Genomic DNA, 461,373 nt, shown 5'->3' on the forward strand with positions numbered 1-461,373 from the left:
TTCTGAGCACGCGCCCACGGTCGTCCCCAGCGGCATCTCGGATCCTGTGGCCCTGGCGCGCGCCGAGCTGAAGGCCGCGCTCGCCGCGATCGAGATCAAGGCGAACTACCCCAAGCGCATCGGCGCGGCCGCCGACCGTGCGGTCGAGAAGGCGAAGCGGGTGGCCGAGAAGAAGCCCGCCGCCGCCCTCGTCGGCATCGTCGTCGGAGCCGCCGCAGCCGGCACCGCCGTGTGGGGCCTCGCTCGCCTCATCTCGCGCTGACGCCCCTCGCGCCCCTCCCGACAGGCGCCCGCCCGGATCCTTCCGGCGGGCGCCTTCGTCGTGTGTGCGGCTCCCTCGGAGAATCGCCGAGATCTCGCACGCGGAGCCGGGTCGGATCCGAGATCCGTGAGAATCGTCGGCGCCCGGCCGGGCGGCGAGGTCGGAGCGCTCGTCCCGTCACCTGTCGACGATTACGCGTGTGCGGAATCCAGGAGCATGATGGAGGAATGCCCGATATCGAGACCCCCTCCGGCGACGACTTCAGCCTCTGGACCGTGTGGCGCCGCGATCCGCAGCGCCCCGTCAGGAGCGACGACGCGGGCGAGGTCGCCCAGCTGGTCGAGACCCTCGCCGGCGAGGGCATCACCGTGCGCGGCTTCTACGATGTCAGCGGCATGCGCGCCGACGCCGACCTCATGATCTGGATGCACGGCGCGGTGCCCGAGAACCTGCAGAAGGCGACCCGCCGCCTGCGTCGCACGGCGCTGCTCGAGAACCTGCTGCCGACGTGGAGCGCCATGGCCGTGCACCGCGACGCCGAGTTCAACAAGCGTCACATCCCCGGCTACCTGCGCGGCGAGGACGCCCGCGGCTGGCTCGTTCTCTACCCCTTCGTGCGCAGCTACGAGTGGTACCTCCTCCCCGATGAAGAGCGTCGCGCGATGCTCGCCGACCACGGTCGGAAGGGCGCGGCGTTCACGAGCGTCGTCGCGAACACGATGGCGACGTTCGGGCTCAACGACTACGAGTGGATGCTCCCGATGGAGTCCGACGAGCTCACCGATCTCGTCGACATGATGCGCGAGCTGCGCTACACCGAGGCGCGCCGTCACGTGCGCGAGGAGGTGCCGTTCTACACGGGCAGGCGCGTCACCGTGCAAGAGATTCCCGAGGTTCTGCAGTAAGGCGCGGTATGAGCAGCAGCACCCCCATCCGCCTCGGCACGCGCCGATCCCGCCTCGCGATGGCGCAGTCGGGCATGATCGCCCGCGACCTCGAGCGCGTCTCGGGTCGCCCCGTCGAGCTGGTGCAGATCACCTCCGAGGGCGACGTCAATCGGGCATCGCTCGCGTCGCTCGGCGGCACGGGCGTCTTCGCCACGCGGCTCCGTGAGGCGCTCGCGGCGGGAGAGTGCGACGTGCTCGTCCACTCGCTGAAGGATCTCCCCGTCGCGAAGGCGCCCGGACTCGTGATCCAGGCGATCCCCGAGCGCGCCGATGCGCGCGACGTCGTGATCACGCGCGACGGGACGCCGCTCCACGCGCTCCGTCCGGGTGCCCTCGTCGGAACGGGATCCCCTCGCCGCATCGCGCAGGTGCAGCGGGCGAACCCGCGCGTCGAGACGCGCGACCTGCGCGGCAACATCGACTCGCGCATGGGGCGGGTGCGCGACGGCGAACTCGACGCCGTGATCCTCGCGGGCGCCGGGCTGGTGCGCGTCGACTCGGGAGCCGAGTCCGCGTCGACGCTCGGCGATCTCGTCGCCGAGCCGCGCGGCCTCGCCCGGTGGCCCACGGCGGCCGGACAGGCGGCGCTGGCCGTCGAGGCGCGCGAGGACGCGGATCCGCAGCTGCTCGCGTGGCTGGGAGAGCTGGACGACCCGCGGACGCGCTTCGCCGTCACGCTCGAGCGCGAGGTCCTCGGCGGAATCGAGGCCGGGTGCCATGCCCCCGTCGGAGTCCACGCGGATATCGCCGGCGAGCACGTGCGCGTGTGCGCCGCGGTGTACGACGCCGACGCGGCGGGCGATGTCACGGCTGATCACAGTGAACACGTGGCGGGCCTCGACGAGCTCGTCGAGGAGTATATTCATGCGCGTGGCAGCGGTGCGGCTGTCGACCGTGCGCACCTGGCGGTGCGCGCACGTGAGATCGGAAGCGACCTCGCGCGTCGGCTGCTGGACAACGGGGCAGCTGACATCGTGACGAGAGAGGCATCCCCCACCTCATGACAGGCGAAGACAGGCAGGAAAAACCCCTCGCAGGATGGCGCGTGCTCGTGCCGCGCGGTGGCCCGTGGGGCGACGGCGTGGCGGCGAAGCTCCGCGCGAAGGGGGCCGTCCCTGTGGTGTCGCCGCTCGTCAACTTCGCGCCGACGGAGGACAGGGCGACCCTCGAGGACGCGCTGGCCGACCTCGCGAGCGGCGGCTTCTCGTGGCTGACGGTCACGAGCGCGACGACGGTCGACGTGCTCCACGCCTATGGCGCGAAGATCCCCGAGGGAACGCAGATCGCCGCGGTCGGCGAGACGACGGCGGCGGCGCTCAAGGCGGTCGGATATCCCGTCAGCCTCGTGCCCGACCGCGACAACTCCGCCCGCGGCCTCGCCGAGCAGATGATCGCGCGCGAGTCCGAGCCGACGCGCGTGCTCACGCTGCGCAGCGAGATCGCGAAGCCCGTCCTGAGCGACCGCCTCCGCGCGGCGGGTCACGACGTCCGCAGCGTCGTCGCGTACCGCACCGTGGGCGTTCCCGCGACGGAGCGCGCGGCCCGAGACGTGCGAAACGGGCGCATCAACGCGCTCCTCGTGACGAGCGGATCCGTCGCCGAGCAGGTGCGGGAGCAGTTCCCCCAGATCCCCGACCAGACCGTCATCGCCGCGATCGGACCCGTCACGGCGCGCGACGCGAACGAGGCGGGGCTGCCGATCCAGGTCGTCGCCCCACAGCGCTCCGTCGACTCGCTCATCGATGCGCTCGCCGAGATCCCGGTGCCGCCGCCGTCGCCCGAGGCGCTCGCCGTGCCGGAGACGACCGAGATCTTCGAGGTGCCCGCCCCGGGGAAGGGCACGAACGAATGACGTTCCCCACGCATCGCCCGCGCCGTCTGCGCCAGTCCGGCGCGGTGCGCCGGCTCATGGCCGAGACGCACCTCGTGCCGTCGCAGCTCGTGCTGCCGATGTTCGTGCGAGAGGGGCTCACCGAGCCGCAGCCCATCTCGTCGATGCCCGGCCAGCAGCAGCACACGATCGACACCCTGCGCCGTGCCGCGGCCGAGGCGGCCGAGGTGGGCGTCGGCGGCGTCATGCTGTTCGGCGTGCCCGCCGTGCGCGACGCGATCGGATCCGGCGCAGACGATCCCGCGGGCATCCTCAACATCGCGACGGCCGCCGTCGCCGAAGAGGTCGGCGACCAGCTCGTCGTCCAGACCGACCTGTGTCTCGATGAGTTCACAGATCACGGGCACTGCGGCGTGCTGACGGACGAGGGCGTCGTCGACAACGACGCCACCCTCGAGCGCTACGCGTCGATGGGCGTCGCCCAGGCGCGGGCCGGGTCGCAGCTGCTCGGCCTCAGCGGCATGATGGACGGCCAGGTCGATGCCGTGCGTCGCGCGCTCGACGCCGAGGGGCACGTCGACACGCTCATCATGGCCTACTCGGCGAAGTACGCCGGCGCGTTCTACGGCCCCTTCCGCGAGGCCGTCGATTCGCAGCTGACCGGCGACCGCCGCACGTACCAGATGGATCCGCCCAACGCCCGCGAGGGCGTGCGCGAGGCGCTGCTCGACGTCGAGGAGGGCGCCGACGCGGTCATGGTCAAGCCGGCGCTGCCGTACCTCGACGTGCTTGCCGACGTGCGCCAGTCGGTCGACGTGCCCGTCTGGGCCTACCAGGTGTCCGGCGAGTACTCGATGGTCGAGGCCGCCGCGCAGAACGGCTGGCTCGACCGCCGCGCGACGATCATGGACTCGCTCATGGCGATCCGCCGAGCCGGCGCCGACACGATTCTGACGTACTGGGCCACCGAGGCCGCCGGCTGGATCCGCGACTCGCTCAGGTGACGGTGATGAGCAGCCGCTGCCACCCCGTCGATCCGTTCGGGTAGATCGGCGCGCGTTCCTCGATCTGTCGGTTGCCGTCAGCGTCGACGGCCCGGGCCGTGACGTAGTGCGTTCCGGGGGTCGCATCCCACTCGAGCTTCCACTGCACCCACGTGTCGTCGTTGAGCGGAGCGGAGAGCGTCGCCGGCTGCCACTCGCCGTCGTCGATGCTCACCTCGACCTGCTCGATGCCGACCGTCTGCGCCCAGGCCATGCCGGCGATCGGGACGGTGCCGGCCGAGACCGGCGTGCCGATCCGCGGGGTATCGATGCGCGAGGACATCTTGATGGGAGCCTTCGCGCTGTAGCCGCGGGGCGTCCAGTACGCCTCGTCGTCGGCGAAGGTCGTCACCGTGAGCTGCGTGAGCCACTTCGTCGCGGAGACGTACCCGTAGAGGCCGGGCACGACCATCCGCACGGGGAAGCCGTGCTCGGCAGGCAGCGGCTCGCCGTTCATCCCGACGGCGAGAATCGCGTCGAGGTCGTCGTCGGTGAGGGACTCCAGCGGGGTCGAGGCGGTGTAGCCGTCGACGCTGCGCGAGAGCACCATGTCGGCGCCCTGCTGGGGACCGGCCTGGGCGAGCAGGTCGCGCACGGGGATCCCGAGCCAGATCGCGTTTCCGACGAGGTCGCCGCCGACCTCGTTGGATACGCACGTGAGGGTGATGGCGTACTCATCGAGACCCATCGCGAGGAGGTCGTCGAGACTGAGCTCGACGCGCTGGTCGACCATGCCGTCGATCACGAGCCGCCACGACGCCGGGTCGATGGTCGGGACGACGAGCGCCGTGTCGACGCGGTAGAAGTCGGGGTTCGGGGTGATCAGCGGCGAGAGCCCGTCGACGCCGAGCTCTGCGCCGTCCGGCACCGTGACGGTGGTGCGCGGGGCCGGGAGGTTCAGCTCGTCGCGGATCGCGGAGACCGAGGAGGTCGCCGCGCTGATCAGGCGTGCGCCGAGGCCGGCGAGCACGGCCGTCGTGCCGATGACCGCGGTCGTGCGGAAGAACACCCGGCGCGAGACCGCGGCCGTGGGCTTCGGGGCGGCTGGATTCTCCGGGATCTGCGGCACGGGCTCCGCGCTGGCCGCGACCCAGGCGCGCAGGCGCGCGATGAGGAGGATCAGCACGAGGCTTCCGACCAGCGTTCCGGCGGCGGACGGGATCCAGCTGAGTGCGCCGGCGCCCGCGCGCGTCACCGACGCGAGCAGGGAGAGGATGCCCGCGAACGCGAGCAGGACGACGCCGAGCGGGCGCCGCACGTACTGCAGGATGCCGGCAAGCGCCGCCGCGACGAGCACCGCGAGCCCCAGGCCGATCAGCAGGGCCGGCTTGTCGTTCTCGCCGAAGGTCGAGATCGCGAACTCCTTGAGCGGACGCGGGACGACGTCGATCACGAAGCCGCCGACGGCGACGATCGGACCGCCGCCGGGCGAGGTGAGCGGGACGAGCACCTCGGCGACGGCGAGGAAGACCGCAGCCGCGACGACGCCGCTCACCGCGCTCCAGATCCACCGGTGGGGTCTGCTTGGTCTCGCCATCGTCGATCGCCGTCCTCGTTCGCGCTCTCGGAGGGAACCGCGCGAGCACGCGCTGATCCGTGTGATCAGTACTTCGGCGTGGGGCCCTGGACGGATTGGAGCGGCGACGGATCGAGCCTGCGAGACCTCAGCTCGGCGTCCCGCGCAGCCGGGTCATCTCGGGGTCGTAGAGCGGCTCGGCGGCGACGGTCGCCGCCAGCCGCCGCCCGAGGTACTCGATCTCGACGGCGTCGCCGACCTGCACCGTGTTCGGGAGCCACGCGTAGGCGATCGAGCGTCCGATCGTGTATCCGTAGGCGGCGCTGGTGACGTAGCCGTCGGCGGCGCCTGCTCCGCCGGCGAGGAAGACCGGCTCCTTCCCGAGCACGACGTGCTCGGGGTCGTCGAGCGTCAGACAGCGCAGCACCGTGGTGGTCGCCGCGGCGCGGATCGGCAGCGCGTCCCTGCCGCGGAAGTCGTCCTTCTTCGACGCCCTGACCGCGAATCCGACGCCGGCCTGCGCCGGCTCGTGCTCGCTCGTCATGTCGGTGCCGAACGCGCGGAAGCCCTTCTCGAGGCGCAGGGAGTTGAAGGCCTCGCGCCCCGCGGCCACGATCCCGAACTCCTGCCCGGCGTCGAACAGCGCGTCCCACAGGCGCCGGCCCAGGTCGGCCGACGTGTAGAGCTCCCAGCCGAATTCGCCCACGTACGACAGGCGCATCGCGGTCACCGGGACGCCGGCGACGACGATCGGCTTCGTGCGGAAGTACGCGAGGCCGTCATCGCTGAGATCGTCGGCGCTGACCTGCGCGATCACGTCGGCGGCGTGCGGCCCCCACAGCCCGATGCAGCAGGTGCCGGGGGTGATGTCTCGGACGGCGACCCACTGCGACGGATCCGCGGACGTCTGCGCCCGCGCCGCGCGCGAGAGGACGGCCAGGTCGATGCCGCTGTTCGCCCCGACCTGGTACGTCTCCTCGTCGAGGATCGCCACCGTGATGTCGCTGGTGATGCCGCCCGCCGGGTCGAGCATCATCGTGTAGCTCACGGCGCCGGGGGCGCGCCGCATCGACGACGTGGTCAGGCCGTGCAGCAGCGCGGCCGCGCCCGGCCCCGTCACCTCGAGGCGCGTGAGCGCGGTCATGTCGTACATCGCCACGGCGGTGCGCGTCTTCCAGGCCTCGACCGCGGCGATCGGGGAGTGGAAGCGGGCCGCCCACTCGTCGCGGGGCGGCGCGGCGCGATCCGCCGGGAGGTCGTCGAGGAGCGCGGCGTTCGCCTCGTACCAGTGCGGGCGCTCCCAGCCGCCGGCCTCGAGGAAGAACGCCCCGAGTGCGACCTGGCGATCGTGGAACGGGCTCAGCCGGACGTCCCGCGGCGAGACCCGCGGCTGCAGCGGGTGGATGACGTCGTAGATCTCGACGAAGTTCTGCTGCGACGTCTCCTTCACGTACGACGGAGCGGTCTGGAAGTCCTCGAACCGGTTGATGTCGCACCCGCTGAGATCCGTGTCGGAGTACCCGCGGGAGACGAGCTCGGCCACGGCGCGCGCGATTCCCGCGGCGTGCGTGACCCACACGGCCTCGGCGACGAAGAAGCCGTCCACGTCGCGCGCGTCGCCCACGAGGGATCCGCCGTCGGGCGTGAAGGAGAAGACGCCGTTGAAGCCGTGCTGGATCTCGGCTTGCCGCAGCTCGGGCAGCAGCCGGCGCGTGGCCTCCCACTCCCCGGCGAAGTCGTCGGGGGTGAACGGCATGCTCGACGGCATCCGCTCGTCGGTGATCTCACTCGGTGCGTACTGCGGGAGGTCGTCCAGATCGACCGGCATCGGCCGGTGGGCGTAGGAGCCGATTCCGATCCGGTCACCCCACTCGCGGAAGTAGAGGTCCTTGTCCTGGTAGCGCAGGATCGGCGCGGAGGCGCCCTTCGGCAGGTCGTTCCTGCCGACCAGGCTCGGCACCGTCGTCGTCACGGCGAACTGGTGTCCCATCGGCAGGAGGGGGAGCCGGATCCCGGCCATCTCCGCGATCCGAGGCCCCCAGAAGCCCGCGCAGGACACGACGATGTCGGCGGGGATCCTCTCGTCGCCGACCGTGACGGCGCGCACGCGGCCTCCCGAGACCTCGATGCCCGTGACGGTCGTGCGATCCCGGAACTCGACGCCGAGCGCGCGGGCGCGCTCGATGACGAGCTGCGTGCCCCGGGCGGCGAGCGCGAGGCCGTCGCCCGGGGTGAGGAGGCCGCCGAGGACGGGCTCCGGGTCGAGCATCGGGAAGAGCCGAGCGCACTCGTCGACGTCGACGACGTGCGCCTCGACGCCCCACGACCGGTTCCAGCCGGCGCGGCGGTGCAGGTCCTGCAGGCGCTCCGGCGTCGTCGCCAGCTCGAGCCCGCCCACGGGCAGGAACGATCCCGTGCCGTCGGGGCCCGTGAGGCCCGTGTACTTCTCGATCGTGTACTGCGCGAACTCCGTCATCGCCTTCGACGGGTTCGAGGAGAAGACGAGACCGGGGGCGTGGGATGTCGACCCTCCGGGGACGTCGAGCGGCCCCTGTTCGAGGACCAGGGTGTTCGTCCAGCCCCGCTGCGCGAGCTCGTCCGCGAGATTGGCCCCGACGATGCCCGCGCCGATGATGACGATGCGTGGTGAGGAGATCGGCATGGTGCCCCTTGCCTGTCGTGGTGGTCGGTGGGTGGTCAGGCGTCGATGACGAGATCGCTCCGGGCCGTCGAGCAGCAGGGCAGGAACTTCCCGGCCTCGATCTCTCTGGCGCGGATCCCTCCCTGGTGGTTCATCTCGACCTCTCCCTCGAGTCTGACCACCTTGCAGGAACCGCACATCCCCACCTGGCAGTTCGCGCCGATGCGGATTCCCGCCTCCCGCGCGGTGGCGAGGATGTTCGCCTCCGGGTCGATTCGGACGTTGAGCCGGGACCGCACGAAGCACAGGGTGAGTGCGCCGCTCCCGACGGTGTCGAACGCCGCGTCCTCGCCCGGAGAGGCGAGCTCTCGCAGATCGAGTGCCGCGGCGGGGACCTCCGGGGGAGCCGGGACCTCGGCCTCGGCGTGGACGGCGACCGTCGGCACGTCGGTCGCCGCCTCGCCGCCGTCGCGTTCGCCCTCGTACAGGTCGAGCACGACCGGCTGGTCGGAGATCTCGTCGGCCGAGGCGGCGAACTCCTCGGCCACCGCGATCTCCTCGGCGTACTCGCGGAGGGTCACGCTGCTGCCGGAGAAGTACTCGACGTACACCGAGGTGTCGTCGACCCCGACCCGCGGCAGGCACGCGGTGGCCGCGTCCAGATACCCCTGCGGGCCGCAGGCGTAGACCTGGCGGCCGTTCGCATCGGGAGCGACGGCGTCGATGAGGTCGGCGGAGATCCTCCCGACCGCGCCGTGCCAGTCCCCCGGCGGAGTCCGGTCGCCGAGCGCGTAGACCACCCGGATCCGGAAGTCGGCCCGGCTGAGGAACGCGAGCTCGTCGGCGAACGCGAATCGGTCCGGCGCGGCACCGTGGTAGAGCAGGATGGCGTCCGCCTGGCCGGGCAGCGAGTGGATGGTGCGGATCATCGACATCAGCGGGGTGATCCCCGACCCCGCCGCGAGGAAGAGGAAGCGGGCACGGCGGTCGTAGTCGGGGAGGTGGAACGCGCCGACGGGCCCCAGCATCTCGAGGACGGTGCCGGGGCGGACGCTGTCGTGCATCCAGGGCGAGACGAGGCCGGCCTCGTCTCGCTTGACGGTGATCGCGAAGGTCCACGGGACGGTGGGGGCGCTCGAGAGCGAGTAGCTCCGGCTGACGGGATCCGCGTCGCTGCCGTTCACGGGGACCTCGACGTTGATGTACTGCCCGGCGCGGAAGGCGAACGGCGCACCGTCCGTCCGGCGGAACACGAAGGTCATCATGTCGACGCTTTCGGGGATCGTCTCGACGCATTCGGCCTGGAACTCCTGCGGGTACCAGGGCCCCAGCGCCGAGGCGGCGTCGGCCGGCCCGGCCGACGCCGCGAGCACGCGATTCCACGGCATCTCAAGCCCGCGGATCCGCAGCGCCAGGCTCGTGGCGGCGTCGTCCGCGCTCACGCCACGTGCTCCCGCATCCGGTCGATGTACCAGGTGATGAAGGCCTCGACCTGGTACTCGCTCCTCATGTAGGGGCCCTGCTCGTAGAAGGGGCTGGCGGCGCCCTTCTGGCAGAGCTCGACGAAGGCCTTGTCCTGCAGATTCGTCTGCTTCCACGTGTGCGTGAGCGACTCCAGGTCGTAGTCGACGCCCTCCCGCGCGTCGTCGGCGACGAGCCACGTCGTGCGCACGAGCGTCTGGTGCGCGCTGATCGGGAACGCGGCGAAGGTGATGATGTGGTCGCCGAGCAGGTGGAACCAGCTGTTCGGCTGCAGATGCATGGAGCAGCGTCCGAGACGGAAGTCCCGCAGGTCGCCGAGGAGCTTCTTCGACAGCCGGTGCCCGTCCGGCGAGAACGACTCGCCGTCGCCGTCGAGGGCTTCGCGCGAGATCCGGATCCCGGCGACGCGGGTGTCGAGCTCCTCGACGACCTCGAACGGGAGCCCATCGCGCCGGCACCGCTCCTCGAGCGCGGCCTGCGCGGTCTGATTCCGCCGCCACACGTCGTCGAGGTGCGGCGGGATGAGGCCGTCCGTTAGGCCCCAGGTCGGGAACAGCGAGCACGCCAGCTCGGGATGGCCGTCGCAGTGGTAGCACTCGCGGTTGTTCTCCATCACGAGCTTCCAGTTGCCCTCTTCGACGATGTCCTGCTGGAAGGCGACCTTCGTCTTCGCCAGCTCGTGTGGGGCGATGTACGGGCGGAAGATGTGGGCCGTGTCGTCGAAGTCGGCGGGAGGCTCGTCGGCGAGGCAGACGAAGATCAGCCCGGCCTCGATGCGGCCGTGTGCTCGCTTGAGCGAGTAGCAGCTCCTGTCGAAGTCGAGCTCGCCGGGGGCGGACGCGTGCAGGAGCTCGCCCGTCGGCGCGTACGTCCACGAGTGGTACCCGCACACGAGGTTCCCCGTGCTGCCCGACGGCTCGGTGAGCACGCGCGCCCCGCGGTGCCGGCAGACGTTGTGCAGCACCGTGATGCCGTCGTCATCGTCGTGGAGCACGATGAGCGAGGACGGGCCGAGATCGATCGTGATGTAGTCGCCCGGTTCGGGGAGCTCGGCGATGCTGCCGGCGAAGATCCAGTGCTGTCCGAAGATCGCGCGCATGTCGAGGCCGAACAGGTCGTCGTCCGTGTAGAAGGGGGATTCCAGGGAGAAGCCGGCTCGTCGCTCGTCCAGAAGGGCGTGGATCTCGGCGAGCTTCTCGCGCGTGAGTCCCGCGGTGGAGGCATCCCGCGCGGGGGCCACGTTGATGGCGCTCAAATTGCACTCCCTCCCTGCGGACGCGTGCTCTGCGGGAAGAGTAACCACGGCACACCGTGAGGGAACAGCGTGAGTTTTCGCGCTTCACCATGCAGAATCACTGCATGATCGACTCGCGCCTCATCACCCTCCGCACGTTCGCGCAGTGCGGCACCGTCGCGGCGACCGCCGACCTCATGGGGTACTCGGCATCGGCGGTGTCGGGGCAGCTGCGCGAGCTGCAGCGCGCGCTGGGGATGACGCTCCTCGTGCGGGACGGTCGCGGGCTGCGGCTCACGGCGACCGGGCGCGATCTCGTGCGGCGATCCGATGCGCTCATCACGCAGTGGGAAGAGGTGCGAGCCGCGGCGCTCTCGGCGGGCGGGCAGGTGCCGGCGCAGTTCGGGATCGGCGGATTCTCGACCGCCGCGTCGCAGCTGCTCGCCCCGCTCGCGCGGCATCTGCACGGGAGCCATCCGTCGCTCGAGGTGAGCGTCTGGGAGGCGAGTCCCGCGCGCTGCTTCGAGCTTCTGGTCGCCGAGCGCATCGACCTCGCCGTGGTGGTCTCGATGCAGGGCCAGGTGCACCTCGAGGAGGATCCGCGGTTCGAGAAGATCGCGCTGCTCGACGACCCGCTCGACGTCATGGTCCCGTCCGACCATGCGGTGGCGGGACGAGACTCGGTCGCGCTGGCGGAGCTCGTGGGCGAGGCCTGGATCACCGACCAGTCGGGATCGCCCTATCGCGCGCTGTTCACGGCCGCCTTCACCGCGGCAGGGCTCTCGCCCCGGATCTCGCACGAGGCGACCGAGTGGGAGACGGCGATCGCGCTCGTGGGCGCGGGCGTCGGCGTCGGCCTGCTCCCGCGACTGGTCAGCCTCGCAGGAGCCCCGAACGTGAGCCGTGTGCGGCTCACCGGTGCCGAGCGGCTGAGCAGGAAGGTCATCGCCGCCGCCCGGTCGGGGAGCCAGGGCTCGCCGCTTCCCGACGAGTCGATCCGCTTCCTGCGAGAGGTCTCGCGAGGGATCCTCGCGACGCGGCTCGACGACGAGGCGAACGCGGCGGCGAGCCGCGAGGGGTGAGCGGAGCGGCCGGATGCCGCGCCCGGCTCAGAGCGCCGCGGACCGGACGAGCGCCGCCTGCAGCTGGGCGTGGAACTCCTCGATGTGCGTCCGGGCGAGCTCGGCCGCCCGATCGGGGTCGCCGTCCGCGACGGCCGTCAGGAGCGCGTGGTGCCCCGCGATGTGATCCGCAACCGACGGGACCTCGCGGATCACCGACCACCAGAGCCGGGTGGCCTGGTTGTCGAGCCGGAACAGCGTCTCGCGCATGTAGGCGTTCTCGACCAGCCGGTAGATGGCCCGATGGGTCGCGAGGTCGAATTCGAGCAGGGTGCGCACGTCCGGGTCGGACGTGCGCAGCGCGGCGATGTCGGACGCGAGCGCGCGCAGCTCGGCGCGCTGCGCGTCGTCGGCGTCCTCCGTGGCCTTCCGCGTGCCCGCCGGTTCGAGGATCATCCGCATCTCGGTGATGCTCCGCAGGTCGCCGAGGTCGGCCTGCGCCGCGAACGTGCCGCGGCGGGGGAAGGACCGGACGAGATGCTCGGACTCCAGTCGCTTCAGCGCCTCGCGCACCGGCGTCCGTCCGACGCCCAGCTCGGCCGTGAGCGAGGTCTCGTTGATCGGATCGCCCGGCGCGATGTCCAGCATCACGAGGCGGTCGAGCAGGATGTCGTACGCCTGATCCGCGAGGCTCGGGCGCGGGGTCGACGAAGGCGGCATGTCGAGTCAGTCTAATCGCGCGTCTGCGCGGCGATCGCTTGGGCGGCCGCGGTCACGAGGCCGCGTCCAGGGCGCGGTGCTCCCGCGCGGCGTCCATCAGCCAGCGGGCGACGTATTCGGCGAAGGAGGCGCGGGGCAGCAGCCGGAAGACGTCGCCCGCCGTGCGCCACAGCAGCACGGGCACCGCGCTCACGGTCGTCGTGATGGCCGCACCCACGGGGAACGAGCGGGGGTGCAGATCGGCGGGCACGCCCTTGTCGAGCACGTCGCGCGCGCAGGATCCGGAGATCTCGACGATCGTGCAGTTGGCGGACAGGTCGACGACCTGGCCGCGATCGTCTGCGAGGGCCTTCCGCAGGGCGGCGAGAAGCGCGTGGCGGTCGGGCTCGGCGACGACGAGGAACTCGTCGGGCGCGAGCCACAGCGCGGCTGCGCCGTCCGCCGCGCCGGCGACGTCGCCGACCCGCTCCGGCAGTCCGACGCCCGTCGCCTCCGCGAGGGCGCGGTGCGCGGCGGATCCCGGGGCCGCGCGGACGCCGATCTGCGTCGCGAACGGCACCTCGCGCAGACGGATCGCGGGTGCGGACGCCGCCTCCAGCTCGGCGGCCAGGGCGGCGAGCGGGGAGCGGCGCAGGTCGCGCGGTCCCGCGGTGAATGCGTCAGCCATCTCGGCGGCGTCCTTCCGGGTCGAACAGCACGGTGGGACCGACGACGACGTCGACGAGCCGCCCGTCGACGGGGGCGCGGAGCGTCTCGCCGATCCGGTCCCGCCCGCCCTCGACCAGCGCCAGCCCGAACGTGCGGGCGAGGGCGGCCGAGCGATACGACGAGGTCACCCATCCCGCCATCGGAACGGGGATCGAGGTCGTGTCGGCGCCGGCCGCGATCAGCTGGGTGCCCTCGGGGAGGCGAAGCGACGTGTCGACCGGGAGCACGGAGACGAGCTGCTTGCGCCCCGTGCGCACGTTCTCGGCGCGGGAGTACGAGCGCTTGCCGATGAAGTCCTTCGACGTCGAGACGACCCACTCCATTCCCGCGTCCTGCGGGGTGACGGTGCCGTCGGTGTCCTGCCCGACGATGATGAATCCCTTCTCGGCGCGCAGCACGTGCATCGTCTCGGTGCCGTAGGGCGTGATCCCGAACTCCGCGCCGGCTGCCGCGACGTCCTCCCAGACGCGCTCGCCATACCAGGTGGCCACGTTGATCTCGAAGGCCAGCTCGCCGGAGAACGAGATCCGGCAGACGCGCGCCGGGATCCCGGACGCCAGGACGGTCTCTCGGAACGACATGAACTCGAACGCGTCGTTCGCCACGTCGAGGTCGGGCGCGAGGCGCGCGACCACCTCGCGCGATCTCGGACCGGCCACTGCGATCGTCGCGTACTGCTCGGTCACGGACGTGCAGGTCACGTCGAGCTCCGGCCACTCCGTCTGCAGCCACTCCTCGAGCCAGTCGAGCACCTTGGCGGCGCCGCCCGTCGTCGTGGTCATCAGATAGCGATCCTCGTCGAGGCGCAGGGTGACGCCGTCGTCGAAGATCATTCCGTCGGCGCTGCACATCACGCCGTAGCGGACCCTGCCGGGGGCGAGCTTCTGGAACGCGTTCGTGTAGATGCGGTTCAGGAACTCGCCCGCGTCCGCCCCGCGGATCTCGATCTTCCCGAGCGTCGTCGCGTCCATGAACCCGACCGAATCGCGCACAGCGGCGCACTCGCGCAGCACGGCGCGGTCCATGTCCTCACCCGCCTGCGGGTAGTACCTCGGGCGCTTCCACTGCCCGACGTCCTCGAACACGGCGCCCTGCGCGACGTGCCACGGGTGGATCGACGTCACGCGCGCCGGGTCGAAGAGCTCGCCGCGACGGCGGCCCGCGAACGCGGCGAACGAGACGGGCGTGTACGGCGCGCGGTACGCCGTGGTCCCGATCCCCTGCGGGTTCCTCTCGCCGAGCGCGTGCGCGACGACGCCGATCAGGGGCAGACTGCTGGTCTTGCCCTGATCGTTCGCCGTCGAGATCGAGGTGTAGCGCTTGATGTGCTCCACCGAGCGCATGCCGGCGCCCGTCGCCCTCAGGACGTCGGCCACGGTCTGGTCGCGCTGGAGATCCACGAAGTGTCGGCAGTAGGCGTCCGGCCCCTCGCCGTGGAGGGGCGGCACCAGCCAGACGGTGCGCGGCGGATGGATCCTCTCGTCCGCTGCACGCGGGATCTCCGCGCTCTGTGGGAAGCCCGCCGCGCTCGCGGCCTCGGCCCCCGCGATCGCGCCCTCGGTGAGAGCGGAAGGCAGGTCGAGCCGGCCGTTCAGGGCGCCGACGGTGCGCTGGCCGCGCACCCGCTGGGCGGGGACGAAGGCGGACAGCGCGTCATCCCATCCGAGGTCGCGCTGCCGCTGCGAGTGCAGGTGCACGACCGGAGTCCACCCGCCCGACACGGCGAGCAGGTCGGCGGTGATGGTCAGGGGATCGCCGACGAGTGCGCCGTCCTCCGCGAGATGCGACACCGTCACGGCGTTGAGCGCGCCGTCGCCGTCCGCCCCGGTGTCGGCGACCACCGCACCGCGGATCACCTCGACGCCGCGTGCCTCGGCGGCGGCCGCGCGCGGGCCCGGATCCGGGCGGGAGTCGACGACGGCGGCGATCTCCGCGCCGGCGTCGAGGAGGTCCTCGGCGAGGGCGTAGGCGGAGTCGCCCGTCGTGGCGACCACGGTTCGATCGCCGACGCGGACCCCGTACTGATTCAGGTACGTGCGCGCGGCTCCGGCGAGCATGATGCCGGGACGGTCGTTGTTCTCGAAGACGATCGGCCGCTCGTGGGCGCCTGTGGCCAGCACCACGCGCCTCGCGCGCACGTGCCAGACGCGTTCGCGGGAGACGCCGTCGGCGACCTCGCTCAGGTGATCCGTTCTCCGCTCGACCGCGACGATGTAGTTCGCGTCGTAGCTGCCGATCGCCGTGGTGCGCCGCAGATACGTGGTCTCGTCGGCTGCGTCGAGCTCGTCGACGGTCCGATCGACCCAGTCGCGTGCGGGGATCCCGTCGATCTCGGCACGGGACTCCGACAGCAGCGTGCCGCCTGCCAGCGGGCGCTCGTCGACGAGCATGACCCGGGCGCCCGAGCGGGACGCCTCCCGCGCGGCCGACAGGCCCGCGGGCCCGGCGCCGACGACGAGGACGTCGGCGTGCACGTGCTTGTGGTCGTAGTACGCCCCATCGGGCTGCGGATCCAGCTGGCCGCGCCCCGACAGCAGGCGCAGCGCCATGCCGTCGACGAGCTCGACCGTCGTCGCCGGGAGCATGGACTCCGACGCCTCTCCCGCGCGCCGGCTCCCGACGGCGACGAGCGCGTTCGGCTCCTCCACACCCGCGGAGAAGATCCCGCGCGGGCGCCCCAGGTACAGCGAGTCGCCGACGCGCACGCGGCCGTTCGCGAGCATTGCGCTCGCCGCGGTGTCGCCGGCGGCGCCCACGAGCGTCGCGCCGTCGAGGGTGAACGATCGCGTCCGCTCGGGACCGACGCGCACCGTCCGCGAGGGAGCCAGACGACGGTGCTGCGCGGCGGTCATCGTGCGTCCCCCGGGACGGCGTGGAACACGTTGTCGACGGTGTCGCGCACCGCATCGAACCACTTGCGGCAGCCGCTCGCGTGCACCCAGCGCTCGGCGAACAGACCCTTCGGATTGTCTCGATAGAACAGGTAGCGCGCCCACTCGGCGTCGCTCAGGGCGTACGGGTCGGACGGGTACGCGACGTGCGCCTGGCCGCCGTAGGCGAACTCGGTCTCGTCGCGGGGCCCGCAGTGGGGGCACTCGATCAGCATCATGTGCGGATCCCTCGTCTTCCGGTCAGTGGGCGACGGCGGCCGCGCCGTGTTCGTCGATGAGGTGGCCCGTCTCGAAGCGATCGAGCGCATACGGCCGGGCCAGGGGATGCGGATCGTCGTGGGCGATCGTGTGGGCGAAGCTCAGACCCGCCGCCGGCGTGCCCTTGAAGCCGCCCGTCCCCCAGCCGCAGTTGACGTAGAGCTGGTCGATCGGCGTCTTCGAGACGATCGGCGAGGCGTCGAACGTGGTGTCGACGACTCCCGCCCAGGTGCGCAGCACGTGCGCGCGGGCGAAGATCGGGAACAGCTCCACGGCTGCCGCGAGCTGCTCCTCGATGACGTGCAGCGGCCCCCGCTGGCCGTAGCCGACGTACTGGTCGATGCCCGCGCCCATCACGAGCTCGCCCTTGTGCGCCTGCGAGACGTAGACGTGCACATGGTTCGACATCACGACGGTCGGATGCACGGGCTCGAACAGCTCGGAGACGAGGGCCTGGAGCGGGTGCGACTGGATCGGCAGGTCGAAGCCGGCGAGCTTCGCGAGCAGGGACGAGTGCCCCGCGGCCGCGAGCGCGACCTTCCCCGCGGCGATCGTGCCGCGCGTGGTCTCGACGCCGACGACACGGCCTGCGACCTTCTGGAAGCCCGTCACCTCGCAGTTCTGGATGAGGTCGACGCCGAGCTCGTCGGCCTTTCGCGCCAGCGCCCACGCGACGTGATCGTGCTTCGCGATCCCCGCGCGCGGCTGGTAGGTCGCGCCCATCACGGGGTAGCGGAGATCCTCGCTCGTGTTGACGATCGGGCAGACCTCCCTCACCTCGTCGGGCGTGAGCCACTCCGCGTCGACGCCGTTCAGTTTGTTGGCCTCGACGCGGCGCACCGATTCGCGCACGTCGCCGAGCGTGTGCGCGAGGTTGAGCACGCCGCGCTGCGAGAACAGGAAGTCGTACTCGAGGTCCTCGGGCAGCCGCTCCCAGAGCTTCAGCGATGTCTCGTACATCGCGGCGCTCTCGTCCCAGAGGTAGTTGGAGCGGATGATGGTCGTGTTGCGCGCCATGTTGCCGCCGGCGAGCCAGGAGCGCTCGAGCACCGCGACGTTCGTGATCCCGAACTCGCTCGCGAGGTAGTACGCCGTGGCGAGGCCGTGCCCGCCGCCGCCGACGATCACGACGTCGTAGGACGACTTCGGATCGGGGTCTCGCCAGAGGAAGTCGGGGTGCTCGGGGAGCGCGTCGGCGACCATCAGAGGTCCGTCGTCCGTGCGGGCTGCGGCCGGAGGATGTGCGGCATGGGGTCTCCTGGAACTCGCGTGCTTCTGCCGGGGCCGACCATCAGCACTCCACCGCGTTGACGGCGAGGCCGCCTCGCGACGTCTCCTTGTACTTCGTCTTCATCGCGGCGCCGACCTCGCGCATGGTCGCGATGGCCTGGTCGAGGCTGACGCGGTGCGCGCCGTCGCCGGCGAGTGCGAGCCGGGCGGCGGTGATCGCCTTCACGGACGCGACCGCGTTGCGTTCGATGCAGGGCACCTGGACGAGCCCGCCGATGGGGTCGCAGATCAGGCCCAGGTTGTGCTCGAGGCCGATCTCGGCCGCGTTCTCGACCTGCTCCGGGGTGCCGCCGAGGACGGCGCACAGCCCGCCCGCGGCCATGGCGCAGGCCGAGCCGACCTCTCCCTGGCATCCGACCTCCGCTCCGGAGATCGAGGCGTTGCGCTTGAAGAGCATGCCGATCGCGCCCGCGGTGAGCAGGAACACGATGACCCCCTCCTCGTCCGCGCCCGGAACGAACCGCATGTAGTAGTGCAGAACCGCGGGGATGATGCCGGCCGCCCCGTTCGTCGGCGCGGTCACGACGCGTCCGCCGGAGGCGTTCTCCTCGTTGACGGCCAGGGCATAGAGATCGACCCACTCCAGTGCGGACAGGGGATCCTGGTCGGGCGCCGCCTCGCGCTCCCGCAGGCGGGCGTGGAGGAGCGGCGCGCGCCGGCGTACGTTCAGGTCGCCGGGGAGCATCGTCTCGGTCCGCCGGCAGCCGGTGTCGACGCACTCCTGCATCACCGACCAGATGTCGAGCAGGCGCTCGCGGAGCGCCGTCGGATCGTGCTGGACCAGCTCGTTCGAGTGGATGACCTCGGCGATCGACAATCCGGATCCGCGGCACTGCTCGAGCAGCTCCCGTCCGCTGGTGAAGGGGTGCGGCTCGAGCGTCGCGGAGACGAGCGCGGGAGCGCCGAGCTCGTCGGGTGTCACGACGAATCCGCCGCCGACGGAGTAGTACTCGCGCTCCGTCAGGGTCTCGCCATCGGCGTCGAACGCCGTGAGCCGCATGCCGTTCGGGTGCCCCGGGAGCGACCGGCGGCGGTGCAGGACGATGTCGCGCGCGCGATCGAAGCCGATCTCGTGTGCGCCGGCCAGGCACAGGCGGTGGGATCCCGCCGCGTCCGCCGCGGTCTGCGCCACGATGCGGGGGTGAACGGACTCCGGGTCGTGGCCGGCCAGTCCGACGATCACGGCGGTGTCCGACCCGTGGCCGATCCCGGTTGCGCCGAGCGATCCGAACAGCTCGCCGCGGACGCGGTGCACCCGGCCGAGGTCGCCGCTCTCGGCCAGCTCGGCAGTGAAGCGGCGTGCCGCGCGCATCGGCCCGACGGTGTGAGACGACGACGGCCCCACGCCGATTGAGAACAGATCGAGGACGCTCACGCGCATGCCGCCACCCGCCTCCTTCAGATCGACAACTGATACATCACGGGGAGCGTACGAGGCCGGACGCACGGGTGTCAAGGGATCCGCGGGTGGTGTGCACGACCGCTCGCCCGCGCCGAGACTGTTGGATGACCTCTCTTCCGTTCGAGGCATCCGCGGGATTACGATCTGGCTCCCCGCACTTCCGAGGAAGGCGGCGAGGGGCGGACGCTCGGCGGACCGCCGAGGTCGACGGGATATGTCGGACGAGGAGGTCCTCATGCCTGTGAACCCGGATCCACGGATCCTGCTGTACCCGCGACTGCGCCAGTCGCTGTTCTTCCACGCCTCCCGTCAGCACGGGGTGGCGATGTACAGCGTCTACAACCACACGTACCATCCGCGCCACTACGGCGATCCCGTCGCTGAGTACTGGGCGCTCGTGAACGGCGTCACCCTCTGGGACGTCGGCGTCGAGCGGCAGATCGAGATCACGGGCCCCGACGCCTTCGCGTTCACGAACATGCTCGTGCCGCGCGACCTGTCGAAGTGCGCGGTCGGCCAGTGCAAGTACGTCTTCCTCACGGCGGAGGACGGCGGAATCGTCAATGATCCCGTGCTGCTGCGGCTGGGTGAGAACCACTTCTGGCTCTCGCTCGCCGACAGCGATGTGCTGCTGTGGGCGCGCGGCGTCGCCCTCCACTCCGGGTTCGACGTCACGATCCGCGAGGCCGACGTCGCCCCCGTGCAGGTGCAGGGGCCGCTGTCGGGTGCGCTCATGAGCGAGCTGTTCGGCGCCGACGTCCTCGACATCGGCTACTACTGGCTGCGCGAATATGAGATCGACGGCATGAACGTGGTCGTCTCGCGCACGGGGTACACCGCCGAGCTCGGCTTCGAGATCTACGTCCGCGACGCGAGCAGCGACGCCGTGCGCCTCTGGAACAGGATCTGGCAGGCCGGACGCCCGTTCGACCTGAAGGTCATCGGGCCGTGCCACATGCGCCGCATCGAGGCGGGGATCCTCTCCTACGGATGCGACATCACACTCGACACGAATCCGTTCGAGGTCGGCATGGGGTACGACTGGATGGTCGACGTCGACCAGGAGCAGGACTTCATCGGCAGGGACGCCCTGCGCCGCGTCAAGCAGGAGGGCGTCAGTCGCCGCATCGTCGGCCTCGAGATCGGCGGCGAGCCGCTCGGAACCTACAACGACGGATCCATGATCGAGGAGTTCACGGTGCTCGACGGCGAGATGCCCGTCGGCGCGGTGACGTCGGCCTGCTTCTCGCCGATGCTCGAGCGCAACATCGGGCTCGCGATGATGCCCGTCGCGCTCGGCGAGGTCGGCACCGGCGTGCAGGTCGCGACGCCGCGCGGGATCGTGTCGGCGCACGTCGTGCAGAAGCCCTTCGTGGACCCCACGAAGGAGCGCCCGAAGCAGTCGCTGCGCCCGAAGGTGGACGGCGACGACGGATCCGACGTGCGGGCGAGCATCTGATGCGCCTGGCGGCGGGGTCGTCGAGCACTCGAGAAGGAGACGGAATGAACGACGCCCCCCGCACCCCTCGCCGGGTGGACAGCCTGGGCATCGCCGCGCGCGCGACGCTGCGCCCGATCGCCGACATCGCCGAGGCGATGGGCCTCCCGGACGAGTTCCTCGAACCGTACGGATCCGGCGTCGCGAAGGTCGACCTCGCGGCGATCGACGCGCTCGCGGACCGACCTCGCGCGAAGTACGTGATCGTCACGGCCGTCACGCCCACGCCGCTCGGCGAGGGGAAGACGACCACGACGGTCGGCCTCGGGCAGGGACTGCAGCACATCGGCCGGCGCGCGGTCATCGCCGTGCGCCAGCCGTCGCTCGGCCCCACTCTGGGCATCAAGGGCGGCGGCGCGGGCGCGGGGCAGAGTCAGGTGGTCCCGATGGAGCGCCTCAACCTGCACCTCACGGGCGACATCCACGCCGTCAGCGCCGCCCACAACCAGCTCGCGGCGCAGGTCGACAACCATCTGATGCGCGGGGCGCCCTCCGGGCTCGACCTCGCCCGCACGACGTGGCGTCGAGTGGTCGACATCGACGACCGCTCGCTCCGCTCCGTCGTGACGGGGCTCGGCGGATCCGCGAACGGCCCGGTGCGTGAGACGGGCTTCGACATCACGGCGGCATCGGAGGTCATGGCGGCGCTGTCGCTGGCGACGTCGCTGAAGGATCTGCGCGCGCGGATGGGGCGGATCGTCGTCGGCTGGACCCGCGACGGGGATCCCGTCACGGCGGAGGACGTGCGCGGCGCCGGCGCCATGACCGTGCTGCTCAAGCAGGCGCTGCGCCCCAACCTCCTGCAGACGATCGAGCACACGCCCGCGCTCGTGCACTGCGGCCCCTTCGGCAACATCGCGACCGGCAACTCGTCGGTCGTCGCGGATCTCATCGGCAGCCGCTGCGGCGAGTTCCTCGTGACCGAGGCCGGATTCGCGTCGGACATGGGGGCCGAGCGGTTCTTCAACATCAAGTGCCGGGTGTCGGGCATGACGCCCGACGCCGCCGTCATCGTCACCACGGTGCGCGCGCTCAAGGCGCATTCGGGGCGGCACCGGGTCGTCGCCGGGCGCCCGCTGCCCGACGAGATGCTCGCGGAGAGCCCCGACGACGTCCTCGCGGGGGCGGACAACCTGCGGCATCACATCGGCATCGTCCGGCGCCACGGCGTCCCCGTCGTCGTGGCGATCAACGCGTTCGACACCGACTTCGCGAGCGAGCACGACGCGATCCTGCGCGTCGCCCAGGAGGAGGGTGCGAAGGCGGCCGTGTCGACGCACGTCGCCGACGGAGGATCCGGGGCCGCCGACCTCGCCCGCCTGGTCGAGGAGGCGACCGACGCGCCGAACTCGTTCCGCTTCCTGTACCCCGATGACGCATCGCTCACCGCAAAGGTGGAGGCGATCGCGACCGAGGTGTACGGCGCCGATGGCGTCGACATCAGCCCGCAGGCCGCGAAGGACCTCGCCGCCTTCGAGGCGCAGGGGTTCGGGCACCTGCCCGTGTGCGTCGCGAAGACCCACCTGTCGCTGTCGGCGGATCCCACCCTCCGCGGAGCCCCCACCGGATGGCGCCTGCCCGTGCGCGAGGTGCGCCTCTCCGCCGGCGCCGGCTTCGTCTACCTGATCTGCGGCACCATGCAGACGATGCCGGGCCTCGGCTCCACCCCCGCCGCCGAGCAGATCGACATCGACGACGACGGGGAGACGGTCGGGCTGTACTGAGAGGTCCCGCATTCCTGAGGAGATGTGCGGTGCTGAGGAGGGATCCGGGGCCGGGGATCCTCAGATGTCCGCTTCTCCTCAGGGGCGCACGCGGACGTGGGCCCATTGTGGCCACAGCCGTCGGTACACTCGCCACATGCCGCTCGCTCTGCCGGTCGACCACGAGGCGCTGGCACGCATCTGCCAGGTGCACGGAGTCGCGAGCCTGCGTGTGTTCGGATCCGCGGTGACCTCGCGGTTCGACGAGGACAGCAGCGACGTCGACCTGCTCGTGGAGTTCCAGCCGGACCTGGCCGATGCCTTCGCGGAATACTTCGGCCTGAAGGAGGACCTCGAAGCGCTGTTCGGCCGGACAGTCGATCTGGTGATGGCCACGGCCGTGCGCAACCCGTACTTCGCCCGCACTGCGCTCCGCGAAGCGGAGGATCTGTATGCGGCCTGAGGCGGCAGCGCTGCTCTGGGACATCGATTCGGCGACGGAGCGAGTAGGGGCGTTCATCTCGGGGCTGTCCCTGTCCGAGTACATCGAGGACGCGCTTGTGAGGTCCGCTGTCGAGCGACAGCTGGAGATCGCGGGGGAGGCGCTGAAGCGGCTGCGCGACCTCGATCCCGAGATGGCGGCGGGGATCCCCGACAGCAGTCGAATCATCGGAATGAGGAACATTCTCGCGCATGGCTACGCGGTCGTCGACGACGGCGTGGTCTGGACGGCGGCCACCCGACATGCACCCCGGCTGCGCGCCGAGGTCGCACGACTGCTCGGCTGAGATTCCCGCGGATCCGATCGCCATGCGCGTCGTTCGCGTGCAGGTTGACACTCACATCGTGTGAGGCGCCACGATGAGGGCATGGCCGAGACCACGAACCTCATGACGATCGGGACGTTCAGCTCGCTGAGCCGGTTGTCGGTGCGCATGCTGCGCCACTATGACTCCCACGGGGTCCTGGTGCCCGCGAGCATCGACTCTTCGTCGGGGTACCGGCGCTATGCGCCGCGTCAGCTCGTCGACGCGGCCGACATCCGCAACCTGCGCGATGTCGGGTTCGGCGTCTCCGCCATCGGCATCCTCCTCGCCGCCCGGGGAACTCCCGCGTGGACTCACGCTCTGCAGCTGCAGCGCGAAACCCTCGTGGACGAGCAACGCGCGGCCCAGGGACGGGTGACTCTCATCACTCGACTGCTCGACCAAGGAGACCAGAACATGTCCATCACCCTGACGCGCACGACGATCCCCGGGATGACCGTCGTCGCGCTGCGCGGCACCGTCCCCACCTACACCGACGAACCGCAGCTGTGGGATCAGTTGATGCCCACGCTCGCCGCCCAGTCCATCCAGCCCATCGGCCCGTGCGGTGTCATCGAACACGACGACGAATACACCGAGCGCGACGTCGACCTGTCGATCTTCCTGCCTGTCCCGTCGGGCACGCGGGTCGAGGCTCCCGCGGAGGTCCTCGACCTGCCGGAGCGCGACTGCCTCGTCGCGACGGTGCGCGGATCCTATGACCAGATCAGCGAGGCGCACGAGCTCATCGGTGCGCGAATCGCATCCGAGAACCTGACCGTGCGCAGCGACGGGACGATCGGCAACAGAGCGTTCAACCGATACTTGACGACGCCCGACGGGGTCGGAGAGTCGGAGCTCGTGACAGAGATCTGCGTGCCGTTGGCGGAGGGATCCGCGCGTTCCTGAGGAGATGTGCGGCGATGAGGACGGATTCAGGGGGTGGGATCCGCAGAAGTGCGCATCTCCTCAGCACCGCACGCCGACGCGGGTCCCAGCCGCACCGCGAGACAATGGACGCATGACCGATCGCAACGACGTGCTGTTCGCCCATGCCCGCGACGTGATCCCCGGTGGGGTGAACTCGCCGGTCCGCGCATACGGATCCGTCGGCGGCACGCCGCGCTTCCTCGAGAGCGCTCGCGGGGCGTACGTGACCGACGTGAATGGCCGCGAGTACGTCGATCTCGTCGCGTCCTGGGGCCCGGCGCTGCTCGGCCACGCGCACCCCGAGGTCGTCCAGGCCGTGCAGGAGGCGGCGGCGAAGGGCCTCTCCTTCGGCGCGCCGACCGAGGCGGAGGTGCGCCTCGCCGATCTCATCACCGAGCGCGTCCAGGCGGGCGGCCTGCGACCCGTCGAGGAGGTGCGCCTGGTCTCGACCGGCACCGAGGCGACGATGACCGCGATCCGTCTCGCCCGCGGCGCCACGGGCCGCGACCTGCTCGTGAAGTTCGATGGCAACTACCACGGTCACTCCGACGGGCTGCTCGCGGCGGCCGGATCCGGCGTCGCGACCCTCGCGCTGCCGGGAACCGCGGGCGTGCCGGCGGGCGTCGCCGCCGAGACCCTCGTCGTCCCCTACGGCGACCTCGACGCCGTGCGCGAGGTCTTCGCCGCGCACGGCGACCGCATCGCCGCGATCATCGTCGAGGCCGCGCCCGCCAACATGGGCGTCGTCGAGCCGCCCGCCGGATACAACGCGGCGCTCGCCGACATCGCGCACGGCGCCGGATCCCTGCTGATCGTCGACGAGGTGCTCACCGGGTTCCGCGTGCACCCCGCGGGAGAGTGGGGCCGCCAGGTCGCCGCGGGGCACGCGTACGAGCCCGACATCATCACCTTCGGCAAAGTCATCGGCGGCGGCATGCCGCTCGCGGCGCTGGGCGGAAAGAGGGCCGTGATGGAGCACCTCGCGCCGACCGGTCCCGTCTACCAGGCGGGGACGCTCTCGGGGAACCCGCTCTCGGTGGCGGCCGGCATCGCGACCCTCGAGCGCGCGACGCCCGAGGTCTACACGCAGCTGAACGCCACCGTGGATCGCGTGATCGCGGACCTCACGGGCGCGCTCGCCGCGGAGGGCGTCGCTCACGCGATCTCGCGCGTCGGCACGCTGTTCGGCTTCGCGTTCCTGGAGTCCACGCCCCGCGACTACGCGACCGCGAAGACGCAGGAGGCGTTCCGCTTCGGTCCCTTCTTCCACGCGATGCTCGATGGCGGCGTGCACCTGCCGCCGAGCGTGTTCGAAGCGTGGTTCGTCATGGCCGCGCACGATGACGCGGCGCTCGGGCGAATCGCTGATGCCCTCCCTGCGGCAGCGCGGGCGGCGGCCGCCGCGCGGGCGTAGCGCGAGCAGCAGGCTGCGACCGCGGATCGAGAGGCGAGCGGATCCGCCGTCTCGACGCGAACGGATGCCGCGCCTGGTCGGATCGGAGAGATCCGCGGCTGTCGCCACTGAACCGCGGCGCGGCGACCGAGTGACCCGAACGGGGCCCTGATCACTCGGTCGCCGCGCCTTTGTCGAGCCAGCGGATCGGTCCGGCGCCCGTGCTGCCCAGTACGTCGGCGGGGTTCTGCAGCGCGCAGGAGTTCAGGCTCAGGCATCCGCATCCGATGCATCCGTCGAGGTCCCCGCGAAGATGCTCGAGCTGCCTGATGCGCGTGTCGAGATCATCGCGCCAGCGCTGCGAGAGGCGCGCCCAGTCCTTCTTGGTCGGCGTGCGTCCCTCCGGCAGCGATTCGAGCGCGGCGCGGATGTCCTTCAAGGGGATGCCGACCCGTTGGGACACCCGGATGAAGGCGACCCGGCGCAGAGTGTCGCGGCCGTACCGCCGCTGGTTCCCGTCGGTGCGATCCGCGCGGATCAGACCGTTGCGCTCGTAGAAGTGCAACGCCGACGAGGCGACGCCGCTCCGGCTGGAGAGCTCTCCGATCGTGAGCTGTCGGTGCTTGTCCCCACCCAGCTGCGGCATGTTCTGCTCCTCGGCGCATCGTCGGCTTGACCTCAACCATAGTTGAGGTTCTAGCGTCATCTGCATGACAGCCGAAACAGGAACGGTGCGGACCGCCGGGACCGACGCACCGGGGATCATGAGCGGCATCTACCTCTGGATCACGATCGGCGCGTGTGCGCTCGTGTTCCTCGGAGCCTTCGAATCGCTGGCGGTGACGACGGTGATGCCGGTGGTGAGCGCCGAGCTCGGCGGCCAACGCCTCTATGCCCTCGCATTCGCAGGCCCCCTGGCCACCGGAGTCGTCGGAATGGTCGCCGCGGGGAACTGGGCGGATCGCCGCGGACCCACGGCGCCGCTGCACACGGCGGTCGCCGCGTTCGTCGTTGGCCTGCTCATCGCCGGGCTCGCGCCGAGCATGGAGGCGTTCGTGGCGGGGCGCTTCGTGCAGGGGCTGGGCAGCGGAGGGATGATGGTCGCGCTCTACGTCGTCGTCGCTCGCGTGTATCCGCAGGAGAGGCATCCGGCGATCTTCGCCGGGTTCGCCGCCGCGTGGGTCGTGCCGTCGTTGATCGGACCGACCATCGCCGCGGTCGTCACCGACGTGTGGAGCTGGCACTGGGTGTTCCTCGGCGTCGTCGTGCTCTCTCTCGCTGCGCTTCTCATGGTGGTGCCGGCGCTTCGCGGCCTGTCCGGCGGCGGCGATGTCTCAGTTCCCTGGGCATTCGGACGGCTGGGATGGTCCGTGCTTGCGGCGCTCGCCGTGCTCGCTCTGAACCTGATCGGCGACATTCCGGGGATCGGACCGGCGCTCGCCAGCGCGGCCGTGGTCGTCGCATTGATCGCGGTGCGACCGCTGGTGCCGAGGGGCACCCTGCGCGCGCGCAGGGGCCTGCCATCGGTCATCCTCGTGCGCGGACTCGTGGCCGGCGCCTTCTTCGGCACGCAGGTACACCTGCCCTACTTGCTCACGGACCGGTACGCGCTGACGCCGACCCTCGCCGGTCTGGCTCTGACGGGCGGCGCTCTGGCATGGTCGATCGCGTCGACCGTGCAGGGGCGGCTGGGTGCTCGACTGCCGAATACGACCGCCCTGCGGTTCGGAACGGCGTTCGTCCTGGTCGGCATCGCGATGGTGCTGGTGACGGCCGTTCTCCAGGCGAGTGCGCTGGTCATCGCCGCGACATGGATCATCGCCGGTGCGGGCATGGGACTCATGAGCCCCAGAAGCAGCGTGCTGACGCTGGCACTGTCGACACCCGCGAATCAGGGGTTCAACAGTTCGGCCCTGACGGTCGCCGACTCGTTCGGCAGTGCGATGGTGCTGGCGGTCGCCGGGACCCTGTTCGCGGCTCTGGCGACGATCACGGATCCGTTCACCGCCGTGTTCTCGCTGGCCGGCGTGATCGCCGCCGCGGCGGTCATCCTGGTGTCGAGGGTTTCCGGCCCCCGCGTCCGTGCGGAGGCGACGGCATGAGGGCGGTCATCCAGCGCGAGTTCGGCGGGCCGCAGGTGCTCGTCGTCGAGGAGGTCGACCTTCCCGCACCTGCCGAAGGGCAGGTGCGGGTGCGGGTCGAGGCCGCCGGTGTCCACGCGGTCGACGTGAACATCCGCGAAGGAGACGTCCCGCCGTCGATGCCGCGACCGCCGCTTCCCATGACACCCGGTCGCGAGGTGGCGGGCACGGTGGATGCGGTCGGCCCGGGCGTCGACAGGACACTCATCGGTGAACGAGCGGTGGCGCACGTCGGTTTCCTGAACGGCGGCTACGCCGAGTACGCGCTGGCATCGGCCGCCGCGCTGCACATCGTTCCCGACGACGTGACATTCCCTCACGCCGTCGCGTCGATCGGGACGGGTCGCACCGCGCAGTACGTGCTGGACGAGGCGCGCCTGCAGGAGACAGACGTCGTTGTCGTCCCGGGGGCCTCGGGGGGCCTCGGAAGCCATCTCGTGCACCTCGTCCTCTCGAGCGGAGCCACAGTCGTCGCCCTCTACGGCGGCGTCCGGAAGCGCGCGGTCGTGGAAGGGCTGACATCGGATCGCGAGAGGTTCTTGGCGTTGGATGCCACGGATGACTCCTGGCCATCGCAGATGGACGGGCTGCTCGGAGAGCGTGAACCATCGCTGCTGATCGACGGCGTCGGCGGCACGACCGCCCGCGCGGCTCTCGAGACGCTGGGTCGCGGCGGCCGTGTCGTGATCATCGGGTGGGCGAGCGGCGACGCGCTCCAGCTCGACACCGGCGACATCGTCGGTCGATCGCTGACGGTGAGCGTTCCCCTCGGCAGGCCGTTGCCGCAGCTGCGGGAGCTGGAGGCCCGTGCGCTCGCCGCCGTGGCTGAGGGGCGAGTCGAACCGGTCGTCGACGAGTATCCGCTCGACCGCGCCGCGGAGGCTCACGCGGCGCTCGAGCGGCGACGACAGCGGAGGAAGGTCGTGCTGGTCCCGTGACCGGTGCGAATTCTCGCTCGGTCTCCGCATGCGCATGAGGGCGTGGCAGGGGATGCTCCTCCGATCGTTACGCGGCGTCGCCGCTCCGAATGTCGGAGGTCCGGCGTAGCCTCGGCCGCATGAGATTCGGATTCATCGGAAGCTACGGCTCCCCGGAACAGCAAGTCCATCTCGCCCGCGAGTGCGAGGCCCACGGGTGGGACGGGTTCTTCACCTGGGATGGGGTGAGTCTCGACGCGGGCGACTTCGACGCGGGTGCCACGTGGGATCCGTTCGCCCTGCTCGGGGCGGCTGCGGTGGTCACCGAGCGCATCGCTCTCGGAGCGATGGTGTTCGCGCCTCCGCGGCGCCGCCCGTGGGAGCTCGCGCAGCAGGCGCTCACGGTCGACCACCTGTCGGGCGGGCGGCTGGTCCTGCCGGTCGGCACGGGCGTTCCGTTCGACAGGGCCTTCACCTCGGTGCCGGGTCAGCCGATCGCGCTGCGCGACCGCGCCCGCGCGCTCGACGAGGTGCTCGACTGGCTTGAGCGCTCCTGGTCGACCGAGACGTTCGCGTTCGAGGGCGAGCACGTCGCGACGGGCGACTTCCAGTTCCCGCAGGCACCGGTGAACGGGCGGATCCCCGTCTGGCCGGTGGGTGTGTGGGATGCCGAGCGGCCGCCGCGCCGCAGTCTCGATCGCGCGTTGCGGTGGGACGGCATCGTGCCCCAGGTGCGGGGCGAATCCCCGGAGGACGCCGAGCCGTCGCCCGACGACATCACGGCGCTCGCCGGGTGGATCGCGGAGCACCGCGACGATGCGTCCGAGCCGTTCGACATCATCTACCAGGGGCGTCTCGACGCCGATCCGGCCGTCGCGGCCGATCAGGCGCGTGCGGCAGAAGAGGCCGGTGTGACGTGGTGGATCGAGTCCTGGTGGGATCCTGCGTCCGTCACCCCCGAGTTCCTCCTCGATCGCGCCCGCCAGGGTCCGCCGGCCGTGTGACGCGCGGCGCGGGCGAGGGCCGGGGCGCCCGCGCTGAGCCGCTGAAGAATCGCCGGGGCGCGGACGATTCCGCCCGAAAGAGCCGATCATCGACGAATCGTCAGCGCCTCGGCGCGGGCCTTCGCGGCCTGGCCCACGGCAGCGCGAGCATCAGCGCACCGACCCGCCCTCGAGCTCGATCAGCTGTCGCTTGACGTCTTCGCGGCCGCCGAACTCGCCGAGGGATCCGTCGGATCGGATCACGCGGTGCACGGGCACGACGAGCGTGAGCGGCGTGAAACGGCAGGCCGTTCCGACGGCGCGGGCCGCGCGGGGGCGGCCCGCGCGGTCGGCCATCTCGCCGTAGCTCGCGGTCTCGCCGTAGGGGATATCGCACACCGCCCGCAGCGCCTCGCCCGCGAAGCCGGGGGACAGGCGCCAGTCGATCTCGACATCGAAGGTTCGTCGGCGTCCGTCGAAGTACTCCGTCAGCTGCGCGCCGAGCCCCGCGATGTCGTCGTGTGCCGCGACGAGCTCGCGGCGCAGCTCGCGCGTGACGCCCTCGACGACCCACAGCGGATCCTCCGCGGTGCCGAGCGCGAGGATCCGCTCGTCGTCGCCGAACACCGCGACTGCAGCCCCGATCGGTGTCGCCGTGACCGTGAACCGGTACGTCATGGCGTCAGCGTGCGAGGGGCTCGCGCCGGCCGCTCTGCTGGCGCATGATGCGGTCGATCAGAGGGAAGTCAGCGCCGCGGACGGCCCCGAAGTAGTGCGCGTTGAGGTGGTCCGACGCGGCGGGCAGCTCGTCGCCCGCATCGTACGTGCGGTAGTCGCCTCCCGCGCGCTTGAGGATGAACGCGGCCGCGGCGACGTCCCACGGGCTCGCGCCGAGCGAGAACGTCGCGTCGGCCCATCCTGCTGCCACGTGACAGAGCGAGATCGCGCTGCTGCCGAACGTGCGCACGTGCGCGAAGGTCTCGAGCAGCTGCCCGAACGAGTCGAGGGCGTCGGCGCGGCGCACCCGGAGGTCGCGGTGCGACACGAAGCCCGGGACGATCGTCGCGCGCTCGGCGGTCGTCGCCCCTTCGGCGCGCAGCGGCTCGCCGTCGAGGAACGCCCCGCGCTCGTCGGCGCGGAACATCTGATCGGCGACCGGATCGTAGACGACGCCCGCGACGACCTCGCCGTCGATGGCCGCCGCGACGCAGACCGTCCAGAGGGCGATTCCGCTCGCGAAGTTCGCCGTGCCGTCGATCGGGTCGATGTACCACGTGACCTCGCCGTCGCCCGTGGAACCGCCCTCCTCGCCGACGATGCGCGATCCCGGAACCTCGCGCTCGATGACCGCGCGCACGTGCTCCTCGCTGCGCTTGTCGAACAGCGTGACGGGGTCGTGGAAGTCCCGCTTCTCGTCGACGACGAGATCGCGAACCCGGAACCCTTCGAGAGCGATGGCGCCGGCGCCGCGCGCGGCGGTCTCGGCGATCTCCGCAAGGCGGACGGAGGTCGCGGTCATGCGGCGGTCGGATCCTCTTCGTCGGCGGTGCGCTGTCGAGACGCCTTCAGCAGCGCCGTCGTGCGGGGGCCGAGACCGAGCTCGGCCGCAGCGGTGAGCTGCTCGTAGGTGTCGACGTCGCGGCGCAGCGACGTCGCCGCGACGAGGTCGAGCGGCTCGTGCCCGGCTTCGCTGTGGTGGTGCGCCGAGTCGGCGCCGAAGTGCGACTCGAACGTCACGGGCGTGCGCCACGTGACGAGGGTGGAGCCGTGGCCCTCTTCGTCGCGGACGAAGGCGCGCTCGTGGTGTGCGGCGGCGTCGAGCGCGGCGTCGAGATCGGCGCTCGTGAGCGCGGGCAGGTCGCCGAGCATCGCCGCGCGAGGGGCCTGCTCCGCGCGCTCGAGGCCGGCGCGCACGGCGCCGTTGAGCCCCATTCCCGGGTCAGCGATCCAGCGCGCCGAGGGGATCAGGTCGACGCCCGCCTGCACATCGGCATCGCTCGTGACCGCGATGACCTCGTCGACGTGCGCCGCCTTCGCGGCCGCATCGATCGTGTCGAGGGCGATCGCGAGCGCCAGCCGCGGGCGATCCGTGCCCGGCAGATCCAGCCTCGACTTCCCTGCGGCGGTTGTCTTGACGGGGATGACGACGGACCACTTCACGAGGCCACCTTAGCGCGCAGCTTCGGCAGGACCTCGCGCCCATAGAGCTCGAGGAAGTCGGCCTGATCGTGGCCGGGGTCGTGGAAGACGAGGTGCGTGAACCCCATGTCCAGGTATGTCTGGATCTGCGCGATGTGATCGTCGGGGTCGTCCGAGACGATGAAGCGGCTCGCGGCGCGCTCGATCGGCAGCTCCTGTGCGAGCCGCTGCATCTCCATGGGATCGGACGTGCCCATCTTCTCCTCGGGTGTGAGGGCGAGCGGCGCCCAGAAGCGCGTGTTCTCGAGGGCCTTCTCGCGGTCGGGACGCAGCGAGACCTTCACCTCGAGCATGCGGTCCACGGATCCGGGCTCGCGGGATCCCTTCTCGAGGCCTTCCTCGAACGCGGGGAGGAGCTTGTCGGTGTAGAGCTCGGGCGCCTTGCCGCTCGTGGTGATCCAGCCGTCGCCCATGCGCCCCGCGAGGCGCGTCGCCGCGGGCCCGGATGCGCCGATGTAGATGGGCACCTCCTGGTCGGGGCGGTCGTAGATCGTCGCGCCCTTGACCGTGTAGTAGGTGCCCTCGTAGGTCACGCGCTCGCCCCGCCACAGCTCGCGGATGAGGAGGATCGCCTCCTTCATGCGCTGGAAGCGCTCGGGCGGATCCGGCCAGTTCTGGCCCAGCGTGACCTCGTTCAGCGCCTCGCCGGTTCCGACGCCGAGGATCATGCGGCCCGGGTAGAGCGACCCCAGGGTGCCGAACTCCTGCGCGATGACGCCGGGGTGATAGCGGAACGTGGGCGTGAGGACGGACGTTCCGAGCAGGATCGACGTCGTGGCCTCGCCGGCCGCGCCGAGCCAGGGGAGCGCGGCGGGAGCGTGCCCGCCCTCGTGCATCCAGGGCTGGAGGTGGTCGCTGAGGAAGACGGAGTCGAAGCCGTTCTCCTCGGCGCCGACGGCGTAGTCGAGCAGCTCGCGCGGGGCGAACTGCTCGGACGAGGCCTTGTAGCCGAATCGGAAGGGGACGGTCATGGGATGACTCCTTCGTTCTGCAAGAGGGGCGCCCCAGAGGGCCTCGCGCGATCGAGCCGCGCACGGAAGTCAGCGACCGTGCCGGGCCACAGCAGGGCGAGCCTGCCGCTGCGATCGTCAACGTACCAGTTGATGCACCCGCCGGTCAGCCACGGAGTACGGGCCGCGCGCGCGGACACATCGGCCGTCGACGCACGCTCCTCCTCGCCCGTGACGCGCACGGGATCCGGGAAGGCGAACGGCGCCGCGGCCCGCTCCGCGATCAGCGACGCGGCGAACTCCGCCTGCGCCTCGGAGATCAGGACCGACGAGTTGTGGCCGAGAGACGCGTTCGGGCCGTTGAGCACGTACATGTTCGGGAAGCCCGCGACGAGCGTCGAGGCCACGGCGGTCATCCCCGTCGCCCAGTGCGCGTCGAGCGTGGTGCCGCGTTCGCCCGTGACGAGGTGCGCGTAGGGCTGCCTCGTCGTCTCGAATCCCGTCGCGAGCACGAGCATGTCGGCCTCATACGCGGATCCGGATCGCGCCACGAGACGGGATCCGCGCACCTCCGCGAGCTCGGAGGGTTCGAGGACGACGGATCCGCTCGCGATCGCCGGGTAGAAGTCGTCGCTCAGGAGCACGCGCTTGCAGCCGAAGGCGTAGTCGGGCGTGAGGGCCGCGCGGAGCTCGGGATCGGGGACCTGGCGCGCGAGGTGGGCGAGCGCGACGTCGCGCATCGCGGACGCGGCGACCTCGTCCCCCGAACGCGAGGCGAAGCGGGCCTCGCCGTCGACGAAGAGGGCGTCGCGGTGGGCGGCGAGCGCGGCCGGGTCCTCGGCGAATCGCTGCCGATCGGCGGCGTCGACGGGGTGGTCCCCGCGGGGCACGATCCACGCGGGCGTGCGCTGGAACAGGGTGACGCGGGCGCCGCGACGAGCGAGTTCGGGGACGAGCTGGATCGCGCTCGCGCCCGTGCCGACGACGGCGATGCGGCGCCCCGCGAGGTCGTCGTGGGGCGCCGCGGCGTGGTCCCAGCGCGCGGAGTGGAACAGCGTCCCCCCGAACGTCGCGAGTCCGGCGATGTCGGGGATCCGCGGCTCCGTGAGGCGGCCGGCGGCCAGCACGAGATGGTCGGCGACGATCTCTCGCCTGCATGACGACGGCAGATCGACGCCGGCTCCGCGTTCTCGGTCTCCCTTCTGCGGACCCGCTTCGGCGCTGCCGTCTTTGTGCGTCGGCGAGCTTGTTGAGATGCGCCAGGAGCCGCCGTCCCAGCGCGCGTCGGCCATCGTCGTGCCGAGCAGCAGGTGCTGGTCGAGGCGCTCATCGGCCACCACCCGCTCGAGGTAGGACTGGATCTCGGATCCCGGCGCGAACACGCGCGACCAGTGCGGCCACGGGTGCGAGGCCAGGCCGTAGAGGTGCGAGGGCACATCGCACGCGATGCCGGGGTAGGTGTTGTCGCGCCATGTGCCGCCGATGCGGCTCTCTCGTTCGAGGATGACGAACGACTCCACGCCCGCCTCGCGCAGCGCGAGAGCCTGTGCGATGCCCGCGAAGCCCGCGCCCACGATGACCGCGTCGACGTGCAGCGCGTCAGCCACGGCTCACCTCGCCGTACGTCGTCGTGCGCCGCCGCAGCGGCCGGAACAGGGGCTTCAGGAGAGAGCGCGCCGCGTCGAGGGTCAGCTCCTGCCCGGCCTCGACGCCGCTGAGCGGTCCGACGCGGCCGTCGCGCAGCGTGCCGCCGAGATCGTCGCCGCCGGCGTTCAGGAGCTCCGCGGTCGTCGCGAGGCCGTGGCGCGTCCAGGGCAGCTGGATGTGGGGGATCGAGCCGGTCAGCATCAGGCGCGACACGGCCGCCATCGCGCGATGCTCGTCGAGATCGCGGCGCCCCTCGACGAGGGGGCGCCCCCAGCCCGGCATCGGGATCGGCACGAATTCGTTGAAGCCGCCGGTCTCCGCCTGGATCGCGAGCAGCGTGCGCAGGTGCGCGATGCGCTCGGCGGCCGTCTCGACGTGCCCGTAGAACAGCACCGACGTCGACGAGAATCCCGCGCGGTGCGCCGCGCGGATCGTCTCGACCCACCGGTCGATCTCGAGGTCGGACGGCATGATCTCGCGGCGCACGCGCTCGCTCAGGACCTTCACGCCCGTTCCGGGGACCGTGTCGACGCCCGCCTCGCGCATCGCGGCGAGGGCGCCGTCGAGGCCGAGTCCCGAGCGGTCGGCGAGGTCGGCGATGTCCTGCGGGCGGAACGCGTGCAGGTGGATCCGCGGGGCCGCGCTCCGGATCGTGCGCGCGATGTCGAGGTACGACTCGGGCGCGAGAGACGGATCCACCGTGCCCTGCACGCAGATCTCGGTGAGACCCAGATCCTGCGCGTCGCGGGCCATGTCGGCGAGCTGCTCGAGGTCGTACCCGCCGGCGTCGGACGACCGGAACAGGGAGCCGGCGATGTTGCGATTGTCGACGATGCTCACGGCCTCGCCGACCGTGTAGCGGCGCACGTCGTCCGCCGTCTGCACGAGCGCCTCGAGCTCGTCGCCCGTTGCGGTGAGCAGACGTTCCCACTCGGTGTCGTCGAGCGACGCCGGATCCTGCGCCGCGCGCTCGATGACGGCCGCGATCAGCCCGCCCGGCGCGCTGAGGGTCGGCGTGTGGTCGGCGAGATCCTCGTCGGCGACATCGTGCCGCACCGTTCCCTCAGGGTGTGCGCCCTCGCGGGCGAGGCCCGACGGATCCGCCAGCGCGTCGACCGCGCCCCGCAGCGATTCATGGATCCACGCGTCGCCGAGGAACTCGGGGTGGGCCGTGAGGCGCTCGCGCAGCGTGAAGCCGAGCGCGCTCGTCTCGCGGGCGAGATCGTCGAGGTGCGGCCACGGCCGCTCGGGGTTGACGTGGTCGGCGGTGAGCGGCGACACCCCGCCCCAGTCGTCGGCGCCCGCGCGCGCGAGCAGCTCGAGCTCGACGACGTCCTGCAGGTTCGGCGGCACCTGCACGCGCATGCGCGGCCCGAACACGAGGCGCATCACGGCGACGGCCGCGACGTACTCGAGCAGCTCGGCGTCGGGGACGTTCTGCATCGCCGTGCGCGGCTTCGCGCGGAAGTTCTGCACGATGATCTCCTGCAGGTGCCCGTGCCGCTCGTGCGCCTCGCGCAGGGCGATCATCGACTCGGCCCGGTCGCGGAGCGTCTCGCCGATGCCCACGAGGATCCCCGTCGTGAACGGGATCCTCGACGCGCCCGCGTCGTCGAGGAGCCGCAGCCTGACGTCTGGATCCTTGTCGGGGGATCCGTAGTGCACCTCGCCCTTGTTCTCGTACAGCACGCGGGACGTCGTCTCGAGCATGATGCCCATCGACGGGGCGACCTCGCGCAGCCACGCGAGCTCGTCGGGGCGCATGACCCCGGGGTTGAGATGCGGGAGGAGGCCCGTCTCCTCCCGGATGAGCCGCGCCATCGCGCCGACGTAGTCGAGGGTCGACGTGTAGCCGTGCTCGTCCAACCAGGCGCGGGCCTCCGGCCAACGGTCCTCCGGCCGGTCGCCGAGCGTCAGCAGCGCCTCCTTGCACCCCTGCGCCTGGCCCTGCCGCGCGACCGCGAGCACCTGCGCGGGGCTCATATAGGCCGGCTTGCGCTTGGCGAGCAGCTGCCCCGGGGTGTCGACGAAGACGCAGTAGTGGCACCGGTCGCGGCAGAGCGTGGTCAGGGGGACGAACACCTTGCGCGAGTAAGTGATGATCCCCTCGCGTCCGGCGAGCCGCAGTCCCTCGTCGCGGGCGCGCGACGCCGCGTCGAGCACGCGCTCGAACTCCGCGCCCGTCGCATGCAGGAGAGCCTCGGCATCGTCGACGTCGAGGCGCTCGCCGCGGTCGGCGCGAGCGAGGGCGGCCGTGAGGGGAGACGGATCCAGGAGGGTCATCACGACAAGTCTTCCACTGCGCGGGCCCGGGGGCTCGTGTCGCTCCGAGTCGGACGCCCGGTGCGCGTGACAGAGCCCATCTCGGGCGGGGGAGTGCCAGGATGGTTCCATGACTCGGCTGCTCGTGGATTCCGACACCTTCGAGGTGCAGCTCGCTCCCGCGGAGCGACTGCTCGCCCTGCGCAAGGAGAGCGTGCGCGTCGACCGCGCGCACATCGCCAAGGTGCAGCTGACGGAGGAGCCGTTCACGTGGCTGCGCGGCGTCCGCGCGCCCGGATCTCACATCCCGAATGCGCTCGCCTACGGCACGTGGCGCTCGGTGTTCGGCAACGACTTCGCCGCCGTGCGCAAGGGGCGGCCGGGCGTCGTGATCGACCTCGAGGGCGACGAGGACTTCGCCCGCATCGTGGTGTCGACCAACCACGGCCTGGCGCTCCTCAAGGCGCTTCAGCGCGAGGGCGTCGACACCGGAGACGTCGCCGACCTCGACGCGGAGTAGACGGCGGCGTTCGCTAGTCCTCGTCGCGCTTGGCCGACAGGCCGAACGTGGCGCCGGAGAAGCCGAGCGTGCTCTTCGGCTCGGGGACGCCGTCGAGGGGACCGAACATCTCGCGGAGCTGAGCCTCCCACTCGTCCTTCGCGGCAGCCTGCTCCTCCTGCGTGACGACGGCGGCCTCCATCGCCTCCGCGTCGGCGTCGAGAGCCTCCGCGGTCGCGAAGGCGGCGCGCACCTCGGGTGACGTGCCCTCGAGGGGATCCTCGGAGCCGGCGTCTTCGTCGGCAGCCGGGGCGTCCGTCGGCTCGTCGGCGTCCGCCTCTTCATCCGCGCGGTCCTCGTCGCGGGGCGCGAACGGGTTCGGGAGATCCTCGTCGTCGTCCTCCGGCGTGCGCACCGAGGTCGCGAGGCCCGCGAGCGCACCGATCCCGGGCAGCGCCGCGCCCGCGCGGGGGTCGTCGTCCTCGTCAGATGCGTCGTCCGATTCGGTCGCGCCGTCCGAGGGGACATCGGACTCGCTGATGTCGTCGTCCGACTCGTCGTCCGCGGAGGCATCGCCCGCGTCGTCCGCGGAGGCGTCGATCTCGTCTTCCGCGTCGTCGTCGCCCTCGCGGGTGTCGGCGACGTCTGCATCCGCCTCGTCGTCACCCGCCGTGTCGATCTCGCCGGTGAGGATCGCGTCGAACTCGTCGTCGTCGGCAGGTGCGTCGTCGTGGTCTTCCGGCGTCGCGTCGGCGGTCTCCTCGACGTCGTCTCCCGATGCGTCGGATCCGCTCTCGCCGCTCGCGGCTTCCGGATCGCCCTCAGCCACGATATCGGCGAAGGCCCCCGTGAGCGTCATGGGCGCGAGGGCGGCCGTGCGGGCGGGTGCGGTCCACGTGCCGTCGATGATCTGCAGATAGATGTCTTCGAGGGTCGGACCGCGCTGTGTCAGCGTCTTGAGGGCGACGCCCGCCTCGGCCGCCAGCGTGCCGACCTCGGCCGTCGTGGTGTCGTCGATCGCGATTCCCGAACGCAGGATCCGGTAGTCGAGTCCGGCCGCGTCGAGCACCTTCGCGAGGGATCCGCGGTCGTCGGAGTCGACCGTGACGATGCCGCCTTCGGCCTCGCTCAGGAGCTCGATCGGGCCCTCGAACAGCAGTTGCCCCTCGTTGAGCACCAGAAGCGAGTCGGCGACCTGCTCGACCTCGCTGAGCAGGTGCGACGACATGAGCACGGTGCGGCCCTCGTCGGCGAAGCGGCGCATGAGCAGGCGGATCCAGCGGATCCCCTCGGGGTCGAGCCCGTTCGCGGGCTCATCGAAGACCAGCACGCTCGGGTCGCCGAGCAGCGCCTGCGCGACGGCGAGACGATGCTTCATCCCGAGGGAAAGGCTGCCGATGCGCATGTCGCCGACGTCGGCGAGGCCGACGATCGTCAGGACCTCGCGCACGCGACCCGCGCCGACGCCCACCTGCTTGGCGGCCTTGGCGAGATGCTTCGCCGCCGTCTTGCGGCGGGCGCGCTCGAGCGTGGCGATCGACATGACGGATCCGATCGCGGCCGCGGGGCGCACGATCTGGGTGTACGTCTTGCCGCCGATCGTCGCGGTGCCTCGCGTGGGGCGCAGCTGTCCGAGCAGGATGCGCAGCGTGGTGGTCTTGCCGGCGCCGTTCGGGCCGAGGAACGCGGTCACGCGGCCGGGGTCGATGCGCACTGTGAGACCGTCGACGGCCGGCACGTCGCCGAACACCATCGACACGTCGGAGAATTCGAGCACTTTGCCGTCGCTCACGCGCACCTCCTCAGGTCATCGCGGGTCCACCCCATCTTGGCGGATAACCCTTGGCAGATGTGGGAAGCCCACGCAGGTAACGTGTGGCGGGTGACCGCGAACGACGCCGAGCGCATCCTGACCCGCAAGCAGAACGGTGTGGGGCGCATCACGCTCGACAGGCCCGAGGCGCTCAACGCGCTCGACCTCGGTATGGCGCAGGCGATCATGCGCGCGCTCGACGGGTGGCGCGAGGATCCGGACGTGCAGGTGGTCCTGCTCGACGGCGCGGGCTACCGCGGCTTCTGCGCGGGCGGCGACGTTCGGGCGCTCCACCGGGCGCTCGCGTCGGGCGACTTCACTCCGGGCGACGAGTTCCTGCGGCACGAGTACCGCACGGACCTCGCCATCGCCGAGTATGCGACCCCCATCGTCTCGATCGCCGACGGCGTCACGATGGGCGGAGGCATCGGCCTCGCGAGCCACGCGCACGTGCGCATCGTGACCGAGACGGCGTCGCTCGCGATGCCCGAGACGCGCATCGGGTTCACCCCCGACGCCGGCGGCAGCTGGCTGCTCGCCCACGCGCCCGGCCGCATCGGCGAGTACCTCGCGCTTACGAGCGACACGATGGGGCCCGCCGATGCGATCTACGCCGGATTCGCCGACCACTTCGTGCGCCGCGCCGATGTCGGGGCCGTGCGCCACGCCCTCGAGACACGGGCCGATCCGGCGACCGCGACCGAGCTCGTCATGCTGTTCGACGAGACGCCAGAGGAGGGCGATCTGCGCGCGGCGCGCGAGTGGATCGACGAGGCGTTCGCCATCGACACGGCCGAGGGAGTGGTCGACCGGCTGCGCTCTCTCGCCGAGGATCCGCGGTGGAGCGGACGGCGGATCTCCCCGGCGACGGCGCTGGCCGCACTCGAGGAGCGCCCGCCGACCGCGCTCGCCGTGACCCTCGCCGCGATCCGCTCGTCGCGCGCCCTGCGGGGCCTGCGCGAGGCGATCGACCAGGAGCACCGCCTCGTCACCTGGTTCGCTGAGACGCAGCCCGACATGCTCGAGGGGATCCGCGCGCAGATGATCGACAAGGACCGCGCGCCGCGGTGGAACCCCGCGACGTTCGCGGATCTGTCCGATGACATCGTCGGCGACGCGTTCTCCTACGAGCCCGCGCGCCCGCTCTTCGACTGAGCGGCGGCCCGGCGGTCGCATCGCGGCGGCGTTCCGCGCCGTTACGCGAGGTCTACCCGCGCGCAATGTCGCGTGCATAGGGTGGGGGCGGCCGTGGATCCAACCCCGGCCGAGGAGGACGACTCATGGTGAGCAGGAAAGACTTCGGAACCTACGGCGTGTGGCTGTGGGAGGGCGCGTGGACGCCGGGGACGGCGGCAGTCGCCGAACGGCTCGGCTACGGCACGCTGTGGATCGGCGGGTCCCCCGATGCCGATCTTGCGAGCGTCGAGGCCGTGCTCAACGAGACCGAGCACGTCACGGTCGCGACCGGGATCGTCAACATCTGGAAGTCGGACCCCCTCGATGTCGCCGCCTCGTACCTGCGGATCGCCGACGAGCACCCCGGCCGCTTCGTCGTCGGCATCGGCTCCGGGCACCGCGAGGCGTCGCCCGAGCGCGTCAGGCCGCTGGCAGCGCTGAAGGAGTACCTCGACGTCTTCGACGCCGAGGGCGTCCCCGCCGACCAGCGCCTGCTCGCGGCGCTCGGCGACAAGACGCTCGCGCTGTCGGCCGAGCGCTCACTCGGCGCGCACCCGTACCTCACGACGCCCGCGCACACGGCGCACGCGCGGCAGATTCTGGGCGATGCCCTGCTGGCCCCCGAGCTGAAGATCTCGCTCGACGCCGACCAGGAGACGGCCCGGATGGCGGCGCGGGCGTACCTCAAGAAGTACTTCCGCCTCGAGAACTACGTGAACGCGCTCCAGCGCTTCGGAATCGAGGCGAGCGCGTTCGACGACGGCGGATCCGACGAGCTCATCGACATCGTCGCCGCGAACCCCTCGGCGACAGCGGCGGCCGCGGGCCTGCAGCGGCACCTCGATGCGGGAGCCGACCACGTCAGCGTGCAGCCGATCGGGAGCGACGTGCTCGGCACGCTCGAGCAGGTCGCCGACGTGATCGGCCTCACCGACGACGTGGCCTGATCCGCACGACGCGGGTCCGTTCGTGTGACGCGTGTGGCCCTTCCGGCGCGTGTGAAGGGTCGTGGGCGTCACTTGGGAGCGGGGGCTGGACCGGGGGATCCGTTCGTGTGACGCGTGTGGCCCTTCCGGCGCGAGGGAAGGTGCGTAGGCGTCACTTGAGTTCGCCGTGTGCGCCCGGCTGGCCGATGGAGCCGTCGTCGGCGGCGCGGGGGCGGCGCGGGTCCGTTCGTGTGACGCGTGTGGCCCTGCCTGTGCCTGGGAAGGGGCGTACGCGTCACTTGAGTTCTGGGCCCTGGCCTGTGGATCCGTGCGTGTGACGCCACCCTCGCGTGACGACGCGGGCCCCGGCCGATCGGCCGGGGCCCGCGTCATGCGTGCGTCAGCTCTCGTCGACGGGCGGCGGGCCGCCGACGACCGGGACCTCGGCCGTTCCGAGCGATTCCTCGATCGCCTCGACCTCGTCGAGGTCGACCGCGGCGTGCTCGAATTGGCTCTGGTAGAGCCGCCAGTACGCGCCGCGCTGGGCGATGAGCTGCGCGTGGTCGCCCTGCTCGACGATGGATCCGTGCTCCATCACGAGGATGAGGTCGGCGTCGCGGATCGTCGAGAGGCGGTGCGCGATGACGAACGACGTGCGCCCCTCTCGGAGCGCGGCCATCGCCTGCTGCAGCAGCAGTTCGGTGCGGGTGTCGACCGAGCTTGTGGCCTCATCGAGGATGAGCACCTGCGGGCGGCGCACGAAGGCGCGGGCGATCGTGATCAGCTGTCGCTCGCCGGCGGACACGTTCGCCGCGTCCTCCTCGAGCATCGTGTCGTAGCCGTCGGGCAGCGAGTGCACGAACCGGTCGACGTAGGTCGCCTCGGCGGCCTCGTGGATCTCGTCGTCGGTCGCGTCCTCGTTGCCGTAGCGGATGTTGTCGCGGATGGATCCGGCGAACAGCCACGGATCCTGCAGCACCATGCCCGTGCGCGACCGGAGGTCGCCGCGCCGCATCTGGCCGACGTCCTGCCCGTCGAGCAGGATGGCGCCGCCGTCGACTTCGTAGAACCGCATGAGCAGGTTGACGAGCGTCGTCTTGCCGGCGCCCGTCGGCCCGACGATCGCGACGGTGTGCCCCGGCTCGACGCGGAACGACAGGTCGTCGATGAGCGGCTGGTCGTCGCTGTACGAGAACCGCACGTTCTGGAACTCGATGACGCCCTCGCCGCCCTCCGGCACCGTCGGAGCGTCGTCGGCATCCGGATCCTGCTCGTCTTCGTCGAGCAGCTGGAACACGCGCTCCGCCGACGCGGTGCCCGACTGGACGACGGGCAGCATGCCGCCGAGCTCGGTGAGCGGCTGCGTGAACTGCTGCGAGTACTGCACGAAGGCCTGCACGTCGCCGATGCGGATCTGGCCGCCCGCGACCATGATGCCGCCGAGCACGGCGATGCCCGCGTACGTGAGATACCCGACGAACTGCATCGACGGCATCATCACTCCCGAGAGGAACTGGGCCTTGAACGATGCCCGGTAGAGCTCTTCGTTCTCTTCCTGGAAGGCGTCGCTGACGGCCTTCTCGCGCCCGTAGACCTTGACGAGCGCGTGGCCCGAGAACGACTCCTCCACGCGCGAGTTGAGGCGGCCGACCTTCTTCCACTGCGACTGGAAGGCCTTCTGCGACTTCGGCCCGATGACGCCCATGATGACGCCGATCAGCGGCAGGGAGACGAGCGCCACGAGCGCGAGCTGCCACGAGATCGAGAACATCATGCTGATGACGCCGACCACCATGAGGAGCGACGTGAGCGCTCCCGACAGCGACTGCTGCAGGGTCTGCGTCATGTTGTCGACATCGTTCGTGACGCGGCTGATGAGCTCACCGCGCTGCACGCGGTCGAAGTGGCTGAGCGGCAGGCGGTTGATCTTCGCCTCGATCTGCTCGCGCAGGCGCCACATCGTGCGCACCATGATGACGTTGATGATGTAGCCCTGCAGCCACTGCAGAATCGCGGAGAGGACGTAGATCGACATCGCCCAGACCACGATGACGCGCAGACGGTCGAAGTCGACGCCCTCGCCCGGTGCGAAGTTGTCCATGGCCGCGACCATGTTCGCGAACTCCTGCTGGCCCGAGGCCTCGAGCGCGGCGACGACCTCCTGCTGGTTCATCCCGTCGAAGTTCGCCCCCATCGCGGCTGACATGACGCCCTCGAAGACGACGTTCGTCGCCTCGCCGAGCACCTTCGGGCCCGCGACAGCCAGCACGACGCCGATCGCACCGAGGATCGACGCGAAGATGAACGCCCACTTGTAGGGGGCCAGGAGCTTCACGAACCGCACGAAGCTCGGCCAGAAGTTCTCCGGCTTGCCGCCTGCCGGACCATCCCAGCCGCCGCCGTCCTGGCGTGCCTTCTCGGCGAGTTCGGCTTCGATCCGCTCCTGATCGGTCAGGACCTCGTCCTGCGTCTGGACGCTCATGCGGACACTCCGCTCTCGTCGGCGCTCTTCTGAGATTCGACGATCTCCTGGTACGTCGTGCTGGTCTCGAGCAGGTGCTCGTGGGTGCCGAGACCGGCCATCTTCCCGTCGTCGATGACGACGATGCGGTCGGCGTCGGTGATCGTCGACACGCGCTGCGCGACGACGATCTTGGTGACGTCGGGCAGTTCTCGCCAGAGCGCCTGGCGGAGCCGCGCGTCGGTCGTGAGATCGAGCGCCGAGAACGAGTCGTCGAAGACGAGGACGTCGGGCTGATGCACGATCGCGCGGGCGATCGCGAGGCGCTGGCGCTGGCCGCCTGACACGTTCGTGCCGCCCTGCGAGATGGGGGTATCGAGCCCCTGCGGCTTCTCGCGGACGAAGTCGGCCGCCTGGGCGATCTCGAGGGCGTGCCAGAGCTCGTCGTCGGTGGCGTCTTCGCGGCCGAAGCGCAGGTTGGTCGCGATGGTCCCGCTGAACAGGAACGGCCGCTGCGGCACGAGTCCGATGCCCGTCCAGAGCACGTCGAGGTCGGCCTCGGCCACGTCGACGCCCTGCACGCGGACGGATCCGCTCGTCGCGTCGAACAGTCGGGGGATCAGCGAGATGAGCGTCGTCTTGCCCGCTCCGGTCGAGCCGATGATCGCGACGGTCTCGCCGGGATCCGCGCGGAAGCTGATGCCCGACAGCACCGGCTGCTCGGCGCCGGGGTAGGTGAAGGACACGTCGTCGAACTCGACGCGACCGGGAGCCGGCATCTCGGTGACCGGCTGGTCAGGGCGGTGGAGCGTCGTCTCGCTCGCGAGCACCTCGCCGATGCGATCGGCGGAGACCGCGGCGCGCGGGATCATGATCGCCATGAAGCTCGCCATCATGACGCCGCCGAGGATCTGGCCGACGTACTGCATGAAGGCGAACAGCGTGCCGATCTCGGTGTTGCCTGCGTCGACCTCGATGCCGCCGAACCACACGACCCCGACGATCGTCACGTTGAGGACGAGCATGACGAGCGGGAACATGAGCACGAACAGCGAGCCGACCTTGCGGCCGACGATCATGATGTCGGTGTTCGCGAGGCGGAAGCGCTCCTCCTCGATCGATTCGCGCACGAAGGCGCGCACGACGCGCACGCCCGTGAGCTGCTCGCGCATGACGCGGTTCACCGCGTCGAGCTTGGACTGGTAGCTGCGGAACAGCGGCACCATGCGGCTGATGATCACGCCGGCGGCGATGAGGAGCGCGGGGATCGAGACCGCGAGGATCCAGCTGAGCCCGACGTCCTGTCGGACGGCCATGATGATGCCGCCGATCGCCATCATGGGCGCCATGACGAGCATCGTCGCGCTCATCATCGCGAGCATCTGCACCTGCTGCACGTCGTTCGTGTTGCGGGTGATGAGGGATCCGGAGCCGAAGGACGACACCTCGCGCTCGCTGAACCCGGAGACGCGGGAGAAGACGTCGTGACGGATGTCGCGGCCCAGGCTCATGGCCGCGCGGGCGGCGCAGTACGTCGCGATGATCGCGGCGAGGATCTGGCCGAGCGCGACGAGCAGCATCCACATGCCCGTGCGGATGATGTATGGCACGTCGGCGCTGGCGACGCCGTTGTCGATGATGTCGGCGTTGAGCGTCGGGAGGTAGAGAGCGGCGAGGGCCGAGCAGAGCTGGAAGACCAGCACGCCCAGCAGAAGGAAGCGATACCGCTTGAGGTATCTGAGGAGGAGTTTCCAGAGCACTGAAGAAGCCAACCAGGAACCCCTGACATTCGGAAGCCAGGCGGCATTAATGGACCTGGTCTCGGGGGAAATCCCCACCCTTCATCCCGGTATCCGCTGGGGGTGCGCGTCACACCACCCGCGTATGCCCGGGAAGGGGATCCGGATCCTCGGTGAGCAGGGCGGCGAGCACGAGCGCGCCGTCGAGGGGCGACCCCTGTGCTCCGACGACCGAGACGCCCGGGCGCGCGTCGCGCACGTGCGTGAGGACCCCCTCGGTCAGCCGCGTCGCGCCGCTCAGCCCGCCGGTCAGAGCCACCCGTTCGGGAACCCCCGGGACGAGCGCTGCGGTGAGCGAGCGGGCGAGGTGGCGGGCCGCGTCGGCGAGGACCTGCGCGGAGGCGTCGTCATCGGCCTCGAGCACCTCGGGCACGAAGGAGCCGAGGATCCGCGCGCGGTCGACGGCGCGGTACACGTGGCCGGGCCACTCGAGGGGCGGGCCGAAGCGCCGCGTCGCCCGCGCGGCCAGTGCGGGCGCATCGGCGCGCCGCCCGTCGAGCTGCTCCGCTGCCGCGCGCAGGGCCTCCATTCCGATCCAGGCGCCGGATCCGAGGTCGCCCAACAGGTGGCCCCACCCGTCGACGCGATGCCATGTGCCCGAGAGGTCGGTCCCGAGGGCGATCGCGCCGGTTCCGGCCGCGAGCACGGCGCCCGGCTCGCCGCCGAGCGCGCCGAGGTGCGCCGTCACGATGTCGCTCGTCACGACGGCGCGGGCGGCGTCGAACGCGCGAGCGATGTCCGGCGTGAGCGCCTGCGGATCCTCCGCGTGCGTCGACAGGCCCGCGGCGCCGATCGCGACGGCCGCGATGGGCGCGCCGTCCGCGAGCTCGCGCGCCCGGGCACCGAGCTGTGCGACCGCGCCCCGTGGGTCCGCCGCCACGACGGACGCGGGAAGCGTCGGCAGCTCGGCGCGAGCGGACGCGGCACCCCGCAGGGCGAGCCGCGCGCCGGATCCGCCGATGTCGACGCCGACGGTGATCATCCGCGCATCGCCTCGCGCACGGATCCGTCGGCCGCCCGCAGACGCGTGCGGGCGTCGTTCGCCGAGACCTCGGCGAACGACATCACGATCGCCGTCTTGACCTCGCCATCGGATGCCTCGAGCGTCGCGGCGGCGTCCTCCTCGCTCATGCCGGTCGCCTCGCAGAGGATCCGCACCGAGCGCTTCCGCAGCTTGTCGTTCGTCGCGACGACGGAGACCATGAGATTCGACCACGTGCGGCCGACCGCGATCATGAGCGCCGTGGAGAACCCGTTGAGCACGAGCTTCTCGGCGGTGCCCGCCTTAAGGCGCGTGGATCCGGTGATGACCTCGGCGCCCGTCTCGGTGATGATCGGCACGTCGGCGAGCGCGGCGAGAGGGCTCTCGGGGTTGCTGGTGACGAGCGCCGTGGCGGCTCCCACGGCGCGCGCCGCCTCGAGCGCCGCGCCGACGTACGGCGTCGTGCCGCTCGCTGTCAGGCCGATCGCGACGTCTCCCGCGCCGACCTCCGCGGCGGCCTCCGCGCCCTCGGATCGCGAGTCCTCCGCGTCCTCGACGGCCTGCACGATGCCGCTCTGTCCACCGGCCATGTGGGCGATGACGCGCCCCGGCTCGAGGTCGAACGTCGGCAGCAGCTCGGCCGCATCGAGCACGCCGAGGCGCCCGCTCGTGCCGGCGCCGAAGTAGTGGATCCGCCCGCCGGCGCGGAATCGCTCGGCCGCGATGTCGACGAGCCGGGCGAGGGCGTCGAGCGTCGGGCCGACGGATCGCGCCGCGACGATGTCGTGCTCGTGCAGGACCTGGAGGACCTCTCGGGTCGACTTCTCGTGGAGATCGCGCGAGGCGTCGAGGCGCCGCTCGGTCGGGGGAAGGATGCTCGTCATGCGCTCTCTCTCGCCGTGCTGAAGCCGGGGCAGGCCCACCGGTGAAAGAAAAATTACCGCAGACGTGCAAGATGCGGTAAGAATTTTCATAACACGACTCGCAAGGAGGCGCCGTGCAGAACATCTTCGTCCGCATGAGGCGACAGCTGCACGCGTTCAGCAATGCTGAGCGACGCGTGGCAGAGACGGTGCTGGCCGACCCCGCGGTCGCCACGGCATCGACCATCACGAAGCTCGCCGAGGCGTGCGGGACGTCGGCCGCGACGGTCGCCCGGTTCTGTCGCTCGATGGGTTTCAGCGGGTATCCCGAGTTCCGGCTCGCCGTCGCGTCCGCGGTCAGCCGCGACAAGGCGGCGCTCGACCTGTTCCGCATTGACGACGCCGAGATCGATTCCGATGACTCGGCCCGCGACGTCGTGACGAAGGTGGCCTACCGCGAGGCGAAGGCGGTCGAGGACACGGCGCGCCATATCGACCTGCGGGCGCTCGACGACGCGGTCGCCGCCATCCGCGACGCGCGCCGGATCCACATCTACGGCGTGGGATCCAGCGGGATCACGGCGTTCGACCTCGAGCAGAAGCTGCAGCGCGTCGGGCTTCCCGTCTGGTCGATCGCGGATCCCCACCTCGCCCTGACGAACGTCGCGCAGTGCGGTGCGGGGGACGTCGTCATCGGCATCTCGCACTCCGGGCAGACGCCGGAGACCTACGAGGTGCTCGCGCTCGGCCGGAAGCGAGAGGCGACCGCGATCGCGATCACGAACGTGCCGTCGTCGCGCGTCGGGCAGGAGGCGGATCTCGTGCTCGCGACGAGCGCGAGCGAGTCGGTGTTCCGTGCGATGTCGAGCGGCATCGCGCAGCTGGCGATCGTCGACTTCGTCATGGTCCGGCTGCTGCAGCAGTCGTTCCCCATCGCGAGCGAGCGGCTGGAGGAGTCGTATCGCGCGCTCCGCGCCCATAACGAACGGATGTAGAAGCGGCATCAGATGTTGAAAATTTGTTGCACGGCCGAAACACTCGACGAATAATCTTTCCGAGATCTTCCGCCCGCGGCACCCGCCGCGCCGAACGATGGAGTTTCTATGCGGTCTCGTTTCATCACCACAGCAGCAGTGGGCACCGTCGCCCTGCTCGGCCTCGCCGGTTGCTCCGGCGGGGGATCCTCGGAGGGCGGTGACTCCTCCGGGGGCTCGCTCGACGTCTGGATCATGCAGGGCACGAACCCCGACGGCGAGGCGTTCTTCGACGACGTCGCCGCCGCTTTCGAAGAGGAGACGGGTGCGACGCTCAACGTCGAGTTCGTCCAGTGGGCCGACGCCCACGACCGCTTCGTGACCTCGATCGCGGGCGGCACGACGCCCGACATCGCCGAGACGGGCACGACCTGGACCGCGGAGTTCGCCGACGCCGGCGCGCTCGCGCCGATCGGCGACTACGTCTCCGAGGCGGGACTCGAGGGCGACCTCGTCGAGGGCCTCGTCGAGGCGGGCACGTATGACGACGAGCTCTACGGCATGCCCTGGTACGCCGGTGTGCGCTCGATCGTCTACCGCGCCGATGTCTTCGAGGAGCTCGGGCTCGAGGCGCCGACCACCTGGGACGAGATCGTCGCGGCCGGCGAGGCGATCGAGGCCGAGCACCCCGACATGAACGCGTTCGCCGTACCGGGCGGCGCCGAGATGGTCACGTACCCGTGGGTGTGGGGCGCGGGCGGCGAGGTCGCCACGCAGAGCGGCGACGAATGGACGAGCGAGCTCGACAGCGCCGAGTCGGTCGAGGGCATCGAGTTCTTCACCGGTCTCGCGACCGAGCACGGATTCTCGTCGGCCGGTGCGACGACGTGGAACGAGGTCGACGTGCTCGACAGCTTCGCGGCGGGCGACACGGCGATGGCGGTGATGGGATCCTGGACTCCCTCCGCCATCGTCGAGCAGAACCCGGATCTCGAGGGCAGCATCGCGGCTGCTCCGATCCCCGGCAAGGACGGCGGCATCGCGCCCAGCGTCCTCGGCGGATCCCACCTGTCGATGTTCCAGACGGCCGACGACAAGGACCTCGCGTGGCAGTTCCTCGAGCTGATGACGACGGGCGACTTCGCCGAGCAGTGGGGTGAGCAGAGCGGGTACTTCCCCGGTCAGACGTCGCTGCTCGAGTCGGTCATGTCGAGCGACGACCCGCTCGTGGCCCCGTTCGCGACGCAGTTCGTCGAGGGCGGTGCGACGCTCCCCGTGACGCCCGCGTTCGGCGCCGTGCAGGCGAAGGAGACGACGAACACGGCGATGCAGTCGATCCTCTCGGGCGACAAGGACGCGGAGAGCGCCATGGGCGACGCCGCGACCGAGATGACCGAGATCCTCAACCAGGAGTGACGACGATCTCGTGACCGCACCACTCACCACGGCCCCCTCCGGCTCGCGTGCCCCCCGCCCGCGGCCCGGAGGGGGTCCTCTCGGCGCGAAGGCCCTCACCCGGATCCGTCCCTGGGTCCTGCTCGCGCCCGCCCTCGCGGTTCTCGCCGTGCTCATGCTGTGGCCGCTCGTCCGCGTCGTGCTGTTCTCCCTTCAGGACTACGGCCTGCCGGAGATCGTCTCGGGAGAGAGCAACTGGAACGGCGTCGCGAACTACAGCGAGCTGTTCACGAGCGACCAGCTGTGGGCCACCGTCCTCCCCAACACGATCGGCTTCGCGGTGCTCGCCGTCGTCTTCACGGTCGCGCTCGGAACAGCCGTCGCGGTGCTCATGGCATCGCTCGGGCGCTTCTGGCGCACGGTCGTCGGCAGCGCGATCATGGTCGCGTGGGCGATGCCCGCCGTCACCGGTACGTACGTCTGGATCTGGATCTTCGACGCCGACCGAGGGATCGTCAACCAGTCGCTGATGGCGCTCGGGCTCATGGACGACCCCGTCAACTGGTTCACGAACCGCTACTCGTTCTATGCGATCGCGCTGATCAACGTCGTGCACCACGGTTTCCCGTTCGTCGCCGTGACCGTGCTCGCGGCGCTCCTCGGCGTCTCGAAGGAGATGCTCGAGGCGGCCGAGGTCGACGGGGCGGGTCCGTGGCGCCGGTTCTGGCAGATCATCGTGCCGAACCTGCGCCAGGTGTTCGCCGTCGTGATCATCCTGTCGACGATCTGGGACATCAAGGCGTTCGCGCAGATCTACCTCATGCCGGGTGGATCGGGCTCCAACCGCGACGTGCTCAACCTGGGCGTGTGGTCGTACGTCGAATCGTTCGGTCAGAACCGCTACGGGTTCGGATCCGCGATCGCCGTCGTGCTCACGCTGCTGCTCGTGCTCATCACGGTGTTCTACGTGCGGGCGCTCATGAAGGAGGACGAGCTGTGAGCCGTCACACCACCCGGCGCCGGACGTCCTCGGCCGTCAAGGCCGTGCTCGTCGTGCTGCTGCTCGCGTTCACCCTGTTCCCCGCGTGGTGGATGGTGTCGAGCGCGTTCATCCCGAATCCGTCCGCGCGGACGTCGCTCGGCATCAGCGAGTTCACGTTCGAGCACTTCGAGTACGTGCTGTCCGACGGCGGATTCGGGGTGTTCCTCCGGAACTCCGCGATCGTCGCCGTTGCCGTCGTGCTCGTCAGCGCCCTGCTCGCCGTGCTCGCCAGCGTCGCGGTCGCCCGCTTCCGGTTCCGATTCCGCACGGGGATCCTCATGATGATCCTCATCGTACAGATGGTGCCGCTTGAGGCGCTCGTGATCCCGCTGTTCGTGCAGGTGCGCGACCTCGGCATGCTCAACACCCTGCTGGGCCTCGTGATCGTCTACATCGCCCTCTCGCTGCCGTTCGGGATCTGGATGCTGCGCGGCTTCGTCGCCGCCGTCCCGGTCGAGATCGAGGAGGCCGCCTACCTCGACGGCGCCACGTGGGGGCGCATGTTCCGATCGGTCCTGCTGCCGCTCGTCATGCCCGGCCTCGTCGCGACGAGCATCTTCAGCTTCATCACGGCGTGGAACGAGTTCGTCTTCGCCATGACGCTCCTCGGCGGCGAGACGAGTCAGTACACGGTCGCGATCGGTCTGCGGCAGTTCTTCGGCGAGCACTCGAACGAGTGGGGCGCCATCATGGCGGCCTCGACGATCATCACGCTGCCCGTCATGATCTTCTTCGTGATCGTGCAGGGCAAGCTGTCGAGCGGCCTCGTCTCGGGCTCGGTCAAGGGATGAGCACGTCGCTCCTGCGCCTCGCGAACGGCGTGCTGTGGCCGGGGTTCCTCGGCCGCGGCACGCCCGACTGGATCCGCCGCGAGCGCGACGCGGGGCTCGCGGGCGTCGTCCTGTTCGCGCAGAACATCGGGGCGGATCCCGTGGAGGCGCCCGACGGCTTCCTCATCGGCCTCGACGAGGAGGGCGGCACCGTCACCCGCCTCGACGCGGAGACAGGATCCACGGAGCTCGGCCCGCACCAGCTCGGCGCGCTCGACGAGATCGCCGTGACGCGCACGGTCGGGGAGCGCCTCGCTCTCCGCTCGGCGGAAGCGGGCGCGAACGTCGTCATCGCGCCAGACGCCGACGTCAACGCGAATCCGCTCAATCCTGTGATCGGCACGCGGGCGTTCGGCGCGGATCCGGCGCTCGTCTCGCGACACGTGCGCGCGGCGATCGAGGGGATCCACGCGGGCGGGGCGATCGCCGTGCCGAAGCACTTCCCCGGCCACGGCGACACCGCGACCGACTCGCATCACGGCCTGCCCGTCTCGGAGGCGTCGGAGCGGGCGCAGCGCGACGTGCACCTTCCGCCCTTCGCCGCGGCGATCGCGGCGGGCGCGCGCATGATCATGACCGCGCACCTCGTCGTGCCCGCGTGGGGCGACGACCCGGCGACGGCGAATCCGCGGGCGCTCGCCGAGCTGCGTGCCCTCGGCTTCGACGGCGTCATCGCGAGCGACGCCCTCGACATGGGGGCGATGCAGGAGCGCTTCGGGGCGGACGCGCCCGTGCGAGCGCTCGCCGCGGGCTGCGACCTGCTGTGCATCTCGAACCCGGCGAACCCCGGCAGCTCGGGCGACGCCGAGGCCGACTTCCTCGCCGTCCGCGCGCGGGTCGTCGCCGCCGTCCGGTCGGGCGAGCTGCCGCTCGCACGGCTCGAGGAGGCGTCCGCGCGCGTGTCGGCGCTGCGCGAGCACGCCGCCGGGCTCGACGCGACGGGACCTGCTCCCGACATCGACGCGGCGGCGCTCGCCCGGCGCGCGTGCCGTGTCGACGGATCCGTCGCCCCGCTTCCCGGGCCGCGCACCGTGATCGACGCGCGGGCCACCGCGACGTGGGCCGTCAGCTCGACCGGATCCCGGTACGCAGACGTGCTCGCGCGCGGCGGATCCGTCGTCCGGCCGGACGACCTCATCGAGGCGGAGCGCCCCGTCGTGCTCGTCGATCGCGCCGCCCGCTCGGACCAGGTCGCCGCGATCGCGCGCGTCGCCGAGCGGCACCCCGGCGCGGTCGTCGTGAACCTCGGCGTCGAGCCGCCCGCGCCGCTGCCCGTCGCCGCGATCCACGCTCGGGCCGCGAGCCTGCTCGCGGTGCAGGCAGCCGAGGCGATCCTGCAGGACAGGGCGTGACGATGCGCGTGCGTGCCGATTGCGACATACAGGCTGCCGGGGCCGGGCGCTCATGATGCGCGTGCATTCCGGCGGCGGCGGACGGAGCCCCGGGGGCGGAGCCTGATGCGCGTCGTCGCGATGCAGTCGGGTACCTCGGCCGACGGCATCGACGTCGCGACCGTCGAGGTCGGGGTGCGGGGGACGGCGCTCGACCTGCACCCCGTGCGCCTCGAGACGGTGCCGTGGGACCCGGCGGTCCGCGACGAGATCCTCGCCGCCGCGCACGGATCCCCGCGCGACGCGCTCGCGTGGACGCGCCTCGACACGGAGCTCGGCCAGGCCTTCGCCGACGCCGCCGCGGAGGCGGGACCGTGCGACGTCGTCGTGTCGCACGGTCAGACGATCCACCACTGGACCGAGGCCGGACGCACGCGCGGCACCCTCCAGCTCGGCGAGCCGAGCTGGATCGCCGAGCGCACGGGATCCCCCGTCGTGTCCCACGTGCGGAGCCAGGACGTCGCGGCCGGCGGCGACGGCGCCCCGCTCATGGGGGTGTTCGACCGGCTCTGGGCCGCGGGTCTCGGGCGCGATCGCGTCACGACCGTGAACCTCGGCGGCATAGCGAACGTCCAGATCGTCGCGCCCGAGGGCGTGACGGCCTTCGACACGGGCCCCGCGAACTGCCTCATCGACGATGTCGTGCAGCGCGCGACCGGCCGGGCGTGCGACATCGACGGCGCGCTCGCGACCGCGGGGTCGGTGGACGCGCGCACCTTGGAGACCCTGCTCGCGCACCCCTACCTCGCGCAGCTCCCGCCCAAGTCGACGGGACGCGAGACGTGGAACCTGGACGTCGTCGACCACGCGGCGCCCCCGTCGCTGCGGCTCGAGGACCTCGTCGCGACGCTGACCGCGTTCACGGCGGAGACCGTCGCGCGCGCCGTGACCGGCGACCTCGTCGTGCTCTCGGGCGGTGGCGTACGCAATCCGGCCCTCGTGCGGGCGCTGCGCGAGCGGATCCCCCAGGCCCGCGTCAGCGACGAGCTCGGCATCGATGCGGAGCACAAGGAGTCGCTCCTGTTCGCGACGCTCGGCGCCCTCGCGTGGTTCCGCGTGCCCGTGCGTCCGGGCCGCGCCCCCGCGCGCATCGCGGGACGCTTCACGCCGGGCCCGCGCGGCCTCGACCTCCCACCCGCGCTCCCGGCGATCGACGCGGTGCGCGTCGCGCCGTTCGGGTGACGCGTACGACCCTTCCGGACCGTGCGGAGGGCCACGGGCGTCACCTGAAGGGATCCGCTATCCCCGCCGCGTCCCCCAAGTGACGAGTACGACCCCTCTGGGCCGCCGGACGGGTCGCGGGCGTCACGCGAATGCCCCGGATCGGTCCGAGACAATGGACGCATGACGATCTCGTTCCGCGCCGCGCACGACGACATCCCCCTCTTCCGCCGGGCGGAGCTGCCCGACGGGGCGCGCGCCTGCTTCAACGAGCCCCACGTCCCGCCGCTCGAGGGGCTCGCCGAGGCGATCGCCGCCGAGATCCCGCATCTCAACGAGTACGGATCCCGCCTCGAGGGCGCGCTCGCGAACATCGCCCGGGCCCACCGCCGCGCGCCCGACGAGGTGCTGCTCGGATCCGGGAGCATGGATCTCATCCGAGCGCTCATCGGATCCGTCTGCGAACCCGGCGACGAGGTCGTCTTCAGCTGGCTGACGTTCGAGGGCTACGTCGGCGCGTGCCACGCGCACGCTGCGACGCCCGTGAAGGTCGCGACGATGTCCGACGGATCCCACGACGTCGACGCGCTGCTCGCCGCGATCACCGACCGCACCCGCGTCGTCCTGCTCGCGAGCCCCAACAACCCCTCCGGCCGCGCCCTCACGCGTGACCAGCTCGACCGCCTCCTCGCCGAGGTGCCGCCGCACGTCGTGCTCGCGCTCGACGAGGCGTACAGCGAGTTCAGCTCGAGCCCCCGTGCGGCCTACGCGGCCGACCTGTTCGGATCCGCGGATCCGAACCTCCCCGACAACGTCGTCGTCCTGCGCACGCTCTCGAAGGCCGCCGCCCTCGCGAGCCTGCGCGTCGGCTACGCCCTCGCGACGCCCGATGTCATCGACGGCCTCTCGAAGATGCGCACGCAGAACGGCGTCGACCGTCTCGCCGTCGCAGCCGCGGAGTTCTGCTTCACAGATCGTGGCCTCGAGCAGATCGAGGACCGCGCGTGGTGGATCAAGGCCGAGCGCCAGCGCATCGAGCGCACCCTCCGCGACCGCATGGAGCGCGCCGAGATCGACGACAGGCCCCACATCGACATCCCGCACTCCGACGGCAACTTCGTGTGGCTGCCCGTCGGCGAGCGTGCGGACGACCTGCGCCGCCACCTCGTCGACACCGCCGGCATCGTGCCCCGCGCCTACACCGGCGCCGGGGTGCGATACACGGTGATCGAGCCGGAGCACAACGACCGCTTCATCGACGCCGTCACGGAGTGGGCGACGGGGTGAGGCAGGCGCGGGTCAATCCCTGACCGCCTGCAGGTCGCCGAGGAGGGCGAGGATCCGCGCGTCCATCTCGACCTGCGTGAGCAGGATGCAGATCGTGCCGTCAGGGTCGACGAAGAAGTCGGTGCCGTATCCGCCCGACCAGCCGAATCGGCCGCGGTGCGGGCCCTCGGTCACGACCGAGGCGCCGAATCCCCATCCGGTGCTGGACCAGAACCCCGGGAAGAAGCTGTCGTCGGTCTTCGCCGCGGCGTCCACCTGATCTGTGCGGATCAGCTCGAGGGATGCGGGGGAGACGAGCTCGCCGTCGATGAGCGCGCGCAGGAACGCGTGGTAGTCGGCGAGCGTTGAGACGAGCTCGGAGTGGCTCTCATCGAACGGCGCGGGCCCGGTGTGGAACCCGCCGCCGGCCGGCTCGACCTCGGCGAAGAACCCCTCCTCCGTGCGACGGAAGGCCGGGAGCAGGCGGTGCGCCTCGGCGTCTGGAACGCGGAACCCCGTGTCGGGCATGCCGACCGGGTCGAGGACCTCGCGCCGCAGCACCTCGCGGGTGCTCGTCTCGGCGACGCGACTGAGCAGGATCCCGAGCAGCCCGAACGACAGGTGATAGCGCCACCCCTCGCCCGGCTGATGCGCGAGCGGCAGGGCGGAGAGCGCGTCGAGCCATTCCTGCGCGGGGAGATCGACGGGCTCGTTCGCGGGGTCGAGGCCGGCATCGCCCAGGGCGACCTGCAGCGGCGAATCGGCGACGATGATGCCGTACCCCGACTGGTTCGTCAGCACGTGGCGCAGCGTGATGGGCCGCGCGGCTGCCACGGTGTCGTCGAGCGGGGCCCGCGGATCCGCGAGCACGCGCCGGTCGGCGAGCTCCGGCATCCACGGATCCACCGGGTCGTCGAGCGCGATCGCGCCCTGCTCGACGAGCCTCAGCGCGGCGACGGCCGCGACGATCTTCGTCATCGACTGGATCCGTACGATCGCGTCAGAGCGCAGCGGCGCGCCGTCCGGCCCCGCGGCGCCGACGACGATCGGGCTCAGCTCTCGCCCGATCGACGCGACGGCGCCGGGCATCGTCCCCTCGGCGACATGGCGAGCGAGGAGGTGTTCGAGCGCGACGTCCATGCGGCCAGGGTAGGCAGGGAGCACCCCGTGCGAAAGCCCCGCTCGAATGCCGCAGATCGTCGTTCCTGGCGCCCTTATGGATCCATCTGCGGCATTCGAACGCTGGATCCCTGCTTGAATGCCCGAGGATGTTCTTCCCGAGGGACTCCGGATCCGTCTGCGGCAGAGGCGGCCGCGACGCTACACAGCGATGTGCCGAGCGGACCCGCTGATGCGTACGCCGGCATCACCGGAGGCGTCGACGTCGATCAGGCACGGCTGCCCCATGTCTGCGCCCTGCACCACGGTGAACCGGCCGCTGGCGGGGAGCAGGCCCTGGTCGCGGAGGAACCCGCCCAAAGCCCCGGCCGCGGCGCCCGTCGCGGGATCCTCGACGACACCGCCGATCGCGAAGGCGTTGCGCGAGTGTATGAGGTCGGGGCGCTCACGGAAGAGGAGGCTGACGGTGCCCCACCCGCGCAGTTCCATCAGCGACCGCAGCGCGGAGAAGTCGTAGTCGAGGTGTGCCAGGCGCTCGCGGGTGCCTGCCCAGAGGATCGGATGCCAGAGACCTGCGAACCCCATGCCGGCAGGAAGCTCGGGATCGAGGTCTGAACGACGCCACTGCAGGAGGTCGAGCAGGTCGTCGAGGTCGTCGAGTTCAGCTGACTCAGCAGGAACGGTCGTCAAGGAGGCCACGAGATCGTTGCCATGCCGCTCTACCGTGACCGGGATCACACCTGCCTTCGCGTGCAGGACGATGTCGCCAGGGCCATCTCGTTCGGCGAGCGCGATCGCCGAGGCGATCGTTGCGTGGCCGCAGAACGCCACCTCGGCGGCGGGCGAGAAGTATCGGACGGTGTACTCGCGGTCGCCGTCTTTCGCGGTCAGGAACGCCGTCTCCGAATATCCGACGTCCGCGGCGACGCCGAGCATCTCGTCTGCACTCATTCCCAAGGCGTCGAGGATCACACCGGCAGGGTTTCCTCCGCCGGTGGGTGTCGGGAAGGCAGCGAGTCGCAGGGTGCTCATCGGCTCAGCATATTGGAGGACGTGCGAACGAATGACTCCATCCGATGCCGGAGATCGTCGTCCACGGCATCATCCGCCGCAGCGGGCGCCGCCTCAGTCGGAGATGCCCAGGAGCTCGAGGGGGTGGGTGAGGCGCCACTTGAGACTGGGACGCGGGAGGTCCTCCGTCGCGACGAGGTCGATCTCGTCGCTGTCGAGGGCTCCGGCGATCGTGATGGTGCCGACCTCGTCGCCGGCGCTGTCGCCGAGGTCGATGTCGTACTCGGAGGTCACCTGGGCCTGCTCGCCGTTCCAGAGCGTCAGGGAGGCGGTGCCGTCGGCGATGACCTCGGTGCTCGCACCCCAGGGCGTCTGGACGCGGGCGATGACGGTGCCCTCGGACATGGCCTCGACCGGCTGCAGCGACTCGGAGACGGCGCCGAGCAGGCTGCGGCTGACGTCCTCCTGCGCGATGTCGTCCGGCTGGCCCATGACGGCGGCGTAGACGCGAGTCGGCTCGTCGTCACCGGTCTCGACGTCCATGGCCGTCGTGAGGTTGTAGCTCACGATGTTCCACTCATCGAGGTGACCGGTCTTGATGCCCACGACGCCGGTGTCGTCGATGAGCGGGTTGGAGTTCTCGACGAAGCCCGCCCCGGGGATCTCCGTGTCGGCTTTCGCGGCGATCTCGGCGACGACGGGGTGCTCGAGCGCGATCTCGGATACCTTCAGCATCGACGACGGCGTCGACTGGTTGTCGGGGCTGATGCCGGTCGCATCGACGACGAGTGTGTCGTCGATGCCGTGGGACTGCAGCCAGGAGAGCGCATCGGTGGTGAAGTCGTCGCGGTCGCCCTCCCAGAGCTCGTCGACGAGCTTGTTCACGTAGTTGCCGGCGGATCCCATGAGGATCCCCTCGAGCATCTGGTAGTAGGTGAGCGTGCCGCCGATGGGAACGTCGAGCGCCGACTCGTTGGCCCAGCGGAGCGCGTCGGCCTCGGTCTGGTCGAGGAAGCCGAACTCGTACTCCGGGCCCTGCTCGCCGAGCTCGAGGGGCTGGCGCTCGAGCAGCACCATGACGCTGATGACCTTCGTGAGGCTGGCCATCGGCGCGACGACCTCGGGGAACTCGTCCGTTGCGGACAGGAGCGGCTCGTCGACGCCGGCGATGGAGATGCCGGCCTGACCGGTCTCGGGCCAGGGCAGCTCGGCGACTGGCGCCGTGGGCGTGTCGATCTCGGCCTCGGCGATCGCGGGCGCGACGTGGGTGAGCGGCCACACCGAGAAGGCGACGACGTAGGCGACGGCGAGCACGATCGCCGTGATGATCGGAGCGAACACGGCTCCGATCCAGCGGCGGCGCTTCTGCGGAACGAGACCGGGGGCCGACTGGAGGTGCGGGGTCTGCCCCGGGCCGACGTTCTCGGCCGTGAGCCACGCGAGCGCGCGCTCGGTCTCGTTGCCCTCTTCGCGCGGCACGTACGCCGTCGTCACGGGCGAGGGCGGGGCGTCGGCAGCCGCCATCGCGTCCTCCTGGGGTGTCTCCGAGGAGGCGAGGGGCGACGCGACCGTCTCCGGAGCGTCGGCGGAATCCTGCTCGTCGGCCGGCGTGCGCGTGAGGGCGGCGGGTGCCGCCGCGTGCGCCACGGGCGTCGGCTCGGCGATGAGGGCCTCGTCGCTCGACGCGTCGTCGGCCTCGTCGGCGGCATCCGCGTCGGCGTCGGTCTCGTCGTCGGGCACGTTGGCCGAGGGCTGGATGATCGGGATCGTGCCGGCGGTCGCGACCGGTTCGGAGGGCGCGACGCGGCCGTCGGTGATCACGGGCAGCGACTGCGTCGCGGTGCCGAGGATCTGCTGCAGGTCCTGCTCGGGCGTCGCGCTCCGGCGGCGGAAGCCGCTGAACATCTCGGCGATGAGGCGCACCGAATCGGTCGGCGGCTGCGAGGAGTCGACGAAATCGGGCTGCGGATCCTCGTCGCGCGTCTCGTCGGATCCGTCGTCGCCGCGCGCCTGGTGCGGCATGTCGAACAGGCCCGTGATCGTCGGCACGGGCTCGGTCGTCGGCGCGGGCTCGGCCGGCGTCGCCTGCTCCGCTGCGGCGTCGTCGCCCGGTGCCTCGCGCGCGTCGAAGTCGTCGTCTGTCCCCACGCGGTCAACTTACCTGGTGGATCCGCCAGTTCCCCGCAGATCGGGCTCACGATCCGATGACATTGTCGAGTGGCGTGGGAGGGGCTGCGTGCCTATACTCCGTTGCGCAGAGGAGATCACCTCGCCTGCCGCATCGGATGATGCCGCAGCACCACGGGAGTCCGAGAAGCCGGGCTGAGAGGGCGCGAGCCGCGCGTCGACCGTCGAACCTGATCCGGATCATGCCGGCGCAGGAAGGGAGAAGCACATGTTCGCATCCGCGCGCACCGACGCCCGCTCGGCCGTCACGGGAGGGCGCAGCCTGCGGTGGCGCGTCGTCGACATCGTCGTGGCGAGCGTCGTCGCCGTCGCTTGCGCCGTGATCTTCCTCGTCTGGAACGTCGGCTACGAGATCCCCGGCAGCCTGCTCAGCGCCGTTCTGCCCGGACTCGGCGGGCTCATGATCGGTCCTTGGCTCCTCGCCGGCGTCCTCGGCGGCCTCATCGTGCGCAAGCCGGGCGCCGCGCTCTACACCGAGGTCGTCGCAGCCGTCATCTCCGCGCTCGTCGGCAATCAGTGGGCCGCGCTGACGATCGTCTCGGGCCTCGCCCAGGGCATCGGCGCCGAGCTCATCCTCGCGATCTTCCTCTACAAGCGCTTCGGGGTCGTCGTCGCGATGCTCGCGGGTGCGGCGGCGGGCCTCGGCGGCGGCATCAACGACCGGATCCTCTGGTACGCGGGCGCCGACGCCTCCTTCACCACCATCTACATCATCTCGACGACGATCTCCGGAGCGGTCATCGCGGGCCTCGGCGGCTGGCTCATCACGCGCGGGCTCGCCGCAACCGGCGCGCTGAACCGCTTCGCCGCGGGCAGATCCGCGTCGACGCGCGTGTGACCGGCGTTCCCGTCACGGCCCGCGGGTGGGGCTGGCGCTACGCCACCCGCCGCGCGTGGGCCGCGCGCGATCTCGACCTCGACGTCGCGGCCGGCGAGCGGATCCTGCTGACCGGGCTGTCCGGATCCGGCAAGTCCACGCTCCTGCACGCGCTCGCGGGCGTGCTCGGGGGAGACGACGAGGGCGAGCACGAGGGATCCCTGCGCGTCGATGGGTCCGCCCCGCACGCCGCGCGCGGACGCACGGGGCTCGTCCTGCAGGATCCGGACACGCAGGCCGTCATGGCGCGTGTCGGCGACGACGTCGCGTTCGGCTGCGAGAACCTCGGCGTTCCGCGGGACGAGATCTGGTCGCGGGTCCGTGAGGCGCTCGACCTGGTTGGACTCGACGTCGAGCTCGATCACCCGACATCGGCGCTGTCGGGCGGGCAGAAGCAGCGCCTCGCGCTCGCCGGCGCTCTCGCGATGCGTCCGGGGCTGCTGCTCCTCGACGAGCCGACCGCCAACCTCGACCCGCACGGGGTGATCGAGGTGCGCGACGCCGTGGCGCGCATCGCCGAGGCGACGGGCGCCACGCTCATCGTCGTCGAGCACCGCGCCGACGTGTGGCGGCAGGTGGTCAGCCGCGAGGTGCGGCTGGGCTCCGGCATTCCCCCCAACACAACGCAGTCACAAGCGGCGCCGGGTGAAGCGACACGCCGGGATGCGGTGGGCTCGGTGCCCGGATCGACTGCGTTGTGTTCTGGCGAGCCGCTGCTCGACGGCGGTGAGATCGAGGCCGGTCCCGAGCTGTCCGCGGGAGTCGGGGCGGGCTCGCCCGGCGTCCCCGTCGACACAACTCAGTCACAAGCGGCGCCGGGTGGGGCGACACGCCGGGATGCGGTGGGCTCGGTGCCCGGATCGACTGCGTTGTGTTCGGGGGAGCCGCTGCTCGAGGCCCGCGACCTGCTCGTCGGCCGGGTGAAGGGGCGGCCGGTCGCCGGGCCCATCGACCTCACGGTGCACGCGGGCGAAGTCGTGGGGATCACGGGCGCGAACGGCGCGGGAAAGTCGACCCTCGGGCGCACCCTCGCCGGACTGCTGCCCGCGGTGTCCGGACGCGTGGTCGCGGCGGACGCGCTGCGCGACGGGGCGAAGGCGGATCCGTTCCGCTGGTCGTCGCGTCAGCTGCTCACCCGGATCGGCACGGTCCTGCAGTCGCCCGACCACCAGCTGCTCGCATCGACCGTGCGCGCCGAACTCGAGGTGGGGCCGCGCGCTCTGAAGCTGCCCGCGGACGAGATCGACCGCCGCGCCACCGACCTCCTCGTGCGCCTCCGCCTCGACCACCTCGACCGTGCGAATCCCCACACCCTCTCGGGCGGGGAGAAGAGGCGCCTCACCGTCGCGGCGATGCTCGCGACGCGTCCCCGCGTGTGCGTCCTCGACGAGCCGACGTTCGGCCAGGATCCGCAGACCTGGCGCGAGATGGTCGACATCATCCGCGACCTGCGCCGCGACGGGATCGCGGTCGTCGCGATCACGCATGACCGCGAGCTGCTCGACGCCCTCGGCGCCCGCGAGGTCGTCCTCGAGAAGGCCGCGGCGTGATCCCGGCACAGGAGGCGGCCCGCGGTCCGCTCGCCCGCATCAATCCCGTCGCCAAGCTCGCGGCGGCGCTGCTGATCGCGCTGCCGCTCGTCGTGACGATCGACTGGGTGTCGGGTGTCACGGCCCTCGTCCTCGAGATCCCGCTGCTCGTGATGGCGGGGCTGCGCTGGCGCACGTTCTGGATCCGCACCCTCCCCGTCTGGATCGCCGCGCCGCTCACCGCCCTCACCATCGCGCTCTACGGCGCTCCGAGCGGCGAGACGCACTTCCAGTGGCTGCTCATGAACGTGACGGACGGATCCCTCGCGCTCGCGGCGGCGACGTTCTTCCGCGTGCTCGCGATCGCGCTGCCCGGCATCGTGCTGTTCGCGGGGGTCGACGCGACCGACCTCGCCGACGGCCTCGCGCAGCGGGCGAAGCTCCCCGCGCGGTTCGTGCTCGGCGCGCTCGGCGGCATGCGCCTCGTCGGGCTGCTCGTGACCGACTGGCGGGAGCTCGAGACCGCCCGTCGTGCGCGCGGCGTGGCCGACAGCGGGCGGCTCCGCCGGCTGGTCGGCATGGGCTTCGCGCTCGTCGTGCTGGCGATCCGCCGCGGATCCCACCTCGCGACGGCGATGGAGGCGCGGGCGTTCGGATCCGACCGCCCCCGCACGTGGGCGCGCGAGAGCCCGTGGGGCGGCCGCGAGTGGGCACTGTCGGCGGCGGGGCTCGCGATCAGCGCGACGGCCCTCGCCGTGACGACGGCGACGGGCCACCTCAACATCATCCTCGGGGGATAGGCACGGGCGGCCGACCCGGAGGTCGACCGCCCGTTCCGGCGCATCTGTCAGCCGAGCATCGGCCAGCCGAGCGGCTCGGCGAGGGTGTTCCAGCCCTGGTAGACGCCGAGCACGATGAAGATGAGCGCCGTGAATCCCAGCGCCATGTTCGTGTACCAGCGGTTGCGGTGCTCCTTCGGCACGCGGCTCGTGTTGAGCAGCGGGATGAGGGTGATGGCGAGGAACGGCATGAACAGCGATCCGAGGAACCCGTAGAGCAGCACGAGCAGGATCGGCTTGCCGAGCATGAGGAAGAGCATCGGCGGGAAGGTGAGCCAGATCAGGTACACCTTGAACCACTTGCCGCCGTTGCGGGAGTCGGGGTGGTCGGATCCCTTGCCCGTCACGTTGCCCATGAAGTCGGCGAACATGAGCGAGACGCCGTGCCAGACGCCGAGGACCGACGAGAGGCCGGCGGCCCAGAAGCCGATGAGGAACCAGACGCCGATGAAGTCGCCGTAGCGGTCGCGCAGCACGGAGTCGAGGTCGAGGAGACCTGCGTCTCCGCTCGACAGGGCGACGCCCGCGGCGCGCACGACCTCGGCGCCGACGATGAGCATCGAGATGACGAAGATGCCCGTCACGATGTACGCCGTCATGTTGTCGATGCGCATCACCTTGAGGAACCGGGGCTTGTCCCAGCCCTTCTCGCGCAGCCAGTAGCCGTAGGCCGCGAGCGTGATCGTGCCGCCGACGCCGCCCGCGAGTGCGAGCGTCGTGAACAGACCGCCCTCGGGGATGATCGGCACGAGTCCGGTGATCGTGTCGAGGAAGTTCGGCGCCGCGATCACCGCGAGGGCGACGATCGTGAGGAACATGAGGCCGACGAGCGCGGCGGTGATCTTCTCGAACACCGAGTAGCGGTTGAACCACACGAGCACGAACGCGAGGAGGCCCGTGAGGATCGCCCACGGCCAGATCTCGCTGAGGATCGGCACGCCGTCGAACAGCGCTGCGATGGGCATGGCTGTCGAGCTCATCGCGCTCGCGGCGTAGATGAAGCCCCAGATGACGATGTACGGCGCGAAGTAGTAGACGGGCCACTTCCCGAGGGAGCGCCAGCCCTCGAAGATCGTCTTGCCGGTCACCACCGTGTAGCGTCCGGCGCCCTCGACGAGGATGATCTTGAGGATCACGCCGAGCACGATGGCCCAGAGCAGCATGTATCCGTAGGTGGATCCGGCGACGAGCGTCGCGACCATGTCGGCGGATCCGACACCCGTCGCGGCGACGACGAGCCCCGGGCCGATGAGCTTCCATTTGGGGGCGACGTCAGACGGTGCGGCCACGACAACCTCCTCGTTGTGAGAGTGGGGGAGCGCCCGCCTCGAGCGAGGCGCGCGGCGGGAAGGGACAGCCGAGAACTCTACTCGTGCGCGTGACGACGTGTTTTCGACCGGCGTCGACTTTATCGCGAGATCGCGCGCCGCCATCGCGCACCCGTCGCGGACGGCCATAGGGTGTGCGCACACTGTGCATGCAAAGGAGCGTGTGATGTCCGATGACCGACGCGCAGGCGAACACGCCTCGCTCAACGCCCCACTCCCCACGACCAATACCGAAGTGCAGGCGAAATCGAAGGGAGAGCGCGCACCCGGCGTCTCTCCGCGAACGAACGGGATCCGCTGGGGCGGACTCGCGGGCGGCCTCGTCCTCGCGATCCTGCTCTGGGTGATCATGCCCGCCGACGTCCCCCACGACGCGCGCCTGACCGCGGCCATCGCGGGGCTCATGGCCGTGTGGTGGATGACCGAGGCGCTGCCGATCCCGGCGACGGCGCTCGTGCCGCTTGTCGCGTTCCCGATCTTCGCGCAGGGCACCGAGGAGGCACCCGTCACGGTGTCGTCGGTCGGCGCGAGCTACGGCGCCGACACGATCTTCCTGTTCATGGGCGGCTTCCTCATCGCCCTAGCGATGCAGCGCTGGAACCTCCATCGCCGCATCGCCCTGCTCGTGCTCCTCATGATGGGCGAGCGCACGGGAGCCCTCATCGGCGGCTTCATGATCGCGACCGGCTTCCTCTCGATGTGGATCTCGAACACTGCGACGGCCGTCCTCATGCTGCCGATCGGCCTCTCGGTGCTCCTCCTCGTCACGGAGGCGATGGAGCAGAACGGCGTCATCGCGAAGGGCTCGGGCGTCGCCGGTGCGCTGCAGACGCGGTTCGGCGCCGCGCTCATGCTCGGCATCGCCTACTCGGCGTCGATCGGATCCCTCGGCACGATCATCGGTACGCCGCCGAACGCCTTCCTCGCGGGCTACCTCGAACAGGAGCACGGCATCCAGCTGGGCTTCGGCGAGTGGATGCTGGTCGGCGTGCCGCTGTCGATCGTCATGATGGTGCTCACGTGGCTGCTGCTCGTGAAGGTGCTGTTCCGTCCCGAGGTGCCGCGGATCCCCGGCGGCCGCTCGCTGATCCGCGAGGAGATCGCGAAGCTCGGGCCGGTGTCGACGGGCGAGAAGCTCGTGCTCACGATCTTCGTGCTCGCGGCGGCGAGCTGGATCATCATCCCGACGGCATTCGACCCCGCCCCGATCTCGGACGCCGGCATCGCGCTGGTCGCGGGTCTGCTGCTCTTCCTGATCCCCGCGGGCGCCCAGCGCGGCGTGCGCCTGCTGGACTGGGAGTCGGCGGTCAAGCTGCCGTGGGGCGTCCTGCTCCTGTTCGGCGGCGGGCTCGCGCTCGCCGGCCAGTTCTCGGGATCCGGTCTCACGGCGTGGATCGGCGAGGTCTCCGCGGGGCTGGGCGGGCTTCCGGTCGTCACCATCGTCCTGGTGCTCGCGGCGGGGACGATCTTCCTCACCGAGATCACGTCGAACACGGCGACGGCGGCGACCTTCATCCCGCTCGTCGGTGGCGTCGCGCTCGGGATCGGGCTGGATCCGATGCTGCTCGCGATCCCCGTGGCGCTCGCCGCGACGTGCGCGTTCATGCTGCCCGTCGCGACGCCGCCGAACGCCGTCGTCTACGGCACCGGCTACGTCACGATCGGGCAGATGGTGCGCGGCGGCGTGCTGCTCAACGCGATCGGCATCATCCTCATCACGCTCGTCTCGATGACGACGGCCGTCTGGGTGTTCGGCATCGCGTACTGATCCTCCGGCGCCGGTCGCGGGCTCGTCGCCCGCGACCGGCCGCCGTCAGCCGAGCGTGACGCAGGCGCGTGTGCCGACGTGGGCGAAGCGATCCTCGAGCGCCGCGCGCAGGTCGGCCGGCTCGCAGAACGTCGCGAAGGCGTTCATCATGTCGTCGGTGATGATCGACCCCATCGTGTCCCACTCGCCGCGCCGGCTGGCGGCGTGCAGCGCATCGGCCGCGTCCTCCCAGCCGTGCAGCGCGAGGACGGGGCGGTACGACGGAGTGGATCCGTAGAACGCGATCTGCGAGCGCACGGCCTTCTCCATCTCCGCGCGCTCCTGCGCGCTTCGGCCCGTGACGACGAACGGCGTGAGGATGACGTCGGTCGCGGCGCGGTCGGTGCGCGCCCGCCCCTCGGCGAGTGCGGGGAGGCTCACCTCGGTGAGGTAGTCGGGCGTCGTGAAGGCGTGCGCGATGAAGCCGTCGGCGGCCTCGCCCGCGAGCTTCGTCATTGCGGGGCCGACGGCCGCGAGCCAGATGTCGGGCGCGCCGTGCGGGTTCGGCCCGGGGCTGAACATCGGCGTCATGAGCGTGTGCCGGTAGTGCTCGCCGCGCACGTTGAGCCGCTCGCCCGTCTCCCACGAGTGCCAGATGGCGCGCACGGCGGCGATGAACTCGCGCATGCGCGGCGCGGGAGCGGACCACGGCATCGAGAACCGCTTCTCGATGTGCGGCTGCACCTGCGACCCGAGGCCGAGCGAGAACCGCCCCTCGGAGGCGAGCTGCACGTCGTTGGCCGACTGGGCGACGGTCATGGGGTTGCGGGCGAAGGCGACCGCGATGGACGTGGCCGTGTGGATCCGCTCCGTCGCGGATCCCGCCAGGGCGCACGCCATCAGCGGATCGTGGGCGAGCTCCGGCACCTGGATCCCATCGAAGCCCTCGCGCTCGGCGCGGGCGGCGGTGGCGAGAACGGCGGACGGGGCGGCGTCGCGGATTCCGAGGTCGATCTGCATGAGGAACAGTGTGACGAACCGGCGCCCGGCGCGCGCGGACGTTGTCGAGCGGTCACAACGACCCTGACGGGCAGAACTGCCCATGGTGTGGATTCGGACGCGCGCACAGCGGCGGATAAGTTGGACCCCGGTGAGAGGGGGAGCTCGCCGCACCGGACAACTCTGACTCCTCCGCGATCTCGGAGGATCCTATGACCACCCAGCGCATCGCCCGCGTCTCTGCCGCTCTCGCCGTCATCGCCCTGATCCCGGCGGGCCTTGCGGCCTGCTCGGGCGGTCAGAGTGTCGAAGAGGCCTGCGGCACGATCGAGGGCGAGCTCACGTCGGCCGGCGAGGAGCTGCAGTCGGCGCTCACCGACATGATGTCCGGCGAGGGCGAGAACCCGATGCCGCAGATGAGCGAGGCGCTCGCCGCCGCGGGCGACGACGTCACCAACGAGGAGGTCAAGGAGGTCTACGGCACCTTCGTCACGAGCTTCGACGAGCTCCTCCCGTTCTTCGAGGAGTTCGAGAACGTCGACATGGAGGACCCCGAGTCCCTCCAGAAGCTCCAGGAGATGTCCGCCGACGTGCAGACGAAGGCCACCGACCTCGAGAAGGCCGGCGCCGACGTGCAGGAGCTCTGCGGCTTCAGCGCGAGCTGACGACACCGCGCACACGACAGCGGCGGCCGAGATCCCTCCCGGCCGCCGCTGTCGTGTAGGGGCGCGCTACGCCAGGCTGTGCTCCGCGTCGAGGCGGGCGATCTCGGCCTCGAACGAAGAGCGGAGCGCGGCGCGCTCCGAGGCGGGGAGCCACGAAGCGTCGACGCCGCGCAGCGCCATCGCCGTGAGCTCCGCGTGCGAGGAGCCGTTCTGGTCGCGCATGATGGCGTACTCGTTCGCGAGCGACGTCGGGAACATCCCCGGGTCGTCCGAGCAGGGCGTGAGCGCCAGGCCCTGCGCGAGCATCGCGCGGATCGACGCGCGGCGCCACGGGCGCCATGAGCGGCGCGAGGTCGTGGATCCGACCGTGAAGACGACGCCGCGCTCGCGCACCTCGTCGACGACGCGGGGATCCTCGAGCACGTAGTAGCCGTGGTCGATGCGGTCGCAGCCGAGCTCGTCCAGGCAGGTGATCGTGTTCTGCGCGCTCGGCACGTGCTCCGACGAGTGCGCCGTGCGACCGAGCCCCGCCTCGCCCGCGAGCCGGTAGGCGTCGACGAAGCGCTCGGGCGGCCCCGCGGTCTCGAGGTTGTCGAGCCCGATCCCCGCGAGGTACTCATGGGGCGTGTCGACCACCTGGCGCACCTGCTCGAGCGCGTGCTCGCCCGAGAGCGAGCGGTCGATGCCCTTGATCATGCGACCCGTCATGCCGAAGTCGCGCTCGGCCTGCCGGATCCCCTCGGCGTACGCCTCCATCGCGCCGGCGAGGCCGAGGTGCGACAGGTGCGCGGGGACGTCGTCGAAGAACAGCTCGAGGTGGCGGGTGCCGCTCGCGTGCGCGCCCTCGAACGCCTCATAGACGATGCGGGTGAGGTCGTCGGCCGAGCGCAGCGACTCGACGACCCACTTCGAGGCCTGGAAGAGCGAGTACGACACGTCCGGCTCGCCGGGTGCGCGGCCCTGGGGGACGGGGATCGCCGTGTCCGCGTAGAGCCCAGGGTCGGGCGGGAGCGAGTTGATGTCGCGCCAGATCGCCTCCGGCTCGTCCGGCAGGTCGAGCTTCTCGCGGCGGGCGAGCTCGGCGAACGTCGAGGCCCGAACGGTGCCGATGAGGTGGCAGTGCAGGTCGACCTTCGGGAGCGCGGCGAGCCACGCATCGGGGACGGGGTCGGCCGCGGGGCCCTCGGGGCGCGCGATCGGGCTCTGCAGGGTCGCCTCGGCGCCCGTCACTGAGCCGTCACCTCGCGGGCGAAGCGCTCGACCCACTCATTCCGCGTGGGGACGAGCTCGGCCGGGTCGAGCGTCGCGTAGCCGGCGGCCACGGGATCCGCGGCGATGTCGCCGACCGCGTCCGTGATGGCGGCGGGGATCTCGGCCTCGGGATTGACGGGCAGGTCGCCGACGAGCTCGGCGGAGGCCGACTGCGCCTCGACGCTCAGCAGGTAGTCGATGAACTGGTGCGCCTCGTCGACGTGCGCGGCGCCGGCGGGGATCATCGCGCGGTTCGTCGCCATGAACGCGCCGGACTCCGGGGGCGTCCACGCGACGGGCTCGCCGGCGGCGATCAGGTCGGTCGCGAAGGCGCTGATGGTGTCGGCCGCCACGATCTCGCCCTGGACGAGGAGGTTCGTGACCTCGGTCGACGAGCTGTAGAACTGCAGCATGTTCGGCGCCCACTCGCCCATCGTCGAGAACGCCGTGTCGACGTCGTACGGGCCGGATCCGAAGGTGTCCGCGACGCCGCTGATCGTCAGCTGGCCCGCGGTGATCGAGATGTCGGGGAGCGCGAGGTCGCCCGCGAGGTCCTCGTTCGCCCACAGATCCCAGCTCGCCGCCTCCTCGGCGGAGAGCTCGTCGGTGCGGTACAGCGTGCCGTTGAGCTGGTAGCTGTAGGCGGGGCCGGCGTAGGCCTCTTCCTTGGCGAAGTCGGCGATCTCCGCGAGCGCGGGGACCTGGTCGGGGTCCACCGGCTGGAACAGCTCCTTCTCCTGCGCGAGCGCCGCGTAGTAGTCGCTGATGAGCATGACGTCGACGCCCGGATCCTCGCCGCCCGTGAGCTCGAGCTGCGAGACGCGGTCGGCGTTCGAGCCGGTCGCGATCTCGACCTCGATGCCGGTCGCCTCGGTGAACGGATCGATGACCGCCTCCTGCATCTGCTCGACGCCGAACGGGAAGGTGCTGACGACGAGGGCGTCCGGGTCGGCGTCGCCGCCACCGGCCGTGCAGCCGGTCAGGGCGAGGGCGCCGACAGCGGCGGAGGAGGTGAGCGCGAGAACGCGCCGGCGGGTGCGCTGCATGGAGCAGTCCTTTCGTGGGCGTGCGGGGAGGGTCATTCGTCGAGTGCGACGAGACGTGAGGCGGGAGCGGAGACCGTGACGGTGTCGCCCGCCGAGACGTGCGGAGCACCGTCGGCGCGCACGTTCGAGAGGACGCGCGTCTCGCCCTTCTCATCGCGCGTGACGACGCTGACGAGCAGGTCGACGCCGCGGTAGGCGACGTCCGTGACGACGCCGCTCAGCGCGAGGCCGTCGTGCGGGGCGGATCCGGGCGCGACGTCCACGTGCTCGGGACGCACGGCGACGAGGCCGTCGGGCGTGTGGAGGAAGTTCTCGTAGCCCATGAAGTCGGCGACGAAGCGGTTGCGCGGGGACCCGAAGACCTCGGTGGGCGACCCCTGCTGCATGATCTGTCCCTGGCGCATGAGCACCATCTCGTCGCTCATCTCGAGCGCCTCGTCCTGGTCGTGCGTGACGAGGACGACGGTCAGCCCGGTCTCGTGCTGGATCCGACGGATCTCCGCGCGCATCTGCACGCGGAGCCGCGCGTCGAGGTTGCTGAGCGGCTCGTCGAGGAGCAGGAGCTTCGGCTGGATCGCGATCGCGCGGGCGAGCGCGACGCGCTGCTGCTGTCCGCCGGAGAGGGCGCGTGGCTTGCGGGCGCCGAGGTGACCGAGGCCGACGAGCTCGAGGCACTCGGCGACGCGCGCGCGTCGCTCCCGTCCCGCCACTCCGCGCAGCTTGAGGCCGTAGCCGACGTTGTCGGCGACCGTCATGTGCGGGAACAGCGCGTACGACTGGAACACCATGCCGAGTCCGCGCTTCTCAGGCGGTGTGCGCGTGCTGTCGACGCCGTCGATGAACACGCGACCCGACGTGGGGCGGGTGTATCCCGCCAGCATGCGCAGCGACGTCGTCTTGCCGCATCCGCTCGGACCGAGCAGGGTCGTGAGCTTGCCCTGCGGAATGGACAGGTCGATGGCGTCGACGGCGGTGAAGTCGCCGAACACCTGACTGACCTGCTGGAACTGTGCTGCGGCGGTCATCGGCTGATTCCTCCGAAGATCTTGGCGAACCCGACGGTGCGCTCGGCGATGATGGCGATCACGACGGTGACGGCGAGGATGAGGGCCGATGTCGCCGCGACCATGGGGTCGTAGCTCTGCTGCACGTAGTCGAGCATCGTGATCGGCAGGGTCTGGGTGTCGCGGCTCTGCAGCAGCAGCGACAGGGGCACGTTGTTGAACGACGTGATGAAGCTGAGCAGCGCGGCCGAGAAGATGCCGGGCCGCAGCAGCGGCAGCGTGATGGTCCAGAACGTGCGCATCGGCGAGGCGCCGAGCCCGCGCGCGGCCTCCTCGAGGGCGGAGTCCGAGTTCGCGAGGGCCGCGCCCGTCACCCGCACCGCGTAGGGCAGCAGGAGCGCCGTGTGCCCGATGAGCAGCACGGGCCAGTTGTCGATGCGCAGGGCGACGATCAGCTGCTGGAACAGGGCGAGGCCGACGACGAGCTCGGGGACGATGAGCGGCGACAGGAACAGCGCCTCGACGACGCCCTTGCCGGGCAGCTTCCCCCGGTGGATCGCGAGCGTCACCGGCACGCCGACGAGCAGCGCGAGCGCCGTCGCGAGCAGCGCGATCTCGGCGCTCGTCGCGAGCGCGCTCAGGAAGGGCGAGTAGGTGAGCGCTTCGCCGAACCACCGCAGCGAGAAGCCCTCCGGCGGGAACTTGAGGGTGTCGCCCGTCGTGAACGCCGTCGCGACGACGAACAGGATCGGGACGATCATGATGATGTAGCCCGCGACGGCGAGGGTCGCGGCCACGGGGTGTCGGTTCTTCACTCGGTCGCCCCCTTCCGCCCGACGGCCGCGGAGATGCCGGACACCGCGAAGACGAGGATCGTCATGATGAGCGCGGTCGCGCTTGCGCTGGCCCAGTCGAGCGTCGCGGTCGAGTACGAGTAGAGCTGCGTCGAGAGCATGCGGTTCGTGGATCCGCCCAGGAGGTAGGGCGTCGTGTACGCCGTGACGGATCCCGCGAACACCAGGGTCGACGCGACGACGATGCCCGGGAGCGACAGGGGGAAGACGATGTCCCAGAACGTGCGCGTGCGGCCGGCGCCGAGCCCGCGTGCGGCATCGTCGAGGCCCCCATCGACCTGCGAGACCGCCGAATAGCAGGTGACGATGGCGAGCGGCAGGAACAGCTGCGTGAGGCCGAGGATGATCGCGAGGGGCGTGTACAGCAGCTGCGGGGCCTCGTCGACGACGCCGAGCCACACGAGCAGCTGACCGAGGGCGCCGTTCGATCCGAGCACGACGAGCCACCCGAAGGTGCGCACGACGTTGCTCAGGAGCAGGGGGAAGATCGCGAGGGCGAGGAGGATCCCCGCCCAGCGGGATCCCGTGCGGGCGAGCATGTACGAGATCGGGAATCCGAGTGCGACGCAGATGACCGTGACGACGACGCCGTACAGCACGGTGCGCCCGATGATCGCGAGGTCGTAGGGATCCGTGAGCATTTCGCCGAAGCGCACGAAGATGTCGGAGGTGTCGGTGCCGGGCGGCGCGAAGAGCATCGCGAGCGACGGCACGAGGAAGCCGATCAGAAGGAACGCGAGTCCAGGCAGCAGCAGGAGCACGGGGGAGAGGCGTGACCGCATGCAGGGTTCTCCGGGGAAGAGGGTCAGAATGTAACCGGTTGCATCTACGGTAAACGTGTCCGGCCCGAAAGTGCGAATTCTTCATGTAAAAATTGCGTGACGAGGATCTTGGATCCGGTTTCAGAACGACCGCAGGCCGCACCAGATCGAGAGGAATGGCGATGGCAACGCTCGCCGATGTCGCGGCGCTCGCCGGCGTCTCGAAGGCGACGGCGTCGCGCGTCTTCTCGCGCCCCGACGTCGTGACGGCCGCGACCGCACGCCGCGTGAACGAGGCGGCGGTCAAGCTCGGCTTCGTGGCGAACCGCGCCGCCCGCCAGCTCGCCGGCGGCCGCACGGGCGTCATCGCGCTCACCGTTCCCACGCTCGCGAACTCCTTCTTCACGCCCGTCATCGCGGGCGCGCAGGCGCGCGCCGACGCGGCCGCCATGCAGCTCACCGTCGTCGTGCATCCGCTCGAGCACGGCGACGAGCTCGCGCCCTTCGCGCGGCTCGCGAAGCAGGTCGACGGCATGATCGTCGTCGCGCCGCGTGGCTCCGACGATCTCGTCGAGGCCGCGACCGGCACGCGTCCGACCGTGCTCGTCGACCGCGAGATCGCCTCGCTCGACAGCGTGCGCGTCGAGACCCCGGAGGCCTTCGGGGTCATGACCGCTCGCCTCATCGAGGCCGGCCATCGTCGCCTCGTCTACGTCGGCGGTCCCGCAGGATCCTGGCAGGACCGCCTGCGCGAGAAGCGCGTGCGTGCGGCGGCGGAGCGCACGGGCGCGCATCTCGAGGTCGTCTCGCCCTACGAGTCGACGTTCGCCGCCGGCGTCCGCGCGGCCGACGCGGTGCGTGCCTGCCGCCCCGACGCCGTCATCCCGTACGCGACCGACATCGGGCTCGGGGTGCAGTACGCCATGATGGCGGCCGGCGACGACCTTCCCGTCGTCACGAGCGAGAGCGACGTCGTCGCGGCGCTCGGGTCCTCGGCGCCCGCCATCGACGTCGACGGCGAAGAGCTGGGGCGGGAAGCGGTCGCCCGCCTGCTCGCCCGCATCGCGGATCCCGACCTCCCGGTCGCGCACCGCACGCTCGCGGTGCGCGTCGCCTTCGCCTGAGGCGCGGCGGGGCGGCGGCGGGTTTCGCCCGTCGGCCAGCGGATTCGCACCTCGTCGCCCTACCCTGGTGAGCATGACGGACACCCCCTCGCGCCCCCAGTCGACGGCCGGCCCCGTGCGCCAGGTCAAGCCGAAGGCGGAGGGGTGGACCCAGCGCAAGGACGCCGAGGGGCGTCCGCTGCTGCAGTTCGCGAGCCCGAAGCGCGGCCAGCCGCCCGTGCACCTCGCTGACCTCACGCCCGAGGAGCGCGTCGCGAAGGCGAAGGAGGTCGGGCTGCCCGGGTTCCGCGCGAAGCAGCTCGCGAAGCACTACTTCGACCACTACACGCGCGATCCCGAGAAGATGACGGATCTGCCGAAGGAGGGGCGCGCAGAGCTGGTCGCCGGCATGCTGCCGAACCTGCTCACGGAGGTGCGTCGCCTGCAGACCGACGGCGGCGACACGATCAAGTTCCTGTGGAAGCTGCACGATGGCGCGCTCGTCGAGTCGGTGCTCATGCGCTACCCCGGCCGGATCACGCTGTGCGTGAGCTCGCAGGCCGGCTGCGGCATGAACTGCCCCTTCTGCGCGACGGGGCAGAACGGCCTGACGCGCAACATGTCCGCGGCCGAGATCGTCGACCAGGTCGTGCGCGCCAACGAACTCATCGCGCTCGGCGAGCTCGGCGGCAAGAAGGCCGACGACAACAGCGCCGAGCGCGTCAGCAACATCGTCTTCATGGGAATGGGCGAGCCGCTCGCCAACTACAAGCGCGTCATGCAGGCCGTGCGCACGATGGTCGACAAGAAGCAGGGGCTCGGCATGAGCGCCCGCGGCATCACGATCTCGACCGTCGGGCTCGCCCCCGCGATCCGCAAGCTCACCGACGAGGACATCCCCGTCACGTTCGCGCTGTCGCTGCACGCGCCCGACGACGAGCTGCGCGACGAGATGATCCCCGTCAACTCGCGCTGGAAGGTCGACGAGGTCCTCGACGCGGCCCGCGCCTACTTCGACAGGACCAAGCGCCGCGTCTCGATCGAGTACGCGCTCATCCGCGACATGAACGACCACCCGTGGCGGGCCGATCTCCTCGCCGACAAGCTCCTCGCACGCGGTCGGGGCTGGGTGCACGTCAACCCGATCCCGCTCAACCCGACCCCCGGATCCGTGTGGGACGCCTCGACGAAGGCCGCGCAGCTCGAATTCGTGCGGATCCTCAACGATCGCGGGATCCCCACGACGATCCGCGACACGAGGGGCAAGGAGATCGACGGCGCCTGCGGGCAGCTCGTCGTGACCGAGGAGGACGAGCGCGCCGGCGCGAGCGCGTAGGTCTGCGCCGCGGGCGCGTTCCCGAGTGCGGACACGCCCTTTCGCGACGTGCGCGGGGCGGTTGCGCACTCGGGCAGGCGTGGTCGTTGTGCGTGCGGGACGGGAGCACTCGGACGGCCCGAGCGTTAGCGTGGGTCCGTGACCGCCAGCGCTCTCCCCGCCCCGTTCGACCGCGCCGCCCCCGTGTGGGCCGCTCCCATGGCCGGCGGGCCGACGACGCCCGAGCTCGTCATCGCGGCGGCTCGGGCGGGATACGTCGCGCAGCTCGCCGCCGGCTATCAGACCGCCGAGGCGATGGTCGACGACGTGCGCCGTGTGCGCGAGGCGGGCGTCGACCTGTTCGGCGTCAACCTCTTCGTGCCGAACACCCACACGATCTCGCCCGTCGCGCACGCGGCGTACGCGCGGTCGCTCGGCATCGACGACCCGGCGGATCCGCGCGAGGACGACGACGACTGGCCCGCGAAGATCGCGCGCCTCGTCGCGGATCCCGTTCCCCTCGTCAGCTTCACGTTCGGGCTCCCCGACGCCGCCGACATCGCGGCTCTGCGCGGAGCGGGGACGACGACGGCGCAGACGGTCACGGGCCTCGATGAGGCGCGTGCGGCCGAGGCCGCGGGGGTCGACCTCGTCGTCGTCCAGGGCGTCGCGGCCGGTGGGCACTCCGGCATCTGGTCCGCCGACGCGCTCCCCGCCGAGCGCCCGCTGCCCGAGCTCGTCGCGGAGATCGCGGCCGCGGTGACCCTGCCGATCGTCGCGGCGGGCGGCATCGTCTCGCCGTCCGACGTCGCCGACGTGCTCGCGGCGGGGGCGCGGGCCGCGTCCGTCGGGACCGCGCTGCTGCGCGCGACCGAGAGCGGGGCGTCGCCGACCCACCGCGCGGCGCTCGCGGATCCGCGGTTCGACGACACGACGCTGACCCGCGCCTTCACGGGCCGGTACGCGCGCGCCCTCGTCAACGCGTTCGTCGACGCGCACGATGCGGAGGCGCCGAGCGGATATCCCGCGATCCACTTCCTCACGAAGCCGCTGCGCGCGGAGGCTTCTGCTGCGGGCGACGCCGAGCACCTCCACCTCTGGGCCGGCCGCGGATGGCGGGCGTGCCGAGAGGCGCCCGCCGCGGAGATCCTCGCGTCGCTCGTCCCATGAGCTGAGCGCGGGCGCATCGGGGCGTCGTCGCTCCCGGTCTCGCCGCATGAGCACGGCAATCCGTGGCGTGGGGGTCGCTGCGTGGCCTGGGCCAGGGGGCGTCGACGTGCCCTAGATCTGCACGGGTCCGCCGCCACTGTCACACGCGGCGCCCGAGCGGTGTCGTATGGGCAGGAGGGGCAGAACCGCCCCGAAATCGCGAAGGAGATCGCCATGCCCAGTCGCTTCCTCATCCCCCGGGCCCGTATCGCGGGGCCGTACGGCGCATTTCTCAGGTTCATCGTGACGCGCATGTGGGGGAAGGTCCCCGACAACGCCTACATCCTGTGGCACAACCGGCGCGTCCTCAACAGCACGCTCGGCCTGGAGCGCAGCGCCGCGAAGTGGAACCAGCTCGATCCGCAGCTCGCGTCGTACGCCGAGATGGCGTCGGCGGGATCCATCGGGTGCAGCTGGTGCCTCGATTTCGGCTACTTCCTCGCCCACAACGAGGGCCTCGATCTCGCCAAGGTGCGCGAGGTGCCTCGGTGGCGTGAAAGCGACGTGTTCACGCCGCTCGAGCGCGACGTGCTGGAGTACGCCGAGGCGATGACGGACACCCCGCCCGCCGTGCCCGACGCGCTGTCGGCGCGACTGCTCGAGGCGCTCGGCGCCCCCGCGATGGTCGAGCTGACGCAGCGCGTGGCGCTCGAGAACATGCGCTCGCGATTCAATGCGGCCGCGGGCCTCGAGAGCCAGGGCTACTCCGACGTGTGCGAGCTCCCCCTCGCCACGAGCTCCGCCGCCGCGTAGCGTCGCTCGCATGAGTGCCGACGCGTTCACCGTGCATCGCGGGCTGCTGTTCACGATCGCCTACGAGATCCTCGGATCCGCGTCCGACGCCGAGGACGTCGTGCAGGAGTCGTGGATCCGGTGGAACGACGTGGACGAGGGATCCGTGCGCGACGTGCGCGCCTACCTCGCGCGGATCGTGACCCGACAGGCCCTGAATCGCCTGCGCACCGTGAGCCGGCGCCGCGAGGAGTACGTCGGCCCGTGGCTTCCCGAGCCGATGCTGACCACGGGCGATGTCGCCGACGACGCCGTGCTCGCGGAGAGCGTGTCGACCGCGATGATGCTCGTGCTCGAGACGCTCGGCCCGCTCGAGCGGGCCGTGTTCGTGCTTCGCGAGGTGTTCGCGTTCGAGTACGACGAGATCGCCGATGCGGTCGACCGCAGCGCCGACGCCGTGCGGCAGATCGCCCACCGCGCGCGCAACCATGTCGCGGCGCGGCGCCCCCGCGTCGAGGTGACGGCGGAGGAGTCGGCCGCTGCCGTCGAGCGCTTCCGCGTCGCCGCGTCGACGGGCGACGTCCAGGCGCTCGTCGACGTGCTCGCGCCCGACGTCGTCTTCCTGGCCGACGGCGGCGGCCGGGTCACCGCCGCGCGGCGCCCGGTCGTCGGGATCGACCGCGCGCTGCGCTTCCTCCAGGGGCTTCTCGCGCAGTACCCCGACATCCGGCTTGAGCCGGCCGTCATCGGCGGCGGCCCCGGCCTGCGGGTCATGGACGGCGATGCCCTCGACGGCGCGCTGTCGTTCGCGTTCGACGGCCCCCGGATCCAGGCGGCGTACTACGTGCGCAATCCCGACAAGCTCTCGGCGCTCGCGGATCCGGTGCGGCTCGCGCGGTAGGCCGAAGGGGCGGATCCGCCGCGCACTGCGTAGGAGATCTGCGTTCGCAGAGGAGCCTGTCCGTGCGAATCCGCCTCGTCCAAACGCAGGCGACGCCGGACGTGACGGGTCGACTCGACCTCCGCCAACGCGAAGGGAAACGTCTAGCGGGCCGTCCATGGGCGCACGGCGATCGAGCGGCGGCTGGCCGCGGATCCCGCGACGGACAGGGGATGGTGGGCGCCCTCGTGACCGAGGACGACCGGCGGGGTGGCGAGTTGGTCGAACCCCTCGTCGAGGATTTCGATATCAGTGGCACAAATGCCCGCCGACTCGATCCTGACCAGCACCTCGTCCTCGCGAATCTCGCCGACGTCGAGGTCTTCCAGACTGATGGTCTTTGCCGCGCGCATCACCGCGGCATGGGTGGCAGTCATGGTCGCTTCTTTCCGACGTCGGAGCGCGAGGATCAGGGCTGGTCGGTGGGGCGGATGACGATCTCGTTCACCGCGACCCGGCGGGGGTTCGTCACGATGAACACGGCGGCGTCAGCGATGTCCTCGGCGTGCAGCGCCTCGACCTCACCAAACATCGAGGTGAAGCCTTCGGCGGCACCTTCCTTCTGGTCGAACAGCTCGCTCTCGGTGCGGCCCGGCTCGATGACTGAGAAACGGAGGTTACGGGTGGTGTACTCCTGACGCCATGCCTCGGTGGCCGAGGTTACGGCGAACTTCGTCGCGGTGTAGACGGCGACGCCGCCCGCGGCGACCCGGCCCGACACAGACGAGATGTTGACGACGTCGGCCACTGTGCGGGAGCTGCTCTGTGCGGCTTCGAGCAGGTGTGGGAGTGCGGCTTTGGTGACGTAGAGCAGACCACGGAGGTTGATGTCGACCATCCGGTCCCACTCCTCCAAGGGGGACTCGTCGGAGGGGCCGTTGAGCATGGTGCCAGCGGCGTTGACGAGGGTGTCGAGGCGGCCGAGTTCGGTCACGACCCGTTCGATCGCGGTGTGGGCGGAGTCCGCGTCGGTGAGGTCGGCGCCGATGACCAGCGCGGTGCCGCCGTCTGCCCGGACCTCAGTGGCGAGCTCCTGGAGGCGGTCTTCGCGGCGCGCGATGAGGGCGACGGTGGCGCCAGCGGCGGACAATCGACGGGCGGTCGCACGGCCGATGCCGCTGGATGCGCCGGTGATGACCGCGACGGTCCCGTTCAGGTTCTCAGACATGGTTGGTTTCCTTCGGTAGTCGAGATGAGCGCGTGCCTAACAAGCTGAACATCCCCGACCGGTGACCGTGTCGGTCTAGCCCGCACTGGTCGACCTGGCACCACGAGTACCTGCTAGAACAGTGAACCGGCTGTGCCCGGGAGGAGAATGGTGGTGTGACCGAATCTCACGACCTGCGCGAGTTCCTGATGTCACGTCGCGCCCAGATCGACCCGGCGTCGACGGGGCTTCCCGAGTCCGCGACCGCCCGCCGTAGGAAAGGTCTGCGTAGGGAAGAGGTGGCCGCTTTGGCCGGCGTGAGTGTCGACTACTACGCCCGACTTGAGCAAGGCCGGATCGGTAACGTCTCCGACCAGATCCTCACCGCGATCGAAGATGTCCTCGAGCTCTCCCCGCTCGAACGCGATCATCTGCGCGCTCTGGTGCGCACTGAACCGGCGCGGGCCCGAAAGAAGGCGCCGCCAGCCACGCGAGTGCGAGGCGGTCTGCGGGATCTGATCGCAGCGATGGACCCCATCCCGGTGATCCTGCAAGGGCCGCGGATGGAGGTTCTGGCGTGGAACCGCGCCGCAGCAATTTTGCTCTCCGACTTCGCCGCCATGTCACCTTCGGATCGCAATATCGCCCGTTGGCTCTTCCTCGACTCCTCCACGCGCACGAAATACCCAGACTGGGAAGAAGTTGCCGCGCCGACCGTCGCAGCGCTCCGCGCCGCGCGCGACCCCCGCCGTCCAGATGAGGCGTTGGAACGGCTCGTCGGCGAGCTGTCCGTCGCTTCGGAGGACTTCGCCCGGTTCTGGGCCAACTACAGGCTGTTCAAGCACGGTCACGGCGCTAAGCGCATCTTCCACGAGACCGTAGGCACAATGACTCTCAACTACGAGACGCTCGATGTCCCCGACTCCGGCGGACAGTTCCTCTCCGTCTACACCGCCGACGTGGGATCGCCCTCGGCCGAGAAGCTACAGATCCTTCTGAGTTGGAATGAGCCCGCACCTATTGCGCAAGGACAGGAGGCCAGCGCTCCACGGGCCGTTGACGAGCGCTGAGTGGCATATGCCGTAAACGGTCGTCTACGGCGCGCACCTCGGCGCTGTTCGTCGATTGCGCGACACGCCGACTCGTAGTCGATCGAAACCCCCTGCCGAAACTGAAGCGCGCCGAAACTGATGCCATGCCGTTCTCGGCCTGGGAGTGAACATCGGGTATGCCGCGTCTCGACACGTGAGCAGACCCCGGACGCACAAGACTCCGAGCTGCGCGAGGCCGGATGTTCGCGCATATTGGTCGGCCACGAGGTCTCGAGCCGCATCGCTGATCGACCCACGTGGTTGAGGCGCCTCGACCACATGCGCCCTGGTGACACGCTCGTGATCCGCGCGCTCGACCGCATCGCCGGATCCGAGATGCTGGCGATTCAAACACTCCATGATCGGAGCGAACGGGGCATCGCCGTCAGCAGCCAGTCGCCGATGCGGCGTTGAACGTAGCTCCATCGACACCCATAGGTCGCGCGATGCTGAGCATGATGGCGACCATCGTGCAGCTACGCGTCTGAATCCGAACGGGGCCGACGACGGTGCACGCCGCGCAAGAGGCCCCAGTTGCCCTCGACACCGCGGCATTGTCCGCTCACAAACTGACGCATGAGTCCGGAGCAATTCGTGGGACCGATGTCGCGAGAGGTCAGTCACTGAGGCATCGAGATGTAGCGCGTGTCGCTCCCCGTGATCTCGAAGGCGTGGCGGGCACGCGGACGCACACTCAGAGCCAGCGCGAACAGGCCGCCTGGCGGAGTGACGACGTGGACAAAGAGCCCACCCGCACGCAGCGCACACCGGCTGAGGCAGAGGAACGTGCGGAACGTGGCGTCGAGACCCGCCGCGTCAGAAAGCGAACCCGGGGATGCGAACGCTGATCGGCAAACCGAGCCCAATTACCCTGAATCAGAACCTCGCCCTCGCGACCTGCCACGCGTTGCCGCCTGTTCCGAGGGCAATGCGTGCATCCGAAGCATCTGCGGAAGGCGCCCGTCGACACGAAACGGCCCGAGATATCCATGACCCCGAACACACCGCAGACTCCCGCAATGTCGCCCTCCGAGCTCCCGGTCGAGGCAGCTCTGGGCCGTGCGTCAGGGGGACGGCGGGCCGAAGCCGATGAGCTTCTCGCCTTGTTCGGTGACGTCACCCGTCAGCAGCCCACGGTGTGGGCGGGGCGCATCATCGGGTACGGCGAGTACGAATACCGCTACGACAGCGGCCGCACCGGGCGGGCTCCGGAGCTTGCCTTTGCGACGGGCGCACGGGAGCACACCCTGTACCTCGTGAACGACGCCTCCACGCGATGGCCGGACGTCTTCGATCGGCTCGGCAAGCATCGCGCCAGCAGGGCCTGCGTCTACCTCACCCGGCTCACCGGGGTGGATCGTGGAGCACTGCGTGAGCTGCTGGAGCTGTCGCTGGCCGAGACACGGAGGACTCAGGCCCCGTGACGCTGGTGCATCATCGTGACGAAGCGAGAGGGTGCACGTCAGCGGGATGATCGGCGAAGAGTCGTCCTCACGTCGTTCCGGCACCTCGCGTGCTTCGGGCGGTGCCGCTCACGCGGGAGTCACGGGGATCCAGTACCGACGGAACACCACACCTCGGCTGTCGGTGCGCATGTCGTCGAGCACCCCTCCTTGTCCGACGATAGTGCGCGCTGATGCCTCGTTGCCGTCCACGCAGCACACGAGCACGCGCGGGTACGCACGTTCACGGGCGAGTTCGATGGTCTGGCCGAGCGCCCAGTTCGCGAGGCCCCGCCGCCGCGCGGACGGGCGCACGCCGTAGCCGATGTGGCCGCCGAAGTTCTCGAGGTAGTCGGTGAGGTCATGCCGGAACGAGATCGCGCCGAGGTAGGTGTCGTCCTCCACGATCCATCGGTACGTGCAGGTGACGTGGCCCGGGGTGCGGGGCGTGTGCTCCTGTGCGTTGAGCGAATCGACCCAGCGCGCGAAGCCATCCGCGGGGAGGATGTCGTCTGCCGCGTCGTGCAGGCCGGTTCCGTCCTGCATCGCTCCCGCCCACTCGCTGTGGGAGTCGATGAACGAGCCATGGAAACGCGCATCGGGCGCGACAAGACGGGGCATGCGGACACGATACGCGCGCCCCGCCTCACCGCGCGAAGCCCTACCGCTTCATCATGCGGACGGACCCGGTCCAGGCGGCCGGCTTCGCGATCCAGTCGTCGCGGCGGGCAGCGCGCCATCCGATGACCATGAGCACGACGGTGGCGGCGAAGATCCAGAATCCGGTCCAGCTCACCTCGTCGGTGCCGGCGTACATGTGCCCGAGGTTGCGCAGCGCGCCCGTCGCGAAGACGAGCCCGACGTGCGTGATCACGAACGCGACGAAGAAGAGCATGGTGGGGAAGTGGATGCGCTTCGCCGTGTGCTCGGAGAACCACGACCACTTCTGCGGCCAGAAGGCGCTGAGGCGGTACCCGGTGACGGCCGCGAGGGGTGCGGCGACGAACACGATCGCGCAGTAGCTCAGCTGCTGCAGGGCGTTGTAGTTCACCCAGCTGTCCTCGGTGGGCCAGTCGAGCGAGACGTACTGGACGAGCGTCGACAGGGCGTTCGGAAACACCTCCCAGCTCGTCGGCACGATGCGGACCCAGTGCCCGGAGGCGAACAGCAGCACGACGAACACGAGGCCGTTCGCGAGCCACAGCACGTCGACGGCGAGGTGCCCCCACAGGGCGAGCGACATGCGGCGCTTCTTGACGCGGTTCGACGTCCACAGTCCGCCCGCGCGCTTCTCGGTGCGCACGCGGATCCCCGTGCGGATGATCAGCACGAGGAAGAAGGCGTTGAGGAAGTGGGTCCACGAGACGAACGCGGGGATCCCCTCCGCGGTGTCCGCGGGGAGCGGCGCGGCACCCGGGAATCGCGTGACGAACGCCTCGAGCGGATCCGTCGAGAGCAGCCCGCGTACCACGAACACCGTGCACCACGCGGCGAGGACGAGCGCGGCGACCCCGAACAGTCCCAGGAAGACCTGGATCCATGTGGGGCGGGGTCGCGTTTCTGTCACTCGGACATTCTTACCGGAGCGGTCGAGCGAACGGCGGGAACTGTGACCCGGTGTGACGCGTGTGCGCCACGGGCGGGTCCGGCCCGGGGTCGTCGCCCGCAGACATTTCGTCCGTTTCGGTTACGGATCGATCACCGAGGTGGCACGCTGGAGGTAGGGCGATTCGATGCCCGGCCACGTGTCGCAACGCCGCGACAGGGAGAGGAAGCTGATCGATGCGGATCATCGTTCTGGTCAAGGAGGTCCCGGACACCTACGGCGCACGCACCCTGAACCTCGAGACGGGGCTCGCGGAGCGCGGGGCGTCCGAGCCCGTGCTCGACGAGATCGGCGAGCGCTCCGTCGAGCTGGCGCTCACGCTGGCGGCGGAGGTGGACGATGCCGAGGTCGCCGTGATGTCGATGTCGCCGGAGTCGGCGGTGACGCGGATCCGCAAGAGCCTCGCGATGGGCGCCGACCGTGCCGTGCACATCGCCGACGAGGGTCTCAGGGGGGCCGACCTCACGCTCACGGCCGAGGTGCTGGCCGCCGCGATCCGCCGCGAGGCCTTCGACCTCGTCGTCGCCGGCGACCAGTCGACCGATGGGGTGGGCGGCGTGATCCCGGCGATGCTCGCCGAGCACCTGGGTGCCCCGCATCTGACGAGCCTCGACGAGGTCGCCCTCACGGCGGACGAGGTGTCGGGCACGCGCACGACCGACGGCGGCTCGCTGGCGCTGTCCGCGCCTCTGCCCGCGGTGATCTCGATCACGGAGGCGCTCCCCGACGCGCGCTTCCCGAATGTGAAGGGCATCATGGCGGCCAAGAAGAAGCCCTTCGACACCTGGACGCTCGCAGACCTCGACATCGCCGCCGACGACCTGTCGGCGCCGCGCTCGATCATGACGGCGGTAGCAGAGCGGCCGCCGCGCGTCGCGGGCGTGAAGATCGTCGACGACGGCGACGGCGGCACGAAGCTCGCCGAGTACCTGACGTCGAACAAGCTGGTGCGAGGAGCGGGACGATGAGCGAGTTCGCGTCGGATTCCCTCCTGGTCCTCCTCGAGGTCTCGCCCGGGGGCGAGCTGTCCGCGAGCGCCGGGGAGCTGCTGTCGGGCGCCGCCGCTGTGGGCACGCCCGTCGGCCTGATCGTCGCCGCTCCCGGCGACGGGAGCGGCCTCGCGGAGCGCGCCGCGCAGCTCGGCGCCGCACGCACCGTCGTCGTCGAGAGCGACCGTGTCGCGTCCGAGCTCGTCGCTCCGGTGGTCGATGCGCTCGTCGCGGCCGCCGAGCTCGTCGACCCCGACGCCGTGCTCGCGGCCCACTCCGTCGACGGCCGCGACATCGCCGCGCGCTTCGCCGTGCGCGCGCGCCGGGCGGTCGCCGTCGACGCGGTCTCCCTCTCGCGTGACGACATGGGCGTCGTCGCCCATCACTCCGTGTACGGCGGGGCGTTCACGTCCGCGTCGTCATCGACCTTCGCCGCCCCCGTCATCACGGTGCGCCAGGGGGCCATCGACGTCACGGCCGCGCCGCAGCCCGTCGTCGTGGACCGGCTCGACCTCGCACCGTCCGAGCTCCGCGGTGCGACGATCGTCGATGTCCATCAGGTCGAGACGACGTCCGAGCGTCCCGACCTGCGCGGCGCGAAGGTCGTCGTGTCCGGCGGACGTGGGCTCGGATCCGCTGAGCAGTTCGCGCTCGTCGAGCAGCTCGCCGACCGTCTCGGCGCGGCCGTCGGCGCCTCGCGCGCCGCCGTCGACGCCGGGTACGTCCCGCACGCGCACCAGGTCGGGCAGACGGGCGTGCAGGTGTCGCCCGACCTGTACATCGCGCTCGGCATCTCCGGGGCGATCCAGCACCGCGCCGGCATGCAGACCGCGGGGACGATCGTCGCGATCAACAAGGACGGCGAGGCGCCCATCTTCGACATCGCCGACTACGGCGTCGTGGGCGACGTCTTCCGGGTCGTGCCGCAGCTGCTCGAGGCGCTCGGGGAGCGCAGGTGAGGATCCGCCAGGGGCTGCCGCGCGTGCCGGGCGGGGATCCGTGGCCTCCGCTGCCGGGCGAAGCGGACGGGGAGGCTGCCGTCGTCGCGACGGACATCCCGCCGAAGGAGCACGCGACGGCCGCACCGGCGCAGCCTGTCGCGGCGGGTGCCGTGCCGAGAAGAGGGGCCGACGTCACCGCTGCGACGGCGACGTCCAGCCCGGACGCGGGCAGCGCGGCATCGGGCGCATCCGCGGGGGCGCCGGCCGGGAGCGGGATCCCGCTGCGTCGCGGACTGCCGCGCGTGCCGGGCGGGGATCCCTGGCCGCTCGCAGAGTTCGCCCCCGCGGATGCGCCCCCGTCCGCGGAAGCCGCCCGCGTCGTGACGGACGCGCCCGTGTCCGATCCCGCCGCGAGTTCCGAAGCAGCTGTCGAGGCCGCACCGCTGCGCGGCCGGCAGGTCGTCTTCCCCGGCGCCGCGGCGCGCAACCGCGGCAACTGGACCGCGGAGGATCCCGTCCGCTGGCCGCGCGTGATCGGGGGTCTGCTGGGCGCCGCGGCACTCGTGATCCTCGGTGCGATCGCCGTGTTCGTCGTGCGCGGGATCCTCTCCACGACCGTCGGGCAGGGCTTCCTCGAGGCCTATCCCGGCGAGTATCCCCTGCCCGAGGGGACGGAGGCGGGATTCCCGCCCTGGGTGAGCTGGGCGCACTTCTTCAACGCGTTCCTGATCGTGCTGATCATCCGCTCGGGCCTCCAGGTGCGCCACCAGGCGAAGCCTCCGGCGCACTGGTCTCCAAGGTGGCGACTCGACCGCAAGATCAGCATCACCCTGTGGTTCCATCAGTCGCTCGACGTCCTCTGGATCCTCAACGGCGTCGCCTTCGTCATCCTGCTGTTCCTCACCGGGCACTGGGCGCGCATCGTGCCCACCAGCTGGGACGTGTTCCCCAACGCCCTCTCGGCGGCCCTGCAGTACGTCTCGCTGGACTGGCCGGTCGAGAACGGCTGGGTGAACTACAACTCGCTGCAGCAGCTGACGTACTTCGCGGTTGTGTTCCTCGCCGCGCCGCTGGCGGCGATCACGGGCGTGCGGATGAGCGGCATCTGGCCGCAGAAGGCGGCGGCGCTGAACCGCGTGTATCCGGTCGAGCTGGCGCGTGCGATCCACCTCCCGGTGATGTTCTTCTTCGTGGCGTTCATCATCGGGCACGTGGCGCTCGTGTTCGCCACCGGGGCACTGCGGAACCTCAACCACATGTACGCGGGCCAGGACGTGGTGAACTGGGTGGGGTTCGGCGTCTTCGCGGTCTCGATCGCGGTGATCGTCATCGCGTGGATTGCGGCTCGCCCGCTGGTCCTCGCGCCGATCGCCCGGCTCTTCGGGTCCGTGAGCTCGCGCTGAGACCACGACCACGATCACGACCACGTAAGGAAGGCCGACGATGACGTCTGTGTGGAACGAGAAGATCTTCTCCGATGGCTGGCGCGCGGGATCCGGGGATCCGATCGCCGTGGTGGCTCCCGGGTCCGGCACCCGGCTCGGGGCCGTCGGCGCTGCGACGCCCGACGACCTCGATCGCGCGGTCGCCTCGGCGACAGCGGCTCAGCGCGAGTGGGCCGCCGCGCCCTACGCGGCGCGCGCCGGCGTCATGCTGAAGGCGGCGCAGCTGCTCGAGCAGGATCCCGAGCGGCTCGCGGGCGTCCTCGTCCCCGAAGCCGGGTCCGGGCAGGGCAAGGCGGCCTTCGAGGTCGGCCTCGTCACGAGCGAGCTGCAGGAGGCCGCTGCCGTCGCGAGCCACCCCTACGGCGAGATGCTGCGCAGCGTGAAGAAGCGCACGTCGATCGCCCGGCGTGTGCCGCTCGGCGTCGTCGGCGTGATCTCGCCGTTCAACTTCCCGGCGATCCTGTCGATGCGCTCCGTCGCGCCGGCGCTCGCGCTCGGCAACGCCGTGATCCTCAAGCCGGACCCCCGCACCTCCGTCTCGGGTGGGCTCGCGCTCGCGCAGCTCCTCGAGGAGGCAGGCCTTCCCGAGGGCGTCCTGCACGTCCTGCCCGGTGGCGGCGAGCTCGGCGGCGCGCTCGTCGCGCACCCGGGTGTTCCCTGCATCTCGTTCACCGGATCCACGGCCGCGGGCCGGAAGATCGGCGAGGCCGCCGCGCCGCTCCTCAAGCGCGTGCACCTCGAGCTCGGCGGCAACAACGCGCAGCTCGTGCTGCCCGACGCCGACGTCCGAGCCGCCGCGACGGTCGGCGCGTGGGGCTCTTTCCTCCACCAGGGCCAGATCTGCATGACGACGGGGCGGCACCTCGTGCCGCGCGCGCTCGCCGACGAGTACGCGGCGGCGCTCGCCGAGAAGGCCGCGGGCATCCCCGTCGGAGATCCGGCCGAGGGCGCGCCGCTCGGCCCGATCATCGACGAGCATCAGCTCGACCGCGTCGCGGGTGTCGTCGACAGGGCGATCGAGAGCGGCGCGACGCTGGCCGCGGGCGGCGGGCACGACGGGCTCTACTACCGCCCGACGGTGCTCACCGATGTCGCGACCGACAACCCGGCGTGGACCGAGGAGATCTTCGGCCCCGTCGCCCCGATCCACGTCTACGACGACGTCGACGAGGCGATCGACATCATCAACGCGAGTGAGTACGGGCTGTCGGTCTCGATCCTCACCTCGAACCCCTACGCGGCATACGAGCTGTGCGACCGGATCGAGTCGGGCGCCGTGCACATCAACGACGCGACGGTCGACGACGAGGCCGTCGTCCCCTTCGGCGGCGTGAAGGCGTCGGGCGTCGGCGGGCGCTTCGGCGGCCCGCAGGCCAGCATCGACACGTTCACCGAGACGCAGTGGATCACGATGCAGAGCCGGATCCAGCAGTACCCGTTCTGACGGGGCGAGACCCCGCCCCGCGTGGACGGGTCGGGGTCTCGCGCCGCGCGGCCTACGCGCGGCGGGTGCGGGCGACGAGGCCCGCGGCGACCAGTGCGGCGCCGAGGAGCGCGATGCCCCAGGCGGCCTCGCCGCCCGTCGCAGCGAGTTCGTCGTCCTCCGCGTCGTCGGGGGCCGGTGCGGGCTCGGGCGATGCCGAGGGTTCCTCGCTGGGCTCCTCCGTCGGGGCCTCAGTGGGCCCGGGCGTCGGCTCCGCCGTCGGGGCGGGCTCCGGCGTCGGGTCCGGGGTGGGCGTCGGCTCAGGGGTGGCGGTCGGCTCGGGGGTCGGCGCGGGCGTGGGCTCCGCGACCGGTGCGCCGTCGAGCTCGTAGAGGGTGGTGGATCCCGTCACCTCGTTGCCGACGACGATCATCGGCACGCCCGAGGGCGACGCGTCGGCCGGGATGAAGTCGAGCCCCTCGGGACCCAGGTCGCCGACCTGGCTGACGAGTGCGGCGAGCTCCTCCGCGCTCGCGCCGCTCTCCTCGAGCGCCTCGTACTCGTCGCCGAGGTTCGTGTCGAACTCGCGGTTGCTGAGGAACTCGACATACGACGGCGCCGCGGGGTCGGTGATGTCGTACACGACGACGCCCGACAGGCGCTCGAACCCGATGAACGCGTACGTGCGGCCGTCGACCTCGCCGATGGTGAGATTCTCCGGCTCGACGCCCTTCGCGTCGCTGCGGTTCTCGAGCTCGTTGTTGTCGTGGCCCGAGTTGAAGACGAGGTCCGTCGACTCGCTGAGGCGCGCCGTCAGCTCCTCGAACTCCGAGCCCGAATCGAACACGCGCTCGCCGCTCGTCGTGTAGATGGAGAACGAGCGCGCACCGTAGGCGTAGAGCTCGCTGTAGCAGCCCTGCTGCTCGTCGAAGCCCATCGCCGTCGAGACTTCGAGGCGGCCGAGCGCCGCGTCGTCCTCGTAGGCGGCGAGGTTCTCGCACAGCGGGCCCTGCGAGGCCGGCGCCTCCTCCGGATCCGCCAGGTCCTTCACGCGCGCCGGCTCGACGTAGTCGCCCCACTCGCGCGCATCGCCCTCGTTCGCGGTGACGAGGTACGTCTCGCCGCCCACCTCGTACGACTGGATCCCGTCGGGCATCGGCATGCCGTACAGGCCCGGGTAGGTGGCCAGGTTGATCTCGGGGGCGTCCTCCGGGTCGCGATCCGACGGATCCAGCGCCACCTCGCCCCAGTTCTGGAAGCCGAGGCCCCACACGTCGGTGACCTCGGCGGTCGCGAGGTCGACCGTCGCGACGGCGTTCGCCTCCTGCAGGACGGCGTACGCCGTGCCGCCGACGACCGAGATGTACTCGGGCTCCCAGTTCGTCGACCGGGGGAGCTCCTCGTTCCGGATCGGACCGAACGCGTCGCGCACGCTGTCGTCGAGCTCGACGCCCTCGAACGCGTGGAAGTCCGCGATCCGCATGTCGTCCTGCGCGGGCGCGGCGACGCCTGCCGGAAGCGCGACGACGCCGATGGATCCCTCCGGGTCGCTCGAGAAGTCGTCGGCGGGCTCGCCCTCGTTCGCGACGACCGCGTACGCGCCGTCGGGCGAGAATGTGACCATGTCGGGCAGGGATCCCGCCTCGACGGTTCCGAGCACGGCCGGCTCGTCCGCGTTCGCATCGAAGAACAGCAGGGATCCGGGAGCCGTCTTGTCGTCGGCGTTCTCGAGCGCGACGACGCCGAGGCCGTCGTCGCGCACGGCGACCGAGTTCGCGACGCCGTCGCCCGCGATCCGGAACAGCTCGGTCATGGCCGTCGGATCGGACATGTCGAGCACCGACACGGATCCTGCGGCCGCGTTCACCGAGAACAGCCGGTCGCCGTGGGCCTGGACGATCTCGCTCGCGCCCTCGTCGTAGATCCCCGTCTCGAAGGTGCCGGTCACCGTCAGGTCGAACGGGGCGTCGTCGACGGCGTCGTAGATGGGGTCGATGTCGCCCGGCTGCGCCGCGAATGCGACGGCGGGCGAGAGGACGAGCGCGCAGGCGGCACCCGTCGCAGTGAGAAAGCGGGGGATTCGGGACATGCCCTCCGGTCTAGGGGGCGGAGGTGGTCTGCGGGTGAACTCAGCGTGAACTCGTGGGGCTGTGCCGTGCGACGGCTCTCTGTGGACCGCCCTCCTCGGCCGAGTGCGTGCGCAGGGCCGAGAGCACGGCGCTGCGGATCACACTTCACAGGATGACGAAGCACACGGTCGCTCACGCCGCGTCGTCGAGGAGAAGGAACTCGTCGGCGCCGAAGATGCGGGCGACGATGCGGTTTCCGGGGCTCAGGAGGTCCGCGACCTCGGCGCGGGACACGAGGCGCGGGTTCGTGACGAGGCGGACCTCGCCGTCGACTTCGAGCTCCGCCGATCCCGCAGCGCGGAGATTCTTCAGCCAGTCGGGCGATGACCCGTAGGGCAGCGTGACGATCCACCCCGAGGGGGTGCGCTGGGCGCCGATGGGCGTGCGGTACGGCGTGCCCGACCGGCGCCCGACGGTGCGGATCACCTGCGCCGTGGATCCGGGCTGCCCGGCCGTGCGCATGGCCGCGACGTTGAATCGGTCGCGACCGAGGTGCCGCACGAAGGTCACGCCCGGCTCCCACTTGGTGCGCAGGACCACGATCAGCGCGAGGACGGGAAGCGCGACGACCACGGTGATCGTGCCCAGTGCGATGAGGATCCCGCGTCGCATTCCGCCCCTGACGTCGTATGCCGTACGCCGCAACGTAGCGCGGCGCCGCGCACTGGTCAACGGAGGGGTGGAAGATCCGAACTCCGTGAGGCGCTGACGATGCGCCGGCGCGCTGGCTCTTCTGTCCTGAATCGGGACAGTTCGGCGAATCGTCCGCGTCTCGGGGCGGATCCGCACCCCTGCGGCCCTCCCGAGGAGGCGAGCGGACAGCGCCGAGGCCCCACCCCGTCGACACGGGAGGGGGCCTCGGCGGGTGCGGGCTATGCCTTCTGGAGGCGACCGCGGAGCAGGAGGCCCGCGGCGATCAGCGCGGCGGCGGCGAGGCCGAGGCCCCACGGCAGCTCTCCGCCGGTGGCGGCGAGCTCGTCGTCGCCGGGCTCCTCGGTGGGAGCGGGCTCGGGCGAGGGCTCCTCCGTGGGCTCCGGCGTCGGCTCGGCGGTCGGCTGCTCGGTGGGCTCCGGCGTCGGCTCCTCGGTCGGCTCGGGCGTGGGCTCGGGTGCCGGCGCCTCGTAGACGACCGCACGGCCGAGGGGTGAGGGATCCACGACATCCTGCGTCGCGAAGAAGTCGACGGTGGCCTCGAGGTCGATGAGGCCCGTGTCGCGGTAGGGGGCGTTGTTGAAGGCCGTGAAGCCGTCGCCGCCGGACGCGACGAACGAGTTCGTCGTGACGGTGTACGTCTGGTCGAGGACGAGGTCCTCGCCGTTCAGCGTCATCGACATGATGTGCTCGCCCTGCGCGGCGTCCTCGACGTACTCGTAGGAGAAGCCCTCCGAGATGCCGAGGTGCAGCTTCTCGCGCTCGGCGCCGGGCTGCCACTGCTCCTCGAGCATCTGCTTGATGTCGGCGCCCGTCAGCTCGCTCGTGGTGAGCGTGTTGGCGAAGGGCTGCACGGCCGCGGCCTCCGCATACGTGACGACGCCGTCGCCCTCGCCGACATCGCTCGACGCGTAGAGCAGGTCGTCGCGGATGCCGCCGGGGTTCATGATCGCGATGTCGGCGGGCTCGCCGCCGTAGTTGGCGTACTCGGTCGTCGACCACAGGTAGATGTCGGCGATGGTGTTGCCGCCGGTCGACTCGACGCCGCGGTCATCCCCGGGGGTCTCCCCGCCGCGGAGGATGTCGTCGCTGATCGCGCCGACCGGCTCGTTGCCCTGCACCTCGGCGAAGGCGACGGCGTCGTCGACGACGGCCTGGATGTCCTCGGCGATCGGGAACGCGGGCGCGCCCTCCTCGTCGGCGAGCGGGACGAGGGATCCGCCGATCGAGAGCAGCTCGCTCGTCGCGGCGTCGACCTGGATGTCGAGCTTCGCGAGTGTGGAGCCGTAGTCGTTGCCCTGGAGGACGGGGCGACCGTCGATCTCGCACGGGTAGCCCTGGTGCGTGTGACCCGAGAAGATCGCGTCGACGGCGGGCGAGGCCTCGCGCACCAGCGCACCGAAGTCGGTCTGCTCGTTCGCGATCTGGTCGCAGGTGGCCGCGTCGTCGCCGCTCGTCGCGGCTCCGGAGTGGCTGAGGACGACGGTGACGTCGACCTGGTCGTCGATCGCCCCGGCGACGCGGTTCACGGCCTCGACCTGGTCACCGAAGTCGAGCATCTCGATGCCGGCCGGCGACACGAGCGTCTCGGTGTCGGCGGTGATCGTGCCGATGAAGCCGATCGTCACCCCGTCGACCTCGCGGATCGCGTACTCCTGCAGGGCAGGATCCGTCGTGCCCGCGTGGTAGACGTTCGCGCCGAGCGCGAGGTCGTTGCCGTAGCCGTCGTACTCGGCGTTGAACTGCTGATAGAACGGGATCACGCGGTCGGTGAGATCCGCGAAGCCCTTGTCGAACTCGTGGTTCCCGACCACGCTGACGTCGAGGCCGCCGAGGGCGAGCGCCTCCATCGTCGGCTCGTCCTGCTGGATGAAGGACGTGAAGGTCGAGGCGCCGATGTTGTCGCCCGACGAGACGAACAGCGTGTTCGGGTTCTCCGACTCGAACTGGCGCACCGCGCCGACGAGGCCGGCGGCGCCGGCGAGCCCGCCATACGCATCGGCCTCGATGCGGCCGTGGAAGTCGTTGATCCCGAGGATCTGGATGTCTTTCGTGTCCTCGGCGGCGGCCGCCGTGGCCGCCTGAGGGAGGAGCAGCAGCGAGCCGGCGACCGCGAAGGCGGTGCCGGCGCCGAGGCCGCGCTTTAGTGATGAACGCATGGAAGTCCTTTGCTGTGTGACTCGGGATCCGCCTCGCTCGGGTGGCGGGGCATACAGCTCAGTTCTATCGGCAGGAGGTTTCCCGGCACCAGACCTGTTCGTGAACGACGCGTGAACGCGGCGACGATCAGCGGGCGGAGCGCCCCGCGTCGTACCCGTCGGCGAATGCTTCGTCGTAGCCCTTGCGGAACATGTCGGTCGGGCCGGTGCGGGGGATCGTGCGAGCACCCGGCAGATCGAGTGCACCGACGAGATCGCCGCGTCCGCGCACGACGGCGACCGGTCGGCCGGTCGCCTTGCCTTTCACGAGCTCGGCGGCGCTGCACAGCTCGTCGGCGACGCACGGGAGTGTGACCGAGAGCTCGCGGCCCGCGCTGTCGATGGATCCGCGCAGGTCCTCGAACACGTGCACGCCCGCGGCGCCGATGGCCTGGTCGACCTGGCCGTCCCGCCAGGCGCGACCGAGCGTGTCGCTGACGAGCACGCCGACGTCGACGCCGAATCGCGCCCGCAGGTCGCCGGCGAGCCGGCGGGCCGACGCATCCGGATCCTCGGGGAGCAGCAGGACGGTGCCCTCGGGGGTGTTCGACGCGTCGACGCCCGCCGCCGCCGAGACGATGCCGAGGCGGTTCTCGACGATGCGCGTGGTGCGGCCGGTCGCGGCGTTCGTGCGGCTCGCGACGAGCCGCACCGTCTCGCGGGTGATCGCGTCCTCGCGGTCGTCGGCGTGCAGGATGCGCCCCTCGGCCTTCGACATGATCTTGCTGGTCACGACGACGATGTCGCCGTCGAGGACGCCCCCGTCGCCGGCAGCGAGCGCGTCGCCGATGAGCGCAGACAGATCGGCGCCCGACGTGATCTCATCGATCCCGTCGGGCGCCCAGATCCTGATCACCGCGAGAAGCGGACTTCGGTGAGCGATTCGCCGAGGAACACCTCGTCGCGCTTCGCGCCGTCGAACGTGAAGCCGCGCTTCGTGTAGAACTGCTCGCCGCCGGGGTAGTTCTCGGCGATCCAGCCGTACAGGGGCTCGCCCTCGTCGACGACCGCGTCGAAGAGCTGGCGGCCGATGCCCTTGCGGTGCCACGTGTCGAGCAGGAACACGAAGTACAGCTCGCGCTCGGCGGGGGCGTCCTCATCGCGGGCGGGACCCGAGGCGGCGAAGCCGACGATCTCGCCGTCGACGAGGGCCGCGGCGTGCCGGTGCTCCGATCCGCGCGAACTGTAGTTGCTCCAGAGATCGGCCAGGCGCTTGGGCGACACTGCCTCGAGCGCGGCGGAGGAGATCATGCCGTCGTATGTCTCGTGCCAGACCTGAGCGTGAACGCGCCCCATGGCTTCGGCATCGACGTCGCGGATGGGGCGAACCAGCACGTCGAGCTGCGTATCGGTGGTCATGGCGTGAGCCTATGACGCGCGCGCGTGAGACGCGAAATCCTGTTGACGATGCGCGGAGGATCCCCGTGTCACAATTGCCTCGGCGTGCTCGTGCGAAGGCGTTCAGTTGCTCCGCCGGGCCAAGTAGGACTGCGTCCGCCACCCGTTTCACGACGAGGAGCGTCAGATGTCCCAGACCGCACAGGCCCCGATCGAGGCCCCCGAGCGCACGCAGCACCTGCGTCGCTACCTGATGTGCCGTCCCGAGCACTTCACGGTGTCGTACTCCATCAACCCGTGGATGGAGCCAGCCAATCCCACCGACACCGCGCTCGCGGTGCGTCAGTGGCAGAAGCTCTACGACACGTACATCGAGCTCGGGCACACCATCGAGCTGATCGACCCGCAGCCGGGTCTCCCCGACATGGTCTACACCGCCAACGGCGGATTCCTCATCGACGGCGTCGCCTACCCGCCGAAGTTCCGCTACGAGGAGCGCCAGGGTGAGGAGAGCTGGTTCACCCAGTGGTTCCGCGACCACGGCTACGAGGTGCGCGGCCCCGAATCCATGAACGAGGGCGAGGGCGACTTCCTTCTCGCCGGAGACGTGGTCCTCGCGGGACGCGGCTTCCGCTCGAGCGACGACAGCCACCGCGAGCTCGCGCGCATCTTCGACCGCGAGGTGATCTCGCTGACCCTGGTGGATCCCCGGTTCTACCACCTCGACACCGCGCTCAGCGTCCTGGATCCCGTCGTGGCCCCCGGCGAGACGCCCACGATCGCGTACCTGCCGGGCGCGTTCGATGACGACAGCCGGCGCATCCTCGAGGAGCGCTTCCCGCACGCGATCCGCGTCTCCGACGCCGACGGATCCGTCTTCGGGCTCAACTCCGCCAGCGACGGCAAGCACGTGTTCATCTCGCCGCGCGCGACCGGGTTCGAGCAGCAGCTGCGCGAGCGCGGCTACACGCCCGTCCTGATCGACCTGTCCGAGCTGCTGCTCGGCGGCGGCGGCATCAAGTGCTGCACCCTCGAGCTGCGCGGGGCCGAGCGATGACCGGCGCCGAGCCGCACGTCGCCCGCAACTACGCGCCGCTCCCCGTCACGATCGCGTCCGCCGACGGCGCATGGGTGACCGACGCCGACGGGCGCCGCTACCTCGACATGCTCGCGGGATACTCTGCGCTCAACTTCGGGCACCGCAACCCCACGCTCGTGGGAGCGGCCAAGGATCAGCTCGACCGGGCCACGCTCACGAGCCGCGCCTTCCGCAGCGACCAGCTCGAGCCGTTCGCCGCGGCGCTCGCCGAGCTCTGCAAGAAGGATCTCGTGCTCCCCATGAACACGGGCGCCGAGGCGGTCGAGACGGGCATCAAGGTCGCGCGCGCCTGGGGTTACCGCGTCAAGCGGATCCCCGAGAACCGCGCCAAGATCATCGTCGCCGCCGGCAACTTCCACGGCCGCACGACGACGATCGTGAGCTTCAGCGACGATGCCGACGCCCGCGACGACTTCGGACCGTTCATGCCCGGCTTCGTGACGGTGCCGTTCGGCGACGCCGACGCGCTCGCCGAGGCCATCGACGACGAGACGGCCGCCGTGATGATCGAGCCCATCCAGGGCGAGGCCGGCGTCGTGATCCCGCCCGAGGGATACCTGAAGCGCGTGCGCGAGATCACCCGCGAGCGCGGCGTGCTGTTCATCGCCGACGAGATCCAGTCGGGCCTCGGCCGCACGGGTGAGACGTTCGCCTGCGCGCGCGAGGGCGTCGTCCCCGACATGTACCTGCTGGGCAAGGCGCTCGGCGGAGGCATCGTCCCCGTCTCCGCGGTCGTCGCGAACGACGACGTGCTCGGCGTGATCCACCCGGGCGAGCACGGATCCACATTCGGCGGCAATCCGCTCGCGGCGGCCGTCGGCCACGCCGTCGTCGACATGCTCGCGACGGGGCACTGGCAGGAGCGGGCCCGCGCCCTGGGCGAGCATCTCGGCGAGAAGCTCGATGCGCTCGTCGGCGAGGGCGTCACGGCGGTGCGCATCGCCGGCCTCTGGGCGGGCATCGACATCGACCCGTCGGTCGGCACGGGGCGCGAGATCAGCGAGAAGCTCATGGCCCGGGGCGTGCTCGTCAAGGACACGCACGGCCAGACGATCCGCCTCGCCCCGCCCCTCACCATCCGAGCCACCGAGCTCGACTGGGCGGTCGAGCAGCTGGAGATCGTGCTGAAGAGCTGACGCTCGCGGTGAGATCACGCGTCTGCGGCGCGGCCTGGGGATCCCCGGGCCGCGCCGCAGGTGCGTGATCGGGCGGCTTGAGGTCGTCAGCCCTCGGCCTCTCAGCTCCGCGAGTGCTCAGGTCCGCCGGCCCTCAGCCTCTCAACCCCTCAGCCCCTTGGCGCTTGATCCTTGGCGCCCTTGGTCTTTCGGGCCCTCAGACCGTGTCCCACAACACGCCGTCATCCGCGCCGCGTGAGGGCGTGTTGTGGGACACGGTCGGTCAGGTGGCGGCGAAGTTGCGTTGCGGCGGCGAGAGCTCCCGAACGGATTCCTCTGACGCAGCTGTTCCCCTGACGGCGCTCGCATGCTAATTTCGGTCAACCGGTTGCTAAGTTGACCGGCGTGGTGCGCATCCACACAGTCTGCAAAGGAGCAGCCTCATATGTCACGACCCGCTCGCCGTCGAATTCGCCCGTGGATGGTCGGCGTCGTCGCACTCGTCGCCGTCGTCGGCATCGGGGCGGCTACGACGACCTATCGTTCCATCAGCGACGTCGCCGGCGCGGCCGAGGAGGAGCGCTTCAGTCCTGCCGAGTACGCGGACGAGCGCTTCGAGACCGAGATCGTTCCGCAGATCGACGAAGACGCGGTCGACCTCGCGACGCTGCTGAGCGAACTCGACGACGGCGCGGATGAGTCGGAATTCGGCCATGCGCCGGGAGCCGGCAGCTCGTACAGCTTCGCCGTCACGCTGACAGGAACGGCGGGCGCGCCGGAGGGCACCGTGGTGCCGGTCACAGTCGAGGGCGTCGACGATGAGACGACCGTGCAGGTGCAGATCGGGCCCGCGCTCAACGGCACGGCGCTGCGCGACGTGACGGGCACGGTGTCGTTCAACGACTTCACGAACCAGCTCGAGTTCCAGGAAGTGGGCACGGAGTTCAACGACCGCGTGCGAGAGGGGATCCTCGCGGACGTGGCCGTGGAGGAGGGCGACACCGTCGAGGTGACGGGCGCCTTCACACGCGTGAACCCGGCGCTCGTGTCGATCGTCCCGATCGCGCTCGAGGTCGCGCCATGAGCGTCGCGGCAGTCTCGACGCAGAACGACGTCGTGATGACCGCGCGCGGCATCACGAAGACCTACGGGCCCACGCGCGCGCTCAAGGGCGTCGACTTCGACATCCGCGCCGGGAGCGTCACGGTGCTGTTCGGCGAGAACGGCGCGGGCAAGTCGACTCTGATGAAGATCCTGTCCGGTGTCGAGCAGCCCACCAGCGGCACGCTCGAGCTGCGCGGAGCCCCGATCACGCTCGAGAACACGGTCGATGCGGCGGCCCGAGGGATCGCGATCATCCATCAGGAGCTGAGCCTCGCGCCGAACATGAACGTGCGCGACAACATCTTCCTGGGCCGGGAGCCCACGCGCGGCGGACTGTTCGTCGACGACGGGGCCGAGATGGAGAGGGCCCGCGACGTGCTCGCGCGCCTCGCGGAGGACATCGACCCGCTCACTCCGGTATCGGAGCTCCGCCTCGGTCAGCAGCAGGTGATCGAGATCGCACGTGCCCTCTCCGGAGATGCGCGCGTGCTCATCATGGACGAGCCGACCTCGGCGCTCAGCGCCAGCGAGGTCGAGGTCCTGTTCTCGCTCATCCGGGAGCTCACGGCCGCGGGTGTCGCCATCGTGTACATCTCGCATCATCTCGAGGAGGCGCTCGAGATCTGCGACTACGCCGTCGTGTTCCGCGACGGCGATCTCGTCGCAACGGGCGAACGGGAGCAGATCGATCTCGAGTGGATCATCTCGAACATGATCGGCAGGGACGCCGAGGATCTCGCACCGGATCTGCTCGACGAGTTCGGCGGCGTCGCGCTCTCTCTGCGTGGGGTGACGGTGGCGGATCCGTCGAATCCCTCGCGCCTCGCTGTCGACCGTCTCGACCTCGACGTGCACGAGGGGGAAGTCGTCTGCCTCTACGGCCTCATGGGAGCGGGGCGCACCGAACTGCTCGAGGCGCTGGCCGGTCGCACGCCGATCCAGGCGGGCGACGTCGTCGCCCGCGACCGGAACCTGGGGAAGGAGACGGTGGGCGAACGCATCGCCGACGGGATCGTCCTCGTCCCCGAGGACCGCCAGCGCGACGGACTCGTGCAGAGCATGTCGGTCGGCGAGAACGCGTCGCTCGCGAACCTGCTGTCCTTCACGCGGCTGGGCTTCCTCCGCCGCGGCGAGGAGCAGCGCGAGATCGACAGGGGGATCTCGGACGTGCGCGTGAAGACATCCGGTCCCCGGGCGTCGATCACGTCGCTCTCCGGGGGAAATCAGCAGAAGGTCGTCATCGCGAAGGCGCTGATGACGACGCCCGACATCATTCTTCTCGACGAGCCATCTCGGGGGATCGATGTCGGAGCCAAGGCGGAGATCTTCGGCCTGATGGCGCGGGAGGCACGGCGCGGGCTCGCGGTGCTGTTCGCGACCAGCGAGGTCGGCGAGGCGCTGCAGGTGGCCAACCGGGTCATCGTGATGTCGAAGGGGCGCGTCGTCGCCGAGTTCGACCCGAAGAACACGACACGTGAAGACCTGATGGTGGCCTCGGGTGAGGCGCCGGAGGACGAGGCGGCGGGGAGAGACCATGAGTGAGTCAGGGACCGCGACGGCGCGGGGCGGCGACCGCAGGGTCGACATCGGCAATCTTCTTCTGGAGGGCCGTGCGTTCATCGCACTCGCCGTGCTGATCGTGATCTTCGCTCTGCTGTCGGATTCGTTCCTCACCGTCGGCAATCTGATCACCATGACCAAGCACGTCGCGTACAACGCGATCCTCGCGCTCGGCATGCTGTTCGTCGTCCTCAAGGGCGGCATCGACCTGTCGATCGGATCGATCGTCGGCCTCTCCGGCGTCATCGCGGGAACCATGCTGCAGGGGTGGCAGCTGACGCTGCTCGACATCGTCGTCTACCCGCAGGTGTGGTTCGTCGTCGTCATCTCTCTCGCCGTCGGCACCTTCTTCGGCTATCTCAACGGTCTGCTCGTCACGAGGTTCAATGTAGCGCCGTTCATCGCCACGCTCGGCATGATGTACGTCGCCCGCGGGGCCGCGATGCTCATCTCGAACGGGACGACGTATCCACGTCTCGGCGGCTCGGAGGAGAACGGCAATCAGGGATTCCTTCTCATCGGCGGCGGGCAGCTGCTCGGAGTGCCGGTGTCGATCTGGCTGATGGTCGTGTTCGCCGTCGTGGCCGTCATCGTGCTGCGCAAGACCCCATTCGGCCGCTGGGTGTACGCCACCGGCGGCAACGAACGTGCGGCGGAGCTCTCCGGCGTGCCGACGCGGAAGGTCAAGCTGCGCGTCTACATGATCAGCGGGTTCTGCGCCGCGACCACGGGGCTGATCATCTCGTCGGAGCTGACGAGCGCCGCACCGCAGACCGGCGAGACCTTCGAGCTCAACGCGATCGCGGCTGTGGTCATCGGCGGTGCGGCGCTCTCGGGCGGCCGCGGAAACGTGCGAGGCGCCCTCATCGGCGCGTTCGTGATCGGCTTCCTCTCCGACGGACTCGTGCTCGTGGGCGTCTCGACGTTCTGGCAGATCACCATCAAGGGCGCCGTCATCATCCTCGCGGTCATGCTCGACCAGGCGCAGCAGCGCATCAAGCGATCGAAGAACTCCGCGGCGGCCGCGCAGAACAGATCCGCGCCGGCCGCCCCGCCCGCTCCACAGACCTGATCCCTCACCACACCACGCAACGCACCTTCAAAGGAGAATCATGCGACGCAATCTCATCGCGGTGGCCGCAGCCGCCGCACTCGCGGTCGGCCTCACCGGCTGCGGATCCGAATCGCCGACGGGCGGAGCCGGCGACGGCGATGGCGGCGATGCCGGCGGGCTGATCTCGATCATCACGCCCTCGCACGACAACCCGTTCTTCAAGGCGGAGGCGGATGCCGCGGGCGCCGCAGCGGAGGACCTCGGATACGAGACGTCGGTCGCCTCCCACGACGACGACCCGAACAAGCAGAGCGAGCTGATCGACTCCGCCATCAGCAACGACGCCCAGGCGATCATCCTCGACAACGCGGGGGCCGACGCCTCCATCGGCCCGGTGCAGAAGGCCGCTGATGCCGGCATCCCCGTCTTCCTCATCGACCGTGAGATCAACGAGACCGGCATCGCCGCCGCACAGATCGTCGCGAACAACGCACAGGGGGCGGCGGCGGTCGCCCAGGAGTGGGTGGAGGCGCTCCCCGACGGCGGGAAGTACATCGAGCTGACCGGCAAGGAATCCGACACGAACGCCGGCGTGCGCTCCGACGCGTTCGCCAGCGTGATCTCGCAGTACCCCGAGTTCGAGATGGCCGAGCAGGAGACTGCCAACTGGGACCAGCAGGAGGCGTTCAGCAAGGTCGAGACCCTGCTGCAGAGCAACGACGACATCGTCGGCATCATCGCGGGCAACGACACGATGGCGCTCGGTGCGGTCGCCGCCGTCGAGGCCGCCGGTCTCACCGACGACATCACGATCGCCGGCTTCGACGGCAGCCCCGACGCCGTGCAGGCGATCAAGGACGGCAAGATGCTCGCCACGGGTATGCAGCCGGCCGTGCTCATCTCGCAGATGGCGGTCGAACAGGCGGACAGCCTCATCCGCACCGGTGAGACAGGGATGGATGAGAAGCAGTCGGTCGACTGCGTGGTGATCAACGCCGACAACGCCGACAGCTACACGCTGTTCGAACTCGGCGAGTGACGCGATCGGCCCGGCGGACACAGGTCCGCCGGGCCGACGCCTTTCTCGCGGGTCTCCGCGGGAACCCCCATCACAAAGGAGTGATATCGATGACGTCAGAGAACTCTTCTCGACGACGGACGGTCGCCACCGCAGTCGTCAGCGCCGCCTGTCTCGCCATTCCCCTTCTCGCGGCGGGCCCGGCCTCCGCATCCGCGCCGACGGCCCGCGCGCTGAACGCGCCCGCCGTCGCGGAGAAGCCGGGTGCGTCTGCGGATCCGCCGCGCACCGTGATCACGACCGATCCCGAGCTCGACGACCTCAATTCGCTGCTGCGCATGCTGCTCTACAGCAACGAGATCGACATCGCGGGGCTCGTGTACTCGGCCAGCCAGCATCACTATGAGGGCGACCCCGAGAAGGGCATCGAACCGCACCGCTGGCCGGAACCCGATGCGCGCTTTCATATCGACGACGCGGTCGACCAGTACGAGGAGGTCTACCCGAACCTCGTCGTGCATGACGCCGACTACCCGGCTCCGGAGGAGCTGCGGGAGCTGATCAGGTGGGGCAACGTCACCGACGTCGGCGACACGAGCGAGGACACCGCAGGGTCCGATCACATCAAGCAGATCCTGCTCGATGATGAGCCGGGCCAGGTCTTCCTGCAGGCCTGGGGCGGAGCGAACACGATCGCCCGCGCTCTGAAGTCGATCCAGGAGGAGTACGAGGGCACCGCCGACTGGGAGCGGATCCACGACAAGGTCTCGCAGAAGGCGGTCCTGACGAGCTGGGGTCAGCAGGACACGACCTTCGTCGACGAGATCAGGCCGAACTGGCCGGAGCTCGAGCATCGCGAGGTGTCGACCAGCATCTGGGGGTACAGCGCGCGCTCATCCGCGCTGCCGGAATGGCAGCAGTACCTCGAGCCCGAATGGACGAAGGCGAACGTCTCGGATGTCGGCCCGATCGGCGACGCGTACCGCGTCTGGGGCGACGGCAAGCAGATGGCCGCCGGCTTCGACGACGAGGACTACTTCGGGCTGTCCGGCTACACGGCGGACGAGCTGCGGGAGATGGGCTACCTCGTGTGGACTCCGCCGCAGCCGCCGGGCGCGTGGATCTCGGAGGGCGACTCGTCGAACTGGGCGCTGCTGCTGCAGAACGGACTCCGGAACTACGAGGATCCGTCGTGGGGCGGCTGGGGTGGTCGTCAGGAGCTGAATCCCGAGGATCCTCACCAGTGGCGCAACCGCGGGGTCGCTGACATCGGCCCAGATGGGGCGCCGCGCGACGACTACGCCGCCGGTCGCTGGTTCGAGGACTTCCAGCACGATTTCGCCGCACGACTGCAGTGGTCCGTGACTCCCGAGTTCGACCAGGCGGATCATCCCCCCGTCGCCCGCGTCGCGGGGCCGCTCGATCGGGGCGCGGTGCCCGGGCAGCGGGTCGCGCTGAACGGCTTCGCGAGCGACCCCGACGGCGACGACGTCGCGCGGACGTGGTGGCAGTACGTCGAGGCCGGCACGTACGAGGGCGAGGTCGAGCTGGAGGAGGCGGACGCCGGCAGGATCTCGTTCACCGTTCCGGAGGATGCGGAGTCCGGCGAGACGATCCACCTCATCCTCGAGGCCTCCGACGGCGGTGAGCTCGATCTGAAGCACTGGCAGCGCGTCGTGATCACCGTGCGGTGACGTCGCGTTGAGGCAGCACCGCCGCCGCGGCACGCGGGCCCTCGGAGCCCGAGGGCCCGCGGGCCGCCGTGCTTACTCGACGCGTGCGGCCCAGCTCTCGAACTCCGCCAGCTTGAGGAAGAGGTCTTCGAACATCAGGCGGGTGTCGACGCGCGTGTACACGCGCATCGGGCGCGCGTCCGGAGACGGCAGATACGCCCCGCCGTCTGAGATGGCAGGCGTCGAGCGCACGACGAGTGCGCTCGACGACGAGTCCGGCTCGAAGGTCGACTGCAGAGACGACAGGAGCACGAGGGGCGAGTCCCCCAGCGCGTAGGTCTCGGCCGGGCCGATGAAGCCCGCGACGGCGCGGAGCACCGCCGCGATCTCGTCGTACATGTACCGCCCCAGCGGCCCGGTCGCGGCCATGCGGATCCGCAGCTCGGCACCCGACACGAGGTACTGGCGATAGATGTTGCGCGGGACCTGCCAGATCGGGATATCGGAGTCGCCGAACACGACCTGCGCGGCGGCGACGTCGATGAGCAGGTTGTACTCGACCGGCATCGCGTTCGGCGGCGGCGAGGCGAGATCCGCGTGCTCGCCGCCGCCGATCCAGATGAGCGTCATGCGTTCGGCGATCCGCGGCTCCACGAGGAGAGCGGACGCGAGATCTGTCAGCCCTCCGCCCGCCAGATAGAACAGCGGCGAGTCGTCGTCGCGCATCGCCTCGGCCACGATCGCGTCGACGGCGGGCGACAGGGCGGGGGTGGTGCGGTCGCGAAGACCGACCTTGCTCCCGCGCCGGATGACGTCCGTCGAGTCCAGGCCCATGCGGGAGAACAGGTCGCGCACGATGCGCTCGGCGTTCTGCGCCGTGTGACCCGAGGGGTCGAACTGGTCTCCGGGCGAGAGGTGAGATGCCACGACCAGCCGCGTCTCGACGTTCGTCGTCAGAAGCTGGTGCACGAGCTGCGGCAGGTCGTCCGGATCCCCGGAGAAGTCGTTGTCGACGATCGCGCGGGCGCGACGTCCCGGGACGGGAGGGAGCTCCTGCCATGGCGCCTCGCCGAGCCGCCATTTGGCGCGTGGCGGAGGCCTCGAACGGGGGGGGGCGGAGTGCGGCGGAACCCGCGTCACACGCCGGGATCCTCCGTTCGAGCCGGCCGCTGTGCCGCGTCGAACGCCCGCAGCTTTGCGAACATGTCCTCCATCAGCCAGCGCGTGTCGATCGACTCGCACACCGGGATCTCTCGACGCCCGGGCTCGGGCTCCCGCATCGAGCCGTCTGCGTCGAAGAACGGAGCCGGGCAGGAACGCCACGTCGCGCCGCGCGGGTTCATGATGACGCCGATCGCGGGACTGTCGCCGAGTGAGCGGAAGTCCATCATGAGCCGGGTCCCCCGCGCATTGAACTCGATCACCTGCTGCGTGAGATATGCGCCGAGTTCCCCGAGCGGCGAGACCTTCTGCCGCAGCTCCTCGTGGCCGACCGACACCATCGCGTAGACCGACATCGGGATCTGCCAGACGGGGATCCGCGAATCCATCACGATGTTCGCCGCGACGATGTCGTTCGACAGGTTGAACTCCGGGGCGTGCCCCGGGATGAGGTCGTCGTGCGGTGGGCCGCCGATCCACACGACGACGACGTCGCGATCCTGGATCTCGGGATCCTCCAGGATCGCCGACGCCATATCGGTGAGCGGGCCGAGGAAGGGGATGTAGAGCGTTCCCTCGTCTTTCTTCGACTCCTCGATGATCAGTGCGGAGCCCGCAGAGGGCACGGGCGCCACCGGATCCGGCAGGGCGTGGGTCGCGCCGTCGGCGACGACGTACTCGCCCTCGCGCCCCATCAGGCGCAGGAGGAGATCCACCTCCTCGCGCGATGCTCGGAGGCTGTCGCTCCTCTTCCCGGTCCCGAAGTGCGCCGGAACGATTCCGCGGATGTCCAGCGTCGGCGAGAGCAGAGCATGGACGATGGCGAACTGGTCGTCCGCCTCGTTCTTGGCGTCCGTGTTGATGATGACGCGGCGGGGAGCGGCGAGCATGGGATGTCCTTTCGTGGGAGGGGGATCGTGAGGATCAGCGCGAGACGGCGTGCCAGCCGTGCGGCGGCAGTCCGACCCGCTCGGTCGCGTCGAGGTTCGCGACGAGCATCGCGTCGTCCGAGCGGATCGCCCAAACCTTCCCGTCGGGTGTGTGGGCTGTCGCGATCGGACAGCCGGCGAGGCCGGCGAGCGCGTGGATCGCCGCGGCGACGGGGAGGTCGTCGCCCTCCGCTGTGCGCACGCCGCGCGGGCCCCACTCCTCGAAGAACGAGATCGATGCGACGCCGGGCACGGCGAGGGCGGCGGCGCTCGCGATGGTCCACGCCGCGAGCTCCGGCTCGGCCTGGCGCGGGTCGTCGGCGTCGAGCAGCGCGGGGCCGTACCCTTCGGACAGATCGTCGACGTCGGGACGCGGCGGCGCGGTCGTCGCGACGTTGTTCACGTGTGTGCGGAGCGAGACCGGGCCGACATGCACGGGCCTGCCGTTCGCGATCCGCCCGGCCTGTGCGGCGACGAGCCGCTGCATCGCGACGGCCTCCTCGAGCTGGCGCGTCTCGCGCGTGTGGAACAGGGGCGTCGTACTGAACGCGAAGCCGTCGACGTCAGAGGGGATCCGGTGCTGCTCGCGGTTCACCTCGGTGAAGTGCGAGCGCGCACCGCCGAGGACGGGCACGTCCAAGCCCGCGTTCTCGAGGGCGTTCCGCAGGATCCGCACGGCCCCGGCGTCGGAGACGTGCTGCGCCTCGTGGCCCGCGGGCTGAAACGCGGTGATCCGGGCGATGGCGTGCGGCGCGAGCGCGCGCACGGCGTCCGCGGCGCGCGCAGGAGCGTCGTCCTCGGGCAGGACCAGGCGCACGTCGAGGGGGAGTCCGCTCGCGGCGGCGCGTGCGAGGGCCGCGGGCCAGCCGCCCCAGCCGAGGTCGAGCTCGACGAGCAGCTCGGACCCGATCGGATCGAGCACAGGCGGCGCGCCCGGCGCCGTCGAGGCGCCGACCGAGACGGCGGGCATCACGCCGGAATCGACGAACGTCAGGGCGTCGAGCGTCTGGACATTCGTCGAGAAGGGGGAGGATCCGCCAGAATCGTCAGCGTCTCGCGCGATCGCCAGCGTCTCGGCGCGCGCGCCGCCCGCCGGATCCACCGACACCGTCACGCTCTGCCGCACGACAGAACCCGCCGCGAGCTCGTACGGGAACGGCAGCGCGAGCGGCCGGCTGTAGGTCTTGAACGAGGCGTCGGTCCAGTTGCGCTGGTCCTCCATCTCGAAGGTGTCGCCGTCGAACTCCAGGCGCACGTCGCTCCAGGCGAGCCCCGCGATGTCGAACGCGGGCTGATGCGGGGCGATGTCGGCGGGGAAGGCGGTGCGCTCGGCCGATCCGTCGGAGTGGCGGATCTCGAGGGGATCCCCTGCGAGAGACGGTGGTTGCAGCACGACGAGTCCGGTGCGGTTCGTGAGGAACGCGCGGGCGGTCGTCGCCTCGAGTGACACGGTCAGCTCAGGGCCGCGTGCAGTGATCGTCAGCGCCGTGTGCAGATCGGCGCCGAAGGAGGACGACGACAGGGCGATGCGGGCGTCGGCCTCGCCGACCTCGACGCCGTCCACCGCCCACTCCGCGGTGGCCCAGTCGCGGTCGCGCGCGACGGCGCGCACGGAGCGCAGCACGGTCCGTCCGCGGAACCGGATGTCGGCGACATCGTCGTCGAGCAGCTCGAACGCCCACTCGCCGAGTGCGATCGTCCGCACGGCCTCCTGGATCCAGGTCATCGTCTGCGGCCCTTTCGCGCGCAGGAGGACGGCGCCTTCCGGTGCGGCGGGTGGAACCGACCCGTGCGCAGGCGCGAGTACGGCGATGCGTCCTGCGCCGCGCGGAACGGAGACCCGGACCGGCTCGGAACGGAAGAACTGCCGTACTCGTGCATCTGCGCCTCGTTACAGCGTCGTCATGCCGCCGTCGACCGGGAACAGCGCGCCCGTCGCGAAGGCGCCGTCGTCGCTGGCGAGGAACAGCATGATTCCCTCGACGTCGGCGGGTGCGCCGGCGCGCCCCAGCGGGATGCGGCCCACGATCGCGGCGCGCGCCTCGGGATCGTCGCTGATCGTCGTCACGAGCGACGTCTCGGTGTATGCCGGGACGACGGTGTTGACGCGGATCCCGTCGTCGGCGTACGCGGCGGCGACGGTGCGCGCGAGCCCGTGGATTCCCGCCTTGGATGCGCTGTACGCCGTGAAATCGCTGCCCTCGCCGTTCACGCCCGTGGGGCTGCCGGTGAGGATGATGGATCCGCCGCCGCGCTCCCGCATCGTGCGCACCGCGTGCTTGACGGTGAGGAACGTGCCCGTGAGGTTGACGTCGATCGTCTTCCGCCACACGTCGAGGTCGAGGTCGGCGGCCTTCGCATCCTGTCCGAACAGCTGCACGCCGGCGTTGGCGACGACGACGTCGGGCGCCCAGCCGTCGTCGGCGAGCGACGTGAAGGCCGCGGACACCTGATCTTCCTGCGCGATGTCGACGGCGACGGCGCGGGCCGTCTCGCCGATCCCCGCGGCCGCACGCTGCGCGGCGTCGGCGTCGCGGTCGGCGATGACGACGCGCGCGCCCTCCGCGGCGAATCGGGTCGCGACGGCGAGCCCGATGCCCGTCGCGGATCCCGTGACGAGGGCGGTCTTCCCGGTGAGGCGTGCCATCGGATCCCTATCGTTCGATCGTGTCGAGGTGCAGCATGCGCGCGAGGTTCTTGTCGAGCTCGTCGTCGCGGAAGACCTTCTTCCAGTCGTCCTTGACGATGCTCTCGCGACCGTAGTCCATCGCGATGAGGCAGGCGTCGCTGAACGGGTTGTCGCCGTTGAGGCTGTTCGCGAGGGCGACCTGCGTGTGTCCGAGGAGGATCGCACGGGCGGCGGGCTCGGGGACGCCCATGGTCTCGACGGCCTCGTGGAGGGACTCCTTGAGGAGCGCGCCGATCATGCAGGCGATCGTCTCGACGAGCGTCGGCTCGAGCTGGGCGAGCTGCTTCACCGTGACCCAGTGCACGTCGATGACGGGCGCGTAGATGTCGCGGACGACGCGCTCGACGAGCTGCTGCGTCGAAGGCTCGTCCGACTCGACGGCCGCGATGACGTCCTGCGGGGCGGCGATCCCGCCGAAGGTGTCCGCCCACTCCTCGGGCGTCTGGCGCTGCAGGAACACCGAGGGATGGCACGGGTGCGCGACCGCCTGGACGACGTCGTCGCGCGTCGTGAGGAGCCCCGCGTAGGCGGCGGCCGGATCCAGCGTGAGCACGACCGTGCCCGGCTGCAGGCGCGGCACGATGTCGGCCGTCACGGAGGCGAGCGCGAGGTCGGGAACGGCGAGGATGACGATCTCGGCGTCGGCGATCGCGGCGGATGCGTCGACGGGCTCGTGCCCGGCCGCGCGCAGGCGCTCCTGCCCGGCCGGGGCCCCCTCGACGTGCGCGACGGCGTGATCGGTCTTCGCGAGATTGTTCGTGATCCGCGTGCCCATCTTGCCGCCGGCGCCGAACAGGGCGATGCGGTAGGTGTCAGTCATCAGGGGGTCCTCCTCAGGTGATTCAGGCTGCGTCGGGTCCATTCCCGCTCGCGGTCGATCGTGGCGCGCTCGTCGCTCTGCCACGGAAGCCAGTGCTCGACGATCTCGTTGATGCCGCGGCCGCGCGGATCCACGGTGTCGAGCAGGTGCGCGTAGTCGTGCAGGCCGTCGCCCATCGGGGCGCCCGAATAGGTGAAGCCCACCCAGCCCGGTTCGCGCGCGAAGGCGAAGTCCTTGACGTGCACGTTCTTCACGAGCGGCGCGGCGGTCTCGACGCAGTCGCGCGGATTCTCGAGGCGGGCGACGACATTGGCCGGGTCGAGGCAGATGCCGAGGGCGTCGGATCCGACCTGCTCGACGAGCGTCACGAGGTCGCGCGTCGCGACCTGTTCGTAGGTCTCGAGGGCGAGGTCGACGCCGGCCGCCTCGTAGGACGGCACCGCCTGCGTGACCCAGTGGCGCGCGTCCGCGAGGGAGGGGGATCCGGCCGCGCCGCGGAGCATGCTGCGCACGAGGCGCGCGTCGAAGATCTCGGCGATGCGGAGGAATCGGGCGAGATGATCCGGTTCGAGGCCCTTCGTGCCGATCTCGATCTCGAGGCCGAGCTCGCGTGCGGCGCGTGCGGCGTCGTGCAGTTCGGCATCGGTCATCGACTCGAGCGGGGCGAAGTCGCAGATCTGGAACAGACCGACGTCGAGGTCGCGTGTGGTTTCGAGCGCTCCGATGAGGGAGAGCGGACGGCTCGCGCGGTCCGACATCTCCCAGAAGAAGGCGTAGGTTCCGAGCCCGATCACGACCGGGTCTCCGCGAGCGCGGCCGCCTCGTCGAGCACGGCGGTCAGGCGGTCGGGATCATGGGCGAGACGGCCGAGGAACAGCCCGTCGGCATCGCCGTCGAGAGCGTCCAGCAGCCCTGGCCCTGCCGACCCGCCGTAGATGACGGTGTCGTCGGACCGGCGTCGTCCGAGCGCCTCGCGAAGGGCACGGCAGACGGTGCGGATGTGGGCGGGCGGGGCGGGTTCGGGGGCGCCGATCGCCCAGACGGGCTCGTACGCCACGATGACCGTTCCCTCAGCGTCGCCCAGGCTCCGAGCGAGCTGTGCGAGCGTTTCGCGGGCAGCATCCGCCGGATCCATCCGCTCGGTCTCGCCGACGCACAGCACCGGCGTGAGTCCGTTCCGCAGGGCGGCCGCGACCTTCTCGGCGACGACATCGTCGGTCTCGCCGAACATCGCCCGCCGCTCGGCGTGGCCGATCTCGGCCAGCGAGGCGCCGATCTCTGCGAGCTCGGATGGGCTCACCTCGCCCGTGAACGCCCCCGCGTCATGGGTGGCGACGTCCTGCGCCCCGACGAGGATCGGCGTCTCGGCGAACGCCGCGATCGCGGCGGGGATCTGCAGGAAAGTGGGGATCACGAAGAACCGCACGGCGCCGGACGCCACCGCCTCGTGGGCGCGCACGCGCTCCGCGACGACGTCGAACCACGCGGTCGCCTCGGCGTGCCCGAAGTACATCTTCAGGCTGACCCCCACGGTGACGGGCATCAGCAGGATCCCGTGGCCTCGTACTCGCCGATGACCGCGACCTTCGCGGCAGACGCCGACGCGGGGTCGAACCGGTAGGTCACCCACTCGCGGACGAGGCGACGCGCGAGCTCGATGCCGATCACGCGCTGTCCCATCGTGAGCACCTGGGCGTCGTTCGAGAGCACGCCCCGCTCGACCGAGAAGCTGTCGTGGGCTGTGACGGCGCGGATCCCGGCGACCTTGTTCGCGGAGATGGCGACGCCGAGCCCGGTTCCGCACACGAGCAGCGCCCGATCCGCTTCGCCGCGCGCCACCCGCTCGGCGGCCTCGATCGCGATGGTCGGGTACGGCGTGTGCCCGTCGGCGCCGACGCCCACGTCCGTGACGTCGGCGACGCCGTCGTTCGCCTCGAGATCCTGCTTGAGGATCTCCTTGTAGTCGAAGCCGGCGTCATCGGATCCGATGACGATGCGCAGAGCGTCGGTCATGATCAGTCCTCCTGGTGAGCGAACAGGTCGGCGAGGGCCTCGGCGATGAGCGCGAGGGAGTGCGCGCCGGGGTCGGGGGTGCCGAGGGCCTTCTCGTGATGCGTGCGGGCGCGCCCCATGCGCGGGAGCATGTCGGCCGTGGCGGATGCGGCATCCGTGGCCGCCGTCGCGGACGCGCGCAGCGCCACCGGGAGGCCGTCGCCGCGTGCGACGGCGGTCGAAAGGCTGTCGGCGAGGGGGACGAGCGCGTCGACGAGCGTCTTGTCGCCCGGCTGCGCCTTGCCGTATGCCATGACGGCGGTCGACGCGGCAGCGACGCCCTCGGCGACGGCGTCGGGCGAGGGGGTTCCGGCGTCGCCGAGTCGCTCCGCGATCGCGGTGAGGATCACGCCCCACAGGGCCCCCGACGTTCCTCCGGCGCGATCGGACCAGGCGTCCGCGGAGCGGAGCAGAGTCGTCTCCGCGCCGGCGCCGGCGGCGTGCGCCTCCCGCGCCGCCTCGACGGCGGCGCGGACGCCGCGCTGCATGCCGATTCCGTGGTCGCCGTCGCCGGCGACCTGGTCGAGTCGGCCGAGTTCGTCGACGTGCGCGTCGATGGTGCGCGTCGCGCACTCGACCGCCGCCATCACGTGATCCGCCGCGGCGCGGGAGGCCGTGTCGCCCCGGGTGATCGTCTCAGCGGAGTCGAGGGCCGCGTCGTCGTCGATGTGCGGGCGTCGGGTGGGCTGCCCCCGTCGATACGCGGGGGTGTCGACGGGGTGCGCCCACAGTTCCGCGAGGTCGTCGTCGAGCCAGAGGAGGGTGAGGGACGTGCCCGCCATGTCGAAGCTCGTGCAGAACTCGCCGACGTGCGGATCCACGATCTCGAGTCCCGCGTCCGCGAGCCGGCGCGCGATCCGCCGGTACACGACGAACATCTCCTCGTGCTTCAGAGAGCCGAGCCCGTTGAGGATCGGGACGACGCGCGCGCCGCGAGGATCCGGAACGTCGTCGGGACGCTCGTCGAGGAGCCGGTCGACGAGCATGTCCGCGAGCCCGTCGGCCGTGGGGATGTCCTCGATCGCGAGGCCGGGCTCGCCGTGGATGCCGAGGCCGACGGCCATGCGTCCCTCGGGGACCTCGAAGAGCGGCGCGTCGGCGCCTGGCAGCGTGCAGCCCGAGAATGCGACGCCGAACGAGCGAGTGCGATCGTTCGCGCGGCGGGCGGCGGCCGCGACATCGGCGAGCACGCGCCCGTCCTCGGCGGCGGCGGCGGCGATCCGGAAGATCGCGAGGTCTCCCGCGACGCCACGGCGCGTGGCGCGGTCTGCCGCGGGGGCGCTCGACACGTCGTCGGTGACGGCGACCGTCTCGCAGGGGATCCCTGCGGCGCGGAGCCGCTCCTGGGCCGCGTCGAAGTTGAGGACGTCGCCCGCGTAGTTGCCGTAGCTGAACAGCACTCCGGCGCCGGCCTCCGCCGCCTTCGCGACCGAGACGACCTGCTGCGTCGACGGCGAGGCGAAGAGATTGCCCATCGCGGCGCCGTGCGCGAGGCCCGTGCCGACCAGCCCGCCGAACGCGGGATAGTGGCCGGATCCGCCGCCGATGACGATGGCGACCTCTCCGTCGGGCGTCCGGGTCCTGCGTGCGACCCCGCCGGTGACGTGGCGCACGTGCTGGCCGTGGGCGGCGACGAAGCCGTCGATCATCTCGTCGGCGAAGTCCGCTGGGTCATTCCAGAGGCGGGTCATGCCTCTGATTCTGACAAACCGGTTGACCAATTGCAAGCATGCCGAGCCGCCCGGGATACCTTGTGTGTATGAACTCCGCTGTCGACGGCTCTGAGGCCATCACTGACGCGCTCGGCTCGCTCCCCAGCGGATCCCCTGTGAGCGAGGTCGCGCGACGCCTCCTCGATCTCTTCACCGGCGGATCCATCGCCCCCGGCACGCGCCTCCCTGCGGAACGCCATCTCGCATCGTCTCTCGGCGTCGGGCGGTCGGCTGTGCGCGAGGCGCTCGCCGCACTCGAGATCCTCGGCATCGTCGACGTCCGCCCGGGATCCGGCACGTACCTCCGCGGCGAGGCGAGCGCGCTTCTGCCGCAGACGCTTCGGTGGGGCCTGCTGATCGGCGAGCGCAACAGCGAGGAGCTGATCGAGCTGCGGTCCGGGCTCGAGATCTACGTCGCCCGGCTCGCCGCGACGCGGGCGACGGATGACGCGCGGGCCGAGCTCAGTCGGCAGCTGGACGCGATGCGCGGCGCGGGCGATGACCTGGCCGCCTTCGCGCGCGCCGACTTCGACTTCCACCTGGCGCTCGCGGACGCCGCGCACAACCAGACGCTGCGCGACCTTCTCCACGTGGTGCGCTCTCTCCTTCAGGTCTATGCCGACCGCGCCGTCCACTCGCAGGATGATGCCGATCGTGCGCTCGCCGAGCACGAGGCCGTCGCGCGCGCGCTGGATGCCCACGACGCCGACGGTGCGGCATCGGCGATGGCCGTCCACATGACGACGGCCGCCGAACGCCTGCGACGCCTGCTCGTCGACTGAGCGGCGCGCCGGCGGCGTGGCGACGGGATTCGGTCGTCACGCCGCCGGCGCGTGACGCGGATCAGGCGATCGCGCCGTACGCGAACCAGGCGATCAGGATCGCCGCCATGCCGACGAAGCCCGCGACGGTGCACATCACGGTCCAGGTCTTGAGGCCGCCCGCGACGGACAGGCCGAGGAACTTGGTCATGATCCAGAAGCCCGAGTCGTTGATGTGCGACAGGGCGACGGATCCCATCGCGATCGCGAGCACGACCAGCGCGACCTGGAAGTCGCTGTAGCCGCCGGTGGCGACGGCGGACTGCACGACGCCCGCGGCGGTGAGCGTCGCGACGGTGCCGGATCCCTGCGCGACCTTGAACACGAGCGCGACGAGGAACGCGAGCAGGACGATCGGCACGCCCCACGACGTCAGGGTGCCGGAGACGGCCTCGCCGATGCCCGACTCGGTGAGGACCCGCGCGAACACGCCGCCCGCGCCTGTGACGAACACGACGATTGCGGCGGGGGCGAGCGCGGCGTCCATGAGGTCGCTCATGTCCTGACGCCCCCAGCCGTGTCGGATGCCGAGGATGTACATCGCGAGGATCGCGGCGACGAGGAGCGCGAAGCCGGGAGCGCCGATGAACGACAGCACGTTGGCGACGGGCGATCCCTCTGCGGTGAACATGCCGCCGACCGTGCCGACCGCGATCATGATGATCGGCAGGAGGATCAGCGCGATGACCGTGCGCGCGCGAGGCTGCGTGATCGTCCGCGTGGTGGTCGTGCGATCGCTCGCGTTGCGCGTGCTCTCGACGGCCTGGAGGTCGACGGCGCCGGCCTCCTCGTACTTCGCGGCGGCCTCCGGCTCCATCCGGAACGCCGTGGTCGCCATGATCCGCTTGTTGACGAACCAGATCACGAATCCCATCGGGACGATGAGGACCAGGCCGAGGATCGTCACGAGGCCCATCACGTCCGCGCCGAGCAGTGTCGTGGAGCCGACGATGCCGGGGTGGGGAGGCACCGAATTGTGGATGAACACCATGAACACGGCGACGGGGGCGCCGATGGCGATGGGGCTCTTGTGCCCCGCGGCCTTCGCGAAGCTGAAGATGATCGGGACCAGGATGATGAACGCGACATCGAAGAAGATCGGCACCGCGACGAGGCCCGATGCGAGCAGCAGTGCGGGGCCCAGACGCTTCTTTCCGAGCTTCCGCGCGGCCATGTTGGCGACGATCTCGGCGCCGCCCGTCTTCTCGATGATGCCGCCGAGCATGGCTCCGAGCCCGACGAGCAGGGCTACGGTGCCGAGCGTGCTGCCCATCCCGTCGATGACGGTCGGGATCACCTCCTCGATCGGGATCTGCGCGGCGATCGCTGTCAGCACCGCGACGGTGAGCAGGGCGAGATAGGCGGGCCACTTCAGTCGCATGACGAGGAACAGCAGGACGGCAATCGACGCGATCGCGATGATCATCAGAACAGCGGGTGACATGTGCGGCGGCGCTCCTTTGCATCTGCGCGGCGCAGCGATGCGTCACGCTCACAGACAAACCGGTTGACCAAAGTAGCACGCGCGTGTTCGTGCTCCAGACCGCGTCGGCGACGCGCGGCCCCGCACTGTGAACGTGCGGCGGGAGGGATCCGTCAGCGCGAGGCGCCGAGAGGGTGCGCTCTGTGTGGGGGTGGAGGTCTGCGCTCGGAAGACGCATCTCCGCCGTTCGTGTCTGCAGCTGTGCGCATCTCCGTCGGCGCGCGGGATCCGTCCCCTGATGTGCGGGAGGAGGGATCCGTCGCGCATTCGGGTGGGGATCGCTGGCGCGTGCCCTCCGGCGCTCGGCCCGCAGACCCTCCGGCGCTCGACCCTCAGGTCCTCAGGCCCTCAGACCGTGTCCCACGACACGCCGTCATCCGCTCCGAGTGACGGCGTGTCGTGGGACACGGTCTGTCAGCTGGAGGCGCGCACGACGAGTGACGGCTGCATTGTCACGGTGCGGTGGGTGTGCTCGTCCGGGGCGAGGATCTCTTCGAGCAGCAGGGCGGCGGCCGTGAGGCCCATGTCGTGGCCGGGCTGGGCGACCGACGTGATGGGCACGGCCGTGTCGTGTGCGAAGTGGTTGTTGTCGTGGCCGACGACCGCGATGTCTTCGGGCACGCGGATCCCCGCCACCTGCAGCGAGTGGATCGCGCCCGCGGCGAGTGCGTCGGCGGCGGCGACGAGGCCGTTGGGGCGGTGGTGCGGGCTGCGTGCGGCGAGTTCGTCGCCGAGCGCCGTGCCCCCACGAACCGTGATGCGCTCCGTCTCCACGACCTCGAGCGAGACGCCGGGCGACTCGGCGACCGCGCGCTCGGCCCCGCGGAGTCGGCTGGCGACGGCGTGAAGCGAGAAGGGCCCGCCGGAGAACATCAGCCGCGTGCGTCCTTGCGCGATGAGGTGCTGGGCGGCGATGTAGCCGCCGTGCTCGTCGTCGGCCTGCACGCCGCAGGTGTCGTCGCCGCCGGGCCAGTTGACGAGCACGAGGGGCATGCCGCGCTCGCGCGCGGCATCTGCGGCGTCGAGCGGCGCGTCGAGGGGGGCGAGGATCACGCCGCCGAGCTGCGTTTCCTCGAAGAGCTCCAGGTGGGCCGTCTGCTTCTGGAAGTCGACGTCGCTGTTGGCGAGGACGAGCCGCTTGCCCTGCTCGTCGAGGCCCGCCTCGATGCCGCGCTCGATGTCGAGGAAGAAGGAGTTGCCGAGGTCGACCACGACGAACCCGACCGTGTCGCTGCGCCCGGCCGCGAGCATACGGGCGGCGCCGTTGCGCACGAACCCGAGCTCGGCGATGGCCTCCTCGACGCGCTCGCGCGTGGCGTCGCTGACGACGCTCGGGTTGTTCAGGACGTTCGAGACGGTCCCGAGGGAGACTCCGGCGTGGACGGCGACGTCTTTCATCGCCGGGCGTCCTCGTCCGGCGGCTGGTGTGGGTGTCATGTCGCTTCCATTCTCGTCGCTTCTCCGGCGTCTCTTGCAATTGAAGCGGTTCAAGCATACCGTTGAAGCGCTTCAAGCCCGTGCGGACTGGACCGCGAATCGAGGAGGATTCATGAAGCCCACCAAGAAGACCATCACCCGGACGGCGATGACCGCTGTCGCCGGGGCATCCGCCCTCGCTCTCACCGCCTGCGGTGGAGGAGGAGGCGGAGCCTCGAGCGCCGATGCGTTCAGCGTGCTCGTCAACGTCGAGAACACGGAGGTCGTCGCCGTGCTCGAGACGCTCGCCGACGGCGCCTGCTCCGCCGAGGCCGAGGCGATGCCGCTCGAGATCGAGACGACCCCGCAGACCAACCTCGACCAGCAGCTCCAGCTGCTGGCAGGTCAGGGCGCTCTCCCCGTGCTGTTCTCCGCGGGCAACGCGCCCTCGCTGACGGCCGAGCTCGCCGACTCGGGGCACGTCGCCGACTTCGACGAGGTCCTCGGCGACCTCGGGATCGCCGACCAGATCGAGCCGGCGGCCGTCTCGACGATCGAGTCGCTCTACGGCGGGTTCCGCGCCCTCCCGTTCGAGTACAACGTCGAGGGCATCTGGTACAACAAGCAGATCTTCGCCGAGAACGGCATCGACGAGCCCCAGACGTTCGACGACATGGTCGCCGCCGCCGACACGCTCAGCGCCGCCAGCGTGCAGCCGTTCTCCGCGAGCGGCGAGCAGGGATGGCCGCTCACCCGACTCATCTCGAGCTACATCTTCCGCGACCTCGGCCCCGATGCGCTCCAGAAGGTGGCCGACGGCGACGCGAGCCTCACGGATCCCGAGTACGTGGCGGCCGCCCAGGCGATCGCCGACCTCGGTGAAGAGGGCTGGTTCGGCCAGGGGGTCGGATCCATCGACATGGCGACCAGCGAGAACCAGTTCCTCAACGGATCCGCCGCGATGTTCTACATGGGCAGCTGGTTCCTGAGCGGTCTCAACGACCCCGAGATGAACCAGATCGGCGCCGAGAACGTCGGCTTCATGCCGTTCCCCGCCGTCGAGGGCGGCGCAGGCGACCGCTCGCAGCTCGCGGCCAACGTCGGCCTGCCGCTGACGATGAACGCGAACCTCGTCAACGACGACACGACGCCGTGGCTCGAGTGCATCGTCGAGAACTACGGATCCACGGCCCTCGCGCAGGAGAACCGCGTGTCCGGATTCGCCCTGAACGAGGAGGTCGACGACGTCCCCGAGCTCACGGCCATGGTCCAGGACCAGGTCGCGAATACCGAGACCACGGTGCTCTGGTTCGAGGCGCTGCTCTCGGCCGAGGCGACCACGACCGCGCAGCGCAACGCCGCCCCGCTCGTGACCGGAAGCATCTCCGCCGAAGAGTTCATGCAGAAGGTCCAGAGCGACCGGTAACCCCTCCGCGGGCGGCGGCGCCTCGCCGTCGTCGCCCGCGCTCGCAGGAGATCCCCCTATGAAGAACGTTCTCGGAGATCGTCGCGCCGCGTTCACGCTGCTGGCGCCCGCGCTCATCATCTACTCCGTCGTCATGCTGCTCCCGGTGGTGTGGTCGCTCGGATACACGCTGTTCGAAGGCAACGCGATCAGCGGCTTCCAGTTCGTCGGAGTCGACAACTTCGTGCGGATCCTCGGCGATCAGGAGGCGCACCAGGCGCTGCTGTTCACGCTCAAGTACGCCGTCGTGGTGACGGTCGGCCAGGTCGTCGTCGGGTATCTGCTCTCGCTGCTGTACGTCTTCGGCCTGAAGAGGGCGTCGGGCCTCGTCCGCACGCTCGTGTTCTTCCCGATCGTCATGCCGACCGTGGCCGTCGCGCTGCTCTTCCAGCAGCTCTTCGCGATCGCGCCGACCGACGGCGTCGTGAACTCCGTCCTCGCCGGCTTCGGCGGCGTCCCCGTCGACTGGTTCGGCGACGGCGGCAGCGCGTTCATCGTCATCGCGATCATGGACATCTGGCGCTCGATGGGCTTCTACGGCGTGCTGCTCTACGCGGGCCTCGTCGACATCCCCGAGGACGTCCTCGAGTCGGCCAGGATCGACGGCGCGAGCGGGTGGCGTCTCGTGAAGCACATCGTCCTGCCGCTGTCGTTCCCCGTCCTGATCTCGTCGCTCATCTTCTCGATCAACGGCACGCTCAAGGTGTTCGACAGCATCATGGCGCTCACGGGAGGCGGTCCGGGAACCTCGACGAGCCCCCTCACGATCTCCGTCTTCGACCACGCCTTCACCTACGGCGAGTACGGCTACGGATCCACCCTGGCGATGCTGCTCACGATCATCTGCCTCATCGTCACCCTCTTCATCTTCCGCGCCTCGCGCCGCGACCTCACGAAGGAGCGCGTCCGATGAGTCTCACGCAGTCCACCCGGGTCCTCAGCACAGACGGATCCCGTCGGGACAGGGTCCGCGTTCCGCGCCGCCGCTCACGCGTGCGTCTGCGCCGCCTGCCGCTGTGGATCGCCGTCACGGGTCTGCTCGTCGTCGTGGGATATCCGCTGATCTGGCTGTTCCTCGGATCGTTCAAGACGCAGCGCGAGTTCCTCGAGGAGCCCACGTGGGCGCTTCCGCAGCAGTGGAGCTTCGAGAACTACGCCACGGCCTGGCAGACAGCCGACCTCGGCACGTCGCTGCTCAACAGCGCCATCACGGTGCTGCCGGCGCTCGCCTGCATGCTGCTGTTCGGCACGGCCGCGGCCTTCGCGCTCGAGGTGCTCGTGTGGAAGGGGCGGAGCGGAGTGCTCCTGATCTTCCTCGCGGGGATCATGGTGCCGACGCAGATGATCCTGCTCCCGCTGTTCAGCGCGTACTTCCAGATCGGGCTCACGGGCACGCTCTGGCCGCTCTTCCTGACGTATACCGCGACGGGCATGCCGCTCACGGTGTTCCTCATGGCGACGTACTTCCGCGCGATCCCGCGCGAGGTGTTCGAGGCGGCGACGCTCGACGGCGCGTCGATCTACCGGCAGTTCTTCTCGATCGCCCTGCCGATGATGCGCAACGGCCTGTTCACGGTCGGCCTCGTGCAGTTCTTCTTCTTCTGGAACGACCTGCTGATCGCCCTCACGTTCGCGAACACGGGCAACCTGCGCACGCTGCAGGTCGGCCTGCTCAACTTCAACGGCAACTTCGGCACCACCCAGTACGGTCCGCTCTTCGCGGCCGTCAGCATCAACGTGTTCGCGCTGCTGATCATCTACCTCGTGCTCAATCAGAGCATCCAGAAGGGCCTCACGGCGGGAGCCGTGAAGGGATGACGGCGCGACAGAAGGGATCCCCCATGCGCGTCTCCGCGCCCCGCTTCGAGCACCTCGAGCATGCGCTCGGCATCGGCTCCGCGACGCCGCGACTCTCCTGGCGCATCGACGCCGAGCCCGGCTGGCGCCAATCGGGCTGGCAGGTCGAGGCCACGCGGGGCGACGTCGTCGAGGTCGTGGAGGGTTCCGGGCCGGATCAGGTCCTCGTCGACTGGCCGTTCGCGCCGCTCGCCTCGCGTGAGCGCGCGGCCGTGCGCATCCGGGTGCGCGGCGACGGGGGTGCGTGGTCGGGCTGGGGCGACAGCTCGACCGTCGAGGCGGGCCTGCTGTCGACGCACGACTGGCAGGCGAAGCCCGTCGGCGCCGGCTGGCAGGAGGAGCTCGACACCGAGCGCCGCCCCGCGCTCGTGCGCCGCGCGTTCTCGCTGCCCGCCGACGCCGTGCGCGCGCGCCTCTACGTGACGGCTCACGGGCTCGCCGAAGTCGAGATCAACGGGCGCCGCGTCGGCGACCACGAGCTCACGCCCGGCTGGACGAGCTACGACGAGCGCCTCGTCTACTGGACCTTCGACGTCACGGATCACCTGGACACCGGCGGGAACGTCATCGGCGCCTGGCTCGCGGACGGCTGGTACCGCGGACGGCTCGGGTTCAACGGCGGGTACCGCGACCTGTACGGAACGGATCAGGCGCTCCTCGCGCAGCTCGAGGTCGAGCTGACAGACGGATCCGTCGTCACGATCGCGACGGACGAAGGATGGGTGGCTACGCCGAGCCCGATCCACCTCACGAGCCTGTACGACGGCGAGAAGCACGACGCGCGCGACGAGATCGCGGGATGGTCGGCGCCCGGTGCTCCTGGCGGCGAATGGACGCCGGTCGCGGTCGGGCATCGGGACCCGGCGACGCTCGTCGCCCCGACGCTGCCGCCCGTGCGCGTGACGGAAGAGCTCGAGCCCGTGTCCGTCGAGCCCACGGGCGACGGCGGCTTCCTTCTCGACTTCGGTCAGAACCTCGTCGGGCGCCTGCGGGTCCGAGCCGACGGCGCGGCGGGACACCGCATCGAGCTGCGGCACGCCGAGGTGCTCGAGCGCGGAGCGCTCGGAACGCGTCCGCTCCGCGTGGCCGATGCCCATGACGTGCTGACGCTCGACGGATCCGGCCCGCGCGAGTGGGAGCCGCGCTTCACCTTCCACGGCTTCCGCTACGCGACCGTGCACGGCGTGGACGAGATCAGGCCCGGCGACGTCGTCGCGCGCGTGATGCACACCGACATGCGCCGCACCGGGCGATTCCGGTCGTCGAACGCCGAGCTCGATCGTCTCCACGAGAACGTCGTGTGGGGCATGCGGGGCAACTTCGTGAGCATTCCGACCGACTGCCCGCAGCGCGACGAGCGGCTCGGGTGGACGGGTGACATCCAGGTGTTCGCGCCGACGGCGTCGTACCTCTACGACTGCGCGGGCTTCCTCGAGAGCTGGCTTCGCGATGTCGCCGTCGAGCAGCTCGACGACGGCACGGTGCCGTGGTTCGTGCCGGTCATCCCCGGCGGGTCCACCTGGGAGCCGATCGAGACCGGTGCCGTGTGGGGCGACGTCGCCGTGCTCACGCCGCTGACCGTGCACGAGCGCTTCGGCGATGCCCGGATCCTCGCGGCCCAGTACGACAGTGCGCGAGCCTGGGTCGAGCGTATGATCCGCGAGGCGGGAGCCTCCCGCCTGTGGCGCTCCGGGCACCAGCTCGGGGACTGGCTGGATCCGGCGGCGCCTCCCGAGGATCCGGCCGCGGGCCTCACCGACCGCTATCTGGTCGCCCAGGCGCACTTCGCGCATTCCACGCGGCGCATGGCCGAGATCGCGACCCTCATCGGACGCGCGGCAGAGGCGGAGCGCTACGCGCGGATCGCGGCGCAGGCGCGCGATGCATTCCGCGCAGAGTATGTGCGTCCGAACGGCCGCCTGACGAGCGACGCGCAGACGGCGTACGCCCTGGCGATCCGCTTCGGCCTCCTCTCGGCCGACGAGACGCGAGCCGCGGGCGCCCGCCTGGCCGAGCTCGTGCGCGACGCCGGCAACCGCATCGCGACCGGATTCGCAGGCACGCCCGTCATCTCCGACGCCCTCACCGAGACGGGCCATCTCGACACCGCCTACGACCTGCTGCTCGAGACCGAGTGCCCGTCCTGGCTCTACACGGTGCGCCAGGGCGGCACGACGATCTGGGAGCGCTGGGACTCGATGCTGCCCGACGGCACGATCAACCCCGGTGAGATGACCTCGTTCAATCACTACGCCCTCGGATCCGTGGCCGACTGGATGCACCGCGTGATCGGCGGTCTCTCGCCCGCGGCTCCGGGGTACCGGCGCGTGCTCTGGGCGCCTCAGCCCGGCGGATCCCTCGACCACGCCGAGGTCGTCTTCGACTCGCCCTACGGGCGGATCGAGGGATCCTGGCGTCGCGTGCCCGAGGGAGTCGCGTACCGCCTGTCGATCCCGACCGGCGTCGACGCCGAGGTGCGTCTGCCGGGCGTCGCAGAGGTGACCGTGCTCGAGCCGGGGAGCGTGTTCGAGCGGGTCGTCGCCGACTGAGGGCGGGTTCGGGCGGGAAGGCTGCGCACTCGGTCGGAGATCTGCGCTCCGGCGGCCGATCTCGCCCGATTTCGTCCGACGGAGTGCAGATCTCCGATGTTGTGCAGGGTCCGTCCGCCCGTGCGGGCCCGGGAGCCCGCCCTCACCCCGCCCGCAGCGCGTCGACGAGCGCCGCGATCTCGCGGCCCATGTCGATGGACGGATCCAGCAGCCACTGCGTCTGCAGGCCGTCGGCGGCGGCGATCACGACCGACGCCATGCGGTCGGCGTCGAAGTCGCTCCGCAGGGAGCCGTCGGCCTGGCCGCGCCGGAGGGCGTCGGTCGTGAAGCGCCGCAGGTTCTCGAAGCGTTCGACGAAGTAGTCGTGTGCGGCGTGGGAGGGATCCGCCGCCTCGACGGAGAGCTGCGTATAGAGGTGCACGAGCCCCGGCACCTCGCGGTTGCGCGCGATGATGCGCACGAACCCCTCGAGCATGTCGGCCGGGTCGTCGTCCTCGCCGCCCTGCGCGAGCTCGTCGCGCTTGCGGAGCACGGCGGTGAACAGCTCGTCCTTGCTGTCGAAGTAGTGCAGCAGGCCGGCCTGGCTGAGGCCAACGGCGTCGGCGATCTCGCGCACCGAGGCTCCCCGGTAGCCGTGGCGGGCGATGACGTCGAGCGCCACCTGCAGGATCTCCTCGCGCTTGGCGATGCCCTTCGCATACGCGCCCCGTCGTGCCATGCCTCGAGTGTAAAGCCGAATCGCACTTGTCTTTCAAACCCAAGCGTCATACGGTTTTCTTCGACGGCACACCCGACCCGATGGAGAGTCATGACCGACAAGACGTTCCCCGACGTGGCAGATCTGACGCTCGAAGAGAAGGCGGCGCTCACGAGCGGCCTCGACTTCTGGCACCTCAAGAGCATCGACCGGCACGGCGTGCCGAGCATCATGGTCACCGACGGCCCGCACGGCCTCCGCAAGCAGGCGGGGGAGAGCGACCACCTGGGCCTCAACGCCTCGGTGCCGGCGACCTGCTTCCCGCCGGCGGTCGCGCTCGGATCCTCGTGGGATCCGTCCCTTGCCGCACGCGTCGGCGACGCCATCGGCCGCGAAGCCGCGATCGAGGACGTCGCGGTCGTGCTCGGCCCGGGCGTGAACATCAAGCGGTCGCCCCTGTGCGGCCGCAACTTCGAGTACTTCTCCGAGGATCCGATCCACGCGTCCGACATGGGATCCGGCATCGTGCGCGGGATCCAGAAGAACGGCGTCGGCACCTCGCTCAAGCACTTCGCGGCGAACAACCAGGAGTCCGACCGCATGCGGGTCTCGAGCGACATCGACCCGCGTCCGCTGCGCGAGATCTACCTGCGTGCCTTCCAGGGCGTCGTCGGGGACGAGCAGCCGTGGACGGTGATGTGCTCGTACAACCGGGTCAACGGCGTGTACGCGTCCGAGGATCCCTTCCTCCTCACGCAGGTCCTGCGGGATGAATGGGGCTTCGACGGGCTCGTCGTCAGCGACTGGGGTGCGTCGAACGTGCGCGCCGAGGGCGTGAAGGCGGGCATGGACCTCGAGATGCCGTCGTCGGGCGGCGTCACCGACCGCCAGCTCGTCGACGCCGTGAAGAGCGGCACGCTCGATGAGGCCGATCTCGACCGCGTCGCGCAGCGCGTGCTCGACCTCATTCGGAAGTCGGGTCAGCGGCCCGCGGTCGAGGGCGGATTCGACGTCGATGCGCACCACGCGCTCGCCCGCGAGGCCGCAGCGCGCTCGATCGTGCTGCTCAAGAACGAGGGCGACATCCTGCCGCTCGCGCCGACGCAGAAGATCGCGGTCGTCGGCGAGTTCGCAGCGAAGCCGCGCTTCCAGGGCGGGGGCTCGAGCCACATCAACCCGACGCGGGTCGATGCGGCGCTCGACGCGATCCGCGCGGCCGCGAGCGACGTCGTCTATGCGCCCGGATACGTCGTCCCCGAGCCCCCCGAGGGCATCGGCATGAGCGAGAAGAAGGCGCCGAAGCCCGAGCAGAGCGTGCTCGACCGACTGCGTGCGGAGGCAGTCGAAGCGGCCGCCGGATCCGACGTCGCCGTCGTCTTCCTCGGGCTGCCCGACGAGGACGAGTCGGAGGGCTTCGACCGCACGCACATCGAACTCCCCGCCGAGCAGCTCGCCGTGCTCGACGCCGTGGCCGCCGTCAACGAGAACGTCGTCGTCGTGCTGTCGAACGGCGGCGTCGTGGCGCTGCCCTTCGCGGACCGCGTGCCCGCGATCCTCGAGACCTGGCTGCTCGGCCAGGCGGGCGGATCCGCGACGGCCGACGTGCTCTTCGGATCCGTGAACCCGTCGGGTCGGCTCAGCGAGACGATGCCGCTGCGCCTGCAGGACAGCCCCGCCTACACGTCGTTCCCCGGCGAGAGCCAGCACGTGCGCTACGGCGAGGGACTGTACGTCGGGTACCGCTGGTACGACGCCCGCGAGATGGATGTCGCATTCCCCTTCGGATACGGCCTCTCGTACACGACGTTCTCCTACGGCGCCCCGGTCGCGGTGGCCGACGCCGACGGCATCCGCGTGACGGTCGATGTGACGAACACCGGATCCGCTGCAGGCCGCGAGGTCGTGCAGGCGTACGTCTCCGTGCCGGAGACGTCCGTCGAGCGCCCGCCGCGTGAGCTGAAGGCGTTCCAGAGCGTCGAGATCCCGGCCGGGGAGACCGTGCCGGTCGAGCTGCGGATCCGCCGTCGCGACCTCGCCTACTGGGAGATCCGCACGGACGAGTGGATCGTCGAGGACGCCGCGTACCGGGTCGAGGTCGGATCCTCCAGCCGAGACCTCCACGGATCCGTGGACGTCGACGTCGCGGGCGACGCGTTCGTGGTGCCGCTGCACGCGACCTCATCCGTGGCAGAGGCGGTCGCGCATCCCGTCGCCGGTCCCGCGGCGCGCGAGGCGCTGGAGGGGACGACCTTCTCGGAGATCTTCTCGCTCGACGAGGTCGCCGCGAACCCCATGGCGCGCTCGATGCCGCTGAACCGCCTCGTCAGCTTCGGCGTCGGAGCGGACGTCGTCGACCGGATCCTCGCCGCCGGCGCATAGTCACTCGCGCCGACTCCGCCCCGTCGCGCCGTTCTTCGGAACGCGCGGCGGGGCGTCGTCGTGTGCGAAGCCGCATCCCGGAGCGACTCGCGTCCGTTCGCGCGGAGATCTGCGTTCCAGAGGAGATCTGGCCGCGTTTTCGTCCGATGCTGTGCAGATCTCCGCTGTTGTGCGCGGTCCATCTGGCCGAGTGCGCGCCCGGGCGGATCCCCGCAGGTGGAATTCCCAGCCGCCGTCGCCTAAAGTTGCGCGACGGCGCGTGAATCGTTTCATATCGCATTCGATTCGGAGCCGGCAGAGCCGCCCCGCGCACGATATTCGGATTTCAAGGAAGAGACGAACAACCACATGGTACGCATCGGTGCGAAGAGCACGACGGGGTGGAAAGCCACCATCGCCGTCGCGATGTCGAATTACATCGAGGCCGGATCGATCATCGCGATCGCCACGAGCCTCACGTTCTGGCAGGACGCGTTCGGCTTCGACAACGCGTTCGCGGGACTGCTCGCCGCGCTGAGCGCGAATGCGTTCGGCGCCGCGATCGGCGCGATCATCGGCGGCCCGCTGTGCGACCGCTACGGTCGCAAGTTCATCTACACGTACGACCTGATCCTCTACATGATCGGCGTGCTGCTCGCGGTGTTCGCGATGGGCCCCGGCATGCTGATGATCGCGTTCATCCTGACGGGCATCGCGGTCGGCGCGGGCGTCCCCGCGTCGTGGACGTACATCGCGGAGGAGGCGCCGAGCGATCGTCGCGCCGCGCACGTCGGCACAGCGCAGCTCGCCTGGTCGGTCGGCCCGGCCATCGGATTCCTGCTCGCCGCGCTCCTCGAGCCGATGGAGCTCATGGGATCGCGCCTCATCTTCGCCCACCTCTTCGTCGTCGCGTTCATCACCTGGTGGGTGCGCCGCGGCCTCTCGGAGTCGAAGAGCTGGAAGAACACGCAGGCGCTGCGCACGAAGCAGGGCGACAAGGCGGCGGCCGGTCGCGGCTTCAAGGCGCTCCTGGGGCGCAAGCAGAACATCCTCGCGCTGCTGTTCCTCATCGGCGTCTACGCGTTCTGGAACACCGTCGCGGGTCAGGCCGGCATCTTCATGCCGCGCGTGTACGACGCGTCGGGCTTCACGGACGTGCAGCAGCAGTTCCTCCTGCAGTCGTTCCTCTGGGGGATGACCGTGGTCGGAACGTTCGTCTTCATGAGCCTCGGCGACCGCATGTCGCGCCGCCTGCTGTTCTTCATCGGCGCCGTCATGGGCATCGCCGGCTGGGTCGTGCTCGTCTACATGCCGGTCTCGCCCGTGTCGCTGTTCGGCTTCGCGATCCTCTGGGGCTTCGCCTCGGGAATCGGCGCGCAGGCGTTCTACGGACTCTGGACGGCCGAGCTGTTCGCGACGCAGTACCGCGCGTCGGCGCAGGGCTTCCTGTTCTTCGTCGCCCGCATCATGGTCGGAATCCTCAGCTACGGCTTCCCGGTCTGGCTCGTCACCCTCGGCCTGCACACGCTCGGAGCGATCCTCATCGGGATCCTCGCGGTGTCGCTCGTCGTCGGCACGATCTGGGCGCCGAACACCCGCGGCAAGTCGCTCGAGGAGATCGAGGACGAGCGCTACGGCAAGGTCAAGGACGACGCGTTGGCCTGACCCCTCCTCGGTGCAGCGCCCCGTCGGCTTCGGCCGGCGGGGCGCTGTCGCGCATGTCCGCTGCGCGATGCCTCCTCCCAGGGCCGCAGTCCCCCGGCGGCTGCTGTGCGACCCGCCTCCCGCCAAAGCCGATGCCAGAGGCCGCGGGAGAAGGCATCGCACCGCTCGGCGGTCGCCGCCGGCAGATGCATCGGGAGTGCGGCGGATCCGTCGGAATCGCCAGCGCGTCGACGCATCGTCAGCGGTTCAGAGCGGATCCGCCCCTCACACCTCCGCGAGGTCGCGGTCGAGCGCGCGGAACTGGGCGGCGCCGATGCCCGCGCGCCCCGCGATCGTCAGCAGGCTGGCCGTCGGCGGGAGGCCGACGAGGTCGACGTCGACGAGGTCCGGCGCATGGCGCCGGACGACCTCGCGCATCCGGGCGTCGTCGAGCAGGCGCGCGAGTGGGGTCTGCATGCGCTCGGGGGCCGCCAGCTCGCTGAGGCGCGGCAGAGGATCCGTGCGGGCGAGCACGCGATCACGGTGCACGCGCGCGAGCAGGTGCTCCGGCCCGACGGCTCCCTGCGCCGGAAGACCGAGCCGTGCGAACTGGCTCGCGGGTGCGTCGTTCGCGCGCATCGCCTCGACGAGCAGCTGCGCCATCCGCAGCTCGGCTTCGTCATCGAGGAGTGGATCCACCTGGTCGGGATCCTGCGTCAGGTCGAACAGCTCCGTGCCGTGCCGCCACGAGCTCATCCAGGCCGGGCGCACGGGGATCCGCATGGTGCGGAGGCCCTTCGTGAAGGAGAACGGCTCGGCCGGCTCCCACGCGCCGAGCTCACTGGGTGCGAAGCGCGACCGCATGTGCGTGGGCATGAGAGTGAAGTCCTCGAGCGGTGCGTTGTCGGGAGCGACGGCGGAGCGCATGTAGACGTAGCGCCCGTCCGTGATGTTGACGTGGTCGCCGTGCTTGCCGAACAGGGCGGCAGGCGGCCCGGCGGCTCTCGCGGACGAGAGCGCCATCCCCTCCATATCGGACGTCGGCTCCAGGCCGAAGAAGTCGAGCAGCGTGACGGGGATGTCGACTGTGCGGGCGAGGCGCTCGTCGCGCGCGTCGCGGCGCCCGGTGCGCGGATCCCAGAGGTACATGGGCAGGTGGACGAGCTCGTTGTACCAGGGCTGGAAGGACTTCGCCCACCATCCGCGCTCGCCCAGCATGTATCCGTGATCGGTGTTGACGATCAGCATCGTGTCGTCCCAGAGCCCGTGTTCGTCCATCGCGTCGAGCACGCGCCCGACCGAGTGATCGCACATCTCGAGCAGGGCGCGGTACTCCTCGCGCGCCAGCGCGACCGCGTCGTCGTCCTCGACGACGCGTCGGTACGGCGGCCAGTCTGCGACGGACTCGCCCGCGAGACCGCGCTTCTCGCGGAAGCGCTCCGCGGCGAAGAACGGCTCGTGGGGGTCGAACAGCTCGAGCTGCAGCATCCAGCGGTCGGCGTCGGCGTTCGTCTCGATGAACTCGAGCCCGGCGTCGACCGTGCGGGTCTGGGAATGGTCGGCCTCTGTCGCCATGTAGGCGCGGTTGACCTCGTCCTGCGCGTGCATGCGGTGGAGCACGTTCTCTCCGGGGTCGACGTGACCCACGACCCCCTTCCACGGGTCGCCCTCCTGTCCGCGGAAGAACTCCCACGTGCTGTAGCGCGTGTGGTAGGTCGCGCCTCCGTCCTCCCAGTAGTGCTGGTGGTCCGAGGCGAGGTGGGTGTGGATCCCCGCCTGCCCCAGCATCTCGGGCACGGAGTCGTCGAACGGCTCGAGCGGACCCCAGCTGCGGTGGAGGAAGTTGTGGCGCCCCGTGTGCATCTCGCGACGGGCGGGCATGCACGGCATGGATCCCGCGAAGAAGTTCTCGAACGCGACGGATCGCTCGGCGAGCCGGGAGAAGTTCGGCAGGTCCGCCAGCTCGTCGTACGGCGGCACCATGCGCCGATTGAGGCTGTCGAACATCAGGATGATGGCGCGCATCAGCGATTCTCCTCTGCGAGAGCGAGGTGGATCTCCTCGCTGGGGGCATAGCCGAGCCGCCACGCACCGACCCAGATGTCGGATCCCTCCGGCGGCGAGAACGGCGCGGTGTACAGGTTCCAGTGCCGGCCGTCCTGCCGCGGCGAGCCGCTCTGCTCCTCGATGTTCGTGCGCTCCCGCACCGCGCCGGGCGGCGTGGCGGTCCACCCGATCGAGGCTCCGGGTGTCGTGCACGTCACCGTCACGGCACCGCCCGTCGTGTGGACCTCGGGGGACGCCGTGGCGCGCGGGCTGCCGCCCGGTCGCCAGCGCTCGAGAAGCGCGACCTCGGAGTCGACGCCGAGATCACCGTGGGTGTCGCGCCATTCGTCGAGGGCGCGACGCAGTCGATCCCGCACGTCGCGATAGGCGGGCTCGCCGATGAGATTCGTCGTCTCGTGGGGATCCGTCTGAATGTCGTAGAGCTCCTCCGGGGGACGCGGCACGGCGACGATCGAGCGCTGAAGGTCTGTCAGAACGGAGGGCACTTCGCCGAGCGAGAGCCGCTGACCCTCCTCGTGCACGAGCCGGCGCAGCTCCGCCCACGTGTCGAGGTGATCGGGGTAGTAGTTGTACTGCATGCCCGAGCGATCCGGGTGCAGATTGAGGGTGTACCGGAATCGCGCGTCGCGCACGGTCCGCACGGCATCCTCCTGCGCGTCCATGCGGTCGCGCGCCCCGAATGCGTACGGCGCGGCGGGGAGGCCTGCTCCAGCGGAGTCGAACAGGGGCGTGCCGTGCATGTGCTCGGGCACCTCGAGCCCGGCGGCGGCGAGCATGGTCGGCGCGAGATCCATGGTCTGCACGACCTCGTCGCGAGCCGTCCCGGCGGGGATCCGTCCAGGCCAGCGTGCGATGAGCGGCACCCGCAGCCCCGCTTCGTTCGCCCAGCGCTTCGCCCGCGGGAAGCTCGCGCCGTGATCGCTCCAGAAGACGACGAGCGTGTCCTCGGTGAGTCCGTCCTCCTCGAGCTCGTCGAGGATCCGTCCGACCCAGGCATCCATTGCGGTGATGAGGTCGTAGTAGCGGGCCCAGGCCGTGCGGAACGGCTCGGTGTCGGGGTGGTACGGCGGGAAGCTCGTCTGGGCGGGATCCACGCGCTCGTCGTCGGCGAGGTCTGCCGTCTCGGCGGCGTACGGACCGTCTCCGTAGATCCGGGACTCGTGCGTGATCAGGCTGTGGAACGACGCGAAGAACGGAGCGCCGTCCGGCCGGTTGCGCCAGTGAGCGTTCGGCGAGCAGTCGTCGAACGCGGTCGGGGGCGTCTCGACCTGGAAGTCGGTGAACCAGTTGTTCGACGTGTAGTAGCCGGCCGCACGGAAGGTCTCGCTCACGAGACCGACCTCCTCCGGCGGGACCGCCTTGGTGCGCATGTGCATCGTGCCGATCGAGATCGGGTAGCACCCCGTCATGATCGCGGAGCGCGCGGGCGCGCACACGGGCGCGGCGGCGAAGGCCTGATCGAAGCGCACTCCCGCGTGGGCGAGCGCGTCGATGCGCGGGGTGGAGGGCTGGTCGGCGTCGGGCCACAGGCCCTCGTAGGCCCCCAGATGCGGATTGATGTCGTGGGTCGAGATCCACACGATGTTCGGCGACGTCGTCGTCATGTGCGCCAGTATCCTCTCTGCCTCATTGCAAAACCACTGAACAGCGTTTAGTCTTTCACGCATCCGGTGGCGATGCAGCCCCGACCGGCCTCCACACAACGACGTCAGGAGACGCCATGCGCAGAACCCGAATCATGTCCATGGCCGCGGCGACCGCCGCCGCGGCACTCACGCTGACCGCCTGCGGGGGGAGCAGCGGAGACGACGGCGGCGGCACCAGCGCCGACGGCACGGCGCCGCTGCTCTCGCTCGGCGCCCTCCTCGAACCCACGAGCTGGGATCCGGCGCAGGCGAACGAGGGGCACCTGGCTCCCATCTACCAGTCGCTGTACGACACGCTCATCAAGCGCGAGCCCGATGGGGAGCTCAGCCCGATGCTCGCGACGGAATGGTCGTGGAGCGACGACGAGCTCGCACTCACCCTCGAGCTGCGCGACGACGTGACGTTCAGCGACGGCGTGGCGTTCGACGCCGAGGCCGTCGTGGCGAACATCGAGCACTTCCAGCAGGCGAACGGCCCCATGCTCGGCAACCTCAGCGCCGTCGAGAGCGCGGAGGCCGTCGACACGCACACGGTCGTCCTCCACCTCGCGTCTCCGGATCCCGATCTGCCGGACAGCCTCGCGAACGCGGGCGGCTACATGGCGAGTCCCGACGCCCTCGCGGCCGGGACGATCGAGACGGAGCCCGCCGGCTCCGGCCCCTACACGTACGACCAGGACGGGTCCGTCGCGGGGTCGACCATCAGCTTCACGCGGACCGAGGCCTACTGGGGCGAGGATCTGCCGTACGACGAGGTCGAGTTCCAGATCCTCACGGATGAGACGGCTCGCCTCAACGCGCTGACGTCGGGACAGGTGAACTTCACGGCGCTCAACCGCGCCGCGTCGGCGCTGCAGGCGACGGGCGCCGGGCTCAACATGGAAGAGGACTTCACCGTCAACTGGGCGGGCATCCTCTTCTTCGACCGCGACGGCGCGATCCAGCCGGAGTTCGAGGACCCGCGTGTCCGTGAGGCGCTCGCGCTGGCGATCGACCGCCAGGCTCTCGTCGACGTCGGCTGGGAGGGGCTCGGCGAGACGACCTCGCAGGTGTACGGCCCGGACTCGAACGCGTACGACGAGGAGCTCGAGTCGGCCTATGAGTACGACCCGGAGCGCGCCGAGGAGCTGCTCGCCGAAGCCGGCGCCGGCGACATGACGATCACGTTCCCCACGACGGCCGTCTTCGAACCCGTCCTCTACGACGCGATCTTCCAGAACTGGGAGGACATCGGCGTCACGGTGAAGACCGAGCAGTGGGGGCCGGGCGAGGCGATTCCGTCGATGATGCGCGGCGAGTACGCGGCCTCGTTCTTCACGCTCGCCCAGCGCTCCGACTGGGGCACCGTCAAGTTCCTCCTCGCGGAGGACGCCTCCTGGAACCCACTGGGATCGACGGACCCGGAGCTCCAGGACCTCATCGACGCCTACCCTGCCGCGTCGGAGGAGGAGCGTCCGCAGGTCGCGCGCGACATCAACACGTGGATCGTCGAGAACGACTGGTTCGCACCGATCGCCCGACCCGGCACGTTCAACCTGTGGGACGACACGGTCGACGTCGAGGTGCAGACGCGCCAGGCCGTGCCCTCGATCTACAACTTCGCGCCCGCCGGCAGCTGACCTGCGTGGGGTCGCCGCGTCGCCGGCGACCCCACGTGACGGAGAGATCCCATGCGCTTTCTCGTGAAACGACTCGCGTCGGCGGTCTCGCTCCTGTTCGGGGCGACGCTGATCGTGTTCCTCCTCCTGTCGCCGGCATTCGACGACATCGCCTTCAACGTGCTGGGCGAGAACGCCACACCCGCGCAGGCGGCCGAGCTCAACGCCGAGCTGGGGCTCGACCAGCCGCTGATCGTGCAGTACCTGCACTGGCTCGTGGGCGCACTCACCGGCGACCTCGGCGACTCGCTGTTCAGCACCGAGTCGGTGGCCGCGGCGCTCTCCGTGCGGATGCCCGTCACGGTCGCGCTCGTGATCCTCGTGACGGTCCTCAGCGGGGTGCTCGGGTTCGCGATCGGCATCGCGGCCGCGGTGAAGCGCGGGTGGCTGGACCGTGCGCTGCAGTTCATCGCGACGCTCGGCGATGCGCTTCCCGCGTTCATCATCGCGCTCTTCCTCGTGACGCTGCTCGCCATCCAGCTCGGGATCCTGCCCGCTACGGGATACACGGCGTTCGCCGACGACCCGGGGGCGTGGGCACGCAGCATCACGATGCCGGTGATCGCGCTCACCGTCGTCGCCGTCGCGGGCATCGCCCAGCAGGTGCGCAGCTCGATGATCGCGACGCTCCGGCAGGACTACGTGCGCACGCTGCGCAGTCGCGGTCTGTCGGAGAGGCGCGTGGTGCTCGGGCATGTGCTGCGGAACGCATCGACGACCGGCCTGACGTCGCTCGCGGTGCAGGTCGTGGGGATCCTCGGCGGTGCCGTCGTCATCGAGCAGATCTTCGCGCTGCCTGGGCTGGGAAGCCTGGCGGTGCAGGCATCCGGTCGTGCGGACATCCAGGTCGTGCTCGGCACGGTGACCGCGTACGTCGTCATCGTCGTGATCGTCAATCTGCTGGTCGACCTCGCCGTCGCCTGGCTGAATCCCAAGGTGCGTCTCTCATGAGCCAGACAACGACACTCGTCACGGCCGCGCGCTCGCAGCGCGGAGGCGTGTTCCGCCGGTTCCTCCGCAACCCCCTCGGCGTCGCCTCGGCGATCGTGCTCCTGTTCCTGGTGCTCGCCGCGCTCGCCGCCCCGTTCCTCTCGCTGCCCGACCCCGGCGTCGCGAACCTGCGCGAGGCGCTCGAGGGGTCGAGCGACGTCCACCTGCTCGGCACCGACTCCTCGGGGCGCGATGTGCTGAGCCGCCTCCTGTGGGGCGCGCAGATCAATCTCGCCGGGGCGGCGCTCGCGCTCGTCGTCGCGGTGGCCGTGGGGCTGCCGACAGGACTGATCGCCGGCTACTACGGCGGCTGGTTCGACAGCGTCGCGAACTGGTTCACGAACCTGAACATGGCTCTCCCGGGCATCGTCGTCCTGCTCGCGGTGCGCGCCGTCGTCGGCCCGTCGGTGTGGACGTCGATGGCCGTCTTCGGCGTGCTCCTCTCGCCGTCCGTCTTCCGCATCGTCCGGGCGGCGGTCCAGTCGGTCCGCGGCGAGCTGTACGTCGACGCCGCGCGCGTCTCGGGGCTCGGTGACGCGCGCATCATCGGCCGTCACGTGCTCACGGTCGTCCGCGCGCCGGTCATCATCCAGACGGCGCGCCTCGCGAGCATCGCGATCGCGATCCAGGCGGGACTCGAGTTCCTGGGGCTCTCCGACGCCTCGGTCCCGTCGTGGGGAAGCATGCTGAACGAGGGATTCCGGCGCATCTTCGTCAATCCGTCGCTGGTGTTCTGGCCGAGCCTCGCGATCGGCCTCACGACGATGGCCCTCATCCTTCTCGGCAACGCCATGCGCGATGCCCTCGAAGACCGCGGATCCGGTGCCGCCACGCGCGTCGGGCGCACCGAGCGCGTCGATGCGCCCGCCGAAGGGCGCTCGCCGCTGCTGTCGGTGCGCGACCTCGAGGTCAGCTACGGCGTCGGCGACGAGCAGAAGACCGTCGTCCACCAGGTGAGCCTGGATGTCGCGCCCGGGGAGGTGCTCGGTCTCGTCGGCGAATCCGGATCCGGGAAGTCGCAGACCGCGTTCTCGGTGCTGGGACTTCTGCCCGAGGGCGGGTGGGTGTCGCGCGGGTCCCTCCTGTTCGAGGGTCGTGAGCTCACGGAGCTCGCTCCGGGGCAGCGCCGTCGGCTGCGGGGCGACGGCATCGCATACGTGCCCCAGGAGCCGCTGAGCAACCTCGACCCGTCCTACCGCATCGGCGCCCAGCTCACGGAGCCCCTGCGTGCGGCGCGGGGCATGTCGCGCCAGGCCGCGCGCGAGCGGGCTCTCGAGCTCCTCGCCCGCGTCGGCATCCCCGACCCCGAGGCGACCTTCCGGTCCTACCCCCACGAGATCTCCGGAGGGATGGCGCAGCGCGTCCTCATCGCCGGCGCCGTGGCGGGCGAGCCCAAGCTCCTGATCGCCGATGAGCCCACCACGGCGCTCGACGTGACGGTGCAGGCGGAGGTGCTCGACCTGCTCCGCGACCTCCGCAGGGAGTCGGGCATGGGCGTGCTGCTCGTGACGCACAACTTCGGCGTCGTCGCCGACGTCTGCGATCGCGTCGCGGTCATGCAGGCGGGCCGAATCGTCGAGACCGGCGACGTCGAGGACATCCTCGAGCGCCCCCGTGAGGACTACACCCGAACGCTGCTCGACTCGATGCTCGAGGCCGGCGGCGACGTGCGCGTCTACCAGGACGCCGCGGAAGGAGGAGCGTCATGACCGCGTCGACACCCCTGCTGCGCATCGAGGATCTCGAGGTCGTCTACAAGGGCAGGGGAGGCACGAGGTTCCAGGCGCTCAACGGCGTCTCGCTCGACATCCGCCCGGGAGAGACCGTCGGCCTCGTCGGCGAATCGGGGTCGGGGAAGACGACGATCGGCCGCGCGGTCCTCGGCCTCGCGCCGATCAGCGCCGGCCGCGTCGAGTTCGACGGGCGCGACATCACGCACGCGTCGACCCGCGACAGGCGCTCTCTCGCGCAGGACATCCAGGTCGTGTTCCAGGATCCCTACTCGTCCCTGAACCCGTCGATGACCGTCGCCGACATCCTCGCCGAGCCGCTCCTCATCCAGGGGTGGTCGCGCCACGATGCCTATGCCCGCGTGCGCGACCTCCTGGATCGCGTGCAGCTGCCATCGGACGCGTCGTCGCGCCTGCCGCGTGAGTTCTCGGGTGGGCAGCGTCAGCGCGTCGCCATCGCACGGGCGATCGCCTTGGATCCGAGGCTCATCATCTGCGACGAGCCGGTGTCCGCTCTCGACCTCACCACGCAGGCCCGCGTGCTCGAGCTGCTCGTCGAGCTGCAGGAGTCGACGGGAGCGGCGTACCTGTTCGTCTCGCACGACCTCGGCGTCGTGCGACACATCAGTCATCGGGTCACGGTGCTCTACCGGGGTGACATCGTAGAACAGGGCGAGGTCGACCAGGTCACGGCCCATCCCGAGCATCCCTACACGCAGAAGCTGTTCATGTCGGCGCCGGTGGCCGATGTCGCGCAGCAGAGGGAGCGTCGCGAGCGTCGCCGTCTGCTGGCGGCGGGAGGAGAGAAATGAACATGACGACACGGGCGGCCGATTCTGCGGTGGCGGAGCACGCGGACGGCACGAGCTACCGCGATCTCAACGGCAACGGGGTCATGGATCCGTATGAGGATCCGAGGCGCTCCGTGGATGAGCGCGTCGACGACCTCGTCCCGCGACTGAGTCTTCGGGAGAAGGCTGGCCTGATGGTCCAGTCCGTCGTCCCCGTGACGGCCGACGGCACCGTGGACGGACCGCCGATCGTCGAGCGACAGCTGACCGCGCGCCACCTCGTCGAGGAGCGACTCGTGACGCACCTCAACGTGCACAGCATCCCCGAGCCGCGGGTCATGGCGCGGTGGGTCAACGAGGTCCAGCGGCTCGCCGCGCTCGGGCCCCACGGGATCCCCGTGACCATCTCGACGGATCCGCGGCACTCGTTCACCGAGAACTTCGGCGCCTCGTTCTCTTCTGATCATCTCTCGGCGTGGCCGGAACCGCTCGGTCTCGGGGCTCTCGCCGACGAGACAGCCGTGCGCGAGTTCGCCGACATCGCCCGCCGCGAGTATCTCGCCCTCGGGATCCGCATGGCGCTGCATCCGACGCTCGACGTCGCGACGGAGCCGCGCTGGCCTCGGCAGTACAGCACCTTCGGCCAGAACGCAGAGCTCGTCGGGCGTCTCGGACTCGCCTATCTGGACGGCTTCGAGAACGGGCAGGGCGTCACGCCCGACGGGATCGCGTGCATGGCGAAGCACTTCCCCGGCGGCGGGCCGCAGCGGGGCGGCGAGGATCCGCACTTCCCGTACGGGCGGGAGCAGGACTATCCGGGCGGCATGTTCGAGTACCACCTCGAGCCCTTCCGTCGCGTGATCGAGCGCGGCGTTCCGGCGATCATGCCGTCCTACGGCGTGCCGGTCGGCCTCGAGCTCGGCGGCGAGCCGGTCGAGGAGGTCGGCTTCGGCTACAACCGTCAGATGATCACGGGGCTCCTCCGCGAGGAGCTCGGCTTCGACGGCGTCATCTGCACCGACTGGGGTCTCGTGACGGAGTCGCGAATCCTCGACAAGACCCTTCCGCCGCGCGCATGGGGAGTCGAGCACCTCGACGAGGAGGCGCGCGTGCGCCGGATCATCGAGGCAGGATGCGATCAGCTCGGCGGCGAGGACCGTCCCGACCTCATCGTGTCGCTCGTCGAGTCGGGCCGGATCGACGAGTCGACGATCGACCGCTCCGTGCGTCGTCTTCTTCGCGTCAAGTTCGAGCTCGGCCTGTTCGACGACCCCTACGTCGACGAAGACGCAGCGGCCCGCGAGGTCGGCACGAAGGAGTTCGTCGAGGCCGGGCATCGCGCGCAGGCGCGCTCGATGGTCGTGCTCTCGGCCGGTCGCCGGTCGGCCTCGACGCTGCCGCTCGCGAAGGGCATCGCCGTGTACTCGGACGAGGTGAGCGACGAGGCCCTGGTCGAGGCCGGGTTCCGCGCCGCAGCCGCCCCGGAGGACGCCGATGCGATCGTCGTGCGCACCGAGGCCCCCTACGAGCCGCGGGACACATACATGCTCGAGGCCAGCTTCCACGCCGGATCCCTCGAGTTCTCGCCCGAGTTCGAGCATCGGCTCCGGGCATACCGCGCGCTCGCACCCGTGGTCCTCGCGGTGCGACTCGATCGCCCGGCGATCCTCGAGCCGCTCATCCCGCATGTCTCTGCCGCCGTCGCCGAGTTCGGCGCATCCGATCGTGCGCTTCTCGAGGTCCTGACGGGGCAGTCGCGCGCAGAGGGCTCGCTGCCGTTCGACGTCCCGCGGTCGATGTCGGCGATCGAGGTCTCTCGACCCGACGTCCCGGGCGACACTGTCCGCCCGCTGCTGGTCGAAGGCCAGGCGAGCGCGGCGGTCGCCCGGCGCGCGGGGCGGCGCGTGTACTCCCAGGGGCGTGAGAGCCGCGAGCTGATCCTCGAGACCGCGCTCGCCGTGATCGAGCGGAAGGGCTACAGCGCGACCTCGCTGCGCGACATCGCGGCCGAGGTCGGGATGACGCAAGCCGGCCTGCTCCACCATTTCGGGACGAAGGAGAATCTCCTCGTCGAGGTGCTGCAGCAGCGCGACATCGTGGATCGGCGCGACCTCGCCCTCATGCCGGGCGACGAGCCCATGACGATCCGAACGGCCCGTCACAACGTCGAGGTGCCGGGTCTCGTGCACCTCTATGTGAGTCTCGAGGCCGCCGCGGCGGATCAGGATCACCCCGCCAACGAGTTCTTCCGAGAGCGCGAGCGCGACGTCATCGCCGCCGTGCGTCGCGACGTCGAGGCGCGGCAGCGCACGGGGAGATTCCGCGCCGACGTGGATCCGGCCATGGTCGCCCGCGTCCTCCTGGCCGTGTCCGACGGGCTGCAGGCGCAGTGGGAGATCAATCGCGACGCGGTGGACCTTCCGGGGACGATCGAGTGGCTCTGGCACGAGCTCGCGGGCGACGCGGCGGACACGGCCGCCGACTGATCGCGATCACTCGGAAGTTCAATCGTTTGAATGTTTGTTTCAAACGATTGAACTCCGTAGCGTGACGTCCACGCCGCGACGCCGCGGCCGACTCACGCTCAAGGAGGACCCGTGACTCGCACACCGGAGACCAGCCTGACCACGGCGCTCACGACCGCGCGCCCGTTCGGTTGGCGCGACCGCGTCGGCTACCTGTTCGGCGACCTCGGGAACGACTTCCTCTTCCTGCTCGCCTCGTCGTACCTGATGATCTACTTCACCGACGTCGCCGGCCTCCAGGCAGGTCACGTCGGGCTGCTGTTCCTCCTGACGCGTCTGCTCGACGCGTTCACCGACGTCGGATGGGGGCGCTTCCTCGACTCCCACCGTCCGTCGAAGAACGGCCGCTTCCGCCCGTGGATCCTGCGGGCCGCTGTGCCGCTCGCGATCATGAGCGCGCTGATGTACGCGCCATTCGTCGCCGACTGGGCGTACGGAGCGAAGCTGACGTACGCGGTCGTCACCTACGTGCTGTGGGGATCCGTCTTCTACACGATGGTCAACATCTCGTACGGATCCCTGGCCTCCGTCATCACACCGGACCCCGGCCAGCGATCGTCGCTGTCGGTGTTCCGCGGCGTGGGCGCCAACGTCGCGGGCATCTTCGTCGCGCTCGTGCCGCCGCTCATCATCTACGGCACGGTCGACGGCGTCTCGACCGTGCTCCCCGGCGCGTTCTTCGGCATCGGGATCGCGTTCGGGGCGGCCGCGATCGTCTACTACGTGATCTGCTACCGACTCACCAGCGAGCGCGTGAAGGCGCCGCCCCGCGAGCGGGCGAGCTTCCCGCAGCTGCTCCGCTCGCTCGTGACGAATCGCGCGCTCCTCGGGCTCATGGTGTCGAACCTGATCCTCATGCTGGCGGGCCTGCTCGTGAACGCGATGGCGGCCTATCTCTGGCTCAACTACTTCAACAACGGCGCCCTGTCCGGGCCCGCGCAGCTGGCGAGCTTCGTGCCCGGGCTCCTGCTCGCCCCGTTCGCCGCCGCTCTGGCCCGAAAGATCGGCAAGCGCGAGTTCATCGCCGGCATGCTCGTCCTCAGCGCGGCCGTCTTCTTCCTCATGTTCGTGCTCCACGTCACGTCGCCGTGGGCGTTCATCGTGCTGTCGGTCGTCGCCGGGTTCGGCGTCGGGACGTACAACCTGCTGGTGTGGGCCGTGATCGCCGACGTCGTCGACTTCGAGGAGGTCCGCACGGGGGAGCGCGACGACGGCACGGTGTATGCGATCAACACGTGGGCGCGGAAGCTGGGCTTCGCCATCGCGGGCGGTGCGGGCGGCATCGCGCTGGGCCTCGTCGGCTACCAGGAGGGCGGCGTGCAGCAGACGGCAGAGACGATCGACGGCATATACACGATCTCGACGCTCGTGCCGGCCGTGCTCTATGGGGTCGCGGCGATCCTGCTGCTCACCTGGTATCCGCTGAGCCGTCGCCGCGTCGCCGAGAACGTCGAGGTGCTCGCGGCGCGTCACGCGGCGCAGACCGGATCCGCGCAGGACTGATCCATGAACCGTCCCACCCTCCGCGATGTCGCCGAACGCGCCGGCGTCTCCGTCTCGGCGGTGTCCTACGCCCTGAACGAGAACAGCGACTTCCCGCTCGCCGAGCGCACGCGCGCGCGGATCCGCCGCATCGCCCGCGAGATCGGCTATGTGCCGAACTCCCTCGCCCGGTCGCTGCGTCAGCGCGCCGCGCGACTGATCGGCGTCATCCTCGACAAGCCGCTCACCTACCCGCGCTATGCGGCGATCGCCGAAGGACTGAGCGAGGGCGTCGCGGACGAGGGATATCAGCTCATGTTCCTCGCGACGCGCGACCACCAGGCGGGAGTCGACGCGGTGCGCGGCGGGCAGCTCGACGGGCTCGTCTTCGTCGGCCACGACGACCACGCGGTGCCCGACGACCTCGCGCGCGCCGTCGCAGAGCACGAGATCCCCTTCGGTGCGATCGACTGCGGCCACGCCGTGGGCGACGTGCCCTACTCGACCGTCGACTTCGACTACGCGCACGGCGTGCACCTGGTGATCGAGCACCTCGTCGCAGAGGGGGTGCAGACGGTGCACTACGTGCGCCCCGAGATCGTCTCGCACGCCGAGCGCGTGCGCGAGCAGGCGATGTTCCACGAGCTCGCGGCGCGACCGGACGTCGCGATCCATGTCCTCCAGACAGCGATCACGTCCGAATCGCTCGCCGAGATCGAGAGCTCGCGCGAAGACACGGGCTACCGCCGGGATCTGGCCCGCCGGGTCGACGCGCTGCTCGAGAAGAGCCGCACGGCACCCGCCGACACGGCCTTCGTGTGCTCGTGGGGAGCCGACGTCGAGACCGTGTTCGCGACCGCGCGCTCCCGCGATCCGCAGTACCGCGTCGTCGGGCTGGCGGCCGGCGCCCTGGACCCTGCCCAGTGGGACGGCCTCAGCAGCGCCGACCTGCCGCTCGTCGAGGGCGGGCGCGTCTGCGCCCGACTCGTCGTCGCGACCGCACGCGACGGATCCGCCCCCGACCATCTCCTGCTCGCCCCGACGCTCGTCGGCTGAGCACGGCCCCCGAAGGAACGAGGAGTCACGTTGACCCGCCCCAACATCATCTTCATCATGTCGGACGACCATGCCGCCCACGCCATCTCGGCGTACGGCAGCCGCGTCAACCACACGCCGCACCTCGATCGGATCGCCGATCAGGGCATGCGCATGGACGCCGTGTTCTGCACGAACTCCATCTGCAGCCCCTCGCGGGCATCGATCCTCACGGGCACGTACAGTCACGTCAACGGCGTCTCGTCTATCTGGACCGAGATGGACTACCGCGTGCCGACGTTCATCGACGCGCTCCGCGGCACGGGCTACAAGACGGGCATGTTCGGCAAGTGGCATCTCGGCGAGCACGGCGTCTCGCAGCCGCGCGGCTTCGACGCGTGGAAGATCTTCCCCGGGCAGGGCGACTACGTCGACCCCGAGATGATCGACGAGCAGGGGAGCCACACGGTGCCGGGGTACGCGACCGACATCGTCACCGACCTGACGCTCGACTGGATCGACGAGGTTGGCGACGCCCCGTTCGTCGCGATGGTGCATCACAAGGCCCCGCACCGCCCGTGGATCCCCGACGAGAAGCACAAGCACCTCTACGCCGACGGATCCATCCCCGAGCCCGAGACGTTCTTCGACGACTACGCGACGCGCAGCAGGGCCGTGCAGAACGTGCACATGACGCTCGCCGACGACATGGGCGCCGACGACCTCAAGCAGGAGGTTCCCGCGCACCTGCGCGGCGAGGAGAACCGCGAGGCGCGGATGCGCTGGAAGTACCAGATCTACATGCGCGACTACCTGCAGACCGTGCAGTCGATCGACGACAACGTCGGGCGCCTGCTCGATCACCTCGACGCGCGCGGCCTCGCCGAGAATACGCTCGTCGTCTACACCTCCGACCAGGGCTTCTTCCTCGGCGACCACGGCTGGTTCGACAAGCGGCTGATGTTCGACCAGTCGCTGCAGATGCCGATGCTCATGCGGTGGCCCGCGGAGATCGCGGCCGGGTCGCGGTGCGAGGGCATCATCACCAACGTCGACTTCGCGGCGACGTTCCTCGACATCGCGGGGCTGGACCCCGCGGAGGCGCTGCCGACGTCGCAGGGGCGCAGCTTCCGCCCGCTGCTGCGCGGCGAGGAGGTCGCCGACTGGCCCGACGCCGCGTACTACCGCTACTGGGAGCACGACGACCCCATTCACGGCGCCCCCGCCCACTACGGGATCCGCACGGCCGACCACAAGCTCATCTACTACTACGGCGCGGGGCTCGGCGTGCCCGGAGCGTCGGACGCCGTGTTCGAGCCCGAATGGGAGCTGTACGACCTGAAGGCCGACCCGACCGAGGTGCGCAATGTCGCCGACGACCCGGCGTACGCGGGTGTCCGTGCGGATCTCGAGAAGAAGCTGGCCGCGTACCAGGAGCGCTACGACGACGAGCCCTATCGCGGCGACGAGACCCCGCGCCCCGAGTGGGGTCCGTACGACGCCGAGCTCTTCGCCCGTGTCGAGGCGTACGTCGCGAAGATCCGGCAGACGAGCTGATCTGCCAGAGTGGCCCCCATGGGAACTGAGAGCTGCACGTGCGGATGCGGCGGGCCGTCGCGCGACTCGCTGCTGCAGGTCGGCCGGCCGCCGGCCGCGCCGCAGAGCAGGAGCGAGCCCGGGGGCCACACGATCGAGCAGGCCCGCGTGCCCGCGGGATCCTTCCTCATGGGAGATCAGTCGGGTGACCGCAACCCGGGCGATGGCGAGCTTCCCGTACACGAGGTGCGCCTCGACGCGTTCTCGATCGACGCGACGACCGTCACGAACGATGCCTTCGCGGCGTTCGTCGACGCGACGGGATATCGCACGGAAGCCGAGACGTTCGAGTTCTCCGCCGTGTTCCACCTCGCGCTGACGGCGCCCGACGAGGACGTGCTCGGCGTGCCACCGCAGACGCCCTGGTGGCGCGGCGTCCGCGGTGCCGACTGGCGCCGCCCGGGCGGCGCCGGATCCTCGATCGACGGCCTGGGCGACCACCCCGTCGTGCATGTCAGCTGGAACGACGCCGTCGCCTACTGCGAGTGGGCGGGGCGCCGCCTCCCGACCGAGGCCGAGTGGGAGTATGCGGCCCGCGGCGGGATCGCGGGGGCGAAGTACCCGTGGGGCGACGCGGAGGTCGACGCGGGCGGCTGGCGCGCGAACATCTTCCAGGGATCCTTCCCTCGCGAGAACACGCTCGAGGACGGATTCCTCACCACCGCACCCGTGCGCACGTTCGAGCCCAACGGGTACGGCCTGTGGCAGCCCGTCGGCAACGTGTGGGAGTGGTGTGCGGACTGGTTCGACCCGCGCACCTACGCGGCGTCACCCGCCGAGAACCCGACGGGCCCCGAGCGCGGCGGGGCGCGGATCCTCCGTGGGGGCAGCTACCTCTGCCACATCTCGTACTGCAACCGCTACCGCAACGCGGCCCGCTCGCAGAACACCCCCGACTCCTCGATGGGCAACGCCGGCTTCCGCACCGTCGCGCGGTAGGCGCGCGGGGCGGGGACCCGCCGCGTCAGCCGTCGCGTCGCTGTTCGGCGAGGTGGGCGCGCGCGGCATTCCCGCCGACGCGTGCTCCATGCAGGACGAATGCCAGCATGATGACGGCGCCGACGAGCGCGCCCACAGCGATGACGGCGATCGGCACCGGAACGAGGGCGAACAGCCCCGCGGCGAGGGCGGCGATCCCGGCACGCTGGTTGTCGCGCTTCGCCCGGACGTGCGCGATGCGCCACGTCTCTTCGCTGTCCATCACGACGGGAGTGCGGATCCCCGCGAACGGGTTGCGCTTCAGCCGTCCCGACGCGGTGGCACTCGCCATCCAGAGGATGAGCAGCCCCGATCCCGTCATGCAGAGGAAGATGCTGGCGCGGCCGAGCAGGTCTTCCGTCGTCATGTGTCGAGGATATGGGGTGTCTGGGTGCGGATCCGGTATTCGGCCCGCTGCGCCGGATCGGGCGCGCGTTCGGGAGGAGATCTGCGTTCGGGAGGACCTTATCGGCGGTGTTCCTCCTTCGTTGTGCAGATCTCCGCCGGAGTGCGCGTTCGGTTCTCCGGAGCGCGCTCGCCGCGTCAGCCCCCGGTCGACTCCCGCACGACGAGTTCGGGCTCGAACTCGATCGCCTCGGGTGCGCGGGTGGGGTCCTCGGAGATCTCCGCGAGCAGGTCGAGGGCCGTGGATCCGATGAGGTGCGACGGCTGCCGGATCGACGTGAGCGGCACGACGGTCGACTGCGCGAAGGCGATGTCGTCGTACCCGATGAGGGCGATGTCGTCGGGGACGCGGAGGGATCCCATCATCACGAGCGCCTGCATGACGCCGACGGCGACGAGGTCGTTCGCCGCGAAGATCGCGTCTGGCCGCTCGTCGGCCGGCAGAGCGGCGATGGCGGAGCCGGCCTCGCGCCCCGCGATGACCGTCAGCTGGTCGGTCGGCGTCGCGGTGAGCGTGGCGTCCGAGACCTCGGCGACGGCACGGCGGGCGCCCTCGAGGCGGTCGGCGACCTGGCGCAGGGAGGACTGCCCTCCGACGAACGCGATGCGCCGGCGGCCCTGGTCGAGCAGGTGCGCCGCGGCGATGTATCCGCCGCGGATGTCGTCGACGGCGACGGAGGAGAAGTCGGATCCGGGCGCCGAGCGGTCGACGAGCACGACCGGGGTCCCGTGCTGCTGCAGGCGCTCGGCGGCGTCGAGCGTCTCGGAGGTGGGGGAGAGGAGCACGCCGCGCACCCGCTGCTCCTCGAAGAGACCGAGGTAGGCGTCCTCCCGATCGCGGCGCTCGCCGCTGTTGCCGAGGAGCACCGACAGCCCGCGTGCGGCGGCGGCGTCTTCGGCCCCGCGCGACAGCTCGGCGAAGAAGGGGTTGCCGGCGTCGAGCACGACGAGGCCCACCGTGGTGGAGCGGCCGGCCCGCAGCTGGCGTGCGGCATCGTTGCGCACGTACCCGAGCGCGTCGATCGCCGCGCGCACGCGCTCGACCGTGGCGTCCGCGACGGCGTCGGGCCTGTTGAGCACGTTCGACACGGTCCCCACCGAGACGCCCGCCTCGTTCGCGACATCGCGAATGCTGACCGCCATCCGTCCTCCTCGGGTATCCCCAGGATCCTACCGGCGGGGTGCGGTCGCGGAGGGAGGCCGCGGCCCCGCTGGCCGCATTTGTCCGAATCGCGGATCCGCCCTTGCTCCTCCCAGGATGGTCGGGGCATAATGAAACGATTCAAACCTTCGGAGGTGCCTCAATGGCGAGCAAGACCGACACCACGCCCACGCGCGTGGCGTTCCGACTGCGCGTGAAGCCCGAGATGCTCGACGAGTACATGCGCCGGCACAGCCCCGTCTGGCCCGAGATGCTCCAGGAGATCGCGGCTTCGGGACGACGCAACTACTCGATCTTCCACCTCGGAGGTGGCGAGCTCGTCGGGTTCTACGAGTCCGATGACGACGCCGCGTCGCAGGCATACCTCGCGCAGAGCGAGATCGCGGCGAAGTGGGAGGCCGAGATGGCTCCGTTCTTCGTCGCGCAGGACGGCCGCGCCGACCAGAACGCCGAGACGTTCCCCGAGGTCTTCCACCTCGAATCCCAGCTGCGCGCCGCGCACACCGACTGACCCCATGACCCCGCGCGGCCGATGACGACCGCGACGACAACAGAAAGGCGTTCACGATGAGCACCCTTCCTCAGGACGTTCTCGATCAGCTCGAGAAGCAGGCCATCGAGCTGCCCTCATGGGCGTTCGGCAACTCGGGCACCCGCTTCAAGGTGTTCCAGACGCCCGGCACCCCGCGCGATCCGTTCGAGAAGATCTCGGACGCGTCGCAGGTCCACAAGCTCACGGGTCTCGCGCCGACCGTCGCGCTGCACATCCCGTGGGATCTCAGCGACTTCGGCGACCTGCGCAAGCACGCGGAGGATCACGGCGTCGAGCTGGGCACGATAAACTCGAACACCTTCCAGGACGACGACTACAAGTTCGGCGCGCTGACGCACGAGGACGCGAAGATCCGTCGCAAGGCGATCGACCACCACCTCGCGTGCATCGACGTCATGGACAAGACGGGCTCGCGCGACCTGAAGATCTGGCTCGCCGAGGGATCCAACTACCCCGGCCAGGCCGACATGCGCGGCCGCCAGGACCGTCTGAACGACTCGCTCCACACGATCTACGACCGCCTGGGCGACGACCAGCGCCTCGTGCTCGAGTACAAGTTCTTCGAGCCGTCGTTCTACCACACCGACGTTCCCGACTGGGGCACGTCCTACGCCCAGGTGGCGTCGCTCGGCGACAAGGCGCTCGTCTGCCTCGACACGGGCCACCACGCGCCCGGCACGAACATCGAGTTCATCGTCATGCAGCTCCTGCGCCTCGGCAAGCTCGGGTCGTTCGACTTCAACAGCCGCTTCTACGCCGACGACGACCTGATCGTCGGATCCGCGGATCCGTTCCAGCTGTTCCGCATCGTCTTCGAGGTCGTGCGCGGCGGCGGGCTCAACAACCCCGACGTGCAGTTCATGCTCGACCAGTGCCACAACGTCGAGAACAAGATCCTCGGCCAGACGCGCTCGGTGCTGAACGTCCAGGAGATGACGGCGCGCGCGCTGCTCGTCGACACCGAGGCGCTGCGCGAGGCGCAGATCGCGGGCGACCCGCTGAAGGCCCACGAGGTCTTCATGAACGCCTTCTACACCGACGTGCGCCCGGCGCTCGCCGCGTGGCGCGAGGGCCGCGGCCTCCCGGCTGACCCGATGCAGGCGTACCTCGACTCGGGTTACCAGGAGAAGATCGAGGCCGAGCGCGTCGGCGGTCAGCAGGCCGGCTGGGGCGCCTGATGGAGCCCCGGGACACGACGCTCGACGGCCCGCACGGGCCGCTCGGCGTGCGCGTGTACCCGGCGGACGCACCGGCAGGACCCGTCGTCGTGTGGGCGCACGGCGGCGGGTTCGCCGCGGGATCCATCGACATGCCGGAGGGCGACTGGGTGGCGCGGGCGTTCGCCGCCCGCGGCATCACGACGGTGTCGGTCGACTACTCCCTCGCGCCGATCGAGCCCGGCTCGCGCTGGGCCGATCGTGAGCCCCATGACGGCGTGCGCTACCCGATCGCGTCGGAGGAGCTCGAATCCGCCCTGAGCTGGACGCGTGAGCACGTGGCCGAGTGGGGAGCGGACCCCGACAGACTCGCGATCGGCGGCGCGAGCGCGGGGGCGAACCTCGCCGCCGGCGTCGTCGTGCGCCTGCTGCAGACGGGGCGCTCGCTGCCGGCGCAGGTGGTCCTCGCGTATCCGACCCTCCACGCGGTCCAGCCCGACGTTCCGGCCGATCTGGTGGCGGCGCTGGCCGACGCGGGCCTGAGCGCCCAATTCGCCCCTCCCGCCGTGCGCGAGATGTACGAGAACTACCTCGGCGGATCCGTCGACACGGCGGACGCCGTTGCGGCGCCGGGCACGGCGACGGAGGGAGAGCTCGTCGGCTTCCCGCCGACCACGATCGTCGCCAGCGACGTCGACGAGCTGCGCGTCTCGGCCGAGGCCTTCTCGCGCACGCTCGACAGTGTCGGCGTGGACGTGCGCTGCACGCTCGAGCGCGGCACCCGCCACGGCCACCTCAACCGCCCGGAAGAGCCCGGCGCGGAGGCGACGATCGACGCCTTCGTCGCGCGGCTCGTGGGCTGAGCGCCTCATGACGACGGGGCGGCATCCTGATGAGGATGCCGCCCCGTTCTCGTGACGTCAGGCGCGTGGCCCGGTGTGCGGCCAGGCCCGGTGGGCGTTGAGCTCGGCGAGACGCTCCATCCACGCGCGCTTCGCGCGGTAGGCGTCGCCGAGTGACTCGTCGGGCAGGTAGGTGGTCTCGCGCTCGGATCCCGTGACGACGTCCTCGAGCGCGTATGCGCCCGCCGCGAAGCCCGCCAGATATGACGCGCCCTGTGCCGCGCCGTGCCCGCGTGTCGCCTTGTGCACGGGAACTCCCGTGACGTCGGCTTTGATCTGCAGCCACAGCGGCGAGCTGGCGCCGCCGCCCGTCGCCAGGACCTCCGTGACCGGGTGCTTCGACTGCGCGAACAGTGCGATGTCCGTCGCGAGGGCGAAGGCGTTGCCCTCCATCGCGGCGATGAGCAGATCGATGTCGTCCGTCGCGAGGTCGACGCCGTCGAGGATCCCGCGCGCCATGGGATTCCACGTGGGCGTGCGCTCGCCTGCGAGGGAGGGCACGACGCTCACACGCGATGGCCGCTCGCGCGAGCTCAGCTCGGGCGAGGTGCGCACATCGGTCGCCGGGTCGAGCCCGTTGACCCAGTCGATCGTCGCCCCGGCGGTCACCTGCGCCGCGATGAGGAGATCGACGCCGGGCACGCAGTGGCGCGAGTGGATGAGGCCCGGCACACTCGTGCCCGCGGGTACTGCGAGCATCGACACGCTCGAGAACCCGGTCATCTCGACGAGGGGGCCGCCAGGGCGCAGGACGCCGGCCTCGATGGCGGATCCGACCGAGTCGATCGCGCCGGCCGCGACGCGCGCTCCCGCGGTGATCCCGGTCGCCCTCGCCGCCGCCTCCGACACGCGCCCGACGACGTCGGCGACCGGACGGATCTCCGGCAGCAGGTCGAGGCCGACGTGGGCCTCGCGCAGCGCGGACGGGAAGTCGGAGGCGCTCTCGTCGAAGCCCTGCATGAGCGATGCGGAGCTGTCGTCGAGCACCATGACGTCCGTCAGGCGCGCCACGATGAATCCGTTCGCGGAGAGGATTCGGTGGGTGCGACGCGCGGTCTCCGGGCGCTCGCGCACGAGCCAGGGCAGCTTCGCCGTGCCGAAGAACGCGTCGGCGCCGTTTCGGCTGTCGACGAAGTCTGCGATGCGCGCCGCGTCGGCCTGCGCACGTCGGTCGAGCCAGGTCAGTGCCGGGCCGACCGGATCCGCCGACGCGTCCACCGGAACGATCGTCGGCGCCTGCGAGGTGACGGCGACGGCCGCGACCGTGTCGCCTCCGACGACGTCGGGCGCGAGCGCGCAGAGCGCCTCCCACCAGGCCGACGCGTCCTGCTCGGCCCCGCCGTGGCGATCGGTCGTCGTCGGATAGCGCGTCGACGCCTCGCGCACGAGCTCCCCGTCGGCGGCCGTCGCGACGACCTTCACCGAGCTCGTTCCGACGTCGATGCCGAGGAAGATCGTGCTCATCGCAGCGCGCCCGTCAGCTCGTGCTGCAGCGGCTCGCCGCGCAGGAAGCGGCCGAGCTCTGCCGCGACACCCTCCGTCGCGCGGATCGCCGTCTGCGTGCTGGCGCCGGCGATGTGGGGAGTCATGACGACATTGTGGCCGTCGCGAGCGGCGGCGAACAGCGGGTGGGAGAAGTCGGCGGGCTCGCTCGGGAAGACATCGAAGGCGACGCCGCCGAGGTGTCCGGAGACGACGGCGTCGGTGATCGCGTCGTAGTCGACGAGGCCTCCGCGCGCCGCATTGACGAGGTAGGAGCCCGGCCGCATGAGCGCGAGGCGCTCGGTCGAGACGAGCCCGGACGTCTCCGGCGTCAGACGCGCGTGGATCGACACGATGTCGGCACGGCGGAACACGTCGTCCACGGTGTCGATGCGCTCGATGACGCCATCGAGCACGCCCTCCGGCAGGAAGGGGTCGTAGACGATGACGTGCGCTCCCATGGCGTCGAGGATCCGAGCGACGTGTCCGCCGACCGCGCCGGCACCGACGAGGCCGATGGTCGCCCCCGACACCTCGAATCCGACGCGATCGTGTCGGTAGAAGCCCCCCTCCCAGCGCCCGTCCTCGAGGGTGCGCTGCGTCATCGGGATCCGGCGCAGGACGGCGAGCAGCAGGCCGAGCGTCATCTCGGCCGTTGCGATGCCGTTGCGACCGGGGACGTTGCACACCGCGATGCCGCGCTCGGCGGCCGCGGTGAGGTCGACGTTCGTGGGGCCGCCGCGCGACACTCCGATGAAGCGCAGGTCGGGGCACGCGTCGAAGACGCGCCGGGTGAGCGGGGCGAGCTGTGTGACGATCGCGTCGCGGCCGCGCAGTGCCTCGATGAGCGAGTCCTCGTCGCCGGATGCCTCGTCGACGCCGCCGACCGACCAGAACGGCTGGTCGGGCCACAGCAGCTCGAGCTCGGCGATGTCGGCGACGAGGTCGCCCGTCGCCGAGGCGACGCTCTCTCGGAACAGCGCGGGACGGATGAAGCGGTCCCCCGCAGCGAGCACGCTCGTCATGATGGTCTTCTCCTTCGTCAGGGGGTGGGATCCGCACGCCGGGCGGCGGCGCGCGAGCAACGGGGGCGGGCCGGGCGACGGCCTAGCATGGGGGGATGGGCAGTCTGGCGAGCGAAGAGCGCGAAGCCTGGCTGCGCGCCGAGCTGTCCGCGACGGGCCAGATCACGCTCGCCGCGGCGTCCGCCGCCCTCGAGGTGAGTGAGCAGACCGTGCGGCGGCACCTGCGCGACCTCGAGGATCAGGGGGCCGCGCGTCGCGTCCGCGGCGGGGCGAAGGCCGTGGGGCCCGTCAGCTTCCACGGGCGCGCCCGCAGCCACGACGAGGCGAAGACCGAGATCGCGCGCAAGACGCTGCCGCTCGTACCGCGCTCCGGGACGATCGCGTTCGACTCGTCGACCACCATGGCGCGTCTCGCGACCCTGCTCCCGGGCGCCGATGACCTCGTGGTCGTGACGAACGGCCTCGACACCCTGCGCGCGCTCGAGGGCAAGCCGGGGATCCAGCCGCTCCTCGTGGGCGGCCGACTCGATCCGCGTGTCGACTCGTTCGGCGGCCCGCTCGCGGCTCGCGGGGCGGCCGACTTCTCGTATCGCACGTTCTTCTGCTCGGTGGCCGGCCTCGATTTCGCTCGCGGCGGCTTCGAAGACACGCTCGACGAGGCGCACGTCAAGCGCGTGTTCCTCGACGCCGCGGAGTCGACTGTCGTCGGCATCGACGAGAGCAAGTTCGGCAGCACCTCGGCGGCGCTGTCCATCCCGATCGACGCGATCGACGTGCTCGCCACGAACGTCGACGCGGACTCCCGCGCTCTCCAGCCGATGCGGGAGCACGGGAGCCGTGTGATCTGACGGCCGTCGGGTCATCGCGCCTCGGCGAGCGCGGCCTGGTCGGCCTCGTAGCGAGCGAGCGCGCCCTGATCGACCTTCATGAGATACGTCAGGCCGAATCCGACGAGGTAGATGGCCGCGATCGCGATCACCATTCCCGCCGTGCCGAGCAGTCCCCAGAACAGCGTGACGATGAGCGACCCCACGAACTGCGACAGGCCGGCCGCGAGGTTCAGCAGGGCGACCGCCTCGCCGCGATGCGCGGGCTCGAGCGCCGGCATGAGGGCGGACAGCGGCACGTATGCGGCGATCGCGATGCCGAACAGCACGACGGCGCCCGCCGTGATCCACGGCACGGGGCCGACGGCGAGCGGCACGAAGTACATGAGCAGCGTGGCGACGGCCATGCCGATGCTGCCGAACCAGCGCACTGTGCGGATCCATCCGAGACGATCTCCGAGCACGCCCCAGAGCAGGTTCGTGAAGACCGTGACGAGGTAGACGAGGCCCCACAGCTGCAGCCATTCGGTCTGCTCGAAGCCGATGTCGCGCACGAACACGATCGGCATCATCACGATGAACGCGTAAAGCGCGATCTGGTTGATGATGCGCTGGACCATGCCGAGCGCGAGCTGCGTGTTGCGGAAGGGCAGGGCGATCGTCTGGACGAGCGTGCGGCCGAGTCCGGCGAGGCTGCGCGGCCCGCTGTGCTGGGGGCCGCGGCCCGACACGAGGACGCCCGCGAGGATGCCTCCGGCGGCGATGAATCCGATCGAGATCCACAGGGTGGCGACCTCGCCCATGAACGGGATCGTCAGGCTCGGAAGATAGGAGCCGAAGACTCCCACGCCGACCGAGTACGCGGCCCAGAACCACCCCATGGCGCTCGAGAGGCGGTTCTGCGGGGCGGCGTACGAGATCCACACGACGAAGCTGTAGACGAACATCGGATACGCGGCGGCGCGGATCGCGTACATCACGAGCATCATCGGGTAGTTGTCGGCCATGACGCCGAAGACCAGGAAGCCGGCGTGGAACACGATCCACGCGACGGTCGAGAGCATCATCACGCGGCGAGGTCCGTAGTACTCGGCGAGGACGCCGGAGGCGAAGGCCGCGAAAGCGACGACGAGGCCGTAGACGGTGAACAGGGTGCCGGACTGCTCCTGCGTGTACCCGAGCGAGGTCACGAGGTAGTCCGACAGGAAAGCCTGTTCGAGACCGTCTCCGGTCATGAACAGCGCGATGGCGACGTAGCCCCACAGCAATGCGGGGGACAGGCCGAGGAAGTCCCGCTGGGCGGGAGCGCCAGGAAGCGACATGCCGAAACTCCTTTGTTGTGCCGGCGTGAGAAAGGCGAGTCAGATCTTGTCAACTCTGTCATGTTCTGTCAACTCGGGATCGGATCCGCCGTCGGGATACGGTGCCGTCTATGTCGACAACGAGTTCCGTGCACGGTGAGCAGCGCCGGCGCGCGCTGGCCGAGATCCTCGAGCGAGAGGGCAGCGTGCAGCTCGCCGAGGCTGCGGCCGCCCTCGGCGTCTCGGAGATGACGATTCGTCGCGATCTCGACGGCCTCGAGCAGGAGGGCGTCGCCCGGCGCGTGCGCGGCGGGGCGACGCGGGCTGTGGGTCCGCGCCCCTTCGGTGAGCGGATGGGGCAGCGCCGCGCGGCGAAGGCCCGCATCGCGCAGAAGGTGCTCGATCTCGTCCCGGCGCACGGGGCGATCGCCCTCGACGCGTCGACGACGGCGGGCGTGCTCGCCGAGCAGCTGGGGCGGCACGAGGATCTTCTCGTCGTCACGAACTCGTGGGAGAACTTCGGTGCCCTGCGTCGCGCAGGAACGCCGCGGGCCACGCTCACAGGCGGCCAGGCCGACGACCTGACGGGCAGTCTCGTCGGTCCGATGGCCTGCCGGGCTGCCGCGGCCGTGCGCTACTCGACGCTGTTCGCCAGCGGCGCGGGCGTCGACGTCGCGCACGGGGCGAGTGACGTCTCACTCGAGGAGGCGCAGGTGAAGCTCGAGTTCGCGCGCGGCGCCGAGCGTGTGGTTCTGCTCGTCGACTCGACGAAGCTCGGCAATCCCGGCATGGCGCGTGGGCTCGAGTGGGGCGACGTCGCGCTTCTCGTGACCGAGCTCGACGTGGCCGATGCGCGGCTCGACCCGTATCGCGAGCTCGTCGAGATCCGCTGAGCCGTTTCTTGCGTGGAACGTGATCTGGTGTGAGAATTACAAGAAGTAACATCGCGGTCGGCGTCTGAGCCTGCCACGTCCCCTGGTCCTCCGCGTTAGGAATCTCATGACGAACCCCACCGTCACCGACCTGATCACCCGGTCGAACCGCCTCGGTTCCGACCCGAAGAACACCAACTACGCCGGCGGCAACACCTCGGCGAAGGGCACCGAGACCGACCCGGTCACCGGCGAGCCCGTCGAGCTGCTCTGGGTCAAGGGGTCGGGCGGCGACCTCGGCACGCTGCAGGAGAAGGGGCTCGCGACGCTCCGCCTCGACCGCATGCGCGCGCTCGTGAACGTCTACCCCGGCATCGACCGCGAGGACGAGATGGTCGCGGCGTTCGACTACTGCCTCCACGGCAAGGGCGGCGCGGCTCCGTCGATCGACACGGCCATGCACGGCCTCGTCGACGCCGCGCACGTCGACCACCTCCACTCCGACAGCGGCATCGCCATCGCGACGGCCGCCGACGGCGAGGAGCTCACTCGCAAGATCTTCGGCGACAAGGTCGTGTGGGTGCCGTGGCGCCGCCCCGGCTTCCAGCTCGGGCTCGACATCGCCGAGATCAAGAAGGCGAACCCGCAGGCGGTCGGCACGATCCTCGGCGGCCACGGCATCACGGCGTGGGGCGACACGAGCGAGGAGAGCGAGGCGAACTCGCTCTGGATCATCGAGCAGGCCCAGAAGTACATCGACGACAACGGATCCGCACAGCCCTTCGGCGGCGTGCGCGCCGGCTTCGAGGCGCTCCCCGCGACCGACCGCACGGCCAAGGCCGCGGCGCTGGCCGCGACCATCCGCGGACTCGCCTCGACGGACGCCCCGATGGTGGGTCACTTCACCGACGCCGAGGTCGTCACGGACTTCCTCGCGTCGGAGCGCGCGCCCGAGCTCGCAGCGCTCGGCACGAGCTGCCCCGACCACTTCCTCCGCACCAAGGTGAAGCCGCTCATCGTCGACCTGCCGGCCGACGCGTCCGTCGAGGACACGATCGCGCGTCTCAAGGAGCTCCACGAGGAGTACCGCGCGGACTACGCGGCTTACTACGAGCGCTACGCGACCGATGAGAGCCCGGCGATGCGCGGCGCGGATCCGCTGATCGTCCTCGTCCCCGGCGTCGGCATGTTCAGCTACGGCAAGAACAAGCAGACCGCGCGCGTGGCCGGCGAGTTCTACATCAACGCGATCAACGTGATGCGCGGCGCCGAGGCGCTGTCGACCTACGCGCCCATCGACGAGTCGGAGAAGTTCCGCATCGAGTACTGGGCGCTCGAAGAGGCCAAGCTGCAGCGCATGCCGAAGCCGAAGACCCACCAGGGTCGAGTCGCGTTCGTCACGGGCGCCGCGTCGGGCATCGGCAAGGCCATCGCGATCCGCCTCGCGAACGAGGGCGCGTGCGTCGTCGTCGCCGACCTCGACCTCGAGAAGGCCCAGGCGGTCGCCGAGGAGCTCGGCGGATCCGATGTCGCGATCGGCGTCGCCGCGAACGTCGCCGACGAGGAGGGCGTGAAGGCCGCGATCGACGCGACCCTGCTCGCCTTCGGCGGCATCGACCTCGTCGTCAACAACGCCGGACTGTCGCTGTCGAAGCCGCTGCTTGAGACCACGGAGAAGGACTGGGACCTCCAGCACGACGTGATGGCGAAGGGATCCTTCCTCGTCTCGAAGGCGGCCGCGAAGCCGCTCATCGAGCAGGGCATGGGCGGCGACGTCATCTACATCTCGTCGAAGAACTCGGTGTTCGCCGGGCCGAACAACATCGCGTACTCGGCGACGAAGGCCGACCAGGCGCACCAGGTGCGCCTGCTCGCGGTCGAGCTCGGTGAGCACGGCGTGCGCGTCAACGGCATCAACCCCGACGGCGTCGTGCGCGGCTCCGGCATCTTCGCGGGCGGCTGGGGTGCGCAGCGCGCCGCCACCTACGGAGTCAACGAGGAGGACCTCGGCCAGTTCTACGCGAACCGCACGATCCTCAAGCGCGAGGTCGTCCCCGAGAACGTGGCTGACGCCGTGTACGTGCTGACGGGCCCCGAGCTCACGCGCACGACCGGCCTGCACATCCCCGTCGACTCGGGCGTCGCGCAGGCGTTCCTGCGCTGACCTGACCCGACATGGACAACACAACGCAGTCGATCTGCACCGCCTCGGGCGTTTTCCGGCCTGATTCGGGCCGCGCGGGCTCAGGTCGACTGCGTTGTGTTGAAGGAGGAACGATGACAGCTCTCGCCCCACTCGGAACGGGCCCCGCAACCTCGGGCCTCGCGCTCTCCCACACAACGCAGTCGATTCGGGCTGCCGGGGGCGGATACGGCCCGATCTGTGCTCGAACTCGCCGGAATGACTGCGTTGTGTTGGGGGTACCGCGATGACCTCAGTTGCCGCAGTCGACCTCGGAGCCACGAGCGGCCGCGTGATCGTCGGCCGCTTCGCGGGCGGATCCATCCAGATGGACACCGTCGGACGGTTCCCGAACAAGCCGGTCATGACGCCGAGCGGCCTGCACTGGGACCTCGTCGCGCTCTACCGCGGGGCCCTCGACGGGCTGGCCGAAGCGTTCCGCGTCGCCCCCGACATCGCATCGATCGGCGTCGACTCGTGGGCTGTCGACTATGCGCTCATGCGCGGCGACCGCATGCTCGGAACGCCCTTCCACTACCGGGACGAGCGCACGGCAGCCGGTGTCGACGCCGTGCACGCCGACGTCCCGTTCGACGAGCTGTATCGCCGCAGCGGCCTCCAGTTCCTGCCGTTCAACACGCTCTATCAGCTCGCCTGCGAGCGCGATCACGGCATGCTCGACCTCGCCGACGGCATGCTTCTCGTGCCCGACCTGATCGGCTGGATGCTCACGGGCGAGAAGGTCGCGGAGCGCACCAACGCCTCCACGACCGGTCTGCTCGACGTCACGACGAAGCAGTGGGATCTCGACCTCGCGTCGCGCCTCGGCGTGCCCGAGCGGATCCTTCCCCGCCTCGTCGACCCCGGCGACACCGTCGGATCCCTCCTTCCGCACGTCGAGAAGGAGCTCGGCGGATCCGCGCCCGTCGTGGCCGTCGGATCCCACGACACCGCGTCGGCAGTGCTCGCCGTCCCGATGAAGGCCGACCGGGCCGCGTACATCTCCTGCGGCACATGGGGGCTCGTGGGCGTCGAGACCGAGCGGCCCGTCCTCACCGACGCGGCGCGCGAGGCGAACTTCACGAACGAGGGCGGCGTCGACGGCCGCACCCGGTTCCTGCACAACGTCATGGGTCTCTGGCTGCTGAGCGAGGCGATCCGCGAGTGGGAGCGTCCGAACGGCGCCGAGAAGATCGACCTGCCTGCGCTGCTGGCCGAGGCCGCGGAGGTGCGCGGCGAGGTCGGCGTCTTCGACGCCAACGACCCCGTCTTCATGCCGCCCGGAGACATGCCGGGCCGCATCGCGACCTGGCTGCGTGAGCACGACCAGCCCGTCCCGCAGACCAAGGCGGAGTTCGCCCGCTCGATCGTCGAGAGCCTCGCCGAGGCGTTCGCCGGAGCGGTGCGCACGGCCTCCGAGCTCTCCGGTGTGCCCGTCGAGACGATCCACATCGTGGGGGGCGGATCCCTCAACGAGCTGCTCTGCCAGCTCACGGCCGACCGATCGGGGATTCCGGTGGAGGCCGGCCCCGTCGAGGCCACGGCGATCGGCAACCTCCTCGTCCAGGGCCGCACCGCGGGCTTCGTCTCGGGCGACCTCGAGGCGCTCCGCGCCGTCGTGGCAGACGCCTTCCCGCCGAAGCGCTACACCCCGCGCGCCTGACGCGGGGATCGGGGCCGCTACGCTCGTCGGAGCGCGGCGGCCCTGTCGCGTCGTGAGGCGGCCTCCCGAGGCGAGCGCAGCAGCCGGTCGCGCGGGCGCGCACAGAACCCGGCGTGAATCGATCTGCGCCCCCTGGCGCGGCGACGTCGAGATGCCCTAACGTCGCGTGGATCAGGCAGGCGACGGCGCCGGCCACGGCCACCCAGAGGAAAGATCCCCGCTCCACCGTGACGAACGACCCGCGCACTGATTCGATCCCGACGCCGACGGGCATGATCCCGACGTCGACGGGCCTCATCCCGATCCCCACCGGCGTCGTCTCCGTGACCGATGCGGTACGGGGCGCGGCGGGTGAGACCGCGCATGTCCACCCCGGCGATCAGCTCTCGAGCGCCCGGCGGCTCGCGTATGTGCTGCTGCTCGGCGCGCTCACCGCGCTGGGGCCGTTCACGGTCGATCTGTATCTCCCGGCGTTCCCGCTGCTGGAGGCGGACTTCGACACGACGAGCGCCGCGATCCAGCTCACGCTGACAGGCACGATGGTCGGCTTCGCCCTCGGGCAGCTGATCGTGGGGCCCCTGAGCGACAAGTACGGTCGGCGCACGCCGCTGCTCATCGCGACGACGCTGCACCTGCTCGCGAGCACGGCGGCGGTGTTCGCGCCGACGCTCGAGCTGCTCGGCGTCACGCGCGTGCTCATGGGCATCGGCGCGGCGGGCGGCGGCGTCGTCGCGATGGCGATGGTGCGCGACCTGTTCGGCGGTCGCCGGCTCGTGATCATGCTCTCGCGGCTCGCCCTCGTGACGGGCGTCGCCCCCGTGATCGCGCCGCTCATCGGATCCGCCCTGCTCGAGGTGATGCCCTGGCGGGGGATCTTCGTCGTGCTCGCGCTGTACGGGCTGACGATCCTCCTCTGCGCGATCTTCGCGCTGCCCGAGACGCGTCCCGCGACCGATCGCATCTCGGCCGAGACGGTGTCGGTCCGGCATCGGTATCGCGTCGTGTTCTCGGATCGCGTGTACCTGGGCGTGCTGGTCATCGGCGCGATGACGTTCTCGGGGCTGTTCTCGTATCTGTCGTCGTCGTCGTTCCTGTTCCAGGAGACTTACGGGCTGTCGACGCTGCAGTTCGGTCTGGTGTTCGCGGCCAACTCGGTCGGACTCATCATCGGCAATCAGATCGCGGCGCGGCTCGCGGCTCGGGTCGGGCCGCAGTGGGTGCTCGCCTACTCGACGTCGATGCTGCTCGTAGCGGGGATCGCGATTCCGATCTGCGCGGCGATCGTTCCCTCGGTGTGGGGCGTGATCGTGCCGCTGTTCCTCTTCATGACGTCGTGCGGGTTCACGTTCCCCTGTGCCCAGGTGCTGGCGCTCGACCGCCACCCCGAGGCCGCGGGCACGGCGGCATCGGTGCTGGGCGCGGCGAACAACGGCGTCGCGGGGCTCATCTCTCCGGTCGTCGGCCTCGTGTCCGGAGCCGCAGGCATCACGCCCCTGTCGATGGCGACGATCATGATCGCGTGCTCGGCGATCGGGATCCTCGCCCTCTGGTTCATCGTGCGCCCGCGCACGCTGGGCATGCTGTCCGCCTGATCCGCCCCGTTCCGAAAGGATCCGATGTCCGGCTCCCTTCCTCTCCATCTCTCCGCCGCCGGTGTGAGCGTCGTCGTCGACGTCGCGGCCGGCACGCCTCGGATCCTCTACTGGGGCGCCGCGGTCGCGTTCGACGACGCGGATCTCGCGGAGCTCGCCGACACGGCGCACCGGGTCGAGGTGGGGGAGGGCGTCTCAGCGCCCGTCGCCCCCACCGTGATCCCCCTGCCGGCGGACGGGTGGGTCGGCACCCCCGGCATCGAAGGGCATCGCGACGGCACGGCGTTCTCCCCCGAGCTGACGCTCACGGGGGTCGAGGTCGCGCGCACCGACGACGCGCAGACGATCGAGGCCGCGCTCGCCGATCCCGCCGTGGGCATCGAGGTGACGGTGCGTCTCGCCCTGCTGGCCTCGGGGATCCTCCGCGCCGACGCGGAGCTCGCCAATGTCGGTGAGGACACCTACACGCTCGACGCCCTGCGCGTCCTGATTCCCGTTCCCGCGGAGGCCGACGAGCTCCTCGACTTCGTCGGACGGCACATCCGCGAGCGCTCGCCGCAGCGGAAGCCCTTCGACGTCGGCACCCACCTGCGCGAGGGGCGACGCGGGCGCACCGGGTCGGACGCGACGCCGGTGCTCGTGGCCGGATCCGCGGGGTTCGGCTTCCGGCAGGGCGAGGCCTGGGGCGTGCACGTGGCCTGGAGCGGGCACCATCGTGCGCTCGCCGAGCACGGGTACACGGGGACGCGGGTTCTGGGCGGCGGCGAGCTGCTCCTGCCGGGCGAGGTGCGACTCGAACCGGGCGAGGCCTACCGCGCCCCGGCCGTGTACGCGGCCTACGGCGACGGGCTCGACGCGCTCGCCGGGCGCTTCCACGCGCACCTCCGCGCCCGGCCGCAGCACCCGCGATCCCCGCGCCCCGTCGTCATCAACACGTGGGAGGCCGTCTACTTCGATCACGACCTCGACGCGCTCACGGCCCTCGCGGAGAAGGCGTCTTCTGTCGGGGTCGAGCGGTTCGTGCTCGACGACGGCTGGTTCGTGGGACGGACGGATGACACCCGGGCGCTCGGCGACTGGCAGGTCGACCCCGAGCGCTGGCCGGAGGGGCTGGCGCCGCTGTTCGACAGGGTCCGCGGCCTCGGCATGGAGGTCGGCCTCTGGTTCGAGCCCGAGATGATCAACGAGGACTCGGAGCTCTTCCGCGCGCATCCCGACTGGATCCTCGGCCCCGCCGGCCGGATCCCGCGTACGGGGCGCCACCAGCAGGTGCTGAATCTCGCGCATCCCGACGCGTACGCACATCTCCTCGAGACGATGAGCGAGCTCATCGCGCGCTACGGCATCGACTACATCAAGTGGGATCACAACCGCGACCTTCTCGAGCCGGGCGACGTGCGCACGGGACGCGCCGCGGTGCATGCCCAGACGCTCGCCGCGTACGCGCTGATCGACGAGCTGAAGCGGCGTCATCCCGGCCTCGAGATCGAGTCGTGCGCGTCGGGAGGCGGGCGGATCGACCTCGGGATCCTCGAGCGCACCGACCGCGTGTGGGCCAGCGACTGCATCGACGCCCTCGAGCGCCAGCAGATCGAGCGCTGGACCGCGCAGCTGATCCCGCCCGAGCTGATCGGATCGCACGTCGGCTCCCCGACGGCGCACACGACGGGCCGCACGCATACGCTCGGGTTCCGCGCCGCGACCGCGCTCTTCGGCCACTTCGGTATCGAATGGGATCTGCGCCGGGCGAGCGATGGCGAGCTCGAGGAGCTGCGCGGCTGGATCGAGCTCTATCGGCGAGAGCGCGCGCTGCTGCACTCGGGATCGCTCGTCCGTCTCGACGTGCCGGATCCGGCATATGCTGCCCACGGCGTCGTGAGCGTCGACGGCGAGCGCGCGCTGTTCACGTTCGTCGCGACGGACACGGGCGTCTCGGCGTTCCCGGGCCGTCTGCGCCTCGCCGGGCTCGACCCCCGCCGCCGCTACCGCGTCGAGCCGATCGACCTGTCGCGCGGCGGACTGATCTCCTCGCCGACGGGACAGCCCGCATGGATCGATGGCGAGGCCGTCGCGACCGGCGATGCTCTGCAGCGCGCGGGCCTCGCCATGCCGCGCCTGCATCCCGAGCAGGCGTTCGTCTTCCGGCTCACGGCCGTCTGACGCGCCGCGGCCGCGCGCGTAGCTGAGGAGATGTGCGTTCTTGAGGACGGATCCGCGTGAAGCGGTCCTCATCCCCGCACATCTCCTCAGCTACGCGCGCCGTTCCGGTCGCGTCGGCACCGCGTTGGTCTGGGCGACGACGTCGTCGGTGCCGGTGGGCTCGACGACGGGGGTCACGACGGTGACGGGACGCGTCTCGTCGATCGTGAGGGCGAAGCGGCGGGCGTCCGCGCGGTGCAGGCGGCCGGAGAACAGCAGCCACGCCGCGCCGATCGCGGCGGCGAGGAGGCCGGCGATGCCGCCGACGACGATGGCCGAGCGCGGGCCCCACGCGTCGGCGACGGCCCCAATGATGGGGGCGCCGATGGGCGTGGATCCCATCATCACGGCCAGGTAGAGGGCGAGGACGCGACCGCGGAGGGCGGGATCCGTCGTCGTCTGCACGAAGCCGTTGGCGGTCGTGAGCATGGTGACCGTGCAGAACCCGATGGCCATGCAGACGAGCGCGTAGGCGAGGTACCCCGGCATCGCGGCGGACACGATCGACATGGCGCCGAAGCCCGCCGAGGCGAGCATCACGACGCGCAGCCGTGCTCGGTCGCGGCGGGCGGCGAGCAGGGCGCCCGCGAGGGATCCGACGGCGAGGGCCGAGCTGAGCAGCCCGTAGCCGTCGGCATCGCGCCCGAACTCGACGGCCATCGTCGACGCGAAGATCGGGAAGTTCATGCCGAACGCGCCCATGAGGAACGCCATCGTGAACGTGACGACGAGATCGGGCCGCGTCATGACGTACTTCACGCCGTCGGAGAGCCGCCCGCTGCCCTTCTTCGAGCGCATGCTCGGCTGCAGCTCGCTCGTGCGCATGAGCATGATCGCGGCGAGCATGGCGGCGAAGGTCGCGGCGTTGATGATGAACACCCATCCGCTGCCCACGAGGATCAGCAGGATGCTGCCGACGGCGGGGCCGATGAGACGCGCCATGTTGAACGACGCGGAGTTGAGCGCGACGGCGTTCGACGCGTGGGAGCGGCCGACGATGTCGGTCACGAACGCCTGGCGAGCGGGGGCGTCGAACGCGTTCGCGACGCCGAAGAGGGTGGCGAGGGCGAGCATCATCGGCAGGGTGAGTACGTCCGTGAGGAGGAGCACGCCGATGAGGATGGAGAGGATCCCGAGGCTCGACTGCGTGAGGAGCAGGAGCCGGCGGCGATCGAAGCGGTCGGCGACCCAGCCGGTGACGCCGACCAGCACGAGCGGCGGGCCGAACTGGCACGCCATCGTGATGCCGACGGCCGTCGCGTCGTGGTCGGTGAGCTCGGTGAGCACGACCCAGTCCTGCGCGGTCGCCTGCATCCAGGCGCCGACGTTCGAGATGAGGGCGCCGAGGAACCACATCCGGTAGTTGAACAGGCCGAGCGAGCGGAACATGTTCTTCATCGGTGCACCTCCCGCAGGATGATCTCGGCCGCCTCATGCAGGACGCGCCGCTCGTCGGGTCCGAGGCCCTCGAGCACCTGGGCGAGCCAGCCGTCGCGGCGCTGGATCGTCTCCTCGACGACGACGGATCCCTCATCCGCGATCGCGATGCGCACCTTGCGACGGTCCTCGGTGTCGGCGACGCGCGTGACATAGCCGAGCTCTTCGAGGGAGTTGATCGTGCGGTTCATCGAGGGTGCGGTGATGCCGTCGCGCTCGGCGAGGGCGCGGAGAGTGTGGGGGCCGTGCAGGTGCAGGTTGACGAGCACCGCGAACTGGCCGTCGGTCATCGTCGTGACCGACCGCTGCTGCCGGATCCGCCGTGCGAGCCGCAGCGTGGCGGCGCGCAGATCGGACGCTTCGTGGGAGAGGGAGTCTTCGTGAGTCATGCGAATAGTTAGTTTAGGCCATTAGTTTGGGCAAGGGGTCGACGTCGGCTGGATGCGCGGTGCAGGAGTACGGCAGAACGTCGACGGGACCACGGGACCCGTCCGGAATCAGCGGGGCATCAGCTGATCGCCGTACTTCTGCGTGTGGGAGGATCCAGCCATGCCTGAGTACGTCGACCGCCGCGGCACCACCATCGTCTACGACCGGTACGACCCGACGGGGGCCGCGCGCGGCGTCGTGCAGGTGCTCCACGGCGTCGGCGAGCACGCCGGCCGCTACGGCGCACTCGCGGAGGCGCTCGCCGCGGACGGCTGGATCGTCTACGCCGACGATCACCGCGGCCACGGTCGCACGGGCATGACGCAGCACGGATCCGCCGACCTCCTGGCGCATCTCGGCGAGGGCGGGCATCGCGCGGCCGAGGATGCGGTCTGGCGGATGAGCGAGATCGCGCGTGACGAGAACCCCGGCCTGCCGCTCGTGATCCTCGGCCACTCGTGGGGGTCGTTCCTCACGCAGATCCTCGTCAACGACCACCCGGGGGCCTATGACGGCGTCGTCCTGATCGGATCCTCGCTGCGCTGGCCCGGATCCCTCAACGCGATGCCGCTCAACGCGCGCTGGCACGGGCCCGACGCGAAGGGGAACGAGTGGATCAGCGAGGATCCCGCGGTGCAGGACGCAGCGCTCGCGGATCCGCTCACCACGCAGACGCCCCTCACGAAGGCGTTCGGGCCGTGGAACACGCTGCGGCTCGTCGGGCGGCCGAAGCGAGGCATGCCCGACACCCCGCTTCTGCTGATGGTGGGGCGCGACGATCCGGTGGGCGGCCCGCGCTCCGTGCACCGTCTGGCGGACGCATACCGGCGTCGCGCGGGGCTCACCGATGTGACGACCCAGGTGTACCCCGGGCGGCACGAGATCCTCAACGGCTACGCGCAGGAGCGCGTGCGCACCGATATCCGTGCCTGGCTCGACGCCCGCTGGCCGGTGTGAGCCGCGCCCGACCGGATCCCTGTCAGCCCGCCGGACTACCCTGAGGGGATGCACGGCGAATACAAGGTGCCCGGGGGGAAGCTCGTGGTCGTCGACCTCGAGGTGGCCGAGGGGCGGATCACCGATTTCGCGCTCGCGGGCGACTTCTTCCTCGAGCCGGATGACGCGCTCCTCGACATCAATCAGGCCGTCACCGGCCTGCCCGACACCGCCGACGTGCCGACGATCGCGACGGCCATCCGCCGCGCGCTCCCCGTCGGCGCGCAGCTCCTCGGCTTCACGCCCGAGGCCGTCGGCACCGCCGTGCGCCGCGCGCTCGTGACGGCGTCGACGTGGACCGACTTCGCGTGGGAGATCATCGACGACCCCGCCGTCTCGCCCCTGATGAACCTCGCCCTCGACGAGGTGCTCACCGAGCGCGTCGGCGACGGCCTCCGCAAGCCGACGCTGCGCATCTGGGAGTGGGACAGGTCGGCCGTCGTGATCGGATCCTTCCAGTCGTTCCGGAACGAGGTGGACCCGGAGGGGGCGAAGCGGCACGGCTTCGACGTCGTTCGCCGCATCTCGGGCGGCGGCGCGATGCTCATGGGCGCCGAGCAGATCATCACCTACTCGCTCTACGTGCCCGCCTCGCTCGTCGCCGGGCTCACGTTCGCCGACTCGTACGCGTTCCTCGATGACTGGGTGCTGCAGGCGCTGAAGAAGGTCGGCATCGAGGCGACGTACCAGGGGCTCAACGACATTGCGAGCCCGCAGGGCAAGATCGGCGGCGCCGCGCAGAAGCGCCTCGCCAACGGCGGGATCCTGCACCACGCGACGCTCAGCTACGACATCGACGGCGAGGTCATGACCGAGGTGCTGCGCATCGGGCGCGAGAAGCTGAGCGACAAGGGCACGACGTCTGCCGCGAAGCGGGTGGATCCCATCCGCAGTCAGACGGGCATGGAGCGCCGCGCGATCATCGACGAGTTCATGAGCGAGTTCCAGACGTTCACGGGCGCGACGCGCGGATCCGTCACGCCGGAGGAGCTCGCGCAGGCCGAGGAGCTCGTGCGCACGAAGTTCTCGACCGACCAGTGGCTGCACCGCGTCCCGTGACCGTCCTCGATCCCGCCCTGCAGAGGGGCCTCAGCAGGGCCGCGCCCGTGGCGATCCACCACGGAGACAATCTCGAGGTCATCCAGACGCTGCCGGACGGCGCGTTCACGATGATCTACCTGGATCCGCCGTTCAACACGGGCCGCAAGCGCCAGCACACGACCCAGCGGGTCACGCACGCCCCCGACGCCGTGCACATCGATGCCGTCGAGGACGACCCCGACGGCGCGCTGTTCGGATCCGACTTCCTCCACGCGACCGAGAACCCCGTGTGGAACGGGTTCCACGGGCGCAGGTACGAGCGGATCCGCCAGACGCTCACGACGTTCGACGACCGCTTCGACGACTACTGGTCGTTCCTCGAGCCGCGCCTCAGCGAAGCGTGGCGCCTGCTCGCCGACGACGGCACGCTCTACCTGCACCTCGACTACCGGGAGGCGCACTACGCGAAGGTCCTCCTCGATGTCGTGTTCGGGCGCGACCACTTCCTCAACGAGATCATCTGGGCGTACGACTACGGCGCCAAGAGCCGGTCGCGCTGGCCCACGAAGCACGACACGATCCTCGTGTACGTGAAGGACCCGGCCAAGTACCACTTCGACTCCGACGCCGTCGACCGCGAGCCGTACATGGCACCGGGCCTCGTCGACGCCGACAAGGCCGCGCGCGGCAAGCTGCCCACCGACGTGTGGTGGCACACGATCGTGCCGACGAGCGGATCCGAGCGCACGGGGTATCCGACGCAGAAGCCCGAGGGGATCCTCACGCGCATGGTGCAGGCGTCGACGCGGCCGGGAGACCGGGTCCTCGACTTCTTCGCCGGCTCCGGCACGACCGGAGCCGTCGCCAGCCGCCTCGGCCGCCAGGCGGTCCTCGTCGACGGCAGCCCCCGCGCGATCGAGGTCATGCAGGAGCGCATGCCGCATGCCGTGGTGATCCGGTAGCGGATCCCCGGATCCTCTGGCGCGGCTGCGCGTCCGCCCCCTAGCGTGTGGACCATGCGCTTCGGAACCTTCATCCCGCAGGGCTGGCGATTCGATCTCGTCGGCATCGATCCGGTCGCCCAGTGGCAGACCATGCAGTCCCTCGCACGCCGCGCGGATGAGGGGTCCGCGTGGGAGTCGATCTGGGTCTACGACCACTTCCACACGACCCCGGTGCCGAGTGCGGAGGCCACGCACGAGGCGTGGACGCTGATGTCGGCGTTCGCGGCATCGACGAGCCGCGTGCGGCTCGGCCAGATGTGCACGTGCATGGGCTACCGCAATCCCGCCTACCTCGCGAAGGTCGCGGCGACCGTGGACCACGTGTCGGGAGGCCGCCTCGAGATGGGGATCGGCGGCGGCTGGTACGAGCACGAGTGGCGCGCGTACGGCTACGGCTTCCCCGAGGTGCCCGACCGCCTGCGCGCGCTCCGCGAGGGCGTCGAGATCATGAAGCAGGCGTGGGAGACCGGATCCGCGACGCTCGACGGGCGCTACTTCCAGGTCGACGGCGCGATCGTGCAGCCGCAGCCTCTGCAGGATCCGTCGATTCCGTTCTGGATCGCCGGCGGCGGCGAGAAGGTGACGCTGAAGATCGCGGCGAAGTACGCGCAGTACACGAACTTCGCGGGCGGCGACATCGAGACCTTCCGGCACAAGGACGGCGTGCTGCGTGGGCACTGCGATGCGCTCGGCCGCGACCACACGGAGATCACCCGCACGACCGACATCAACGTCATCATCGACGAGACGGAGGCCGAAGTCGCCGATCGCGTCGCGGCCGTCGGCGCGCGCCTGAAGCCCCATCTCGGCGATGCCTACGAGGGGGCGATGAAGAACTACGGCTCGGGCGTCCCCACGGTCGGCACCGTCGAGCAGGTGACGGAGCACCTCCACGCGATGAAGGCCGCCGGCGTCGACTACACGATCGCCTACTTCCCCGAGATGGCCTACGACACGAGCGGCGTCGAGCTCTTCGAGAAGAAGGTCATCCCCGAGCTGTCGTAGGGGCAGCGGGTTCGGGTGACGCGTGCGACCCTTCGTCGCGGAAGGAGGGGTCGCACGCGTCACGCGAAGCGACGCCTGCGTCACCTCAGCGCCTGGGCCCCCGCGTACGCGTCCGTGACGGTCGTCGCGGGCACGTCGAAGATGCGCGAGGCGGGCCATGCATCCCATGGCGCGTCGTGGGTCTCGATGAAGCGCACGGCGGATCCGTGGATCTCGTCGGCGAGGCTCTGCGGCGGATCCTCCCCGGCGACGGCGGCGACGCCATGTGCCGACAGCACGTCGAAGAAGAACGGCACGTCGAGGCAGTGAAGCGCCAGGTGCCGCGTCGGCGAGGGCCAGGAGAAGCGGTACGTCCAGGTGTCGTCCCCGTGGGCGTCCGCGACGGCGGGGATGTGCCGCCGGAACATCATGTCGTTGACGTACCGGCCGAGCCGGGCGGCGGATCCCTCGAGCTCGGAGTTGGCGTGCCGGTACGAGCGGGCGCGGGATCCGCGCAGCCCCGCGAGCGCGAGGAGGGGCGCAACGGGAGCCCAGCGGAGCAGTCGGGCATACGGATCCAGCACCATCGAGAACTCGTCGTCGGTTGCGCCGACGACGAGTGCCTTGTCGCGTCCGATCCCCGCGCGCAGCGCTGCGATGGTCGGCCGGTCGATGAGGTCGCCGTCGATGATGGGACCCACATGGAGCCCGCGTTCGAGCATGCGTCGGTGTCTGCCGTGCGCGGTGCCCGCGATGTGCGGCTTCTGCGCCTCGGCGAGGACGCCCCGGCCGAGCCCGGCGAGCGCGCTGGCGCTGTTCTCGACCCCGGCCGAGGCGGCGATCGCGTCGCCGAGGTGCCGGGCCTCGTCCGCGCCGATGATGCCGAGCGTCGGCGACATTCCCCACGCGGCATGGAAGAGATGCTGCGCCTGAGGCATGCCGAGGAGCGTGAGGACGGCGCCCGCTCCCGCGGACTGACCGGCGAGGGTCACACGGCACGGATCTCCGCCGAACGACGCGATGTTCCGCTGCACCCATTCCAGAGCGAGCATCCAGTCGCGCACGCCGCGATTCTGCGGAGCGTCGCGGATCCATCCGAAGCCGGCGAACGCGATGCGGTACGACAGCGTGACGGTGACGACGCCGTCGCGCGCGAACGAGACGCCGTCGTACCAGGGGCTCGCGATGGATCCGGCCGAGTATGCGCCACCGTGAATGTAGACGAGCACGGGCAGCGCGGCGTCGGGTGACGGATCCGGCGTGAAGACGTTGACGTTGAGGGTCGAGGTGCCGGGAACGCTCGGCTCGGGGATCAGTGTGACGCCGTGGTCGCCCTTCTGCGGCGTGGGCCCCTGACGCGTCGCGTCGCGCACGCCCTCCCACGGCGCGTGCGGGACCGGCGCGGCGAACGCGCGCTCTCCGACGGGAGGCGCCGCGTAGGGGATCCCGAGGAACGTCGCGCAGGATCCGCGCCAGAAGCCGCGCACGGATCCGGATCCCGTGCGGACGACCGGGTCCGCACGGTCGGCGGGCGGGGAGTTCCGGGCGTCGATGAGCGGGACTCCGCGGATCTCGACCTCTGCCATGACGTGAGCGTATCGGCGCCTCGCCGGGAATTTTCGTCGACGCCCTTCGTTTGTCAGAGGTACCTGCCTACTCTTCGGATGTGAACGACATGACCTCTTCTCAGCCCGTCGCGCCGCCGCATGGCATGCGCACGTTCGCAGGGCTGCTCGTCAACACGGGCGTCGCGAACATCTCGACCATGTTCATGTGGTTCGGGCTCACGTTCTGGATCTACCTCGAGACCCGCAACGTGCTCGCGACGGCGCTCATCGGCGCCGCCCTCATGCTGTTCATCGCGATGTCGAGCATGTTCTTCGGCACCCTCGTCGACCGGTTCCGCAAGAAGAAGGTCATGGTCTGGGGCACGGGCATCGCGCTGGTCGTCTTCGTCGCCGATGCCATGCTGTTCTTCTCGGTCGGCGCCGACGCAGTTGCCGACCTGTCGCTGCCGTGGTTCTGGATCTTCGCGATCGTCATGCTCGCGGGCGCCGTCGTCGAGCAGCTGCGCGGCATCGCCATGTCGACGTCCGTGACGCTCCTCGTCCCCGACGAGAAGCGCGCCAACGCCAACGGCATGGTGGGGGCGGTCGACGGCGTCTCGATGCTCGTCACGAGCGTGTTCTCCGGTCTGGCGATCGGCTTCCTCGGCATGGGGTGGACACTCGTGATCGGCATCGCGGCCGTCTCGATCGCATTCCTCCACCTCCTCACGCTGCGGATCCCCGAGCCCGAGATCGTGCACACCGAGGCCGACGCGGCGACCGGATGGGTCGACATCCGCGGCGGCTGGAAGGCCGTGCGCTCGGCCGACGGGCTGCTGTTCCTCATCTTCTTCACGATGCTCAACAACCTCATCGGCGGCCTCTACATGGCGCTGATGGATCCGTACGGTCTCGACCTCATGAGCGTGCAGGCCTGGGGCATCTGGTTCGCGGTGGGGTCGACGGGCTTCGTCGTGGGCGGCGCGGTGATCGGCAAGCTCGGACTGGGGCGCAACCCGACCCGCACGATGCTGCTCGTCGCGGCGGCGATGGGCGCGCTGGGGGCCGTCTTCACGCTCCGCGAGTGGGCGTGGCTGTACGTGCTCGGCATCTGGGCGTACATGGCCCTGATCCCGGCGGTGGAGGCGGCGGAGCAGACGGTCATCCAACGGGTGGTTCCGTACCGCCAGCAGGGTCGCGTCTTCGGCTTCGCACGCACGTTCGAGGCGGCTGCGGCGCCGGTCACGTCGCTCCTCATCGGCCCCATCGCCGAGTTCTTCGTCATCCCCTATATGCGCACCGACGCGGGGCAGCAGCAGTGGGAATGGCTCCTCGGCACCGGGCATTCCCGCGGCATCGCTCTGATCTTCGTCGTGGGAGGCATCGCGGCCATCGTCCTCGCGCTCGGCGCCATGCTCATGCCCCAGTACCGCGCGATCTCCCGCCGCTACGAGGAGTCGGCTCCGCCGCCCTCGGAGGAGGCCGAGGTCACCCCGGCCATCGGGTCTCCCCACCCTCTCACTCACGACGAGACGTGAGGCGCACCCCGCAGCGCCCCCGCTCGGCCGTGAGAGGGGGGATGTCCCCCGGATCATGACGCCATCGGCGGATCCATAGCCCCCGCACATCCTCGTGCAGGCCACGCGAATAGGCTCATCACATGACTTCGGTTCAGCTCGACGACCGCGTGCTCGCTCTGGCTCGTGAACTGCGGGACGACATGCAGACGTTCCTCAACGAGTACCGGTTCGGTATGCGCGAGATCGAGACGAAGCTCGAGATCCTGCGCGACGACTTCGAGCACCAGCATGCGTACAACCCGATCGAGCATCTGTCGAGCCGGGTGAAGAGCGTCGATTCGATCATCGCGAAGATCGAGCGTAAGGCGATCACGCCGACCTTCCCCGCGATTCGGGCGAGTATCACCGACATCGCGGGTGTGCGCGTGACGTGCAGCTTCGTGAGCGATGCCTACCGGCTGTTCGAACTGCTGTGCGGCCAAGACGACGTGCGGATCCTCGAGGTCGAGGACTACATCGCCTCGCCGAAGGCGAACGGCTACAAGAGCCTGCACGCGGTGGTGGAGGTGCCGGTGTTCCTGCCGCGCGGCAGGGTGCACGTGCCGGTCGAGGTGCAGTTCCGGACGATCGCGATGGATTTCTGGGCGAGCCTCGAGCACAAGATCTACTACAAGTACGACAAGCGGGTCCCGCAGCATCTGCTCGACGAGCTACGCGACGCGGCGCACACGGCGGCCGACCTCGACAAGAAGATGGAGCGCCTGCACCGCGAGATCCGCGGCACCGATGAGGCCGAGACGAGCACCCCGGCCCCGGCGCCCCGCGAGATCACCGGCGGGGGTGCCACACACATCGCGTGACGCCGATCTGAGGCGGAGACGAGGCCCAGAGGTCCCGTCTCCGCCTCAGGTGGTCATTCCTCGGAACCTGCGGCGCCCAACAGCGTCCGCACCCGGGACGACACGCGGTGGAACTCCGGGTCCTCGAGTGTCGCCGCGTAGTCGCGGCGCTTCGGGAGATCGACCGTGTGCTCCTCGACGATCCGCCCAGGGCGCGGGCTCATGACGACGACGCGACTCGCGAGATAGACGGCCTCGGCGACCGAGTGGGTCACGAGGAGGACCGTGATCCCGGTCTCGGCCCAGATCCGGTTCAGCTCGAGGTTCATCTTCTCGCGTGTGAGCGCGTCGAGCGCGCCGAACGGTTCGTCCATGAGCAGGACACCGGGTTCGTGCAGAAGTGCACGACAGAGCGACACACGCTGCTGCATTCCACCCGAGAGCTCGTATGGAAGTGCTTTCTCGAAGCCCGAGAGCCCTGTCATCTCGATGAGCTCGTCGGTGCGACGCCGCGCGGCCGTTGCATCCATCCCGCGCATCTCTGCCTGGAGAAGGATGTTTCCTCGCACGCTGCGCCATTCGAGCAGAGCGGCGCGCTGGAAGACGTATCCGATGTCCTGACGCGGCCCTGAGACAGTCTGGCCGCGCAGCTGAACCGTGCCGCTGCTCGGCAGAGTGAGGCCTGCGACAGCCTTGAGCAGCGTCGACTTCCCGCAGCCCGAAGGCCCGGCGATCGTGACGAACTCGCCGGCCTCGACGTGCAGGGACACGTTCTGCAGCGCCGCGACGCGGCTGCGCTTGGAGGCGAAGGTGATGTCGACGTCGTCGATCGCGACAGCAGACGTGGCGCGGGCGCTGTCGATGGTGAGAGCAGTCATGGTCACTCCGGCTGGAATTCGTCGTTGAAGTAGGTGTCGACGCTCTCGCCCTCGGCCGTGAGACCCGCGCCGGAGAGCACCTCGATCGTGGCCTCCCAGTCCGCGGTCGCGTTCGTACCGGGCACTTCGCCCGCGGTGGCCTCCGTCTCGAGAAGCTTCATCGTCTCCTCCCACTGCCCCTGCAGCACCTCGGCGTCGGGCATCTGCGGATCCTTGCCATCCATCGCCGCAACCGCGGCAGCGGGATCCTCGGCAGCGGCCTGGAACGCCTCCGATGTCGCCTGCACGAGGGCGTCGACGAGCTCGGGGTCCGACTCGATCGTCGAGGTCGGCGCGATGAGCCCATTGCTGTAGAAGTTGAGCCCCGCGTCGGAGTACCGAAGGTATGTCATGTCGCGACCGCTCTCCGCAGCGATCGTCGGCCCTTGGTCGTGCGCGAATCCGATCAGTCCGTCGACCTTCTCGGACAGCATGGCCGCGACCTTGCCAGCCGGGTCGAGATTCTGCTGCTGTACGTCGGACTCGTCGAGCCCGACGGCTTCGAGGTACAGCGGGAAGGTCGTCGTGGGGGCGTCGCCGGCTGAGACGGCGATGGTCGTGCCCTCGAGGTCAGCAGGCTCCTCGATGCCCGAGTCTGCGTACACCTGCACCGCAGACGGAGTGGTCTGAAGGAACACGCCGACGCTCTGGATCCCGACGCCCTTGTCGACGTTCGCCATGACGGCGGGGCTGTCCGCCCAGCCGAAGTCGACCTGTTCCTGGCCGACTGCCTGTGCTGTCTTGGTGGAGCCCTGCCCGGCTTCGATCTGGAGGTCGATGCCGTGCTCCTCGAAGATCCCTTCCTCGACGCCGTAATAGAACGGGGCGTGCTCGCCGTAGGGGTACCAATTCAGCATCAGCGTGACGGACTGCGCGCCGCCGTCGCTGCCGCCGGCGTCGTCCGAGGAGCCCGAGCATCCGGCGAGAGCCAGGGCGCCGATCCCGGCGATGGCGAGAGGGGCGAGGCGTCGTGTACTGGTGTTCATGTGATCCATCTCCTTCGATGGTGGGTGTGGTGGGTCAGGCGCTGACGGTCGTGGATCCGGTTCCGCGGCGCGAGGCATGCCAGGGGATGAGGAAGCGTTCGGCGATCTGGATGGCCGCGAACAGCAGGACCCCCATGAGCGACATGATGATGAGGGCGGCGAAGAGCATCGCGGTGTCGAGATTGCCGTTCGCCTGCAGGATGACGTATCCCAGCCCCTCGTTTGCGCCGACGAACTCGCCGACGACTGCGCCCGTCACGGCGAGGGTTGCGGCGACCTTGAGACCGCTCAGAAGCTCGGGCAGCGCGGCCGGCAGGCGCACCTTCAGGAAGGTCTTGATGCGGCCTGCGCCCATCGTCGAGGTCAGCTGCAGGATCTCGGGGTCGACGGAGCGGAGTCCGGAGAGCGCCGAGATGACGACGGGGAAGAAGGCCATGAGCACCGCGACGAGGATCTTCGGGCCGGCGCCGAAGCCGAGCCACACGATGAACAGCGGAGCGATGGCGATCTTCGGAATGACCTGCGCAAACAGGATGATCGGATACAGCGTCTTCTCGAGACCGCTCGAGTAGACCATGACCACGGCGACCAGAACGCCGATGACGACGGCGATCACGAAGCCGATGAGCGTCTCGTACGTCGTCACCCACGTGTGGTCCATGAGGTAGGCGGTGTTGTCGGCAAAGGCCGCCCACGTGTCACTCGGGGACGGAAGGATGTAGGGAGCGACGGCTCCCGATTCGGTGGCGATCCACCAGGCGATGATGACGATCGCGAGGAAGACGATCGGGTGCCAGCTGTTGAGCCACCATCGGACGAGTGCGGGGGTGTGCTTCGTCGCTCGGGCGGCTGTCGTCGCCAGGGTCTCGGTCGCGCCGGCGTTGTGCGAAGTCTGCGTGCTCATTGGTGTTCCACATCGTCGTGAAGTCGGATCCGCGGCGGTGCGGACTCGATATGGGAAAACGCTATCCCGGGTCAGAACGTAACCATCGAGCCGGATGATTTGTCAAGATCGCTCGGCGCGGCGCAGGACACACTGCCACCGACGAAGGGGTGATCTGCGCCCCGAGTGCGTGATGGATCCGTGCGCTGAGCAGGTGCCCAGGGCCGGAATCCTGGCGATTCGGGCCACGTCGCTCGTGCTGCGACGAGAGCCCGGTCGCTCGGGGCGTGCAGTGTCCCGGCCCCGGCGCCCCGCGAGATCACCCCGCCCGCGTTCGGCGGCGCGATCGACGCCTGACCCGGATCGGGCGTCCCGACCCGCTGGCGATGCTCTGGCCCGCGGGTGATTCCCGCGGATCCGCGCCTGTCTCGGCGGATGACCAGCGGCACGGAACGGTCGGATCCGCCTAATGCGCCCTACCGGCGCGGGGTGCTGTCGCGCACGATGATGTCGACAGGCAAGGGAGCCGGATCCTCCCACTGGTCGGCGAGCACGGCCGTCACGGCCAGCCTGCCGAGCTCCTCGAGGGGCGCGTGCGCGGTCGTGAGCGAGGGGACGATGTCGCGGCCCGCATCGATGTCGCCGAAGCCGGCGACGGCGATGTCGGGGCCGACCTCGCGGCCCGCGTCGCGGATGGCCGACATGATGCCGAAGGCGACGACGTCCGAGATGCCGAAGACGACGGTGCCGGGCTCGATGCCGCCCGCGAGCGCCTCGGACATGAGTCGGTAGCCGGAGTCGCGGGAGAAGGATCCGCGCAGCACCTCGGGGCGGTGGCCGCCGGCCGACGCGAATCCGTCGAGGAAGCCGTCGACGCGGGAGTCGCTCGTGACGATGCCGTCCGCGGCGGCGATGACGATCGCGTCGCGGTAGCCGAGGCCGACGAGCGTCTGCGCGAGCTCGCGCGTGCCGCCGTGATTGTCGAACGAGACCGTGCGCGAGGGCACGCCTTCGGCGGGAGAACCGAGTGTGACGACGCGCCCGCCGGCGGTGTCGAGGTCGCGCAGCGCGCTCGTGAGAGTGTCGCTGTGCGAGGCCGACTGGCGCGACGCGGCGAGCACGATGCCGCGGGGGCGCTGGCCGCGCAGAGACTGCACGAGCTGGGCTTCGCGTTCGGGCTCGCGGCCCGTGAGGCCCATCGTGACGACGAGGCGGTCATCGTCGGCCGCGCGGGCGACGCCCGACGCGATCTGTGAGAAGTAGGGGTCGGCGATGTCTGCGACGAGCAGGGCGAGCGTCGCGGACGTGCCGCGCGCGGTGGCCTGCGCGGAGAGATTCGCCGAGTAGCCGAGCTCGGCGGCGGCCTTCTCGACGCGCTCGCGATACGCGTCGGCGACCTTGCGGGTGGATCCGTTGAGGACCCGGGAGGCGGTGGCGAGGGATACGCCCGCCTCCCGCGCGACGTCGTGAAGCGTTGCGGCACGCGTCGTCGTGCGGGAGGCAGGCGCGTTCGTCATGCTCGCGACGATACCGGCGCGCCGGTGAGATACGGCGCAACCGCCGCGTCGAACCCGTCGATCGTGCGGCGCACGGCCTCGGCGGGATCCGTGTCCCAGATCGCCTGGTTGAGCAGCTCGACCTCGACGTCGCCCGTGTATCCCGCGGCCTCGACGGCGCGGGTCATGTCCGCGAAGTCGATCATGCCGTCGCCGGGGTAGTGGCGCGACAGGAGGTTGTCGGCCTCGAGCGGCGTCTTCCAGTCGCACACCTGGTACGACGAGATGCGGCCCTCGCGGCCGGCGCGGGCGATCTTGTCGAGGATCTGCGGATCCCACCAGAGGTGGAACGTGTCGACCGTCACACCGACGACCTCGGGGGCGAAGTCGCCCGCGATGTCGAGGGCCTGGTCGAGCGTCGACAGCACGGCGCGGTCGCTGCAGTACATCGGGTGCAGGGGCTCGAGCGCGAGCTGCACGCCCGACGCCTCGGCGTGCGGAGCGAGCTGCGCGACGGCGTCACGGACGCGCTCGCGCGCGCCGACGAGGTCGCGGGATCCTTCCGGCAACCCGCCGACGACGATGACGAGCGCCGCCTTCGAGCCCTCGGCGCCCGCGGCCGCGAGGGCGGCCGTCTCGTCGATCGCGACCCGGTTGTCGTCGAGGGCGGCCACGCGTTCGGGGCCCTCCTCGGCGGTGAACCAGCCGCCGCGGCAGTGCGTCGAGTACCGCAGGCCCGAGTCGGCGATCATCTTGACCGACTCATCGAGCCCGGCCTCCTGCACCTGCTCGCGCCAGAGGCCGATCGCGCCGACGCCGGCGGCCGTCGTGACGTCGATCGCCTGTGCGACCGTCGTGTACTTGATCGTCGCCTGATTGATCGACAGGCGGGGGTGCGGGGTCGTCATGCGTCCACTCCGTTCAGGCGCAGGTGGTCGCGCCAGCGCTGCGCCGCGAGGTCGGGGTTCTCGAGCGCGTGCGCGGCGTTGGCGAGCTCGACGATGCGGCTGAGGTGCGGCAGGCTGCGCGCCGAGTGCAGACCGCCGACCATCTGGAAGGCGGACTGGTGCCCGTTGAGCCACGCAAGGAACGCCACGCCCGTCTTGTAGTAGAACGTCGGCTGCGCGAAGACCTGACGGCTGAGGGCCTCGGTCGGCGCGAGCAGCTCGTAGTAGCGGTCTGCGTCGCCCGCATCGAGCGCCTGGATGGCGGCCGACGCCACCGGCGTGATCGCGGCGAACGCGCCGAGTAGCGCGTCAGAGTGCGTGCGGTCCGTGTCGGCGGCGCGCGCCGGCTGCTCGGCCTGCGGCACGTCGGCGCCTCCGATGAGCCCGACGTAGTTGTAGTCGTCGCCCGTGTACATGCGCACGCCCTCGGGGAGGCGCTCGCGCACCGACACCTCGGCGGCCGCGTCGAGGAGGCTCATCTTGATGCCGGAGACCTTCGACGGATCCTCGCCGATGATGTCGACGACGACCTGCGAGGCCTCGCGCCAGTCGGTGGATCCGAAGTAGCCCTCGAGCTGCGGGTCGAACGCCGTGCCGAGCCAGTGCAGGACGACGGGCGTCGTGGCCGCGCCGAGCACGGCGCGGTAGACGCGGCGGTAGTCGTCGGCGGAGGTCGCGACGCGCGCCAGGTGGCGGCTCGCCATGAACACGGGGATCGCCCCGTGCTCCTCCGCGTGGTGCAGCTGGCTCTTGTAGCCGTCGATGATCTGCTCGAGGGAGATGATCTCGTCGTCGATGTGGTCGGTGTTGACGCCGACCGCGACGGATCCGCCCTCCTCGCGCGCGACCTCGGCGCTGCGGGCGATGAGCTCGCGCACGGCGGAGGCGTCGATGCCCATGTTGCGCTGCGCCGTGTCCATCGCATCGGCGACGCCGAGGCCCCAGGAGTAGACGGCGCGGCGGAAGCCGAGCGTCGAATCCCAGTCGATCTCGGCCGGCTGGCCCGGGGTGTTGTCTGCCCAGGCGATGGGCGTGACGTGCGCCGCGGCGAACGCGACGCGCGACCGCAGCCCGTCCGCGGGCTTCTCGAACGCGGGGGCGGCGTTCAGATCGGCCTTCGTGAGGGATCCGTCCGCCCCGATCAGGGTGAGGCTGTCGCTCATCGTGATCAGTCCAGCGAGAGCTCGGGCAGCGAGACCTTGCTGCCGGAGCGGTCGGACTCGAGGCCCGCCTGGGCCAGCTGCATGCCGCGCGCGCCGGCGAGCAGATCGAACTCGTAGTCGGTGCCCTCGACGTAGCTCGTCAGGAAGTCCTGCCACTGCTGGCGGAATCCGTTGAGGAAGACCTCGTTCGTGGGCACGTTCTGCCACGTCGCGTCGTAGTCGAGCGTGTCCTCGAGGTCGGGGTTCCAGACCGGCTTCGGGGTCGCGTTGCGCTCCTGGATCTTGGCGCCGAACAGGCCGACGACGGCGGAGCCGTGCGTGCCGTCGACGTGGAACTCGACGAGCTCGTCGCGGTTCACGCGCGTCGTCCAGCTCGAGTTGATCTGCGCGACGGCGCCGCCCTCGAGCTCGAACACGCCGTACGCGGCGTCCTCGGCCGTCGCGGTGTACTTCTCGCCCTGCTCATCCCAGCGCTCCGGGATGTGCGTCGCGGCCTTCGCGTACACGCTCTGGACGGATCCGAAGAGGTTCTCGAGCACGTAGTTCCAGTGGGGGAACATGTCGACGATGATGCCGCCGCCGTCTTCGGCGCGGTAGTTCCAGCTGGGGCGCTGCGCGGGCTGCCAGTCGCCCTCGAAGACCCAGTAGCCGAACTCGCCGCGCACCGAGAGGATGCGTCCGAAGAAGCCGGAGTCGATGAGGCGCTTCAGCTTCTGGAGACCCGGGAGGTAGAGCTTGTCGTGAACGACGCCGGCCTTGACGCCGGCCTCCTTCGCGAGCTTCGCGATCTCGAGCGATTCCTCGAGCGACTCGGCCGTCGGCTTCTCGGTGTAGATGGTCTTGCCGGCGGCGATCGCCTTCTTGAGGGCCGTCGCGCGCGCCTTCGTGACGAGGAAGTCGCCGTAGATCTCCCACTTGGGGTCGGCGAGGGCCGCGTCGAGATCGGTCGTGTAGTCCTCGATGCCGTGCTCGGCGGCGATCTCGGCGAGCTTCGCCTCGTTGCGGCCGACGAGCAGGGGACGCACGGTGACCTTGGTGCCGTCGGACAGCTCGAAGCCGCCCGCGTCGCGGATCGCGAGGATCGAGCGCACGAGGTGCTGGCGGTAGCCCATGCGCCCGGAGGCGCCGTTCATGATGATGCCGATCTCGCGGACGGCGGGGGTCGTGTCGGTCACGATGATGCTTCCTTGCTCTCGTCGGGTGGTTCTCAGCGGGTAAACGCTTTCCGGTCCCACGAGTGTGCCACGAACGGATCCGGTGGGCAAGCGTTCTCCGGGCATTCCGTCCTGGTGAGTGGGAGGCCGGCGGGACGGCGCGTGTCCGCGGAAGCGGAGCGGGGCGGATCCGTGCGCTGAGACGCTGATGATGCGCTGGCGTGCGGGGGATTGTGGTGGATCCTGGCCCGTCCTCGGCCCGCGCCCGTGCTGAGGCGCTGGTGATGACCCGGCGCGCGGGTGATACCGGTGGATCCGGGGTGCTGTCGGGGAATGCTCCGCGGCTCAGCGCGCGTCGTCGAGGCTGGCGCGGAGGGTGCCGCGGCGGATCCGTGCGGTCGCGTCGGCAGGATCCGCGCCGCACATCGCGTCGTAGAACGGATCGCCGGGGGCGAGCTCCTCGCGAGAGACGGCTCGACCCGTGAGGGCTGACTTGTACATGCCGGCAGCGAGTTCGAGGGAGCGTCGACCGTCGGCGCCGCTGACGCGGGGGCGCTCGCCCCGCTCGTACGCGTCGAGCATGTGCGCGAGGTGCAGCGCGTGGGCGCGGCGTCCGTCCTCGGGTTCGGCCGGCCAGGTCGCCGCCTCAGCAGGGGTGACGCCGGTCGCGGGTGTCCACGTCCAGTCGTCGTTGGTGTAGCCGTACAGGTGCTCGAGCTCGACGGTCGCGCGCTCGAAGTCGAAGCGCACGGAACTCGTCTCACGCGGGGACAGGAGGCTGTTCGCGACGGACATCATGGCGCCGTTCGCGAAGCGCACGATCGCGAACGAGACGTCCTCGGTCTCGGTGTCGCGGCCGAGGCGGCCCATCGCGGCCGTGACCTCGGACCAGTCGCCGAGGATCGAGAGCACCATGTCGGTCTGGTGGATCCCGTGGCCCATCGTGGGGCCACCGCCCTCGGTCGCCCACTTCGCACGCCACGGGGCGGCGAAGTAGTCGTCGCCCCGGTACCAGAGCGTGTCGCACGTGACGACGAGCGGGCGCCCGAGGGTCCCCTCATCGACGTGGCGGCGCAGGCGGTCGGCCGTCGCGCCGAATCGCTGCTGGAAGATGTAGCTGACGTAGGGGCCGTTCTCTCCCTCGTGCGCGGCGACCGCGTCGTAGTCAGCGAGCGACAGCATGGGCGGCTTCTCGCACCAGACCCACGCGCCCGCGTCGAGGGCGGCGATGACCTGGTCGCGGTGCGCGCCGGGAGGCGTCGCGATCGCGACGAGGTCGGGTCGCTCGGCGGCGAGCAGCTCGTCGGACGAGCTGTAGGAGGAGGGGATCCCGTGCTCGTCCGCGACGGCGCGCGCCTTCTCGCCGTCGATGTCGCACACGGCGACGATCTCGATGCGCGGATCCGCGGTGAGGGCGGGCAGGTGCTCGGTGAGCGTGATCGCTCCCGTGCCGATGATGGCGGCGCGGATCATGGGACTCCTCGTGGCGTGTCGGCGCTCGGTGCGGGAAAGCGCTTCCCGGCACGATATCAGGACGCCCGGATCCCCAGGGGTGCTCCGAGACACGGAGATTGCGCTGAGACGCGGATGATTCCGCCCGATATCGGGATTCTCGGCGATTTCCCCGCGTCTCGGAGCATTCACCGCACGGGGCTGAGAGCCCGCCGACGCGCGTCGGGCGCAGGCGCGAGGACCGCTCGCGCTCCGGGCACCGCGCGCCTCACACTCCGCCGCGTGCGGTGAGCCGCTGGCGACGCGCGCGTTTCAGATGACGCTCGCGACCGCTCCGGGCGTGCTGAAGGGTCGTTTGCGTGACGTGAGGGCGGATCCGCGGGGTGCGTGCCCCGCGGATCCGCGTCAGGCCGACAGGATCTCGGCGTTCATCTGTGTCTGCCAGTCGCGCTGCTGCCACAGGGGATGGTGGGGTGCGGCGTTCGACGACAGGACGACGCCCCAGACGCCGCGCTCCAGAGCCGTGCGGATCCCGTGCTCGGCGAGGGCTCGCCCCGTGTCGCCCTCCTCGAAGGTTCCGAGGAGGGGCGTGTAGCCGACCCAGCCCTCGCCGATCACCGCGGGCACCTCGCGCCAGCGCGCCCACTCGGCGATGGCGATGACGCGCGACTCGATCTCGCGGTGCATGACGGCCGCGAACTCGGGGTAATGCGCGTCGAGCCAGGTGTCCCAGGCATGCGGATCCACCCAGTCGTATCCGTACACCATCTGGTCAGTCACGACGGTGGCGCGCAGCTTCCACGCGGCTGGCCTGCCGTACTCGGCGAAGGTCGGCGCGTCCGCGCGCAGCAGGGAGCGGAGGGCGCTGTTCGGGAAGCCCTCGGTCCCCTCCGAGCGGATGTCGATGCGCTTCTGCAGTTCGTCGAGAACGCCGTAGCTGTACACGTGGAACTGCGCGGCGCCGAGCTCGGCCGGAACCTGATGCATCGCGAGGTGCGGCGGCTTTCCGTAGCTCGCGGTTACGAACAGGTCGGGGTGAGCATCTCTCAAGCGGCGGACGGCGGCGCGCCCGGCGGCGCCCGCGATGTCCGGCAGGATCGAGAAGTCGACCTCGTTGTGCAGCTCGACCAGCGCGATGCGGTCGCGATGCCCGTGCGCGGTCAGCCAGCGGAGCAGATCCGTCCAGGCATCGGCCAGGACGTCGTAGCGGTCCGCAAGCGGGACGGCGTCGATCGCCTCGAACCACCGCGGATCCGCACAGAACGCCGGCGACTGCTGATACTCCCAGCTCGCCAGGACGATCACCATGTCGTGACGTCGCGCCGCGCGGAAGAGACGATCCAGGCGGTCGCGCAGATCGACGCGGAACCCGCCAGGGGCGTCGTACCAGCGGGTGCGCTCGCCGTAGTGGCCGCCGTTCGGCGCGGATCCCAGTCCCTCGATGGGCAGGTCCTCGGCCAGCTCATCGAGTCCGAGCGCGCCCCCGAGCAGGAGCGGCGCGGCGCAGATGCGGATCGCGTTGTAGCCGAGGGAGGCGGCGTCGGCGACGGCCGCGTCGAGATCGGCATACGGCTGCCCGGGGCCGGCCTGCGTGTACCAGGAGAAGTCCCAGAGCGTGATGGCGAGCCGGCTCGGCAGATGGGTCGGCACCGCGCCGGTGGGGCCGAGATCGGGGGACGCCGCGGCGCCCGCCCCCAGGTAGCGATCCGTCATGCGTTCCGTCCTTCCTGCAGCGCGCGCCCGCGCGCCGCGAGTTCGTCGAGCTCGGCGGCGCGGCGCGAGCGAGTCAGAGCCGTGTCAGCCGTGAACGGCGCGAGCTCGGGGTGCGAGGTCTCGAAGTGGTCGACCGCGTCGCCCGCGCCGCGCAGGTCCGCTGCCCGGCGCGTCAGCCGCTCCCACGCGGCGGCGGACGCGTCTCCCTCCCCGAGGCGGAGATGGGCGACGCCTTCCCAGAAGGTGTGCGCGCCGGCCGGGCGCGGGTCGACGGCCAGGGGCGTCCTGGCGACGGCTCGCCACCAGGCGTCTCGAGCAGGATCGCGCTCGCCCGCCGCCATCCGTGCGTCGCCGAGCCGGACGAATCGCTCGACGGGCACGTCCGCCGGATGGCGCCCCTCGCCGAGCGACGACGGCGGCTCGATCCCGGCTTCGAGGAGCGCGGCGGCCTCGACCGGGTCGGAGTCCATCAGATGCGCGGCACGGGCGCACTGCGCGCGGTCGAAGGCGGCGATGACGCGGCCCTCGCCGCCCTCGAAGGGGCGGAACGCCCGGGTCGCGAGAACGCGTTCGGCGTCCTCGACGCGCCCCGCGTCGAGGAGGAGCTCTATGTGGCGGACCGCGAGGTCGTCGCGGGCTGCGAGCGCGTCCTCGTGCTCCTCGAGAAGGGCGAGACGATCGGCCGAGCCGACACCGCGTCCCGCGGCCAGGACATCGCGCTCGAAGAGCAGACGGGCGTCGGGGCGGATCCCCAGGGCCCGCGCGTACGCGGCATCCGCGCCGTCGACGTCTCCGCATTCAGCGCGCGCGATCGCGAGATTGCGCCAGGTCACGGGATCCGCGCCGCCGGCGGCACAGGCATCTTGGAGCGCACGGAGCGCGTCGTCCGTCCGTCCCGCGTCGAGCAGCCACATGCCGAGGAGCGACGCCGCGACCGGGTCGCCGGGGTCGGCGTCGTGTGCCGACTGGAGTGCGTCGTACTGGTCGAGACCGGCGGGGAAGGCGAGCGTGGGATCCGCCTCGCGCGCGACGCGCCGTTCGGCCCGCGCGCCGCGGTCGTCGCCGATCGCGGCGCGCCAGTGCGCGCGCAGGTAGGCGCGGATCGGACCGGCGAGCCCGGCAGCGGGCGGACCGGTCACGTCCATGTCGGTGACGGCGAGGGCCGTGTCGACCGCGCCGAGGCGCGCGAACTCCGCGCCGACGTCGAGGAGAGCGCGTGCGTCGACTGCGGTCTCGCCGACCCACGCGGCCAGCGCAGGATCCAGGGGATCCTGGTCGAACGCGCGCTGCACGGCATCCGGGGAGGGGCCCGCGGCGATCAGCGCGATCCGCGCCGCTTCGGGAATCCCTCGGGCCTCCTCCGCGAGCGCGGCGGCGGCCGCGGCGCGGCCCTCGCGCAGAGCGATCCGGGCGCGGCCGAGGCGTGCGGGTGCAGCCCAGGCGGCGCTCCATGCCGCCTTGCCGAACCAGCGGTCCGCGGCGTCGAGGTCGCCCTGTCGCTCGCAGACGAGCGCCAGGAGGTAGCAGGCCTCGCCGTCGCGCGGGTTGAGATTGCGCCGCATCTCGCGCGAGACGGCGGTTTCGAGGCAGGCTCTGGCCTCGGCGTACTCGCCGCGGCGGAGGTGCCACGCGCCGAGTGCGCGGGACGCCCGCGGGTCCTCGGGATCGCGGCGCAGCGCCTCGCGCAGGTAGGGCACGGGGGAGCGGGAGGGGTGACGATACTGCTCGAGGTGCGTCGCCGTGATGTGCAGCTCGTCCGCGGACGGGATCTGCGCGGGCTCGGCGGGAGCGGTGGCCACCCACGGCTCGGCGGGGCGCACCTCGCGCGCGACCCAGCGGACGATCTCCGCGCCGCGATGGCGGAGCGTCACGGTGAGGCCGTCTTCGCCGTCCGCGTCGATCCGCTCGGACAGGACGGCGTCCGGAGCGAGATCATGTGTCCAGCGCGCGAGCGGCTCACCGTCTCGCAGCACTTCGACGACGGCACCGGGCATCGGGCGGGTGGAGATCGCGGTGATGCGAAGTCCGTCGTCGTCGGCGCGGACTCCGATCGCCCCCTCGGGCGCGGCCTGACGGACCGGACCCGTGGCGTGGATCGGGAACCAGAGCTGTCGGAATCGCTTCGTCTCGCCGGGCAGGAGCCAGCTGAAGTCGGGCTGATTGTCGGTGAAGACGCCCGCCATGAGCTCGACGTACGGCCCGTCGTCATCGGTGAGCTGGGCGTCCCACGCGCGCCCGATCGCGCCGTCGCCCCAGGTCCACTGCTTCTTGCCCGGAGAGACGGAGCGGTCGGCCCAGTGCACGAAGCCGGCGTCTCTGTCGTGGTCGTAGCCGCCGAAGAACTCGTCGTCGGTGTCGGTGATCATGTACGACGAGGGCACCGGGAGGCGGCTGACGAAGTCGATGCGGTCGGCGCCCGCGCTCTCGCGCGCGAGGGCGGGATAGTCCACGCCGTAGTAGGGGCGGTCGGCGTGCGGGAAGGCGGTGATCGCACGGCGGGCGTGATCGGCGACGTACCGGACGTCGTCGGGGAAGAACGACTGATACCGCTCGTGCGCGGGTGCGGCGACGTTCGCCCACCACAGGAACGTCTGCGTCACGTCCGTGCGGTTGTGCAGCGCGACATCGAGTTCGATCGCCGAGGACCGGGGACGCAGACGCACGCCGTGCGTTCCGCGCATGCGCTGGAGCGGATCGAGATCGCTGTGCCACACGACGACGGATCCGTTGTCGTCGCGGACGATGCGCGTCGGCACGGGAAGGAAGGTGCCGGGGCGATGGTGCTGTGGCCAGTTGAACTCGATGCCGCCCGAGATCCACGGCCCGGCCAGCCCCACGAGCGCCGGCTTGATCACGTTGTTCCGGTAGAGGAAGTCCTCGCCGGCGACCTTGTCGTAGCCGATGTGGATGCGTCCGCCGATCTCCGGGAGCAGCATCAGACGCACGTAGGCGTTCTCGAGATGGATCGCCTTCCAGCGGCGCGGGCGCTTCGCGTGCGAGACGCTGTCGACCATGGGGAGAGGGTAGATCCGTCCGCTCGAGCCCTGGTACACGCGGCGGTGAAGGAACAGGGGATACGGATCCGGATCGCCGGCGTCGTACGTGTCGATCGTCACGGGCTCGCTCCAGCAGGCGACCCCGCCGTCGGCGAGGATCTGCGCTTGGTCGGCGGGGGCGTCGGGGAGGTGGATCTCGCTGCGGAGCGGTGTGTCGGTCACCTGAACACGCTACGAACGCGCCGTCGCCCGTGCCATGGGCGAAGTCGTGCCAGACATGGACGAATCGATGATGCCATGTGGGACGATGAGCGGATGGAGCGCGCAGACGGGTTCGATCGGCAGCGGCTCAGCGTCGTCCCGCGCCCGCTCGTCGCCGCCGCGCTCGAGCGACCCGTCACCCGGCGCATCCTCGTGACCGACGCGGGGTGGTTCCCTCACGCGCGCCAGCACGGCAGGCATCGTCCGCAGGGCGCCGAGGAGACGATCGTGATCGTGTGCGCATCGGGCACCGGCTGGCTCGACGCCGACGGCGCCCGCCAGCGGATCGGATCCGGGCGCGCGATCGTCCTGCCCGGCGGCGTGCCGCATTCCTACGGATCCGACGACGAGGATCCCTGGACGATCTGGTGGTGTCACGTGCGCGGCTCCGACGTGCCCGAACTCGTCGCCGCTGCGGGAAATCGCGCCGGGAACCGCACGATCTCGCTGCGCTCGCCGGACCGGGCGACGGCGCTGCTCGACGAGATCGCCGTCTCACTCGAGGCGGGCACGACCCCCGCCCGCCTGACGGCGACCGCCGGGCTCGCGTGGCACCTGTTCACGCAGCTGGCCGTCGATCACGCGCACCCCCAGGAGGGCACGCCGCTGGAGCGCGCCCTGCGCTACCTCGAGGATCGCGTCGACGGGCAGGTGCAGGTCTCCGAGCTCGCCGCCCTCGTCGGCGTCTCGCCGTCGCACCTGGCGGCGCTGTTCCGCCACGCGACGGGCGGCGGGGTGCTCGCCCACCACAACGCACTCAAGATGGCCCGCGCGCGGGTGCTGCTCGATACGACCGACCTGCCCGTCGCCGAGGTCGGTCGCCTCGTGGGCCGCCCCGACCCGTTCTACTTCTCGCGCCAGTTCCGACGCATGCACGGCGTGAGCCCGCGGGCGTATCGCGAGCACCGCAAGGGGTGAGGGCTCACCCCTTGCTCGCCCCCGCGGTGAGGTCGGCGCGCCAGAAGCGCTGGAGGCTGATCATGAGGATCGCGAGCACGAGCGCTGAGACCGCGGCGCCGGTGCAGGCGGTGCAACGACCTCCCGTGCGCGGGCACATAGCCGGATCGCGGCTGTGCATGGACGAAACGCTGGTTCGCGATCGATTCTCTGCGCCGGCCGCCGTCCCCGCGTATCGTGCCCCTTCGTGACCTCCGTGCCCCCTCGCCGCCGCCTCGATAGCCCGCTGACATGCCGCGTGACCCGCGGGTCTCCCCCTCGCATCTCGCCCCTCGACATGGGCGAACCTGAGGGGGCAGCAGACCGCATCGAGGTGTTCGAGACGCACCTCGCCCGCGGAGGAGCGCCCTGGATCCCCGTCATGGGCGAGTATCACTTCAGCCGCGACCGGCCCGAGCGCTGGCGTGAGGAGCTGGCGAAGATGCGGTCCGGCGGCGTGACCGTCGTCGCGACGTATGTCCTGTGGATCCTGCACGAGGAGCGCCGGGGACGGGTGCGGTGGGAGGGGGCGCTCGATCTGCGCCGGTTCGTCGAGACGGCGCGCGAGGTGGGGCTCGACGTCGTCGTGCGCATCGGCCCGTGGGCGCACGGCGAGACCCGCAATGGCGGCTTCCCCGACTGGCTGCAGGCGCTCCCAGTCGCACATCGCACCGACGACCCGGCGTACCTCGCCGTCGTGCGCCCGTGGTTCCGCGAGATCGCCCAGCAGCTGCGCGGGCTCCTCCGCGAGGACGGCGGGCCGATCGTCGGCGTCCAGGTCGAGAACGAGATCTACGACCAGGCCGGTCACGTGCGGACGCTGCGCCTGATGGCGGAGGAGCTCGGGATCCGGGCTCCGCTGTGGACGGCGACGGGGTGGGGCGGTGCGGCGCTTCCCTCCGGCGACGTGCTGCCGGTCTACGCGGGGTACTCCGACGGATTCTGGGAGGAGTCGGCGACCGGCTGGCCCGCGTTCGGGCGCGCGCACTTCGTCTTCAGCAATGTGCGCGACGACCTCACGGTCGGCGCCGACCTGCGCGCGACCCCGCTGCCGGACGCGGCAGCTGGTGGGGGAGCGGATCCCTGGCCCTTCGCGACCTGCGAGCTGGGCGGCGGCATGACGGTCGCCTACCATCGGCGACCGCTCGTCGACGCGGAGGACGTCACCGCGCTCGGACTGACGAAGATCGGGAGCGGATCCGCGTGGCAGGGGTACTACCTGTTCCACGGCGGCCGTCACGTCGTGGGGGAGCTGTCGACGACGCAGGAATCCCAGGCGACCGGATACCCCAACGACGTCCCCGTCCTCGACTACGACTTCTTCGCGCCCCTCGGATCCGACGGGCAGCAGCGGCCGCACTTCCACGCGCTGCGTCTGCAGCACCTCCTGCTCGCGGAGTACGGACAGACGATCGTGCCGTGTCGCGCGGTCGTGCCCGCGCAGGATCCCGTGCGCTGGTCGGTCCGCGGTGACGGCGAGCGCGCGTGGCTGTTCGTCGGCAATCACCAGCCGGCGGCGGAGCCGCTGACGGCCGTCGACGGTGTGCAGTTCGACGTCGAGCTCGACGACCGGACGGTGCGGGTGCCGCCCGAGCCGTTCACCCTCCCGGCGGGGGCGTCGGCCGTCTGGCCCGTCCGCCAGCGGCTCGGTGGTCTGACGGCCGTGACCGCGACGGCGCAGCCGATCACGGAGATCGAGGGGCCCGAGGGGCCCGTGGTGTTCCTCCGTGCCGCCGACGAGGTGCCCGTGCGGCTCCAGCTGGAGGGCGTCGCCGCGCACGAGGTGCGCGGCGCGACGACCTCGCCCGTCGCCGACGGGATCCTCGCGACGCCGGACGCGGCTCCGGGCCTCGCGTGCGAGGTCCGCGTCCGCGACACCACGTTCGTGTTCCTCGACGACGCGTCCGCCGCGGCGCTCTGGAAGGGTGAGATCGACGGGCGCACGCGCGTCGTCCTCTGGCCGGGGTCCGCGTGGTTCGATGGCGGATTCCACGTCGTCCTGCCTGAGAGCGATGCGGTGATCCGGGTGTGGCCGGCGCTCGAGGGAGGAGAGCTGGAGGAGATGCCCGCCGACGGATCCGTCTTCCGCGCGTATCGGGTGCCGGCGGCCGACGCTCCGGATACGGCGTTGGACGTGCCGCCGTTCTCTCGTCGCGACACGGCGCCCGTGCGGACCGGGGGCGGCGCCGCGCGTCTGTCCGCCCCGGGTGACCGTGATTTCGCGGCGCTCGATCCGGTGCGCATCGGCGTGCCGGACGACGCGTTCGTCGGGGCGCATCGCGCCGTGCTCGAGATCGACTGGGTCGGCGACGCGATGCGCGTGTATGCGGGAGACTTCCTGATCGCCGACCAGTTCTGGTCCGGGCGCTCGCTCGAGATCGACCTCCTGCCGTACCGGGACGAGGTGGTGAGGTCGGGGCTGTGCGTCCGAGCCTGTGCCTGGAACCCCGCCGCCGGCATCCACGTCGACCCGCGTGTCCGGCCCGCCGGAGACGATCCGGTCCTGAGGGTCCGCCGTGCGCGGATCCGTGTCGAGCGTGTGCGCGAGGTGCGCTGACGGGACCCGGGATTCCCCTGAGCGGCCACAGCACGCCCTTTCGCTGCCGGAGGGCACGTCACTGAGGTGACGCCCGCGACCCTTCGCCCGTCGATGAGGGGCCGTTCGCGTCACCTGAAGGCGCGGATCTCGGCGCGTCGCCGTTCGGGTGACGCCCGCGACCCTGCCCGCACCGCGTCAGCGCGCGCGGAGCTCCGCGATGAACTCGTCGGCCATCGTCAGCTGCGTCGCGAGCTTCTCGCGGCGGTCGGCCGCATCGGCGCGGAAGCGTTCGAGCGCCTCGTCGGCGTCGGCGGCGTGCACGCCGGTGCGCGCGTCGATCACCTCGAGCAGCTCGGCCATCTGCTCGAGGCTGTACCCCAGCGGCTTCATGCGGCGGATCAGCATGAGGCGGTCGAGATCGCTCTCGCTGTACTCGCGGTAGCCGCCGTCGGAGCGTCCGGAGGGCTTGACGAGTCCGACTTCGTCGTAGTGCCGGATCGTCCGCAGCGAGAGCCCCGTGCGCTCGGCCAGCTCGCCGATGTGCATCATCGTGGTTTTCGTCATGGCGGTCTCCCTCGAACGGGCGTGGAGGAGCGTTGAACCCTACCCTTACGTTACGGTAGGCTTGGCGCGGTTCGCTCTGAACCGTCCCCTCATTCTTCCGTGTCGACCTGTGTCGGCGATCCGCGCGATGGTGCGCCCGGAGATTCCCGTCTATGTCCCTGCCACCATGCCAAGGAGTCGCATGACCACGGTCACCCCCGCGAAGGATCCCGCGTCCCGCTACCGCATCGAGCCGACGGTGATGCAGGCGATCAGGAGCCCGCGCATCCTCACGCGCGAGGTGCTCGCCGGCCTCGTCGTCGCGGTCGCCCTCATCCCCGAGGCGATCGCGTTCTCGATCATCGCCGGCGTGGATCCGCGGGTCGGGCTCTTCTCGTCGTTCATCATGGCGGTCGCGATCGCCTTCGTGGGCGGACGTCCCGCGATGATCACGGCGGCGACGGGCGCTATCGCCCTCGTCGTCGCACCCGTCGCCCGCGAATACGGGCTCGACTACCTCATCGCGACAGTCCTGCTCGGCGGCCTCATCCAGGTCGTGCTCGGCGCCGTCGGCGTCGCGAAGCTCATGCGCTTCATTCCGCGGTCCGTCATGGTCGGGTTCGTCAATGCGCTGGCGATCCTCATCTTCCTGTCGCAGATGCCGCAGCTCGGTCTCGACAATCACGACTGGACCTGGCACGGCGTGCCGTGGATGGTGTATCCGCTCGTCGTCGCCGGACTCGTGATCCTCTTCGTGGCGCCCAAGATCATCAAGGCGATCCCGGCCCCGCTCATCGCGATCGTCGTCCTCACCGCCGTCGTCGTGGCCTTCGGCATCGACGTGCCGACGGTCGGCGACCAGGGCGACCTGCCCGACAGCCTCCCGATGCTCTTCATCCCCGACGTGCCCTTCACGTTCGAGACGCTGCAGATCATCGCCCCCTTCGCGCTCGCCGTCGCGGTCGTCGGCCTGCTCGAGTCGCTCATGACGGCGAAGCTCGTCGACGACATCACCGACACGCACTCGCGCAAGCCGCGTGAGGCCGTCGGTCAGGGCATCGCCAACGTGCTCTCGGGCCTGTTCGGCGGCATGGGCGGCTGCGCCATGATCGGCCAGACGATGATCAACGTGAAGGCCTCGGGTGCGCGCACGCGCATCTCGACGTTCCTCGCGGGCGTGTTCCTGCTGATCCTCGTCGTCGCCCTCGGGGACGTCATCGCGATCATCCCGATGGCGGCGCTCGTCGCGGTCATGATCATCGTGTCGTACTTGACGTTCGACTGGCACAGCATCCGCCCGGCGACGCTGAAGATCATGCCGAAGAGCGAGACCGCCGTCATGATCATCACGGTGATCGGCACCGTCGCCACCGACAACCTCGCGATCGGCGTCGTGCTCGGCGTGCTGACGGCGATGGTGATGTTCGCGCGCCGCGTCGCCCACCTCGTGACCGTCACGCGCGTCGTGGACGAGGACGCGGAGGTCCCCACGGCCACCTACACGGTGCGCGGCGAGCTCTTCTTCGCCTCGAGCAACGACCTCACCACGCAGTTCGAGTACGCGGACGACCCGGAGCGCGTCGTCATCGACATGTCCGAGTCGCACGTGTGGGATGCCTCGACGGTGGCGGCGCTCGACGCCGTCGTGACCAAGTACGAGCACCAGGACAAGCACGTCGTCATCGAGGGGATCGAGGACGAGTCCGGCGACATCCACCGACGCCTCTCCGGCGGGCTCGGATCCGGCCACTGACCTCGAGCGCGTCTCAGTGCAGGGTGGGGCGGTAGACGAGCTCCTGCGTGCGCCCGTCGAGCGTGCGGGTCTCGAGGAGCTCGAGGTCGAAGTCGTCGGCGCCCCGCAGCACCGGCGCCGCGCCCGTGCGCCCGGTGAGGACGGGGAAGACCGTCACCTGCAGCCGGTCCACGAGCCCCGCGTTCAGGAGCGTCCGGTTGAGCGTGAGGCTGCCGTGCGAGCGCAGCGGGATGTCGGACGTCTCCTTGAGTCGACGCACGACGCCGACCGCATCGCCGTCCTCGACGGACACGTCGCCGGGCCACTCGAGCGGATCCGGGAGGGTCGACGACACGACCGTCAAGGGCATGTGCGTCATGCGCTGCACCCACGGATCCTGCAGCTCGGGCAGCTCGTCGGCCATGCGCAGGAACGACGCGAACTGCTGATACGTGTTCGCGCCGAAGACCATGTGCTGTGCGTCGGCGAACTGCGCGCGGCGATGATCGAGCAGCTCGGGGCCCTGCTTGCCCCAGTAGCCGCCCCAGTCGCCCTCCGCGTCGACGGATCCGTACCCGTCGAGGCTTGAGAACACGTCGAAGGTGTAAGTCGCGGTCATGATGCCTCCCGGGCTCGATCCTCCTCCGGGGATGCCGAGCCGACAAGGCACCCGGCCCGCGACGCCGACCCGCGTTGCGAGACACGGGGGAAAGCGCGGAGACAAGGACGATCTCGCGTCAGGGCGAGATTCTCAGCGATGTCGCCGTGTCTCAGCGCACCGCCCGAACGAACGCGAAGCCCTGCGGATCCAGCGTGCGGGTGCCGAAGGGATTCTCCGAGCCGAGCACGGTGCCGGGGGCCGTCACCTCGACGGCCTCGTCGCCGTGGTTGATGAGCGTCAGGAGGTCGCCGCGGCGGGCCACCTCCACCCCGGCGGGAACCTGGTCGAGTTCGCCGGAGACGCCCGCGTCGTCGAGCAGCGCGTCGAGCACGCCGTCGAGATCGGCGGGCATCGTCGCGAGGTACCAGGCGGATCCGTCGCCGTGCGCGCGACGCGTGAGGGCGGGGCGCCCGGCGGAGGGGCCGGTCTCGAAGGTCGCGAGCACCTCGGCGTCGTCGGCCCAGACGGACTCGGCGACGATCGTGCCGGAGCCTGCGACGCGCCCCGCGAAGCGGGCGTACGCGCGCGGGTCCTCGGCGGCGTCCGCGGCGGACCCCTCCTCGCCGGCGCGCTCGGCGATGCGCTCGCGGGCGGGCGGCACGAGCGCGCGGAAGTCTTCGAACGCGACGCCGAGCACGGGCCCGAGCTGCGTGAGGAAGCCGCCGTCGCGGAAGCGGTCGTTGTCGTCGACGATGTCGGTGAAGGGACCGGCCGCCAGCACGCCGCCGCCCGCGACGAAGGCGCGCAGGGCGTCCGCCCCGGAGGAGCGCAGCAGGTACAGGAACGGCGCGATCGCCAGCCGGTAGCGCGCGTCGACCTTCTCGGGCGGCACGATGTCGACCATGACACCGCGCCGCACGAGCGCGCCGTGCCAGTCGCGCACGAGCTGCAGGTAGTCGAGGCGCGTCGGGTGGCCCTCGCCCTCGACGGCCCACCAGTTCTCCCAGTCGAACACGAGGGCGACGGGGGCGTCGTCGCCGGGCGCAGGGAGGGCGGGCAGCTCGGCGAGGCGCTCGCCGAGGGCGACGGTCTCGTTCCAGGTGCGCGTGCGCGTCCCGGCGTGCGGCACCATCGCCGAGTGGAACTTCTCGGCGCCCGCACGCGACTGGCGCCACTGGAAGAACATGATCCCGTCGGCGCCGCGGCCGATCGACTGTGCCGTCTCGGCGGCGAGCTGGCCCGGCTTCTTCGACGGGTTCGTCGGACGCCAGTTGACGGCGTCGGTCGCCTGCTCCATGAGGATCCACGGGGTGCCGCGCTTGAGCGAGCGCACGAGATCGCGCTGGAACGCGGTGGTGAGGGGGCGCTGCGGATCCAGCGGATCCGGGTAGCAGTCGTCGGTGATGACGTCGATGTGCGGCGCCCACTGCGCGTAGTTCGCGGGTGGGAACGCGCCCATCATGTTCGTCGAGATGGGCTGCGTCGCGCCCGCCTGGCGGATGATGTCCCGTTGCATCAGGTAGACCTCGAGCCACATGTCCGACATGAAGCGCTTGAAGTCGAGGACCTGCGAGGGATTGCGGATGAACGGAGCCTTGCGCGGCGGGAAGACCTCCTCGAGCGATGCGTACCGCTGCGACCAGAACCCCGTGCCCCACGCGTCGTTGAGCTGCTCGACGGATCCGTATCGGCCCGCCAGCCAGCGTCGGAACGCGTCGCGCGCGCTGTCGGAGAACTCCTCGTTGAGGTGGCAGCCCAGCTCGTTGTCGACGTGCCACATGACGACGCCCGGGTGGTCGCCGTAGCGCTCGGCGAGGCGCCGCACGAGTTCCGATGCAAGGCGGCGCCAGGTGGGGGAGGACGGCGAGTGGTGCTGACGGGATCCGTGCCAGTACGGGGCGCCGTTCTCGTCGGCCGCGAGGATGTCGGGATGCGCCGCCGTCATCCACGGCGGCGCCGAGGCCGTCGCGGTCGCGAGGTTCACGCCGATGCCGCCCGCGTGCAGCAGGTCGATGATGCGGTCGAGCCACGCGAAGTCCCACTCGTCGGGGCCGGGCTGGATCCGCGACCACGAGAAGATGCCGAGGCTCACGGTGGTGACGCCCGCCTCGCGCATGAGCGCGACGTCGTCGGGCCAGATGTCCTCGGGCCACTGGTCGGGGTTGTAGTCAGCGCCGTACAGCACAGCGATCTCCTTCAGGTGGGGCGGGAAGCGGCCGTCATCTTGTCCGCTCGGGAGCGCCCCGTGGGGTGCGGCGGATATCGAGAAGAGGGATCAGCGGTCGCGACGCGGACGGGCGGGGATCGCCACCGTGGCGAGCGCCGCCAGCCCGAGCGCGGGAACGAAGAGGGGGATGAGCATCCACGTCGCCAAGCCGACGAAAGCGGCTGCGATGACGACGTAGAGGAAGCCGGGGATGTCGCGCGCGATGTGCGCGGGGAGGAGGCGCAGCGTGCGGAGCCATCCGTACCCCGGCGTCCAGAGGCCCGCCGACGCGAGCAGGGCGCCGGCGCCGACGGCCGCGAGCGTCCAGCCCGCACCCGCGACGAGGGATCCGCCGGGGAGGACGCCGGATCCCGCGAGCAGGATGTCGATCGCGAGGACGGCCGCGATGACGGCGGCCGCGGCGCCGACGCCTAGCCCGCCAGGGAGGGCGCGCCGGAAGTCGTTCCAGAACGAGCGGAACGAGGATCCCTCGGCGCGCACGTACCGGCGGAGGTGGCGGGATCCCGCAGCCAGGGCGGCGGGGAGGGTGACGACGAGAAGGCCGAACGCCGTGACGAGGACGCCCGTATAGAGCGCCTCGCCGAGCAGACCGAACCACGACGTGGCGCCGGGATTCCCGGCGGGTTCGTCGAGGGTGGGGCCCGCGCCCGAGCGCGCGTCGCGCCGGGCGGCGCGTTCGGCCTTCGTCGCCATGATCAGCCCTTCAGGCCCTGCGTCGCCACGCCGTTGACGAGGAACCGCTGGAACACGATGAAGAACAGCAGGACCGGGATCAGGGCCACGAAGGAGGCCGTGACGGTCGCGCCGTAGTCGCTCACTGCGGTCTGGTCGTTGTACAGGCGCAGGGCGATCGGCAGCGGGTAGTTCTCCGGGCTGTTCAGGTACAGCAGCGGCGCAAGGAAGTCGTTCCACGTCCAGATGAACGTGAAGATCGCGCTCGTGATGAGGGCGGGCTTGATCAGCGGAACGATGATCGACCAGAAGATGCGCACGTGACCGGCGCCGTCGATGCGGGCCGCCTCGTCCATGTCGCGGGGCAGGTTGCGGATGAACTGCACCATGAGGAAGACGAAGAACGCCTCGGTGGCGAGGAACTTCGGGAGGATCAGCGGCACGAACGTGTCGACGAAGCCCAGCTGGTTGAACCAGATGTACTGCGGGATGATCACGACGTGGACCGGCAGCAGGAGCGTGCCGATCATCGCCGCGAAGAAGATCCCGAGGCCCTTGAACTTGATGCGCGCGAACGCGTAGGCCGCGAGGGCCGACGACATCACCGTACCGATCACGGCCGACACGGCGATGATCGTGGAGTTGAGGAAGAAGCGCCACATCGGAACCCCGCCGATGCCCTCGGAGACCGTGGCGTAGTTCTCGAGCGTGGGGTTCCACGGGATGAGGCTCTGGTTCTGCCCGAACTCGGCGTTCGGCTTGAACGTCGAGGCGAACAGCCACGCGAGCGGGTAGATGACGATCGCGGTGATGGCGAGAAGGACGACGAACCAGATGACGGTCTGCCAGCCGCGGCGGGTGATCCGGCGGCGCGGGGCCGTCTGCCCGGTCGTGACGAGTTCTGTGGCGCTCATCGGTCGTCTCCCGAGTAGTGGACCCAGTTCTTCTGGGTGCGGAACAGGATCACGGCGATGATCGCGACGGCGATCATGACGATCCAGGCGATCGCCGAGGCGTAGCCCATCTGGCCATCGGTGAATCCGCGCTTGTAGAGGTAGAGGGTGATGAAGTTCGTCATGCCGGCGGGGCCGCCGGTGCCGTTCGAGATGATGTACGCAGACGCGAACACCTGGAACGCGCCGATCAGCTCGAGCAGCAGGTTGAAGAAGATCACCGGCGACAGCATCGGGAGCGTCACGGCCTTGAAGCGACGCAGCGCGCCGGCGCCGTCGACCTCTGCAGCCTCGTAGAGCTCCTTCGGCACCTGCTTGAGGCCCGCGAGGAAGATGACCATCGTCGCGCCGAACTGCCACACGGCGAGGAGGATCATCATCGGCACGACGAGGTTGACGTTGCCGATCCAGCCGCCGAGGTTGATGCCGAACAGCGACAGCGTGTTGTCGACGGGACCGTCGGTGCTGAACATCGCACGCCACACGATCGCGACCGACACCGAGACGCCGATGAGCGACGGGGCGTAGAACGCCGAGCGGAAGAACGCGGCGCCGCGGTCGCGGTAGTTCAGCAGCAGCGCGATCGCGAGCGCGGCCGCGAGCTTGATCGGCGTGCCGATGAACACGTAGATGAGCGTGATCTGCGCCGACTGGATGAACTGCGGGTCGTCCGAGAACAGTCGGATGTAGTTCTCGAAGCCGACCCATTCGGGAGCGGAGAAGAGGTCGTACGACGTGAAGGACAGGTACAGCGAGTACGCCATCGGCCCGAGCGTGAGGCCGAAGAAGCCGATCATCCACGGCGTCAGGAACGCGTATCCGGCGAACGTCTCTCTGAAGGTCCGCCTGCGGTGGGCAGCGGAGGACGGTGGCTTGCGCCCCGCTCCGGATCGCTTCCCGCCGGAACCGGCGGTGACGACCGTTCTCGTCGTGCTGGTGCTCATGATCTCCCGATCGGTGGTGGCGGGCGGGACCAGGGATCCCGCCCGCCATCGGTCATTTAGTTGAGGGCGACGTTCATCTCGGTGAAGAACTGGTCGACGGCTTCGTCGACGGTCATGGTGCCGTAGCTGAGCTCGAGACCGAGCTGACGGAACTCCTCTTCGAGGTTTCCGTAGCCGACGATCGGCACGGGCGGGGCGTCGCCGAGGCGGTCGGTGATCGACTCCTCGTAGTCCCGCACCTGCTGCGACAGCTCGTCGAGCTCGGCCGCCTCGAGGGCGGTCGTCGACGCGGGGAGACCGCGGTTGGTGCCGAAGATCTCACCCGACTCGGGGCTGTTGATGAGGAAGTCGACGAGCAGCGCCGCCGCCTCGGGGTGGTCGGTGCTCTCGGCGACCGAGTGCAGCATCGACGGCTTGAGGTAGAGGTCCTGGGCGCCTTCGACGTCGAGCGGCGGGGCCTGGAGGTTCAGCTCGGTGTAGCCCTCGCCGAGGTTCGCCAGGTAGCCGGCGCCGAAGTTGTCCCACGTGCCCTCGCTGAGCACGTTGCCCGTGTCGAAGCCGGCGAGCGGGAAGGTCTCCTCCGCCTTCTTCGCGGGGTATGCGGCGCCCGACTCGCGGATCTCGGAGCCCTGCTCCCAGAACGCCCGCAGGTCGTCCTCGGTGAAGTTCGGCTGGCCCTCGTCATCGAAGAGATCCTCGCCGTTGGCGCGCTGCTGCAGCTCGAAGAGCTGGATGCGGCCGGTCCAGTCGCTGGCACCCCAGACATCGTGGCCGCCGTCCTGCGCCGTCTCGGTGGCGTCGATGATCCACGCGCTGTAGTCCTCGTAGGTGCCGCCGGCGAAGTCCTCGACGCCGGTTTCTTCGAGCAGCTTGGGGTTGCTGAACAGGCCCCAGGCGTTGGTCGAGGTCGGGATGCCGAAGGTGCCGCCGGCGACCTCGCCGATGGCGAGGATCTGGTCGGAGAGCGGCTCGTCGTCGATCTCCTCGCCGATGTAGGGGGCGAGGTCGAGCAGGAGGCCGTTCTCGGCGTACTGGCGCAGGTACGAGTAGTCGAACTGCATGACGTCGGGGAGACCGCCTCCGGCGGCCTCGGTCTGGCGCTTCTCCCAGAAGGCGGGGAAGTCGAGGAACGAGACCTGGATCTCGACGTTCGGGTATTCCTCGTTGAAGGCGTCGAAGACCTGGTTGTAGAGGTCGGCGCGGTCGGCGTTGCCCCAGAAGGCGAAGGTCAGGGTGATCTTCTCATCGGGGTCGAAGCCATCGGAGTCGCCTCCGCCGGAGCTGCCGGAGCAGCTGGTGAGCAGGAGCCCGCCGGCGACTGTGACGGCCGCCGCGGCGAACAGCTTGGTGGTGCGGAACATCGGTGTCCTCTCGAACGACATTGTTCAGATCCGGCGTCAGCCGGGGGCGCCAGGGAAAGCGCTTGCCGAGGATATTAGGTCAGTCTGAATCGATTCACAAGGGGTGCGATCTCGTTGTCACCGGAATGTGACGGGGTGGGTGGGCCGATGCGAGTCGGCCCACCCACAGCCTCAGTTGTCGAGGAGGACGTCGGCCTCGCTGAAGAACTGCTCGACGGCGGCGTCGACCTCCATCGTGCCGAGGCCCAGCTCCTTGCCGAGGTCCCAGAACTTCTGCTCGAGCGAGGAGTAGCCCTCGACCGGTGCGGCCGGGGCCTCGCCGAGACGGTCCTCGACCGAGGCGAGGAAGTCGGCGACCTGCTGGTCGGGACCCTCGAGGGTCGCGCCCTCGAGCTTCGTCTCGGAGGCGGGGAAGCCGAGCGACGTGCCGAAGAGCTCGCCGGCCTCGGGGCTGTTCACGACGTAGTCGAGGAAGATCGCCGCGGCCTCCGGGTGATCCGACTGCGCCGAGATGCCCATCTGGAGGCCGGACTGCTGGTACAGGTCCTGCGAGCCCTCCTCGAACGTCGGCGGTGCGACGATCGAGATGCTCTCCGCGCCCGAGTCGCCGAGGTAGCTCGCGATGAAGTTGCTCCAGCTCGCCTCGCTGGCGGTGAGGTTTCCGCCGAATCCCGAGACCGGGTTGATCTCCTCCAGAGCCTTCTGCGGCACCACGACGCCGTCGCGGTCGGCCGCGCCGCCCTCCCAGAACTCACGCAGGTCGTCCTCGGTGAAGCCGAGCTCGCCCTCCTCCGTGAACAGGCCGCCGCCCTCGGCGCGCAGCTTCATCTCGAAGTTCTGGATGCGCTGCGTGTAGTCGGTGCCGCCGTAGACCTCGCCGTCAGTCGCCTCGGTGACCTCGGCCATCCACTCCGAGTACTCCTCGTAGGTGGTGCCGCCCGCGTAGGGCTCGATGTCGTACTCGGCGAGGATGTCGTCGTTGAGGAACACGGCCCAGGTGCTGTAGCCGAGCGGCAGCAGGTACTGCGTGCCCTCGATCTGGCCCGTGGCGAGGAGGCCGTCGGAGATCGCGGACGTGTCGGCGTAGTCCGACAGCTCGCCGAGGTCGGCCAGCAGACCGTTGCCCGCGTACTGGCGCAGGTACGAGTAGTCGAACTGCATGACGTCGGGGAGCCCGCCGCCCGCGGCCTCGGTCTGGCGCTTCTCCCAGAATGCCGGGTAGTCGGTGAACGACCCGTTGATCTTGATGTTCGAGTGCTCCTCGTTGAATGCCTCGATGAGCGCCTCGTAGCGGTCGGCGCGGTCGCTGTTGCCCCACCAGGCGAACGTCAGCTCGACGTCGGCCTCGGGGTCGTACTCGCCCCCGCCGGATCCGCCGGAGCAGCCGACCGCGAGCGCGGCGGTGAGCGCGAGAGCGCCACCCGCGAGGAGGGGGCGTCGGGTCTTGCGTGTGAACATCGTCGTTCTCCTTCGGGTCGTTCGCGGCCGTAGGGGAGTCACACCACGGCGACGGGCTGGCCAGCATCGGCAAGCGCTTTCCAGGTCAGGCTACGGAGCGGGTCCGGGCGTGGTCAAGTCCGTTTTGTAACGTTTTATGGCACAGGGCACGAGGATACCGGTATATGCCGCCGTCAGCGGTTGAAACGTCTCAGCGGATCCAGATGCCGCGCGGGGCGTACGGACGGGCAGCGCTGCCCTGGGGTGCTGAGTATTCGTCGGGACCGGCCCATCTGGCACGGAATCGCCAGCGTCTCAGCGCTTCGCCAGCGCCTGAGCGCGCTGAGCCAAGGAGATGCCGCGGGGAATCGCGTCTTCGGCCCGGATCCCCCGTGTCTCGGAACAGGGATCCGCCGCGCGCGCCGCCCGCAGCACTCCAGCCGTGAGGCGCTGAGTATTCGTCGGGATCGGCCCGTCTGGCACGGAATCGCCAGCGTCTCAGCGCATCGTCAGCGCCTGGCTGCACGGATCCGCCGCCTCGCCGCGCGCAGATCGCTCGCCTCGGCGGCAAGCCCCCCCTCGCGCGAGGCGGCCCCCTCATTCCACCCGCAGCCGCTCCGCGAGGGCGGCGGCCTCGTCTCGGGGCGGCGTCTCGTCGAGCACGACGAAGCGGTGGGAGACGTCGAGCGAGGCGCGGGGGCCGAGGAACTGCGGCTCGTCCCAGTGGGTCGAGGGGCCGAGTGCGGGGTACTCCTCCGAGCGCGCGAACCACTTCAGGCGCGGCCCGGTCGAGCGTCCCGCGAGCGCGAGCACGGCGGCCGACCCGGTGCGCGAAGCGAACAGCGCCCAGTGGGCGGGCGCTCCCCGCACCTCCTCCTCGCCGTCGAGCCATGCGCCGCTGGCCGTCTGCCCGATGACGGATCCGTGGTGGAACGACGGCGCGAGCCGCAGGATCCAGCCCGTGTAGCCGGCGTCGGGGCGGCCCTTCGTCGTGGGGCTGCCGAGCTCGAGCTCCCGGCCCGACACGTTGCGGACCGACGTGCGAAGATCGATGGCCCAGAGGCCGTCGGCGGGGGCGTGGATCCGCTGCTCGCGCTGTTCGGTGAGCAGGACGGATCCTTCTGGGGACACCCAGGACAGCTGCTCGCGGATCCGGGCGTCGCCTTCCGCGGACGACGTCGCCACCTCATCGCGGCGCACACGGCCGACGACGTCGAGCGCCTCGTATCCCCGGCCAGGCACGTACGTGTTGCCGCCCCAGAAGTTCCTGCCCGCGACGTCGGTCAGCGCGAACTGCAGGCCCTTGTGCCACACGTGATCCGCGGGGCGCATGTCGGTGACGACCTCGCCCGCACGCGTGCGCACCGGGTGCAGGTAGGGCTTGGGTGACTCGAAGGGTGCGATGTCGGCGCCCTCCTCGTAGGTCGCGATCGGGGCGCCGTCGGCGGCGATCTCGATCCGCCCGTCCGCTGTCGTCGTCGTGATGGTCATGCGTCTCCTCGGGGGGTGTCGAATGGATCGGTCGCCGCGAGACTCGTCGCGCGCGCCGGTGCACAGGGCATGTCGTGGCTCGCCATCTGGGGTGTGCGCGCCGCTGGGTGCCGGGTCAGTCACTGCGACCCGTCCTGCGTCGCGTGCAGCTCGGCGTAGCGACCGCCGCGGGCGAGCAGCTCGGCGTGCGGGCCGGACTCGACGACGCGCCCGTGCTCGAGCACGACGATGCGGTCGGCGCTGCGGATCGTCGACAGGCGGTGCGCGACGACGAGCGTCGTGCGGCCCTGCATGAGCCGTTCCATCGCCTGCTTCACGAGCAGCTCGGAGGTCGGATCCAGGGCGCTCGTCGCCTCGTCGAGCAGCAGGATCCGCGGATCCCGGACGAGAGCGCGCGCGATCGCGATCCGCTGGCGCTGTCCGCCCGACAGTCGCGCACCGCGCTGACCGACGACCGTGTCCCAGCCGTTCTCCTGTCGCGTGACGAACTCCCAGGCGTTGGCGTCGACGAGCGCGCGGTGCACGCGGTCGTCGGAGACGCCCTCGAGGCCGTAGACGACGTTCTCGCGGATCGAGCCCTCGAAGAGGATCGACTCCTGCGGCACGACGGACAGGTGCTGGCGCACGGAGCGCATGTCGAGCGCGGCGGCGTCGTGTCCGTCGAGGAGGATCCGCCCCGCGGTCGGGCGGATGAACCCCAGCACGAGGTTCAGCAGGGTCGACTTGCCGGATCCGCTGGAGCCGACGAACGCGACCGTCTCGCCGGGCGAGATGTCGAGGTCGATGCCGCGCAGGGCCGGTTCGTCGGTGTCGGGGTAGGTGTGCGTGACGTCGTCGAGGGAGATCGCGCCTGCGAGCTCGTCGACGGCGTCGCGGCCGTCGTTCTCTTCGAGGTCGGGCTCCTGGAGCACCTCGGCGATCGATCGCACCGATTCGACGCCGCGCGTCGCCACGGGGATGAGCATGAGGATCTGCGTGAGGCCCTGCGTGAGCAGCGTGAAGTACGACGACAGCATGACGACCTCACCGGGGGTGATCGGCAGGATGTCCGTCAGTGCGAACGTCGCGGCGAGGACGAGGCAGAAGGCGCCGAGCAGCTGCATGGCGACCCACGACATCGACGCGATGCGGCCGTTGAGCATGTCGAGCACGAGACCTACGCGGCGCACCTCGTCGGCGCTCGAGGCGACGCGTGTGACCGCCGTCTGCTCGAGGCCGTGCGCGCGGGTGATCGGGATGAGCGACGCCATCTCGCCGACGCGTGCCGCGAAGCCCTCCATCTCGCGCCGAAATCGCTCGTTCTGCACGCGCGAGCGCTTCGCGGCGAACCAGCGGATCCCGATCGCCAGCGGCACGGCGAGCAGATACACCGGCAGGAACTCCGGCACCTTCACGGCCGTCATGACGAGCGCGCCGATGAGGACCATCGTCGCCGACAGCAGCGGGTGCGCGACCTGCTGGAGCATGATCTCGATGTTCTCGACATCGCGCACGACCTTGGTCTGGACGATCGAGGCGCTGACGCGGGAGTGGTACCCGATGGACAGGTTCTGCAGTCGATCGGCCAGCGCGTTCCGCAGGCCCGCGCCCGTATCCCGGACGACCGTCATGAACATGCGCGTGTAGACGAGGTGGTTCGGATAGTTCTGCAGCAGAAGCGCGGCGGCGATCGCGAACCACCACCACACGGCGCTCAGCTCGCCGCCCGTCGCGACGAGGTCGACGACGGCGGCCGTGATGACCGGCATGGCCCACATCGGGATCTCTTTGAGCGCGAAGGCGACGAGAGCGAGGGTCATCCGGCCCGGCCTGCGGGCGAGAAGGCGGAGGATCGTGCGGCCCGGTCTCGCGCCGTCCACGAGACCGGAGGTGTGGGAAAGCGCTTGCTGAGGCATGATGTCCATCATGCCGTGTGGAGCTCCGCGCGTCGTCGTCGGATCTGACGGCGGCCGACGGATCACCACCCCACGCACCGAGAGGGAGACGATGACGTACCACCTTGCCGGAGACTCGACGGTCGCGGCGTGCCCGCCCGAGGAGCACCCCATGAGCGGATGGGGGCCGCACCTCGACGCGCATGTCGACGAGTCCGTGCGCAACCTCGCCTTCGGGGGTGCCACGACGGAATCCTTCCTGCAGACGAAGTGGGACGAGCTGATCGCGGACGTGCGCGCCGGAGACACGGTCGTGATCCAGTTCGGCCACAACGATCAGAAGGAGTCCGAACTGCTCGCGGCGCGCGGGGGCTACGCGGACCGCCTGCGCCGCATGGTCGCCGAGACGCGCGAGCGCGGGGCCGACGCGGTGCTGTGCACGTCGTGCGAGCGGCGCTGGTTCGACGGCGACCGCATCACGCCCACGCACGGCGACTACCCGAACGCCGTCCGGGACCTCGCCGTCGAGCTCGGCACGCCGCTGATCGATCTGACCGCCTTCACGACGTGGCTGTACGAGGACGCGGGGCCAGAGGGATCCGTGCGCCTCCTCAGCCACTTCCCGCCGGGAGCGCACGCGCACTGGCCCCAGGGCCTCGCCGACGACACGCACTTCCACGAGCGCGGGGCGACGCGCATCGCGGCCTACGTGGGCCAGCGGCTGCGCGGCATCGCGCGCCTCGGCGGCGACGCACCGGCACGGGGCAGCGAGCTGGTGCACTGACCCATGCGCACCCATCACTCGCGTCGCACAGCGTCGTGCGGCGAGTTCCCCGGCTCGGGGGACCCCCGATGAAGCGCGTCGGCATCAAGGACGTCGCCGAGCACGCGGGCGTCTCGATCGCCTCCGTCTCGAACGCGCTCAACCGGCCGCAGCAGGTGAGCGATCGGCTGCGGGAGCGGATCCAGCAGTCCGTCTCGACGCTCGGCTACGCCCCCATGCCCGCCGCGCGACAGCTGCGCGCGGGGCGCAGTGGCCTCATCGGCATGACGGTCATCAACATCTCGAACCCGTTCTTCGCGGCGCTCATCGCGGGTGCCGAAGGGGCGGCATCGGCCGGCGGCATGCGAGTGCTGGCGGCGAACAGCGACGACGACGCCGCGCAGGAGCACGATCACCTGGGCCTCTTCGAGAGCGTGCAGGTCGAAGGGGCGCTCGTCTCGCCCTTCAGCGACACGCACACCCCCGTCGCGCACCTGCGCGGGCAGGGGATCCCCGTGGTTCTGGTCGACGCGGTCGATCCCGGCGGCGAGCTGTCGTCGGTGTCGTTCGACAACGTCGCGGGCGGGCGGATCGCGGCCGACCACCTCGTGTCGCTCGGCCGCCGCCGGGTCCTGTTCCTCGGTGAGCGCGACGAGCTGGCGCAGGTGCGCGACCGCGCCGAGGGAGCCCGCCGCTGCCTCGCCGACATCGGCGTCGACATGCCCACGGTGCGCCTGCCGCGGACCGATCCGGCAGCGGGCCTCGCCTACGGGGCCGAGCTGGCGCAGCGGGATCCCCGAGACCGCCCCGACGCGATCATCTGCTCGAACGACCACCTCGCGATGGGCGTCGTGCGCGCCCTCCTTGACGGCGGCGTCCGCGTGCCGGACGACATCGCGGTGCTCGGCTACGACGACACGGCGCTCGCCTCCGTCGCCTCGGTCCCGCTCACGAGCGTGCGCCAGCCCGCCGAGGCGATGGGCCGTCGCGCCGTCGAGCTCCTCGTCGGGAGGATCCAGGATCCGACCGCGCCCCGCGAGGCCGTCGTGTTCCCACCCGAGCTGTCCGTGCGGGCCTCCACGGTCGGGGGCTGAGCCGCCGACGATGCGCTGGCGTGCGGGGGATTCGGGCGGATCCCCTGGGTTCTCGCTGGATCCTCAGCGGCTCGGGCAGAGACCTACGGCCGCGGGCGCGCCGTCGACGAGCGCACGACGAGCTCGAACGGCATCGGCTCGGGGGCGGGAGGGGCGTCGGCGCCGGGCTCGAGCTCGCTCATGAGGAAGTCGACGGCGAGGGCGCCCTGGCGGCGGGGGTGGTGCGCGATCGTGGTGAGGCCGAAGAAGTCGGCCATGTCGTGGTCGTCGACGCCGACGATGGACACGTCGTGGGGCACCACGAGCCCGAGATCGCGGGCGGCGAGGATCGCGCCGAACGCCATCTCGTCGCTGGCGGCGAAGATCGCGGTCGGCCGCTGTGCGGCGGGGGATCCGAGAAGCTGCTTCGCGGCGCGGTAGCCGCCGGGCATGGTGAAGTCGGCGCCGACGATCAGCGTCTCGTCGATGTCCAGGCCGGCGGCGGTCAGCGCGTTCTCGTATCCGCGGCGGCGCTTGGTGGGCAGGTGGAAGTCGAGATCGCTGGCCGAGTCGCCGCCGATCAGCGCGACGCGCGTGTGCTCGAGGCCGAGCAGATGGCCGGTCGCCAGCTCGGCGGCGGCGACATCGTCGACGGCGAGCGTGCGGACGCCCTCGATCGGGCCGCCGACGCCGACGAGGGGCTTGTTGAGGTCGTGGAGGCGCTGCACCTCGCTCTCGGTGAGCTCGAGCGAGACGGCGATGACGGCGTCGACGCGCTGGCGCAGGAGGAACTGCTCGAAGACCGTCGTGCGCGGGGTGCCGCTTCCGGCGAGGTTGTAGAGCGTGACGTCGTAGCCCGACTGCATGAGGCGCTGCTGCGCGCCGTCGAGCACCTGCGTGAAGAACCACTTGTCGAGGAACGGCAGCACGATGCCGACGTTGCGGTTGCGCCCGCTCGCGAGCGTCGAGGCCGCCTGAGAGACGACGTAGCCGAGGCTCTGCGCCGCCGCCATGACCTTCTCGCGTGTGGATGAGGACACGGATCCGCGTCCGGACAGGGCGCGGGACACGGTCGCCGTCGAGACCCCAGCCGCCTCGGCCACCTCGGTGATGCTCATGAGCGCCTATCTTCCCACTGTCGTCGAGGGGCGCGACTGCGCCCCGGCTCGCGCCCCACGTCCCGGTAGAGGGATGGGCGCGGGCCGGGGCGACGTCATGCGATCACGCCTGCGTGAGCCATACGGTCGTATCTGTCGGGATCGCGTCGCCGTCGAGCGCGTCGCTCGCCACGAGCACCTGCGCGCCCACGGGGAGGGCGACCGGATCCGCGCCGAGGTTCGCGACGACGGTCACGGTCCCGACGCGGAACGCCAGCGTCTGCGCGGGGAGGCCCTCGATCCACTCGAGGGTCTGAGTGGCGGTGTCGTGCGCGCGGCGGAGGCGCAGCAGGGTTCGGTACAGCTCGAGCGTCGACGACGGATCCCCGACCTGCCGGTCGCGGGCGACATTGGCCCACATGTCGGGCTGGGGCAGCCAGGAGGATCCGGTCTCGTTGAACCCGTACGCGGGGCGGTCCGCCTCCCAGGGGATCGGCACGCGGCAGCCATCACGACCGTATCGTTCGCCCTTCATTCGGAACCAGGTCGGATCCTGGCGCGCGTCGTCGGGCAGGTCGATGACCTCGGGCAGGCCGAGCTCCTCGCCCTGGTAGATGTACGCGGATCCGGGCAGCGCGAGCATGATGGCGGTCGCGGCGCGGGCGCGACGCAGCCCCACCACGGGATCCGGCTGGCCGGGTGAGGCCGGGCCGATGCCGTGGCCCTGCGGGAAGTCGGATCCGAGCGCGAGGCGCGTGGCGTGGCGGATGACGTCGTGGTTCGACAGCACCCACGTCGATGGCGCGCCGACGCTGCCGAAGGCGCGCAGCGACTCGTGGATGACCTCGTGCAGGGCCTGCGGATCCCAGTCGCTCATCACGTACGAGAAGTTGAAGGCCTGGTGCATCTCGTCGCGGCGCACCCACTGGGCGATCTCGTCGACCGTGGGCATCCACGCCTCGGCGCAGAGCACGCGCTCGCCGTCGTAGGTCTCGAGGAGCCGACGCCAGTCGCGGTACACCTCGTGGACGCCCTCCTGTCCCCAGTAGGGGACGGGCTCGATGCCGCCCATCGAGTCGGCGTCCTCCGGCGGCGTGTAGTCGGGCAGCTCGTCGGCCTTCACGAGGCCGTGCGCCACATCGACGCGGAAGCCGTCCACGCCGCGATCGAGCCAGAAGCGCAGGATCCGGCGGAACTCCTCGCGCACGTCCTCGCTCGACCAGTCGAAGTCGGGCTGTGTGGTGTCGAAGAGGTGCAGATACCACTGGCCGGGCGAGCCGTCGGCTTCGGTGATGCGTGTCCACGCGGGGCCGCCGAAGACGGACTCCCAGTTGTTCGGTGGCTCGGATCCGTCCTCGCCCCTGCCGTCGCGGAACATGTACCTGTTGCGCGCGCGGCTGCCGGGGGCGGCGGACAGCGCCTCCTGGAACCAGGCGTGCTGATCGGAGGAGTGGTTGGGCACGAGGTCGACGAGGACGCGCAGGCCGAGCTCGTGCGCACGGGCGAGCATCGCGTCGAAGTCGTCGAGGGTGCCGAAGAGCGGATCCACGTCGCAGTAGTCGGCGACGTCGTATCCCGCGTCCTTCTGGGGGGAGGTCATGAACGGCGACAGCCACACGACGTCGACGCCGAGGTCGGCGAGGGCGGGGAGTCGATCGGCGATGCCGATGAGGTCGCCGATGCCGTCGCCGGACGCGTCGGCGAACGAGCGCGGGTAGATCTGATAGATCGCGGCGGAGCGCCACCATTGGCTGTTCATAGCGAGCAACTGTAGGCGATATGTGGAAGCGCTTGCAATCCTTCGACGGTGTATCGGCTGGATCTTTCCGAGGCAGATGCCCGATCGTGACTTGGCAGATGCTGATCCGGGAGGTATACATGTAATCGCTTGCACTCCGGCAGAGTCGCCGGGCACAACAGAAGGGCAGCACCGATGAAGGTGAAGAACACCGGCCGCGCAGCAGCGGCCATCGCGCTTGTGACGACCCTCGGCCTCGCCGGGTGCGCGAGCGGCGACGAACCGGCCGGCGAGACCGGCGACCAGAACGGCGAGGCATCGACCACGCTGACCGTCTGGGTGGACGCAGAGCGCGTCGACGCCCTGCAGGGGGCGGCCGACGCCTACGCCGAGAAGACCGGCGTCGAGGTCGACCTCGTCGGCAAGGACACGGCCGACATCAAGGACGACTTCATCCAGCAGGTCCCGACGGGTGAGGGCCCTGACATCGCGATGGGTGCGCACGACTGGCTCGGAGAGCTGTCCACGAACGGCGTCGTGGCGCCGCTCGAGATGGGCGACTCCGCGGGCGACTACCTCGATGTGGCGATCGATGCGGCCACGTACGACGGCAACGTCTACATGCTCCCCTACGCCGTCGAGAACATCGCCGTCCTCCGCAACACCGACCTCGTCTCCGAGCAGCCGGCCGATTTCGACGACATGATCGCGAAGGGCCAGGCCGCGGGCCTCGACCAGCCGTTCGTCGTCGAGCAGGGCGCCGAGGGCAACCCGTACCACCTGTACCCGTTCCAGACCGCGTTCGGCGCCCCCGTCTTCGGCTCGACGGACGCGGGCTACGACGCCGCAGACCTGCAGCTCGGCGGCGAGGGCGGCGACGCATTCGCCACCTGGCTCGGCGAACAGGGGAAGAACGGCACCGGCGTCCTCAACACGGACATCGACGGCGACATCGCGAAGCAGCGCTTCCTCGAGGGAGAGGCCGCCTTCTGGCTCACGGGCCCGTGGAACGTCTCGGCCGCGACCGACGCCGGCCTCGACGTCGCCATCGACTCCGTGCCGAGCCCGACGGGCGAGACCGCCTCGCCGTTCGCCGGTGTGAAGGGCTTCTTCCTCTCGAGCGAGTCCGAGAACAAGGTCGCCGCGAGCGACTTCCTCGTCAACTATCTCGGCACCGAAGAAGCGCAGCTCGAGCTGTTCGAGGCCGGCAACGTCCTCCCGGCGCTGGCGTCGGCGGCCGAGACCGCGTCGAGCGACGAGATCATCGCCGGCTTCGCCGAGGTGGGCGCCGAGTCGGTGCCCATGCCCGCGATCCCCGAGATGGGATCCGTGTGGCAGTTCTGGGGCATCGCGGAGGCCGAGGTGATCAATGGCGCCGACCCGGTCGAGCGCTGGAGCAAGCTCGTCACCGACGTCGAAGGCGCAATCGGCTGACTCGCTGCGGGCGGCCCTCCCGTGAGGGAGGCCGCCCGCACCCGTTCCCCGGAGGATCCATGTCGCATTCACCCACCGAGACCGAGCTGGTCACGACCGACCCGAAGCGCGCGAGACGACAGCGGCAAGCGCGCGGCGTCGCCGATCGCGCCGGCGGCGGCGTCCGGTCCCTGATCATCAAGATCGCGGCCCTCGGCATCGTGGATGCCATCGCCGTCTACGCCGTCCTCGTGCTCGTCGGCTTCGGCGAGTGGGGCGTCATCGCGATCGTCGTCGCCGTCGCGACGCTCGTGAACTGGATCTACTTCTCGAAGCGCACGCTGCCCGCGAAGTACCTCGCGCCGGGCGTGATCTTCCTCGCGCTGTTCCAGGTGTTCGTGCTGCTCTACACGGGCTATGTCGGCTTCACGAACTACGGCACGGGGCACAACGGCTCCAAGGATCAGGCGGTGTCCGCGCTCATGGCGAGCGCCCTCGAGCGCGTTCCCGACTCGCCGGCGTACCCCGTCACGGTCGTCGAGCAGGGCGGCGAGCTCGGCCTGCTCGTGACGAGCCCCGAGGGGGACGCGCTCGTCGGCAGCGACGAGGATCCGCTCCAGAGCGTTCCCGATGCCGGCTTCGACGGCGATCAGGCGATCTCGGCGCCCGGCTGGGAGACGCTGATGTTCGCCGACGTGCTCGAGCGGCAGGGCGAGGTCGTCGATCTCGCGGTGCCGTACAGCGAGGATCCGAACGACGGCGCGCTGCGCACCTCCGACGGATCCGTCGCGTACCAGTACACGTCGACCCTCGCGTACGACGAGGCGACGGGCGACCTGACCGACACCGAGACGGGCACCGTCTACCGCGACATCGGCACCGGCGCATTCACCTCCGACGCGGGCGACGAGCTGCTGCCCGGCTGGAAGGTCAACGTCGGATTCGAGAACTTCACGAAGGCGCTCACGGATCAGCGCCTCGCCGGCCCGCTCGTCTACGTCACGATCTGGACATTCGCGTTCGCGAGCATCACGGTCGCCGCGACGTTCTTCCTGGGCCTGTTCCTGGCGATCACGTTCAACCATCGGCGCATGCGCGGCAAGCGCTTCTACCGCTCGCTGCTGATCCTCCCGTACGCCATCCCGTCGTTCCTGTCCGCGCTCGTCTGGGCGGGCATGATGAATCAGAGCTTCGGATTCCTCAACAACGTGATCTTCCCGGGCGCCGACATCCCGTGGCTCACGGATCCGCTCATGGCGAAGGTCTCGGTGCTGATCGTCAACATCTGGCTCGGGTTCCCGTACATGTTCCTCGTCTGCACGGGCGCGCTGCAGTCGATCCCCGAGGAGATCACGGAGGCCGCGACGGTCGACGGCGCGAAACCGTGGGCGATCTTCAGCCTCATCAAGCTGCCGCTGCTGCTCGTGAGCCTGGCCCCGCTGCTCATCGCGTCGTTCGCGTTCAACTTCAACAACTTCAACGTCGTCTACATGCTCACCGACGGCGGGCCGCGCGACTCGGACGCGCCGATCCCCGTCGGGCACACCGACATCCTCATCTCGATGGTCTACAAGGTCGCGTTCACCGGCCAGACGCGCGACTACGGTCTCGCGAGCGCCTACACGATCATCATCTTCGTCGTCGTCGCGGTGATCTCGATCATCGCGTTCCGCCGCACCAAGTCGCTCGAGGAGCTGAACGGATGACCACCGCCATCGCCCCACGCCGCCGCACGCTCGGCCGGTGGTTCGCCGACACCGGGTGGCGCCACGTCACGGGCATCGTCGTGCTCGCCGTCACGATGCTGCCGATCGTGTTCGTCATCTCGAGCTCGCTCAACCCGCAGGGCACGCTCACGGGATCCAACGCGCTGTTCTCCGAGATCGGGTTCGACGCCTACGCGCGGATCCTCCAGGATCCGCAGGTGCCGTTCGCGGCCTGGTTCACGAACACGCTGGTCATCTCGGGGATCACCGCGATCCTCACGGTGTTCCTCGGAGCGCTCGCCGCGTACGCGTTCTCGCGCATGCGGTTCGTCGGGCGTCGCGTCGGGCTCATCTCGATCGTCGTGGTCCAGATGTTCCCGCAGCTGCTGGCCGTCGTCGCGATCTTCCTGCTGCTCAGCGCGATCGGCGACTGGTTCCCCGCCATCGGGCTCAACACCCGCATCGGCCTCATCATGGTCTACCTCGGCGGCGCGCTCGGCGTGAACACCTACCTCATGTACGGGTTCTTCAACACGATCCCCACGTCGATCGACGAGGCCGCGCGGATCGACGGCGCGAGCCACGTGCGCGTGTTCTTCACGATCGTGCTGCCGCTCGTCACGCCGATCCTCGCGGTCGTCGCGCTGCTGAGCTTCATCGCGTCCGTGAACGAGTTCGTCGTCGCGTCGGTGATCCTGATCGACACCGACATCCAGACCCTCGCGGTCGGCCTGACGAAGCTCGTGTCGAACCCCCGCTACGCGGACTGGAGCGCCTTCTCTGCCGGTGCCGTCATGGCGGCCCTCCCCGTCGTGGCGCTGTTCCTGTTCCTGCAGAAGTACATCGTCGGAGGCCTCACCGCCGGCGCGGTGAAGTAGGCGTCGTCGTCCTCTCCGGCACATCTCCTGCGGGTCGCCGCGGGAGATGTGCCGGAAAGGACGAGATGCGGGCAGGATGGGAGCATCCGAGAAGGGGGTTCTCCATGATCTTCGGCCATCGCCGCTCCACTCCGCCCATCGCTCCGCCGACGCCCGCCCCGACGCGCGTCTCGCTCTGGCGCGACGGGCTCGGCGTCCTCGCCACCCGCGCGCTGCAGATCATCGCGGTCGTCATCCTCGCCGCCGGCCTGATCTGGGGCATGCAGGCCATCACGGTGGTCGTGATCCCCGTGATCCTCGCCCTCATCTTCGCGGCCGCGTTCGAGCCCGTCATGCGCTGGCTGCGCGCGCGCATGCCGTCGGTGCTCGCGACGGTCATCGTGCTGCTCGGCATCGTCGTCGTCATCGGCGGCGTCGTCTGGGCCATGGTGCGCGCCGTCATCGACCAGTGGGGTGATCTCTACTCGAGTGCGGAAGAGGGCGTCCGTCAGGTCATCTCCTGGGTCAACACGCTCCCGAACGCGCCCTCGCAGGATCAGCTCGACGAGTGGTGGACCTCGATCCAGGACTTCCTCACGAGCGCGCAGCTCGGATCGAGCATCGGATCCGGCGCGGTCGCCGGCGTCGGCGCGGTCGTCAGCTTCATCACGGGGCTCGTGCTCATGGCCGTGATCCTGTTCTTCTTCCTCAAGGACGGACCCCAGATCTGGGCGTTCCTGCTGCGCCCGTTCCAGGGCGACTGGGAGGACCGCATGGAGCGCGTGGGCGACAAGGCGATCCACACGCTCGGCGCCTACGTGCGCGGCACGGCGGGTGTCGCGGCGGTCGACGCGATCGGCATCGGCCTCGGCCTGTTCATCCTGCAGATCCCGCTCGCGCTGCCCCTGACGCTGCTCGTGTTCCTGCTCGCCTTCATCCCCATCGTCGGCGCCACGCTCGCCGGAGCGCTCGCGGTCCTCATCGGCCTCGTCGACGGCGGATTCATCGACAACGGGCTTGTGACGGCGATCATCATCCTCGCGATCGTCATCGGCGTGAACCAGCTCGAGGGCAACTTCCTGCAGCCCGTGCTCATGGGTCGAGCGCTCAAGCTGCACAGCCTCGTCATCCTGATCGCGCTGACCATCGGAACCGTGCTGTCCGGCGTCCTCGGTGCCGTGCTTGCCGTGCCGCTGGCGGCGGTCGCCTGGGGCATCATCCAGGTGTGGGACGGCCCCGACACGCCGGCCCGCTGGGCCCGCCCGAAGAAGCGCGAAGCGGTCTGACACGCGACGCCCCCGCCCCGCGCGGGGGCGTTTCGCGTGACGCGGGCGACCCTTCGCGAGCGCGGGAAGGATCATCGGCGTCACGGGAGCGGTGCACGGCGCGTTCGTGTGACGCCCGCGACCGTTCCAGCGCTGGCGAAGGGTCGTGCGCGTCACTGGAGTGGCCGGAGTGGCTGTGGGATCCGTCGTCTGCGCGGGGTGCATGTGTTCGTGTGACGCGCGCGGCGCTTCCCGCGTGACCGAGGAGTCATCGGCGTCACGGGAGTGGAGCGCGGCGCGTTCGTGTGACGCCCGCGACCCTTCGCCGCCGCGGGAAGGGTCACCCGCGTCACGCGAAGGACGCACGACGGCGCCCCCGCACGCCGAAGCGGGCGGGGGCGTCGGGCATCGCGGATCAGCGCGTGCGGGTCACCTGGATGACGCTGGGGCGCGGGCCGCCCCACATGCCGTCCGCGAAGGACCCCTCCGGCACGTAGTCGGGGAAGAGGGAGTTCTGGGCGCCCCAGGATCCGTCCTCGCCCGGATGCTGGACGGCGACGAAGATGCTCTCATCGCGGTCGTGGATGACGGGCCCGCAGGTCTCGCCGTCGCGCGGCACGGCGAGGAACTGCTGCACGTGCCCGCGCTCCTCGCCCTCGAGCGGGACGAGGAAGAGCCCGTCGTTGTAGCCGATCGAGCTGGGCTGCCCGTCGGTCGAGATCCACAGGTTGCCTGCCGAGTCGAACGCGAGGTTGTCGGGGCAGGAGATGGGCGACACCTTGTCGGCGGGGAAGCCCGCGAAGTAGGTGTTCGGATTCGTCGCGGGGTCGCCCGCGAGGATCACGATGCTCCAGCCGAACGTCGTCGAGGTGAGGTCGTCGCCGGCCTCCGTGATCTCGATGACGTGGCCGTCGCGGTTCGTGTTGCGGGGGTTGACCTCGGTCGCGCCCTCGTTGCCGCCGACACCGCGGGCCGAGTTGTTCGTGCACGCGACGTAGACGCGACCGGTGCGCGGGCTGGGCTCGACATCCTCGCAGCGGTCCATCTTCGTCGCGCCGACCGCGTCGGCGGCGAGGCGCGTGTAGATGAGCACCTCGTCGGTCGTGAAGCCGTCGACGACGCTCTGGCCGTCGATCATGAGCGGCAGCCACTCGCCGGTGCCGTCGAACTCTCCGTCGCTCGGGAGGGCGCCGGATCCGGTGATCTCGGAGACGGGAGAGTCTCCCGTGAACTTCGCGACGTAGAGGGATCCCTCGCTGAGCAGCGTCTTGTTCTCGGCGCGCGCCTTCTTGCCCTTGCCGGGGCGCATCGTGTTCGTCGACACGAACTTGTAGAGGTAGTCGAAGCGCTCGTCGTCGCCCATGTAGGCGCCGACATGGCCCGTGACGCCGACGGTGATGTTGGCGCCCTCGTGCTTCATGCGGCCGAGCGCCGTGTGCTTGACGGGCGCCGCGTTCGGGTCGTCGGGGTCGATCTCGACGATCCAGCCGAAGCGGTTCGGCTCGTTCTCGAAGCCGGCCTGGCGTGCGTCGAAGCGCGCATCGACGGCCTCCCAGCCGTACGACGACGGGTTCTCGTTGAGCCCGTAGCGGGCGCTGCCGGGCGTGGATCCGTCGGCGCGGAAGTAGCCGTTGAAGTTCTCCTCGCCCGACACGATCGTGCCCCAGGGGGTCGTGCCGCCGGCGCAGTTGCCGAACGTGCCGCGGACGGTGAGCCCCTCGGGGTGCTCGACGGTCTTGAGGAGGTCGGATCCGGCCGCGGGGCCGTCGAACACCATCTCGGTGTCGGCGGTGATGCGGCGGTTCTTCGGGGCGCCGACGATGCGGTTCCACGGCTGACCGCGGTGTCGGCGCTCGAGCTCGACGATCGAGAAGCCGTGGGCGGCCTTCGAGATGCGCAGCTGCTCGAGGCGCTCGTCCTCGCTCGCGGCCGGCGGGAACATGATGCCGGGGTTGACGTACTCGTTGTTCGCCGCGAGCACGGCGCGCTTGCCGTTCGGCTCGGCGATGATGTCGAGGTAGTCGTTGTTGTACCCGAACTGGCGGGCCTGCTTCTCGGCCGTCTGCGCGTGCGGGTCGAAGGCGTCGGCCTCGTCGAAGAGCGGGTCGCCCCAGCGGATGATCGGCGTCCACTCGAAGCCCTCGGGCACCGTGACGGCGTCGACGTCGGCGGGCACCGGCGCGATGGGCGTGAATCCGAACGCCGTGCCGTGGCCACGTCCCGTGGCCTGCGCGGTCGTGGCGGCGACAGCCGGGGATCCGCCTGCGACGTTCGCGCCGATGACGACGGCCGCGGCGGCCGCGGCTCCGCCGGCGAGGACGGCGCGGCGGCTGAGCGCGGCGCCCGCGATGTCGCGGAAGTAGCCGTTGTCGCTCGTGTTCGGCGCGGGATGGAAGCATGCGTTGTCGCACTTGTACATGCAGGTCACGGGGCTGCGCTTGCCGTGCGTGCGGCCCGTCATGAGGAGATTGAGGAGCGGGCGGCGCCGCTGCGCATCAGTGGGGGAGGGGATGGTGTCGGTCATGACGACCACCGTCGCGCTCTCAGGTGACGCAAACGGCTCCCTTCGCGTGAACGAGCGGTGAACCGGAGAGGATCGCTCGGTGACGTAGGCATGCCTTACTGGTGAAGCGACGCGGGTACCCGGGGAGGGGACGGATCCGTGGAGCGCGCTTGAGGTGACGCCTGTGACCCTCCTCGTGTCGACGAAGGGTCGTAGGCGTCACTTGAGAGGGCGGATCCGCGGGGCCGGCGCTCAAGTGACTCTCGTGACCCTGTCCGCGCGGGCGAAGGGTCGTCGGCGTCACTTGAGTGAGCGGATCCGCGGGGCCGGCGCTCAAGTGACGCTTGTGACCCTTCCCGCGTGGACGAAGGGGCGTCGGCGTCACACGAAGACGGTCAGTCTCCGAGCACCGCCGACACGATCGCGCGGGCCTCGGCCTGCACCTCGGCGAGGTGCTGGTGGCCCTTGAGGCTTTCGGCGTAGAGCTTGTAGACGGCCTCGGTGCCGGAGGGGCGGGCGGCGAACCACGCGAACTCGGTCTGCACCTTGAGGCCGCCGATCGCGGCGTCGTTGCCCGGCGCGTGCGAGAGCTTCGCGGTGATCGGATCCCCGGCGAGGGTGTCCGCCGTGACGTCGTCGGGCGAGAGGGCCTTGAGTGCGGCCTTCTGCTCGGCTGTCGCGGGAGCATCGACGCGCTCATACGCCGAGGCGCCGTACTCGGCCTCGAGCTCCGCGTAGCGCTGCGAGGGCGACTTGCCCGTGACGGCGATCATCTCGGCCGCGAGGAGGCACAGGATGATGCCGTCCTTGTCGGTCGTCCACACCTGGCCGTCGCGACGCAGGAACGAGGCGCCGGCGGATTCCTCGCCGCCGAAGGCGACGGATCCGTCGATCAGGCCGGGGACGAACCACTTGAAGCCGACGGGCACCTCGAGCAGGTGGCGGCCGAGCGCACTCGTGACGCGGTCGATCATCATCGACGACACGAGGGTCTTGCCGACGGCCGCGCCGGCGGACCACCCGGGGCGGTTCGCGAAGAGATAGTCGATCGCGACGGCGAGATAGTGGTTGGGATTCATGAGCCCCGCATCGGGCGTGACGATGCCGTGGCGGTCGGCGTCGGCGTCGTTGCCCGTGAGCACGTCGAACTGGTCGCGCTTCGCGACGAGCGAGGCCATCGCGGAGGGGGACGACGGATCCATGCGGATCTTCTCGTCCCAGTCGAGCGTCATGAACTTCCACGTCGGGTCGACGTCGGGGTTCACGACGGTCAGGTCGATCTCGTACAGGTCGGCGATCTGCTGCCAGTACTCGACCGAGGCGCCGCCGAGGGGGTCGGCGCCGATGCGTACGCCCGCCGTGCGGATGGCCTCCATGTCGATGATGCTGCCGAGGTCGCGCACGTACGCGTCGCGGAAGTCGTACGTCGCGAGGGCGTGGTCGTCCATGTCAGCGTGACGCACGCGCTTCACGCCGTCGAGTCCCGCGGCGATGAGCGCGTTCGCGCGGTCGGCGATCCACGTCGTGGCATCGGAGTCGGCCGGGCCGCCGTGGGGCGGGTTGTACTTGAAGCCGCCGTCGGCGGGCGGGTTGTGGCTGGGTGTCGCGACGATGCCATCGGCGCGCGTCGGGTCGTCTGCCGCCTTGCCGTGGTTGTGCACGAGGATCGCGTGGCTCAGCGCCGGCGTCGGAACATACGAGTCGTGGGCGTCGATGCGGACGTCGACCGCGTTGGCGACGAGCACCTCGATGGCGGTGCGCTCGGCCGGGAGCGACAGGGCGTGCGTGTCGCGGCCGAAGAACAGCGGGCCCGCGATGCCCTGGTTCGCGCGGTAGTCGACGATCGCCTGCGTCGTGGCGAGGATGTGCTGCTCGTTGAAGCTCGTGGTGAGGCTCGAACCGCGGTGACCGCTCGTGCCGAAGGACACCCTCTGCGAGGCGACATCCGGATCCGGCTTCTTGTCGTAGTAGGCGGCGATGAGCGCATCGACGTCGACGAGGTCGCTCGGCTCGGCGGGGAATCCTGCTCGGCTGCTCATGTACTCAGTCTGCCAGGCTGTCTGCGCCATTTCGCGCCCGCGCGCGGATCCGCTCGGCTCCGGGGTTGATGTTCTCCCTTGGCGCATGGGAGTGGGCGTGGATGTGCGTGCGGTGCGGGGGAGTGCGTTCGGCGCGAGCGGGCCGCGGGCGCGAGGAGGCGCGGGTTTCCTGCGGGGGCGCGGGCGGCCGCCGCGGCGCCGTTCGCCGGCGCACTACGCTGTGAGGCATGTCGACTGCGCCCGCCGGATCCCGAACGTACAGTTACCTCGGCCCCGCGGGAACCTTCACGGAGGCGGCGCTCGCGCAGGTCGAAGAGGCCGAGGGGCAGGTCTGGCGGCCCGTCGCCAACGTGGGGGCGGCGCTCGACGACGTCGCGTCGGGGCGCTCGCACGGTGCCATGATCGCGATCGAGAACACCGTCGAGGGCGGGGTGTCGAGCGCGCAGGACGCGCTCGCGAACACGCCGGGTCTGCGCATCATCGGCGAGTACCTCGTGCCCGTGAGCTTCGTGCTCGTGGCGCCCCGCGGATCCCGCCTCGAGGATGTCGTCGACGTCGCCGCGCATCCCGTCGCCTACGCGCAGTGCCTCGAGTGGCTCGGGAAGAACGTGCCGGGGCACACGCAGGTGATCGCGGCGAGCAACGTGCAGAGCGCGATCGGCGTGCTCGACGGATCCCTTCCCGCGCAGGCGGCGATCGCCGCGCCGGGCGTCGCGAACCACTACGACGTGGACGTGCTCGCCGAGAACATCGGCGACAACCCCGACGCCGTGACGCGCTTCGTGCTCGTGACGCGCACCGTGCAGCCGCCCGAGGCGACCGGCGCCGACAAGACGTCGCTCATCGTCGAGCTGCCGAAGGAGGTGCCGGGCGCGCTCGTCGAGATGCTCGAGCAGTTCGCCACGCGCGGCATCAACCTCAGCCTGATCCAGTCGCGTCCGATCGGCGACCGCCTGGGGCGCTACCGCTTCGTGATCGACGCCGACGGGCACATCGTCGACGAGCGCATGGCCGACGCGCTCATGGGCCTCAAGCGCTTCAGCCCGCACGTCATCTTCCTCGGCTCCTATCCGCGCGCCGACCGTCAGGCCGTGCAGCACTCGGACCGCTACAGCGACGCGTCGTTCGCCGACGCCCGCGACTGGCTCCGCGAGCTCCTCGCAGGCGCCGCCGCCGAGTAGCGGGCGGCTTCGTCCGTCGCGCTGCGCTGCGTGGTGCCGCGATTCGGCAACGCTGCGCTGCGTGGTGCCGCGGGTCATCGACACCGTGCTTCGGTGTCGCCGTGGGGCATCGACACCGTGTCCCACAACACGCCGTCACTGACCCGTCGTTACGGCGTGTCCTGGGACACGCGGCGTGTGGCACAGCAACCGTGTCCCACGACACGCCGTCACGCGACACGGATGACGGCGTGTTGTGGGACATGGGCTGGGGCGTGGCGCGCGATGCCGCGACTTGAGTTGGGTAGTGCGTCGACCGTGTCCCACGACACGCCGTTAAGCGCCGCGAGTGACGGCGTGTTGTGGGACACGGCGGGGGACGGTGGGTGAGGGGGCGGCCGGATCCGTGACCCGCCGGTGTGCGCCGTCTCCCGCAGTCCCGTGGCGCGGCGACGGGCGGAGCCGGACTGCCGCCGCGCGACGGCGCCATCCGGCCGCTGTCTGCAGTGGCCCGTCCGTGAGCGTCGAGAGGGCGCCGTCCTTTCACAGTCGGATGTGAAAGATCCGTCACCTATTTGGTGTTGATTCTCATTCTCATTAAGCTCCTCTCTTGTGCCGCACAACCTCCCCGCGCCCATTCGACAGGCCGTCCCCTCCGGGCGGTCGCGCCGACGCGCACAGCGCCGCACCTGGGGGATCTGTGCGGCGCTCGTGATCGCGAACGGTGTGCTCATCATCGCGTCCGGCGCCGTCGGTGCCGTGCAGGTGAGCGCCGCGGAGGCCGCTCAGATCGTGATCGGCCATCTCCTGCCGGGGATGCCGTGGATGGCCGACGGGTCGCTGACGCCGCTGCAGGATCAGGCCGTGTGGCAGTTCCGGATTCCGCGGACCCTGCTGGCAGCTCTCGCCGGTGCCGGCCTGGCGCTCGCCGGGGCGCTCATGCAGGTGACCGTGCGCAACCCGCTGGCCGAGCCCTACATCCTCGGTGTCTCGTCGGGTGCGAGCGTGGGCGCGGTGCTCGTGATCGTGTTCGGGTCGGCCGCCGTCGGCGGGCTGTCGCTGAATGTCGCGGCCTTCGTCGGTGCTCTGGCGGCGTGCGTGGCGGTCTCGATGCTCGCGCGCAAGAACGGCACGCTGTCGCCGACGCGCATGATCCTGGCAGGTGTCGCACTCGGAACGCTGCTGAGCGCCGTGACGAGCTACCTCACGATCTCGACCGACGCGCAGAACGTCGTCAGCGTGCTGTTCTTCCTGCTCGGGAGCGTGTCGGCGGCGTCGATGGGCAGCCTCATCGGTCCCGCGGTGGCGCTCGCTATCTCGTGCGTGGTCGCCGGACTGCTAGCGCGCTCGCTGAATGCGCTCATGACGGGTGACGAGTCCGCCATCTCGCTGGGTGTGAACGCGACCCGCCTGCGCGGGCTGCTGCTCGTCATCGCCTCGCTGCTGACGGGCGCCGTCGTCTCGGTCGCGGGCGGGATCGGCTTCGTCGGCCTCGTCATCCCGCACATCGCGCGGATCCTGGTGGGAGCGGACCATCGCAGGATGCTGCCGGTGACCGTGCTCAGCGGATCCCTGTTCCTGGTGGCCGCCGACCTGCTGGCACGCACGGTCGCGGCACCGACCGAGATCCCGCTGGGGATCCTCACGGCGTTCGTCGGCGCGCCCTTCTTCCTGTGGCTGATGCGCCGCGGCGGAGCCGACAGGGCGGGGTTCGGACGATGAGGGTGGATTTCGAGGACATCACCGTCGCTCTGGGCGGGCAGGATGTGATCCGCGGGGCATCGGCATCGATCGCGTCGGGGACGGTGGTCGGCCTCGTGGGACCCAATGGATCCGGCAAGTCGTCGCTGCTCCGCACGCTCTATCGCGCGGTCGCGCCGCGCGGCGGCACGGTGCGCATCGACGGGCAGGACGTGCGCGCGTTCGGGGGGCGCCAGCTGGCTCGCACGGTCGCCGTGATGCTGCAGGATGCTCCGACCGACTTCGACCTCAGCGTCGAGGAGACCGTGCTGCTCGGCCGGGCGCCGCATCACACGACCTTCGGGCGCGACACCGCCGAGGATCTGCGCATCGTCGACGATGCGATGGCGCGCACCGAGATCGTCGATCTCGCCGATCGCATGGTCGGGACCCTCTCGGGCGGCCAGCGCCAGCGGGTCATGCTCGCACGGGCGCTCGCGCAGCAGACGCCCGTCCTGGTCCTCGACGAGCCGAGCAACCATCTCGACATCAGCCATCAGCACGAGCTGATGAGCACCGTGCGCGGTCTCGGATGCACCGTCATCGCCGCGCTCCACGATCTCAACCTCGCGACGCAGTACTGCGACGCGATCATCGTCCTCGCCGACGGTGAGGTCGCCGCGATGGGGGCGCCGCAGCAGGCGCTCACCCCGGCCCTGATCCGCCGCACCTTCGGGGTCGACGTGCGCGTGCTCGGCAACGCCGACGAGCCCGTGTTCTCCTTCCGCCGTCTGGGCGATTCCGCCCCCGCCACCCTCATGGAAAGCAGCGTGATCCGATGATCCAGATCTCTCGTCCCCGCACCCGCATGCGCACCGCGGCCGCGTCCTCTCTCGCCGCCGCGGCGATTCTGCTCGCCGGCTGCGGATCGGGGGTGGTCGGAGACACGGCGGATGCCGACGTCGAGACGACGACGATCGAGAACTGCGGCCGCGACGTCGTCGTCGACGGCGCCCCCGAGGCGGCGGTGGGCATGCACCCGGCGCAGACGGAGCTGATGCTGCGGCTCGGCCTCGCCGACCGGCTCGTCGGGCAGGCGCAGGCCGCGGCGCAGGCGCTGCCCGACGACGTCGCCCCGCTCGCCGAGGACGTCCCTGTGCTCGGCGACGTCGCCCCGCCCAGCCGTGAGGACCTGCTCGCCGTCGAACCCGATTTCGTCTACTCGCCGACCACCTACGAGTTCTCGGCGGATCAGGGATTCGCGAGCCTCGAGCAGCTCGACGCCGTCGATGCGGCCGTCTACGTGGCATCGGGCGGATGCCATGAGCGGCGCATGACGGGTGAGGTCGCCGACCTGTTCACGGATCTGGAGAACCTCGGCAAGATCTTCGGCGTCGAGGAGGAGGCGGCTCAGCTGATCGACGACAGCCGCGCTGACCTCGACGGGGTGGCGGAGGCCGTCGCGGACGTCGAGCCGCTGCGTGTCGCGCAGGTGTACTACGAGGGCGGAACCCTGCAGGCGATCGGGGCCGGCGTCGAGTACGACATGCTCCAGCTGGCCGGCGCCGACAACGTCTACGGGCCTGACCAGGCGGCGTTCGCGGACTTCTTCGCCGCCACGATCACGCCCGAAGCGCTCGCCGCTGAGGCGCCCGACGCCCTCGTCTTCTCGACGTACGATGACGCGCATGAGGCGGCGACGCGCGAGTACCTCTCGACGACGTTCCCGGACATGCCGGCGGTGCAGGACGACCGCCTGATCGCCGTCTCGTCGTCGGACGTCTTCCCCGGAACGCTCGGCAACATCGCAGTGGTGCAGAAGGTGGCGCAGGGTCTCTACCCTGAGGCGTTCTGACCCGTGATCCACCGCCGTCTCCTGCAGCTCGCCGGGGCGATTCCCGGGACGATCGCGGTCCTCGCGGTGTGCGGGATCGTGCTGTCGGCGCTGCACCTGACGTTCGCGATCACGCTGGGATCCGCGATCGCCGCGCTCATCGTCGGCGACGGAGATCCCGTGCGCGCCTTCGCGATCCTCGCTGCCGTCACGGTGGCTCGCGGCGTGGTGATCTGGATGCGCGAGCTCGTCGCCGCGCGCGCGGGAGCGGCGGTGCGGATCCGTCTGCGTCGCCGCCTGCTCGGACGCCTGTCGGCGGTGCCCGTCGCCGAGCGCGATTCCGGCGCCGCGGCCGCCGTCGCGATCGACGGCGTCGAGGGGCTCGATCCCTACTTCACGCGCTACCTGCCGCAGCTGATCGTCGTGTTCGTCGTGCCCGCGATCGTCGTCGTCCTCGTCTGGGAGCGCTCGGCCGCCGCAGGGCTCATCCTGGCGGTCGCGGCGGCGATCGCGGTGTTCGCGCCGCGCGCCTGGGATGCCCGCCTGCTCACGACGGGACGCACCCGATGGGCGCGATTCGCGCGACTGTCGTCGGGCTACGTCGAGGCGCTGCAGCAGATCCCGCTCCTGCGCGCGTTCGGCGCATCCGGCCGCGCGGCGGAGCGGCTCGCGAACGAGGCGGAGGGCCTGCGCGAGCTGACGATGGCACAGCTTCGGCTGTCGCTGGTCGTGACGGTCGTCGGCGGACTCGCGATGCACCTCGGAACCGTGCTGGCGACACTCGCGGCGATCGCCGCGGTCGCGTCGGGCGAGGCCTCGGCGGTGGGAGCCGTGGTCGTGCTCATGCTCGCTCGTGAGTGCTTCCGGCCCGTGCTCGACCTGGCCGAAAACTGGCACGCCGGTTATCTCGGGCTGACGGCCGTCGACGGGCTCGAGAGGCTCCTGACGGCGCGGCCCGACATCGTCGAGGACGGCGCCCACGATCGCCCCGCGCCCGTCGGCGAGTTCGAGCTCGACGCGGTGTCGTTTCGCTATCCGGGCGCCGAACCGGCGGTGGCCGATCTGTCGCTGCGGGTCGCGCCCGGCGAGACGGTCGCGCTCATCGGTGCGTCCGGATCCGGGAAGAGCACCGTCGCCCGCCTGCTCGAACGCGACGTCGATCCGGAGGCCGGCGTCGTCCGCGTCGGCGGGCGGGATCTACGCGAGTACACGCCGGGCGCGCGGAGCCGGAGCGTGGTGGTGGTGCCGCAGGATCCGGTGCTGTTCACGTGGTCCGTCCGCGAGAACCTGCGACTGCACCGCGCGGACGCGGCAGACGCCGAGGTCGAGCGGGCGGCGCGCGCGGCGGGGATCCACCACGTGATCTGCGCGCTGCCCGACGGCTACGACACGGTGCTGGCCGAGAACGGCGAGCAGCTCTCTGGGGGTCAGTGCCAGCGGCTGGCGATCGCTCGCGCGCTGCTGTCGCCCGCTCCCGTGCTGGTGTTCGACGAGGTCACATCGGCGCTCGATCTCGAGACCGAGCGCGCAGTCGTCGACGCGCTCGCCCGGGAGGGCGCAGGGCGGACGATGCTTCTCATCGCCCACCGCGAGTCGGCGTGCGTTCATGCGACCCGGTGGGTCGGTCTCGATGCGGGACGGGTCGTCGCATCGGGAGACGGCGCGCCCTCGGGACGGGCGTTCGCACGGGTGGCGGTGCGATGACCGCGATCCTGCGGCTGCTGCCGCTGATCGCGACGCGGCGCAGCCTGTTCATCGAAACAGTCGTGTGGGGCGCCGTCGCCCAGACCGCCGTCCTCGGTATCGCGCTCGGGCTGTCGTGGGCGATCGGCCGCGTCATCGTCGGCGTGTCCGTGCCGCTGTCCGTCGTGACCCTCCTCCTGAGCGCCGCCGCCGTGCTCGCGTCGCTCGCCGCGTGGCGCGAGTCGTGGGTCGGTCACGACCTGGCCTACCGCCTTCTCGCGACGATGCGCGGTCACCTCCTCGACGCGCTGCGTCGCAGCCTGCCATCGCGCGCACGGCATCGCCGCACGGGTGACCTGACGACGACCGCTCTCGCCGACGTCGAGACGCTCGAGTGGCTCTACGCGCACACAGCCGCGCAGCTGCTCACGTCCGTCCTCATCCTGTCGGTCAGCGCGGCGGTATCGGTGTCGATCACGCCGCTCCTCCTGCTCGTGTGGGTGCCGCTGCTCGTCATCGGCGTCGCCGTCCCCCTCCTCACGGCACGGCGAGCGCGCCGCGACAGCTCGGCGCTCGCCGCGGGTGCCGCGGCGCTGCGCGCCGACGCGCTCGACACGGTGCGCGGGATGCGCGACCTGACGGGCGCCGGTGCGCTCGGTCGCCAGCTGACCCGGCTCACGGCCACGACGCGGCGGCTGGCGCGGCTGCAGACGCGCGAGGCCTCTCGGATCGGCGCCGAGCGTGCCATCGCCGACGTGGCCCTCGCGCTCGCGGTGCTGGGCGCGATCCTCATCGTCCTCCTCGGCGACGACCGGATCTCCCGCGAGGACATCCCGCTGGCGGTGACGGTCGCAGCGGCAGGCCTGGGGCCCGCGGCGCAGATCGCCGACCTGCTGCGCGGCGTGGGCGGTCTGCGTGCCGCGGCCGAGCGCATCGGGGACGTGCTCGCGATGCCGCCGGCGGTCGCGGAGACACGGGGCGCGCATCCGACGCGAGACGGCGAGCGGGGACTGGTCCTCGACGGCATCCGCTTCTCGTATGACGGCGGGGATCCCGTGCTCGACGGTTTCGCGCTGACGATTCGTCCGGGTGAGGTGGTGGCGCTCACGGGGCCATCTGGTGTCGGCAAGACTACGGCCGCGCGTCTCGCCCTGCGGATGTGGGATCCCGATGCCGGTGCCGTGCGCGTCGACGGCATCGACATCCGCGATCTGCCGGACGGCGAGCTGCGGGCGCTCGTGACCGCCGTGCCGCAGTCGTCGCCGCTGCTGCGGGGGACGATTCGCTCGAACATCGTGCTCGCGGATCTGGATGCCTCGGAGGAGCGGATCCGCGCCGCAGCGGATGTCGCCGGCCTCCTGGATCCCTCGACGGGGCTGACGTCCGGCCTCGACACGCCGATCGGCGAGCACGGCACCGGGCTGTCGGGCGGGCAGCGCGCTCGCGTCGCGATCGCTCGCGCGCTCCTGCCGGATCCGCGCGTGCTCGTGCTGGACGAGCCCACCGCGTCGCTCGACCCCGATGCCGAGGCCGCGATCCTCGACCTCATCCGGCGTGCGAGCGACCGCGCCGTGCTTCTCATCGCGCACCGGCCCGCGACGATCGCTGCGGCCGACCGGCGGGTCGAGCTGGCGTGAGCCGAATCCCCGGCCGCGAGGCGCTGATCATGTCCCACAACACGCCGTCACGCCCTCGTCATGACGGCGTGTCCTGGGACACGCGGCGTGTGTGGCAGAGACCGTGTCCCACGACACGCCGTTACGCCTCACGGATGACGGCGTGTTGTGGGACATGACGCCCGGCGCCCGACGCCCGGCGCCCGACGCCCGCCGCCCGGCGCCCGCTGACGTCCGACCCGCTGCCGCCCGATCCCGACGCCGCGCAGCAACGGGGCGCGAAGCGCCGGATCCCTACGCCATCGCCTCCGCGAGCAGCTCGACCGTCTGCATGCGGCCGACGGTCTCGTCGAGCGGCTCCGATTCGTAGGCGCCCGACGACGCCGAGATCATGATCTCGTCGACGCCGTGCGTCTCGCCGAAGCGGCGCAGCTCGGCCGCCACACCGGAGGGCGTGCCGACGAACCACCGCTGGCGGTTCTGCTGCATGAGCGACTGCTCGAGAGCGTCGGAGGGATCTGCGAGGACCTCGTCGATCGTCTCCATCTTGCGCATCGGCTTGTTCGAGCGCAGGCGGGCGAACTGACGCAGCTGCGGCAGCGCGCGCTCCTCGGCCTCTTCTGCCGTCGGCGCGACGACGACGTTCGCGGTCACGAACGATGTGGGCTCCGGGTGCCGCTCGCTCGGCTGGAAGTTCTGGCGGTAGAGCGACATCGCCCGCTCGATGCCCTCGCCGGCGAAGTGGTTCGCGAAGACGTACGGCAGGCCGAGCTGCGCGGCGAGCTGCGCCGAGAAGTCGCTGGATCCGAGGAGCCAGACCATCGCGGATCCCGTCGCGTCGGGCGTCGCGTGCACGTCGTAGGTGCCGCCGGACGTGAACCGCACCGTGGAGCCGTCGCGCGACATCAGCTGCGCGATGCTCTGCACGTGGTCGGGGAACTCCTGCGCCTCGCTCGTCGTCCCCGAGCGGCGCAGCAGCTGCGTGATGACGGGGTCGGATCCGGGGGCGCGGCCGAGCCCGAGGTCGATGCGGCCCGGGGCGATCGCCTCGAGCGCCGCGAACTGCTCAGCGACGATGAGCGGCGCGTGGTTCGGGAGCATGACGCCGCCGGACCCCACACGGATCCGCGTCGTCTGCGTCGCCGTGGCCGCGATGAGCACGGGAGGGGACGTCGACGCGACGGCCGGCATGTTGTGGTGCTCGGCGAACCAGTACCGCCGGTAGCCGAGGTCGTCGGCGCGCTTCGCGAGCGCCAGCGATGACGCGATCGCCTGGGAGGTGGTCTGCCCCGTGCGCACGGGCACGAGGTCGAGGATCGAAAGTGCGGGGGAGGTGCTCATCGACACGATTCAACGGGATCCGGGCCGCGGGTATTCCGTCGAGGCGGGCGGATCCCTACGGCAGGGCTTCTTCGAGCTCGCGGCCGAGCGCGGGGGCGATGTGCTCGACCCACAGCCGGTTGAGGTGCGAGTCGTCCTCGTAGAGCGGCACCTCGCCGGCGAAGAGCGGGCAGCCGTCGTCGGTGCAGACGAACGAGGTCGTGTCGAGGAACTTCGCGCCGGCGTCGGTGGCCTCGGCCTCGGTGATGTCGTTGCTGTGCGCCTCGATGCTCTCGCCCTCGACGACGCAGTCCTCCTGCTTCGCGCCGGGGGCGTCGACGCAGTCCTTGGGCTCGGCCTCCTCGCGGGCAGGCACGTCGCCCAGGGCGATGACGCGGTCGGACATCGACTGGTAGTCGGTGACGGCCTCGGTCACGCCGTCGGCCCACTGCTCGTCGACGGTCGCGTCGGGCTCGTCGGTCATGTTCAGCTGACCGCGTGCGCCGAGGATGATCGCGTCGGGCTGGAGCTTCTCGACCTCGTCGCGGGTGAAGTCGCGGTACGCGTCGCAGTCCTCCTGGATGTGCCCCTTCGCGTCCTGCACGACGGGGTAGGCACCGCACGACATCTTGGCGAAGAGCGCGACGCGGAAGTCGTGATCCTCTCCGATGAGGTCGAGCGCGGGCAGCCACATCGCGGCGTGCGAATCGCCGATGAGGGCGATCGTCGTGTCGGAGTCGACATCGCCGTAGAAGCACACGTCGGATTCCTGCTCTCCCTGAGAGGCGTAGCAGTCGCTGTCGGCCAGGTCGGTCCACATCGCGTCGCGCAGCGTGTCGGCGTCGATCTCCGGAGGGATCGGGGCGCCGGACTCGGCGACCTTGACGGCTTCGCCGAGTTCGTCCTGGACCTCGTCGACGTCCTCGCCCTCGACCTGCTGGTACCCGTGCTCGTCGAAGTACTGCTCGGCCTCGGCCTGCTGGGCCGCCTGTCGGGTCTCACCGTATGCGGCGGATCCGAACGCGACCGCGATCACGACGACGACGCTGATCGGCCACAGCCACAGCGTGCGGCGGTCGCGGGAGAAGACGGGGACCTGCTTCTTCTGGAAGGGCTGCTCGACGAAGCGGAACGTGAGGGCCGCGAGGGCGACCGAGAGCGCGATCGTGATCACCACGCGCAGGGCGAAGTTCACGTCGTGGGGGAGGGCTTTCTCCACCGCGAGCGTCACGGGCCAGTGCCACAGGTACAGGGAGAACGAGATGTCGCCGATGTAGCGCACGGGGCCCCACGAGAGCGCGCGCCCGGTCGCGGTGTCGGGCCCGGCGGAGAGGAACAGGAGCGTGGCCGCGACGGGGATCAGGGCGTACGCGCCGGGGAACGGCGTCTGCTCGGACAGCGTCACGGTCGCGACGACGATGAGCGCGAGGCCCGCGAACCCGGCGACGTGGCGCCAGCGCGAGGTGAGCGGACCCGTGAGCACGCACGCGAGGAGCGCACCGGCCGCGAGCTCGTAGGCACGGGCGCCGGTGTCGAAGTATGCGGCCTCGGGGGCGGATCCGGTCGCCCACAGCGAGTAGGCGAGGGAGCCGACGAAGACGGTCGCGGCGACGGCGACGAGCGCCCGCTTGCCGAGCCGCGGGACGAAGAAGAGGACGAGCAGCGGCCAGAGCAGGTAGAACTGCTCCTCCACGGCGAGTGACCAGTAGTGCTGGAACAGGCTCGGATCCGCCGTCGAGAAGTAGTCGGCTCCCGAGAAGGCGAAGTGCCAGTTCGCGAGGAACACGCTCGTCCAGCCGGCGTCGGTCGCGGTCTGCTCGAGGCGCGACAGCGGCAGGAAGAACGCGGCGTACAGGAGCACGGCGACTGTCACGACGGTCGCGGCGGGAAGGATCCTCCGGGCACGACGGACGTAGAACTCGGCGATGCTGACGGTGCCGGAGCGCTCGACCTCGCGCAGCAGCAGCTGCGTGATGAGGAAGCCCGAGATGACGAAGAAGACGTCGACTCCGACGAATCCGCCCTCGAAGCCAGGCATCTCGACGTGGGCGATGACGACGAGCAGCACGGCGAGCGCGCGGAGCCCCTGGATGTCGGGGCGCCACGACGAAGGCTTCGCCGGCGCCGGAGGCGTCGCGGCCGCGTCCGCAGGAGTCAGCAGGGTCATCACACCCATTTTAGTTACCGTTTTGTGATGTCGCTGGACGCGGGGAGAACTCCCCATGTCCCACAACGCGCCGTCACGTCGCTCGGATGACGGCGTGTTGTGGGACACGGTGGTCTGCACGCGGAGGCTCGACGGGGGCATCGGACACGGTGGGGCGGCGCCTGGCGTGCACGCGCGGCCGTGGGGTGGGATAGAGCCCCCATGTCCCAGGACACGCCGTCACGCCGCCGGGATGACGGCGTGTTGTGGGACACGGTGGTCTGCGCGAGCCCCGCATGCGCCGCCACGAAGCGAGTCCCCGCGACGCGTTCGACGGATCCCTGCCGCGCCCCGTTCGAATGTCAGAGCTCCCATTTACGCTGGCGAGGTGACTGCAGACCTCTTCATCGTGCTCGTCGGGGCCGTGGCGGTCGCCGCCTTCGCCAAGTGGCGCGGGTGGCCGGCGCCGCTCCTCGTCACCGCGGTCGCTCTCGCCGCCTCGCTGCTGCCGTTCGTGCCGACGCTCGACATCGACGGGCACGTGCTGCTCACCCTCACGCTGCCCCCGCTGCTGTATTCGGCGGCGCTCGACGCCTCCTATATGAGCTTCAAGCGGTCCATGCCGCACGTTCGGCGGCTCGGTGTGGGCCTCGTCGTGGTCACGGCGGTGGCGGTGGGCGTCGTCGCGTGGATGATCATGCCCGAGCTCACGCTCGCGGGGGCGCTGCTGCTCGGCGCGATTGTCGGTCCGCCCGATGCGGTGTCCGCCGCATCGATCGGGCGCAAGCTGGGCCTCCCGCGCCGCGTCATGACGGTCATCAGCGGCGAGAGCCTCATCAACGACGCCACCTCCCTCACGCTCGTGCGAGTGTTCGCGGCGATCGTCGCGGGCGCGACGGTCACGGTGTGGCAGGGGCTGTGGGAGTTCGCGCTCGCCGTCGTGGTGGGCGTCGCGATCGGGCTCGTCGCGGGCACGATCCTCCACACGCTGCGCATGCGCGTCGACGACGCCGTCGTCACGGGCAGCCTCGGCCTGCTCATGCCGTTCGGGGTGTACGCGATCGCGGAGCACCTGATGGGATCCGGCGTGCTCGCCGTCGTCGCCATGGGGCTCTACGTCGGGTCCCACTCCCCGCGCACGGCGTACACGCAGCGCATGCAGGACAAGCCGCTCTGGCACTCCGCCGATTTCCTGCTCGAATCCTTCGTGTTCGCCTACATCGGTCTGCAGCTTCCGGCCGTGCTCCGCGCGGTCGTCGAGACCGGAGCCGGCGACACGGTCGTTCTCGCTCTCGCGGTGCTCGGGGTCGTTCTCGTCGTGCGCCCGGTGTTCGTGTTCGCCTCGTATCAGTGGGGGCAGATGTGGCAGAGCGTCCGGCTGCGTCGGTGGAAGCACACGGTCGAGGCCTACGAGCGGGATCCATCGGGCGCGCATGCGCGCGTCGTGCGGCGGGCGAGGGAGAAGTTCGGGGACGACGATGACGAGGCCGCGGAGCCGCGGGGCGTGACGCGCCACCTTCTCGAGCCGGCCCTGTCCTGGCAGGAGCGCACGGTCGTCTCATGGGCGGGCATGCGCGGCGTCGTGACGCTGGCGATGGCGGCGGCGCTGCCCGACCTCACCGGCAACGCCATGCCCGAGGGGCACGTCGAGGTGCTCGTCACCGTCGCGTTCGTCGTCACGGTCGGCACGCTCCTGCTGCAGGGGCTCACCTTGCCGCTGCTCATCCGTTGGCTGAAAATCTCCAGCGACGACGAGCGCGCCGACGACGAGCGATCCATCGCCCGCATGCGCCGACTCGGAAACGAGGCCGGCATCGAGTTCCTGCGGGCGCGTCAGCAGAAGTGGCAAGAGACGCACGGCGACGAGGGATCCGAGCAGTTCAAGCGATTCTCGCGGGCGCTGCTGCGCATCGAGCGCGACACCGACCGCGCCGACCGCGATCTCGAGAAGGTGCAGGACGACGCGGCGGCGGGGCGGCTGCGTGCGGACGCCTACGACGAGCTCGCCGATCTGTCGAAGGGCTGGCTCGAGGTGCGCCGTCAGGTGCTGCTCGACGAGTGCCGTGCCGGAAACCTGAGCGAAGAGGTCATGCGCGAGCTCTTCGTCGCGATGGACGCGGAAGAGCTCGCGCTCGACACCCGGGGTGCCCTGCGGGCGGAGTGAGCGTCAGCCCTTCTCTGCGACGACGTCGAGGTAGTGCTGGTTGAACATGACGCCCAGCACGTTGCCGAACGGATCCACGACCGACGCGGTCACGAATCCCGGGCCCTGCTCGCGCGGCTCCTGGTGGGGCGTCGCGCCCATTTCGAGCAGCCGCTCGTAGGTCGCCGGCAGATCGTCGACGGCCCAGTAGGTGAGGGATCCGCCGGTGCCCTGCAGATCGGGGGCGAAGCGACGGTCGATGAATCCGAGCTCGTGCGAGAAGTCGCCGATTCGGAACTCGACGTAGGCGACTTGGCCCTGCACCTCCTTCTCGAAGTACGGCTCGATGTCGAGCAGCTCGCTGTACCAGCGGCGGGCTTCACCCAGGTCATCGGCGGTGAACGTGACGGTCGTGAGTCCTCGCAGCATCGTGCGATCCCTTCCCTTGTGGTGTGGGTCCACTTTTGCGTGCCGGGGGCGCGGGCGGGAGGGGGTGCCGCGATTGCTGCAGCGCCGGCGGGAGAACACAACGCAGTCAATCCGCCTGGGCTGCGCGGGAGGTGCCGCGGAAACGCGCGGACCGCCTGGCCCCGGGCCATCAGAGCGACTGCGTTGTGTCGTAGGCGTCTCGGTGAGCGGCCCGCCCGCGAGGTCGGGTGCAGTTCCGGTCGCGGTGCCGGTGGGAACACAACGCAGTCAATCTGTGTGGCTTGTGCGGCATGTGCCGCGGGAGTCCGTGGGGCGGCTGGGCTCTTGCCAGGGGGTTGACTGCGTTGTGCTGTGGGGTCGGGCGAGAGTCGGGCCCGTGTCAGCCCATCACGCGGCCGGCGACCGCGAGGGCGACGCGGCGGGGGAGGATCCCCACGATGGCGGCGGCGACCGCGTTGCGCCAGCCGCTCACGACGCTCGCCGGGTGGGAGGTCGCGTCGAGGGCTCGGAGGGCGCGTGCGACGACCTGATCCGCCGTCTGGAAGGCGCCGACCGCCATGTCGCCGCCGACGGTGTCGAAGAACTCGGTGCGCGTCGGCCCGGGGCTGACGGCGAGCACGCGGGCGTTCGTCGCCCGCGCCTCGTAGGCGATCGCCTCGGTGAGACTGAGCACGTACGTCTTCGTCGCGCCGTAGGCCGCCATCGTGGGGCACGGCTGGTAGGCGACCATGCTCGCGATGCTCACGAGGATCCCGTCGGCCGCGAGGATGTCGGGGAGGAACTCGCGCGTGAGGTTCGTGAGCGCCGCGACGTTGAGCTGGACCATCGCGTCGAGGCGTTCCGGATCCGCGTCCGCGAGCGGGCCGTGCATGCCGAAGCCGGCGTTGTTGATGAGCCCGTCGATGCGCAGGTCGGCGGCGTCGAGGCGCTCACGCAGGCGGGTGGCCGCGCCAGCCTGTCCGAGGTCGAGGGCGATCACCTCGGCGCGCACGCCGTGGTCTCGGGAGAGGCGGTCGGCGAGCTCGCGCAGGCGCTCCTCGCGGCGGGCGACGAGGACGAGGTCGCTGCCGCGGCGGGCGAACTGGACAGCGAACTCGGCGCCGAGGCCGGAGCTCGCGCCGGTGATGAGCACGGTGCGCGGGGAGGAGGTCATGATCTCGAATGTAGACAGTGACAGCATTGTTGTCAATGACTACTTCGCGCTATCGTGGCGGGATGACCGAACGTCGGTATCACCACGGTGATCTGCGCGCCGCGCTCCTCGAGCGCGCCGTCGACGAGATCGACGCGCGCGGCGTCGAGGGGCTGTCGTTGCGCGGGCTCGCGCGCGACCTCGGCGTCAGTCACGGCGCCTCAGCGCGGCACTTCCGCGACCGCGCGGCGCTGCTCGACGCCGTCGCGATCGAGACGTTCGCGCGGCTGCAGGGCGCGATGCGGGCGGCGAGCGACGCGGATCCCCTCACCTCGGCTGCGCGGGGCTACGTCGCGTTCGCGGTCGCGCACCCGCGCCTGCTGGCGGCGGCGTTCGCCGCGAAGCGGACGGAGGCGCCGAGCGACGAGCTGCTCGTCGTCGGCCATGGGCTGCTCGACTTCGTCGTCGACCTGCTGGCGCGGGGGCAGGAGGCGGGCACGGTGCGCGACGGCGATCCGGCCGAGCTCGCCCGCGTCGCGTTCGCGACCGTGCACGGCGTCGCGATGCTCGCGGTCGCAGACCTTTTCGACGGCGTGCCATGGGAGCAGGCGACCGACGAGGTCGTGGGCTTCCTCGTCGCCGGGCTGGGGGCGTAGGGCGTAGCGCGTCCGCAGACCGGCCGGATCCGGCGAATCGCGGCCCCGCCGACGACACAACGCAGTCAACCTCGGCGACCGGGGCCGGGCGGGTCGCGGAGTCCTGCGGATGGCCCGGCCTCGTGCCATCAGATCGACTGCGTTGTGTTGTCGGCGCCTCGGTGCGCGCTCCGATCGAGCGCTCGGCGTCGCGGCCTCACCGACAACACAACGCAGTCAATCCGCGTGCCCGACGATGATGGCCCCGCGAATTTCCGCGGGGCCATCGGTCGTGCACGAGCAGATTGACTGCGTTGTGTTGCGCGCGCCCCTACCGAGTGGTCGGCGTGCTTCCGGTCGCGGTGCCGACGGGCTCGGAGCTCCGGGCCGCCTCGGCGGGCTCGGCCGCGTCGGCGACGACGGCGTCCTCCTCGTCCTCGTCGTGGAACGGCAGGCCTTCGCGGGGTGCGTTGTAGAGGTCGAGGTTGAGGATCCCCTCGCGCTTGGCGACGATCGCCGGGATGAACGCCTGGCCCGACACGTTGAGGGCGGTGCGGCCCATGTCGAGGATCGGGTCGATCGCGAGCAGCAGGCCGACTCCCTCGAGGGGGAGGCCGACGGTCGACAGCGTCAGCGTGAGCATGACGGTCGCGCCGGTCGTGCCGGCGGTGGCGGCGGATCCGACGACGGACACGAGCACGATCAGTGCGTACTGGATGATCGACAGCTCGATGCCGAAGAACTGCGCGACGAAGATCGCGGCGATGGCGGGGTAGATGGCGGCGCAGCCGTCCATCTTGGTGGTGGATCCGAACGGCACGGCGAACGAGGCGTACTCGCGGGGGACGCCGAAGTTGCGCTCGGCGACGCGCTGCGTCAGGGGCAGCGTGCCGATCGAGGAGCGGCTGACGAACCCGAACTGCGCGACGGGCCACACGCCGGTGAAGTACTGCTTGATCGAGAGGCCGTTGGCCTTCGCGAGCAGCGGGTAGACGACGAAGAACACGAGCGCGAGGCCGACGTAGACCGCGATCGTGAACCACACGAGCGACGTGAGGCGCTCCCAGCCGTACTGGATGACGGCGTTTCCGATGAGGCCGAGCGTGCCGATGGGGGCGACGCGGATGATCCACCACACGACGCGCTGGATGACCTTGAGGAGCGACTCGGTGAAGGCGAGGAACGGCTCGGCCTTCTTGCCGGCGCGCAGGGCGGCGAGTCCGATGACGACCGAGACGACGATGATCTGCAGGATGTTGAAGTCAACGCTGGCGTCGAGCACGCCGGTCTCGTCGACGGATCCGCTGACGCCGATCCCGAGGAAGTTCTGCGGCACGAGTCCGATGAGGAAGTCCCACCAGGATCCGACGCTCGACGGCTCGCCCGTCTCGAGGTCGGATCCGGCCCGGGCGCCGGGCTGGATAACGAGGCCGAGCACGATGCCGATCGTCACGGCGATGAGGGCCGTGATGGCGAACCACAGGAGCGTCTGGCCGGCGAGGCGGGCGGCGTTCTGCACGCGGCGCAGGTTCGAGATGCTCGCGACGATCGCCGTGAACACGAGCGGCACGACGGCGGCGCGCAGGATCGTGACGTACGAGGATCCGATGGTGCCGAGCGTGTCGGACAGCGGCGTCGGGTTGTCGGCGGTGGCGCCGAGCTGGCGGCCCAGCAGACCGAGGGCGATGCCGACGACGAGCGCGGCGATGATCTGGAAGCCGAAGGAGGCGTAGAAGGGACGCTTCTTCTTCGCCCGCGGTGCGGCGGTGGCGGTGGACATGGTTCTCCAGCGATCGGTGGTGCTCGCGGGGATCCCCGCGGGAAGTCGAATATGGAGCCTAATTCGCCCGGTCCCGGATGTATTCCGTGGTGTTTCGGCATGTGACGACACGCACGCGTCGGCGCCGCCCGGCCGAGGCTGAGCGGCGCCGCAGGATCCCGCGTCTACTCGACTGTGATCGTCGCCTCGACGCTCACGCCGTTGACCGTGACGGTCACGGTCGCGGCGCCGGGGGCGACGGCGGTGAGCTCGCCCGTGGCGACGTCGAGTTCGATGGCGTCGCCGTCGACGTTCCACTGTGCGCTGACGGGCCAGGCGACGGGGACGTCGCGGGCGCCGTCCTGGTCGATCGTGGCGTCGACGGTGACGCTCTCGCCGACGGCGAGCGTGGAGGGGACGGCGCTGAGCGACAGGCCGTCGACGCGGGGGCGCACCTCGGCCTGCAGCCATTCGGTGCGGTCGGTGACGGTCTTCGGCTTGGCGCCGACGACACCCTCGTCGGGGTCGATGCCGAGCATCGCCCAGCCCGTGAAGCCGCCGAGGTCGACGGGGCCGGAGGGGCCCTTGCCCGAGTTGCCGACGGTGAGGTAGCTGACGCCGTCGGCGCTGCGGCCGGAGAAGTTGCCGACGTGGCCGTTGACGACGGCGATCGACTTGCCGGTCGACTCGCGGAACTCGGCCGCCGTGGCCTCGAGCTCCCGCGCCTCGACGCGGTCGCTGAGCTGGCTGTGGTCGCCGACGAGGTGATCCTCGGTGGGGTGGTGGAAGAACACGGTCACGCCGGTGATCGCGTCGTCGTCCGCGGCTCCGGCGAGCTGCTCCTCGAGGAACTGCAGCTGGTCGACGCGCTCGCCGCGGGATCCGAGCGTGCCGGGCGCCGAGTTGAGGGTGACGATGCGCGTCGCGCCGATGTCCTGCGTGGTGCGGGTGTCGCCGAAGGCGGCTTCGAAGTTCGCGATCTCGCCGCCCATGATCTCGTGGTTGCCGGGCACGTAGACGTAGGGGAGGGCATCGCCCACCTCTTCGTCGAGGATCCGCGTGGCGAGCGCGAAGTCCTCGGGCGAGGCTTCGTCGACGAGGTCGCCGCCTATGACGAGCAGGTCGGGCTCGGCGGCGACGATCTCGCGCAGAGTGCGGCGGGCGGCCTCGACGATGTCGCTGTCGGGGTTGCGCGCGACGAACTGCGCGTCGCCCATGACGGCGATGCGCGTCTCGCGGTCGTCGGCGGTGCCGTCGGCGACGATGAGCGGATCCTTCACGGGCGCGGCCGCGGGCTGCTCGACTTCGGGCGCCGAGATGGTGCCGAGGTCGGCGACCTGGATCGCGCCCTGGTAGCTGGCGGTCGAGCGGATCTCCATCATGCGGATCCGCTCGAAGGTGAGCGGGTAGGCCGTGCCCTCGGGGACGGTGAACTCGACCTTCTTCCAGCCCTCCCAGGTGACGTTGGGGCCGTCGAGGTTGGTCGAGCTCGTGGAGCCGGCGGGCCGCACCTGCAGGCGGGGCCAGGCGCCGGATCCGTCGCCGTTGATCCAGAGCGTGACGGCCTGCGGCTGGCCGGGCAGCTCGACGGGGTCGGGCGCGATGGCGTAGAAGCCGCGGGTGGCGGTGCTCTGCGTGAAATCGTAGTCGAGCGCCATGGCGTCCTGCCCGTCGGGGCCCTCGCCCGGGGTAGCCGTGATCTCGCCGCTCGCGCGGGCCGTAGCGGAGCCCCAGCTGTCGGCGTCGGAGAAGTCGCGCACGACCTCTTCGGTGAGGCCGATGGTCGCGGGCACCTCGACGGTGTGGCCGGCGACCGTGAACGTGATGGTCGTGGATCCGGATGCGACGGCGGGCGAGATGACGAACTCGCCGAGCCCGTTCTGCTCGATGGTGACCTCGGGCCCGGCGCTCACCTCGATGTCGGAGGCTTCGATGGGGGCGGCGGATCCGTCGCCGTCGTGGCCCGTGAGGGTGAGGGCCGCGGTCTGCTGCTGGTCGAGCATCGACACGGACGTCTCGCTGGCGGTGATGCGCTCGAGGTCGCCGAGCACGCGCAGCGTGGTCTTGCCGCGGGCGTCCTTGCTCTTGTAGGTGACGTCGCCGAGGCCGGCCTTCTTGCCGGTGACGACGAGGGATCCGCTGTCGTCCGACACGATCTTCACGGCACCGCCGGAGGAGAAGCGCCCGTCGGCGGGGAGGCCGGCGTAGTCGCCGTCGAGCACCGAGGCGTCGAGGGTGCGGTCGAGGCCGGGGAAGATGCGGTCGGCGCCGTCGACGCGCGGGGCGATGACGGCTTCGCCGGTGGGGCCTTCGGACGCGCGGGAGAAGAAGGCGAGGGAGTTGGCGACGGAGCGCTCGGATCCGTCGGAGGGACGGTTCACGAGCTCGAGGTCGGTGGTGCCGGCGGGGCGCGCGAGCATGGTCGTGGATCCGCCGCCGTCGAGGTTGACGGCGTTGTGGGCGCCGAGGTCGAGCATGAGATGCGCGAGCTCCTGCACCGTCTGGCCGCGGCTGTCGTCGGCGCGGCCGTCGATGGCGACGACGTAGATCTCGGTGCCGTCGCGGTTGACGCCGATGGCCGTGCGGGAGGCCTCTACCTGGTCTGCGGTGCCCTTCTCGCCGTCGATGACGAGGCGCTGGCTGCCGCTGACGGCGAGGTCGACATCGGCGGAGGGGCCGACCGCGATGTCGACGGCGTCGCCGACCTCGAGAGCGCCGATCGCGTCGGCGCCGTCTTCGCGCCCGACGAGCACGTGGCCGTCGGTCGGGATCGCCGGGTCGCCCGCGCCGTCTGCGACGTCGGTGACGACGCCGTCGACGACGGTGGCGCGCATGACGTGATCGGAGAGGTCGCCGGGGGCGCCGACGGGGTAGTCGAGCGTGAAGTCGCCCCACGCGGTGGTGTAGACGCCGACGCCGTTCGCGGGGATCGACGGGGCGTTGACGGCGTCGATGTCGGTGACCCCGTCGTCGGTGGTGAGGGATCCCTCGGCCATGAGGCGCTGCACGGCCGCGATGCCGTCGGTGACCGTGAATGCCTCGCGCGCGCCGGCGCCTGCGGTGCGCAGGCCCTCGCTCGAAACGTTCGTGCCGACGGGCGCGCCCGTGCGGTTCATGTCGAAGTAGTCGCCGTTGACGGCGGCGACCGCGCCGGATCCTTCCACCTGCTCGCTGACCGGCGAGACGCCCGCGACGGATCCGCTGTCGAGCACGTCCATCGACAGCGTCGGGGTCGTGAGGTCGGCGACGAGCACGTCGCCCGTGACCCACCCGCCCGACTCCATGCGCGAGAACTCGACGTGGTCGAGGCCCGGTGCGATGCGGTGGGACGACGCGTCGAGCAGCGCGGAGCTGCCACCTGCGAGGTCGAGGCCGAGCGTGTCGTCGGCGACGGGCGTGCGGTTCGCGGCGGCCTGCGCGGGCGCGGCCGCGAGGAGAGACGCGGCAAGCGTGACGCCCACCAGGGCGGCGGTCGTGCGGACGGGGCTCATCGGGATCCTCTGATTCGGCGACGCGGTCACGCCGACGCTATTGAGGACCTCTGACATTCGGAAGGACTGGGGGTGAACAGGGGGTGCGGGCAGGGTGTTGCTCGGCGCCTCGGAGGGGTTCACTGAGGGCATGGTCACCGTCCCCGCGACCGCCGCCGACGTCATCGACGCCCTGCGCGCCGAGGCGGATCCGGAGCAGGCGGCGAAGATCCGCCAACGCGTGCGCGAAGGTGAGCCGGTGATCGGCGTGCGCATGGGCACGCTGTTCGACATCGCGAAGGCGGCGAGGGATCTGCCGCGCGCCGAGCTCCTCGCCCTGATCGAACATGACACCTACGAGCCGCGGCTCACGGCGTTCTGCATCCTCGACTTCCTCGCGCGCCTGCGGCTGTCGGACGCGGAGCGCGCCGAGCTCGCGCAGCTGTACCTCGACCGGCACGATGCGATCACGACGTGGGACATGGTCGACCGAGCGGCCCCGCGCGTCCTCGGCTGGGCCCTGATGATCGGCGCGTTCGACGGCTGGGACACCGCGCGCGGCGAACTCGGGATCCTCGGAGAGCTCGCCGGATCCACGGATCCGCTGCACCGCCGTTCCGCGATCACGGCGCCCCTGTGGTTCATCAAGAAGGGCGCCGACGCCGACGTGGTCCAGGGGCTGCGCGTGGCGGAGATGCTGGGCGACGACGCGGATCCGTACGTGCGGTCGGCCGTGAAGACGTACCGGAAGCACGCCGCGCGGCGGGTGGGGTGAGGGGCACGCCGTGATGGCGCCGTTCTCGCGGGCTCTGGGATCCCCGGACGTGGCGTCGTGCTGTCCGGTCGTGACGCATGGAGCCGGTCACCCAGTCGGCGAGCCTTCACGGAACCGGAAGGCATCGTCTCGATACGGGAAGAGTCAGGGGGCGAGGCCTCGCCTCACGCTCCCGGATCGGCCTCGCCCCACGCGCGAGCGTACTCGTCGCGCACGAGCGGCCAGATGAGCCGGATCCCGTCGGCGACGGTCGCGATCTGGCCGGGCGGTGGGTCGAGGATGACGAACTCGTGGGGGATGACGCGCCCCGCATTGTCGCGGCGGCCCTCGGGATCTGGGAAACGGAGGGCGATGGCGTCGCCCGCCCGTCGGCATACCGCCTCGTCGTCTCCGGCCTCCGCGAACGCCCGCTCGTAGGCGGGGAGGGGATCCGCGTAGCCGCCATCGCGGAGGAAGCGGAACCCCCAGCGTCTTCCGCGGGTGGCCCAGATGAGGTTCATCGCCGGCTCCGGAGCAGCACGCGCTGCTGCTCGCCGCGTTCGAGGTCGAGGCGGAATCCGGTGAGCATCGCCGCGAGGTAGTCGTGTTTGGCGCGGGCGGTCGCGTTCGCCTCGCGCAGCTTCGCGCCCGCGAGGTCGGCGGCCTGTTCGAGGGCGGGGCCGGCGAAGACGGCGCCGAGGATCCCCTGCGCGACGCGCAGCGGGCCGGGGAGCGGCACCTTGCCGAGGAGGGCGACGGCCGTCGCGCTCACGCCGAGCGCGCCGGCGCCGCTGTCGAGGAGCTGCTCGGCGACCTTCCCGGGGATCCGCTTGGCTCCGGCCCAGCGCACGTGGCGTTCGAGAGGGAGCGTCGCGGCGAGGGGGAGGACGAGGTCGACGCCGACGCGATCTCTCACCTGGATCCGGTCCGGTTCGAAGCGCGCCGAGGAGAGGAGCACGAAGTCCTCGCCGACGGAGAGGGCGTCGCGCGCCTCGACGAATCCCTCGATCACCTTGCGGAGCTCGTCGATGTCCTCGCCCGCCTTGCCGATGAGGAGGTCGCGGAAGGCGTAGGCGTCGAGGTCGGGGAGCAGGTCAGCCTTAGAGAGCGCCATCACCCAGATGCGCGGGAAGCGCACGAGGGGCTTGCCGGCGTCGAGGAGGTCGTCGCGCAGGGAGAGGAGGCCGTTGCGGAAATTGCCGAAGAGCGACTTGAGGTAGCGCTCCTCCTCGCCGACGTTGTCGAGCAGCCGCTGCCCGTCGACGAGGAACAGGGCGACGTCGGATCCGAGGAGCGCGCGGAACGTATCGACGCGGCGGCGCTGCTCGACTGGGCCGCTGACGCCCTGTTCGAACCATTCGCCGGGATAGTCGTGCCACACGAGCCGTACGGCATCGAACGGACGGTTCTTCGCGCGGCGGGCGTTCGGCGGATCCTTCGGGCGGATCGTGAAGGCGTACGACGTGGAGTCGAATCGGGTGGCGTCGGGGAGCCGCGCCGAATCCTTCATCCCCAGGTAGTTGCGGTGCAGGCGCGAGCCCTGCCCGGTGTCGTCGGCGATGACGTCGAAGAGGCTCTCGCGGAGGAACTCGGGCTCCTGCGTCGCGCCGAAGAACGACGACGCGAGCACGGTCTTCCCGCTGCCGCTCTCCCCGAAGACGGCGATGTGCTGCTCAACGGCTCGTCTGGTCGGCATGCGCGGATCCTCTCGTCACGGGGCGGTGGTTGAGGTCACGGTAGCCGGTCGGTGGTGGGTGCGGCGCACCTCAGCTCGCGGGCCGTCGAACACCTCCTCCACCGAGCCTCGCGTGGCTGGCCTCGCCATGGATCGCGCTCCCGGGGGCCGGCAAGTAGCCGACCGCCGCGTGATCGGTAGAGCGTTCGCCATGAGCGAGCGTCTCACCGGAGACGAACCGTTCGCGGGCCTCGACGCGAGCGTCCGCGATTTCTGCTCCTTCGTGCTGTCCGACATGCATGGGAACATCCATCGGGGCTGCCTCGCAGAGATCCTCGTGGCACGCGTCAACGAATACTTCCCGTCCCGCGTTCATCCCGGACGACTTCGTGTTCTGCGTGAGTAGGATCCCGCGTTCGACCGTGTACGACGCGCTCGATATCGCCGCATGGCAGTTCTCTGTATGGTCCGGGACGACAGTGACGGACGCTCGGCAGAAGTCGATGCGGCTGGCGACGGTGGAGCGCCTCGGCGCTCGCCCCGTGGAGTGGGAGGATCTCGCTGTCGAGATCAGGAACGTCGCTCGACGCCTCAGCACCACCGAGTGACGGCACCAGGAGTTCCCGTGCGTGGCGTTCGGCCCGGATCCATCGCGGCGCCGCCCTGGACAGCCTGGCATCGGATCCGCTGATCACCGGATCTACTGTCAGTAACGTTGAGCCATGCGGCATCTCCGGTGGCTCGTTCCGCTCATCCTCATCCCGGTCACATATGTCGGGTGCGCCGAGCTCGTCCGCTGGATCACCCACCACTACGAGGCGTCCGGTGACGAACCCGGTGGGTGGGCGATCGTCCTGGTCGTGGTGCTCTTCCTAGCTACGTATGCGCTGCCGATCGCCGCGTTCATCGTGTTCCTCGTACAGGCGACGCGGGTGTACCGCCGTGGGCGACGCGCTCGCGGACGGTTCACCAAAGGCGAGCAGGCGCTGATCGACCTGCACCGCACCGACGCGTCGGCGTGGAATCATGCGGCCTACCTGCGGCGGGCGCTGCTCGCGCACGAGGTGCCGGCCCGGATCGATCGCCCTTGGGAGATCGTGCCCTACCCGGACGAGGAGTTCTTCCTCGATGTTCCGGCCCAGTACTCGCGGTTCCACGGACAGAACGTCTCGTATGACCAGACGTCGACGTTCGCGTTCGGCCACCCGGCCTTCGTCGTCGGGGCGCTCGCGATGACGGCTGTCGCGAATGGTGCTTCGCGGAGCAGCGCACGTCGCCAGGCGGCCGAGCAGTGGCGCGAACATCAGGGGGCGCGCGTGCTCGTCTCGAATCGGCGCCTGATCTGCGTCGCCGGCGGACGCCCGCTCACGTTCGACTTTTCCACCATGGTGGCCGTCTACCCGGAGGTCGACCAGCGAACGCTCGTGTGCCAGTTCGACAGCGCGGAGCCACTGATGCTCCACGGAATGCACGTCCCGCCGATTGCCGTGATCACGACGATGATGGCACTTGGCCCAGACGCTGTCGCTCGCCACCCGAGCCTCACGGTGCTGGATCTCGAGATCGATCCCGAGCGGCACGCGCTCGCGTGAGGCGCGGTCGGGGCGTGTCACAGGCACCGGCCCGCGGGTGGGACAGCAGGTCAGTGCGATCGCGGGAGATGGAGCACAGGCGCTGAGCGGCGGGCCCGCTCAGTCCGTGCCGATCGGCCGGGGCGAGTCGCGTTGATGGCCGCTGTAGGTATCGAGACGGTGATCGACGATCGTGGACCAGGCACGCTTGCGTGAGCACCGGATAAGGCTTGGGCATTCCCGACGACTCAGCCGGCGGACTTCTGTGCCCCGGCCCGCGCCGGTGTGAACATGTCCGACGCGACCCCGTCGAGGAGGTCGCCGGGCTCGACATCGAGGGCCTCTGAGATGCGCACGAGCGAGTAGACGTTCATCATCGCGCGGCCGGACTCGTAGCTGCGGATGTTCGACGAATCGATGCCCGCCTTCACCGCGAGCTGGTCCTGCGTCATCACGAGCCGCTGCCGAAATGTGGCGATCCGTGCGCCGATGTGCGCGGCGGCAGCAGAGGGAACGCGGGGCATCCCACAAGGGTCATCGGCACCGGCTCCCCGTGCCAGAGTTCGGGTGCCCGGGTACTTGTACACTCGGCGATATGCAGGCGACGGATCAGCCCCACGCCCACCTCCCGAAGAAGGGGCCGACATTCGCCCCCGCCGAGCCCGAAGGACACACTCCCTTCGATGTCCTGCTGGCGCAGTTGCGCGATCTGTCCGACAGCGAGCGGATGAAGGGCAACTACCTCGAGCAGTTGGCGAAGCACTACTTGACGATCGATCCGCAGTGGGGTGACCAGCTCGGTGCCGTCTGGCTGTGGAAGGCCTGGCCGGGGCGCGACGGCAAGCCCGACCTCGGTATCGACCTCGTCGCGGAGATCCAGGGCGGTGGCCTGCTCGCAGTTCAGGTGAAGTTCTACGGCGAGAACCACAAGATCCAGAAGTCGGATCTCAACTCGTTCTTCGAAGCGATGGGCAAGGATCCGTTCACCGAGGGTCTCGTCATCGACACGGTCCGCGACTGGTCGACCAACGCGCTGGAGGCGCTGCAGAACCGAACCAAGCCGGTCCGGCGCGTGGGGCTCGACCAGCTGAGGCACAGCGACATCGACTGGTCGACGTATGCGCTGATGGAGCCGCAGAGGCCGCCCAAGCGCCACGATCGGAAGGTCCCGCGCGCGCATCAGCACCGCGCGATCTCGGCCGTCATCGACGGTTTCACGCGGGATCCTGTCGAGGGCGGACCACTCGACCGCGGCAAGCTCATCATGGCGTGCGGCACGGGCAAGACGTTCACGGCCCTGAAGCTCGCTGAGCGTTGGACCCGTGAGCAGGCGAGCGGCGTGTCGACGATCCTCTTCATGGTGCCGTCGCTGGCGCTCCTGCAGCAGACGCTTTCGGAGTGGAGCACTGAGCGCGATCCGGAGACGAACTTCCAGGCGTTCGCGGTCGGCAGCGACATCAACATCGGTCGCACGAAGAACGGCGACCTGACGAGCGTGATGCTCGAGGATCTCGGGGCGCCCGCGACGACCGACGGTGCGAAGCTGGCCGATCTCATCGAGGCGCGCGGCGCCGTCGACGAGGGCATGACCGTCGTGTTCTCGACTTATCAGTCGATCGATGCCGTCGCGAAGGCACAGAGACTCGGTGCCCCGACATTCGACCTCGTCATCTGCGATGAGGCGCATCGCACGACGGGCGTCACGCTTGCCGACGACGACGAATCGCACTTCGTCAAGGTGCATGACAACGACGTCATCGCCGCGGAGAAGCGGCTCTACATGACGGCGACGCCGCGCATCTTCGCGCCCGAGGTGAAGAACACCGCGCGAGAGAAGGACGCGGAGCTCGTCTCGATGGATGACGAGCAGCTGTACGGACCTGTGCTCTTTCGCATCGGCTTCCACGAGGCGGTGCAGTCGCAGCTTCTCACCGACTACAAAGTCGTGGTCCTCGGCGTCAGTGAAGACCAGATCGTCGAGGGGTTCCAGCGTCAATTGGCGGAAGACGGCCACGAGCTGCAGATCGGCGATGTCGCGAAGCTCGTCGGCTGCTACAACGCGCTGGCGAAGCGCGAGGGGTCCGTCGAAGTCGGCGGATTCGGCGAGGACCATGAGCCGATGCGGCGTGCCGTCGCGTTCGCGAAGGACATCAAGACGTCGAAGGGCATCGCGAACGACTTCCAGCTGCTCGCCGATCGTCACCTGTCCAACGTGCTCAATGACGACCGCAGCGACGACCTCACGGTGCAGTCGGAGCACGTGGACGGGACGATGAACGCCACGAAGCGCGGCGAGCTCCTCGACTGGTTGAAGGCCGACGACCCCGAGGACTCGCTCGGCCGCCCGGTCGCGCGAGTGCTCACGAACGCGCGCTGTCTGAGCGAGGGTGTCGACGTTCCGAGCCTCGACGCCGTGCTGTTCCTGAACCCGCGTAAGAGCCAGGTCGACGTCGTCCAGGCAGTGGGGCGTGTGATGCGCCGCGCACAGGGCAAGCGCCTCGGCTACATCGTGCTCCCGATCGCGATTCCCGCCGGAATGGATGCGTCGGAGGCGCTCAACGATAACGACCGCTACAAGGTCGTGTGGCAGGTGCTGCAGGCGCTACGCGCCCACGATGAGCGTCTCGACGCCTCGATCAACCAGGCCGCGCTCACCGGCACTCCGCCCGAGCAGGTCACGATCGTCAAGCTCGACTTGACGAGCAAAAAGAAAGACGATGGCCCCGGCATCGGCGGCGCGAGCGGTGGCGAGCGCGATGACTTCGAAGAGTCAGGGGCTGAAGGCGGACGCACCGACGGTGCGACGGGTCCGGCCTATACCAAGCCCGCGTTGTTCCAGGCTGATGGCGCCGACGACTGGAAGGACGCGGTCTACGCGAAGCTCGTCAAGAAGGTCGGCGATCGCCTGTACTGGGACGACTGGGCGAATGACATCGGTGACATCGCGAAGCGCTTCATCGCCCTCATCACCGCGCACGTCGACGCCCCCGATGGCGACCGTGCCCCGTTCGATGAGTTCGTGAAGGCCCTGCGGGCGACCGTCAACCCCGAGGTGAGCGAGAACGAGGCGATCGAGTTGCTCGCTCAGCACCTCATCACGAAGCCCGTGTTCGAGGCGATGTTCCCCGAGAACTCGTTCACCGCAGACAACCCCGTCTCAGTCGCGATGGAGAACGTGATCGCGACCTTCCACGAGAACCAGGCATTCGTGCGCGAGCGCGAACCGCTCGAGGCGTTCTACACGAAGGTGACGGATCGGATCCGCGGGCTCGAGACCGTGAGCGCGAAGCAGCAGATGCTCGTGACGCTCTACGACAAGTTCTTCACGAAGGCGTTCCCCCTGCTCGCAGACAAGATGGGGATCGTCTTCACGCCTGTGCCGGTCGTCGACTACATTCTGCGCTCCGCGGACGCGGCGCTGCATCGCCACGTCGGCAAGCGGCTGAGCGATGAGGGGGTGAACATCCTCGAGCCCTTCGTCGGCACGGGCACGTTCCTCACGCGCCTGATGCAGACGGGGCTCGTGAAGCCCGAGGATCTGTCGCGCAAGTACGCGAGCGAGATGTTCGCGAACGAGATCGTGCTGCTCAGCTACTACATCGCCGCGGTCAACATCGAGAGCGTGTACCGGGAGTTGTGCGCCGAGAACGGCATCGTGCCCGTCGAAGGCGGGTTCGCGGGGATCAGCCTGACCGATACGTTCGCGATGGACGAGCGCGACAGTCAGCTTGCTGGGGGAGTGTTCCCAGAGAACACGGCGCGACTGGAGCGACAGCGCGCGTCGGACGTCGACGTGATCGTCATGAATCCGCCGTATAGGGCGAACCAACAGAGTTCGAACGACAATGCACAGAACGCGAAGTACTCGAGCCTCGATTCGCGGATCGAAAGTACATACGTAGATCGGTCGAGCGGAGGGAAAAAGGGCGCGCTCTACGACTCGTACTACCGGGCGCTGCGGTGGGCGACGGATCGGTTGGGCGAGGACGGCGTGATCGCATTCGTCTCGAACTCGGGATTCGTTGACGGCGGCACGGCCGATGGCGTGCGGCTGAGCTGGGTGGACGAGTTCAGCGATGTGATCGTCTACAACCTGAGGGGCAACCAGCGCCTCAAGAACTGGCGGACCGAGGGCGGCAAGGTGTTCGGGGAAGGGAGTCAGGCGGGCATTGCGATCACAGTCCTCGTCAAGGATCCTTCGCACACCGGCCCCGCGCGCATCCACTACGCCGACATCGGTGACGGGCTCTCTCGTGAAGAGAAGCTCGACAAGCTCGCACACGAGGCGTCGATCGAGGGAACGAGTTTCGACGTCGTGACGCCGAACGTCGCGGGCGACTGGATCAACCAGCGCGACGAGCGCTTCGGCACCTGGAGCCCCACCGGTGACAAGGCGACGAAGGGTAAGACAGACACGTCGGGGGTGTTCCGCGACTTCTCCCTCGGTCTCGCCACAGCACGAGACTCCTGGGCCTTCAACTTCAGCGAACAGGCCCTGCGAAAGAACATCCGCACCCACGTCGATCACCTGAACGACGAGCGCGAACGCGTGTGGGCGCTGAACGAAGCCGGCGACACGACGCCAGTCGAGAAGCTGCTCGTGCGCGACTCGACGCGAGGTTCCTGGGCGCCGTCGAATATCGCGGACCTGAAGCGAAATCGCGCGACTGGGCTGGAAGAACGAGGGTTCCGCACTGCGCTCTACCGGCCATTCATTCGGCAGTGGCAGTACTTCGACCCATCGGGGCGCCTGAACGAGCGCACCTACCAGCTCCCGAAGATCTGGCCGACGGTGGAGCATGCGAACTTCGCGATCGCGGTGAGTACCAAGGGGTCCGGCCCGCTCTTCGTTGATCGCATCCCCAGCCTTGACCTCCATGGTCTTGCCCAGGTCTTCCCCCGCTACATTTGGCAGCCCGTCGCTTCGGACGACGGCGGCTTCAACTTCGACGCCCTGCCAGAGCAGGACGGTCAGATCATCGGCAACTACCGCCGCGTTGACAACATCACAGATGCCACCCTCGCCCGCTACCGCAAGGCGTACGGCGACGCGATGCCGGTGGGTGATGCCGAGGCGAAGGACGACATCTTCTACGCGGTCTACGCGCTCCTGCACCACCCGACCTACCGCGAGACCTACGCGGCCGACCTGCAGAAGATGCTCCCGAGGATCCCCCTCGTCGAGCGCTTCCCGGAATACGCGCGCGTCGGCCGCGCCCTCGCCGATCTGCACGTCGACTACGAGCACGTCGAACCGTATCCGCTCGACGAGATCGTGGCGATCGACGCCCCGGAGGATCCGTTCGAGCTCTACCGGATCCAGAAGCTCGCGTGGGCGAGTCGAAAGGACCGCTCGACGATCCGCTACAACGCCCACCTCACGCTGAAGGGCATCTCCGAGGAGGAGGCGCTCTACAAGGTCGGCGGTCGCAGCCCGCTGGAGTGGATCATCGACCGCTACCAGGTGAAGACCGACAAGAAGAGTGGGATCGTCAACGACCCGAACGCCTGGCTGCGCGAGCACGACAACCCCCGCTACGTCGTCGACCTCATCAAGAGCCTCGTGACCGTGAGTCTTGAGACCCAGCGGCTGATCGGAGAGCTCCCTGGCTTCGCCGTAGTCGATGGGTACTAATACACGGGTGCGAGTGCAATGAGCCTGGCGGTGCGCTGATCGAGGACCAGCTCGCTGCTTGGGTCGGTTGGTACAAGAGCAGGAATGGGACGACTCATGCAGGAACGTGATGCCGAAGCGACGGCTCCCACCGTCGCGAATCAGGTATTCGAACTTCTGGAGTATCTCTCCGCCGCCGCGCGCGAGCTCGGGCCCGCTCCCGTGCGGGATGTCCGGAAGCATGACGTATCGGTTTGGCCGGCGGATCTGCCGGAGCACCCTGCTGTCACGGTCGGGGCCAGTGCGAACGGTGCCTGGATGGAGGTCAAGCGCGTCGCCGCCCCGGAGCTGCTCGCGGTGCCGGAGGAGCTTCGCGGGATCCTCCGTGTCGGCGAACACATCACGACTCCTCAAGTTCGGCCGACCTGGTCGGCGGATGCCATCACCGCGAAGGCCGAGAAGCGGGTGGTGGAGGAAGCAGGCGATCCTGGTCATGAGGACGGAGCGGCGTCGATGGAGCGCACTGCGCGCGTCCGCCAGGTCCGGTCTGAGATCATCGCGAACGTCGACGATTGGATTGTCGGCGCCTGGGAGCCCTGGGCGGATCGAGTCCGCCCTGCGTTCGAAGCGAGAGCCCTCTACTCCCAGCTTTACGACCTCCATCTGAAGGAGGACGCGGACTCGGCGACGCATGAGGTCGTGTGGGGGCACCTGTTGCTTTCGTGGAGAGGCGAGAGCGAAACGGTCCTGACACCGATGCTGACCACTCCGGTCATGATCGAAGTCGACTCTCTCAGTGCCGCAATTCGGGTCGTCGCGGAGAAGCCGCTCGAACTCGAGCTCGATGTCGTCGAAGGCACCGACCTCCCCGGGGTCGAAGGGCTCGTTCGTCTGCAGGCCGAGGTACGAGATTCGCCGCCGGATCCATGGGATGTCGAGGCGCGTCAGCAGGCGCGCCAGCAGATCATCGCGCCTCTCGGCGTTGACGCGCACCTCAGCGAATCGCGTGAGCCCGAGAGGCCGACCTTCTCACCCCGCTTGGATGACGGATGGGTGATCGTGAAGCGTCGCCGGCCGATGCGACAGGAACGCTTCTACGACGAATTGGCGCACAAGCTCGGAGACGAAGACCTCGTGCCGGAGGCGCTGGCATCGGTCGTCGCCGATCGAGACCAAGTGGATGAAGCCGTGCGCGAGTCTGGTCAGGACGTTTCCACCGACGACGGCACAGCCGACCGACTGATGATGCCGCTGCCCACAAACGCCGAGCAGGAGCGCATCGCTCGGCAGCTCGCGACATCGCGTGGCGTGACGGTGCAGGGCCCACCCGGGACCGGGAAGTCTCACACCATCGTCAACCTCGTCTCGCATCTCGTCGCGCAGGGGAAGCGCGTGCTTGTCACCGCAGAGAAGGAGCAGGCGCTCTCAGTGCTTCGGGACAAGATTCCTGAGCCGCTCCGTGACCTGTCGATCGCCGTCCTTGGATCGACCCCAGCGGCGATGGAGGAGCTTCGTTCCTCGGCACAGGCGATGCAGGACTCACTTTCGTCGATCGATGTTTCGCGTGAGACAAACCGAAGCCGCGAACTCGGTACACGGATCGACGAGCTGCGAGAGCAGATTCGGCTCACCGACGCCAAGCTTGTGGAGGCGCTTCGAAGTGAGCAGCGTGAGTACCCCCTGCCATCCGGGCCGGCCCGGGCCCCACAGGTCGCTGAGTGGTTGGCCAAGGACCGTGATCTCGACATCGTCGACGACGCCGTAGCTCCCGAGGTCCGCTTCCCGCTCACCGACGATGAAGTGCACGAGCTCGTCGGGTTCCTTCGCACGGTATCGTCCGCGGACTCCGAGGCGTCTTTGCAGGATCTGCCGACGGATGAGTGGATTCCCACTCAAACGGATCTCGAGGAACGCTGGCGTCGTCAGCAGTCGCTTCGTGACGTCGTCACCACACTGGAGGATGACGGGCTCAACGTGGCAGGCGTCGACAGCATCGATGTCGATACGATCTCCGCGACCGCTCGGTACGCGCGAGAGTCTGCTGATGCCCTCACTCGCCTGGGTGGGCCTTGGGAGGCCCCATTTGCGCAGGCGATTCGGGAGTCATCGCCCGCCGTCGCATGGATGATGCCGCACAATTCCACTGTGCAGGAGCAACTGCAGGCGGTACGCGGGCACGCGGACCGGCTGGCGGGGCACGTCGTCGAGGTTCCTGATGGCGATCCTGCGATTCAGAATGCTCTCCTCCGGGAGTGGCACGGGCGGATCACGGCCGGAAAGAAGATCTCGGCATTTGCTCGCCGCGATCTCAAGGACCTCAACGCTCAGACGCGGGTCGACAACTATCCTGTCACGACGACTCCGCAACTGGATCTGGTCTGGACAGCCATGGATCAACGCGTCCGGCTCCGCGGGATCCACACGCTGATGCGGCAGACCTACGAGCCGCTCGGTATTCCCGTTCCGCCGTTCGATCCGTCATTCCAATTCGCGGCCGAACGGACCGCGGCTCGTGTCGCTCAGCTCCACACGTGGTGGACCGAGACGTATCGCGCGCTGACCGAGCGCCTGCAGCCCCTGGTCGCCGTGGAGGATCCCGCGTCGCAACCGCAGCGGCTCACCCAGGCGGCCGAGCTTCTCGACCGTGCGGCCGCGCGCGCAGAGGAGCGCGCTCTGACAGCGACGCTGCAGACGTTGAAGGGCGACCTCGCCGAACGATCGCAGCGGGCAGGATCCTCGCCAGTGTGGGGAGACCTGGTCGACGCCGTCGACTTCGCACGGCCCGACAAATGGGGTTCCGCGATCGACGAAGCAAGGAGACTCCTCGCGGTCCGCGCGAAGGCGACTCGAGCGGGAAGCCTGCTCAGCAGGATCGCGGAGGCCGGCGCACCGAAATGGGCGCGCCAGCTGCGCGAAACACGGGCTGACGAAGATGTCACGGGCGATCTTGAGCACGTCGAACTCGCCTGGGATCGCGCTCGCGCCCGGACATGGCTGGTGTCACTTCACAAAGAGTCAGATGTCGATGCGCTCATGTCCCGCTCCCACGCTGACGCGCAGGAACTTCGCCGCGCGATCACGGATCTGGCAAGTCGATCCGCGCGCGTGGAGCTCAAACAGAACATCAAGGACCGCCAACGACGTGCGCTCGATGTCTGGCTGACGGCCGTGCGACGCGTGGGAAAGGGAACGGGCAAGAACGCGCCGAGATTCCGAGCCGCGGCCCGCGACGCACTGCCAGCGGCGATGGGTGCCGTACCTGTGTGGATCATGCCGATCTATCGCGTCCTTGAGAACTTCGATCCGCGCCGATCTGAGCTCTTCGACGTCGTGGTGGTCGACGAGTCCTCCCAGTGCGACCTGCTGACGCTCGGAGTGCTTGCGCTCGGGAAGAAGGCGGTGATCGTCGGTGACGACAAGCAGACCACCCCGAACCTTGTCGGCATCGACACGTCGCGCATCGCGGCGCTGCAGGATCAGCACCTGCGCAGCGTCCAGGAAGCGAAGCTTCTCACTGTGGACGAGTCTCTCTACTCGATTGCAAGTCGCGCGTTCCCCTCTCTGATCGCGTTGAAAGAGCACTTCCGCTGCGTGCCGGAGATCATCCGATTCTCAAATCGCTACTACGACGGAGCGATCAAGCCGCTGCGCGAGCTCAGCGTGTCTCAGATCGGAGACCCCGTTCGCGTTGTGCGGGTTGAGGAAGCTGTCTCGGAGAGAATCGGCAGCAATCGCGTCAATCGCCGCGAGGCGGAGGCTGTCGCCGATCAGGTGGCAGCGTGCATCGCGGACCGCGCGTACGACGGCCTCACATTCGGTGTCGTCACGATGATGAGCGGACCCCAGGCCCAGATCCTCCAGGACATGATCCGTGACCGGATCGGAGACGCGGAGTTCGAGCGACGTCGAATGCGCGTCGGAAATCCGCCGCTCTTCCAGGGGGATGAGCGCAACGTCATCTTCATCTCGATGGTTGCGCACGACAATTCCTCCGCGGCGACGCGACTGTGGCACGCGCAGTGGGCGAACGTTGCGGCTTCCCGCGCGCAAGACCAGCTCTGGGTTTTCCACAGCATGGATCCCGCAACGCTCAACCATCAAGACGAGCGCCGCGCGATGATCGAGTACGCCCGCGGCGTCGAACACCGCGACGAGACCGAGGATCTGTTCGATCTGACGGAGTCGAAGTTCGAGCGTGATGTTCTCCAGCAGATGCTGGACCGTGGATACGAAGTCGAACCGCAGCACCAGGTTGGAAGCTATCGAATCGACTTCGTCGTGCGAGTCGCGCCCGGGGAACGTCTCGCGGTCGAATGCGATGGTGACTCCTTCCACGGCCCCGACAAGTGGGATGAGGATGTGCGCCGGCAACGAGTGCTCGAACGACTGGGATGGACGTTCTGGCGCGTTCGTGCGTCGGCCTACTACCTGGATCCGTCGGCGTCGATGCAGGCTTTGTGGGATCGTCTCGGAGAGATGCGAGAGCGAGCCGCGCAGAAGGAGGCGCGCCGCCGATCAAGCACCCCAATCGAGATCGCGGACGCGAGTCAGGGAGACGAATCGACGGGAGAACGAGTTGACGACGACGCCTTCGAGGCGGGAGCCGACGTTGAGGTCGTCCCCGTAGGTCCCGTCGGCGCGGATCATGAACGAGCGCAGAACGGCGGCCGGTTCTCGCGTTCTCGCGTTGAACCCGACGACGGGTCGCTGAGATCGTCTCGCGACCAGGAGAATCCTGACCCGGCGGACGTTCGTCGATGGGCGCGGGCCAACGGCTACGAGATCGGCGACCGCGGTCGAGTCGCGCACGACATCCGCATGGCGTACGTCGAGGCACACCGCTCGAACGGATAGTTCCGCTCTCGTCGTCCGTGAAGGTTTCGCGCGGGCGGAGTCCATTCATGAATGCCCTGGCGCCGATGCCCAACTTCGCCGATACGCTGACCAACGTGTCCCTCCCCGCAGTCCAACGCGATCTGCGCGCCTTCGTCGCCGAGCGCGACTGGGCCCAGTTCCACAGCCCCGAGAACCTCGCGAAGTCGATCTCGATCGAGGCGGCCGAGCTGCTCGAGGAGTTCCAGTGGGGCGAGCCACGCGACGATGATGGGGTACGCGACGAGCTCGCCGACGTCCTGACCTACTGCCTTCTCCTCGCTGAACGGCTCGGGGTGGATCCGCTCGAGATCGTCCGCGACAAGCTCGCGAAGACGCGCGAGAAGTACCCCGTCGAAAAGGCCCGCGGGCGGAGCGCGTAGTATGACGAGCTTTAGCATCGAGCGGCACCGGTTCACGGATGCCGAGGTCGCGCGGCTTGCCGGATCCCGAGATCGCTACAGCAACTGGCCGGTCGTCTATCTGCTCAACGACGAGCGCTCGATCTACGTCGGGGAGACGCTCAACGCGGCCAAGCGATTGCGCCAGCATCGAGACCCGAAGTCGCACAATCGCGACATGAAGCAGGTGCGCATCGTGCTCGGCGACGAGTTCAACAAGTCGGCCTGCCTCGATCTCGAGTCGCAGCTGATCCGCTACTTCAGCGGCGACGGCCAGCGGCAGGTGAAGAATCGCAATGACGGTGTCACCGATGCCGACTACTTCGATCGTCACCGATACCAGCCGAGCTTCGACGCGATCTTCGATGCCCTCCGCGCCGAGGACATGTTCACGAAGTCGCGGCACGAGATCGAGAACAGCGACCTCTTCAAGCTGTCGCCGTTCAAAGCTCTGACGGTCGAGCAGCGCGCGGCCGTCGAGGGGATCCTTGACGGTCTGTTCGACGATCTGGCGGCCGGGCGCGACAGTATGTCCGTGATCCAGGGAGCAGCCGGCACGGGCAAGACGATCGTCGCGATCTACCTCATCAAGCTGCTCAGCGACATCGCCGCGGCCGACGACATCGACGCGTACGAGAGCGATTCGGTTTTCTCCGACTACTTCCAGCGCGGCTTTCCGCGGCTCGCACAGGGGCTGCGGATCGGGTTCGTCATCCCGCAGCAGTCGCTGCGCACATCCGTGCAGGCGGTCTTCAAGCGCACGCCGGGCCTCACCAAGCACATGGTGATGAGTCAATTTGACGCAGGCAAACGCGACGAGCACTTCGACCTGCTCGTCGTCGACGAGGCGCACCGCCTCACGCGTCGCGCGAACCAGTCGTCGGGCGGCCTCAACCGCGACTATCGCGTCATCAACGAGAAGCTTTTCGGGCGCGACGACGACGCGTATACGCAGCTCGACTGGATCCGCGCGAAGAGCACGCACCAGATCTTCCTCATGGACAGCGGGCAGAGTGTGCGTCCGGCCGACATCTCGCTCGACACCCAGCGTGCTTTGCGGGATGAGGCACGGGGCGCCGGGCGCTGGCATCACCTGATGACGCAGATGCGCGTCAAGGCCGGCACGGACTACGTGGGATGGGTGCGCGACGTGCTGTCGGGGAACACACCGGATCCCGTCGACCTCGGCGAGTACGACTTCCGATTCTTCGACTCGCCCACGGAGATGCGCGAGGCGATTCTTCAGCGGGAGCGCGAATCCGGCCTGTCGCGCATGCTCGCCGGATACGGCTACGAATGGCGCTCGAGAAGAGATCCGTTGGCATACGACATCGAGATCGGCGACTTCCGCATGCGCTGGAACTCGAAGACGACCGACTGGATCAACTCTCCGCGATCCGTCGATGAGGCCGGTTCCATCCACACCGTGCAGGGCTACGACCTCAACTACGTCGGCGTCATCATCGGCCCCGAGCTGTACTGGGATCCGGTCGAGGAGCGGATCCGCGTCGACCGCGACCGCTACTTCGACAAGAAGGGCAAGGAGAACAACCCGAAGCTCGGCATCGTCAACGGCGAAGCGGAGCTCAACGCACTGATCGTCAACATCTATGTGGTGCTGATGACCCGCGGGATGCTCGGGACGTATGTCTACGTGCATGATGCGGCGTTGCGGGAGCGGTTGCGTGGGGTGTTCGGCAACGCTCTGCGCTGAAATGTCAGAGGTTCGCGTGAGGCTTCTCGCGGGCAGTCGGTGAGGCATCCGGCGCCTGACCTGAGCGACGGGGAATGAGACCCCATGGCGCACAACAGCGGAACTTCTTTGACTCCGATTGCCGATGAGCATCGGATCGAATTCGGACGTCACCCCTACGACCAGAGTGCGAGTTCGATTCTCACGGATCTGTCCGATGACGACATCCGTGACCTCGTCGTCGAGCTCGCAGGACGCAAGCAGCTGCACCGCAGTGCCGTCATCGGTTCCTACTCGATCGCTGTGGTGTGGTTGGTCGCTGGCGTGACCGTCATGGTCGGCGGGCAAGAGATCTCTGACCGGATCGTTGTCGCCGGTGTGATGTCGACGGTCAGTGCGCTGTTCATCGCCCTCGGGTTCTATTACATCTTCTCCGACCCAGACCGTGCGCGACGGGCGTGGGCAGCGTCCCTGGAGATGGAGCGAGAGAAGCGCGCACAGGCGGCAGCTGCACGAGGCCGACGCAGGCGCAAGACATTCTGGCCACGCTGGAGGTGAGCTCCGTAGCTTGCGCTCCGCCGTGTCGCTCACGCGTAAGTGTGAGTAGCGCGTTCGTTACTCGTGTTTATGTTAACTAAACATGAGTAACGCGTGCGACAATCAGCTTTGTGAGCCCCGAGAGCACCGTTCCTGCCGACGCATGGCCTGCCCACGCCGTCGAGACGCTCCCGTGGCGTCAGGTGATTCGCGGCGGTATTCGGGCCGACCGCATGCTGACCTCCGTGGATGCGACCATTCCGCCGATGATCGCGCGGTTGCACTTCCCTGCGCGCGTGACGACGGTTGTCGCATCCGAGGAGGCACTACTCGCTGTTGCACAGTCCGACGCGGACGCCGAAGGGCACTCGGCGGCGCTCAGCAGGTTCATGGTGCGCACCGAGTCCGTCGCGTCGTCGAAGATCGAACACATCAGCGCGACTGCGGCGGACTACGCCAAGGCGCTCGCTGGAAGTCGTGCGAATACTTCGGCGACGAGCATGGTGGCCGCGAGCGAAGCTCTGCATCGCCTCGTCACCCGAGTCGGCGAACGCGGCGCGTTCACGCTCGACGATCTCCTCTCTGCGCACGACGCGCTGATGGGCGGAGACCTGTTTGAGGCCGACTATGCGGGGCGTCTTCGCGATATGCAGAACTGGATTGGCGGAAGCGACCATTCGCCGCGTGACGCTCTTCACATTCCGCCCGCGCCTGAGCGTGTCCCGGCCCTGATGGACGATCTCGTCACCTACCTCAATCGAGATGATATTCCCGTGATGGTGCAGGCGGCGATCGGGCATGCGCAGTTCGAATCCATCCACGCATTCACCGATGGCAACGGACGCATCGGTCGCGCGCTTGTGGCGGCGGTGCTGCGCCGTCGAGGGGTGACCCGCAACGCAGTCGTTCCCCTCGCAAGCGGCCTCCTCGCGGTGCGAGACGACTACTTTGCCGCTCTCGGTGACTACCGCCGCGGTGATCCGACGCCTGTCATCGAGCTGTTCGCTCGGTCCGCGATCGCGGCGGCTGTCTGCTCGCGGGAGTCCATCGCGCGCATCAAGGTGATGCCCCACGAATGGATGGCTGAGCTGCGGCCACGGGCAGGGTCCGCTGTCGCGGCCCTGATTCCTGCGTTCTACGCCCACCCCGTCATGGCGGCGGCCGAGATCGAACAGCGATCGGGATCCTCGGAACAGCAGACCTACCGGGCCATCACTCGACTCGCCGAGGCCGGGATCATTCGGGAGATCACCGGCCGCAAGCGTGATCGTGTCTGGGCCGCCGCCGACCTTCTCGCTGAGCTCGATGACCTCGACCGCCGCATCGGGATGCAGATGGAGGCGTGACCCCCCGCGTCCGCTCTCCGAGTGCGGATCCGTGGCCCCACCCCGAATGCCCGACGCACGCGGGCGCCCACCCTCCCGGGGTAGGCGCCCGCACGCGCTCAACAGGTCAACCCGGCCTCCTCACCCGCGAACCGCGCGTCGAACCAGCCCGGCAGCTCGGCGGCCGCGTTCGGCACCGACGGCCCGTGGTCGCCGGGCACCTCGCGGTAGTCGACCGTCACGCCCGCGTCGCACATCGCGTCGGCTGTCTCCAGCGTCAGCCAGGGGGGGGCGTGGTGTCGGCCGTGCCCTGGAATGTCGGGAGCGGCAGCTCGCTGATGACACCCTGCGCCTCGGTCATGGCGTTCCACCACGGGCCGCCTTCAGCCGCACATCGCGATCTCGTCGCCGAGGTCCAGCCCCGCCACGCTGCGTCCCACGCGCCCCATCGTCTCGCGGGCAGAATGGTCGAATGGGCGCGCCTTTCGCAGCAGATGAACAGCGACGAGTTCTTGAGTACTGGTGGATGCTCGAACTGTTCAGCCCTCAGAAGACACCGAAGGTCGAGGCGCCGAAGCCGACCCAGCGTGTCGTCGACTGGCGGCCTGGCATGCCGTTGCCCTGGGAAGATCTCGACCCGCCCGCGAGGGCGGGGAAGACTCGGATGGTCTGGCGGCACAACGTCTTCCTGGGCGTTTACGACATCGAGTCGACGTATGAGCGGCTCCACCGCGTGTTCGGTGAGGATCAGGATGCGTATGACGAGCGACCAGCGGGCCGGAGCGCCTGCGCGGCGCTGACGATCGATCAGGATGGCCGACTCGTCGCGGAGTCTGCCGTGCTCTCGTCCGCGCTCTGGGCCGTCGCGCACTTGGATGATTGCGACCGCTGGTCCGCGAAGTGGCCCGTCGCGCTCGAGAGCTTCACGGAGGCGATCGATGCGGCCGACGCCCGACGGCGGTCAGGCGACGACGATTGCGCGCCGGCCCAGGACGAGGGATCTGTGCAGGCGATGCTCGAAGTCGCGCACGCGGCGGCCGGGATCACGGGACTCACGGAGCTCGCGACCGACAGGATCCTGATCCAGTCCGTCGCCGTGTCCGCGAACCGTGTCGACGAGTCCTCGAGCCACGACTTCCTCAACAGCTTCTACCTCGACGATCTCCGAGCGGTCGCGGAGAACCTGTCGAGCGGCGGGGGCAGAGCTCTTGCCCGGTACCTGACGCCGGACGCAGAGATCGACTCGCGACACCGCATCGATGTGCGCCGCGAGCCCCAGGCCATCGACAGCGGAGTCACTCTCGAGCGACTCCCGAAAGGGCGCTGGCCGTCCGAACCGAAGCACGGGCTTGCGCTCAGTCAGCAGTTCGCGGTCAATCACGCGCTGAATGACCTCGCTCTCTCGCGCGGGCTGATGGGTGTGAACGGACCGCCGGGAACCGGGAAGACGACGATGCTGCGGGACATCCTCGCCGGGAACGTCGTCGAACGGGCCCGGCGACTCGCGGCGCTCGAGCGCCCCGATGACGCCTTCACGTCCGTGACGCACACCTGGGACGACGGGAAGGGCTTCCCGCGCACCGTGCGACAGCTGCGCCCAGAGCTCACCGGCTTCGAGATGGTCGTGGCGTCGGCGAACAACGGCGCTGTGGAGAACGTGAGCGCGGAGCTCCCCGCGCGTGACGCGATCGGCGAACACTGGCGAGACAGCGCGGACTACTTCGCGGACATCGCGACCGCGGTCATGACGGAGGCGAACGGCGGGAGGGTCGACGCCGCGTGGGGCATCGTCGCGGCCACACTCGGCAACAAGAAGAACAGGACCGACTTCCACAGCGCTTTCTGGTTCGACAAACCCAAGGCAGGCTCGAGGGAACGGATTCCGGGCACGGCTCCGCGCATGCAGGCTCGACTCAAGGCCTGGGCGGACGGATCCGCACCGCATCCGACGTGGAACGATGCGCGGGAGGCCTTCGCGAGCGCTGAAAGCCTCGTCGATGCCCTGATCGAACAGCGCCATGCGGCTCGTCGTCGCCTGGAGGGCCTGCCCCGGCTCATCGAGAAGGAGCGAGCCCTCGAGGCTCGTGCCGAGCAGGCGAACGCGGCGGGAGCAGCGGTGTCGCGCGACCTCGCGGAAGCCGCAGCTGCCCGATCGCGCGCCGATGCAGAGCTTGCGCGCGCGACAGGCCCGTACGGCCGCCACCTCGCAGAGAAACCGGGGATGCTCGAGACGCTCTTCAGCCTCGGTCGGGCGATCCGTGATTGGCGCGCCGAGCTCGCCCCTCTCGCCGAGGACGTGCGCGAGGCAGAGCGGCGTGTGCGAGACGCCGAGGCTCGTGATGGACGCCTTCGTGACAGCGCGGAGCGGATCCGTTCAGAGGTCGCCGCACTGGACGGCGAGCTCGCGCAGACCAGAACGACTCTCCGTGCGCTTCGCACGGCGTGCGCAGCAGATCGCCGGCGGTACGGGCGCGGATACCCGGGCGAGGACTGGACGGGAGAGCGGCGCGAGCTCTGTGCTCCGTGGCTTGACGCCGAGCTCGATGAAGCGCGGTCCGACTTGTTCCTGGCCGCGCTGCAGCTGCATCGGGACTTCGTCGCGTGCACGGCGAGCGTCATGTCGAAAGGCCTGCGCGCGGCGATGGACGTCGTCACCGGCGCTTACCCGCGTCATCTCGAGCCGGAGAAGATCCTCGCCGCGTGGCAGCTGTTCTTCCTCGTGGTTCCGCTGGTGTCCACGACCTTCGCGTCGTTCGGGCGAATGTTCCGTGATCTCGGACCCGAGTCGCTGGGGTGGATCCTCATCGACGAGGCCGGACAGGCGCCGCCCCAGTACGCGGCCGGCGCGATCTGGCGCGCCCAGCGCGTCGTCGCCGTCGGGGATCCCCTGCAGCTCGAGCCCGTCGTGACGATGCCGCCCAAGTCGCGCAGCGACATCGCCCACGCCTATCGGCTCGGGCCGACCTGGATCCCTCCGCGCGCATCCGTGCAGACGCTGGCCGACCGGGTTGCGACCCACGGGACGATGTTGACGCAGGGCGACGAGGACGTCTGGGTCAGTGCGCCGCTGCGCGTGCACCGCCGGTGCGATGACCCCATGTTCTCGCTGTGCAACTCCATCGCGTACGACGGATTCATGGTGAACGGCGTACCTCGCGGCTCCGACGAGCAGCTCATCGGGACCGACGGTGAGCTGATCGCACCGAGCTTTTGGGCCGACACGGAGGCCCCGACGAAGGGCGGTCATCTTCAGCAGAATCAGATCGGTCGTTTCGAGCGCGCGCTCGACTATCTGGCTGGGCAGGGGATCGGCCCGGATCAGGTCATCGCCATCTCGCCCTTCCGCGCCGTTGCAGATGCCTTGCGGCGAGTGGCAGCGCGTCGCCCGGGGCTGACGGCAGGAACGATCCACACGGCGCAGGGCAAGGAGTCTGCCGTCGTCTTTCTCGTCCTCGGAGGCGATCCGGGGCGCCCGGGGGCCAAGGCCTGGGCCGCGTCGACGGTGAATCTCGTCAACGTGGCGACCAGCCGTGCACAGCGCCGCCTCTACGTGATCGGCGATCGAGACGAATGGGCGCGGCACAACTACTTTCGCCAGCTTTCAGACGCACTGTCGTGAGGTGCCGGGCGGCTGCGGCCTTGCCGTCGCCGTCTGAAAGGATCCCCTCATGCCCCGCGCTCGCCGCTCGCCGCTCGCCGCTCGCCGCTCGCCGCTCGCCGCTCGCCGCTCACCGCTCGCCTCGAGCGCGTCGCGACGGGGCCGCGGTTCCTTCTCGGGATCGCCGGAGCCCCGGCAGTGGCAAGACGACCCTCGCGACCGCGCTCGTCGCTCGGATCAACGCCGATCGCCTGGGAAGCGCCGCCCCTTCACCCCAGCACGCGCCCCACGAACTCCACGACGCCGCGCACCCACTCCGCCTCGATGTGCGGAGGGGCGACGGTGTGCGTCATCTCGTAGACGTGCGCCGCGGCGCTCCCGCCGGCCCGTTCGACCCGCTCGCACAGCTCGAGCCCGCCGTCGGCGATCTCGTCGTGCCGCGCCACGACCGCGTGCACGGGCGGCAGTGACCCGAGCGCGGGGCTGAGTGCCGGCGACGCCGCAGGGTCGCCGGGCGACGTCTCGCCGAGGTAGCCGCGCAGTTGGCTCTGGCGCTCACCCCACGCCTCCGGGTCGTCGTGCATCGAGGCGGGTGGCACATCCAGCCGCAGCGACGAGACGATCAGCGCGAGGCCGGCGAGCGGATCCGCGGCGCCGAGGTCCGCGAGCGCGGCGGCGGCCGCGACATTCGCACCTGACGACGTGCCGACGAGGGCGATGCGCCGCGGATCCAGGTCGCCGAACTCCCCGCAGCGCACGGCCGCGAGCACACCCCGCACGTCCTCGATCGCGTCCGGGATCCGGTGCTCGGGCGCCAGTCGGTAGTCGACGTTGAGCACCGTCGCGCCGCCTGCCGCCAGCTGATCGACGAGCACGCCGTCGAGCTCCCGGGCCGCGCGGCCGCCGCCCATCCAGAAGCCGCCCCCGTGCAGCCGCACGACGACGGAGCCCGACGGGCGCGCAGGTGAGGTGACCGCCACGTCGATCCGGTGTCGCCGGCCAGAGGGCTCCCCGAGTGGCACCCGAACCTCCGACCGCCGCAGGTTGTCGGGGACAGGCGGCAGCAGCTCGCGTACTGTCGCGCCGAACAGGCGGAACGACGCGCGTTCCATGGCCTCGCGGTGCGCGAGGGCGTGCGCGTCCGCGCGGTGCCGGGCGGCCGCGATCCGGTCGTGCCAGGCGGTGGGCGTCTCGTCGGCGCCGCGCTCGAAGCGCGGCAGGGGCGGTGCCGGATCGATCCGGATCGCGGCGAGCAGTCGGCGCAGGTCGGCCGCGGCCCCGTCACGGGGCGCGTCGGCCGACTGTGACGCCGAGGGGTCGGCCCCGCTGGTCGCGCCCCCCGAGCTCGCCGGAGCCGCCGCGCTCGCCGCGTGCGTCCGACCCGCCTCGCCCGCCGCGCTCAGGATCCTTGCGGGCACCGGGTCCCAGAACTCGCCCCTCATGTCGTCATCCCCTCGACCAGATTCGGCGTGAGCAGCACACGTTCCTGCGGCGTCGCGCGGTCGGCGAGCAGCGACAGCAGCTGTCGCGCCCCGATCCGCCCCGACTCGACCAGCGGCTGTCGCACGGTCGTGAGCCCGAGGGCCTCGACCGTGTCGCCGCCGTCCCATCCCATGACGCCGACGCGGTCGGGAACCGCGACTCGTCGCGCCCGGAGCCCCGCGAGGATCCCCGCCGCGAGGGTGTCGTGCCCCGCGAGCACACCCACGCGCTCCTCGCGTGCGAAGGCGGCGATCGCGTCGGCCGCGTGCCGCCCCGCTGTCACATCGCCGGATCGCGCGGTGATGCGCTTCACATGCTCCTCGGGGATGCCCTGGTCTGCGAGCGCGTGCAGGAACCCCGAGAGGCGCCGCGTACCCTGCGCGATGTAGTCGTGAGACACCTGCCCCTCCGTCACGTAGACGAACCGCGTGAACCCCTGCGCGAGCAGATGCTCGCTCGCGAGGCGGGTTCCGTGCGCCTCGTCGAGCACGACTGACGGGAACCGCGGGTGGGTTGAGTCGACGAGCACCGTCGGCAGCTCGCGGTCGACGAGGCGCTCGCCGAGGCCGGTGTCGATCGGCACGCCCATGACGATCAGTCCGTCGAGTGACGCCGACAGCGGCAGTGTCGACAGCCGCGGCGACGGGCTCCGGCTCGCCGACGGATGATCGAACACGAGCACGTCGATCCGCTCCGACTCGCACGCGTCGAGCACGCCGTCGAGGCGCATCGCGTACGAGGGATAGGCGCGGAACGGGGCGACGACGCCGATCCGCTTGCGTGCCGTCGGAGCCCTGCCGTTGGCGGTCCGTGCAGGCACGTAGCCGAGTTTGTCGGCGGCCGCGAGCACCCGGGCTCGTGTCTCGGCGGATACCCGAGCGGGACGGTTCATCGTGTGCGACACCGTCGCGATCGACACCCCCGCCTCGCTCGCGACGTCGTGGATCGTGACCGAGCGCGTCATGCGACGTACCGCTCGGCCGCGAGCGAACGGCCGCGCTGCACGGTGGGGTCCGGGATCGGGGCCGCCTCCAGCAGCGACCGCGTGTACGCGTGCGCAGGATCCAGGATCACGTCGCGCGCGCTGCCGCGCTCGACGATGGATCCGCGATACATCACAGCGACGTCGTCGCAGAAGCTGCGCACGACCGACAGATCGTGCGAGATGAACAGATACGCGACCCCGAGCTCGTCCTGCAGCTCGGACAGCAGCGTCAGCACCTGCTCCTGGATCGTCAGGTCGAGCGCGCTCACCGGCTCGTCGCACACGATCAGCTCGGGCCGCAGCACGATCGCGCGCGCGATCGCGATCCGCTGGCGCTGCCCGCCCGAGAACTGCGCAGGGTGCCGATCCGCCGCGATCGTCGGCAGGCCGACCCGATCGAGGGCGTCGGCGACGTCGCGCCGCGCGTCTGCGGCGGACCGGCCGTGCGCGAGCACGAGCGGCTCGGCGAGCGTCGACCCGACCGTGCGCACGGGGTTCAGCGAGCCGTACGGATCCTGGAAGATCACCTGCACGCGCCCGCTCAGTGCGCGACGCCGCCGGGCTGACGCGCCCACGAGCTCCTCGTCGCCGAGCCGGATGCTGCCCGACGTCGCCTCCACGAGGCCGACGATCGCGTTGCCGATGCTCGACTTGCCGGATCCCGACTCGCCGATCAGCCCCAGTGTGCGCCCGCGAGCGATGTCGAGGTCCACCCCGTCGACCGCGGTCGCGTGCGTGGGGCGGCCGCGCGCGTCGCGCCCCGCGTATTCGACGCGCAGATCGCGCACGGCGAGCAGCGGATCCGTCGCGGGCCGCGCGGCGCGCACGTCGAGCCGCGCGGGATCCGCCTCGAGCATCGCCCGCGTGTGCGCGTGCGTCGGGTGGACGAAGATCTCGTCGGCGCCCGCCTCCTCGACGATGCGCCCGTCGCGCAGGACGATGACGCGGTCGGCGATGTCGGCGACGACCCCCCAGTCGTGCGTCACGAGCAGCAGCGACATCGAATCGTCCGCATCGCACAGCCGATGCAGCAGCGCGAGGATCTCGGCCTGCACCGTCACGTCGAGCGCCGTCGTCGGCTCGTCGGCGATGAGGATCCGCGGGCGCGCGCTGAGCGCCGCCGCGATCACGACCCGCTGCGCCATACCGCCCGACAGCTGGTGTGGATAGCGCCGGGCGACCGCCTGCGGATCCGGGATCTGCACCCGCTCGAGCAGTTCGATCATGCGCTCCCGAGCGACGCGCGGGTCGACGCCCTGGTGCAGGCGCACAAGCTGGGCGAGCAGGTCGCCGACCCGCATCGACGGATCGAGCGACGGCTGCGGATCCTGCGTGATGTACCCGAACGTCTCCCGGCGCAGGCGCCGCATCTTCTCGGCGTCGTCCGCGACGATCTCGCGGCCGTCGACGGCGATACGACCCGACGCGACGCGGGTCCCGCGGCTGAGCCCGAGCAGTGCGAGCGAGGTGATCGATTTGCCGGATCCGGATTCGCCCACGAGGCACAGCGTCTCGCCGGTGTGGAGCGCGAACGAGACGTCCTCGACGAGCGTGACCGGCCCCGACGGCGAGTCGACGACGATCGTGAGATCCGTCACCTCGAGGAGGGCGCCGGGCGCGGGCGCGATCGCGGGAGTCGGCGCGGACGCGCTGCGCGAAGGGCGGACCCTCCTCTGCGGAGGTCCGGCCCAGCGCTCGGCGACCGCGTCGCGCACGCTGTCGCCGACGAGCATGAGCGCCATGATCGTGACGATGATGGCGCCGCCGGTCGGCACGAGCAGCCATGGCGAGCGACTGATGTTCTCGCTCGCGGTCTGCACCATGTTCCCCCAGCTCGGGGCCGGTAGCTGCACGCCGAATCCGAGGTAGCCGAGGCCCGTCTCCGAGATGATGACGGCGCCCGAGAAGACCGTCGCCTGCACGATGATCGGCCCCGCCAGCCGCGGCAGCACGTGGCGGGTGGTGATCTGCGTCTCGGTCAGGCCCATCGTGCGCGCGCCCCGCACGAACAGCTCGTTGCGCACGGTCTTCGTCGTGCCACGGACCACGCGGATCAGCAGGGGGCTCGTGAGCACGCCGAACGCGATCATCGCGACGGACATGTTGCCGGGCACGATCGACAGCATCACGAGCAGGATGATGAACGCCGGCACGCTGAGGAGGATCTCGGCGGCGCGCACGATGATCGTGTCGACGACGCCGCGGGACATGCCGGCCGCGAGGCCGAGCACCGTGCCGAGCACGAGGAAGACCGCGAGCGCCTGGGCCACGCCGAGCAGCGTCACCTGGCCGCCGTAGAGCAGGCGCGAGAGCACGTCGCGCCCGAGGTCGTCGGTGCCGAGCAGGTGCGCGGGCGTCGGTCCCGAGAGCGTGTTCTGCAGGTCCTGCGCGACGGGCGAGTCCGGCGCGATCACGGGCGCGAACGCGACCGCGAGGACGATCACCGCGAGGATCGCGGAGCACATCACGAACTGCATGCGCGAGAGCAGGATCCGCCACAGCGGCGGCACGGCGCGGACATCGCGCGGTATGCGCACCACCTCGGTGCGCTCCTCGACAGCGGCGGTCATGCGTTCTCCTTCACGTTGAGTCGCGCGTAGGCGAGCTCCACGACGAGGTTCGTCACGATGATGACGATCGTGAAGATCAGGGTGATCGCCTGTACGACGGGGATGTCGTGCAGGAGCGTGGCGCTGACGGCGTATCCGGCGAATCCGGGGATCACGAACACGCTCTCGATGAGCACTGTGCCGCTCGTGAGGCCGACCATCTTCATGCCGAGGATGGTGACGATCGGCACGGCCGCCCCGCGAAGGGAATGGCGCCAGAGGATCCGCCGCTCGCTCACGCCGTGCGAGCGCAGCAGCACGATGTACGGCTGGGCGAGCTGCTCGGCGACGGCGTCGCGCGTCTGCTTCGCGAGCAGCGCGGTCCCGCCGATTGTGAGCGTGACCACAGGCAGGATCATGTGCGAGAGCCACGGGCCGAGCCCGTCGACGATCGGCACGTAGCCGCTCGTCGGCAGAAGCCGCAGCTGCACGGCGAAGATCGTTGCGAGCACGAGCCCGATCCAGAAGCTCGGAACCGCGGATCCGACGACGCTGCCGATGTCGGCCATCTTGCCGACGACGCCTGGGCGGGCGGCGCCGATCACGCCGAGCGCGATGCCGAGGATCGAAGCGCACACGAACGTCGTGATGATCAGCGCGAGCGTCGGCTCCAGGCGATCCGTCAGCACCTGCGCCACCGGGACGCCCGTGACGACCGAGTCGCCGAGATCGCCGTGGAGCAGCCCGCCGATCCAACGGCCGTACTGCTGCCACAGCGGCAGATCGAGCCCGAGCGTCTCGCGCACCTGCTCGTACCGCTCCTGCGACGCCGTCGGTCCGACGATCGCGCGCGCTGCGTCGCCCGGGGTGAGCGAGACGAGCACGAAGATCAGCGCCGAGATGACGAAGAACAGGATGACGCTCATGACGAGCCAGTTGACGAAGCGTCTCAGCGGCACGGTGACTCCCTCCTCGGGGTGCGGGCGCGGCTCACTCGGCCGGCGCGATCTCCGTCAGCGGCGCCTGCGGGCGGGCCTCCGACACATCGACCGGTGCGATGGCATCGCCCGCGTAGTAGAAGGCCGGCGCGAACACGACGGGCGCGAACCACGCCTCCTCGACGAGGGTGGTCGTGATGTCCTCGTAGAGCGGGACGGCCTCTGCCTCCGGCGAAACGATCGCCTCGGCGTACGCGGTCTCGATGGCGTCGCTGCGGGATCCGAGCGGGTTGAAGATCGCGGTGGGACCGAACAGCCCGTCGTACTCCATCGGCAGGGGCTGCGAGCCGTACCCGATGCCCGCGGCCGGGTACTCGCCGCTCGTCATGAGCTCGAAGTACTCGGGGCCGGGCCGCGACTCGAGCTGCACCTCGATGCCCACCTGTGCGAGCTGCTCGACGTACACCTGGGCGAGCGTCGCGGCCGTGTCGGAGGTGCTCGCGATCACCGGCAGCTCGAAGCCGTCGGCGTACCCGGCCTCCTCCAGCAGCGCGCGGGCGCGATCGGGGTCGTACGCGTAGCGGCCCTCGAGCTCGTCGACGTAGCCAGGCTCGCTCGGCACCATCACCTGCTCGGTGGCGAAGCCGTACTCGCCGAGCAGCGAATCCGCGATGCCCTCGCGGTCGAGCGCGATGTTGATCGCCTGGCGTACGCGCACGTCCTCGAGCGGCGAGCCGAGCTCGCCGTCGCGGTCGAGCAGGCTCAGTCCGTACGCGATCGTCGGGGCATACAGCACGTCGACGCCCGCGTCGGCGGCCGTCTGGGCGGTCGCGAGGTCGCCGACCGCGTAGTCGATCTCGCCCGCCTGCAGGGCGTTGAGCCGCTGCTCGGGGTTGTCCATCACCTGGATGACGATCGCGTCCCAGTGCTGGCTCTCCGGATCCCAGTAGTCGTCCCGCGCCTTGTACACGTAGCGCGACCCTGCGACGGTCTCGGCGGCGTCGAGCGTGTACGGACCCGCGCCGACCGTCTGCGTCGCGAGCGAGGCGGGATCCTCCGCGATCGCCTCGGGCGAGACCATCATCCCCGCGACCCACGTCTGCGTGAGCGACTGCGCGGCGAGCGGATGCGGCGTCTCCCACGTGATCCGCACCGTGAGGTCGTCGACCTTCTCGTAGACGCCGCCGTTCACGAGCGTCGCGACGTTGCTCTTGCCCTCGTCGAGGTGCTCGAGGTTCGCGATGACGGCGTCCGCGTCGAGCTTCGCGCCGTCCGAGAACGTCACGCCCTCGCGCACCGTCAGCTCGAAGACCCGGTTCTCGTCGTCGACGAAGCCCCACTCGGTCGCGAGGCCCGGCTCGAGGGATCCGTCCGGCGCGACCCGGATCAGCGCGTCGTACGACGGCTGCGCGAACGGGCTCGTGGACTGCTCCATGTTCGCGGGATCGAGGCTCGACGGCGGCGCCGCGAGGCCGACCGTGAGGGTGCCGCCGCCGTCACCGTCGCCGCTGCCCTCTGCCGCGGACGATGCGCAGCCGGATGCGGCGAGACCGATGATGGCGGCGGCGGCCGTGAGCGCGACCACTCTGCGCGTGCGGATAACGGACATGAGACCTCCTCGTCTGACCGCCGGCGACGTCGCCGGCGGGTCCTGGATGAGTGGGAGTCAAACAGCCGGGTGTTTCTGCGCAAAGCGTTTTATGTGAAGTGTTTTACACAGTCCCGCACCGCTCTGATTGCGCCGTGAACCGTCTTCGGTCTGATGTCGTCTCCTTCCGATTCGGGAAGGAAGACGTTGATCATGCCGAAGAAGATCCCGGAGGAGACCAAGCAAGGGGCACTCCGGCTCGTGCTGGATCACCTTGACGAGCACCCAACCTCACCACCGGCCGTCACGCCCGCCTCGCGCATCGCGTCACCCGCCCGCCCTTCCCGTTCCCCTCGCCGTGATAAACCCGAGGCATGAAAGCGCGCGTCTCCGATCCGCCCCTGGGGGGAACGATCGATCTGATCCTCGCCCTGCTGCCGTCGCTCAATCCCGGGGCGCAGCGCGTGGCGCGCATCTGCGTCGAGCGCGCGGAGGACGTCGTCGGGATGACGGGGGCCGACCTCGCGGAGGCCGGCGAGACGTCTCCGGCGACGGTGAGTCGCATGAGCAAGGCGCTCGGGTTCCACAGCTTCCAGCACCTCCGCTTCATGCTCGTGCGCGACCTCGCGGCCGCGGGCTCGCAGGATCCTGTCGCCCGCGCGGAGGGCACGGCGGGGTGGCTGTCCGGGCTGGCCGACAGTGCGGGCAGCATGCTCCAGACGTCGCTCGCGGGCGTCGACGCCGACGTCTTCGATGCCGCGGCCGACGCGATCGCCCGCGCGCCGCGGCTGCTCGTCGCCGGGTCGGGGGCCTCCGGCCCCTCGGCGCAGTCCGCCGCGGTCTCGTTCATCACGAACGGCCGATCCTGCGAGGCGCCGACCGACGGCGTGATGCAGCAGCTGACGGCCAGCGTGCTCGAGCCGGGCGACGTGTGCCTCGTGGTCAGCTCGTCGGGCGCCAACTCCGTCACCCTCGCCGTCGCGAGCGCCGCCGCTGAGGCGGGGGCGACCGTCGTCGGCGTGACGAGCTTCGCGAAGGCGCCCCTCGCCGACCGCGTCGACCGCCTGCTCGTCGCGGGGGCGCGGTTCCGCTCCTGGGATCCCGGATCCCTCGGCAGCAGCCTCGCGCAGATCCTCCTGCTGTCTGCGCTGCAGATGGCCGTCTCCGAGCGCATGAGCGATACGGCGGATCGTGCACGCGATGCCGTGCGCGGTCAGGTGCTCGGCATCGTCGAGGAATCGGACGACGAGACCGATGCGGCGAGAGTTTCCGACGACACCGTCGGACGTTGACGAGCCGTTTGGTTGAAATTCACTTTCACTGGATCTAATCGCTCCGCAAGCAACTTTCACGGGAGGGTCCCGACGGTCAGGTTGCCTGCGGAAAGCGACTCATGGGCACCATCCAGCTCACCGGTATCGGTCGCACATTCTCGAAGACCGCTGCCGTCAGCGACATCGACCTGACGATCGACGACGGCGACTTCGTCGTCCTGCTCGGCCCCTCCGGCTGCGGCAAGACGACGCTGCTGCGGATGATCGCCGGCCTGCTCGAGCCGACCAGCGGCCGGATCCGCCTCGACGACGTCGACATCACCGAGCAGCCGTCGAAGAAGCGCGACCTCGCGATGGTCTTCCAGAGCTACGCGCTCTACCCCCACCTCACGGTGCGGAAGAACCTCGCCTTCCCGCTGCGCGTGCAGCGCCGCACGAAGGCGGAGATCGACGAGCGGGTGACCGAGGTCGCCGACATGCTCGAGATCGGCCAGCTGCTCGACCGTCGCCCCAAGGAGCTCTCGGGCGGCCAGCGTCAGCGCGTCGCCGTCGGCCGCGCGCTCGTGCGCGAGCCGAAGGCCTTCCTCATGGACGAGCCGCTGTCCAACCTCGACGCGAAGCTGCGCACGCAGACGCGGCACGAGCTCACCGCGCTGCACCGCAGCCTCGACGCGACGTTCGTCTACGTGACCCACGATCAGGTCGAGGCGATGACGATGGCCACCAAGATCGTTGTGCTCAACCACGGCCGCATCGAGCAGAGCGGCACGCCCGAGCAGGTCTACGACCGGCCCGAGTCGGTGTTCGTCGCCGGCTTCCTCGGCAGCCCCGCCATGAACCTCCTCGACGCGCAGGTCATCGAGATCGACGGCGCCGTCTCCGTGGCCGCCGACGGCGTCGCGGGGGAGCTGTGGACGGGATCCACGCCCGACCTCGACGTGGTCCTCGGCCTGCGCCCCGAGCAGCTGGTCGTCGGATCCGCGGAGACCGCCGCGGGCGTCACGCTCGTCGGCACCGTCGAGATCGTCGAGAACCTCGGCGGCGAGCAGATCATCACCTGCCGCGTCGGCGGGCGCCCGGTGCACGTGCGCGCCTCCCGCGAGGTGCACGCCCGAGCGGGCGAGGAGGTCGCGCTGACGGCGCGCCCCGAGCACGTGCACCTCTTCGACCGGGCCACGGGCCGACGCCTCGAATGGGTCGCAGACGGCGCCTCGGAGAGCTCCGCCCGATCCCGCATGGCCACCGCCTGATCTCCCTCACCCCACCACACAGGAGCACACCCATGAACATCCGCGCCCGCTCTGCCGGGATCGCCGTCGCCGGCATCCTCGGCGTCACCCTCGCCGGCTGCGCCGGCACCTCCGCCGATGCCGGTGCCGCCACCGGACAGATCGCCGAGCTCCCCGACGACCAGAAGGTCGAGATCGTCTTCGAGTCGTACAACCTCGCGAACGTCGGCACCTGGGCGGACTCGATCAACACCCTGCTCGACGAGTTCATGGCCGAGCACCCGAACATCACCGTCGTGGGCCAGCCCAGCTCGTCCGCCGGCACCGCCGCGAGTGTGCAGCAGCAGCTGCTCGCCGGGGATCCGCCCGACATCGCGCAGCTGACCTTCAACGAGCTCGACTTCGCGGCCACGACGCTGGGCGCGCAGAACCTCACCGAGCTCGTCGGCGACGAGGGTCTCGCCCAGCAGTTCGGCGGTGAGTACCCGTACCACGAGCGCGCGAAGGTCCTGGCGGACTGGGACGGCTCGACCTACGGCCTCCCGTACGTGTTCTCCACCCCGATCGTGTGGGTCAACGAGGCCGAGTTCGAGGCCGCGGGCCTCGACCCGGACAGCGCGGATCTGTCGACCTGGGAGTCCGTGGCCGACGTGGCCGCGCAGATCACCGAGCACACCGGCTCGCCCTCGATGAGCATCTCCTGCCTCATGAACGGCGGCAGCTGGTGCATGCAGGGCCTGTTCCAGTCGAACGGCGCAGACGTGCTCAGCGACGACCGCACGACGATCGAGTTCGGCTCCGAGGCCGCGATCGACACGGCCCAGACGTTCCGCGACATGTACGACCGCGGGCTGCTCACCAACGAGGACGCGACGACGCAGTACGAGTCGTTCGCCCAGGGCGGCGTCGCGATCCACGTCAACACGTCGGCCCTCCAGGGGGCCTTCATGGCGGGCGCCGAAGCCGGCGGCTGGGAGCTCGACGCTCACGTGCTCCCCGCGTTCGGCGACCAGCCGGTCGTGCCGACGAACTCCGGATCCATGCTCGCGATGTTCTCCCAGGATCCCGCCAAGCAGGCGGCCGCGTGGGAGCTCATGCAGTGGATGACGAGCCCGCGCGCCTACGAGGTCATCTCGACCGAGATCGGCTACCTGCCGCTGCGCAGCACGATGACCGAGGGCGACGGACCGCTCGCCGCGTGGGTCGAGGAGAACCCGCTCGTGACGCCCAACCTCGAGCAGCTCGACGCGCTCGAGCCGTGGACGTCGTACCCGGGCGACAGCTACACCCAGGTCGACCAGGTGCTGGCGACCGCGCTCGAGGAGTCGATCTTCTTCGGCGCCGACCCCGCCGAGCAGCTCACCGGCGCGGCCGAGCGTGCGCAGGGGATGATCGAATGAGCGTCGACCTGACCAGCGCGCCCGAGCGGCGCCACGTCGTCCCCGGCGTCTACAACCTGCGCGACACGGGCGGGTACCGCGCCGGCGAGCGCACCTCGCGGTGGGGGAGGCTCTTCCGCTCGGACGCGCTGCACCGCCTCGACGCGCAGGGACGAGACCTGCTCGAGTCGCTCCGGATCCGCCACGTCGTCGACCTGCGCGGAGCCACCGAGCGCACGCAGTCGCCCAGCGCCGTCGACGGGCTCGCGCTCCAGGTGCGACACCTGCCGATCTTCGACGACGCGGCGCCCGATGCGCAGGCGATGACCCGCTCCGGGCTCGCCCCCGTGTACGACCACATCGTGGATGACCGCGGGCCGCAGCTGGTGGCGGCGATCCGCGTGATCGCGGAGGCCGCCGACGACGAGGCCGTGCTCGTGCACTGCACCGCCGGCAAGGACCGCACGGGGCTCGTCGTCGGGTTGGCGCTCGCCGCGGCGGGCGTCGAGCGAGACGAGGTCGTCGCCGACTACGCCGCGACCGCCGAGAACCTGCGCGGCGAGTGGACGAACGCGATCCTCGAGCGCGTCGTCGCGGGCGGCGTCGAGCTGACCCCGGACCTGATCGAGCTCGTCTCCCAGAGCCCTGCCCCGGTCATGGAGACGCTCCTGGCGCGCATCGACCGCGAGCACGGAACCGCCTCCGGCTACCTGCGCGCGCACGGCCTCACGACGGCCGAGCTCGACCGCCTCACCGACACCCTTACCGCCTGATCCTCGAAGGAGCACACCATGAACGACATCGCCGGACAGTACCCCGACCCCGACCACTTCATCCTGCACATCTCCGACACCCACTTCGTGGGCGGCCGCGAGCTGCTGCACGAGCGGATCGACTCCGACAAGAACCTCATCGAGCTGTTCGACGGCTACCGCAAGGCCAACGCCCGCCCCGAGGCGATCGTGTTCACGGGCGACCTGGCCGACACGGGCGACGCCGACGCCTACGAGCGCCTGCGTGCCATCGTCGAGCCCGCCGCCGCGGAGCTGGGCGCGCAGGTCATCTGGGTCATGGGCAACCACGACGAGCGCGTCGCGTTCCGCAGCGGACTCCTCGACGAGCAGGGCGAGCAGTCGGAGCCCGTCGACCGCGTGTACGACATCAACGGCCTGCGCGTCATCTCGCTCGACTCGACCGTTCCCGGTCAGCACCACGGCGAGATCACCGACGCGCAGCTCGAGTGGCTCGCCCGCGAGCTCGAGGTGCCCGCGCCGGACGGCACGCTCCTCGCGCTGCACCACCCGCCCGTTCCCAGCCCGCTCGGCCTCCTCGGCCTGGTCGAGCTGCGCGACCAGGAGCGCCTCGCCGCGGTGCTCGAGGGCACCGACGTGCGCGCGATCCTCGGCGGGCACCTGCACTACTCGACGAACACGACCTTCGCGGGGATCCCCGTCTCGGTCGCCTCGGCGACCTGCTACACGCAGGACCTCGCCGTCGAGTACCCCGCGGCTCGGGGCCAGGACGGCGGCCAGTCGTTCAACCTCGTGCACGTCTACGCGGACCGCGTGCTGCACTCGACGGTGCCGATCGGGCAGTTCCCGACGGTCTACGAGATGACCCCGGAGATGCTCGAGGCGTTCATGAAGATGACGCCCGACGAGCGCCTCGCGGCGGCGAACGCCTCCGTGGGGGAGTAGCACCCGCGATGTTCGTCACCATCGACGCCCCCTCGGCGCCCGCCGCCGAGGGGGCCGAGGCCGAGGCGCCCGCCCCGCGGCGCCGCATCCGGCCGCAGTCCCTCCTCCCGTACCTCTACGTCCTCCCGGGTGCGGCGTTCCTGATCCTGTGGACGTACAGCCCGCTCGTGCAGACCTTCGGCCTGTCGTTCTACGACTGGAACCTGCTGCCGACGAGCCCCCGCGAGTTCGTCGGATTCGACAACTACGCAGAGGTCGCGGCGCTGCCCGAGCTGCGCACCGCCCTCGTCAACACGGTCGTCTACATCGGCGCGTTCCTCGTGTTCTCGCTGGTGCTCCCGATCGTGATCGCGATCGTCTCCCGTCAGGTGCGGGGCAGGGCGCGCACGTTCTACCAGGCGCTCATCTTCGTGCCGTTCCTCATCACGCCCGTCGCGACGAGCGCCGTCTGGCGGTGGCTGTTCGCCGAGAACGGCGCGATCGCCACCGTGCTCGCCCACGCGGGCATCGACATGCCGAACGTCTTCCGCGACCCCGACATCGCCATCTGGGCGATCATCGTCATCGTCGGCTGGCAGATGCTCGGATTCGGCGTGCTCGTCGTCGCGGCCGGCTTCGCGGGCATCAGTCCCGAGTACGGCCAGGCCGCATCGCTCGACGGCGCCGGCGGCACGCGGATCCTGCGCACCATCACCCTGCCGCTGCTGTCGCCGACGATCGTCTTCGTCGCGCTCATGACGATCCTGCTGGCCGCGCAGTGGACCTACCCGATCATCGACCTGCTCACCCAGGGCGGTCCGGCGAACTCGACGACGAACATCTACTACCTGCTCTACCAGTTCGGCTTCCAGAACTTCGACGCCGGGCTCTCGGCCGCCGCGGGCGTGGTCTTCTTCCTCGCATTCGGCGCGATCGCGTTCATCTTCCTCGAGCTGCAGGAGCGGCTCAGCTTCTACGACAACTAGGGATCCTCATGACCTTCGTCACCGTCCCCGCGCCGGCCGACTCCGACGTCGCCGCGGCCCCGAGCGCCCCGGCGAAGCGCGGCGCCGGCGCGGACGACGCCGTCGCCTCGCGCAGCAGGATCCGGAGCGTCGTCGGCCACGCCGTGCTCGTCGTCCTCGCGCTGTTCAGCATCTTCCCCGTGTACTGGATGTTCGCGACGGCGCTGCGCGCGCCCGAGAACGCCCTCGATCAGACGCTGCTGCCGTGGCCGCTGAGCTTCGAGAACTTCCGCTACGTGTGGGACGCGATCCCGATCGGATCCATGCTGGTCAACACGCTCGCGATGGCGCTCATCCTGTCGGTCGTGCAGCTGTCCATCGCCGTGCTCGCCGCCTACGGCTTCGCGATGTGGGACTTCGTGGGGCGCAAGCTCCTCATGTTCCTGTTCATCGGATCCTGGCTGGTGCCGTTCCAGGTGACGATGATCCCGAACTACGTGCTCGTCTCCGAGCTGGGACTGCTGGGCACCATCGGCGGCGTCGTCATCCCGCAGCTGACCGGCGCGTTCGCCGTGCTGCTGATGGTGCAGCACATGCGGGCGTTCCCGCGCGAGCTGCTCGACGCGGCGCACCTCGACGGGCGCTCGAGCTGGGCGACGCTGTGGACGGTCGTCGTGCCGAACATGAAGCCCGCGCTCGCCGCACTCGGCATCATGTCGTTCATCTCCGCGTGGAACGAGTACCTCTGGCCGACGCTCATCATGCGCCAGGGAGATGCGCTCATCCAGGTCGGCGTGCGCGGGTTCCTGTCTGCGGAGGGCAACAACTGGGGCGCCACCATGGCGGCCGCCGGCATCGCCTGCGTGCCCGTGCTGCTCGTCTACATCTTCCTGCAGCGCTACGTCGTCGACGCCTTCGTGCGGTCGGGGCTCAAGTAGGACGAAGGGCCACACGGATCCGTCGTCCCCAGGTCGCGCGTGGGACCGTAGAACCTCACGACGAAGGGATCCGCTGTGATCACGCGATTCGAAGAGCTCGACTGGCAGTCCACCCCGATCGGCGACCTCATGCTGCGGCGGCGCACGGAGCCCTCGGTGGGCGAGGAGATCTACGAGGTCAAGCTCGGCGACGAGTACCTCATGTCGAGCCTGTTCACGGTCGCCGAGGTGCAGCTGTCGGTCCTCGGACTTGCGGCGGTGGAGGGCGAGAACCTCCGCGTGCTCGTCGGCGGCCTCGGCCTCGGCTACACCGCCGTCGCCGCTCTGCGCGACGAGCGGGTCGGCAAGCTGACGGTGATCGACCGCCTCGGCGCCGTCATCGGGTGGCACGAGCGCGAGCTGCTCCCCGTCTCGCCCACGCTCGTTCGGGATCCGCGCACGACCCTCGTCGAGGCCGACTTCTTCGCCGTCATGCGCGCGGATCCGGCAGGGGACGACCCCGGATACTCCGCGATCCTCCTCGACGTGGATCACTCGCCGCGCCACCAGCTGGATCCGTCGCACGCCCATCTCTACACGGAGGGCGGGCTGCGACAGCTCGACCAGCACCTCGCGCCCGGCGGCGCCTTCGCGCTGTGGTCCGACGACGCCCCCGACGACGTCTTCCTGACGACGATGCGCGCGGTCTTCGGCGGCGTCGCCGCCCACGTGGTGGAGTTCGCCAACCCTGTCACGGGCGGGGTGTCGTCGAACACGGTGTACGTCGCGCGCAGTCGGGGCTGACGCGCGCGACTACGCCGCGGGCACCGGCGTCTGCTGGTAGAGCGCGAGCCTCCAGGCGCCGTCCTGACGGACGTAGACGCTCGACATGAGCGCCGCGAACGGGGGCTCGCCGTCGCGGTATCCGCACCCGATGTAGCTGAGGATCGCGTGGTCCGCGCCCGCGTGGATCACCCGCTCGTCGGCGATCTCATACGACGTCCACGTCGGCGCCTGGTCGAGCGAGTCGATGACGGCCTGCCGGTCGAACCTCTGACCGTGGGCCAGGACCATGACGCCCTCGGCGGTCATGATCCGGCCGTAGAAGTCCGCACCCGTGCCGTTGCAGAGCGACGCCCATCCCTGGTGCTCGAGGTCGAGAAGCTCGTCGTGCAAGGTGTGCCTCCTTCTGTCGCGCCGGCGCCCCGATTATGGGGTCGGCGAGGAAGGATCCGCTACCCCGCCCGCACGAGCAGGTCGCCCACCTCGCAGTCGAGCGCGTCGCACACGGCGACGAGGGTCGAGAAGCGGATCGCCTTCGCGCGATCGTTCTTCAGCACCGACAGGTTCACGATGCTCACGCCCACGATCTCCGCGAGCCGCGTGAGCGTCATGTCGCGCTCGGCGAGCAGCTCGTCGAGGCGGCAGTGGATCCCGGATCCGTCCTCCTCGGGCATCACACGAGCCCCTCGGTGTCGCGCTGGAGCTTCGCTCCGTGCTGGATGATGCTCGCGAGAGCGGCGCAGAGGATCGCGCCTCCGATCGGGAGGAACGGCACCGTGAGCTGGATGCCGTGCGGGACGAGGGTGCTCTCCGCGGGGAGTGAGGCCTCGACGGCGAGCACCCGGCCGATCCCGGTGAGGAGCTCGCCGGAGATGCCTGCGACGAGGATCACCCCCGCAGAGATGTAGAGCGCGCGGACGACGCCAGGTGCGAAAGGAGTGCCGGCCTTGAACCGAGAAGCCATCACGGCGATGGCAGCCAGGGGCGCCGTGATCGCGACCAGCGTCAGGGCTTCGCCGATCGCGAGAAGCGTACGCAGACCGAGCGGTGCGCCGTCGATCGTGACGTGCGCCGACTCCGGGACGACGCATGTCAGTGTCGGGGTGGTGCGATCCGCCTGAGCCGGCTCGCAGGGAAGCTCGCTCGCGGCATCCCAGCTGAGCAGCTCGGTGGGGAACGAGATCACGTCGGACGCGATCGAGGTGACGGTGCCGAGCACGATGGCCAGCAGTGCGCACGCGATCAGCCAGCTCGAGGCCGTCAGGGTGACGTTGAGGGCGATCGTCCTGCTCCCGCGCCGCCGCCCGCGCCACACGACGATCAGCGCGACAATGACCAGCGCGGCGAAGAATGCTCCGAGCCACGCGAGTGACTCCGCGAGAGACAAGCCCCCGACAGTCACACGAGCCCCTCGGTGTCGCGCTGGAGCTTCTCGCCGACGCGGAACGCGGCCGCGAGCGCGCCGAGCACGAACACGCCGAGCAGTGGGGTGAAGTTCACCTGGGCGAGCACGTTGTCGAAGTCTCCGTCGCTGATCGCGGCGAAGGCGCCGTTGATCGCGAAGGTCTGCAGCAGCATCGACGCGGCCCAGCCGATGCCGACGATCGCCGACGCCGTCGTGAGCATTGCCGTGTTGCGCGTCGTGAAGACCCGACCGCGTGAGATGTTGACGCACAGGAGGCTCACGCAGGCGAGCACGCCCAGGATGGCGAGCGTCATGAGGACCACCTCGGCGATGAGCGCGGCGTAGGAGATACCGGGGATCCCGGGAGCTGCGACGGAGGCGCTCTCGACGAGGACCTCGCGCATCTCACCACCGGGACCGATCGGCAGCTGCGCGGGGTCGCCGGAGAACGGCAGGAGCAGCGAGACCGGATCGCTCGAGACGATCCGCACGATCTCGGAGACGCCGAACACGACCGCCCCACCGCCGAAGATCACCGCCATGACGGCGGTGCCGATCGCGGTCCACCGGTCGTCCTTCGTGAGCACGGCATCCGCCGCGGGTGCTGACTGACTCATGGGTCCCCCTGACCGATCGCCGTGTATATCGAAAAACGATAACAACGAAAAACGATAAGTCAAGGAGTGAGAACACAACGCAGTCGACCCGGGGGCGCCCAGCCCCGAATAGGGGCCCATTCCGCCCGATCCGACGCAGATCGACTGCATTGTGTTGCGGCAGCATCACCGCCGGTAGGTGATCGGATCCTCCACGTACGACGCCCAGGCCGCGCGGATCTCGGGGGTGAGGCGAGTCGGCCGACCCGTCGCCGTGTCCACGAGCACGACGACTGTCGTCGCCCGCGCGTAGAGGGATCCGCCGTCGCCGAAGACCTCGTAGCAGAGCTCGGCGCTCGATCCGCCGAGCTTCCCGATCCACACCTGCACGTCGAGCGGATCCTTCGCGTACGGCACCGGGGTGAGGTACTCGACCTCCTGGCGCGCGATGAGCGTCGCGAGCCTCCCGCCCGTCGAGACGGTGTCGGCGTCGAACACGGCCACGGGGCTGTCGCCGGATCCGTCGCGCCAGAACGCCCGGATCCGCGCCTCCTCGAGCAGCTTCATGAGGGAGACGTTGTTGATGTGGCCGAGGGCGTCCTGGTCGCCCCAGCGGCGATGAACGGGAATGTGTACGCGCATCCGCCCATGCTCGCATCGGATATGCCCACGGCGAACACGGCGCCGCGGGGGGATCCGGCTGGCTACCGTGGAACAACGGCGCGTTCCAGCGTGTCGTCGATCGGCCCCAGCGCCCGGAGGAGTGACATGTTCGAGAGGTTCACCGACCGTGCCCGTCGTGTGGTTGTGCTCGCCCAAGAAGAGGCGAAGATGCTCAACCACAACTACATCGGCACCGAGCACATCCTGCTCGGCCTGATCCACGAGGGTGAGGGTGTCGCAGCGAAGGCACTCGAGTCGCTCGACATCTCGCTCGACGCCGTGCGCGAGCAGGTGCAGGACATCATCGGCCAGGGCCAGCAGCAGCCCACCGGCCACATCCCCTTCACGCCCCGCGCGAAGAAGGTCCTCGAGCTGTCGCTCCGCGAGGCGCTGCAGCTCGGCCACAACTACATCGGCACCGAGCACATCCTGCTCGGGCTCATCCGCGAGGGCGAGGGCGTCGCCGCGCAGGTGCTCGTCAAGCTCGGCGCCGACCTCAACAAGGTGCGCCAGCAGGTCATCCAGCTGCTCAGCGGCTACCAGGGCAAGGAGCCCGTGGGCGTCAGCCCCGCTGGTCAGGAGCAGCAGGACGCGTCCGGCAAGGGCGGATCTCAGGTCCTCGACCAGTTCGGACGCAACCTCACGCAGGCCGCACGCGACTCCACGCTCGACCCGGTCATCGGGCGCGAGAAGGAGATCGAGCGCGTCATGCAGATCCTGTCGCGCCGCTCCAAGAACAACCCCGTCCTCATCGGCGAGCCCGGCGTCGGCAAGACCGCCGTCGTCGAGGGCCTCGCGCAGGCGATCGTCAAGGGCGACGTGCCCGAGACGCTCAAGGACAAGCAGGTCTACTCGCTCGACCTCGGCTCGCTGATCGCCGGATCCCGCTACCGCGGTGACTTCGAGGAGCGCCTCAAGAAGGTCACCAAGGAGATCCGCACGCGCGGCGACATCATCGTCTTCATCGACGAGATCCACACGCTCGTCGGCGCCGGCGCGGCCGAGGGCGCAATAGACGCCGCCAGCATCCTCAAGCCGCTCCTCGCGCGCGGCGAGCTGCAGACGATCGGCGCCACGACGCTCGACGAGTACCGCAAGCACTTCGAGAAGGACGCCGCGCTCGAGCGCCGCTTCCAGCCGATCCAGGTGAACGAGCCGTCGCTCCCGCACGCGATCAACATCCTCAAGGGCCTGCGCGACCACTACGAGGCGTTCCACAAGGTGCAGATCACCGACGGCGCCATCGTGTCGGCCGCGAACCTCGCCGACCGCTACGTGCAGGATCGCTTCCTGCCCGACAAGGCGATCGACCTCATCGACGAGGCGGGCGCGCGCCTGCGTCTGTCGATCCTGTCGAGCCCGCCCGAGCTGCGCGAGTTCGACGAGAAGATCGCCAAGGTCCGCGAGCAGAAGGAGCAGGCCTCCGAAGACCAGGACTTCGAGAAGGCCGCCTCGCTGCGCGACGAGGAGAAGTCGCTCCTGGGTGAGCGCCTCCGCCTCGAGAAGCAGTGGCGCGCGGGCGAGGTCGAGACCAACGCGGTCGTCGACGAGGGCCTGATCGCCGAGGTTCTCGCGCAGGCCACGGGGATCCCCGTCTTCAAGCTCACGGAAGAGGAGACCAGCCGTCTCGTCTTCATGGAGAAGGCGCTGCACCAGCGCGTCATCGGTCAGGAGCAGGCCATCTCGGCCCTGTCGAAGACGATCCGTCGCCAGCGTGCCGGCCTCAAGGATCCGAAGCGTCCCTCGGGATCGTTCATCTTCGCCGGCCCGACCGGCGTCGGAAAGACCGAGCTCGCCAAGGCGCTCGCCGAGTTCCTGTTCGACGACGAAGACGCGCTCATCTCGCTCGACATGTCCGAGTTCGGTGAGAAGCACACGGTGTCGCGTCTCTTCGGCGCCCCTCCCGGGTTCGTCGGCTTCGAAGAGGGCGGCCAGCTCACCGAGAAGGTGCGCCGCAAGCCGTTCTCGGTCGTGCTGTTCGACGAGATCGAGAAGGCCCACCCCGACATCTTCAACTCGCTGCTGCAGATCCTCGAGGAGGGTCGTCTGACCGACGGTCAGGGCCGCGTCGTCGACTTCAAGAACACCGTCATCATCATGACGACGAACCTCGGATCCTCCGCGATCGCGGGTGGTCCGGTCGGCTTCCAGGTCGAGGGAAACCAGCAGACGACGTACGAGCGCATGAAGGGCAAGGTCGACGAAGAGCTCAAGCGGCACTTCAAGCCCGAGTTCCTCAACCGCGTGGACGACATCATCGTCTTCCCGCAGCTGACGAAGCCCGAGCTGCTGCAGATCGTCGACCTGTTCACGAAGCGTCTCGCCGAGCGTCTGCTCGACCGCGACATGACGATCGAGCTCTCGCAGGGTGCCAAGGAGCGTCTCATCGAGATCGGCTTCGACCCGTCGCTCGGTGCGCGTCCGCTGCGTCGCGCCATGCAGCGCGAGGTCGAGGATCGCCTCAGCGAGTCGATGCTCTCCGGCCAGCTCGAGTCCGGCCACCACATCAAGGTCGACTTCGCGGACGGCACGTTCACGTTCCACAACGAGCTGCGCGGCGAGAAGGTCGCCGTCGGCCCGAATACGGGCGGCGACACGATCCCCTCCAGCCCGGAGATCACCGCCTTCGGCGAGTGACCTGACCTCGAAGCCCTCGTCGCGATGCGGCGGGGGCTTCGTCGTGCGCGGACGCGAGCGGATTCGGATCGCAACGGATCCGAGACGATCGGCCCCTTCTCGACACTGTTCAGGGTGAGAGACGATTGCTCACCAGGTGACAGGGCGGATCCGATGATCGACGAACCCAGCGATGCGGAGCTCGTGGCGCGAGCCGCGGCCGGCAGCGAGCCGGCCTTCCGCGCGCTCTACCGCGCCTACGTGCGCCCCGTGTACTGGATCGCGCACGGCCTGCTCGGCGATGTGCGTGACGCGGAGGAGGTCGCGCAGGAGACCTTCTCGACCGCCTGGCGCAAGCTGGCGCAGCTCGAGCTCGCGAGCGACTCGGCCCTGCCGTGGCTCGCGACGATCTGTCGGAACGTGGCGGCGAACCGGATCCGCGTGCGCCGCCGCGAACGCGAGAACGTCGCCGGCGCGCTCGACGACCGGCAGCCCGACACCGTCGACGTCGAGCAGCAGGTGATCGACCGGGCCCTCGCCGCCCGGATCGCGCAGGAGGTCGACCGGCTGTCCGACACCGACCGCCGCATCTTCGCGCTCTGCGTCGCCGACGGACACGCCTACGCCGCCGCCGCGGACGAGCTCGGGATCCCGCAGGGATCCGTGCGCAATCGCCTCTCCCGAATCAGAACCCGGCTGCGTGCCGTCGTCAGGGAGGAAGCACGATGAACAGCTCAGAGAACGTGACGCTGCCCGACCTGTCGGACGCGTCGATCGAGCGGATCGAGAGGGGCGTCTTCGAGGAGATCGCCCGCGAGAAGAACGCCGACGCCCGTCGCGCCCGGACGCGGCGGAGGTGGGTCGGCGGATCCCTCGGCGTCGCGGCCGTGATCGTCGGCGCGGTGCTCGTGGTGCCGCTGGTCTCGCAGCCCGGAGAGATGGGCGACAGCGCGTCGAGCGGGTTCGCGGAGGACATGGGGGCGGCCGAGGGCGTCGCAACCGACGACGACGCGGGCGGCGACCTCGCCGCGCCGGAGGAGGAAGCGCTCCTCGGCGACCGCGACATCATCCGCACGGGCCACGCGAGGCTCGTCGTCGACGACGTCGTCGCGGCCTCGGGGGAGCTCGAGGATCTCGCGAAGGAGCACGACGGCTATGTCGAGGCGATGGGGACCTCGCGCGGCGAGGGCGATGAGGACGTCGCGACCGAGGCGAGCAGCGGATGGGCGACGCTGCGCGTCCCCGCCGGCGACCTCGACGCCGTGCGCGACGCGCTGACGGAGATCGGCGAGGTGGCGAACATCGAGATGTCGCAGGTCGACGTGACCGCGCAGACCATCGACCTCGAGGCGCGCATCGAGGCCAATCAGGCTTCGGTCGACCGACTGCTCGACCTGATGGGGCAGTCGGGGTCGGTGGGCGAGCTCATCGAAGCAGAGAGCGCGCTCGCGGAGCGACAGGCCGAGCTCGAGTCGCTCGAACGGCAGCTCGAGGATCTCGAGGACCAGGTCGGGATGTCGACCCTCGACATCCAGCTGACGAAGGCCCCGTCGGTCGAGCAGGCCGACCCCAACGGCTTCGTCGATGGCCTCACCGCCGGATGGAACGGCCTCGTCGCCGCACTGAGCGGCGCGATCGTGATCATCGGCGCGCTGATCCCGTGGCTCGGCGCCCTCGGCATCGGCGCCCTGATCGTCTGGGGCATCGTGCGGCTCCGTCGTCGTCGCGGGTGAGGCGACACAACGCAGTCGATCTGGTGCCCGGTGCGGCGGGCCGGCCCGTGTTTTCGGGGCGGCGCCAGCGCGGCCCGGCGGGATTGACTGCGTTGTGCTGCGCGCCCGCGTGTGCACGCCGTCGTGGGTGACGCCGAGCACACCGACACAACGCAGTCGATCTGGTGCCCGGTGCGGCGGGTCGGCCCGTGTTTTCGGGGCGGCGCCGGTATGGGGCGGCCGGATCGACTGCGTTGTGTTCGGACGTCCCGCCGTACGGCTGCGATTGTGGGCGGGCCGCCCAGCCCTCCAGCTGCGGGCTCCGTGTCACGTCGGCTGCACAACGACGGCAGAACTCGCGCGACCGCCACCGGCTCCCGCGTGATTCCGGGGTTCGCCGACGGGCGATCGGAGAAATTGCCGTCGTCGTGCACCGCGCCTCGCTCGGAGCCGCCCACCAGGAGCGCGCAGTAGCCTGACCCCGATGACCGATTTCACCGTCCGCCCCGCGCGCGCCGCCGACATGGAGGCCGTGCACGGCATGCTCCAGCCGTACGTGATGCGGCGGATCCTGCTCGGCAAGGACCTCGTCGTCCTGTACGAGGCGACGCAGGAGTTCATGGTGGCAGTCGATGACGACGACCAGGTGATCGGATGCGGCGCCCTCCACGTCATGTGGGAGGACCTGGGCGAGATCCGCACCCTCCTCGTCGCCGACGATTGGCTGCACCGCGGCGTCGGCCGGGCGATCGTCGAGGTGCTCGAGGAGAATGCGCGGATCCTCGGACTCACCCGCCTGTTCTGCCTCACGTTCGAGACGAGCTTCTTCGAGCGCCGCGGATTCGCGGAGATCGGCGAGCAGGTCGTCTCGCCCGACGTCTACTCGCAGCTCGTGCGCAGCCCCGACGAGGGCATCGCCGAGTTCCTCGACCTCGCGCACGTGAAGCCGAACACCCTCGGCAACACACGCATGCTCAAGCAGCTCAGCTGACGGATCCGCCGGCTCGCCCGACCGCCGGACGGGGCGTGAGAACGTGTCGGCCGGGCAGTCCTCTTCCGCCCGCGCGCGTCTCAGCTGTCGTCCCGAGGCACGCCGTACGCTGAATCCGTGGGAGCGAAGCGCAGGCCGTCGAAGGCCGTCTATCGTCGGCGGCGACTCGTCGTCGGGGTCTTCGCGCTGCTCGTCCTCGCGGGCATCATCACGGGCGCCGCGTTCGGCGTGCGCTGGATCGTCGCGGAGCAGCCGTGGCAGAATCTGCCGTTCTTCGGCGAGTCCGCACCCGCGGCCGAAGAGGTCGAAGATCCGATTCCGACCCTGCAGCCGACCGACAACCCCGGCGACGGGTCCGACGGCTCGTCCTCGTCGCCCTCCGAGAAGCCCGAGCCCGAGGCCTGCGCGAACGGGGCCCTCAAGGTCGTCGCCGTCACCGATCAGGACGAGTACGACCCCGGCGAGACACCGAGGATCTCGCTCGAGCTCACGAACGCCGGAGACGTCGACTGCGTCGTCAACGTCGGCACGACGCAGCAGCGGTTCGAGATCGCGAGCGGTGCCGACACGTGGTGGCGCTCGTCCGACTGCCAGACCGAGCCGTCGGACCACTGGGTGACGATCGCGGCGGGCCAGACCGTCTCGACGCAGCAGAGCGACGACCGGGCCTTCACCTGGGACCGCACCCGCTCGAGCGTGTCCACGTGCGACGCCGCGGAGCGCCCGTCGGCCATCGGCGGGGGAGCGACATACTCCCTCACGGTGCAGCTCGGCGAGGTCGTCTCCCAGCCCACGACGTTCCTGCTGTACTGACGCGATTCGTGACGGATCCGCGCGAAACGTAGGCTGGATCCATGGCCAAGAAGCGGAAGAAGTCGGTGGCTGCGGATCCGGAGCAGTTCCGCTCGGAGGCGCTCGCGCAGGCGCTCGAGAAGCAGGACATGGCGGCCGTCGCACTCGCACTGCGCAACGGCAACACCGTCGTACCTCTGATCAAGCCCGGCTCCCGCGACAACCCGCTCGACGGCGGCGAGGTGTGGACGTTCCGCGACCCGAAGACGGGCGACGTCGCGCTGCTGCTGTTCAGCGACGCCCGCAACAAGCCCGAGAACCTCCCGCCGGGTGTCGGCGCGTACTCGCCCGCCTGGCTGACGGGCTTCCTCACGCAGTACCGCGACACGATCACCACGGTGTTCCTCGACATCGCCGGCCCCCACCCGATGCAGGCATCGCCCGGCGACCTGCTGGAGATCCTCGAGGCGTAGGCCCGCGTCTGCGGCGCCGCGCTGACCCGGCGCCGTGAAGGCTCGGCGCCTCACCCCCGTGTCCCACAACACGCCCTTATCCCCTCGGCGTGACGGCGTGTTGTGGGACATGGGTGGGGGTGTTGGCCGTGCGTGTCCCGGGACACGCCGTTATTCCGTCCGGTTGACGGCGTGTTGTGGGACATGGGTGGGGGTGTTGGCCGTGCGTGTCCCGGGACACGCCGTTATCTCCTCGGCGTGACGGCGTGTTGTGGGACACGGCGGATCCGCTACCCCACGTCGGCGGCGGGCGCGCGGGTGCGGATCCCGAGCCACGACACGATTCCGCCGGCGGCGAGAAGCACGGCGACGACGATGCAGGCCCGGTGGAATCCCTCGAGGTCGAGAGATCCGCCCACGATCGTGCCGATGGCGGCGACCGCGATGAGTCCCGCGACGCGCGAGATCGCGTTGTTGACGGCGCTCGCGATGCCGCTGCGTGCGGGGTCGATCGCACCGAGGATCGTCGACGTCAGCGGCGACACCGTGATCGTCAGGCCGAGTCCGAACACGATCATGGACGGCAGTACCTGCCACCAGTAGTTGAAGTCGTCCGACACGGTCAGGAGCAGCAGCGATCCGATCCCCATGAGGATCGGCCCGACCGTCATGAACCACCTCGCGCCCCACCTGCCGGCGAGCGCTCCGACGCGCGAGCTGAGCAGGATCATGAGGATCGTGACGGGCAGACTCGCCAGCCCGGCGAGGGTCGCCGAGAGCCCTGCGCCCTCCTGCAGGTAGATCGCCACGACGAATCCGTTGAGCGCGAGCGCGGCGTAGACGAAGGTCGTGGCGACGTTGCCCGTCCAGAAGTTGCGCACGCGGAACAGATCGAGGGGCATGATCGGCGACCGCGCCGTGCGCTGCCGCAGGAGGAACAGAGCGAACATGACGGCGCCCGCGACGAGTGGCACGACGATCGCGGGGTGTCCCCACCCGAGCCGCGGCTGCTCGATGAACGCGAAGACGAGCCCGCCGAGTCCGAAGGTGCACAGCGCGGCGCCGAGGACGTCGATGCGTGCGTCGGGGCGCCGCTCCGGATCCCGGACCCCGCGCACGAGCCACAGCGTCACGCCGATCGGGATCACGTTGATGAGGAACGCGAGTCGCCAGCTCGCGAGGTCGACGAGCGCCCCGCCGATGACGGGTCCGACGACCATGGCGCCCGTCGTGAACGACGTCCACGTGCCGATGGCCTTCGCCTGCGCCGCCCCGGAGAACGTGGAGGTGATGAGCGCGAGCGAGCTCGGGACGAGGAACGCGCCGGCCGCACCCTGCGCGAGGCGGGCGATGACGAGGATCAGCGGATCCGGTGCGACGGCGATCGCGATCGACGCGACTCCGAAGCCGACGAGGCCGATGCGCAGGACGAGCGCGCGTCCGAACGCGTCGCTGACGGATCCGGCCACGAGCATGAGCGCGCCGAGCGTGATGAGATACCCGTCGACGACCCACTGCTGTGTCGACAGCCCGCCGCCGAGCTCGCGGTCGATCGCAGGCAGGGCGACATTCACCACGGTGCCGTCGAGGAACGAGACGAACGAGGCGAGGATCGCGATCCACAGGACCCGGGTGGAGTGTGTCACGCCGGTCAGCGTACGCCGACGGCGGGCCCCGGTGAGGAGAAGTGCGCATCTGCGGATCCTGGGGCCGAATCCGTCCTCAGCTGTGCGCATCTCCTCGCGGCGGCGCGCGCCCCGTACGCGATCGGAGAGGATCCTTCACCCGCGGGACCGTGGCATGGCACGCGGATCCTTCGTTTGTCAGACGTGCCGCCTAGCCTGATTCCATGGCTTCGAAACGCTCCGCATCTCCCGCGTACGTCTGCAGCGAGTGCGGGTGGACGACCATGAAGTGGGTCGGTCGCTGCGGCGAGTGCCAGCAGTGGGGCTCCGTCGTCGAGCAGGGGCAGAAGCAGGGCGTCGCCGCGCGCGGCGTGCAGTCGCTGGCGCCGACGGCGGCTGCGAGGCCCATCACGCAGGTCGAGACGAAGGACGCGCCGCGTCGCACGAGCGGCGTCGGCGAGTTCGACCGGGTGTTGGGCGGCGGCGTCGTGCCGGGTGCGGCGGTGCTGCTGTCGGGCGAGCCGGGCGTCGGAAAGTCCACGCTGCTGCTCGAGGTCGCGGCCCGGGCGGCGCGCGAGGGGCGACGCGTGCTCTACGTCAGCGCCGAGGAGTCCGTGGCCCAGGTGCGCCTGCGCGCCGAGCGCACGGGCGCGATGGTGGACGACCTGTTCCTCGCGAGCGAGAGCGACCTCGCGACAGTGCTCGGCCACATCGACGCCGTCGAGCCCGAGCTGCTCATCGTCGATTCGGTGCAGACCATCGCCTCGGGCGAGCAGGACGGCGCGGCGGGCATGCCGGGGCAGGTGCGCGAGGTCGCCTCCACGCTCATCCGCGTCGCCAAGCACCGTGCGCTGCCGGTGATCCTCGTCGGCCACGTCACGAAAGACGGGCAGGTCGCCGGGCCGCGCGTGCTCGAGCACCTCGTCGACGTCGTGTGCCACTTCGAGGGCGATCGCCAGACGTCGCTGCGCTTCATCCGCGCGCTCAAGAACCGCTTCGGCCCGACCGACGAGGTGGGCTGCTTCGAGATGACGGGCGACGGCATCCGCGAGGTCCCGGATCCGTCGGGCATGTTCCTCTCGCAGGGCGAGCCCGAACCCGGCACCTGCGTCGGCATCGCGCTCGAGGGCCGACGCGTGCTCCCCGTCGAGGTGCAGGCGCTCACCATCCCGACCGGTGCCCCCAACCCACGCCGCATCGTGCACGGCGTCGACTCGTCGCGCGTGGCGATGGTGCTCGCCGTGCTCGAACGTCGCGCCGGCATCAAGACGAGCGATCAGGACGTCTACGTCTCGACTGTCGGCGGCGTGACATTCACCGAGCCCGCGGCCGACCTCGCCATCGCGATCGCGGTCGCCGGATCCCTGCGCAACTGGGCCGTCCCTCGCGACATCGCGGCCGCCGGCGAGCTCTCCCTCGCCGGAGAGGTGCGTCCCGTCACCCAGGCCACCCAGCGCCGCGCCGAGGCCGGCCGCCTCGGCTACTCCCGCGTCATCGACGACCGATCCGGCAAGCTCCGCGCCGCCCTCGACGACGTCCGCGCCCACAGGCCCGCGAAGCTCGAAGACGTCCCGCAGTTCTGAGGGCACCTCGGGGGCAGTGCGGCCGGGGGGGGGCGTCGCCTCCTGATTGACGAAACGGAACATCGCACGTCTTCGGCCGGTGAACAAGGCAGTCGTGGTGGCCACCTCGACCCGAATGACACTCGGGCACGTCAGCCCTGGCCGGCTTGGGGGCTTTCGCTGCGCCGGTGGCAGACACTCCGTCGGGACTGTCGACGTCGTCTCGGACGCTGTCGCAGAGCAGTGACTCACACAGATCTCGTGATCTCGATGCTCTGCGCCACGTCAGTCGCTTCGCGGAGATGACCTCCATGGTCTGAAGTGGGCTGTTCGTCTGGAGCCGAATGACGTACTCTCCTACTCGCCAGTAGACCAATATTCAGGAGGCAACGGTGTCCGAGAATCCGAGATTCTTACAGCGGTCGATGTCGCGAAAGATCGGAGTCGTGCTCGGAGGCGTTGCGCTCGCGCTCGGAATCGGCGTGGGAGCGGCAAGCGGAGCTGCCGGCCAGGCGGGCGAGGTGGACGACCTCCGAGTCGAGAACGCGCAGATCGCAGAAGAACTGTCGACGGCGCAGACCGCGGCAGTCGACGCGGAAGAGGCTGCCGGTGATGCGGAAGAGGCGGCGGGAGAAGCAGCGGAGCAGACAGAAGAGCTGAGCGCTCGCGTGGCGGAGCTCGAGAAGAAGCTCGACGAGCAGACGGACGAAACGGCCGCGAAGCAGAAGAAGATCGATGAGGCGGCGGCTCTCGTCGGAGAGCGTGACGCGCGCATTCAGGAGCTCGAGGCAGAAGTCGCCGCGGCATCGACCGTCGCGCCGCCGACCTACGAAGAACCCCAGACGTATGAAGAGCCGCAGAGCCCTGCGGCCTACTACGACAACTGCACCGCAGCTCGCGACGCGGGAGCCGCGCCCGTGCGGGTCGGCGACCCAGGATACGGCCCGCATCTCGATCGTGACGGAGACGGCATCGGCTGCGAGTGAGCCGTCTCCTCGGATGCCCCCCCTCGCGGAGGACGGTGTGGATGTCGGCAGAAGGGGCAGCGCTCCCCGCGTCGCCGGATGATCCTGGTCCGCTCATGGTGCGCGAGGCTCGCACGGTTCGACTGAGTGCGTGCCGTTGTGAGGAGATGTGCGGGCTTGAGGAGGGATCCGGGGTGAAGGGTCCTCGGATGTGCACCTCTCCTCGGGAGTGTGTGAGGGGATCCGCGTGCCCTCGTGAGGAGATGTGCAGACCTGAGGAGGGATCCCCGGTCCGGCGTCCTCAGATCGGCACATCTCCTCACGAGCGCGCGGCTCACCCCTCGACGAGGGCGATGAGCTGGTCGGCGACGGTGCCCCAGCCCTCCGCGAACCCGAGTTCCTGGTGGCGAGCGCGTGCTGCCGGATCCCCATGCCGGGCGACGACGCGGTACAGCGTGCCGTCGGGGTGCTCGGTGAGGGTGAACTCTCCCGTGACCGCGACGGGCTGAGGGGTGGCGGGGTGCCAGGTGCTGTCGAGCGCATTCGTGAACACGATCCGCTCCTCCGGCTCGGCGATGAGGAACACGGCGTCCATGTGCGGGGTGTAGGTCGCGCCGTCGTCCATGCTCATCTGCGTGACGAGCCCGCCGCCCGGGCGCACGTCGAGGGCGTCGACGCGCCCGACGATCGGATCCGGCAGCCACCAGCGCGCGAACAGCGCGGGATCCGTCCAGGCGCGCCAGATCGCCGATCGAGGCGCGCGGATGATGCGCTCAAGGGAGAGGTCGAGTTCGGGGTTCATGATGTCTCCTCGGGGAGTTCCGTGACGAGCAGCTCGAGGCGGTCCGTGCGCTCCTCCCAGAGGCGCCGCTGGTCGTCGAGCCACCCGTCGATGAGATCGAGGCGTTCGCGGTTCAGCGTGCAGGTGCGCACGCGTCCGCGTTTCGCCGTGGCGATGAGGCCGCTCGCCTCGAGAGTGCGCACGTGCTTGAGGAACGACGGCAGCGCCATGGTGAAGGCGTCCGCCAGCTCGCTCACAGTGCGGGGGCCGCGGCCCAGGCGCCGCACGACATCGCGGCGCGTCGGATCCGCCAGCGCGCCGAGCACGCTGTCGAGCCCCGACGAATACTTATCCATGTGGCTAACTATAGGGTTGGTGTCGCGCATGGACAACAGGTGCGCACGGATCCCCGCACCTTCTTGAGCAGATGTGCCGTGCTGAGGAAGGATCCAGGGGTGCGGGTCCTCGGGAGTGCACATCTCCGCAGGAGCGCGCGGATCCCCGCCGGCACCAGAGGCGTGGGGTGAGGAGGGGCCAGGAGGCATCCGGGAGCGCGCGTGTTCGCGGATCCACGCACCTTCTTGAGGAGATGTGCGGTGCTGAGGACGGATCCCCACCCGAACGTCCTCACTCGTGCACATCTCCTCCGGACCGCGCGGGACAGCCGGGGCGCTCGGGCCCCTACGCCCCGCGCACCTGATCCGCCGTGTCGGTCAGGGTGTCGGCCGAGGCGCGCAGGAGCGCCAGCTCGTCGTCCGACATGCGCGTCTCGGTGACGGGGAAGGCGCCGTGGCGATTCACGATGCTCGGCACAGACATCGCGACTCCCGAGATGCCGTGGAAGTCGTTCAGCACGGGGGAGACGGGGAGGACCGCGTGCTCGTCGCGCAGGATCGCCTCGGTGATGCGCGTGGCGGACAGGCCGATCGCGTAGTTGGTGGATCCCTTGCCCTCGATGATCTTGTACGCGGCCGTGCGCACGTCGTGCGCGATCTGGTCGAGTTCGTCGCGCGCGAAGACCAGCTCGCCGTCGCGCTTCCACTCGAGCAGCGGCACCGGGCCGATCGCGGCGCTCGACCAGAGCGGGAACTCGGTGTCGCCGTGCTCGCCCGCGATGTGGGCGTGGACGGAGCGCGCTGCGACGCCCGCTCGTTCGGCGAGACGCCAGCGCAGACGCGAGGTGTCGAGCACGCATCCTGAGGCGAACATGCGCGCGGGGTCGATGCCGGTCTGCTCGACGGCGAGCATCGTGAGCACGTCGCACGGGTTCGTGACGATGACGAAGATCGCGTCGGGCGAGGCCTCGACGAGCTGCGGGATCATCGTCGAGAAGATGCGCGCGTTCGTGCCGATGAGTTCGAGGCGTGTCTGACCCGGCTTCTGCGCCGCGCCGGCCGTGACGATGACGACGTGCGAGCCCGACGTGTCGGCGACGTTGCTCGACCCCACGACCGAGCTGGATCCCGTGAACATCGCTCCGTGCGCCAGATCGAGGGCCTCGGCCTCGACACGCGCGGCGTTGATGTCGTAGAGCACGACGTTGCGTGCGGCGCCGCGGATGAGGGTGGCGTATGCCGTGGCGGATCCGACGGATCCCGCACCGACGATGGTGACTTTCGGACTCTCGATGACGGCCATGTCGCCATCCTGGCAGGGCGTCCGCAGGGGCGGAAGAGTGCGCTGAGGCGCGGCTCCGCCCGCGCGCCGCGCCGTCACGATCCGCCGCGCGCCGCCATGCCGCCTTCCGTGCGACGATCGTCAGCGGCTGACCGGATCCCGTTGACGCCCCCGCGCCCCGCGCGCACACTGGGAGCGCCGCGTGCGAAGGAGCGTCGTTATGTCCACTGCGAACCCTCTCCCACCCGTCGTCGACGCCGAGACCTGGCGAGGGGAGCTCGCCGAGCTGCGCGTGCGCGAGAAGGCGGCGACGCGCGAGCTCGACGCGATCGCCGCGCAGCGTCGCCGTCTGCCGATGGTCGAGCTGCCCGAGTACACGCTCATGAGCGCCGACGGACCCGTGCGCCTGGCCGACGTCTTCGACGGGCGATCCCAGCTGATCACCTATCACCATATGTGGAACCCCGGCGCCCGGTGGCAGTGCCCCGGCTGCACGGGCTGGACATCGCAGTTCACGCGGCTCGACTTCCTCGAGCAGTACGACGCACGCTTCGTCATCGTCACGAACGGACCGATCGAGGAGGCCCTCGCCTACCGCGAGAGGGTCGGCAACCAGATGACCTGGTACTCGAGCGCCGACAGCTCGTTCGGCGCCGACATGGGCGCGCCTCCCGGCGCGGGCTTCGCCGTCAACGCGTTCCTGCGCGACGGCGACACCGTCTATCGCACGTGGCACACCGACGGCCGCGGCACGGAGCAGCTCGGTCACGTCCACGGGCTGATCGACGTGCTGCCCTACGGGCGCCAGGAGGAGTGGCAGGACTCTCCCGACGGGTGGCCCCAGCACGCCACGTACTCGGAGGGGATCACCTCGAAGGAGATCGGGCGTCTCTACGGCGCCGAAGCCTGACCTGGCCCGGGGGGGGGCAGTCGTGAGGTCTCCGGTCTCCGCGCGTCCTCCTGACCCCTCCCATCCGCCGCCCGACGGATCCGCGTGCGGCGGGGTCGTCCGCGGTGCCGCCGAATACTGGCAGGGTTGTTCCTGGGCGCCCGCCCGCTGATGCGAAGGAGCATGCCGATGTCGATGGATCCGATACCCGTGGCCACGGGGGAGCGACGATGAGCGCCCGCCGGGCCCTCGTCGTCCGCGGCGGCTGGGAGGGCCATCACCCCGTCGAGGCGACCGAGCTGTTCCTCCCGTTCCTCGCCGAGAGCGGTTTCGAGGTGCGCGTGGAGGAGTCGAACGAGATCTACGCGGATCCGGACGTGATGGCGCGCACGGATCTGATCGTGCAATGCGTGACGATGTCCGACATCTCGCGCGAGGCGGTGGCCGGCCTGCGCGCCGCCGTCGAGGCGGGGACGGGCCTGGCCGGCTGGCACGGCGGCATCGCCGACTCGTACCGTGCGAACTCCGACTACCTGCAGCTGGTCGGCGGGCAGTTCGCGACGCACCCGTCGAAGCGTCCGGAGGATCGCACGGGCGACGCGTCTGACAACTACCTGACCCACACGATCGACATCACGGCGCTCGGGCGAGCGCACGAGATCACGGCGGGGATCGAGGACTTCGCCCTCGACACCGAGCAGTACTGGGTGCTCGCCGACGACCTCAACGACGTGCTCGCGACGACGACGCACCCGGTTCAGCCTTATCACCCGTGGCATCGGCCGATCACGTCGCCCGCCGTGTGGACGCGGCAGTGGGGGCGCGGGCGCGTGTTCGTCGCGACCCCGGGGCACGCCCCCGACGTCCTGCGCGACGTGAACGTCCGCACCATCATCGAGAGGGGGATCCTGTGGGCGAGCCGCACGGAATCGGCATAGTTGGACTCGGGGTCATCTCCCGGCAGTACCTCGACACGCTGGCCACTCATCCGGGGGTGCGCATCGTCGCGACCGGCGACCTCGACCGCGCCCGCGCCGAGGCAGTGGCGTCGGGGATCCCGGGCTGCCGCGCGCTGTCGGTCGACGAGCTCGTCGCGGATCCGGAGGTGCAGACGGTCATCAACCTCACGATCCCCGCCGCGCACGCCGAGGTCGCGCTGGCCGCGCTCGCCGCGGGCACGGACGTCTTCGGTGAGAAGCCGCTCGCGGCGACGCTGCCGGACGCACGCCGCGTGCTTGCGGCCACGGGACCCGCGTGGGCGGGATCCGCGCCCGACACCGTGCTGGGGACGGGGATCCAGACCGCCCGCGCCGTCGTCGACGCCGGCGGCATCGGCCGCCCGGTCTCGGCCGTCGCCACGTGGGTGTCGTCGGGCCACGAGGCGTGGCACCCGCACCCGGACTTCTACTATCGCGACGGCGGCGGGCCGCTGCTCGACATGGGGCCGTACTACCTGACGACCCTCTTCCACCTGCTCGGTCCGGTGGCGCGGGTGTTCGGGGCGTCGTCTCGGCCGCGCGCCGTGCGCACGATCGGATCCGGCCCGCGCGCGGGCGAGGAGATCCCGGTCGAGATCGACACCCACGTCACGGGCGTGCTCGAGCACACCGGCGGCGCGGTGTCGACGGTGACGTTCAGCTTCGACGCCGCGGGCACCGATGCGGCGCCCCTCGAGATCCACGGCGAGACGGGAACTCTGTCCGTGCCGGATCCCAACGGCTTCGGCGGCGAGGTGCGGGTGCGGAGGCCCAGGGATCCACAGTGGGCGCCGGTCGATGAGCGCGCGGGCTACGAGGACGCGGGGCGCGGCATCGGCGTGATCGACCACCTGCGCACCGGGTCCGGCCGCGCGAGCGGCGAGGTCGCCCTGCACGTGCTCGAGATCATGACGGCCCTCGGGGAGTCGGCCCGCAGCGGCCAGCGCATCGATCTCACGACCGCGCCCGAACGCCCGCCGCTCGTGCCGTTCACACCGGCCGCCGAGTGGAGGAGCGCGTGACGGTCGCGCCGGAGCGCGCCGGGCGCACGACACCGCCACGACCCACGAACGAACGCGCGGCGACCCGTCTCCGCCCTCTCTCGATCCCCGACGTCACCATCGACGACAGCTTCTGGGCGGCGCGACGCGAGATCGTTCGGGCGTCGACCCTCCCGCAGCAGGAGCGTCAGCTGCGCGCACCGGGGCAGCAGTTCGACGCGCTGCGGCTCGAGTGGCGCCCGGGTGACGACGAACCCCACATCTTCTGGGAGTCCGACGTCGCGAAGTGGATCGAGGCGGCCAGCTACGTGCTCGCCCGCGAGGACGACGCGCGACTCGACGCCTCGGTGGATGAGGCCATCGAGCTGCTCGCGGGTGCCCAGCAGGACGACGGCTACCTGAACACGTACTTCACCGTCGTGCGGCCCGGCGAGCGGTTCACCGACCTCCAGGACGCCCACGAGCTGTACTGCGCCGGACACCTCATCGAGGCCGGCGTCGCCCATCACGAGGCGACGGGCAAGACGTCGCTGCTCGACATCGTGTGCCGCTACGCCGACCTCATCGACCGGGAGTTCGGCCCCGGCGGGCCCGCCGAGGGCGGGTACGACGGGCATCAGGAGATCGAGCTCGCCCTGATGAAGCTCCATCGCGCCACCGGGGAGGAGCGCTACCTCCGGCTCGCCGGGCGGCTCATCGACGCGCGCGGCACCCAGCCGTTCTACTTCGAGCGCGAGCGCGAGCGCCGCGGAACCCCGGGGTACTTCGACGCGATCTTCGAGGAGCGCCCGCGGCGCGCGGACTGGTACCGGCAGTACAACCAGTCGCATCTGCCCGTGCGCGAGCAGACCGAGGCCGTGGGCCACTCCGTGCGCGCGATGTACATGTACTCGGCCATGGCCGACCTCGCCCGGCAGAACGCCGACGAGGGTCTCCGAGCGGCCTGCGAACGCCTCTGGGACGACCTCGTCGGCACCAAGCTCTATGTCACCGGCGGGATCGGCGCGCTCGACTCCATCGAGGGATTCGGCCCCGCCTACTACCTCCCGGATGCGGACGGCTACGCCGAGACGTGCGCCGCGATCGGCCTCGTCTTCTGGGCGCAGCGCATGGCGCTCCTCACGGGCGAGGCGACGTACGTCGATGTCCTTGAGCGCGCGCTCTACAACGGCGTGCTCTCCGGCGCCTCGGACGACGGCACCTGCTATTTCTACGGGAACCCGCTGGCGAGCGACGGAGCCGCCGCGCGCAGCGAGTGGTTCGGCGTCGCCTGCTGTCCGCCGAACCTCGCGCGCCTCGTCTCCTCGCTCGAGCACTACATCTACGCCGTCGATGACCGCGGCATCACCGTCAACCTCTACGTCGCGGGCAGTGCGGCGTTCGCGCACGACGGCCAGCGGATCCAGCTGACGCAGCGCACCGGATACCCCTGGAGCGGCGACGTAGAACTCACCATCGAGGCGCCCGGCGCGACGGATGCCGCCATCCGGCTGCGGATCCCGGAGTGGGCGAAGGAGTGGACGGCGAGCGTGAACGGGCGGCGGGTCGAGGCCGCGACCGTGAACGGCTACCTCGTGCTCGAGCGCACCTGGGCCTCCGGCGACCGCATCTCGCTCGCGCTGGGCATGCGGCCCGAGCGCGTGTGGGCCCACCCGCGCGTCGCCGCGAGCCTCGGGAAGGTGGCGATCCAGCGGGGGCCGATCGTCCACTGCGTAGAGGAGGTCGACAACGCCGCGCCGGTGCCGGCGCTCGCGATCGGCCGCGGATCCGAGTTCCGCGTCGAACACGACGCGGAGCGCGGCATCGACAGCATCGTCGTGGACGGTGTCGTCGAGTCGCGGGAGACGGGCACGCTGTACACGACCGACGCCCCCGCCACGGAGACCACGCAGGTGCGCACCGTGCCGTACTTCTCCTGGGCGAACCGCGGATCCGGCACCATGGCGGTCTGGGTGCGGGAGGCGGCGGGCTGACGACACGCCTCACGGCAGAGGGGCCGCCAGTGAGATCGACGCGGCACGACGTTCGGATGCGGTGACCGCACTCAGCCAACCGCGGCTCGCGTCGACCGCCCTCGAGAAGCGAAGGCGGTCGACGCGGTGCCTCACCCGTCAGGGGGTGACGATGTTGAACGCCGGATTGCCTGCTGTGAGCACGGACGTGAGGGTCTCGAATGCCGTGGCGTCGCCAGTGATCTCGACGCCCGGGCTGTCCACGTCACCCGCGACGAGCGCGATCAGGCGCGGCTTCGTCAGCGACAGGGTCGCCTGTGCGGTCGATGCGTCTGCAGACTTCTCGATGTAGACGAGAACGCCGTTGCGCAGGGTCACGCGGAAATTGCGGTCCTCATCAGTCATCGTGAAGTCGAGAGCGACGTCCAGATCCCAGGCGCGCGGGCCGTCCACCGAGATCGCCACCGAGTCGAAGAGCTGCTCGACGGTGAGCTGCGCGACGATCTCGGGAGCGTTCGACGTCGTCGGCGTCCCGAAGTTCCCCGTCCGCAGCTCCGTGGCACCGGACATGTAGAAGTTCCGCCAGGTGCCGTTCTCCGACCCGTAGGCGAGCTGCACGAGGGTCGCCGCGTAGAGCTCGCGCACGGCGGTGTTCTCCGGCTCGGTGAAGATCGCGTGATCGAGCAGCGTCGCCGCCCAGCGGAAGTCGCCTTCGTCGTACGCAGCCTGGGCGACCTCGACGACGCGATCGATGCCGCCGATGGCGGCGACGTAGCGTTCGCCGAGGGGCTTCGGCGGGTGCGGCCAGAGACGAGCAGGGTTGCCGTCGAACCACCCCATGTACCGCTGATAGATCGCCTTGACGTTGTGGCTCACGCTGCCGTAGTAGCCGCGGGCGTGCCACGAGTTCTCCAGAACCGCGGGGAGCTGGATCGCCTCGGCGATCTCGGCCCCGGTCATGCCCTGGTTCGTCATCCGCAGCGTCTGATCGTGCAGGTACGAGTAGAGGTCGCGCTGGAGTCCGAGGAACTCCACGATCTCGGCGTTGCCCCACGTCGGCCAGTGGTGCGAGGCGAAGACGACGTCGGCCTGATCGCCGTACCGCTCGATCGCCTCGGTCAGGTAGCGCGACCACACGTGGGGATCGCGCACGAGTGCGCCGCGCAGCGTCAGCAGGTTGTGGAGGGTGTGCGTGGCGTTCTCGGCCATGCACAGCGCGCGGTACTTCGGGAACAGGAAATGCATCTCTGCCGGCGCTTCCGTGCCCGGCGCCATCTGGAACTCGACGACGAGCCCGTCGATCGTGTGCGTCTCGCCGGTCTGCGCGACCTCGATCGTCGGCGGGATGATCCCCGCGTGTCCGGTCGACGTCGTCTGTCCGAGTCCGGCGCCGACGGCGCCCTTCGCGCTGCGCTCGAGTGCCGCGCCGTACATGTAGCCGGCGCGACGTGCCATCGCCGTCCCGGCGTAGACGTTCTCGGCGACGGCCTCGGCGACGATGCCCTCGGGGGCGAAGATCGGCACGCTGCCGGACTCGACGTCTTCCCTGGAGACGATGCCGAAGATGCCGCCGAAGTGGTCGATGTGGCTGTGCGTGAAGATGACCGCGACCACCGGGCGCTCGCCGCGGTGCTGGCGGTACAGCCGAAGCGCCGCCTCCGCGGTCTCCTTGGAGATGAGCGGATCGATGACGATCACGCCGGTGTCCGCTTCGATGAAGCTCACGTTCGACAGGTCGAATCCGCGCACCTGGTAGATGCCCTCGACGACCTCGAAGAGGCCGTGCTTCGAGACGAGCATGGACTGGCGCCAGAGGCTGGGGTTGACCGTGTCCGGGGCATCGCCCGTGATGAAGTCGTAGGTGTCGGCGTCCCAGACGACGTCTCCGGCGTCATCTCGGACGACGGCCGGGGTCAGCGTTCCGAGGAAGCCTCGTTCTGCCGCGTCGATGTCTCGCGTGTCGTCGAAGGGGAGAGCGGACTTCAGCTCTTCCTGCTGCTTCCTGATCGCTGCCGTTGCATCGTTCTGCACCACATTGGCCTCCTGATAGTCTGCCCGCACTGTCGCGCCGGGATCCTCATGGCTCAGCCTCACACAGCCGGATTGAACGCGCCAGACTCGAGTTCGGCAGCGCGCCTCGCGTTCCGCGCCGAGTCTCGTTCGGCTGCGGCAGATGCGGTGCGACAGGGCTCCGATCCACGGCTCGCGCGGCGATCGCGCCCGGGTCGCTCACCTGCATCTGGCCCCCGCCCAAGGCGCGTTGCGACGCTCACGAACCTCGCCCCGATCGTCGACGCCGCCGACGGAGCAGTCGAGCACCACCGGGGATCCGCGACGAGGTCGCTGCGCATCGCCATCGTGACGCGGACCGCGCGCGCCAGCTGCCGAAGCGGACGGCAGGTGGGCCCGGGCAGTTGACCCCGGTCGAAGACGAGGCCACGATGAGACCGTCGGCGGTCGTCGTGTCCTGATCCTCCCCTGTCGGCGATCCCTTCAGCAGACCCTCACCATCCGATCCGGGCGTCGCCCGGTCGATCAGCCCTGGAGCGCGTCATGACCTTCGTGATCACCGATGACGGTACGGAAATCTACGTCAGGGACTGGGGTCCCCGTGACGCTCAGCCCATCATGTTCCACCACGGTTGGCCCTTGTCAGCCGACGACTGGGACTCCCAGATGCTCTACTTCCTCGGCAAGGGCTTCCGCGTCGTCGCCAGCGACCGGCGCGGACACGGCCGCTCCTCGCAGCCCAGCGTCGGTCACGACATGGACCACTACGCCAGCGATGCCCACGCCGTCGTCGAGCACCTCGACCTCCGCAACGCTGTTCACGTCGGCCACTCGACCGGCGGTGGCCAGGTCGCCCGCTACGTCGCGAAGTACGGCGAACCCCAGGGGCGTGTCGCCAAGGCCGTCCTCGTCTCCGCCGTTCCGCCGCTCATGGTGCAGACCGACGACAACCCCGAGGGCACTCCGCTTTCGGTCTTCGACGGATTCCGCGACGCGCTGGCAGCGAATCGCGCGGAGTTCTTCCACGACGTCGCCTCGGGCCCGTTCTACGGGTTCAACCGCCCGGGTGCGAACGTGTCGGAGCCGGTGATCGCGAACTGGTGGCGTCAGGGAATGACCGGAAGCGCCCTCGCCCACTACGAGGGCATCAAGGCATTCTCCGAGACCGACCAGACCGAAGACCTCAAGGCCATCTCCGTGCCGGTCCTTGTCCTCCACGGCGATGACGACCAGGTCGTTCCGTACGAGGCCTCCTCGGTCAAGCAGGCCGAGCTTCTCCGCAACGCCACTCTCAAGATCTACGAGGGCTACCCGCACGGCATGCTGACCACGCACGCGGACGTCATCAACCCCGACATCCTCGCCTTCATCCAGCAGTAGTCCTGCGCGGACTGTCAAGCGGCGCGTTCGGAGTTCTCGAGCGCGCCGCTCCTCGATCGTCTGCTGCACGAAGAGGTACGTCGCCCATGATCGGCTGCCGCTCCGGGCATCCGGAAGTCAGCAAGGGCGGTCGGTGAGGGGGATGAGGCCCGGATGCAGCTCACCGTTCGACGTCGCGGGCTGCGGTGGTGCGTCACGCGAGGACGTCCAGCTGCCCCTCCGCCGTCGCCGAGTCGAAGAACGCCATCTCTCTCCGCCCGCACACGACGAAGCCCCCGATTTCTCGGGGGCTTCAGTGGCGGTGACGGTGGGATTTGAACCCACGGTAGGGGTGAACCTACACAACATTTCGAGTGTTGCACCTTCGGCCGCTCGGACACGTCACCGAGATCAAGTTTACGGACGCGTCACCTGGGTGACAAATCCGGGCCCTGGGGATCCGCTGACAGGCGTGTCGGGTGGGACCGTCTGAACGCAGGGCCGGTGCTCCGGTGACGCGTGTAGCCGTTCGTGCACCGCGAAACGGTCGAGGGCGTCACCTGAGTGCGAGGCCGATCGTTCCCGTGACGCCGATGACCCTTCGTGCCCGCGGGGAGAGGCGTACGCGTCATGCGAGCGTGCCACCCGCGCGTGTCGGGGATCCGCGTGCGCCGAAACACGGGCGAAGCACTGGGGCCAGAACCGCTGTGTTCCGGGACACGCGTTGACGCGAAGCGCCCCTACGAGAATGCGACGGTCGATCCGCGGATCACGTCGCGCACGGGGAGGTGGTGCACGCCGGATCCGATGCCCTTGCCGTCGAGCGCGTCGAAGATGTGCTGTGCCGCGGCGCGGCCGAGCCCCTGCAGGTTGGCGTCGACGCTGCTGAGTCCGGGGCGTGAGTTCTCAGCGACGACGGTCCAGTTGTCGTATCCCATCACGGCGACGTCGGTCGGCACCTGCTGGCCGCGATCGCGGGCGGTGTCGAGCACGCCGCGTGCGATCTGGTCGGATCCGCAGAAGATCGCGTCGATGTCGGCGTGACGGTCGAACAGCATCGACGAGGCGGCGCGCCCCCAGTGCTCGGTCCACTCCGACAGCATGGGGTCGGCCACGAACGAGAGTCCGGCGGCGTCGAGCGCCTGGCGTGCGCCGACGATGCGGTCGTGGGTCGCGGCGTACGTGGGGTCGCCGCCGATGTGGGCGATGCGGGTGCGTCCGCACGCGATGAGGTGCTCGATGGCCTGGCGGCCGCCCGCGACGTTGTCGGGGGTGAGGGAGAGGTCGCGCGGATCGTTCGAGGGGGCGTACGCGTACACGGACGGCACCGGCAGGTCTCGGCCGAGGCTCGCACGCGGGTCGGTCTTGTCGCCGACGACGATGATCCCGTCGACGCGGCGGCTGAGGAGGGCTCGCAGATGGTGCTGCTCGCGTACGGAGTCGCCGCGGGCGTCGCAGAGGAACACATCGATCTTTCCCGCGCCGAACGCGTCCTCCGCGCCCATGAGGATCGGGATCATGAAGCGCCCCTCGAGGTCGCTCGTGAGAAGGCCGACGGTGCCGGTGCGGCCGGCCGTGAGCCCGCGCGCGACGGCGTTGGGGGTGAAGCCGACGGCTTCGGCGGCTTCGAGGACGCGACTGCGGGTGGCGGCCGCGACGTCGCTGCGCCCGTTAAGCGCCTTCGAGGCGGTGGCGAGGGAGACGCCGGCGCGCTCGGCGACGTCGCTGAGTGTGGCAGCGCGGCTCGGAATCTGGGGTTCCATCCCCCTAGGGTGCCACGCAGGCGGCTCGAAAGCGCCCAATGGGTACGAGGAAAAACGAAGTCCTGAGAGAGTATTGACCCCCGTATTTCTGGGCCCTATGCTCACCGAAAGGCATTTCGATACTTTCCGAGATGCATCCTGCCGCACCAGGAACCTGCCCAGTGTCGGGCGAACGACTCGATGAGGAGCCACAGAACATGAAGCACACCCCTGCTAGGAACGTCGCGCGTCGCGCCGCGGCGTTCGCCACCGTCGGCGTGCTCGCCGCCGGTCTCGCCGCCTGCTCGGGTGGCGGCGCACCATCGGCCGACGTCGAGGAGATCCCCGCCGAGGGCGTCGACGACGGCTCGACGCTCACCATGTGGACGCGCGCCCCTATCGAGGCGCAGGCGAAGCTGCTCGTCGACGCATACAACGACTCGCATGAGAACCAGGTCGAGCTCACGGTCGTCCCGAACGACGACTACGTGGCGAAGGTGGGCGCGGCGGCCGGATCCGGCGGGCTTCCCGACCTGTTCGCCGCCGACGTCGTCTACGTGCCGAACTGGGCGGGCCAGGGGCTCTTCCAGGACATCTCGCCGCTCGTCGAGCAGCTCGACTACGCCGACCAGATCAATGCGGGGCACATGTCGGCCGGAACGATCGACGACGCCGAGTACACCCTGCCGTTCGTGCTCGACCTCTCGGTCATGATGTGGAACAAGGATCTCGTCGAGCAGGCGGGCTTCGACCCCGAACAGGGGCCCGAGACGATCGCGGAGTTCGCCGAGATCGCGCGGGGCGTCGACGAGCTCGGCCTCGATGGCGTGTCCGGCACGGCCACGGGCCTCAACTGCGGCGGATGCCTGCTGTTCACCTGGTTCCCGTCCATCTGGGCATCGGGCGAGGAGGTCCTCAGCGACGACGGCACGGAGTCGCTCCTCAACGGCGACGCCGCCCAGGAGATCTACGAGACGTGGCGTGGCCTCGCCGAGGACGGCGTGCTGGCACCCGGATCCGAGGACGAGACCGGCGCGACATGGGTCGCGGGCTTCCAGGAGGGCCAGGTCGGCATCATGCCGTACCCGGCGACGCTCCTTCCGTCGCTCGAGTTCGATGCGGGCGTCGCGGGGCTGCCGGGCGTCGACGGCGGTGCGTCGACCTTCGTCGGCGGCGACAGCATCGGGATCTCGAAGGACTCGGAGCTCTCGGGCCAGGCCTGGAACTTCCTGTCCTGGATGATGTCCGAGGAGACGCAGGTCGACGTCCTCGCCGCCGGAGGCAACGCGGTCTCGCGGGCCGACCTCGCCGACAACGAGTACGCCTCCGAGGATCCTCGTCTCGTCGCGATCAACGAGGTCGCGGCCGAGGGATCCACGCCCGTCGCCGAGAACTTCCAGGCCGCATTCAACGCGGCGGGCAGTCCGTGGCTGACGCTCGTGCGCAATGAGGTGCTCGGCGAGGGCGGCACTCTCGACGAGGACAACGACCTCATCTCCGAGGTGCTCTCCCAGTAAGTCGCCGCGCCCCGGTGGCACCTCGCCGTCGGGGCGCGCCCCGCACCCTCGAGGGAAGGACTCCCATGACCACCGACGCTCCCGCGCGTCCGCGGCGCAGCGCCCGGCGCTCCGAGGCCATCCAGGGATGGCTGTATGCGACACCCACCGCGCTGTTCGTCGGCGTGCTGTTCGTCATCCCGCTCGTGCTCGTCGCGATCATGTCGGCGTCCGACTGGCCGCTGTTCGCCGGGTTCAGCGGATGGAACTTCCCCGACAACTTCGTCTCAGCGGTCGACAACCGTCTCTTCTGGCAGGCCGTGCGGTTCACGATCGTCTATACGGTCGCAGCCACCGTCCTGCTGATCGCACTGGGGCTCGGCCTCGCACTGCTGGTGCAGGAGTCGACGGCATGGCGTTCCTTTCTCCGCACCGCGTTCCTCATTCCGAGCGCGCTCGGCCTCGCCTCCGCGTCGCTCCTCTTCTACGTCCTCTACTCGCCCCTCGCCGGCCCCTTCGCCGGGTGGATGGAATCGGCCGGATTCACGATCCTCGGCTCGCCCGGCGGCGCCCTGTGGGCAACCGTGTTCCTCATCGTCTGGCGGTTCACGGGCTTCTACATGCTTCTCATGCTCGTCGGGCTGCAGGGGATCCCCGGCGAGGTGTACGAAGCCGCACGCATCGACGGATCGTCGCGCTGGCAGACGTTCCTCTACGTCACCGTCCCGCTGCTGCGCCCGACCTTCGCGCTCACGATCGTCATGTGCGTGACGGGGTCCCTGCTCGCGTTCGAGCAGTTCTACATCCTCACGAAGGGCGGCCCCGACAACAGCACGATGACGGTCGTGCAGCTCATGTACTCGATGGCGTTCCAAGGACAGAACGACCTCGGCGTGGCGGGCGGTCTGTCCGTCATCGTCCTCGTCGCGCTCGTCGCCATCAATGTGTTCCAGCTGCGGGTGCTCCGCGGCCGAGAGGAGAGCTGACATGGCGCCCACCGCGACCGCCACGACCACGCGCGTCATCACGACCGGCTCGGCGGCCCGCCGCACGACGCCGTCGTGGTCGCGTGTGCTCCGCGCCCTGCCGTTCGTGATCCTCACGGCCGCGCTCGCCGCCGTCTTCCTCTACCCGATCCTTTGGGCGGTCGTCTCGTCATTCGCGCCGCGTGCCGGCACGAGTCAGACCGACGGCTGGGGTGTCGGCAACTACGTGACGCTCGCCGAGTTCCAGGCCGGCATCTGGGTGTACCTCTGGAACTCCTTCGTCGTGTCGGGCGTCACAGTGATCCTCACGCTGCTGATCTCGTTCCTCGGCGGATACGCGTTCGCCCGCTTCCGGTTCCCCGGCAAGAACGCGCTCTTCCTCACGACTCTCGCGGTGCTGATGGTCCCGTACGCGACGATCCTCATCCCGCTGTACGTGATCCTCAACGCGCTCGGGCTCGGCAACACGACGATCGGCGTCGCGCTCGTGCTCACGATGTTCCAGCTGCCGTTCTCGACCTTCATGATGCGGATCTCGTTCGAGTCGATTCCTCGCGAGCTCGACGAGGCGGCCCTCGTCGACGGGTGCACTCGGTTCTCGGCGCTGTGGCGCGTGCTGATCCACGCGACCAAACCGGGGCTCATCACGGTGGGGCTGTTCGCCTTCCTCACGGCATGGAACGACTTCATCGCTCCGCTGATCCTCATCAGCGACACCGACCGGATGACTCTGCCGCTCGCGGTCGCGAATCTGCGGGGACAGACGATGGGCGTCATCGACTACGGGGCGACGCTCGCCGGCGTGACGGTCCTCGCGCTGCCGTGCGTGCTCCTGTTCCTGCTCCTCCAGCGCCACTACGTCCAGGGCTTCATGTCCGGGGCCTTCAAGGGATGATGATGAACGACACCGCACCACACCTCCGCAGCTCTCCTCTCGCGGCGCCGGCCGTGCCGCGCACGGGCACGCTGCGCCCCCTCGGACTCGACGAGGTCGCCATCACGGGAGGGTTCTGGGGCGATCGCCAGCGGGTCAACCGCGGCGCGACCCTCGCGCACATTGGCGCCTGGCTCGAGCGCGAGGGGTGGATCCGCAACTTCGATCTCGCGTCCGAGGGGCGCCTCCCCGAGGGGCGCACGGGGCGCGAGTTCGCCGACAGCGAGGTCTACAAGTATCTCGAAGCGGTCGCGTGGGAGCTCGGGCGCGAACCCGACGCCGCGCTCGAGGCCGCGTTCCGCGACGTCGTGGCACGCGTCGCCGCCGCACAGGAGGCCGACGGCTATCTGAACACGAACTTCGGCCGCGCCGGGCAGGGTGCGCGCTGGTCCGATCTCGAGTGGGGGCACGAGCTGTACTGCCTCGGCCACCTCTTCCAGGCGGCGGTCGCGCGCCACCGCACGGCGCCGGGCGCGGACGACGGGCTCGTCGGCATCGCGATCCGGGCCGCCGACCTCGTCTGCGAGGTCTTCGGCGCGGGCGGCATCGCGTCGGTCTGCGGCCACGCCGAGATCGAGACGGCGCTCGTCGAGCTGGGGCGGGAGACGGGCGACGAGCGCTATCTCGAGCAGGCGCGGCTGTTCGTCGAGCGGCGCGGCCACGCGGTGCTCCCCGACATCGAGTTCGGGCGGGGCTACTTCCAGGACGACATTCCCGTGCGCGAGGCGACGGTGCTCCGCGGCCACGCCGTGCGCGCGAACTACCTGGCGTCGGGGGCCGTCGACGTGGCGGTCGACACGGGCGACGACGACCTGCTCGACGTGCTCGCGACGCAGTGGCGGAACACGGTCGCGCGCCGCACGTACATCACCGGCGGCCAGGGAGCGCACCACCAGGACGAGGGGTTCGGCGCCGACTTCGAGCTGCCGCCCGACCGCGCCTACTCCGAGACCTGCGCGGGGATCGCCTCGGTGCAGTTCAGCTGGCGCCTCCTGCTCGCGCGCGGCGGGGCCGAGTACGCCGACCTCATCGAGCGCACCCTGTTCAACGTCGTCGCGACGTCGCCGTCGGCCGAGGGCACGGCGTTCTACTACGCCAACACCCTGCACCAGCGCACGCCCGGTCAGCCCGCCGAGAGCGACGCCGTCGTTCCGCGCGCCGAGTCGTCGCTGCGCGCGCCCTGGTTCACGGTGTCGTGCTGCCCGCCGAACGTCGCGCGCACGCTCGCGAGCCTCGCGGCGTATGTCGCGACGCGCGACGACGACGGCGTGCAGCTGCACCAGTACGCCCCGTCGAGGGTGCGCGTCGACCTCGGCGTCGGGCGGATCGCGGCGGCGACGATCGCGACCGACTACCCGCGCACCGGATCCGTCGTCGTCGCGATCGACGAGGGCTCGGATCGCGCGTGGACGCTGTCGCTGCGCGTGCCGGTGTGGGCTGAGAGAGCGCGGATCGTCGTGGAATCGGGTGGAACCGCGCCTGAGGTCCTCGCAGCGGCGCCCGGATACGTGCGAGTGCGTCGGGCGTTCCGCGCCGGCGACCGCGTGACTCTCGAGCTTCCGATGGATCCCCGCATCACGCGTCCGGATCCGCGCGTGGACGCCGTGCGCGGCACCGTCGCGATCGAGCGCGGCCCCGAGGTGCTCGCTCTCGAGTCGGTCGACCTGCCGGGAGGCGCGGACGTCTCGTCGGTCGAGCTCGTCTCGAACGCTGTTCCAGCCGCCGGCGACGATGGATGCGTCCGGGCCTCCGTGGTCCTGCGCGAGCTCGGCGACGCCGACTGGCCGTTCGGCCCGGCGTCCGCACACGGCGGCGATCCGGTGCCGGTCTCGGTGCCGCTGATCCCGTATCACTCGTGGGCCGAGCGCGGTCCGTCGACGATGCGCATCTGGATCCCGGAGGCGCCCATCCGCTGACGCTCGACCGCGCGCGGCAGCCCGCGCCGACCGTCCATCTTCGGGGTGGACGGCCGGCGCGCGCTGCCGCGCGCTCGTGTATCCGGGGCATTTTCCGAAACTCCCGAAAGCCCTTGCGGGTGCGATCCGCGCGTCGCTAACGTGCTCACGACGTCGGCGCGATCGGGCGACGACGAGGAATGGAGAACGGACGACGTGGTCTGGTCACGAAGAACAACACCCCGCCGACGCACGCGACTGCTCGCGGCGCTCGGCTCATTCTGCGTGCTGGCGCCGCTCGCGACGGCGCTCCCCGCGCACGCGGCGAACAGCGACATCGGCTACCCCGAGTTCAGCGGGAGCGACGCACCCGTGCCCGACGCCGGCGTCGGCTACACGGTCGGCAATCAGCTGCAGGAGATCTTCGACGCCGACGTGGCCGCGGGCGCGGGTACGAGCGTCGAAAAGGATTTCTGGATCGACCGCATGCTCGCCCGCACGGGTACGGCCGGCAGCTTCGGCGACGAGAACCAGTGGCTGTTCAGCCGCGGCCGTGCCGCGTTCATGAAGACCCACGAGCCGGCGACGCTGGGCTTCGGCGGTCAGATCGCCTACTGGGAGTCGATCGACGGGCGTGAGGGCTACGCGATCACCGCGCGGCTCGGCGATCAGGACATCGCGCTGACGGAGGACACGGCGCAGCGCAAGCAGACGCCGAGCTACTGGCGCAGCGTGCACGCGAACGCCGATGCCGGCGTCGAGGTCGTGCAGACGAAGTTCATCACCGACGGCAATGTGCTCGTCACCGAGCTCGACGTCCGCGCGACAGGCGGGGCGGTCGACGTGACGCTGCGCGCCGCGTCGCCGCATGCGACGGTCGCGGACGGCGAGGAGCTCACGGGCACGGTCGACGCGCTGAACGACATCACGGTGATCCACCCGCGGTTCTCGGGCGATGGGTTCGCACCCGCAGGCGGCGCGCTCGAGTCGACGATCTCGCTCGCGGCCGGGGAGAGCGCGTCGACGAAGGTGCAGCTCGGTCTCGTGACCGACGAGATCGCGCAGTCCCACGCCGAGTACGACGAGATCGCGGCGGCGACCCCGGCGGATGCCTTCACCGATCACGTCACGGCGTACAACGCCTGGTGGGCCGAGAACGTGCCGTACCTCGACACCCCCGAGGACAACATCGACAAGACGCTCTTCTACCGCTGGTGGCTGCTGCGCTTCAACCACCTCGACGCGAACGCGCCGGGCAACGCATATCAGTTCCCGACGGCCGTCGAGGGCGCGCTCGGATACAACAACGCGATCGACCTGACGATCGGCATGTTCATCGACGACCTGAAGTACTTCCGCGACCCGATCTACGCCTACGGCGGATGGGTCTCGGCGGGCGAGACGTCGAAGGGGGGCCGCTTCGTCGACAACCCCGGCGACCCGGCCAACTGGAGCGCGAGCCACACGCAGTACATCTCGGAGGCGGCGTGGAAGTCGTACCAGGTGCACGGCGGCCCCCTCGGCGTCGTCGAGAACCTCGCGACCTACGCCGAGGGCGACGCGAAGGGCCAGCTCGAGGCGTTCGACTCGAACGACAACGGTCTCCTCGAGAGCGACTGGAACGCCTGGACCGGCAACGACGCCGATGCGGTGTCCTATGACTACTTCGGCGGCGCCAACGAGCGCGCCGAATCCGCCTACGTCTACAGCGGGGCGCAGGCCGCGTCCGATGCCTACGCGCTGCTCGGCGAAGACGACAAGGTCGCCGAGATGGACGCGATCGCCGACAAGGTGAAGACCGGCGTGCTCGAGAACCTCTGGGACGCCGACGAGAATCTCATCAAGCACCGCGACCTCGCGTCGGGCGAGCTGATCCCGTGGAAGGAGATCAACAACTACTACCCGTTCTCGGTCGGGCTCATGCCCCAGGAGGGCGATGACGACTACGCGGACGACTACGTCGACGCGCTGAGGCTGTACGCCGACGACGCCGAGTATCCGATCTTCCCCTTCGCTACCGCGAACCAGGCCGACAAGGCCGAGGCAGCAGAGGCCGGACACCCGGGAACGAACAACTTCTCGATCATCAACTCGACCGTCACGTTCCGCATGATCGCGAAGGCGCTGCGCGACTACCCCACCGACGCGATCGACGCCGAGTGGTACAAGAAGCTCCTCTACTGGAACGCGTGGGCGCACTACCAGAACGGCGGCGACAACCGCCTGCCCGACGCCAACGAGTTCTGGGCCGACGGCACGACCGATCCGCAGAGCATCGGCTACCGCTCCTGGATCCACCACACCATCCTCGGCACGACGAACTTCACGATGATCGAAGACGCGATGGGCCTGCAGCCGCGCGACGACGCGAAGATCGAGCTCTACCCGATCGACGTCGACTGGCCGCACTTCACGGCGAACAACCTCGCGTATCACGGCAGCGATCTCACGATCACGTGGGACGAGCCGGGCGACGGCGTGCGCCCCTACGGCGAGGATGTGCCCGAGGGCTACTCGGTCTTCCTCGACGGCGAGCACGCCTTCACGGTCGACGCGCTCACGCACGTGATCTACGACCCCGACACGGGCGAGGTCACGTTCGGCGATGACGTCGTCAACGGCGCGACGGCTCCCTCGGTCGTCGCCTCGGCACCGGCCGCGCTGAACGCGCCGCAGGAGGTTGCCTTCTCCGACGACGCACGCGTGGTCGACATCTTCGCGAAGGCCGGCCGCGACATCTCGTCCGCATCGGCCGAGAACCTCGCCGAAGGAGCGGCTGTCACGGCGTCGTTCGAGGAGGAGTCCCGGCCCGCGGCAGGAGCCGTCGACGGCACGACCATCAACGAGCCGTTCTGGGGAACGAAGGGATCCCCGAACGGCGTCGACACGATCGAGGTCGACCTGGGAAGCGCGCAGCCGATCGACACGGTGCGGGCCTACTTCTACGACACCTCCTCGACGCAGACGGCGTCCGGGTACGCCGAGCCCGCGCAGTACGGGATCGAGTACTTCGACGGATCCGACTGGGTGCCGGTGAGCGGACAGGTGAAGGTGCCGGCCGCGCCGCGTGCGAACCTCAACGAGGCGCGGTTCCCCGAGGTCACCGCCCAGCGGATCCGCCTCACCGTCGATCACGCGGACGGCTTCCGCACGGGCGTCAAGGAACTCCAGGTCCTGCGCACCGGCGCGGAGGTCGGAACGCAGGAGAATCACGCGCCCGACGTGCTCGCCTACACCAAGGAGGGCGCGGTCTCGCCTGGTCTCGCCCAGCTGGCGGGCGTCGTGAAGGACGACGGCCTGCCGGCTGGCGACCTGACGAGCACCTGGTCGGTCGTCTCCTCGCCCGAGGGCAGCACGGTGCTGTTCGACGAGCCGTCTCGCGCCACGACGTCGGTGCGGTTCTCTCACGAGGGCGAGTACCGGCTGCGGCTCACGGCGAGCGACGGCGAGCTCGAGACGACGCAGGACGTTGTCATCACCGGTCAGGAGCCCGGCGCGGGCGCCGACATCGGCCCGTCCGCCGAGCCGACCGCCTCGTACACGGCCGGCTGGAATGCGGTCGATGCTGTCAACGACGGCAGCGGTGTGAACTCCGGCGGAGAGCAGTCGAATGTCTGGGCGACGTGGTCGGGCGACCGACCCGCCTCGCAGTGGCTGCAGTACACATGGCCGGAGCCGATGCGCGTCGACGGATCCGAGATCATGTTCTGGACGGACGCGGCGGCGGGATCAGGTGAGGGTGTCGCGGTGCCCGACTCGTGGAAGATCCAGTACCTCGATGCCGATGGAGCGTGGGTCGACGTGCCGAATCCGTCGGAGTACGGCACGGCGCGCTCGGGCACGAACGAGACCTCGTTCGACTCCGTGCTGACGACGGCGCTGCGCGCGACGTTCGCGGCGTCGCCGAATGCCGATGGCACCTCCTTCTCGGCGATCGGCGTGAGCGAGTGGGACGTGTTCGCGGTGGCGCCGTCGTCGATCGACGAACTGCACGTACGCACCCCCGTCGGCGAGCTGCCGGTCCTGCCGGACACGATCGGCACGACGTTCCCCGACCACTCGCGGACGCAGTCGGCCGTCGAGTGGGAGCCCGTCGACGAGAGCCAGGTGGCGTCCGAGGGCAGCTTCGAGGTGCACGGCATCGTCGAGGGGACGGCCAAGCTCGCGACCGCGACGGTGTGGGTGCGCTCGACGAGCGAGGTGACGATCAACCAGGTCGACCCCGTCGAGGTGCGCACGTCCGTCGACGTCGCACCGGCGATGCCCGAGACAGCGGTCGTGCTCTACAACGACGGGTCGCGGGAGAACCTCCCGGTCGAGTGGGACGCGATCGACCCGGCGAGCTACGCCGCCGAGGGCGAGTTCGAGGTCTCGGGCGTCGTGCAGACGGACCATCCGGGCGACGCCACGGCGCTCGCGCAGGTGACCGTCGGAGCGGGCGGCGACGACGGCGGCGGCGAAGAGCCCGCCGCGGTCACGGTGAACGTGGGCACGAAGTGCACCGCCTCGGAGGGCCGACTCAAGGTGAAGGCGACGAACGACGGCGCCGAGCCGGCGACTCTCGAGGTCGTCACCGAGTACGGCTCGAAGACGTACGAGGACGTCGCCCCCGGCGACTCCGTCTCGCACGTCGTGAAGACCGGTCTCGCCGAGACGCCGGCCGGCACCGTCGAGGTCCGCGTGGGCGACGCCCGCGCCACCGCCGACTACGAGGCGATCAGCTGCGGCTGACGCCGCTGAGCGGGATCCCTGTCGGGCGGGCGGCGACGCCCGCCCGGCCGGGGCCCGCGGAGGGAGCACCATCGTGATCTCGAAGAAGAGCACGCCCGTTCGACTCCTCGCGGCCGCGGCCGCGGCCGCGGCCGTCGCGCTCGTCCTGGGCCCGGCCGTCGTCGCTCCCGCCGCGACGCAGAACCCGCTCATCGAAGACGGGTCGGTGTACTCGGCCGACCCGTCCCTGCTCGTCGCCGATGACACCCTGTACATCCACGCCGGCCGCGACGAAGCGCCGGCGGACGTCAACGACTTCATCATGAACGAGTGGCAGGGCTTCTCGACGACCGACGTCGATTCGGGTGAGTGGCAGCACCACCCGAACCTCATGCGACCAGAAGAGGTCTTCGACTGGGCGAGTCCCGGGCGGGCCTACGCGGGTCAGGCGGTCGAGGGGACCGACGGTCGCTTCTACTGGTACGTGCCGGTGCACGAGGAGGCGAGTGCGTCTGCCGACAAGTTCGGCATCGGCGTCGCCGTCTCCGACTCACCGCTCGGCCCATGGGCCGACCACGCGGGCGGCCCGATCGTCTCGCAGGAGATCCTCGGCAACGACGCGCACAACATCGACCCGACCGTGCTCGTGGACGGCGAGCGGGTGTGGATGCTCTGGGGCAGCTTCGGCCGTCTCCTCGCGACCGAGCTCGCCCCCGACATGAAGACGCGCGTCGGCGAGCCGCTCGAGATCACGAGCGGCGTCGACGGCTTCTTCGAAGCCCCGTGGCTGTTCGAGCGCGCCGGCACCTACTACCTCGCCTACGCGGCGAACGACGCCGGCCCGTCGAGCGACTGCACGCCCGCTGTCTACCACGCCTGCATCGCCTATTCCACGGCGCCGGAGCCGCTCGGGCCATGGACGCATCAGGGCACGATCCTCGAACCGGTGTCGTCGACGACGAGCCACCCGGCGATCGCCGAGTTCCAGGGCGAATGGCAGATGGCCTATCACACGGCCGACGCCGAGGGCGGCGGGCACTTCCGCCGCTCGGTGGCGATCGATCGCCTCGAGTGGGACGACTCTCAGACACCCGCGCGGATCCTCCCGGTCGTCACGACCCCGGAGCAGGGGCCGGATCTCACGCCGCGCTCGAATGTGGCGCCGTGGGCCACGGCATCCGCGTCGAACGAGCCGATCCCGACGCAGTACTGGATCGCGGCGCTGAACGACGGGCGGATCCGTGCGAACCCGCTTCCGCCGGACATGTGGGGCAATTGGTCGTCCGATCGCCCCGCGCAGGAGTGGATCCGATACGAGTGGGAGACGCCCGTCCGCGTCGACCGCGCGCGCATCGAGTTCTGGAGCGACGCGGCGGCCGGCAGCGGCGACGGCGTCGCGCCGCCCGCCGCCTGGCGCCTGCAGTACTGGGAAGCCGGAGCGTGGAAGGACGTGCCGGATCCGAGCGGCTATCCGACCTCCCCGAGTGAGACGCACGAGGTCACCTTCGGCGCCGTCACGACCTCGCGGCTGCGCGCGGTGATCGACGCGTCGCCCGACGCCGCGACCGTGCCCCGCTACTCGGGCGTGGCCGTCCAGGAGTGGGAGGTGCACGCGGTGCAGCCCGACGGAGTCGCCGCGGTCGAGGTCGCCACAGACGTGGGCGTCGCACCGGTGCTCCCGTCGACCGTCGATCTCGCCTTCGGTGACGAGAGACTGCCCGCTGCCGTCCGATGGGATGCCGTCGACGAGGCGAGCTACGCGGCACCCGGGACCTTCCTCGTGGAGGGGGCCGTCGAGGGCTATGCGGCGGGCACGGTGCAAGCCTCCGTCACGGTCCGCGACGCGCATCCCTGGCGTACCAACCTCGCGCTCGCCGGCGCCCCCGAGGCCGAGTCGATGGGCGACAGCGCCGCACTCGCGGCGCTGAATGACGACGTGATCGCCTCCCCTGGCGACGCGCACCCGACCTGGAGCACGGGCGCCGTCGACGGCGCCGACACGCGGTGGGTGGGATACACGTGGCCCGAGCCCGTCGTCACCGACGCGGTCGAGGCGCATTTCTGGGTCGACGACGCCGGAACGGGACTGCCGGCCGAGTGGGACGTGCAGGCGCTGGTCGACGGCGCATGGATCGACGTCGCGGAGGGCCCCACGGCGGAGCCCGACTCGTCGGGTCTCGCGGCGTTCGATGCTGTCGCGACGACGGGGATCCGCGCCGTGCTCACGGCGCCGCCGGAGGGCGGAGACCTCGCGCTCGGCGAGCTGCGGGTCTTCGGCGAACCGTCCGATGTCACGGCGCCCGAGGTGTCGCTCGAGATCGCCGGGACCCGGGGCGCAGACGGGTGGATCGTGTCGCCGGCCGCCGTGCGCGCGACGGCGAGCGACGACCACGACCTGCGTGTGCGCGTCGATCTCGCCGCGGGCGACGGCCCCTGGCAGTCACACGAGGACGTGCGCGTCGCGGAGCTGGCCCTTCTCGACGACGGCGAGCACGTCGTGCGGGCGCGGGCGGTCGATGCGGCGGGCAACGTCTCCGATGAGGCGTCGACGACGGTGCGGATCGACACCGCGGCGCCGACCGTGTCGGGGGAGTTCGACGCCGCCTCGCGCTCCGTCGTCGCGAGGGCCGATGACGAGCTCTCGGGCGCGGCCCGCATCGAGTACGTCGTCGACGCGGCGACCGACTGGGCCGAGTACACGGATCCGATCGCGGTCGACGAGCAGCGGCACCGTGTCCGTCTGCGGGCGGTCGACGTCGCAGGAAACGTCTCCCCGATCGCCGCCGTGGACGTCCCGTTGAGCCCCGACGCGCCCCTCGAGGGCAACGTGGCGTCGCTTGCGACCCCCTCCGCCTCATACACCTCGGGGTGGAACAGCGTCGATGCCGTGAACGACGAGTCGCTGACGGGATCGTCCTGGGGGACATGGCCCGAGGTCGGCGAGCAGTGGGTGCAGCTCGAATGGGATCGGGAGGTGACGCTGGATCGCGCCGGTGTGCTCTTCTTCCGCGACGCCGCGGACGAGGACGGCGCCGGAATGATCCCTCCGCGCAGCTGGATCCTGCAGTACGCCGACCCGGAGACGGGCGAGTGGCGAGACGTCGCGACGCCCGACAGCTACGGGCGGTCGTCCGATGACCTGAACGAGGTCGGATTCGAGACGGTCACGACGACGCGCCTGCGGATCGTCATGCAGTCCTGGGGCGAGGAGAGCGGCGGCGGATCGAGCGGGATCCTCGAATTCGAGGCGCACGCGGCCCCGGCCCCGGCGAGCATCGAGCTCGCGGTGACGCCGCGCTGCACGGGCGGGCGGGGATTCCTCGGGGTGACGGTCGAGAACGCATCCGGCCTCGAGGCGGACATCTCCCTGCACACGGCATACGGCACGCGGCCGGCGCACGACCTGGCGCCGGGGGATCGCGCATCGCGCACGCTCCCGTCGAGGACCGATCGCGTTCCGGCGGGGGAGATCGTCGCGGAGGCGACGTTCGCCGATGGATCCGCCGAGGACGTCGTCGCGGAGTACGACGAGCTCCTCTGCGGCTGACGCGGTCCGCGACACCAGCAGACCACACGACAGGAAGAGATGACATGACAGGTGAGAACAGGCGCCCCCTCACGCGACGAAGCGTGCTGGGCGGCGGGCTCGCGTTCGCGGGCACGCTCGCGACGACGGCGATCTTCGGGGCGGACGCGGCGCACGCGCTCGCGCACCGCCCGTCTCGCGCGGCGGTCGGCACATTCGGACCGGCGATCCCGCAGCTCGCGGCACCCGACGCGTGGAGCGTGCATCCGTTCCCGCTGCACGCCGTGCGGCTGGGCGAGAGCGTCTTCTCGCGGGCGCTCGAGCAGCACCTCGTGCTGTTCCGGGCGTACCCCGTCGACCGGATCCTCGCGGTGTATCGCCGCGCGGCCGGCCTCGACACGCTCGCCGCGGCGCCGCCCGGCGGCTGGGAGGAGCACGGCCCCGCCCCGGAAGCCCAGCGATGGGGGCCGCGCGAGTACGAGCGCGGGCAGAACGCCGCGGGAGCCGGAGGACTCCTGCGCGGGCACTACGGCGGCCACTTCCTCTCGGGTCTCTCGATGGCATACGCCTCGACGGGCGATCCCGCGCTGCTCGCCAAGGTTGACGCCGTCGTCGAGGGTTGGGAGGAGTGCCGCGCCGCGCTCGCCGCGCAGGAGCACGAGGGCGCGCCGCGCTACTCGCACCCCGGCTTCCTGTCGGCGTACGGCGAATGGCAGTTCTCCGCGCTCGAGGAGTTCGCCCCCTACGGCGAGATCTGGGCGCCGTACTACACGCTCCACAAGATCCTCGCGGGTCTCCTCGACGCGCACGCGCTCGCCGGCAGCACGCGGGCGCTCGAGCTCGCCGAGGGCATCGGCCACTGGGTGTTCAGCCGCCTGTCGGCGTGCACGCAGGAGCAGCTCGACCGGATGTGGGGGTCGTACATCGCCGGCGAGTACGGGGGGATGAACGAGTCGCTCGTCGAGCTGTTCTGGCGATCGGAGGATCCGAAGAAGCAGGAGTTCCTCGACGCTGCGCAGCTGTTCACGCTGCGCTCGCTCGTCGACGCGTGCGCCGCAGGGGAGGACGCACTCGACGGCAAGCACGCCAATCAGCACATCCCGCAGTTCCCCGGCTACCTCAAGCTGTCGGCCGCGACGGGCGACGCGCACCTGGTCGACGCGACGCGGGGCTTCTTCGACATGGTCGTCCCGGGACGCACATACGCCCACGGCGGCACGGGCGAGGGCGAGCTCTGGGGACCTGCGGGCGAGGTCGCGGGCGACATCGGCCCGCGCAACGCCGAGTCGTGCGCCGCGTACAACATGCTGAAGGTCGCCAGCGGGCTGTTCTTCACGAACCCCGATGCGCGCTACATGGACTACTTCGAGCGCACGGTGCTCAACCACATCCTCGGCGGACGCCGCGATCGCGAGTCGACCGAGGGGCCCGAGAACCTCTATATGTTCCCCGTGCACCCGGGGGCGCGGAAGGAGTACGGCAACGGCAACATCGGCACCTGCTGCGGCGGCACGGGGCTCGAGAGCCATGTCAAATACCAGGAGGGGATCTACTTCCGGTCGGCCGACCAGACGGAGCTGTACGTCAACCTCTACCTCGCGTCCGCACTGACGTGGGAGGAGACGGGACTCGCGCTCGAGCAGGTCACGTCGTATCCGGAGGGCGACACGTCGGTTCTGACGATCACGCGCGCGTCCGACGGTCCGCTCGCCATCCACCTGCGGGTTCCCGGATGGTCGAACGGCATGCAGATCGAGGTCAACGGACAGCCGGCGGACGTCGACATCGCGCCCGGGTCGTACGCGACCCTCTCTCGCACGTGGGCGGCCGGCGACACGATCGCCGTGCGGATCCCGCTCGCTCTCCGCGTGGAGGCGACGCACGACCGCGCCGACGTCCAGGCGCTGCTGTTCGGACCGGCCGTGCTCGCCGCGACGAGCAGCTCGACGAGCTGGCAGAAGGTGTCGCTCGCCGACCGGTTCGACCTCGACGGCGCGATCTCGCGCGGCGTCTCGACGGCGGAGGGCAACGTCTTTACGCTCGGCGACTTCACGTTCGAGCCGGCGTACGCCGGGAAGGACGTCGCGTCGCACATGTACTTCCAGCGCAGCGAGCCGACGGTGACCTTCGCCGGACGCGACTCTGGCGTCGCGAATCCGGCGCGCGGGAACGCGACCCTCCTCGACGACGTCTGGGCCCAGGCGCCGTTCACCGATCGATCCGAGTTCCTCGACGCGGTGGGCGCCGTGAGCCGCTCCTATCTCGACGACGGACTCCTGACCTCGCGCAGCCGCCAGCGGATCCTGCTCGCCGCCGGGCGCGCGCCGATGGGAGCCTGACATGTTCTCCACATCAGAGACGCGACGCACGAGCGGGCGGGGAATCATCCGAAGGGCCGCCGTCGCGCTCGCGCTGGCCCTCGCCTTCGGCGGGACCGCCGGGGCAGTCGCCGCGGAGGGCGACCTCGACGACGTCTCCCTCGCGACGCGCGACAACGCCCCCGCGGTCGACGTCAGCTACGTGACCGGATGGAACTCGGCCGCCGCGCTCAACGACGGAGAGAGCGGCCCGACTGACGACTACGCGCGGATGTGGGGCACGTGGGGCGATCCCGCCGGCCCGACGGCCGATCGTGCGACCTACGTGTGGGACAGCCCCGTCACGGTGAGCGAGTCCGCGCTGTCCCTGTGGCAGAACCACCTCACAGGCGACTCCGGCGTGCGGATCCCCGAGGCGTGGGCCATCGAGTACCGCGACGAGTCCGGCGACTGGCTGCCCGTCGAGGGCGCCGAGCTCGCGTACCCGCTGCCGACTCTCGACGAGGCCGCACCCGTGTCGTCGCTTCCACCCGTCGAGGCGCGCTTCGACGCCGTCACGACGACGGCCGTGCGCCTCACGCTCGCGCGCGCCGACATCGACGGCGAGCGCGCGGCGACGAGCGTGATCGAGTGGCAGGTGCGCGGCGTGGATGCGCCGGTGGAGCCGGAGCCCGACGATCCCGGCGCGTTCCTCGACGCGCAGCAGGTCGCCGTGCGCACCCCCGTCGGCGGCGAGGTCGCGCTCCCCGATCAGGTCTGGGTCATCCGCGAGAACGGCCCGCTCGAGTACGTCGACGTCACGTGGGATCCCGTCGACGCCGCGAACACGGCCGGTCCCGGATCCTTCGACGTGACGGGAGCGCCTGCGGGCTTCGCGGATCAGACGGTGACGGCGCACGTGCAGGTGGCAGACGGCTTCTCAGACGAGATCGAGAGCACCGACTACGCCGTGACGCTCACCGCGCCCGGCGTGTCCCCCGTCCTGCCGGACACCGTGACGGCGACCTTCGCCGACGGGACACGCGACAGCGGCGTCGACGTCGACTGGGAGGCGATCGAGCCGTCCGTGTACGCGGAGGCCGATGCGATCTTCGACGTGGCCGGCGCCGTCGCAGGCTTCGGCGACGGCGCGACGGCGACGGTGTTCGTCGTCGAGCCCGTCGTGCAGACGAAGCCGATCGTGTCCGTCGAGTTCGACTCAGCTCCCGAGGGGTCCGGCTGGTACACCTCCGCACCGACCGTCGCCATCACGGCGCAGGAGACCGCGAGCCCCGTGGCGGGCATCGAGTACAGCCTCGATGGCGATACCTGGACGCTCTACGATCAGCCCTTCGCGATCGACGCACAGGGCGAGGTCACCGTGAGCGCCCGGGCGACGAGCGAGGACGGCGCCATCGGAGAGGCCTCGGCCTCGGCGCGCATCGACACGATCGCACCGAGCACCGCCGTGGACTACGTCATCGTGGATGGCACGAGCGCGACCGTGACACTGACGCCGTCCGACGCCCAGCCCGGATCCGGCGCCGATCGCGTCGTCTGGTCCGAGGGGCCGGATCCGTCGCCGACCGGTGAGGCGAACAACATGTACGCGACGTACGACGAGCCGTTCTCCGTGCAGCTCACGGACGAGCCGCGGTACGTGCATGTCCAGGCGCAGGACGCCGCGGGCAACGTCGAGGAGCACATCACCGTCGAGCTGCCGCGCCTCGAGCCGCCGCAGGCCGCGGTCGACGTCGAGGTGACGACGCGGTGCATCGGAGCGCGCGTCTTCCTCGCCGTCACGGTCGAGAACGCGACCGACCTCGAGGCGGACGTCGCCCTCGAGACGGCGTACGGCTCGAGGCCGGCGCACGACCTCGAGCCAGGAGAGAGCGCCACCCGCAAGTTCCCGACCCGCAGTCACGAGGCCCCGGCCGGGGAGGTCGTCGCGACGATCGCCTTCGCCGACGGCTCCACGGACGAGGTCGTCGCGGAGTACGCGGAGCTCAGCTGCGGCTGAGCGCTCGCCGCGACACCGCCCGCACCGGGAGCGTCGTCACGACCTCGCTCCCGGTGCGGGCCGTCCGGCCATCACCCCGCTCGGCCCCGGCGAATCCCGGGGCACCATCGAAAGGATCGGCAGCACCATGGCCACACGACACGCACTGGCGACGATCGCAGTGATCGCGACCGCGTTCGCGGGCGCGGCCCCGGCATCGGCGACCACCGGCGCGCAGCCCGTCGACACGGACGGCACGGTGCCGACGGATCCGGAATTCTCCGGCCCGCAGGTCACCGAGGTGCGGGTGCTCGAGGAGGGGCGGTTCGTCGAGATCCACTGGGACCGCTACGTCGACGAGGCGGAGGCTGTCGATCCGAGCAACATCACGGTGCGGAACGGCGAGAAGACCCTCGCGCTCACGCCCAAGCCCGCGACGGGTCCCACCGACACCATCTTCTTCGATCGCGAGAACGCGCAGATCGCGGAGACCGCGGCCGACAGCATGGCCCGCCTTCCGGAGGACCTGCACCTGGCGAGCATCGCCTACACGGGCACCATCGATCCGGACCTGCCGATCACCGTCGAGATCGACGGCGATCCGATCACCGATTCCGAGGGGCGGTCGGCGCGAGACGCGGTCTTCACCGGCGTGCCGCAGCTCGCGTACTACACCCAGTCCGTCATCACCGCGGACGGCATCGAGGTGAAGGCGAACGACCGCGTCGATGCGGATGCGCTGGATCTCGCGGCCGCGCAGATCGATGTGCAGCTCTCGACGCCGGGAACGGGGATCGCCGAGCAGATGGTCGCGTCCGGCTGCTCGCTCGCGGTCTACGGTGCGCGCGAGAACGCCTACCTCGTCCCCGAGCACCGCCGGGGATACGATCCGGTCGCGTACGACGTCGAAGGGTTCGGGGGGAACGACGCCAACGGCTGCGTCTCCTCGATCTCGGAGCGGAACGTGCTGCGCACGCGCGGCGACGAGAACCCGTACCTCAACACGTCGTATCCCGACGAGAACATCCTCGTCCACGAGTTCGGCCACGCTGTCCTGTCGGTCGGCATCGAAGGGCAGGCGGAGGAGGACCTCGCCGACGCTCTCTTCGCGGCCTACGAGAACGCGTACGAGACAGGCCGGTGGCCGAACACGTACGCGATCTCCAACCGAGACGAGTTCTTCGCGACGCTGTCCACCATCTGGTTCGACAACATGGCAGAGAAGCCGGATTGGAACGACGGCGTCCGAAGCCCCATCAACACGCGCGCCGAGCTGGAAGCCTATGATCCCGTCGCCTACGACTTCTTCGCATCGATCTATCCGGACGCGCCGATGCCGTCGCCGTGGGACATTCCCGGGCCCGACGTTCATCACGGCGACTATCGGGAGCTTCCGGCGCAGCCGGAGCGCGCGACAGCTGCGGATGTCGACTACGACGGCGACGCCTTCCGAATCGTCACCGAGAGCGTCGGCACCGACTATCAGATCGACCGCTACGCCGGAGACCCCGATCATCCCGACCGCGACGCGGTCACGTGGTCCCGGTGGGGAGACGGGGTCTGGAGCCTCGACTACGACGGAGCGGACGGTCTCGTGATCAGCGCGTCGGACGGCAGCGGGGTGCTCTCGGCGGTCTCCGACACGGAGGTCGCCTACCTCGGGATCGCACGTGACGAGCGGGATCCTCGTCAGCACTGGACGTTCCGCTCGGACCCCACGACGGAACGGAACATCTACGACGGGCGGCTCATCAACGACGCGACCGGGCTCGCGCTCGCTCTCGACGGTCGCGTCGGAAACGGCACGTCCCTGATGATGGCGGATCCGGAGGCCGCGGCCGGATGGATGCTGGAGGATACGACGCGCTCATCGGCTGACGGGGCGCCGTCCTACCTGCTTCCTGTCGACGTCACGGTCACCTCGCGAGGCCGCTCCGCCGAGCTCGACGCCGTGCAGCAGGGATTCACCGTGCCGGCTATAGATGATGTGGGCGGCGGCGACTGGTCGCACCCGCGGCATCGCTTCGCGGGATGGGTGCTCGACGGCGCGGAGGGGGTGGTCCCCGGCGATTGGATGATCCCGGCAGACGCGACGTCCGTCTCGCTCTCGGCGGTGTGGGAGAAGAAGAAGAAGGGGAAGCGCCTGTAGCCTCTCGCGCGCCGCGCCCCGCGTCGACGGCGCACCCTGTCGACGCGGGGCGCGGCGCGTCCTATCCTGGCCGCAGGCGGGGCGCGCCCGCCGGTTCTCCCTGACGAGCGAGGTGCGAGATGGACCAGATGATGATGGACACGATGCCGAACAGCATGAAGAGCATGCCGGGCATGGACATGATGGACATGTCGGTCATGCAGGCGTGCATGGACGCGTGCTCCGCGGTCGAGCAGGCGGCGACGATCTGCGCGACGCAGGACATGGACTGCGCGCCGGCGTGCATGACGTGCGCCGACATGTCGCACACGATGATGCGCTCGATGCTGCGCATGCAGGGCATGACGCCGGCGGCGATGATGGCGATGCTCGACGCGTGCATGGCCGTCTGTCAGATGTGCATGGACGAGTGCGCCTCGCACACCGACAACGACGTGTGCCGGATGTGCGCTCAGGCCTGCCAGGCGTGCATGGACTCCTGCATGGCAGTCAAGGACATGATGATGGCGTCCGCCTGATCACACCGAAGCGACGTTGAACTGCACGCGACCCACGGCCAGCACGCTGTAGCGGCGGTGCAGCGCCACCGGTGTGCCCGGCGCGGCCTCGAGCGCTCCGCCGGATGCGTTCCACAGCGCGTGCGCGGATCCGTCGAGGTCGCGCACGACGAGCGTGCCGCGGAGCGGGTCCGCTTCCTCGACGATGCCGTCGGTCCACTCCGTCGGCGTGGCGGAGGCCAGCCGCGCCTGGATCAGGTGCAGCGCGTGACCGGGCGCGTAGGAGGTGCACGCTCCGCCGCCGTCGCACATGCACGCCGCACGCTCGCGCACCTCGAAGGGGCGGGGCTGATGCAGCGGCGTGGACACGGGGATCCTCCTGGGGTCGGAAACGTTCTGGCCACGGTAGGCCGACGGATCCGGCACGAGAACCCCTGCCGACACGCGCCGTAACGCAGGACGTCACGCGGGGTCATGAACGGGGCCGCGAGGGTGCCGGGGTCCGCTCCGAGGCGCTGGCGATGCGCCGGCGTGCGGGCCTTCCGGACGGATCCGCGCCCTCCTCGACGAATCGTCCGCGGCTCGGTGCGGCCTCACTCCCGGCGGGCGAGGAGGAAGGCGTTCATGTCGTCTGTGGCCGTGCGGTCGACGGGGAGGGCGTCGCCGTCGACGGAGCGGATCGGCGTCGCGAGGCGCACGCTCGAGGTGAGCCAGGCGGCGTCCGCGTCGCGCAGATCGTCGACCCCGTAGCGCCCGTACTGCGTGTCGAGCCCCCGCTGCGCGGCCCAGCGGAACACGGCGCGCTGGGCGGTGCCGTGCAGGGTGCCGAGGGACGGATCCGGGGTGTGGAGCGTGGATCCGCGCCGGAAGACGAGCGTGGACTGGGGCGCCTCGAGCAGGAACCCGTCGCTCGTGACCCACAGCATGTCGTCGGCTCCGCGTCGGGCCGCCTCGCGGAGGGCCGCCATGTTCTGTGCGTATGAGAGGGTCTTGGCGCCGATGAGCGCCCATGGCTCGCGCGCGGCGTAGTCGCTGGGGAAGCCGCGGTCGGCGGTGATGACCGCGCGCCCCACCGTGCGGACCTCGTCGAAGTCTCCGGCGGGGGACAGGACGATCCAGGCGCTCGGCGTGCGGCGGTCCATGCCGCCGCGCGTGACGACGAGCTTCAGCCACGACTCGACCCCGGGCTCCGCGGTGCGCGCCACCTGGCGGCAGATGTCGGCGAGGGCGGCGAGATCCGGATCCGGCAGGTCGAGGATCCGCATGCTCGTGGCGAGCCGGTCGAGGTGATCGCGCGTCGCCTGCACGGCGCCGTCGACGACGCCGAAGGTCTCGAAGACGCCGTCGCCGCGTTCGGCCGCCGCGTCCATCACGGAGATCGCCGGATCGTCGACGGCGACGGGGGCGAGCTCGGGAAGCGGGGCCTCATCCCCGGCGACAGGGAGGGGGAAGCGATAGGCGACGGCGGTCATGGATCCATCCTTCCCCAGACCGTGTCCCACAACACGCCGTCACCGCGCGGCCGAGACGGCGTGTTCTGGGACGCGGAACGCGAACCGCCGCGACCGTGTCCCACGACACGCCGTCATGGCGTCGGGATGACGGCGTGTCGTGGGACACGGGGCGTGCTGCGCGCGGACGTGCCGCGCGGAGGGGCCGCGCGGGAACGGACCCCGCGCACGGACGGGCCGTGCGGGAGTCCGTGCACGGACGGGTCGCCCACGGAGCGGCCGCGCACCCACCCGGACGACGCACGACGGCGCCCCCGCCGAAGCGGAGGCGCCGTCGCCGAAGCGGAGGCGCCGTCGCCGCGCGAGACATCAGGAGATGTCGTCGCCCTCTGCCTGCGAGGGGTGCTTCTCGAACCAGAGCGGGCGTCCCGTGAACAGGTCGGCGTCGCTGTCGTAGATGAACTCGTTCATGATCTCTCCTTCATTGGAAATGTGCGGATCAGTACGCCTGCGCGCGCTTCTCCACGATCAGGTGGATGAGGGCGAAGCTGCCCTCACGTGTGGCCGCCAGACCATCGGCGATGGCCTGAGGGATCTGGGATTCGTCGTCCACGCGCACGCCGAAGCCGCCGAAGGCGACGGCCATGGCGGCGAAGTCGGGGTTGATGAGCTGCGTGCCCGAGACGCGGCCGGGGTGGTGGCGCTCCTGGTGGGTGCGGATCGTGCCGTATTCGGCGTTGTCCATCACGACGACGAGCGGGTTCGCGCCGTACTGGCGCGCGGTCGCGAGCTCCTGGCCGTTCATGAGGAACTCGCCGTCACCGGCGATCGTCACGACCTGGCGGTCCGGGAAGTCGAGCGACGCCGTCACGGCCGAGGGGATCGAGTAGCCCATGGATCCGTTCCCCGCGCTGACCATGGCGGGGTAGCGGCGCACGGGGAAGTAGCGGTGGGCCCAATTCGTGTGCTCGCCGGCGCCGAGCGTGATGAGCGCGTCGTCGTCGAGCTGCGGCACGAGGTGCGCCATGAGCGAGTCCATGCGAGCTGGACCCGTCGTGCCGGGTTCGGGCAGCGCTGCGAACCGCTCCTGCTGGCCGCGCATCTTGGCGGTCCACGCGGCCCACCCGGGCTTGGCCTCGATGTCGAGGGAGACGAGGTCGCGGACGAACGCGGCGGGCTTCGACACGATCTGGTGCGACACGGCGCCGGAGCGACCGCGCATGAGCGCGTCCATCGACACGATGAAGTTCTGGCTCGCCCAGTCCTGACGCGCGATGTAGCTCGTGAGCACGTCGCCGGGGAGCGTGCCGACGAAGACGACGAGGTCGGTCTCGGCGAAGAGGTCGTACGTCGGCTTCGGGCGGCCGTAGCCGATCGGCCCGACGTAGCTGGGGGAGTCGTATCCGACGACGCCCTCGGTGCGCCATTCGGCGGCGGCGGCGATGCCCATGCGCTCGAGCCATCCGGTCAGGAGGCGCGACGACTCGGCTGTCCAGTCGCTGCCGCCGGTGACGAACAGCGGCTTCTCGGCCATGGCGAGCGCCGCTTCCAGGCTGTGCGCGTCCGTGCGCGAGATGCCGCCGGAGGCGACGGGGATCGGCGGGTGCGGGGTGACCGCGACGTGCTCGCGGATGATGTCCTCGGGGAGGCCGACGACGACGGGGCCCGGACGCCCGGAGCGCGCGGCGAAGATCGCCTCGGCCGTGATCTCGCTGGCGCGCTCGGCGGAGTCGAGCACGAAGACGCGCTTGGCGCCCTTCTCGAACCAGCCGTGGATGTCGAACTCCTGGAACGCCTCGCGCTGGCGATGCTCCTTGGGGATGAGGCCGATGAACAGCACGACGGGCGTCGAATCCTGCCACGCGGTGTGCATGCCGACGAGCGCGTTCGCGGCGCCAGGTCCGCGGGTCACCATGACGATGCCAGGAAGGTCGCTGAGCTTGCCCTCGGCATCGGCCATGTAGGCGGCGCCGCCCTCCTGGCGCGTGATGATCGTCTCGATCGACGAGTCGTGCAGGCCGTCGAGCACCTCGAGGAAGCTCTCGCCCGGCACGACGTACGCCCGCGGGATGCCGTGCTCCTCGAGGGTGCGCACGATCGCGTGGCCCGCCGTCTCGGTGGCGACGGCGGCGTCCGCGATCGTGGTCGCGGGCGAATCGAGGAGATCGGTCACGGTTGCTCCGTTGCAGAGGTGCCAGTGGGTGTCTTTCCGATCATGCCCCCGGCCCACACCGGTCCGACGGGGTCAGATGGCAGAAAGATTCGTGATTCTTCAGAATTCGCAAGGCGTGCCGCCTCGTCCTGCGTGTGTGAACGTCTCGCAGTTCGCTGTTTCTTTGCACGTCGCACGTGTGAAGACAGCGGATCCCCGGAGCGTGCTGCTCTCGGGGATCCGCCGTCTGCGTGCCCGACTACGGCGCGGGGGCGATCTCGCTCACGAGCTGCTCGATGCGATCGCGGATCTCGTCGCGCACACGGCGCACCCCGTCGACATCGAGGTCGGCCGGATCCGAAAGGTCCCAGTCCTCGTAGCGCTTGCCGGGGTAGAGCGGGCATGCGTCGCCGCAGCCCATCGTGATGACGACGTCGGCCGCGCGCACGACGTCGTCGGTGAGTGGCTTCGGATAGCGCTGCTCGAGGTCGGCGCCGAGCTCCGTGAGCACCTCGCGCACTGCGGGCAGGATGAACTCGCCGGGCTGTGACCCGGCCGAGCGCACGTGAACCCGGTCGCCGGCGACGAGTGTCGTCAGGGTGGCCGCCATCTGCGAACGCCCCGAGTTCTGCACGCAGACGAAGAGGATCTCGGGCCGGGGCTTCGCGATCATGCCGCGCGACTGTCCGAGCGCCGTGAGGCGATCGCTCGCGAAGTGCTCGGCGAGGGCGGGCAGGTGCTCGGTGATCTTCGCCGTGCGCGCGAGCGTCGCGTACGACTCGAAGACGACGCGGTCGACGGTCTCGGCGCTGACGATGCCGTCGAAGCGCGCCGCGAGGCGCTCGGAAGCGCGCGTGAGGACGGGGGTGACGTCGGCGAGGCCGTGCGTGAATTCGGTCATCGGGTCATTCCCTACGCCGCGGGGGCGATCTCGCTCACGAGCTGCTCGATGCGACCGCGGATCTCGTCGCGGATGGGGCGCACGGTCTCGATCCCCTGGCCGGCCGGATCCTGGAGCTCCCAGTCCTCGTAGCGCTTGCCGGGGAAGATCGGGCACGCGTCGCCGCAGCCCATCGTGATGACGACATCGGACTCGCGGACGGCCTCGGTGGTCAGCACCTTCGGCGTGCGGTTCGCGATGTCGATGCCGACCTCGCGCATGGCCTCGACGGCGGTGGGGTTGATCTGGTCCTTCGGGGCGCTGCCGGCCGAGAGCACCTCGACGCGGTCGCCCGCGAGGTGCTGCAGCCAGCCGGCGGCCATCTGCGAGCGGCCGGCGTTGTGCACGCAGACGAACAGGACGGTGGGCTTGTCGGTCATGGGGCCTCCTTGGTCCGTTAAAGCATAGATTGCTATCTATGTATTCGGCAAGGCGTGCGCGTGAACATCGGGTGGCGGAGGCTCGTCACCGGGCCCTGCATAGAGTGGGATCTATGGATCGGCAGGCGGCGTTCGCGGCACTCGCGGATCCGACGCGCGCGCGGATCCTGCGCCTCATCGACCGCGCGGCCGACGGTCGCATGAGCGTGACCCCGCTCGCCGACGCGCTCGATCTGCGCCAGCCGACGGTGAGCCATCACCTGCGCACGCTGCTCGAGGCCGGCCTCGTCATACGCGAGAAGGATGGCAGGCGCGCGTGGTTCTCGGTCGCCCCCGGCGCGGACGACGTCGTGCGGCAGGCGATCGGATCCGCTCCGCACGCCGCGCCGGATCTCGACCGCGTCGTGACCGACCTCGCGGATCGCTATCGCGGGGCGCATTCGACGGACATCGTCGCACGGGTCGTCGCCGGCAGCGCCGACCTCCTGCGGGAGACCGCGGGCGACGAGCCTCTGCTCGCCTCCCGCGTCGCATCGTTCGCCGCGCAGCGCCTCGACGCGCTCGCCGCCGGGGAGCGCCGTGTCCCCTCGGTGCTCTTCGTCTGCGTCAAGAATGCCGGCCGCTCGCAGATGGCCGCCGCGATCCTCCGCCACCTCGCGGGATCCGCCGTCGATGTCCGCACCGCCGGATCCGCCCCTGCCGCCGCGATCTCGCCCACCATCGTGCACGCGCTCGACGAGATCGGGGTCCCCCTCGGCGCGGAGTTCCCCAAGCCGCTGACCGACGAATCGGTCCGCGCGGCCGACGTCGTCGTCACGATGGGGTGCGGCGACGCGTGCCCCGTGTATCCGGGGATCCGCTACGAGGACTGGGACCTCGAGGATCCGGCGACCGCGCCGCTCCCGCGTGTGCGCGAGGTGCGCGACGAGATCGACGCCCGCGTGCGCGACCTCTGGGCGGACCTGCGCCGCTGACGGCCGGACAGGAGTGCGGCAGTTCGCCGCGATCGCCGTGTGCCCTGTGGCCTCCGCGGGAAGATCGACGGCTTCTGCCGTCGCCGTGCATCGGCGGCAGGCGGGATGGCGAGCCCGCTGCTGCGCGGACTGGGCGCTGGCCGTGGGCGTCAGATGCTGACAGGCTGCGTCGCCGGCGTCGGCGCGCGCCGCCGCAGCACGGGGATCAGCAGCGCTGCGCTCGCGAGGGTCGCCGCGCCGAGGAGGACGAATGCGGCTCCGTAGCTGCCGGTCCATTCGGCCGTGAGCGATCCGGCCCACGGCGCGACCGCGCCCGCGACGGCGACGGGGGTCGACAGGTATCCCGCGAGCACGGCGTAGTGGCGGGGGCCCCACAGCTCGCTGATGCCGCTCGCCATGATGAGCGTCGTGATGCCGCGTGCCGCGCCGATGAGGCCGGCGAGGATCAGCAGCAGCCACGCGGGGCTCGGCAGGAGCGCGAGCCCCAGCACGGCGGCGCCGGAGAAGAGCAGGGATCCGAGCAGTCGCGGCATGACGGGGATCCGCCGCGCGATCACGGGGTAGCCGAGGCGGCCGATGATCTGGCCGGCGCCGCACACGCCGATCGCGAGCGCGCCGATCGCGTGCGTGAGGCCGCGTTCCTGGGCGAAGGGGATGAGGTTGAGGTTCGCCGCGGCGACGCCCATCATCCCGAGCGAGACGGCCACTGTCAGGGCGATGAACGGCAGCGAGCGCAGCGTGCCGCGCACCTCGGCGCGGTCGGCCGCGGCCGTCGCGCGCCGGTCCTCGCGGGATCGGGTGCGGTGCGGAAGGAGCGCGAACGCGTGCAGCGGCAGCACCGTCGCGGCGAGGACGATCGCGAGGGCGACGTAGGTCAGCCGCCATCCGAGCGGGTCAGCGAGGGCGCTGATGATCGGCGCGAAGATCGTGCTCGCGAGTGCGCCGAAGATCGTGATCGTCGTGAGGGCGGCGACCGGCTTCGGCGCGAACCACGCGTTCGCGGCCGTGAAGGCGGCCTGATAGAGCGTCATCGACATCGCCGCGCCCGCGAGGAGCCACGACGCGAAGAACAGCGAGAAGGTCGGGGAGCCGGCGGCCGCGAGCAGCGCGACGACCGCGACCGCCGTGCCGACCGACATGACGACGCGCGCGCCCCAGCGGGCCATCGCGTGGCCGACGGGGACCGCGACGGCGGCCTGCACGAGCATGGACGCCGTGAGCGTGCCCATGATGGCCGACGCGCTCCACCCTGTGTCGCTCGTGATGGCATCGGCGGCGACGGGGAGCGAGTAGTAGAGGATCCCCCAGCTGATCAGCTGCGAGGCGCAGAGCGCGGCGAGGGCGCGTCGCACGTCAGCAGCAGCCGCCGTCGACGTTGCAGACGCCCGTCGCGGGCAGGGTGAGCTCGACGCGTCCGGCGGCCTCGGCGTCGCCGGCGATCCAGGCCACGACCGAGCGCACCTGCTCGTATCCCGTCTTGAGCAGGAACGTCGGTGCGCGACCGTAGCTCTTCATCCCGACGATGAAGAAGCCCGCCTCCGGGTGCGAGAGCTCGCGGTACCCGTGCGGATCCACGGTGCCGCACGAGTGCTCGTTCGGGTCGATCATGGGGGCGAGGCGACGGGGTGCCTCGACGATGTCGTCGAGGTCGAGGCGCAGCTCGCGCAGCGGCGTGAGGTCGGGGCGGAAGCCCGTGTTCGCGACGAGGAGGTCGGCGTCGTGCTTCTCGCCTGTCGTCGAGGTGGCGCGCACGCCGTCGCCCTGACGTGCGAGCGACGTGATCTCGAAGGAGTCGACGACCTCGACGCGGCCGGACGCGACGAGCTGCTCGACGCGCGATCCGAGGGCGCCGCGGCCCTCGAGCTCGTCATCGGCCGTCTGCACGCGCTGTGCCTGCGCGTTGCGGATCAGCCAGGTCACATGCGTGCCGGGCTCGAGCCGCGCGAGCGTGGCGAGGGCGATGAGCGTGTTCGCCGCGGAGTGGCCGGCCCCGACGACGGTCGTGCGGCGGCCGGCGAACCGGTCGCGATCGCGGCCCAGGACGTCGGGGAGCGCGGGCACGATGAGATCGCGCACGCTGTCCGTGCCGAGCGGCTCGATGCCGCTCGAGCCCAGCGGGTTCGGCTGGCTCCAGGTGCCGGACGCGTCGAGCACAGCACGCGCAGGGACGTCGGCGGCGGAGCCGTCGGCCGACGTGATGCGCAGCGCGAACGGCTTCTGGCTGCGACCCTGCGTGCGCGTGCGGTCCATGCCCTCGCGCGACACCGACGTCACGGTGCTGCCGAGGCGGATGTGCGGCGCGATCGCGGGGTGCGCGGCGAGCGGCTCGAGGTACTGCGTGACCAGGTCGGATCCGCTCGGTGCGACGGTCGGGGCGGGCGCCTCCCAGCCGTCGTCCGCGAGGAGCGCGGCGGCCTCGTCGTCGACGAGGTGCTGCCACGGCGAGAACAGACGCGTGTGACCCCACTGCCGGACGGCGTCGGCGATCGTGTCGCCCTTCTCGAGGATGGTGAAGGCGATGCCGCGGCGCGCGAGGTGGGCCGCCGCGGCGAGCCCCATCGGACCGGCGCCGATGATCGCCACGGGCAGCGAGTCGAGGCGCGTGCCGGCGTGGATGCGCGGGGTGAGGTCGAGAAGCGTCATGGGATCCTCTTCTATCGAAGAACGTCGATGGATCCATCGTGGCCTCCTCTATCGACATCTGTCAATATCGACTAACTTCGATGTATGGCCACCGAACTACCCGTGCTGAACCAGGCGGATCCCGCCACCTGCTGCGCGCCGCTCGTCCGAGAGCCGCTGAGCGCCGCGGATGCGGTGAGCCTGGCTGCCCGCATCAAGGCGCTCGCCGACCCGACGCGCCTGCGCCTTCTGTCGATCGTCTCCGCGTCGGAGGGGCGCGAGGCCTGCGTGTGCGACCTGACGGATCCCGTCGGCCTCAGTCAGCCGACCGTGTCCCACCACCTGAAGATCCTCACCGATGCGGGGTTCCTCTCGCGCACCAAGCGCGGCACGTGGGCCTACTACGCCCTCGTCCCCGGTGCGCTCGAGAGCGTGGGCGAGGTGCTCGCCCCGTGACGGAGGTCACCCCCGACGCACCCGCGATCCAGGCCGACCGCCTGACGCTGCCGCGGGAGCTGACCGCCGAGTTCGTCGGATCCGCTCTGCTGGCGGCGATCGTCGTCGGGTCCGGCATCATGGCGCAGAACCTGTCGGATGACGTCGGGCTGCAGCTGCTCGAGAACGCGATCGCGACGGCGTTCGGGCTCGCGGTGCTCATCGTCATGTTCGGGCCCGCCTCCGGCGCGCACTTCAACCCCGTCGTGACGCTGGCCGACACCGTCATGGGCGGCAAGACGTGGCGGCAGGCCGGCGCGTACATCCCGACGCAGATCGTCGGATGCGTCGCGGGCGCCGTGCTCGCGAATCTCATGTTCGCGGAGGCCGCCGTGAGCTGGTCGACGAAGGAACGCGCGATTCCGTCGAATCTGCTGAGCGAGGTCGTCGCGACGGCCGGTCTCGTCGCCGTCATCTTCCTGCTCGTGCGCACGGGCCGCGGCGCGCTCGCGGCGCCGGCGGTCGGCGCGTACATCGGCGCGGCCTACTGGTTCACGGCCTCGACGAGCTTCGCCAACCCCGCCATCACGGTCGGCCGCATGTTCAGCGACACGTTCGCGGGCATCGCCCCGATCTCCGCGATCCCTTTCATCGGGGCGCAGCTGGTGGGCGGAGCGGTCGGCCTCGCGCTGGCCGTGTGGCTGACGCCTCGGCGACTCGAGGCATAGCAAGGACGCAGCCGGCGGGCGGAGGTCCACGCCCCGGAGACGGCTTCTCCGAGGCGTGGACCCTACGGTGGCGCGGGCGGCCTACCTGACGGTCACCGAGAGCACCTTGCTCGAGGTGTCGCCGTGCTGGTTCACCGCGACGACCTGCACTTCGTGCTCTCCGGCGTCGATCCCCGTGTGCTCGAGCGTGACCTGCTGATCGGACGGGCTGGTGTCCACGACGTCAGCCGTTGCGACGATGACCCCGTCGACGAGCAGCCGGAACGCGGAGGCGTTCGACTCGCCCTCGGCGATCGACGCCTCGACGCGGAGCCGCCCGTCCTCGGCGTCCTCGACGTCGACCGTGACCGCACCCGGTGCCTCGGTCGCCGGACCCGGCACCCGCTCGGCCTCCGGCGCGCCGGTGGTGTAGGCCTGCCGCGGCGCTTCCGGAGCGTCCATGCCGTCGCCGATGAAGTCGGACGTGTGCGGGGGCTGGTTGTAGGCGGTGTTCTGCCAGGCGACCGCCAGGCGGTACTGGGAATCCGACATGAGCGTGAAGAGACGGTGTTCCGTGTCGATCACCGTGGTGGCGATCCGGAGCGCCGACGAATCCTCGGTGCGTGTGACGATCTCCTCGCGCCAGTCGCCGAACAGATCAGCCTGCAGAGAGGCGTTGCCCTTGGTGCTGTTGTTCGTGAACGTCCCCTCCGCCCGGTACAGCTCGATCGACTGATCGGTCTCCCAATCCCACTTGGCGATCGTCGGCACGCCGACACCGCTGTCGTCATCGAAATCGTGGTCGCCGATCTCGCGCAGCAGGTCGCCGTCCCAGAACGTCAGGAAGTTCGCGGCGGGGATGTTCGTTGTGATCAGCTCGCCGGACGCCGAACGCAGCTGCCCCGCCGGCGAGTTCCAGGCGGCATCGCGGCCGACGGCCCACGACTCGGCGCCCTCATAGCGCGGATCGATGTCCCCCATCGCCGCACGACCCGTGTCGCGGTCGGCGGGGATGCTCCAGAGGATCTCACCGGTTCCCGCATCGCGCAGCGTCGCGCCCAGGTTGCCGGATCGGGCCATATCCTCGTGCGCCGAGAAGACCTCGAGCCCGGGCCGTGCCGGATCGACATCGGCGACGTGCTGGGCGTCGCCGTGGCCGAGCTCCGTGTTGTAGAGCGCCGTGCCGTCGTCGTCGAGGGTCATGGATCCGTAGACGATCTCGTCTTTCTGGTCGCTGTCGACGTCCGCCACGGACAGACTGTGGTTGCCCTGACCGCGGTACTCGGATCCGGCCTCATCCGAGTCGAAGACCCAGCGCTGGGTCAGGGTCGAGCCGTCGAAGTCGAATGCGGCGACGACCGCGCGGGTGTAGTACCCACGGGCGAAGATCGCACTCGGCGTCTCGCCGTCGAGGTAGGCAGTGCCGGCGAGGAAGCGGTCCGCGCGGTTGCCGTAGTTGTCTCCCCAGGATCCGAGGTCGCCGCGGCCCGGGACGTAGTCGATCGTGTCGACGGCCTCACCCGTGGCGCCGTCGAAGACGGTCAGGAACTCCGGCCCGTCGAGCACGTATCCCCGCGAGTTGCGGTGGTCGGCGCTGGCGTCGCCGATGACCGCGCCTCCGCCATCGGTCGTCCCGTCGGCCGTCTTCATCATGACTTCGGCCCGGCCGTCGCCGTCGTAGTCGAACACCTGGAACTGGGTGTAGTGAGCCCCCGCGCGGATATTGCGGCCGAGATCGATGCGCCACAGCTGCGTGCCGTCGAGCTCATACGCATCGACGTAGACGTTGCCGGTGTGTCCCGAACGGGAGTTGTCCTGGGAGTTCGTCGGATCCCACTTGACGATGTACTCGTACTCGCCGTCGCCATCCACGTCGCCGACGGACGCATCGTTGGCGCGGTAGGTGTACTCGACGTCGTCCGGAGTGGTGCCGCCCGCCGGCTTGTCGAGCGGGATGTCGAGCGCCTGGCCGTCCTGCACGCCGAACTCGGCGCTGGCCCAGTGCTCGACGAGACCACCCGCGTTCTTTCCGGACCCGCGGCCGGGGTTCTTCTTCGGAGCGTCGGGGGCGACGGCGGTGCTCACGCGGTACGTGGAGTCGGTCGTGCCGTCGGGGTCCACGACGTCGGTGCTGTCCACGATCGGCTCATCCGTGATGCGCTCGCCGTCCCGGTAGACGTGGAACGCGGTGTCCGCGTCGTCGCTGCCCAGGAGGCGCCAGCCCACGTAGACGCCCTCGTCCGATGCGACGGCCACGGGGGCGCGCTCCAGGCGCTCCGCCTGTCGCGTCAGCTGCACCGAGGCCGGCAGGTCAGCGGCGGCGCTGCGCTCCGAGCGCCCGCCCGTGCCGACAGCGGCGACCTGATACGTGTAGGCGACGGTCGGTTCGACATGCTCATCGACCCACTCGGTGCCGTCGATGCGCTCGACGAACTGGGGTTCGCGCTCCCCGCGGGCGCGGAACACGTCGTAGGCCGACGCGCCGTCGACCGCGCTCCACCGAAGCGTGGTCTCTTCGACGCGGAGGTCTGACGGCGCGGCGGGCGGAGCGACCTCCGGGTCGACGACCTCTGCCGTCTGCTGCTCGGAGTGGCGGCTCTCCCGGCCGGACTCTGCCAGCGAGACGACCGAGTAGGTGTAGGTGCGGGCGAGAGCGACGCCGTCGTCGGTCCACGAGGTCGCGGATCCAACCGTGTCGCCGAGCGCGACCGGATCCCCTCCGTCCTCGGACCGGTAGACGCGGTAGGCCACCGCGCCGTCAGCAGGCGCCCAGGCGAGGTCGACGGTCGGCGTCAGGTCGGCACTCACCTCGGCGCGCAGGTCGGACGGCACCTCGACGGGCGTGAGGACCTCGAGCGCGTTGGCGCGGATGGACGAGCCGGTGAACCGGACGTCGAGCCGTCCGTCCGTGACCTCCACGTCTTCGAGCCAGCGTTCGGCGATGACGCCCGACCCCGGGCTGCGGGCGTCGAGCTCGACGCCATTCGCGATCATGCCCGTGTTGCTCGATGCGATGCCGTCGCCCGTGTGCAGAACGAGGGTGTAGACGCCGTTGGGCAGATCGACGAGGAAACGGCTGCTGCTGGTCGGCAGGAGGAAGTCTCGACCCGCCGGATCATCGCCGCCGCGCACGCGGCACTGATCGTCGGCGAGCGCCGCCTCGAGGCCGAATCCGAGAGAGGCGTCGTAGGTGGTGCCGGGCTCGACTTCCTGATGTCCGGCCGCGAGCGGGCCGTCCGCGCATTGGAAATCGAAGAACCGGTCTGCCGGTCCGTCCGCGGCCGTCGCCGTCGCGACCGGGCCGAGCCCGACCGCCAGTGCGCCGGCGGCCAGCGTGGCCAGGCCTGCTTTCGAGCGAGAATTGGATCGTTTCAACATTCGGTTCGAATCTCCATTGATTGCGTGTGACCGATGGGGGAGGAATGCGCTTTCCAGCCTTGAACGTATTCCGCCCCGCATGTGGGGTCAAGGGTGCGCCGCGAACGAACACCCCGCACGTCGGCCTCACGCAGGCCTCGCGGAGATCCCAGCCCGGCACAGCGAAAGGGCCGCCCCGCGCGATGCGGGACGGCCCTCTCCGGTGCTGACCTCAGTTCTGCAGGTCGAAGCGGTCGTTCTCCATGACCTTCACCCAGGCGGCGACGAAGTCGTGGACGAACTTCACCTTCGCGTCGTCGGACGCGTAGACCTCGGCGACGGCGCGGAGCTCGCTGTTGGCGCCGAACACGAGGTCGACACGGCTGCCCGTGAAGCCCGACGTGCTCGTGTACGTCTTCTGCTCGGCGTCGGGCGTCCAGTCGACGCCGAGCTCGAGCAGGTTCACGAAGAAGTCGTTCGTGAGCGCACCCGGCTTGTCGGTGAACACGCCGAGGTCGGAACCGTCCCAGTTGGCGCCGAGCACGCGCAGGCCGCCGACGAGGGCGGTCATCTGCGGGGCGGACACGCCCAGGTGGTTGGCGCGATCGAGCAGCAGGTACTCGCTGGGGAGCTTCAGGAAGCCGCTGTCGTAGTTGCGGAATCCGTCGGCGACCGGCTCGAGCCACGCGAACTGCGTGAGGTCGGTCTGCTCCTGCGTCGCGTCGACGCGGCCGGGCGTGAAGGGCACCTCGACCTCGACGCCGGCGGCCGTCGCCGCCTGCTCGACGCCCACGCCGCCGGCGAGGACGACGACATCGGCGAACGAGACGCCGGAGAGGTCGGCGATGTTCTCGAGCTTCGCGATCACGGGCGTGAGCTTCTCGGGCTGGTTGACCTTCCAGCTGACCTGGGGCTCGAGGCGGATGCGGCCGCCGTTCGGGCCACCGCGCTTGTCGGAGCTGCGGAACGTCGCCGCGGCCTTCCACGCCGTCGAGACGAGCTGGTCGACCGTGAGGTCCGACTCGGCGATGAGCTGCTTCGCCTTCTGAATCGCGGCGTCGTCCGTCGCGGCCGTCTGCTCGGGCAGCGGATCCTGCCAGTCGAAGTCCTCCGCGGGGACCTCGGGGCCGAGGTAGCGGGCCTTGGGGCCCATGTCGCGGTGGGTCAGCTTGAACCAGGCGCGGGCGAAGGCGTCGGTGAACGCCTGCTGGTCCTGCTTGAACGTGCGCGAGATGCGGTCGTACTCGGGGTCGGTGCGCAGGGCCAGGTCGCTCGTGAGCATGCGCGGCTCGCGCGTGCCGTCCGAGTGCGCCATCGGCACGAGGCCGTCGCCGCCATTCTGGACCGGGCGCCACTGCTTCGCGCCGGCGGGGGACTCCATGAGCTCCCACTCGTACGCGTAGAGGATGTGGAAGAACTCGTTGTCCCAGCGGGTGGGGTGGTACGTCCAGGTGACCTCGAGGCCGGAGGTGACGGTGTCGTCGCCCTTGCCGGTGCCGTAGCCGTTCTTCCAGCCGAGGCCCTGGTTCTCGAGGGGGGCGGCCTCGGGGTCGGGGCCGAGCTGGTCGTCGAGGTGCGCGCCGTGCGTCTTGCCGAACGTGTGTCCACCGGCGATGAGGGCGACGGTCTCCTCGTCGTCCATGCCCATGCGCTTGAACGTCTCGCGGATGTCGACGGCCGACCGCGCGGGGTCGGGCTCGCCGTTCGGGCCCTCGGGGTTGACGTAGATCAGGCCCATCTGCACGGCCGCGAGGGGAGCCTCGAGGTCGCGGTCGCCCGTGTAGCGCTCATCGTCGAGCCAGACCTTCTCCGGGCCCCAGTAGACGTCGTCGTCGGCCTCCCACACGTCGGGGCGGCCGCCGCCGAAGCCGAAGGTCGGGAAGCCCATGGTCTCGAGCGCGACGTTGCCGGCGAGGATCATGAGGTCGGCCCAGGAGAGCTTCTGGCCGTACTTCTTCTTGACGGGCCACAGCAGGCGGCGCGCCTTGTCGAGCGACACATTGTCGGGCCACGAGTTGAGAGGGGCGAACCGCTGCTGGCCCGCGCCGCCGCCGCCGCGGCCGTCGTGCGACCGGTAGGTGCCGGCGGAGTGCCAGGCCATGCGGATCATGAACGGGCCGTAGTGGCCGAAGTCGGCCGGCCACCAGTCGACGGACGTCGTGAGGACCTCGGCGATGTCGGCCTTGACGGTGGCGAGGTCGAGGCTCTCGAAGGCCTCGGAGTAGTCGAAGTCCTCGCCCAGCGGGTTCGCGACGGCGGGGTTCTTTGCGAGGATCTTGAGGTTCAGCTTGTTGGGCCACCACTCGGTGTTCGGATTGCCCATGGTGGGGTGCACGCGCGCGGCGGTGTTCTCGCCGTGCTGGGGCTCGTCGCCCGCGATGCTGGTCGACGTCGCGTCGCCGTCGCCGTACCCGAAGGGGCAGGTGCCAGTGCTCTCGGTCATGATCGCCTTTCGATGTGGATCGGAACGAGGAAGATCTTCCGCTTCGTCGGCACGACGGAGTCGCCCTGCGAAGAATTGAATGACTCAAATGTAGCGCACGAGAGGATCCCACGCGAGGGGCACGCGGGGCACGGATGTGTCCGCGCGTGTCGGCTGTCGGCGGGTCGGAATCCCTGCGCCGTCTAACGTGGATCGCATGAGTGTGAACCCTCCGTATCGCGCCGACATCGTCGGATCCTTCCTTCGCCCTGATGCCATCAAGCGGGCTCGTACGCAGTTCGCCGACGGGTCCCTGTCGGCGGACGAGCTGCGAGCTGTCGAAGACGAGCAGATCGCCGCGCTCGTGACGAGCCAGCAGGAGAGCGGGCTGCGGGTCGCGACCGACGGAGAGTTCCGTCGCGCCTGGTGGCACTTCGACTTCTTCGGAGGGCTCGATGGCGTCGACATCATCGAGACCGATCACGGCCTGCCGTTCCAGGGTGCTCAGACCAAGCAGAAGGCCGTGCAGATCAACGGCCGCATCGCGTTCGGAGACCACCCGATGCTCGCGCACTGGCGCGCGCTCAAGCCGCTCGCGGAGGCCGCGGGTGTGACGCCGAAGCAGTCGATCCCGGCGCCGACCGTGCTCGACTTCCGCGTCGAGCCCGACAATCTCGTCGCGAGCGAGTACGACACCCGCGACGACTACGTCGACGACCTCGTGCAGGCGTACCGCGACGCGATCGCCGCGTTCTACGCCGAGGGCTGCCGCTACCTGCAGTTCGACGACACCGCGTGGGCCTACCTCTGCAGCGAGTCGGAGCTCGAGCGGGCGAAGACGGAGCGCGGCATCGAGACCGAGGGGCTGGGGGAGCGCTACCGCGACATCCTCAACCGCGTGCTCGAGGGCAAGCCCGACGATCTCGTCGTCACGACGCACATCTGCCGCGGCAACTTCCGGTCGACGTGGATCTCCTCCGGCGGCTACGAGCCGATCGCCGAGCACCTGTTCGACACGACGTACGACGGCTTCTTCCTCGAGTACGACAGCGATCGCGCGGGCGGATTCGAGCCGCTGCGCTTCCTCAAGCCCGGTGCGCAGACCGTCGTGCTGGGCCTCGTGACGTCGAAGTCGGGCGAGCTCGAGTCGGCCGTCGAGATCGAGCAGCGGATCCGCGAGGCCGCCGAGCACGCGCCGCTCGAGCAGCTCGCGCTGTCGCCGCAGTGCGGCTTCGCGTCGACCGAGGAGGGCAACGTGCTCACCGAGGACGAGCAGTGGGCGAAGGTGCGCCACGTGGTCGAGATCGCGGACCGCGTCTGGGGCTGACACCGCACTGACAGCACGCGGGCGCCGGGGTGACACCACTCCGGCGCCCTTTCGCGTGCACGGGGAACCTGAGAGTTTCTCGTCGGGGTGTTGACGGTGGTGTCAAAATGACGTCATAGTGGTGTCATGCACATCACGCCACACGTCTCAGAACTGCAGCGCCAGCTCGCCCTCGCCGCCTCGGCGGGGGACGAGGCCACGCAGCGCGCGGCCGAGCTCCTCGCCGCGAGCGTCGAGCCGGCCGCACGCCTCGCCATCCTCGAGGCGCTCTCCGAGGCGGCGGGCGAGATCACCCTGCAGGCCGCGTCGATCACGGTCGACGCGCGCCTCAGGGGGCGCGACATCGAGTTCGCCGTCTCGGGATCCGCCGAGACCGCGGACGCCCTGGCTCCCGCCCGTCCCTCGACGCCCGTCGAGGACGAGGGCGCGACGAGCCGCACGACGATCCGCCTCCCCGAGAACCTCAAGACGCGCGCCGAAGAGGCGGCGGCGGCTGACGGCATCTCGCTCAACGCCTGGCTGGTCCGCGCCGTCGGATCGGCTCTCGACTCCTCGGGCGCCGCGCGTCAGGCGCGCGCCCCCCACATCACGGGATGGATCCGATGACCACCGCAACAGCGCTCACCCTCGACCTCGACATCGCCTGGGGGTCCGTCTTCGTCCGGGTCGCCGACCGGGACGACATCGCCGTCGACATCCAACCGTCGAACCCTGACCGCCGCGGCGACCGCGAGATGGCGTCGCGCACCCGCATCGACCGCTCCGCGAGCGGCGTCCGCGTCACGAGCGCCGCGAAGTGGCCCTTCATCGGCGCGAACGGATCCGTCGAGGTGACCGTCGAGGTCCCCGAGGGCACGTCCGTCGACCTCACGGGCCACGGGTCCATCCGCGCCGAAGGCGCACTGGGCGACGTGAGCTACGACGGCAGCGCCAGCGTGGTCGAGATCGGCGAGGCGCGCGACGTCGCCGTCCGCAGCTCGGCCGGAGACGTCCGCATCGGGCGCGTGCGGGGATCCGCTCAGATGCGGGTCTCGGCCGGCGCCGTCCGCGTCGACGCCGTCGACGGGGATGTGCGCATCACGAGCTCGGCCGGCGACGTCGCCGTCACCGAGGTCCGCGGCGACGCCTCACTGGAGGCCGGCAGCGGATCTCTCGAGGTCGGCCGCGTCCGCGGACGCCTCACGGCGAAGTCCGGCTACGGCGCGATCCGCGTCGCCGACATCTCGGGCCCGCATGCGCGGCTCGAGACGGCCTACGGCGGCATCACCGTGGGCGTTCCGGCTGGCACGGCGGTCTGGCTCGACGCGCGCACGAAGCACGGATCCGTGCGCTCGAGCCTCGAGTCCTCCGGCGCCCCGGAGCACGACGACCCGACCCTCGAACTCCACGCGCACAGCTCGTACGGAGACATCATGATCCGCTACGCGTGATCCCTCGCGCCGCCTGACCGGCGGCCGTCTGTCGCCCGCGGGAGCGTGATCCCGCCCGCTCGCCACCCGCCTCTGCGGGAGCGGTGCTCGGCGTGCCCGGAGACGGGCCGCCGGCACCCCACCGTCACTTCGCATGCCCGAGAACAAGGGGATCCATCATGACCCATGCCATCGAGGCCCACGGCCTCACCAAACGTTTCCCGGCCGGGAAGTCCGGCTCGCACACGGTGCTCGACGGTCTCGACCTCGACGTGCCGACGGGCGGCGTGTTCGCCCTCCTCGGTCCGAACGGCGCCGGCAAGACCACGGCCATCAACATCTTCTCGACGCTGCTGCGGCCCGACGCGGGCACCGTGCGCATCGACGGCCACGACGTCGCCCGGGAGCCGGCCGCCGTCCGCTCGGCGATCGGCGTCACCGGGCAGTTCTCGGCCGTCGACACCATGCTGACCGGCGAGGAGAACCTGCAGCTCATGGCCGACCTGCGCCACCTCGGCCGGAAGGGGAGGGGGCGCGTCGCCGAGCTGCTCGAGCGCTTCGAGCTGACCGACGCCGCGAAGAAGCCCCTCCTGACCTACTCGGGCGGCATGACGCGCCGCCTCGATCTGGCCATGACCCTCGTGTCGCGCCCGAAGATCGTGTTCCTCGACGAGCCGACGACGGGGCTGGATCCGCGCAGCCGCCGCAGCATGTGGGACTTCGTCGGTGAGATCGTGCGCGACGGGGTCACGATCCTGCTCACGACGCAGTACCTCGACGAAGCCGACGCGCTCGCCGATCGGATCGCGGTCCTCGACGGGGGATCGATCGTCGCGGAGGGATCCCCGAACGAGCTGAAGCGGCGCGTTCCCGGTTCCCACATCCGGCTGGCGTTCGGCGACGATGCGCGGGTCGCCGAGGCGGCGTCGCTCTTCGCCGATGCCCGCGTCGTCGCCGCCGAGCGCGCGCTGCAGGTTCCGTCGATCGGCGGCTACGCCGACGTCAGCGCCGTCGTGCGCCGCCTGGACGGCGCCGGCATCGTGCCCGAGTCCCTCGACATCCACACCCCCGACCTCGACGACGTGTTCTTCGCCCTCACGGGCCACGGCTCCGAGGTCACCGAGACAGAGGAGGTCGCGCGATGAGCGCCGCCCTGGCCGACACCGGCACCATGCTCCGCCGCAATCTCGTCCGCGCCCTCCGATCCGGCTACTGGATCTACGTCGTCGCGATCCCGATCGTGATCCTCCTGCTGTTCGTCTTCGTCCTGGGCGAGACGCTCGGCGCGGGGATCACGGGCGGAGATCGCACGGACTACCTCGTGTACGTCCTCCCCGGCATCGTGCTGCTCGCGATCGCCGCGGGGCCGCAGCTGACCGCGATCACGGTCGCGCAGGACATGACGGAGGGCATCATCGCCCGCTTCCGCACGATGGACATCTCGCGCGGCGCCGTCCTGTGGGGGCACGTCGTTGCCAACGGGCTCCAGCAGTTCCTCGGGCTCGTGGTCGTCGTGGGGCTCTCGCTCCTCCTCGGCTACCGCAGCGACGCGAGCGCGCTGTCCTGGCTGTCGGCCGCCGGCGTCGCGGCCGTGCTGATCCTCGCGTTCTCGTGGCTCGCGGTCGCGCTCGGATCCGTCTCGAAGAACATCGAGTCGGCCAGCAACCTGCCCATGCCGATCATGTTCCTGCCGTTCTTCGGGTCGTCGTTCGTGCCGACGGAGTCCATGCCGGGGTGGCTGCAGTGGTTCGCCGATCACCAGCCCTTCACGCCCTTCACCGAGACGATGCGCGCGCTCATGGAGGGCACGAGCCCCGGCGCGAGCCTCTGGGCCACCGTCGCGTGGGCTGTCGTCATCGGCATCGTCGGATACGTCTGGGCGCGCGTGCAGTACGAGCGCCGCTCGCTCCGGGCCTGACGCCCTGCGTCCGCCCTCCCCGCCGCCATCGGCCGGGAGGGCGGACGCGCGCGTCGGGGCGTCGTGTTCCTGGCTCCCGCGTGGATCCGGCCGTTCGTAGGCTGAGGGGATGGATGATCTCCGCACCCTGCTCGACGACGCCCGCACTCGGCTCGCGGGCGTGCCGCGCGTGCGGCTGGGTCTCGGGCGCGAGGCGCGGAGGATCGCGAAGATGTTCGGCGGCAGGCCGGTCGTCGAGCCGGTCGCCGAGGCCTGGCACGTCGGTGTGCTCCTCATCGGCGACGATGCGCTGTGGGCGACGGGCGACGTCGTCCGCGCGGCCGAGGAGGTGCGTCGCGGCTACACGGCCGAGTCGCAGCGTGTGCGGGCCTCCATCAGAGGGATGGCGTTCCGCGGCGGCTTCGCCGAGGGCGAGACGTGCCACATCGACTGGGAGCCGCTCGATATCGCCGCCGTGCAGGAGGGCGGATCCGCGGACCCGCTGCGCTGGCAGGGCGAGACGCTGATGGTGCGCTGGTCTCCCACAGGCTTCCTCCTGCCGCTCTCGGCCTATCTCGACGAGCGAATCGCCCTCGCCGCGGACCCGCCCGGCTGAACGAGTTCGCCGCAGGACCCTTCGGAATCCGCCGGTCCCGCGTACCCTCGATTCTCGGCGCCGCCCACCGCACACCCCCGCGGCGCCCCCAACACCGCGCGAGGAGCACGATGTCGCGAGCACACACCACACCCACAGCCGTCCCCGAACGCGAGCAGTGGTCGGGACAGGTCGGATTCATCCTGTCGGCCATCGGCTCCGCCGTCGGCCTCGGCAACATCTGGCGCTTCCCAGGCGTCGCGTACGAGTCGGGCGGAGGCGCGTTCCTCATCCCGTATCTCGTGGCGCTCATCACGGCGGGAATCCCGATCCTCTTCCTCGACTACGCGATCGGCCACCGCTTCCGCGGATCCGCGCCGCTCGCCCTGCGTCGCCTCGGCGGCAAGCTCGGCGAGAGCCTCGGCTGGTTCCAGGTCTCGATCGCCGCCGTCATCGGGCTCTACTACACGGCCGTCCTCGCGTGGTCGTCGAGCTACTTCGTCTTCTCCTGGGATCTCCGCTGGGGCGACGACCCGACGGGCTTCTTCGTCGGCGACTACCTCGAGGTCGCGGGTGAGCCCTTCACGCTCGACTTCGTGCCGAGCGTGATGATCCCCCTCGCGATCATGTGGATCGTGACCCTCGGGATCCTCGCGGCCGGCGTCGTCAAGGGCGTCCAGCGGGCGAACGTCATCATCATCCCGCTGCTGGTCGTCGCCTTCCTGGCGCTCGTGATCCGCGCCCTCTTCCTGCCGGGCGCCGTCGAGGGCGTCAGCGAGTTCTTCACTCCCGACTTCGCGGCGCTCGCCGACCCCAGCGTGTGGATCGCGGCGTACAGCCAGATCTTCTTCTCGCTGTCGGTCGCGTTCGGCATCATGATCACGTACGCCTCGTACCGCAAGCGCCGCTCCAACATGACCGGCGCGGGCCTCGTGGTCGCCTTCGGGAACTCGTCGTTCGAGCTCCTCGCGGGCATCGCCGTCTTCTCGACGCTCGGGTTCTTCGCCTTCCAGCAGGGCGTCACGGTGGGCGATCTCGAGGGCCTCACGGGCGTCGGCCTCGCGTTCATGACGTTCCCCGCGATCGTCGGCCAGATGCCCGGCGGGGAGTGGGTCGGAGCGCTGTTCTTCGGCGCGCTCACCCTCGCGGGTCTCACGTCGCTCATCTCGGTGCTCGAGGTGGTCATCTCGGCCGTGCGCGACAAGTTCGCGCTCACGCGCAAGCAGGCCGTGTTCGGCATCGGCGGCGTCATCGCGGTGCTGTCGCTCGTGCTGTTCGGATCCACGTCGGGGCTCACCGCGCTCGACACGATCGACAACTGGGCCAACAACATCGGCATCGTCGCCTCGGCGATCGCGATGTCGATCATCGTGCTCTGGGTCAAGCGCAAGGGCGGCGAGCTCTCGCGGCACCTCAGCGCCGTGTCGACGTTCAAGGTCGGCCCCACCTGGCTGCTGTTCACTTCGGTCCTCGCGCCCGCGCTCCTGTCCTGGATGCTCATCGCGAAGATCATCGAGCTGCTCACCGAGGGCTACGAGGGCTACCCGACCTGGTACCTCGGCGTCGCCGGCTGGGGCGCCGTCGCGATCATGGTCGCGGCCGCTCTGATCCTGCCCCAGCTGCGCTGGCGCCACGACCCCGACAAGTTCGAGGTCTGGCCCACCAGAGAGCAGCTTCACGTGAAGGGAGCGAAGCGATGAGCGGTCTCGCACTCCTGTTCTTCGTCATCGCCGCCGTCCTCGTCTGGGGCGGGCTCATCGGGAGCATCATCGCCCTCGCCGTCAAGCCGGAGGTGTCCGCGTACCCCGCCGGCGGCGAGGACGGGGACGACCTCGACACGCAGAGCTGATCTCGGCGGTTGGCCGCGCGGGCGTCGGAGCTTCGGCTCCGGCGCCCGCTGGCGTTCGAGTGCCCGTCCCCGTCAGCGGCTGGAGCGCGCCGTGCGGCCCCGCGTGATGGCGATGAACGCCTGGGTGTCGTCGGCGTCGCGGTCGCGCCGCCAGGCGAGCACGACGGCGGAGCCGGGGGCGCCGGCGAGCGGGCGGAACGTGACGTCCTTGCGGTGGTGGAGGCGTGCGAGCGACATCGGCACGACGACGATCCCGATGCCCGTCGCGACCGTGGCGATGGCGTCCGCCGTCGTCTCGAGCGGCTCGAACGCCGGGGACGCCGTCGGCAGGTCGAGCGGGCCGAGGACGTCGTCGCGCGGTGTGAGGAGCACCTCGCCCTGGAGATCGGCCGGGCGCAGCTCGTCGGCCGCGGTGAGCGACGACTCCGCCTCCATCACCACGACGGGCGTCTCGGTGTAGAGCTCGACGACGTGCAGGTCGTCGCCGTCGATCGGCCGACGGCAGATGCAGGCGTCGATGCGTCCCTCGCGCAGCGCGGCGGATGCGTCGGCGGCGTCGATCGCGACGAGATCGAGCTTCTGCTGCGGTCGCTGCTGCCGCCAGTGGCGGATCCACTTGCTCGGCGTCGCTCCGGGAACGGCCCCGAGCCGGAACGGGGGCATCGGCTCCGGCGTCGCCCGCGGCGCGGCGGCCTCGCGCTTCTTCTGCGGCGCGCGCTTCGCCGTGTCCACGCGCCTCGGCTGCGGCCGGCCGCCTCGCGATGCCCTCTTCTGCGCCATATCGCCCAGCCTACGGATCCGGGCCCCGACGCCCGATGTGAAGGCGCTTTCCCCCGCGCTCGGGTCGAGCCGATAGCCTCCCGGAAGAGGAGAGGATCCGCATGACGCATTTCGACCTGCCGCTCGCCGCGCTCCGGGAGCACCGTTCCGCAACGACCGTGCCCGACGACTTCGACGAATTCTGGGAGAGCACCCTCGAGGGGGTGCGCGCCGCACACGGCGAGACCTACGCGAAGAGCGTCGACAACGGCCTCGCGCTCGTGACGACGAAGGACGTGACGTTCTCCGGCTTCGCGGGCGATCCGATCAGCGCCTGGTATCACCGCCCGACCGACCGCGAGCCCACGGCGGTGGTCGTGGAGTTCCTCGGATACAGCGGCGGACGCGGGCTCGCGCACGCCGTGCCCGAGTGGGTCATGGCGGGCTACGGGCATCTGCTCGTGGACACGCGCGGCCAGGGCTTCGCGCAGGCGCATCCCGGCGCGACCGTCGACCCGCACGGATCCGACTCCGCGGCCCCCGGGTACATGACCCAGGGGATCCGCTCGCCCGAGACGTACTACTACCGCCGTGTGTTCTCGGACGCGGCCCGCGCCGTCGACGTCGGGCGCGAGCTCGCTCCGGGCGTCCCCGTGTTCGTCGCGGGCATCAGCCAGGGCGGCGGCATCGCGATCGCGGCGGCCGCGCTGGGCGCCGATGTCGCGGGCGCGCTGATCGACGTCCCGTTCCTGTGCGACTTCGAGCGCGCCACGTCGATGACGGATCGCGCCCCGTACGCCGAGATCGTGACGTATCTGAAGGCGCACCGGGATCGCATCGACGACACGTTCCGCACGCTGCGCTACTTCGACGGCGTCAACCTGGCGACGCGCGCCGACGTCCCGACGCTGTTCTCCGTGGCGCTGATGGATATGACGTGCCCGCCATCGACGGTGTTCGGCGCATACAACGCGTGGGCCGGCGACGACAAGAGCATCGAGGTCTACCCCTACAACGACCACGAGGGCGGCGGGCCGTTCCAGCGCCGCGCCCAGCTCGACTGGCTGCGCGAGCGCATCTGAGCGGAGTGCCGGACGGCGAGGGGCCGCTCACCCTATGGTGAGCGGCCCCTCTCGTTCAGACGATGGCGCTACGCGGCGAGGCGAAACCCCCGGCGATCGGTGGCGACCTTCTCTCCGTCGCGGATGTTCTCGTCGTCTCCGATGAGGGATCCGCCCGCGATCTGGGCGCCCTTTCCGATGCTGCTGCGCACGCCGATCTTGGCCTTGGGGCCCACGGCGGCGTCGGGGCCGATGTGCGCGCCGGCGTCGATGATGGCTCCCGGCCCGACGACGGCGCCCGGTTCGACCCAGGCTCCCGCCGCGATGCGTGCGCCGTCGAGGACGCGAGCGCGGGGTTCGATGTATGCACCGGCTTCGACTCGGGCGGTCGCCGCGACCTTGGCGCCGTGCGCCACGAGGCCGCGACCGTTCGCGTGCTTGCGGTAGCGCAGCACTCCACCCTGGTCGTCTTCGATATCGACGTAGTTCTTGCCCACAGGTGCCCTTCCGTTGTGGTCGGTTCTGGTCGGACAGGGGGGATAACGACACGTGTCTCGTGGTTATTCCCGTGAATGGATGTGGCCATCGTGTGCCGCGGGAACATGTGGCCGCTGGAGGGGCGCTATGCGTTCGCTGTGAACGCCGCGACGGGGCGGAGCCGCGACACCCCTTCGTTTGTCAGAGGTCCCCGATAGCGTCGGACGCGTGGCGAGAACAGCACTTTCGGCAGGCGAGGCGCGGCGCACGGCGCTGGCGGCGCAGGGGTTCGGGCGCGAGCGCGAGGGCGCCGCGAATGCGAGATCGCTGGCGGCCGCGATCCGGCGCATGGGCGTCCTGCAGATCGACTCGGTCAACGTCTTCGCGCGCTCGCACTACATGCCGCTCTTCTCGCGCGTGGGGCCGTACGACCCCGCACTGCTCGAGCGTCTCGTCCTCCGCCGCGGCACGGCCGCCCGGCCCGCGTCGTATGTGGAGTACCTCGCGCACGAGGCGGCGTTCATGCCGGTCGACGACTGGCCGCTGTGGGGATTCAAACGCGACCTGATGCGCCGTCGGTACGGCGGCGAGGGGTCGTGGGTGGCAGATCCCCAGGGAGCGCAGGTCGTCGACAAGGTGCGCGCCGAGCTGCGCGAGCGCGGCCCGCTGCGGCCGTCCGACATCGAGTCGGTCGTGCGGCGCGGTGGGCGCGGCCCCTGGTGGGATTGGGATCACGCGAAGCAGGCCCTCGAGATGATGTGGCGCTTCGGCGACGTCGCGATCGCGGGACGCGAGGGGTTCGAGCGGGTCTACGCGCTCGCCGAGCACGTCGTTCCGTCGCAGGTGCGCGACGTCGAGATGCCCGAAGCCGACGCGGTGCGCGAGCTCGTGCGTCGCGCGGCGATCGCGTCCGGCATCGCGACGGTGGCCGATCTGAAGGACTACTACCGTCTGCCCAGCCAGAAGGGCGTGCGCGCGGCGGTCGACGAACTGGTCGACGCGGGCGAGCTCGTGCCGGTCGAGGTCGAGGGATGGCGCGACGCGCGCGACCGGGCGATCCCGGCGTGGATGCACCGAGACGCCCGCGTGCCGCGGCGCATCGCGCACACGTCGCTGCTGACCCCGTTCGACCCGGCCGTTTGGTTCCGCGACCGAGCCGAGCGTCTGTTCGACTTCCGCTACCGCATCGAGATCTACGTGCCGCAGCCGAAGCGGCAGTACGGCTACTACTCGCTGCCCGTCCTCGTCGACGACCGCGTCGTGGGGCGCATCGACCTCAAGGCCGATCGGCAGGCCTCGACGCTGCGGGTGCAGTCGGCATGGTGGGAGGAGCACGCGGCATCGGGGCACGCGGCCGACCGCATCGCCGACGAGCTGCTGCGCGCGGCCGCCTGGCAGGGCCTCGAGCACGTCTCCGTGTCGCGGTGGGGCGATGCGACCGACCACCTCGCGGGAGCGCTCGATGCCGAACGTCACGCGCACCCGAACGCCGAGGGGCTGTGATGATCGAGCTGCTGAACGGATCTCAGGCGCTGGCGCGCGATCGCGAGATCTGGGGCGCGTACGACGCGATCTTCGGCGACCAGCCGTCGTTCGAGACCTTCCGCGACACAATGTTCGCGCGTCATGCCGCGCGCGACCGGTTCCGGCTCGCGGCGGCCCACGACGGCGAGCGCATGATCGGGTTCGCCTACGGGTACTACGGCGCCGACGGCCAGTACTACACCGAGAGCGTGCGCGAGGCGCTGGGTCGCGAGGCCGCGGGCGAGTGGCTGCCGGGTGCGTTCGAGTTCGTCTCGTTCGGCGTTCTGTCGGCGCATCGTCGCGGCGGCATCGGGCGCGCGCTGTACCGCGCCGTCATGACCGGCGTCGACGGCACCGCGCTGCTCAGCACCTGGGACGACCCCGCCGATCCGGCCGTCCGCTTCTACGAGAGGGAGGGCTGGCGCCGCATCGGCGCGCACGACAAGGCCGACGGATCGCGCACGATGCAGATCATGGGCTGGCGGCCCGCGACGCGCGCGGCGTGACTCCCGGCGTCAGGAGGTCGGGCCGACAAGCGGATCCACTAGGCCGCGCGTCTCTCCCTCGTCTGTGACGACCGGGTAGCCCTCGCGCTTCCAGTACTCGAATCCGCCGATCATGAGCTTCACCGGGTAGCCGAGCTCGGCGAACGCGAGCGCGCCCTTGTCGCCGCCGTTGCAGCCCGGGCTCCAGCAGTACACGACGACGGGCGTCCCGGCCGGGATCACGGACGCCGCGCGATCGGCGATCTCGCGGGTGGGCATGTGGATGGCGCCCTTCGCCCGCCCCTGCGCCCAGGCCTCGGCGGACCGCGTGTCGACGAGCACGAACTGCTCGCCCGCCTTCTGCGCGGCGTAGGTGTCGGATCCGTCCGTCTCGAACTCGAGCTTGGCGCGGTAGTGGCGGAGGGCGTCGGTCATGTCGCCGAGCGTACGGGCGGCGGCGGTGCGGGTTCCAGGGTGTCGCCGAGGTTGGCAGGATCCGTGCGTCCCCTGGCGGGGAATGTTCCTAGTTGACTTATCACCTAGCTAGGCGCACACTGGCGCCATGATCCTCGCGCGCATCATCCTGGGGTTCCTGTCGCTGCAGCCGATGACGGGGTACGACCTCATGCGCGCGTTCGGGTCGTCCGCGACGTACTTCTGGTCGGCCGACAAAGCGCAGATCTATCGCACGCTCGCGACGCTCGTCGCGGATGGCCATGCGCGCATCGAGACCGTGCCGGGCACGCATGGGCCCGATCGGGCGGTGCATCACGTCACGCCCGCGGGGCGGGTCGTGCTGCGAGAGTGGCTCGCATCGGATCCGGATCGGCAGCCGCCGCGCGACGCATTCCTCGCGCGGGTGTTCTTCGCCGGAGAGCTCGATGACGCGGCGCTGGCGCGCCTGATCCGCTCCCGCCGAGGCGACGCGGTCGCCGTGCGCGACGAGCTGATGGAGCTCCGGGCGCGCACAGCACACCCGGATCCCCGCGCGGATCGCGCGGGCTGGCTGCGCTCGATGACGCTCGACGACGGGATCCGCGACCACACGGCGCACATCGCCTGGCTGGACGAGCTGCTCGCCGAACTCGAGGAGCCCTGATGAGCCGTCCCGTGATGTTCCTGCACGGCGGCAACGTCGGCGGCTGGATCTGGGAGCCCCAGGTCGCCGCGCTGGGTGATCGGCCCACGCTGGCGCCGAACCTCCCCGGCTACCGGTCGCGCCGCGCGCAGCCATGGACGAGCTTCGACGCGGTCGCCGACCGGCTCGTCGCCATGATCGACGAGGACGTGGGCGAGCCGGTCGACCTCGTCGGCCTGTCGCTCGGGGGCATCACCGCGCTGCATCTCGCGGCGCGCCATCCCGATCGCGTCGCGTCGGTCTTCGTGAGCGGCGCCTCCGCGCTGCCGTACCCGTGGCCGATGCGCGCGGTGAATCGCGTCGCCATCGCGCTGTGGAATCGCCGGTTCTACTGGATGGGTACGGCGCGCCAGTTCGGGCTCCGGGGGCCCGAGGCGGAGGAGTTCCTCGCGGATACCCCGCCCATCACGCGCGAGAATCTCCTGGCGCAGCTGAGCGAGGTGTACCCCGGCAGGCTGCTGGCGCTGGATCGCATCACCGCCCCGCTCATGGCCGTGGCCGGCGAAAAGGAGATGGGATACTTCTTCGGCTCGATCCGGGCGATCCGTGCCGCAGTCCCGGCCGCACAGGCGGGCCTGGCTCCCGGCATGCACCACGCGTGGAACGGCGAGGATCCCGACCTCTTCAACCGCATCCTCCGCACGTGGCTCGACGAGCGCACCGCGCACCCTGACCTGCTGCCGTTCCCGGCCGCGCGGTGACCGGTCACCCGCGGCGAGCGGCCACGGCCTCGGGGCGCAGGTCGAGGCGCCTGAGGGTCTGCGCGTTGAGCGCGACGACGACGGTCGACAGCGACATGAGAACGGCGCCCACCGACATCGGCAGCACGAACCCGATCGGGGCGAGGACGCCGGCCGCGAGGGGAACCGAGAGCAGGTTGTAGCCCGCGGCCCACCAGAGGTTCTGCGTCATCTTCCGGTAGCTCGCGCGGGACAGCTCGATCACCGACAGCACCGAGCGGGGGTCGTCGCTCGCGAGCACCACGCCCGCCGACGCGATCGCCACATCGGTTCCGGCGCCGATCGCGATGCCGACGTCGGCCTGGGCGAGGGCGGGGGCGTCGTTGACGCCGTCTCCGACCATCGCGACCCGCCGGCCCTCCTCCTGCAGCTCGCGCACGCGCGCCGCCTTGTCCTCGGGGCGCACGCCGGCGAAGAAGCGGTCGATGCCGAGCTCCGCGGCCACCGAGGCGGCGACGGCCTCGGCGTCGCCCGTGATCATCACCACCTGCGCGCCCCGCGCGTGCAGAGCGTCGACAGCCTGGCGGGATTCGGCGCGGATCTCGTCGGCGAGACGCAGCGCCCCGACGACGGATCCGTCGACGACGACGTGCAGGATGATCGCGCCCTCGCGGCGCCACGCGTCGGCGATGGGCAGCTCGCTCACGCCCTCCTCCGTGAGCAGGTGCGGGCCGCCCACTCGCACGACGCGCTCGTCGACGAGTGCGCGCACGCCGACCGCGGGCGACGACGAGAACTCGCTCGACGACGGCACGGGGAGGCGGTGGTCGGCCGCCGCGGACACGATCGCGCGGGCGAGGGGGTGCTCGGAGTCGGACTCCGCGGCGGCGGCCAGAGCCAGCAGCTCGTCGGCGTCGCGGCCGTCCGCGGGGTGCACGGCCGTGACGGCGGGGGCGCCCTTCGTGAGTGTGCCCGTCTTGTCGAACAGCACCGTGTCGATCGTGCGCATGCTCTCGAGCGAGAGGCGATCCGTGATCAGCACGCCGGCGCGCGCCGCCCGCTCCGTCGAGATCGACACGACGAGCGGGATCGCGAGGCCGAGCGCGTGCGGGCACGCGATGACCAGCACGGTGATCGTGCGCACGACCGCCTGGTCGGGCGCGCCGATCGCCGTCCAGACGATGGCCGTGACGACGCCGGCCGTGAGCGCGAACCAGAACAGGAGGGCCGCGGCGCGATCGGCGATCCGCTGCGCGCGCGACGACGACGCCTGTGCATCGGCGACCAGGCGCTGGATCCCCGCGAGCGCGGTGCTCTCGCCGGTCGCCGTGATCTCGGCTCGGATCCCGGAATCGGTCGCAACGGTCCCCGCGACGACGTCGTCGCCGGGGCCGCGCCGGACGGGGCGCGATTCGCCGGTGATCATCGACTCATCCATGCTCGCGGACCCCTGCACGACGCGGCCGTCGGCGGGCACCCTCCCGCCCGGGCGGACGACGACGAGGTCGCCCACCACGAGGTCGGAGGGCGCGACTGTGACGGTCGCGTCGCCCTCGACGCGTTCGGCCTCGTCGGGCAGCAGCGCGGCGAGTGAGTCGAGCGCCGACGTCGTCTGGGCGATCGAGCGCATCTCGATCCAGTGCCCGAGCAGCATGATGACGATCAGGAGCGCGAGCTCCCACCAGAAATCGAGCTCGTGGTGCAGCAGGTCGAGGGTCGATCCCCACGAGGCGAGGAACGCGACGGTGATCGCGAGCCCGATGAGGAGCATCATGCCGGGGCGCAGCGCGCGCAGCTCGCTCACGGCACCGGTGAGGAACGGCGCGCCGCCCCACACGTACATGACGGTGCCGAGGATCGGCGGCACCCACGCGATCCACGACGCCGCGGGGAGCGGGTAGCCGAGGAGCGACGCGAACATCGGCGACAGGGCGACGACCGGCACGGCGACCACGAGCATGATCCAGAACAGGCGGCGGAACCGTGCGACGTGGTCGCCGTGTCCGTGGCCCGCATGTCCCGCATGGCCCTCGTGCTCGTGGCCTGGGGTGGGATCGACCGTCGTGTGGTCGTGGCCGCCGTGGTGGTGCGCGTGCGTGTCGTTCGGGGTCATGATGCCTCCTCAGCCGCGGGTCGCTCTCGTCGTTGAGTGTATACCCCCAGGGGGTATGACGGGGTGGTTCGCGTGGGATCCGCTGCGGCCGCCGGATCCGCCGGCCTGCGAGACTGATCCGGATGCGCGCGACGGTCGACTCCCTGGAACGGCACCAGACCGCGCTCTGCCTCGCCGCGCTCGTGGTCGGCGCCGTGGCCGGACTGCTCGCCCCCGCGGCGGCCGGCCCCCTCGGCATCGCGGTCGAGCCGGTGCTCGGCCTGCTGCTCTACGCCACATTCCTCGGCGTGCCGTTCGACCGGATCCGCGCGGCGCTGCGCGACGGACGCTTCCTCGTGGCGATCCTCGTCGTCGACTTCATCGTCGTGCCGGTCGTCGTCTTCGCGCTGTCGCGGATCATCGCCCACGATCGCGCCCTGCTGGTCGGTGTGCTGTTCGTGCTGCTCACCCCGTGCGTCGATTACGTCATCGCGTTCACCGGGATGGCGGGCGGAGCCAAGGATCGGCTGCTCGCGGCCGTGCCGATCCTGCTCCTCGGCCAGATGATCGTCCTCCCGCTCGCACTCTGGGTCATGGTGGGCGGCGACGTGGTCGCGGCGATCGAGCCCGCGCCGTTCCTGCGGGCGCTCCTGCTGCTCATCGTCGTTCCGCTGGCAGCGGCGGTGCTCACCCAGGCCGCCGCGCGGACGCGATGGGGGCGGCGCGTGAGCGACGCCGCGACGGGCGCGATGGTGCCTCTCATGATGCTCACGCTGGCGCTCGTCGTGGCGTCGCAGATCCACTCCATCGGGGCGCAGATCGGCGCGCTGGTGGTCACCCTGCCGGTCTACGTGCTGTTCGTCGTCGCGATGGTGCCCCTCGGGATCCTCGTCGGCCGTGTCGCGCGCCTCGACGTGCCGGGCCGGCGGGCGCTCGTGTTCAGCGGCGTGACGCGCAACTCGCTCGTCGTGCTCCCGCTTGCCCTTGCCCTGCCGGATGAGCTCGCGCTCGTGCCGCTCGTCATCGTCTGCCAGACGCTCGTCGAGCTCGTCGCGATGGTGATCCTCGTGCGCGTCGTGCCGCGCCTCGTTCACGCCTGACAGCGCGGGCAGGAGAAGACCCGCCGCTCGGCGCCCGGTTCCGCGCCGAGCGCGTCCTCGACGATGAGCGCGCCGCAGCGACGACAGGGGAGCCCAGCGCGGCCGTACACCCAGTGGTCGCGCCCGCGACGCGTGTCTCCCGTGAAGGTGCGCACGGGGCGTGCGAGATTGCTGCGGATGGCGCGCGCACCGAGCGCGAGGAGTGCTGCGACGTCGACGTCGGCCATCGGGGTGCGCGGCGAGATGCCGCGCAGGAAGAGGATCTCGTTGGCGTACTCGTTGCCGAACCCCGCCACGTTGCGCTGATCGAGGAGGGAGACGTGCGCGGGCCGCCGGTCACCCGCAAGGCGGCGTGCGGCCTCGTCGGCGTCCCACGCCGGGCCGAGCGGATCCGGGCCGAGATGGCCGATCACCTGCTGCTCGCGTGTGGTCGGGATCAGCTCGACGATGCCGAGATCGAACCCCACCGTCGACCACGCCGCCGTGTCGAGGACCGCGCGCGCCTGGAACGCGGGGCGCCGCCACGAGGATCCTGCGCGGTACGTATGCCACTCGCCCTCCATCTTGAGGTGCGTGTGCAGCGTGTACGGGCCGACGCGGTGCAGGAGGTGCTTGCCGACGGCGCGCACGCTCTCGACCGGCACCCCCGTGAGATCCGCCGTCGCCGCCTGCGGGACGCGCAGGTCGAATCGGGTGAGCATCTCGCCCGCGAGGACCTCGTGCAGGCGCCGGGCGGCGCGGTGCGCGGTGTCGCCCTCGGGCATCAGGTCGCCCCGCTCGGGACCGGCCGCCGTGCGCTCGTGAGGAGATGCGCGGGGATGAGGAGGATGTGGGTCCGTGGGGTCCTCATGAATGCACATCTCCGCAGCGCGGCGCGGGTGGTCGGGCTCGGGCGTGCGCTCGTGAGGAGATGTGCGGCGGTGAGGAGGGTGTGGGCGCGTGGAGTCCTCGGGAGTGCGCATCTCCGCAGGAGCGCACGCGTGCTCATCGCCGCATCTCCTTGCGCAGCGTGAGGCCCTTGGTCGCCTCGACGAACCCGGCCGCGCGGAGATGGCGCGACAGGGGAGACGTGAAGACGAACACGCCGTTGACTTTCTCGACCGTGAGGGTCTCGAGGCGCCGCTCGCGGGCGGTGTCGGCGATGCCGCGGGTGGCGGCGGCGAGCACCGACTCGGCGTCGGTGAAGGCGAGCACCGTGCGGCCGCCGCGTTCGAGATAGAGGGCGAGCTGACCATCGACGAGGACGACGAGCGCTCCGGCCTTGCGTCCCGGCCGGTGGGTGACGTCGTCGAGCGCGGGCCAGGGGAGAGCGGCTCCGTAGGGGTTCGCCGGATCCGTCGCCGCGAGCACGCGTGCGGCGAGCGGAGCCGGGTCGGAAAGGGCGGCGTAGGTGCGCAGCCGATCGGTCGTCGGCGAGGCGGCGAACTGGGCGGCGCCGAGCTTCTCGATCAGGTATCCGCGGCGGCAGTGGCCGGCCTCTTCGAACTGCGCGAGAGTGCGGTAGACCTGCGCGAAGCCCCCCGGTGCCCCCTCGGACTGCACGGATCCGCGCGTCACGACGCCGTATCGGTCGAGCAGCATCGAGGCGTGGGCGGCCGCGCGCACCGTGTCGTCTGACTCGGGGGCGGTCAGGAGCGACCAGCGCCCGCCCGTCGTCGCCGGACGCGAGGCGGACGCGGCGGGGCGTGAGAACGAGACGCCGCGGAACGTGCGGGTGCGTGGCGGACGGCGGGCGACCTTGTGGCTCTGGGATCCGCCGGACAGCAGCGTGCGCACGGGCGAGAATGTGTCGTTCGTGACCCTTCCCGTCCAGACGAGCCGCCAGAGCACCTCGGTGACGGCCGTCTCGGACACGGCGGCCGCGTCGATGTCGGGCAGGCGCGACGCCACCATGTCGGTGAGCTGGGCGGCGAAGAACGCCCCTCCCGTCGCCAGCGCCTCGAGCACTCGGGCGTCGAGCGAATCGGGGGCGACATCGGCGTCGTCGCGCTCGATCGTCAGGGCGATGACATCGGCGGGATGGAGGGCGATCCAGCCGTCGCGCCCCGTGATGGCGCCGTGGCCCGACCAGACGATCTCGCCCGTCGCCGTGAGCTCGTCGAGCATCGACGGCGCGTAGTCGCGCACGCGGCTCGGCAGGATGAGCGACTCCCACGCGCTCGCCGGGATCGGCACCCCCGCGAGCTGCTCGACGACCTGCAGAACGCCGTCGAGCCCCTCGAGCGGACGATCCAGATGCTGCCATGCCGGCAGGAAGCGGGCGTACGTGTCGGGGGAGACGGGCTCGATGGATCCGCGGAGCGCGGCGAGCGACCGCATGCGGATGCGCCGCAGCGCCTCGGCGTCGCACCACTCGGCCTCGTCGGCGAGCGAGGCCGCTGCGCCCTCGGGCAGGAAGAACCCGCTGACGGCGCGGCCCTGCGCTTCGAGACGTTGCAGCGCGTGGCGGGCGACGGCGGCGCCGATGCCGAACCGGCTCGCGACGTCGGCGACGGCGAACGGACCATGGGTGCGCGCGTACCGGCTCACGAGGTCGCCGAGAGGATCGGCGACGGGCTCCGTGAAGGCGACGGGCACGCCGACCGGCAGCGCCGTGCCGAGGGCGTCGCGCAGGCGCCCCGCGTCTTCGATGGCGGCGACGCGCTCGACGCCCGCGACGCTCACGCGGATCGCGCGCCTGGTGGCGACGAGGGTGTCGAGGTGCGCCGCGGCCTGCGCCGTGCTCGCGGCGCCCGGCGGCGGCGCTTCATCGGAGGGCGCTGCGGGCGGGGCGGCGCCGTCGTCGCCGTCGAGACGCGCCGCGACCTCGGCGGCCGTCAGCGGCCCCAGCAGGCGCAGCAGATCGGCCACGCCCTCCACGCCGCGCGCCCGACGATCGGCCGCGAGGCGCTGCACCTCGAGCTCGAACTGCGCGATCACGTCGGGATCGAGCAGCTCGCGCATCTCGACGCGGCCGAGCAGTTCGCCGAGCAGCGCCGGATCGACCGACAGCGCGGCCGCACGGCGCTCCGCGAGCGGCGAGTCGCCCTCGTACATGAACGCGCCGACGTATCCGAACAGCAGGTCGCGTGCGAAGGGCGACGGCTGCGACGGCTCGCTCTCGACCAGGCGGATGCGCCTCTCGCCGATGCCGCGGGCGATGCGCAGCAGGGCCGGCAGGTCGTAGACGTCCTGCAGGACCTCGCGCAGCGTCTCGAGGATGATCGGGAAGGTCGGGTGCCCGCGCGCGACCTCGAGGAGCGCGGCCGAACGCTGCCGCTGCTGCCACAGCGGCATGCGCTTGCCGGGCTGCAGGCGCGGCATGAGCAGGGCCCGCGCGGCGCACTCGCGGAAGCGCGAGGCGAAGAGCGCGGATCCGCCGACCTCGTCGGTCACGATCTGCTCGAGCTCGTCGGCCTCGAACACGAACAGCTCGGCGCCCGGCGGGTCGGACTCGGCATCCGGGATGCGCGCGACGATGCCGTCGTCGCTCGCCACGGCGGATCCGTCGACGCCGAGCCGCTCGCGGATGCGGGCGTTCACGGCGAGCGCCCACGGGGAGTGGACGTGCATGCCGTAGGGCGAGTGGAGGATGATGCGCCAGTCGCCGACTTCGTCGCGGCCGCGTTCGACCGTGAGCGTGCGGTCGGTCGGGAGCGACCCCGTGGCCTCGCGCTGCTCGTCGAGATACGCGAGGAGGTTCGCGCGCGCGTTCTCGTCGAGACCCGCGGCCCGCATGCGCTCCTGCGCGGCCTCCGGCGTCGCCGAGGCGAGCTCGCGTACCAGGCGTCCGAGCGCCTCGCCGAGCTCGGCGGGACGCCCCAGGCCGTCGCCCGTCCAGAACGGCACGCGCCCCGGCTGGCCGAAGGCGGGAACGACGTTCACGCGGTCATGCGTGATCTCGACGATGCGCCAGCTCGTCGTGCCGAGCGTGAAGACGTCGCTCACACGGGACTCGTAGACCATCTCCTCGTCGAGCTCGCCGACCCGCGCGTTCTGCGTCTCGCCCGCGACGAAGACGCCGAAGAGCCCGCGATCGGGGATCGTGCCGCCGCTCGTGACGGCCAGTCGCTGCGCCCCCGGCCGTCCTTCGAAGACGCCGCGGTCGCGATCCCAGACGATGCGCGGGCGCAGCTCGGCGAACTCGTCGGACGGATAGCGGCCGGCGAGCAGATCGAGCGTCGCCTCGAACGCGCTGCGCGGGAGCGACCGGAACGGCGCGCTGCGGCGCACCTGCTCGTACCAGCGCTCGACGTCGACGGAGTCGAGCGCCGACGCGGCGACCGTCTGCTGGGCGAGCACGTCGAGCGGGTTCTGCGGCACCGCGATCGCCTCGATCTGGCCCGACAGCATGCGCTCCGTGACGATCGCCGTGTGCAGCACGTCGCCGCGGTGCTTCGGGAACAGGTCGGCGCGACTGATCTCGCCCACCTGGTGCCCCGCGCGTCCCACGCGCTGCAGTCCGCTCGCGGCGCTCGGCGGCGCCTCGACCTGGATCACGAGATCGACGGCGCCCATGTCGATGCCGAGCTCGAGGCTGCTGGTCGCGACGACGCACCTCAGCACGCCGGACTTGAGCTCCTCCTCGACGATGGCGCGCTGATCCTTCGACACGGATCCGTGGTGCGCCTTCGCGAGGACGGGTGCGACGCCCGAGACCTGGCCGGACTGGGCCATCATCTGCGCCGGGACGGTCGGCCCCGGCACGTCGAGCCCGAGACGTTCGGCGTGGATCTCGTTGAGCCGCCCCGTGAGCCGCTCGGCGAGCCGCCGCGAGTTCGCGAACACGATGGTCGAGCGGTTCTCGAGGACGCGGTCGACGATCGCCTCCTCGACGTGCGGCCAGATGGATCCGGTCACCTCGACGTTCTCGGTGCGGAACCACTCGTCGTCGTCCGGTGCCCCCTGGGCGGGGGCGTCGGACGCGCCGTCGGCGCCCGGCGTGCCCTCCCAGAAGCGGTCGTCGGCGGGCGCCATCGGATCGCCGGAGCTCGCCCCCGCGAGATCGGCGCGATGCGACGGCGGGCGCGGCGCCGCGGGCGGCGGATTCTGCATGTCGTCGATCGGCACGCGCACGGAGAGGTCGAAGGTCTTGGCGGCCTTCGGGGCGACGATGTCGACGGGTGCGGCTCCGCCGAGGAAGCGTGCGACCTCGTCGATGGGGCGCACCGTGGCCGACAGTCCGATGCGCTGGGCGGGCGCCTCGAGCAGCTCGTCGAGGCGCTCGAGGGAGAGCGCGAGGTGCGCGCCGCGCTTGGTCGCGGCGACGGCATGCACCTCGTCGACGATGACCGTGTGGACCTCGCGCAGGGTGTCGCGCGCGCTCGCCGTGAGCATCAGGTAGAGCGACTCGGGCGTCGTGATGAGGATGTCGGGCGGGGTGCGCACGAGCTTCTGCCGGTCGCTCGACGGCGTATCGCCCGAGCGCACTCCGACGGTGACCGACGGCGGATCGACCCCCAGGCGCCGTGCGGCCTGCGAGATGCCCACGAGCGGCGACTGCAGGTTGCGCTCGACGTCGACGCCGAGCGCCTTGAGCGGCGAGATGTAGAGGATCTTCGTGCGGCGCTTTCCGTCGCGCGGACGCTCGCGCGCCTCGAAGCCCGGCAGCGGGCCGTCGCCGGGCCCCTCGCGGAACACGCGGTCGAGTGCCCAGAGGAACGCCGACAGGGTCTTGCCCGATCCCGTCGGCGCGACCACGAGCGCATGACGACCCTGCGAGATCGCCTGCCACGCCCCCTTCTGCGCCTCGGTCGGCCCCGCGAACGCGCCGCGGAACCACTCCGCGGTCGGTGCGCTGAACCGGTCGAGTGCGTCCATGGATCCATCCTGTCGCGGACCTCCGACAAACGAAGCCGCCGCGCACGGAACCCACGTGGCGCATCCGGTTCCGCCGTGCGCGCCGACCCTAGAATGGGCGGCATGCGAGCGGCGTCGGCGGGTCCCCGAGACGGGCGTCGTCGCACCCTCCGGCGGCTGCTCGGGGCCGGCGCTCTCGTGGCGGTCGTGATCGTCGGGCTGCTCGCCATGCACACGCTCGACCAGCGCGGGCTCGCCGACCCTCCGGCCGCCGGGGCGTCGGCGTCGGTCGCCGCACCGGCCTCCGACGGGCACGACGGCCTGTGCCCCACCTGCGGTGCCGACGACGCGGCCGGCATGACGATCGCCTGCGCGATGGCGCTCTTCCTCGTCCTGCTCCTCGTTCTCCCGCGCGGTGCCGTCACCGCGTGGATGCGCGCCGCCTGGTTCCCCCACACCCGTCCTCTCGCGGCCGCCCCCGCTCCGCCGCGGCCGCCCTCGCTGCACGCTCTCTGCATCAGCCGCACGTGAGTCGGGCAGCGCGCCCTCGGCGCGCGCCCGCTTCTCCCGCGCCGCCGCCGAGGCGGCGCCCTACGTGCGACCCCTGATCGGAGACACCCATGAAGAATCGTCCCGCGGCTATCGCCGCACTCGCCCTGTCCGCCGCCCTGCTGGCCGGCTGCACCGCCGCCCCGCAGGGATCCGCCCCCACCTCGTCTGCGGGCGGCAGCGACCTCCTCGCCGCGTGGGATCTCGACGGACTCGACACCGCCGACGTCATCGAGCGGCTCGACGCGACGCCCCTCGCCGAACGTCCCGAAGGGCTCATCGCGTCCGTCCAGCCCGACGCGGTCGTGCTGGCCGACGACGCGCACGACGAGACGCGTCTGCCGATGCCGGAAGACGAGGTGTACATCGCCGTCGCGCCGTTCCGCGAGATGACCCACGAGTGCCACTTCCACAGCCTCACGACCTGTGTCGGGGAGCTGGGCGGCGAGGAGATCGACGTCACGGTCGTGAGCGATGACGGGGAGACGATCCTCGACGAGACGCGCACGACCTACGACAACGGGTTCGTCGGCGTGTGGGTGCCGCGCGACATCGCCGCGACGGTCACGATCACGCACGACGGCGACATCGGATCCGCCGAGATCGCGACGATCGGCGACGACGACGCGACCTGCATCACGGGCCTCCAGCTCACCTGATCCGCGCCGGTACGACGCAGTCGATCCGCACCCGAATCGGGTGGATCCGGCACGATCGGCGCCTTCGCGCCCGGATCGACTGCGTGGTGTCGGCGTCCCTCCCCGGCATCGGCCGCGCTGCCCCGATCAGCCCGCCGGCGCCCCGGCATCGGCCGCGTCCTGCGCGGTGAGGCCGCCTTCCGCCAGCTCGAGCACGACGTCCGGACCCAGGCGCCGCAGGAACGCCTCGTCGTGGCTCACGATGAGCACGGCCCCGCGATAGGTGCGCAGCGCCTCGAGCAGCTGCTCCGCCGTGTCGATGTCGAGGTTGTTCGTGGGCTCGTCGAGGATGAGCAGCTGCGGCGGCGGATCCGCGAGCAGCAGCCGCGCGATCGCGACGCGGAAGCGCTCGCCGCCGGACAGGGATCCGATCGGCCGGTTCGCCGTGTCACCGCGGATGAGGAAGCGCGCGAGCCGATTGCGCAGCTCCTTCTCCGGTACGTGCGGAGCGGCCGCCGCGACGACGTCGAGCGCGCTCGCGGCCTCGTCGATCCCGTCGACCCGCTGCGGCAGGTACGCCACGCGGTCGGTGTGCAGCTCACCCGAGACATCATGTCGCCGGATCTCGGACGGATCGGCCGAATCGGGGGTCTCGAGCCCCCGAGGGCCAGAACCGACGGCGTCGTGCGCCAGGAGCGACTCCAGCAGCGTCGTCTTGCCGCCGCCGTTGGGGCCGATGAGCGCGACCCGCTCCGGGCCCTGCACGACCCACTGACGGTCGCCGTCTCGGAGAGTGAGGATCCGCCGCCCGGCCGCGACGCCCGGATCCGGCAGGTCCAGGGCGATCTCATCGTCGCTGCGCACGCGTCGGCCGGCATCGTCGAGGACCGCACGAGCCTCCGCCTCCTTGCCCTGCGCCTCGCCGCGCAGACGCCCCGCAGTGACTTCCGCCGCGTTCTTGCGCGCGTTCGCGAGGATCTTCGGCAGCGACTCGGCCGCCTTCCTGCCTGCTCGGGCCCGTCGTGCGATCTTCGTCTCGGCCTCGATCCGCTGCCGCTTCTCGCGGGCGAGGACCTTCTTCGCGTCGACCTCGGCCTGGCGGGCGGCGTCCTGCTCGGCGTCCCTCCATGAACGCCACTCCGAGTAGGGCCCGCCGAACGTCGACAGTCGGTGGGCGTACAGCTCGGTCGTCGCGTCCATGAGCTCGAGCAGGTCGAGGTCGTGCGAGACGACGATCAGCGCGCCGCGCCACGAGCGCACCATCTCGTGCACGCGATGACGCGCGGCCCGGTCGAGGTTGTTGGTCGGCTCGTCCAGCAGCGTGACGGCGGAGGCCCGCAGGCGGATCCCCGTGAGCGCCGCGAGCATCGCCTCGCCGCCCGACAGCTGGCCGACGCGGGCGTCGAGCATGTCGGGGGCGAGGCCGGCCTCCGCCAGCGCGGCCTGGGTGCGGGCCTCGACGTCCCAGTCGTCGCCGACCTCGTCGAAGCGGGCGGGATCGACGTCGCCCCGTTCGATCGCGCGGACGGCGTCGAGCGGCTCCTGCACGTCGAGGAGCGACGCGACGCGCAGATCCGCCTGGAGGGTGAGCTTCTGGGGGAGGTACGCGACGTCGCCCGACGGCGTGATGCGCCCGGACGTCGGCGTCAGCTGCCCCGCCGCGAGCCGTAGCAGGGTCGATTTCCCGGATCCGTTCCTCCCGACGAGTCCGGTGCGTTCGTCGCCGAACGTGCCGGTCAGGTCGTCGAGGGCCGCGGATCCGTCGGGCCAGGTGAACGAGAGATGGTCGAGTGTCAGAGCGGGCATGGGTCCTCCGGATTCAGTGCAGGGGTGCGCTGAAGCCGGGACGGCATGCCGGAAGAACGGGCGAGCATCGACGGATCAGCGCGAGAAGGCGCTGCACGATGCTCAGGGGCGAGCGTCGGGTCAGCGCGGGTTACGCGATTCCGAGGTGGCGCACCGGTTCGTTCCGATCGTCGGGGACAGGACGCGTCGATGATACGCCATCGGGCGTCGTCGGACGACGGCAGGACGCGAGAAGCGGTGACGAAGCGGCGGCTCTGCGTGCCGTGATGGGCTCAGAGCCGACCGAGCCGTGCCGCCGCCATCGTCAGCGCCGCGATCGTCTCGCCGTCGGAGATCTCGTCGGTCGCCGTCATGCGCAGGGCCTCGGCGAACGGCACCCAGCGCACCTCGGAGATGCCCTCCTCGGCCTGGTGCGCCGACGCATCGGCGGCCGCGCGGAGCCCGCGCGCCACGAACACGGTCTCGGGGGCGACGCAGATCCCGTTGAGCGCGTTCATGTGACCGGCCTCGATCCACTCGTCGGCCTCGAGGCCCGACTCCTCGCGCAGCTCGCGACGCGCGGCGACTTCGGCGTCCTCGCCGTCTGATCCGCCCGCGACGACCTCCCAGGACGGGCCCACCGTATAGCGGTCGACGTGCACGAGCAGCACGCGGTCGTCCTCGTCGAGGGCGACGACGAAGACGGCCGGGTGGCGCAGCTCGACGACGCCGTAGATCCCGTCGGATCCGTCGGGGCGGGTGACGTCGTCCTCCCGCACCCGGATCCACGGATTCTCGTATGCCGTGCGGGTGCTGCTGCGGATCCAGGCCATGGTGACCAGCCTACGAGTCGCGCAGCGCGTGCCCCGACGCGCGGGTGATGCGCCGAGATTCCCGCGGATCCCGTGGTGTCGTCAGCGCGTCGGCGCATCGCCAGCGGCTCGGGGCGTCTCCGAGGACGCCCGCACCACCAGCGTCGGTGCGGCGACCTCGCGGGTCGGCGCGGCGCCGTCGAGCAGCGCCAGCGCCTGCGCCATGGCGGAGGAGCCCATGTCGCCGCGCGGCTGATCGATGCTCGTGAGACCGGGGCGCACGAGGTCGGCGAGCTCGGTGTTGTCGTATCCGACGACGGCGAGATCCTGTGGGACCCGGATGCCGCGATCGATCGCCTCGGCGACGATCTGCGCGGCGATGCGGTCGTTCGCCGCGAACGCCGCGGTGACGACGCCGGCCGCGACGTCGTCGAGGAGACGGGCGACGCCGGTGTCGCGCACGTCGTACTCGCGGGGCGCGGTCGTGAGCGCTCGGTAGGCATCGCGGCGTGCGAGCGAGGCGGGGCGTGACGACGCATGCGCGTACGCGATGCGCGTGTGTCCCTGGACGTGGAGGTGGTCGACGGCCAGGCGTGCGCCGGTCTCGTCGTCGTTGCGGATCCAGCCCGCCGCCTCCGGCACGGAGGAGGGGCGCCCGACGACCACGACGGGGAGGCGACCCGCGACGACCGAGAGGTCGTCGGCGTCGAGGTGGCCGGTGACGGCGATGACGGCGTCGACGCCGAGCGCGACGAGCCCCCCGAGGCGCGTGCGCAGGAGGTCGCGGTCGCGACGGCCGTGGCTGAGGATGACGTCGAACCCGGCGGCGTGGGCGGCGTCCTCGATGCCGTTGACGATCTCGGTCTGATAGGCGTTGCGCAGGTCGGTGAGGAGCACGCCGACGAGGTCGCTGCGCCCGCTCACGAGGCGCTGCGCCCACCCGTTCGACCGGTAGCCGAGGTCATCGGCGGCGGCGAGGATCCGCGCTCTGCTCGCGGCGCTGACGCCGGTCTCGCCGCGCAGCGCCGCGGAGACGAGCGACTTCGAGACACCCGCCGTGCGCGCGACGTCGACGATCGTCGGGCGGCGGGGCGAACCGGTCATGGCCCCAGTCTTCCAGTGCCCCGCGCGGCGGCGGCGTCTCGCCGCGGCGGTGCTGGAACGTTCCGGAGATGTTCACCGGGGATCTGCCCGCTGGTCACGCCGCACTCGTAGCGTCGCCGACGTGACTGACTCGCAGATGACCCCTCTGGCGCCGATCTGGAACGTTCCAGACGCGCTGCTCCTCGACTTCGGCGGAGTGATCTTCCAGACGCGGAAGGACCGGGCGGGGAAGCGCCGCCTGGCCGAGGCGCTCGCGGCCCGCCTGGCTCGCGCGGAGATCGTTGCCGACGTCGACCGCCTGCATGCCTCGGTCGACGCGGGCCTGACGGCGCTGAAGCACTGGAAGCACGCGCAGAGCCGCCGACGCCTCCCGCGCGAGCTGGCGCCGCGCGAGATCGTCGGCGACTTCCTCGTGTCCGACCTCGACGCCGCGTCTCGCGCGCTGCTCACGGCGGAGGCGAGCGACGTGCTCGTCGACGTGACGACGACGCTCTCGGAGCACGAGGTGCGTCCGGGGATCCGGGAGCTGCTCGACCTCGCCGACGCGCACGGCATCCCGGTCGGCATCGTGTCGAACGCGCATTCCGGCCGCAGCCACCGCATCGTGCTCGAGACGCACGGTCTCGGGGAGCGGTTCGTCGTGCAGTGCTACTCGGACGAGGTCGGGCTGCGCAAGCCGCATCCCGGGATCCTCGCGCTCGCCGCGGAGGCCTGCGGCACGACACCCGATCGCTGCTGGTACGTCGGCGACACGCAGGACCGCGATGTCGTCGCCGGCCGCCGCGCGGGGGCCGCAGCCGTGATCCTCACCCGCAGCCACCACACCGACGATCCGCCCTTCGCGATCGACGCCGCGGCCGACGCGGTCTATGAGACGCCCGAGGGGCTCGTGGAGGCCCTCCGCGCCGCGGTCGCGGGGACGCCCGCCGTCGCGTCGCCCGACGCCGTGCGCACGACGACGCCGGAATCCGGGCCGCCCGCCGCGGATTCGGCCGCCCCAGCGAAGAACGGCGTCGTCGTGCTCGAGCCGGCCGGCGGACCCGCCCTCCTCATCGATCACGGCGGCGTGATCTCGCTGTCCGAACCCGCCCCGGCGCTGCTCGACGAGTTCGCCGACTGGCTCTCCCGTCTGCTCGCGGGGCCGGAACGCGACCCGGATCCCGACGGCGTGCGCGACCTGATCACGCGCACCCGCGCGTCGCATCGCGCGTTCAAGAGCGGCGCGGCGCGGCGATTCGTCGAGGACGACGCACCTCTCGCCGAGGTCGACCCCGTCGAGTTCTGGCGGGACTGGTTCGGCTCGACCCTCAGCGCCCGTCAGCGCGCCGTGCTGACCGCCGAGGCGCACGACATCATGGCCCGGTACGGCCGTGCGAAGTCACGACGGACCGTGCGGTCGGGGGTGCGCGACCTGCTGGATTCGTGCCGGGCGCAGGGCGTCCCTGTCGTCGTCGTCTCGAATACCGTCAGCGGACGAGCCGTGCGCGCCGAGTGCGCGGCCCACGGAATCGACCACCTCATCGGCGCGTCGGTCTGCTCGGACGAGGCGGGCGTGCGCAAGCCCGATTCGACGCTCGTCCGCGAGGCGCTCCTCATCGCCCGCGCCGACCCCGCCCGCACCTGGTTCCTCGGCGACAAGCCGCAGAACGACGCGGTGGCCGCCCGGGCCGCCGGCGTCGCTCACCGCGCCATCGTGCGCGGCGGGGCCACCCCGGACGTCGACATCGACGCCGCCCTCGCCTCGGGTCTCGCGACGCACGTCGTCGACGAGCCCGGCGACCTCATCGCCCTCATCTCGGCCGTGCCCGCGGCCGCCCGCTCCTGACCCCCGATCCGAAAAGGACTCCGCGATGTCTCTTCCCCAGACCGATGTCCGCCGCGGCGAGCTGCGCGGCGGCGCCGGCCCCACGACCTCCACGCCGCAGAACCTCATGGTGTTCGTGCTCTCCATGGCGCTGTTCGGGCTGTCGAACATCATCCTCGAGGTGATCCCCGACATCACGATCGGGCCCGTCGACTTCTCCGTCAGCTATTTCGTGTTCGTGCCGATCACGCTCGCCGCGCTCGTGAGCCCCTTCTGGGTCGCGCTCGGCGCCCCGCTCGGCGAGATCGTCTTCACCGACCTCCTCATGGGCGACTTCTCCGGCCTCGCCGAGGTCGAGGGCTTCATCCAGATGTTCCTCGCGATCTACATCGCCGGATCCGTCATCCGCAACCCGCTCAGCAGGCCGCAGGTGATCCTCGGCTCGCTTCTCATCGTCGGCATCGACAAGCTCCTCTCGGCGGCCGTCGATCTCGCGAAGGTGTGGATCGGCGTCGAGGACGCGGAGTACGTCCAGGGGCTGCCCGAGTCGGTCCTCCTGCTCGAGGGCATCGGGTTCGGCGTCGACATCCTCATGTCGGGCATCCTGTTCGGCGCGATCCCCGCGATCTGGCTCGTCCCCGCCCTCTATCGCCGCATCGAGCCGATGCTCGGCCTGCAGCCGCGCGAACCGGGCAGGCGGATCCCCGGATCCGTCCCGCGCGCCGGCTGGTTCGTCGTCGTCGCGATCCTGGCCGGCATCGGATCCTTCTTCTTCGCGTTCCTCGAGGCGTGGGACCTCGAGGTCGGATCCGTCGGGGGCGACTTCCGCGAGCAGTTCGGCGACGGCTTCCTCTGGGTGGGCGTCGGCGCCGTGGTGATCGTCCTCGTCATCGCGAGCATCCTGTTCGCCGTGTGGCGCTCGCGCCGCGATGCACGGGGCGAGTGATGTCCGATCCCGTCATCGAGGTGCGCGACCTCAGCTTCCGGTACCCGGGTGCCGCGCGCGACTGCCTGCGCAACGTCGACCTCACGATCGAGCGCGGCGACTTCGTCGCGATCGTGGGCGGCAACGGATCCGGCAAGACCACGCTCTGCAAGACGTTCAACGGCCTCGTGCCGCACTACTGGTCGGGCGAGTTCGCCGGCTCGGTGCGCGTCGCGGGGGAGGACACCTGGGGATCCTCGGTCGCACGCCTGTCATGGACGGTCGGCTACGTCTACCAGGACTTTCAGAACCAGCTCGTGCGGCCGACCGTGCGCGACGAGGTCGCGTTCGGCCCGATCAACTTCGGGTTCGACGACCATGCCGAACGCACGGAGGAGGCGCTCGCCGCGGTCGGCATCGCGCACCTCGCCGATCGCTTCGTCTGGCAGCTCTCGGGCGGCCAGGCGCACCGGGTCGCGCTCGCCTCCGTTCTCGCGATGCGTCCCGAGGTGATCGTGGTCGACGAGCCCGTCGCCGAGCTCGATCCGGCGGCGGCTCACGAGGTCTACGAGCAGCTCACCGCGCTGAATCGCGCGCGCGGCATCACCGTCATCACGATCGAGCACCACGCCGAGTTCATCGCCCAGTACGCGCGCTCGGTCGTGCTGATGAGCGACGGAGCGCCCGTCTGGCACCTGCCGGCGGGAGAGGCGCTCGAGCGCGCAGGCGAGCTCGCCGATCACGGGATCCCTGCCCCGCAGATCGTCGACGCGCTGCGCGCCGCGGGCGTCGGCGGCGTCGCGCGCTCCGTCGGCGAGGCGGCAGAGCGGATCCGCTCCGCGCGCGCCATCGGATCGGCACGGCTCGCCGGCGGCGTCGCCCCCGTCATCGAACGGGCGACCGTCGTCGAGGCGCGCGGCGTCTGCCACGGCTTCCGCAGCGTGTCGGGAGAGGTGCAGCCGGTCATCGACGACCTCGATGTGGCGCTGCGCGAGGGTGATCGCGTCGCGATCATCGGCGGCAACGGATCCGGCAAGACGACCCTCATGCGTCTGCTGGCGGGGATCCACGTGCCGCGATCGGGGGACGTGCTGCTCGACGGATCCAGCACCCGCGCTTCGCGCGCTGGCCGACTCGCCGAGAAGGCGGCATACCTGTATCAGCAGCCGGAGCGGATGTTCCTCAAGGAGTCGGTGCGGGCCGACGCGGAGCTGTTTCCGCGCAGCCGACGGGACCCCGAGACGACCGCCGTCGTCGACCGGATCCTCGAGCGGGTGCGTCTGACGGAGTTCGCCGATCGCGACGGACGCACCCTCTCGGGCGGCCAGCAGCGACGCGCGACCCTGGCGATCGGCCTCGCGATGCGGCCCTCGCTCCTGCTGCTCGACGAGCCGACGGCGAGCCTCGACGTCGCGAGTCGCGACGACGTCATCGACATGCTCGCAGACCTGGACGACACGATCTCCTGCGCCGTCATCGCGACCCATGACATGCACCTCGTCGCCGAATGGGCGACGCGCGTCATCGCCCTCGAGGCGGGTCGCATCGTCGCCGACACGACACCGCGCACGCTCTTCGCCGATGACGAGCTGCTCGACCGCGCGCGGCTCGTCCCGCCGCAGGTCGTGCAGCTCGGACGCGCGCTCGACATGGATCCCGTGCCCCTGACCGTCGCCGAGTTCGCGGCCGCGCTGACGTGCACGGAGGTGCCGGTATGACGGTTGCACGGAAGCAGCGAGATGTGCTGAGCGTCGAATGGATCAAGCTGGAGCTCATCCGCACCGCCTACTCCACCCGCGGCGGACTCTTCGCGGCCATGGATCCGCGCGCCGTGCTCGGCTGGTACGTGATGCTTGCGCTCGCTCCCTGGTTCACGCACAATCTCACGACCATCGCCTGCCTGTTCCTGCTCGGCGTCGTATCGGTCGCCGTCGCACGCGTGGGCCCTCTCGTCCTCGGCCTGTTCGTCATCGGGCTCGGCTTCGAGCTCGTGTATCTCGTGCTCGCCGCGACGCTGTTCGGCGGCGACTTCACGACCTTCGTCGCGCTCACCGAGGTGACGATGAAGATCGGCGTCGTGTCGCTCGCGAGTCTCGCCGCGTTCGTCTCACTGGATCCCGAGAAGCTCTCCGACGCGCTCCTCGCCCTGCGCTGCCCGCCATCGATCGCGTTCGCGGTGTCGTACGGCTACCGCATGATGCCGATCCTCGTCGAGGAGTTCTCGACCGTGATGGAGGGCTATCGGCTGCGTCAGGCTCCGCCCGCGAAGGCCGGATTCCTCGGCTGGCGGCACATCGCGCACTGGGCGACGCTCGCCGTCCGAGCGTTCTATCCGATCTTCCTCAACACGGCGAAGTCGGTGCGCACGACCGTCGAAGCGCTCGAGGCGCGGGGCTTCACCTTCGCGACGATCGATGGCCGGGGGCGGCGCATCCGCATCGGCGGACTGCACTACGGGTGGCTCGACCTCGGCGTCGTGCTCGCGACCGCCGCGCTCATCGTCGGCTGCTTCGCGGTCGGCGCGCAGTGGCCGCTGTACCGGGGGTGAGGTGGGGCGCCCGCTGCTCTGAGACACGGGGGAATCGCTGAGGCACGGACGAGTCGGCTCGATATCGCGATTCTCGGCGATATCCCCGTGTCTCAGTGCACGAACGGTGCCGCCCCCTCGCCCCGCTCCGGGCCCCCTCATACCGTGGGAAGCATGGGCGGCGAGGCGAACGGACCCCGCAGGCGCGGGCTGGGGCTGGCGCTCGGCATCGCGCTCGCCGCGGTGGTCGCGCTCATCCTCGACAGCTGGGCGTTCTTCGTGCTGGCGGCGGTATTCGCGGCAGCAGTCGCCTACGTGTTCGCCTCGCTCGCGCGGGACGAGGGCGACGACGAGGATCCGTCGCGCGACGGAGGCGCCCCGTAGCGCCGGCTCATAGCGTGGGGGCATGAGCGACGAGCAGAGCGGATCCCGCGAGCCCAACTGGGGCATCGGGGTCGCGCTCGGCATGGGTTTCGGCGTCTCTCTCTCGATCGCGCTTGACAGCTGGGCCTACCTCGCGATCGGCATGGGGCTCATGGTCGCGTTCGCGTACGCGTTCGCGACACCGCAGGAGCCCGAGGACACGGAGGATCCCGAATCGCCGGATTCGCCCGCACCCGGCGCGCGCTGACCGCGCCGCGTGTTCTGAGGCAAGGGGAAAGCGCCGAGAATTGCACTTCCGGCCCGAATCGTCCGTGTCTCGGCTCTTTCGCCGTGTCTCAGAACATCTGGGCGTGCCGAAGGGCGAGCGGAGCGGTGCCGTCGTCGAGGGGCGCTGGCATCGGGTCTGGCGGTGAAGGATCCGCGGCTCGGGTCCGCGTGGGCTGAGCAGACCGCGGTTCGACGGATGGCGGATCGTTCGACGCGGATCCAAGGGGACTGCGCACCTCGACGACGGCGCCGCGGAGCGGGCGTCGCCGACCCCGCCAGCGCCCGCAGATACCGGTTCCCGGCTTGACGTGGCTTGAAACGTCTCAGTAGGTTCGGGACAGCGCTTTCCAGTGCGCGGGCGGGGTGCCCGCGTCGCGGTCTGCGTGCCCGGAGACGGGCGGCACTCCGGTGACGATGCCGGAGCGCGACGATCAGAGAGGATCGGATGAACAGCGCATCCCCCCGCGGTGCATCTCCTGGAGCAACCAGGCGGCGCCGGACGATACGGGTCATCAGCGCGGTCACGGCGACCGCGTTCGCGGCGACCGGGTTCGCCGTCACGGGAACGGCGGCCGTCGCCGCGCCCGTCCCCGCACAGGCCGCCGCAGACGCGGCCCCCGAGACCCTGCGCTTCGACTTCGGTCCCGGCGCCGTCGCCGACGGGTTCACCGGCGTCACCGCCGATACGACGTACACGTCCGAGCGAGGCTACGGATTCATCGAGGGCGGATCCGTGACCGGCACCGATCGCGGGGGCGACGACTCCCTGCGGGCCGACTTCGTCACGCCGACGGAGGCGAGCTTCGCGGTCGACCTCGAGAACGTCGACTACACCGTCTCTCTCATCGCGGGCGACCTGGGCGGACCCACGAACATCGCCATCACGAGCGAGTTCATGCAGAAGGTCCAGGCGACGGATCGCGCGACGGGCGAGTTCCTCGAGATGAGCTACGACATCGCGCTCGTCGACGGGCAGATGACCTTCTCGTTCACGGGCGAGACGCCCAACATTGCCGCCATCGAGATCACGCCCCACCCTGCACGCGACGCGGCGGCGACGCCGACGGCGTACCTCACGGGCGACTCCACGATGCAGACCTACGACCCGTACTGGGAGCCGCAGGCCGGCTGGGGCCAGGTCTTCGACCAGTTCCTCACCGACGACGTCGCGGTCGACAACCAGTCGATCGGCGGGCGCAGCTCGCGCTCGTTCGTCGAGCAGGGGCGCCTCGACGAGGTGCTCCGCAGCGTGCACCCCGGCGACTACGTCTTCACGCAGTTCGGGCACAATGATGCGACGGCGTCGGTGCCGGAGCGCTACACGAGCCCGGAGGACTTCCGCGACTACCTCAGGATCTACGCCGAGGGCACGCTGCAGCGCGGCGGGACGCCCGTGCTCGTGACGCCGGTCAGCCGCCTCGACTACGACGCCGACGCGGGCGTCTTCAACGAGAGCTTCCCCGAGTACGTGCAGGCGACGAAGGACGTCGCCGCCGAGCTCGACGTGCCGCTCGTCGACCTGTCGGCGTCGAGTCGCGCCTTCCTCGACGAGGTCGGCTACGAGGACGCGCACTCCGTGTTCCTCCACGTCCCGGCGGGCGTCTACCCGAACCGCCCCGACGGCACGAAGGACGACACGCACTTCCAGGAGTACGGCGCGATCCAGATGGCGCGCCTCGTCGCGCAGGACGTCGCCGGCCTCGGTCTCCCGATCTCCGACGCCGTCGAGGTCCCGACGCCCGACGCGGTTCCCGCGGCTCCCGCCGACCTCCACGTGGCCGGGCGCGCGAGCTCCACGGTCGACCTCGCGTGGAGCGAGGCAGACGGTGCGGACATCTACCGGATCTACAAGGCGGAGGAGGGCTCCGACGACTTCGCTCTCGCGGGCACCTCGACGATCCCGCAGGCGAAGGTCTCCGGTCTCGACGAGGGCGCGACGTACGACTTCCGCGTCGCCGCCGCGAACAGCCTCGGCGAGGGGGAGGCGAGCGCGACGGTGTCGGCGACGACCCGCGGCGCCGCCTACCGCTACGACTTCGGCCCGGTCGGATCGGTCGTGGCCGACGGCTATGACGAGGTCACCCGCGAGACGATCTACGACGCCGAGCGCGGCTTCGGCATCGTCGACTCGTCCGACATGATCGACCGCGACCGCGGCGCCGATCTCGACGATGTCGCCCGCGACTTCGTCGCGTTCTTCGGCGGCGAGTACGAGTTCGTCGTCGATGTGCCGAATGGCGAGTACTCGGCGGCGGCAGTGGTCGGCGACCTGCTCGGCACGGTGCGCACGAACGTCGCGATCGAGGGGCGCGACTTCGGCGGCCTCTCGGCGAGCCGCGGATCGAGCGAGACCGCGCTCGACGACATCGTCGTCGAGGACGGGCAGCTCACCTTCCGCATCTCGGGCCAGACCGGCCACATGAACGGCATCACGGTCACGCCGATCCTCGTCGCGCCCGAGTCGATCTCGGTCGACGACGTCGTGATCGACGGCGTGACGGGATCCGTGAGCCTGAGCTGGCCCGAGACACCCGAGGCGACGTCGTACCGCGTGTACCGCACGGGTCCCGACGGATCCGCGGAGCTGGTCGGCGAGACCGCCGACCTGCAGCTCGTCGACGACACCGCCCAGGCGGGATCGTCGTACTCCTATGCGGTGGCGGCCGTCACCGCTGAGGGCGAGTCGGTTCCGTCGGTGAGCGCCGACGTCGACATCATCGATCCCGACGTCGCGGTCACCGATGCCCCGACGGGCCTCGCGGTCGACGACGTGCAGAAGCGCGAGGTCGCGCTGTCGTGGGACGACACGGAAGGCGCGCTGTTCTATCTCGTCAGCCGCTCCGAGTCGGCGGACGGCGACTTCAAGGTCCTCGGTCGCACGGAGGACGCGGCGTACGTCGACTCCGATGTGCTCACGACGGTGCCGTACTTCTATCGCGTGCAGGCCGTGAACGCCGGCGGCGCCTCGGAGGCCTCCGAAGCGCTCGAGACGCCCGCCGAGACCGTGCTCGAGCGCGCCGCGGAGCGCCTCGACCGCGCGCCCGTCGCCGTCGTGCAGGACGGCGGCGTCTACGTCGGCTGGCGCATGCTCGGCGACGACGTCGACGAGGTCGCGTTCCACGTGTACCGCGACGGTGAGCAGATCACCGACGAGCCGATCACGGGCTCGACGAACTACGTCGACGAGAACGGATCCGAGGGATCCGCCTACCGCGTCTCGCGGGTTCTCGACGGCGACGAGACCTGGGCGACCGAGGAGTTCACGACGTGGGCGGGACAGTCGATCGACATCCCGCTCGACGTGCCGGAGGGCGGCTACACGCCCGACGGGCAGCCGTATGACTACTCGGCGAACGACACGACGGTCGGCGACGTCGACGGGGACGGCGAGTACGAGTACATCGTCAAGTGGGATCCCTCGAACGCGCAGGACAACTCGCGCTCGGGCTACACGGGCAACGTGTACCTCGACGCGTACGAGCTCGACGGCACACAGCTGTGGCGCATCGACCTGGGGCGCAACATCCGGGCCGGCGCGCACTACTCGCAGCCGATGGTCGCCGACTTCGACAGCGACGGCCGCGCGGAGCTCATCGTCAAGACGGCTGACGGAACGGTCGATGGTGAGGGCGCCGTGATCGGCGACGCCGACGCGGACTGGCGCAACTCGAGCGGCTATGTGCTGCAGGGCCCCGAGTACCTGACGGTGTTCGATGGCCAGACGGGCGGCGCGGTCGACACGATCGACTACGTGCCCGAGCGCGGCGACGTCGGATCCTGGGGGGACGGCTACGGCAACCGCGTCGACCGCTTCCTCGCGTCCGTCGCGTACCTCGACGGCGAGAAGCCCAGCGCCGTCTTCGCTCGCGGCTATTACACGCGCGCCGTGCTCGCGGCGTTCGACTTCGACGGCGAGAGCCTCACGCAGCGCTGGGTGTTCGACTCGTCGGAGCCCGGCAACGGCGACTACTACGGCCAGGGCAACCACAACATGAACGTCGCGGACGTCGACGGCGATCAGAAGGATGAGCTGATCTACGGATCCGCCGTGATCGACGACGACGGCACGGGCCTGTACTCGACGGGCCTCGGCCACGGCGATGCCCTCCACGTGAGCGACTTCCTGCCGTCGCGCCCCGGTCTCGAGATCTTCGCGGCGCAGGAGGACATGGGGGCGTCGGGAAACCGCGGGGCGACGTTCCGCGACGCCGCGACGGGCGAGATCCTGTGGGACATCCCCGCCGAGGTCGACACCGGCCGCGCGGCCATGGCCGACATCGATCCGCGCCATGTGGGCGCCGAGGGCTGGGCCGTGGGCGGCGACGCCGCATGGAACTCGCCGGTCGGTCAGCTCAAGAGCGCGGGCGGCGAGCTCATCGCCGAGAGCATCCCCGCCGCGAACTTCGTCGCGAAGTGGGACGGCGATCTGCTCAGCGAGATCGTCGACCACGACTTCGACGAAGAACGCGGATCCGGTGCTCCCGTGGTCTCGAAGTGGGACTACGAGAACGCCCAGGAGGTGCCGATCTTCCAGCCCGAGGGGGTGCGCACGAACAACAGCACCAAGGGGAACCCCGCGCTGCAGGCCGACCTGTTCGGCGACTGGCGCGAGGAGCTCGTGTACCGCACGGACGACTCGTCGGCGCTGCGCATCTTCACCACGGTCGACGAGACCGAGCACCGTCTGCGCACGCTGATGTCCGACTCGACCTACCGTATGGCGGTCGCGACGCAGCTGTCGGCGTACAACCAGCCCCCGCACACCGGGTACTTCCTCGGTGAGGGCATGGAGCAGCCGGCCGCGCCGTCGCTGGCGTACACGAGCGATGCCCCCGCGGCGGAGCCCGTGGAGACCGATCCGGCGGAGGACTCGCCGGTCGAGGTCGAGGTCGGCACGCGCACGGTGGGCCACCAGCTCAAGCTCGTGGTCAGCGCGACGAACGCCGGCGACGACGTCGTTCGGGTCGACGTCTCGACCGAGTTCGGCGACAAGAAGATCCAGCGCCTGAAGGCGGGTGGCACGCGCTCGGTCTCGCTCCACACGCACGCGGGGGAGATCGAGGCCGGATCCGTGGAGATCACGGTGACCGATGGGCACGGCGACGTGACCACGTCGACCGTCGCCTACGACGCCAGCAGCGCGGAGTAGCGGCGCACGACGACGGCGGGCGGATCCTCACACGGGGATCCGCCCGCTTCGTCATGGGCGCGGCGCCAGCCGCTTCTTCAGGAACACATTGAGGTCGTCGATCTCCTGCGGCGCGACGGCGTGGGCGAGGCCGGGGTAGATGCGCCCCACGAGCTCGGTGTGCACGGGGAGCCAGTCGGTCGTGTGGACGATCGCGGCCTCGGGGATGACCTCGTCGGCTGAGCCCCGCCCCCAGAACACGGGCGGCTTCGTCTCCTTGAGGACGTCGTCGCCCTCGAGCGACCCGCCCGCCGCGTAGCCCGAGAGGTTGACGACAGAGTCGAAGCGCTCGGGCGCGAGCCGCATCGCCTGCAGGGCCACGGCCCCGCCCTGCGAAAAGCCCACGAGCGTCACGGCGGTGCGGGTCGCGGCGTGCGCGTCGAGCCACTCGAGGAGCCGCTGCGCGCTGTCGGTGACGCGCGCCGGATCCCGGGAGTCGAGCCCCTCGATCGGGTACCAGGAGTACCCGCCCATGGGGAACGGCGGATCCAGCGGTGCGCGCACCGACGCGAACGCGAAGTCGCCCGGCAGGTGCGCGCGCAGCGCGAAGAGATCGCGCTCGTCGGATCCGTATCCGTGGAGGAAGACGATGAGCGGCTGGTCGGCGGGATCGCCGGACCAGAGCACGGCGTCGTTGTCGAGGGGCGGCGTCTGCATGTCCTCCATGATGGCGCGAACCCCCGACAAAAGAATTCTCGACACGTCGGGAATACCCCTCGGGGGTATCCTGTTGTCGCCGATGACAACCGAAGGGGCACCCATGAGCGACCACCAGCACGGCTACATCGATGGCAAGGACAAGGTGCAGGCGCGCCTGCGCCGCATCGAGGGGCAGGTGCGCGGACTCCAGCGCATGGTCGACGACGAGAAGTACTGCATCGACATCCTCACGCAGATCTCGGCGACGACCAAGGCGCTCGAGTCCGTGGCGCTCGGGCTGCTCGACGACCACCTCGCGCACTGCGTCGCCGACGCCGTCCGCGAGGGAGGACAGATCGCCGACGAGAAGATCACCGAGGCGTCCGACGCGATCGCGCGCCTCGTGCGCTCGTGAACGAGGAGAAGAAGATGCAGAAGACGTACACCGTTCAGGGCATGACCTGCCAGCACTGCGTGATGAGCGTCACCGAGGAGGTGCGCGAGATCGACGGCGTCGAGCAGGTGGACGTCGACCTCGCCTCCGGCCGCCTCGACGTGACCGCGCCGAGCCTCGACGACGCCGCCGTGAAGGCCGCCGTCGAGGAGGCCGGCTACGCCCTCGCCGCGGCGGGCGACCTGGGGATCCGCCCCGCCTGATCCGGCACCCCGCCCGCACCGTGTCCCAGGACACGCCGTCTCCGCCGCGGAATGACGGCGTGTCCCGGGACACGGCGGGTGGGGATCACGAGCGGCGGCGACGCCCCGTCGAGGGGCGACCATGCCGGCACCTGCAGACAGAGGGAAACGCGATATGAGCACCACCGAGCTCGAGCTCGACATCACGGGCATGACGTGCGCGTCGTGCGCGAACCGCATCGAACGCAAGCTGACGAAGCTCGACGGGGTGACCGCCGAGGTCAACTACGCGACCGAGAAGGCCCACGTCTCGTTCCCCGAGGCCACGACGACGGACGACCTGATCCGCACGGTGGAGGCGGCGGGATACGGCGCACGACTGCCCGAGCCCGCCAACGACGACCGGGAGCGACACCTGCGCACCCTGCGCGTCCGACTCATCTGGTCGATCGCGCTCAGCGTGCCCGTCGTGCTGCTCGCGATGATCCCGCCGCTGCAGTTCCCGGGGTGGCAGTGGGTGTCTCTCGTCCTCGCCGTCCCGGTGGTCGTGTGGGGCGGATCCGGCTTCCACCGCGCCGCCTGGACGAACCTGCGCCACGGCGCCGCGACGATGGACACGCTCGTCTCCGTCGGCACGATCGCCGCGCTCGGCTGGAGCCTCTACGCGCTGTTCTTCGGCACGGCCGGAATGATCGGGATGACGCACGGCTGGTCGCTCCTCGCGACCCACTCCGACGGATCCGGATCCATCTACCTCGAGGCCGCGGCCGGCGTGACGACCTTCATCCTCGCGGGCCGCTACATCGAGGCGCGGTCGAAGCTGCGGGCGGGTGACGCGCTGCGCGCGCTTCTCGACCTCGGCGCGAAGGACGTCGCGGTGCGGGCCCCCGACGGATCCGAGGAGAGGATCCCCGCGGAGCGCCTGCGCGTGGGCGACGAGTTCGTCGTGCGCCCGGGGGAGCGGATCGCGACGGACGGCGTCGTGATCGAGGGCGCGAGCGCGGTCGATCAGTCGATGGTGACGGGCGAGCCCGTCCCTGCGGAGGTCGGCGAGGGCGACGCCGTGGTCGGCGGCACGATCGGCGTGAGCGGGCGGCTCGTGGTGCGTGCCACGCGCGTCGGATCCGACACGCAGCTGGCGCAGATGGCGCACCTCGTCGAGCAGGCGCAGGCGTCGAAGGCGGGCGCGCAGCGTCTGGCGGATCGCGTCGCGGGGATCTTCGTGCCCATCGTCTTCGTGCTCGCGGCGGCGACGCTCGCGACCTGGCTGCTGCTCGGACAGCCGGCCGCGTCGGCGTTCACGGCCGCCGTCGCGGTGCTCATCATCGCGTGCCCCTGCGCGCTCGGTCTCGCGACGCCGCTCGCGCTCATGATCGGCACGACCCGCGGTGCTGAGCAGGGGATCCTCATCAAGGACGCCGAGGCGCTCGAGCGGGCGCGCGAGATCGACACGATCGTGCTCGACAAGACAGGGACGGTGACGAGCGGCCGGATGAGCGTGGGCGAGATCCTCCCGGCGGAGGGCGAGGACGCCGCCGAGGTGCTGCGCATCGCGGCGGCCGTCGAGAGCGCCTCCGAGCACCCCATCGCGCGAGCGATCGTGGAGGCGGCGGGTGCGGGGATCCCCGCAGTGAGCGACTTCCGCAGCCTCGAGGGGCTCGGGGCGCAGGGCATCGTCGACGGGCGCGCCGTCGTCATCGGACGTGCGCAGCTCCTCGACCAGTGGGCGGCGTCGCTCGACGACGACCTGCGCGCGCGGTTCGACGCGGCGCAGGGCACGGGCGCGACGGTCGTCGCAGTCGCGTGGGACGGCCGGGCGCGCGGGGCGATCGCTGTGTCCGACACCATCAAGCCCACGAGCGCCGAGGCCGTGCGCGAGCTGCGTGCGCTGGGACTCGAGCCCGTGCTCGTGACCGGCGACGCCGAGGATCCGGCCCGCACGGTGGCCGCGGAGGTCGGCATCGAGCGCGTCATCGCGGGCGTGCTGCCCGCCGACAAGGTCGACGTCGTGCGGGGGCTGCAGCAGGAGGGCCGCTCCGTCGCGATGGTCGGCGACGGCGTCAACGACGCGGCCGCGCTCGCGCAGGCCGACCTGGGGATGGCCATGGGCACGGGAGCCGACGTCGCGATCGAGGCCAGCGACCTCACGCTCGTGCGCGGCGACCTGCGCGTCGCGGCCGACGCCGTGCGCCTCTCGCGGAGGACGCTCGGCATCATCCGCGGCAACCTGTTCTGGGCCTTCGCCTATAACGTCGCCGCGATCCCGCTCGCCGCGCTGGGCCTCCTCGCGCCGATGCTCGCCGGTGCCGCGATGGCCTTCAGCTCGGTGTTCGTCGTGCTGAACAGCCTCCGCCTGAAGCGCTTCCACTGACGTGCATGTCCCACAACACGCCGTCTCCCGTGGGGGATGACGGCGTGTTGTGGGACATGCCGCGGTTTCGTGTGTGTGGGGAGGCTCTCCGTGTCCCGAGACACGCCGTCTCCCGTGGGCGATGCCGGCGTGTTGTGGGACATGCCGAGGTTCCGGATCCGGGGACATGCCGGGATCCGCGTGCTCGGGCGTCCGGGATCCACTTCTGCGGGGAGGCTCTCCGTGTCCCGAGACACGCCGCTTCCCGTCGGGGATGACGGCGTGTCTCGGGACATGCACCACTCGCGTGTCCCACGACACGCCGTCATCCCGCCGGTGTGACGGCGTGTTGTGGGACACGGGGGCGGCGTGTCCGCGTGCCTCAGGCGGCGCTGCGCGGAGTTCCGGATCCGTCACCCTGCGTGTCCCTCGGATGTCACCGCCAGCGAGTACCGTGAGCGGCATGGCGGTGCGCACACCTGATCCCGATCCCGACGACCTGCCCGACGAGCCGCAGCTCCCCAGCGACCTCGGCATGAGCGGGCTCGGCGGCGTGCCCGGAGGGTCCGCCAATCCGGCCTGGCTGAGCGAGGTCGAGCTGGCCGAGGTGCGGCGCCGCCTGCCGATCCTCTACGTCGAGGCCGTGCCGGTGCGCACGGACGGCACGGGGCAGGTGACCGAGGTCGGGATCCTGCTGCGGTCGACCAGCGTCGGCGAGCTCTTGCGCACGTTCGTGTCGGGGCGCGTGCGCCACGGCGAGACCGTGCGCGACGCGCTCTACCGCCACCTCGAGAACGACCTCGGGCCCATGGCCTTCCCGCAGGTGCCGGCGCAGCCCGCGCCGTTCACCGTGGCGGAGTACTTCCCGATGCCCGGCGTCACGCCGTTCCACGACGACCGTCAGCACGCCGTCGCCCTGGCCTACGTCGTGCCCGTGACGGGCACGTGCGAGCCGCGTCAGGACGCCCTCGAAGTCACCTGGATGACACCCGAGGAGGCGTCCTCCGACGCGCTCGCCGCCGAGCTGGAGGGCGGCCGCGGCACCCTCGTCCGTCAGGCGCTCGCCAGCGTCGGCGCGCTGCGCTGACGGCACGGACGATCACCCCGGATCCGGGGTCTCGTTCCGCGCCTCGGCGCATCGGCAGGGTCTCCCGACCGTCGGCGCCGGGACGTGCAGCTCCGAGCGCGGCCGCGCCGCGCCCTGTTCCGCTGGGCGATCATCGAGATCTCGGCGGATCTGCCGGATTCCTCAGCGCGCCAGCGCATTGTCAGCGGCCCAGGGCCGGCGGGGCGCTCCTACGCGGCCGGATCGAGCTCCTGGTGCTCGACGATCCACTTCTGCAGCCGGGGGTACACCCAGAAGCCGTAGATGCCGATCGTGATGATGCACAGCAGCAGCCACTTGATCCACATGCCGAACAGGCCCCAGGCGCTGCCGGTGAACCGGAGCCGCCGCCCGTTGATGTACGTGTGCTTCGACTTCCACCGGTAGGTCATGACGACCGCCCAGGGGTAGCAGATCCCGAGGGTGAGCACGGTGATGAGGAAGCCGCCGATGCCGACGCCGAGCCAGGTGGCCGCTCCGCCGTCGAAGCCGAACGCGAGAGCCGGGAGGCGAGCGGGCACGGTCGGTATCGGCTGCTGCGCCGACGGATCCGGGCGCGGGGTGAGGTCGGTCATGCGTGCCCTTTCGACGGCGCGGGTGCCGGGAGAGCCGCTCTCGCGTGCGAGAGCGGCACGACCGGACTGTATCGGAGTCATGCGACGTCCGGGATCCCGCAGCGTTGACGATTCCCTGAGATCGGGAGGGCGGAGCCTCCGTCCGCGGCTCGTGACCGCCGCCTGCGCGCCTCGCACGGCGGGACCCGTTCGTCGCCGGTGCGACGCACCTCGCCCGCATCGGGACGCGGGCGAGGTGGCGAATACACCTTCGGGAGGACGCGCCGGGTGCGGACATCTTCTAGCGTGTGAAGGTGCCCCGCTCGACCTTTCGCCGCATCGGGAAGATCCGCCTCGCGATCGACATCGTCTTCGCGGTCGTCTTCTTCGCCTTCGCGAGCGTCATCGGCGCCTTCGACGTCGAGTTCGCGCCGCTCGTCCCGCTCATCGCGGCGTTCATGTCGGCCGCCCTCGCGGTCCGGCGCCTGAACCCCGCCCTGTCGCTCGCGATCGCGTGGGTCGGCGCGATCGTGCAGATGCTGTTCGGGGCGCCGCCGCTCGCGTCCAACATCGCGATCTTCGGCGTGCTGTACGTCACGGCGGCGTACGGCTCGCGGCTCGTGATGTGGATCGGCCTCGCCTCCGCGGGCGTCGGGGCGCTGACGATCGCGCTGTATCTGCTCGCGATCGAGTGGCTGTTCACCGATCAGGAGCTGTGGCGCACGATCCTCATGCTCATGCCGATCTTCGGCATGGCGCTGTTCGGGCTCGCGCTGTCGTGGACGGCGGGCGCCCTCGTCCGTGCACTGCGCCGCGCGCGAGAGAACCGCGAGGCGCAGTCGACCGCGGAGGCCGAGGCGCGGGCCGAGCACGAGCGCGTGCGCATCGCGCGCGACATGCACGACGTCGTCGCCCATTCGCTCGCCGTGATCGTCGCGCAGGCCGATGGCGCGCGATACGCGGCGGCGGCGGATCCGTCGGTCGCGACCGGGTCGCTCGAGACGATCGGCCAGACGGCGCGCGCCGCGCTGTCCGACGTGCGCATGCTGCTCGCTCAGCTGCGCCACCGCGAGGCCGAGGGGCCGCAGCCGACGATCGCCGACATCGATCCGCTGCTCGCGCAGGTGCGCCAGGCGGGCGTCGACCTCGTTGTCGACATCGACCCGGCGCCGCAGGGAGACGTGCCCGCGGCCGTGCAGCTGGCCGTGTATCGGATCCTGCAGGAGGCCCTCACGAACGCGCTGCGGCATGGCGACGGCGGTGCCGTCGACGTCGCGCTCGCGTGGCATCCGGGGTCCGTCGACGTGATGATCCGCAACCCCGCCGCCGCGCGCCGCGAGCCGGAGCACGCGGGACACGGCATCATCGGAATGCGCGAACGCGCGCAGCTCGTGGGCGGGTCCCTCGATGTCGAGCGCCGCGCGGCAGCCTTCGTCGTGCAGGCGCGCATCCCGTGGGCGGTCCCGCGCCGGGAGGACGGGATCCCCGATCGGCCTGCCGCCGACGAACGGGGCGAACAGCGGGGAGGATGGCCTTCGTGACCGAGACACCGGTGCGCGTCGCGCTCGTCGACGACCAGGAGCTGTTCCGCGCGGGCGTGCGCATGCTCATCGATTCCCAGCCTGATCTGCAGGTCGTCGGCGAAGCGGGAAACGGACGCGAGGCGATCGGGCTGGCGGAGAGGGTGCGCCCCGATATCGTCCTCATGGACATCCGCATGCCCGTGATGGACGGGCTCGAGGCGACGGCCGAGATCCTGCGGCGCGATGATCCGCCGCGTGTCGTGATGCTCACCACGTTCGATCTCGACGAGGCGGCCGCCCGCGCGATCCGGGGCGGCGCCAGCGGGTTCCTCCTGAAGGACGCCCAGCCCGAGTTCCTCCTCGCCGCCGTGCGCGGCGTGCACGCCGGATCCTCTGTGATCGCCGCGGGCGCGACGCGCGAGCTGTTCGCGCGATTCGCGAAGGAGACGCGACCGGTTCCAGCCGACTTCGAGCGCCTCACGGAGCGCGAGCGCGAGATCTTCGCTCTCGCCGTGCGGGGGCTCAACAACTCGGAGATCGCCGCGCGGGAGTTCCTCAGCGAGGCGACTGTGAAGACCCACGTCAGCCGGATCCTCGCGAAGCTCGGCATGCGCGACCGCGTGCAGCTCGTCGTCTTCGCCTACGATCACGGCCTCGCGGGCTGAGGTCATCTGCCTCAACACAATGCAGTCGTTTCGGTGTCGAAATGCGGTGTAGACCGGTTTCCGGGGCCGCGGTCGGCTGGATTGACTGCGTTGTGCTGTCACGGTGTGCAGCTTGTCGTGTTCGCGTACGACCACCGGCTGGCGGGCTGAGGTCTTCTGCGCCAACACAATGCAGTCGTTTCGGTGTCGGAACGGGCGAGGACCTGGTCTCTGGGGCGGATGCCGCCCGGATTGACTGCGTCATGCTGCGGGATCATCCTGGAGGAGGACCTGGATCAGCCCATCGCCCGACGACGGGGCACCCGCGCGCTTCGTAGCGTCGAGGACATGCACAACACCACAGCCGGCAGCGGCCTCGCGGCGCGCGTCACTCACCTCCAGAAGATGTACGGATCGGGCGACGGATCCGTGCGCGCTCTCGACGACGTCAGCGTCGGGATCCGCCGCGGCGAGTTCACCGCGATCATGGGCCCGAGCGGATCCGGCAAGTCGACGCTGATGCACATCATGGCGGGACTCGACGCGCCGACGGGAGGGAAGGCGTGGATCGGCGACACCGAGATCACGGGCCTCGACGACCGCGACCTCACCCTCCTGCGTCGCCGCCGGGTGGGCTTCGTGTTCCAGGCCTTCAACCTCGTGCCCACCCTCGACGTGCGCGCGAACATCCTCCTGCCGTTCGATCTCGACGGCCGTGCCCCCACGGCGGAGGAGGACCAGCGGATCCGCGACCTCGTCGCCGCGCTCGGCCTCGGCGAGCGGCTGACGCACCGCCCGCACGAGCTGAGCGGCGGTCAGCAGCAGCGCGTCGCGATCGTGCGTGCGCTCGCGACGGGGCCGGATCTCGTCTTCGCGGACGAGCCGACCGGCAACCTCGACTCGCGCACGGGCCGCGAGGTGCTCGAGCTGCTGCGCCGCGCGAGCCGCGAGCGCGGGCAGAGCATCGCGATGGTCACGCACGACCCGATCGCGGCGAGCTACGCCGATCGCGTGCTGTTCCTGGGCGACGGCCGCGTCGTCGCCGACAAGCCGCGTCAGACGCCGGATGAGATCTCGGCGCACATGCTGCGCACCGAACAGGAGCAGGCGGCATGACGGCGATCGCTCTCGGCGCGCCCGCGCGGCGCGTGTCGCTCGGCTTCCTGCGCGAGCGCGGCATGGGCGCGAGCATCCTCGTCGCCGCCCTGTCGTCGGCGTTCGGCGTCACGCTGCTGGCGACCACGGCGTACATCGGGTTCCTCGCGAAGTCGACCCTCGGCGAGGGCGGCACGGTCACGCTCATGGTCGGCGTGCTCAGCGTCCTGTTCATCGTCATCGCGATGTACGTCGGCGCGATCGTCACGGCCAACACGTTCTCGACCATCGTCGCGGGGCGCACGCGCCGCATCGCCCTCCTGCGCCTCATCGGCGCGACTGCGCGCTCGGAGCGTCGCCGCGTCGCAGGTCAGGGCCTCGTCGTCGGCGCGCTCGGTGCGGCGATCGGGATGGTCGTGGGCGTCGGACTCGCCTTCGCCGGCACGGCGGCGGCGGGGGCGATCCTCGACGCGCCCGCGTACCGCGACGCGTTCCAGGCGTGGATGCTGCTGCCCGCGGCGGCGGTCGTGCTGACGACGTGGCTCGCGGCATGGGGCGGCTCGCGCCGCGTCCTGTCCGTGACCCCGCTCGAGGCGCTCGGAGGATCCGTCGAGCGCACGCACGAGGAGACGGGCGGTGCGTCCGGGCGCAGCGGCGTCGCGATCGTGATCGGCCTGCTCGGAGTCCTCCTGCTCGTCGGGGGCGTCTTCGCGGGGCTGTTCACGCCGCTCGGCGTCGTGATCGCGTTCGGCGGCGGACTGCTGTCGTTCACGGCGCTCGTGATGGGAGCCACGGCCGTCATGCCCCCCGTCCTGCGTCTGGTCGGCCGCGCCTTCGGCGGATCCGCGACGTCCCGCATGGCCGCGGAGAACGCGCTGCGCTACCCGGAGCGGTCGAGTCGCATGGCGATCGGCGTCGTCGTCGGCGTCACGCTCGTGACGATGTTCGCCGTGGCGAGCGAGACGCTCAAGACCGTGGTCCTGCGCGGATACTCGTCCGAGGAGGCCGACGCGCTCGGCTTCTCGGCGTTCCTCGACCTGTTCTCGGGCGTCATGATGGGCCTCGTCGCGTTCTCGGCGATCATCGCGGCGGTGGGCCTCGTCAACCTCCTGACGATCGGTGTCGTGCAGCGCCGCACCGAGCTCGGACTGCTCCGGGCGCTCGGTCTGTCGAGCGGGCAGATCCGCGGCATGGTGCTGCTCGAGGCGGCGCACATCACGATCGCGTCGACCGCGCTGGGCCTCGTGCTCGGCACCGTCTACGGCTGGGCGGGCGCGCAGTCGACGCTGGGATCCCTGCCCGAGGGCGGGATCCTGGTGCTGCCGGCGGTCCCGTGGATCCCCGTGACGATCGTCATCGTCGCGATGGCGGCGCTGACGCTCATCGCCGCCGTCGCCCCCACCCGTCTCGCGACCCGCATCTCCCCGGTCGAGGCCCTCGCGGTCGGGTGAGGCGCGTGCGCTCGTGAGGAGATGTGCGCTCGGGAGGACGGATCCCCGTGTGGGGATCCTCGGAAGTGCACATCTCCTCACCGGGGCACGGTTTTCCGCGGACGGCGAAGCCGGATCCGCCCAGAAGGAATTTTGAAACTGGCCGCCCTTCTGGCGGTCAGGCTTCAATCGATGTGCGGCATGGCGTGCGGATCCTCGAACACGGCGGTCGCGTCGTGGAACGCCTGGGCGAGGGCGTCGCGCACGGCGATGATGCCTTTGGAATCGCGTGAGGACTCGCGTGCGGCGGTGAAGATCTCGCGGCTGGCGGATCCGGGCAGGTCGATGAGGCGCACGGGGCTCTCATCTCCGGCGAGGAGCAGTTCGGGCAGGAGGCCGACGGCATGCCCGGATGAGATGAGGCGCACCTGCGCGAGGAGGTCGGCGGCGCTGTAGCGCACGTCGGGTTCGAACCCGGCGTGGCGGCACTGCTGCACCGACCAGGTGCGCACGGCGGTGCCGATGGGCTCCATCACCCATGGGACGTCGTGCGCGTCGCTCAGGGAGCGGACGGGGGAGTCCGGACTGACGGCGAGGCGGATCGGGTCGTGCCCGAGCGTCACGCGGTCGAGGCCGGCACGGCGCTCGCGGGTGTGCCCGGGGTACTGCTCGGCGATGACGAGGTCGAAGCCGCGGGCCTCCACCTCGAACAGGCCCTCCTCGGGCGGCAGCACCCAGGCCTCGACGCGCATGCCGGGGTGGGTGACGGCGAGCATGTCGAGCATGCGGGGGAGGAGGGCGCGGGCCGACGTCTGCAGCGCGGCGATGCGCACGGGCGCCGGCATGGGGTTGTCGATGTCGATCTCGGCGCGTGCGTGCTCTTCGAGAGCGAGGATCTGCGAGGCGTGGGCGGCGACGGTCTCGCCCTGCGCGGTGAGCCTCACACGGCGCCCGTCGGCCTGCAGGAGGGGCGCGCCGACTTCGCGCTCGAGCTGCGCGAGCTGCTGGGAGACGGTCGACGGGGAGTAGCTCAGCGCCGTTGCGACGGCTGTGATGGTGCCGCGCAGCTGCAACTCCCGCAGGAGGAGCAGACGGTGGGTGCTCCAGCCCGTGCTCATGCTTCGACAGTAGCGAACGGATCTGTTCGAGTTCACGGGGTGTTTCCCTGCGATTCCGGGACGCACCATGGGGTGACGGCGTTCGCAGTGACGGGGCGCCGGGGGAGGCTCCGTGCGTCGCCAGAGGCGCCGTACGGTCGCTCCCGTAGCACCTGGTCGCAAACGTTCGAAGTTGTCGAATGGATCCCTTCGAAACTGTGTGCTTTACCTCAAGGTCGAGAGCACGCACGATGGGGAGACCGAGACCCGAAAGAGGTGAACTTCATGACCATCGAGCCGCGAAACCACACGCCGTTCCAGGCCACTGACACAGCAGGCGCCGCCATCCATACCGGGATCGACGTCGCCCTCGCCGACCAGGCCATCGCGCAGGTGCGCACGTGGCTCGAGGACGCACGTCACGAGAAGAGCGACGCCGCCGCGAAGAACCTCGCCGGCGTGCTCAGTGACCCAAAGGGCCTCGACTTCGCCGTCGGATTCGTCGACGGCGTCATCCAGCCCGAGGACAACGCGGTCGCGGCGCGCAACTTCCAGCGCGTCAGCCACGACGTCCCGAAGTTCCTCCCCCTTCCGCTGCGGGGCCTCGTGCGCCTCGGCGGAGCCGTGGCCACGACGTTCCCCGGCATCGTCGTCCCCATCGCCCGCCGCGTGCTGCGCGAGATGGTGCGTCACCTCATCGTCGACGCGACGCCGCACAAGCTCGGCCCGGCGCTCGCCGACATCGCCAAGCCCGGCACGCGCCTCAACGTCAACCTCCTCGGCGAGGCGATCCTCGGCCAGCGCGAGGCCGACAAGCGCGTCGCGAACACGATCCGCCTCATCGAGCGCGCCGACGTCGACTACATCTCGATCAAGGTCTCCTCGACCGTGGCCCCGCACAGCCTGTGGGCGCACGAGCAGGCCGTCGCCCATGCGGTCGAGGCGCTCGCGCCCGTGTACCGCGCGGCGCGCGACAACGACACCTTCCTCAACCTCGACATGGAGGAGTACAAGGATCTCGACCTGACGCTCGACGTCTTCCAGACGATCCTCGACCGCGAGGAGTTCCATGGTGTGCGCGCGGGCATCGTGCTGCAGGCCTACCTCCCCGACAGCCTTGCGGCCATGATCCGCCTGCAGGAGTGGGCGGCGACGCGCGTCGCGAGCGGCGGATCCCCCATCAAGGTGCGCGTCGTGAAGGGTGCGAACCTGCCGATGGAGCAGGTCGACGCCGAGACGCACGACTGGCCGCTGGCGACGTGGCCGTCGAAGCAGCACACCGACGCCGGCTACAAGCAGGTGCTCGACTACGCGCTCACGCCCGAGCACATCGCGAACGTGCACATCGGCATCGCCGGTCACAATCTGTTCGACGTCGCGCTCGCGAAGCTGCTCGCGGAGCGCCGCGGGATCCAGGTCCAGAAGGGATCCGGTGTCGAGTTCGAGATGCTGCTCGGCATGGCCACGCAGCAGGCCGCGGTCGTGCGCCGCGACGTGGGCGAGCTGCTGCTCTACACGCCCGTCGTCCTCCCCGCCGAGTTCGATGTCGCGATCGCGTACCTCATCCGACGCCTCGAAGAGGGCGCGAGCTCCGATAACTTCATGTCGGCCGTGTTCGAGCTCGACCGCAACGAGCAGCTGTTCCTCCGCGAGAAGGAGCGCTTCCTCACCTCGATCGAGATGATGCCGACCGAGGTGCCGACGCCCAACCGCGTCATGGACCGCGCGCAGCCGCAGCCCGAGGGGCCTCGCGGCGAGTTCCACGGCACACCCGACACGGATCCGGCCGTGGCCGCGAACCGCGACTGGGCCGCAGGGATCCGCTCGCGCATGGAGGCATCCGACCTCGGCGTGCAGGCGCTCGAGGAGAACACGATCCGCGAGTCCGCCGAGCTCGAGACGCTCATCGAGGGTGCCCGTGCCGCGGCCGACGCCTGGACGGCCCGCCCGCTGGCCGAGCGCGTGGAGATCCTCCACCGCGCCGGCGACATCCTGGAGCGGCGTCGCGCCGACCTGCTCGAGGTCATGGGATCCGAGTGCGGCAAGGTCGTCGAGCAGGGCGATCCCGAGGTGAGCGAGGCGATCGACTTCGCGCACTACTACGCCGCGAGCGCCGAGAAGCTCCCCGCCGTCGACGGCGCCGAGTACGCACCCGCGAAGGTCACGGCCGTCATCCCGCCGTGGAACTTCCCGGCCGCGATCCCGGCCGGAGGCGTCCTCGCGGCGCTCGCCAGCGGATCAGCCGTCGTCTTCAAGCCCGCCCGCCAGGCCGCCCGCACGGGCGCCGTGATCGCGGAGGCGCTCTGGGAGGCCGGGGTGCCGCGCGATGTCCTGCGGCTGGTGCGGCTCGAGGGCCGCGAGCTGGGATCCCAGCTGCTGTCGCACGAGTCGGTCGAGCAGGCGATCCTCACGGGCGCGTACGAGACGGCCGAGCTGTTCCGCTCGTTCCGCCCCGACCTGCCGCTCCTCGCCGAGACGAGCGGGAAGAACGCGCTCATCGTCACGCCGAGCGCCGACTTCGACCTCGCGGCAAAGGACGCCGCGTACTCGGCGTTCGGACACGCCGGCCAGAAGTGCTCCGCCGCGTCCCTCATCGTCCTCGTCGGATCCGTCGCCAAGAGCGAGCGTTTCCGTCGCCAGCTGCTCGACGCGATCGACGGCTACGAAGTGGGCATGCCGTGGACCGAGGGAGCGCGGATCGGCCCGATCATCGCGCCTGCCGAGGACAAGCTCCTGCGCGGTCTGACCGAGCTCGAGCCCGGCCAGAAGTGGCTGCTCGAGCCGAAGCAGCTTGGCGACGCGCTCTGGACGCCGGGTCTGCGCGAGGGCGTGAAGCCAGGTTCCGAGTTCCACATGACCGAGTACTTCGGGCCGGTCGCGGGCATCATCGCGGCCGAGACGCTCGAGGAGGCGATCGAGATCGTCAACGCGGTCGAGTACGGCCTCACCTCGGGTCTGCACTCGCTCGACGTCGACGAGATCCAGCAGTGGCTCGGATCAGTGCAGGCGGGCAACGCCTACATCAACCGGGTGATCACGGGCGCCATCGTGCAGCGTCAGCCCTTCGGCGGCTGGAAGAAGTCGGCGGTCGGCGCCGGCACCAAGGCCGGCGGGCCGAGCTACCTGTTCGGCCTCGGCACGTGGACCGACGCGCCCGTCGCGACGGGGCACCTCGCCGACGCGGCGACGCGCCGCGCGATCAAGGCCGTGCCCGCGACGGACCAGGCGTGGCTCGAGGGGGCGCTCAGCACCGACATCGCGGCCTGGAACGACGAGTTCGGCGTCGCACGCGACGTGCAGGGCCTCGAGCTCGAGCAGAACGTGCTCCGTTACGTGCCGACCGCGGTCACTGTGCGCTTCGAGGGCGACCGCGTCGCGGAGCTCGTGCGCGTCGTCGCGGCCGGCGTGCGCATCGGCGCTCCGATCATGGTGTCGACGGTCGAGCGCCTGCCGCGCGAGGTGCGCGAGTACCTCGCCGAGGTCGCCGTGTCCGTGCACATCGAGGATGCGTCCGCCTGGGCCGCCCGCGCGGCGTCGTACACCGACACGGGTGCGCGCATCCGTCTGGTCGGCGCTCCCGCGGAGCCGATCATCGAGGCGACGGAGGGCGAGCCCAACATCGCGATCTACCGCAATGATGTGACCTCGGCGGGTCGCGTCGAGATGCTCCCCTTCGTGCGCGAGCAGGCGGTGTCCATCACGGCCCACCGCTTCGGCAACCCGCGTCGCTACGAGGTCCCCGTCGTCGCCGGCGGAGCGAGCGAGCTCGTCGCGCGCTGACGCGTCCCCGTCAACACAACGCAGTCGATCCGAGCGGATCGCGCCCGAGTCCCCGCGATCGGGCCGTTCCGGCCTCGGATCGACTGCGTTGTGTCGTCTGCCCAAGGGTGACGTAGGTGGGCACCCAGGCAGGGGCCGAGAGGTTCCGCGACGTGCTCGCTCGTCACGACGGGCGTATCGATCCGGTCGTCGTGCGAGGCCGTGCCGTGATCCGCATGCCTGAGCTTCGCCGACTGCTCGACGAGCCGCGACGTCGTCGGCGGCACTCCCGCAACATGACGCAGTCGATTCTGGCGAGTTGGGGGTGCTGGAGCCTGTTTTCGCTGTTTCGGCGGTGGATTGACTGCGTCATGACGGCGGGTCAGCGTGTTCACAATCACGGAATGCGGCCGATTTGTCCACAATCAGGGGTTCTGTCCCGACGCCGGCGTGCGAAACCGAGCACGCTTGCCGGGTATGACCAGGATCGAGTCGCCCCGCAGCGCGTCGTATCAGGACCTGAGAGCCGAAGGGATGACGCGCGAGTCCATCCGGGCCGGCGTCGGCGCCGGGCAGCTCTTCCACGCGCGACGCGATGTGTACGTCCAGGGCGATCTCTCCGATCGAGTGCTCCAGGCGGCGCGGGTCGGCGGCAGGCTCGACTGCGTGTCGCTGCTGCGCACGAGCGGGGTCTATGTCCTGGCCGCGGAGGAGGCGCTGCACGTTCAGATCCCACGCCATCGTTCGCGGCTGAGGTCCCCCGGGTCACGAAGGGTGAAGCTCGACGGCACCGCGCACCGCGTCGTCATCCACTGGCGAGATGATCCGTCGGATGCCGACGCCCTGTTCGCGGATCCCGTGCGCGCCGTCGCCCAGGCCCTCATCTGCCAGCCGGTGCGCCCCGCGATCGCGACGCTGGACTCGGCCCTCAACACAGGATTCATCTCGGAGCAGGACCTCGACGCCGTCTTCGAGACGATCCCGCCGCGCCGCCGTTCGATGCGCGCTGCCATCGACGGGCGGGCCGAGGCGGGGTCCGAGACCTTCGCGCGACTGATCTGTCGCACGTTCGGCCTCAGCGTCGAGCTGCAGGTCGAGATCCCGAACGTGGGCCGCGTGGATCTTCTAGTGGACGGGTGGATCATCGTGGAATGCGACAGTCATGCTTTCCACGGCGGGTGGGAGGCGCAGGAGCGCGACCGGCGTCGCGATCTCGCGGCCGCCCAGCTGGGGTATTCGACCCTGCGCCCGACGGCGAACCACCTCAGCTGGGAGCCTCATCTCCTCCGCGACGCGCTGGCCGGTCTGCTCGCTCGCGGTCCCCGCCGACAGGACGCAGTCAGGTTGCGCCGGAAGCGGCGTTGACTGGCGCTCATCCGCCTTCTGGGGGACATTCTGACTGCGTCATGTTCGGGACGCCGGCCTCACCCGGCGCCGGGCCGCACCTCGATACCGTCCTCACTCGGCGCCGGACCGCGCCCGGGCACGCGGCGTCCCGCAACACAACGCAGTCGATCCAGGGCTTCGAGGAGCCGAACGGCCCTCCAACCCGCCTACATCGAACCGATTGACTGCGTTGCGTTGCGGCGGCGCGGCTCACTCCCGGATCACGGCGCCGTCGGGTGCCATCACCCACCAGATCCCGCCCACGGCCTGGCCCGTGACGTCACCGGGCTCGGCGTCGCCCGCGAAGTAGTAGAGCGGCCAGCCGTCGAGGGTGAGCTGGGTGGATCCGTCGGTGCCCGTGATTGTGCCGACCTCCGCCGTGACGCCGGTGGCCTCGATCTCCGCCGTGTCCTGGTCGGTCGTCACGGGCGGCCAGTTCGCGAGGCAGTCGCCGGCGCACGTGCTCTCGCCCGAGCCCTGCTCGTCGTCGTCGAACATGTACACGGTGAGCCCCTCGCCGTCGACGACGATCTCGCCGAGCTCGGAATCCGCGGTGGAGAGCGCCGTCATCTGCGGGTCGTCCATGGGCTCCTCCTTCATGGGCTCCTCCTCGGCGGGCGCGCCGTAGCCGCCGCCCGGCGTGCTGGAGGCGTCGCCGCAGCCGGCGAAGCCGAGCACCAGCGCGATCGCGGCGCCCGTGACGGCTGCTCGTGTGGTGGACAGCATGATGTTCCTCCTCATCGAGGACCTCGTTGGTCCGCTGTGGGGAACACGAGGCGCCCGGCCCGAAGGTTCACCGGGCGTCGGAATCCGTGAGGTCGCCCTGCAGCAGCACGGCGCCGTTCTCTATCGACCGCACCTCGATCGCGGCGATCTCCTCGGGAGCGAGCTCGGTCCCCGCGCTGAGCTCCGCCGTGGATCCGGCGTATGCGCGCCACGTCGACAGCTCGCTCTCGGTGCCGTCGTCTGCGACCACGACGAGGGCGTATCCCCACCCGTCGCCGGGGGCGCCCGCGACGGCGTCGTACCGGCACGTCATGTCGATGCGCGTGCCCCACGGCACGTCGACGAGATCGACGGACGCCGACACGGGCACGTCCACGACCGCGTCGAGGGCGAGCGTCTCGCCCGGCGGATCATCGGGAGTCAGCAGGGGGATCACGACGACGGCCGCGAGCACGATGACCGCCGCCGCGCTCGAGACGCCCCACACGAGCCGGCGACGGCGTCGGGTGCGCGCGCTCGCGAGGTCGATGACCCGCGCGCGGGCCTCGGCGTCGTCCTCCGCCGCGGTATCCGGTTCCCGAGCCTCCGCCCTCTCGCGGGGGACGCGCGAGAGCAGGCCGGGGAGGGGGGCGAGCTCGGCGACCGACGCGCGGCAGGCGGCGCACTCCTCGAGGTGCGCCTCGAAGAGCGCGCGGTCGGCTGGGCTCAGCGCTCCGAGGATGTACGCGGCATCCCATTCGGCGACCTGTTCGTGCGTCATCGCGTCACTCCCTTCTCCTGCAGTGCGAGGCGCAGCGCGCGCAGTCCGTAGTGCAGCCGCGACTTGACGGTGCCGACGGGCACGTCGATCTCCGTCGCGATCTCGGCGACGGTGCACCCGCCGTAGTAGGCTCGGACCACGACGTCGCGGTGCGCGTCGCTCAGTGATCGCAGGGCCTCCTCGATGAGGATCGCGTCGAACACGGCGTCGGTGGCGTCGCGAGCGGCGGAGTCCGGCGGATCCGCGACGGCGTTCTCGTGGCGGCTGTGCGCGCTGCGCGCCTCGTCGACGACGAGGTGTCGCGCGACCGTGAACATCCACGAGCGGACAGATGACGGATCCTCAGCGAGGATCCGCGGTGTGCGCCACGCGCGCAGCAGGGTCTCCTGGACGACGTCGTCGGCGCCCGAGACGTCGCCCGTGAGGTGCACGACGTATCGGCGCACGGGGGCCGCGTGCGCGTCGAAGAGCGCGCCCAGGCGCTCCGCGTCGTCGTCGGCCATCTGCCACCTCCCGGGGTGACACGAGACAGCCCGCGCCCGGGTTCATCTGAACTCGCACGAGTTCTGGCTCGTGTCCTGAGTATGGACCTGAATGAGTTCGACGTCATGGGGCTGCCGCTGCATCCCCTCATCGTCCACGCCGTCGTCGTGCTGCTGCCGCTCGCCGCGCTCGCGCTCGTCGTGGGAACGCTCTGGCCGGCGGCGCGCCGGCGCCTCGGTCTCGTGACCCCCGCGCTGGCGCTGCTGGTGCTCGTGCTCACGCCGATCACGCTGCTGTCGGGCGAGACGCTCAAGCAGGAGGTGGGCCCGGTGCCCTCGGTCCTCGTGCACGAGGATCTCGCCCGGATGCTCCCGCCATGGGCCATCGCGCTCGCCGTCGTCGCGGCGCTGCAGTGGGCGTGGTTCCGCTGGCGCCCCACGCCGCTTCAGGGGAAGAAGCCCCCGGCATCCCATCGGGCGCTCACGGTCGCGCTCGCCGCGGCCGCGATCGTCGTCGCCGTCGGGAGCACCGCCCTGGTCGTGCTCATCGGCGAGGCCGGCGCCCGTTCCGTCTGGGGGTGAGCGCTCCCGCGCCGCGAATCCCCTAGAGCGGCGCGGTCACGAACTGCTGGATGTGCTGACGCGACTCCGCGACCATGTCGACGTCGAAGCCGGTGAGCCACAGCACCTCGAGGCCCTCGGTCATCGCCAGGCACGACAGTGATGCCGCGTGCGGGTCGAGGTCGCTCGGGGCGTCGCCGTCTTCGATCGCCTCGCGGAACGCCTTCTCGAGGCCGTCGAGGACGAGCCGCTGCCGCGCTTGGAAGTGCGCGTGCGCCGGGTGGTCGGGGTTCAGGGCCTCCGTGGAGAGCATGCGATAGGCCTGGATCATTCCGCGCTTGTCGAGCTGCGTCGTCGTGATCTCCGGCAGCGCGCGCAGGAAGTCGGCGCCGCGCTTGCCGGCGATGATGGCCTGGGCCTGCTCGTCGCGCCGGTCGAGCACGGCTTGCAGCAGCGCCGTCTTGCCGCCCTTGAAGTGGTGGAGGACCCCCGTCTGCGTCATGCCGACGCGCCGGGCGATCTCGCTGACCGAGCCGGCCGTGTACCCGAGCTCGGAGAACACCGCGAAGGCCGCCTCGAGGATCTGCTCTCGTCGGGCGGCGGATTTTCGGTACTCGCCTCGGCGGTACTCGACCGTTGAGCCTGCCATGGGGATCGACGCTAGCAGGGTTCACGTGAAATTGTTACACATCCTCGAAATTGAAAACATTGACGTCTCTACATTTTCAGTGTTAGCGTCACGGCAGCTCGGATCCCCGGGCGCTCTTCAACGGCGAAAGAGGTGGCGCACATGCGTCGACGGATCACAGCAGTCGCGGTGGGAGCCGCCGCGGCACTCGCACTGACGGCCTGCTCCGGCGGATCCACGGGCGGCGGGTCGACAGCCGGCGGATCCACGGAGGGCGGCAGCCTGCGCATCGGCGCGGTCGTCGACGTCACGACGTGGGATCCCGGCGAGGGGGCGTGGGGCAACGAGGCCCTGTACTTCCAGTCGGTCTACGACACGCTGCTGCGCATGAGCGCCGACGGCGAGATCGAGCCCGGGCTGGCCGAGACGTGGGAGTACGACGACAGCCGCACGACGCTGACGCTCGACCTGCGCGACGGCGTCACGTTCTCGGACGGCGAGGAGCTCACGGCCGAGGCGGCCGCCGAGAGCGTCCTCGCCTACCGCGATGGGGCCGCTCCCAACGCGGGGTACCTCTCGGACGTCGAATCGGTCGAGGCCGCCGACGAGAACACGGTCGAGATCCGCCTCTCGCAGCCGAATCCCGCGCTCGAGGCCTATCTCACGCAGAACGCGGGCGTCGTCGGATCCCCGTCGGCAGCCGACCCGGCGACCACGCCCGTCGGGTCCGGTCCGTACGTGCTCGACCTCGACGCGTCGATTCCCGGATCCCGCTACGAGCTCACGGCGCGTGAGGACTACTGGGACGAGTCCGTCCAGCACTACGACGCGATCACCATCAACTTCTACGCCGACGCGACGGCGACGCAGAACGCCCTGCGCGACAACCAGGTCGACTACTCGAACCTGAACAGCGTCTCGCAGCTGCCCGACGCCGAGGCGGCTGGGTACACGGCCCATCACGCCCCGGTGAACTGGAAGGGCTTCATCCTCTCCGACCGCGAGGGAACCGTGAATGAGGCGCTCGGCGAGGTGAAGGTGCGGCAGGCGTTCAACTACGCGCTCGACCGCGAGGCGCTGCTCGAGGCGATCGAGAGCGGTCACGGCGAGCCGACGACGCAGATCTTCGGCATCGAGACCGCCGCCTACGACGAGTCCCTCGAGGACCGCTACCCGTACGACCCCGAGAAGGCGAAGGAGCTGCTCGCCGAGGCCGGCTACCCGGACGGCGTCGAGATCGTGCAGCCGCAGACGAGCTTCACCCCGGCGTCCGACTACGAGCTCGTCTCGGACATGCTCGCGGAGTCGAACATCGAGATGGTCGCCGACCAGGTCGGATCCACCTTCATCGGCGATCTGCTCGGCGGCAAATGGGGCGCGTTCCAGTTCGGCCTCAATCAGGAGCCCCTGGCCTGGCAGACGTATCAGCTGGCGGTCGCCCCGGACGCGGCGTGGAATGTTCAGCACGTCGTCGACCCGACCGTCGAGGAGCTCGCCGAGCGCATGCGCCACGGCGGGGACGACGCCGATGCGGCGGCGCAGGAGCTGAACGAGCACCTCGTCGAGCAGGCCTGGTTCGCCCCGATCTACCGCGTCGACGGCGTGATCGTCACGGGTGAGGGCACCACGGCCACGCAGAAGGTCGGCGAGGCCGTGCCGAACCTCTGGGACATCCTTCCCGAGTGATCGACCGGCAGGTGGGGCGCGATCTGCGCCCCACCTCCTCCGACGAAGGCTGAGACATGCTGAGATTCCTCCTCCAGCGGATCGCGTCCGGCGCGGTGCTGCTGATCGCGCTGGCGGTGCTGGCGTACTTCCTGCTCCGGATGGGCACCGCCGACATCGCCCAGCAGATCGCCGGGCAGACCGCCGGACCCGAGCAGGTCGCGCTCATCGAGGAGCGCTTCGGCCTCGATCGTCCCCTGCTCGAGCAGTTCGCGATCTGGGCCGGGTCGGTCTTCGCAGATGACATGGGCCGGTCGTGGTTCACCGGCCAGCCCGTCGGCGCGACGGTCTTCGGACGCACGGGCGTCACCGTCACACTCGCGATCGGATCCGTGCTGCTCACGGGCGTCTTCGGCGTGATCCTGGGCGTCGTCGCCGCCACGCGTCGTGGCGCCCTCGACCGCGTCGTGCAGATCCTCGCGGTGCTCGGCCAGGCGATCCCCGGGTTCCTCATCGCCGTCGGCCTCGTGCTGCTGTTCGCGGTGCGACTGGGCTGGTTCCCGGCGACGGGCTACACGCCGATCGGCGACTCCGTCACGGGGTGGCTGCAGTCGATCACCCTGCCGATCCTCGCGCTCGCCCTCGGGTCCGTCGGCGGCGTGGCGCAGCAGGTGCGCGGATCCGTGCTCGACGTGCTCGGTCGTGATCACGTGCGCACGCTGCGCAGCCGCGGACTGCCGGAGAACCGCGTCGTGTACCGCTACGTCCTGCGCAATGCGGGAGGGCCCGCGCTCAGCGTGCTCGGTCTGCAGTTCGTCATCATCCTGTCGGCGTCCGTCGTCGTCGAGCAGGTCTTCTCGATCCCGGGCCTCGGCCCCATCGCCCTCACGAGCACGATGCAGGGCGACGTGCCGCTCGTCATGGGCATCGTCCTCGTCATGGGCGCGATGGTCATCGTCGTGAACCTCCTCGTCGACCTGCTGCAGGGCGTCATCAACCCGAAGGTGAGGCTGTCATGACGACGACCCTCGTCACCACGATCGCCCGCAGGGGCGGCCGCGATCACGTCTTCGCGCGCCTCGTGCGCCACCCGCTGGGCGCGCCCTCGATCCTCTTCCTCGCGCTCGTCGCGGTCGTGGCGGTCGCCGCGCCGTGGCTCGTCCCGATGGATCCCACCGCCACCGACGTGCAGAACGTGTTCGGCCCTCCCGGAGACGGTCACCCGCTCGGCACCGACAGCGCGGGCCGCGACGTGCTGTCGCGGCTCATCATCGGCACGACCTACTCGCTCGCCGGCGGCCTCGTCGTCGCGATCGTCGCGGCCGTGATCGGCGTGACGGGCGGTCTCATCGCCGGCTACTTCAGCGGGTGGACCGACACCGCCGCGTCCTGGCTGACGTCGCTCACGATGTCGCTGCCGGGCATGGTCGTCCTGCTCGCGGCGCGCGCCGCGTTCGGCCCATCCATGTGGCTGACGATGGCGCTGTTCGGCGCGATCATCTCGCCCACCTACTACCGCGTCGTCTACAACTCCGTGCGGGCCGTGCGCAACGAGCTGTTCATCGACGCGGCGCGCACGAGCGGGCTCACGACTCCGGCCATCATCGGCCGCCACGTGCTGACGGCCGTGCGCGCCCCGATCATCCTCCTCACCTCCGGCATCATCGCGGGCGGCATCGGCATGATGGCCGCGCTCGACTTCCTCGGCCTCGGCTCGCCCGACACCCCGACCTGGGGTCAGATGCTCAGCGAGGGCTTCTATCAGCTGACCCGGGCGCCCCAGCTCGTGCTCTGGCCCGCCCTCGCTCTCGGACTCACGATGATCGCGCTCGTCCTGCTCGGCACGGCCCTGCGCGACGAGCTCGAGGGATCGCATGGATCCGCGAAGGGCGCCCGCACGGCCTGGCACGCCGAGCGCGCGCCCGAGAAGGCGATCGCCCACGACGACGGCCAGGGGGATCCGATCCTCGAGATCGCGGATCTCGCCGTCGCCTACCCGGGCGACGAGGGCTGGAAGACCGTGGTCCACGATGCGAACCTCACGGTGCGCCGCGGCGAGGTGCACGGCCTCATCGGCGAATCGGGATCCGGTAAGTCGCAGACGGCGTTCGCCGTGCTCGGGCTGCTCGCGACGGGCGGTCGGGTGGTGCACGGATCCATCCGCTTCGACGGGCAGGACGTCGCATCGCTCTCGCCCCGCGACATGAACCGGCTGCGCGGATCGCGCATCGCGTACGTGCCGCAGGAGCCGATGTCGAACCTGGACCCCGCCTTCACGGTCGGCGACCAGTTCACGGATCCGCTCCGCATCGTCCACGGCATGTCGAAGGCCGAGGCGAAGAAGAAGGCCCTCGACCTGCTCGCCACGGTCGGGATCCCGGATCCCGAGCGCACCTTCCGCGCGTATCCGCATCAGCTCTCGGGCGGCATGGCGCAGCGCGTGCTCATCGCGGCGGCCGTCGCGACGGAGCCCGACCTGCTCATCGCCGACGAGCCCACGACGGCCCTCGACGTGACGGTGCAGGCCGAGGTGCTGGATCTGCTGCGCGATCTCCGCGAGGCGATCGGCATGTCGGTCCTCATCGTCACCCACAGCTTCGGCGTCGTCGCCGACGTCTGCGACCACGTCTCGGTGATGCAGCACGGCGCGATCGTCGAGACCGGCCCGTGCCGCAGCGTGTTCGCGGATCCGCGCCACGAGTACACCCAGCGTCTGTTCGCGTCCGTCCCTCGGGGCGAGCCGCGCGGGAGCCTGAGAGAGGGGACGGCCTCATGAGCCTTCTCGAGATCGCCGACCTCGTCGTCGAGTACCCCGGCCGCGGATTCCGTGCGAAGCCCTTCCGCGCCGTGCAGGGGGTGTCGCTCGACATCCGCGCAGGTGAGACGGTCGGGCTCGTCGGCGAGTCCGGATCGGGCAAATCGACGATCGGCCGCGCGATCCTCGGGCTCGCGCCCGTCACGTCCGGCACGATCTCCTACGCGGGCGAGGACATCAGCCACCCGACGCCCGCGAGGCGCCGCGAGCTGACGCGCGACCTGCAGGTCGTGTTCCAGGATCCGTACTCGTCGCTGGATCCCACCATGACGATCGGCGACATCCTCACCGAGCCGCTCATCGCGCGCCGGACGCCGAAAGCCGCCGCCCAGACCCGCGTGCGAGAGCTCCTCGACGTGGTGCAGCTGCCGTCCGACACGATCGAGCGGCGTCCGCGCGACTTCTCGGGCGGGCAGCGGCAGCGCGTCGCGATCGCCCGCGCGCTCGCGCTCGATCCGAAGCTCATCGTCGCCGACGAACCCGTCTCGGCGCTCGACCTGTCGACGCAGGCCCGCGTGCTCGAGCTGTTCACCGAGATCCAGGAGCGCACGGGCGTCGCCTACCTGTTCGTCTCGCACGACCTCGCCGTCGTGCGCGAGATGGCGCATCGCGTCGCGGTCATGCGCCGCGGCGAGATCGTCGAGTTCGGCGACGGCGATGCCGTCACGAGCCATCCGCAGCATCCCTACACGCAGCGACTGCTGCTGTCGTCTCCCGTGCCCGACCCCGTGGCACAGGAGAAGCGCCGGACCGCGCGCAGGGCACTTCAAGGAGAGACATGACCTTCCCCAAGGACTTCTACTGGGGCGTCGCGAGCGCCGGCCACCAGAACGAGGGCGACAACTCCCACAGCGACATCTGGACCCTTGAGCACACGGATCCCACGCTGTTCCGCGAGCCGAGCGGATCCGCCTGCCGCGCCTACGACATGTGGGAGACCGACCTCGATATCGTGCGCGACATGGGGCTGAACGCCTACCGGTTCAGCGTCGAGTGGGCGCGCATCGAGCCGACGCGCGGCGCCATCGACACCGCCGCCCTCGACCACTACGAGCAGGTCGTCGACGGCGCGCTCGAGCGCGGCATCACGCCCCTCATCACGTTCTGCCACTTCGCGGCGCCGCACTGGTTCGCGGCGTCGGGATCCTGGATCGGCCCCGAGGCGCCCGACCTGTTCGCGGCGCACTGCGACCGCGTCATGGAGCGCATCGGCGACCGGATCGGCGCGGGGATCACCCTCAACGAGCCGAACCTCGAGCAGGTGCTGCAGTCGCTCGGACACATGCCGCCGGAGGTCGAGACGCAGAAGAAGGCGATGCTCGCGCAGGCGGCGAAGGACGCCGGCAGCGACTTCTACTACGCGGCGAACATCATCCCCGCCGACGATCAGGAGCTGCTGCGCGACGGCTTCCTCCGTGCGCACCGTGCAGGGAAGCAGGCGATCAAGGCCCGCCGCGCCGACCTGCCCGTGGGCATCTCGATCGCGATCGGCGACGAGATCGCGATGGCGGGCGGCGAGGAGCGCCGTGACGCCAAGCGCGAGAAGGTCTATGACTTCTGGCTGCGCGAGGCCCGGAACGATGACTTCATCGGCGTGCAGAACTACGAGCGCGTCTGGCACGGACCCGACGGCGAGGTGTTCCCCGAGGGCCCGCGCAACGGCATGGGCACCGTCATCTCGCACGCGTCCGTCGCGGGTGCGGCGCGCTACGCGCACGACGTGTCGGGGGTGCCGGTGCTCGTGAGCGAGCACGGGATCCAGTCCGACGACGACGCCGTCCGCGCCGACTTCATCCCCGCCGCGCTGGCCGAGCTCGCGCTCGAGGTCGACCGCGGCACGCCGATCTTCGGCTACTGCCACTGGACCCTGATGGACAACTTCGAGTGGATCTTCGGCTACGGAGCCAAGCTCGGACTCGTCGAGGTCGACCGCGAGACGTTCCAGCGCACCCCGAAGCCCAGCGCCGGCGTCTACGCCGACGCCGTGCGCCGATACCGTTCGTGACATGAAGGTCGAACGGATCCCGCTGCGCGACGGGCGCGACGACGTCACGCTGACCACCTATGTGCTCGATGACTCGGGGGAGATGCTCGACGGGTCCCCGCGGCCCGCCGTGCTGATCCTGCCGGGCGGCGCGTACCTCACCTGCTCCGACCGCGAAGGCGAGCCCGTCGCGCTCGCCTTCGCATCGCTCGGGTACCACGCGTTCGTGCTGCGCTATTCGGTGTACGGCGATGCGGATCCGATGCAGGACCTCGAGCCGCGCGAGCGCTCGCAGTTCCCGCACCCGCTCGTCGACGTGGGTCTCGCGATGCGCGAGATCCGCGATCGGGCGGAGGAGTGGCGTGTGGATCCCTCCCGCATCGTCGTGTGCGGGTTCTCGGCCGGCGGCCACAACGCCGCGATGTACGGCACGCACTGGGACAAGCCGGTCATCACCGACGCGGTCGGCGAGGGGCTGCGGCCGGGCGCGCTCATCGTGAGCTACGCGATCACCGACTACGTCGACGTCGCCGAGCGCGCCCGCGAACAGGGTGCCGTCGAGCAGGCGATCCGTCGCGCCGCGGCTGTCGCCTACCTCGGTACGACGGAGCCCGGCCACGACGCGCTCATCGCCGCGAGCCCGGCGCTCCTCGCCGACGAGAGCACTCCGCCGTCGTTCATCTGGGCGACCGGCGCCGACTCGCTCGTCCCCGCTCGCCACAGCCTGAGATTCGCGGCGCGTCTCGCCGACGTCGGCGTGCCGTATGAGCTGCACGTGTACGAGCAGGGCCGCCACGGCCTGTCGCTCGCGACGCAGGCGAGCGCCGGCTCCCGCGGCGACCTCGACTCCCGCGCGGCCGACTGGTTCCGGCAGGCGTCGTCGTGGCTGGAGGCGCGCTTCGCCCTCGACGTCCCCGAGCTCTCCGCCTGGGAGCGCCGACCCCTCCGAGAGGACCCCCGATGATCGCCATCGACCGCCTGTCCGCTGAGCACCACATCGAGCCGATCGGCATCGGCGAGGCCGCCCCGCGCCTGTCGTGGGTGACATCCGCCGAGGCCGCGGGCTGGCACCAGGCCGCGTACGAGATCGCGTCGGGTGACGAGACGACCGGCCGCGTCGAGTCCGTCGAGCAGGTGCTCGTCGCGTGGCCCTTCGCCCCGCTCGCCAGCCGCGAGCGCCGCGAGGTGCGGGTGCGCGTCTGGGGCGACGACGGATCCGCGAGTGACTGGAGCGCGCCGCTCGCCGTCGAGGCGGGCCTGCTCGACCCGGCCCTGTGGGAGGTCGAGATGGTCACGCCGGCGCTGCCGGAGCCGGGCGAGGGCGGCGAGCCCGCGGCGCTCCTGCGCGGCGAGGTGGAGCTTCCCGCCGGCATCGTCGCGGCGCGGATCCGCGCGACGGCGCACGGCGTCATGACGCTCAGCCTCAACGGATCCACCGTCGGCGACGACGTGCTCCACCCCGGCTGGTCGACGTACGAGAAGCGCCTGCGCTTCCGTACATGGGACGTCACGGACCTCGTCCATCCCGGCGCCAACGCGATCGGCGTGCATCTCGCCGACGGCTGGTTCCGCGGCTACCTGGGCTTCGGCGGCAAGCGCGCGATCTACGGCGACACGACCGCCGCGCTCGTCCAGCTCGAGGCGACGCTCTCCGACGGCTCCGTCGTGGTGCGCGGAACCGACGGATCCTGGCGGTCGACTCTCGGACCCGTCACCCGCGCCGACCTCTACATGGGCGAGACCTATGACGCGCGCCGCGAGATCGCCGGCTGGGACGAGCCGGGCTTCGACGACGCGGACTGGAGCGCGGCGACGTCCGTGCCGTTCGACACAGCGACGCTTGTGCATCCCGACGGCCCGCCGGTGCGCCGCATCGAGGAGCTCGCGGTCGTCGAGGTCATCACGACGCCGTCCGGCCGGACGATCCTCGACGTCGGCCAGAATCTCGTCGGCCGCGTGCGCGTCCGGGTGCCGGCGATGGATTCCGGATCCGTCGTCACTCTCCGCCACGCCGAGGTGCTCGAGGACGGCGAGCTCGGCACGCGCCCGCTGCGCGCCGCCCGCGCGACCGACGAGATCGTCTCGGCCGGGGACCCGTTCGTCTACGAACCGCAGTTCACGTTCCACGGCTTCCGGTACGTCGAGGTGACAGGGTGGCCCGGTGAGATCGACCCGGGTGACTTCACTGCCGTCGTGACGCACACCGACATGCGACGCCTTGGCGAGTTCGAGGCCTCGGACGCCGACCTCGGTCGCCTGCACGAGAACATCGTGTGGGGCATGCGCGGCAACTTCCTCGACGTGCCGACCGACTGCCCGCAGCGCGACGAGCGGCTCGGCTGGACGGGCGACCTCGCCGTGTTCGCCCCGACCGCGGCGTTCCTCTACGACACGTCGGGCATGCTCGGCGGTTGGCTGCGCGACCTCGAGGCCGACCAGGCGGACGACGGCAACGTGCCCCTGTACGTGCCGAGCTTCTCGGCGTCCGACGACCTGCCGCCACTTGACGCCGAGGCCGGCTGGGGCGACGCCGCGACGATCGTGCCCTGGACGCTCTACGAGCGCACGGGCGATGCGGGCGTCCTGCGGCGCCAGTGGGCGTCGATGACGGCCTGGACCGACCGCTTCGCGGCGCGCGGCGGCGACGACCTCGCATTCGAGGGGGGATTCGCGCTCGGCGACTGGCTCGACGCGGCCGCCCCCGACGACCAGCCCTGGGCGGCGCGTCTGCCGTGGCAGCCCGTCGCGGTCGCATACCTCGCTCAGACGGCGCGCATCATGCGCGATGCGGCGCGCGTGCTCGGCGAGATCGCGGCAGCGGAGACGTACGGCGCGCTTTTCGATCGGGCCGCGCGGCGGTTCCGCGAGGAGTACGTCACGCCGACCGGCCGCGCGGCGTTCCCCTCGCAGACGGCGTACGCCCTGGGGATCCGCTTCGGGCTGCTCGACGAGGCCCAGCTCGCGCACGCGGGCGACCTCCTCGCGCAGCAGGTGGTCGCCGACGACTACCGGATCGGATCCGGCTTCCTCGGCACGCCCCACGTCGCCGACGCGCTGGCCGACACGGGTGGCGGTGCGACGGCCTGGGAGCTGCTGATGCAGAAGGAGTGCCCGTCGTGGCTGTACGCCGTGACGATGGGCGCGACCACCGTCTGGGAGCGCTGGAACTCGATCCTGCCCGATGGATCGATCAACCCCGGCGACATGACGAGCTTCAACCACTACGCGCTCGGCGCGGTGGCCGACTTCCTGCACCGCCGCGTCGCGGGCCTCGCGCCGGCCGCACCGGGCTACCGGCGCCAGCGGATCGCGCCGCTCCCGTCGCCGCACCTCACGTGGGCGCGGGCATCGCACGAGACGCCCTATGGTCGCGCGGCGGTGAACTGGACGCTGGATGGGGCGGACTTCACGCTCGACGTCACGGTTCCGCCGTCGACGACGGCCGAGATCCGGCTGCCCGATGGATCCGCGCCGATCGAGGTCGCGTCGGGCACGCACACGTTCGCCTGCCGCTTCCTCGCCCCCGAGCCCGCCCGCCCCGCGGCCGCGTTCGGCGCGTGACACGCGTGACCCCCGCCGTGCAGTGGATCGGAGGTGGGGCCGGGTTCGGGCCCGACGGCGCCGAATCGACTGCGTTGCGCGGTGGGGTCGCCCGGGACCAGGGCGGGGCGAGTGGCGACGCAGGCTCCGAGGCACGGACAGCGCATCGGCGCGGCGGAAGACACAAGGAGAAGACATGACCTGGAGCCTGAAGCGCCGCGCCGCGGTGGTCGTCGACAACGACTGGGCGGGGGATCCCGATGGCCTCGTCGCGCTCGCTCATCACGCGCTGTCGCCGGCGAACGACGTCGTGCTCGTCACGAGCTCGTTCACGAGCCCGGTGTTCGGGGATCCGATGGGAACCGCCGCGCAGGGGGCCGCGTGGGCGCGCGAGCTGCTCGATCTGATCGGCGATCACGCCGGTGTGCCGGCTGTCGGCGGCGCTGACGCGGCATTCGAACCGGCGGGGCGTGAGAGCGGGGCGGCGCGGGCGATCCTCGATGCGGTCCACGCGCACGGCGACGTCGTGCTCGTGTGCGGCGGCCCCCTCACGAACGTCGCCGACGCGCTCGCCGCGGATCCGTCGATCGCGCCTCGCGTGCGGCTCGCGTGGGTGGGAGGCTCGCTCGCCGACGTGTTCGAGTACAACCGCGACACGGATCCGGCCGCCGCCGAGTTCGTCTTCTCACACGCGGATCTGCGGATCGACCGCTTCCCGCTCGAGACCTACCGGCTGATGGCGATCTCGGTCGCCGAGCTCGAGGACGGCCTCACCTCGTCGGGCGCCGTGGGGCGCTGGCTCTGGCAGAAGTACCTCGAGCTGCCGCTCCCGCCGCAGATCGATGTGGATCCGGTCTGGCCACTCGGAGACAGCGTTCCTCTCGCCGTCACGGCACTGCCGCACGCTGCGGCCCGCTTCTCACCGGACGCCGCCGCCCACCGCACGTGCACGGACCTCGACACGCGCCTCATCATCGGCGACCTCTTCGCGCGCCTGCGCCTGCACGCGGCCTGACGGGCGGGCGCCGCTCGTGTGACGTGCGTGCCCCTTCTCGGAGCTGGGAGGGGTCGCGGGCGTCATCTGAAGCGGATCCGTGGCGGTCGCGCGCGCGAAAGTGACGCGCCCGACTCTTCCCGACGCCCGGAAGGGTCACACGCGTGACCTGAACGAGTCGCGTCAACCGGACCCTTCTGACCTTTCCCGGCGCTGAGGCGGACGCAGGCGGTTCTTTCCGCGGGGCGGGGGCTACCGCGACGAGATGGTGCCTTCGACGTGCGCGCGCATGCCGTCGAGGGTGGCGCGCATCATCGGCGTCATCGTGCCGTCGACGAACCACCGGAGTGCGGGCGCCAGGAGAGGCGTCGTCGGCAGGAGCGAGTACGTCCAGCCGAGGCGCGTGCCGTCACCGCGCGCCTCGTATCGGAACTCGGCAACGCCGTGCCGCACGACGAACCGCTGCGGGCTCGTCAGCCCCCAGATGACGTAGCGAAAGTGCGCCGGATCGTCGGTGATGACCTGCTCGGCGAGATAGTGCCCGTCGGCGAAGCGCACGCGCCGGCGATCGCCCTCTCGATGGCCGGGATCCCAGGATCCGATGAGCGGCTCGGTCGATTCGACCGGCGGGAAGCCGCCGTCGAAGTCGATGACATCTTCGAGCGACAGGTTCGGGTCGCTCAGCAGATCGCGCGTCTCCGCGGGCGGCGCGGCGATGTCGATCGAGTGCGTCGTCGAGATGTACCCGTCGTCGAGGATCCGCGGCGCGGGTCCCGCGAAGTCGGGCGCGCGGCGGGGCGGCGCGGCCGCCCGCTGAATGACGACCGCGACGGCGACGACCGCGGCGGCGATGCTCACGACGATCCAGCGCCGCCGAGCGTGAGAGCGGGTCATGCGATCTCCTCTGGTTGACATTGTCACCCTGACGCGATGAACAGTACGTCGCGAGGGTGACAGTGTCAACCAATCGCCTACGATGGGCGGATGACCGGCACCAGAGACGCGCTCCTGGCCGCGGCCGTCGACCTTCTCGACGCCGACGGGCCCGCCGCCGTGACGATGCGGGCCGTGGGGGCGCGCGCGGGCGTCTCGCACAACACGCCCTACAAGCACTTCGCCGATAAGCAGGACATGCTCGCCGAGGTCGCGGCCCGCGAGCTCGGCGAGACCGCACGGATCCTGCGAGGGCACCGCGAGGACCCTGCGGCCGCGCTGGAAGCCGTCGTCACGCGCTCGATCGACCGACCTCATCGTTTCCGTCTCGTCTACGGCCGATGGACCGTGCCGTCCGAGTCGCTCGAAGCCGCCGCGGGAGAGGCATGGGCTGCACTGCTCGCGCTCGTCGAGGTCGCTGTGGCGGCGGGGCGCGTCGACGCACCGGATCCGGAGCTCGCCGCCAGCCTGATCCGCTCCGTCGCGCACGGCGCGATCGAGCTGCACCTCGGCGGGCACCTCGAGAAGGGCGACGGATCCCAGACCCCCCAGCGGATCATCGACGAGCTTCTCGCACGCCTCGCCCCCCGGTGATCCGGCGCGTTCGCGTGACGCCGATGACCCTCCCCGGCGTTCGAAAGGGTCACGAGTGTCACCGGAGGGGATCCGTGCGCCGGTCGCGCGTGTTCGCGTGACGTGTACGACTCTTCGCCGGCCGCGGAAGGGTCGCGAGCGTCACCGGATGGTGCCGCCGCTCGTCGTCTGACGCGTCCGGCCCTTCCCCCGAGGCGTCACCTCACCCGCAGTGCTGCTCCACGAGCGCCACGAAGCGGTCGATGTCGTCCTCGGTCGTGTCCCAGCTGGTGAGCCAGCGCACCTCGCGGGTCGCAGCGTTCCAGTCGTAGAAGCGCACGTGCTCGCGCAGGCGGTCGGCCACGCCGTCGGGCAGCGTCGCGAAGACGCCGTTCGCCTGGGTCTCCTGCGTGAAGGCGACCCCGGGGACGCGGCGCTCCTCGATGCGCGCGCGCAGCCGGGCGGCCATCGCGTTGGCATGGGCGCCGGCGCGGATCCACAGGTCGTCCTCGACGAGCGCGAGCAGCTGGGCCGACACGAAGCGCATCTTGCTGGCGAGCTGCATGGTGCTCTTGCGGAGGAAGTCGATGCCCGTCACGGCATGGGGGTTCAGGACGACGACGGCCTCGGCGCCCATGGCTCCGATCTTCGTGCCGCCGAAGCTCAGCACATCGACGCCGACGTCGCGCGTGAACGCCCCCAGCGGCAGGCCGAGCGCCGCCGCGGCGTTGGCGATGCGCGCGCCGTCCATATGCACGGCGAGGCCGAGCTCGTGGGCGGTGTCGGCGATGGCGCGGATCTTGTCGACCGCGTACAGCGTTCCGAGCTCGGTCGACTGCGTGAGCGAGACCACCTGCGGCACGATCGTGTGGATCCCGCGGGATCCGGCGTGCGCGCGCACGAGTTCGGGCGTCAGCTTCGCGTCGGCTGTCGGAACCGGAATGATCTTGAACCCGCCGACCTTCTCGGGCGCCCCGCCCTCGTCGGTGTTGACGTGGGCGATCGCGGGGGCGATGACGCCGCCCCAGCGCGTGACCATGCTCTGGAGGCTGACGACGTTCGCACCCGTGCCGTTGAAGACGGGGAACACCTCGACGCCGTCGCCGAGCATCTCGACGAAGCGCGCGCGCAGGGCGTGCGTGTACGGATCCTCGCCATACGCCATCGTGTGTCCGCCGCTTGCGAGCGCGACGGCCTCGAGCACCTCGGGGTGGGTTCCGGCGTAGTTGTCCGAGGCGAATCCGCGTCGGTCGGCGTCATGCAGTCGTTTCACGGTCCCAGGCTACGGGGCGCCCATGCGTCCGAAGCCACGCAGTCGATCCGTTCGGGAGGGGGCGGAGCAGTCGGATTCGGCCCCTCGGATCGCCGATTCGACTGAGCCGTGTCGCGCCGACCTCAGCGCACCATCCGCAGCTCCTCGAGCACCATGACACCGCGATCGTCGCGCTTGACCGCGCCGTCCAGTGCGAAGCCGGCCTTCTCGTAGAACGCGATCGCTCGGGCATTGCCCGTGAGGACCCACAGGTACGCCGGGTCCTGGCCGACCGTCGCGTGGATCAGTGGCCCGGCCGCGCCGGAGCCGTGTCGTTCCGGCGCGAGATAGAGGGCGTAGAGCTCGCGCGGCCGCGGCGGGCCCTCGTCGCGAGCCGCACCGCACGTCGAGAAGCCGATGACGGCGCCGTCCTCGACCGCGACCCAGGTGGATCCGCGTCCGTCCACGTCCGCGCCTGCGAGGATCCGCCGCCAGCGGTCGGCGCGCTGCCCGACATCGAGGGAGTCCAGGATGTCCTGCGGCATGAGGCCGCGATACGCGTGCTGCCAGGTGCGCACGTGCACGTCGGCGATGCCGTCGGCGTCGTCGGGAAGGCCCGGGCGGATCTCGAGTGCCATGCGCGGATCGTATGGGGGTGCGGGCTCGATCACAACACACGTACGGCAGAACCGGCGAGCGGCGTGCGGATCCGCCGCTCGACACGGGTGCGCCGGCGAGATCTGCCGTCCTCCTGCACGCGTGACCCCGCGTGACGAGCCCGTGTGCGACGAGCCGACCGCCCGACCTACGCTGGCGGGATGACGGATCCGCGGTCTCAGGCGACGTATCAGGTGCGACTCGGATGGGGGGCCGATGCGCTCGACCTGCTCGAGCCGGCCGAGATCCTCGTCGTGGTCGACGCGATCGGGGCAGATGCCGCCCTCGCGCAGGCCGCCGCGGGACGGGCTGAGACGGTGTTCGCGGGCTCCCTGCGCAACGCGACCGCGACGGCGCGGGCCGCGTACGACGCGCAGAAGGCGCGCGGCGGGCGCACGTCGATCGCGCTGATCCTCGCGGGCGACGGCGGTCGGTTCGCGGTCGAGGACTACCTCGCCGCCGGCGCGATCGCCGACGGGCTGAGCGCGCTCGGCATCGACCACACCGCCCCCGAAGTCGCCGTCGCCGGCGAGGGGTTCCACGGCCTGAAGCGCGCCCTCAAGCACCTGCTGTCAGCCAGCGCCACGGGGCTCGCGCTCGCCGCAGAGGGTCGTCGCGACGAGGTCAGAGCCGCGGCCGAGCTCGACGCCGAGCCGGAAGCGCACCTCCTCACCGCGAGCTGACGCGCGCCCGACGCCCTCACGCCCCACCTGCAGCGGTGCGCGCCTGCGCGCAGGCGTGCGCCCCTGAGGGTCCCTGGGGTCGGATCTCTCCTGACCTATGCGCATCTCCTCGCAGAGGCACGGGTGGTGTGCGTGCCCGTGGGCAAGCGCGCTCGCGCGCCGCCGTGCATTCCTGAGGAGATGTGCGCTCCTGAGGATCCCTGACCCCGGATCCCTCCTCATCTGTGCGCATCTCCTCGCGGCGGCACGGGCGGTTTGGGGTCCCGGGGGGCACGCGTGCCTTGGTGTCGGCGTGCGCAGCCGTGCGTTCGTGAGGAGATGTGCGTTCCTGAGGACCCTTGGTCCCGGATCCGTCCTCCTCTGTGCGCATGTCCTCGTGGCGGCACGGGTGGTTTGCGCGCTCGCGCGCCGCCGTGCGCCCCTGAGGAGATGCGCGTTCCCGAGGAACCATTGCCCCGGATCCCTCCCCATCCGTGCACTTCTCCGCACGGGGGCGGCGTCAGTCGCGCGGTGCCTGCGCCGCCAGGCGGTCGGCGCGGGTGATCTCGCGGCGGTGCCACTCGAACACGAAGCGCGGATCGAACCGCCGAGCGCAGGTGACACAGGACGACGCGCGCGTCGGCCGTCGGTGCCGGTACACGGTGTGGCCGTTGGGGCAGGTGCCGACCCAGGGGGCGAGCTCGGTGGCGGTCTCGCCGTGGTGGGTCGTACCGCCGACGTAGCCGATGTCGCGGGCGATGCGCTTCCACTCGGGTCCGTGGCCGGCGGCCGCCCCTGCGACGGCGTGCGCGACCTCGTGCAGCAGCGTCTGGTGGTTGTCGTCGTCGCTGAAGCGGGCCGCGAGGTAGCGCGAGAGCGAGATGCGCCTGTTTGTGTAGTTGCACAGGCCCGCGCGGCGCTTCGCGTTGTCGAATCCGAAGGTCCAGCTGTCGTCGAGGTGCATGCGGATGAGGGCGTGCGCCCATACCCTCACGCGATCCAGATCCGACACGGACCCAGGCTATGCCGAACCCCTGACATTCGACGAGCGCGCCTCACCCCGCCTTGCGAGCAGCCCGCGCCCCCCCCGCAAGGGGCCCGTCCCCGCTACCCTCGCGCCGCCCGCGTCGTCGCCGCGATCGCGAAGGCGGCGACGCTCATCGTGATTCCGCAGCCCACGATGACGCGCGCGTCGATGATCCCGAGCATCGCGGCGCCTCCCGCGGTGATGAACACGGCGGGCAGCTGCAGCAGCATGTTGACGGTCGTGCCGACGCGACCCTGCAGCCGCGCGGGGGTCCGGATCTGCGACTCGGTGACGTACGCGATGACCGCCGCCGTCACCCCGAGCCCGATGACGGCGAGGCCGGCGCCCATGAGCCACACGTCGTCGCCGAGCATCGGCGCGACGCCGACGGCCATGAGCAGCGCCCCGCCCGTCATGACGCGCACCCGCCCGAAGCGCGTCATGAGCAGCGCGCCGGTCAGTCCGGCGACGAGTCCGCCGAGCCCGATCATCGCCTCGAGCGGCCCCATCCACGCCGCCTCGACGCCCATGCGCTCGAGCACCGCGAATCCGACCGCGCTCGTGAAGGCGGCCGTGCTCGACAGCAGCATCAGCGACACCGTCAGGCGTCCGAGGGGAGCGGCCGTGAACAGGTGGCGGAAGCCGGCCGTGACCGAGCGCCAGAACGGATCCGGATCCTCCTCGACGGGCGACTCGGCGAACCGCAGGAGGGCGAACGCGAGGGCCGCGAGGGCGAAGGCGACGACCGCCGCTGCGACGATCGGAAGTGGGCCGGTCCACAGGTAGACGCCGGCCGCGACGAAGGGCAGGGTGAGCCGCAGCACCTGGTCGATCGACTGCAGCAGTGCGTTCGCCGGGCCGAGATCGTCGTCGCTCAGGAGGTCGCGCAGGATCCCGCCGCGGCATCCGGCGGTCGCGTACGACACGGCGGCGTAGACGACGACGCTCGCGTAGATGATCCAGAACTGCGACGGGTCCTGCACGAGGAAGAGCGGCACCAGGCCCGCCACCGCGACGGAGTACGACACGACGAGCATGCGGCGCCGCGAGACGCGGTCGGCGAGCCGGCCGATCATCGGCGCGAACAGCGCGGGCACGCCGAACAGCGCGAAGGTGAGGGCGCCGAGCGCCGCGCTGGCCGTGAGCTCGGCGACCCACACGCCGAGGATGACCATGAGCAGCGAATCGGCGACGTTCGCCAGCGCCCAGCCGGCCACGACGCCCGCGAAGAGGCGGCTGCGGAGGCGGACCTTCTCCGGCGCGACCGCGGTCATGACGGCGGCCGCTCGCTCCAGAGTGCGGACAGGAAGCGCACGTGACGCGCGTCGGCGGGGCGCTTCGCCGGATCCGCCGCGCGGTCGGCGAATCGGTCGAGGACGTGATCGATCTCCTCGGCGACGGCGGACAGCTCCTCGCGCGTCGCCCAGAAGCCGGCGTGGCGCTGATGGGAGGAGTGGGTCCACTCGGGGTCGTCGTCGGCGGCCGTGTCCATCCAGCGATCGAGGCTGCGCACCGACTCGGCGAGGAGTGCTCGGCCGGCCGCGAAGGTCGCCGCCAGGCCCTCGGCGTCGCCGGGCTCTGCATCGATCGTGACGGTGCCCGCGATCGCCTTCCAGGGCTTCTCCCGCCCCCGTCGTTCGCCCGGCTCGAGGTATCCGTACATCGCCAGCTGGCGCAGGTGGAAGGAGCAGCTGGCGACCGACTCGCCTGTCGCCGTGGCCGCCTCCGTCGCGGTCATCTCGCGCCCGTCGCGGAACAGCTCGAGGAGCCGCACCCGGAGGGGATGCGTGAGGGCCTTGATCTGCTCGGTCTGCGTCACACGCCGTTCTGCCATGTCGGCAGTATGTATCCTAAAGAACCCTTTAGCAAGATATCTTTAGAATCATGCGAGGCTGCGTCCGAGCGTGGTGCCGCGGCCCGAGCGGCGCCTCGCGTCAGCTCGCGAAGATGCCGCGGTCCGTGGAGCGCTTGCGCTCGGCGGCGTCGATGAAGTTCATCGTGACCTCGAGCTGCTCGTCGTCGGCGCCCAGCTCCTGGCGGAGGAAGAGCTCGCGCTTGAAATCGCTGCGCGCCCCGGCGTAGTCGCCCGCGTCGTAGCGCGTCTTGCCGCGGTGGCTGTGGGCGAGGGCGCTGATGCGCGGCCAGCTCTGGCCCTCGGCCTCTTCGATGCAGGTCGTGAGCTCGGCTTCGGCGCGCGAGAAGGATCCGCGTCGCTGGTTGACGGTGGCGTGGAGGATCCGCGCGTGCAGCAGATCCTTGCGGGTGCCTGACATGCGCGCAAGGCGCACGGCGTGCTCGGCGATCTGCAGGGCCTCGTCGATCTCGCCGAGGACCTTGAGGAGCCAGACCTGCTCGAGCTGTGCGGGGAAGCTGCGCTGCCGGCGCACCTCGACGAGTCGTTCGTAGACGCCCTCGCGGTCGACGATCTCCTGCAGGGTCTCGGGGTCGTATCCCTGGATGAAGCCCACGCCGCGTCCCTTCGTCCGTACCATCGTGCGACTCCCCATCCTGCCTGGTCACGGCGAGGTAACGGAATCGGCGCGCGGATCCGTCGTGAAACGTCCGGCGGATCCGCTACGAGAACAGCGATGAAGAGGGGCGGGGCGAGTCCGTCGCGTCGTCGTCGGCGACGGGCAGCGCACCCGCGATGAAGGTGTCGACCTCGCGACCCTCCGCGACCTTCGCGGGGTGAGGGCCGGCGGCCATGAGGCGCGGCAGCCAGTCGGTCGGCAGCGGCTCCGCGGAGGCGGCGAAGACGAGGTTGCCGAAGCGGCGGCCCTTGAGCACCTGCACCTCCGCGAGGATCGCGACGTGCGGCAGCACCTCGCGGATCGTCGCGGCCTGGCGCCGCGCGAACGCGAGCCCGGATCCGTCGGCGACGTTCACGAGCAGGATCCCGCGCGGAGAGAGCAACGCCGCCGCTTCGCGATAGAACGAGGTCGTGGTGAGGTGCGCGGGTGTCTGCGCCCCCGAGTAGACGTCGCTGACGAGCAGGTCGACGGTTCCACGCAGCGACGCAGGCAGCCGGGCGAGGCCGGCCCGGGCGTCGCCGAAGCGCACGCGGATCTGCGCATCGCGGGGGAGGGGGAGATGCTCCCGCACGAGGTCGACGAGCGGCTGCTCGAGCTCCACGACCTGCTGGCGAGAGCCGGGGCGCGTGTGGGCGATGTAGCGCGGGAGGGTGAGGCCGCCGGCGCCGAGGTGCACCGCCGTGACCGGCCCGTCGGGCAGCTGATCGATGACGGCCCCCATCCGCGCCACGTACTCGAACGCGAGATACGCGGGGTCGGCCAGGTCGACGTGCGACTGCGGGGTGCCGTCGATGATCACTTCGGACCCGGAGCCGAACTCGCTCGGCCTGATCTCGGCGTTCGCCCCCGAGGCGAGACGCGCCTGGGGGAAGTCGGTGTCCTTGCGGCGCTGCCTGCCCATGAGGTCCATTCTGACGTGCCCCCGGTCGCTCACGTGACGCGCGTAACCCTTCCCGCGGCGGGGAGGGGTCGTCGCCGTCACCCGAGGGCGCGGATCCCCGGGGTGCGCCCTTCCCGCGCGCGGTCCCTCGCCCGCCCTCTAATCTGGCGGGATGCACGCGCGCTCGACGACCCTCGCCGGCATCACCGCCGCGCTCGCCGGCTTCGCGAGTTCGTCCGCCGTCGTGCTCGCGGGGCTCACGGCGGTCGGAGCGACGCCGATGCAGGCGGCGTCCGGCCTCGTCGCGCTCTGCATCGTGCAGGCGCTCGCGATGCTGTGGCTGTCGGCGCGCACGCGGATCCCGGTCCTCATCGCCTGGTCGACCCCCGGCGCCGCGCTGCTCGCGTCGAGCGCCGTCCCCGAGGGTGGCTTCGCGGCCGCGATCGGGGCGTTCCTCGTCACGGCCGCGCTGATCGTGCTGACGGGCCTGTGGCCGCTGCTGTCGAAGGCCGTCGCGGCGATCCCCGCACCCATCGCGCAGGCGATGCTCGCGGGGGTGCTCGTCGGCCTCTGTCTCGCGCCCGTGCGCGGCGTCGTCGATGATCCCGTCGCGATCCTGCCGATCGTCGTCGTCTGGCTCGTGCTCATGCGGTTCGCCGCGACCTGGGCGGCTCCCGCCGCATTCGCCGTCGGGCTCGGGATCCTCGGCGTCCAGGCGGTCGGCTCCGGCGGCGTCGAGGGGCGGATCCTCCCGGTGCTCGAGATCGTGCCCCCGACCTTCTCCTGGGGTGCGATCGTCGGGCTCGCGCTGCCCCTGTACGTGGTGACGATGGCGTCGCAGAACGTGCCGGGCTCCGCGATCCTCTCGTCGTACGGGTATCGCGTCCCGTGGCGTCACGCGATGACGGTCACGGGGCTCGGCACGGCGGTCGCCGCGCCGTTCGGCGGCCACGCGATCAATCTCGGCGCCATCACTGCCGCCATCACGGCGGCGCCCGACGCGCACCCCGACCCCGCCGAGCGGTGGAAGGGCGTGCGAACCGTCGGCATCGCCTACCTGGTGCTCGCGGTGCTCGCGACGGCGCTCACCACCCTCACCGCGGTGTCGCCCGGCGTGCTCGCGGCGGTCGCGGGGCTGGCGCTGATCCCCACGCTCGTGTCGTCGATCTCGGGCGCCATCGCCTCGCCGGAGGCCGGACATCGCACGGCCGCCGTCGTCACGTTCCTCGTGGGCGCGAGCGGCATCGCGGTGTGGGGGATCGGTTCGGCGTTCTGGGCGCTCGCCGCGGGGCTCGTCGTCTACGGCGTCCTCGCCTGGCGGCGGTGACCCCCCCCGCCGCCGAGGTGACGGTCGTGACCATCTCCGCGTCTGAGGTGCTGGATCCGCCCGCTCGGCCTTCACGTGACGCTCGTGCCCCTTCGTGCGGTGCGGAAGGTTCATAGGCGTCATCTGAGGGACCGCACCCTCGTGGCCGCGTCATTCGGGTGACGCGTGTGACGCTCAGCGCGGTGCTGAAGGGTCGACGGCGTCACCTGAGGAGCCGGATCCACCCGAAGTGGCGCTCGTGACCCTTTCCAGCCGACCACGGCCCGCAGGGGTCACTCGGGAAGGCGCCGGATCCGCCGTCCCTCGTACTCAGCGCGCCGTGAAGCGGCCCGACGCGGTGAGGCGCCCGTGCGACGCGTCGATCGACAGGTCGGCGACGCGCAGGTCGTCGTCGCCGATCCGCTCCGTCCGACCCGCGAGCTCGCGCAGACGCGGCCGCAGCGGCAGGATCAGCAGCTTGGTCAGGAGGTTGCGACTCGCGGCGGTGGCGCGGTGGATCGTGATCGTGCCGTCGCGGCCGGCCTCGACGTCGAGGCCGACGCGCACGGACATCGGCAGGAACCAGGCTCTCCCCGCCGCGCCGACCGTGAGCACGAAGCGCTGCTCGCTCGTGGGGCGCACCGCGAGCTTGAGGCGGCTCAGCGATGCGAGCCAGCCCATCCCCTGCTTCATCGCGGGGGCGACGATCGAGAACACGAGGTCGGCGAGGTCCTCCTGGCGCATCGAGAAGCGGAAGTCGCCCGCCGTGCGCGCATCGGACGCGTGCCCCAGGTCGAAGGTGCCGAGCAGCGCGTCGCCCTTCCGGACGACGACCCAGTCGATCGGCGCCTTCGAGATGGTCGCGGATGCCCGGACCTCGTAGCCGTTCACGGTGACGGGATCCGCGCGGAAGCGCTTCTCTCCCAGGGTGCCGGTGGTGCGCGAGACGACCTCGTCGCGGGCGGGAGAGGGGATCCACGTCGCGTCGTCCTGCGCGAGCTTCGCCCCGTCGATGGTGACCTCGGCGCCCGTGAGGTCGGCGGAGACGCGCTCGAGGTCGGCCCGACGCGTGAAGGCCGACGAGCTCACGGTCACGCCGGGAGCCGCGTTCCAGCGCACGGACACGCCCGACTGCTCGGCGCGCGAGAGGAGCTGCACCACGCCCGTCTTGACGGTGGTGCCCGAAGCGGGCCAGGCTTTCGCGCTCGACAGGTGCCAGGGCCAACGATCCATGTCCCCAGCGTATGGGAACGGAGGCGATCTGAGCGTGGGATCCGCGTGGTTATACCCGAGAGGAAAATCCGAGTCAACTACCGGGGTGGACATCGCGTGTCTCGTGGGGTATCGTGAATCTTTGCGCTCATTGGGTCTTCTATGCCTTCATATGGTGGTCGGCAGGACATTCGTGTGATCCCCGCAGATAGCGGCGCGGGTCACGGGACAGACACGACGAATGGGCGCACCTCACCCTGTCGGCAAGGAATCGAGAGACCCGTTCGGGTCCACGGAGGTCACCCTCTTGGCTGCTTCGCGCAACGCATCCAATCCCACCACCAAGAACGGCCGAGACGCACAGCGTCTCTCGTTCGCAAAAGTCACCGACGCCCTGACGGTCCCCGACCTCCTGGCGCTGCAGACGGAGTCGTTTGACTGGCTCGTCGGCAACGAGGCCTGGAAGGGCCGCGTCGAGGAGAAGAAGACCACCGGCCGCAGCGACGTCTCCGACCGGAGCGGTCTCGAGGAGATCTTCGAGGAGATCTCTCCCATCGAGGACCTCGGCGAGACGATGCAGCTGTCGTTCGCAAACCCCTACCTCGAGCCTGAGAAGTACTCGATCGAAGAGTGCAAGGACCGCGGCAAGACGTACGCGGCCCCGCTCTACGTCGAGGCCGAGTTCATGAACCACCAGACCGGTGAGATCAAGACTCAGACGGTCTTCATGGGCGACTTCCCGCTGCAGACGCGCGAGGGCACGTTCATCATCAACGGCACCGAGCGCGTCGTCGTGTCGCAGCTCGTGCGCTCGCCGGGTGTCTACTTCGACAAGTCGCCCGACAAGACGAGCGACAAGGACATCGTCTCGGCTCGCGTCATCCCCAGCCGCGGCGCATGGCTCGAGTTCGAGATCGACAAGCGCGACCAGGTCGGCGTGCGCATCGACCGCAAGCGCAAGCAGCCGGTCACGGTCTTCCTCAAGGCGCTCGGTCTCACGAGCGAGCAGATCCTCGAGGAGTTCGCCGGCATCCAGACGATCGAGGACACCCTCGCGAAGGACACGATCCTCACGCAGGAGGATGCGCTCCGCGACATCTACCGCAAGCTCCGTCCGGGCGAGCAGGTCGCCGCCGAGGCCGCGCGCTCGCTGCTCGACAACTTCTACTTCAACCCGAAGCGCTACGACCTCGCGAAGGTCGGCCGCTACAAGCTGAACCAGAAGCTCGGGCTCGACAAGCAGCTCTCGGACTCGGTCCTGACGGTCGAGGACATCGTCGAGACGATCAAGTACATGGTGCGCCTGCACCGTGGCGACGAGACGTTCGACGGCCTCAGCCGCGGCGGCGAGGTCGTCGAGAAGCGCATCACGACCGACGACATCGACAACTTCGGCAACCGCCGCATCCGCGCGGTCGGCGAGCTCATCCAGAACCAGGTCCGCACGGGTCTGTCGCGCATGGAGCGCGTCGTCCGCGAGCGCATGACCACGCAGGACATCGAGGCGATCACGCCTCAGACGCTCATCAACGTGCGTCCCGTCGTGGCGGCGATCAAGGAGTTCTTCGGAACCAGCCAGCTGTCGCAGTTCATGGACCAGAACAACCCGCTCGCGGGCATCACCCACAAGCGCACGCTGTCGGCGCTCGGCCCGGGTGGCCTGTCGCGTGAGCGCGCCGGTGTCGAGGTCCGCGACGTCCACCCGTCGCACTACGGCCGCATGTGCCCGATCGAGACGCCGGAAGGCCCGAACATCGGCCTGATCGGCCGCCTCGCGACGTACGGCCGCATCAACGCGTTCGGCTTCATCGAGACGCCGTACCGTCGCGTCATCGACGGCAAGGTCTCCGAGCAGATCGACTACCTGTCGGCTGCCGAGGAGCAGAGCTTCAACGTCGCGCCGGCCAACACGCGCCTGAACGACGACGGATCCTTCGTCGAGGACCGCGTCCTCGCTCGCCAGCACGGCGACGAGGTCGACCTGATCCCGTCCGAAGAGGTCGGCTACATGGACGTCTCGCCGCGCCAGATGGTGTCGGTCGGAACGGCCCTGATCCCCTTCCTCGAGCACGACGACGCGAACCGCGCGCTCATGGGCGCCAACATGCAGCGTCAGGCCGTGCCGCTGCTCGAGTCCGAGGCTCCGGTCGTCGGAACGGGCATGGAGAAGTTCGCGGCGATCGACTCGGGTGACTCGGTCATCGCCAACCGCGCCGGCGTCGTCACCGACGTGACGGCCGACTACGTCTCGCTCCAGCTCGACGAGGGCGGCACGCAGGACTTCTTCCTGCGCAAGTTCGACCGCTCGAACCAGGGCAACACGTACAACCAGAAGGCCGTCGTGCGCATCGGCGACCGCGTCGAGGTGGGCGAGGTCATCGCGGATGGCCCGTCGACCGCCAACGGCGAGCTGGCCCTCGGGAAGAACCTCCTCATCGGCTTCATGTCGTGGGAGGGCTACAACTTCGAGGACGCGATCATCCTCAGCCAGCGTCTCGTCAAGGACGACACGCTCACCTCGATCCACATCGAGGAGTACGAGGTCGACTCGCGCGACACGAAGCTCGGCAAGGAGGAGATCACCCGTGACCTCCCCAACGTCAGCCCCGAGCTGCTGAAGGATCTCGACGAGCGCGGCATCATCCGCATCGGCGCCGAGGTCCGTCCCGGCGACATCCTCGTCGGCAAGGTCACGCCGAAGGGCGAGACCGAGCTCAGCGCCGAGGAGCGCCTGCTCCGCGCGATCTTCAACGAGAAGAGCCGCGAGGTCCGCGACACGTCCCTGAAGGTGCCCCACGGCGAGCAGGGAACGGTCATCGCGGTCAAGGAGTTCGACGCCGAGGAGGGCGACGACGAGCTCGGCTCGGGCGTCAACCGCCGCGTCGTCGTGTACATCGCGCAGAAGCGCAAGATCACCGAGGGCGACAAGCTCGCGGGCCGCCACGGCAACAAGGGCGTCATCGCCCGCATCCTGCCGGAGGAGGACATGCCGTTCCTCGAGGACGGCACGCCGCTCGACGTGATCCTCAACCCGCTCGGAATCCCCGGTCGAATGAACTTCGGCCAGGTCCTGGAGATCCACCTCGGCTGGATCGCCCAGCAGGGCTGGAAGATCGAGGGCGAGCCCGAGTGGGCGCTCAGCCTGCCGGAGGAGTTCCGCGAGGTCGCCGCCGGCACGCCCGTCGCCACCCCGGTGTTCGACGGTGCAGAGGAGGCCGAGGTCCGCGGCCTGCTCGAGTCGACGACCCCGACCCGTGACGGCGACCGTCTCGTCGACGGCACCGGCAAGGCGCGTCTGCTCGACGGGCGCACCGGAGAGCCGTACCCGTACCCGATCTCGGTCGGCTACATGTACATCCTGAAGCTGCACCACCTCGTCGACGACAAGATCCACGCGCGTTCGACGGGGCCGTACTCGATGATCACCCAGCAGCCACTCGGTGGTAAGGCGCAGTTCGGTGGTCAGCGCTTCGGTGAGATGGAGGTCTGGGCGCTCGAGGCATACGGTGCCGCGTACGCGCTCCAGGAGCTGCTCACGGTCAAGTCCGACGACATCCTCGGACGCGTCAAGGTGTACGAGTCGATCGTCAAGGGCGAGAACATCCCCGAGCCCGGCATCCCCGAGTCCTTCAAGGTGCTCATGAAGGAGATGCAGTCGCTCTGCCTGAACGTCGAGGTCCTGGGAGCCGACGGCAACGCCGTCAGCCTCCGCGACAACGACGACGAGGCCTTCCGCGCAGCGGAAGAGCTCGGCATCAACATCTCCAGTCGCTTCGAGTCCGCCTCGATCGACGAGATCTGATCCGCCGGCCGATTACCAGATTTCCCACACAGGAGAGTCAATTGCTCGACGCAACTTCTTTCGATGAGCTTCGTATCGGTCTGGCCACCGCCGACGACATCCGTCGCTGGTCCTATGGCGAGGTCAAGAAGCCCGAGACGATCAACTACCGCACCCTGAAGCCCGAGAAGGACGGTCTGTTCGGTGAGCAGATCTTCGGACCGAGCCGCGACTGGGAGTGCGGCTGCGGCAAGTACAAGCGGGTCCGCTTCAAGGGCATCATCTGCGAGCGCTGCGGTGTCGAGGTCACGAAGAGCTCGGTGCGCCGTGAGCGCATGGGCCACCTCGAGCTCGCCGCGCCTGTCACGCACATCTGGTACTTCAAGGGCGTCCCCTCGCGCCTCGGGTACCTGCTCGACATGGCGCCGAAGGACCTCGAGAAGGTCATCTACTTCGCCGCCTACATGGTGATCTCGGTCGACGAAGAGGCACGTCACCGCGACATGCCCACGCACGAGAACAACCTGCGCCTCGAGATCAAGAACGTCTCGGACCGCCGCGACTCGCGCGTCGCCGCTCGCCTCCAGAAGCTGGAGGAGGAGCTCGCGACGCTCGAGGAGGAGGGCGCCAAGGCCGACCAGAAGCGCAAGGTCAAGGACGCCGCCGAGAAGGAGATGGCGACGATCCGCAAGCGCGCGGACGAGCAGGTCTCGAAGCTCGAGCGCATGTGGGAGGAGTTCCGCACGCTCGAGGTCGGTCAGCTCAAGCCGGAGGACGACGTCTTCCAGGAGCTGCAGGACCGTTTCGGCCAGTACTTCGACGCCCGCATGGGCGCCGAGGCGCTGCAGGAGCGCCTCGCGGCCTTCGACCTGGCCGCTGAGGCCGAGTCGCTGCGCCTGCAGATCGCGGAGGGCAAGGGCCAGCGCAAGATCCGTGCGATCAAGCGCCTCAAGGTCGTCAGCTCGTTCCTCTCGACCGGCATGTCGCCGGCCGCGATGGTCCTCGACGTCGTTCCCGTGATCCCGCCCGAGCTGCGCCCGATGGTCCAGCTCGACGGCGGCCGCTTCGCGACGAGCGACCTGAACGACCTGTACCGCCGCGTGATCAACCGCAACAACCGCCTGCGTCGTCTCATCGACCTCGGTGCGCCCGAGATCATCGTGAACAACGAGAAGCGCATGCTGCAGGAGGCCGTCGACGCGCTGTTCGACAACGGTCGCCGCGGTCGTCCCGTGACGGGCACCGGCAACCGCGCCCTGAAGTCCCTGAGCGACATGCTCAAGGGAAAGCAGGGTCGCTTCCGCCAGAACCTTCTGGGCAAGCGCGTCGACTACTCGGGCCGTTCGGTCATCGTCGTCGGCCCGCAGCTCAAGCTGCACCAGTGCGGCCTGCCGAAGCAGATGGCGCTCGAGCTGTTCAAGCCGTTCGTCATCAAGCGTCTGATCGACCTCGGTCACTCGCAGAACATCAAGGCCGCCAAGCGCGCCGTCGAGCGCACGCGTCCCGAGGTCTGGGACGTGCTCGACGAGGTCATCCGCGAGCGCCCGGTTCTCCTGAACCGTGCGCCCACGCTGCACCGCCTCGGCATCCAGGCGTTCGAGCCGCAGCTCGTCGAGGGCAAGGCCATCCAGCTCCACCCGCTCGTCTGCTCGGCGTTCAACGCCGACTTCGACGGCGACCAGATGGCCGTCCACCTGCCCCTCTCGGTCGAGGCGCAGGCCGAGGCGCGCATCCTCATGCTCGCGTCGAACAACATCCTCAAGCCGTCTGACGGTCGCCCGGTGACCCTGCCCTCGCAGGACATGATCATCGGTCTGCACCACATCACGACGGTCATCGAGGGTGCGACGGGCGAGGGACGCATCTTCGGTTCGGTCAACGAGGCGCAGATGGCGTTCGAGGAGGGCACGCTGCACCTCCAGGCCAAGGCGAAGATCCGCCAGCCCGGTCTCGAGTTCCTCGAGGGCGACGCTCCCGAGGGCTACGACGAGCGCGGTCTCGTCGACGCCTCGCTCGGGCAGATGATCTTCAACGATCAGCTTCCGAAGGGCTACCCGTTCGTTCGCGAGCAGGCAGACAAGACCAAGCTGTCGCAGATCGTCAACAAGCTGGCCGAGGAGTACCCGAAGACGGTCACGGCCGAGACGCTCGACCGCATCAAGGACGCCGGCTACTACTGGGCCACGCGCTCGGGTGTGACGGTGGCCATGAGCGACGTCATCACGCCGGAGTCCAAGGGCGAGATCATCGCGGGCTACGAGAAGAAGGCCGCGAAGATCACCTCGCAGTACGAGAAGGGTCTGACGACCGACGACGAGCGTCGTCAGGAGCTCACGGCTCTCTGGACCGAGGCGACCGACGTCCTCCAGAAGGAGATGAAGGAGTCCTTCCCGAAGGACAACACCATCTACCGCATGGTGTCGTCGGGTGCTCGCGGTAACTGGCTGCAGATCCGCAACATCGCCGCGATCCGCGGCCTCGTGAACAACCCCAAGGGCGAGATCATCCCGCGCCCGATCCTGTCGTCGTTCCGCGAGGGCCTCACGGTCGCCGAGTACTTCATCGCCACCCACGGTGCGCGCAAGGGTCTCGCCGACACGGCTCTCCGCACCGCCGACTCGGGGTACCTCACGCGTCGTCTCGTCGACGTCTCGCAGGATGTCATCATCCGCGAGGAGGACTGCGGCACCTCGAAGGGCCTCGTCTACCCGATCGCCGAGGTCGGCCCCGACGGCGTGCTCGTCAAGGACGCCAACGTCGAGAACGCCGTGTTCGCCCGCAACCTCGCGGTCGACGTCCTGGCCGAGGACGGCACCGTTCTCGCCGGACCGGGATCCGACGTGGGCGACCCGCTCATCGACAAGCTGATCACCGGCGGGATCACCGAGATCAAGGTGCGCTCCGTGCTCACCTGCGACTCGGCGGTCGGCGTCTGCGCTCGCTGCTACGGCCGCTCGCTCGCGACGGGCAACCTCGTCGACATCGGCGAGGCCGTCGGCATCATCGCGGCGCAGTCGATCGGCGAGCCCGGCACGCAGCTGACGATGCGCACGTTCCACACCGGTGGTTCGGCATCGGCCGACGACATCACGCAGGGTCTTCCCCGCGTGCAGGAGCTGTTCGAGGCGCGCACCCCCAAGGGCGCGTCGCCGATCGCCGAGTCGGCCGGTCGCATCACGATCGAGGAGACCGAGAAGGGCAAGAAGGTCATCGTCACGCCCGACAGCGGCGACGAGCCTCACGTCTACCCGGTGCTCAAGCGTGCGACGCTCCTCGTCGAGGACGGTCAGCATGTCGACGTGGGGCAGGCGCTCCAGGTCGGCACGCTCGACCCGAAGGAGATCATGCGCGTGCAGGGCGCTCGCGAGGTGCAGAAGTACCTTGTGGACGGCGTGCAGGGCGTGTACCGCTCGCAGGGTGTGCCGATCCACGACAAGCACATCGAGGTCATCGTGCGGCAGATGCTGCGCAAGGTCACCGTGGTCGACCACGGCGAGACCGACCTGCTGCCGGGCGAGATGGTCGACATGCGTCGCTACCAGGACGTCAACCGCCAGGCGGTCGGCGAGAGCAAGCGTCCGGCCTCGGGTCGCCCCGAGCTGATGGGTATCACGAAGGCGTCGCTCGCGACGGAGTCGTGGCTGTCGGCCGCGTCGTTCCAGGAGACGACCCGCGTCCTCACGGAGGCGGCTCTTCAGGGCAAGAGCGACCCGCTCATCGGCCTCAAGGAGAACGTCATCATCGGAAAGCTCATCCCGGCCGGTACTGGTCTCGCCAAGTACCGCGACGTGGTGGTCGAGGCCACGGAGGAGGCGAAGAGCGAGCGGTACCCCAACCGCATCTTCGCGTCCGACGGCGCCTTCGCCGACGGCGAGTACAGCTACGTCGACTTCGACGCGTTCTCGACCGACGACTTCACGCCGGGGTCCTACAGCTGACCTGACGTGAGTCGCTGACAGAAGACCCCCGGATCCTCGGATCCGGGGGTCTTCTGCGTCGCGGCGCACGCCGCCTCCGCGGATACGCTGGAGCCATGGCTATCGGAGGGCGCAGCAGGGTCGCGACGGCGATCGGGACGATCGTGGTGCTCGCGGTGCTCGGCCTCCTGATCTGGGCGGCAGCGCCGTTTCTGCCGGTCGTGGGCGAGTGGCTCTCGTCGACCTTCTTCGGGTTCTTCGACTGGCTGCGCTCGCTCACTCCGGAGTGAGTCGCCGACGCGCCCGAGATCGTCGTGCGCGACGCGCGCGGCGAGGCGCCCGGCTGTGCCGGATCCCGCGGGTTAGTCTGCCGCGAGAGGGGAGAGACCCCTTCTGTGAGGAGTGCGTGCGATGAGTGACGCTCAGGGTCCGAAGAACGACCAGAACGGCGAGCCCATCGAGGAGCCGGTGGCCTCGAGCGACGCTGTCGAGCAGGAGGCCGCGCCCACCGAGGTGGCCGCGGACCCGACCCCGACGGGTGGCACGACGCGCGCCGAGATCGCGGCCGAGCGCCGCGCGGCGGACGAGGCGCCCCCGGCCGAGAATGCTCCGGCAGAAGCGGCGACGCCCGCGGCCGAGCCGGCCGATGACGTGGATCCGGCGGACGACGCCGCGCCCGCCGACTCGTCCCCGAGCGACCACGGTGACTCCTCGACGAGCGACGAGCCCGACTACGAGGCCCTCGCCGCCGAGCTCGACCGCCTGGAGACCGAGACGGCAGCCGCCGCGCCGGTGGCCCCCGGCTCGCCGGAGCCCGCGGCCGACGACAAGAAGGACCCCTGGTTCGAGCCGGCCAAGACCGAGACGTTCACGGCGAGCGAGCCCGCCCCGGGCGAGGCGCCCGTGGAGGAAGTGGTCGTCGCCACGGCGGTGACCGCGAGTGAGCCGACCCCGCCGGCGGCGGCGCCGGGACCGATCTTCGTGCAGGCTCCCGAGCCGCCCCGTACCCGCGGCAACCGCGGAGCGGCGGGCCTCATCGGCCTCGTGGGTGCTCTCGCGTTCGGCGTCCTCTACGCCGCCGCGACGTACGGCTGGTCGCTGTTCGCGGTCTACGTGGGATCCGAGCGCGCGACGGCGCTCGTTCCGATGTCGTTCGTCTCCGATACGCTCCTCGCCCCGCAGTTCTGGGTGACGATCATCGCGTTCTGGCTCGCGTTCTGGCTGCTCGGCGTGTTCGTCAACCGCGCGCGCTGGTGGTCGTGGGTCGTGCTGGGACTGATCGTCGCGCTGCTGACGTACGTCGGCTACCTGGTCGGCGTCTTCTTCGCGGCGCCGTTCTGGAACCTCACGTCCTCCGAGGGCGTCGAGCTGCTCATCAACCACGTCCTGCACCCGCTCGGGCTCATCGCCTTCATCATCGCCCGCGAGGTGACGATCTGGTTCGGCGCCTGGGTGTCCAAGCGCGGCGCGCGCATCACGAAGCTCAACGCCGAGGAGCGCGAGGAGTACGACCGCATCATGGCCGAGGGCCCCAAGGCCGACTGAGGCGACGGTCATCCGCGAGGGGTAGTGTCGCGAGAATGACCGATGATGCGCCCCTGATCGAAACGATGTCGGATCCCGCTGTGCAGCGGATCCTCGACGTCTCCCGCCGTGCCCGTGCGGCCACGAAGACCCTCTTCGTCGAGGACGTCGAGCCGGTGACCCACGCCGTGCGCACGGGCGTCGAGTTCGTCGGGGTCTACGCGGCCGAGACGTTCGACATGCCGAGCGACCTTCTGGCCGAGTTCGCCGAGCGCACCGTGCCGTTCTCGCGCGTCGCGACCGGTGTCATGAGCCAGATGTTCAAGGGCGACCGTCGCCCGGCGATGTTCGCGATCGCCAAGGCGCCGCGTGCGCCGCGCATCGGCGACCTGCGCGAGGCATCGGGCGACATCGTGATCCTCGACGGCGCGCGCATCGTCGGCAACATCGGCGCGATCGTCCGCTCGGCCTACGGACTCGGTGCGGCGGGGGTCGTCCTCGTCGACAGCGAGCTCGACAGCGTCCTCGACCGCCGCGTCGTGCGGGCGAGCCGCGGATACGTCTTCTCGCTGCCGGTCGTCCTCGCGTCGCGCGACGAGGTGCGCGACCTCCTCGCGACCGGGATCCGGTCCGTCGCGGTCGACGCGAGCGGGTCGCTCTCGCTCGACGAGCTCGGCGCCGTCGACGAGCGTCTCGCCCTCGTGTTCGGCGGCGAGAAGGCCGGCCACTCGGGCGCGCTGGTCGCAGATGCATCCGACGCCGTGTCGATCCCGATGCGCCGCGACACCGAGTCGCTCAACGTGTCGGTCGCGGCGGGCATCGCGCTCGCGGCGCGCACCACGGTCAACCTCTCGGAGTGACGGAGGGCGCGACATGACGGGGACGCGCGGGGAGGGGCCACCGCCCGGCGGCGTCCGCGCGCCGGTCATCGTCGCGTTCTGCGGCATGGGGTACCTCGCGCTCGTGATCTGCGGGCTGGGGGTGGTGAGCCTCGCGCAGGACGACGACGTCATCTCGACGCCCGACATCGGGATGCTCTCGGGATACATCGCCGTCGGAGCATCGGTCGCGGCATTCGCGCTGCTGCTGTGGGGCGTGGTCTCCTCGGAGCGGCCGTCGTTCTGGTCGACCGCGGGCATCGCCCTCGCCGCGGGAGCCGTCCACGCCCTGGCGCTCGGCGTGGCGGCGTTCGCGGCGACGGGGGATCTCGGATCCGCCGGCGCTGCGATGAGCGAGGTGCTCCTGAGCTGGGTGTCGCCGACGATCGTCGTCACGGCGGCGATCGCCGCGTGGGCCGGAATCGCCCTGCGGCGCACGCGCTCGGGCCGCCCGCGCTGGCCGTGGGAGGATCCCCGCGATCAGTGACGCGGCATCGACGACGCCCGCGGCCGGGGCAGCGGGAGGCTCGTCAGGAGCCGCGCCCCAGGTCGCGCGGGTCGAAGGGCGCGTCGAGCGAGGTCGTCAGCTCCTTCAGCAGGGCGTCGACCTGAGGGTCCACGAACTCGCTGACGGCGGCGCGGATCCGCGAACTGTGCGTCGCGAGCAGGCGGCACACGTCGCGCCCGATCTCGTTCGCGTACTCGTCGGCGAGCGCGACCTCGTGGCGCAGCGCCGCCTTCGCGTCCTCGCTGAGCGGCGGCAGGGGAGGCGCGTCCCGCGCGGCCTCTTCTTCGAACCCCGCGATCGTGAAGAGGAACGGCTGCCCGGGAGCGGGCTCCGGGTCGAGGGGGAGGCCGTCGAACTCGGGATCCAGGTCTTCTCGCGGCCGGTAGGTGCGCGACTGGTTGCGGGCGGACTGCTGGTCGAGCTCGGCCTGGAGGAGCGGCAGGTTGTGCTCGGTGTACCCGGCGACACGCTGGTCGATGATCGTCTTGATGCGGGTCGAGAGACCGTGCTGCACCCCGTGCGGCGCGTCCTCGTCGAGGCCGGCGGCGCGAAGGACGGGGGATCCGAGGCATCGGCGACACGGGGAGCGGCGCCCGCGATGCGTCGCCGGCTCCCAGCGGGGCAGCCAGCGGAGCCAGGCCTCGACGGCCTGGTTCACGCGGGTTTCGAGCGACCGCTCCATACCTCACAGGGTACGGGGGAGACGGCGTTTGCAGGGCGCGTGTCGCACACGTATGATGGATCCGTGTGCGTGCACGCGCTTGTCGCGTGCCCGTACGCGAGGGATGGGACCTGCGAACAGGTTCACCCCCACGGCATACCCACCGCAGTACATCCGTTCATTCGCTCGGATGGGTGGGTCGACGTGAAACATCACGCCCCGCTGTCACCGTGCAGCATTGAATCAAGGAGAAACGTGCCAACTATTCAGCAGTTGGTTCGCAAGGGCCGCTCCGCCAAGGTCTCGAAGACCAAGGCGCCCGCCCTGAAGGCGAACCCGCAGCAGGCAGGTGTGTGCACCCGCGTGTACACCACCACCCCCAAGAAGCCGAACTCGGCGATGCGCAAGGTCGCTCGTGTGAAGCTCCGCAACGGCACCGAGGTCACGGCGTACATCCCCGGTGAGGGCCACAACCTGCAGGAGCACTCGCTGGTGCTCGTGCGCGGTGGTCGTGTGAAGGACCTCCCCGGTGTGCGCTACCGCATCGTTCGCGGTGCGCTCGACACGCAGGCCGTCAAGAACCGTAAGCAGGCTCGCAGCCGCTACGGCGCGAAGAAGGGTTGAGTTAGATGCCTCGTAAGGGTCCGGCCCCCAAGCGCCCCGTCGTCAACGACCCGGTCTACGGCGCCCCGATCGTCACGCAGCTCGTCAACAAGATCCTCGTCGACGGCAAGAAGTCGATCGCCGAGCGCATCGTCTACGGCGCCCTCGCGGGTGTCGAGGCGAAGACGGGCGGCGACGCCGTCGCGACGCTCAAGAAGGGCCTCGACAACGTGCGCCCCACGCTCGAGGTCCGCAGCCGCCGCGTCGGCGGCTCGACGTACCAGGTTCCGGTCGAGGTCAAGCCTCACCGTGCCAACACGCTCGCTCTGCGCTGGCTCGTCAGCTACGCGAAGGGCCGTCGTGAGAAGACGATGACCGAGCGTCTCATGAACGAGATCCTCGACGCGTCGAACGGCCTCGGTGCCGCGGTCAAGCGCCGCGAGGACACGCACAAGATGGCCGAGTCGAACCGCGCCTTCGCGCACTACCGCTGGTAAGACACAGCGACTCTCGCCGGCCCCGGATCGCTCCGCGGGGCATCCGGGGCCGGCGTCCCTGCTTCATCCCTCTTCTCACGTAAGGAAACTCGAAGTGGCACAAGACGTGCTCACCGACCTCAAGAAGGTCCGCAACATCGGCATCATGGCCCACATCGATGCCGGTAAGACCACCACGACCGAGCGCATCCTGTTCTACACGGGCGTCAACCACAAGATCGGTGAGACGCACGACGGTGGCGCGACGACGGACTGGATGGAGCAGGAGCAGGAGCGTGGCATCACGATCACGTCCGCTGCTGTCACGTGCTTCTGGGATGGCTCCCAGATCAACATCATCGACACCCCCGGCCACGTCGACTTCACGGTCGAGGTCGAGCGCTCGCTTCGCGTGCTCGACGGTGCGGTCGCCGTCTTCGACGGCAAGGAGGGCGTCGAGCCCCAGTCCGAGACGGTCTGGCGTCAGGCCGACAAGTACAACGTGCCGCGCATCTGCTTCGTCAACAAGATGGACAAGCTGGGCGCCGACTTCTACTTCACGGTCGACACGATCATCAACCGCCTGAAGGCGAAGCCGCTCGTGATGCAGCTTCCGATCGGCGCCGAGAACGACTTCGTCGGCGTCGTCGACCTGCTGAGCATGAAGGCCTTCACCTGGCCGGGCGACTCCAAGGGCGACGTCACGATGGGCGCCAAGTACGAGATCGAGGAGATCCCCGCCGACCTCCAGGAGCGCGCGCAGCAGTACCGCGAGCAGCTCGTCGAGGCCGTCGCCGAGAGCGACGAGGCCCTCCTCGAGAAGTACTTCGGTGGCGAGGAGCTGTCGATCGACGAGCTGAAGGCGGGCATCCGCAAGCTCACGATCGCGGGCGCCGCGTACCCCGTCTTCTGTGGTTCGGCCTTCAAGAACCGCGGCGTGCAGCCGATGCTCGACGCGGTCGTCGACTACCTCCCCGCTCCCATCGACGTGCCCGCCATCGAGGCGCACGACCCGAAGGACGAGTCGGTCGTCGTCGAGCGTCACGCCGACCGAGAGGAGCCGTTCTCGGCTCTGGCGTTCAAGGTCGTCACGCACCCCTTCTTCGGTCGCCTGACCTACATCCGCGTCTACTCCGGTCACCTCGACTCGGGCGCGCAGGTCATCAACTCGACCAAGGGCAAGAAGGAGCGCATCGGGAAGATCTTCCAGATGCACGCCAACAAGGAGAACCCGGTCGACTCGGTCACCGCGGGCCACATCTACGCGGTCATCGGCCTCAAGGACACCACGACGGGCGACACGCTGTGCGACCCGACGCACCAGGTCGTCCTCGAGTCGATGACGTTCCCCGAGCCCGTCATCGAGGTCGCGATCGAGCCGAAGACGAAGGCCGACCAGGAGAAGCTGGGTCTCGCGATCCAGAAGCTCGCTGAGGAGGACCCGACCTTCCGCGTTGAGAACAACGCCGAGACCGGTCAGACCACGGTCAAGGGCATGGGCGAGCTCCACCTCGACATCCTCGTCGACCGCATGAAGCGCGAGTTCAAGGTCGAGGCGAACGTCGGCAAGCCCCAGGTGGCCTACCGCGAGACGATCCGCCGCGCCGTCGAGCGTCACGACTACACCCACAAGAAGCAGACGGGTGGATCCGGTCAGTTCGCGAAGATCCAGTTCAAGCTCGAGCCCATGGAGGTCGAGGACGACAAGATCTACGAGTTCTCCAACGCCGTCACGGGTGGCCGCGTTCCGCGCGAGTACATCCCCTCGGTCGACGCGGGCTTCCAGGACGCGATGAACGTCGGCGTCCTCGCCGGCTACCCGATGGTGGGCGTCAAGGCGACGCTCGTCGACGGTGCGGCGCACGATGTCGACTCGTCGGAGATGGCGTTCAAGATCGCCGCGTCGATGGGCTTCAAGGAGGCCGTCCAGAAGGCGAGCCCCGTGCTGCTCGAGCCGCTCATGGCGGTCGAGGTCCGTACTCCCGAGGAGTACATGGGCGACGTCATCGGCGACATCAACTCGCGCCGCGGACAGATCGACTCGATGGAAGACGGCCAGGGCGTCAAGGTCGTGAGCGCATTCGTGCCGCTGTCCTCGATGTTCGGCTACATCGGCGACCTGCGTTCGAAGACGTCGGGCCGTGCCGTGTACTCGATGGAGTTCAGCAGCTACGCCGAGGTTCCCAAGGCGGTTGCCGACGAGATCATCCAGAAGGGCAAGGGCGAGTAACTCTCACCCTCCCCTGAAGGCTGCGGACGGGGGCCGACCGAGTGCCGGCCCCCGTCCACACACGTACAACTTCACACAGACTGTCTCTATTAGACTGAAACAAACCCCGGAAGAGAGCCGGTCGCAATCCAGCGCCCGGTACTTCTCCCTGAGCGTCCTGAGGAGGACATAGTGGCTAAGGCCAAGTTCGAGCGCACCAAGCCGCATCTCAACATCGGAACGATCGGTCACGTCGATCACGGTAAGACCACGCTGACCGCCGCCATCTCGAAGGTGCTGGCGGACAAGTACCCGTCGGACGTGAACGTGGTGCGCGACTTCGGTTCGATCGACTCGGCTCCTGAGGAGCGCGACCGCGGTATCACGATCAACATCTCGCACGTCGAGTACGAGACGCCCACGCGTCACTACGCTCACGTCGACGCCCCCGGCCACGCCGACTACGTCAAGAACATGATCACCGGTGCCGCCCAGATGGACGGCGCGATCCTCGTGGTCGCCGCGACCGATGGTCCGATGGCGCAGACGCGTGAGCACGTCCTTCTCGCCAAGCAGGTCGGCGTTCCCTACCTGCTCGTCGCGCTGAACAAGAGCGACATGGTCGACGACGAGGAGATCCTGGAGCTCGTCGAGCTCGAGGTTCGCGAGCTTCTGTCGTCGCAGGGCTTCGACGGCGACAACGCTCCCGTCGTGCAGGTCTCGGGCCTCAAGGCTCTCGAGGGCGACGAGAAGTGGATGCAGGCTGTTGCCGACCTCATGGAGGCCGTCGACAACTCGATCCCCGAGCCCGAGCGTGACCGCGACAAGCCGTTCCTCATGCCGATCGAGGACGTCTTCACGATCACCGGTCGTGGCACGGTCGTCACGGGTCGCGCCGAGCGCGGCATCCTGAAGATCAACTCGGAGATCGAGATCGTCGGCATCCGCGCGACGCAGAAGACCACCGTCACGGGCATCGAGATGTTCCACAAGCAGCTCGACGAGGCCTGGGCCGGCGAGAACTGCGGTCTCCTGCTTCGTGGTCTGAAGCGCGACGACGTCGAGCGCGGCCAGGTTGTCGTGAAGCCGGGTTCGGTCACGCCGCACACCGACTTCGAGGGCACGGCGTACATCCTGTCGAAGGACGAGGGTGGCCGTCACAACCCCTTCTACACGAACTACCGCCCGCAGTTCTACTTCCGCACCACCGACGTCACGGGCGTCATCTCGCTGCCCGAGGGCACCGAGATGGTCATGCCAGGCGACACCACCGACATGACGGTCGAGCTGATCCAGCCGATCGCCATGGAGGAGGGCCTCGGCTTCGCCATCCGTGAGGGTGGCCGCACGGTCGGCGCCGGTACGGTGACGAAGATCATCAAGTAAGACCTTCGGTCTCACTGAGGAGCGGGGCGGATCCTTCGGGATCCGCCCCGCTTCTTTTCGTTGTCGTCACGCATTTCACAGGGACGTGGCCATCTCGAGCGTCTAGCCTCCCCGTATGACGTATGCCGACGACGACCGCAAGCCGCCGCGCAGTCGCCTGCGCGTGGGCCTCGCCACGCTGCTGTTCTTCATCTACCTGGCGTTCGTCATATGGGTGACCATGACGCCGAGCCTCGACGGGGTGGGCGTCGACTCCGTCGCAGACCGCGTCCTGCGTGTGCTGCACCGCGTGGGCGTGCCCGACGCGTTCGGCTACATGGAGCTGGAGTTCGTCGCGAACATCGGCATGTTCGTGCCCCTGGGGTTCCTCCTGGGCCTCGCGCTCCCCGGTTGGGGCTGGTGGCTCGCTCTGCTCCTCCTGCCCGCGTACTCGGGCGCAATCGAGTGGGTGCAGGGTGAGTACCTGGGCGGTCGCGTGAGCGACATGCGCGACATCGTGGCGAACTCGATCGGCGCGTGGATCGGCACGTTCGTCGCCGCGACGCTGCGCGGCATGGTGCATGCGCGAGACAGGAAGGTCCTGGATCGAGCCATGTGGCAGCGAGAGCGCGAGCGCCGCGCTGCTCGGCCGCCGCAGGAGCGGGTCGCCGCCCCGCCGCGCGCCCCCTATGTCGCCCCGGCGCGTGATCCGTATGCGTCCGCGCCGCGCGACGCCCAGGCCACGGCCGTGCTGGATCCGTATGAGCCCGCGCCACGCGGTGCGAACGACACCGCCGTACTGGATCCGCAGGGATGGTCGGATCGCACGCCGACCGCCGAGACGCCTACGCAGCGCCTCCCGTACTGACGGCGCGCCGCGTACGCAGGAAGGCCCGGACGCGATGTCCGGGCCTTCCTGCGTACGCCGGGGTCAGCAGCCTTCGACGGCGCCCGTCGTCGTGTTGACCATGGGGGTCGCCTGCAGGGCGGCCGGGCCGAACTCGCCGTCGCCGGAGAAGGTCGCCGTGACCGTGGCGAGCTCGCTCGGGGCGAGATATGTCTCGAAGTACGCCACGGGCCGGTCGAGGTCGACCACGTCGTCGCGCTTGAGTTCGACGGCGCGGCCTTCGACCTGGACGCTCTCGATGGTCGTTCCGGGAGGGCCGTACACGTACACAGCGGTACGGAACTGCGACGAGCCCCAGGTGCCGCTCTTGACGTAGTCGGGCAGCGCGTCGGCCGCACCCTGATCGATGTCGAGGTGCAGCGTCGTGTCGACCTGGAAGTCGCTGCCGCTCTCGCGGCAGGTCTGCGCGACGTCGATGTTCGACTTCATGTAGTAGTCGATCTTCGACGCGGACTCGTCGCGGAAGTAGACGCCGACCGTGCTCTCGTCCTCGTTCGAGGCGGGAAGGATGCCCGAGACGCGCTCGTCGGCGATGTGCTGCTGGACCTCGTCGTCGTCGCTGTGGAAGAGCACGGATCCCTGGTCGATGCCGCGGGTCACGGCGTTCATCATCGTCAGCATGTCGAAGTCGGCGGCTGCGATCTTCTGGAAGACCTGGTCGGCCACGCTCGCGAAGAACGCGTCGACGACCTCGGGCTCCTCGTACGCGTTCCACTTCGTGTACACGTCGCTCAGCAGCATCTGCACGGCGTTGTCGCTCGTCATCGTCTCGCCCGTGGCGAGCTGGATGGGTCCGGTCGCCTCGAGGATGTAGCTGAGGGCGATCGGGTCGATGGCGACGACCCCGTCGATGTCCTGGTCGCCGACGTCGCGGTTCCAGAAGCTCGTCGTGAGCTCGGCCATCGTCGGGAAGTCGGGGCGGCTCGCGGTCGTGTTGATGTGCGTGACGAGATACTCGCTGTAGAGGTCGAGCGCGCTCTGCGGGACGTCGACGTCGACGGGCACGCCCTCCTGGTAGCTTGCGCTCGACGCCTGCGCCGTGATCTCGAACGTGCCGCTGTCGACGTTGATGAGCGTCTGCGACGCGGCGGATCCGCCGAGGCCGACGGACTCGGCGTTGTTCATGAACACGAGCAGGTAGTTGCGCGCCTCGTCGGCGCCCAGCAGGCTCGGCGCGACGCCGATGGCGGGGCCCGCGGTCTGCATGACGCCGTTGACCTGGTCGACGCCCGCGCGCACCGGACCGACGAGGGAGTCGGATTCGGCGACGCGCTCGATGTCGGCGGCCAGCGAGGTGATGTCGGGCTCGACGTCGGTGAGGATCGGCAGCAGACGCTGCAGGATGGGCTCTTCGCTGTCGGAGTCCATCTCGGTGAGAGCCGGGACGGCGAGGTCGTTGACGGCGACGTCGAGCGAGCGCGCGGCGAGCCGCACGCCCTCGAGGTTGTCGCCCGCCCACGGCACGAACTCGGCGAGACGCCACACGGGATCCCACCGGACGCTCGCCGCGGATCCGGCGTAGTCGCCGAGCACGGGGAGCGACGCCTGCATGCTGTCGGGATCCTGCTGCACGTGCGCGATGACCCGCTGGGCGGCCTCGAGGTCGCCCTTCACGATCAGGGCGCGCACGCCGAGCCAGATGGTGCACACGACGAGCACGATCAGGGCGATGACGATCGTGCGCTTCGTGTGCTTCGCGGTCCAGCGACGCCCCGTGCCGTCGGTGGGCTCGTCGGGGTCTGCGGACGCCGTGCCGGGTTCGGGGGCCACCGCCGGGGTCCCCAGTGCGGGCGTCGGCGCGTCTGCGGGCGCATCAGCCGCGCTCTGCGCCGGCAGGATCGTCGTCTCGGCGCCCTGCACGGGCAGCGCGGTCGTCGCGGCGTCTGCCGCCGGATCGTCGTCGCTCGCGGCCTCGGCCGCATCGAGACGCTCGCGCATGTCGCGGAGCTGCTTGCGGGTCAGGCCCGCGAAGGGATCGTTCTGATCTGTCACTTCTTGTCCTCGATGAACACGGGGGAGCTGCCCACCGTGATCTTCACCTTGCCGTTGTTCGGCTTCATGGTCTGGGTGGATCCCCACATGGTCGTGACCTCGACGGGCCCGGACACCTCGAAGGTCGCCTCGCGGTCGCCCTCGATCGACCAGGCGGTGCGCACGGAGTCGCCGTCCTTGCCGAACTGGTACGCGTACACGCCGTCGCCGGCCTTGACCGCCTGCGGGTCGTCGCGGCCGCCGAGCTCGTTGACGAGCAGCGCCTGCACGAATGCGGCGGGCTTGGGCGGCTGAGCGGCGACTCCCGACTGCTTCTGCTCGAACATGCCGAAGTTGCCCTCGTGCGCGTTGGGGTCGGTGCTGTCGTCGATGAGGTCGTACCAGAAGAACTTCGAGGCGCCCTGCCCGAGGGCCGTCAGCTCGGCGCGCGCCAGGCGCTCGCCCTGGTCGGCGTACGAGACGTCCTGCCCCATCTCGGCGCCCGTCGTCCAGCCGAACTCGGTGATCCAGATCGGGATCTCGCCGCCCGCGGCGTTCATGTTCTCGCGGGCGTCGCCGAGCACGCTGCCGAGGCTCTCGGGGGTGTCGTAGATGTACTTGTTGTACGGGTGGAAGCTCGCGACGTCGGAGTTGTTGAGCGCCCCCGTGCCCCACAGACCGGCGAGCCACTCGCCGTCGTAGTTGGCGGTGCCGCCGACGACGATGGGGATCTCGGGGTCGACCTCGGCGACGTGCCGGTCGGTCGACTCGATGAGCGGCTGGTAGCACTCGGGCGCGGATCCGCAGCCGCCGGGAGCGAAGCGCTCGTGGTTGAACTCGTTGAACACCTGCACGCCGACGACGTCGAACGTGCTGGCGATCGCGGCGGCGTAGCGGCCGAACGCTTCGACGGCCTCGGGCGAGGCGGGGCGCGCGCCGCCGTCGTAGAGCGGGTTCGTGTAGTTGACGATGCCGAGCAGGCCGATGCCGTGCGACGAGAACTTGCCGAACTCCTCGGTGTAGTGCGACGAGAAGCTGTACTGGCCCGGCGTCGTCTCGTTCTGATCCCAGAGGACGTCGTTGCGCGCCATGCTGAAACCGACGGCGCGGATGGGGTCTGCCGCGTCGACGTACCAGGACTGATCGGCGTGCGTCGCGACGCCGAGGCGCTTGTCGGGCGTGATGTTCGCGCCGTCGTAGTCGACGACGCCGAAGGGCGCGGTGACCTGGCCGCCCTGCGCGTCGGTGACGGAGAAGGTGTAGTAGCCCTGCGAGACGCCCTCGAGCGGGATGTTCGCGTACCCGCCCTCGACGGCCTTCGAGCCCTCGGCGACGACGTCGCCGCCCGTCGTCGTGACGGCCCACTTCGCGTCGCCGTCGGCCAGCGAGACGCCCATGGAGGCGCCGCGCTCGCGGAGGATGAGCGAGTCGTTGAGGATGCCCCACTCGGAGGAGACGCCCTCGAAGGATCCGTTCGGCACGACGCTGTCGCCGCCGGCTGCGGGCACGAGCGCGATGTCGTCGATGCCGAGCCCGGAGACGGATCCCGTCACGCGGATCTCGACGGGGACGGCGCTGGCGCCCTGCGGAGCCGTGAACTCGCCCGTGACCTCGCTCCAGTCGCCGTTGATCTCGCCCAGGGGGATCTTCTTCTCGCCGACGAGGAACGTGGCCTCGACCGGCTGCGGCTTGCGCGTGCCCTGACGGACCTGGGCGGTGAACTCGTACTTCTCGCCGGCCTGCACCGAGACCTCGGTGCGGAGCGCCGCGGTCGGCTCCGCGACCTTCGGGGCGTCGATGTAGGCGGACATCCGGCCCGCCGCCGCCTGCCCGATCTGCGGCATGATGTCGGCGATCTGCTTCTGGTCGGCGCCCTGCCAGCCGTCGATCGCCGCGTGCAGCGGCGTCGACACCGGCAGCGACGCCACCTGCGGCGTCGGGGTGGGCGTCGGCGTCGGGGTGGGCGTGGGGGTCGGCGTCGCGGTCGGTGTGGGAGTCGGCGTCGGGGCCGCCTCCTCGGTCTGCCCACCGGTGGCGGCCGCCCACGCGATGCCCCCGCCGACGAGCGCGACGACGGCGGCGCCGGCGACGACGAGGAGGATGTTCCTGTTGCGCGGTGTCAGAGCCAAGATCCGGCGTCCCTTCGGAAGGCATGCGAACGGGGTTCATCATCGCATGGAGGTCTGACATTCGAAGGCATCGCGGACCGCACGCCGGTCATAGGATGAAGCGATGCCGACCTCCGCCCCGACCATCGACGCCATCGTGCCGGTGTACGGCGGGTGGGAGCACGTGGAACCGTGCCTCGCGGCGCTCGCCTCGCAGACGCATCCGGTGCGCGTCATCGTGGTCGACGACTGCGGGCCCGACGACACGGCCGACCGCGTCGCGCGTGCCTTCCCCGAGCTCACGCTCCTGCGCAACGAGGCGAACCGCGGCTTCGCCGCGACCTGCAATCGCGGCATCGCGCACGGCGACGGCGACATCGTCGTGCTCGTCAACAGCGACGTCATCGCCGAGCCGACGCTCATGGCCGACATCGCGACCGCGTTCGACGAGGCGTCGGACGAGGTGGCGAGCGTCTGTCCCCTCCTGATGCAGACCGACGGTTCCGTCGACTCGCTGGGCATCACCGCGGATCCCACCTGCGCCGGCTTCGTGCGATTCCACGGCGCCTCTCTCGAGCAGGCGCACCCGACGGATCCGCCCGTGCTCGGGCCCTACGGCGCCGTCGCCGCGTACCGTCGTCGCGCGCTCGACGAGGTCGGCGTGCTCGATGAGGGCATCTTCATGTACGGCGAGGAGCTCGACCTCGCGCTGCGTCTGCGCGCGGGCGGCTACGACACCGTCGCGCTCGACCGGCCGGGCGGCGTGCACATCGGCGGGGCATCGGCGGGCGAGGGTTCGCCGCGGCAGACCCGCCTGGCGGGCTTCGGCCGCGGGTACCTGCTGCGCGCGTGGGGCGTCCTGCGCACGCGCCGCGCCCTCGGTGCGATCGCGATCGAAGCCCTCGTGTGCGTCCGTCGCCTCGTGCTGCGGCGCGATCCCTCGGCGCTGCTCGGGCGCATCGCCGGATGGCGGGCGGCCCGGGGGGTCGTGCGCCCGCAGATCCCGGTCGCGGGCGTCGACCGATCGATCGGATTTCGCCGGGGGATCCGCATGCGGTCGCCGGGGTTCTGGACGCGCTGACATGTCCCTCACGCGGCGCCTGCTGAGCTTCTCGACGATCCCCGCCTTCTCGGCGCTGATCCCCTTCGTCATCCTGCCTGTGCTCGCGCGCGCGGCCGGTGCCGACGCATGGGTCGCGATCGCCGTCGGGCAGTCGGTCGGCGGGTTCCTCGCCCTCGCAGTCGGGCTCGGTCTCAACGTGTCGGGGCCGACGCTCGTGGCCCTCGCCGCGGCCGACGAGCGGGCCGAGCTGTTCGCCCGCGGAACGCGCGCCCGTCTCGCGCTCACCCTGCCGGCGCTCGTGATCGGATCCGTCGTGGCGGGTGCGCTCGCGCCGCCGGCGCACGCGCTGTCGGCCGCGCTCATGGCGGTCGCGATCACGCTCGGCGGCCTCACCGCGAGCTGGTACCTCATCGGGCTCGGCACGCCCCTGCCGCTCATCGGCTTTGAGCTCGTTCCCCGCGCCGTCGCGACCGCGATCGGCGCCGTGATCGTCGTCGTGGGCGGACCGGTGTGGGCGTACCCCGTGCTGCTCATCGCCGCGATCATCGGAGGGGTCGCGGCGTATGCGCTGCGGGTCGTGCGCCCGCGCGACCTCGTGACCGGGTGGGCGGCGTCGGGGCGGTTCGCCCGCCGCCAGCTGTCGGCCGCGGCGACAGAGACCGTCAGCGGCGCCTACACGGCGCTCGCGGTGTCGCTCGTGACGGCGGGGGCGTCGACGTCGCAGGCCGCGACCTACGTCTCGGGCGACAAGCTGTGGCGCATGGGCCAGACCGTCGTCGGGGCCCAGGGCAACGCCCTGCAGGGGTGGGTCGTCGAGGACGATCGCGCGCACTTCGCCGCGCGGGCCCGCCGCGCCCTCCTCCTGCACGCCGCGCTCGGGGCGGTCGGGTTCGCGTGCTTCGCGATCCTCGGCCCCTGGCTCACCGGGGTCGCGTTCGGAGCCGACGTCGCGATCGACCGGCCCACCGCGGTCCTGTTCGGCGTCGCCACCTTCTGCGTGTCGATGTCGACGGCGACCGGGCGCCACGTGCTGATCGCGTGGGGGCGGCCGAGGCTCGTGTTCGCGAGCGTCGTGGCGGGCGCGATCGTGGGGATCCCCACGACCCTCGCGCTCGCCGGCCTGCACGGAGCGGCCGGCGGCGCGACCGGTCTCGCCGCTGCCGAGGCGATCGTGCTGATCATGCAGGTCGGCATGATCCTCGTCGAGCGTCGGAAGGTGCGCCGGTGATGCGGGTCCTCGTCGTGGTGCTCAATTGGAACGGCGTCGACGACACGCTGGACTGCCTGGACGCGCTCGAGCAGCAGACGCACGAGGCGTTCGACGTGCTTGTGATCGACAACGGATCCGCCGGTGACGACGTCAAGCGACTGCGTGAGCGGGTGCCGGGTGTCGTCGCCGAGGAGCTGACGATCGATCGAGATGAGGGCGACGTCGGCGAATCCGTCAGCGTCTCGCGCGAATCTCCGCATCTCGGCGCACGGCGGCCCCGCCTCTCCCTCCACGAGGAGCCGGAGAACCTCGGCTTCGCGGGCGGCGTGAACGTGGGGATCCGTCGCGCCCTCGACGAGGCGTACGGTGCCGTCGCCCTCCTCAACAACGACGCGATCCCCGAGCCGGGCTGGCTTTCGGCGCTCGACGCGGCACTCGAGCGCACCGGCGCCGCGATCGCGACGGGGCTCATGGTGCGGGCGTCCGACGACCCGGTGCTGCGCGGCACGATCGACACCGCGGGCGACGCGCTGAGCATCTGGGGGATGCCGTTTCCGCGCGGGCGCGGTCGCCCGCGCGCCGAGGCGCCCGGGGCCGGCCGCGTGTTCTCCGCGTCGGGTGGGGCCTCGCTCTTCCGAGCCGAGCTCTTCCGCGACATCGGCCTCTTCGACGCGACGTTCTTCGCCTACTTCGAGGACGTCGACGTGGGATTCCGCGCGCGCCTCTCGGGGCACGAGATCGTCTACGACCCGGCGGCGATCGTGCATCACCAGGTCGGCGCGACGAGCGGGCGGATCCCTGGATTCACGGTGCGCCAGACGTTCCAGAACCTGCCGCTCCTCCTGGTCAAGAACGTGCCGCGCGGTCTCCGGCACCGCATCTGGCCACGATTCGGCGTGCTGTTCGCGATGATGCTCGGCAAGGCCGTCGCGACCGGATCCGCGAAGCCCGCGCTCGCGGGACTCGGACGGGGCGTTCGCCTCGCCGCGACGCACGGCCGTCGTGAGCGCCGCCGGATCCAGGGCGGCCGGGTCGCGATCGCGGAGGACCTCGACGCGCTCCTCTGGCACGACCTCCCGCCCGAGCAGCACGGCATGCGCCGCCTGCTGACCGCGCCCTCTCGGCTGGTGTCGAGGGTCCGCCGCCGCTGAGCGCCGGAACCGCGCTCGCTCCGCGTGCCGTGCGCTCAGGTCACGCGGGCCGCGCGCCGTCGTCGCCGAGCTCGCCGCGGAGGAAGACGGCCGCGACTTCGGCGTCGAACGCGTCGCGCTCGCGGGGAATCCGGGCGCGGTAGTCGGCCTGCGCCGCGAGGGCGGCCGCGGGGTCCGCGAGGACGGCGTCGAGCGCCCGCTTGGCGTGGAGCACGACATCGCCGCGGACCTCGACCTTGTGCGCCCGGGGGAGCGGCACGTCGACCCCGCCGGCGGCGGCCCCGCGGTTCGCGACGAGCACGATGCATCCCATCGCCGCGGCCTCGCGGGGCATGCGGTCCTTTCCGGGGTGGGTGCCGAGATCGAGGTAGACGAGCGATGTGCGCAGGGCCTCCGCGACGCCCTCGTGCGTCATCCCCTGCAGCGGGAGCAGCTCGATGCCGGGCCAGCGGCGCGCGAACTCGGTCATGATCTCGTGCGACTTCGCGGGGTTATAGGCGATGCGCGGGATCCGCCCGTCCGTCGTCACGTCGCCCTCCGCGAGCGGCGTGACGGGTGTGTAGTCGCTGAGCAGGGATCCGGGTCGCCCGAGGTGCGCGAACACGTGGCTCCACGCGTAGTGCGACTGGGCGAGGTGCCCGACGCGGCCGAGCAGTCTGTCCTCGCCGGTGAGCATGCCGCGCACGGCCCGCTTCGCGGCGCGCACCTGCAGCAGCGGTGCCCGATGCGTGCGGTGGCGCTCGATGGGCAGCCGCGTCGTCGCGTCGCGTTCGATGACGAAGCGCGGGGCGTAGTCGATCGACAGCCACCAGACGTACGGATCCGCTCGGCGCAGGCCCTTCAGAAGGAGCGCCTGCGTCTCGGGGACGACGACGGCGGATCCCTTCTCGTCGCGCACCTGCGGGGCCTCGGGGGCGTCGTAGTGGGCGTAGCGCTCGGCGCGCGGCGCGGACTCGGTGCCGGGAACGGGCACGAGGTAGGCCTCCTGCCCCTGGCGGCGCAGCGAGTCGACGAGCTGGTGCAGCGCCTCGGGGCCGCCGGTTGCGAGCCCGCGCGGGTAGTACACGTACGTCGTCATGCGGATCCCTCCGTCGCGCGGGGCTGATCGGTGCGCGTCGGCATGAGCGCGAGCGCGGTGAGCACGGCGACGAACGGGGCGGTGTGGTTGTCGCCCAGGAACGTGGTCGTGTCTGCGAGGCCGTGCAGGAGGACCCAGGCGAGCCCGACGAACACGATCCCGGCACGCAGGGTCGGGGCCGCGAGCAGCGCGCCCCGGCGGGCCTCCGCGATGCGCAGGACGCTGGCGACGAGCGGCACGGCGACGAGCGCGATCGTCAGCAGCAGGGCGACGATGCCGGCGTCGACCCACGCCTGCAGGAAGAGGTTGTGCGGCGGCCAGGTCTGCGTGGCGACGTCGGGGAAGTAATGGCCCCAGACGGCGACGATGTGGTTGCGCCAGTGGCCGAATCCGAACCCCTCGAACCAGCGCCCGGGAAACGCGTCGGCGACGACGCGCCAGAGGACGAGCCGGTCGCCGAGGGTCCCCTCGTGGAACGCCCCCGGTGCCACGCGTGCGACGACGGCGACCGCGGCGGCGACGCCCACCGCGATGACGGCCGCGATGATCGTGCCGAGGCGAGGGCGACGCACCCAGAACGCGATGAACAGCGCGGCGACGGGCAGCGCGATGAGCAGCGCGAGGGCCGTCTTGGATCCGGTCGCGACGACGGCGACGAGTGACGCGACGAGCGTGACCAGGTGCAGCGCACGTCGGCGCGCGGAGAGCGCGGCCCACGCCGCGACGCAGGCGGTGATCGCGAAGAACAGCGCGGCCGTGTTGCCGTTGAGGAAGAACCCGCCCGACTTGTCGGGGGCGAGCACGTTCTGGAAGCCCGTCGGGTCGGTGGTCGCGAGGATCTCGGCGAACATCCCGCCCGCCGCTCCGGGCCGCACGGTGATGTCGTAGAACAGTCCCTGCTGCCCGACGGGGTCGCCGGCGAGCAGCACCTCGTCCTCCGTGATGCGCACGACGTCGGGCTCGGTGAACAGCGTCGCGGTGTGCGACAGGAGGTAGTGCGCCTCGAGCCCGGGGAAGAGGCGGAATGCGACGACCGCGAGCGCCGAGACGAGGATCAGCGGCGCGACGACGGCGATGGCCCACGGGAGGCCGTCGGCGTCGTGGGCGATGACGTCGCGGGCGAGCAGGAAGACGGTCAGCGCGGCGCCGGCGAAGATGACGGGATACGCGGCGGATCCGAGCTTCTCGGACCACAGCACCGCGATCGCCTGCCACACGGCGAGGGCGAGCAGGAGCCAGACCCAGAGCGTGGATCCCGTGCGCACCCCGAGCAGGACGCGTCTCGATCGCCAGACGGCCGCGGGGAACAGCGCGCATGTCACCAGCAGCGCGACGGACGTGAACCCGAACGGCCCGAAGAACTGCACGACGCCGAGGACGAGGGTCGCGGCGAGCAGCCAGCGCGATCGGAGACGGAAGGCGAGGACGGCGACGGCGACCGCCGCGATCGCGACGAGGCCGAGGATGAGGACGACTTCGAGGGTCGACCGCGAGTCGAGAAACGACGGATCGGCCTGCAGTCGTGCCACGCGGTGAACCCCCATCAGGTTGGTCAGCCCCCATCTTAGGATCCGTCTGCGCGGTTCCCGGGGCACGCGCCAGGCGTGTGGATCAGTGCGGTGCGTTGGTTCTGCGCAGATACGGGCGGAGCAGGCCGATGAACGCTCGCATCGCCGCGACTCGGTCGACGGTCCCGGGCAGGAGGAGCGACTGCTGGCGCAGTCCGTCGGCGAGAGCGATCAGCCATTGCGCGATCGTCTCGACGTCGATGCCGTCCGGCAGCGAATCCGTATCGATCGCGTTGCGGAGTTCGTCAGTCGTCAGAGCGATCAGGTCCTCGTAGCGGGCGACAAACCAGCCGTGGGCCGGGTGCTCGGCCGTGATGCTCTCCGAGGACAGGATCGCGAACAGCCGCATCAGTTCCGGCTGGCGCTCGTTCTCCTCCAGCGTCTCCACGAAGTTCGTGACGAAGTCGAGCCCATGGGGCGCGGCGTCGCGCGCCCCGTCTCGGCGGTGATCACGCTCCTGAAGCACGGCAAGCAGCAGGGCCTTCTTGCTCGGGAAGTGGTGCAGCAGGCCCGCCTGCGACAGCCCCGATGCGCTCGCGACGTCGCCGATGCTCACGCGATTGAATCCGCGTTCTGAGAACAGTCGCGTTGCGACGTCGAGGACCAGCTGCTTGCGTTCGTCGCCATGCGCGCGGGTGCGTCGTTCGCCGGTGGTCACGTCGATCACTGTACGTCGTCGTTCCGGGCTTCTTGATAACTAACCGAGTACTCGGTAGGTTAGGCGAGTCGTCGAAGCAGACGGCAGACGCGAAAGGGCGGCGACGATGCGCGCGATCATGGTGATGTTCGACAGCCTCAACCGGCGGATGCTCCCGCCGTACGGCGCGACGGACGTGTACGCGCCGAACTTCGAGCGCCTCGCGCGGCGGGCGGTCACCTTCGACACCAGTTACGCGGGGAGCATGCCGTGCATGCCGGCCCGGCGCGAGCTGCACACGGCGCGCCACAACTTCCTGCACCGCTCGTGGGGTCCGCTCGAGCCGTTCGACGACTCGACCATCGCGATGCTCGGCGGATCCGGCGTGCACACGCATCTCGCGACCGATCACCAGCATTACTGGGAGGACGGCGGTGCGACCTACCACACGCGGTACTCGACATTCGAGCTGTTCCGCGGGCAGGAGGGGGATCCCTGGAAGGGCCAGGTCGCGGATCCTGAGATTCCCGTCTCGCACGGCATGGCGGACGACCTCAAGCCCCGGCTGTGGCGCCAGGACTGGATCAACCGTGCGCACCTGACGGACGAGCGCGATCATCCCCAGACTCTGACGTTCGACGCCGGCGTCGAGTTCCTCGAGACCAACGCCGACGCAGACGACTGGTTCGTGCAGATCGAGACCTTCGATCCCCACGAGCCGTTCTTCAGCTATGAGGCATATCGACGCCGCTACCTCGACTCGTCGGAGGGGCTGCACTTCGATTGGCCCGATTACGCGCGCGTCACGGAGAAGGCCGTCACCGTCGAGCGGGCACGGGCCGAGTATCAGGCGCTCGTCACGATGTGCGACGCCTCGCTCGGGCGGGTGCTCGATGCGATGGACGCGCACGACATGTGGGATGACACGCTGCTGATCGTCAACACCGACCACGGCCTCATGCTGGGTGAGCACGGGTGGTGGGGCAAGAACATCCAGCCCTGGTATGACGAGACGATCCACACGCCGCTGTTCGTCTCGGATCCGCGGGCACCGCAGGCGGCGGGCGAACGCCGCGACCAGCTCGTGCGCACGATCGACGTCGGCCCGACGCTCCTCGACTGGTTCGGAGTGGGTCCGACGGACCGGATGGAGGGCGAGTCGCTGCTTCCGGTCATCGAGGAGGGCGCGGGGGCGGCAGAGCTCGCGCTCTTCGGCATCTTCGGCGGGCACGCGTGCATCACCGACGGACGATACGTCTATATGCGCGCGGCGCGCTCCCTGGAGAACGCGCCCCTCTTCGAGTACACGCTCATGCCGACGCGCATGAACGGCTTCTTCAGCGGGCCAGATCTCGCCGCCGCCGAGCTCTCGGTACCGCTTCCGTTCACGCGCGGCATGCCCGCGCTCCGCATCCCTGCGAGCAGCTTCGTCTCGCCCGCGTCGTTCGGCACGCTGCTCTTCGACCTCGAGGAAGATCCCGGCCAGGTGCGTCCGCTCAGAGACGACGACCTCGAGATGCGGCTCGCCACCGCGCTGCGCGACGAGCTCATGCGGCACGACGCGCCGGAGGAGCAGTTCGACCGTCTCGGGCTGCCCCGAACGGGTTCGCTCGCCGCGGTTCACCTGCTCGTGCGCGAGCAGTGGAGCGCGGCGATGGCGGCGCTCGAACCGGCCGCCGCGGCGGAGGATTTCGGCGACGCGGGGGAACGCCTCGACGTGCCGCTGCGCGATCTCCTCGCGGACGATGAGGCGCGTGCCGTCGTCGCGCGGCACGCGCCCATGCTCGTCGACGGAGGGTTTGCGTCGTTCGCTGTCGGCCTCACGCTCCTCCAGATCGCTGCGTTCGCAGTCGGGCTCCTCCCGCGCCCCCTGCTCGCCGCGCTCGCTGACGAGCTTTCCGCCGTTCTCGTTTGATCTTCGACAGGTACGCAACACGAAGGAGTGTTCACATGTCCCATCACTCGGCCGAACCGGCCGTCCCTCCCGTGACGACGACGACGATCCAGGCGTCGCGCCCCGCGCCGAAGGTGCCTCGGCGCGGATCGAACATGGTCGTACTCGGCGGGTCGATGATCGTCGACGGCGGCGAGAGCAGTCTCGTCAACACACTGTTCCCCGTCATCCAGGCGGCGCTTGGCCTCGCGACGAGCGCGCTCGGGATCCTGTCGGCCTCCGCTCGCCTGATCGGCGCGATCGCTGGGCCGCTCTGGGTGTTCCTCGCGCGCAGGCTCGGACGCAAGGTGGTGTTGGCGATCGCGACGGGATTCTGGGGGCTATGGGGCGTCGCGGCCGGCCTCTCGCAGGACTTCGTTCAGCTCGTGGTCCTCTACACGATCATGGCCGCCGGGACCGCGGCTGCCCACGCGATCGTCCCCACTGTCATCTCCGACTCGTACCCCGACAGGTCGCGCGGTCGGGTCGTCGGCTGGGTCTACGGCGTCGTCGCCGCGGCGGGAAGCATCGCCGCTCCGCTCGTCGGTCAGCTTGCGAACGTCGAAGACGGCTGGCGGTACGCGTTCTTCATCTTCGGTGGCATCAACATGCTGTTCGGGCTGCTGATCCTGCTGTTCTACAAGGATCCCGGCGAGGGGGCGGCCGAACAGCAGCTCAGCGCATTCGATCAGAAGCAGCGCGACGCCACGGAGGCTGCCATCACCTGGGCGCGTGTTGTCGGGCTGCTGCGCATCCGCAGCTACGTCGTTCTGCTCGGCAGCCGTCTGCTTTCGAGCCACATGGTGCTCGCGGCCTTCGGCGTTGTGCTTCTCGTGAACACATATGGGTTCGAGACGCCCGTCGCAGCGACCGTGATGGCGCCGTTCGGGGTCGGGTACCTCGCAGGAACCATCGTCGGAGGGGTGGTCTCAGACGCCGTCAATCGCCTGAGCGTCAACTACGGCCGCGTCGTTTTCCTTCAGGTCGCGCAGGCGCTGTTTGCGGTCGTCGCCTACTTCGCCACGCAGTTCGACTACGGGTCGATCGTGCCCTTCCTCGCGCTGTTCGGTGCCGCGGGCCTCGCGCAGGGGTTGAATCCGGGCGTCAATCGGCCGCTCGTCATGGCGGTCGTGCCGCCCGAGTTGCGCGGCGCGGCGTTCGCAATCTTCGTCTCGGTCGTCGAGTCGATCGGATTCGCGATCTACACGCTCGTCGGCGGGTTTCTCGCCGACGCATACGGCCTGCCGGTGGTCATGCTCTGGATCGTCTGCGGCGTGATGCTCGCGAACGCAGTGTTCCTGTCGCTGCTCTACCGCCCCTTCCGTCGCGACCGTGAGGCGCTGCAGGAGGAACTCGACGCGCGTCGCGCGAGGATCCTGGCGGAAGAGTCTGCCGACTGACAGCGGTACGGGCGGGGGTGGCGCGGATTCGCCCCGCCGCTTCCCGCCAGGAAGTTCGCCGTTCGCGTGCGGTCAGAGAGAATCGACGTATGCGCATCTCCGCCCGAGCCGACTACGCCGTGCGCGCGTCGGCTGAACTCGCCGCCCGCGACGACGAGACCCCGATCGCCGCCGAGGAGATCGCGCGCCATCAGGGGATCCCGCACCGCTTCCTCGAGGGGATCCTCAGCGACCTGCGGCGCGGCGGGATCGTGGCGAGCCAGCGCGGTTCCCGCGGCGGCCACCGGCTTGCACGGGAGGCGGCCGCGATCACGCTCGCCGATGTGATCCGAGCGGTCGACGGGCCGCTCGTGTACGTGCGCGACGAGCGCCCGTCCGATCTCGAGTTCGAGGGCGTGGCCGCGCCGCTCCTGCACGTGTGGGTGGCGCTGCGTGCCAACGTGCGCGCCGTGCTCGAGTCGGTGACGCTCGACGACCTCGCGCGCGGCGACCTGCCGGAGGGGATCCGCGCCCTCACCGACGCCGACGACGCCTGGTCGCAGGACTGAGGACCGCAGGATCCCGTCGCCCTCCGTGTCGTTCTTCTTAACTCTTCTATTCCGACCAAAATCATCGGATATGGTCCATGTTCATGAAGACACTCATCCTGCTCGCGCTCGTCGGCCTCGGCGCGCAGCTCGTCGACGGCAGCCTCGGCATGGCGTACGGCGTGACATCGACGACGCTGCTGCTCGCGATCGGCACGAATCCCGCCGCCGCCTCGGCGACCGTGCACCTCGCTGAGATCGGCACGACGCTCGCGTCGGGCGCCGCCCACTGGAAGTTCGGCAACGTCGACTGGCGCGTCGTGGCGCGCATCGGCATCCCCGGGGCCATCGGCGCCTTCGCCGGCGCGACGTTCCTGTCCTGGTTGTCGACCGAGCTCGCGGGGCCTGTCATGTCGATCATCCTGCTCGGCCTCGGTCTCTACGTCCTGCTGCGCTTCACGGTGCAGGGGCTGCCGACGCGCAGCGACAAGCCGCTGCGGCGGCGCTTCCTCGTGCCGGTCGGCCTCGTCGGCGGGTTCATGGACGCCACGGGCGGCGGTGGATGGGGCCCGGTCGGCACGCCGGCGATCCTCGCGAGCGGCCGCATGGAGCCGCGCAAGGTGATCGGCACGATCGACACCAGCGAGTTCTTCGTGGCCGTCGCCGCGAGCATCGGCTTCTTCGTCGGCCTCTCGGGCGAGCGCATCGACTACACCTGGGCGCTCGCGCTGCTCATCGGCGGCGTGGTCGCCGCCCCGATCGCGGCGTGGCTCGTCCGGCTCGTGCCGCCGCGTGTGCTCGGATCGCTCGTCGGCGGCGTCATCGTGCTCACCAACTCCCGCACGCTGCTCAACACCGAGTGGATCGCGGCGCCCGCCCCCATCGCCTGGACGGTCTACGGCGTGATCCTCGCGGGCTGGATCGCTGCTGTCGCCTGGAGCGTGCGCGGCCACCTCGCGTCGAAGCGGATCGAGGCGGCGCGGATCGACGTGCACGAGCGCGCATGACGACGGCGGGCCGCCCTGCTCCGAAGAGGAGGGCGGCCCGCGGCGTGTGCTGGGGACTACTCGGCGTCGATCTCGGCGAGCTTCGCGAGGATGATGTCGACCGCGTCGTCGGGCTGTACGACCGAGGCGTCGATCGTCAGATCGGCGTCTGCCGGCACCTGGTACGGATCGCTGATGCCCGTGAACTCGCCGATCTCGCCGGCGCGCGCCTTCGCGTACAGCCCCTTGCGGTCGCGCTGCTCGCAGACCTCGAGGGGGGTCGCGATGTGGACGAGCACGAAGCGGCCGACGGCGTCGACGCGCTCGCGCATCTCGGCCCGCATCGCCTCGTAGGGGGCGATGGGGGCGCACACGGCGATGCCGCCATGCTGGGCGACGAGCGCACCGACCCAGCCGACGCGCTGCACGTTGAGCATGCGGTCGTCGCGCGAGAAGCCGAGGCCCGCCGACAGGATGAGGCGCACCTCGTCGCCGTCGAGCAGGCTCACGCTGCGCTCGTCGACCTCGGCGAGCTTCTGCACGAGCAGCTTCGAGATCGTCGACTTCCCGGATCCCGACAGGCCCGTGAGGAGGAGCACGCGGCCGCGCGTGCGAGGAATGGGGGTCTCGACGACCGTGAGGTCGTCCGCGACGAGCGTGCGCGCGGCGGCGAGGGTCGCGTCGTGCGTCGACGCCGCCGGCAGGACGATCGCTGTGCGCGCGGCCTTCTCGACGGCGTGGATCGCCTGTGCCAGGGCGCGCGAGTCGCCGCGATCGAGCACGATCACCGGCGCGGATCCCTCCAGGGTCTCCGGAACGGATCCCGTCACGACCAGCGCGGATGCCGTGCGCTGGTCGGTGGTCGTCGCCCGCAGGTCCGTGCGGTCGCGGTGGCCGAGTTCGCGCCGGGCAGTGACGGATCCCGTCGCCGCGATGCGGATCGGCAGGTCGGGGGCCTCGCCCGTGCCGATCTGCTCAACCGCGGCAGGGCCGCCGCCCCTGTGCTCGACGGCGGACACGGCGAGCGATGCGATGTCGGTGCCCTCGGCGTCGCGCAGCACGAGCTCATCGCCGGCGGACGCGTCGACGCCCGTCAGGGTGAGCGTCGCGACGCCCTCCCAGGCGCCGGCGAGCGCCAGCTCGATGTCGCGCTGCTGCGCGGCCGTGATCGTCACATCGTGCTGTGTCACTGAGATCCGCTCTCTTCCTTCGCGGGCGTCTCGCCCGAGTCGATCTTGCGCTCCTTCGCGAACGTCGCGGGGAGGCCGTGCACGCGGCGCAGGCCCATCCAGCCGACGGTCGCGGCGACGAAGGCCGCCGAGACGGCCGCGATGGTCCAGGTGACGTCGACCTGCAGCATGCGCAGGCCCGCGGCGAGGAGCACGAGGGCCAGGGCACGGCGGACGATGCCGCTTGGCAGCGTCGACGACAGGCGCGCGCCGATGATGGCGCCCGGCACGCTTCCGATGATGAGGGGGATGACGATGCTCCAGTCGACGTCGCCGAACAGGAGGTGGCCGATCGCCGCCGCGATGACGAGCGGCACCGCCTGCACGAGGTCGGTTCCGACGAGGCGGTTCATCGAGAGCAGGGGGTAGAGGAGCATCAGCGCGATGATGATGAACGACCCGGATCCCACCGACGTCAGGCCGACCATGAGGCCGCCGACGATCCCGACGAGGAGCGTGGGGAGGATCTTCACCTTCACGTCGGCCGTCTCGCTGCGCTGCGTGTGCGTGCCGTACTGACGCTCGATCGCGCGGTTGCGCATGCCGATGAACGCGCGGAATCCCAGCAGCACTGCCGCGAGGAGCAGGACGACGCCGAGCGAGGTCTTCACGAACTCCTGCACGCCCGCCAGCTCGCCGACGGCGGAGATGATGAGCGCGCCGCAGAAGGCGGTCGGGACGGATCCGATCATCAGCCAGATCACGAGCTTCCAGTGCACCGTGCCCTTGCGCGCGTGCACCAGGGAGCCGGCCGGCTTCATGGCCGCCGACGTGATGAGGTCGCTCGACACCGCCGTCAGCGGGCTGACCCCGAATCCGAGGACGAGCATCGGGGTCATGAGGGCGCCGCCGCCCATCCCCGTGAGGCCGACGACGACGCCGACGCCCAGGGCGGCGATGATCATCGCCCAGTTCAGCCCCGCCAGCCACTCCATCACCAGAGCCCATTCCATGAGGGCAAACGGTATCAGGGGGCCATGGCGATCTCGGTGTGCGTGAACCCGCGTGACAAGGGAAGGCGGGCGTATCCCGATGATTCCGGCCGGATTTAAAGGACTGCGCCGGTTCCGGCTCCGCGTGTCGCGTGAGGTAAAGTCACCACGTCGCCGTTCTGGCGACGCTTTTCCCCTGCCTGCATCTGGAGGCCGCTTCTTCGTGACTGACTCGACGACTCTGACCGACGCACGTCTCGCACGCACCCTCGCGACGGAGGCCGCTCGCCGGCTCCTCGAGATCCGCGACGAGAACCCCGGTGTCGAGGGCAAGGCGCTCAAGGATCTGGGCGACCAGGGCGCGCAGGCGGTGCTCGCCGCGCGTCTCGCGGAGCTCGCGCCGAACGATGCCGTTCTGAGCGAGGAGGCCGCCGACAGCGAGGCGCGCCTCGCCGCGGACCGCGTCTGGATCATCGACCCCCTCGACGGTACTCGCGAATACAGCGAGGGCCGCGACGACTGGGCCGTGCACATCGCGCTCGTCGTGAAGGGCGAGCTCGCGCTCGGCGCCGTCGCCCTCGGCGGCCCCGACGAGGTCCTCGTCTCGAGCGAGCTCGACGCGCACGCCGCGCCTCGCGGTGGAAAGATCCGCATCGCGGTGAGCCGCAGCCGGGCGCCTGAGCTCGTGAAGAGCGTGTCCGAGAGCCTCGACGCTGAGCTGGTCCCGATGGGATCCGCCGGCGTGAAGATCTGCTCGGTCGTGCGCGGCGAGGCCGACGCCTACGTGCACGGCGGTGGACAGTACGAGTGGGACAGCGCCGCACCGGTCGCCGTCGCCCGTGCCGCCGGCCTGTACACCTCGCGCCTCGACGGCAGCGAGCTCGTGTACAACCAGCCCAACCCCTACCTGCCCGACCTGGTGGTCTGCCGCCCGGAGATTCGGGATGAAGTGATGCACGCTATCGGCGCGGCTCTCGCGTCGCAGCCGGAGTGAAAGGAGCCAGGTGTCCTCTGAAACGCATTACTCGATCTCGCAGCTGAAGCAGCTCGAGGCCGAGTCGATCCACATCATCCGCGAGGTGGTGGCGCAGCTCTCGAAGCCCGCGCTCATGTTCTCCGGCGGCAAGGACTCGCTCGTCATGCTGCACATGGCGATGAAGGCCTTCGCGCCCGCGCGACTGCCCTTCCCCGTCGTGCACATCGACACGGGCCACAACTTCCGCGAGATCATCGCCTTCCGCGACCAGTACGTCGAGAAGCACGGCCTCCGCCTCATCGTCGCCTCCGTGCAGGAGGCCATCGATGCCGGCCTCGTGCAGGAGGAGCCGAACGGCTCCCGCAACCGCATCCAGACGCCGGTCCTCCTCGACACCGTCGAGAAGCACGGCTTCAACGCGATGCTCGGCGGCGCCCGCCGCGACGAGGAGAAGGCCCGCGCCAAGGAGCGCGTGTTCTCCTTCCGCGACGAGTTCGGCCAGTGGGATCCGAAGAACCAGCGCCCCGAGATCTGGAGCCTCTACAACGGCCGCGTGCACCCGGGTGAGTCCATCCGCGTGTTCCCGCTGTCGAACTGGACCGAGCTCGACATCTGGCAGTACATCAAGGATGACGGCGTCGAGATCCCGGACATCTACCTGGCCCAGGAGCGCGAGACGTTCGTGCGCGGCGGCATGGTGTTCGAGGCGAACGAGTTCTGCCAGCCGAAGGCCGGCGAGGAGGTCTCGACCCGCCTGGTGCGCTACCGCACCGTCGGCGACGCGACCCTCACCGCCGCGGTGGAGTCGGACGCGGATTCGCTCGAGAAGGTCATCGAAGAGGTCGCAGCGACCCGCATCACCGAGCGCGGCGCCACCCGTGGCGACGACCGTGTGAGCGAGGCCGCGATGGAGGACCGGAAGAAGCAGGGGTACTTCTAAACATGGACATGCTGCGATTCGCGACCGCTGGTTCGGTCGACGACGGCAAGAGCACGCTCATCGGCCGTCTGCTGTACGACTCGAAGTCGATCTTCGAGGACCAGCTCCTGAGCGTCGAGGAGACGAGCAAGAGCCGCGGCAACGAGTACGTCGACCTGTCGCTGCTGACCGACGGTCTGCGCTCCGAGCGCGAGCAGGGCATCACGATCGATGTGGCCTACCGTTACTTCGCGACGCCCAAGCGCAAGTTCATCATCGCCGACACCCCGGGCCACGCGCAGTACACGCGCAACATGGTCACGGGCGCCTCGACGGCCGACCTCGCGGTCGTGCTGGTGGATGCGCGCAAGGGCGTCATCGAGCAGAGCCGCCGCCACGCGACGATCGCGTCGCTGCTGCGCGTGCCGCACATCGTGCTCGCGGTCAACAAGATGGATCTCGTCGACTTCGACGAGAAGGTGTTCGACGAGATCCGCAAGGACTTCTTCGACTTCTGCACGAAGCTCAACGTGACCGACGTCACGGCGATCCCGATGTCGGCGCTGCAGGGCGACAACGTCGTCACGCGCAGCGACAAGACGCCGTGGTACGACGGCCCGTCGCTGCTGCACCACCTCGAGAACGTCTACATCGGCGCCGACCGCAACCTGCAGGACGTGCGCTTCCCGGTGCAGTACGTGATCCGCCCGCAGCAGAGCGACGTCATCGACTACCGCGGCTACGCGGGCCAGGTGGCGAGCGGTCTGATGCGCGTCGGCGACGAGGTCATCGTCCTGCCGTCGGGTCTCACCTCGAAGATCAAGGCGATCGACACGGGCGACGGCCCCGTGAACGAGGCGTTCCCGCCCATGTCGGTGGCGGTCCGCCTCGAGGACGACATCGACATCTCGCGCGGCGACGTCATCGCGCGACCGAACAACCAGCCGCACGTGTCGCAGGACATCGACGCGACGATCTGCTGGATGGACGACGCGCCGCTCGTCAAGGGCAAGAAGTACACCGTGCTGCACAACAGCCGCGAGGCCCGCTGCGTCGTCAAGGAGATCCAGTACGAGCTCGACGTCAACTCGCTGCACCGCCACACCGACGTCGACAAGCTGCCGCTCAACTCGATCGGCCGCGTCACGCTGCGCATGACGTCGCCGCTCGTGGCCGACTCGTACAAGCTGAACCCGTCGATGGGATCCTTCATCCTCATCGACGAGGCGACCAACTCGACGGTCGCGGCCTGCACGATCAACCAGGCCGAGTGACCTGACGCACGTCCGCTGAACGGGGCGGCGTTTCCTGCAAGGGGAGTGCCGCCCCGTTTCGCGTTCGGGCGACAGCGGGGATGCGAGCACTCCCGACGGCAGCGGATAGGACGCCGTAGGCTCGGCGCCGAACGCCGATTGCCACGTGAGAGAACGCCGAGAAGCATGCTCCGCGCGTACGTCGCGGTCGGGAGCGGGACGTGTGACGGCGACGACGCGGATGGATCCTGCGCGGTTGGACGGGTATCGACCCGACGTCGACGGGCTGCGGGCGATCGCCATGATGAGCGTGATCCTCTTCCACGCGGGGCTCAGCATGCTTCCGGGCGGCTACGTCGGCGTCGACGTGTTCTTCGTGATCTCGGGATACCTCATCACTCGTCAGGTCGTGACGGGGATGCAGCGATCCCAGTTCTCCTTCGCCGAGTTCTATCTGCGTCGAGCACGGCGACTGCTTCCGGCCGCACTCGTCACGATCCTCGGCACGCTCGTCGCGGCTCTGGTCCTGCTGCCGCCTTTCCGCATCGCGGAGATCGCGCAGTCGGCAGCCGCCGCGGCCGTGTCGGTGTCGAACATCTTCTTCTGGCAGGAATCGGGCTACTGGGCTGAGTCCTCTGCGAGCCAGCCACTCCTGCACACCTGGTCGCTGAGCGTCGAGGAGCAGTTCTACCTGGTCTGGCCCCTCGCGATGTTCCTGCTCGTGAAGTTCCTGCCGCGCCTCGTTCTCCCGATCCTCGTGGTCGGCACGGTCCTGTCTGTCATCGCCACGACGTACGTGTCGATGCGCTCGCCCGATGCCGCGTTCTATCTCATGCCGTTCCGGGTGTACGAGTTCGCGATCGGCGCGCTGTGCGTGTGGGCGGAGCGGATCCCGTGGTCGCCGGGGCGTGCCGGAGGCGCGGCTCAGAGGGCATCATGGCTGCTCGGTCTCTCGCTCATCCTCGTCGCGATGCTGACGTTCAACGAGCAGGGAACGATGTTCCCGGGCTACCTCGCGCTCGTTCCGACTGTGGGAACCGCGCTCATGATCCTGGCCCGGCGTCCCGGGGGCTTCGATGCGGCACTGAGCAACCCGGTCATGAACTACATCGGTCTGCGGTCATACAGTCTCTACCTCGTGCACTGGCCGATTCTCGTGTTCACCGCCGAGCTGAACGGGGGGGGCTGACGCTCCTGAGCGCGACGATGTGCGTGGCGGCCACGGTGGTTCTCGCGGAGGCGCTGTACCGGTTCGTCGAGCGCCCGCTTCGTGTGCGTGGCGGCCACGGCGAGGTTCGCCCGACCTCGCGGTCCCGAGCGCGACGCTTTACGAGATTCGCTGTGCCGGCCCTCGGGGCAGCCGTCGCGATGTGCGCCGCGAGCGTCACCGTCGCATGGGCGAACGATCGGCCCGAGGCGTACCCGGAGGAGGTGCGCGACATCGTCGCGATGGACCGTGGTGCGGTCAGCGCGGAACGGCGTGCCGAGACGAGGGCGTTGTGCCGTGAACCGAAGACGGGGGCGATGTGCGGTTCGTTCGCCGAGGACGAGCAGAACGTACTCATCCTGGGGGACTCCGTCGGTGTGGAGGGGCATCTGCTCGCTGAGGAGATGTGGCCTGATGCGAACGTGGTGACTGCCGAGAAGGCGGAGTGCCCGCCCCTGCGCACTCTGGACGGCATTCAGCACTCCTTTGCCGGCTGCGAGCAGCTCAATGACCGGAGATTCGAGAGCCTCGGTGAGAACGCGGACCGTATCGACAGAGTGGTGGTGGCGATGCGACTCGACGACGAGCGCCTTCCGCACGTTCTCGACGTGGTCGCGTGGCTGACGGAGCAGGGGATCGAGGAATCGGTCTACGGCGTCGGCCCGCAATACGACCAGTTCGTCTGGCAGGTGATGGCGATGCACCAGCCTGGCGCGGATGCGGAACGTGCGCTCTACAGTCACCTGACGGTCGCCTCCACGCTCAATGCGGCATACGCGGATGGGGTCGCGCAGCGCGGCGGGCAGTACATCGATCGGTGGTCGTGGGCGTGTCAGGAGGGGGCCTGCCGAGCGCATCTGGGTGACGACATCACGGACCTCGTCATGGTCGACAAGGTTCACATGACTCGCGACGCGGTGGTTGCGTTCGCCCAGTCCGTCCGCTGACGGCGTTCGTCCGCGCCGGGAGGGGCGAAGATCTGGGCGCTGCCGGTGCCTGTTGTAGGATCGACGCTGGCAACTCCGCCGGACGAGGGCTGAAAGGCGCGATAGTGGCACGCATCTTCCGCAGGGCCCTTTCTCGATTTCGAGCCCTGCAACGCGATGCCCGCGGCGCGATGTGGCGCACGCTCCGCATCCTGAAGCCACCGCGTCGGGTGCACCGCTTGTCCCGTCCCGCGGGTGGTGCGACGCGTGAAGCGCCGAATACGGAGCTGTCGTTCGCTGTCGTGATCCCCGTCGTTCATCCGCAGCACCCGAACGTCGGTGACTACGCGCTCGTGGAACGGCATCTCGAGCTCACGGTCGAGTCGATCGCGAGACAGACGCACGGGCGCGTTTCCGCGATCATCGTCGGCCACCGACGTCCCCAGTGGACCGAGGACGCTGCACTGCCGGTGCACTTCATCGACATCGAGGCGAGTCGCGAGGTGCGCGGACAGCTGGCGACGCCGCTGGATAAGGGCATCAAGATGCTCGTCGGTGCGCGAATCGCACGGGACCAACTCGGCGCAGACGTCGTCCTGACGGTTGACGCTGACGACTTTCTCGAAATGAATCTCGTTCTCGACCTGGAGCGACACCTCCGCACGCACCCCGAGAGCAGCGGCGTGGTGTGGACCCGCGGGTACGAACTCACTGTCGCGCCCAGCGCTGGGGGCGAGGCGATCGGGATCGATGATGCGTATCTCATCGACGGATTCGATCGAGCCTGCGGGACATCCCGCGCAATCAGGATGTCGGCCCTTGACCACCGCATGCCCGTCGCGGCGGTGGAGCTGGCGCCGGTGGCCGAGACGATAGGCGACCAGCTCCGTTCGTCCTCGGGCTGCTACCTTCACATCGAGCGCGATGCCATCGAGATCCTCGATGGCGCGGTGCGGCGGTTGAGCCAGGAGGCACTTGACGAGCTCGATCACCTCGGGAGGCACATCACGCCGTATTTCGGGCTTGACCGACTTCCTCTCGTCGGAGCGGCCAAGATGTGCGGGCATGGTCAGCACGACGGCCCGATCGGTGGAGGCGTCCACTGGAACCGAGTGCGGGCACGTGTCCACCCGGCTGACGCTCTCGCACGGTGTGGGCTGGAAGTGGCAGACGACGACTGAAGCGGAACCCAGGCCCGCACCGGAGGTGCTCCGTTGGGTTGCACTGTAGGGCGGCTACACTGGCGCATGCGTCGGCGCAGGCACGACGTAGTCGCGCAGAGAAAAGCCGGAGGTGCCTAGCAGCCGATGTCTCGCCATCAAGAGTTCGTAGACGGACAGTTCGACCCAGCCCACAACTTCCAACACGAGGGAAACGCGACGAAGACTCTCGTCATCGCGTCTTCTCCCCGCTGTGGGAGTCACATGCTCGGACATCTCCTGCACGCGACGAACCAGCTGGGGCATCCCCTGGAGTACTTGCATCCGGTCAATTTTGCGCGTTGGAAGGAACTTTACGCGACGAGCGACGCGGGGGAGACGATTCGCCAGCTTATGCGGAACCGTACATCGCCGAGCGGTGTATTCAGTACGAAGATTCACTATCCCCAACTCGCGGCATTCGGTGGGATCGCTGCTCTACGTGAGCACTTCCCCGACCCGCACGTTGTCCTCCTTCGACGTCGCGATTCCATCAAGCAAGCCGTTTCTCTCGCAATTGCCCGGCAAACTGGGAAATGGATCGGCGAGACGCCCTCCGTCGCTGATGTGCAGTACGACGCGCACGCCATCGATCGGGCGCTCGCTGACGTGATCCTTCAGACGGCCAATTGGCGGCGCGACGTCCTGCGCAGCGACCTTCCGGTCCTCGAACTCGACTTCGAGGACATCCTTGGACGTGAGGCGGAGGCCGTCGCCTCGATTGCCGCGTTCGCGGGAGTTGAAGTCCCGGCAGGTGAACTGCCAGCGGCGCCGAGCACACGTCGACAGGGGTCCAGCCTCAATGCGGAGTGGCGCGCGCGCTTCCTCGCTGACGTCGCACGATCCCCGTCCGACGGCACCAGCAGGTTTGAACTTGCGGACGGTGGCAGCGGGAGATCGACGAACCGAGGTCGTGCGCCCAAGCGCGCGGTCAAGCGACTGATCGGGCGAATCCAACGCGTCGGAAGATGACGGCGCGACGGAGTCGCCGTGACTTCTCCTGCTGAGACTCGACGTATTCTCTCGGTGTGCCGAGCAGAGGCAGTCTAGGCTCGGCGGGCGAGGTACTCTGCAACGGCCATTCGAAGTGCTTCTTCAACTTCATCCAGCTTCTCGTCGCGGACGAACTCACGCGTTGCAAGCGAGTCCCAGTCAACCTGTCTGAGGTCAACGCCGACAGATGTCGGCTCCTGGACGCGTTCAAGGCCGGCGCCGAGTGAGTAGTCACGATATTTGATTCCGCCACCGTGCACAGCTGATTCGAGCCCGTCAAACGTGACCAGGGCGCAAGGAATCCCATAGCTGTGACACGCGATCATCACGTGCATAGCGGTGGTAACAACGGCGTCATACTCGACGAGTGAAGCGAGAAAATCTCTGATCTGGTCGGGGTGTGACATGACGACGCTGAGCTCGTCCATGCTGTCTGGAAGGACTACTGGGGCGCTTGCGTGAGTGAAATGCCGCACGAGGAGCGTGCGTCCGTTGGTCACATCGCGCTGAAGAGGCACGATCCTGCGCAGGAGGATCCCGGGATCGCCGAACGAATCGACTCGCGGACCGCCGCGATCTGATAGCAGTCGTGCAGTGATTGGACCCCGCAGCGAGATGTATCGCGCGCGAGGGTCGATCGCGAAATCCGGGCTGGCCGCGCCGGCCCCGGCGACGATCGAGTCGTGGGCTACGTATCGCATGATGGACCCGAGAGAGACCAAGTGCTCTCCGCGCGGACGCGTCTTGGGTGACTGGTATCGGATTCCGCGCCCGGTGAGCTCCTTGAGAATGAGCGGGCCGAGCCAGTCGCCGAAGTTTCCCGGGTAGGGGCGCGCGTGCCACATCAGCTCGAGCGGCGTCTCAGCGGGATTCGCAGTGGCGAGGGATTCAAAGGACTGGGTGACGTCACGGAGCGCTTTCTCGTCCGCAGTGGGGACCCAGTTGTTCTCTATGACTCTGAAGCGGTCCTGGGCAGCCCCACGATCGCCCCGTTCGGCCGCCGCCGTCAGCTCTTCGGCCAGCCGCGACCTCCGCTGGGTATCAGGTGCCTCGCCTCTCGGTCTCCAGACGGAGCTCAATTTCGCCGCACGACGTACAGCTCTGAACACCCGGCGGGACAGGGTACGACGGATTGCTCCGACAACTTGTCGGCCAGGCACACGCGCCGCGGACAAGGCGGCCGGTGCGGATGGCGTTCCGCCTGCTGAGCCCGCGGCGTTCCCAGTCGATGCATTCATTGGAGCGCCGAACGAGATGAATGAGATCGGGTCAAGAGGATGGACGGACCGCCGACCAGCTTCCTGCGCTCGCGAGAGCGACTGATGCGTCAACCGCCCCGCGTGCGCTTCCCAAGCAAGGGTAAACGGGGTGTCTTGTGCGGGGGCTTTCGTCGTCGTGTGGTTCGCCCAGTTCGCCGCGTCAGAGATGAACGCACGGGCTTGCGCTGTCGTGTTGACCCCGAAGAATCGCCAATCCCAGGAAAGCTGATCGGAGCGGCTGGCGGACACGCGCATCGGTCTCGCCTCTTGCGGAAAACCGACAAGATCGGCAGTGAATTCTGCGAGCGACGGCGGAAGTGCGAAGAGTCGACTTGCTGGGTCGATCCAGAAGACTCTGCTGTCGGGGAACTGCGTGCAGGCGCGTTCGACGAGTGCGACCTTCGCGTGAAGGAGGTCGACGGCAGACCCTGCGGGCACCTCTTCCACGACGTGAGCCAGCCCCAAGCGCGTCAGGTCCGACTTGAGTCGTTCCACCATCGTCGCATTCGCGGCCCCCGCCTCGTATGCGGTGCAGACGACGACCGCAGGTTGAGTTGGTGGCGCTTCCCCGCTCGTCGGCATACGTTTCCTTCCGATCAAGTTGCGCCCGCACGTGACGGAGGTCGGGAGCCTGCTTCACCCCCGGTTCCTGCGGGGACGTCCGATCTCAGCGTAGTATGCGCTCAGGTGGAGGCCCTTATGAGCGCAACGCCTCGCCGCGGTGCTTTGGGGGTGTTGCTCCCAGTCGCTTCCGGCAGACGCCTGCGCCGGGAGATCGACCTGTCCGGGCTCACAGGGCGCATGCAATAAGATCCCCGAGTCGGTGGACCGCGAAGCCGGCAGAATCGTGGCGGCAGAGCCTAGGACCTGTTCGAAACAGGGGAACTTCTAGGGCATCGATAAGGGCATCATGGATCTGACGAAGACCAACGCGAGGCGACTGTTCGCAGACGTCTCGTGGTTGACGATCGGCGCGACTCGCACGGTGAACTTTTGACGAGCGGGAAGGGTCTGAAACCCGACGATCTGCGAAGCCACGTGCTTCGAGGCATCGGGTGGACGGTCATCGAGAAGTGGGGCATCCGCCTCGTCTCGCTTGGCGTCTTCGTGATCCTGCTTCGACAGCTTGATGCCGAAGATTTCGGCGTCGCCTCGCTCACGACGTCGGTCACGATGATTCTGTTCGCGTTCGTCGACGCAGGCTTCTCGAAGGCACTCGTCCAGAGAAAAGAGCTCGGCCCAGATGACGCGACGACGGCCTTCTGGACGTCGTTCGGGATCGCTGTCGTCGTGTATGCGATCCTCTTCTTCACGTCGCCACTCATCGCCTCGCTCACGGGGATGGCTGAGCTCGAAGCGATGCTTCGTGTGCTCGGCCTGAGCATGTTCGTGATTGCTCTGAGCAGCGTCCCGAGTGCACTGCTCGAGCGCGACATGAACTTCCGCTCTCTTGGGCTCCGAAGCATCTTCGGGACAGTAGTCGGCGCAATCGTCGCGGTGCCCATGGCCCTCTTCGGTGCGGGAGCATGGGCGCTCATCGCGCAGACGCTCGCAACGATGGTCGCCGGCATGATTGCGCTGTGGTTCAGCACCGACTGGCGCCCGCGATTTCGGTACTCGATCCCCGCCTTGCGGGGGATGATGTCGTTCGGTCTGAGTTCGCTCGGCTTGGAACTGGTCAATCGCACGCAGCAGAATATCGACAAGATCCTGGTGAATGTGCTTTTGGGGCCAGCAGCTGGTGGGGTCTACTACGTCGCGCAGCGTGCAGTGAAGCTCGTACTCGAATTGCTATCGAGCGTGATCGGCCGAATCGGTCTGACGACCTTCTCCAAGCTGCAGGACGACTTCGAACGACTGAGTCGTGCCTTCCTGCAGCTGACCTTCGCGGCGGGGGCGATCGCGATACCAGTTCTCTGTGTGATGGCGGGTCTGGCGGACATCATCCTGCCCTACATCGCCGGCGAGGGATGGGGAGACGCCGTCGTGGTCATGCAGATCCTCGCTCTGAGCAATTCCTTGTTCGTGATCTGTCGATTCGACAAGCAAGCGCTTCTCGGAGCAGGCGCGCCGGGGCGCGCGTTCAGCCTCGGCCTCATGGAAAGCGTCGTCGGGATCGCGCTTCTTGTGATCGCGGCCCCATTCGGGCTCGTCGCTGTTGCCTGCGCTCGCGTGTC

The 461,373-nt window shown here is 70.2% G+C and carries 370 protein-coding genes, 1 tRNA gene and 1 riboswitch (3 of these 372 running past the window's edge); of the genes, 212 read left to right on the forward strand and 159 right to left on the reverse strand.

The features are described from left to right. On the forward strand, positions 1 to 6 hold the 3' portion of the coding sequence (locus KOL93_RS00800) for a phage holin family protein (RefSeq protein ID WP_221583408.1). Its footprint begins 417 nt before the window's first position; the window shows 6 of its 423 coding nt (coding positions 418-423); the start codon falls outside the window, past its left edge; it ends in the stop codon at positions 4 to 6. After that, positions 1 to 262, forward strand: the 3' portion of a protein-coding gene (locus tag KOL93_RS00805; protein ID WP_221583409.1) for a hypothetical protein. 5 nt of this gene lie to the left of the window's left edge; only the last 262 of its 267 coding nucleotides appear in the window; the start codon falls outside the window, past its left edge; it ends in the stop codon at positions 260 to 262. The genes KOL93_RS00800 and KOL93_RS00805 overlap by 11 nt, the downstream gene beginning before the upstream one ends. 227 nt (positions 263 to 489) lie before the next feature. Continuing rightward, positions 490 to 1,167: a hydrogen peroxide-dependent heme synthase gene (hemQ, locus tag KOL93_RS00810; protein ID WP_221583410.1), complete on the forward strand. Its 678-nt coding sequence runs from the start codon at positions 490 to 492 to the stop codon at positions 1,165 to 1,167. Positions 1,168 to 1,175: 8 nt separating this feature from the next. Continuing rightward, positions 1,176 to 2,213, forward strand: coding sequence for a hydroxymethylbilane synthase (gene hemC / locus KOL93_RS00815; RefSeq protein WP_221583411.1), 1,038 nt, complete (start codon positions 1,176 to 1,178; stop codon positions 2,211 to 2,213). Continuing rightward, positions 2,210 to 3,061, forward strand: coding sequence for a uroporphyrinogen-III synthase (locus KOL93_RS00820; protein ID WP_221583412.1), 852 nt, complete (start codon positions 2,210 to 2,212; stop codon positions 3,059 to 3,061). The genes hemC and KOL93_RS00820 overlap by 4 nt, the downstream gene beginning before the upstream one ends. Continuing rightward, complete coding sequence (hemB, locus tag KOL93_RS00825; protein ID WP_221583413.1) at positions 3,058 to 4,044, forward strand: porphobilinogen synthase; 987 nt, start codon at positions 3,058 to 3,060, stop codon at positions 4,042 to 4,044. The genes KOL93_RS00820 and hemB overlap by 4 nt, the downstream gene beginning before the upstream one ends. Here hemB and KOL93_RS00830 read toward each other — a convergent pair. From KOL93_RS00830 to KOL93_RS00845, 4 genes are all read right to left on the reverse strand, one after another. Then, positions 4,037 to 5,620: a molybdopterin-dependent oxidoreductase gene (locus tag KOL93_RS00830; RefSeq protein ID WP_221583414.1), complete on the reverse strand. Its 1,584-nt coding sequence runs from the start codon at positions 5,618 to 5,620 to the stop codon at positions 4,037 to 4,039. The genes hemB and KOL93_RS00830 overlap by 8 nt on opposite strands. A 127-nt stretch (positions 5,621 to 5,747) precedes the next feature. After that, on the reverse strand, positions 5,748 to 8,261 hold the full coding sequence (locus KOL93_RS00835; RefSeq protein ID WP_221583415.1) for a GcvT family protein: 2,514 nt from the start codon (positions 8,259 to 8,261) through the stop codon (positions 5,748 to 5,750). Positions 8,262 to 8,296: 35 nt separating this feature from the next. After that, positions 8,297 to 9,628, reverse strand: coding sequence for a flavin reductase family protein (locus tag KOL93_RS00840; RefSeq protein ID WP_221583850.1), 1,332 nt, complete (start codon positions 9,626 to 9,628; stop codon positions 8,297 to 8,299). 50 nt (positions 9,629 to 9,678) lie between these two features. Further along, on the reverse strand, positions 9,679 to 10,977 hold the full coding sequence (locus tag KOL93_RS00845) for an aromatic ring-hydroxylating oxygenase subunit alpha (RefSeq protein WP_221583416.1): 1,299 nt from the start codon (positions 10,975 to 10,977) through the stop codon (positions 9,679 to 9,681). A gap of 104 nt (positions 10,978 to 11,081) precedes the next feature. Between KOL93_RS00845 and KOL93_RS00850 the strand changes: the two genes are divergently transcribed. Then, positions 11,082 to 12,038 (forward strand): LysR family transcriptional regulator, encoded by a 957-nt coding sequence (locus tag KOL93_RS00850; RefSeq protein ID WP_221583417.1) that lies wholly within the window; start codon positions 11,082 to 11,084, stop codon positions 12,036 to 12,038. Positions 12,039 to 12,065: 27 nt separating this feature from the next. Here the strand turns inward: KOL93_RS00850 and KOL93_RS00855 are convergent, their stop codons facing one another. From KOL93_RS00855 to KOL93_RS00880, 6 genes are all read right to left on the reverse strand, one after another. Continuing rightward, positions 12,066 to 12,737: a GntR family transcriptional regulator gene (locus KOL93_RS00855; RefSeq protein WP_221583418.1), complete on the reverse strand. Its 672-nt coding sequence runs from the start codon at positions 12,735 to 12,737 to the stop codon at positions 12,066 to 12,068. Between the two features lie 52 nt (positions 12,738 to 12,789). Beyond that, positions 12,790 to 13,404 (reverse strand): sarcosine oxidase subunit gamma, encoded by a 615-nt coding sequence (locus tag KOL93_RS00860; protein ID WP_221583419.1) that lies wholly within the window; start codon positions 13,402 to 13,404, stop codon positions 12,790 to 12,792. Continuing rightward, complete coding sequence (locus KOL93_RS00865; protein WP_221583420.1) at positions 13,397 to 16,297, reverse strand: sarcosine oxidase subunit alpha family protein; 2,901 nt, start codon at positions 16,295 to 16,297, stop codon at positions 13,397 to 13,399. Before KOL93_RS00865 ends, KOL93_RS00860 begins: the two co-directional genes overlap by 8 nt. Beyond that, entirely contained in the window at positions 16,294 to 16,554 is a 261-nt protein-coding gene (locus KOL93_RS00870) for a sarcosine oxidase subunit delta (protein WP_221583421.1), read from the reverse strand. The genes KOL93_RS00865 and KOL93_RS00870 overlap by 4 nt, the downstream gene beginning before the upstream one ends. Positions 16,555 to 16,576: 22 nt before the next feature. Further along, positions 16,577 to 17,797, reverse strand: coding sequence for a sarcosine oxidase subunit beta family protein (locus KOL93_RS00875; RefSeq protein ID WP_221583422.1), 1,221 nt, complete (start codon positions 17,795 to 17,797; stop codon positions 16,577 to 16,579). Positions 17,798 to 17,885: 88 nt separating this feature from the next. Then, positions 17,886 to 19,265 (reverse strand): L-serine ammonia-lyase, encoded by a 1,380-nt coding sequence (locus KOL93_RS00880; protein WP_221583423.1) that lies wholly within the window; start codon positions 19,263 to 19,265, stop codon positions 17,886 to 17,888. A gap of 256 nt (positions 19,266 to 19,521) precedes the next feature. Between KOL93_RS00880 and KOL93_RS00885 the strand changes: the two genes are divergently transcribed. The 6 genes from KOL93_RS00885 to hemL all read left to right on the forward strand — a co-directional run bounded on the left by KOL93_RS00885 (position 19,522) and on the right by hemL (position 25,637). Next, positions 19,522 to 20,745 (forward strand): glycine cleavage T C-terminal barrel domain-containing protein, encoded by a 1,224-nt coding sequence (locus KOL93_RS00885; protein WP_221583424.1) that lies wholly within the window; start codon positions 19,522 to 19,524, stop codon positions 20,743 to 20,745. A 44-nt stretch (positions 20,746 to 20,789) separates the two neighbouring features. Beyond that, positions 20,790 to 22,508 carry a formate--tetrahydrofolate ligase gene (locus KOL93_RS00890; RefSeq protein WP_221583425.1) on the forward strand — a complete coding sequence of 573 codons (1,719 nt, stop codon included), beginning with the start codon at positions 20,790 to 20,792 and terminating at the stop codon, positions 22,506 to 22,508. 136 nt (positions 22,509 to 22,644) lie between these two features. Then, the gene (locus tag KOL93_RS00895) at positions 22,645 to 22,950 is read left to right on the forward strand and encodes a nucleotidyltransferase family protein (protein WP_221583426.1); all 306 of its coding nucleotides are present in this window, start codon (positions 22,645 to 22,647) and stop codon (positions 22,948 to 22,950) included. Further along, positions 22,940 to 23,275 carry a HepT-like ribonuclease domain-containing protein gene (locus KOL93_RS00900; protein WP_221583427.1) on the forward strand — a complete coding sequence of 112 codons (336 nt, stop codon included), beginning with the start codon at positions 22,940 to 22,942 and terminating at the stop codon, positions 23,273 to 23,275. The genes KOL93_RS00895 and KOL93_RS00900 overlap by 11 nt, the downstream gene beginning before the upstream one ends. 81 nt (positions 23,276 to 23,356) lie before the next feature. Then, entirely contained in the window at positions 23,357 to 24,202 is an 846-nt protein-coding gene (locus tag KOL93_RS00905; RefSeq protein WP_221583428.1) for a MerR family transcriptional regulator, read from the forward strand. 112 nt (positions 24,203 to 24,314) lie between these two features. Further along, entirely contained in the window at positions 24,315 to 25,637 is a 1,323-nt protein-coding gene (hemL, locus tag KOL93_RS00910; protein WP_221583429.1) for a glutamate-1-semialdehyde 2,1-aminomutase, read from the forward strand. A gap of 151 nt (positions 25,638 to 25,788) precedes the next feature. Here the strand turns inward: hemL and soxR are convergent, their stop codons facing one another. Further along, positions 25,789 to 26,262: a redox-sensitive transcriptional activator SoxR gene (gene soxR / locus KOL93_RS00915; RefSeq protein WP_260405825.1), complete on the reverse strand. Its 474-nt coding sequence runs from the start codon at positions 26,260 to 26,262 to the stop codon at positions 25,789 to 25,791. 64 nt (positions 26,263 to 26,326) lie between these two features. Here soxR and KOL93_RS00920 point away from each other — a divergent pair, with 64 nt between their 5' ends. The 3 genes from KOL93_RS00920 to KOL93_RS00930 all read left to right on the forward strand — a co-directional run bounded on the left by KOL93_RS00920 (position 26,327) and on the right by KOL93_RS00930 (position 29,678). Beyond that, on the forward strand, positions 26,327 to 27,718 hold the full coding sequence (locus tag KOL93_RS00920; protein WP_374107093.1) for an MFS transporter: 1,392 nt from the start codon (positions 26,327 to 26,329) through the stop codon (positions 27,716 to 27,718). After that, positions 27,715 to 28,695, forward strand: a complete 981-nt coding sequence (locus KOL93_RS00925) for an alcohol dehydrogenase catalytic domain-containing protein (protein ID WP_221583431.1) — start codon at positions 27,715 to 27,717, stop codon at positions 28,693 to 28,695. The genes KOL93_RS00920 and KOL93_RS00925 overlap by 4 nt, the downstream gene beginning before the upstream one ends. Positions 28,696 to 28,814: 119 nt before the next feature. Then, the gene (locus KOL93_RS00930) at positions 28,815 to 29,678 is read left to right on the forward strand and encodes an LLM class flavin-dependent oxidoreductase (RefSeq protein WP_221583432.1); all 864 of its coding nucleotides are present in this window, start codon (positions 28,815 to 28,817) and stop codon (positions 29,676 to 29,678) included. Between the two features lie 150 nt (positions 29,679 to 29,828). On the opposite strand, the gene KOL93_RS00935 is transcribed toward KOL93_RS00930, so the two are convergent. The 6 genes from KOL93_RS00935 to cofG are packed head-to-tail and all read right to left on the reverse strand — an operon-like array spanning position 29,829 to position 36,736. Beyond that, the gene (locus tag KOL93_RS00935; RefSeq protein ID WP_221583433.1) at positions 29,829 to 30,335 is read right to left on the reverse strand and encodes a methylated-DNA--[protein]-cysteine S-methyltransferase; all 507 of its coding nucleotides are present in this window, start codon (positions 30,333 to 30,335) and stop codon (positions 29,829 to 29,831) included. A gap of 4 nt (positions 30,336 to 30,339) precedes the next feature. Then, entirely contained in the window at positions 30,340 to 31,176 is an 837-nt protein-coding gene (locus tag KOL93_RS00940) for an inositol monophosphatase family protein (RefSeq protein ID WP_221583434.1), read from the reverse strand. Further along, positions 31,173 to 31,817 carry a 2-phospho-L-lactate guanylyltransferase gene (cofC, locus tag KOL93_RS00945; protein ID WP_221583435.1) on the reverse strand — a complete coding sequence of 215 codons (645 nt, stop codon included), beginning with the start codon at positions 31,815 to 31,817 and terminating at the stop codon, positions 31,173 to 31,175. The genes KOL93_RS00940 and cofC overlap by 4 nt, the downstream gene beginning before the upstream one ends. After that, positions 31,814 to 32,827 carry a glucose-6-phosphate dehydrogenase (coenzyme-F420) gene (fgd, locus tag KOL93_RS00950; RefSeq protein ID WP_221583436.1) on the reverse strand — a complete coding sequence of 338 codons (1,014 nt, stop codon included), beginning with the start codon at positions 32,825 to 32,827 and terminating at the stop codon, positions 31,814 to 31,816. Before fgd ends, cofC begins: the two co-directional genes overlap by 4 nt. Next, positions 32,824 to 34,413, reverse strand: coding sequence for a flavin-containing monooxygenase (locus KOL93_RS00955; RefSeq protein WP_308291494.1), 1,590 nt, complete (start codon positions 34,411 to 34,413; stop codon positions 32,824 to 32,826). Before KOL93_RS00955 ends, fgd begins: the two co-directional genes overlap by 4 nt. Beyond that, positions 34,406 to 36,736: a 7,8-didemethyl-8-hydroxy-5-deazariboflavin synthase CofG gene (gene cofG / locus KOL93_RS00960; protein ID WP_221583437.1), complete on the reverse strand. Its 2,331-nt coding sequence runs from the start codon at positions 36,734 to 36,736 to the stop codon at positions 34,406 to 34,408. Before cofG ends, KOL93_RS00955 begins: the two co-directional genes overlap by 8 nt. A gap of 109 nt (positions 36,737 to 36,845) precedes the next feature. On the opposite strand from cofG, the gene KOL93_RS00965 reads away from it, so the two are divergent. After that, entirely contained in the window at positions 36,846 to 37,235 is a 390-nt protein-coding gene (locus KOL93_RS00965) for a hypothetical protein (protein ID WP_221583438.1), read from the forward strand. A 13-nt stretch (positions 37,236 to 37,248) separates the two neighbouring features. Here KOL93_RS00965 and KOL93_RS00970 read toward each other — a convergent pair whose 3' ends face one another. Then, positions 37,249 to 39,006: an ABC transporter ATP-binding protein gene (locus KOL93_RS00970; protein WP_308291495.1), complete on the reverse strand. Its 1,758-nt coding sequence runs from the start codon at positions 39,004 to 39,006 to the stop codon at positions 37,249 to 37,251. A 90-nt stretch (positions 39,007 to 39,096) separates the two neighbouring features. Between KOL93_RS00970 and KOL93_RS00975 the strand changes: the two genes are divergently transcribed. Next, entirely contained in the window at positions 39,097 to 40,182 is a 1,086-nt protein-coding gene (locus tag KOL93_RS00975) for an enoyl-CoA hydratase/isomerase family protein (RefSeq protein ID WP_308291496.1), read from the forward strand. Positions 40,183 to 40,307: 125 nt separating this feature from the next. Beyond that, positions 40,308 to 41,150, forward strand: coding sequence for a TIGR03620 family F420-dependent LLM class oxidoreductase (locus KOL93_RS00980; protein ID WP_221583440.1), 843 nt, complete (start codon positions 40,308 to 40,310; stop codon positions 41,148 to 41,150). 379 nt (positions 41,151 to 41,529) lie between these two features. Here KOL93_RS00980 and KOL93_RS00985 read toward each other — a convergent pair whose 3' ends face one another. The 4 genes from KOL93_RS00985 to KOL93_RS01000 form a co-directional block, all read right to left on the reverse strand. Further along, entirely contained in the window at positions 41,530 to 43,611 is a 2,082-nt protein-coding gene (locus KOL93_RS00985) for an ABC transporter ATP-binding protein (protein ID WP_221583441.1), read from the reverse strand. Continuing rightward, positions 43,608 to 45,350 carry an ABC transporter ATP-binding protein gene (locus KOL93_RS00990; RefSeq protein WP_221583442.1) on the reverse strand — a complete coding sequence of 581 codons (1,743 nt, stop codon included), beginning with the start codon at positions 45,348 to 45,350 and terminating at the stop codon, positions 43,608 to 43,610. The genes KOL93_RS00985 and KOL93_RS00990 overlap by 4 nt, the downstream gene beginning before the upstream one ends. A 109-nt stretch (positions 45,351 to 45,459) precedes the next feature. Beyond that, complete coding sequence (locus tag KOL93_RS00995; protein ID WP_221583443.1) at positions 45,460 to 46,371, reverse strand: N-acetylglucosamine kinase; 912 nt, start codon at positions 46,369 to 46,371, stop codon at positions 45,460 to 45,462. After that, positions 46,368 to 47,255: an N-acetylmuramic acid 6-phosphate etherase gene (locus tag KOL93_RS01000; RefSeq protein ID WP_221583444.1), complete on the reverse strand. Its 888-nt coding sequence runs from the start codon at positions 47,253 to 47,255 to the stop codon at positions 46,368 to 46,370. The genes KOL93_RS00995 and KOL93_RS01000 overlap by 4 nt, the downstream gene beginning before the upstream one ends. Positions 47,256 to 47,368: 113 nt before the next feature. On the opposite strand from KOL93_RS01000, the gene KOL93_RS01005 reads away from it, so the two are divergent. The 7 genes from KOL93_RS01005 (at position 47,369) to KOL93_RS01035 (ending at position 55,314) form a co-directional block, all read left to right on the forward strand. Then, positions 47,369 to 48,229 (forward strand): MurR/RpiR family transcriptional regulator, encoded by an 861-nt coding sequence (locus KOL93_RS01005; RefSeq protein ID WP_221583445.1) that lies wholly within the window; start codon positions 47,369 to 47,371, stop codon positions 48,227 to 48,229. Between the two features lie 108 nt (positions 48,230 to 48,337). Then, a complete protein-coding gene (locus tag KOL93_RS01010) occupies positions 48,338 to 49,624 on the forward strand; it encodes a sugar ABC transporter substrate-binding protein (RefSeq protein WP_221583446.1) in 1,287 nt (428 codons plus the stop codon). A gap of 10 nt (positions 49,625 to 49,634) precedes the next feature. After that, the gene (locus tag KOL93_RS01015) at positions 49,635 to 50,603 is read left to right on the forward strand and encodes a carbohydrate ABC transporter permease (protein WP_374107094.1); all 969 of its coding nucleotides are present in this window, start codon (positions 49,635 to 49,637) and stop codon (positions 50,601 to 50,603) included. Continuing rightward, on the forward strand, positions 50,600 to 51,436 hold the full coding sequence (locus KOL93_RS01020) for a carbohydrate ABC transporter permease (RefSeq protein ID WP_308291497.1): 837 nt from the start codon (positions 50,600 to 50,602) through the stop codon (positions 51,434 to 51,436). The genes KOL93_RS01015 and KOL93_RS01020 overlap by 4 nt, the downstream gene beginning before the upstream one ends. Further along, positions 51,433 to 52,827, forward strand: a complete 1,395-nt coding sequence (locus KOL93_RS01025) for a glycoside hydrolase family 3 N-terminal domain-containing protein (protein WP_221583447.1) — start codon at positions 51,433 to 51,435, stop codon at positions 52,825 to 52,827. Before KOL93_RS01020 ends, KOL93_RS01025 begins: the two co-directional genes overlap by 4 nt. Before the next feature lie 105 nt (positions 52,828 to 52,932). Then, entirely contained in the window at positions 52,933 to 54,048 is a 1,116-nt protein-coding gene (locus tag KOL93_RS01030; RefSeq protein ID WP_221583448.1) for an anhydro-N-acetylmuramic acid kinase, read from the forward strand. A gap of 162 nt (positions 54,049 to 54,210) precedes the next feature. Further along, positions 54,211 to 55,314 (forward strand): aminotransferase class I/II-fold pyridoxal phosphate-dependent enzyme, encoded by a 1,104-nt coding sequence (locus KOL93_RS01035; protein WP_221583449.1) that lies wholly within the window; start codon positions 54,211 to 54,213, stop codon positions 55,312 to 55,314. Between the two features lie 12 nt (positions 55,315 to 55,326). Here the strand turns inward: KOL93_RS01035 and KOL93_RS01040 are convergent, their stop codons facing one another. The 3 genes from KOL93_RS01040 to KOL93_RS01050 all read right to left on the reverse strand — a co-directional run bounded on the left by KOL93_RS01040 (position 55,327) and on the right by KOL93_RS01050 (position 59,571). Beyond that, positions 55,327 to 56,433, reverse strand: coding sequence for a serine hydrolase domain-containing protein (locus tag KOL93_RS01040; protein ID WP_221583450.1), 1,107 nt, complete (start codon positions 56,431 to 56,433; stop codon positions 55,327 to 55,329). A gap of 180 nt (positions 56,434 to 56,613) precedes the next feature. Further along, positions 56,614 to 57,444: a PhzF family phenazine biosynthesis protein gene (locus KOL93_RS01045; protein ID WP_221583451.1), complete on the reverse strand. Its 831-nt coding sequence runs from the start codon at positions 57,442 to 57,444 to the stop codon at positions 56,614 to 56,616. A 93-nt stretch (positions 57,445 to 57,537) separates the two neighbouring features. Further along, positions 57,538 to 59,571, reverse strand: a complete 2,034-nt coding sequence (locus KOL93_RS01050) for a D-alanyl-D-alanine carboxypeptidase family protein (protein WP_221583452.1) — start codon at positions 59,569 to 59,571, stop codon at positions 57,538 to 57,540. A gap of 143 nt (positions 59,572 to 59,714) precedes the next feature. Then, a riboswitch (TPP riboswitch) is annotated at positions 59,715 to 59,825 on the forward strand. On the opposite strand from KOL93_RS01050, the gene KOL93_RS01055 reads away from it, so the two are divergent. The 3 genes from KOL93_RS01055 to KOL93_RS01065 all read left to right on the forward strand — a co-directional run bounded on the left by KOL93_RS01055 (position 59,819) and on the right by KOL93_RS01065 (position 62,816). After that, the gene (locus tag KOL93_RS01055) at positions 59,819 to 60,448 is read left to right on the forward strand and encodes an ECF transporter S component (RefSeq protein WP_221583453.1); all 630 of its coding nucleotides are present in this window, start codon (positions 59,819 to 59,821) and stop codon (positions 60,446 to 60,448) included. (Overlaps the previous riboswitch by 7 nt.) After that, positions 60,445 to 62,037 carry an ABC transporter ATP-binding protein gene (locus KOL93_RS01060; protein ID WP_308291498.1) on the forward strand — a complete coding sequence of 531 codons (1,593 nt, stop codon included), beginning with the start codon at positions 60,445 to 60,447 and terminating at the stop codon, positions 62,035 to 62,037. The genes KOL93_RS01055 and KOL93_RS01060 overlap by 4 nt, the downstream gene beginning before the upstream one ends. Then, positions 62,034 to 62,816, forward strand: a complete 783-nt coding sequence (locus KOL93_RS01065; RefSeq protein WP_221583454.1) for an energy-coupling factor transporter transmembrane component T family protein — start codon at positions 62,034 to 62,036, stop codon at positions 62,814 to 62,816. The genes KOL93_RS01060 and KOL93_RS01065 overlap by 4 nt, the downstream gene beginning before the upstream one ends. A 47-nt stretch (positions 62,817 to 62,863) precedes the next feature. Here KOL93_RS01065 and KOL93_RS01070 read toward each other — a convergent pair whose 3' ends face one another. Beyond that, positions 62,864 to 64,144 (reverse strand): Nramp family divalent metal transporter, encoded by a 1,281-nt coding sequence (locus KOL93_RS01070; protein WP_308291499.1) that lies wholly within the window; start codon positions 64,142 to 64,144, stop codon positions 62,864 to 62,866. Between the two features lie 205 nt (positions 64,145 to 64,349). Between KOL93_RS01070 and KOL93_RS01075 the strand changes: the two genes are divergently transcribed. Beyond that, positions 64,350 to 65,951, forward strand: a complete 1,602-nt coding sequence (locus tag KOL93_RS01075) for an SLC13 family permease (protein ID WP_221583455.1) — start codon at positions 64,350 to 64,352, stop codon at positions 65,949 to 65,951. A 45-nt stretch (positions 65,952 to 65,996) separates the two neighbouring features. On the opposite strand, the gene KOL93_RS01080 is transcribed toward KOL93_RS01075, so the two are convergent. Then, a complete protein-coding gene (locus KOL93_RS01080) occupies positions 65,997 to 66,950 on the reverse strand; it encodes a TIGR03617 family F420-dependent LLM class oxidoreductase (protein WP_221583456.1) in 954 nt (317 codons plus the stop codon). A gap of 191 nt (positions 66,951 to 67,141) precedes the next feature. On the opposite strand from KOL93_RS01080, the gene KOL93_RS01085 reads away from it, so the two are divergent. Next, positions 67,142 to 67,594: a hypothetical protein gene (locus KOL93_RS01085; protein ID WP_221583457.1), complete on the forward strand. Its 453-nt coding sequence runs from the start codon at positions 67,142 to 67,144 to the stop codon at positions 67,592 to 67,594. Between the two features lie 66 nt (positions 67,595 to 67,660). On the opposite strand, the gene KOL93_RS01090 is transcribed toward KOL93_RS01085, so the two are convergent. The 5 genes from KOL93_RS01090 to KOL93_RS01110 are packed head-to-tail and all read right to left on the reverse strand — an operon-like array spanning position 67,661 to position 72,531. Next, on the reverse strand, positions 67,661 to 68,824 hold the full coding sequence (locus KOL93_RS01090; protein WP_308291500.1) for an adenosine deaminase family protein: 1,164 nt from the start codon (positions 68,822 to 68,824) through the stop codon (positions 67,661 to 67,663). Next, entirely contained in the window at positions 68,821 to 69,891 is a 1,071-nt protein-coding gene (locus KOL93_RS01095; RefSeq protein WP_221583458.1) for an ABC transporter substrate-binding protein, read from the reverse strand. Before KOL93_RS01095 ends, KOL93_RS01090 begins: the two co-directional genes overlap by 4 nt. Before the next feature lie 32 nt (positions 69,892 to 69,923). Next, positions 69,924 to 70,916, reverse strand: coding sequence for an ABC transporter ATP-binding protein (locus KOL93_RS01100; RefSeq protein WP_221583459.1), 993 nt, complete (start codon positions 70,914 to 70,916; stop codon positions 69,924 to 69,926). Further along, positions 70,913 to 71,710: an ABC transporter permease gene (locus KOL93_RS01105; RefSeq protein WP_308291501.1), complete on the reverse strand. Its 798-nt coding sequence runs from the start codon at positions 71,708 to 71,710 to the stop codon at positions 70,913 to 70,915. The genes KOL93_RS01100 and KOL93_RS01105 overlap by 4 nt, the downstream gene beginning before the upstream one ends. After that, positions 71,707 to 72,531 (reverse strand): ABC transporter permease, encoded by an 825-nt coding sequence (locus KOL93_RS01110; RefSeq protein WP_221583460.1) that lies wholly within the window; start codon positions 72,529 to 72,531, stop codon positions 71,707 to 71,709. The genes KOL93_RS01105 and KOL93_RS01110 overlap by 4 nt, the downstream gene beginning before the upstream one ends. A gap of 161 nt (positions 72,532 to 72,692) precedes the next feature. Here KOL93_RS01110 and KOL93_RS01115 point away from each other — a divergent pair, with 161 nt between their 5' ends. The 5 genes from KOL93_RS01115 to KOL93_RS01135 all read left to right on the forward strand — a co-directional run bounded on the left by KOL93_RS01115 (position 72,693) and on the right by KOL93_RS01135 (position 77,770). Continuing rightward, a complete protein-coding gene (locus KOL93_RS01115; RefSeq protein ID WP_221583461.1) occupies positions 72,693 to 73,634 on the forward strand; it encodes a LacI family DNA-binding transcriptional regulator in 942 nt (313 codons plus the stop codon). A gap of 73 nt (positions 73,635 to 73,707) precedes the next feature. Beyond that, positions 73,708 to 74,949, forward strand: a complete 1,242-nt coding sequence (rlmN, locus tag KOL93_RS01120) for a dual-specificity RNA methyltransferase RlmN (protein ID WP_221583462.1) — start codon at positions 73,708 to 73,710, stop codon at positions 74,947 to 74,949. Positions 74,950 to 75,087: 138 nt separating this feature from the next. Then, positions 75,088 to 76,098, forward strand: a complete 1,011-nt coding sequence (locus KOL93_RS01125) for an NAD(P)H-dependent flavin oxidoreductase (RefSeq protein WP_308291502.1) — start codon at positions 75,088 to 75,090, stop codon at positions 76,096 to 76,098. Positions 76,099 to 76,311: 213 nt separating this feature from the next. After that, entirely contained in the window at positions 76,312 to 76,890 is a 579-nt protein-coding gene (locus KOL93_RS01130; RefSeq protein ID WP_221583463.1) for a carboxymuconolactone decarboxylase family protein, read from the forward strand. Positions 76,891 to 76,900: 10 nt separating this feature from the next. Further along, positions 76,901 to 77,770 carry an RNA polymerase sigma-70 factor gene (locus KOL93_RS01135; protein ID WP_221583464.1) on the forward strand — a complete coding sequence of 290 codons (870 nt, stop codon included), beginning with the start codon at positions 76,901 to 76,903 and terminating at the stop codon, positions 77,768 to 77,770. A gap of 143 nt (positions 77,771 to 77,913) precedes the next feature. On the opposite strand, the gene KOL93_RS01140 is transcribed toward KOL93_RS01135, so the two are convergent. Together KOL93_RS01140 and KOL93_RS01145 are read right to left on the reverse strand one after the other, a co-directional pair. Beyond that, positions 77,914 to 78,186 (reverse strand): alcohol dehydrogenase catalytic domain-containing protein, encoded by a 273-nt coding sequence (locus KOL93_RS01140; RefSeq protein WP_221583465.1) that lies wholly within the window; start codon positions 78,184 to 78,186, stop codon positions 77,914 to 77,916. Positions 78,187 to 78,218: 32 nt separating this feature from the next. Then, positions 78,219 to 78,977 carry an SDR family NAD(P)-dependent oxidoreductase gene (locus tag KOL93_RS01145; RefSeq protein WP_221583466.1) on the reverse strand — a complete coding sequence of 253 codons (759 nt, stop codon included), beginning with the start codon at positions 78,975 to 78,977 and terminating at the stop codon, positions 78,219 to 78,221. Positions 78,978 to 79,132: 155 nt separating this feature from the next. On the opposite strand from KOL93_RS01145, the gene KOL93_RS01150 reads away from it, so the two are divergent. From KOL93_RS01150 to KOL93_RS01160, 3 genes are all read left to right on the forward strand, one after another. Beyond that, complete coding sequence (locus KOL93_RS01150) at positions 79,133 to 80,026, forward strand: helix-turn-helix transcriptional regulator (protein ID WP_221583467.1); 894 nt, start codon at positions 79,133 to 79,135, stop codon at positions 80,024 to 80,026. A gap of 120 nt (positions 80,027 to 80,146) precedes the next feature. After that, positions 80,147 to 80,461 carry a recombinase family protein gene (locus KOL93_RS16415; RefSeq protein ID WP_221583468.1) on the forward strand — a complete coding sequence of 105 codons (315 nt, stop codon included), beginning with the start codon at positions 80,147 to 80,149 and terminating at the stop codon, positions 80,459 to 80,461. A gap of 605 nt (positions 80,462 to 81,066) precedes the next feature. Next, entirely contained in the window at positions 81,067 to 81,471 is a 405-nt protein-coding gene (locus tag KOL93_RS01160; protein ID WP_260405827.1) for a DUF1801 domain-containing protein, read from the forward strand. A gap of 108 nt (positions 81,472 to 81,579) precedes the next feature. Here the strand turns inward: KOL93_RS01160 and KOL93_RS01165 are convergent, their stop codons facing one another. Then, positions 81,580 to 82,110 carry a GNAT family N-acetyltransferase gene (locus KOL93_RS01165; RefSeq protein WP_221583470.1) on the reverse strand — a complete coding sequence of 177 codons (531 nt, stop codon included), beginning with the start codon at positions 82,108 to 82,110 and terminating at the stop codon, positions 81,580 to 81,582. A gap of 40 nt (positions 82,111 to 82,150) precedes the next feature. Then, the gene (locus KOL93_RS01170) at positions 82,151 to 83,056 is read right to left on the reverse strand and encodes a cytochrome b/b6 domain-containing protein (protein ID WP_308291503.1); all 906 of its coding nucleotides are present in this window, start codon (positions 83,054 to 83,056) and stop codon (positions 82,151 to 82,153) included. Between the two features lie 215 nt (positions 83,057 to 83,271). Between KOL93_RS01170 and KOL93_RS01175 the strand changes: the two genes are divergently transcribed. The 4 genes from KOL93_RS01175 to KOL93_RS01190 are packed head-to-tail and all read left to right on the forward strand — an operon-like array spanning position 83,272 to position 87,914. Beyond that, entirely contained in the window at positions 83,272 to 84,063 is a 792-nt protein-coding gene (locus tag KOL93_RS01175; RefSeq protein ID WP_221583471.1) for an electron transfer flavoprotein subunit beta/FixA family protein, read from the forward strand. Beyond that, positions 84,060 to 85,043, forward strand: a complete 984-nt coding sequence (locus KOL93_RS01180; RefSeq protein ID WP_221583472.1) for an electron transfer flavoprotein subunit alpha/FixB family protein — start codon at positions 84,060 to 84,062, stop codon at positions 85,041 to 85,043. Before KOL93_RS01175 ends, KOL93_RS01180 begins: the two co-directional genes overlap by 4 nt. Beyond that, a complete protein-coding gene (locus KOL93_RS01185) occupies positions 85,040 to 86,428 on the forward strand; it encodes a cytochrome b/b6 domain-containing protein (RefSeq protein ID WP_221583473.1) in 1,389 nt (462 codons plus the stop codon). Before KOL93_RS01180 ends, KOL93_RS01185 begins: the two co-directional genes overlap by 4 nt. Positions 86,429 to 86,468: 40 nt before the next feature. Beyond that, entirely contained in the window at positions 86,469 to 87,914 is a 1,446-nt protein-coding gene (locus KOL93_RS01190; protein ID WP_221583474.1) for an aldehyde dehydrogenase family protein, read from the forward strand. Positions 87,915 to 87,966: 52 nt separating this feature from the next. Here the strand turns inward: KOL93_RS01190 and KOL93_RS01195 are convergent, their stop codons facing one another. The 5 genes from KOL93_RS01195 to KOL93_RS01215 form a co-directional block, all read right to left on the reverse strand. Beyond that, a complete protein-coding gene (locus KOL93_RS01195; protein ID WP_221583475.1) occupies positions 87,967 to 89,982 on the reverse strand; it encodes a choice-of-anchor I family protein in 2,016 nt (671 codons plus the stop codon). Between the two features lie 172 nt (positions 89,983 to 90,154). Further along, positions 90,155 to 90,634: a nitroreductase family deazaflavin-dependent oxidoreductase gene (locus KOL93_RS01200; protein WP_221583476.1), complete on the reverse strand. Its 480-nt coding sequence runs from the start codon at positions 90,632 to 90,634 to the stop codon at positions 90,155 to 90,157. Between the two features lie 260 nt (positions 90,635 to 90,894). Beyond that, a complete protein-coding gene (locus tag KOL93_RS01205) occupies positions 90,895 to 92,832 on the reverse strand; it encodes a bifunctional metallophosphatase/5'-nucleotidase (RefSeq protein WP_221583477.1) in 1,938 nt (645 codons plus the stop codon). A gap of 127 nt (positions 92,833 to 92,959) precedes the next feature. Continuing rightward, positions 92,960 to 93,724, reverse strand: a complete 765-nt coding sequence (gene cofE, locus KOL93_RS01210; RefSeq protein ID WP_374107101.1) for a coenzyme F420-0:L-glutamate ligase — start codon at positions 93,722 to 93,724, stop codon at positions 92,960 to 92,962. After that, positions 93,724 to 94,230, reverse strand: a complete 507-nt coding sequence (locus tag KOL93_RS01215) for a GNAT family N-acetyltransferase (protein WP_221583479.1) — start codon at positions 94,228 to 94,230, stop codon at positions 93,724 to 93,726. Before KOL93_RS01215 ends, cofE begins: the two co-directional genes overlap by 1 nt. Before the next feature lie 166 nt (positions 94,231 to 94,396). On the opposite strand from KOL93_RS01215, the gene ddaH reads away from it, so the two are divergent. From ddaH to KOL93_RS01250, 7 genes are all read left to right on the forward strand, one after another. Beyond that, positions 94,397 to 95,266, forward strand: coding sequence for a dimethylargininase (gene ddaH / locus KOL93_RS01220; protein ID WP_221583480.1), 870 nt, complete (start codon positions 94,397 to 94,399; stop codon positions 95,264 to 95,266). Next, a complete protein-coding gene (gene rocD / locus KOL93_RS01225) occupies positions 95,263 to 96,444 on the forward strand; it encodes an ornithine--oxo-acid transaminase (protein WP_221583481.1) in 1,182 nt (393 codons plus the stop codon). The genes ddaH and rocD overlap by 4 nt, the downstream gene beginning before the upstream one ends. Positions 96,445 to 96,868: 424 nt before the next feature. Next, positions 96,869 to 97,507, forward strand: a complete 639-nt coding sequence (locus KOL93_RS01230) for a DUF2291 family protein (protein ID WP_221583482.1) — start codon at positions 96,869 to 96,871, stop codon at positions 97,505 to 97,507. Then, positions 97,504 to 99,069: a sugar ABC transporter ATP-binding protein gene (locus KOL93_RS01235; RefSeq protein WP_221583483.1), complete on the forward strand. Its 1,566-nt coding sequence runs from the start codon at positions 97,504 to 97,506 to the stop codon at positions 99,067 to 99,069. The genes KOL93_RS01230 and KOL93_RS01235 overlap by 4 nt, the downstream gene beginning before the upstream one ends. Further along, positions 99,062 to 100,159 (forward strand): ABC transporter permease, encoded by a 1,098-nt coding sequence (locus KOL93_RS01240; RefSeq protein ID WP_221583484.1) that lies wholly within the window; start codon positions 99,062 to 99,064, stop codon positions 100,157 to 100,159. Before KOL93_RS01235 ends, KOL93_RS01240 begins: the two co-directional genes overlap by 8 nt. A 40-nt stretch (positions 100,160 to 100,199) precedes the next feature. After that, on the forward strand, positions 100,200 to 101,180 hold the full coding sequence (locus KOL93_RS01245; RefSeq protein WP_221583485.1) for a D-ribose ABC transporter substrate-binding protein: 981 nt from the start codon (positions 100,200 to 100,202) through the stop codon (positions 101,178 to 101,180). 89 nt (positions 101,181 to 101,269) lie between these two features. Further along, complete coding sequence (locus KOL93_RS01250; protein ID WP_221583486.1) at positions 101,270 to 102,853, forward strand: DUF1593 domain-containing protein; 1,584 nt, start codon at positions 101,270 to 101,272, stop codon at positions 102,851 to 102,853. A gap of 72 nt (positions 102,854 to 102,925) precedes the next feature. Here KOL93_RS01250 and KOL93_RS01255 read toward each other — a convergent pair whose 3' ends face one another. From KOL93_RS01255 to KOL93_RS01295, 9 genes are all read right to left on the reverse strand, one after another. Then, complete coding sequence (locus KOL93_RS01255) at positions 102,926 to 103,972, reverse strand: nucleoside hydrolase (RefSeq protein ID WP_308291504.1); 1,047 nt, start codon at positions 103,970 to 103,972, stop codon at positions 102,926 to 102,928. Further along, positions 103,969 to 104,883 carry a nucleoside hydrolase gene (locus tag KOL93_RS01260; RefSeq protein WP_221583487.1) on the reverse strand — a complete coding sequence of 305 codons (915 nt, stop codon included), beginning with the start codon at positions 104,881 to 104,883 and terminating at the stop codon, positions 103,969 to 103,971. Before KOL93_RS01260 ends, KOL93_RS01255 begins: the two co-directional genes overlap by 4 nt. A gap of 34 nt (positions 104,884 to 104,917) precedes the next feature. Next, positions 104,918 to 106,648, reverse strand: coding sequence for a hypothetical protein (locus KOL93_RS01265; protein WP_221583488.1), 1,731 nt, complete (start codon positions 106,646 to 106,648; stop codon positions 104,918 to 104,920). Positions 106,649 to 106,813: 165 nt separating this feature from the next. Then, the gene (locus tag KOL93_RS01270; protein WP_221583489.1) at positions 106,814 to 107,569 is read right to left on the reverse strand and encodes an SDR family NAD(P)-dependent oxidoreductase; all 756 of its coding nucleotides are present in this window, start codon (positions 107,567 to 107,569) and stop codon (positions 106,814 to 106,816) included. Positions 107,570 to 107,576: 7 nt separating this feature from the next. Beyond that, on the reverse strand, positions 107,577 to 108,431 hold the full coding sequence (locus KOL93_RS01275) for a phosphogluconate dehydrogenase C-terminal domain-containing protein (RefSeq protein WP_221583490.1): 855 nt from the start codon (positions 108,429 to 108,431) through the stop codon (positions 107,577 to 107,579). Next, a complete protein-coding gene (locus tag KOL93_RS01280; RefSeq protein ID WP_221583491.1) occupies positions 108,431 to 109,225 on the reverse strand; it encodes a sugar phosphate isomerase/epimerase family protein in 795 nt (264 codons plus the stop codon). Before KOL93_RS01280 ends, KOL93_RS01275 begins: the two co-directional genes overlap by 1 nt. Continuing rightward, entirely contained in the window at positions 109,222 to 109,974 is a 753-nt protein-coding gene (locus tag KOL93_RS01285) for a triose-phosphate isomerase family protein (protein ID WP_221583492.1), read from the reverse strand. Before KOL93_RS01285 ends, KOL93_RS01280 begins: the two co-directional genes overlap by 4 nt. Beyond that, entirely contained in the window at positions 109,974 to 110,444 is a 471-nt protein-coding gene (locus tag KOL93_RS01290; RefSeq protein WP_221583493.1) for a ribose-5-phosphate isomerase, read from the reverse strand. The genes KOL93_RS01285 and KOL93_RS01290 overlap by 1 nt, the downstream gene beginning before the upstream one ends. Before the next feature lie 2 nt (positions 110,445 to 110,446). Beyond that, entirely contained in the window at positions 110,447 to 112,174 is a 1,728-nt protein-coding gene (locus KOL93_RS01295) for a dihydroxyacetone kinase family protein (protein ID WP_221583494.1), read from the reverse strand. Positions 112,175 to 112,242: 68 nt separating this feature from the next. On the opposite strand from KOL93_RS01295, the gene KOL93_RS01300 reads away from it, so the two are divergent. Then, positions 112,243 to 112,977: a FadR/GntR family transcriptional regulator gene (locus tag KOL93_RS01300; protein ID WP_221583495.1), complete on the forward strand. Its 735-nt coding sequence runs from the start codon at positions 112,243 to 112,245 to the stop codon at positions 112,975 to 112,977. 61 nt (positions 112,978 to 113,038) lie between these two features. Here KOL93_RS01300 and KOL93_RS01305 read toward each other — a convergent pair whose 3' ends face one another. Both KOL93_RS01305 and KOL93_RS01310 read right to left on the reverse strand, forming a co-directional pair. Continuing rightward, positions 113,039 to 114,460, reverse strand: coding sequence for a GntT/GntP/DsdX family permease (locus KOL93_RS01305; RefSeq protein WP_221583496.1), 1,422 nt, complete (start codon positions 114,458 to 114,460; stop codon positions 113,039 to 113,041). Positions 114,461 to 114,913: 453 nt separating this feature from the next. Then, a complete protein-coding gene (locus KOL93_RS01310) occupies positions 114,914 to 115,897 on the reverse strand; it encodes a LacI family DNA-binding transcriptional regulator (RefSeq protein ID WP_260405828.1) in 984 nt (327 codons plus the stop codon). 151 nt (positions 115,898 to 116,048) lie between these two features. On the opposite strand from KOL93_RS01310, the gene KOL93_RS01315 reads away from it, so the two are divergent. From KOL93_RS01315 to KOL93_RS01330, 4 genes are read left to right on the forward strand one after another with little or no spacing between them, the layout of a single operon-like run. Beyond that, positions 116,049 to 117,341, forward strand: a complete 1,293-nt coding sequence (locus KOL93_RS01315) for an ABC transporter substrate-binding protein (RefSeq protein ID WP_221583498.1) — start codon at positions 116,049 to 116,051, stop codon at positions 117,339 to 117,341. A gap of 58 nt (positions 117,342 to 117,399) precedes the next feature. After that, entirely contained in the window at positions 117,400 to 118,293 is an 894-nt protein-coding gene (locus KOL93_RS01320; RefSeq protein ID WP_221583499.1) for a carbohydrate ABC transporter permease, read from the forward strand. Continuing rightward, positions 118,290 to 119,198 (forward strand): carbohydrate ABC transporter permease, encoded by a 909-nt coding sequence (locus tag KOL93_RS01325; RefSeq protein ID WP_221583500.1) that lies wholly within the window; start codon positions 118,290 to 118,292, stop codon positions 119,196 to 119,198. Before KOL93_RS01320 ends, KOL93_RS01325 begins: the two co-directional genes overlap by 4 nt. A 23-nt stretch (positions 119,199 to 119,221) precedes the next feature. Beyond that, on the forward strand, positions 119,222 to 121,786 hold the full coding sequence (locus KOL93_RS01330; protein WP_221583501.1) for an alpha-L-rhamnosidase: 2,565 nt from the start codon (positions 119,222 to 119,224) through the stop codon (positions 121,784 to 121,786). A 142-nt stretch (positions 121,787 to 121,928) separates the two neighbouring features. On the opposite strand, the gene KOL93_RS01335 is transcribed toward KOL93_RS01330, so the two are convergent. Further along, positions 121,929 to 122,504, reverse strand: coding sequence for a TetR/AcrR family transcriptional regulator (locus KOL93_RS01335; RefSeq protein WP_221583502.1), 576 nt, complete (start codon positions 122,502 to 122,504; stop codon positions 121,929 to 121,931). Between the two features lie 90 nt (positions 122,505 to 122,594). On the opposite strand from KOL93_RS01335, the gene KOL93_RS01340 reads away from it, so the two are divergent. Next, on the forward strand, positions 122,595 to 124,862 hold the full coding sequence (locus KOL93_RS01340) for a glycoside hydrolase family 3 C-terminal domain-containing protein (RefSeq protein WP_221583503.1): 2,268 nt from the start codon (positions 122,595 to 122,597) through the stop codon (positions 124,860 to 124,862). Between the two features lie 405 nt (positions 124,863 to 125,267). Continuing rightward, positions 125,268 to 126,506 (forward strand): MFS transporter, encoded by a 1,239-nt coding sequence (locus KOL93_RS01345; RefSeq protein ID WP_260405829.1) that lies wholly within the window; start codon positions 125,268 to 125,270, stop codon positions 126,504 to 126,506. A 264-nt stretch (positions 126,507 to 126,770) separates the two neighbouring features. On the opposite strand, the gene KOL93_RS01350 is transcribed toward KOL93_RS01345, so the two are convergent. Next, entirely contained in the window at positions 126,771 to 128,510 is a 1,740-nt protein-coding gene (locus KOL93_RS01350) for a sulfatase (RefSeq protein ID WP_221583505.1), read from the reverse strand. Beyond that, on the reverse strand, positions 128,510 to 130,156 hold the full coding sequence (locus tag KOL93_RS01355) for a sulfatase family protein (RefSeq protein ID WP_221583506.1): 1,647 nt from the start codon (positions 130,154 to 130,156) through the stop codon (positions 128,510 to 128,512). Before KOL93_RS01355 ends, KOL93_RS01350 begins: the two co-directional genes overlap by 1 nt. Positions 130,157 to 130,272: 116 nt before the next feature. Between KOL93_RS01355 and KOL93_RS01360 the strand changes: the two genes are divergently transcribed. The 9 genes from KOL93_RS01360 (at position 130,273) to KOL93_RS01400 (ending at position 142,944) form a co-directional block, all read left to right on the forward strand. Further along, on the forward strand, positions 130,273 to 131,817 hold the full coding sequence (locus KOL93_RS01360) for an ABC transporter substrate-binding protein (RefSeq protein ID WP_221583507.1): 1,545 nt from the start codon (positions 130,273 to 130,275) through the stop codon (positions 131,815 to 131,817). Positions 131,818 to 131,868: 51 nt separating this feature from the next. Next, positions 131,869 to 132,807, forward strand: a complete 939-nt coding sequence (locus tag KOL93_RS01365; RefSeq protein ID WP_221583508.1) for an ABC transporter permease — start codon at positions 131,869 to 131,871, stop codon at positions 132,805 to 132,807. After that, complete coding sequence (locus KOL93_RS01370; RefSeq protein ID WP_221583509.1) at positions 132,804 to 134,555, forward strand: dipeptide/oligopeptide/nickel ABC transporter permease/ATP-binding protein; 1,752 nt, start codon at positions 132,804 to 132,806, stop codon at positions 134,553 to 134,555. Before KOL93_RS01365 ends, KOL93_RS01370 begins: the two co-directional genes overlap by 4 nt. Continuing rightward, the gene (locus tag KOL93_RS01375) at positions 134,552 to 135,388 is read left to right on the forward strand and encodes an ATP-binding cassette domain-containing protein (RefSeq protein ID WP_221583510.1); all 837 of its coding nucleotides are present in this window, start codon (positions 134,552 to 134,554) and stop codon (positions 135,386 to 135,388) included. The genes KOL93_RS01370 and KOL93_RS01375 overlap by 4 nt, the downstream gene beginning before the upstream one ends. After that, positions 135,385 to 137,853, forward strand: a complete 2,469-nt coding sequence (locus KOL93_RS01380; protein ID WP_221583511.1) for a glycoside hydrolase family 3 N-terminal domain-containing protein — start codon at positions 135,385 to 135,387, stop codon at positions 137,851 to 137,853. Before KOL93_RS01375 ends, KOL93_RS01380 begins: the two co-directional genes overlap by 4 nt. Before the next feature lie 111 nt (positions 137,854 to 137,964). Continuing rightward, positions 137,965 to 139,395: an MFS transporter gene (locus KOL93_RS01385; RefSeq protein WP_221583512.1), complete on the forward strand. Its 1,431-nt coding sequence runs from the start codon at positions 137,965 to 137,967 to the stop codon at positions 139,393 to 139,395. 3 nt (positions 139,396 to 139,398) lie between these two features. Continuing rightward, entirely contained in the window at positions 139,399 to 140,430 is a 1,032-nt protein-coding gene (locus tag KOL93_RS01390; protein ID WP_221583513.1) for a LacI family DNA-binding transcriptional regulator, read from the forward strand. 30 nt (positions 140,431 to 140,460) lie between these two features. Then, positions 140,461 to 141,966 carry a sulfatase family protein gene (locus tag KOL93_RS01395; protein ID WP_221583514.1) on the forward strand — a complete coding sequence of 502 codons (1,506 nt, stop codon included), beginning with the start codon at positions 140,461 to 140,463 and terminating at the stop codon, positions 141,964 to 141,966. An 18-nt stretch (positions 141,967 to 141,984) separates the two neighbouring features. Then, positions 141,985 to 142,944, forward strand: a complete 960-nt coding sequence (locus tag KOL93_RS01400) for a formylglycine-generating enzyme family protein (protein WP_221583515.1) — start codon at positions 141,985 to 141,987, stop codon at positions 142,942 to 142,944. Positions 142,945 to 142,969: 25 nt separating this feature from the next. Here the strand turns inward: KOL93_RS01400 and KOL93_RS01405 are convergent, their stop codons facing one another. Next, positions 142,970 to 143,350 (reverse strand): SdpI family protein, encoded by a 381-nt coding sequence (locus KOL93_RS01405; RefSeq protein ID WP_221583516.1) that lies wholly within the window; start codon positions 143,348 to 143,350, stop codon positions 142,970 to 142,972. A gap of 176 nt (positions 143,351 to 143,526) precedes the next feature. After that, positions 143,527 to 144,531 carry a LacI family DNA-binding transcriptional regulator gene (locus KOL93_RS01410; RefSeq protein WP_221583517.1) on the reverse strand — a complete coding sequence of 335 codons (1,005 nt, stop codon included), beginning with the start codon at positions 144,529 to 144,531 and terminating at the stop codon, positions 143,527 to 143,529. Positions 144,532 to 144,692: 161 nt separating this feature from the next. On the opposite strand from KOL93_RS01410, the gene KOL93_RS01415 reads away from it, so the two are divergent. The 3 genes from KOL93_RS01415 to KOL93_RS01425 are packed head-to-tail and all read left to right on the forward strand — an operon-like array spanning position 144,693 to position 147,123. Beyond that, positions 144,693 to 145,061 carry an L-rhamnose mutarotase gene (locus tag KOL93_RS01415; RefSeq protein ID WP_221583518.1) on the forward strand — a complete coding sequence of 123 codons (369 nt, stop codon included), beginning with the start codon at positions 144,693 to 144,695 and terminating at the stop codon, positions 145,059 to 145,061. A 56-nt stretch (positions 145,062 to 145,117) separates the two neighbouring features. Then, positions 145,118 to 146,281 carry an L-rhamnose isomerase gene (gene rhaI / locus KOL93_RS01420; protein WP_221583519.1) on the forward strand — a complete coding sequence of 388 codons (1,164 nt, stop codon included), beginning with the start codon at positions 145,118 to 145,120 and terminating at the stop codon, positions 146,279 to 146,281. Further along, complete coding sequence (locus KOL93_RS01425; protein ID WP_221583520.1) at positions 146,281 to 147,123, forward strand: alpha/beta hydrolase; 843 nt, start codon at positions 146,281 to 146,283, stop codon at positions 147,121 to 147,123. Before rhaI ends, KOL93_RS01425 begins: the two co-directional genes overlap by 1 nt. A 57-nt stretch (positions 147,124 to 147,180) precedes the next feature. On the opposite strand, the gene KOL93_RS01430 is transcribed toward KOL93_RS01425, so the two are convergent. Further along, positions 147,181 to 148,626, reverse strand: a complete 1,446-nt coding sequence (locus KOL93_RS01430) for a xylulokinase (RefSeq protein ID WP_221583521.1) — start codon at positions 148,624 to 148,626, stop codon at positions 147,181 to 147,183. Next, on the reverse strand, positions 148,623 to 149,669 hold the full coding sequence (locus KOL93_RS01435; protein ID WP_221583522.1) for an NAD(P)-dependent oxidoreductase: 1,047 nt from the start codon (positions 149,667 to 149,669) through the stop codon (positions 148,623 to 148,625). Before KOL93_RS01435 ends, KOL93_RS01430 begins: the two co-directional genes overlap by 4 nt. 95 nt (positions 149,670 to 149,764) lie before the next feature. Here KOL93_RS01435 and KOL93_RS01440 point away from each other — a divergent pair, with 95 nt between their 5' ends. Next, positions 149,765 to 150,517, forward strand: coding sequence for a DeoR/GlpR family DNA-binding transcription regulator (locus KOL93_RS01440; RefSeq protein ID WP_221583523.1), 753 nt, complete (start codon positions 149,765 to 149,767; stop codon positions 150,515 to 150,517). Between the two features lie 11 nt (positions 150,518 to 150,528). Here the strand turns inward: KOL93_RS01440 and KOL93_RS01445 are convergent, their stop codons facing one another. Beyond that, a complete protein-coding gene (locus KOL93_RS01445) occupies positions 150,529 to 151,818 on the reverse strand; it encodes an MFS transporter (protein ID WP_221583524.1) in 1,290 nt (429 codons plus the stop codon). A gap of 110 nt (positions 151,819 to 151,928) precedes the next feature. On the opposite strand from KOL93_RS01445, the gene KOL93_RS01450 reads away from it, so the two are divergent. From KOL93_RS01450 to KOL93_RS01470, 5 genes are all read left to right on the forward strand, one after another. After that, positions 151,929 to 152,690 carry a DeoR/GlpR family DNA-binding transcription regulator gene (locus KOL93_RS01450; protein WP_221583525.1) on the forward strand — a complete coding sequence of 254 codons (762 nt, stop codon included), beginning with the start codon at positions 151,929 to 151,931 and terminating at the stop codon, positions 152,688 to 152,690. Positions 152,691 to 152,796: 106 nt separating this feature from the next. Continuing rightward, positions 152,797 to 154,833 (forward strand): bifunctional aldolase/short-chain dehydrogenase, encoded by a 2,037-nt coding sequence (locus KOL93_RS01455; protein WP_221583526.1) that lies wholly within the window; start codon positions 152,797 to 152,799, stop codon positions 154,831 to 154,833. A gap of 265 nt (positions 154,834 to 155,098) precedes the next feature. Then, complete coding sequence (locus KOL93_RS01460; protein ID WP_221583527.1) at positions 155,099 to 156,514, forward strand: rhamnulokinase; 1,416 nt, start codon at positions 155,099 to 155,101, stop codon at positions 156,512 to 156,514. A 227-nt stretch (positions 156,515 to 156,741) separates the two neighbouring features. After that, positions 156,742 to 158,106, forward strand: coding sequence for a multidrug effflux MFS transporter (locus tag KOL93_RS01465; protein ID WP_308291505.1), 1,365 nt, complete (start codon positions 156,742 to 156,744; stop codon positions 158,104 to 158,106). 24 nt (positions 158,107 to 158,130) lie between these two features. Next, positions 158,131 to 160,266 (forward strand): alpha-galactosidase, encoded by a 2,136-nt coding sequence (locus tag KOL93_RS01470; protein ID WP_221583528.1) that lies wholly within the window; start codon positions 158,131 to 158,133, stop codon positions 160,264 to 160,266. Between the two features lie 90 nt (positions 160,267 to 160,356). Here KOL93_RS01470 and KOL93_RS01475 read toward each other — a convergent pair whose 3' ends face one another. Further along, positions 160,357 to 161,694 (reverse strand): MFS transporter, encoded by a 1,338-nt coding sequence (locus KOL93_RS01475; RefSeq protein WP_221583864.1) that lies wholly within the window; start codon positions 161,692 to 161,694, stop codon positions 160,357 to 160,359. A gap of 5 nt (positions 161,695 to 161,699) precedes the next feature. Beyond that, positions 161,700 to 162,131, reverse strand: a complete 432-nt coding sequence (locus KOL93_RS01480) for a MarR family winged helix-turn-helix transcriptional regulator (RefSeq protein WP_221583529.1) — start codon at positions 162,129 to 162,131, stop codon at positions 161,700 to 161,702. Between the two features lie 160 nt (positions 162,132 to 162,291). On the opposite strand from KOL93_RS01480, the gene KOL93_RS01485 reads away from it, so the two are divergent. From KOL93_RS01485 to KOL93_RS01500, 4 genes are read left to right on the forward strand one after another with little or no spacing between them, the layout of a single operon-like run. Next, a complete protein-coding gene (locus KOL93_RS01485; RefSeq protein ID WP_221583530.1) occupies positions 162,292 to 163,128 on the forward strand; it encodes an alpha/beta fold hydrolase in 837 nt (278 codons plus the stop codon). 48 nt (positions 163,129 to 163,176) lie between these two features. Continuing rightward, positions 163,177 to 164,226, forward strand: coding sequence for a lipoyl protein ligase domain-containing protein (locus KOL93_RS01490; RefSeq protein WP_221583531.1), 1,050 nt, complete (start codon positions 163,177 to 163,179; stop codon positions 164,224 to 164,226). After that, complete coding sequence (locus KOL93_RS01495) at positions 164,223 to 165,170, forward strand: DNA-methyltransferase (protein WP_308291506.1); 948 nt, start codon at positions 164,223 to 164,225, stop codon at positions 165,168 to 165,170. The genes KOL93_RS01490 and KOL93_RS01495 overlap by 4 nt, the downstream gene beginning before the upstream one ends. A gap of 54 nt (positions 165,171 to 165,224) precedes the next feature. Continuing rightward, the gene (locus KOL93_RS01500; protein WP_221583532.1) at positions 165,225 to 166,217 is read left to right on the forward strand and encodes an LLM class F420-dependent oxidoreductase; all 993 of its coding nucleotides are present in this window, start codon (positions 165,225 to 165,227) and stop codon (positions 166,215 to 166,217) included. A gap of 80 nt (positions 166,218 to 166,297) precedes the next feature. Here KOL93_RS01500 and KOL93_RS01505 read toward each other — a convergent pair whose 3' ends face one another. After that, entirely contained in the window at positions 166,298 to 167,782 is a 1,485-nt protein-coding gene (locus tag KOL93_RS01505) for a carboxylesterase/lipase family protein (protein WP_221583533.1), read from the reverse strand. Between the two features lie 89 nt (positions 167,783 to 167,871). Between KOL93_RS01505 and KOL93_RS01510 the strand changes: the two genes are divergently transcribed. Both KOL93_RS01510 and KOL93_RS01515 read left to right on the forward strand, forming a co-directional pair. Beyond that, the gene (locus KOL93_RS01510; protein WP_221583534.1) at positions 167,872 to 169,281 is read left to right on the forward strand and encodes an MFS transporter; all 1,410 of its coding nucleotides are present in this window, start codon (positions 167,872 to 167,874) and stop codon (positions 169,279 to 169,281) included. Positions 169,282 to 169,403: 122 nt separating this feature from the next. Beyond that, the gene (locus tag KOL93_RS01515; protein ID WP_221583535.1) at positions 169,404 to 170,123 is read left to right on the forward strand and encodes a GTP pyrophosphokinase; all 720 of its coding nucleotides are present in this window, start codon (positions 169,404 to 169,406) and stop codon (positions 170,121 to 170,123) included. 53 nt (positions 170,124 to 170,176) lie between these two features. On the opposite strand, the gene KOL93_RS01520 is transcribed toward KOL93_RS01515, so the two are convergent. The 10 genes from KOL93_RS01520 to KOL93_RS01565 all read right to left on the reverse strand — a co-directional run bounded on the left by KOL93_RS01520 (position 170,177) and on the right by KOL93_RS01565 (position 184,031). Then, positions 170,177 to 170,980 carry an ABC transporter ATP-binding protein gene (locus KOL93_RS01520; protein ID WP_221583536.1) on the reverse strand — a complete coding sequence of 268 codons (804 nt, stop codon included), beginning with the start codon at positions 170,978 to 170,980 and terminating at the stop codon, positions 170,177 to 170,179. A gap of 2 nt (positions 170,981 to 170,982) precedes the next feature. Continuing rightward, entirely contained in the window at positions 170,983 to 172,005 is a 1,023-nt protein-coding gene (locus KOL93_RS01525; RefSeq protein ID WP_221583537.1) for an ABC transporter substrate-binding protein, read from the reverse strand. A 34-nt stretch (positions 172,006 to 172,039) separates the two neighbouring features. Continuing rightward, on the reverse strand, positions 172,040 to 172,909 hold the full coding sequence (locus tag KOL93_RS01530) for an ABC transporter permease (protein WP_221583538.1): 870 nt from the start codon (positions 172,907 to 172,909) through the stop codon (positions 172,040 to 172,042). A 455-nt stretch (positions 172,910 to 173,364) separates the two neighbouring features. Then, positions 173,365 to 174,405 (reverse strand): LacI family DNA-binding transcriptional regulator, encoded by a 1,041-nt coding sequence (locus tag KOL93_RS01535; RefSeq protein WP_221583539.1) that lies wholly within the window; start codon positions 174,403 to 174,405, stop codon positions 173,365 to 173,367. Continuing rightward, the gene (locus KOL93_RS01540; RefSeq protein ID WP_221583540.1) at positions 174,402 to 175,292 is read right to left on the reverse strand and encodes a sugar phosphate isomerase/epimerase family protein; all 891 of its coding nucleotides are present in this window, start codon (positions 175,290 to 175,292) and stop codon (positions 174,402 to 174,404) included. Before KOL93_RS01540 ends, KOL93_RS01535 begins: the two co-directional genes overlap by 4 nt. Next, a complete protein-coding gene (locus KOL93_RS01545) occupies positions 175,289 to 176,494 on the reverse strand; it encodes a dihydrodipicolinate synthase family protein (protein WP_221583541.1) in 1,206 nt (401 codons plus the stop codon). Before KOL93_RS01545 ends, KOL93_RS01540 begins: the two co-directional genes overlap by 4 nt. Before the next feature lie 5 nt (positions 176,495 to 176,499). Continuing rightward, positions 176,500 to 177,627, reverse strand: coding sequence for a Gfo/Idh/MocA family protein (locus KOL93_RS01550; protein ID WP_221583866.1), 1,128 nt, complete (start codon positions 177,625 to 177,627; stop codon positions 176,500 to 176,502). A gap of 366 nt (positions 177,628 to 177,993) precedes the next feature. Further along, positions 177,994 to 179,121 carry a Gfo/Idh/MocA family protein gene (locus KOL93_RS01555; protein WP_221583542.1) on the reverse strand — a complete coding sequence of 376 codons (1,128 nt, stop codon included), beginning with the start codon at positions 179,119 to 179,121 and terminating at the stop codon, positions 177,994 to 177,996. 384 nt (positions 179,122 to 179,505) lie between these two features. Next, positions 179,506 to 180,813: a cellulase-like family protein gene (locus tag KOL93_RS01560; RefSeq protein ID WP_221583543.1), complete on the reverse strand. Its 1,308-nt coding sequence runs from the start codon at positions 180,811 to 180,813 to the stop codon at positions 179,506 to 179,508. Further along, complete coding sequence (locus KOL93_RS01565; RefSeq protein ID WP_221583544.1) at positions 180,810 to 184,031, reverse strand: DUF5107 domain-containing protein; 3,222 nt, start codon at positions 184,029 to 184,031, stop codon at positions 180,810 to 180,812. Before KOL93_RS01565 ends, KOL93_RS01560 begins: the two co-directional genes overlap by 4 nt. A 93-nt stretch (positions 184,032 to 184,124) precedes the next feature. On the opposite strand from KOL93_RS01565, the gene KOL93_RS01570 reads away from it, so the two are divergent. Further along, complete coding sequence (locus tag KOL93_RS01570) at positions 184,125 to 184,988, forward strand: AraC family transcriptional regulator (RefSeq protein ID WP_221583545.1); 864 nt, start codon at positions 184,125 to 184,127, stop codon at positions 184,986 to 184,988. Between the two features lie 4 nt (positions 184,989 to 184,992). On the opposite strand, the gene KOL93_RS01575 is transcribed toward KOL93_RS01570, so the two are convergent. After that, positions 184,993 to 185,148, reverse strand: a complete 156-nt coding sequence (locus KOL93_RS01575) for a hypothetical protein (RefSeq protein WP_221583546.1) — start codon at positions 185,146 to 185,148, stop codon at positions 184,993 to 184,995. 156 nt (positions 185,149 to 185,304) lie between these two features. Between KOL93_RS01575 and KOL93_RS01580 the strand changes: the two genes are divergently transcribed. Then, positions 185,305 to 187,563, forward strand: coding sequence for a beta-galactosidase (locus KOL93_RS01580; RefSeq protein ID WP_221583547.1), 2,259 nt, complete (start codon positions 185,305 to 185,307; stop codon positions 187,561 to 187,563). Between the two features lie 177 nt (positions 187,564 to 187,740). Here the strand turns inward: KOL93_RS01580 and KOL93_RS01585 are convergent, their stop codons facing one another. Next, complete coding sequence (locus tag KOL93_RS01585; RefSeq protein ID WP_221583548.1) at positions 187,741 to 188,109, reverse strand: MerR family transcriptional regulator; 369 nt, start codon at positions 188,107 to 188,109, stop codon at positions 187,741 to 187,743. Positions 188,110 to 188,290: 181 nt separating this feature from the next. Here KOL93_RS01585 and KOL93_RS01590 point away from each other — a divergent pair, with 181 nt between their 5' ends. Continuing rightward, entirely contained in the window at positions 188,291 to 189,841 is a 1,551-nt protein-coding gene (locus KOL93_RS01590; protein WP_221583549.1) for a SulP family inorganic anion transporter, read from the forward strand. A 13-nt stretch (positions 189,842 to 189,854) separates the two neighbouring features. Here KOL93_RS01590 and KOL93_RS01595 read toward each other — a convergent pair whose 3' ends face one another. The 9 genes from KOL93_RS01595 to KOL93_RS01635 form a co-directional block, all read right to left on the reverse strand. Next, positions 189,855 to 190,439 carry a dihydrofolate reductase family protein gene (locus KOL93_RS01595; protein WP_221583550.1) on the reverse strand — a complete coding sequence of 195 codons (585 nt, stop codon included), beginning with the start codon at positions 190,437 to 190,439 and terminating at the stop codon, positions 189,855 to 189,857. Positions 190,440 to 190,590: 151 nt separating this feature from the next. Next, the gene (locus KOL93_RS01600; RefSeq protein WP_308291507.1) at positions 190,591 to 192,606 is read right to left on the reverse strand and encodes a beta-galactosidase; all 2,016 of its coding nucleotides are present in this window, start codon (positions 192,604 to 192,606) and stop codon (positions 190,591 to 190,593) included. Positions 192,607 to 192,696: 90 nt separating this feature from the next. Beyond that, the gene (locus KOL93_RS01605; RefSeq protein WP_221583551.1) at positions 192,697 to 193,341 is read right to left on the reverse strand and encodes a DUF624 domain-containing protein; all 645 of its coding nucleotides are present in this window, start codon (positions 193,339 to 193,341) and stop codon (positions 192,697 to 192,699) included. A 2-nt stretch (positions 193,342 to 193,343) separates the two neighbouring features. Beyond that, on the reverse strand, positions 193,344 to 194,234 hold the full coding sequence (locus tag KOL93_RS01610; protein ID WP_221583552.1) for a carbohydrate ABC transporter permease: 891 nt from the start codon (positions 194,232 to 194,234) through the stop codon (positions 193,344 to 193,346). Then, a complete protein-coding gene (locus KOL93_RS01615) occupies positions 194,231 to 195,217 on the reverse strand; it encodes a carbohydrate ABC transporter permease (RefSeq protein ID WP_221583553.1) in 987 nt (328 codons plus the stop codon). The genes KOL93_RS01610 and KOL93_RS01615 overlap by 4 nt, the downstream gene beginning before the upstream one ends. 56 nt (positions 195,218 to 195,273) lie before the next feature. Then, positions 195,274 to 196,578: an extracellular solute-binding protein gene (locus KOL93_RS01620; RefSeq protein ID WP_221583554.1), complete on the reverse strand. Its 1,305-nt coding sequence runs from the start codon at positions 196,576 to 196,578 to the stop codon at positions 195,274 to 195,276. A 171-nt stretch (positions 196,579 to 196,749) separates the two neighbouring features. Then, complete coding sequence (locus tag KOL93_RS01625; RefSeq protein WP_221583555.1) at positions 196,750 to 198,036, reverse strand: ABC transporter substrate-binding protein; 1,287 nt, start codon at positions 198,034 to 198,036, stop codon at positions 196,750 to 196,752. Between the two features lie 576 nt (positions 198,037 to 198,612). After that, positions 198,613 to 199,506 (reverse strand): DUF6807 domain-containing protein, encoded by an 894-nt coding sequence (locus tag KOL93_RS01630; RefSeq protein ID WP_221583556.1) that lies wholly within the window; start codon positions 199,504 to 199,506, stop codon positions 198,613 to 198,615. A gap of 119 nt (positions 199,507 to 199,625) precedes the next feature. Then, the gene (locus tag KOL93_RS01635) at positions 199,626 to 201,401 is read right to left on the reverse strand and encodes an ABC transporter ATP-binding protein (protein WP_221583557.1); all 1,776 of its coding nucleotides are present in this window, start codon (positions 201,399 to 201,401) and stop codon (positions 199,626 to 199,628) included. 91 nt (positions 201,402 to 201,492) lie between these two features. On the opposite strand from KOL93_RS01635, the gene KOL93_RS01640 reads away from it, so the two are divergent. Together KOL93_RS01640 and KOL93_RS01645 are read left to right on the forward strand one after the other, a co-directional pair. Beyond that, on the forward strand, positions 201,493 to 202,164 hold the full coding sequence (locus KOL93_RS01640; protein WP_221583558.1) for a rhamnogalacturonan acetylesterase: 672 nt from the start codon (positions 201,493 to 201,495) through the stop codon (positions 202,162 to 202,164). 68 nt (positions 202,165 to 202,232) lie between these two features. Next, positions 202,233 to 203,237, forward strand: a complete 1,005-nt coding sequence (locus KOL93_RS01645) for a LacI family DNA-binding transcriptional regulator (protein ID WP_221583559.1) — start codon at positions 202,233 to 202,235, stop codon at positions 203,235 to 203,237. An 83-nt stretch (positions 203,238 to 203,320) separates the two neighbouring features. Here the strand turns inward: KOL93_RS01645 and KOL93_RS01650 are convergent, their stop codons facing one another. Together KOL93_RS01650 and KOL93_RS01655 are read right to left on the reverse strand one after the other, a co-directional pair. Continuing rightward, entirely contained in the window at positions 203,321 to 204,334 is a 1,014-nt protein-coding gene (locus KOL93_RS01650) for a LacI family DNA-binding transcriptional regulator (protein WP_221583560.1), read from the reverse strand. A gap of 103 nt (positions 204,335 to 204,437) precedes the next feature. Continuing rightward, a complete protein-coding gene (locus KOL93_RS01655; RefSeq protein ID WP_221583561.1) occupies positions 204,438 to 206,072 on the reverse strand; it encodes a glycoside hydrolase family 13 protein in 1,635 nt (544 codons plus the stop codon). A gap of 174 nt (positions 206,073 to 206,246) precedes the next feature. On the opposite strand from KOL93_RS01655, the gene KOL93_RS01660 reads away from it, so the two are divergent. The 4 genes from KOL93_RS01660 to KOL93_RS01675 all read left to right on the forward strand — a co-directional run bounded on the left by KOL93_RS01660 (position 206,247) and on the right by KOL93_RS01675 (position 211,313). After that, positions 206,247 to 207,485 (forward strand): sugar ABC transporter substrate-binding protein, encoded by a 1,239-nt coding sequence (locus KOL93_RS01660; RefSeq protein WP_221583562.1) that lies wholly within the window; start codon positions 206,247 to 206,249, stop codon positions 207,483 to 207,485. Positions 207,486 to 207,544: 59 nt separating this feature from the next. Then, on the forward strand, positions 207,545 to 209,170 hold the full coding sequence (locus KOL93_RS01665; protein ID WP_221583563.1) for an ABC transporter permease subunit: 1,626 nt from the start codon (positions 207,545 to 207,547) through the stop codon (positions 209,168 to 209,170). After that, a complete protein-coding gene (locus KOL93_RS01670) occupies positions 209,167 to 210,048 on the forward strand; it encodes a sugar ABC transporter permease (RefSeq protein ID WP_221583564.1) in 882 nt (293 codons plus the stop codon). Before KOL93_RS01665 ends, KOL93_RS01670 begins: the two co-directional genes overlap by 4 nt. 104 nt (positions 210,049 to 210,152) lie before the next feature. Then, entirely contained in the window at positions 210,153 to 211,313 is a 1,161-nt protein-coding gene (locus KOL93_RS01675; RefSeq protein ID WP_221583565.1) for an AI-2E family transporter, read from the forward strand. A gap of 394 nt (positions 211,314 to 211,707) precedes the next feature. On the opposite strand, the gene KOL93_RS01680 is transcribed toward KOL93_RS01675, so the two are convergent. Together KOL93_RS01680 and pgm are read right to left on the reverse strand one after the other, a co-directional pair. Beyond that, entirely contained in the window at positions 211,708 to 213,816 is a 2,109-nt protein-coding gene (locus KOL93_RS01680; RefSeq protein ID WP_221583566.1) for a PhoX family protein, read from the reverse strand. 374 nt (positions 213,817 to 214,190) lie between these two features. Then, entirely contained in the window at positions 214,191 to 215,834 is a 1,644-nt protein-coding gene (gene pgm / locus KOL93_RS01685) for a phosphoglucomutase (alpha-D-glucose-1,6-bisphosphate-dependent) (RefSeq protein ID WP_221583567.1), read from the reverse strand. 227 nt (positions 215,835 to 216,061) lie between these two features. Here pgm and pheA point away from each other — a divergent pair, with 227 nt between their 5' ends. The 6 genes from pheA to KOL93_RS01715 all read left to right on the forward strand — a co-directional run bounded on the left by pheA (position 216,062) and on the right by KOL93_RS01715 (position 223,828). After that, positions 216,062 to 217,015: a prephenate dehydratase gene (gene pheA, locus KOL93_RS01690; protein ID WP_221583568.1), complete on the forward strand. Its 954-nt coding sequence runs from the start codon at positions 216,062 to 216,064 to the stop codon at positions 217,013 to 217,015. A gap of 591 nt (positions 217,016 to 217,606) precedes the next feature. Continuing rightward, positions 217,607 to 218,716, forward strand: a complete 1,110-nt coding sequence (locus KOL93_RS01695) for a FecCD family ABC transporter permease (protein WP_221583569.1) — start codon at positions 217,607 to 217,609, stop codon at positions 218,714 to 218,716. Further along, positions 218,713 to 219,516, forward strand: a complete 804-nt coding sequence (locus tag KOL93_RS01700; RefSeq protein WP_221583570.1) for an ABC transporter ATP-binding protein — start codon at positions 218,713 to 218,715, stop codon at positions 219,514 to 219,516. The genes KOL93_RS01695 and KOL93_RS01700 overlap by 4 nt, the downstream gene beginning before the upstream one ends. After that, positions 219,513 to 220,529, forward strand: a complete 1,017-nt coding sequence (locus tag KOL93_RS01705; RefSeq protein ID WP_221583571.1) for an ABC transporter substrate-binding protein — start codon at positions 219,513 to 219,515, stop codon at positions 220,527 to 220,529. The genes KOL93_RS01700 and KOL93_RS01705 overlap by 4 nt, the downstream gene beginning before the upstream one ends. A 3-nt stretch (positions 220,530 to 220,532) precedes the next feature. Continuing rightward, positions 220,533 to 222,212, forward strand: a complete 1,680-nt coding sequence (locus KOL93_RS01710) for an ABC transporter ATP-binding protein/permease (protein WP_221583572.1) — start codon at positions 220,533 to 220,535, stop codon at positions 222,210 to 222,212. After that, positions 222,209 to 223,828 carry an ABC transporter ATP-binding protein gene (locus KOL93_RS01715; RefSeq protein WP_221583573.1) on the forward strand — a complete coding sequence of 540 codons (1,620 nt, stop codon included), beginning with the start codon at positions 222,209 to 222,211 and terminating at the stop codon, positions 223,826 to 223,828. Before KOL93_RS01710 ends, KOL93_RS01715 begins: the two co-directional genes overlap by 4 nt. Positions 223,829 to 224,101: 273 nt before the next feature. Here KOL93_RS01715 and KOL93_RS01720 read toward each other — a convergent pair whose 3' ends face one another. After that, positions 224,102 to 225,148, reverse strand: coding sequence for an LLM class flavin-dependent oxidoreductase (locus tag KOL93_RS01720; RefSeq protein ID WP_221583574.1), 1,047 nt, complete (start codon positions 225,146 to 225,148; stop codon positions 224,102 to 224,104). A 55-nt stretch (positions 225,149 to 225,203) separates the two neighbouring features. Further along, positions 225,204 to 227,294, reverse strand: coding sequence for an acyltransferase family protein (locus tag KOL93_RS01725; RefSeq protein ID WP_221583575.1), 2,091 nt, complete (start codon positions 227,292 to 227,294; stop codon positions 225,204 to 225,206). A 367-nt stretch (positions 227,295 to 227,661) separates the two neighbouring features. Here KOL93_RS01725 and KOL93_RS01730 point away from each other — a divergent pair, with 367 nt between their 5' ends. Beyond that, positions 227,662 to 229,437, forward strand: a complete 1,776-nt coding sequence (locus KOL93_RS01730; RefSeq protein ID WP_221583576.1) for a cation:proton antiporter — start codon at positions 227,662 to 227,664, stop codon at positions 229,435 to 229,437. 3 nt (positions 229,438 to 229,440) lie between these two features. On the opposite strand, the gene KOL93_RS01735 is transcribed toward KOL93_RS01730, so the two are convergent. Together KOL93_RS01735 and KOL93_RS01740 are read right to left on the reverse strand one after the other, a co-directional pair. After that, positions 229,441 to 229,845: a VOC family protein gene (locus KOL93_RS01735; protein WP_221583577.1), complete on the reverse strand. Its 405-nt coding sequence runs from the start codon at positions 229,843 to 229,845 to the stop codon at positions 229,441 to 229,443. Positions 229,846 to 230,224: 379 nt separating this feature from the next. Continuing rightward, the gene (locus KOL93_RS01740) at positions 230,225 to 230,998 is read right to left on the reverse strand and encodes an SDR family NAD(P)-dependent oxidoreductase (protein ID WP_221583578.1); all 774 of its coding nucleotides are present in this window, start codon (positions 230,996 to 230,998) and stop codon (positions 230,225 to 230,227) included. Between the two features lie 62 nt (positions 230,999 to 231,060). On the opposite strand from KOL93_RS01740, the gene KOL93_RS01745 reads away from it, so the two are divergent. Further along, on the forward strand, positions 231,061 to 231,633 hold the full coding sequence (locus tag KOL93_RS01745; protein ID WP_221583579.1) for a TetR/AcrR family transcriptional regulator: 573 nt from the start codon (positions 231,061 to 231,063) through the stop codon (positions 231,631 to 231,633). A 310-nt stretch (positions 231,634 to 231,943) separates the two neighbouring features. Here KOL93_RS01745 and KOL93_RS01750 read toward each other — a convergent pair whose 3' ends face one another. Further along, entirely contained in the window at positions 231,944 to 233,392 is a 1,449-nt protein-coding gene (locus KOL93_RS01750; RefSeq protein WP_221583580.1) for a dicarboxylate/amino acid:cation symporter, read from the reverse strand. Between the two features lie 164 nt (positions 233,393 to 233,556). Continuing rightward, on the reverse strand, positions 233,557 to 236,862 hold the full coding sequence (locus KOL93_RS01755) for a phosphodiester glycosidase family protein (protein ID WP_221583581.1): 3,306 nt from the start codon (positions 236,860 to 236,862) through the stop codon (positions 233,557 to 233,559). 130 nt (positions 236,863 to 236,992) lie between these two features. On the opposite strand from KOL93_RS01755, the gene KOL93_RS01760 reads away from it, so the two are divergent. Beyond that, a complete protein-coding gene (locus KOL93_RS01760; RefSeq protein WP_221583582.1) occupies positions 236,993 to 237,616 on the forward strand; it encodes a DNA alkylation repair protein in 624 nt (207 codons plus the stop codon). 164 nt (positions 237,617 to 237,780) lie between these two features. Here the strand turns inward: KOL93_RS01760 and KOL93_RS01765 are convergent, their stop codons facing one another. Together KOL93_RS01765 and KOL93_RS01770 are read right to left on the reverse strand one after the other, a co-directional pair. Further along, a complete protein-coding gene (locus KOL93_RS01765; protein ID WP_221583583.1) occupies positions 237,781 to 238,116 on the reverse strand; it encodes a hypothetical protein in 336 nt (111 codons plus the stop codon). Beyond that, complete coding sequence (locus KOL93_RS01770) at positions 238,113 to 239,291, reverse strand: ATP/GTP-binding protein (RefSeq protein WP_221583584.1); 1,179 nt, start codon at positions 239,289 to 239,291, stop codon at positions 238,113 to 238,115. Before KOL93_RS01770 ends, KOL93_RS01765 begins: the two co-directional genes overlap by 4 nt. Before the next feature lie 401 nt (positions 239,292 to 239,692). On the opposite strand from KOL93_RS01770, the gene KOL93_RS01775 reads away from it, so the two are divergent. Then, a complete protein-coding gene (locus KOL93_RS01775) occupies positions 239,693 to 239,878 on the forward strand; it encodes a hypothetical protein (protein ID WP_221583585.1) in 186 nt (61 codons plus the stop codon). A gap of 114 nt (positions 239,879 to 239,992) precedes the next feature. Then, positions 239,993 to 240,862 carry a hypothetical protein gene (locus KOL93_RS01780; protein WP_221583586.1) on the forward strand — a complete coding sequence of 290 codons (870 nt, stop codon included), beginning with the start codon at positions 239,993 to 239,995 and terminating at the stop codon, positions 240,860 to 240,862. Positions 240,863 to 241,089: 227 nt separating this feature from the next. Here KOL93_RS01780 and KOL93_RS01785 read toward each other — a convergent pair whose 3' ends face one another. Beyond that, a complete protein-coding gene (locus KOL93_RS01785; RefSeq protein WP_221583587.1) occupies positions 241,090 to 241,365 on the reverse strand; it encodes a helix-turn-helix domain-containing protein in 276 nt (91 codons plus the stop codon). A gap of 71 nt (positions 241,366 to 241,436) precedes the next feature. On the opposite strand from KOL93_RS01785, the gene KOL93_RS01790 reads away from it, so the two are divergent. The 6 genes from KOL93_RS01790 (at position 241,437) to KOL93_RS01825 (ending at position 255,304) form a co-directional block, all read left to right on the forward strand. Next, positions 241,437 to 246,476, forward strand: a complete 5,040-nt coding sequence (locus KOL93_RS01790) for a type ISP restriction/modification enzyme (RefSeq protein WP_221583588.1) — start codon at positions 241,437 to 241,439, stop codon at positions 246,474 to 246,476. Between the two features lie 96 nt (positions 246,477 to 246,572). Beyond that, positions 246,573 to 251,309, forward strand: coding sequence for an AAA domain-containing protein (locus KOL93_RS16055; RefSeq protein ID WP_260405831.1), 4,737 nt, complete (start codon positions 246,573 to 246,575; stop codon positions 251,307 to 251,309). 95 nt (positions 251,310 to 251,404) lie between these two features. Then, on the forward strand, positions 251,405 to 251,710 hold the full coding sequence (locus KOL93_RS01810) for a nucleotide pyrophosphohydrolase (protein ID WP_308291508.1): 306 nt from the start codon (positions 251,405 to 251,407) through the stop codon (positions 251,708 to 251,710). A 1-nt stretch (position 251,711) separates the two neighbouring features. Then, positions 251,712 to 253,442: a DNA/RNA helicase domain-containing protein gene (locus tag KOL93_RS01815; protein ID WP_260405832.1), complete on the forward strand. Its 1,731-nt coding sequence runs from the start codon at positions 251,712 to 251,714 to the stop codon at positions 253,440 to 253,442. A gap of 84 nt (positions 253,443 to 253,526) precedes the next feature. Next, positions 253,527 to 253,979 (forward strand): hypothetical protein, encoded by a 453-nt coding sequence (locus tag KOL93_RS01820; protein ID WP_221583589.1) that lies wholly within the window; start codon positions 253,527 to 253,529, stop codon positions 253,977 to 253,979. Positions 253,980 to 254,089: 110 nt separating this feature from the next. Further along, positions 254,090 to 255,304, forward strand: coding sequence for a Fic family protein (locus KOL93_RS01825; RefSeq protein ID WP_308291509.1), 1,215 nt, complete (start codon positions 254,090 to 254,092; stop codon positions 255,302 to 255,304). Positions 255,305 to 255,402: 98 nt separating this feature from the next. On the opposite strand, the gene KOL93_RS01830 is transcribed toward KOL93_RS01825, so the two are convergent. After that, a complete protein-coding gene (locus KOL93_RS01830; protein WP_221583590.1) occupies positions 255,403 to 255,540 on the reverse strand; it encodes a hypothetical protein in 138 nt (45 codons plus the stop codon). 215 nt (positions 255,541 to 255,755) lie between these two features. Between KOL93_RS01830 and KOL93_RS01835 the strand changes: the two genes are divergently transcribed. Next, positions 255,756 to 258,902, forward strand: coding sequence for a DEAD/DEAH box helicase (locus KOL93_RS01835; protein WP_221583591.1), 3,147 nt, complete (start codon positions 255,756 to 255,758; stop codon positions 258,900 to 258,902). A gap of 248 nt (positions 258,903 to 259,150) precedes the next feature. Here the strand turns inward: KOL93_RS01835 and KOL93_RS01840 are convergent, their stop codons facing one another. Genes KOL93_RS01840 through KOL93_RS01860 form a run of 5 tightly spaced genes read right to left on the reverse strand, consistent with a single transcriptional unit; the run spans position 259,151 to position 266,444 of the window. Beyond that, positions 259,151 to 260,323 (reverse strand): alpha/beta hydrolase fold domain-containing protein, encoded by a 1,173-nt coding sequence (locus tag KOL93_RS01840; protein ID WP_221583592.1) that lies wholly within the window; start codon positions 260,321 to 260,323, stop codon positions 259,151 to 259,153. Beyond that, the gene (locus KOL93_RS01845) at positions 260,320 to 261,327 is read right to left on the reverse strand and encodes a LacI family DNA-binding transcriptional regulator (RefSeq protein WP_221583593.1); all 1,008 of its coding nucleotides are present in this window, start codon (positions 261,325 to 261,327) and stop codon (positions 260,320 to 260,322) included. The genes KOL93_RS01840 and KOL93_RS01845 overlap by 4 nt, the downstream gene beginning before the upstream one ends. Next, positions 261,324 to 263,918, reverse strand: coding sequence for an ABC transporter ATP-binding protein/permease (locus KOL93_RS01850; RefSeq protein WP_221583594.1), 2,595 nt, complete (start codon positions 263,916 to 263,918; stop codon positions 261,324 to 261,326). The genes KOL93_RS01845 and KOL93_RS01850 overlap by 4 nt, the downstream gene beginning before the upstream one ends. Next, the gene (locus KOL93_RS01855) at positions 263,915 to 264,856 is read right to left on the reverse strand and encodes an ABC transporter permease (protein ID WP_221583595.1); all 942 of its coding nucleotides are present in this window, start codon (positions 264,854 to 264,856) and stop codon (positions 263,915 to 263,917) included. The genes KOL93_RS01850 and KOL93_RS01855 overlap by 4 nt, the downstream gene beginning before the upstream one ends. Before the next feature lie 31 nt (positions 264,857 to 264,887). Next, positions 264,888 to 266,444, reverse strand: a complete 1,557-nt coding sequence (locus KOL93_RS01860; protein ID WP_221583596.1) for an ABC transporter substrate-binding protein — start codon at positions 266,442 to 266,444, stop codon at positions 264,888 to 264,890. 353 nt (positions 266,445 to 266,797) lie between these two features. Here KOL93_RS01860 and KOL93_RS01865 point away from each other — a divergent pair, with 353 nt between their 5' ends. The 8 genes from KOL93_RS01865 to KOL93_RS01900 all read left to right on the forward strand — a co-directional run bounded on the left by KOL93_RS01865 (position 266,798) and on the right by KOL93_RS01900 (position 274,667). Continuing rightward, positions 266,798 to 267,715: a MurR/RpiR family transcriptional regulator gene (locus KOL93_RS01865; RefSeq protein WP_221583597.1), complete on the forward strand. Its 918-nt coding sequence runs from the start codon at positions 266,798 to 266,800 to the stop codon at positions 267,713 to 267,715. 101 nt (positions 267,716 to 267,816) lie between these two features. Next, positions 267,817 to 268,947 carry an ABC transporter ATP-binding protein gene (locus KOL93_RS01870; RefSeq protein ID WP_221583598.1) on the forward strand — a complete coding sequence of 377 codons (1,131 nt, stop codon included), beginning with the start codon at positions 267,817 to 267,819 and terminating at the stop codon, positions 268,945 to 268,947. Positions 268,948 to 268,979: 32 nt separating this feature from the next. Beyond that, a complete protein-coding gene (locus tag KOL93_RS01875; protein ID WP_221583599.1) occupies positions 268,980 to 270,326 on the forward strand; it encodes an extracellular solute-binding protein in 1,347 nt (448 codons plus the stop codon). After that, on the forward strand, positions 270,323 to 271,078 hold the full coding sequence (locus KOL93_RS01880) for a tyrosine-protein phosphatase (RefSeq protein ID WP_221583600.1): 756 nt from the start codon (positions 270,323 to 270,325) through the stop codon (positions 271,076 to 271,078). The genes KOL93_RS01875 and KOL93_RS01880 overlap by 4 nt, the downstream gene beginning before the upstream one ends. Positions 271,079 to 271,096: 18 nt before the next feature. Continuing rightward, a complete protein-coding gene (locus tag KOL93_RS01885) occupies positions 271,097 to 272,002 on the forward strand; it encodes a phosphodiesterase (RefSeq protein WP_221583601.1) in 906 nt (301 codons plus the stop codon). Positions 272,003 to 272,010: 8 nt separating this feature from the next. Beyond that, positions 272,011 to 272,967, forward strand: a complete 957-nt coding sequence (locus KOL93_RS01890) for a carbohydrate ABC transporter permease (RefSeq protein ID WP_221583602.1) — start codon at positions 272,011 to 272,013, stop codon at positions 272,965 to 272,967. Between the two features lie 8 nt (positions 272,968 to 272,975). Next, positions 272,976 to 273,884 carry a carbohydrate ABC transporter permease gene (locus tag KOL93_RS01895; protein ID WP_221583603.1) on the forward strand — a complete coding sequence of 303 codons (909 nt, stop codon included), beginning with the start codon at positions 272,976 to 272,978 and terminating at the stop codon, positions 273,882 to 273,884. Positions 273,885 to 273,959: 75 nt separating this feature from the next. Next, the gene (locus KOL93_RS01900; RefSeq protein ID WP_221583604.1) at positions 273,960 to 274,667 is read left to right on the forward strand and encodes a polyamine aminopropyltransferase; all 708 of its coding nucleotides are present in this window, start codon (positions 273,960 to 273,962) and stop codon (positions 274,665 to 274,667) included. A 9-nt stretch (positions 274,668 to 274,676) separates the two neighbouring features. Here the strand turns inward: KOL93_RS01900 and KOL93_RS01905 are convergent, their stop codons facing one another. The 5 genes from KOL93_RS01905 to KOL93_RS01925 form a co-directional block, all read right to left on the reverse strand. After that, positions 274,677 to 275,039: a nuclear transport factor 2 family protein gene (locus tag KOL93_RS01905; protein WP_221583605.1), complete on the reverse strand. Its 363-nt coding sequence runs from the start codon at positions 275,037 to 275,039 to the stop codon at positions 274,677 to 274,679. A gap of 59 nt (positions 275,040 to 275,098) precedes the next feature. Next, the gene (locus KOL93_RS01910; protein ID WP_221583606.1) at positions 275,099 to 275,320 is read right to left on the reverse strand and encodes a helix-turn-helix domain-containing protein; all 222 of its coding nucleotides are present in this window, start codon (positions 275,318 to 275,320) and stop codon (positions 275,099 to 275,101) included. Then, positions 275,320 to 276,033, reverse strand: a complete 714-nt coding sequence (locus tag KOL93_RS01915) for a hypothetical protein (protein WP_221583607.1) — start codon at positions 276,031 to 276,033, stop codon at positions 275,320 to 275,322. Before KOL93_RS01915 ends, KOL93_RS01910 begins: the two co-directional genes overlap by 1 nt. 11 nt (positions 276,034 to 276,044) lie before the next feature. Then, the gene (locus KOL93_RS01920) at positions 276,045 to 276,668 is read right to left on the reverse strand and encodes a hypothetical protein (RefSeq protein WP_221583608.1); all 624 of its coding nucleotides are present in this window, start codon (positions 276,666 to 276,668) and stop codon (positions 276,045 to 276,047) included. Between the two features lie 165 nt (positions 276,669 to 276,833). After that, positions 276,834 to 277,289 carry an acyl-CoA thioesterase gene (locus KOL93_RS01925; protein WP_221583609.1) on the reverse strand — a complete coding sequence of 152 codons (456 nt, stop codon included), beginning with the start codon at positions 277,287 to 277,289 and terminating at the stop codon, positions 276,834 to 276,836. Positions 277,290 to 277,415: 126 nt separating this feature from the next. On the opposite strand from KOL93_RS01925, the gene KOL93_RS01930 reads away from it, so the two are divergent. The 6 genes from KOL93_RS01930 to KOL93_RS01955 all read left to right on the forward strand — a co-directional run bounded on the left by KOL93_RS01930 (position 277,416) and on the right by KOL93_RS01955 (position 283,894). Then, entirely contained in the window at positions 277,416 to 279,947 is a 2,532-nt protein-coding gene (locus KOL93_RS01930) for an ATP-dependent Clp protease ATP-binding subunit (RefSeq protein ID WP_221583610.1), read from the forward strand. Positions 279,948 to 280,100: 153 nt separating this feature from the next. Beyond that, positions 280,101 to 280,655: an RNA polymerase sigma factor gene (locus tag KOL93_RS01935; RefSeq protein WP_221583611.1), complete on the forward strand. Its 555-nt coding sequence runs from the start codon at positions 280,101 to 280,103 to the stop codon at positions 280,653 to 280,655. Then, positions 280,652 to 281,659, forward strand: coding sequence for a DUF4349 domain-containing protein (locus KOL93_RS01940; RefSeq protein ID WP_221583612.1), 1,008 nt, complete (start codon positions 280,652 to 280,654; stop codon positions 281,657 to 281,659). The genes KOL93_RS01935 and KOL93_RS01940 overlap by 4 nt, the downstream gene beginning before the upstream one ends. A 463-nt stretch (positions 281,660 to 282,122) precedes the next feature. Next, complete coding sequence (locus KOL93_RS01945) at positions 282,123 to 282,629, forward strand: amino-acid N-acetyltransferase (protein WP_221583613.1); 507 nt, start codon at positions 282,123 to 282,125, stop codon at positions 282,627 to 282,629. Between the two features lie 117 nt (positions 282,630 to 282,746). Then, a complete protein-coding gene (locus KOL93_RS01950) occupies positions 282,747 to 283,442 on the forward strand; it encodes a hypothetical protein (protein ID WP_221583614.1) in 696 nt (231 codons plus the stop codon). Positions 283,443 to 283,483: 41 nt separating this feature from the next. Beyond that, positions 283,484 to 283,894 carry a dehydrogenase gene (locus KOL93_RS01955; protein ID WP_221583615.1) on the forward strand — a complete coding sequence of 137 codons (411 nt, stop codon included), beginning with the start codon at positions 283,484 to 283,486 and terminating at the stop codon, positions 283,892 to 283,894. Between the two features lie 269 nt (positions 283,895 to 284,163). Here the strand turns inward: KOL93_RS01955 and KOL93_RS01960 are convergent, their stop codons facing one another. After that, positions 284,164 to 285,519 carry an MFS transporter gene (locus KOL93_RS01960; RefSeq protein ID WP_308291510.1) on the reverse strand — a complete coding sequence of 452 codons (1,356 nt, stop codon included), beginning with the start codon at positions 285,517 to 285,519 and terminating at the stop codon, positions 284,164 to 284,166. A gap of 203 nt (positions 285,520 to 285,722) precedes the next feature. Here KOL93_RS01960 and radA point away from each other — a divergent pair, with 203 nt between their 5' ends. Together radA and KOL93_RS16060 are read left to right on the forward strand one after the other, a co-directional pair. Further along, entirely contained in the window at positions 285,723 to 287,081 is a 1,359-nt protein-coding gene (radA, locus tag KOL93_RS01965) for a DNA repair protein RadA (protein WP_221583617.1), read from the forward strand. 404 nt (positions 287,082 to 287,485) lie between these two features. After that, on the forward strand, positions 287,486 to 288,046 hold the full coding sequence (locus KOL93_RS16060) for an excalibur calcium-binding domain-containing protein (RefSeq protein ID WP_260405833.1): 561 nt from the start codon (positions 287,486 to 287,488) through the stop codon (positions 288,044 to 288,046). A 313-nt stretch (positions 288,047 to 288,359) separates the two neighbouring features. On the opposite strand, the gene KOL93_RS01975 is transcribed toward KOL93_RS16060, so the two are convergent. The 3 genes from KOL93_RS01975 to KOL93_RS01985 all read right to left on the reverse strand — a co-directional run bounded on the left by KOL93_RS01975 (position 288,360) and on the right by KOL93_RS01985 (position 290,444). After that, complete coding sequence (locus KOL93_RS01975) at positions 288,360 to 288,827, reverse strand: SRPBCC domain-containing protein (RefSeq protein WP_221583618.1); 468 nt, start codon at positions 288,825 to 288,827, stop codon at positions 288,360 to 288,362. Next, the gene (locus KOL93_RS01980; RefSeq protein ID WP_221583619.1) at positions 288,824 to 289,162 is read right to left on the reverse strand and encodes an ArsR/SmtB family transcription factor; all 339 of its coding nucleotides are present in this window, start codon (positions 289,160 to 289,162) and stop codon (positions 288,824 to 288,826) included. The genes KOL93_RS01975 and KOL93_RS01980 overlap by 4 nt, the downstream gene beginning before the upstream one ends. Positions 289,163 to 289,487: 325 nt before the next feature. Further along, positions 289,488 to 290,444: an L-lactate dehydrogenase gene (locus KOL93_RS01985; protein ID WP_221583620.1), complete on the reverse strand. Its 957-nt coding sequence runs from the start codon at positions 290,442 to 290,444 to the stop codon at positions 289,488 to 289,490. A 199-nt stretch (positions 290,445 to 290,643) separates the two neighbouring features. Here KOL93_RS01985 and KOL93_RS01990 point away from each other — a divergent pair, with 199 nt between their 5' ends. The 4 genes from KOL93_RS01990 to KOL93_RS02005 all read left to right on the forward strand — a co-directional run bounded on the left by KOL93_RS01990 (position 290,644) and on the right by KOL93_RS02005 (position 295,263). After that, positions 290,644 to 291,333: a DUF899 domain-containing protein gene (locus KOL93_RS01990; protein WP_221583621.1), complete on the forward strand. Its 690-nt coding sequence runs from the start codon at positions 290,644 to 290,646 to the stop codon at positions 291,331 to 291,333. A 209-nt stretch (positions 291,334 to 291,542) separates the two neighbouring features. Further along, the gene (locus tag KOL93_RS01995; protein WP_221583622.1) at positions 291,543 to 292,250 is read left to right on the forward strand and encodes a ThuA domain-containing protein; all 708 of its coding nucleotides are present in this window, start codon (positions 291,543 to 291,545) and stop codon (positions 292,248 to 292,250) included. Beyond that, a complete protein-coding gene (locus KOL93_RS02000) occupies positions 292,223 to 293,311 on the forward strand; it encodes a Gfo/Idh/MocA family protein (protein ID WP_221583623.1) in 1,089 nt (362 codons plus the stop codon). The genes KOL93_RS01995 and KOL93_RS02000 overlap by 28 nt, the downstream gene beginning before the upstream one ends. Then, positions 293,308 to 295,263, forward strand: coding sequence for a glycoside hydrolase family 127 protein (locus tag KOL93_RS02005; RefSeq protein ID WP_221583624.1), 1,956 nt, complete (start codon positions 293,308 to 293,310; stop codon positions 295,261 to 295,263). Before KOL93_RS02000 ends, KOL93_RS02005 begins: the two co-directional genes overlap by 4 nt. Positions 295,264 to 295,401: 138 nt before the next feature. Here KOL93_RS02005 and KOL93_RS02010 read toward each other — a convergent pair whose 3' ends face one another. After that, positions 295,402 to 297,273 (reverse strand): alkyl/aryl-sulfatase, encoded by a 1,872-nt coding sequence (locus tag KOL93_RS02010; RefSeq protein ID WP_308291511.1) that lies wholly within the window; start codon positions 297,271 to 297,273, stop codon positions 295,402 to 295,404. A 522-nt stretch (positions 297,274 to 297,795) separates the two neighbouring features. On the opposite strand from KOL93_RS02010, the gene KOL93_RS02015 reads away from it, so the two are divergent. Then, positions 297,796 to 298,632, forward strand: a complete 837-nt coding sequence (locus KOL93_RS02015; protein ID WP_221583625.1) for an alpha/beta fold hydrolase — start codon at positions 297,796 to 297,798, stop codon at positions 298,630 to 298,632. Positions 298,633 to 298,928: 296 nt separating this feature from the next. Here the strand turns inward: KOL93_RS02015 and KOL93_RS02020 are convergent. Further along, positions 298,929 to 299,018, reverse strand: a tRNA-Ser gene (locus KOL93_RS02020). 333 nt (positions 299,019 to 299,351) lie between these two features. Continuing rightward, positions 299,352 to 300,374, reverse strand: coding sequence for a LacI family DNA-binding transcriptional regulator (locus KOL93_RS02025; protein WP_221583626.1), 1,023 nt, complete (start codon positions 300,372 to 300,374; stop codon positions 299,352 to 299,354). Between the two features lie 197 nt (positions 300,375 to 300,571). Here KOL93_RS02025 and KOL93_RS02030 point away from each other — a divergent pair, with 197 nt between their 5' ends. The 10 genes from KOL93_RS02030 (at position 300,572) to KOL93_RS02075 (ending at position 320,863) form a co-directional block, all read left to right on the forward strand. Next, complete coding sequence (locus KOL93_RS02030) at positions 300,572 to 301,870, forward strand: ABC transporter substrate-binding protein (RefSeq protein WP_221583627.1); 1,299 nt, start codon at positions 300,572 to 300,574, stop codon at positions 301,868 to 301,870. Between the two features lie 65 nt (positions 301,871 to 301,935). Beyond that, on the forward strand, positions 301,936 to 302,835 hold the full coding sequence (locus KOL93_RS02035; protein WP_221583628.1) for a carbohydrate ABC transporter permease: 900 nt from the start codon (positions 301,936 to 301,938) through the stop codon (positions 302,833 to 302,835). A 1-nt stretch (position 302,836) separates the two neighbouring features. Then, a complete protein-coding gene (locus KOL93_RS02040; protein ID WP_221583629.1) occupies positions 302,837 to 303,730 on the forward strand; it encodes a carbohydrate ABC transporter permease in 894 nt (297 codons plus the stop codon). Continuing rightward, positions 303,730 to 305,685, forward strand: a complete 1,956-nt coding sequence (locus KOL93_RS02045) for a glycoside hydrolase family 127 protein (protein ID WP_374107095.1) — start codon at positions 303,730 to 303,732, stop codon at positions 305,683 to 305,685. The genes KOL93_RS02040 and KOL93_RS02045 overlap by 1 nt, the downstream gene beginning before the upstream one ends. Positions 305,686 to 305,880: 195 nt before the next feature. Beyond that, complete coding sequence (locus KOL93_RS16290; protein ID WP_221583631.1) at positions 305,881 to 310,395, forward strand: Ig-like domain-containing protein; 4,515 nt, start codon at positions 305,881 to 305,883, stop codon at positions 310,393 to 310,395. Between the two features lie 73 nt (positions 310,396 to 310,468). Next, positions 310,469 to 313,921 (forward strand): family 43 glycosylhydrolase, encoded by a 3,453-nt coding sequence (locus KOL93_RS02055; RefSeq protein WP_308291512.1) that lies wholly within the window; start codon positions 310,469 to 310,471, stop codon positions 313,919 to 313,921. A gap of 44 nt (positions 313,922 to 313,965) precedes the next feature. After that, a complete protein-coding gene (locus tag KOL93_RS02060) occupies positions 313,966 to 316,239 on the forward strand; it encodes a glycoside hydrolase family 127 protein (protein ID WP_221583632.1) in 2,274 nt (757 codons plus the stop codon). 1 nt (position 316,240) lies between these two features. Then, entirely contained in the window at positions 316,241 to 318,217 is a 1,977-nt protein-coding gene (locus KOL93_RS02065; RefSeq protein ID WP_221583633.1) for an OmpL47-type beta-barrel domain-containing protein, read from the forward strand. A gap of 127 nt (positions 318,218 to 318,344) precedes the next feature. Beyond that, a complete protein-coding gene (locus KOL93_RS02070) occupies positions 318,345 to 320,345 on the forward strand; it encodes an RICIN domain-containing protein (RefSeq protein ID WP_221583634.1) in 2,001 nt (666 codons plus the stop codon). 119 nt (positions 320,346 to 320,464) lie between these two features. After that, complete coding sequence (locus tag KOL93_RS02075) at positions 320,465 to 320,863, forward strand: hypothetical protein (RefSeq protein WP_221583635.1); 399 nt, start codon at positions 320,465 to 320,467, stop codon at positions 320,861 to 320,863. Here KOL93_RS02075 and KOL93_RS02080 read toward each other — a convergent pair whose 3' ends face one another. The 5 genes from KOL93_RS02080 to KOL93_RS02100 all read right to left on the reverse strand — a co-directional run bounded on the left by KOL93_RS02080 (position 320,864) and on the right by KOL93_RS02100 (position 325,765). Then, positions 320,864 to 321,211 (reverse strand): hypothetical protein, encoded by a 348-nt coding sequence (locus KOL93_RS02080; protein WP_221583636.1) that lies wholly within the window; start codon positions 321,209 to 321,211, stop codon positions 320,864 to 320,866. 224 nt (positions 321,212 to 321,435) lie between these two features. Then, complete coding sequence (locus tag KOL93_RS02085) at positions 321,436 to 322,314, reverse strand: aminotransferase class IV (RefSeq protein WP_221583637.1); 879 nt, start codon at positions 322,312 to 322,314, stop codon at positions 321,436 to 321,438. A 478-nt stretch (positions 322,315 to 322,792) separates the two neighbouring features. Further along, complete coding sequence (locus KOL93_RS02090) at positions 322,793 to 324,466, reverse strand: thiamine pyrophosphate-dependent enzyme (RefSeq protein WP_308291513.1); 1,674 nt, start codon at positions 324,464 to 324,466, stop codon at positions 322,793 to 322,795. Positions 324,467 to 324,704: 238 nt separating this feature from the next. Beyond that, positions 324,705 to 325,346 carry an arsenate reductase ArsC gene (locus tag KOL93_RS02095; RefSeq protein ID WP_221583638.1) on the reverse strand — a complete coding sequence of 214 codons (642 nt, stop codon included), beginning with the start codon at positions 325,344 to 325,346 and terminating at the stop codon, positions 324,705 to 324,707. Between the two features lie 11 nt (positions 325,347 to 325,357). Continuing rightward, positions 325,358 to 325,765, reverse strand: a complete 408-nt coding sequence (locus KOL93_RS02100) for an arsenate reductase ArsC (protein ID WP_221583639.1) — start codon at positions 325,763 to 325,765, stop codon at positions 325,358 to 325,360. Between the two features lie 113 nt (positions 325,766 to 325,878). Here KOL93_RS02100 and KOL93_RS02105 point away from each other — a divergent pair, with 113 nt between their 5' ends. Further along, positions 325,879 to 326,739 (forward strand): metalloregulator ArsR/SmtB family transcription factor, encoded by an 861-nt coding sequence (locus KOL93_RS02105; RefSeq protein WP_221583640.1) that lies wholly within the window; start codon positions 325,879 to 325,881, stop codon positions 326,737 to 326,739. A gap of 149 nt (positions 326,740 to 326,888) precedes the next feature. Here KOL93_RS02105 and KOL93_RS02110 read toward each other — a convergent pair whose 3' ends face one another. Together KOL93_RS02110 and KOL93_RS02115 are read right to left on the reverse strand one after the other, a co-directional pair. Then, positions 326,889 to 328,091 (reverse strand): MFS transporter, encoded by a 1,203-nt coding sequence (locus KOL93_RS02110; RefSeq protein ID WP_221583641.1) that lies wholly within the window; start codon positions 328,089 to 328,091, stop codon positions 326,889 to 326,891. Between the two features lies 1 nt (position 328,092). Beyond that, entirely contained in the window at positions 328,093 to 329,382 is a 1,290-nt protein-coding gene (locus KOL93_RS02115; RefSeq protein WP_221583642.1) for an FAD-dependent oxidoreductase, read from the reverse strand. Between the two features lie 84 nt (positions 329,383 to 329,466). Here KOL93_RS02115 and KOL93_RS02120 point away from each other — a divergent pair, with 84 nt between their 5' ends. Both KOL93_RS02120 and KOL93_RS02125 read left to right on the forward strand, forming a co-directional pair. Then, complete coding sequence (locus KOL93_RS02120) at positions 329,467 to 329,817, forward strand: ArsR/SmtB family transcription factor (RefSeq protein ID WP_221583643.1); 351 nt, start codon at positions 329,467 to 329,469, stop codon at positions 329,815 to 329,817. Continuing rightward, positions 329,814 to 330,524: an MIP/aquaporin family protein gene (locus tag KOL93_RS02125; RefSeq protein WP_374107096.1), complete on the forward strand. Its 711-nt coding sequence runs from the start codon at positions 329,814 to 329,816 to the stop codon at positions 330,522 to 330,524. Before KOL93_RS02120 ends, KOL93_RS02125 begins: the two co-directional genes overlap by 4 nt. Before the next feature lie 81 nt (positions 330,525 to 330,605). Here KOL93_RS02125 and KOL93_RS02130 read toward each other — a convergent pair whose 3' ends face one another. Together KOL93_RS02130 and katG are read right to left on the reverse strand one after the other, a co-directional pair. Then, positions 330,606 to 333,881, reverse strand: coding sequence for a rhamnogalacturonan lyase family protein (locus tag KOL93_RS02130; RefSeq protein ID WP_308291514.1), 3,276 nt, complete (start codon positions 333,879 to 333,881; stop codon positions 330,606 to 330,608). A 211-nt stretch (positions 333,882 to 334,092) separates the two neighbouring features. After that, complete coding sequence (katG, locus tag KOL93_RS02135; RefSeq protein WP_221583644.1) at positions 334,093 to 336,303, reverse strand: catalase/peroxidase HPI; 2,211 nt, start codon at positions 336,301 to 336,303, stop codon at positions 334,093 to 334,095. Positions 336,304 to 336,499: 196 nt separating this feature from the next. On the opposite strand from katG, the gene KOL93_RS02140 reads away from it, so the two are divergent. The 8 genes from KOL93_RS02140 (at position 336,500) to KOL93_RS02175 (ending at position 343,359) form a co-directional block, all read left to right on the forward strand. Continuing rightward, positions 336,500 to 337,609 (forward strand): 5-methyltetrahydropteroyltriglutamate--homocysteine S-methyltransferase, encoded by a 1,110-nt coding sequence (locus KOL93_RS02140; RefSeq protein ID WP_221583645.1) that lies wholly within the window; start codon positions 336,500 to 336,502, stop codon positions 337,607 to 337,609. 126 nt (positions 337,610 to 337,735) lie between these two features. Beyond that, positions 337,736 to 338,215, forward strand: a complete 480-nt coding sequence (locus KOL93_RS02145; protein ID WP_221583646.1) for a toxin-antitoxin system HicB family antitoxin — start codon at positions 337,736 to 337,738, stop codon at positions 338,213 to 338,215. After that, complete coding sequence (locus KOL93_RS02150) at positions 338,212 to 339,039, forward strand: DUF4097 family beta strand repeat-containing protein (protein WP_221583647.1); 828 nt, start codon at positions 338,212 to 338,214, stop codon at positions 339,037 to 339,039. Before KOL93_RS02145 ends, KOL93_RS02150 begins: the two co-directional genes overlap by 4 nt. 158 nt (positions 339,040 to 339,197) lie before the next feature. Next, positions 339,198 to 340,163, forward strand: a complete 966-nt coding sequence (locus KOL93_RS02155; protein ID WP_221583648.1) for an ATP-binding cassette domain-containing protein — start codon at positions 339,198 to 339,200, stop codon at positions 340,161 to 340,163. Further along, a complete protein-coding gene (locus KOL93_RS02160) occupies positions 340,160 to 340,936 on the forward strand; it encodes an ABC transporter permease (protein WP_221583649.1) in 777 nt (258 codons plus the stop codon). The genes KOL93_RS02155 and KOL93_RS02160 overlap by 4 nt, the downstream gene beginning before the upstream one ends. 109 nt (positions 340,937 to 341,045) lie before the next feature. Next, the gene (locus KOL93_RS02165) at positions 341,046 to 341,531 is read left to right on the forward strand and encodes a glutaminase (protein WP_221583650.1); all 486 of its coding nucleotides are present in this window, start codon (positions 341,046 to 341,048) and stop codon (positions 341,529 to 341,531) included. 110 nt (positions 341,532 to 341,641) lie between these two features. Next, the gene (locus tag KOL93_RS02170) at positions 341,642 to 343,210 is read left to right on the forward strand and encodes a sodium-dependent transporter (RefSeq protein WP_221583651.1); all 1,569 of its coding nucleotides are present in this window, start codon (positions 341,642 to 341,644) and stop codon (positions 343,208 to 343,210) included. After that, on the forward strand, positions 343,207 to 343,359 hold the full coding sequence (locus tag KOL93_RS02175) for a MetS family NSS transporter small subunit (RefSeq protein ID WP_221583652.1): 153 nt from the start codon (positions 343,207 to 343,209) through the stop codon (positions 343,357 to 343,359). Before KOL93_RS02170 ends, KOL93_RS02175 begins: the two co-directional genes overlap by 4 nt. 72 nt (positions 343,360 to 343,431) lie before the next feature. Here KOL93_RS02175 and KOL93_RS02180 read toward each other — a convergent pair whose 3' ends face one another. Further along, the gene (locus KOL93_RS02180; RefSeq protein ID WP_260405834.1) at positions 343,432 to 344,139 is read right to left on the reverse strand and encodes a LysR family substrate-binding domain-containing protein; all 708 of its coding nucleotides are present in this window, start codon (positions 344,137 to 344,139) and stop codon (positions 343,432 to 343,434) included. A 101-nt stretch (positions 344,140 to 344,240) separates the two neighbouring features. On the opposite strand from KOL93_RS02180, the gene KOL93_RS02185 reads away from it, so the two are divergent. Beyond that, the gene (locus KOL93_RS02185) at positions 344,241 to 345,200 is read left to right on the forward strand and encodes an acetylxylan esterase (RefSeq protein WP_221583653.1); all 960 of its coding nucleotides are present in this window, start codon (positions 344,241 to 344,243) and stop codon (positions 345,198 to 345,200) included. Between the two features lie 68 nt (positions 345,201 to 345,268). On the opposite strand, the gene KOL93_RS02190 is transcribed toward KOL93_RS02185, so the two are convergent. Continuing rightward, entirely contained in the window at positions 345,269 to 345,676 is a 408-nt protein-coding gene (locus tag KOL93_RS02190) for a transferase (protein ID WP_221583654.1), read from the reverse strand. 208 nt (positions 345,677 to 345,884) lie between these two features. Here KOL93_RS02190 and KOL93_RS02195 point away from each other — a divergent pair, with 208 nt between their 5' ends. Continuing rightward, complete coding sequence (locus KOL93_RS02195) at positions 345,885 to 347,159, forward strand: winged helix-turn-helix domain-containing protein (protein ID WP_221583655.1); 1,275 nt, start codon at positions 345,885 to 345,887, stop codon at positions 347,157 to 347,159. Further along, a complete protein-coding gene (locus KOL93_RS02200; protein ID WP_221583656.1) occupies positions 347,159 to 347,686 on the forward strand; it encodes a GNAT family N-acetyltransferase in 528 nt (175 codons plus the stop codon). The genes KOL93_RS02195 and KOL93_RS02200 overlap by 1 nt, the downstream gene beginning before the upstream one ends. 9 nt (positions 347,687 to 347,695) lie before the next feature. On the opposite strand, the gene KOL93_RS02205 is transcribed toward KOL93_RS02200, so the two are convergent. Then, complete coding sequence (locus KOL93_RS02205; RefSeq protein ID WP_221583657.1) at positions 347,696 to 348,100, reverse strand: rhodanese-like domain-containing protein; 405 nt, start codon at positions 348,098 to 348,100, stop codon at positions 347,696 to 347,698. Positions 348,101 to 348,227: 127 nt separating this feature from the next. On the opposite strand from KOL93_RS02205, the gene KOL93_RS02210 reads away from it, so the two are divergent. Further along, complete coding sequence (locus tag KOL93_RS02210) at positions 348,228 to 348,764, forward strand: PadR family transcriptional regulator (protein WP_221583658.1); 537 nt, start codon at positions 348,228 to 348,230, stop codon at positions 348,762 to 348,764. Then, positions 348,764 to 349,504: an alpha/beta fold hydrolase gene (locus KOL93_RS02215; protein WP_221583659.1), complete on the forward strand. Its 741-nt coding sequence runs from the start codon at positions 348,764 to 348,766 to the stop codon at positions 349,502 to 349,504. The genes KOL93_RS02210 and KOL93_RS02215 overlap by 1 nt, the downstream gene beginning before the upstream one ends. Positions 349,505 to 349,508: 4 nt before the next feature. Here the strand turns inward: KOL93_RS02215 and KOL93_RS02220 are convergent, their stop codons facing one another. Beyond that, positions 349,509 to 351,596, reverse strand: coding sequence for a heavy metal translocating P-type ATPase (locus KOL93_RS02220; RefSeq protein WP_221583660.1), 2,088 nt, complete (start codon positions 351,594 to 351,596; stop codon positions 349,509 to 349,511). A gap of 122 nt (positions 351,597 to 351,718) precedes the next feature. On the opposite strand from KOL93_RS02220, the gene KOL93_RS02225 reads away from it, so the two are divergent. Then, positions 351,719 to 352,675, forward strand: coding sequence for an arsenic resistance protein (locus tag KOL93_RS02225; protein WP_221583661.1), 957 nt, complete (start codon positions 351,719 to 351,721; stop codon positions 352,673 to 352,675). Here the strand turns inward: KOL93_RS02225 and KOL93_RS02230 are convergent. Both KOL93_RS02230 and KOL93_RS02235 read right to left on the reverse strand, forming a co-directional pair. Continuing rightward, complete coding sequence (locus KOL93_RS02230; protein WP_221583662.1) at positions 352,666 to 353,439, reverse strand: DNA-formamidopyrimidine glycosylase family protein; 774 nt, start codon at positions 353,437 to 353,439, stop codon at positions 352,666 to 352,668. The two genes, KOL93_RS02225 and KOL93_RS02230, sit on opposite strands and share 10 nt — an antisense overlap. Positions 353,440 to 353,659: 220 nt before the next feature. Then, positions 353,660 to 358,474, reverse strand: coding sequence for a DNA glycosylase AlkZ-like family protein (locus tag KOL93_RS02235; RefSeq protein WP_221583663.1), 4,815 nt, complete (start codon positions 358,472 to 358,474; stop codon positions 353,660 to 353,662). Between the two features lie 102 nt (positions 358,475 to 358,576). Between KOL93_RS02235 and KOL93_RS02240 the strand changes: the two genes are divergently transcribed. After that, a complete protein-coding gene (locus KOL93_RS02240) occupies positions 358,577 to 358,984 on the forward strand; it encodes a DUF6153 family protein (protein WP_221583664.1) in 408 nt (135 codons plus the stop codon). 89 nt (positions 358,985 to 359,073) lie between these two features. Continuing rightward, a complete protein-coding gene (locus KOL93_RS02245; protein ID WP_221583665.1) occupies positions 359,074 to 359,661 on the forward strand; it encodes a CueP family metal-binding protein in 588 nt (195 codons plus the stop codon). 126 nt (positions 359,662 to 359,787) lie between these two features. Here KOL93_RS02245 and KOL93_RS02250 read toward each other — a convergent pair whose 3' ends face one another. The 3 genes from KOL93_RS02250 to KOL93_RS02260 all read right to left on the reverse strand — a co-directional run bounded on the left by KOL93_RS02250 (position 359,788) and on the right by KOL93_RS02260 (position 363,341). Next, complete coding sequence (locus tag KOL93_RS02250) at positions 359,788 to 361,446, reverse strand: ABC-F family ATP-binding cassette domain-containing protein (RefSeq protein ID WP_221583666.1); 1,659 nt, start codon at positions 361,444 to 361,446, stop codon at positions 359,788 to 359,790. Between the two features lie 272 nt (positions 361,447 to 361,718). Then, entirely contained in the window at positions 361,719 to 362,258 is a 540-nt protein-coding gene (locus KOL93_RS02255; protein ID WP_221583667.1) for an NUDIX domain-containing protein, read from the reverse strand. 81 nt (positions 362,259 to 362,339) lie between these two features. Then, positions 362,340 to 363,341: a LacI family DNA-binding transcriptional regulator gene (locus tag KOL93_RS02260; RefSeq protein WP_221583668.1), complete on the reverse strand. Its 1,002-nt coding sequence runs from the start codon at positions 363,339 to 363,341 to the stop codon at positions 362,340 to 362,342. Between the two features lie 121 nt (positions 363,342 to 363,462). On the opposite strand from KOL93_RS02260, the gene KOL93_RS02265 reads away from it, so the two are divergent. From KOL93_RS02265 to KOL93_RS16295, 7 genes are all read left to right on the forward strand, one after another. Then, positions 363,463 to 365,166, forward strand: a complete 1,704-nt coding sequence (locus tag KOL93_RS02265) for an HAD-IA family hydrolase (RefSeq protein WP_221583669.1) — start codon at positions 363,463 to 363,465, stop codon at positions 365,164 to 365,166. 25 nt (positions 365,167 to 365,191) lie between these two features. Then, positions 365,192 to 366,091, forward strand: a complete 900-nt coding sequence (locus KOL93_RS02270; RefSeq protein ID WP_221583670.1) for a cell division protein FtsQ — start codon at positions 365,192 to 365,194, stop codon at positions 366,089 to 366,091. After that, a complete protein-coding gene (locus KOL93_RS02275; protein ID WP_221583671.1) occupies positions 366,091 to 367,788 on the forward strand; it encodes an ABC transporter ATP-binding protein in 1,698 nt (565 codons plus the stop codon). The genes KOL93_RS02270 and KOL93_RS02275 overlap by 1 nt, the downstream gene beginning before the upstream one ends. Next, on the forward strand, positions 367,785 to 368,618 hold the full coding sequence (locus tag KOL93_RS02280) for an energy-coupling factor transporter transmembrane component T family protein (RefSeq protein WP_221583672.1): 834 nt from the start codon (positions 367,785 to 367,787) through the stop codon (positions 368,616 to 368,618). The genes KOL93_RS02275 and KOL93_RS02280 overlap by 4 nt, the downstream gene beginning before the upstream one ends. A gap of 153 nt (positions 368,619 to 368,771) precedes the next feature. After that, positions 368,772 to 368,981, forward strand: coding sequence for a hypothetical protein (locus KOL93_RS02285; RefSeq protein ID WP_221583673.1), 210 nt, complete (start codon positions 368,772 to 368,774; stop codon positions 368,979 to 368,981). 22 nt (positions 368,982 to 369,003) lie between these two features. Further along, positions 369,004 to 369,228, forward strand: a complete 225-nt coding sequence (locus KOL93_RS02290) for a hypothetical protein (protein ID WP_221583674.1) — start codon at positions 369,004 to 369,006, stop codon at positions 369,226 to 369,228. A 465-nt stretch (positions 369,229 to 369,693) separates the two neighbouring features. Further along, positions 369,694 to 374,397: a rhamnogalacturonan lyase family protein gene (locus KOL93_RS16295; protein WP_221583675.1), complete on the forward strand. Its 4,704-nt coding sequence runs from the start codon at positions 369,694 to 369,696 to the stop codon at positions 374,395 to 374,397. Between the two features lie 51 nt (positions 374,398 to 374,448). Here the strand turns inward: KOL93_RS16295 and KOL93_RS02300 are convergent, their stop codons facing one another. Next, positions 374,449 to 375,093 (reverse strand): alpha/beta hydrolase, encoded by a 645-nt coding sequence (locus KOL93_RS02300; RefSeq protein WP_221583676.1) that lies wholly within the window; start codon positions 375,091 to 375,093, stop codon positions 374,449 to 374,451. Between the two features lie 103 nt (positions 375,094 to 375,196). On the opposite strand from KOL93_RS02300, the gene KOL93_RS02305 reads away from it, so the two are divergent. The 4 genes from KOL93_RS02305 (at position 375,197) to KOL93_RS02320 (ending at position 379,148) form a co-directional block, all read left to right on the forward strand. Then, entirely contained in the window at positions 375,197 to 375,490 is a 294-nt protein-coding gene (locus KOL93_RS02305; protein WP_221583677.1) for a metal-sensitive transcriptional regulator, read from the forward strand. Positions 375,491 to 375,504: 14 nt separating this feature from the next. Further along, a complete protein-coding gene (locus KOL93_RS02310; protein ID WP_221583678.1) occupies positions 375,505 to 375,732 on the forward strand; it encodes a heavy-metal-associated domain-containing protein in 228 nt (75 codons plus the stop codon). Between the two features lie 154 nt (positions 375,733 to 375,886). Then, a complete protein-coding gene (locus KOL93_RS02315) occupies positions 375,887 to 378,082 on the forward strand; it encodes a heavy metal translocating P-type ATPase (protein WP_221583679.1) in 2,196 nt (731 codons plus the stop codon). 442 nt (positions 378,083 to 378,524) lie between these two features. Further along, positions 378,525 to 379,148 (forward strand): NUDIX hydrolase family protein, encoded by a 624-nt coding sequence (locus KOL93_RS02320; protein ID WP_221583680.1) that lies wholly within the window; start codon positions 378,525 to 378,527, stop codon positions 379,146 to 379,148. 209 nt (positions 379,149 to 379,357) lie between these two features. On the opposite strand, the gene KOL93_RS02325 is transcribed toward KOL93_RS02320, so the two are convergent. Next, positions 379,358 to 379,741, reverse strand: a complete 384-nt coding sequence (locus KOL93_RS02325) for a DUF898 family protein (RefSeq protein WP_221583681.1) — start codon at positions 379,739 to 379,741, stop codon at positions 379,358 to 379,360. Positions 379,742 to 380,034: 293 nt separating this feature from the next. Here KOL93_RS02325 and KOL93_RS02330 point away from each other — a divergent pair, with 293 nt between their 5' ends. The 4 genes from KOL93_RS02330 (at position 380,035) to KOL93_RS02345 (ending at position 384,433) form a co-directional block, all read left to right on the forward strand. Beyond that, positions 380,035 to 381,261 (forward strand): sensor histidine kinase, encoded by a 1,227-nt coding sequence (locus tag KOL93_RS02330; RefSeq protein WP_221583682.1) that lies wholly within the window; start codon positions 380,035 to 380,037, stop codon positions 381,259 to 381,261. Then, positions 381,249 to 381,908, forward strand: a complete 660-nt coding sequence (locus KOL93_RS02335) for a response regulator (RefSeq protein ID WP_221583683.1) — start codon at positions 381,249 to 381,251, stop codon at positions 381,906 to 381,908. Before KOL93_RS02330 ends, KOL93_RS02335 begins: the two co-directional genes overlap by 13 nt. Positions 381,909 to 382,235: 327 nt before the next feature. Next, positions 382,236 to 383,003 carry an ABC transporter ATP-binding protein gene (locus KOL93_RS02340; RefSeq protein ID WP_221583684.1) on the forward strand — a complete coding sequence of 256 codons (768 nt, stop codon included), beginning with the start codon at positions 382,236 to 382,238 and terminating at the stop codon, positions 383,001 to 383,003. Next, entirely contained in the window at positions 383,000 to 384,433 is a 1,434-nt protein-coding gene (locus KOL93_RS02345) for an ABC transporter permease (protein WP_221583685.1), read from the forward strand. The genes KOL93_RS02340 and KOL93_RS02345 overlap by 4 nt, the downstream gene beginning before the upstream one ends. Positions 384,434 to 384,597: 164 nt before the next feature. Here the strand turns inward: KOL93_RS02345 and KOL93_RS02350 are convergent, their stop codons facing one another. Then, complete coding sequence (locus KOL93_RS02350) at positions 384,598 to 385,530, reverse strand: LysR family transcriptional regulator (protein ID WP_221583686.1); 933 nt, start codon at positions 385,528 to 385,530, stop codon at positions 384,598 to 384,600. Between the two features lie 264 nt (positions 385,531 to 385,794). On the opposite strand from KOL93_RS02350, the gene KOL93_RS02355 reads away from it, so the two are divergent. Next, on the forward strand, positions 385,795 to 389,289 hold the full coding sequence (locus tag KOL93_RS02355; protein ID WP_221583687.1) for a bifunctional proline dehydrogenase/L-glutamate gamma-semialdehyde dehydrogenase: 3,495 nt from the start codon (positions 385,795 to 385,797) through the stop codon (positions 389,287 to 389,289). A 456-nt stretch (positions 389,290 to 389,745) separates the two neighbouring features. Further along, on the forward strand, positions 389,746 to 390,633 hold the full coding sequence (locus tag KOL93_RS02360) for a hypothetical protein (RefSeq protein ID WP_221583688.1): 888 nt from the start codon (positions 389,746 to 389,748) through the stop codon (positions 390,631 to 390,633). Positions 390,634 to 390,864: 231 nt separating this feature from the next. Here KOL93_RS02360 and KOL93_RS02365 read toward each other — a convergent pair whose 3' ends face one another. The 3 genes from KOL93_RS02365 to KOL93_RS02375 all read right to left on the reverse strand — a co-directional run bounded on the left by KOL93_RS02365 (position 390,865) and on the right by KOL93_RS02375 (position 392,643). Then, positions 390,865 to 391,380, reverse strand: coding sequence for a COG4315 family predicted lipoprotein (locus KOL93_RS02365; protein ID WP_260405835.1), 516 nt, complete (start codon positions 391,378 to 391,380; stop codon positions 390,865 to 390,867). A 67-nt stretch (positions 391,381 to 391,447) separates the two neighbouring features. Next, positions 391,448 to 392,140 carry an anti-sigma factor family protein gene (locus tag KOL93_RS02370; protein WP_221583690.1) on the reverse strand — a complete coding sequence of 231 codons (693 nt, stop codon included), beginning with the start codon at positions 392,138 to 392,140 and terminating at the stop codon, positions 391,448 to 391,450. After that, a complete protein-coding gene (locus KOL93_RS02375) occupies positions 392,137 to 392,643 on the reverse strand; it encodes a sigma-70 family RNA polymerase sigma factor (RefSeq protein WP_221583691.1) in 507 nt (168 codons plus the stop codon). Before KOL93_RS02375 ends, KOL93_RS02370 begins: the two co-directional genes overlap by 4 nt. Before the next feature lie 81 nt (positions 392,644 to 392,724). Between KOL93_RS02375 and KOL93_RS02380 the strand changes: the two genes are divergently transcribed. Next, on the forward strand, positions 392,725 to 393,204 hold the full coding sequence (locus tag KOL93_RS02380; RefSeq protein WP_221583692.1) for a DUF2231 domain-containing protein: 480 nt from the start codon (positions 392,725 to 392,727) through the stop codon (positions 393,202 to 393,204). A gap of 22 nt (positions 393,205 to 393,226) precedes the next feature. Here the strand turns inward: KOL93_RS02380 and KOL93_RS02385 are convergent, their stop codons facing one another. Further along, positions 393,227 to 393,832 carry a TetR/AcrR family transcriptional regulator gene (locus tag KOL93_RS02385; RefSeq protein ID WP_221583693.1) on the reverse strand — a complete coding sequence of 202 codons (606 nt, stop codon included), beginning with the start codon at positions 393,830 to 393,832 and terminating at the stop codon, positions 393,227 to 393,229. A 141-nt stretch (positions 393,833 to 393,973) separates the two neighbouring features. Here KOL93_RS02385 and KOL93_RS02390 point away from each other — a divergent pair, with 141 nt between their 5' ends. The 8 genes from KOL93_RS02390 (at position 393,974) to KOL93_RS02425 (ending at position 404,830) form a co-directional block, all read left to right on the forward strand. Then, complete coding sequence (locus tag KOL93_RS02390) at positions 393,974 to 395,497, forward strand: ABC transporter substrate-binding protein (protein ID WP_221583694.1); 1,524 nt, start codon at positions 393,974 to 393,976, stop codon at positions 395,495 to 395,497. Positions 395,498 to 395,553: 56 nt separating this feature from the next. Beyond that, the gene (locus tag KOL93_RS02395) at positions 395,554 to 396,495 is read left to right on the forward strand and encodes an ABC transporter permease (RefSeq protein WP_221583695.1); all 942 of its coding nucleotides are present in this window, start codon (positions 395,554 to 395,556) and stop codon (positions 396,493 to 396,495) included. Beyond that, positions 396,492 to 398,252 (forward strand): dipeptide/oligopeptide/nickel ABC transporter permease/ATP-binding protein, encoded by a 1,761-nt coding sequence (locus KOL93_RS02400; RefSeq protein WP_221583696.1) that lies wholly within the window; start codon positions 396,492 to 396,494, stop codon positions 398,250 to 398,252. The genes KOL93_RS02395 and KOL93_RS02400 overlap by 4 nt, the downstream gene beginning before the upstream one ends. Further along, the gene (locus tag KOL93_RS02405) at positions 398,249 to 399,073 is read left to right on the forward strand and encodes an ATP-binding cassette domain-containing protein (RefSeq protein ID WP_221583697.1); all 825 of its coding nucleotides are present in this window, start codon (positions 398,249 to 398,251) and stop codon (positions 399,071 to 399,073) included. Before KOL93_RS02400 ends, KOL93_RS02405 begins: the two co-directional genes overlap by 4 nt. After that, the gene (locus tag KOL93_RS02410) at positions 399,070 to 400,296 is read left to right on the forward strand and encodes a family 1 glycosylhydrolase (protein WP_221583698.1); all 1,227 of its coding nucleotides are present in this window, start codon (positions 399,070 to 399,072) and stop codon (positions 400,294 to 400,296) included. Before KOL93_RS02405 ends, KOL93_RS02410 begins: the two co-directional genes overlap by 4 nt. A gap of 1 nt (position 400,297) precedes the next feature. Beyond that, complete coding sequence (locus KOL93_RS02415; RefSeq protein ID WP_221583699.1) at positions 400,298 to 401,239, forward strand: alpha/beta hydrolase; 942 nt, start codon at positions 400,298 to 400,300, stop codon at positions 401,237 to 401,239. Further along, the gene (locus KOL93_RS02420) at positions 401,236 to 403,836 is read left to right on the forward strand and encodes a glycoside hydrolase family 78 protein (RefSeq protein ID WP_221583700.1); all 2,601 of its coding nucleotides are present in this window, start codon (positions 401,236 to 401,238) and stop codon (positions 403,834 to 403,836) included. The genes KOL93_RS02415 and KOL93_RS02420 overlap by 4 nt, the downstream gene beginning before the upstream one ends. Before the next feature lie 175 nt (positions 403,837 to 404,011). Beyond that, positions 404,012 to 404,830, forward strand: coding sequence for a nucleoside hydrolase (locus KOL93_RS02425; protein WP_221583701.1), 819 nt, complete (start codon positions 404,012 to 404,014; stop codon positions 404,828 to 404,830). Positions 404,831 to 405,061: 231 nt separating this feature from the next. On the opposite strand, the gene KOL93_RS02430 is transcribed toward KOL93_RS02425, so the two are convergent. Then, the gene (locus KOL93_RS02430) at positions 405,062 to 405,703 is read right to left on the reverse strand and encodes an SRPBCC family protein (RefSeq protein ID WP_221583702.1); all 642 of its coding nucleotides are present in this window, start codon (positions 405,701 to 405,703) and stop codon (positions 405,062 to 405,064) included. Between the two features lie 90 nt (positions 405,704 to 405,793). On the opposite strand from KOL93_RS02430, the gene KOL93_RS02435 reads away from it, so the two are divergent. Then, positions 405,794 to 406,336 carry a TetR/AcrR family transcriptional regulator gene (locus KOL93_RS02435; protein WP_221583703.1) on the forward strand — a complete coding sequence of 181 codons (543 nt, stop codon included), beginning with the start codon at positions 405,794 to 405,796 and terminating at the stop codon, positions 406,334 to 406,336. Between the two features lie 202 nt (positions 406,337 to 406,538). On the opposite strand, the gene KOL93_RS02440 is transcribed toward KOL93_RS02435, so the two are convergent. Then, positions 406,539 to 407,588 (reverse strand): threonine aldolase family protein, encoded by a 1,050-nt coding sequence (locus KOL93_RS02440; protein ID WP_221583704.1) that lies wholly within the window; start codon positions 407,586 to 407,588, stop codon positions 406,539 to 406,541. Between the two features lie 122 nt (positions 407,589 to 407,710). Beyond that, positions 407,711 to 408,205 (reverse strand): GNAT family N-acetyltransferase, encoded by a 495-nt coding sequence (locus KOL93_RS02445; RefSeq protein ID WP_221583705.1) that lies wholly within the window; start codon positions 408,203 to 408,205, stop codon positions 407,711 to 407,713. Between the two features lie 180 nt (positions 408,206 to 408,385). Between KOL93_RS02445 and KOL93_RS02450 the strand changes: the two genes are divergently transcribed. After that, entirely contained in the window at positions 408,386 to 408,907 is a 522-nt protein-coding gene (locus KOL93_RS02450; RefSeq protein WP_221583706.1) for a 2-phosphosulfolactate phosphatase, read from the forward strand. A gap of 499 nt (positions 408,908 to 409,406) precedes the next feature. On the opposite strand, the gene KOL93_RS02455 is transcribed toward KOL93_RS02450, so the two are convergent. The 5 genes from KOL93_RS02455 to KOL93_RS02475 form a co-directional block, all read right to left on the reverse strand. Then, complete coding sequence (locus tag KOL93_RS02455) at positions 409,407 to 409,898, reverse strand: SprT-like domain-containing protein (RefSeq protein ID WP_221583707.1); 492 nt, start codon at positions 409,896 to 409,898, stop codon at positions 409,407 to 409,409. 95 nt (positions 409,899 to 409,993) lie between these two features. Then, positions 409,994 to 411,187: an MFS transporter gene (locus KOL93_RS02460; RefSeq protein ID WP_221583708.1), complete on the reverse strand. Its 1,194-nt coding sequence runs from the start codon at positions 411,185 to 411,187 to the stop codon at positions 409,994 to 409,996. Then, a complete protein-coding gene (locus tag KOL93_RS02465) occupies positions 411,184 to 411,747 on the reverse strand; it encodes a helix-turn-helix domain-containing protein (RefSeq protein WP_221583709.1) in 564 nt (187 codons plus the stop codon). Before KOL93_RS02465 ends, KOL93_RS02460 begins: the two co-directional genes overlap by 4 nt. 100 nt (positions 411,748 to 411,847) lie before the next feature. Further along, entirely contained in the window at positions 411,848 to 412,405 is a 558-nt protein-coding gene (locus KOL93_RS02470) for a hypothetical protein (RefSeq protein ID WP_260405836.1), read from the reverse strand. Positions 412,406 to 412,487: 82 nt separating this feature from the next. Next, positions 412,488 to 413,345: a spermidine synthase gene (locus KOL93_RS02475; RefSeq protein ID WP_221583710.1), complete on the reverse strand. Its 858-nt coding sequence runs from the start codon at positions 413,343 to 413,345 to the stop codon at positions 412,488 to 412,490. Positions 413,346 to 413,496: 151 nt separating this feature from the next. Between KOL93_RS02475 and KOL93_RS02480 the strand changes: the two genes are divergently transcribed. Continuing rightward, on the forward strand, positions 413,497 to 414,651 hold the full coding sequence (locus KOL93_RS02480; protein ID WP_221583711.1) for a benzoate/H(+) symporter BenE family transporter: 1,155 nt from the start codon (positions 413,497 to 413,499) through the stop codon (positions 414,649 to 414,651). A 309-nt stretch (positions 414,652 to 414,960) separates the two neighbouring features. On the opposite strand, the gene KOL93_RS02485 is transcribed toward KOL93_RS02480, so the two are convergent. Further along, a complete protein-coding gene (locus KOL93_RS02485; protein ID WP_221583712.1) occupies positions 414,961 to 415,863 on the reverse strand; it encodes a hypothetical protein in 903 nt (300 codons plus the stop codon). 286 nt (positions 415,864 to 416,149) lie between these two features. Here KOL93_RS02485 and rpoB point away from each other — a divergent pair, with 286 nt between their 5' ends. The 6 genes from rpoB (at position 416,150) to KOL93_RS02515 (ending at position 426,429) form a co-directional block, all read left to right on the forward strand. Then, positions 416,150 to 419,644, forward strand: a complete 3,495-nt coding sequence (gene rpoB / locus KOL93_RS02490) for a DNA-directed RNA polymerase subunit beta (RefSeq protein ID WP_221583713.1) — start codon at positions 416,150 to 416,152, stop codon at positions 419,642 to 419,644. Positions 419,645 to 419,685: 41 nt separating this feature from the next. Further along, positions 419,686 to 423,561 carry a DNA-directed RNA polymerase subunit beta' gene (rpoC, locus tag KOL93_RS02495; protein WP_221583714.1) on the forward strand — a complete coding sequence of 1,292 codons (3,876 nt, stop codon included), beginning with the start codon at positions 419,686 to 419,688 and terminating at the stop codon, positions 423,559 to 423,561. Positions 423,562 to 423,656: 95 nt separating this feature from the next. Continuing rightward, positions 423,657 to 423,830: a hypothetical protein gene (locus KOL93_RS02500; RefSeq protein ID WP_221583715.1), complete on the forward strand. Its 174-nt coding sequence runs from the start codon at positions 423,657 to 423,659 to the stop codon at positions 423,828 to 423,830. 121 nt (positions 423,831 to 423,951) lie between these two features. Beyond that, positions 423,952 to 425,085: an ABC transporter permease gene (locus tag KOL93_RS02505; RefSeq protein WP_221583716.1), complete on the forward strand. Its 1,134-nt coding sequence runs from the start codon at positions 423,952 to 423,954 to the stop codon at positions 425,083 to 425,085. 35 nt (positions 425,086 to 425,120) lie between these two features. Continuing rightward, a complete protein-coding gene (locus tag KOL93_RS02510; RefSeq protein WP_221583717.1) occupies positions 425,121 to 425,924 on the forward strand; it encodes a TrmH family RNA methyltransferase in 804 nt (267 codons plus the stop codon). Positions 425,925 to 425,937: 13 nt separating this feature from the next. Continuing rightward, positions 425,938 to 426,429: a hypothetical protein gene (locus KOL93_RS02515; RefSeq protein ID WP_221583718.1), complete on the forward strand. Its 492-nt coding sequence runs from the start codon at positions 425,938 to 425,940 to the stop codon at positions 426,427 to 426,429. Between the two features lie 43 nt (positions 426,430 to 426,472). Here KOL93_RS02515 and KOL93_RS02520 read toward each other — a convergent pair whose 3' ends face one another. Continuing rightward, positions 426,473 to 427,132, reverse strand: a complete 660-nt coding sequence (locus KOL93_RS02520; RefSeq protein WP_221583719.1) for a spermidine/putrescine ABC transporter substrate-binding protein — start codon at positions 427,130 to 427,132, stop codon at positions 426,473 to 426,475. A gap of 234 nt (positions 427,133 to 427,366) precedes the next feature. Between KOL93_RS02520 and rpsL the strand changes: the two genes are divergently transcribed. From rpsL to KOL93_RS02545, 5 genes are all read left to right on the forward strand, one after another. Next, positions 427,367 to 427,735, forward strand: a complete 369-nt coding sequence (rpsL, locus tag KOL93_RS02525) for a 30S ribosomal protein S12 (protein WP_221583720.1) — start codon at positions 427,367 to 427,369, stop codon at positions 427,733 to 427,735. Between the two features lie 5 nt (positions 427,736 to 427,740). Next, on the forward strand, positions 427,741 to 428,211 hold the full coding sequence (rpsG, locus tag KOL93_RS02530; protein ID WP_221583721.1) for a 30S ribosomal protein S7: 471 nt from the start codon (positions 427,741 to 427,743) through the stop codon (positions 428,209 to 428,211). Positions 428,212 to 428,305: 94 nt separating this feature from the next. Further along, positions 428,306 to 430,420 (forward strand): elongation factor G, encoded by a 2,115-nt coding sequence (gene fusA, locus KOL93_RS02535; RefSeq protein ID WP_308291516.1) that lies wholly within the window; start codon positions 428,306 to 428,308, stop codon positions 430,418 to 430,420. A 171-nt stretch (positions 430,421 to 430,591) separates the two neighbouring features. Then, positions 430,592 to 431,785, forward strand: coding sequence for an elongation factor Tu (gene tuf, locus KOL93_RS02540; RefSeq protein WP_221583722.1), 1,194 nt, complete (start codon positions 430,592 to 430,594; stop codon positions 431,783 to 431,785). Positions 431,786 to 431,900: 115 nt separating this feature from the next. Then, a complete protein-coding gene (locus KOL93_RS02545) occupies positions 431,901 to 432,632 on the forward strand; it encodes a VanZ family protein (protein WP_221583723.1) in 732 nt (243 codons plus the stop codon). A 63-nt stretch (positions 432,633 to 432,695) separates the two neighbouring features. Here KOL93_RS02545 and KOL93_RS16300 read toward each other — a convergent pair whose 3' ends face one another. Together KOL93_RS16300 and KOL93_RS02555 are read right to left on the reverse strand one after the other, a co-directional pair. Further along, complete coding sequence (locus KOL93_RS16300; RefSeq protein ID WP_221583724.1) at positions 432,696 to 434,663, reverse strand: DUF4012 domain-containing protein; 1,968 nt, start codon at positions 434,661 to 434,663, stop codon at positions 432,696 to 432,698. After that, positions 434,660 to 436,771 (reverse strand): carbohydrate binding domain-containing protein, encoded by a 2,112-nt coding sequence (locus KOL93_RS02555; RefSeq protein WP_221583725.1) that lies wholly within the window; start codon positions 436,769 to 436,771, stop codon positions 434,660 to 434,662. The genes KOL93_RS16300 and KOL93_RS02555 overlap by 4 nt, the downstream gene beginning before the upstream one ends. 103 nt (positions 436,772 to 436,874) lie before the next feature. Between KOL93_RS02555 and KOL93_RS02560 the strand changes: the two genes are divergently transcribed. The 3 genes from KOL93_RS02560 to KOL93_RS02570 are packed head-to-tail and all read left to right on the forward strand — an operon-like array spanning position 436,875 to position 440,174. Continuing rightward, positions 436,875 to 437,831 (forward strand): glycosyltransferase family 2 protein, encoded by a 957-nt coding sequence (locus KOL93_RS02560; protein ID WP_221583726.1) that lies wholly within the window; start codon positions 436,875 to 436,877, stop codon positions 437,829 to 437,831. A gap of 1 nt (position 437,832) precedes the next feature. Next, positions 437,833 to 439,041, forward strand: coding sequence for a lipopolysaccharide biosynthesis protein (locus KOL93_RS02565; RefSeq protein WP_221583727.1), 1,209 nt, complete (start codon positions 437,833 to 437,835; stop codon positions 439,039 to 439,041). Continuing rightward, positions 439,041 to 440,174: a glycosyltransferase family 2 protein gene (locus KOL93_RS02570; RefSeq protein ID WP_221583728.1), complete on the forward strand. Its 1,134-nt coding sequence runs from the start codon at positions 439,041 to 439,043 to the stop codon at positions 440,172 to 440,174. The genes KOL93_RS02565 and KOL93_RS02570 overlap by 1 nt, the downstream gene beginning before the upstream one ends. 40 nt (positions 440,175 to 440,214) lie before the next feature. On the opposite strand, the gene KOL93_RS02575 is transcribed toward KOL93_RS02570, so the two are convergent. The 3 genes from KOL93_RS02575 to KOL93_RS02585 form a co-directional block, all read right to left on the reverse strand. After that, positions 440,215 to 441,252 carry a hypothetical protein gene (locus KOL93_RS02575; RefSeq protein WP_221583729.1) on the reverse strand — a complete coding sequence of 346 codons (1,038 nt, stop codon included), beginning with the start codon at positions 441,250 to 441,252 and terminating at the stop codon, positions 440,215 to 440,217. Then, positions 441,249 to 442,781 (reverse strand): O-antigen ligase family protein, encoded by a 1,533-nt coding sequence (locus tag KOL93_RS02580; protein WP_221583730.1) that lies wholly within the window; start codon positions 442,779 to 442,781, stop codon positions 441,249 to 441,251. Before KOL93_RS02580 ends, KOL93_RS02575 begins: the two co-directional genes overlap by 4 nt. An 82-nt stretch (positions 442,782 to 442,863) precedes the next feature. Continuing rightward, the gene (locus KOL93_RS02585; RefSeq protein WP_221583731.1) at positions 442,864 to 443,478 is read right to left on the reverse strand and encodes a TetR/AcrR family transcriptional regulator; all 615 of its coding nucleotides are present in this window, start codon (positions 443,476 to 443,478) and stop codon (positions 442,864 to 442,866) included. Between the two features lie 106 nt (positions 443,479 to 443,584). Between KOL93_RS02585 and KOL93_RS02590 the strand changes: the two genes are divergently transcribed. The 4 genes from KOL93_RS02590 (at position 443,585) to KOL93_RS02605 (ending at position 448,324) form a co-directional block, all read left to right on the forward strand. Continuing rightward, positions 443,585 to 445,372 carry a sulfatase gene (locus tag KOL93_RS02590; RefSeq protein WP_221583732.1) on the forward strand — a complete coding sequence of 596 codons (1,788 nt, stop codon included), beginning with the start codon at positions 443,585 to 443,587 and terminating at the stop codon, positions 445,370 to 445,372. A 35-nt stretch (positions 445,373 to 445,407) separates the two neighbouring features. Further along, the gene (locus KOL93_RS02595) at positions 445,408 to 446,790 is read left to right on the forward strand and encodes an MFS transporter (RefSeq protein WP_221583733.1); all 1,383 of its coding nucleotides are present in this window, start codon (positions 445,408 to 445,410) and stop codon (positions 446,788 to 446,790) included. Between the two features lie 89 nt (positions 446,791 to 446,879). Then, positions 446,880 to 447,338 carry an RrF2 family transcriptional regulator gene (locus tag KOL93_RS02600; RefSeq protein WP_221583734.1) on the forward strand — a complete coding sequence of 153 codons (459 nt, stop codon included), beginning with the start codon at positions 446,880 to 446,882 and terminating at the stop codon, positions 447,336 to 447,338. A gap of 83 nt (positions 447,339 to 447,421) precedes the next feature. Beyond that, positions 447,422 to 448,324: a sulfite exporter TauE/SafE family protein gene (locus KOL93_RS02605; protein WP_221583735.1), complete on the forward strand. Its 903-nt coding sequence runs from the start codon at positions 447,422 to 447,424 to the stop codon at positions 448,322 to 448,324. A gap of 56 nt (positions 448,325 to 448,380) precedes the next feature. Here the strand turns inward: KOL93_RS02605 and cysC are convergent, their stop codons facing one another. Continuing rightward, on the reverse strand, positions 448,381 to 449,493 hold the full coding sequence (gene cysC / locus KOL93_RS02610) for an adenylyl-sulfate kinase (protein WP_308291517.1): 1,113 nt from the start codon (positions 449,491 to 449,493) through the stop codon (positions 448,381 to 448,383). After that, positions 449,490 to 450,485 carry a sulfite exporter TauE/SafE family protein gene (locus tag KOL93_RS02615; protein WP_221583736.1) on the reverse strand — a complete coding sequence of 332 codons (996 nt, stop codon included), beginning with the start codon at positions 450,483 to 450,485 and terminating at the stop codon, positions 449,490 to 449,492. The genes cysC and KOL93_RS02615 overlap by 4 nt, the downstream gene beginning before the upstream one ends. A 202-nt stretch (positions 450,486 to 450,687) precedes the next feature. On the opposite strand from KOL93_RS02615, the gene KOL93_RS02620 reads away from it, so the two are divergent. From KOL93_RS02620 to KOL93_RS02640, 5 genes are all read left to right on the forward strand, one after another. Next, entirely contained in the window at positions 450,688 to 451,458 is a 771-nt protein-coding gene (locus KOL93_RS02620; protein ID WP_308291518.1) for a 3'(2'),5'-bisphosphate nucleotidase CysQ, read from the forward strand. 10 nt (positions 451,459 to 451,468) lie between these two features. Continuing rightward, the gene (gene cysD, locus KOL93_RS02625) at positions 451,469 to 452,380 is read left to right on the forward strand and encodes a sulfate adenylyltransferase subunit CysD (protein ID WP_221583738.1); all 912 of its coding nucleotides are present in this window, start codon (positions 451,469 to 451,471) and stop codon (positions 452,378 to 452,380) included. A 2-nt stretch (positions 452,381 to 452,382) separates the two neighbouring features. Continuing rightward, positions 452,383 to 453,633, forward strand: a complete 1,251-nt coding sequence (gene cysN, locus KOL93_RS02630) for a sulfate adenylyltransferase subunit CysN (RefSeq protein ID WP_221583739.1) — start codon at positions 452,383 to 452,385, stop codon at positions 453,631 to 453,633. Between the two features lie 202 nt (positions 453,634 to 453,835). Next, the gene (locus KOL93_RS02635) at positions 453,836 to 454,801 is read left to right on the forward strand and encodes an acyltransferase family protein (RefSeq protein ID WP_221583740.1); all 966 of its coding nucleotides are present in this window, start codon (positions 453,836 to 453,838) and stop codon (positions 454,799 to 454,801) included. 23 nt (positions 454,802 to 454,824) lie between these two features. Beyond that, on the forward strand, positions 454,825 to 455,766 hold the full coding sequence (locus tag KOL93_RS02640) for an SGNH hydrolase domain-containing protein (protein ID WP_221583741.1): 942 nt from the start codon (positions 454,825 to 454,827) through the stop codon (positions 455,764 to 455,766). Here the strand turns inward: KOL93_RS02640 and KOL93_RS02645 are convergent. Beyond that, entirely contained in the window at positions 455,718 to 456,848 is a 1,131-nt protein-coding gene (locus tag KOL93_RS02645; protein ID WP_221583742.1) for a hypothetical protein, read from the reverse strand. The two genes, KOL93_RS02640 and KOL93_RS02645, sit on opposite strands and share 49 nt — an antisense overlap. Positions 456,849 to 457,052: 204 nt before the next feature. Between KOL93_RS02645 and KOL93_RS02650 the strand changes: the two genes are divergently transcribed. Beyond that, positions 457,053 to 457,916: a Stf0 family sulfotransferase gene (locus tag KOL93_RS02650; RefSeq protein WP_374107097.1), complete on the forward strand. Its 864-nt coding sequence runs from the start codon at positions 457,053 to 457,055 to the stop codon at positions 457,914 to 457,916. 74 nt (positions 457,917 to 457,990) lie between these two features. On the opposite strand, the gene KOL93_RS02655 is transcribed toward KOL93_RS02650, so the two are convergent. After that, the gene (locus KOL93_RS02655; protein ID WP_221583744.1) at positions 457,991 to 459,778 is read right to left on the reverse strand and encodes a polysaccharide pyruvyl transferase family protein; all 1,788 of its coding nucleotides are present in this window, start codon (positions 459,776 to 459,778) and stop codon (positions 457,991 to 457,993) included. A gap of 375 nt (positions 459,779 to 460,153) precedes the next feature. Between KOL93_RS02655 and KOL93_RS02660 the strand changes: the two genes are divergently transcribed. After that, positions 460,154 to 461,373 carry the 5' portion of a lipopolysaccharide biosynthesis protein gene (locus KOL93_RS02660; RefSeq protein ID WP_221583745.1) on the forward strand. The gene runs 295 nt beyond the window's last position, so only the first 1,220 of its 1,515 coding nucleotides appear in the window; it begins with the start codon at positions 460,154 to 460,156; its stop codon lies beyond the right edge, outside the window.

Origin of the sequence: Microbacterium salitolerans, from assembly GCF_019720895.1 — a bacterium.
In the GTDB taxonomy this organism is placed as follows: domain Bacteria; phylum Actinomycetota; class Actinomycetes; order Actinomycetales; family Microbacteriaceae; genus Microbacterium.

Excerpts from the sequence above, each read along its gene's own strand:
- hemQ (WP_221583410.1), top strand. The coding sequence starts at position 490 with ATGCCCGATATCGAGACCCCCTCCGGCGACGACTTCAGCCTCTGGACC.
- hemC (WP_221583411.1), top strand. The coding sequence starts at position 1,176 with ATGAGCAGCAGCACCCCCATCCGCCTCGGCACGCGCCGATCCCGCCTC.
- KOL93_RS00820 (WP_221583412.1), top strand. The coding sequence starts at position 2,210 with ATGACAGGCGAAGACAGGCAGGAAAAACCCCTCGCAGGATGGCGCGTG.
- hemB (WP_221583413.1), top strand. The coding sequence starts at position 3,058 with ATGACGTTCCCCACGCATCGCCCGCGCCGTCTGCGCCAGTCCGGCGCG.
- KOL93_RS00830 (WP_221583414.1), bottom strand. The coding sequence starts at position 5,620 with ATGGCGAGACCAAGCAGACCCCACCGGTGGATCTGGAGCGCGGTGAGC.
- KOL93_RS00835 (WP_221583415.1), bottom strand. The coding sequence starts at position 8,261 with ATGCCGATCTCCTCACCACGCATCGTCATCATCGGCGCGGGCATCGTC.
- KOL93_RS00840 (WP_221583850.1), bottom strand. The coding sequence starts at position 9,628 with ATGCCGTGGAATCGCGTGCTCGCGGCGTCGGCCGGGCCGGCCGACGCC.
- KOL93_RS00850 (WP_221583417.1), top strand. The coding sequence starts at position 11,082 with ATGATCGACTCGCGCCTCATCACCCTCCGCACGTTCGCGCAGTGCGGC.
- KOL93_RS00855 (WP_221583418.1), bottom strand. The coding sequence starts at position 12,737 with ATGCCGCCTTCGTCGACCCCGCGCCCGAGCCTCGCGGATCAGGCGTAC.
- KOL93_RS00860 (WP_221583419.1), bottom strand. The coding sequence starts at position 13,404 with ATGGCTGACGCATTCACCGCGGGACCGCGCGACCTGCGCCGCTCCCCG.
- KOL93_RS00865 (WP_221583420.1), bottom strand. The coding sequence starts at position 16,297 with ATGACCGCCGCGCAGCACCGTCGTCTGGCTCCCTCGCGGACGGTGCGC.
- KOL93_RS00870 (WP_221583421.1), bottom strand. The coding sequence starts at position 16,554 with ATGATGCTGATCGAGTGCCCCCACTGCGGGCCCCGCGACGAGACCGAG.
- KOL93_RS00875 (WP_221583422.1), bottom strand. The coding sequence starts at position 17,797 with ATGGTCGCCGACGCGCTCCCCGAGCACCCCGACTTCCTCTGGCGAGAC.
- KOL93_RS00880 (WP_221583423.1), bottom strand. The coding sequence starts at position 19,265 with ATGCGCGTGAGCGTCCTCGATCTGTTCTCAATCGGCGTGGGGCCGTCG.
- KOL93_RS00885 (WP_221583424.1), top strand. The coding sequence starts at position 19,522 with ATGCCTGTGAACCCGGATCCACGGATCCTGCTGTACCCGCGACTGCGC.
- KOL93_RS00890 (WP_221583425.1), top strand. The coding sequence starts at position 20,790 with ATGAACGACGCCCCCCGCACCCCTCGCCGGGTGGACAGCCTGGGCATC.
- KOL93_RS00895 (WP_221583426.1), top strand. The coding sequence starts at position 22,645 with ATGCCGCTCGCTCTGCCGGTCGACCACGAGGCGCTGGCACGCATCTGC.
- KOL93_RS00900 (WP_221583427.1), top strand. The coding sequence starts at position 22,940 with ATGCGGCCTGAGGCGGCAGCGCTGCTCTGGGACATCGATTCGGCGACG.
- KOL93_RS00905 (WP_221583428.1), top strand. The coding sequence starts at position 23,357 with ATGGCCGAGACCACGAACCTCATGACGATCGGGACGTTCAGCTCGCTG.
- hemL (WP_221583429.1), top strand. The coding sequence starts at position 24,315 with ATGACCGATCGCAACGACGTGCTGTTCGCCCATGCCCGCGACGTGATC.
- soxR (WP_260405825.1), bottom strand. The coding sequence starts at position 26,262 with ATGCCGCAGCTGGGTGGGGACAAGCACCGACAGCTCACGATCGGAGAG.
- KOL93_RS00920 (WP_374107093.1), top strand. The coding sequence starts at position 26,327 with ATGACAGCCGAAACAGGAACGGTGCGGACCGCCGGGACCGACGCACCG.
- KOL93_RS00925 (WP_221583431.1), top strand. The coding sequence starts at position 27,715 with ATGAGGGCGGTCATCCAGCGCGAGTTCGGCGGGCCGCAGGTGCTCGTC.
- KOL93_RS00930 (WP_221583432.1), top strand. The coding sequence starts at position 28,815 with ATGAGATTCGGATTCATCGGAAGCTACGGCTCCCCGGAACAGCAAGTC.
- KOL93_RS00935 (WP_221583433.1), bottom strand. The coding sequence starts at position 30,335 with ATGACGTACCGGTTCACGGTCACGGCGACACCGATCGGGGCTGCAGTC.
- KOL93_RS00940 (WP_221583434.1), bottom strand. The coding sequence starts at position 31,176 with ATGACCGCGACCTCCGTCCGCCTTGCGGAGATCGCCGAGACCGCCGCG.
- fgd (WP_221583436.1), bottom strand. The coding sequence starts at position 32,827 with ATGACCGTCCCCTTCCGATTCGGCTACAAGGCCTCGTCCGAGCAGTTC.
- cofG (WP_221583437.1), bottom strand. The coding sequence starts at position 36,736 with ATGACCCTCCTGGATCCGTCTCCCCTCACGGCCGCCCTCGCTCGCGCC.
- KOL93_RS00965 (WP_221583438.1), top strand. The coding sequence starts at position 36,846 with ATGACTCGGCTGCTCGTGGATTCCGACACCTTCGAGGTGCAGCTCGCT.
- KOL93_RS00980 (WP_221583440.1), top strand. The coding sequence starts at position 40,308 with ATGGTGAGCAGGAAAGACTTCGGAACCTACGGCGTGTGGCTGTGGGAG.
- KOL93_RS00985 (WP_221583441.1), bottom strand. The coding sequence starts at position 43,611 with ATGAGCGTCCAGACGCAGGACGAGGTCCTGACCGATCAGGAGCGGATC.
- KOL93_RS00995 (WP_221583443.1), bottom strand. The coding sequence starts at position 46,371 with ATGATCACCGTCGGCGTCGACATCGGCGGATCCGGCGCGCGGCTCGCC.
- KOL93_RS01000 (WP_221583444.1), bottom strand. The coding sequence starts at position 47,255 with ATGACGAGCATCCTTCCCCCGACCGAGCGGCGCCTCGACGCCTCGCGC.
- KOL93_RS01010 (WP_221583446.1), top strand. The coding sequence starts at position 48,338 with ATGCGGTCTCGTTTCATCACCACAGCAGCAGTGGGCACCGTCGCCCTG.
- KOL93_RS01025 (WP_221583447.1), top strand. The coding sequence starts at position 51,433 with ATGAGCACGTCGCTCCTGCGCCTCGCGAACGGCGTGCTGTGGCCGGGG.
- KOL93_RS01030 (WP_221583448.1), top strand. The coding sequence starts at position 52,933 with ATGCGCGTCGTCGCGATGCAGTCGGGTACCTCGGCCGACGGCATCGAC.
- KOL93_RS01035 (WP_221583449.1), top strand. The coding sequence starts at position 54,211 with ATGACGATCTCGTTCCGCGCCGCGCACGACGACATCCCCCTCTTCCGC.
- KOL93_RS01040 (WP_221583450.1), bottom strand. The coding sequence starts at position 56,433 with ATGGACGTCGCGCTCGAACACCTCCTCGCTCGCCATGTCGCCGAGGGG.
- KOL93_RS01045 (WP_221583451.1), bottom strand. The coding sequence starts at position 57,444 with ATGAGCACCCTGCGACTCGCTGCCTTCCCGACACCCACCGGCGGAGGA.
- KOL93_RS01055 (WP_221583453.1), top strand. The coding sequence starts at position 59,819 with ATGTTCGCATCCGCGCGCACCGACGCCCGCTCGGCCGTCACGGGAGGG.
- KOL93_RS01075 (WP_221583455.1), top strand. The coding sequence starts at position 64,350 with ATGTCCGATGACCGACGCGCAGGCGAACACGCCTCGCTCAACGCCCCA.
- KOL93_RS01080 (WP_221583456.1), bottom strand. The coding sequence starts at position 66,950 with ATGCAGATCGACCTCGGAATCCGCGACGCCGCCCCGTCCGCCGTTCTC.
- KOL93_RS01085 (WP_221583457.1), top strand. The coding sequence starts at position 67,142 with ATGACCACCCAGCGCATCGCCCGCGTCTCTGCCGCTCTCGCCGTCATC.
- KOL93_RS01095 (WP_221583458.1), bottom strand. The coding sequence starts at position 69,891 with ATGCAGCGCACCCGCCGGCGCGTTCTCGCGCTCACCTCCTCCGCCGCT.
- KOL93_RS01100 (WP_221583459.1), bottom strand. The coding sequence starts at position 70,916 with ATGACCGCCGCAGCACAGTTCCAGCAGGTCAGTCAGGTGTTCGGCGAC.
- KOL93_RS01110 (WP_221583460.1), bottom strand. The coding sequence starts at position 72,531 with ATGCGGTCACGCCTCTCCCCCGTGCTCCTGCTGCTGCCTGGACTCGCG.
- KOL93_RS01115 (WP_221583461.1), top strand. The coding sequence starts at position 72,693 with ATGGCAACGCTCGCCGATGTCGCGGCGCTCGCCGGCGTCTCGAAGGCG.
- rlmN (WP_221583462.1), top strand. The coding sequence starts at position 73,708 with ATGACGGACACCCCCTCGCGCCCCCAGTCGACGGCCGGCCCCGTGCGC.
- KOL93_RS01130 (WP_221583463.1), top strand. The coding sequence starts at position 76,312 with ATGCCCAGTCGCTTCCTCATCCCCCGGGCCCGTATCGCGGGGCCGTAC.
- KOL93_RS01135 (WP_221583464.1), top strand. The coding sequence starts at position 76,901 with ATGAGTGCCGACGCGTTCACCGTGCATCGCGGGCTGCTGTTCACGATC.
- KOL93_RS01140 (WP_221583465.1), bottom strand. The coding sequence starts at position 78,186 with ATGACTGCCACCCATGCCGCGGTGATGCGCGCGGCAAAGACCATCAGT.
- KOL93_RS01145 (WP_221583466.1), bottom strand. The coding sequence starts at position 78,977 with ATGTCTGAGAACCTGAACGGGACCGTCGCGGTCATCACCGGCGCATCC.
- KOL93_RS16415 (WP_221583468.1), top strand. The coding sequence starts at position 80,147 with ATGCCATGCCGTTCTCGGCCTGGGAGTGAACATCGGGTATGCCGCGTC.
- KOL93_RS01160 (WP_260405827.1), top strand. The coding sequence starts at position 81,067 with ATGTCGCCCTCCGAGCTCCCGGTCGAGGCAGCTCTGGGCCGTGCGTCA.
- KOL93_RS01165 (WP_221583470.1), bottom strand. The coding sequence starts at position 82,110 with ATGCCCCGTCTTGTCGCGCCCGATGCGCGTTTCCATGGCTCGTTCATC.
- KOL93_RS01175 (WP_221583471.1), top strand. The coding sequence starts at position 83,272 with ATGCGGATCATCGTTCTGGTCAAGGAGGTCCCGGACACCTACGGCGCA.
- KOL93_RS01180 (WP_221583472.1), top strand. The coding sequence starts at position 84,060 with ATGAGCGAGTTCGCGTCGGATTCCCTCCTGGTCCTCCTCGAGGTCTCG.
- KOL93_RS01190 (WP_221583474.1), top strand. The coding sequence starts at position 86,469 with ATGACGTCTGTGTGGAACGAGAAGATCTTCTCCGATGGCTGGCGCGCG.
- KOL93_RS01195 (WP_221583475.1), bottom strand. The coding sequence starts at position 89,982 with ATGTCCCGAATCCCCCGCTTTCTCACTGCGACGGGTGCCGCCTGCGCG.
- KOL93_RS01200 (WP_221583476.1), bottom strand. The coding sequence starts at position 90,634 with ATGCGACGCGGGATCCTCATCGCACTGGGCACGATCACCGTGGTCGTC.
- KOL93_RS01205 (WP_221583477.1), bottom strand. The coding sequence starts at position 92,832 with ATGCGTTCATCACTAAAGCGCGGCCTCGGCGCCGGCACCGCCTTCGCG.
- KOL93_RS01215 (WP_221583479.1), bottom strand. The coding sequence starts at position 94,230 with ATGACCACCGATACGCAGCTCGACGTGCTGGTTCGCCCCATCCGCGAC.
- ddaH (WP_221583480.1), top strand. The coding sequence starts at position 94,397 with ATGTCCCAGACCGCACAGGCCCCGATCGAGGCCCCCGAGCGCACGCAG.
- rocD (WP_221583481.1), top strand. The coding sequence starts at position 95,263 with ATGACCGGCGCCGAGCCGCACGTCGCCCGCAACTACGCGCCGCTCCCC.
- KOL93_RS01230 (WP_221583482.1), top strand. The coding sequence starts at position 96,869 with ATGTCACGACCCGCTCGCCGTCGAATTCGCCCGTGGATGGTCGGCGTC.
- KOL93_RS01235 (WP_221583483.1), top strand. The coding sequence starts at position 97,504 with ATGAGCGTCGCGGCAGTCTCGACGCAGAACGACGTCGTGATGACCGCG.
- KOL93_RS01240 (WP_221583484.1), top strand. The coding sequence starts at position 99,062 with ATGAGTGAGTCAGGGACCGCGACGGCGCGGGGCGGCGACCGCAGGGTC.
- KOL93_RS01245 (WP_221583485.1), top strand. The coding sequence starts at position 100,200 with ATGCGACGCAATCTCATCGCGGTGGCCGCAGCCGCCGCACTCGCGGTC.
- KOL93_RS01250 (WP_221583486.1), top strand. The coding sequence starts at position 101,270 with ATGACGTCAGAGAACTCTTCTCGACGACGGACGGTCGCCACCGCAGTC.
- KOL93_RS01260 (WP_221583487.1), bottom strand. The coding sequence starts at position 104,883 with ATGCTCGCCGCTCCCCGCCGCGTCATCATCAACACGGACGCCAAGAAC.
- KOL93_RS01265 (WP_221583488.1), bottom strand. The coding sequence starts at position 106,648 with ATGACCTGGATCCAGGAGGCCGTGCGGACGATCGCACTCGGCGAGTGG.
- KOL93_RS01270 (WP_221583489.1), bottom strand. The coding sequence starts at position 107,569 with ATGGCACGCCTCACCGGGAAGACCGCCCTCGTCACGGGATCCGCGACG.
- KOL93_RS01275 (WP_221583490.1), bottom strand. The coding sequence starts at position 108,431 with ATGACTGACACCTACCGCATCGCCCTGTTCGGCGCCGGCGGCAAGATG.
- KOL93_RS01285 (WP_221583492.1), bottom strand. The coding sequence starts at position 109,974 with ATGCCCGTCACCGTGGGGGTCAGCCTGAAGATGTACTTCGGGCACGCC.
- KOL93_RS01290 (WP_221583493.1), bottom strand. The coding sequence starts at position 110,444 with ATGACCGACGCTCTGCGCATCGTCATCGGATCCGATGACGCCGGCTTC.
- KOL93_RS01295 (WP_221583494.1), bottom strand. The coding sequence starts at position 112,174 with ATGACCCGCCTCTGGAATGACCCAGCGGACTTCGCCGACGAGATGATC.
- KOL93_RS01300 (WP_221583495.1), top strand. The coding sequence starts at position 112,243 with ATGAACTCCGCTGTCGACGGCTCTGAGGCCATCACTGACGCGCTCGGC.
- KOL93_RS01305 (WP_221583496.1), bottom strand. The coding sequence starts at position 114,460 with ATGTCACCCGCTGTTCTGATGATCATCGCGATCGCGTCGATTGCCGTC.
- KOL93_RS01310 (WP_260405828.1), bottom strand. The coding sequence starts at position 115,897 with ATGAAAGACGTCGCCGTCCACGCCGGAGTCTCCCTCGGGACCGTCTCG.
- KOL93_RS01315 (WP_221583498.1), top strand. The coding sequence starts at position 116,049 with ATGAAGCCCACCAAGAAGACCATCACCCGGACGGCGATGACCGCTGTC.
- KOL93_RS01320 (WP_221583499.1), top strand. The coding sequence starts at position 117,400 with ATGAAGAACGTTCTCGGAGATCGTCGCGCCGCGTTCACGCTGCTGGCG.
- KOL93_RS01325 (WP_221583500.1), top strand. The coding sequence starts at position 118,290 with ATGAGTCTCACGCAGTCCACCCGGGTCCTCAGCACAGACGGATCCCGT.
- KOL93_RS01330 (WP_221583501.1), top strand. The coding sequence starts at position 119,222 with ATGCGCGTCTCCGCGCCCCGCTTCGAGCACCTCGAGCATGCGCTCGGC.
- KOL93_RS01335 (WP_221583502.1), bottom strand. The coding sequence starts at position 122,504 with ATGGCACGACGGGGCGCGTATGCGAAGGGCATCGCCAAGCGCGAGGAG.
- KOL93_RS01340 (WP_221583503.1), top strand. The coding sequence starts at position 122,595 with ATGACCGACAAGACGTTCCCCGACGTGGCAGATCTGACGCTCGAAGAG.
- KOL93_RS01345 (WP_260405829.1), top strand. The coding sequence starts at position 125,268 with ATGTCGAATTACATCGAGGCCGGATCGATCATCGCGATCGCCACGAGC.
- KOL93_RS01350 (WP_221583505.1), bottom strand. The coding sequence starts at position 128,510 with ATGCGCGCCATCATCCTGATGTTCGACAGCCTCAATCGGCGCATGGTG.
- KOL93_RS01355 (WP_221583506.1), bottom strand. The coding sequence starts at position 130,156 with ATGACGACGACGTCGCCGAACATCGTGTGGATCTCGACCCACGACATC.
- KOL93_RS01360 (WP_221583507.1), top strand. The coding sequence starts at position 130,273 with ATGCGCAGAACCCGAATCATGTCCATGGCCGCGGCGACCGCCGCCGCG.
- KOL93_RS01365 (WP_221583508.1), top strand. The coding sequence starts at position 131,869 with ATGCGCTTTCTCGTGAAACGACTCGCGTCGGCGGTCTCGCTCCTGTTC.
- KOL93_RS01370 (WP_221583509.1), top strand. The coding sequence starts at position 132,804 with ATGAGCCAGACAACGACACTCGTCACGGCCGCGCGCTCGCAGCGCGGA.
- KOL93_RS01375 (WP_221583510.1), top strand. The coding sequence starts at position 134,552 with ATGACCGCGTCGACACCCCTGCTGCGCATCGAGGATCTCGAGGTCGTC.
- KOL93_RS01380 (WP_221583511.1), top strand. The coding sequence starts at position 135,385 with ATGAACATGACGACACGGGCGGCCGATTCTGCGGTGGCGGAGCACGCG.
- KOL93_RS01390 (WP_221583513.1), top strand. The coding sequence starts at position 139,399 with ATGAACCGTCCCACCCTCCGCGATGTCGCCGAACGCGCCGGCGTCTCC.
- KOL93_RS01400 (WP_221583515.1), top strand. The coding sequence starts at position 141,985 with ATGGGAACTGAGAGCTGCACGTGCGGATGCGGCGGGCCGTCGCGCGAC.
- KOL93_RS01405 (WP_221583516.1), bottom strand. The coding sequence starts at position 143,350 with ATGACGACGGAAGACCTGCTCGGCCGCGCCAGCATCTTCCTCTGCATG.
- KOL93_RS01410 (WP_221583517.1), bottom strand. The coding sequence starts at position 144,531 with ATGGCGGTCAGCATTCGCGATGTCGCGAACGAGGCGGGCGTCTCGGTG.
- KOL93_RS01415 (WP_221583518.1), top strand. The coding sequence starts at position 144,693 with ATGGCGAGCAAGACCGACACCACGCCCACGCGCGTGGCGTTCCGACTG.
- rhaI (WP_221583519.1), top strand. The coding sequence starts at position 145,118 with ATGAGCACCCTTCCTCAGGACGTTCTCGATCAGCTCGAGAAGCAGGCC.
- KOL93_RS01425 (WP_221583520.1), top strand. The coding sequence starts at position 146,281 with ATGGAGCCCCGGGACACGACGCTCGACGGCCCGCACGGGCCGCTCGGC.
- KOL93_RS01430 (WP_221583521.1), bottom strand. The coding sequence starts at position 148,626 with ATGAGCACGATCTTCCTCGGCATCGACGTCGGAACGAGCTCGGTGAAG.
- KOL93_RS01435 (WP_221583522.1), bottom strand. The coding sequence starts at position 149,669 with ATGACGAGCGTGCTCGCTGCGGGGGACCGCTTCATCCGTCCCGCGCTG.
- KOL93_RS01440 (WP_221583523.1), top strand. The coding sequence starts at position 149,765 with ATGGGCAGTCTGGCGAGCGAAGAGCGCGAAGCCTGGCTGCGCGCCGAG.
- KOL93_RS01445 (WP_221583524.1), bottom strand. The coding sequence starts at position 151,818 with ATGTCGCTTCCTGGCGCTCCCGCCCAGCGGGACTTCCTCGGCCTGTCC.
- KOL93_RS01450 (WP_221583525.1), top strand. The coding sequence starts at position 151,929 with ATGTCGACAACGAGTTCCGTGCACGGTGAGCAGCGCCGGCGCGCGCTG.
- KOL93_RS01455 (WP_221583526.1), top strand. The coding sequence starts at position 152,797 with ATGACGAACCCCACCGTCACCGACCTGATCACCCGGTCGAACCGCCTC.
- KOL93_RS01460 (WP_221583527.1), top strand. The coding sequence starts at position 155,099 with ATGACCTCAGTTGCCGCAGTCGACCTCGGAGCCACGAGCGGCCGCGTG.
- KOL93_RS01470 (WP_221583528.1), top strand. The coding sequence starts at position 158,131 with ATGTCCGGCTCCCTTCCTCTCCATCTCTCCGCCGCCGGTGTGAGCGTC.
- KOL93_RS01475 (WP_221583864.1), bottom strand. The coding sequence starts at position 161,694 with ATGTTCCGCTCGCTCGGCCTGTTCAACTACCGGATGTGGTTCCTCGGC.
- KOL93_RS01480 (WP_221583529.1), bottom strand. The coding sequence starts at position 162,131 with ATGACTCACGAAGACTCCCTCTCCCACGAAGCGTCCGATCTGCGCGCC.
- KOL93_RS01485 (WP_221583530.1), top strand. The coding sequence starts at position 162,292 with ATGCCTGAGTACGTCGACCGCCGCGGCACCACCATCGTCTACGACCGG.
- KOL93_RS01490 (WP_221583531.1), top strand. The coding sequence starts at position 163,177 with ATGCACGGCGAATACAAGGTGCCCGGGGGGAAGCTCGTGGTCGTCGAC.
- KOL93_RS01500 (WP_221583532.1), top strand. The coding sequence starts at position 165,225 with ATGCGCTTCGGAACCTTCATCCCGCAGGGCTGGCGATTCGATCTCGTC.
- KOL93_RS01505 (WP_221583533.1), bottom strand. The coding sequence starts at position 167,782 with ATGGCAGAGGTCGAGATCCGCGGAGTCCCGCTCATCGACGCCCGGAAC.
- KOL93_RS01510 (WP_221583534.1), top strand. The coding sequence starts at position 167,872 with ATGACCTCTTCTCAGCCCGTCGCGCCGCCGCATGGCATGCGCACGTTC.
- KOL93_RS01515 (WP_221583535.1), top strand. The coding sequence starts at position 169,404 with ATGACTTCGGTTCAGCTCGACGACCGCGTGCTCGCTCTGGCTCGTGAA.
- KOL93_RS01520 (WP_221583536.1), bottom strand. The coding sequence starts at position 170,980 with ATGACTGCTCTCACCATCGACAGCGCCCGCGCCACGTCTGCTGTCGCG.
- KOL93_RS01525 (WP_221583537.1), bottom strand. The coding sequence starts at position 172,005 with ATGAACACCAGTACACGACGCCTCGCCCCTCTCGCCATCGCCGGGATC.
- KOL93_RS01530 (WP_221583538.1), bottom strand. The coding sequence starts at position 172,909 with ATGAGCACGCAGACTTCGCACAACGCCGGCGCGACCGAGACCCTGGCG.
- KOL93_RS01535 (WP_221583539.1), bottom strand. The coding sequence starts at position 174,405 with ATGACGAACGCGCCTGCCTCCCGCACGACGACGCGTGCCGCAACGCTT.
- KOL93_RS01540 (WP_221583540.1), bottom strand. The coding sequence starts at position 175,292 with ATGACGACCCCGCACCCCCGCCTGTCGATCAATCAGGCGACGATCAAG.
- KOL93_RS01545 (WP_221583541.1), bottom strand. The coding sequence starts at position 176,494 with ATGAGCGACAGCCTCACCCTGATCGGGGCGGACGGATCCCTCACGAAG.
- KOL93_RS01550 (WP_221583866.1), bottom strand. The coding sequence starts at position 177,627 with ATGAACGGCGCCTCCGGGCGCATGGGCTACCGCCAGCACCTCGTGCGC.
- KOL93_RS01555 (WP_221583542.1), bottom strand. The coding sequence starts at position 179,121 with ATGATCCGCGCCGCCATCATCGGCACGGGAGCGATCACGCTCACCGAG.
- KOL93_RS01560 (WP_221583543.1), bottom strand. The coding sequence starts at position 180,813 with ATGACGGATCGCTACCTGGGGGCGGGCGCCGCGGCGTCCCCCGATCTC.
- KOL93_RS01570 (WP_221583545.1), top strand. The coding sequence starts at position 184,125 with ATGGAGCGCGCAGACGGGTTCGATCGGCAGCGGCTCAGCGTCGTCCCG.
- KOL93_RS01575 (WP_221583546.1), bottom strand. The coding sequence starts at position 185,148 with ATGCACAGCCGCGATCCGGCTATGTGCCCGCGCACGGGAGGTCGTTGC.
- KOL93_RS01580 (WP_221583547.1), top strand. The coding sequence starts at position 185,305 with ATGGGCGAACCTGAGGGGGCAGCAGACCGCATCGAGGTGTTCGAGACG.
- KOL93_RS01585 (WP_221583548.1), bottom strand. The coding sequence starts at position 188,109 with ATGACGAAAACCACGATGATGCACATCGGCGAGCTGGCCGAGCGCACG.
- KOL93_RS01590 (WP_221583549.1), top strand. The coding sequence starts at position 188,291 with ATGACCACGGTCACCCCCGCGAAGGATCCCGCGTCCCGCTACCGCATC.
- KOL93_RS01595 (WP_221583550.1), bottom strand. The coding sequence starts at position 190,439 with ATGACCGCGACTTACACCTTCGACGTGTTCTCAAGCCTCGACGGGTAC.
- KOL93_RS01605 (WP_221583551.1), bottom strand. The coding sequence starts at position 193,341 with ATGGCGACGAAGGCCGAACGCGCCGCCCGGCGCGACGCGCGCTCGGGC.
- KOL93_RS01610 (WP_221583552.1), bottom strand. The coding sequence starts at position 194,234 with ATGAGCGCCACAGAACTCGTCACGACCGGGCAGACGGCCCCGCGCCGC.
- KOL93_RS01615 (WP_221583553.1), bottom strand. The coding sequence starts at position 195,217 with ATGAGCACCAGCACGACGAGAACGGTCGTCACCGCCGGTTCCGGCGGG.
- KOL93_RS01620 (WP_221583554.1), bottom strand. The coding sequence starts at position 196,578 with ATGTTCCGCACCACCAAGCTGTTCGCCGCGGCGGCCGTCACAGTCGCC.
- KOL93_RS01625 (WP_221583555.1), bottom strand. The coding sequence starts at position 198,036 with ATGTTCACACGCAAGACCCGACGCCCCCTCCTCGCGGGTGGCGCTCTC.
- KOL93_RS01630 (WP_221583556.1), bottom strand. The coding sequence starts at position 199,506 with ATGACCATCACGACGACGACAGCGGACGGGCGGATCGAGATCGCCGCC.
- KOL93_RS01635 (WP_221583557.1), bottom strand. The coding sequence starts at position 201,401 with ATGCCTCAGCAAGCGCTTTCCCACACCTCCGGTCTCGTGGACGGCGCG.
- KOL93_RS01640 (WP_221583558.1), top strand. The coding sequence starts at position 201,493 with ATGACGTACCACCTTGCCGGAGACTCGACGGTCGCGGCGTGCCCGCCC.
- KOL93_RS01645 (WP_221583559.1), top strand. The coding sequence starts at position 202,233 with ATGAAGCGCGTCGGCATCAAGGACGTCGCCGAGCACGCGGGCGTCTCG.
- KOL93_RS01650 (WP_221583560.1), bottom strand. The coding sequence starts at position 204,334 with ATGAGCATCACCGAGGTGGCCGAGGCGGCTGGGGTCTCGACGGCGACC.
- KOL93_RS01655 (WP_221583561.1), bottom strand. The coding sequence starts at position 206,072 with ATGAACAGCCAATGGTGGCGCTCCGCCGCGATCTATCAGATCTACCCG.
- KOL93_RS01660 (WP_221583562.1), top strand. The coding sequence starts at position 206,247 with ATGAAGGTGAAGAACACCGGCCGCGCAGCAGCGGCCATCGCGCTTGTG.
- KOL93_RS01665 (WP_221583563.1), top strand. The coding sequence starts at position 207,545 with ATGTCGCATTCACCCACCGAGACCGAGCTGGTCACGACCGACCCGAAG.
- KOL93_RS01670 (WP_221583564.1), top strand. The coding sequence starts at position 209,167 with ATGACCACCGCCATCGCCCCACGCCGCCGCACGCTCGGCCGGTGGTTC.
- KOL93_RS01675 (WP_221583565.1), top strand. The coding sequence starts at position 210,153 with ATGATCTTCGGCCATCGCCGCTCCACTCCGCCCATCGCTCCGCCGACG.
- KOL93_RS01680 (WP_221583566.1), bottom strand. The coding sequence starts at position 213,816 with ATGACCGACACCATCCCCTCCCCCACTGATGCGCAGCGGCGCCGCCCG.
- pgm (WP_221583567.1), bottom strand. The coding sequence starts at position 215,834 with ATGAGCAGCCGAGCAGGATTCCCCGCCGAGCCGAGCGACCTCGTCGAC.
- pheA (WP_221583568.1), top strand. The coding sequence starts at position 216,062 with ATGTCGACTGCGCCCGCCGGATCCCGAACGTACAGTTACCTCGGCCCC.
- KOL93_RS01700 (WP_221583570.1), top strand. The coding sequence starts at position 218,713 with ATGAGGGTGGATTTCGAGGACATCACCGTCGCTCTGGGCGGGCAGGAT.
- KOL93_RS01705 (WP_221583571.1), top strand. The coding sequence starts at position 219,513 with ATGATCCAGATCTCTCGTCCCCGCACCCGCATGCGCACCGCGGCCGCG.
- KOL93_RS01715 (WP_221583573.1), top strand. The coding sequence starts at position 222,209 with ATGACCGCGATCCTGCGGCTGCTGCCGCTGATCGCGACGCGGCGCAGC.
- KOL93_RS01720 (WP_221583574.1), bottom strand. The coding sequence starts at position 225,148 with ATGAGCACCTCCCCCGCACTTTCGATCCTCGACCTCGTGCCCGTGCGC.
- KOL93_RS01725 (WP_221583575.1), bottom strand. The coding sequence starts at position 227,294 with ATGACCCTGCTGACTCCTGCGGACGCGGCCGCGACGCCTCCGGCGCCG.
- KOL93_RS01735 (WP_221583577.1), bottom strand. The coding sequence starts at position 229,845 with ATGCTGCGAGGACTCACGACCGTCACGTTCACCGCCGATGACCTGGGT.
- KOL93_RS01740 (WP_221583578.1), bottom strand. The coding sequence starts at position 230,998 with ATGACCTCCTCCCCGCGCACCGTGCTCATCACCGGCGCGAGCTCCGGC.
- KOL93_RS01745 (WP_221583579.1), top strand. The coding sequence starts at position 231,061 with ATGACCGAACGTCGGTATCACCACGGTGATCTGCGCGCCGCGCTCCTC.
- KOL93_RS01750 (WP_221583580.1), bottom strand. The coding sequence starts at position 233,392 with ATGTCCACCGCCACCGCCGCACCGCGGGCGAAGAAGAAGCGTCCCTTC.
- KOL93_RS01755 (WP_221583581.1), bottom strand. The coding sequence starts at position 236,862 with ATGAGCCCCGTCCGCACGACCGCCGCCCTGGTGGGCGTCACGCTTGCC.
- KOL93_RS01760 (WP_221583582.1), top strand. The coding sequence starts at position 236,993 with ATGGTCACCGTCCCCGCGACCGCCGCCGACGTCATCGACGCCCTGCGC.
- KOL93_RS01765 (WP_221583583.1), bottom strand. The coding sequence starts at position 238,116 with ATGAACCTCATCTGGGCCACCCGCGGAAGACGCTGGGGGTTCCGCTTC.
- KOL93_RS01770 (WP_221583584.1), bottom strand. The coding sequence starts at position 239,291 with ATGCCGACCAGACGAGCCGTTGAGCAGCACATCGCCGTCTTCGGGGAG.
- KOL93_RS01780 (WP_221583586.1), top strand. The coding sequence starts at position 239,993 with ATGCGGCATCTCCGGTGGCTCGTTCCGCTCATCCTCATCCCGGTCACA.
- KOL93_RS01785 (WP_221583587.1), bottom strand. The coding sequence starts at position 241,365 with ATGCCCCGCGTTCCCTCTGCTGCCGCCGCGCACATCGGCGCACGGATC.
- KOL93_RS01790 (WP_221583588.1), top strand. The coding sequence starts at position 241,437 with ATGCAGGCGACGGATCAGCCCCACGCCCACCTCCCGAAGAAGGGGCCG.
- KOL93_RS16055 (WP_260405831.1), top strand. The coding sequence starts at position 246,573 with ATGCAGGAACGTGATGCCGAAGCGACGGCTCCCACCGTCGCGAATCAG.
- KOL93_RS01815 (WP_260405832.1), top strand. The coding sequence starts at position 251,712 with ATGACGAGCTTTAGCATCGAGCGGCACCGGTTCACGGATGCCGAGGTC.
- KOL93_RS01820 (WP_221583589.1), top strand. The coding sequence starts at position 253,527 with ATGGCGCACAACAGCGGAACTTCTTTGACTCCGATTGCCGATGAGCAT.
- KOL93_RS01830 (WP_221583590.1), bottom strand. The coding sequence starts at position 255,540 with ATGTGCGACGCGGGCGTGACGGTCGACTACCGCGAGGTGCCCGGCGAC.
- KOL93_RS01835 (WP_221583591.1), top strand. The coding sequence starts at position 255,756 with ATGGGCGCGCCTTTCGCAGCAGATGAACAGCGACGAGTTCTTGAGTAC.
- KOL93_RS01840 (WP_221583592.1), bottom strand. The coding sequence starts at position 260,323 with ATGAGGGGCGAGTTCTGGGACCCGGTGCCCGCAAGGATCCTGAGCGCG.
- KOL93_RS01845 (WP_221583593.1), bottom strand. The coding sequence starts at position 261,327 with ATGACGCGCTCGGTCACGATCCACGACGTCGCGAGCGAGGCGGGGGTG.
- KOL93_RS01850 (WP_221583594.1), bottom strand. The coding sequence starts at position 263,918 with ATGACCGCCGCTGTCGAGGAGCGCACCGAGGTGGTGCGCATACCGCGC.
- KOL93_RS01860 (WP_221583596.1), bottom strand. The coding sequence starts at position 266,444 with ATGTCCGTTATCCGCACGCGCAGAGTGGTCGCGCTCACGGCCGCCGCC.
- KOL93_RS01865 (WP_221583597.1), top strand. The coding sequence starts at position 266,798 with ATGAAAGCGCGCGTCTCCGATCCGCCCCTGGGGGGAACGATCGATCTG.
- KOL93_RS01870 (WP_221583598.1), top strand. The coding sequence starts at position 267,817 with ATGGGCACCATCCAGCTCACCGGTATCGGTCGCACATTCTCGAAGACC.
- KOL93_RS01875 (WP_221583599.1), top strand. The coding sequence starts at position 268,980 with ATGAACATCCGCGCCCGCTCTGCCGGGATCGCCGTCGCCGGCATCCTC.
- KOL93_RS01880 (WP_221583600.1), top strand. The coding sequence starts at position 270,323 with ATGAGCGTCGACCTGACCAGCGCGCCCGAGCGGCGCCACGTCGTCCCC.
- KOL93_RS01885 (WP_221583601.1), top strand. The coding sequence starts at position 271,097 with ATGAACGACATCGCCGGACAGTACCCCGACCCCGACCACTTCATCCTG.
- KOL93_RS01890 (WP_221583602.1), top strand. The coding sequence starts at position 272,011 with ATGTTCGTCACCATCGACGCCCCCTCGGCGCCCGCCGCCGAGGGGGCC.
- KOL93_RS01895 (WP_221583603.1), top strand. The coding sequence starts at position 272,976 with ATGACCTTCGTCACCGTCCCCGCGCCGGCCGACTCCGACGTCGCCGCG.
- KOL93_RS01910 (WP_221583606.1), bottom strand. The coding sequence starts at position 275,320 with ATGCCCGAGGAGGACGGATCCGGGATCCACTGCCGCCTCGACGAGCTG.
- KOL93_RS01920 (WP_221583608.1), bottom strand. The coding sequence starts at position 276,668 with ATGAGTCAGTCAGCACCCGCGGCGGATGCCGTGCTCACGAAGGACGAC.
- KOL93_RS01925 (WP_221583609.1), bottom strand. The coding sequence starts at position 277,289 with ATGCGCGTACACATTCCCGTTCATCGCCGCTGGGGCGACCAGGACGCC.
- KOL93_RS01930 (WP_221583610.1), top strand. The coding sequence starts at position 277,416 with ATGTTCGAGAGGTTCACCGACCGTGCCCGTCGTGTGGTTGTGCTCGCC.
- KOL93_RS01935 (WP_221583611.1), top strand. The coding sequence starts at position 280,101 with ATGATCGACGAACCCAGCGATGCGGAGCTCGTGGCGCGAGCCGCGGCC.
- KOL93_RS01940 (WP_221583612.1), top strand. The coding sequence starts at position 280,652 with ATGAACAGCTCAGAGAACGTGACGCTGCCCGACCTGTCGGACGCGTCG.
- KOL93_RS01945 (WP_221583613.1), top strand. The coding sequence starts at position 282,123 with ATGACCGATTTCACCGTCCGCCCCGCGCGCGCCGCCGACATGGAGGCC.
- KOL93_RS01955 (WP_221583615.1), top strand. The coding sequence starts at position 283,484 with ATGGCCAAGAAGCGGAAGAAGTCGGTGGCTGCGGATCCGGAGCAGTTC.
- radA (WP_221583617.1), top strand. The coding sequence starts at position 285,723 with ATGGCTTCGAAACGCTCCGCATCTCCCGCGTACGTCTGCAGCGAGTGC.
- KOL93_RS16060 (WP_260405833.1), top strand. The coding sequence starts at position 287,486 with ATGTCGCGAAAGATCGGAGTCGTGCTCGGAGGCGTTGCGCTCGCGCTC.
- KOL93_RS01975 (WP_221583618.1), bottom strand. The coding sequence starts at position 288,827 with ATGAACCCCGAACTCGACCTCTCCCTTGAGCGCATCATCCGCGCGCCT.
- KOL93_RS01980 (WP_221583619.1), bottom strand. The coding sequence starts at position 289,162 with ATGGATAAGTATTCGTCGGGGCTCGACAGCGTGCTCGGCGCGCTGGCG.
- KOL93_RS01985 (WP_221583620.1), bottom strand. The coding sequence starts at position 290,444 with ATGGCCGTCATCGAGAGTCCGAAAGTCACCATCGTCGGTGCGGGATCC.
- KOL93_RS01990 (WP_221583621.1), top strand. The coding sequence starts at position 290,644 with ATGTCCACTGCGAACCCTCTCCCACCCGTCGTCGACGCCGAGACCTGG.
- KOL93_RS01995 (WP_221583622.1), top strand. The coding sequence starts at position 291,543 with ATGAGCGCCCGCCGGGCCCTCGTCGTCCGCGGCGGCTGGGAGGGCCAT.
- KOL93_RS02015 (WP_221583625.1), top strand. The coding sequence starts at position 297,796 with ATGACCTTCGTGATCACCGATGACGGTACGGAAATCTACGTCAGGGAC.
- KOL93_RS02025 (WP_221583626.1), bottom strand. The coding sequence starts at position 300,374 with ATGGAACCCCAGATTCCGAGCCGCGCTGCCACACTCAGCGACGTCGCC.
- KOL93_RS02030 (WP_221583627.1), top strand. The coding sequence starts at position 300,572 with ATGAAGCACACCCCTGCTAGGAACGTCGCGCGTCGCGCCGCGGCGTTC.
- KOL93_RS02035 (WP_221583628.1), top strand. The coding sequence starts at position 301,936 with ATGACCACCGACGCTCCCGCGCGTCCGCGGCGCAGCGCCCGGCGCTCC.
- KOL93_RS02040 (WP_221583629.1), top strand. The coding sequence starts at position 302,837 with ATGGCGCCCACCGCGACCGCCACGACCACGCGCGTCATCACGACCGGC.
- KOL93_RS02045 (WP_374107095.1), top strand. The coding sequence starts at position 303,730 with ATGATGAACGACACCGCACCACACCTCCGCAGCTCTCCTCTCGCGGCG.
- KOL93_RS02060 (WP_221583632.1), top strand. The coding sequence starts at position 313,966 with ATGACAGGTGAGAACAGGCGCCCCCTCACGCGACGAAGCGTGCTGGGC.
- KOL93_RS02065 (WP_221583633.1), top strand. The coding sequence starts at position 316,241 with ATGTTCTCCACATCAGAGACGCGACGCACGAGCGGGCGGGGAATCATC.
- KOL93_RS02070 (WP_221583634.1), top strand. The coding sequence starts at position 318,345 with ATGGCCACACGACACGCACTGGCGACGATCGCAGTGATCGCGACCGCG.
- KOL93_RS02075 (WP_221583635.1), top strand. The coding sequence starts at position 320,465 with ATGGACCAGATGATGATGGACACGATGCCGAACAGCATGAAGAGCATG.
- KOL93_RS02085 (WP_221583637.1), bottom strand. The coding sequence starts at position 322,314 with ATGACCGCCGTCGCCTATCGCTTCCCCCTCCCTGTCGCCGGGGATGAG.
- KOL93_RS02095 (WP_221583638.1), bottom strand. The coding sequence starts at position 325,346 with ATGACCGAATTCACGCACGGCCTCGCCGACGTCACCCCCGTCCTCACG.
- KOL93_RS02100 (WP_221583639.1), bottom strand. The coding sequence starts at position 325,765 with ATGACCGACAAGCCCACCGTCCTGTTCGTCTGCGTGCACAACGCCGGC.
- KOL93_RS02105 (WP_221583640.1), top strand. The coding sequence starts at position 325,879 with ATGGATCGGCAGGCGGCGTTCGCGGCACTCGCGGATCCGACGCGCGCG.
- KOL93_RS02115 (WP_221583642.1), bottom strand. The coding sequence starts at position 329,382 with ATGACGCTTCTCGACCTCACCCCGCGCATCCACGCCGGCACGCGCCTC.
- KOL93_RS02120 (WP_221583643.1), top strand. The coding sequence starts at position 329,467 with ATGGCCACCGAACTACCCGTGCTGAACCAGGCGGATCCCGCCACCTGC.
- KOL93_RS02130 (WP_308291514.1), bottom strand. The coding sequence starts at position 333,881 with ATGTTGAAACGATCCAATTCTCGCTCGAAAGCAGGCCTGGCCACGCTG.
- katG (WP_221583644.1), bottom strand. The coding sequence starts at position 336,303 with ATGACCGAGAGCACTGGCACCTGCCCCTTCGGGTACGGCGACGGCGAC.
- KOL93_RS02140 (WP_221583645.1), top strand. The coding sequence starts at position 336,500 with ATGAGTGTGAACCCTCCGTATCGCGCCGACATCGTCGGATCCTTCCTT.
- KOL93_RS02145 (WP_221583646.1), top strand. The coding sequence starts at position 337,736 with ATGCACATCACGCCACACGTCTCAGAACTGCAGCGCCAGCTCGCCCTC.
- KOL93_RS02150 (WP_221583647.1), top strand. The coding sequence starts at position 338,212 with ATGACCACCGCAACAGCGCTCACCCTCGACCTCGACATCGCCTGGGGG.
- KOL93_RS02155 (WP_221583648.1), top strand. The coding sequence starts at position 339,198 with ATGACCCATGCCATCGAGGCCCACGGCCTCACCAAACGTTTCCCGGCC.
- KOL93_RS02160 (WP_221583649.1), top strand. The coding sequence starts at position 340,160 with ATGAGCGCCGCCCTGGCCGACACCGGCACCATGCTCCGCCGCAATCTC.
- KOL93_RS02165 (WP_221583650.1), top strand. The coding sequence starts at position 341,046 with ATGGATGATCTCCGCACCCTGCTCGACGACGCCCGCACTCGGCTCGCG.
- KOL93_RS02170 (WP_221583651.1), top strand. The coding sequence starts at position 341,642 with ATGTCGCGAGCACACACCACACCCACAGCCGTCCCCGAACGCGAGCAG.
- KOL93_RS02175 (WP_221583652.1), top strand. The coding sequence starts at position 343,207 with ATGAGCGGTCTCGCACTCCTGTTCTTCGTCATCGCCGCCGTCCTCGTC.
- KOL93_RS02180 (WP_260405834.1), bottom strand. The coding sequence starts at position 344,139 with ATGGCGCAGAAGAGGGCATCGCGAGGCGGCCGGCCGCAGCCGAGGCGC.
- KOL93_RS02185 (WP_221583653.1), top strand. The coding sequence starts at position 344,241 with ATGACGCATTTCGACCTGCCGCTCGCCGCGCTCCGGGAGCACCGTTCC.
- KOL93_RS02200 (WP_221583656.1), top strand. The coding sequence starts at position 347,159 with ATGATCGAGCTGCTGAACGGATCTCAGGCGCTGGCGCGCGATCGCGAG.
- KOL93_RS02205 (WP_221583657.1), bottom strand. The coding sequence starts at position 348,100 with ATGACCGACGCCCTCCGCCACTACCGCGCCAAGCTCGAGTTCGAGACG.
- KOL93_RS02210 (WP_221583658.1), top strand. The coding sequence starts at position 348,228 with ATGATCCTCGCGCGCATCATCCTGGGGTTCCTGTCGCTGCAGCCGATG.
- KOL93_RS02215 (WP_221583659.1), top strand. The coding sequence starts at position 348,764 with ATGAGCCGTCCCGTGATGTTCCTGCACGGCGGCAACGTCGGCGGCTGG.
- KOL93_RS02220 (WP_221583660.1), bottom strand. The coding sequence starts at position 351,596 with ATGACCCCGAACGACACGCACGCGCACCACCACGGCGGCCACGACCAC.
- KOL93_RS02225 (WP_221583661.1), top strand. The coding sequence starts at position 351,719 with ATGCGCGCGACGGTCGACTCCCTGGAACGGCACCAGACCGCGCTCTGC.
- KOL93_RS02230 (WP_221583662.1), bottom strand. The coding sequence starts at position 353,439 with ATGCCCGAGGGCGACACCGCGCACCGCGCCGCCCGGCGCCTGCACGAG.
- KOL93_RS02235 (WP_221583663.1), bottom strand. The coding sequence starts at position 358,474 with ATGGACGCACTCGACCGGTTCAGCGCACCGACCGCGGAGTGGTTCCGC.
- KOL93_RS02240 (WP_221583664.1), top strand. The coding sequence starts at position 358,577 with ATGCGAGCGGCGTCGGCGGGTCCCCGAGACGGGCGTCGTCGCACCCTC.
- KOL93_RS02245 (WP_221583665.1), top strand. The coding sequence starts at position 359,074 with ATGAAGAATCGTCCCGCGGCTATCGCCGCACTCGCCCTGTCCGCCGCC.
- KOL93_RS02250 (WP_221583666.1), bottom strand. The coding sequence starts at position 361,446 with ATGCCCGCTCTGACACTCGACCATCTCTCGTTCACCTGGCCCGACGGA.
- KOL93_RS02255 (WP_221583667.1), bottom strand. The coding sequence starts at position 362,258 with ATGGCCTGGATCCGCAGCAGCACCCGCACGGCATACGAGAATCCGTGG.
- KOL93_RS02260 (WP_221583668.1), bottom strand. The coding sequence starts at position 363,341 with ATGACCGGTTCGCCCCGCCGCCCGACGATCGTCGACGTCGCGCGCACG.
- KOL93_RS02270 (WP_221583670.1), top strand. The coding sequence starts at position 365,192 with ATGTCTCTTCCCCAGACCGATGTCCGCCGCGGCGAGCTGCGCGGCGGC.
- KOL93_RS02275 (WP_221583671.1), top strand. The coding sequence starts at position 366,091 with ATGTCCGATCCCGTCATCGAGGTGCGCGACCTCAGCTTCCGGTACCCG.
- KOL93_RS02280 (WP_221583672.1), top strand. The coding sequence starts at position 367,785 with ATGACGGTTGCACGGAAGCAGCGAGATGTGCTGAGCGTCGAATGGATC.
- KOL93_RS02285 (WP_221583673.1), top strand. The coding sequence starts at position 368,772 with ATGGGCGGCGAGGCGAACGGACCCCGCAGGCGCGGGCTGGGGCTGGCG.
- KOL93_RS02290 (WP_221583674.1), top strand. The coding sequence starts at position 369,004 with ATGAGCGACGAGCAGAGCGGATCCCGCGAGCCCAACTGGGGCATCGGG.
- KOL93_RS16295 (WP_221583675.1), top strand. The coding sequence starts at position 369,694 with ATGAACAGCGCATCCCCCCGCGGTGCATCTCCTGGAGCAACCAGGCGG.
- KOL93_RS02300 (WP_221583676.1), bottom strand. The coding sequence starts at position 375,093 with ATGCAGACGCCGCCCCTCGACAACGACGCCGTGCTCTGGTCCGGCGAT.
- KOL93_RS02305 (WP_221583677.1), top strand. The coding sequence starts at position 375,197 with ATGAGCGACCACCAGCACGGCTACATCGATGGCAAGGACAAGGTGCAG.
- KOL93_RS02310 (WP_221583678.1), top strand. The coding sequence starts at position 375,505 with ATGCAGAAGACGTACACCGTTCAGGGCATGACCTGCCAGCACTGCGTG.
- KOL93_RS02315 (WP_221583679.1), top strand. The coding sequence starts at position 375,887 with ATGAGCACCACCGAGCTCGAGCTCGACATCACGGGCATGACGTGCGCG.
- KOL93_RS02320 (WP_221583680.1), top strand. The coding sequence starts at position 378,525 with ATGGCGGTGCGCACACCTGATCCCGATCCCGACGACCTGCCCGACGAG.
- KOL93_RS02325 (WP_221583681.1), bottom strand. The coding sequence starts at position 379,741 with ATGACCGACCTCACCCCGCGCCCGGATCCGTCGGCGCAGCAGCCGATA.
- KOL93_RS02335 (WP_221583683.1), top strand. The coding sequence starts at position 381,249 with ATGGCCTTCGTGACCGAGACACCGGTGCGCGTCGCGCTCGTCGACGAC.
- KOL93_RS02340 (WP_221583684.1), top strand. The coding sequence starts at position 382,236 with ATGCACAACACCACAGCCGGCAGCGGCCTCGCGGCGCGCGTCACTCAC.
- KOL93_RS02345 (WP_221583685.1), top strand. The coding sequence starts at position 383,000 with ATGACGGCGATCGCTCTCGGCGCGCCCGCGCGGCGCGTGTCGCTCGGC.
- KOL93_RS02350 (WP_221583686.1), bottom strand. The coding sequence starts at position 385,530 with ATGAGCACGGGCTGGAGCACCCACCGTCTGCTCCTCCTGCGGGAGTTG.
- KOL93_RS02355 (WP_221583687.1), top strand. The coding sequence starts at position 385,795 with ATGACCATCGAGCCGCGAAACCACACGCCGTTCCAGGCCACTGACACA.
- KOL93_RS02360 (WP_221583688.1), top strand. The coding sequence starts at position 389,746 with ATGACCAGGATCGAGTCGCCCCGCAGCGCGTCGTATCAGGACCTGAGA.
- KOL93_RS02365 (WP_260405835.1), bottom strand. The coding sequence starts at position 391,380 with ATGCTGTCCACCACACGAGCAGCCGTCACGGGCGCCGCGATCGCGCTG.
- KOL93_RS02370 (WP_221583690.1), bottom strand. The coding sequence starts at position 392,140 with ATGACGCACGAACAGGTCGCCGAATGGGATGCCGCGTACATCCTCGGA.
- KOL93_RS02375 (WP_221583691.1), bottom strand. The coding sequence starts at position 392,643 with ATGGCCGACGACGACGCGGAGCGCCTGGGCGCGCTCTTCGACGCGCAC.
- KOL93_RS02380 (WP_221583692.1), top strand. The coding sequence starts at position 392,725 with ATGGACCTGAATGAGTTCGACGTCATGGGGCTGCCGCTGCATCCCCTC.
- KOL93_RS02385 (WP_221583693.1), bottom strand. The coding sequence starts at position 393,832 with ATGGCAGGCTCAACGGTCGAGTACCGCCGAGGCGAGTACCGAAAATCC.
- KOL93_RS02390 (WP_221583694.1), top strand. The coding sequence starts at position 393,974 with ATGCGTCGACGGATCACAGCAGTCGCGGTGGGAGCCGCCGCGGCACTC.
- KOL93_RS02395 (WP_221583695.1), top strand. The coding sequence starts at position 395,554 with ATGCTGAGATTCCTCCTCCAGCGGATCGCGTCCGGCGCGGTGCTGCTG.
- KOL93_RS02400 (WP_221583696.1), top strand. The coding sequence starts at position 396,492 with ATGACGACGACCCTCGTCACCACGATCGCCCGCAGGGGCGGCCGCGAT.
- KOL93_RS02405 (WP_221583697.1), top strand. The coding sequence starts at position 398,249 with ATGAGCCTTCTCGAGATCGCCGACCTCGTCGTCGAGTACCCCGGCCGC.
- KOL93_RS02410 (WP_221583698.1), top strand. The coding sequence starts at position 399,070 with ATGACCTTCCCCAAGGACTTCTACTGGGGCGTCGCGAGCGCCGGCCAC.
- KOL93_RS02415 (WP_221583699.1), top strand. The coding sequence starts at position 400,298 with ATGAAGGTCGAACGGATCCCGCTGCGCGACGGGCGCGACGACGTCACG.
- KOL93_RS02420 (WP_221583700.1), top strand. The coding sequence starts at position 401,236 with ATGATCGCCATCGACCGCCTGTCCGCTGAGCACCACATCGAGCCGATC.
- KOL93_RS02425 (WP_221583701.1), top strand. The coding sequence starts at position 404,012 with ATGACCTGGAGCCTGAAGCGCCGCGCCGCGGTGGTCGTCGACAACGAC.
- KOL93_RS02430 (WP_221583702.1), bottom strand. The coding sequence starts at position 405,703 with ATGACCCGCTCTCACGCTCGGCGGCGCTGGATCGTCGTGAGCATCGCC.
- KOL93_RS02435 (WP_221583703.1), top strand. The coding sequence starts at position 405,794 with ATGACCGGCACCAGAGACGCGCTCCTGGCCGCGGCCGTCGACCTTCTC.
- KOL93_RS02445 (WP_221583705.1), bottom strand. The coding sequence starts at position 408,205 with ATGGCACTCGAGATCCGCCCGGGCCTTCCCGACGACGCCGACGGCATC.
- KOL93_RS02450 (WP_221583706.1), top strand. The coding sequence starts at position 408,386 with ATGACGGATCCGCGGTCTCAGGCGACGTATCAGGTGCGACTCGGATGG.
- KOL93_RS02460 (WP_221583708.1), bottom strand. The coding sequence starts at position 411,187 with ATGACCGCGGTCGCGCCGGAGAAGGTCCGCCTCCGCAGCCGCCTCTTC.
- KOL93_RS02465 (WP_221583709.1), bottom strand. The coding sequence starts at position 411,747 with ATGGCAGAACGGCGTGTGACGCAGACCGAGCAGATCAAGGCCCTCACG.
- KOL93_RS02470 (WP_260405836.1), bottom strand. The coding sequence starts at position 412,405 with ATGGTACGGACGAAGGGACGCGGCGTGGGCTTCATCCAGGGATACGAC.
- KOL93_RS02475 (WP_221583710.1), bottom strand. The coding sequence starts at position 413,345 with ATGGGCAGGCAGCGCCGCAAGGACACCGACTTCCCCCAGGCGCGTCTC.
- KOL93_RS02480 (WP_221583711.1), top strand. The coding sequence starts at position 413,497 with ATGCACGCGCGCTCGACGACCCTCGCCGGCATCACCGCCGCGCTCGCC.
- KOL93_RS02485 (WP_221583712.1), bottom strand. The coding sequence starts at position 415,863 with ATGGATCGTTGGCCCTGGCACCTGTCGAGCGCGAAAGCCTGGCCCGCT.
- KOL93_RS02500 (WP_221583715.1), top strand. The coding sequence starts at position 423,657 with ATGGCTATCGGAGGGCGCAGCAGGGTCGCGACGGCGATCGGGACGATC.
- KOL93_RS02505 (WP_221583716.1), top strand. The coding sequence starts at position 423,952 with ATGAGTGACGCTCAGGGTCCGAAGAACGACCAGAACGGCGAGCCCATC.
- KOL93_RS02510 (WP_221583717.1), top strand. The coding sequence starts at position 425,121 with ATGACCGATGATGCGCCCCTGATCGAAACGATGTCGGATCCCGCTGTG.
- KOL93_RS02515 (WP_221583718.1), top strand. The coding sequence starts at position 425,938 with ATGACGGGGACGCGCGGGGAGGGGCCACCGCCCGGCGGCGTCCGCGCG.
- KOL93_RS02520 (WP_221583719.1), bottom strand. The coding sequence starts at position 427,132 with ATGGAGCGGTCGCTCGAAACCCGCGTGAACCAGGCCGTCGAGGCCTGG.
- rpsG (WP_221583721.1), top strand. The coding sequence starts at position 427,741 with ATGCCTCGTAAGGGTCCGGCCCCCAAGCGCCCCGTCGTCAACGACCCG.
- KOL93_RS02545 (WP_221583723.1), top strand. The coding sequence starts at position 431,901 with ATGACGTATGCCGACGACGACCGCAAGCCGCCGCGCAGTCGCCTGCGC.
- KOL93_RS02560 (WP_221583726.1), top strand. The coding sequence starts at position 436,875 with ATGCCGACCTCCGCCCCGACCATCGACGCCATCGTGCCGGTGTACGGC.
- KOL93_RS02565 (WP_221583727.1), top strand. The coding sequence starts at position 437,833 with ATGTCCCTCACGCGGCGCCTGCTGAGCTTCTCGACGATCCCCGCCTTC.
- KOL93_RS02570 (WP_221583728.1), top strand. The coding sequence starts at position 439,041 with ATGCGGGTCCTCGTCGTGGTGCTCAATTGGAACGGCGTCGACGACACG.
- KOL93_RS02575 (WP_221583729.1), bottom strand. The coding sequence starts at position 441,252 with ATGACGACGTACGTGTACTACCCGCGCGGGCTCGCAACCGGCGGCCCC.
- KOL93_RS02590 (WP_221583732.1), top strand. The coding sequence starts at position 443,585 with ATGCGCGCGATCATGGTGATGTTCGACAGCCTCAACCGGCGGATGCTC.
- KOL93_RS02595 (WP_221583733.1), top strand. The coding sequence starts at position 445,408 with ATGTCCCATCACTCGGCCGAACCGGCCGTCCCTCCCGTGACGACGACG.
- KOL93_RS02600 (WP_221583734.1), top strand. The coding sequence starts at position 446,880 with ATGCGCATCTCCGCCCGAGCCGACTACGCCGTGCGCGCGTCGGCTGAA.
- KOL93_RS02605 (WP_221583735.1), top strand. The coding sequence starts at position 447,422 with ATGAAGACACTCATCCTGCTCGCGCTCGTCGGCCTCGGCGCGCAGCTC.
- KOL93_RS02615 (WP_221583736.1), bottom strand. The coding sequence starts at position 450,485 with ATGGAATGGGCTCTGGTGATGGAGTGGCTGGCGGGGCTGAACTGGGCG.
- cysN (WP_221583739.1), top strand. The coding sequence starts at position 452,383 with ATGGACATGCTGCGATTCGCGACCGCTGGTTCGGTCGACGACGGCAAG.
- KOL93_RS02650 (WP_374107097.1), top strand. The coding sequence starts at position 457,053 with ATGTCTCGCCATCAAGAGTTCGTAGACGGACAGTTCGACCCAGCCCAC.
- KOL93_RS02655 (WP_221583744.1), bottom strand. The coding sequence starts at position 459,778 with ATGCCGACGAGCGGGGAAGCGCCACCAACTCAACCTGCGGTCGTCGTC.